Below are 382855 nucleotides of genomic sequence, written 5' to 3'. Positions count from 1 at the left end.
AACCTGGTCCCATTACTCGGCCTCGTCATAAACTACACCCTGGGCCCAATATTCAACCTGGCGAGGGTAATCCAGCTAATCCTAATTTTCCCGGACAAAAAATACATCCCAGTGGTACTGTGCAACCAAATCCGGCTGTACAGTCACCCCCCGTTTTTAAGCACGGGAACCCGCCTCCGGAAATGCAAAATCAACCTATAGGTCAACCTCAGCAGGCACCTCAGTAATCTGCAAAATCATCCAATTTAAGGAAAGGTTGGAAGTAAGGAATGATAGCCTAAGAAAAATTCCCATTAAGATCCCTTAGAGATCTTAATGGGTCATTTTACAAAAATAAAAGACATTGTTGAGATGGTGTGCTTAGCCCCCCATAAAAAGAGAAGGAAGGATGTTTTGGAACTAGCATAATTATTATGGGTGTAAAAACCTCGAGATAGATTTCATATCTCAATATAATTGTACATAAAGTTGTATGAAGAGGGTTTTATGCGCTTTCTTTAACGTCATCAGGCATGGTGATATTTAATTCAAGCACTGAATTATCGCCCATGCGTTCCAGATTCACACTAACCTGATCACGAGTAACATGCACATATTTGGCAATAACAGCAAGAATTTCTTCCTGAAGTTTTGGCAAATAATCAGGTGTATTACGTTGAGAACGTTCATGAGAAATTATTATTTGTAAACGCTCTTTGGCAACTGATGCTGTTGCACTTCTTCTACGCAAGTAATTGAAAATACTCATACCGTCACTTCCTCCTTGTTTTTACTGAATAAGCGACGCAACAATCCTTTACGATCATTACTTATAAAGCGCATTGGTCTTTCTTCGCCGAGAAAACGAGCAATTGCATCTTGATAGGCAATACCGGCGTCACTTGTTTCGTCAAGAACTACTGGCGTACCTGTATTTGAAGCTTTAAGCACAGATTTTGATTCTGGAATAACACCTATTAAGGGAATCGCTAAAATTTCCTTTACATCATTAACGGAAAGCATATCACCACGTTCGACTCGCTCTGGGTCGTAACGTGTTAACAATAAATGCTCTTGAATTGGGGGTTTATTTTCAATGGCTCTTTTGGTTTTACTTGCAAGAATTCCCAATATTCGATCAGAATCGCGAACTGATGAAACTTCCGGATTTGTGACAACTATTGCATGATCAGCAAAATACATAGCCATTAAGGCGCCGGTTTCAATTCCAGCAGGTGAGTCACAAATAATAAAATCAAAATCTTTGGAAAGATCATTAAGAATTCGTTCAACTCCCTCAATAGTTAACGCGTCTTTGTCTCTTGTTTGTGAGGCAGGAAGAATATAAAGGTTCGCAATGCGTTTGTCTTTAATTAAGGCCTGATTAAGGCTTGCCTCACCATTTATAACATTGATAAAATCATAAACGACTCGACGCTCGCAGCCCATAATTATATCCAGGTTTCGTAAACCGATATCAAAATCAATCACTACGGTTTTATGACCCAAAAGAGCAAGGCCTGAAGAGATAGCTGCAGAAGAAGTAGTTTTTCCTACCCCACCTTTACCAGATGTAATTACAATTATTTTAGCCAACGCTGAACCCTTCCTATTTTTTTTGATTCAACACAATATTTAACCAACAGTGTACACGTTAATTGATGAATAATTCAAGTAGGGTAACCATGATCCGTGGAAAAACTTTTTCCACATTCAAAGAGGAATTCAGCAAAGTTAATCCTCTTTCGCGCCTTTGTTTTGATCTTTAATATCGGTGCCGAATTGAAATTCAATAAAAGGGAGAGCGGGGGCTTATGTTTGAAATTGCAAAAAGCTCTATAATAATTAGGTGTTATGCTGTTTATTGTAAATTATCTGTTTAATTTGTCCACAATTTATAGTAAACTATTCGGTTAATTTAACTCCTGATGGCGAGAATAAAATGGCGCTTTCTATTGTGCAGCAATCATTAACTTTTGACGATGTACTTCTTGTTCCTGCACACTCTTTAATACTTCCTAAAGATGTGTCTTTGAGAACAAAATTAACTCGTGAGATTAATCTGAACATCCCTCTTGTTTCAGCGGCCATGGATACTGTAACCGAGGCTCGTTTGGCTATTGCCTTGGCACAAGAAGGTGGGATTGGCATCATTCATAAGAATATGACGATCATGGCACAGGCAGAAGAAGTTCGAAAAGTGAAAAAATTTGAAAGTGGTATGGTCAGGGATCCCATTACAGTTACCCCTAATATCACAGTAAAAGAACTGCTTGATGTTATGTCAAAATATAGTATTTCAGGCGTACCTGTAGTGGATGGAGAAAACTTGGTTGGTATCGTAACGAGTCGAGACATACGTTTTGAAACCAATTTGTCTTTGAGTGTTGAACAAGTAATGACTCCCAAAACCCAACTAGTAACGGTTAGGGAAGGCGCCAGCCGTGAAGAAGTACGCAGTTTATTACACAAGCATCGTATTGAAAAACTGCTTGTAGTAAACAATGCGTTTCAATTGCGTGGATTAATCACTGTTAAGGACATTCAGAAGGCAAAAGAAAATCCTTATGCATGCAAGGACGCTGCGGAGCAATTACGTGTGGGTGCCGCGGTTGGAGTAGGTGAAGGTACCGAGGATCGTATCCGAGCATTAATTGATGCAGGTGTGGATGTTCTTGTAGTGGATACTGCCCATGGACACTCACAGGGGGTGCTTGACCGCGTAAAATGGATTAAAAAACATCATCCGGAAATTCAGGTAATTGGGGGAAATATAGCCACTGCAGCAGCAGCCCGTGATTTACATGCGGCAGGTGCAGATGCAGTGAAAGTGGGCATAGGCCCGGGTTCGATATGCACGACGCGGATTGTAACCGGTGTTGGCGTTCCGCAAATTACTGCCATTGCGAATGTTGCACAGGAACTAAGCGGTAAAATTCCTGTCATTGCAGATGGTGGAATACGTTTTTCTGGTGATGTATGCAAAGCATTAGCTGCCGGTGCAGATACTGTAATGCTTGGCGGTATGTTTGCTGGTACTGAAGAGTCTCCCGGGGAGATTGAACTGTACCAAGGCAGGACTTATAAAAGTTATCGTGGAATGGGTTCTATTGGAGCAATGGCTTCATCACAAGGCTCCAGCGACCGTTATTTCCAGGATGCTTCATTAGGTTCTGAAAAACTGGTTCCAGAAGGAATTGAAGGACGTGTTCCCTATAAAGGATCGGCGCAAACAATTATTCATCAATTGTTAGGAGGTTTGCGTTCTTGTATGGGGTACACAGGATGTGAAAATATCGAGCAATTACATACTAAAGCAGAATTTGTTCAAGTGACTAATGCAGGAATGAGAGAGTCGCATGTCCATGATGTCAGTATTACAAAACAGGCACCAAACTATCAGGTGGATAATTAATAATGAGTGATTTAAAACAGCATCCTTTGCTAATCCTTGACTTTGGTTCTCAATACACACAATTAATCGCACGACGAGTGCGCGAATTAGGTGTTTATTGTGAAATTCATCCCTTCAATATCACACACGAAGAATTTACAGATCTTAATCCTTGCGGTGTTATTTTGTCTGGCGGTCCCTCAACTGTAACCCACGATGAAAACCCGCGAGCCCCCCAATGGCTGTTTACTGCGGGGTTGCCTATTTTAGGAATTTGCTATGGAATGCAAACCATGGCGGTGCAGTTAGGCGGTGAAGTACAATCATCATCGATTAGAGAGTTTGGCTATGCAGAGTTGAAATTGCATGGTCACAGTAAATTGTTTTCCCAAATTGAAGACAGACTCAATGCTGACGGCAATGCCTTATTGGATGTCTGGATGAGTCATGGCGATAAGGTAACAAAATTACCACTGGGTTTTAAGGTGATTTGTGAAACGCGAAATGCTCCGATTGCCGGAATGGCTGATGAAAACCGACAAATGTATGGAGTGCAATTTCATCCCGAGGTGACCCATACACTGCAAGGAATGCGTATTTTACACCGTTTTGTTGTTGATATTTGCAAGGCTTCGACTAATTGGACGTCTACACTCATTATTGACGAAACAATCAATGAAATCCGAGCTCGGGTCGGTTCTGAGAAGGTTTTGCTTGGCTTGTCCGGCGGCGTAGATTCTTCCGTTGTAGCGGCTTTATTACATAAAGCAATTGGCAAACAATTGGTTTGTGTGTTTGTAGATACCGGCTTGTTACGTTTTAATGAAGCAAATGAGGTCATGGAAATGTTTGGCAAGCACATGGGTGTTGAAGTGATTTCAGTTCATGCTGAAGATAAATTTTTTAATGCTTTGAAAGGGGTTACCTGTCCTGAAGAAAAAAGAAAGATTATTGGACGTACCTTTATTGAAGTATTTGATGAAGAAGCACTAAAAATTCCTGGTGTTTCCTGGCTGGCGCAGGGAACGATTTATCCTGATGTTATTGAATCCGCCGCAACGAGTACAAACGGTGCTTCAGTGGTAATTAAATCCCATCATAATGTGGGTGGTTTGCCAGAAACATTGAACTTGAGTTTATTAGAACCTATTAGAGAATTGTTTAAGGACGAAGTTCGTAAGGTAGGGCTTGAGTTAGGCTTGCCTCATGATATGGTCTTCCGTCACCCATTCCCTGGACCCGGACTAGGGGTGCGGATATTAGCAGAAGTTAAAAAGGAATACACAGATATTTTACGTCAAGCTGATGCTATCTTTATTGAGGAACTCAGGAAAGCGGATCTTTATCATAAAGTCAGTCAAGCTTTTGCTGTATTTTTACCCGTCAAAAGTGTTGGGGTGATGGGGGATGGACGTAAATATGATTATGTGATTTGCCTTCGTGCTGTAGAGACGGTCGACTTTATGACAGCACATTGGTCACAATTACCGTGGGATTTCCTAGGTAATGTATCCAATAGAATAATCAATGAGGTAAATGGGGTATCTCGTGTAACCTATGATATTTCAGGTAAACCCCCAGCTACTATTGAGTGGGAATAATTTTCCTGGGTGAGAAAAAACCTTTCGTGCGCTTGTTACGAAAGTGAACGTGCATCGCAAGAAACAGGTTCCCGCCCTCGCGGGAACGACAAGTTTTTTTACCTTTGTTATGATGCTACACCTAGTTACATATTAAAGAATTTATTTTATTTAATTACTAATGAACGATCGCTTTTGGATGCAAAAAGCTTACGAGCAAGCAGTTTTCGCCCAAGCTGAGGGTGAAGTTCCTGTTGGTGCGGTATTAGTGAGCAAAGACAATCAGTTATTAAGTTCAGGGCGAAATTCCATCCAAAGCAGTCACGACCCATCAGACCATGCAGAGGTTTGTGCCATCAGAGATGCATCGCAACTCTTACAAAATCATCGATTATTAGATACGACACTTTATGTTACTCTTGAGCCTTGTGCCATGTGTGCAGGACTGATTGTGCATGCGCGGATTAAACGGCTGGTTTTTGCAACCCGGGATTTTAAAGCAGGAGCTGCAGGATCGGTTTACAATTTATTACAGGGTTATCCTTTGAATCATAAAGTTCAAATTGATGAAGGCATAATGCAAGCTGAATGTTCCCTTTTACTCACTGATTTTTTTCAAACGTGTCGATAAATAGATGTGCACTTATCGACAAAGCAATACAAGGTTTGGAAAGAAAAGAAGTAGCGAGTAAGAGTATAGTAGTATTATTTACTACACAATAATTGGCATAGGTGAGGCGGCCTGCTGAGATTGTAATTTTTGATTATTATATAGAACTTCAAATTTATCTTTTTCAACGGCGATTTTTACTTTTAGCCAGTGTTTAACCTTTGACGCATTCAGCGTGTTTTTTTTTGCTGCCTCTTCAGTGAGGTACAGGTTTCGCTTATCATCTCCTGCACGAGGAAAAAATTGAGGGACATTCCTTTCGTAAAAAGGAGCATATAAAGCAAATTCTCTTATACCCTTGGAAAATAAGAGTTCTTGAATTTTGTTCACGTCATTGACCTGGAGACTTTGATATAAAGATTTTGCATCAATTTTGAAATTCAAAAGATCTTCTTTTAACATTGCAGATTGTACTAAAGGTTGACATAGGGGATCAGTAAGACAAAGTTTAATCCATTTTAAACGATCATTAGACAGGTTTTTATAAAAATGTGACACAAAACTTATCTGCACTAATGATTTGATGTCTAGAAATTTCAATATATGAACGTTTAATTCGCAGGGCAAATCTTTCATGAAATGTCCATATTTTAAAAGCTTAGAAATAAATTTTATACCATTGTGTTTGTATTATTCAATGCTTTTGGTTCAGGTTTTGCTAAATCAGGACTAAAACTTGTGACATTTAATTGGGTAATTGATGGAATTACTTCATTCTCAACGACGTTCAATTCAATTTTGGCTTTAACCTCCATGATAGGCGATACCCTATAGTTACCCGTTTCATAGTCTTTTATATGCTCAGGATACAGGGTAGCAGTTAATTTGCCTTTGCCATCATTGATCATTATCTCACCCTCCATGTTGAGGGAGTAAACAATTGCCGAATATAAGAAAACAACTTTTCCATTTTCAATGCACCACCCTTGCTCAATACCTTTAGTATTAAGTAGAGATGCGTTTTTTTGCGGGGTGAATTCGCCACTTAGCATTAATGCATCTAAAAAACGATTTATATCTTGTCCGCCATTTGCTTGTAACCATTCTCTTACAGTATTTCCGCATGTTCGGGGATAATCGCTTCCGGCAATCAAATAATCCAATAAATCTTCTACCTCTTTATTGGTTGTTGCAGTGAGACCTCTGATGCTGGTATTTCTTGTGAAGTCTCTATAAGCTTTCGTTGCATCAGAATTCCTTTTAATGTAATTTGCTTGCCATTCTCCAATCGCTTGATTCATTATTTCATTGCTGTCATCAAGTGGATAGTCATAACTCCAGGCAATTGAAGGTTTTTTGGTTGTTGTTCTTAGCTTTTCTTCATTCAAAAATTGATAATGAGGTAAAATTAATGCAACTAAAACGTTATGGAGCGAGCCAAATTGATTTTCAGCATTTGCTGGAACAGGGTCAATTTGATGCATTAAGTTGATTGGTTTTTCCTTTCTTTCATATGCGGGAAGGAGGATCTCTCCTCTTTTTTGCATCAAGTCTGCCATTGTGACCACATTTTCAAAAAATATGGAATGTGTCACTTTAATCCTCATCGTTTCAATGTAATGAATGGCCTCATAAATTTTAGCAATATTAATTTCGTCACCATCTAAAGGGATACTTTGTTTTAATAAGGATTTGATATAAAACAGATGTTCATTAACGGTTTTATTATCTTTTTTTAAATTTTTTTCTATATGTGAAATAAGATAATTCACTTGTTTAAGATTAATTCCGTCGATTTTTTCCTGCATAATTCACCAATTTATAGAGCAACTTCGAATTCATAGGGAGTAATTTTAATAGAAAAAGCTTAACTAAATGTTAAGTTTGATTGTTTAAATTGCATTTAACACATTCTTTACACTATTGATAAAATTTATAAGCATGGGTGCGGTGTATTTTATATGTAAGTTTGTAGAACATTATTCCAATGTATTGAAGGCGTTAGATTGATAATTCTCTATAGATTATTCAGTAAAGTAGATACTTGATGGCTTTCATTCGAAGTACCCCAAGGATAGACGGAGTGTACCGATAGTATTATTACTTTGAAGTGATAAGGAGTTCTTGAATGAGTTTTTGTTTTAAAACTTCTTTTTCATCATTATTTAATGATTGATTTTTTTGATTGGTAATATAAAAAGTATCCTCTGCACGTTCTCCGGCCGTTACAATTTTTGCATTATGCAAGTGAATATTTAATGTAGAAAATACTCTGCCTATTGTTGCAAGTAACCCTGGCCTGTCTCCAGTGACGAGAAACAAACGAGTTTGATTATATGAGAGCTCATCATAGTAATGAATTTGAGTTTTGACGGTAAAATGCGCCAAGGCACGCGAGAGTCTTTTGCGAACAACAACGGGTAATTGATTCGCTTTTGCTAAGTGGGTGCATAAAGCCTGTTGAATATCATGCGAACGCTGATTATCAAAAAAAGCCTGATTCTGCTCATCTAAAATAATATAGGTGTCTAAATCATACTGATTATCACAGGTAAGAATCATCGCTTCTTGAATGGTGACGTTGTGATTACTTAAAACAGTAGTGGCAATAGCAAATCGGTCATCCCGATGAGGCATATAAATAAAAACTTCGGTTCCACCTTGACTGTGGTGGGGCATAATCATGACTAAAGGGAATTTGGTGCAAGCAAGAATTGCTTTTGTATGCCGTGCGATGACTTCGGGGGATTCATGTAAAAAATAGCGGTCTTTGAATTGTTCCCATAAATCTTCAACCGTTTTTGGTGCGAAACCTTCAGAACTTAATATGGATAAAGCATACTCCTTGCGTGCTTTAATGAGGGCATTTTCATCCATTAACTCTTGTTCTCGGTGTAACATATGTTTTGCTGCGCGATACAACTCTTTTAGCAGCGAGTCTTTCCATGAATTCCATAGGGTAGGGTTTGTTCCACAAATGTCTGCAACGGTCAGTAAATAGAGATAATCCAGGTAGCGGGGATGTGGTAAGAGTTGGCAAAAATTCTTTATGGTATTGGGATCATAAATATCCTGTCTTTGTGCTGTTTGTGACATAATGAGATGATTGCGTACCAGCCAAACTAGTAAATCACTATCTTCCTTTTCAAGCTTGTGGTTTTGTGCAAAACATGAGGCTTCAATTGCACCTAGTTCTGAATGATCACCACCTCTTCCTTTGGCAATATCATGAAATAATGCGCTTAGGTAGAGCAGTTCAGGTTTGTTTAGGGTGGACATGATTTGGACGCAGAGAGGAAATTGCTCTGCATATTTTTTTTCTCTAAAACGCGACAGGTTGCGGATAACAAATAAGGTGTGCTGATCAACTGTATATACATGAAATAAATCGTATTGCATTTGACCGGTGACCATGGCGAAACATTCCAGGTAATGGGCTAATACCCCATATCTGCTCATTCGATGCAAGGCTCTATAAGGGCCATGTGCAGTTTTAAGAATATTCATAAACAATTCAGTTGTTTCAGATGAGGCTTTAAAACGTTTATTTATCAGATAGAGTGACTCCCTGATTAATCGGATAGTATTTGCCCTGACTCCTTCAATATCAGGTCGTTTGGCAATCCAGAGAAACAATTTGAGAAGTGCTTGCGGTTGCTGGATGAATATGCGGGTATTTCTTACTTCAATGTAATTATTCGACAATTGAAATTCATTGTCCAAATGGAACAATTTTTGTTTTGGCGAGTGCGCGATAATTTCATCAAACCATTGCAGTAGCATCTCATTGAGCTCTCTATTTCGATTAATTACTTTAAAATAATCCTTCATAAATTGCTCTATGGCTAATGAATGGGGTTTGTCCCGGTAGCCAAAAAATTGGGCTAATTTTATTTGATAATCAAAAGACAGGCGTTCTTCGGCTTTTTCAGCCAATACATGCAAGGCAAACCGAACTCGCCATAGAAAATGCTGACAGTAGGTAAGCTTCTCATACTCTTTATCTGTAATGAATCCATAGCCTATGCCATCAGCTAATTTTTTTATGTTGAAATGGCGCTTGCCAATGCTGAGTAATATTTGTAAATCACGCAGCCCACCAGGGCCATATTTGACATTCGGTTCAAGGTTATAAGCTGTTTCTCCATATTTGGCGTCACGCTTTTTTTGCTCCTGGAGCTTGGCCAAGAAATAATCCTGGCTGGTCCACATATGCAAAGGATGGATTTGATAAATCAATTCTTCCATTAATGCGCCTCGACCGCATAGTAAAAACATATCCATAAGGCTGGAAACAACCGTTACATCCTGGCTTGCGAGTTCTGCGCAGGAAGAAACGCTGGTAATTTGATGACTTAAATCAAGGCCTACATCCCAACAATCCTGGATAAATTTTTGCGCACACAGCAATTGTGTTTTAGAAACGTTATCGGTATGTAATAACAAGATGTCGACATCGGAATAAAGCTGTAGCTCCCGACGGCCATAACTCCCAAGTGCGAGCAGACAAAAAACCTCATGGTCCAATTGATTTTTGATGAAGAGACTGATGACTAATTCATCGATAAAAGTTACTAATTTACGGATGATTGTGGTGATATTGGTTTTATAATTAAATTCTTCGCGCAGTTTTTCTTTAAATTGTTTCAGATTATTTTTAAGGTGTTGTAATTCAAATGTCATCCCTTTATTTTCTGAATTTTGCATCAGTGTAAAGGGATGAGATTTTGAATGTTTATTGTCGTTCTTCATTGCGCAGAGTCAGAATTTCTACACCATTATCGGTAACCAATAAGGTATGTTCCCATTGGGCTGAAAGGCTGTGATCTTTTGTTACCACGGTCCAATGATCAGGTAATAAGCGGGTGTGGTGTTTACCCACATTAATCATCGGCTCTATGGTAAACGTCATACCGGGTTCAAGCTTCATCCCGGTACCAGGAATCCCATAATGCAGCACCTGGGGATCTTCATGAAAAATACGTCCTATACCATGACCACAATAATCGCGAACAACAGAGCAACGATTTTTTTCTGCATGTTGCTGGATGGCATAACCTATATCACCTAAATGGACTCCAGGCTTGACCATGTCGATTCCTATAAATAAACATTCATGTGCTACCTGGACTACGTGTTTTGCTTTCACTGAAGGGGTGCCAATCATGAACATTTTGCTTGTATCACCGTGATATTCGTTTTTGATTACGGTAATGTCGATGTTAATAATATCACCGTCTTTCAAAACTTTTTTTCCTGGGATACCGTGACATACCACATGGTTTACCGAGGTGCATATAGACTTCGGGAAGCCGTTGTAATTTAAAGGAGCAGGAATGGCTTTCTGGGTATTCACAATATAGTCATGACAAATGGTATTGAGTTCATCAGTAGTGATACCTTCTTGTACATGAGGTCCTATCATCTCCAAAACTTCTGCGGCAAGCTTGCCAGCAACACGCATTTTTTCAATTTCATCAGGGGTTTTTATAGTAACTGCCATAAGGTGAATCCAAAAATGTTATTTGATTTTGTTTCAATATATATAAGTGTAGGCTAAATAAAGGCTGCATCTAACCATGTCTTTGAATGGAGGTAATCTTAACATAACTGATTATGTATGTCATTGAATCACCATTTCAGTAATGATGTGATGAGTCTTGATTCCTCGTTCGATTAGAGTTTGTTCAGTCTGCATACTGCGGCTTTTACGTGATATCTATCAACTCTGTTCATTAGTAAATTTCTTCATAGAGTTCTCTTCAAGTCTTAGATACAATTTGTTGCTCATGGTCTTGGCCAATTTTTGAAATGTATTTCACATCGAACTGCCTCAATCTATAATTCATGCTTCGTGGTAGACATATACATTATATTTTGGGCATGACTGTATTTTGGTGTTCCCAAGTTCTATTGATGCGATTTGATGCTGCAATAAATTATTTCTTAGCCATTACTATGTACTTTAGTTTTTTAAAGATATTAGATGATCGCAGTGTTGATTGCTTAGTCTATTTTCTTGAATTATAGTTAAATTTTAACAAGATATTATGGAAGAAGGTTATGGATGGGAATGATACAATGGGTAAATGTCCGGTAATGCATGGTGGTATTACTCCCTCAAAGAGAGCGAATACAGAGTGGTGGCCCAATAACTTAAACTTCGATATATTGCATCAGCATGATGCCAAAACGAACCCAATGGGGTTGAACTTCAATTATCGTGAAGAAGTAAAGAAGCTCGACTTTGCAGCACTAAAAAAAGATTTGCACCTTTTAATGACTGACAGTCAAGAATGGTGGCCTGCTGATTGGGGACACTATGGTGGTTTGATGATTCGCCTGTCCTGGCATGCAGCAGGTTCCTATCGCATGGCCGATGGACGTGGCGGTGCAGGAACAGGTAACCAGCGATTTGCACCTCTAAATTCTTGGCCTGATAATGTGAACTTGGACAAGGCTCGCCGCTTATTATGGCCTATCAAGAAAAAGTATGGTAACAAGCTCAGCTGGGCTGATTTGATCGCTTTAGCAGGTACCATCGCTTATGAGTCTATGGGACTTAAAACTTTTGGTTTTGCCTTTGGACGTGAAGATATTTGGCATCCTGAAAAAGACGTTTACTGGGGTTCTGAAAAAGAGTGGTTAGGCGCTTCGCGTTACAGTGACACAAACCGCGAATCTCTGGAAAATCCGCTAGCAGCCGTACAAATGGGATTAATTTATGTCAATCCGGAGGGGGTGGAGGGACATCCTGACCCTCTTCGAACAGCTCAGGACGTACGTGTGACCTTCAGACGGATGGCAATGAATGATGAAGAAACTGTCGCCCTTACAGCTGGAGGTCATACCGTTGGCAAATGTCATGGTAATGGTGATGTAAAGCTTTTGGGACCTGCTCCTGAGGCAGCACCTATTGAGGATCAGGGGCTTGGTTGGATTAACAAAACCACCAGAGGCATTGGTCGTAATACCGTATCAAGCGGTATTGAAGGCGCATGGACATCCCACCCAACGAAGTGGGACAATGGATATTTTCATTTGCTTCTTAATTATGAATGGGAACAGAAGAAGAGTCCCGCAGGCGCTCATCAATGGGAGCCGATTAATATCAAGGAAGAAGATAAACCGGTCGATGTTGAGGACCCATCCATTCGGTACAATCCAATCATGACCGATGCCGATATGGCTATTAAAATGGATCCCATATATCGCAAGATTGCTGAGCGCTTTTACAAAGATCCTGAGTATTTTTCAGAAGTGTTTGCTCGAGCCTGGTTCAAACTCACCCATCGTGATATGGGACCAAAGTCACGCTACATTGGTCCTGATGTTCCAAAAGAAGATTTGCTTTGGCAAGATCCCGTGCCTGCTGGTAAAAAAGATTATGATGTAGATGCTATCAAAAAGAAGATAGAGAATAGTTCACTCAGTATCAGTGAAATGGTTACAACTGCCTGGGATAGTGCCCGTACCTTCCGCGGTTCCGATATGCGCGGAGGAGCAAATGGAGCTCGGATCCGATTGACGCCACAAAAAGACTGGGAAGGTAATGAGCCGCAACGACTTGGAAAAGTACTGAAAGTACTCGAAGAGATTGCCACAGAATCCGTTGTTAGTGTGGCTGATGTGATTGTACTTGCAGGTAATGTTGGTATCGAAAAAGCGGCTAAAGCAGCTGGTTTTGATATTACGGTTCCCTTTGCTCCCGGACGAGGTGATGCAACGGATGAGATGACTGATGCGGCCTCATTTGCTGTGCTAGAACCGCTTTATGATGGTTATCGGAACTGGCTTAAGAATGACTACGCTGTCAGTGCAGAAGAACTCATGCTCGAACGCACGCAACTGATGGGACTCACAGCTCCAGAGATGACAGTTCTCGTTGGAGGCATGCGCATGTTAGGTACAAATTACGGCGGTACCAAACATGGTGTTTTTACCAATCACGAAGGCGCGCTAACCAATGACTTTTTTGTAAATCTTACTGATATGGCAAATATATGGTATCCAATAGGTACTAATTTGTACGAAATTCGGGACCGTAAAACGGGTAATCTTAAGTGGACTGCTACCCGGCTAGATCTTGTTTTCGGCTCTAATTCGATTCTTCGCGCCTACGCTGAAGTATATGCTCAGGATGATAACAAAGAAAAATTTCTGCGGGATTTTGTTGCTGCCTGGGTGAAGGTAATGAACGCCGATCGCTTTGATTTGTAACCACAAGCGTTGGTCAAGATGTGAATGATATGAGTACTCTTTTTTATAGATAGAAAAGAGTACTCATATCAAATCAGTAACTATGGGGGAGCTAAGATGATGAGTGAGCGAATGCCTATGATCTGTCCCCACGCTTATTCCATCAATAAGCTGGCTGGAAAGGAAGAATGAAGATCGCAATTGTGACAATGCTTGAAGAAGCTCTTTAGATGGAAAACAATCCAAAATCGAACTACATACTATCTACACAAACCATCACTCGTATTAATTTTTTTGTAGTGGTTGATTAGGCTGCAATCGAGTGAGCTTGCAAAATGATAGCTCCCTTAATTAGAGTCCGCAGCAGGTCTCCTTCTGAGTTGATAAGACCTTCCTTAAACTCAGGTTTTGAAAAAAACTAAAGCCACTTATTTTTTTAACTCAAATGTATATAATGACCGCAAACTTATAAAAACGAGCACAGGGACTTACCATGAAGCGTTATTATTTCAATAATTCAAAAAATTACATCGACACTCACGAGCAGCTTTCAAAGGAACAGCTCGAACAATTAACTGAAATTATGTATTTTTTCCCTCACAAGGATAAAGCCAATTGGCCAGAGCTGCTTATGTCATTTCAGCCAGAAAAATTTTCTCCTAAATTAGTCCATATGGCTGCTAACGCTTTTGATCACAATGGGTATACCATTCTTGGTTTGGCTTGCGAGTATGGCAAAGATATAGGCCTAATCCAAAGACTGATTGATATGGGTGCAAATCCGGATAAACCGGATCATAATATGAAAAAACTACCATTGCATCGCGCAATAAATAATCAACTGTCAAATTCTAACCGTAACTCTAGGGAAGCGGTGTCTGTCCTTGAATGTCTTCTTAAGAATGGGGCTACTACTCAAAATACTTGCTTTCAAAATAGAACACCTCTTTGTTTTGCACAATCTCAACAGTTTAATGCAGCAGCAAAACTCATAAAAGACCATATACGTTGTTCCAGAGATTATGGCAGGCTTCAAAAATTACTGCTTTCAGGAAATACGGATACAATAAAGCAAACGTTGAATCGCTCAAGGGGCTTAGGATTATTCATTACGTCATTGAAAGGTTGGTCACCTATATTTGCAGCCCTACACCAAAGTTATGCACACCCAAATACACTAGGTATCCTAACACTACTAAAAAAGTATCGTCTTGATTTCAATAGTACCTGTTATGTGAAAACCTATTCTGGTATACCGATTTATTGCGCGCTTAATCCTGTAGCTTATTTATTATTGCGTGGTGGTGACTCCAGACTAATTGGTTCACTAATTAAGCATGGGGCTGATCCTGAGCATTATTCCATAGCTATAGTCAAAAAAATTATTGAACTTAATCCCAATCATAAAGCATTTGATTATGAAGTTAAAAACGATAATAACCCATATGATGTGAATTCCAGAAAAATGCTCGCATTATTTGAATCACAAGTCGCCAAAGTTGATCAAGATATAAGCAACACCACATCTACCCGGTCACTGGAACTATCTGAAGCAAAAGTTGATAATCCAAGCGAAGATTTAAGTATGACCGATGAGGAATTGGCACGTAGTGTATTTGGTATGAGCTCGTTCACCTCAATTCGATACTCTTAATAATGAGGTATGGAGCTGACCCAATTGGCTGGGATGTAATGCCCAGCACCCAATTGAGAGTAATTGGAGTTTGCATGCATTAATCAAATCATTGGATGAGTTTTCATCGTCGCCATGCTTGCTTAATAAATATGGTCTACAGCAGGTGATAAATTCTGGTGCGATCTAACAGGTGTATCCTTCAGCACTTGTTATCTCAAAGCCAAAGCAGTGTGAATTTTTGTCTAGTTTGCCTGGCTGAAAGAAGCTCTGTTGTTTAGCCTACTGAATAAATTTGCTTGAGTTAAAATATTTGTTCATTTTATCTAATATCCGAAGGTTTTTTAAGTCACAGCGCAAGTTCCGAATCCTTAGACCGACTACTTGCAAAAAAATATCAAAAATTTATAATCCTGACAAAATAATCAGCATGTCGAGCAACTATGTTTACCAAATTATATTTTCCAAGTTTTTTTACTGCTCCTTATGAAAAAAACATTAGTAAAAAGCTTTCATCGAGTGACACGTTGGGGTGGGATAGAGATAAGTTTAAAGCTTTATTGAGATTAAAGAGTCATGCTTCAAAAATCACCTCAAGCCTAAGTGAATTAAAAGGGCTTATGCAACCAAGTCAAATTGATTCATTTTATCAATATCTTTCATTTGTAATGGAAAAAGCGATTTCCGAAAAGAGCTTTAACCCTGCCTTATACAGAAATGAATTAAACAATCGATTTTTACTTTTAAAAGACGAGGTAGGGGAATCTAAAAAAGTCGATAAGTTTTTCTCGGGTTGTAACATCTTCACGAATTCAATTGTTGCTACAACGGGAGTTTTAGGCGTTGCTTTATTTGGGGCAGCTGTATTTACAGGTCCATTGGGTATGGCTCTTTTAGCAGTAGGAATGACCATTTTGTCGGCACTGATAGCGACAATTGCAGCTTATAGTATTTATGTGGATGCTCGCTTTTTAGGTGATAAGCAACTTAGAGAAATTGAAGACGGCGTAACCTACTTAAGCAATTATTATCCCGAGGATTTACGATTCGCTCCTGAAGTTGAAGAAGATGCCTCTTGGTTGAGTTGTATGTAAAAGTGGTTCTTGGTTAGTGTTTCATGAGTGGCGAGCTCTCCGAATAAATAAGCACCATGGACGGTACTTGCATCGTTTGTAGAAGTTGCTTTTCCAGTAAAACAGATTGCCAGCCCAATGCTTAACGAATAATGTAACAATAATTTTATCAACATTGATCGATAAATCAGAATAATTGCCAAGAGTATATAGTAGACAATACTATTCATGAATTATTTTTCTAGCTTTGCAAATCCCAATTTATATTCAATTAAATAGATATATATTTTAGCCGGTTGATACTTCTATTATGATTGGAAACCCCCTGAAAATTTCTGCTTATTCATATGAAGCTTTCCCGGAGTTGCGGATACATCCAAATTCCTCAACAGCCATTGAACATGAATCAAAACGTTGTAAACTCATTTTTTCTTGCTATAAGAGCCGTTCTGATTAGTCAATGAATAAAATACTTCAATTTCTAATTTGACTATGTACTTGGGAGGACCCGACACGGTTCGTAGGGGGAGATGAAACGGCACTAGCCACTTAATTTTATAAATTCCCTCTGGGTACTATACTTTATTGAACTCGGCCGTTCATCGTTAAGGAAATAGAATGAAAGTAAACGCCACAGGTATTATTTTTATTTTATGTTTGATATTTTTGTCTCTTTTTGTTTTTAAGGGGCCTGGAGAGGGAGGCAATTACGGAGTGCTTTCTGCACATACCGGATATAACCCCAATACTGGATATAGGAATAATGTGAAACCAGAAAGTATATTATATGATGATAACCTGAATGATAATACCGATATGTATATTGGGGTAGCTGATGTATTATGATGTTCTCTGGGACAACAATAAAGATTGCAGTTCTGTCATGTGCTTTTCGGTTAATACTTGGGAATGAAAAATAAGATTATGAATAGAAAATTACATCAATGGGCCGTCATCGGAGCGGGGCCTGCTGGAATCGCGGCAGTCGGTAAATTATTGGATCACGGTATTTTGGCTGAAGATATTTTATGGTTTGATCCTTCTTTCAAAGTTGGAGATTTTGGACATTACTGGTCGAATGTCTCAAGTAATACAAAGGTAAAATTCTTTAAAGATTTTTTATTGGATGTGCGTTCTTTTCATTATCAGGAGGCGCCTGTTGATTTCCCGTTAAATCATTTACCTGTTAATGAAACCTGCACCTTAAGCTACATGGTTGAACCTTTACAGTGGATTACTGACTGTCTCTTACAAAAAATCCACTCGGTAAAAACCACTATTCGTAATATGTTTTTATCCAAAAGGCAATGGACTTTGAGTTCTGACTCAAAAACTTATTTGGCAAAAAATGTAATCTTGGCTACAGGGGCTTTACCATCGACACTCAATTATCCTGGTGTCAATGTCATTCCTTTTGATACAGCAATTGATAAGGAGAAACTGGCATCTGTTATTAAGCGAGATGAGACTTATGGTGTATTCGGCTCTTCCCATTCTGCCATTATAATTTTAAAACATCTTGTAGACTTGAATGTTAAAAAAATTATTAATTTTTATCGTTCACCTTGTTGTTATGCAGTTGAAATGGACGATTGGATACTTTTTGATAATACAGGTCTAAAAGGACAGAGTGCGGCCTGGGCTCGCGAACATATCGATGGTGTCTTACCTCCAAACCTGTTTCGTTGTAATGTGAGCGAGGCGAATATTGCCCGTTTTTTACCCGAGTGCGACCATGTAATTTATGCAGTGGGATTTGAACAACGTAAGAGTATTGTCATAGGGGACTATGAAAATGCGCGCCATAACCCCCATGTGGGTATCATAGGTCCAGGATTATTTGGCTTAGGTATTGCTTATCCAGAAACTAAAACAGATATTTATGGTAACTCCGAATCTCAGGTTGGCTTATGGAAGTTTATGGTGTACTTGAATAAAGTGATGCCTGTTTGGTTAAATTATCCTACTTAATTAAGATCCGAAGAATTAATGATGAACGGATTTCCAGAAAAGAAGACCTGATTCTCTCCCCATTTCTTCCATTTTTTCTTCGGAAGTTGAGCAAAATTTAAATCTCCAAGTGCTCGCTGTGGCGAGCATTTAAAATCTAAGCAGCTTATCCCTACCCATTTCGAAAAAAAATTTGTAAACTATGCCCGTTTTTTGCAGGAGAAAGCTATTAAATTTAAAATCAACCGTATAAGTTATTGTTCTAGTGAACTGATCACCTTTGTATGCAGTCTTTATTTTACCCTCGCCTGTAATTATTCTTTCTGGAATGAATTACTTCAGGGTAAAGAGTTAACGAGCCCCCATACCTGGTTTATTATTTTTTGCACAGCTACTGCAATAACCGGTTTGCATTGGTTTTTACTTCTTTTAGTAGTTAATCGTTGGACTTTTAAGTGGTTAACTATCAGTTTGTTACTGATTACTTCTCTTGCTGTCTACTTTATGAGTTCCTTTCATGTGTACATTGACCCCACCATGATTATCAATGTGGTGAGTACTGATTATCATGAAAGCGTCGAGTTCCTACAGTGGCGAATTCTTCCTTATTTTTTATTTTTAGGTGTACTTCCGTCTTTTTTCATTTGGTTTATTAAAATCAATAAAAGAGGGCTTGCTTCATACTGGGCAGGACGATTGGGTACAATCTTATTGTCATTATGCATGTTATTTGGAGGAACATGGGCAGTATTTCATGAATTAGGGCCCACACTTCGGGAAAAAAAACAAATTATCTATCTAATCACACCCTTAAATATGATTTCCTCTTCTACGAAAGCATACTGGAGAGCACAGCAGGCCAAGGTAGATAAAACAAAAATCAAAATTGGCACCGATGCGCATCAGCTTCCCAGGCCACAACACAGTAAACCTCGTGTAATTATTTTGGTTGTGGGTGAAACAGTCCGTGCCTTTAATTGGGGGCTAAATGGCTATCATCGACAAACAACTCCTGAGCTTGCCAAACACAAGGTAATTAATTTCAGTCAAGTTACGAGTTGCGGTACTACAACGGCGGTTTCATTACCCTGTATGTTTTCCCCCTATGGAATTCATAATTATAATAATAAAAAGATTAACCAAAGCGAATCGCTGCTCCATTTATTGGATCGTGCCAAAATTGCGGTAACATGGCGTGATAATCAATCAGGTTGTAAAGGGGTGTGCGAAGGGTTACCCTTTGAAAAACTAAACGTAGAGGCCTTATGTAAAAATGGCCGCTGTTTTGATGAAGTTCTTTTGCATCAACTCCAGGACCAAATTATCAGTAAAAAAGAGGACCAGCTCATTGTTTTACATATGCTTGGTAATCATGGACCGGCTTATTTTGAGCGTTACCCAAAACAATTTAAATATTGGACACCCACGTGTGATACCTCTGATCTGTCCACTTGTTCTCAAAAAGCCCTTGTGAATACTTATGACAATGCCATTTTATATACTGATTCGATATTGGCTCATGCCATTGATGTATTGGAGAACATTAAATCCCACGATACAGGTTTAATTTATGTATCAGACCATGGCGAGTCACTCGGAGAACGTAATTTATTCCTGCATGGGCTCCCCTATTTTATGGCCCCCGATGAGCAGACGAAAGTTCCCATGATCGTATGGTTATCACAGGGATTATCCAAACAATTGACGCTTAAGGAAACCTGTTTGCGTGACAAACAATCCTCTCCCATATCCCATGATTATCTATTTTCAACCCTGTTGTCATTCTTTGATGTGAAAACAAAAGAATACAATCCAAAATTTGATTTGACCCACCCATGCCGCACTATATGAAGGGAGCATAGGTTTGGTCATTCGAAAGGGTGGGGATGCTGTGAACTGGATTAGTGCAGAGTAATTCCGAGTGCAGGCAAGAATGTCAAATTACCAGATATTACTCCGGTTCCGGATTTTTCAGATGTGATCGGTAATGCCAAAACTTTGGAAAGATGAGACAACTGACTGTTACTCCAACAATGCATAAAATCCCGCCGGAAATTAAAGAAGCGGAAATGCTAAAAGTGGATGCAATAAATCCTGCACGTGTATCACCTAATTTGGGTCCGCTTAGATAACTGATCATTTCAATACCCGCTAATCTGCCTCGATATTCAGTTGGAATAGTATTGTTCCATAAGGTAGTTCGAAATATTCCGCTAATGGCATCAAAAGCGCCAGCAAGTGCTAAGAAAAACAGGACTAGCCAAAGCGAGCTTGATAAACCAAATCCAATGATTGTTGCTCCCCATAAAGCCGCAGCAATGGCAATTGCCTTGCCATCATGGTTGATCTTTGCTGTCCAGCCGCTGAAAAACGAAATAAATAGCGCTCCCACTGCGGGTGCGGAATAAAGTAATCCTAATGTTTTTGCGCCACCAAAAGATTGGGCCACAGCAGGAAGTAACGAGTTAGGCCATGCAAATACCATTGCAATAAAATCAACCATATAACTTCCCATTAACTCTTGTCGATTGTATGCAAAGGAAACTCCCTGTTTTAATGAAGACAAAATGGAAGGGTGTTCTTTTACTTCGGGCTTTGGAATGTTGTGAAGTTTAATTAAAGTGACCAAGGACATAGCAAAGGTTAGTAAATCAAGTAAATAAGTGATAACAATGCCGTATTGAGCAATGATAAGACCAGAAATGGCAGGGGCAATGATCATGCAAAAGCTGAATTTAAATGTGGCAAGCGCCCCCACACTTTTATAGTCATGAGGATTCACAATTTGCTGTGTAACGCTGTCAAAAGCAGGGCGGTGTAATCCGGTTATTCCAGACATGGCAGCTGAAATAATAAAAATGAGGGTGAGAGAGGGAGCGCTATGATATGAGTTCAGTGCAAGAAGACAACAGCCCCCAGCAAGGAGTAGTTCACTGATGATCAGTAATCCCCGGCGATTATATCGGTCAGCGAAAACCCCGCCAATTAATGCCGTAACTAATAGAGGTAACAATTGAACTAAACTCAATAAGCCAACCATGTACGTTGACTGCGTCATTTGATAAATTTGATAGGGTAATGCGACACTGCTGATCATAGTGCCAATAAAGGAAATAAATTGCCCAAAATAGAGTAATCTGAAGTCTCGGTTTTTTTTAAGAAGGGATAGGTCTAAAAAATTGCTCATGGTGAAAATCCAAAGGTGGGTAGGGCAGTAGTACAATAGTGAAACAAATTTTAAGCTTTTTAACGGATTCAGTATAGCGAAATTATACCGTGTATCCCTATAGAGCAAATTGCTGTTATAGAGAAGGGGCTCCCAACGTTTAATGGATCCAGCAGGTCATAGTTATTTGCTGTAGATTTTGGTAGAAAAAAATCGACAGCTCAAGACTTGGGTTATTTCTGCTCCCTTACGACACGAGGGGCGATACACCGGAGATGCTGTCTCGCTATGGAAATATTGTACAATATGAGCTAACTTTAATAGAATAGATGCCCCTGGTAATTTTCTCATTTTGCTTGGTATTCATTGATGAATAACTCAGACAGAAGGAGGCGTTAATTTTCAAGTAATGCGATGAATCATGGAGGATTATCAGCATGAAAAAAATAACTGATTACGATCAATTCAAGAGTATTCTTCCTTATTCCAGCGAAATGTTCGGTGTTTATCAACCCTTAATTGGCTGGAAATCAAAAAGAATATTGCAACGTATAGAAAAATCCGCGCAAGTACAAAATGAATTTTTACTTGATCAACTTATTAAACACTTTAATAGCGACACATCCATAACCGACATCGATTTACGAGGTTGCGAGCTGGGTAATCCTCATTTTAATCTGGGTGAGTTCTTACCTTCTGGTAAGTTGCTCAATCAACGTTCAATTTTGCTGCAAGAACTCCGTAAAAGATTACAAAAAAACACGGTTAAGAATGTCGATGAATGGCGCGAATTTATAGCGAACAACGATTTAAAAAAAATTCTTAATGAATATGTGTTTCGCTATTATAAAGAAGAGTTCCGTGAAAAATGTGGGCGGCTTACAACGTTAAGACCCAATCCAGCTGAGACAAATGAAGGTTTATTCCTGCGTGTTATGCAGCGTAAGGAAGAGCTTTATCAACAACTCGTTTCCCAATTAAAAACGGAATCGATCATTGCGCGGATCATCATTGAATTGGTCAACAGCCAATCTGTTGCTCCTTTGAATAAAATTTTCTATTCCAATGTAAACTATAACAGTAAAGAATCATTTTGGAGTATTGTGAAGAATTTTTCTGAGAACTTTAAAGATCCATATCTTACCTTTGATCCAAAAAAAGATATCAATAATGTTTCTTTATCACCTTTAGGAATTGTACATCTTTTTCGACAGTATTTTTTTGAATTTGATACATTTCTGGGCTCACCAACCGGCCATGTTTGGTTAGCTCCAGGCTCCACAGTAGAACTTATTGAAATCAGTACACGAAAAACGATTACCGAAAAAACCTATCAAACCGAATACGAATCAATTACTAAGATGGAAAAAAGCACTACAGAACAAGATGAAATCAGTGAAGCAGTAAAGCAAGATAATAAAAATGATTTAAAACTGGGTTTTACAACTACAGTAAATCAATCCTGGGGAACAGGCAGCGCTTCAGCTTCGGGTAGTCTAAATATGGATAGGACGCAACAGACGGCAAGAGAAACCACACATAAAAAAATGCGTGAACAAACGCAAAAACTTTCTTCAGAAATTCGGGAAAATTTCAAATCAACCTTTAAAACTATTACAGAAGAAACCAATACTTCAAGCAAGCGTTATGTGCTATCCAATAGCACCCCTGATTTGATTAATTATGAATTACGAAGAAAAATGCGGCAGGTAGGGGTTCAGGTTCAGGATATTGGCAGTTTTTTATGCTGGGAAACTTTTGTAGATGAACCTGGAGAAGATTTAGGTTTAGCCACTTTAGTGCATATAGCCAAGCCTGCGGATTTAATTCCCAAACCCGTGATAACAGAAACGGTCCCCCCACCGGATGTATCCACTAATTTTACTGTGCAGGCGGTCTGGAATTTTGGTGATAACAGAAAGCACAATCAGGATTTTCCAGAGTTAGGATTTGTTCCCCTGACTACCTTTCAGGTTCCAGCTCCGCCGGATGGTTTCGAGCTGCAAAAATCTAATTATCCCAATCGCTTTATTAATATTAAATACATTTCCCATAGTGGTGAAGACTCTGAAAATCAGGTTTGGGCTTTTAATGGTAAATTTACTCCTGACTATTCACAAATTGAAATTGGAGTCGTTACGGGTCCAGATGGATTGGAATGGGATGAGCGAATCGATTTTGTTGTTGGATGTACTCTTCTTTACACTGCTTCTGCAGCAAAACTTGCAGAAATAGCTGCAAGTAACGCTGCCAAGAAAGCTGCAGCCACTGAAATTGATACGGCCAATGCCGAGAAGACGAGACAAGCATTTTTAACTGCTGCTAAAGAACGCATTGAAATGGCCAGTAATATAACTAAACGTAAGTATGAGGATTTACGTGAGGAAGAGCGCATCATTGTCTATCGTCGTTTGATTAAATCATTGATGACGGATATTCATTATCAAGTAAAAACAGAACCTAAAACTTTGCATGTATTATCCGAATTAATCAATTCCATTTTTGATGTAAATAAAATGCTCTATTTTGTCGCTCCCGAATGGTGGAAGCCGCGTAAAAAATTCAGCCAATATTTAGGAGTAGGAGATTTTCAAAGTTTGACGGCAGATTCAGTGAATTGGTCAGATAATGTGGCAAGAGAAGATAATTATTTAATTACAGACAAGTCGCATCCTGCGCCAATGGGTAGCTCCCTCGGGTGGCTATTGCAATTGGATGGCGATAATTTGCGCAATGCGTTTCTCAATGCTCCGTGGGTTAAGGCCGTTATCCCCATTCGTCCTGGAAAAGAACGTGCAGCAATCAATTGGTTAAAGAATGTCAATGTGGAGGGGGCTGATGGATTGGATGCTGCGTATGCAGCTCCACAAGCAGAATTGGATGAAATTAAAGCCAAATTATTAGCCCTAGATCCAGGCGATGAGGTAGGCTCTCATCCCCAGGTTACCATTAATGATGCCATTCGTTTTTTGTGTACCCAGGTTGCACAAAAACATGAAGAATCCAATAAAACAGATCATTATCCAAAAGGGGCAGAAATCCATGACGATGATAAAGTTTCAGCAACTCCCATAGATAAAGTATACGAGTATGGTTTTTATCCTTTGCAAGGAAGTTTTCGTTATGATCCAAGCAACCCTGATCCGAATAACCCAGATAGAAATTTTCAGGTTTTCGATCAATGGGTTGAAATTTTGCCCACTGATCAGGTAGTCCCTGTCGAAGTTACTTATAATCCGCTCACTGGAAGACAGGAACCACCGGCATAAAAGGAATCCAATTATGGTCGGCCCAGTAGCACCTGCTGTTCGACAAATGGATAATTATGGAGCGGATGTCAGCAATGCTTTTGATAATGCTGAAAATGAGTTTTTTTCTTCCGGGAAACATTTTATTACAGATGGGGTAATTAATTTAATTTCAAAAACAGGGTTTTTTAGAGTGGATTCCTATGAAAATACTTCAGCGATTGACCGCCACTATGTTGTTTTTTTCTTTAACAAGAAAAATTACGATATGACCAAAAATCCAGAGGTATTTGAGGTGCATGGTACCCTTGGTCGACATTATATCGAAATTCATAGAAATCAGCCTAATATCACGGACTTCCCTATTGATAACGATCGCCCATTAAAAGCAGATAGCAATTATGTGATTTCAGTAGAAAGCGAATCTGCACTGGTTTGGAGTAATTCTACTAATAAGGTCACTCAACGAAAATATGCAGAGTATAAACCGGTTAATGAAAATACCCTTGTTGCTTTTACTGAAGAGTATGTAATTACTGACGCAGAAATTACTTTTAAGAATTGGAAAAACTCCCATTTACAGAATATATCCTCACGAGGCTTGGGCAGGCCTACACAGATTTTGTTGCATGAAACAGCAGGCATGCAAATGGATGTTTCGGCAGCGTTTAATGTGCCTGCCCATTTTTTAATTGGCAATATGAAAGATAATAAAGGGACTATTTTTCAAATGGTTGATATTGCCGCCAATGTGCCGCATGGAGAAATTACTAATGGCAGAGCAATTGGTATTGAATTTGTTAATGCTCCATTTGATATTTGGGAACAAGTTCGGGATCCTAACAACCCCCAAAGATCAATTGACAAAATACCCAGGGTCAAATCCAATTTTGGTTTAACTAACACTACGCAAGGCGTTTATCTCCATATAGAAAAAATAAATATCAAAGATGTGACCATTAACAAATCTGTGCAATTTATTCCCCTGGAATTTTCTGATGTCGAGGAAAATGGATTTTTTGAAATTAAAATTCCTGAAGAGAAATTATTAAATAAAACAGCTTTGTTGGCTTTTAAAATAAATGGCAGAAACATTGTGGCTGAGAATGATAAAATTGTAACAATTCAATACTGCAAACCTGCAAAATTCGAACATTTAAAATACCTGGTTGAACTTTTGTATGATAATAACTTAATTAAAGATGCAGATTTTGAAGATGGCGAATTTTGGAAGGGTGTATATTATGACCCAGATCAAGACAAAACTTTTTATATTTATCAAAAACTGTTTACCGAAACGGTAGCCACTACAGTAAATGCGGCGGGAAAAACAATCAAAAAAATAATCATGCATTTTATAATTAGTCTGTCAGAGCCCTGTATTTTTTCCCATGCCCAAATTGGTCATCACGTTGATGGATATTTACAAGGTTTGTACTTGTATCTAAGAATCTATGAAGAATTATCGATTAAGGCAACCTTACAATACATGATATTCTTTTTAACTTCGGAAAAAACAAATGCCGAGAAGATACCTCTTGAGCTAAACGAAGAGACCACCGTAACCAGGACATCGGAAATCAATCCGGCAACACAGGCAGAAAGCAATATTGATATTCAGTTTTCAACACCCGCAACCCCTGCAATTATTAGAATAAATAATTTTCTGGAAATTGACCTCCAAGCAGCAAAAACCATGTTCCCGGAGATAGGAAGTTGATGGGGAATAGAACTTATAGAACAAGCCAATCAGGCGACAGTTTTAGGCAGCACACAATACTTTTGACGAAGTACCGTTAATGGCAGTTCAGCAACTTCCCACAAAGACCAGTTAGGGGTAAACAGATTAACTTGCATTTGCGAACCACGATACCAAGCCTCCCAAAATGCTTCTGGATTCATTTTGCATCGTGATGCTCCTGCAAGATTATTGATTTTAATGCCCAGATAGAAAGAATAAAACACGGGGATAATATGCCCTTCCATTGCTTTTTTTTCAAGCATAGTTGCTGTAAAAGTAGAAACTAATAATTCGCCGAAAGGGGTGGTATTGTACCCGCTTAAAACATGCAGTGAATCATGAGGCATTATAAAGGCATAATTTACACCTTCTTCTTCTCCTGGAAAAAAGTAATTATTGTCTTTAAATTGTTTCCAAATACCATACCCAAAGGAGTCCTTCGGTAATTTCTGTAAACTCTCGTATCTATCTACTAAAGCAGGATCATGATGTTTGCCGCGATAAGGGAAGAGCCATTGCTCAATATCTTCTTCTCTTTGTAAATGAGGAAATAAGTCGAAACTTTCAAGATTTTTAAGGGATATGTCCTTAATAAGCCAATGGATGTCATTATCTAACGTTTTCTGTAATTGCAATAAATAATGAGGATAAAGATTGACTGCTTGAGCGTATTTAAACAAGAGATTAATTTTTTCAGGCTCGATTTCCCCGTCCATTAATGACGTCACAGTAAGAAGACGTAATGCATATTCAGCAATTTCATCTGAAGAAAAATAATTGGAAAATTGTTCAGGATTGATGAAAGGCAACGTATCTAAAATCAATTCATCCTGGTGGGTGAAAACATATTTATATAGTGCTTTAATCGACCTGGCCTGCATGTCACTTAAGGGGTGTTTTCCTTGGACAGTTGCAACATCGCGCACAGCTGCGAGAATAATATAAATTTGATCTAGATAGAATCTCACATGAATACCATCCTAAACCTATATAATTAATAGTAGAAAAAGAAAACGATTCTGTCTAAAATTTTCAGCATGGAGCTAAATACAGCACAATGAAGGTCATCGTATTAGCTAAATTTTGCCCGAATTAATCTTATTGTAATCCCGGCAAAACAATATTAATAATGGTTTCTACCCTCCTGGAGCAGCAATTAATCCCTCTTATCCTGTTGTCAGCATACCACAGGAAATACCGGTAACTGTTTTTCTTAAAAGAGGTAAATCTATTCTTTTCATGGCCTCAATCTGAATGAGATTTAAAGGATGAACGAGTGTTGATCTTAATTGGATACTTTCCCCAAGCCAAGGTTGGTGAAAACAAAAATCATTTTCACCTGTTATTTGATGGAAGAATAAGATGGTTGACTCGAGTTCTGATTGAAAGGGTGTGAGGTATTCATCGGATCCAGTTAATTGACATAAGTACTGCTCCCAAATCGGGAGGTACACTTTAGAAAGGGTGACTCCTAACTGTTTCACAAAGGCAGCGAAAAGAGAATTCTCGTTATAGATCATTTTAAGCTTATTTTTTCCAAGCGCATCTAATTCAAGCCAAGTGGAACCAATACCCCACCAAGTCGGGAAAAGAATTCGTGTTTGAGTCCAGCATAGAATCCAGGGAATTGCCCGCAGCTTTCTTTGATCAGGTCCTGATTTTCGTTTGGTTGGACGCGAACCAATTTTCAGCTCTGTCAAAAAGTGATAGGGCGAAGCACTTTCAATTGTAGGCCAAAACCATTCGCTGTTAATAAGTGCTTTATATTTCTGACTGACTGTGTGGGCAAATGATAAAAGTTCTTCGGGATAACCCTTGTCCGAATCATTGTTTTTTTCTGAATAAATGGCAAGAAATTTATCAATCTGACTTTTGAGGATGGAACTCGAACCAAATAGTCTTGCAACCATCTCTCCCTGAACCGTTGCTTTATAATGGGTCATCATATCTTTAGACCATGAAGCAGTCTGTTCTTTGATATCCCCGCCTCCTCGTTCAATACTGCCGCCTGAACCATGAAAAAATATAGGCCTAAGGTTCTTATTTTCCAGCGTGGACTGAATACTTTTTAAGCTTTTCGCAATCATGAGTCGGGAGGGCAGTACCCCATTTTCTTTAGACGAGTCGGAGTAACCCAGCATAACCTCATAGTATCCATCCCATAATTTAAGATGCTTTTGTCTGACATCCTCTGTGAGCGACTGACTTAAAATGGTATTGGCACTGGTGAGTGCAAGTTGATTTTCAAATAAGGGCACAACAGGCAGGGCGTAGTTCCTAAAAATTTTTTTGACCAGGCTAATTCCATTTTTTATATCCTCAGCTGATTCAACCATGCTGAGGATAAAGCCTCGTACATAATTTTTGGGATTAGTCCCACGGGTTATGGAATAGACTTGTTCGAGCATTTTGGTGATGGTTGTTTTCTCTATGCTTTTTAAACTTGTTTTCACAACGGCTGAATCTTCTCTGAGCTCTATCGGGATGACCAGAGCTGGATAGAGCCGAAAAATACTGGAGATCATTGAGAATTGCTCAGGGTTGAAATTTAAAAACTTTAAGGTGTTCCTCTGTGTATCCATAAGTTCTTTGGTGAATGCAGTTACTTTTTCATGATCCCCGGGTTTTATTTTCCTGAGATCGTGCCCTCTTTTAATGAGTTGCGTGATCTGATTGGTCAGGGGTTTATTTTCATTTAAGGCGGTTGAGAGCTTGATAATTTCCAATATTTCCTTCAAACCATCTTGGATGGAGGCAATAAAAAATGAGCGGGAAAGCTCAAGACATCTAACCATAATTTTTTCATTAACACCGGAGTGTCCATCTTTATCACCTCCCACCCAGGAGCGTAATTGAATGGGAATGCCTTTAGTTAAAAAGTGATGATAAAGTTTGATGTTGAGTGGACTGAGTGCGTACTGATAGATGTATTGAGCCTCTTCTTCTACACTTGGTTTTTTTTGATACGAAATATTGATCTGAAGCGAGGTTTTTAGCATGAGATCAAGATGAGCTTCATTCATCAGATAGGGAGATTTCAAAACTTCGCAGAGGTAGTCAGTAATTGCTTTGAAAAGGGTTAAAAATTCAGGGGTACGAGCTTCCGTGGGATGAGCGGTTAAGACATAATGAATCGCTTGAGGTTTGTCAGAATAAACTATCTCCTGTCTTTGATTGATACGAAAAATGCGGTAGGCATTTTCACAGGCGTTAATGAGTTCCAGCATAAGAGAAAAGCCATGAGCAATTTGATAAAGCTGATTTCTGTCTAGCTTGGAGAGTTCCGTTTGCAGACGAAGAAGGGCATTTCTAAGCACCAACGCCTCGCTTCCAATCGTCTCTTGCATGGAAAGACGAATTTGCTCAATTCGTTCAAATGTTTCTTTTCCATAGACTTCGTCGATGGCTTTCCCTAAACGGGTAAGGGACCAGAAAATCATACGGCTGAGTTCTCTTGGCAGATGAGAGACATTGTGTTGCATCGAAAACTCCGATTTCTATGAAGATGTCTGGAACATACACTATTACTCGTGATTTAACCCGATATAAACATTTTTTATACCAGCTTTTCAGCTGATTCTCAAATGATTCTGGTGTTAAGAATATGTTCGTTCAAGGGCTGAATAGAGTTACTTCAGTACTGTGGATTACGTGCATATTTGAGACATATCATTTATCAAAAACAGTCCTATTGGTTAACCTCAATTGAGTCTCACTCCAATAACAAGTAACGACATAAGTAGACAGTGTGGATGCATTGGAAGCACACCCGAAAAAGGATTTAAATGCCCTTAAATTTTGAAAGTTAATCCTCGCATTCTTACTACATTTAATATAGGATTAAATAAGGTATCTTATTGTAATATAGGGAATTATGGCAATTATACGACGCGATCCCAAATCAAAAGCCTCACGAAGAGTTTCGCTTGCTAGTTTTATTGGAACTACTATTGAGTGGTATGACTTTTATCTTTTTGGAACTGCATCAGCTTTATTTTTTAACACACTTTTTTTCCCTAAAATTAGCCCTGTCGCAGGAATTATGGCTGCATATGCAACTTATGCAGTTGGATTTTTTGCCAGACCATTAGGAGGAGTTATTTTTGGTCATTTTGGGGACAAAATTAGTAGAAAGAGTATGCTGGTAATCACTCTTTGCCTGATGGGACTTTCAACTTTTTTGATTGGATTACTTCCAACCTATGACACAATAGGGATATTTGCCCCCATCTTGCTTGTCATTTTGCGATGTATCCAAGGAATTGCTGTTGGAGGGGAGTGGGCCGGCGCAGTAGTGTTGTCTGCCGAGATTAGTCGAGAAAAGGAAAGAGGGTTTTATTCGAGCTGGCCGAATTCAGGGGCGCCATTTGGTCTGGTACTCTCTATCGGGATATTTCTATTTTTCTCCAATATGCCTAATGAGCAGTTTTTAACTTGGGGATGGCGCGTTCCTTTTCTACTTAGTTTTTTTGTCGTTCTCGTCGGGCTATATATGCGTTTGCATATTATGGAGAGTAAAGCGTTTTAAACGCAACAAAAAATAAACGTCCACCCAAAATTCCTGCATTGGAAATGCTGCAATCTCATTTAAAAAATTTTCTTTTGGCAGTTGGCGCCCGCTTAATTGAAAGTTCCTCATTCTATATCTTAACGGTTTTTGTATTAAGTTATGGAACATTTAATCTGCATTTATCAAAAACACTTTTACTCTATGCAGTCATGTCGGGGGCTATCTTTGAAGTGCTCCTGATTCCTTATTTTGGCATGCTCTCCGATCTCATTGGACGACGGCCGGTTTACATCGCCGGGTCTTTGCTGATGGGGATATTTGCATTTCCATTTTTCTGGTTACTGCAAACAAAAAATCCACAGTTGATATTTTTTGCGGTAATGTTTGGCATGTGCGTTCCTCATGCAATGATGCATGGAGCTCAAGCTGCTTTTTATTCAGAACTCTTTAAAACGCGAATTCGCTACAGCGGAACAGCAATTGCCTATCACCTCTCCGCGGCATTATCCGGAGGATTAACTCCATTAATTGCTACAGGTTTGGTAGAGTGGGCGCATGATAAAACCTGGCCAGTGTCTGTCTATCTCATTATCATGGCAATAATTACCATCATTTGTCTTTACATGGCTACAGAAAAGGCACAAAAAAGTATTTCCTGACAGGAGTTAACCTGAGATGTTTACAGTCTCAGGTTAATTTTTTTCTTTATTGATATTAACTTTTGAGCCTTTTTTCTTTGGGGGGTAAACATCCGCCAAGGATACAGAGGTGCCATGTTCTGAGACAATGCGTGCATGATGTCTTCTTAATTCCCGAGGTTCCTTTACGCCGCAAGAGTGACAGATAACACCTACTTCATAGCTAAGGTTTTTAACATAGTAATAAACACGATCGGCTTTATTTTTGGGGTTTAATCCCCTAACTAACCATTTATTATGAGTTGTAATTCCGGTTGGACAAGTGTTTTTGTGGCATTTCAGAGCTTGGACGCAACCGAGAGCAAACATAAACCCACGCGCTGAATTGACAAAATCTGCTCCCACACAAAGTGCCCATGCTACTCTTCCGGGAGTAATTAATTTTCCAGACGCAATGATTTTGATTCGCTCACGTAAATCATACTCTATTAGTTTATCCACCAGAACCGGAAGGCTCTCTGTTAGAGGTAATCCCATATAATCGGCCAGCGTTAAGGGAGCAGCTCCTGTTCCTCCTTCCGCCCCATCAAGAGTTATAAAATCAGGTGCGTATTCAACACCTCTTTTGAGGATTTCCTGACACAATTCATCCAGCCATTCATAATTACCAAGAACTATTTTAAATCCTGTTGGTTTACCGGTTATCTCTCTTATATGGTGAATTAGGTTAAGTAATTCAAACGAATTCGAAATTTCAGGGAAACGGTTTGGACTAACTGAATCCTTATAAGGTTTAATTCCCCGAATTTCAGCAATCTCTTTCGTTACTTTAACTCCAGGTAATAATCCTCCTTTCCCAGGTTTCGCTCCTTGGCTTAATTTGATTTCAAACATTTTAACTTGGGGGTGTGCCGCTGCTTTTTTTAATTTCTCATCGGATAAATTTCCATATTCATCCTGATACCCATATTTTGCTGTACCTATTTGAGCAACCACATCACATTCTCCTGCCAAATGATAAGATGATAATCCACCCTCACCAGTATTTAGCCAACAACCTGCTTTCTTTGCTCCATAAGATAAAGCAAGAATTGCATTCGGGGAGATGGACCCATGGCTCATTGCTGAAATATTTATTAACGAGTTGGTTGTGTAGGGATGTCTGCAATGCTGGCCGATTGTAACTGCGTGTGCTTTGACCACATCCCTTTTAATGACAGGGAAAGGGGAGTCAACAAAATAAATAGTATTCACAGGCCTTCTATCGCGAGTAGAACCAAATCCTATTGTGGTGTCTATATTTTTGCTTGCTTCATAAATCCAGGTGCGTTCTGTGCGATTAAACGGCAGCTCCTCCCGGTCGCGTGCATAAAAATATTGTCGTAAATATACGCCCAAAAACTCAGCAAAATAGCGTACATAACCAATAAGAGGAAAATTCCTTAATATGGTATGTTCTTTTTGAAGTATATTCCAAAGGGTAATAATAAAGGCTAATACAAAAATAATAACGAATAGTACTTCTATTAAACTTAAGGAATGAAAATAATTTTCTTTCATAATTAGCGTCCTGGCTAAAAACCAAACCAGAATACACTAGATGGGTATTTTTCAGCAACCGTATTGTCGCTACTTAAGTTGATTCAATTTAATTGCATCTACACTGAACACTATGATTTATTAATAAAAAAACTTATCATATAATGAGCACTGGGTGACAATTCTTATAGAGGGTTTTTATGTTAAACAACTTGAATTACTTTAATGACGTGAAGGAGAGTAATAACGAAAATGAACAGAAAGATTCTCAAACTCCCCCTCAACATGCCCATCAGATATTAAAACCTAATTTAATCAATGCCTTACTCAAATCCAAGACTCAAATAAAAGAAGTAAGAACTGCTTTTTTGTATGCATTTGCAGATATAGAGCCAAAAGCAGTATTTGACCTATTGAGAACATTGCAAGAGTATCCTTTAAATACCCCGGATGAGACTTGCGCCGCGGTAATTCATCAGTGGTATCTAACCGCTGGCATGCAGAGTAAACAGGGATTTGCAATGAGTGATAAAGAATATCAAATGAATAAAGCTGCAAGAATCGCTCGGATAATCACGGCCGGTTTATCACCAATCCCTAGGGAGAGTCTAAAAGGAAAGGCTCTTCTCGATGTTGGTGCGGGAGACTGCGCCATGACTTATTTGGTAAGTGAAGAACTTAAGATGGAAGGAAATGCAATCGATATCCAAACTGGCATTGACTGGGGTGGTGAAAACAGCAGCGATAAAAAAACAAAGAATGACTATATGTCCCAAATAAATCATCACTATACCTATGATGGCAGGGATTTATTAGGTGCTGTCAATGGAAAAAAGTTTTCCGTCGTCATGTATAATCATTCCTTGCATCATTTTCCATCTGTGCAGGCACAATTTGAAAGTTTAAAACAGGCAAGTCAAATTTTAGAGCCAGGAGGGATTCTCTTTTTATCCGAACACGCAAATTGTTTCGATGATGATATTTTTGATCTGTCCCATATCCTGCTCAACCTAAGATATTCAATAGATAAAAATCAGATTCCTACTCCCAAAGATGCGATTACAGCTGTTTTAAAATTTAAATCTGAGTATCAATCCCATTATTTTTCTAAAAATATCATAGATGCGATGATGTCCCGTTTAGGACTTACTTTGGTTAAAGAGGAGATTCGTTCTGCAAAAGATGTAGCAAAAGCAACTTTTTTCTGTTTTGTAAAAAAGGGGACAGAAAACGCATTAGCCTATTCTCCATACTTTTTCGACATGAATAATGCAGATAGACTCAAACACACTGCAGAAAATCCAAAACGCGAGGAATTACCTCGAAGTAGAAGCGCTCCAGATTTATTAATGGATTCTGACCTTAGGGATGACTTAATGCGCAGCACGTTCTATAGGTAAAAATAGCAAAAATCAACTTGGAATTAATTCTAAACATGCTCTCATCTAGATATTATCGCGGGTCTGGTTATGAGAGCTGTTTGTTTAATTCAAGCCCAAGCTATCTTTTTTCCCAGATAAATTTTTATCGTAAGTCCCTATAAGCTCAGTGATAAGTCCTTCATATTCAGGAAATACAGAGGAATAAAAAGAAAGGTCTTCCTGTGCTTGTTGAATCGTGTTTTGCATGTAGTCCTGAAGGTATTTTTTGTCTTCAAACATATAAGATTGACGACTTAAGTTGGAGAGGATATTGAGCACATGTTGTTGGTAAGTTTTAATCAATTCACCAATATTAGCCGAGCTTTGAAAAAAATTAAGACCCAGTGAGGCATTACGAATAGTTGTATCCAATAGTACAACATTGTTGTTCCAATAGTTATTAAAACGATCTTCAAGTGAAGAGTTTTCAAATTTAGCTTTCATAATAAATTGCCTTTTTGCTAACAGAATTGATAAATATAAAGCCAAATTCTTAAGGTATTATTAAATACGCCTTAATAAGCTTTTAAAGAGAGGAAATTGGATTTGTTGAAAAGTTGCAAAGGACAATGCCCCATATTGAGTAGATAGCAGAAGGGGGGCTTTTACCTTTGAGTAGCAAACAATACAATCTTTATTCATTTTTTATCGAATATTGAAAAGAACTTGTATTTACCCATAATTCACGCAAATAATCAGTATCCTGAAGTTCATGAATGGTCAGTGTTTCCGGTAACTGGGGGTTCATATGAGCAAAATGGTTTATTACAGCCTCTCCTTCTCTTAATTTTTTTAAATCAGTAAGGTAAGCGAGGATTCGATATTCGGGCAGGCTTTCAATAATAGCTTCATTTTCTTTTATAAAATTTGAAACAGCATTAGTGTTTTCTTCAGGGTTTAAACCCGTAAAATAATCGATTAAAGGCTCATATAATGCTGATAATTCAATGACTCGTTCTGGAATTCCCACAATTAATCCGCTTACGCCATCCTCTATCTCCTTGTTTTTTAAAAATCCTGTAAACAAGTTTTCCAAATCTACTGTGCCGCCATAAGCTATAAGAGGTTTGTTGACGGAGATGTATTTAACGAGTGATTCAATAGTTACCCTGTCAAAATTGCCCCTTATGGGTAAACCATTCTCAGGACAGCTACCATGAATCCTGTAGTAGGGGATATCATGATTTATTGTTGACGCTAATTGAGTAATACCCTGAGGTCTTGTTTTGAAAAGGCCAAATAGGTGCTTAGTAAAGCTCATACTACACTCCTGAATACAGCACCTTTTCAAAAGAGGATTAATTGAGGCAAGGATGCCGCATTATGTAAATACACCCTGTTTTAAGTATAGACATTTATCTTTTTTTGGTGGAGTATTTCAATCAGAGTGATGGATATAACTAAACCTTCCAATAATGAATATATGAACCATTTTATTTGCAATAATCATTCCATTTCGTATAATTTATTATTTTTTATTGGATAATTTCGGTGATTCCCGCAAAACAACTAAAAAATTTACCTCATAGTTTTCAAAGTCAACAGCGAATTTTTCTTCAAAATTAAATAATCAATCTATTTAAGCGATGAAGTATGAAGCTGAATATAATGTTTCCTGGCAGAAATGGGTAGTTACTCCTGTAAAGTGATTTTTAATGATTGACCAATACATCCATCCGGTGCTGATGCCCTATGTAAAAAATATACAATTAATTGAAGAACAGGAGCAAAGCGAACCCTACCAAGTTTATCCTGGTCCCTTTATAGTTATGGGATTTCAATATCAAGGGGGTATTTCTCTTATAACAAAGGAAACTCAAAGTGTAAAACTTAAAAATTGGGGGATAACTGGGTTATTGACGCAGCATAGAACGTTTCAAGCAAATAGTAAGAATACGAAGTCCGTATTAATTTTTTTCTATCCTTGGGCAATAGCGGGTTTGTTTAGAGAATCAGCTCAGGCTTTTACTGATCAGTCTTTAGGTTTATCTGATTTTATTAATGAATCAATATTAAAAAGCATTGAGGAAAAAATTCAATCCATTCAGGACCCAAACACCATTATCCAGCTTATTCAAAACTTTCTCATCGAGTTGTTTCAAAAGAATAACCATAATTATTCTTCTCAACAGGGCATTATACATATTGCAAAAAATATAATTACAAAACCCTCTCAAGACACCATTTGGAAATTGGCACAGAATTATGGTATTAGCCGACGCAGTCTTGAACGCCATTTTCAATCCCTTATAGGTATAAGTCCTAAAAGATTTATGATGACTACCCGTTTTCAAAAGGCATTACAAGAGATGAGAGAAGGAAAATCTTGGTCCGTTTTTTCACAAGAATTAGATTATTATGATCAATCTCATTTCATAAAAGAATTTCAGCAACTGACGGGAATGTCTCCGAAAAATTTTCTCAAGCAAATTTAGCCCCAATCTGTCGCATTTTTACAATAAAATCCCACACAGTTTCCTCATAATTAAAAGGTTACAGCAGCGATCACGCTGAATTTAAATAACAATTTATTGAGGTAACCAAGATGATTAAAGACAAGGGTAACATTTCAACATGGGATAATCGGCCAATAAATGCAGACTATCTTTACTCATACTTTGTTGAGGTAAATGGGTCGCGCATACATTATACAGAACAAGGGAAAGGGAAGTCGATTCTATTTATCCACGGGATGCCTTCCTCTTCTTACCTTTGGCGAAACATTATTCCTCATTTGATACCTTATGGACGATGCATTGCATTGGACCTTATTGGTCACGGGCAATCCGATTCCCCACAGATTGAGTTTAGTGTTCGAGACCATCTGGATTATCTTACAAAATTTATTGAGATATTGGATTTAAAGGATATTTTAATTGTTGGGCACAGTTGGGGAATAACACTGGGGGTCGCATATGCAAAAAATAATGAAAAAAATATAAGAGGATTGAGTTATTTTGAACCCATGTTAGGGGCTTGGGATTCTTGGGAGGAATTTAATCCAGATAACCCGCAAGCCCAAGAAACTTTTAAGAAATTTCGTTCAGAAGAGGGATGGGATCTTATTGTTAATCAAAATATCTTCCTTGAACAAATTTTTGTAAATGCTTCGATACGAAAACTTTCACCTGAAGAAAAAGAAAATTACATAAAACCTTTTAAATCAATAGCAAGACGAAAGGCCGTTTGGAAGGCCCCTCAAGAATTACCCATAGCAGGCAGTCCGCAAGAAGTGGTTGAACTCGTAGATGATAATTTTACATGGCAAAAGCAAACCCATATCCCGCAGTTATTTTTTTATACAACACCGGCCGCATTTTTTAAGACAGAGCAAGTAAAAGAATTCGGCAAAGTTGCTTCTTCAGTGAGCTTATACTACTTAGGTGAAGGGATATATAATCATGCTGAAGATTATCCTGATGAAATTGGAAGAGGAATTGCTGAATGGATCATTAATAATTATTCCATAGACAAGGCAATTCCAAAATTTAGCTTATATACCAATATTCATAAGGCAATTAGGAAAGAGATTTTCTTGATGTGTAGTTGGGCTGGGAGAATCGATTTTTTTGATAAAAATGAGACACAAAAGTTTTTACAACAATTCAAAAGTTTACTTTCTTTATTAAGGGATCATTCAAAACACGAAGATACCTTTATCCATCCTCTCTTACAGAAAAAAGGTCTCGTAGAATTTAATTTACTTCATAACGAACATGAAGAGCTGGAACAGAAATTGGTTGATTTAGAAAACCTATTGCATAAATCACTAGATTCGCCAGATAAAACAATTGGTCTTGAGTTAAGCAATGTTTTTTATTTGGAGTTTTGCCATTTTGCCAGTAACTATTTACACCATTTGCATTTTGAAGAAGTTGATGTGATGGCCGCTCTTCACAGAAATTATGACCAGTTCGAACTACTTAGGATTATGGAGCAATTTAAAAAATCTCAAACAATAGAGGAAACCAAAACTTCTTTGAAAGGTATATTTTCTTCAATAAATCCCTATGAGAGCCTATTTGTGTTAAGTAGCATCCAAAAAGCAGTACCATGTGATCTCTTCATGGAGCTATGTGAGTTAGCCAAAATGAATATATCAGAACAGCATTGGGAAAAAATTGATGCGATACTCGTGTCCACAACAAAAGTGGCCAAATGAGGCAGATTTAAGCAGAGAACAAACCCTGGTTCGCATGGTGTAACAACCAGGGTTTTTACATCAATTTTATGTATCTACCACAAAATAATCTAGATTTTTAATTTGTCTTTGATTCTGGAGGCAAAGAGTGTTGCATGGTTTCGTTTATGGAAGATTGAACTTTAGGCTGTTCTCGTGAATCATCTTGAGGAATCAGCGAAATACTTATGGGTATATCTTTTCCTTGAGATGATTGAGGTATCTGTAAGTCAATTTCAGATAAATTATCCGCTGAGACTGCTGCTGGGGCCATTTTTTGATCCATATAAAGTGCGTAAAGAGACCCAAGAACTCCATTACTCAATGCTCTTTGATGCGATTTTAGATCCGGCTCCGTTCCATCTAAAGAACTAAGAAGTGCTTTTGCTGCAGCAACTTTTTGATCTCTGTGAATTCCTAAATTTAGAAAATTTAAATATTCTGGACCTGATTTGCGATCTTCAATATAGGTATTTAGCGCTTTTCTTAAAAAATCATTTTGAACATTTTTATCACAACGAGGAATTAAGCGAGTTAAAGGAGAATCCGGTTCAATTTCTTTTCTTGTCAATTTTGTTCTACCTAATAACGATGGGATTAATTCGTGCTGATTATTGAGGCAAGCTAAATTTAAGGGAGTAAAACCTTTTTCAGAACGCATGTTACAATTTGCATAATGGGTAAGAAGTTTTTCAACCGCATCTTTATTCCCGCTCAAACAGGCGCAATGTAAAGGAGTTTCATTACCGATATTAGCCTGGTTACAATCTAATCCTTTATCCAAAAACAATTCGATTAAGACAGGATTGCCGCTCAATGCGGCTCCATGAAGTGCGCTGTTATTATCCGAATTAAGTTCATCTATTTTTGCGCCATGATCTAAAAGCAGTTTTACTAATTCAAGGTTTCCTGTAACACACGCCTCAAAAAGTGGGGTGTTACCCATACTGTTTTTTTTGTTGATATCAATATTGGGATGATTTTGAAGAAATTCTTTCGCGAAAGAAAGCGTTTCTGCATCAGGATTTCGCACATTGGCAAGGCAATGAAGTACATTTCCCAACGCAAAACAATTATTAGGATCAAATGATGGGTGTTGGGAAATGGCTCTGGCAAGATCGTGATTTTTATTTAATATGGCGCCAAAAATTGCAGACATTGGGTGTTGGGGGTTATTAACATTCATTCCTTTGATTGTAAGCAAATAATTAGCAGCATCTACACTATCTATAGCTGCAGCGGTAGACAAAGCTTCGCCAAGGGCTTGATCCAGATCCAGATTCGAATGTTGGAAATCAATGCGCTTTAGTGCCGCTAGATCGTTAGTTTGGGCAGCTGTTCTTAATAAGGAGAAATTACTCCTGTCAGTGACTACATGAGTTATGGGGCTAGTAGCTCTTAATTCTTCGAGATCCAGAGGGTTGTTTTGATTAGTAAAAATTGAGGTAGAAAGCACAAGTGGTTTCGGTTCAGAGAACCAATCGTGCCAAGAGTCATTCATAAAAGAAATATTTAATTCTTTTGCGAGTTCTTTGCTAGTATATGTTCTCTCCACCTTATCCAAATGATTGGTATCAACCAGTTGAAATTCATCATCCCCCAGCACACGAACAGCCACAGAGTGCGAATTAGCACCGAAATTAATTGCCACATCAGTTCGATCTTTAAGTTTCTCACTGATAGATTTAAGGTAGGAGCTTAATTCTGCACGAGTATATTGATCGGTAGTGCGGAAAGCGAGGTCAAGACCACCAAGATCTTCTAGTTTTTGAGATTGTATATAGTGACTTATTTCCATTTCATGATGTTGACCAAGGAGCTTACCACCAAGAACATCTGTTGCCACGTAGGGTTTTAAATAGAAGGTAATATTATCGAATAACGCTGGAATCTCAACTAAAGCTTGTAGATTGGCATTGACTGGGATCCCTTGTTTTACCATATCACGTACTTGATTGATTCGCTTTAAAAGATCATCTGGCATATCGGCATATGTTCGGAGAATTCCCATTCTCCGATTAAATGTGTTCAAATCTCCACAACATACGGCTTGAGTCCACATTGCAGTAAAGCCCTTGCATAATCCCTTATTTGAAATTGAAGTATACCCGAGGCGCTGGGCAATATTGATTAACTGAGAATGTTTCACTAACTACCTTTACAGCATAAGATATTTTAATTATAGAAGATTATTATCAATTTTTTTAAAGTGGAGCCAAGGATTTGGAGACTCAGGAATTGTACTTAGAAGGCAGACCTAAAAATTTATTATTTAATCCAAAGCAAGTTCCTGATGAATAAATCAATAACTTAATGTGATCCAATAGTGGCATCCTCTTTCTTAGATTTATGTTGGGTAATTGAGCATTCCGTTGGCTTACTTAATATCAGTTTGATCTGTGGAGAAACTTATTATTGATAGGGCTCTTAAGTTGATACTGCCAAAAGCTATACTATAAACATAACGTTTTATTAATAGAATTGTATGAAAGACAAAAAAGAAATTGAGAGAAGAATGCAAGCAGGAGGAATTACCGGGGCATCTTTTGCTACTGTTGATTCTCAAGGTCAGATTGCACTGACTCCTGTCGGTAGTATTCCAGATCACGATTTGCAGCCTGAAGTCAAAGAAGATACAGTCTTTCAATGTGCTTCTCTGAGTAAGCCTGTATTCGCATATTTAGTCTTAAAATTAATCGAGGCCAATAAAACAAAATCCGATGAAGAGGATTGGGTGGGAAAATTTAAAACAAATTTTAATTTAAAGACCCCTTTATACGAAGTCTTTAAGGATGAAGGCGTTGTATTAAAGGGCGATAATAACCCTTTTCTTAAACTATTCAGTGACCAAGAACTAGCAAAGCGAATAACTGCTGAAATGGTTTTATCCCATACAACAGGATTACCTATAGTGGGTAATCCCCCGTATCAATTCCAATTTGAGCCGCCTGGTACACAAGGGTGTGACTTCTATTTGATGTCCGAATTACCTGAAAGTCTTGAACAATATAAAATCAGCTATATATATATTAAAAAGAACGATACTCGGGAACTGTATTATATTAAACCTGATGGGGAATATGAAAAGGTACACATTGTTGATTTCGATTTATTTGAAGAAAAAATAAACTCCATTAAAAATAAGGATGATACTCAATTCCATCTCAGTGAGGAGCAAATTAAAAATATTGTAACACCAAATGGAGGCCACACCCGTATGCATTATGCGTATTCGGGACCTGGTATTGAATGTTTGCAAGTAACACTTAAAGAATTAACAGGTTCCAATCTGGAAACATTGGCCCAAGAGCACATATTTGGACCTTTAAAGATGCCTAAAAGCACTTATAGTCCTGAAGGTATAGCAGCCAATAGTCTAAAAACAACCGCAGAAGAATATGCTAAATTTATAACCACTTGGATTAATGACGATAAATTGAATTATGCGTTCACCCCAGTAACACCTGCTGACTCTATGAAAAGTGACTATTTGCCAAACCCAAAATCAGTAGGAAGGCTTGTGGCAGCTATAGATATTAAAGACGAGGTCAGGGACCTTGTAGCTTGGGGTTTAGGGATGGGCCTGGTAAAAAATAAGGAAGGTCAAGTTATAGGGGTCTATCATACGGGTGATATGGGCAATAGTACAGCTGAATGGCGCTCAGGAGTGGGGGCAGTAATTGATCCTGAAAGTAAACGTTGTATTGAGGCTTCAGTTTATCTGACCAAATCACCCAATGGACATATTCTTGCAGAGCAAGTTTTACCTAGCATACTAAAACCGGGCCTCGATTATTTTTTTCCAACATATGGCTTTGCTCGTAACCCCGAAGAATTGGATGGAACAAATTTTCATGGAATGAATCCTAGAATCTTACAATCTGAATTAAGTAAAGTGGCTTATAAAACAAAAGCATCCACCCAACATTTAGAGCCAACTCATCAATCTGTAGCAAACCCTTCTAATTTACCTAAATTAGAAGAAGATTTTAATGAGTCTACTGATAGTACTAGAAAAATGTTTCATCAAATGAACATTAATCCTCTGTCATCCAGACCAGAACCATTGCTAAAAACTGATAAATCTCAAGAGAAAGAAATAAGCTCAACCAAGCCAGTTCAGGAGGTTAAGAAAACAGAAGAGGATAAAATGGAAGGAGAGCCAATATTTAACCCAACACCACTTTCCACATCTTTTGATCCTTATAAAAAATGAATTTCACTAGTATTAGAACCGTATCTCCAGTCAGGTTATTGGGGAAAAGAATGGACTACATCATAATGTTCTATAACAGCAATGGACCGCACTCTTATTTGGGGTCAAAGTCCAAACCAATTCGAAATTTTAATGAAAGTTGCTAAAGCTTGCCATAAGAAGCTCTTGTCGGCTTTGATTTTTACTACTTTTTTCTTTTTAGATACTTAAATGGGATTTATCCATTGGGCTCAGCTTCATGACAAAATAGGAAAGCTACCTCTGAATCCGTAGTGGGGTCAGCAAGGAAGATTTATTCCACAGGGATTTTTTTCCTAATGTCAGTCTATTTCTTATATTCGATGGACAGCATTATTTGATTATAATTTAATTAAAGCCTAAAATATAAGAACTTAAGGCAAATTATTAAAACGCTGGATCACATCATTTATCCTATTTGTTCTCTTCTATAGATAATTGCTTGCTTTGAGTGAATATCGACCTGCGAAGTATATTATGACTCAAGAAAAATTCGATACAAAACAAAACGATGTAACAGTTGAAGACAAATCAAAAAATAAGAATTTATCTTTGTTTAAGGCAAATTGTTTAAAATTAATTCCTGAACTGGCTTTTTTTCATTGGAATAATGAAGCATTGAAAGAAGAACAGTGGCAAGAGGCTTTAAACCGTTTTGACGTTTTGGGTAAGAAGAAATTAACTGCTACCCATTTAATTTACCTATTAAGTGAAGTCTTAGAAACAAATTTTGAGTCTATAAGTTCCAAACTGCAAAAGAAAAATCCTGGTCGAAGTTGTAAAAGGAAGCTTGAACAAGAAGAAAAAATACCTAGGTCGCAAAATTCTTACTCCAAAAAAAGAAAGCGGGAAATAGAGGCTTCAGATCCCTCCCGTCAAGTCATCGTTGACGATGAAAATATACCCTCTGCCTTGAAAGATTCTTTTAAAGACCTAAACCTTAGAGTAACCTCACTGACTCCGGGAACACCCACCAAGGAATTTGCGGAGATCAAAAGAACCCCGGGGAAAAGAAAAGTTAGGCCCTTTTATACTAAAGAAGGTGGCAGTTTAAATAGACCGCTAACTTTCTATACGCCTATTTCACCTGAGGGCAAAAAAGGGATGGTTGTCATGAAACAAGTCACCGCCCAGGAACTAAAAGATAAAATTCCTACTTTAGCAGCACAGCGCGCGAAGCCTATTACGTTTCAAGTATTTAAGAAAGACATTAAGAGTAATACCAGAGCTTCCCGGCGGATTAATCAAAAATCAATGACAGGTGCCACATGTCAGCAGCTCTTCGCAGCCCATGGGGTAGACACTATCATCAAAATACATGGTAGCGAGTATCATTGGAGTCATATATGGGGACTTTTTTTAGGTGGCCAACATTCAGTTAGGAACTTAATCCCCACAACTGCAGCCGCCAATTATAATATGCTGAAGATTTTTGAGAGATATGTAGCAAAAAGACTAACTGAGGACAATGCTAATTCACCAGATTGCATTCAAATAACCGCAATACCAAAGTATGAAGAAAACTCGGATTCTCTCATTCCTATCGAATTGAAATTAAATTTATCCTGGGAAGATAAGGACACCGAGGGAAACAGTAAAAAAATCGCGGAAACAATTACGATCAATACTCGATCGTACCGAACTATGACCGATACCATGGTGCAAGCAATCTCTTTTGCACGCGATGATCTAGAACTCATGATGGCAGTGATTAAGTCACAAGATCAAGACTCTAAATTAGAAGATGATCAGTTTGAAAACGGCTCTTCTTTTTCCATTTAACGGATGAGTGAAAAAAACATAAATTGATGATTTGGGAATGGTCATAACATTTTTTACGTGATTTATTCTTTGAAGATACAATTTAGCGACTTTAGATCCTCACCCTATAGAAACAATAATGTAAATTTTTATTGGAAAAATACTGAAACGGGCTAGAGTGGTTGCATCATTTTCTCGAGATGTTCAAGGCGATTTTAAATTAATAATCTCCGACTCGCTTACTTTCATTCAAGGATTAGCAGATTTAGTCTGCAAGGAATTACTTTAAATCAGGAGGAAATACATGTGGATTAAGGATTTATATATCGAGGTACCTAAGCGTGATCATGCCAAGCCAACGAGATTGCACATAAGGATAATTAGTGACAATGAGGACCAACTCGACAAACTCCCTTATGTTTTTATGCTCCCTGGCGGTCCCGGTGCTAATTACTCACACTATAAAGATTATGAATGTCTCTCTGCAAAAGGTAATATTGTGTTCATTGATCCAAGAGGATGTGGATTGAGTGATAAACAGGATCCTTCCGAATATACGATGCAAAATTATATCCAGGATGTGGAGGAAATTCGAAAATATCTGAATCTGGATAAAATAGTATTATTAGGTAAATCTTACGGGGCAATGTGTGCATTAGGATATACACTTACTTATCCGACACATGTTTCCAGTCTTATTTTGGCAGCTGGTTCCCCGAGCTTTAAAAATATTGAGACGGCGCGTCATAATGTCGAAAAAAGAGGGACCCAGGAACAACAAGAAATATGCAAGAAATTATGGACGGGAAGCTTTGCAAATACTGAAGAGGTGGACCACTTCTTTGCTGTTATGAGTCCCATGTATTCATGGAGGGTAAGGAATAACCTACCTGTCAATCGACCCGCTGCCAAGCATATTTTTGCTTATGAACCTTTAAATCAGGGATTTGGTGGATTTTTACGAACATTTAATTATGAAGATCGCCTGCATGAAATACCATGTAAAACGCTAATACTTGTAGGTGAAGAAGACTGGGTTACTGATAAACAGCATTCTCAACTGATGGCAAACAAGATTCCTGACAATGAATTTATCATTTTTCCTCATTCAGATCATTCCATGGAGTCTGATGTCCCTGAGCAATTTTTTTCGAGCATACTCTCTTTTTTGGAAAGACAATGCAATAAAAGAAATTCATATCATTTTTTTCAGCAAGAGGAAAATCCGGGGAAGGAGAGAAATGATAGTCAGCAAATGAATCAATATTCATGCAATTAAATATTATCTGATTATTGGCAAGCGGATGTCGGATCTTTGGTCCGACACTAAATGCCTCAAATGAAATTAAGTAAATTTGTTGAGTAATTCATTAGCCCTTTTATGATAATGTACCGATCTGCAAAATATCCTTTATGTACCATCATTAAATAATTTTCACATTATTAACTGTTTAAAATTTGATCATATGCTTTGGGCGTATTATGCTTAATAGTAATTCATTTGGCTTTCAGCTCCTTAGATTATGAAAGAGTTTTATCCAAAAACTCACAATTTAATAAATCGATTACCGAATCATAGGTGCAGAATTTTATTATTTGTTATATTAGAGAGCGTTGTATGAGGATAAAAGTAATAGCAAGTGGTAGTTTTCTTCCTAAAAAAGTAATACACAATGCGGATTTTGAAAAAGTAATGGATACAAGTGACGAATGGATTACCCAAATGACCGGGATAAAAAAACGGCATTTTCTGGAAGAGAAAGAGGATTACTTAAATTGTTGTTACCATGCAGCATCAATGGCTATAGAGCGTGCTGATCTTAGTCCCCAATTAATTGATTTAATCATCGTTGGCACCACAACACCTTATCAATTAATGCCGAGTACGGCAGTAATGCTTCAACAAAAATTGGGAATTAATCATTGTATTTCTTTCGATATGCAAGCGGCTTGCAGTGGTTTTATTTATGCCCTTGCCAACGCTTATTACATGATGCAAGCCCATCCACAAATCAACTATGCTCTCGTGATGGGATGTGATGCTTTTTCTATGCTTACTGACCCAAATGATAGGGTAACACGAATTTTATTCGGTGATGGATTTGGTGCTTTTTTGTTAAAAAGAAGTTCAGAGAATGACCGCAAGGGGATATTCTACTGTAGTATTTGCGCAGATGGCTTGGGAAAAGGTGATCTTGAAGTTCCATGGGGAGTTGCCAAGGGTTATTCTTCAGTAGAATGGAATAAGCCCTATCTTGTCATGAATGGAAAGAAAGTTTTTAAAAATGCAGTGAATCAATTTGTTAAAAATATAAATACCGCACTGGAGCAAACTAATTTATCCATTACAGATGTGCATCATATCATTCCTCATCAGGCAAATATTCGTATAATTGATGCAATAGCAAACTCTCTTGGAATTTCTCTTGAATCATTCCATGTCACATTAAATAAACATGGCAATACTTCTGCCGCGTCCATACCGATGGCCTTTGATGATTTATACAATCAAGGAAAAGTGAACCCGAATGACATTATTTTATTAACTGCTTTTGGAGCAGGATATACCTGGGGTACAATCATTTTTGAGTTTTAGGAAACTTTGTTCGAGGGGCGTGCGCCCACTCACTCACCCATGAAAGCCAGCAGGCAGCAACAGTGGGGTTTCTACTTCATTTCTTTTATTTTTTGCAAGAGCAAATAAATAAAGCAGGTTTATATTTTTTACCTTTAATAAGTGTATGATATAGAATAATTACAACAAATTATTGCTAGGGAACCGCAATGACTAATACCTATGGTTTTGGCAAAATAATAAATTACTTCCTTGAAGACCAAAAGGATAAACCTACCGAAAAACTGCAAAAAAAGGGATTCGGTTGTCTTTATAGAAAAATTTAGGTGTTTTAATGTAATGTTTTGGGAAAAAACTCAAGTAAAAGGGAATTTTTTCATTGGCTTAAGCCTGATCTTAGTTACTTCAATAACAAAGGCTGAGGTGTCTCGGCCAATAAGTTATTTTGAAGCAGTACGACTATCTCTCAGTAGTAATCCCCGTATAGGCGCAAGCAAGGCTCAGATTGAATCAGCCCAAGCTGCAATTACAGAAACAAGGGGAGCAGGATTACCCAAGATGGGTTTCGAGATGAATGCTGCACGTAGTGATAATCCCTTAAATGTTTTTGGATATAAATTAAGTCAAGGTAATGCAACCTTTGCCGATTTCGGTTTTGCACAATTTACAGGCCCCAATTCCTTATATATCAAACCACAAGCCCTGGATGCCCCTGGGTACTATAGCAACTACAATACCGCCTTTAAATTGGTGGTGCCGATTTATTCAGGAGGTGAAACTGTTGCCCGATTAAAAAATACCAATGCCTTACTTAGAGCTGCCCAGGAAGGGGATGAAGCGGCGCGCATGCAGTTGGCCTATGATATTTTGCAAGCTTATGAAGGCACCCTTGCTGCAAATAAAATGGTTTTTGTTGCCAAAGAAAATGTTGAGGCCGCCAGTTCCTACCTTAAACTCACAAAGGCTCTATTTAAACAATCCCTAGTCATTGAAAGTGATATATTGCTTGCAGATAGCTATTTAAGAACAGCAAAAACATTTTTGGTGGCAACTCAGGCTGAGTACCAAAATCATCTTGATGAATTTCGTAGTTTGGTGGGGCATGGGATTGCTTATACTCCCAAAAGTCCAGTGAATTTTCCCGCAACCAAAAAATCCCTTACCGAACTAATGCAGGATGTATTAGTTCATAATGCACAATTACGTACAATTAAATCAACGATTGAGGCAGGACAGGCTAATATCGATGTGGCTAAAGCGGCCAATAAACCGCAGGTTAATCTTCAATTGCGACAAGACTGGAATGGTAACACTTTAGGCGCAGGATATCCTTCCAACCTTATTGCCGTTGGGGTTAATTGGGAATTATTTAGCTCAGGCGAACATACTGGTGCAACGAATAAAGCGATTGCAAATGTAAAACAGGCTACCTTTCAATTGGAAGATACTGCCAATAGTTTACGACTTTCATTAATCCAGGCAAAACGCGCAGAGCAATTGGCAGATATTCAATACCAAAGCTATCGCGCCAACGCTAATCAGGCAAAAGAAGTGATAGGGCATCTTTCCAAACGTTTTGGAAGAGGGCTTGTCCCTCTGGGACAGTTACTCGAAAGTCAAATAAAGCTCACACAATCCCAAAACCAGTGCATCCAGTCACAATACAACCAGGTTTTGGCTCGAGGGCGTATGTTGATGTTGACGAATAAACTGATTCCAGCTTTCGAAAAGTAACAATAAAAAGAATTTTACTGAGGCATGGAGCAAAAAATTTGAATAAGAATATCCCTCAAAGACCTATGTTGAATAGTGCGGGTAGATTATCTAGAGCTTTTATTAACTCAAAACTTACATTACTCATTATCATAGGTTCCTTATTATTTGGAATACTCGCCTTAGAGTTCACACCAAGAACTTATAACCCAGAAATTGTAGTACCTGTTGTGGCCATTTCAGTGAGCCGGCCAGGAAGTGATGCTCAAGAAATGTTGCATCAAATTGTCAGGCCTTTGGAGGGCCTTATGGCTTCCATTCCCGGGGTAGATCATACCTATGGTATGGCAATTAATGACAGTGCTGTAGTTACGGTACGTTTTAAAGTCAATGAAAATGAAGAAAACAGCCTGGTTAAGGTATACAACCAGATTAACAGTAACATGGATAAAATGCCTGCAGGCACTTTGATGCCTTTTGTGCAATCAATCAGTTTATATGACGTTCCCTTGCTGACTATAAATTTGAGTTCCTCCCATTTCAGTACGACACAGCTGCAAACTCTTGCTACCAGGGTGTTGGAAGATTTACGTAACGTCCCACAGGTAGGTAAAAGTTGGGTTATGGGGGCTTCTCCCTCTGCACTACGCGTATGGTTAAACCCTGATAAAATGGCCTCTTATTTCATTCCCTTACAAAAAATTAAACAAGCACTTGAGGTGAGTAATGTCAGCTTCAATGCAGGAAAACTGGAACCCAATCTTCACGAAAGTCCGTTACGTATAGAAGGGAATCTGATAACCCCTGATGATTTGGGACAAATTATTATCGGAGTTAATGAAGGCAAGCCTGTTTTATTAAAAGACATTGCGCATATTGAATTGGCGCCCCAGGATGACGCCATCCGCTCCTATTTTGCTTTTGGTCGAGCATCAGCAGATCAGCAGCCGGGTGAATTAAAACCCTCAGTAACTATAGCATTTGCACGTCAAAAAGGGAGTAATGGAGTTGAAGTAGCAAATGCAGTCCTTCAACGATTAAAGCTGATTGAGCAAAGTAAAATTATTCCAGAAGGGGTAACTGCAACGGTAACACGTAATTATGGTGATGAGGCGAACGACGCAGTAAATACTTTGGTAGAGCATTTAGGTATTGCCATTGCCTCAGTTGTTATTCTCTTAATGTTATTTTTAGGTTGGCGTGAAGCATCTATTGTGATTTTTTCCATACCACTTATTTTATGCATCGTTTTGGGGGTAGGGTGGATAGCGGGTCAAACCATTAACCGCATCACTTTATTTGCTTTAATTCTATCTTTAGGTTTATTAGTGGATGACAGTATTGTCGTAATAGAAAATATTCATAGGCATATACGCGAACACACGCAACATAATTTTGCACGATTAATTATATTCGCCGCGAATGAGATAGGAAAACCAACGATTATTGCTACCTTTACAGTGATACTTGCTTTAATCCCCATGGCATTTGTGTCGGGGATGATGGGGCCTTTCATGGGACCTATTCCTTTTAATGCACCCTTAGCTATGTTGGTTTCCCTAATAATTGCTTATACTGCAGTTCCCTATTTAGCGTATCGCTGGCTGAGAGCCAAGGCACATCAATTACCGAAGGTTGAAGATAATTCTCGGATGGAACATCAGTTAAGTCTGAGTCATAAAGTCTATCTCTATCTTTTTTCTTCTTTATTAAAATCGCGTTGGAAACGTTATTTATTTTATTTTTTTGTTTTATTTCTTTTAATTTTGGTAATTATTCAGCCACTATGGCAATTCATTAGGCCTTCGGGCACGAATGGTCCTTTGAGTCCTATGGGTGTTGAGCTGAAGATGTTGCCTGATGATAATGTGAATACTTTCCTCCTCGAGATCAATGCTGGAGCAGGGGCATCTTTACAGCAGACTTCGAACATTGTAAAAGAGATTTCCAAGGTTCTTGCCCACAACAATTTTGTTACCAATTATCAGGTATTTTTAGGCCAAGCTGCCCCCGAAGATTTTGCAGCGATGGTACGTGGGGATGCGATGCAACACGGAACAAATTATGCGCAAATTCGTGTTAATTTAATCAATAAACACGATCGAAGGATTGGATCACATAAAATTGCACAACAATTTTATGATTCTCTATGGAATATTCGTCATTCTTATCCTCAAGCACATATCAAACTCTTTGAAAGTCCTCCAGGACCTCCTGTTCGATCACAAATGGAAGCGGGTTTATATGGGCCTGATTATGAACATCTTAGGGATTTGGGACAGTTTATCAGTAATAGAGTGTACCCTAAAGTTTATGGAATGATTAATATTGATAATTCTGTTACTGACAATTTGGAAGAATACAATATCGTCATAAACCGTAATGCGACCCTATTAGCTGGTTTGGTTCCGAGTATGCTTGCTCATGATCTGCAGGGATATTTCAAAGGAGTACAAGTAGGAAATGGCCATCGTCCTGGTCTTCTTGAACCTGAAAATATAATTCTTCGCCTTCCCAAACCATCCAGGGAAAATAGTTCAGTTTTGAAAAAATTATTTTTAATTAATCAGCAAAATCAACTTGTTCCCCTCGCAAAAGTAGTTGATCTCAAAAAAGGAATTCAAAAAAAACCTGTTTTTACCCGTGATCAACACCAAGTAGTTTATGTCACAGGAGAAATGCTTCATTCCAGCCCTGCCTATGGCGTCACCACAGTGACCCAAATGTTGAAACATCTGGACTTACCAAATAATAGCCATCTTAGCGTGGGTAATTTGGGATTTAAGGAAGAGCAACCTCAAGATGTTGCGAAAAATCAATTATTTTGGCTAGGGGAAATGCGTTTGACCCTCGATGTGTTTCGTGATTTGGGTTCTGCATTTATAGTCGCCATTGTCCTAATCTACATTTTGCTAACTGGTTTTTATCGTTCATTTTTTATTCCTTTGATAATTATGGGGGCAATTCCACTGACGATTATTGGCGTTTTTCCAGGCCATTGGATCATGCAGCAGCCCTTTACCGCTACTTCCATGATCGGTGTCATTGCGCTTGCGGGAATTGTTGTTCGCAACTCATTATTACTTATTGATTTCATTATTGAAAATTTACGGTCAGGCGCGTCCATTGACACCGCGGTGACTCAATCTGGCGTGGTGAGATTAACTCCCATCTTGTTAACCGCTTTGGCGATTATCCTGGGTTCCTCGGTAATGCTTTCAGATCCGGTATTTGGCGGGCTTGCTATATCTCTTATTTTTGGGGCTTTTGCATCCACCCTACTTACATTATTTCTTATTCCTTTAATTTATTTAGGTTGGTGGAAATGGCGTCATTCCTAAATAAATCCTTTCTTATTTTTTTACTACTTAATAGGTAAAAAATATATTTTGCTTGAATTTATTAGGGATTAAGTCTTGCAAAATACCACACATTATTGCACCATGTTTTTTTAAAAATAAAATTGCGTTAAATGGAAGAAACCGGAAGCAACCTAGGGAGAAGTTTAGTATCAACCGCCATTCATAATCCCCATCTCATTATTGTTGCCTGTTTGGTTATAGTGCTCATGGGCATCCTCGCTATTTTTAATCTCCCCAAAGATCTATTGCCTTCAGCTAATTTACCTGCCATGCAAGTGATTTCGTCTTATCCTGGAATGCCAGTTACCGATGTTGAAGAAAATCTGACTTCGAGGTTTGAGCGCTACACTGCTCAAGCAATTGGCATAGAGCGGCAAGAATCCAAATCTCTGGTAGGGGTAAGTATCGTTAAAAATTTTTTCGATAACAGTACTGGTCTCAATTCTGCAATGGCTCAGACAACATCTTTGGTAATGTCAGTGATGAGTCAGCTACCTCCAGGTACTTTACCGCCTTTAATTCTTCCGTTTGATCCTATGGCTTCAGTCCCACTAGCACTTGTTGCGGTTAGAGGCAACAAGAGTATTGAAAAGATCTATGACATTGCACGCTATACGGTACGTAATACCATTCAGGCAGTTCCAGGTGCAATGGCACCTACTGTTATGGGTGGACGGTTAAGAGAAGTAGTTATCTATCTTAATCCTAAAAAACTCAATGAATATAACTTTTCACCCTTAGCGGTCTTGGAAAAAATTGTCCAGCTTAATACGTTTATTCCTTCAGGTGATGTAAAAATTGGAAATTTTGATTATCAGATTGTCAGTAACGGTTTGGTGCAGCATATTTCCGAAATGAATAACTTTCCCTTGAGGGCAGAATATGGTGTTCCGGTGTATTTGAAGCAAATAGGAGAAGCTAAGGATTCAGGGCAAATTCAAACAAATGTGGTACTAATTGATGGTAAGGAACAAGTTTATGTGCCAGTTTATCGTCAGCCAGGGGGGAACTCCATTCGTGTTGTAGAGAACGTAAAAGAAGCGATAAAAAAATCAATGAACACCTTAAAAGATATTGATTTGACTTTGGTGGCAGATCAGTCAATTTTTATCCGCAAAGCAATATCTAGCATAACTCAAGAGGCTTTATTAGGAGGCGGGTTGGCCGCGATTATGATCTTTCTTTTTTTAGGAAATCCTCGCGCTACCTTTGGAATCTTGCTGTCATTGCCCCTAGCCTTATTGGCAGCAATGATTGGTTTAAATTCTTCAGGCCAAACTATTAATGCAATGACTTTAGGTGGTTTGGCACTCTCTATTGGAGTATTAGTCGATAACTCAATTGTGGTTTTAGAAAACATAAGTAAAAAACTGGAGCGAGGTCGCTCGCCAAAACAAGCTGCATTAGAAGGGGCATCGGAGGTAGCCATGCCAGTATTAGCATCAACTTTGGCTACCTTGGTCGTGTTGTTCCCTGTAATTTATTTAACAGGTATTGTAAAAATATTATTCGCGGCCTTAGCGAAATCGGTCATGTTTGCCATGATAAGTTCATTTCTGATTGCAATGACCGTCATGCCCTTATTTGCCTCACAATTTTTAAACCGATCTGAACAAGCAAAATTACCTCGTTTATTACTTTGGCCACAGATCGCTATTCATCATTTAACGGAGGGGTATGGGAAAGCGTTGGCTTTAGCATTGAGGTACAAGAAAACAGTATTAGCGGTTGTAATCGGGTTATTTGTTGGTGGAATATCATTAACTCCACTTATTGGTACTGAACTTTTTCCTCGTGCGGATGCAGGCAGCTTTATTGTAACCATGCGAATTTCATCGGGTACTCGAATAGAAAAAACAACACAATTTGCCAAAGAAATAGATGGTAAATTACGGCAGTGGATAAATCCCGGGGATCTCGAGATGATAATTACGAATGCTGGTGTCGAATACGGATTTCCGGCTGCCTTTACTCCCAACGTAGGTACTCAGGATGTATTTTTTAACATAGCATTAACTGAAAATAGGGAATATACATCCCAATATTATGCCCAAATCATTCGTGAGAACATGAAAAAAGAATATCCGGATGTTGAAATTGGTATTGAATTAGGAGGATTATTGACCTCGGCGCTGAACTACGGACAAAGGGCACCTATTGATGTTCAAATTGAGGGGCCAGACATCAAAGAAGAATTTAAAATTGCTACAGAAATTGCACAAAAAATTAAAAACCTACCCGGAGCAGTTGACGTTCGTGTTCAAGAGCGTCTGGATGCGCCTTTTATTAATTTGGATATCAATCGTGATAAAGCTATGGATTTAGGCATCACCACTAATGAGATCATAAAAAACGTCGTGAGTGCAGTTACAGGGAGCGCCACCTTTGCTTCAAATGTAATTTGGGTTGATCCTAAAACAGGAATCAACTATCCAATGGGAGTGCAATTTGCTGAACAACAGGTATCCAGCTTTAAGCAATTTTCGAATATTCCTGTTCGTGGGCATGAACGGGAACGAGTTACTCCTTTAAAACGAATTGCAACAATTACTGAAATTAAGGGGCCAATACAGATTAATCACGTCAACTTTAAACGAGTTACTGATATTTATTTGGATGCTCAAGGTAGAGATATTGGAGGATTGTCTCGAGATGTACAAAAAATAATTGATAAAACTAAATTACCTGAAGACTATTCCATAGCTATTCGAGGTGAAATCAGAGAAATGATGGAGTCAGTACAATCTTTGGGAGGTGGGTTCTTGCTCGCTGCCACCCTCGTTTATTTGATTTTAGTGGTGCAATTTCGTTCTTTTGCACTCCCATTGGTCATTATGGTAACCGTGCCTTTAGGTGTCGTCGGGATTGTCTTAATGTTGGTAACAACACACACTTATTTTAGTATTCAAGCAGCAATTGGAGCAATTTTTATGATTGGAATAGCTGTAGCAAATGGAGTTTTATTAATTGAGTTTATTTCTTATCATACTCAGCTAAGCGAGCATATGGATGAAGGTATTGTAGCTGGTGCAAAAGAACGTTTACGACCTATTTTGATGACTTCACTTGCAGCAATCCTTGGTCTTATCCCGATGGCTATTGGAATAGAAAAAGGGTCGGAAGCCAATATTCCTCTGGGAAGGGCAGTTATAGGTGGACAGTTGTTTTCAGTCTTACTGACCCTTTTTATTGTGCCAATTTTATACCGTATGTTTTTCGCCAGGACACATAAAAAAGTACGAGCGTATAAATGAAGCGTATTTGGATTATATTTTTTTTCTATTGTATCTTTGTCCCTGTTTGGGCAAATTCTAGACATATGTTAACTACGGAGGAACTGTTGCGTCTTTCTGAAAAAAACAGTCAATCTATCAATCAGGCGCAACTAGATGTACTTGTAAAAGTTAAAGAAATTGAAGTAGCTAAAGCGCATTATTTTCCTATTCTAAGAGCAGAGGCTCTGGAAAGTACGGGTTTTCCTGGTTCCTCCAATTGGCTTGGTATTGAAGGTTTAGTTGGATCTCCTTATCGCTCAGGACCTACAGCAGGAGTTGTTGCCAAACAGTTAATTTATGATTTTGGCAAAACTGCAGCAGCGGTAAATGCAGCTCGTTCGCAAGTTAATGTAGCCAGGCAAACTACTCGTGTGACTATGTATGAAGTTCAATTATTTGCCTTGAAAGCTTTTTATCAATGTGCTACCTATAAAAAAAAACAAGAAATATGGTCTAATTTGGCTAAGGAATCAGCTCTCATTACCAAGGAAGCAAAGCATTTTGTAAAAACAGGGCAACGGTCTGTAGTCGATAATTATTTGTCCGAATCAGAGACGCAAGAAGCACGTACAGAATATTCATATTTAAAGGAACAAGTTCTGGGAAGTCTTAAAGAACTCTCCGTAATTATAGGTAAAAGTGCCTCTACAATTGATTGTCCAGTATTATCAGAGAGCCTGATTGACTCATTAAACTCAAAAAGCCGTGTTTATTCAAGCCCCTATGTGAAAAGAGCGATTGCCGACGCCAAAGCAGCCTATGAAAATTTAATAAAAGAAAAATCACGATTTAGACCTGAGATCGTAGCGATTGCCAGTGGTGGCGGTATGGATAAAACCCATTTGATAGGAAGGGAGGATTATGCTGTCGGAGTTGGGGTTTCAATGCCGCTTTTTGATCTTAATATAACAAGTCGCATCAATAAAGCCCAAGCTAAGTTACTCGTCAAACAAAAAGCTGTTGCCGCACAAAAACAATACATACAAGAGTTAAATGCACAACTTGATTTAAGCATTAAATCTACTTTAATTCGAATAAAACACCTTAACATTGAATTAAACATTGCGCAGGAGGGTTTCAAAGTAGCGAAAAAAAGGTATTTTAATCTGGAGGGAGACCTGGTTGATTTGAGGGAAGCTTGGCGTAATTTGGCACGAGCTCAAATAATCATCGAGGATGCACGAAACGAGCTGTTACTATCAAAAGCGGCAAAAGCTTTACTTAATGGCTGGGGGTATTAACATCCGCTGAATAAACTATCGGTTTATCTGAAATTCTTATTCCATTTGTAACGCCTTGTGATATTTCGATTTAAGTTCTTGAAGCAACGATTTAAATTGGACGATATTGATTGTTCTCCTGATTCAATATATTCAGCTGACATCCAAGTAAATCCAGAGTACTGATTGAATTAATTTGGGGCAGACGATAAAAAGACACCGCAGTAGCAAGAAAGCTGTTTAAATTGGCATAGCTATTATTGTTTTGATCAACCAGGGTATTTGCAGCAGTTGTCTGCAGCGAATACTGGTGCACGCCTTGAGCATGTTTAATATAAATAGAGATTGATGAGGGGTCTCTATTACTGATATGAATACTTCCTTCAGGCAGGGATGATAATAAGCTCACAAGATTTTGAGGTTGACTGATTTGGATAAGAGCCCTTGCCAAAAGTGGAGGAATAGGCAGGTTTCGGTTGTTTTGGGAATACGCATTATTATTGTTATTATTAGAGGATTCCAGTAAAGACAGATTAAGTTCGAATTGGTTGTTACACTGTTTTACCTCAAGTTGTACAAATTTTAAATTGATATTATCAATAACAGGCCAGTTTAATTGAGGAAAAGCAGTGGCAATTTCGTTGTAAGATGTTCGAAAAGCATTTTCTAAAACCAGGCACTCCAGTGAATTTTCTTTTTTCGCATAACCTGTTCCGAATAAACCTACACCTGAGTATGAGCTGTTTATTGGAGGAGTTCGTGAAACTTGGGCTTCTCCCATAAGGTTATTAATTCTATTCCTGATATGGTTTTCCGCATTGCTTAGGTTAGTATTCTGGCATATATCTGTGTACTCTTTTTCGATATTGAAATAGATTTGCAAATAATCTTTAATCGAATAACGAGTGCCCACATCCGCATCCATAATCCAAAAAAACAGATGTGGGATATTAATTACCACTTGCCTATGTCCATTGGCCGGAGCTTCCCTAAACTGGACGTTCAATTTCCCAGGATCAGTAAACGATGGTTGAAGAATACAGCTGTGATTTTTGTCCAGATAGTCTTGCACCCTATGAGGCATGAAGAAATTAACTTTATTTTGAGAAATTTGATTTATATTAAGATGCACAAAATCTCTTAACTGATATAAATGTTCTGCAAAGGCATAAAAATTTAGTGGATTATCGGGAAGAGGGGGCTCAGATTGATTGGCTTGAATTTCCTTAACCCATAGATTGGCAGAAGGGCTCCTATAAATTTCCCGTTGAATCATTTGTTTCCTTTCCAAGGTGTCGGACATTTTGGAATCGAAATACATGGATATTAAATCTGCCAGATACGTATTCATTTGATCTAAAGTATCCTGATCTAACGAAACATTTGGACCAACATCATTCAAGAGAAATTGCATTGTAAAAGTTTGTAAAATTGAAACATTTTCAGGTGGATTGTTCCCTGCAAGTTCTAGAAGATAATTTGCCAAACGCGCATAAGAGTCCGCACTGGCGAACAGTGGGATAAAGGGTATGGTATCTTGTGGAAGAATAAACTCCCATTGATCCTTAAGATCTTGCATCCTGATTAACAATTTTGGGGGATTATGTTCGCAATTAAGAAGGAAATTAATATCGTTCTTAATCTGCTCGTCATTTCTCCCATCCTCTTGTTTAGACAATTGCAGATGCAGATATCTTAAAAATTCTTTACGTTTTTGAGGGGGAAAGTCGGCTACCTGGTGAAAAATGGACATTAAAATATCATTTCGCTTATTTTCATTAATACTGTATAAGGGGTAGAGAAGCTTTTCATGAGCTTTATCAGCCGTTTCAAACTGAAGTTCGCTTAATTCAGTTTCGTGTTCCAGAGTTTGACGCAGCGAAGTTACAATAAGGTTAGCCCACACTCCAGTTGAAAAATGTACCGGATGGGGAATCATCTCAAGGGTGGTACAGCGTTCAATAGTGTGAGTAATGGTTGAATCAATGTGCTGATGAAGTGAACCCAGGTTTTTAGAAATAACATAGCCTTGTTCTTGCGGAGAAATCGCTGCTTTTGCCATGATTTCATCGAGAATCGCTCTTCTTTCTTTGAGTTCCTTAATTAAATTCCTCTCATTCTGTTTCTTTTCCACGCTTAGATTATAATCGGGAACTAGCATTTTTTTTGCCAGTTCATTTTGGACCAGATTTGTTAGCTGCAAGACCCGGTTATATTCTTTAAATAATTCTCCTCTCAATTCATATAACTCCAGGAGTTTGGAAATTCGAGACCGTTCGCTCTGATTCTCTCTAGTAGGCAAGGGATTCGACTGTATGAATTGCTGTGCCAGGAGAATTTCCCCATACTCTTCATGGGATTGAACTCTCTGAGTTAAGATTTGATGTATTTTATGAGTCAAAGCAGTGTGCTTTTTATAGTCCTCTCGTAACTCCTCAGGAGATAGTCCAACAAGGCGACTGATGGTATTTTCCAAAATTGGATTATTTAAATTGGAAGGTTTTCTTTTTAGCTCCAAAACTTCCATAAATAGATTATTAATTTTATTTAATTCTTCTTCGTCAGATATATAGGGAATAAGCGTGTCAATGTACTGGAGAAGATTCAGTACGTATTTCATTTTAAGCTGCTCATCGAAGTTAAGAGAGGAAACAGCTTCGGGTTTTGAGAACATCCAGTAGCGATAATCTGGTTTTCGAAGAGGAGCGCGCTCTTGCCTTTTTTCATCATCAATTTGATCAACGAGAATACCGGGAATTTTTTGATAAACAGCTACACCCACAGTATTATTGAAGTTATTGGTATGCGTTTCCCCCATGAAACCTACATACTTAAATTCCTTACCAGGATTGTTGGCCTCAAAACGCGCCTTTTCTTTTTCGATTGTTATATGAGCTAAATAATTCATTGCCCGTTCGCGTTTTGTATCTGATGTACTTCCCATAATGCTGTAAGACGTCTTTGTATCAAAAAGAACAATTCGTATCAGCTTATCCGGATGGGCTAGATTATATTGTTTCACCGCTTTAACTAAATTCGTGAAATTGTAAGGGCTATCCTTTAATTCACGATGATAATCCTGTTCATATAATCTTTTCTTTAAGGGGGCAGGTAACTCTGTATCTTCGGTGGATGTTAAGTAACTTTCTAAAAGCTCACCACATTCCTCGAGACATAGATGTTCAAGAAAAATTGTACTTACTCCCTCATCCGCTAAAAGGTTTAAATTCTCAATCAAAAATCTTTTGGGCGCTTCATGCCCATGACTTTCACCCACAATCATCCCGGGATAATTATTTAGTATTGAATGTATTAATTCAGGTGGAGACATATTGTAATCAATCGGAAACTGAATTTTTTCCTGGGTTTCTGTTTGTTGAAAACTGAGTTGTAGCTGTGAACCAAGTCTCAATAACTCCTTTTTTTCCAGATGAGCAAGATCCTGTATAGCCACTCCTTCTTGGGTCAAGGTTTTAAAATCTTTTAATACGGGCGCAGGGGATTGAGCGGGACTAGCCTCCATTCTTTTAACAATTTGATTCAATTTTTCATATTCATCAATTAACCATCCGTAATCTTCCAATTGTGAAGCAAACTCAAATTGAGGATGGTAATAGACCCAATCACGGGATTTTTTTGCTAAATCAAGGGGGGTATTAAAAGATGAGTCAAAAACATGAGGATCTGCACGATAGTCCAGAAGTAAGCTCATCATTTCAGTTTTTTGCTCTGAAGCTGCATAAAGCAAAGGAGTCCAGCCTGATCTGGTTTTGCAGTTAGGGTTTGCTCCGTTCTCTAATAAGAATCGCACTAAATCCAGGTGATTATTGATGCAAGCTAAATATAAAGCTGTGAAGCCATTCGCATCAACTTCATTAATTGAATTGTTATTCATCAAGTTAATATTATTGTCTTGCAGATATTTTTTGACTCCACTTAGACCCGTTGTTTGATAAATTTTAATTAGAATAAGCATGAATTATCGTAACCTTTTAAGAAATAGGTATATTTGATTTAACGATAAGTTAATCATAGTACATGTTGAGCAAAACTTAATCGATGCAATTGGCTTTTTTGAATAATTTTTCAAATTTATTTTACATGCAACAAGAGGGGTTATCTCGCTAGCGCGTGATTTACTGCTATTACCAGTAGGACTCGCGATTATTGGCTTCTCCGAATTGAGCTATAATAACTATATTCAACTCAAGGAGGAGAAGGCCATGTTTGATGGACATCTTACACCTATTATTGCATTAGTTGCCGGAATTTTAATATTGCTTATACCACGATTATTAAATTACATTGTAGCTATTTATTTGATTATTACAGGAATTTTAGGGTTAGGTGTTTTTCATTAAATTAACCCAAATAAATTTAGTGCAATTGCTGATTAATAAATTGATTCTGGCCAGTACGTCTCATCATTTTGGGACCCCTGAATTTAATTAATTTTACTAATGGGATATCTAAAACCCATATCCAATCTTTTGAGTCCGATTTTTCACTGTGTACCAGAACTTTTGCTAAAAAACTGTAAAAAAATTATCCAATTTGATTGGTTGTACTATAGTTAAAACCGTAATCTTGATGCAACACCATCAGGAAGGTTTTGGTATTTATAACGAGATGACGATGTTTGGTAACTTCATATTTGTTCCATGTGTTCAAAGAAAGCCTAATCGGTATTTTTTTGTACATCCTTGTTCTTGTTATAGCTTTTAAGTTAGAGGATATTTATGGGCTCAATTGAAATTTTAAGTGTTGCCTCTACAGTACCTGAGCAACATGTAGCAAGTAAAGATATTCTAAATCAGGCATCAAAAAAAGTTAGTCCTCAAGCCTTGGAAATGCTTGAACAAATGGACATTGAGAATAGGTATTCAATTATTGAAAATTATCCGGAATACCTTTGTGGAAAATGTGAACGAAAGATTATGATTGGAGTTAATGATTTAGTTATTAATTCAATTAATAAATGTGTAGCGCGTTTTGGTCATGATTTAAACATTGGTTTACTTATTGCTGTTACTAATACTGCAGAAAGACCTTTGCCTTGTATGGCCTATGAAATATTATCGAAAACTGAAGATAACTTACTGCCTCATGATATCAATATAATAAATATGCAAAATCAAGGGTGTAGCGCTTTAATCAAAGCCTTTGAGCTTGCTTCATACTTTTTACAAGCTAATCCAGATAAACAAGTTGTTGTATGTGTAGGAGAGGCGCATACAGCAATGGTATCGCCAACTTTATCCGGAGAAAAAATTTTTTCTTTTAGGGAAATCAAAGAATTTCATGACAATAGGGACCAAAAAAAGGCCGCATCCTCTCTAAATAATTTAATTAACAGCTATTTATTTGGTGATGGGGCTGTATCCTTCCTTTTAGGACATAGGACTTTAGATGATGGTTTTGAATCTTATCATTTGACTAATATTGAACCTTCAGACAGTGAAATATTGGCTATGAATGAAGGGGGAAGTAAAATTCCTACCTATGAGAATTTTCCACAATATGTCTTGGGCCGAACTGTCCCGGTACGTGGTGCGGCTTACAGTCGATTACTTTTAGAGCAATTTTTAAAAAAGGATAAGGCTACTTGCCCTATCGAAAAGAAGGATATTAATTATTTTCTAATTCATACTGGAAGCAAGAAAATCATTGATGCAGTGCAGAAAAATCTTAATTTGCAAGAGCAAGAGGACAAGATCGCTGTTTCCTATGCTATCCTGAAAAATTATGGAAATTTATCATCTTGTTCCATAGGTTTTATGCTGGATACTTTGATTAATAAAATGAATGAGAGAGGAAATATTTTATTGATATCCTTTGGTGTTGGATTTAGTGGGAGTGTTGCCAAATTAAAAATTTAATCGAAAGATAAAATTTTAATAGTCACAAATGTGCCCGGTGTTTGCAGAAGGCTAAATTGGTTTTTCACTATTCAAAGTCCACTCAATAGATTTCTTCTGCAAACAAATGGGTCTCTTGATCATTCACTCTATGAATAAAGCTGTTCTTGCGTATATATTATTTTCTTTTTTATGATTAATGCCTAATTAGGCGCCATTTATTCTTCTTCTTTTTTATCAAGTTTATGGCCATCCAGATGGCGTTCACTTCGCTCATTTTCCTTTTTTGCCAACTGTTTTTCTTTTTTTGAACGTCCAAATTTGACCCGATTTTCGGAAGTCCTTTTTTCTTTCTCCAAACGAATTTTAGCTTTCCTTTTTTTATTAAGGTTAATGATTTCTGCCATAGCGCTCTCTTTCCTAAACGTTGCTTATACTATAGCGCATAAAACCCCATAGATACTTATTATCTAGCTATAATTAAAAATATATTTTCGTGAATGGCAAATGAAGGTGCCTTATGGACGAAGAAAAAATAAAAAGTCCATCTCTAAGTGAAATTATCAGAGGGGATGAAATAACAAGCCATTATCTGGGAGATAGCCCGGAGAATAAATTTAAAATTTTTCGTTACGATCAGGAGGTCTATGCCGTTCGTTATGATGTGAATCAAAAGCCTGATGATTATGTTTCCATGTGGCGCAGCCATAAAGGGGAGCCAAAAGAGGAAAACAAGCAGTACGAACCGCTAGGTAGCGGAAAGCAAGGCATAGTATATAAAAAAACAGAAGACAAAGCCTTTAAACATCGGAGAACAACGATTGAAGGAAAATCACAGGCGAATATCGAGATCCTGGAGCAAAAATTTTTGCTTAAAGAACATAACATAGAACAGTTCTTTGTTTTGGGCTTATGGAATGTTAAAGATAAAGATAAAGTTTTGCTTTTCATGCCTAAGGTAGATACGAATTTTCCAGCGGGTTATAAGAGAGATGATTTTAAGCCGCTGTTTGATGAATTTATTCTGGCGCTGAAGAAACTAAACGAGCTGGGCTTTTCACATCCCGATTTAGCGAATAATCTATATCATATCAGCCCCCAAAACATGCTGAGGACAACAGAAGGGGTGAGGTTAGTCGATCTTGATTATGGTTTTGTGCCCTATAAAAAATATGCTGAAAAAAATTATGATAACGGGACTGATCTTAAGAACCATACTTACATCAATGGCATGGATCAATGGATATTTGTATATAATGACAGACGCACCAACCTTTCCCTGCCTTCTGGAATGAACACTGATGGCCTAGAAAATTGGTATGAGAAGCATTCAGGAAAAGCTCTTTCTGATCATCCTAAAGCCCTTCTTACTTTATACAAAAATGGAAGTATTACGTTACCAAAGAGCCTTGTTTATGAAATGCATTTAAGAAATTCACAAGAAAGTGTTAAAGAATATCATTCCGGAAGTAAAGAGAACCGAAAACATACTTTTCATGAAGTAAGCGCAGCGGATTTCAAATTTTCTGAATTTAAACAAGAGTATCAGGAGCTCAGAGGGGATGCCCTAAAGAGGACAATTCTTAAAGAGCTCAAAGATTCTTTAGAAGAAGTAACAACAGAAGAGGAATTGAAAGAAATAAAATTAAAATTTTTTAAATCTGCTGAAATGAAAGTTATCGATACAGCCCAGGATCGTTCAACTTATATATTAACTAAACTGGGTCTGAAACACACCGACTCCCATGTGGCTGTTGAGAAAATATTTAAAGAAGCTAAAGCAAGAATTTCTGAACAAAAGACTACCCCGGGGAATACTCTTTAGTCACGAATTATCGGCAGCGGTTAGATTTTTAATTGTTACCGCCTTTTTTTCATTTTGTAAAACAAATAGAGCAACACCAGCAAATAAAAGTATATAAAATACAGGGGCAAAAGAGAGAGCGGACAAATCTTGCAAATAATTTGCAACTAATGGGGCTGTTCCTCCGAAAATAGCCATGCTCACACCCCAGGCAATAGAAACTCCACTATATCTTATATGAGTGGGGAAAAAATCATTCAATAACTTAAATATGGGTACTCCAACCATTGCATTGCATAAAGCATAGGGAATTTGGGCGGTTAATATCAAGCTAAATGAATTACTTTGAGGAATCAGATAAGCCAAGGGAGCAGCTATAAAGTAACCGAGAAAACCGAACTCTATAATTCGTTTTTCATTAACGTGGTCAGCAAACATACCAATGATAAAGATGAATAAAACCACCAAGCCCTGTGCTATAGTGACAATGAGTTTTGTTTCTGAAGCTTGCAAGGTAGTATGTTTCATTAGATGGGCAGCATAAAAAACATTCATAATATAAATGTAAATGCCTAATGCAGCTACTAACAATGCGGCTTTAACCAATTGAGTTTTGTGCGATTTAAATAAATTATTCAGAGGGTTAGCTTTTTTATCTTTAGAAATTGCCAAAAAGGCCGGGGATTCGCTCAGGTTTATTCTAAAATATAAAGCACAAAAGCAGGATAAAGTTCCTAACAGGAATGGAACACGCCATGCCCACCCAGGCATTTGTGGAAAAGAAATAATTGCAGACATCAGCCCGCCAAACATCATACCTAATGCTGAAGCAAATCCAGTCCAACTGCCTGCCTGGCAAGGTTTCTCCAGATCATGTTCCATCAAATAGATAGCGCTGCCATTAAACTCACCAGAAACGGCAAAACCTTGAGTACAACGTAAGAGAATTAATAAAACCGGTGCAAGGATTCCAATGCTGCTGTAGGTAGGAAGACAGCCAATCAAAAACGAAGAAATCCCCATCAACATAATAGATACTTGCAATGCAACACGCCGTCCCTTTTTATCACCGAGATACCCAAAATAAAGAGAACCTAACGGACGAAAAAAATAACCAATGGCAAATACGGAAAATGTGGCGATGAGTCCGAGGCGATTTCCCAACTCGGGGAAAAACAGTGCAGCAATAATATTCGCTATGTATGCATAATAGGTAAATTCAGCCCATTCCAGGAAAGTTCCTATTGTTGCCACAATGACTCGTTTCTTTTTATGTTCCATATTATAACTCATGAAATGATTTGAAATTGCGGGTTATGATTTGGTGTTTTGTAACCCTAATAACAGGTTCAGGATTTTCCTGTCCGTCTTCAGAATATTCTCGAAAAAACTATATCAGACCACAACTCGCGTTTCCGATTTTACTTTAATTAAGGTGAGCAGTATGTTCAAATACACATCCTGACTAATAAATGCGTATTTTATAGTACTTTTTTGTTGTTCGTAAGGGGGCCTCCTAGAGCTTTGTCCACAATCTTCTAAGGGCTGTGTTAGAGACAGGTACTAGCTAGAATCCAACCTTCTATAAATTAAAAATTATTTGACCTCATTTGATTGTAGATCTATATGTTAAAAATATGATCAAATTATCTGGTGATTGAAATGTCATATGAAAGCCGCTTTTTTGTGCCAACTGTTGAATTAAAAGAAAGGATAAAATCAAAACAAGGAGTAAAACCAGAGGATTTTACGATAATAGCCTATTCAAGTTCTGGGAGAGGTGAAGATTCTATCGCTTTATTAGAGCAAACTTCGGCAGCTTTCCCTAAAGAAATGGTTAGAAATCTGGTGTGTCTGTATCCTGAACGACTTATTGAACATGAAATTCTTGCCCAATTACAAGCAACTGTGAAATTGGATAAACATGTTGATGATGAGATGGATACATTTGGTCATGCTTTTACTATCGTACAGAAGAAATTACAGAGCGGATCGTTTAAAGAGATAGTATCTGAAATAAGCTTAATGCAAGATAATACCAGAATAGATCTTCTACAATTTTTTAATGACTTAGCTAAGGGAGAATTAAAAGAAACCTATCCGTTCTCGACTGGAGAGCTTGAAAATCTGCAGGAAATTTATGCTTCAATTTCAGGAAATAAGCCTTGGAGTGAGGATGAAGAATTACTTAAGGCAGTTTGCGTTGAACGAGCTCTGGCATTAATTTATACCCAAAGAGCCCGAGTTATAATTGAACCTGCTGTATCAGAAATTATATCCGAACTGTGTGATCACGGTTCATTAGAGCCATTAAAGTATGTTGATAAAAAGCAATCAGTGGCTTTGTTTACCACTGGAGGCGTTGCTTCAGGAAAAGGAAGTTGTCTTAAACTTGTTTCAAAAGTTATTGGAATCTATGAGCCGGAACCTATCGCATGGAATCAACTTGTTCATCATAACGCAGACAGGCTTAAACCGTTTTTGCAAAAACCGGAAATAGACCCCCTGAAATATTCTCAATTTACCTATGAGGAAGCTTTGTTGGTTAAAGAACGGGTCATGCAAGTTATTGCAAAAAAAAGCAATTCATTAGGGGGGGAGAGATATCCCTGTTTTCTTCATGATCAAACCAAATTGAAGCCTGAAGAGCTACGGGAAGCAAATCAACGGTATGGTGAGGTTGATATTGTGGCGATTTCTACAGATGTAGCCAATGCTGTTGAGCGAGCTTTTGGACGTGGGAAAACGACACAACGCTATGAGCATACAGAAGGTTTGCTAGGATCACATCAAGCAGTTCCGGGGGAAATGATGAAATCATTAGCTCAAGAGGTATTAATAGGTTCTAATGTATCTGTAGCAATGTTTGATAATAATAGTCCAGCAAGAGAATTGTACCTGTTTGCTTCAATTAATATGAAAACAAAAGAAATTACTGTTTATGATGAGGAGATGATGCACAACTGGATCAAGAAAGAAAATATTAATCCTAAAGCAAAACCAGGAGATTCTTTATATTTGGAAAAGCCGGTTCGATCCATGGAGGAATATTTTGGTCCTTTAATTGATAAGGGGTTTACACTTGAATGTCCGAAGGAAGAACATGCCATGGGATTTCGTAGCCTTTAAAATGCTAAATTTATGATATTGTGGGACAATGTCCTTAAAAAGTTTACAAGGAGCAAATATGATGAAACAAAATAGTGGTGGCCAAGGGGCTCGAAATACAAAAAAAAGGTCTTTTTTAGAAACCACCAAAAGAATTTGGGAAGAGGATAAAAACAAGAATTTGGAAGAAAATAAAACAACTCATACTAAAGAGACACATGTTGATAGTTCAGATAATTTGGTTGAAGCAGAACCAGATATAAATCAGTTTCTGAAACCCAAATAGGCCATTCAAAATTGTAAAAGTTGTGATTAAAATAAGGAGTTCAGGTATTGTTTAAAACAAAATATACAATTTTTGACATTTGGTAAGGATCAACTATACTTTAAATGTAGGGTTAGTTTTGGGTTTAACTCGAAGCTTCTCCTGCTGCGAAAACCACCCTCGGGTGGTTTTTGTCATTATGCTTCAATAAATTGGCTAAAATGGAATTTGAGAGCACTCACAAGTTTTTTTACAAATAATTGAATATCAAGGAAAAGTCCATATCAATACTGGTTTTTAGGCTAGGGGTGAGGGAGATTTAGGCAATAGTTTTATTAGTTTATTTATTACAGATAATTTTGATATTTGTCCTGCTAAAAAGGGTTTCCTTATCGCCAATGTTTTTCAGATATTTTTGAATAATTATAAGTTGCTGTTAACAGCCGGTAATTTGAAATGAAAATATCAAAAAGGTTAAAAAAATTTGCCAATAAAATTTCAAAAGAAATTACTTTTAACGAACTTTTACATCAATTTCATGCAAAGGATAATTTCTTTTTAATCATACTATTAGCTGTACCTCCAGCCACTCCCTTATCTTTTATACCAGGCTTTTCAGCACTTTTTGGGGCCTGTATCGCCCTAATATGTATTCAATTATTGATGGGAAGAGGAAAAATATGGTTCCCGCAAAAACTGAAAATGAAAAAAATACCTCATAATATTAATAAGGGCTTGTTGAAGTTACTCCCTTATGTGGAATATTTGGAAAAATATATTAAAAAAAGATCGTTATGGGTAGGTTCGCATTTTCTAAAATACGTTTTCATTTTGATTATTTTAATCCTGAGCATTTTATTAATGCTGCCCGTTCCTTATATAGATTTGGTCTCTTCATCGACCATTATGATTATTTCCATCGGAATAATTAAAAAAGACGGTTTGCTTATGTTAGGGGCGCTTTTATTGGTGTTGATATACCTAATTTTACTTTTTTATATTTTGCGTACTGTCTTCATTTTAAGTTTTAGTGCCTATAATTTTATTAAATCATTAATTAAATAGTTTTCAGGGATCTGAATAAGTGCAATGATGAAAGGGATAATTAAGAAAAAAAACTTACGGGAACGGATCATTTGGCGTTCTATAAAATGGCCGCTTATTCTTTTGTTGTGTAGTTTGCTTTTTATATTTATAAGTTTTTTAAACTTTTCCTTTTTTTTAAAAGAGTGGTATTTGGTCGTAGTTATCAGCGCAAAACTCGCAAATCTTTTTATAATTACCGCATTTTTGCTGGCTTTGTATAATATCCTGGTCTATACCAGCATTTTCTTCATTCAAAAACTAAGTGTATCGAATCCGCCTATCGCTTTGATCTTACAAAGCCTGAGAAAGAGTTCCAAAATTATTTTCATTCTGGTTTGGCTCAATGTACTCTGTTCTATAGCGCCTCCCTCGAAGCAATTCCTACTTTATGCCAATAAAATTTTTACTTTATCCCTCATTTTGGCTATTAGCTGGATAGGAATCCAGATCCTAAATACTTTTGAGGCCTTCTATGAAAAAAAAATGCTATCTCTTTCAGCAGATACTCGCATACAAGTGACTGAAATTTATACCAAAATGCATTTGCTAAAAAACATTGGATTCATATTTTTGGGAATTATTACTATCTCTGCGATTTTAATGAGCTTTAGTAATGTACGTAACATGGGCTTTAGCCTCTTGGCTTCGGCTGGTTTTTTAACCGCCATAATAGGATTTGCAGGCCAAAAAACATTAAGTGCTATTTTCTCGGGGTTTTGGATTATTTTAAACGGGGCAATTAAAATTGGAGATACGTTATTTATAGATAATAAATGGGCTATTGTAGAAGAAATTACCTTAACTAACGTACGTTTACGAATGAAAGATAATCATCATTTAATTATCCCCATAAGTTATTTCCTGGAAAATAAAGTAGAAAGCCTGGGAAGAAAAGGCAAAAGTTTAATAACCAGTATTTATTTTTACGTTGATTTCAAGTTACCTATTTCTATTTTAAGGAAAGAGCTTGATGAAATTTTAGATAATTCAATGTATTGGGATGGAAATATTAAAAAAATTTTAGTTAATAAACTAAATGAAAGTTCGGTTCAGATGCGAATTCAAGTCAGCACAAGGGATGGGGAAAAAATTTCTGATTTCCGGGCCGAAATAAGGGAAAAATTCTTTAATATTTTACGCGAAAAGTACGCTGAATTTCTCCCCAAAACTCGTCAGATCGGGATTTTAGATCAGGAAAAGAAAAAAGAATAAAACATTAATAGTGAAGAAATAGCCATTAATAAAAAAGTAATCCATCCTAGCACGTTGGAAAGTAATTTATTTTTATATTCTCCCATGATTTGCTTATTATTAGTGATTAGAAGAATAATAAAAATAAGGGGCAAAGCAACAATACAATTGATTACAGCAGCTATAATTAACCCTTTAATCAGGTTTATCTGCAGTAAATTCATGAATAGTCCAATTAAAGTGGAGACTATGGTAATCAAATAAAAATATCTTGCATTTTTACACTTATGGAAAGGCCACTCCTACGATTTAATAGTACAGCCAGGGCATAAGCCGATGAAACAGCCAAAATTGGGATGCTGAGGAGCCCAAGCCCAATTATACCAAGAGAAAAAATTAGTTTAGCGACATATCCTGCATAGGGGAACCCATCCACAATAGGTTCTAAAGCTTTGGCAGCATCAGCCGCGGTATTGATATTGCTTATTCCATGGGTATGAAGGGTAATTCCTATTAAAGCTATAATGGACCAGGTGCAAATTTGAGAAAAAAACATCCCAATAAAATTATCTTTTTTTAATGAGTTTAATCTTATGTTTGAAATTTGAGCAAAGCCATGTGAGCTGAAGATTTTCATTTTTCGATTTTCTTCAGCCTCCTGGAAAGCCTCCCAAATAAACATATAAGGCGAAATAGAGGTTCCAAATAATGCAGTTAGCATAAAAAAATATTCACTGGAGAAGGTTATATTGGGAACAAAAGTATTTTTTAATACTTCTAGCCAGGGGGTACGTACAATAAAGAGGGAAATAGGATACACAAGAATAAACAGACATAACCACTTTAATATTTGGACATATCTTTTATAGGGAAAATAGATAATACAAAAAAGGATAATTCCGGTAAAAAAAATTAAGCCAATCAGTTGATTTACAGGAATAAGAAGACTTAAGGCGGCGGACATGGCTCCCAAATCTGCCCCTAAATTGATTGTATTGGCGGTAAACAATAAAAAAGCAAGGGGAATCAATATCTTATTCCCATAATGCTTCTTGATAATTGATGAAATCCCCCTGTTTTTTACAGCTCCTATTCGTGCGCATATTTCCTGTATTGCTATCATAAGCGGAAGCATCAATAAAACGGACCAGAGTTGTCCGAAACCAAATTTAGCTCCTGACTGGGCGCAGGTTGCAATCCCGGAGGGATCATTATCTGAAATACCGGTAATTAAACCTGGACCCAAATGCCGAAAAAATTTATTCTTTTTCATTGAGCACACTTATTAACTTATTAAAATAGAAGGGAATTTGTTTTAAAGCATAAGCTGCTGCCAGTTTTTGTTTTTGTGACTTCGACCCTTTAAAGAGGACTCTTTCAGAGACCAGAATATTTTTTGAATTATGTTTAATGAGCCATGCAAAGCAGATGGTCCCTGGAGGGATCCCATCCATAGGTTTAGAGGCAGCTATCCCCGTACTCGCTACTGCAATATTCGCCTGGGTATATCTGAGAGCGCCCTGTACCGTTTCCCGGGCTACTTCTTCACTCGTCAAGTTAAACTTTTTTATTGTTTTTTTCTTGACTCCTAAAACCTTCAATTTAGCCTCTTCAGAATAAACTACAAAGCCGGTATCCAGGACTTCTCCGCTTTTAGGAACTTTACTCAGCAAATGAATAATGTATCCTGAAGTACAAGATTCAGCTGTGCTTAATTTTAATTTATGTGATTTTAAAAAAGAAATGAGTTCCCTTAATTCCTGTTGATTCATCATCTTCCTGATAATTAGAACAATTCCAGCTTTGATTCCAATTCTATTTTAAGCGATTGAAGAGGTATCAAAATATCGAGATTATAGGTTCTATCCTGATACAGACATCAAGCCAATTTAATTTTTTAAAACATACAGTTATGCTACAGTAAGATATTAATTTTTCAAAGGCTTTACCTAGTCGTTTTCCCTAATTGTCACTTAATAATATTGGAAGTTAACCCTGCTGATAAAAGAAATAAATAAGAATGGCTCTAATAACTGAAGCCATTCTCGCAAAGATTTATTTCTTTTTTCCACCTTTATCTTGTTTATTAACGGTGCGCCAGGCACGTTCCTCTGCTTCTTTTTTGGAAACGCCCTTTTTCTCATAGGAGTCTTCAATGTGTTTTGCTTGACGTTTTTGCTTATCGGTATAACTGGATTTATCTCCTTTACTCATGACAACCTCCTTTTGATTGAAAGCTTATCCCATACATCAGAGTATTAAAAATAATTATCACTTTATATTATAGAGGGTGATTTATTAATTTATGGGCTTTTCTTTGACAAAAAATCATATCAAGCTACCCTTTAAATGTGCATGAAGATTTTAATAAAGTAATGGAGAAAATTATGGAAAACTTAAATACAGGAACGGAAAATCTAAAAAGTAAGTTTAATGAAATGAATGCAAACATAAAAGATAAAACAGAAAATATGACAGAACAGGTAAAAGATTCTGTATCTGAAATGTATGAAGAAGGAAAGAAAAAGCTAAACCATCTGGAAGAATATGTTGAAGAATATGCCCATGAATTCGTAGAAAAAGTGAAAGAAAGACCGTTAACTTCTTTACTTGTTGCTGCGGGAATAGGGTACTTATTATCTTCACTTTTAAAAAAATAGTGTATTTTTTCTTTAAATAAAAAGCCACCAAAGTGGCTTTTTATTTAAGAAAATCCATATTGATTTAGGTTGTTATGGTGAAAATAAACAATTATTTTTTTGCATTCTTGCTAGGAACAACTATATTTTTAAGAAGATTCAAGTTTAGGAGAATATCATGGATGATTTTAATGAAAACCCCTCAGTTATTAGAGCAAAAGAACATTTAAAGAAAGGCTCTAACATACTCATCGATGAAGGAAAAAGAAAAGCCAGTGAACTGTATCACGAAGGTTTGGATAAAGCTTCTGAAATGGAACAATCCATAGAAAATATAGTAAACAATTTAGCTGGAAAAATTAGGGAAAAACCGCTCTCCTCGGTGTTAATTGCTGCCGCAATCGGCTATTTATGGGCAAAAATTAAAGGATAGAGGGAGTTATTGCCCGAAGTAGCTGACCCTCATTTCAGAGCTTTGGGCAAAAATTTCTTTGGAGTAAGACGCGCCTAAGTACACCTAAATGTAAATTCGACTTCAAATCAATAAGTCCGTATCCAGAATCTTCGTCATGAGCGTAAAATGAAACAATATGGAAAAGGAGTGCACACTTCCTTAAAGAGAACAAAATTGATGTTCTCCCTCCTTCATTTTTTAGCTTGTTGGAACAATACGGCATTTAGGGTTGGGTACAGTTTTGTGGCAAATAAACATTAAACCGCGGAACAGCAAATAACATCCCTGGAAGAGAGGTTTAAGGTTGTCGCTTAATGCTTTTATATGACTTTAATTCAGGTGCAGGTATCCTTGGTGGTGAGATTGCAAGTATATTATGGAGTGAAGGAAGAGATACGGTTAATGGAATATGACATTGTTCATCATCAGAACGTGCCGGCAAGGGCAAAAGCCGATTTATTCTCGGTCTAAGAGAGTCTTCTTCCTCTGCATCAATAATCGCTTTTTGTTCTTCTACTTTCAAAATAGCCTGAGCAAATGCTTGTGCTACATGATGTTTAGGATTCAATTTGATACAAATCAGCATTTTTTGAAACCATGAGGATTGGCTAAAATCATTGCAAATCTTGAGTGCAGGGGCAATAATCTCATTCACTTTGCCTTGCCGGCTCATTAATCCTATTTTGAAAATAAATGGATTGAGGGAATTACGCTTCTGAATTAAAGCGTGATCTAAAACTTCCAATTGCTCAGTAAAGAATAAAAATTTTGCCAAAGGTTCTCTTAAAGATTCAACTCCCTTGCAAATTAACTTTAATTTTTTCTCTGCTTCACTCTCACCGACTCTATTTTGCATGCGAACACTTTCAACTTCCAGGATGAGTTTCTGGGATAGAGAATTGTAATTGATAGCTGATAGTTCAGATAACTGTTGTTGAATTGAGTTAAGATGTATTGTCGCTGCCGCAGTGATTATTGATTTCCATACTGAATTGACTAAACGTAGAGAAAGCCAATCTTTTCTTGACAAACCTTGGACAATTAAAATATTCAATTCATATGGAAGATTTAGCATTATAATAACATCTTGCAATATTAATAGTTAATAAAAAATCATTATTGTAAATGATGCGTTAGGAATAAGCTATTCCTATATAAGGAGTAATACAGAGAGAGAAATACTTTGTGACCGTAGAGTAAGCCATATGAATTTTACTGCCTTTTCTGAGCTACTCTTATAAATAAAATTGATTGACCAAATGACCTCATTATGTAAAAATACCCAACAGTTTATGTAAATTATTGCCAATATGAATAAGCTTTTTTATTTAATCTGTTTGTTTTTAGTTCAAGTTCCTGCATATGCAAGCGCTGAAGAAAATACTCAAGCCTATTTCGATTCCATAAAAACCACTCCGAGTATCCTAAAAAAATTTCTCACCCAAATGCCTAAAGGGGGAGATTTACATATGCACCAAAGTGGCTCCTCATTCGCTGAAAACCTGATTCATTATGCAGAGACGGATAATTTGTGTATTGATAGGAACAATTTATCGGTTTTGATTAATCCTTCATGCAGGACAGAAGATTATTTGGCTACTGTCTCATTTAATAAAAAATTATATGATTCTTTAATTGACGCATGGTCGATGCGCCATTTCGATAAAATGGAAAACGAATCAGGACATGATCACTTTTTTAATGCTTTTGGAAAATTTAGCCTCATTACCAAACTGCATGCAGGAGAAATTTTAGCTGAAATAACTGAGCGGGCGGCTGCGCAAAATGAACTCTATTTAGAAATTATGACTACCCCCGATGGGAATGAAGCCAGTCAGCTAGGTAAGCAAGTGGGGTGGGATGCGGATTTGGAAAAGCTGCGCAATCATTTATTAAGCGCTAATTTTAATCAGATAGTAGCACATATTTCTGAGAATTTGGACAAGGATGAAGCGAAAAAGAATGCATTACAACAATGCGGCACTAATGATGAACAGGCAGGGTGCCAAATCACAATTCGTTATTTATATCAGGTTCGTAGAGAACAGCCTCCAGAGATGGTTTTTGCGCAATTACTTGCAGGATTTGAATCTGCTTTACACGATCCGCGTATTGTGGGCATTAATATGGTTCAGACAGAAGATGGAACAATATCAATGCGCGACTATAGATTACATATGCAAATGGTAGCTTTTTTGCATCGACTCTATCCTGATGTTCATATTACGTTGCATGCGGGTGAGCTTAATCCTCAATTAGTTACTCCAGAAGGACTTACATTTCATATTTATGAAGCAGTAGAAACTGCTTCTGCAGAGCGAATTGGCCATGGTGTTGATATTAAATACGAACATAATGTGTACGAATTACTAAATAAAATGGCACAAAAAGAAGTAATGGTTGAAGTCAATTTAAGCAGTAACGATTATATTTTGGGCATCAAAGGAAACAATCATCCCTTGGCTTTATATTTGGAATATGGAGTGCCTGTAGCCTTATCAACTGATGATGAGGGAGTAAGCCGCGAACCTTTAACTCGCCAATATGAGCGTGCCGTAGAAGAACAAAAGCTTTCTTACCGCACTCTGAAACAATTAGCCCGAAACAGTTTGTATTTTGCATTTTTACCGGGTGACAATCTTTGGCAAAATTCACAATACACGGCAATGAATGATGCTTGTACCCCCATTATATCTGAAAAAGACCAGACAACACCCGCATGCCGGAATTTTCTAAATGCGAACCCAAAGGCTAAACTGCAATGGAAATTGGAAGAACAGTTCGTCAAATTTGAATCACAATATTGACATTTAATTACTGGCAGAACTCCACCCTATGGCTTCAGCAAAAAAAATTCCGGCAGGGTGAGAGGTTAGATCTCCCGTAAAAAATTAACCAACAAGTGAAGGGCATTAGAAATAATATTTTGCTCTTCTTTTGTTACATTCTTGAGGTTTTCATTCAAGCGGTTATGCAAAAGGTAGGGTGCTTCTTGTACAAATTCCTTACCCTTTGGGGTTATATCAATATAAATGTTACGCCTGTCTTTAATATCTCGGGTTCTGCTTACGAAATTTTTTTCCTCTAAACGATCAATAACCCCGACTAAAGTGCTCATTGATAAATAGACCCTTTTGGAAAGCGAAGATATTGTCATTATGCCTTGTTCATAAATTTCATATAAACAAATAACTTGGGGGACTGTTAAACCGTACAGTTTATTTAGCCTTCTGGAGTGATAATCCATTTGTTGCATAATGTTACGTAATGCAAGAATAATGTCTTTAGAACCATGCTCCAGTTGATCTGTCGCTTCGCCAATTCTTTTTTGAAGATCACTCATAAATTGTGTTTACCTGTTTATAGGTTGAAATGATTGTCGCCCGACACCAATGCTAATAATTCAGTTGAGATTAACTAGTTAAAGGCGTTTATCTATTGTATCCAAGTGGCAAAATAAACTATAGGAGGGCTCGTAAAAATAATTACATGCCTTCTTATCACTATGGTTGTATCTAGTTCATATTTTTTGTTAACTTTTTAATTCTATCTATAAAATCCACATTAATTTTCCTCTTTTGGGAGGATGTAGATCTTCTACTTGAGTCAATGACAACAGTTAATTTGATAAGTTTTTTTCCTGGGCAATTACCGGCCACTTTCTATTTTAAGGTTGAAAAAAAATAATTTAGCAATTACCATGGTAAATCATTTGAGTACAAATTATATCAATAGAAAATAAAAAAAGAGGTGTTATTAGCAGTTACGAGTACTCACGATGAACTGTACAAATATCCTCGAAATACTATGTAAGTAATTTTCAATTTAGCAATTATTAGCACTCTCAAGAATTAATAAACTAAGGGAGGATTATCGATGGATGATCACATTAAAAACTTCTTAAAACCATCCCACACTTCTTCACAATCGGCTGCTGATGAAAATGAAGAAATTTATTTTAAAAGTAATGGGGTTTTAACGCTAGGGGTAGAAATTGAGCTTCAACTCATCGACTCTGAAAATTATAATTTGTGCTCAAGAGCTGCCGAGGTACTTGCTGCTACAACCCATCTCGAAAAAATTAAACCGGAATTTTATTTAAGTACTATAGAAGTGAATACTGATAAATGCAGTACAGCCCATGAAGTAGAAGATGATCTTTATAACAGCCTTGCTTCCCTGCAACTTGCAACTAAAGATTTAGGGGTCTTATTTTCAGCCACAGGCTCTCACCCGTTTTCCAGGTATGCTGATTGGGTCGTATCTCCTACAACCCGTTATCAGGAGCTCATTGATCGGAACCAGTGGCTTACTCGCCGCATGAGTGTTTATGGATTACATGTGCATCTGGGTATGTCTAGCGGTGAGGACTGCATTCGTTTTAACAATTTTTTTATGCATTTTTTACCGCATTTACTGGCACTGTCTTCAAGTTCCCCTTTTTGGCAGGGAATTGATACAGGGCTTGCTTCTTACAGACCAACTACCTATGAAGCGTTACCTACAGCCGGTCAACCTTATCATGTTCGAACCTGGCAAGATTTTGAAAACTTATATAAGACATTGAAGTTGTGTGGTTCAATTAAATCTCTAAAGGATTTGTGGTGGGATTTAAGACCAAGCCCTGGCTTTGGAACATTAGAAATTCGTGTTTGTGATGGGACAGCCACCCTTGCAGAAACCCTTGCCTTAGTCGCTCTTATCCATGCACTTGCTCATTGGTTTGCTGATAATGGAAGTTGGCTGGAGTCGGTAGCCTATCCTCCTTACTGGTTGGCTCGTGAAAACAAGTGGAGGGCGATTCGTTATGGTTTGGATGCTGAATTATTAATGAACACAGAGGGAAAAACCCGATTAATGCGTGAAGATATAAATGAATGGATTGAAAAATTAAGCCCTTATATAAAAAAATTAGGCTATCAAACGTATTTTTCGACCCTTAAAGTACTTATGGACTCAGGTACCAGCTCTGAACGGCAACGCAAAGTATTTGCTTATAATCAAAGCCTTAAGGAAATTGTGCAGCACAATGTAAGTGAATTCTTGCTTCAAACTCCTCTATACCGAAGGGAAACTGTCATTGCATAACGCTGTGGGTTATGTATTTACCTAACGTTGAGGAGTAACTCATGGAGCAAAAAGTTTATATGTCAAAAAGAGTTGGTAATGTGCTTATTGTAAGTGAATTGAATCACTATACAATTTATTCAAGCAGATTGATGGCAAGATCCCTGAACCAGGATGAAGAAAGTTTTTTAATGGATAAATACACCCGGCTTTTGGGAAATAATCAAAATATAAAGATGTTTGGGGATGGGAAGCCCTGGGAACCTTCTGCCGTAAAGGAGTTCCTACAGGAAGAAACACAACGATGGAACTCAGGAAACAAATTCTCTGTGTTTTCAATTTATAACAAGAGTACTCAAGAGTTTATGGGGTACCTGCACATAAAACATTCTCTATATGATTTCTCCGAAGTAGGTGCTGGCCATCAAAATGTTGCTGAAATTGCATATATTATTGATCAGGACTTCTGGGGAAAAGGTTATGGGACTGAAGTTGCAATTCTGGGTAAAAAGTTTATCAAGCACATTATTTCTGAAAGTAATAATGCAAGTCAGGAAAAGGATATTAACGAAATTGTCGCAACAGTGGACCCCTTAAATGAGGGTTCAAAAAACGTTTTAATGAAGACCCTGAAACATCAGGAACAGCAAGAGTTTAGCCGGTTCGGCGGTCAGACCCGAATTTTGTTTTTTAAACTTTTGAATACCAGGATGCCCCTGGTAAATGAGTCTAGTATTTTCACTGCAAGATTGTAAAAAAGGAGTAACTATGTGTGGTATCGCTGGTGAATTCCAATTCAATAAAAAAAATATTCCTCTTTTTAACCTGGAAAAAGCTCTACGCAAACAATTTCATCGAGGACCTGATGATGGACAGATTTACCTCACAAAAGGTATGGCATTAGGCCACCGAAGACTTAAAATTTTTGATTTATCCCATTTGGGTGTGCAACCCATGGTTGATTCGGATTTGGGTTTAGCCTTGGTTTTTAATGGAGCAATCTATAATTTTAATGAGTTACGCGAGGTTCTTAAATCGAAAGGATATTCGTTTATTTCAAATTGCGACACAGAGGTACTTCTTAAAGCCTACCACGCATGGGGAAAAGACTGTGTTCATCGTTTAAATGGCATGTTTGCATTCGCAATTTGGGAACAAGAATCAGGTAAACTCATACTTGCCCGTGATCGTTTAGGCATTAAACCACTTTATTATACTGCAAATACACGTCATGGATTTAAATTTGCATCCACATTACCTGCTTTAATTGAATTTGGTGATGTGGATACATCAATTGATAAAGTTGCACTTCATTACTATTTGATGTTTCATGCAGTCCCAGAACCTCTTACCATTTTATCGGGGGTAAAGAAACTTTCTCCAGGCTGTCTCATGACTGTTCATCCTGATGGAAAAATTGAGGAGGAACGGTATTGGGATTTAAAAATTGATAATTCAAAAGCCGACCATTCTCGTGATGAAAGTTTCTGGATAAAGGAAACTTATGAGGTTTTGAAATTGGCAACCCATCGTCAATTAGCAGCAGACGTTCCTGTCGGCATCTTACTGTCGGGGGGATTGGACTCTTCTTTACTTGTAGCAATGGCTGCCAGTCTTGGTCAATCCGAAATCCAAACCTTTTCCATTGGGTTTGATGGAGCCAAAGGCGAATCAGGGGATGAATTTTTATATTCGGACATGATCGCTACAAAATTTAACACCCGGCATCAGCGGATGTTCATTTCTAATAAGCAGTTAGCTTATTCTTTGGGTGATTGTATTTCTGCAATGTCTGAACCGATGCTAAGCCATGACAATATCGGTTTTTATCTTTTGTCTCATGAGGTTGCAAAACATGTAAAAGTAGTACTCTCGGGTCAAGGGGCTGATGAGATTTTTGCGGGTTATCATTGGTTTCAGAATATAAGCAAAAATTCTGCTTTACCTTCACAGTCGGCCCAATTAATTTCAAGCAGAGTCACAGATCGGCCCTATAAGGAATATCAGCAACTTGTAATGCCGGACTTCCAAACCCCATACCATGCAGCTGACTTTTTAAATAGGCTGTGTGAAGAAAACAATTCCAAAAACCCAATTGATAATCTGCTTAAATATGAAAGCACATTCGCATTAGCGAATGGCCCCTTAAGTCGGGTGGACAACATGACGATGTCAGCGAGCCTGGAGGCGAGAGTCCCTTTTTTGGATGAAGAAATGATTAACCTGACTCTTTCTATGCCCCTTCAATATAAATTACCCCAGGGAGGTAAATATATTTTGAAACAGCTGGGAAGAAAAATGCTACCAAAACCCATTGTCGACCGGCCTAAAGGATATTTTCCGGTTCCAGCGTTAAAATATTTGGAGGGAAGTACCTTGGAACTCATGCGAGAAGTACTTTCTCCTGAAAAAATAAAGCAAAGAGGTATTTTTAATTTAGAGGCAGTTCAAAATTTATTTGCACACTCAACCAAAAATTTTACTCCCTCGGGTATTTCCAAGCTTTGGCAGGTGGGCTTGCTTGAATATTGGTTGCAACGGCATAAATTTTAAATAGAATGAGTTATTTTAAATCGTAAAAAAGATTAACTTTGTTAATGATTTATTATTTGCAGGATTATTATAACTTCATTCTATGGATGGAAATAAAAAATATAAGGATTTTAAACTTTTTTCGGGTATTTTATGCTTTGGTTCATATTCTTATTATGCATTATATCTTCAAGTTATGCTCATACCCCGAGTTTGATTTCTCAATGGAAAAAAAATGCTTCTGAGCCGGAAAAACTCTTACCTGTTTATTTGAGTTATGAAAATAAAAAAAGATCTTTAGCAGGCTGCGACATGGGGAATACAACTTTCCTGCCAGGAGTATATGAGACTAAATGGAGCCATAATTTTTCTGGAGCGCATTTTGGGCAGCAGTTTGCCTGTTGGAGCACCTCCCTATACCTGGATAATCAATGTATGTCTTTTAAAAGACGAAAATATTGTGAGAGGTTCAATGAACAATTTGGCTATGTGGAAGCCGACTTCTATAATTTATGGCCTGAAATAGGAATAGAGAATCAAACGTACCCAAATGAACTTGGTGTGCTCACTCAGGGAAGGGATTGTTTTGGATGCGTTAATAAAAATGACAAGTCTCATCTGGAGCCTACTGATTCAGTTAAGGGCGTTATCGCGCGCACTTATTTATTCATGAATGAGCATTATGGACTTTCCTTAAGTCCCTCCCAAAAGAAATTATTTATTGCCTGGAATAAAGCATTTAAACCACAGGCCTGGGAAAAGCAATGGGCGTTGCAAGTGGCTTTAATTGAAGGGTATAAAGATTCTTATATTACTCATTGGCAGGTTAAGGCTCACGTTGCGCTTTAGTAGGCCTAAGCATAGCCCCCCAATTTAATTCGTAATTGGCTCTGAAATGATTAAAACACTAGTTTTTGTGAGTCATTTAAATATTCTTCAACGGAAATTTGGACGACTTCTTTATTTTTTTCCAGTTTTCTTGCGTAAATAGCATCTTTGGCATGAATACTGTAATTCAAGAAGCTCCCCTTAACCGGGCAAAAAACTCGTTTTTTTTGTATCCATTGTTCTAAAGAATCTCCATCAGTAGAGGCTTTCGATTGTTTAATATTTTCAGGAAGCTTATTATAGGCCTTCATAGACTGAATACTACGTATAAGGGGTGTCAATAGCTCCATACCTTCTTTAGAGAAATCCGCAAGGGTAAACATTTTTATATTCTCATGTTTGCTACCCTCCAGTATAGTAACTTTTTCAAGCAACTCATATAAATCCGCAGGACAGATGTTTAACAGTAATGCTGCATGCTCTCTTACGAAGGTTTGACAATGCTTCCCTGAATATTGAATGTTCCCATCTCGACCATCAAAATAATAATGCTTACCATCGGGGAATGCCGCTCTAAGTTGATCAAAAAAACTCTTTAGGGGGCCGTGCATATTAAAAGCATCAAGAGTAAATGTATTAAAAACACCTTCTTTATAATAAAAATCTACGATAAACCAATGTTCGAGTAAATCGTTTTTTACGCCAATGGCTATTTGAAATCGATAGTTTTCGGGTATTTCGCTCATTGAAGCATTCAAAGAATCAAAAAAAGATGAAAGGCGTCGTAATGAAGTCACATAACATTGAAATGTTTTTCCCTTTTCCAGAGACGAACGTTTTTTAAGTTGCATTAACAGGTGCATGTCAGGAGGGGTAATTCCATATAAACTTTGATTTTCAGTTTTCGATTGCATGATAAATCAGATAATAAGTTTGCGGTGCAAGGATTGTACACATCGATTATTAATTAAATATTAAGTGGGCTTTGTTTTCTTTGATTAAATGAAGAGAATCATTCCCAGTTTGTAGCAGTCAATATAAATTGGATTTTGAAGCTTCTATTCGTAACTTCGGTATTTCCGGGACTTTGGCAGACGCTATGAAATTATTGGGGTTGATCTTACTTATCATCCCCAATACCGATAATGCAACACAAAAGAAATAATCTTTGAGCCTCAACTTCCCTTCAGTAGGCTGTGCGAATAACTTGTTGCAGGTTATCTCTACAAGAAAATTTTTCTGGCAAATAAATCTATTCAAGGATTAAATATAATATCGCAATCCCAATTGAATTTGATTGCTGTACAAAGTGTCAAAACTTGTTGGTGTTCCAGTTAAACCCAGATTAAAAGGTCCTCCTGTATTATAATTTCCAGTATTGGAAAACTTGCCCAGATCCACAAATTGATAATTAAAATCAACTAACAGATTTGCATTAAAAGCATAAGCCAAACCTGCACCAACTTGCCAGGCAAAGTAGTTGACAGTGTGACCGTATTCACTTTGCTGGACGAATGGCCAATAAATATTATCTGTTGAATTGGAACTTAGGCCGATACCACCCATTACATAAGGAATAACAGGAAAATTGAAGTCGATGTCATAGTAACCATTAACCATCAAGGTATAGTTTCTCAGGTTTGCAGTACCCACTTCGGGGGCATCATCAGTGGCTTCAAATGAGATGGAAGGGCGGTAGGTAAAAGTAAGGTCTGCTCTTAATTGTGGAATAAACCGATAACCAATTCCCACATTATAGCCGAGTCTGTTTTCAACATGGGTATCAAGTGCGTTAATTTTCGTATTTGAAAGGTAACTCGCAGTAATTGCAGAGGGATCATTAAAGAAGTTGTATCCCAAATCAGCTCTTAGGTAGATATTATCTATAGCTCCCATTGTGCCTGCAAATAAGCTTCCAGTAAAAAGGGCAATACCCGAAGTCAAATAAATTAAATTCCTTTTCATGAATTATCCTATATAAATCAATAAATAAGAGGGTATTATCTTACTAAAGCTGATTGGGTATGTAAATTACTGGAAATCCATTGGATACCATCCTGATATAAATAAACTTGTTTCCTTATTTGACCCAAATTAGTAGAGGTGATACATAACCACCTCTTGATCAAATTTTTAAGAAAACATATTTTCCAAAGGAGTTACCTCTTCATCAGACTCTTTGGGCTCGGGCTTAAAAAAGATGTTTTTATCTAAAAAAACCACACTTTTTCTTTTACCTGCATCTTTTGATGGTTTCTCCTTTAAGGTTTTTGGAGAACTCCTGGACGTGTTTAACTCTTCAAATTCTTCTGAGGTGACAAGTTGCTTACGTAAGTTATCCAATAAATTGATGAATAAGATTGGATTTTTTTTGTCGGTTAATTTTAATTCATAATAGTACTGATTATTTACTTCTATAATTTTCAAAACAGCCAATTTTAATTTTTTAAAACAGCGTTCGAAAAGAATTGATTCTTGTTGGATTTCATCTCTGTTCTTGCCTTGCTGTTTATCTGTTTTAAATCTCTTGAGATGTAAACTATATAAATCAATAAGTACCTCAGCTGTCTGAGTGGATTTGTTTATTTTTTTATTTATCACAATACATGGAAGTATGTTATTTGGTAAAAAATTCTTATGGAGCGTATCGAGCACCGATTCGATTGCGGCCATATTATTTTCCAAATCTAATAAATCAGCTTTTCTAGGCTGTAATCTGACAGAAGCCCAATATTGACTTTCTTCATCAACGGGTCTGAACTCCTTAATAAATGTCGTCATATTGGTTTGATAGGCAGTTATTTCAAAGTTAATCAATAACTTAACCTCTAGTATTTTTTTTAAAACAATACCCAGGGCTTCTGCTCTTGATAATGGATTCGGATTTCCATCAGTTGCAAACGTAGCCTCAGTTAAAAGAAGTCCTAAGAAGGGGAGCGCGCTTCTAAATGCACCGTATACTTCACGCATGTATTTTGAGTTTTTATCGGAGGAAATTAATTTATTGATTTCCTCGAGATAATGGAGATCTTTGGTTGACAACCCCCTGAAAGCGCTCGGTAACCGAAAAGCATCCTTATCATACAAACGAGAGATATCTTTGTTATTAAGAATACCCGCTATAAGCATCATATGGTTTAGATCAGGATAGTTCTCTCCTTTAAGCGGGCATAATACCTGTGCTAAATCAATGATAAACTGAAGCGCATTTTTTAAATTTTCCGGGGGCTGGCTTAAAATTTTCAAACAGAAGTAACTGCTCAATAAGTTAAAGCTGTCCGTCAATTCCTTTATATTGGGCGAAAGGATGTCTTTATTCGCTTTTAGCCAATTTCCATCATTAAATTCTGTAATTGATACCTTCTGATAAAATGTAATGGTCAGCTGTCTTAATTCGTGAGCGATTAACAAAACCTCATCTACTCTGTTATCACGGTTTTTAGTTAGTGCCTGGTTAACTAACTGATCAAAGGATTTATTAGCATCGATTAAAGCAGGGCAACGCAATTGTTGGTTTAAGATGAGAAAATTATGTAATAATGGACAATTAGTGTAAACAGAGGTCAATTCAAGGACTTCCTTTAAATGCTGGTTAAGTTGGCTTCCAAGCTCACCTAATCCTTTATCCTTGTCACTGTTGATGTTACAAAAAAAACGTAACTGCATAGAGAGTGTCGGAACCTCTGCGATCCTGTTAACGGCACTGTAAAATAGTAATTGCAATACAATAAGATTCGCAATTAATTTCTGATCCGCATCAAAGTGAACATATAAAGCTCTTAGGTTGATCAAAATCTCAATTAACGATGTAGATCCCAACACACCCAAGGCCTGGTTAGTGATTTGCTCCAGGTTAAACTCCCTTTTGGATTCAGGGGTGTCCTGGCAGGCAGTTAAGAACCATAACAGATTCAATGTTTGATTTTTTTTTGGTGTGGCCTCAGGAAATAAAGGGACTTCCCGAGGTTTAGAATCTTCAAGTGAAATATGAGGTATCAGCAATACTATAAACTGATTCATTAAAATATTAATTTTTTCCTGAAAGTGCGTATATATGCCATCAACGCTTGGATATAGGATGCCTATTGCGTCTGAGACCACTTTTTGAAACTCAGGATGTGTAATCAGCTTGGGGTCGAAGATGAAGTCTTCAGGGAAAAAGTTTGTTTTGCACAACTCATGAAATTTTTTTTGGGCTTTTAAATATTCAGCGGAATGCTTATTTACTCGGTATTCACCCACCAATTCCTGCAAAAGTAAATTTATCTGTTCACTGCTGGCGACTGCAGCATTTTCCTGATCCGATACAATTTTCAAGTTTGAAAGATCTCGTTCTGGAGAGGTTTCTCCTTGAAGTCTTAATGAGGAATGAAAGGAATCGAGACTGGTGGAAGGAGATGAGGAGTAATCTGATCCACTCCTGGAGGAGAGTAAGGGGAATGAGTCTCCCAATTTGTCTGCAGAACCAGGAGTAGATTTCCGATATCGCAAATCCAGTGATTTTATGCGACTTAAATCAATCGATAATAGAGCTTTCCTCAAGTCAAGGTTATTTCCCGCCATATCAAGCGGTGTTTTTTCATGTTCGTTTTTGAGAGCACGATTACATTTCCCTGTATTCACTAGAGTTTGTATGGCCCAAACATTATGGTGTAAAACAGCCTCATGCAAGGGAGTATTTCCCAAGTTATTGGTATTATTAATCAGTTCGGGAATAAATTCCAAAAGCACCTTCAATGTCTCAGTGTCTTCTTCACTTCGTACGGCATAATGAAAAACAGTAGCATTATTCCGATCACCCAGAACAGCAATGTCTCGCCAGGGCTTATCCTGCATTAATAACCATGTTGTATCTCTAAATAGGGCTTCCAATACTTTCGGTTTATTTTTTAAAACCAAGAGATGAAAAACTGTCCTATCGAAGATATACCTTTCTTTAATAAGCTCAGGATTTTTGGTAAACCATTTTATTAACTCTGCTGCTATTTCTTTTTCATCTTTATCAGAAAATATGAGTTCCTGTATTTTTTCTTTATTCATGCACTTGTTCCTTTCAGAATAAAATCCCTATTCTCTTAAAGTGGTTCGAGATATTTTGTAGTAACAAAATAACTTTAAAGCCTTTTTTAGAGGTTTATTTTCGTAGCATTTGCTCAAAAATTAGAATTTTGGGTTTAAAACAGGCTTCATACATCAAAAAATGTATGTTGATATTAGGGAAAACCCTAGGGCCTGTATAAGCTACAATGAATTAAGTGGGTTCGATGACTTAATGTTTACAGGAATGTCAATGGCTTATTTACCTGGTTTTTCCTATTACCCAGATTTTATCACTCCGGAAGAAGAGCAAAACTTAATTAAAAAACTACAAAGCCTCACATGGAACCCTGTGGCTTTATTTGGGCAGATAGCAAGACGACGCGTCGTGCATTTTGGAATGGATTACCTTTATGAACGACGGAGTGTGCAACCGACCGAGCCTATTCCGGTGTTTTTGAAGGAAATTAGAGATCATGCTGCCTCGTTATTGAAGGTTCATTCTGATGAAGTTGTTGAAGTGCTTCTCACTGAATATCCTATTAATGCAGGAATTGGTTGGCATCGAGATGCTGCTGTATTTGAAGCCATTTTTGGTGTTTCTTTACATAGCCCTACGCTAATTCATTTTAGAAAACGGGATGACCATCAGACTCAACATAAACTCATGCTCGATCGAGGCTCGGCTTACTTGTTGACTGATGAGGTGCGTTGGAATTGGGAGCATCGTATTGCTCCGGTGAAACAATTACGTTATTCCATTACTTTAAGAACATTAAGGACACTAAAAAGCTCATGATGTTATAGCTTTTGTTCACCTACTGGGTATACATAAATACTAAATGTTTTTATAACTGTAATCATAGAACAACGTTTTGGGTTTAAAATTAATCGAGGCTAAGAAAACAAAATCCAATCAAGAGTATTGGTGCGGGAATTTAAGAACTGGCAAAGCGGATAGCCGCTGCATGGTTTTATTCCAGACCATATATCAGGTAAGCCACCGTATCAATCCCAATTTGAATCGCCTGCCACATACGGATGTGACGTCTATTTGATGTCTGCACTCCCTAAAAGTCTTTAACAATACAAAAACAGCTGTTTCACTTTCTATTATTGAAGGAAAATAATGGCTTACAAGAACAGCAAGCGCAGGCTGGGCTTAAAAACCCAGCAAATGATCCAATTTATTTTAAAATTAATTTAATCTAAATTTTTTACAATTGAGGGGCAAATAAAAAAACCTCCTTTTATTGACATGCAATTTGATAGAACAATTTTGATTTGACGGTACGCGTATTTCTTATTAACTACTTCGGTTCATAATCAGATTGTAGTCATGGAAGAAACTCTTGAGAGTGGGTCTGCGTTTCTCACGTTTTAAAGACTTTATTAAATTATTTGCTGCTAAAATCTCTCTTTTTTTAGCATCTAATTGTTGCTGAAGTTTTTGGTTCTTTTTGATGCTGATATGTTGCATTTCGTTAATTTCTTCACCTAGACGTTTGTTTTCATGCAATATACGGTTCAATTGTTCTTCCAGTTTCTTTTTATCATTATTTAATTCATTCGTATATGAATAAGTAACTAACAATTTATTTTCAATTTCTTGCAGAGAATGAAGAATAATATTACCTAAAGGGTAGGAGTGGTTGGGGAGATGATTCAGGAGATCACTGTGTATCTCCAACTCTTTAGCCAGGCATTGCAGAGATATAATAGCATGTTGTAACTCTTTTCTCTGTGGGATTGACCTGGAATATAAGTAAATCACGTCCTTACTTAATTCGCCTTCTTGATGTTGCTCCCACCTTTTATTAAGGTATTTTGAGCCAGTATTACGATTTTCCTTGGTCTTTGAACAAATTTTTTTTACATTCGGAATATTTTTTTTGCTACATTGCTTAAGAAGCTCATTAATTATTTCAATAGTATGGAATGGTGCAGATTTATTATTATTTTTCATATCAGACTCCTTCTACGTTAAACAGCCGGTGCGTACTGCATTCAAAGAACAATCATTCAGTAGGTCGAATCCTGAAACGAGCAACTACTGACATATAAAATAACTCCATCAACCCTAATAATGAGCCATCCATGGCAGCAAAAATTTTAGTTTTATTAGAAATGTACAAGTTGTTTATATTTTTTTTTCGAAGATTTGGTTATGGGAAGTGGCTCATTGCCTTTTTGTTGATTACTTAGGTTTTCTTTGTTGAGTGTTGCTGTTTGAACTGAAGATAACCTACATTTTAAAAGTAATTTTTCTCGGTATGCAAGACTGTTTCTCAGTAACAAACCAAAACTTAAAATGCCCATAGCAATATTTTTTAAATTCATTTTCTGGACTCCTTGTATATTGCCTCATCACATTTTCATCATAATCAGCACAGAATGTCAATAAAAAATTGACGAAATACCTTCAATTAACTTGGATCTAGAATGTCAAAGAAATGTTGACTTATGAGTTTTATTGTTTAAGAATGTAATTTTGGTGAAAAGGAGAAGCAAATATGAATAAATTGAAACTATCTATATTTGTATCAATTCTGGTGACAGGTATTGCCTCAGCAGCTTCGGCGCCTTGTGATGGATTTCAAATTAGATTAAAAAACAATCTTAACGATGATTTATTGATGACAACAATTAAATTAAACGGAGCTGAAATTCAGCCGGGAGTCTTTGAAAAGTTAAATCATAAATCAGAGCAAGTATTTACTATCAATCGCAGTAAGCAAGATTTACCAATGACAGGAGAGTTCACTCTACATACTCTTTCTTTACCCAGCAAAACCGTAAAGATTCAGTATAGTTTAGAAAATAAAGTCGCTTTCTGCGAACATAATGATAATTCACCTCAAAGTGATTATGCGGTAGAAAAAAACCGTAAAATAGGGGAAGTTCAATATACTATTAACAACCAATAACTGTCAGGCTTGCTATAAGCCTGACCTCTCACCCTGAAGTGAATCTTTTTCTTACCTTGTGATAAGCAAAAAATGATCATTAATGAAAAATCGTGTCTGATTGACAATTTTATATACTCTAATGAATTTGTTTCCAGCACAGAGTTTTTATTGTCGAAGGTGATGGAAAAGTTAAAAACTTATGAAACAAATTAATCGCTCTTAATAGATTATTGAACTAATAAGTCTTATGTTTACTTAATCATGACGCTAGCTCTTTTGTTAAATTTTTAATTCAAGGAGGTTTTATGAAAGTAAAACAACCACTTACATATATCTTGGGATTAATCCTGTTCACTCTATCTTTTGTTGGAAATGCGGATCAGTGTTCTTATGAATTGCCGCCTAATGAGCAGATCACTCTTCAGGGAAAAGAAACTGGGTCAAGAACATTAAGTTGTAAAGTAGAGCATAACGTGGAGGGAAGCGATTTTATGATGAATTTTGTTTCTGAAACAAATACCAGTATCGTAAATAACTTAATAATGCCTGAGGACACTATAATGACCTTATCTTTTGCCTCGATGAATAATAATGCGTTAAAATTAGAATTAAAAACAAAAGCTAAATTAGGCATCACCAATGAATCTACCGATGTTATCCGCATGATATGCCTAGAGTTGTAATTAAACATCATAGGTTAGGGTGACTACTACAGTAAGCGGACAATGTCCGCTTTATATATTTATAAATTTCCTATTAGGAGAAAATTAAAAATGCTAATTACTCAGGAAAAAGAAGATGACAAGATCCAGTTTCGAATTCGCATGCATGCTTCAGTTTTAAAGGAAGTAGAAGATTATTGTCAGTGGGCTGGCATTCAATACAAGGATTATTTTATTCAACGTGCTTGTGAGTACATTTTTAAACACGACGAGGAATGGATTAACTATAAAATAAAACAGGGTGAAAACTCGGGATTTAAATAAAACTACAGACGTAATTTTTTACTATTTTGCTTAAACTAGAATAATGCAAGCATAAATACTTCCCAGTTTCTTATAAAAACAAAAAGGAATACTAGGGGGCATTAGTATCTACCCAGCTTTCTGGATTAATTTGCATTTCCTCTTTTTCAATAGACAGTTCCTTGCCTAAAACAAAATCAGTAAATTTTTGCAGTACTATTCCAATTGCAAGTATAATTCCAATAGGTTTATGTTGGATTTTATGTTCAAATATTTTTTCTTGATATTCTGAAAATTCCATACCTTTATTTTTCAGTATTTGTAAAAGGTAAGTGTCGGTCTTTTCAAAATTACCTATCGGAATATTAATTCTGCTTAGATGCTCTCCGGTTATATTTAGCTCTTTAAATAATACATTAACTATAGAGGGATTATTTCTTTTGATGGCATCGGTTAAATAACTTAATTTTGCATGAAGGGGTATTTCAATAGTTGATGAAATTTTGCTTAATAGTATTCGTACACAATCCGGATTATCACTTCTAATTGCATGTTGTATCATATCCATTTGTATATTAACATCCTGCTCAAAATATACATCCTTGGTGATTATATTCTGGGATTTGAATTCGGATAACTCGTTGAAAAAAATATTCAGTAACTCAGGATTTCCCCCATTGGCAGCGGCAGCCAACAAGGAGTTAATCATTTTTTCATTTTTAAAAATATTATTAAAAGCCTCTGAAAAAAAGGGTGATTGACGTAAGGTTTGATAACTTTGTTGTCTGCCATTTACTAATGCTAGAAAAACAAGGTTTGGCAAATCCTTTAAATCTAAAGCCGGTAAAAGTGCCTTTAGAGACTCATGATTGTTATAAATAACAGCCTTTTCTGCCGCATCGACATATTCTTCGTTAGACCAATTTGCATCCGAGATTATTAGGTTCATTCCTTCTTCGCTATTACTATTTTCTGCAAAAAAAGATAGATTGTTATAATGCTTCCCATCTATTTTGATGGAGTGGTCAAGTTCCCCAGAAAATTCGTTCAGAGAAGGAAAATCAATTCTCGGTGTAATGTGGGGATTATTTATTACACGAATATTTAGTGCGAGCCCTTTGTTACCTCCATACCAAAATGATAAGTATCTAACCAAAGCAGCTTCGTTATCACATTCAATTTCATTTCTTATGGAGCTCGGATCGTATAAATAGTATTTATCTCTTTCTTTTCTTATCCCCATGGCATGATCTGGTGTGGAAACAAGGATTACTTCATTTTTCTCCTGGAGTTTTATCTTTTTGATAAGATCTGTCATAGTCTTTTTTGTACCAACCAATGATATATCAAAACATGCTTTCATACTCTTTGAAATGAGCTTATCACCTTGCCTTTGGTCAACGTTCAATACTTGATAACTGTTATTTTGGTTTAAGTTTTTGTTGAACAACTCAGGTTCCATGGTAAGCAATACTTGGTTTATGAATTTATTTATTTGCTCATCATAGTTAGAATGGTTTACGTTAGATGCTCGTTTCAGTAAGTCTTGAAATTCTGCTGCACGTCCTTCAAGAACATATTTTGCATATAATGAGGCCAAGCCATTGCATACTCCATCTTCATTAAAATTCAACGGAATATTTTGCGCTTTCAGGTATTTATTAATTTTTGAAACTATATTTTCTTGAGCAGTCATAGATAACACGTTCAGTCTATATCTTATATGTTAAACTTAGTACATTATGTTATTTTTTTCCTTAAATTGAGTTGGCTAAGTTTGGCGAAATTAGAAAAACTGGTTTAGGAATAACAAACCCATAAGTTTCTCTTACGAGTTTAATTCTTAAAGCGACCATTGTAACGCTGTACTTTATCAAAAAACTATTGTTTCTGAGCTTGATGAAGTATCGATCGATTCATGTTGCCTTGATTATACAGTGTAAAATGTTTACAGTTGCTGTCTTCCTACTGTGACAGGTTTCATTATTTCGTCCATTATAGGGTTGGCAGTTAAGGCCGCACGGATTTTTTGAAAATCGCAACAGCTTGGTTTGGCAAATGCCTTGATGATGTCATCAGCATTTTTATTGTAATTATTGTCCTTGTTTTCAGCTATTTTTCTTTTGATTTCAATAATGGCATTGCTTATATTTTCTTCTTTTGAAGGGTCGATATTCACCACTATGTCTCGTATGGTCCTGATAATAGCTGGAACGGAGCTATCGGAATTCCTCAGCAATTCATCATTCTTTAATACGGTGTAGACTGCGAGAATATTTTCTTCTCTTTCATTCAAAGGAATCTTCATGATACTCATAGTCAATTTATTTTTATCGGGTATAGTGAGGGCTTCTTGTCTGCTATCTGTATCATTTTGTTCAATTGTTTTTTTGCCTTCATTTTTACTGCTTGCGAAAAAATCCCCCGTTTTTTTCTTAGCGGGTAAAGCATTTTCATCATAGGAAACCTTGCTTTTAGTATTATGTAACCATGTTTTATCGCACTTTATTGTCACTTCGCAACCAGCTAATTTAACTGCTACCTCGTAATCGCCTGGTGCTTGAATGGTTTTAACATTAGCTGCGAAATGCGATTTAGTTAATTTTTCAGGAGAAAATGTTGCAAGTTCCTCATCAGTATAAGGAGAGGCTCCATTAGGTTCTTTATGAACTAAAAAGGCTTCAATAGCTTCACAAAAAGAATTAATACTGGCTTCACAGGTATTATGTCTTCTTTTATTTCGATTGTTGGTGTCTTTAACGGCAAATGGATACCTTTTAGCATCCATTTCTGTTGCACCCTCATATCCTAAGTTATAGGTTTCTTGATGTATTTTAATTTCTTCTTGGACGTATTGAATTAACTTTTTGCTTAATTGTTTAATATCTTCATGAGTAAAATTGTCAATCTTTAATTGCTTGGTATATTCAGTAATTAAATGTTCAATTGAATGTAGTGTTTTTTGTTTATCTTTTGCCACACTGCTTGGCGTGCGATGAGAAGAATTTTTTAATTCCATTTCATTAAAATTTACATTATCCAATAATCGTAACTCAAAACATTGATTCAAAAGCGATTTTATAAATTCGGTTTGAGTTGCTTTATCCTTTTTTAACTGAGATACAAAGTTTCTTTCAAAAGGAGTTAGAACGTCTTTTATTCTATCTCCAATTTTTTCAGCACTAATGTCTTTTAATATGATTGGTTCTACATCTTGCTTAGCATAGGCGGCAAGCATCTTTTGGATAGCTACTCGTAAAATGGGATGACGAGGAACAACCCCAAAAGCATCATTATTTCCATCCACTTCCAAGGGTAATGGCATTTTCATCAAATAAGCTATCCTGAGCTTGTCTTCCGGATAATTTTGTTGGCGGATATGACCAATCATTCCTAACGGTGGTTTATCTGGCACAAGCCTTGTAGTGCTATCAACCGTAGGTTGTAAATCAGTATCCAGATAGTATCCTCCATCGTAATACAAGCTACAATATCGAATTAAATCACTAACGGCAGCCAAATTGCGATTTCCAATAGACTCTCTTAATAAGTTATATATATAGGCATTTGTTTCTTTATCAGGGAAAATAGGGTCAGTTTTAAGCCGGTCCAGCAATTCATTGATATTTTTTATTTTAATATGGAAGTTTCCCGCGTGCATGGGGATATCTAAAGTTTCTGCAGACAGAGGCAATTTTGAATCGGATTGGTGAGCTGATTGATGATGCATATTTTCAACTGTAGTATTTTTTTTCCTGCTCGAATTATATTTATTCGCAAGTGACTTTAAATCTGAACGTCTTAGTGGTTCATTGATGTATTCATCATTATCGGTCCAAATAATGGTTTCTTCAAAGCCACTGCGAAATGCAGCTGCCGATATTTTTAGTATGGTTGACAAATACTCAGGCCTAATTTCACCACCCACCCATACATATTGAAACATTGGTGGAATGCTATTTGATGAATTTACATTGTCGTCGTGTTTTTTTTTCATAAAAAAATGAGCTTCTATTGTACAATTTTAAGTATAATATACTTTTAATAAAAAAGTGTTTCTCCCGATAGAATATCGATAAATTTAGAATAAATTGTTGTCGAAACTTTAATTTCCTTTCTATAGCATTAAAATTGAAAAGGGGGATCTAGGTTTATTTTGAAGTTGCTGAATTGCACTTTCAATTTGTTCCATAACTTTTTCTTTATCACACATATATTCAGATGTGGCATTTTATTATTTATGACTGTTTTAATTAATAACATTTTCTTTGTTTTTTGACATAAGCTAATTGTTTTTTTTTGATAAAAAATTATTCATTTTTAATGAATGCCATAAGAGTTTTTTTCGATCTGAGTTTTAAGTTTTATGTCGGGATGTAATTTCCAAAGCGTCAAGCCTGTTAGCAACCAGGTGGTCTATAATAACAGAAATAATGTACTTAAAGGCTGAAGGAGATAGGACTATGCACAAAAAGGTGATTCATGTACCTGAACTTCTTTCTTATGATAAGTATGGTTTTACACAATGTGTCCAATTCAATGATTTAATCTTTGTGACAGGACAAGCGGGAGAAGATAGAGATGGAAGAGTGGTGGGTAAGGATATAGAGTCTCAAACCCGACAATTATTCAAAAACATAGAGTTTGCTTTACATGCTGCGAACTCCGATTTATCACAGATTTTGGCCATGACATCGTATGTAGTTGATATAGAAAAAAATGGTCTAGCTTATTTTACTACTCGAAAAGAATGCATGCCCGTTTCTTCTTACACGAGCACATCAGTTGGAGTTGCGGCATTGGCTAATCCCGGACTGTTGGTTGAAGTCACCTGCATTGCAGCCGCACATAACCATAAGACCTAGGGCATCAAATTGAAAGAGTTGGATAAAACATGGAAAAAAAACCTATTTTGATTCGTAATGGTTTGCTACTGGACAGAACGAGCCCTTGGTTCATGCACAAAGTGGACATTTTAATTGTCAACGACAAGATTAAAGATATAGGAGCAAGCATCGAGAAAAATGATGCTGAAATTATAGAAGCTCATGACATGATTATCATGCCAGGCTTGGTGAATGCACACATTCATGTATGGCAAGCAGGATTACACGGAGTGGCTGGAAATTGGAGCTTATCTGATTATTTTGAAAAAATGCTCGATACTCTTGGGTGTGAATTTACACCAGAAGATATGTATCTTGCCAACTTGTGCGGTGCTTTGGAACAACTCGATGCTGGAGTAACTTGCCTACTTGATTGGTGTAATAACATTAATGGACTGGATTATGCAGAGAGTGCTCTGCAAGGTTTGGAGTATTCTGGCATTCGTGCTGTGTTTGGTTATGGCACGCCTGGAATTGATGCTGCGAAGTGGTGGTTTAACAGTTCTGAAGGGCATCCCCATGATGCTGTTGAGTTTTTAAAGAAACACAACTCTCAAGCTGAGGGGCGAATACAAATGGGGCTTGCTTTGCGAGGACCAGATTTCACAACGGATGAAGTATTTGTTAGCGATATTCAATTAGCCCGAGATTTGAATGTTTTAGCGAGCATGCATGTCGGGGTAGGCTTGGCAAAATTTGGGGTGAAAAAGATACATGAGGCGGGCTTGTTAGATAGCCGAATTAACTTTGTGCATGGTAATAATCTGTCATTGGAAGAATATCAATTGATCGCTGAGCATGGCGCATCACTTAGCATAACCCCTGAAGTTGAAATGCAAATGGGACATGGTTTTCCAGCAACCGGGAAATTTTTACAAGCTGGTGGAGAACCGGCTTTGGGTACTGATATTCCATCAAATATTTCTGGAAATTTATTCGCACAACTACGCTTTGCCCTGCAAACACAGCGCGCGCTTGACAATCAGACCATATTAGACTCTGGCTCTGGAGTGAACGGTATTGGTCTTTCTTGTGATAAAGCTTTAGATTGGATCACGATTAACAGTGCAAAGGCTCTCCATTTGGATAAATTAATCGGTAAGATAGCTAAAGACATGAAGGCTGATTTGATACTTATTGATCCTAAAAATATAAATCTTTGGCCGGTGCATAATCCTCTTCAGTCAATTCTTTTTTATGCTGAGAGACACAATGTGGATACGGTTATCGTTGATGGCAAAATTGCAAAGCGTCAAGGAAAATTAGTTTATCCTGGTCTAAACAAACTGAAAGAAAAACTGGTTGAATCAAGTACCCGCATAGTCAAGAATGCAAAATTACTTGGGAATAATTGAACAGCATGAAAGATAATATTCTTCAAATCTCCGCTTTCAAAGATATTGTGTTTTTTATCTTAGAGGCTGTTAAAAATAACCTGGGAATCCATGTAAATTACGTTAAAAATGCTGAGGAAGCGCATAATGATTTGAGGGACCATAGGTCAGACATCGTATTCATGTCTTATGACGATACTTTGTCTATGGCACTTCAAGACAAATACACTGATATTGCGGCAATAATGCCTGTCCATGGAGGAATTTTAGATTTATGTGGAACTATAGATTTAAAAAAAGATGTAATCATAACCGGTATTGACACGCCTACAGGATATGCACGGCTTTTAAAATCATATTTAAAGCATATTTACCCTCAAAATTATGATAAATTTCATTGGGTTTTAGCTGGTGCTACGAACATTCGCTTTGAAAAACTAAAGGAATGCTTATTAGATATTACGTTACTTAATCCTCCATTCTCATATGATCCAATCATACCTAAAATAATGAGTATGTACGATTTTATTTTTGAATATCAAGGGGTTGTCATGAATGTTAATAAATCAAACTTCCAGGACCCACATCAGCGGGTAAAAATAAAAAGTTTTATTCATAATTTCAATCAGAGAATTAGAGAACTGAAAAATGATTCAGAAAAATCAATATCAGAACTTGCTTCATTCTATAAAATATCCCTTCGCGAAGCGAAGTTAATCTATGCACGATTATGGCAACCCGATGGGCTCAGCCTAACGAGTGGTTTTGAAGAAATTAGGCTAGTCCATACAGAAAATATTTTTAATAAGGATACTGGAATTAAAATTCCGGCTAAAAGAACGTGGCTGTATTGAAATCTCGAGCTAGGTTTAGATCAAGTGAACGTGTAGTGTGTGTTATCATTTATAACTCTATTCATGCTTGATTATAAAGTTGTCTCTAACTTGGTATTTCCTGTGTTCAAGCTTTCATAAATTCTCTATTTTTCTGTATGGTTTTTTGGAGCTGTTTATTACGAATAGAGTCATCATTTAGTGAAAATCCCTTTAAAAATGTCCTAAAATTGAGGCTACCTACAAACCCAGTCACCAATTTATTAAAATGCAATCTCGTGTCTATATGAATGCTCGGATCTGCATGCATCAGATAAGATAGTCAAGGGATAAGTGACGAACATAGAAGCAAGGGCAAGTACTGCTGCAATCGAAGCAATTGCAATGGTTAAAGAGGTAATTGTTGGTAAAATCGGAACGATAGTTGATAAAACAAGACAAGCACCTATTCCTAAGGCAAGGTCATTCGGATCGGGATCTTCAGAGTCCAGGAAAGCATTAATGGTTAATCGATAGGGGCAGATAGCAAATTTTGCGCATTTCCAAAAAAATGATCCATAAAAATTGGTTAATGATTTAGTAGCTGACATACATTACTCTCTATTACTGGTTTTAAGATTGGAAGGGATTATAGAACAATTATTCAAAGAAGTATTATCGCTTCCTATTAAAAAATTTTTCATATTTGCAGAATCTGATATGTAACAGCACATCATTCAAGAGGCGATTGACTCTTTTGTCTATTTTTTAACTTTCCATTTATATTGTCTATACTCAAATGCAGAGATCAAACATAGATTTGTCACTAAGTATTTAAGAGGTTCGAGTGAAAGAGCATTTACATCATAATCATTTGTGTCACATTAATTATGCTGAAGGGCCTAATAAAGGAACGCCTTTGTTATTGCTTCATGGCGCTACGCATCGCTGGCAATCATTCACATCCATAACTCCTGAGTTATCTACTTGTTTTCATCTCTATGCCCCAGATTTCCGTGGGCATGGCAATTCCCAAAAAATTCAAGGGCACTATTTTTTGGAGGATTATTTAGGGGATATTCAAACATTTATACAGGAAGTGATAAAAGAGCCCATTATATTAATTGGTCATTCATTAGGGGCAATGATAGGGAGTATGCTTGCTGCATCTCAATCCCTACTGGTGAAAGGGCTCATTCTTATTGATCCTCCTTTGAATTTAGACGGTCTGCGGCAATTAACTCTAGGCTTTAAGGATCAGATTAATCTACTGGTGCAGGGACTTCGATTAAGTAAATGGGGATTACCCATTCATCAATTCATCCCCGAACAGGTCAGGCACTGTGATCCAGAGATGCTTTTTGCAATGACTCATGAGTTCGATGAAGTATTTAAACTTTATGATGCAGATGCTTTATTTAAAAAAATTAAGCACCCAACGCTGTTGCTTTATGGTAATCCTGCTCATGGAAGTTTAGTCACTGCGGGAGATATAACGAAATTATTGACTATCAAACCAGATCTACTCCCTGTACAAATTCAAAATGCAGGACACTCTCCCATTTGTCAAGATAAAGAAGCTACGTTAAATGCAGTCATGAAATTTATGGAGCAGGAAGGTTTAATGCCCTTGAAAGCAGATAGCTGACGCCAATTCCGTATAAATTATTTGATTAAAAATGAAAAAACTAAATCTATCAGGTTTATCATTCTTTTTATGGAAGGATTCTATTATAACTTCTATTTAGGAGACACAGTAATAACTAAAGCCGTTTATACCAGGGCTATTATTGTAGAATCTTCACCTATGGGGGTCTTCACATGGGTAGCAAAGCTCAAAAAGCAAATCTTTACCGGATGGTAATGCCAAAACATTTTGTCCCTACGGTTTGAAATCTAAGGCTTTATTAAAATGGCAAGGTTATAGTGGTGAAGTGATTGACCAGCCGCGAACAAGTCGATGCATTTAAAGAACATCATGTGAAACAGCCCCTCCTATGAATAGCCTAGAAAACATAAGGATTTAAAACTCCTGATATGTTATTTTTGTCGCAGCAGCCAAGTTGTAGCTGCATGCTTCTTTAATTTGTCCCTAATAGGCATTACTAATTAAAGCCAGCAGATTAAATGGGTTTGCATTCGGATAACAATGGAGATGTAACATGTTAGAAAAAAAAGAGAATACGGTCACTGAACAACAAGATATAGTGCCTGAACTCCCGGTTGAACTCTTGGTTCATTTATTTAGTTTTTTCAATAATAATGAAAAAAAAGTTGCTAAGGGTGTTTCGCACTCATTTAAAGATGTTATTGATAGTTTTTTTGCTCATAAAAATTTACCCTCAACTTATCAGGCACATAGAGAAGGCTATGTTTCTTCTTTTCTTTTATTACCAGGTCACCGTATCGTTTTTGCGGTTGTACTTGAGAAAACAAATTCCTTATCAAGTTCAGGGCTCGTATTTTTTAATTGCGAAGACCATCAGATCAAAGAGGTACCTTTGATTAAAGAATGCGAAGAGAATGGAAAACTTACTCATCTACATGCTTTACCCAACGGTGATTTGGTTGCCTTGCTTGAGCCAGCAAACCAATATGCACCACCTTATATCCTGATTTTAAATGGAAAAACAGGCGAGGAGAAAAATAGAATTCTATTATCGCAGCAACCTGGCAAAGAATATCCCAGCTTAAAAGAGCTACAAGTACTGTCTTCAAGTCACTGTATTGCTTTATGTTATTCCGGAGAATGTTTTTTGATAGATTTAGAAAAGTCATTTACTCAAAAAATCACCCTCACGCATGCAAAAAAGCTGAGTAAAGATAAATACAGCTCATGGGGAGACCGACCCAGTCAAGCATTAAATATTTATAACTTGCCAGATGGCAATAAATTATCGATTATGCAGAAATTACCTCATGATACATTAGGTAGTGGAGGGCACTTAACAATTAGTTTTTTTGAAGGTTCAAAACAACAATTTTCAAATGAAGAAGATTTTAAAACAGTTCTTTATAGAAGATGAACTAACCTTAGTTAGGTGTAAGCATGAATTAATATCTAAAGAACATTAAAAACAATTTATATAACTTATTCATGCAACACTTCCGGGCCAATGACATCAGATGCCTTGGCAACCGGATCGGAGTGATTTTAGCTTTTGCGATTTTTATTAAGAATGGCGCGCCCGGAAGCTACTCTAAACCTATATCTGCTATTAATTGCTCTTACATTGTTTTATGTGCGCTGAAGGGTTATAGTCTTTAAATAAATCCTCATCCTCAAGTCCTGTTTCTTTAATCCCCTGATCAAAGGGTACATAACATTCTTTTGTCTCCATTCCTGTTGTCCATGCATGATGAGTATAACTTGTGTACTTCCCAATACTGCGATTTGAACTGGGCGCTGAATCTCTAGAGGGGCGAACTCCTGCTTCATCTAAAGCGAATTCAATTTCATTAATAATTTCAATCCACTTAGCTCCATTAAATTCAGGATTTGCTCCGCAATAAACAACCATTTCTCTACCGAACATTTGAGAAAGTTCACTCGCGTCTATCTTTGCTTGATTTTGAGTCATTACTTTAAAGCAAGCTAGATCATTTTTTTGCGCAATCGTTGCCATAATTTCAAAAGCTTTAGGAAGATCCTCTTTTAATATTGCAAAATTTAATTTCCAAGTATCTTCAAAGCCTCCAACATCAGGGTGAAGGCGATTGTACTGGATCCAACTGTCTCCGCTGCGGTTAAGTTCTACATTTAAACGTTCACTCCGATAGAGTGCTTCAGATGAGGTATAAAAACTGTTTATTACGCTGCTAAGATTTTGCTCTTGAGAAATCGTTTGTTTAGACGATGAATTACTGAAAAATCCTAGAGTGCAAGAAGCATGTGGGTTTGTATCTTTGTTTTCACTACTTGGTGGTGTTACAGCATCATCTTTTTCTTTTCCTTTCTCTGTGGCCTTTTTATTTTGTTTCTCAATCTCTACTGCCTTATTAACATTAACAATAAAATAAGATAGCCATCTATGCATGAGAGAGAGTAAATTGCTAAAGGAAATCCAACTAGTCTCGTCTTTAGAAATTAAATCATTTTCAATAACTATTTGTTTGATTGGCCTTGATTCTCCATCAGATAACCTATCAATTTCACTTCTGATTGAGTTTAGCTTGTTACCATCAGCATCACTATAGGTAAGATCTATTAAATTATGAGGATTATGTTCTCCATAATAGTCGCGCTTGTCGAGAAAATTTTTCAGCTTAGAATTAAAGTCAGTATTTTCCCTGTCATAAGGTTCGTTTTGTATTAATTTCATGTAAACGGACCTTAAAACATTAATATCCCGAAGCTGCTGCTGTGTATAACCTTCTTGTTTGATCTTCCTTCGATTTGGGTTTGGGGCAACATGAAGAAACGCGGCATCTAATATAGTTAACTTTACCAATAAATTATCCGCAGTATTTAAACGAGCAAGGATTAATTGTTCATAAGTCTCTATGGATAAATTATGGCCTATTAAGGAATCGATTATATCTAATGTAGTCCTCCCATGAAAATTAATGTTTTTGTAACCCTCTTCATGTTTACTCAAAATTGTTAAATAAGCATTTTTTAATTCTTCCCTAGTTTTCGTATCCTTCGACCATTTAGAAGCTTCATCTATAAAATTTACTAAATCCCAAAGAGTGAAACGACTTTGTCCTTCTATATCACGATAATCCTCTTGAATTTTTTCTAAAGCTTTAACAATTTTTTCTTTAGTAAAATTCTCTGTGTTAATTAGGCTAAATAAAGGATTATCAGGAAGAGTTATGAATTGTCCAAAATAGCTTTCATGGATATGGTTATCAATAAAGAGTAATGCTTTTCTTGAGAAATGTTTTTCCATTTCAGCATGAGAACTTTTAATGGAAGGGTCTAATTGTTCACCAATTTTACCAACAAATTCTGAGCGCGCTGTATCAAGCTTTCTAAAATAGAATGACATAGATTTTAAATAATTTATAAATTCCTTATCATCAATTAGCTCAGTTAATAATCTGATACATTGATTACGCATTAAGAACATCGCATGGATTTGCTGGCTAGTTAAATCCGCTATTTCATTTTGGCCACATTTATCGAAAAATTTCTTAATAAGTTGTATCTTCTGTTTCGCATCAAAAAATGAAATGCCTGTTTCAGGATCTCGAAACTCTTCTTCCAGTTGACTAAATATTTCATCTATTGCTTCTGCTGTTATTTCACTCGGATTACCTTCGTATCTGCTAATAAATGGATTGTGAATTTTTAGTCCCTTAGGAAGAGAAAACTCTGAAATATCACGATAAATAGCTACTTTTTGACCTTTATTAAGCACTTCACGTAAAATGGTACTTAAGGGCTGAGCCGGTACCTGCCTTTGTTGAAAAACAGTATCCAGATCATTATGAAATATAGGTTCCCCATAGTCGCTAATCACTTTCTTAAGATGTTCAAATCCAAGTTCTCCTAAAAGTCGCAGATATTCATTTCTTAGCAAAATGAGAACGTTAATTTCATGCTCAGAAAACTCTTTAATACTATATGATCTAATACTGCTACAGATTCCACGCCGCATTGTTATGGTTAAAAATAAATTTTTAATATACTTAATTTTCTCATCTAAAGTTAAACTTTTATTTTCTATTATTTCTTTATTAAAATCAGGAAGTTGTCCTTTATCTATTTGAGCCAGCAAAGGCATTTTTTCTAAGGCTCTCTGATAGGGCTCTTGTTTAACTTCCTCTGTAGAGTTTTCTATATGGCTCGCAATATGTTCACGTCGACGATTGATATATTTTGTTATTTGCGGGCTACTTGGAATAAATTGATATTTTTCCTTAAGCATTTCAACAAATTTTGCAGGATCAAGATCAAAATCAGGAGATAATTTAAGTAATTTTTCCATTTCAGTATGTGATTGTCCCATTGAAATTATTTTAGTTGGCATATCACACAGTCTGACCCATCTAATCTGACCAGTAACTTCAAATGTAAACGTTCTATCTTGATTTGCAAAAGGCGAATCTGCTTTGCGCATCGATATTTTTTGTCCTTTCAAACTTGTAACGTCACTATCTTCTTCCGATACTTCTGGTAAATAGTCATAAACATGGTCATATTTACTGAGTTCACTTAATACTGCATAGGTATAAGTTGCACAGTTAAAACCATCCTTCTGCAAGAATGAATTACAGCTTCTAATTTCAAAATCTTCATCTAATTGAGTAAGTGAATCATGAAGTAATTGGAGGGCATGTAAGTGTTTTGGATCAGTGACGCTTTCGAAACTAAATATTTTCAATTTTCCTTCAGGCGTTCTTTCTACATCAAAACCGAATGCATGAGCCTCACCAAAGTGATAGTACAAGATTTGTTGACGGTCACCCGGCATTAGTCCAGCGATAGCTTTGACTAGTTTTTTATGAGCATACTCCGATGCATAATTAGGCGCACCAATCGCTTTCATATTTGCAGGTCGAGACAAGTCTCTATTTCGTCGTGTTTTTGCATTTAAAAGAGGCCGTACTAAATCCTCTCTTAGAGAGCTATCAGTGCTTCTAAGTTGACTATCTAAGTTCGAAATTTCTTGGGATAATGCCACATAGTCAGTGTTGCTAAAATCCTCGGCTGCAAATTTTGGTAGATTATGTTTTGTCTTTTTTTCTTTTAAAAAGTCAAAAATTACGTCATTCATTGCAGATGCGACAGTTGGATTAGGATCTTCAATATTAATTTCTGAGAACTCAGCTAAAATTTTATCAAGCTTATACTTTAAAAATGAGTGCAACTGCAGCCAGTAAGCCAGTTTTTCCACGTCTTTTTCTAATAAAATCGATTTTAACTCATTATCTTTTTCTGTTTCTTGATTATAAAAATCGCTACGAACCACACAGTTTATAATAAGGCTTGCAAGATTAAGGGTAGATAATTTAGACATTTTTGAAATCCATGCTTGTTGTTTCTCTAGGGTATTTTTATGACTGAAAGCTCATTAAGATTCTCTGCAGTCTGGTAATTCAGAAATAAACAGTTATTCCAAATGGCCTTTGGAGTTAAACGAACTTGTGGGTGCTTGTTTCGTTGCTTTTCATTTAAAAAACGCATCTGCTTCTTCCTTTTTACTTTATACAATGATCACATTATAGACAATTTGATTAAAACCTGAGAATATAGTGGTTTTGAAATCACTTATTTCCAAAATGGAAAGTAATTGGCTACTTACGAGGTTGGGGAATAATAGAGCGGTCAACCGACTTCAGAGGCTATCCAGAAAATACCATCTACCTAATGAGGCCTGTATTGAATTGTTTTATTAAATTGTACTTTTAACACATCAAATAAGCTTATCCCTTGCACATAAGCTATGAATTTAGGCCTCCCTTAATTCAGCGTGGGACTTTGAGTACCAGTAACAATTCAAGGACATGGATCTAAAGAGTGCGTCTTTCTCACTTACTAACAAGAAATTAAGCGGAAGTGAAGGACGCTGTTAAAAAAATTGAAACTGAGGACGTAATAAAAAAGCTGTAGAAATAGGATGGATTGCAAAGTTTTAGCTAAAAACTACCTTAGCTATGAAAAAAAGGAAACATTAATTTTCTAATTATTAGCGGATTAATATTTAAGATATTATAATGCTGATAAAATTTTTTCGGAAATACTCTATGTTTAAGAAAACGGAATTAAATTATCCTCAAAGCGAGTTCGATTTATTATTCGAATACGCAAAAAATTTATTTAACAACAACTTAGCATTTGCAATAACTTCTCAAATTGGCCAACCATTTATGGCTCTTACCATGTGTTATTCCAAGTTAATACCTTTGTTAAGTGGCGAACCTCACGAAAAATATGAGCTAGACTCGGATCGATTTAACTCTCTTGATTCCAGCAATATTCATCTTACTGACAATGAGAAGATAGTTCAGGAGTTATGGCTTGATCTAAAAGTTAACGTATTGCAAAAAGCTGAGCCTCATAATACATCAACACTCCAAGCTCTTAAACATCAATTCATAAAATTAGCCGATTCATTTCGTTCAGATCTAGAAAAGCAACTTAATCGACTTTTGATGAAGGAGCATGCGCGTTTTTATAAAAAAGACGTTTTTTTTGGCCAAACCAATATTTATTCGAATGAAAAAACGATTCATTTAATAACCCATGCTATAAATGATGATTGCCAAACTCGCCAAGCTTGTATTAATTTAGGCTGGATGAATAAAGAATTAAAACTTACGCTATCCTTTCAGGCTATTATTAAATACACCTTACTAGAAAGAGATTTGCTATTAAATAATGAAAATATTTTTGAGCCGACTCCCTCACCTCACGTAAAAAACGAACCTAAGTCAATGTAAAGTGAATTTTTTTAAAGTTCAACTAATGGCTATAATGAAGTTAAATATAAAGAGTCCGCTACAGAAGTTCATACACGACTTTTGTAAAAAAACATACAATAGTTTTATGAGTTACGGAAGTTAGGAATATTTTTAATATCATACGAATCTGATGGGGCCTTTTTTTTCAGTACTTCAAGCGGTTATGAAAAATAAGTTAACATGACAGTAAATATAATTTTACTGGACAAGGGATGCAAACCGCTGCGTTGCTTATACATACAAAAAAACTAGTCTCCGTCTTCTAAGAGTCAATCGAATGATGGAGGTAGTTCGAGCAATTTTGTATCGAGCTTTTATACGCTGGTGTTTAGATTGTATCCTAAAAGAAAGAAAAGCTAAGGTACAGGTAGTCTGTATTGATTTAATCTCCAGTTACACTTCCGGGCCAATGACATCAGATGCCTTGGCTACCAGTTCGGAGTGATTTTAGCTTTTGTGATTTTTATTAAGAATGGCGCGCCCGGAAGGATTCGAACCTCCGACCCCCTGGTTCGTAGCCAGATACTCTATCCAACTGAGCTACGGGCGCGTTGACTGGCGGAGAGAGAGGGATTCGAACCCTCGATGGGATTTCTCCCATACTCCCTTAGCAGGGGAGCGCCTTCGACCACTCGGCCATCTCTCCAATCAATGGGTGGGGAGTATATCAGGTATTTTGATGCCGTCAATATCCATTCCTTATAATTGATCGGAATACTGAGGAAAGAAAAGATTATCTTTTCTTAAATGATCTATAATTATTCAGTATGATTTTAAATTCTTCGAACATCACGATAGTATTTATATTTTCAATCAATTGGATTGATAAGTTTATTTTAATTTCTTATAAAAATTCCAAATTTTCATGATTACTGCTACTCTTTATCAATCATTAAGTTGAGGGAATTTTTAGATTTTTTTGTCATTTCAAAGGCAAACAAGTGCTTATTGATTTACAAGAAATTAAGAGAAAGCTAACTCTTAACGAAACATTGTTGCAGTGATGTAACCGCAATTAATAATAAGGAGGATCGATGAATCTGAAGTCGAATTTGCATGGGCGAGAGGTATATGTAGTTGATGGAAATCGCACACCATTTCTCAAAGCCAAGGGAATAGGTCCTTTTTCTGGATCGGATTTAGCGGTAGCTGCAGGGATGACCCTATTAAATCGCCAGCCTTTTTCCCCAACGGAATTGGATGAGGTAATTATTGGATGTGCAATGCCTAGCCCCGATGAGGCTAATATTGCACGCGTAGTTTCCTTACGCTTGGGATGCGGTAATAAAGTTCCTGCGTTTACAGTAATGAGAAATTGCGCTTCCGGAATGCAGGCAATCGATAATGCCGCCATTCAAATTGCCAGTGGGCGGAGCAATCTGATTCTTGCGGGCGGTACCGACTCTATGAGCCATGCTCCTTTATTATTCAATCAAAAAATGGCGTCCTGGCTTGCCAATTGGTATGGGTCTAAAAGTATGGGGCAAAAATTAGGTTTGATTACGCAATTCAGACCTGCTTACCTTGCTCCGGTAATTGCCTTGCTGCGCGGACTTACTGATCCTATTGTTGGAATGAATATGGGACAAACTGCTGAAAAGGTGGCTTATCGTTTTAATATTACTCGTGAGCAAATGGATGCATTTGCTAATCAAAGCCATTTAAGGCTAGCAAAAGCCTATGAAGAAAACAGAATGACAGAGGTTTCACCCATTATAGATTATAAAAGTCATGTTTATCCTCAGGATGACGGGTTACGCAAAGATACAACAATAGAAAAACTGGGCAAATTAAAACCCTTTTTCGATAAAAAATACGGTATGGTTACTGCAGGTAATAGCTCACAGATTACTGATGGGGCTTGTTTATTATTACTGGCAAGTGCTGAAGCAGTAAAAAAATATGGGTTAAAAGTGGTTGGCCGAATCGTAGATTCTCAATGGTCTGCACTGGATCCTACCCAAATGGGACTTGGTCCTGTTCATGCTGCCACTCCCATCCTGCAAAGACATAAATTAAAACCTGAAGATATGGATTGCTGGGAAATCAATGAAGCATTTGCAGCACAGGTTTTAGGTTGTATCGCGGCTTGGAATGATGAAGAGTATTGTCGCACTCATCTAGGTTTGGAAAAAGCCATGGGGGGGCCTTCACTGGAAAAACTTAATCGTGATGGAGGGGCAATTGCAGCGGGCCATCCAATAGGTGCGAGTGGTGCGCGTATTGTGTTGCACGTTTTAAAATCACTGGAACAAAGAAATGAGTCGCGAGGTATGGCTTCCATCTGTATTGGTGGAGGACAGGGCGGGGCTATGTATCTTGAACGAGTTACTGAGGTGAAAGGACATGAATAATTACAAACATTGGGACTTGCAACGAGACAATGATAATATTCTATGGCTGGGTCTGGATAGAAAAGATACTTCTGTCAACAGTATCAATGAAGAAGTATTGGATGAATTAAACAGCCTTTTGCATGAGATTTCGCAAGATAAAAATGCGATAGGGTTGATAGTTTATTCGGCTAAAGAAAAAGGATTTATTGCCGGCGCTGACGTGAATGCCTTTTCAAAATTTGAAACTCCTGCCCAGGCTGTGGATTTTCTGCGAAAAGGGCAAGCAGTTTTTTCCAGATTGGAGAATCTGACAATTCCTAGCGTTGCCATGATTGATGGTTTCTGCATGGGAGGCGGATACGAATTGGCTCTGGCGTGTACCTACCGGGTAGCTAGTGATGAAAAAGATACTCGAATTGGCTTGCCTGAGGTAATGCTGGGTATACATCCAGGTTGGGGGGGCTCTGTGCGGTTACCTCAATTAATTGGTGGTTTAAATGCTTTATCAGAAGTCATTTTAACCGGGAGCGCGGTACCTGCTGCAAAAGCAAAAGGCTTGGGCATGGTTGATGAGGTAGTTCCTGTCCGCCAGTTAAAACGAGCTGCTATTTATTTTATAAAGCACAAACCCCCGAGACATAAACCTTCCTTCTTCCAGGGGGTAACTAATAATGCCTGGTTACGCAAGCCTTTAGCATCTTTAATGCGTCGCAAAGTTGCTCAACGCTATCGAAAAGAACATTATCCAGCCCCTTATGCAATTATCGATCTATGGGAAAAAGAAGGAGGCAGGGGCGATAGAGCCTATTTGAAGGAAATCGATTCTGTTGAACATTTAATATCCACTGGAATTACCTCCAAGAACTTAATTCGCGCTTTTTCTTTACGTGAGCGATTGAAAGGTTTTGCAAAGGGAAGTGATTTTAAGGCACGCCATGTACATGTTATTGGTGCTGGGGTAATGGGAGGGGATATTGCTGCCTGGTGTGCACTCCGGGGTCTGCAAGTAACGCTACAAGATCAATCTTATACCCAAATTGCTCCTGCAATTGGCCGTGCTCATGCACTATATAAGAAAAAACTGCGCAAGCCTCGGCTGATCCAGGCCGCAATGGATAATCTAATTCCGGATCCCGAAGGTCACGGGGTTGCCCGTGCTGACGTGATCATTGAAGCAGTTTTCGAAAATCTTGCAGTCAAACAAGAAATAATGAAAACAATTGAGCGGCTTGCGAAAAAAGATGCCATCATTGCTTCCAATACTTCCAGTATACCCCTGGATGAAATAAGTACAGTAATGAATAATCCTAGTCGCCTGGTTGGAATTCATTTCTTCAACCCAGTTGCTAAAATGGATTTAGTAGAGATAGTAAGCAGTACTAAGACTTCCAAAAAGGTTGAACTTAATTCATGTGCTTTTGTCAATCAAATTGGCAAACTTCCATTGCCGGTTAAGTCCAGTCCGGGATTTTTAGTGAATCGGGTGTTAATGCCTTATCTCATGGAGTGTGTGCAATTGTTGGATGAGGGATATAGTGCTGAAACTATTGATGAAGCAGCCCTTTCTTTTGGTATGTTCATGGGACCTGTCGAGCTGGCAGATACAGTAGGACTTGATGTTGGATTGGCAGTTGCCGAAAATCTTACAGCTCATTTTGGAGGAACGGTTCCACAAAAACTTCGTGATATGGTTAAAGAAGGCAAGCTTGGCCGTAAAACAGGCCAAGGCCTTTATCAATATAAAAATGGTAAGCCAATTAAGAAGCAGCCCAATACACCAATTGATCCTCATATTGCAGATCGGTTAATCCTGAGAATGGTTAATGAAGCAGCTGCCTGTTTGCGTGAAGGTGTTGTTGCAGATGCCGATTTACTTGATGCCGGCATGATTTTCGCTACTGGATTTGCTCCATTTCGTGGGGGGCCTATGAATTATGCCAAGGACTTTGGGACTAATAATTTAGAAAATCTATTTAAGACCCTTGAATCAAAGTACGGTAAACGTTTTAAAGTAGACCAAAGCTTGTGATTTGATTTTTTATTTAGATATGCCAGGATTAGTGAAGCCTAATCCGGGCATATCCAAAATCTCAATTACCTGCTTTACCCGGGTTTCAAAGTACACAGTTATGGCTAATTCATTGCAAGTGATCTTAACTAAAAGATTATTTATTTTGTTTTTCTTACAAGCTCTTATTGCATTCAGTACGAATGCAACTACTCTGGTTTTGCCACCAACAGGTGATGTTGTTGGGGATGTTCAATACACCTTATCCGAAGTTAATGAAACGATTGATGAAGTTGGTCGGCGTTTTGATGTGGGATATAATGAAATTGTCAGGGCAAATCCACAAATCAATTCCAGTCGGTCCATCATAAATTCACGGCTTGTGATTCCTGGACAATATATTTTGCCTGATGGGCCTAGAAAAGGGATTGTAATTAATCTCGCTGAGTATCGCTTGTATTATTTCCCTCAAAATGAAAACGTTGTAATTACTTTCCCCGTAGGCATCGGAAGGTCAGGATGGAATACTCCTTTGGGGGTAACAAAAGTTGTTGCGAAAGTAGCAAACCCCAAATGGCGCCCAACCGGTAATTTACGCGCAGAAGCAGAGAAAAATGGTGATTTTTTACCTGATGAGTTTCCTTCAGGGCCCTATAATCCACTAGGGCAATATGCTTTGCGACTAGGATGGCCAACGTATTTAATTCATGGAACTAACAAACTTGATGGGATAGGGATGCGCGTAAGTGCAGGATGTATTCGCATGTTTCCTGATGACATTGAGTACTTGTATCGTATGGTTCCCCTAGGAACTTCTGTTCGGGTAATCAACCAACCTATAAAAATAGGAAGAAAGGATGGGGCTTGGGTAATACAAATTCATCCTCTTTTGAGCGAACAAAGGGGCAAGACACTGCATTCCTTACTCAATAAACAATTGAAAAATCAACATATTTCAAATCTCGAAAACAATAAAATAATCCATAATGAGCTTGCTTATCCTACGGGGTTAATACGAAAAATTTGAGAGGATTTACGACGATTGTGCCGGTCGCTGTACTTTAAGAGACAATAACTTATGAATAATATAATTAGACCACCTAAGATATCGGATACATAATGCCATCCCAGTAAAACACAGGATGCAATAAGTAATATATTAACAATCAGTAACAGGATGCAGGGAATAATCCATTCTCGAAGCAAGTTTACGCATAAGATGGCCCAGATTGTATGGAAGGAGGGGAACGCAATCAATCCACCTTCATTAGTGGTTGGATTAATGTAATGATGGATTTGCCAGAATTTCAAGCCAGTATCTATTTGTTCTTGTGAGAATAAAGGGCTATTAATCACACTTGCAGGAGCAGTTGTAGGAAAAAAATAATAAACGGTAAACCCAATTAAAACAGTAGATAACATATAAAAATAATACTCTCTAATCAGATGGAACTTGCAGGTGATAATAACCACCAAGGGAATAATACTCATTTGGTAAGGTAGGCTATCGTAAATTTGCGCAAGGACAAATTGAAAGTAGGGATGATGGTGAGTCCAAACCAATATATTTTCCATGCGAATATCCAAATATTCTTCTAAAGCAACAATATATCGGTCAATTATTGGAAAAGGAGTTAATTGCACGGCATTAGTGGCAATTGCGATTACACTCATAACAATAAAAAAATAAATCAGTTCTAACCCCAGCGACCTGTACTTGCTTCCCTGAGGAAAATAAAGATTAAGTCCAAGATTTAGAAGAATCAATGTCAATACTAATGATGGGATGCCTTCCGGAAAAAAATTATTACCTGGATATTGATAAAAGAAATGATTTATTGAAAAAACTAGGCAAGATAATGCCAGAATCAATCCGGCATAAATTATAATTGACCGCGATAGTACCTGATTCATTTAATGGGTTATTCAACAGTTTCTAAGAGTTGCTGCTTTTGTTTAATTGCATGAAAAATTTCTTCTCGATGCACATTAACTGATCTGGGGGCATCAACACCAAATTTAATGTTTCCATGTTCTTGCGTTTTAAAAGCCAAAATTTTTACAGTTGCATCACCAATATGAATTATTAAAGGTTCCTCAAAGTGAAGAGAAATTATATCCATTTAAAAACCTCTGTAATTTTTAAATAAGTTGATTATAAATCAATAACATTTATTTTATGCACGGTAACCTAATTCATAGATGCTTGTCACTAAAAAATTAATACAAACCCATAAAAAATAAATTTACAAAGGCTATCCATAGTTTACCCTGAGGAATTTCAGTATTTTTGATTAATTGGTAATTGTATGATGCGTTTAAAATGGTTATAATTGGCGGCTTTTTAAAAACCTTGCCTTACTGTTGTTGCTAATAACAGAAGGCTTTCATCCATAAGGAGAAATCATGAGACATTATGAAATTATGTTTCTTGTGCACCCTGATCAAAGCGAACAAGTTCCAGCAATGGTTGAGCGCTATGAAGGGATCATAAGCAAGCACAATGGTGTAATCCACCGCAAAGAAGACTTGGGGCGTCGCCAATTAGCTTATCCAATAAGTGATGTTCATAAAGCACATTATATTCTTATGAATATTGAATGTAGCCTTGAAGCTCTGGAAGAAATTAAGAATGCATTTAAATACAATGATGCAATTATCAGAAACTTAATTACTCGTCAAAAACAAGCAATCACTACTGAATCTGTTTTGATGAAGAAAGAAAAAGAAACCAGATCAGCGTAAGAGGAGCCCTATCTATGTCAGCTTATTTTCGTAGAAAAAAAATGTGCCGATTCAGTGCTGAAGGCGGCAATGAGATTGATTACAAAGATATCAATTTGTTGAAAAATTACATTTCTGAAACCGGTAAAATAGTTCCCAGCCGCATTACTGGAACACAAACCCGTTTTCAAAGACAATTAGCAAGAGCAATTATGCAAGCCAGATTCCTTGGTCTGTTGCCTTATTGTGATAGCCATAAATAAATATAATTATGCGAGCAGGCAATTTTATAACAAGACAATGTAAGGCAATACTCGAAAATAGACAGCAAGCCATTCTTTATGCTGTTGTTTTTTCGGTATTACCTTTTGCATCTTGGATTTCAGTTGCTTTAGTTAGTTTAGTGACCTTAAGAAAAGGCGCAAAATCTGGTTTTGATGTTTTATTGCCTGCACTCGTTATTCATTCTGTTCCATTGATAATGTTAATACCGTTATCCGGAGCGATTGCTAATACTCTGATTACTTATCTGCCATGTTATTTCGCGGCATTAATTTTGCGAAATACTGAAAGCTGGCAGATGGTGGCCGGGGTATTTTTTATAATGGCACTTTTGGGATGTCTGTTCCTTCAACTCTTGGCTCCCGGTTTTATTGTTGGACAATTTCATCAGTTAAAAATGATTTTCCCTCAATACCAGGAACTGGTTGACTCTACTCTTTATGGCATAAGTTCATCATTTTTGGCGCAATTATTCTTCGGAATTCAAATATTGAGCGTTATTGTTTCAGCAGCAATTTCCTTAATGTTTGCACGTTCCTTGCAAGCCAAGTTATTTTTACCTGGTGGTTTCAGGAATGAACTCATGGCATTTCGAAGCGGCAGGCTTTCGTTCTTAGTTTTTCTTGGGGTTTTATTAGCAACATTTTATGAAATTCCCTTAGCTATGAATATTCTTCCAATAGTGCTTTTTTATTTTATAGCTTCTGGGTTTGGTCTGGTTTATTTTATTTTCTCTCGCAAGAGACAAATGAAGGTATTCATTTTATTAATATTGTTATTGCTGGTGAAACCAATTGTAGTATTGGGTGCCTGCATAGTCCTTGGTTCAGTAGACAGTTTAGTTAATTTTAGATCGTATTTCCCTTCAAGGGTTGGCGAGTCAATTTAAGGGGTTATTAAGATGGAAGTTATCTTATTAGAAAAAGTGAGAAATTTAGGTAATCTTGGTGATAGAGTAAATGTAAAAGCTGGTTATGGCCGTAATTTCTTGATACCACAAAATAAAGCGGTTTTTGCAACTCCCAAAAACATTGAAATGTTTGAACAACGTCGGGTTGAGTTGGAGAAAAAAGCCCAACAATCATTGGCTGTTGCAGAACAACGTGCTGCTAAATTGAATGATACCAATTTAGTTATCAGTGCAATGGCGAGTGATGAAGGTAAATTATATGGTTCAGTTGGTGTTAATGAAATTAAAGATGCTTTAACTGAGAAAAATATTGAAGTGATTAAGCGTGAGATCGTAATGCCTGAAGGACCTCTTCATTCAATTGGTACCTTCGTAGTGGAAGTTCATGTACACAGCGATGTTATTGCCAAGTTGCATGTTGAAATTGTTCCAGCCAAGTAATTATTTCAAAATCCGGGTGATGCGTCAGTATCACCCAACTCAAATAAAAGTTTTATAATCGAAACCACACCCAAAGAATTCTAAAAAGCGAAAGAAGAGCAATTGTGGTATTGAGAAAAGCCCAAATATAAGCAGCATATAATCCTTTAGAGCCGCTATAAAAAGCATACGTTGCAATAAACGTACTTCCGGAGAAAAATATCCACTTATCATTATAGGCAAACCCCATGGAAAGCAAGGCAATGCCGAAAATACCCATGATTAAAAAAACACTATTCTCTTTACCAAACATTAAATAGAACGTGAGTAGTTGACAGGTCATGAGTATCGGTAAGAAAAGTTGGGTATAGGGACCGCTCCCTAATAAAATTGCTGCGTGGCCTGCAATAAGAATTAATTGAAGTGCTATAAAAAAAAACATCTTGAAGTAGATGGCTGTTACAAGTAATGCAACAGCGCCAATGAAATAATGGAGTTGATGCAAATGGGGTGGATTTGTCCCAAAATATTGCAAGAGGCCATATATTATTATTAGTGAGCCAATGCACCCCAAGAGGAAATATATTTTTTTAGCCACATATCACCATTTTAAGTAAATCCCTTTTGCTACTGATTCCTGGATAATAGAACCTTGAGGTTTATTAAACGAAATCCAATAATTTCCCATGTTGCTTAGAGCAAATTTGACTCTTGGGTACTGGCATACTTCTAATACGCTACGACAGTCTACAAGGGTAGTATTTTCTTCATTACGTTTGTAACATTTGAAATTCAAATTTTTAACATCAGAAGCAAAAGCGCCCCAAGTCATTGGATCTAATGTAGCATGGAGTGGCGGACTCATAAAAGCTTCTTCAGTATTGACGCGCTCCATCTCAATTCTGGAGTCGGAATGATTTTGAATTAAGTAATAAGATTGATTTCCTGTCTCATTTAAAATTAAATAGTTTTGGTTATACCCGAAACCAGTGACTTCACAGCCTCGAGGGAAGGTACTGGCGGCATGAGAGGTGCTCATTAGAATGGCGGAGAAAAAAATTGATTTATTAATTTGCTGAAATAAAGACATAATTACCTCAATAAGTAAAACTTTGGGAGCTATTTTAATCATAAAAAACGCAAAGTCTATCCCGCAATGGAAAAATAGAACTGCTATTCCTTATGGGAAGAGATTTTTGCCTTAATCATTGGGTAATAAGTCCTATAAAAACTTAAAAACAAGTACATTCCTACATATGCCAAGGAAAGGCTAAGACAAACAACATTCGTATTGGGATAACTGATAAGCAAACAAATAGAGCTAATCGCATAAATACCCGAACATACATGCATGAGAATTTTTAATATCCTGGAATCTGTTAAATAATCCAGTCTGGAAGGGTATACATATTTGACAGGTACAAAGATTAGAATAGAAAGGATGATTAGTATAATTGCATTTGTTGTCGCTGAAGTGTTAAAAATAAACATATATAAAATAGTTATGTTCCAATAACAAGGAAAGCCTTTAAAAAAATGATCGGGTGTTTTGGCATCCGATTGACAAAATTGATAGGCAGAAGTAATAGTAACTGCGGCTATTAAAAAGACAGAGTATGTATCCGGAAGCATCCCTGGTTTGACAAGCAAGAAAAAACAGGGGGTTATTACGTAATTCAAATAATCAACAATATTATCAAGTAGAGCTCCATCTATTTGCGGCAAAATCTCTTTAATATTAAATAAACGGGCAAGACTTCCATCAACTGCATCGATCACAACTGTAATCAGCATAAGCCATAACGCAAAAATATACTGTTGTTCGTACATCTTTACTAATGAAAAGACACCAATACAGGCGGCGCTTGCAGTAAATACGTGCACTGACCAAGCCGCTACATGTTGTAATGGATGGAATTGCTGTTTGCTTCGATTCATTAATTATCCTAGTGTTAATAAAAAAACATTACTTAAAAGCATTCTCTCTTAAATATGGATTTTAAAATATTTAATTGTTGTATATTGGGCTAAACTATTGTTGTTTTATCAAAAAATAAAAAACATAAAAATAGTATCAATAATCAAAAGTAGTGTGCAAGGAGAGTTGATAACTTTAGTTAAATATACTTAATTCTGTACGGAGAGATCATGAAAATTCAAACTGTAAACCCTGCAACAGAACAAATAATACAAAATTATGATTGCCTCAATGAACAGCACGTCAATGAACGACTTAATAAGGCACATGAAACCTACTTGGCATGGAAAATAACGTCTTTTAACCAAAGAAAAACTTTAATGTTGCAACTTGCGGAACTTTTGAAATCTAAGATTGATGAATTGGCTCATTTAATGGCAATTGAAATGGGTAAACCGATTACTGCGGGTAAGGCTGAAATTAATAAATGTGTTTGGTTATGTGAACATTATGCAGAGCATGCTGAAGAATATCTTGCTCCAAAGCTCATCCAAACTGAGATGAAAAAAGCAAAAGTATGTCATGTGTCCCTCGGAATTGTTTTCGCAATCATGCCTTGGAATTTCCCATTTTGGCAGGTTTTTCGCTTTGCGGTACCTACAATTATGGCCGGAAATGCAGCGGTTCTGAAGCATGCACCTGTTTCATCAGGTACAGGAAATAAAATTGAGGAATTATTTTTGGAGGCAGGTTTTCCTGAGCATCTTTTTCAACATCTGATAGTTGACAATGATGGAGCCGCAAAAATCATAGAAAATCCCCATGTCATTGCAGTCACCTTAACGGGGAGCGGACGAGCCGGGAGTGCGGTTGCGAGCCATGCAGGTAAATTCTTAAAGAAATCCGTGCTGGAGCTTGGCGGAAGCGATCCCTATCTAGTTCTTGAAGATGCGGATCTTGATTTGGCAGCACAGTGTATTGTCAATTCAAGGCTTAATAATTCTGGTCAAGTCTGTATTGCTGCCAAGCGCATCATTGTTTTAAAATCAATTGAAGAAGAGTTGGTAAATAAAATAATCGAGCATATCGACGCATTCAAAATGGGGGACCCACTCGATCCCAAAACCAAGCTAGGTCCACTAGCCCGTTCAGATTTGCGTGAAAACTTACATATTCAAGTAGAAAAATCATTGAAACAAGGTGCTAAATTATTGCTAGGTGGTATAATTCCCGAAGGTAAAGGCTTTTATTATCCACCAACATTAATAACGCAGGTAAAACCTGGTATGCCTGCATTTGATGAAGAATTATTTGGTCCTGTTATCGCGATTATTACAGTCGATAATGAGGAAGAAGGAATTAAATACGCAAATCAGAGCAGATATGGACTCGGCGCAGCTGTGTTTACTCGTGATTTGGAAAAAGGGGAACACATAGCGACCCATGAAATCGAGGCGGGGGCTTGTTTCGTTAATGCTTTGGTGGCCTCTGACCCCAGATTGCCATTTGGTGGGATAAAAGAGTCAGGCTATGGTCGTGAGTTATCCAGGGAAGGGATTTTAGAGTTTGTAAATACTAAAACCGTAGCGGTTAGTGATTCGTGATACTGAGGTTTGTTGAGTTTACGTTGAGGTAAACAAAACAGGAACTTAGTACATATAAATTTTTGAGCCACTCTCATTGGCAGGTAAAAGGTACCAGTTAAATGGGAGTGGCTGGTTATTATATTTTTTAAACAATAATTCTCGCTGTAGAGCTGAGGCAAAGTCGACGAGGTAGAACAACAATGTCTTATAAATTTGAAGAGGGTAAAGATGTATTAATTGAAGCCATTGTAGACAGGATTAGGAGCTCTATGGTTGATGATCAAGCCGAGTTCTGCGCCGAATTTGCCAAACAACTCTATGGGACTGTTGCTATGGAAGATCTGAGCGCATGGACAATCGATGATCTGTATGGTGCGGTAGTTAATTTCTGGTCATTGATTAGTGAACGCGCGCCACATGAAACAAAAATTCGTATCTATAATCCAGACTATGAACGTCATGGATGGCAAACGACGCATACAGTGATTGAAGTAATTTGTGATGATATGCCATTTTTGGTTGATTCAATTCGTTTGGTAATCCACAGAATGGGACTATCTTCTCATCTGACTATCCATATGGGTGGTATCCGTGTTAAGAGAGATAAGGAAAATCGAATTTGTGAAATTTTACCTCGAAATCAGATATTGGATGAAAAAGGGGTAATTCATGAAGCTCCTATATTTCTCGAGATTGATCGACAAACCGATCCAGAAGTACTTGAAGAGATACATAAAGGGTGCGAACGAGCTCTTGAAGATAATCGAGTTGTTTTCGAAGATTGGGACAAAATGCGGGCTGCTGTCCGAGAAGCTATTGCGGAAATCGATAAAGTTTCTTCTGTGCTTGACTTGGACGAAGTTGAGGAGACCAAAGCATTTTTACATTGGATTGAAGACCATCACTTTACCTTTTTAGGGATGAGAGATTACGAATTGGTACAAAAAGGTAAGGAAACAGTGCTTCAAGCTGTTCCTAACACCGGATTGGGACTTTTACGTGAAAGCGTGACTAAATCAATAACACGTAATATATCGGCAATGACACCCGAAGCGCGTGAATTCACCTTATCTCCCCGTATCCTGGTTACTTCCAAAACCAATACTCTGGCAAGCGTACATCGTGATGCTTACACTGACTATATAGGAATTAAGCGATTCAACTCTCAAGGAAATGTGATTGGGGAACGAAGAATAATTGGTCTTTATACTTCCGCTGCTTATCATACTAATCCAAAACAGATTCCATTCTTGAGACGTAAAGTAGCGCTCATTATGGAAAATTCCAAATTAAATCCCCGCAGCCACGCGGGTAAAGTTTTGTTAAATATTCTTGAAACATTGCCCCGTGATGATTTAATCCAGGGAACTGAAGACGAACTACTCGAAATCGCAATGGGCATTTTTTACATGCAAGATAGAAAGCGCATTCGTCTTTTTGCCCGAGTTGATGTCTATCGCCGTTTTGTCTCATGCCTGGTCTATGTTCCCAAGGACAGAATCAATACCGAACTGCGCATGGCAATGAAGAAAATTCTTGATGAAAGTTTTAACTCGATTGAGACAACGTATTCAACTCAATTTACCGAGTCCGTGCTGGCAAGAGTTCATTTTATTATTAAAATTAACCCTAATTTGCCGCTGGAATTTGATTTAAAAGAAATTGAAAGAAAATTGATTGAAGCAGGCCGCTCATGGACTGATGATTTACAGACCCATTTATACGAAGCATATGGAGAAGAACAGGCAAATAGCCTTTATGCGCGGTATAAAAATGCATTTCCTGTTGCATATAGCGATATGTTCCCCGCCAGGACCGCAGTTTATGATATTAAACATATCGAATTGCTTACACCCGAACAGCCTTTAGAAATAAACTTTTATAAACCGTTGGATGAGTCAGAAAACAGTTTCAGGTTAAAAGTATACCAACACGATACTACCATCCCCTTATCTGATGTTTTACCTATATTGGAAAAATTAGGCTTGCGCGCGATTAGCGAACGTCCCTATCAATTAAAATTCGAAGATGGCAAAGTTGCCTGGATCAATGAATTTTCCATGCAATATAACAAGCCAATTCAGTTCGAACTGGATGAAATTAAAGAATTATTCCAGAATGCGTTCGCCAAGGTGTGGTTTGGACAGGCCGAAAATGATGGATTTAATCAACTCGTTTTAGCCGCAGGCCTTAACTGGCGGGAAGTCGCTGTTTTGCGTACTTATGCTAAATATTTTAAACAAATTGGTATTACCTTTAGCCAAGATTATATGGAAACGGCGTTAAATAATAATGTTGGCATTGCGAAAAAATTGGTAAGATTATTTGAGATTCGTTGTAGCCCTGTGGATGATCCCAGTAGAGAGGATCGGTTCACTGATTTATCCGTTGAAATATTAAACGACCTTGATACGGTATCAAATCTTGATGAAGATAAAATAATAAGGCAGTATATTCATGCTATTAGTGCAACATTACGAACTAATTTCTATCAATTAAAAGATGATGGACATCATAAGCCTTATATTTCACTTAAGTTAAACAGCAAGATTATACCTGGTGTTCCTAAACCCCATCCCATGTTTGAAATTTTTGTTTACTCTCCACGATTTGAGGGGGTTCATCTACGTTGTGGTAAGGTTGCTCGCGGAGGGTTACGCTGGTCTGATCGAAGAGAAGATTTCCGTACAGAGATACTTGGTTTAATGAAAGCACAACAAGTAAAAAATTCGGTAATTGTACCCAGTGGCGCTAAAGGTGGTTTTGTGCCCAAGTTGTTGCCTGTAAACGGTACACGCGAAGAAATAATGGCGGAAGGGATTGGTTGTTATCAATTATTTATTCGTGGACTTCTGGATATTACGGACAATTATGTTGAGGGCAAGGTTGTCAAACCTGAAAATGTTGTATGTTATGATGAAGATGATCCTTATCTTGTTGTTGCGGCAGATAAGGGTACGGCAACTTTCTCCGATCTTGCTAACGCTATTTCTCTGGAATATGGTTTTTGGTTGGGTGACGCTTTTGCATCAGGCGGCTCAATAGGTTATGACCACAAGAAAATGGGAATTACAGCCAAAGGTGCATGGGAATCAGTAAAACGGCATTTCTATGAATTAGACATGGATATTGAAAATAATGATTTTACTGTTGTCGGTATCGGCGATATGGCTGGAGACGTTTTCGGTAATGGCATGCTTCTGTCTAAACACATTAAACTTGTTGGCGCATTTAATCATATTCATATATTTGTTGATCCCGATCCGGATGCAGAAGCCAGCTTTAAAGAGCGTGAACGCTTGTTTCATCTACCTCGCTCAAACTGGACGGATTATGATAAAAAACTAATTTCCAAGGGCGGCGGTGTATTCAATCGTAACGCCAAGTCCATTCCTGTCAGTAAGGAAATGCAGGCAGTCTTTGGAATTAAACAAACAGAAATTGAACCAAATGAACTAATTAAAGCAATTCTAAAAGCTAAGGTTGATTTACTTTGGAGCGCGGGAATTGGGACTTATGTTAAAGCCAGTACTGAGTCCAATGCGAATGTTGGTGACCGAACTAATGATGCAACACGGATTAATGCCAAACAATTGCGTTGCAAGGTTGTGGGTGAGGGGGGTAACCTGGGATTAACCCAATTGGCCCGGGTTGAATATTCTCTGAATGGCGGAATGGTGTTTACCGATTTCATTGATAACTCAGGCGGTGTTAATTGTTCTGATAAAGAAGTAAATATTAAAATTCTTCTTAACGGTATTGTGGCAGCTGGTGATCTGACGCCAAAACAACGTAATGAGTTGTTAATAGAAATGACCGATGAGGTAAGTAAGTTAGTGCTTCGTGACAATTTCTTACAAACCCGTGCTATTAGCTTATCTGCATCACAACCTCTGCAAGCACTGGATTTGCAAAGCCGTTACATTAGTGAACTGGAACGCTCAGGAAAAATTGATCGTAACTTGGAATATTTACCTGATGATAAAACCCTAATGGAACGCAAGCTCATGGGTAAGGGATTGATGCGTCCAAATATCGCTGTGTTGATGTGTTACAGTAAAACGATTCTGAAGGAGCAAATTTTAGCTTCCGGTGTTCCTGAAGAAAGTTATATGACGCAATTTTTAATAAGCTCATTCCCTAAACCATTACAAGAACAATTTAGCAAGCAAATGCAAGCTCATCCCTTAAAGAGAGAGATTATTGCAACCCGTTTAAGCAATATCATAGTAAATGAAATGGGCTTTACTTATATTTATAGATTACAAGATGAAACTGGGGCACCTGTTTCTGCCATTGTAAGAGCATACATGATTACTCGTTCAGTGCTTGGTTTGGAATCTGTTTGGAAACAAATCGAAGAATTGGGTACCAAGATCAGTGCTAAAAGACAAGCAGAAATGATGATGCTTTATTCCCGATTGGCACGACGTATTACACGCTGGTTCCTTCGTAACCAACGTCGATCTGTAGATATTTCTGAAGTCGTGAAACTTTATGCACAAGGTGTTGTTGAGTTGAAAATGTCTTTCCCTGCCATCTTAAGTGAAGAGCGGAGGATAAAATATCAAGAGCACTATCAAGAGCTTATTGATGAAGGTATCCCTTCAACTTTAGCGCACGATCTTACTGTAACGCGGGGATTGTTTGCGGCAACTGATATTATAGAAATCGCTGATAAGAAAGAAATGAAAGTCGCTCAGGTTGCTGAAATTTATTTTGGAATCGGTGAGTTCCTGGATCTTGCCTGGATAAGAAAGCAAATTATTATGCATCCAAGTGAGAATCACTGGGAATCTTTGTCTAGGGAGGCATTACGGGACGATTTGGATTGGCAACAACGTCAACTGACAGCCGGACTGATTAACTATGATGGAGATAATCCTGATCTGCAATCACGTCTTGCTTCTTGGGGAGAATCTCACCGTACATTAATTCAGCGTTGGCGCTACATTTTGGCCGATCTGAAAGCGAGTACGGTCCTGAACTATACTATGTTTTTTGTGGCAATCAGAGAGTTATTGGATTTAACTCAAACTACTTTGCAGTCTTATGCATTGGCTGAGCAGGAAATATAAAGTGATCATTTCTGGGAAGGACGAATCCTTCCCAGTGGTCTTAATCCAGTTTCTTATTGATTGTAGAACTCGGATTAGCATTGCAGCTAATCCGGGTTTGATTATACTGAGCTCGCCTGCTCACACAGGTTTTTTAGGGGTGAAAAAGATTTGATGTCTATCAATTCGACGGATTGAAGATGCCCTTCAAAAAACAGTGTCGATTCAGTGGCTTCTTTCAAAATACTTACTGCGATTAAATAATGTCCTGATGCTAAAATGGAAAAGTCAATGAGTTCACCAAGTTCTGCTCCCTCAGGTTTATTTAATAGTTTTTGTCCTGAGTAGATTTTTTCTTCAGTTTTTAGTTGATAAATTTTCAATTCATGTTTTATGGTGGCTTTGTAATGCATTCGAGCAATAATTTCTTGCCCTTTATAACAACCTTTATTGAAACTGAGGTATGACGTTTTTTGTAAATCAACCCTATGAGGTAAGAATAAACCCCGCGACTCAGGATAAATTTCTATTTGTCTTTGACATAGATGCAAAGTATGCCAGGTCAAAGAACCTAGAAATTGCCCTTTATCCATGAAACGGTGTCGCATCATCTCTCCCTCATCAGCTAGAGTTAGGAAAATATAAAACCCAGCTCCTAAATAATACAGACAGGAATGTGCATTATAGGTTTGAGAATAAACTGTGGTCGGAAAAAATTCTGTATCAGGAATAATATCTTTTTGATTTTGAAGATAAAATCCAAAAATACTAAAACGGGTATTTCTCTTGAGGGCAACGCGAGAGAGCTGGGCATATTTATTCAAAGAGTTTATAGTTGCTTCTTGTAAATCTTGTGGAAGAACCAACTTAACTCCTTTCCAGTTAATAATATCCGTTAAAACAAGAATTCTTCCTTTGAGGTTACACTGTGCACCTTGAATTATCTGTATGTCGGATACGGTGTTTAAATCACAGGTTAATTGGCCTTGAAGAAAATCAATAGCTTTATCTCCCTCCACATCAATAACGCTTAAATAAGATAAATCAAACAAATAATTTTTCTCAGGAAGAAGCAATAACTCCTCTTCTGGAGCTTTAAGAGTTGTTAATGCTCGGTTATTTATTAAGTGTTCAAACAAATTACTCATGATAGCTAGCCTGAAAATAGCAGTTATTTCTAACCTAAAGAATAACTGGCAAATTGAAATGTTGAAGAGTGTATCTGATTTTTTAAGCACCCCAAAGTAGTATTGATCTTATATTATTAACTTGCATAATTCATTAAGCAGGGTTTCTGTCTGATTCAAACAGAAATACACTGATTTATTCAGATTTAAGGTTTCCGTTTATAATGCGAGTGGTGTATCATCTGTTCGTATTTTGATTTACAAAGAGAAACATCATGTTGGACGCCAAAGGAAAAGCAAGGCTTGCCTGGCACTGCCGTCGGGGAATGCTTGAATTGGATCTCATTTTACTCCGTTTTCTTGAGCAAAAAGTGGACCATTTGTCGCCGCAAGAACTTGATGCTTTTAATTCATTGTTAAGTTGTACTGATCCGGAACTGTTTGCCTGGTTGATGGGACATGAGGACCCTCAAGATAAAGAGTTAAAAGAAATTGTCGCAATTATCCGAAATAATAATTGAACCAGGGAAGTCAGCAATATATTTACGTTTGACCCGCATTGTTTACCTCATTACATTAATTTTGATTTTCTATTCCTCAATATATCTTCTGATAAAGGGTATTTTATTTATTTATATTTTAAATTTATTAAGGATTGATAGTCTTAAGCAAAGACCGTGTGCTTCTATTCAAAGGATTCACTTTACAGGGAGGGAATGGGCTTTGGAAATGAGCCGGGGTAAAAAAGAATCATACAGCCAAATGAGCATTCTTGCGCACAACTCTTTTTTTCTACTCATCGAATTTAAAGATGCTGATAAAGCAAAGCAAGTTGTTTTATTTGTGGACCAGATTTCGACGCATCAATTACGTTTATTAAATCTCCAAAAGCATATAAATGGTATATAATTGTACATATAATATTAATAATGGCCAATCGTTTGTATCATGGAATTATGGGGAAGTAATGAATAAAGCAGCTTCTTATAGTGATGAGGACTTGATTAATTTGGCAAGACAAGGAAGTAGGGAAGCATATAATTTGTTATTGTCCAGGTATAATAATAAAATACAACAGATTATCTACTTACATATCCAAGACCGAGCGAATGTGAGTGATTTGGCACAAGAAGTATTAATCAAAGTATTTCGCTACCTTCACTATTTTAAAGAGAAAAGCCAATTTTCTACCTGGTTATACCGTATTACACAAAATACAATCAAAAACCATTATCGTGCTGCTAACTTACGCATGGATATGGAAGCTGAATATGCTGAAAATTATTATCCTTCTATCCAACTGTCTCCTGAATATGTATTAATTAATATTGAATTTGGAGAGCAATTAGAGACAATTCTTTCTACCTTGTCTGAAGAGTTGCGTCTTTGTTATGGGATGCACATTCTTGATGGTCATTCGTATGAAGACATTGCCAAAAAAATGGATTGTCCTGTCGGGACAGTTCGCTCTCGTATTTTCAGAGCCCGAAAATTAGTCATGGCATCAATAGGACAAAGGTAATTCGCATCTGCTGTTCCTTTTCTTTAATCGTCCTTTTAATTATGATATAAAACTTTGCTTATTGTACTTATCAGAATAAATCATTGTTTTCTAAAATAAAAAAGGATGAGTTATGAATAATCCCTTGGATCAACGCTTACAAGACTGTGATAAAAAAATAAATGCATTATTCTCAGAAGTGGAATTCAATGCGGATATCAAGAAAGAAGTAGAGGAACTTAAAGCATATTACCGCAAACAATATCATGATGCAGTTTATGAGGAAGATGAACTTGAGTGCATCGAAATATATGAACTTTTTGTTCTGGGCCTTGAAAGCATAAAAAAGGGAGAAATGAAGCCTCATGAGGTACTGCAGAACATTGAAGATATAAACTCTTTAAAGAAGAAGGGTATAGTACTGGAAAACATATTAAATTCCCTGGAGTTATTATTCTGGGCCGGGGTGACATGTACCTTTTTCTCATATTGTGCGGTCATGGCTGCACCTTTAGCAGCTTTTAATCCATTCTTTGCCCTAGCCGTATTATCCATAGCAAGTATGGCGGCAATCTTTTCTATTGTTCAATTCCTCAATTGCATTGATGAATTTAAATCAACTACACCCGTTGAAAAGGAGTTTGACCGGGAAAAGAATATAATTACCTTTTTTAAAAACCCACAACCCTCCTATGTACCATCAGAGGACCATACCTATCCTGAAAAGGAGCGGCTATATCCAAGACTTGATCTAATGAATTAATATGCAATAACTGTCCCTAATCGAGCATTGTTTTGGTTAGGGGTCTGAATCATAGTTCAAGCGACTGCGATTTTTAAAATGTAAACTAATTTCTTGATTTTCTACCTATAAATGAAACAAATAAGCTGCTATTAAAAAAACATATGATAAAATACTTCAATTCGCCCGAACTCTAATAAGAACTTTATGCTGGAAAGTGACCGCTTAATCAGTACTCAAAGTGTTGCCTCAGAAGAGGCGATTGATCGTGCTATCAGGCCTTTGAGCCTTAGTGAATACATTGGGCAGGATGCAGTAAGCTCACAGATGCAGATCTTTATTGATGCAGCCAAAAAGCGTAAAGATGCTCTGGATCATGTCCTCATCTTTGGTCCTCCTGGTCTTGGGAAAACTACTTTGGCGAATATTATTGCTCATGAAATGGGCGTTAATTTGCGTCAAACTTCTGGACCGGTAATTGAGCGAGCAGGTGATATAGCTGCGATACTCACTAATCTGCAAGCAAACGATGTCCTTTTTATTGATGAAATACATAGGCTTAGTCCTGTAATTGAAGAAATTCTCTATCCAGCTATGGAAGACTACAAATTGGATATTATGATAGGTGAAGGACCCGCAGCGCGTTCTATCAAACTGGAATTACCGCCTTTTACGTTAATCGGTGCAACAACACGAGCGGGATTACTTACATCACCCCTTCGTGATCGATTTGGGATTGTACAGCGTCTTGAATATTATTCGGTAGATTCCTTAACCCAGATTGTTGCACGTTCTGCACAGTTACTTAATGTAAAAACGAAACCTGAGGGTGCAAGAGAGATTGCATTGCGCTCAAGAGGAACCCCAAGAATTGCAAATCGTTTACTCCGGCGGGTAAGGGATTATGCTGAAGTTAAGGGAAACGGTATTATCAATGTTGATATGGCACAAAAGGCTTTGGAACTTTTAGACGTGGATAAACATGGTTTTGATCTCATGGATAGAAAATTATTATTGGCTGTTATCGAGCAATTTGATGGCGGTCCTGTAGGTATTGATAGCATTGCTGCAGCAATAGGCGAAGAAAAAGGCACAATTGAAGACGTTTTAGAGCCATTTTTGATACAACAAGGATTCCTTATGCGCACTCCAAGAGGTAGAATAGCCACCGCAAGAGCGTATCAGCATTTTGGTATAAGCACAGTAGAGCAGGAATAATTAATGGATGCCACGACTACGTATCAACATTCCTTTCGAGTATATGCCGAAGACGTAGATTATATGGGAATTGTGTACCATGCGAATTATCTTAGGTTTTTTGAGCGGGCTCGCACAGAAATGTTAAGGAAAAATGATTTAATCCTGTCTGATTTGCTGAAACAGGATACCCTTTTTGCAATATATGATATGCATATCCAGTATAAAGCGCCGGCTCGGCTGGATGATTTGTTAACAATCGAAACTCAGGTACAACAACTTGGTTCTTGTAGTTTTTTATTTCAGCAAGGTATGCATAATCAGGAAAAAAAATTAATTTGTAATGCAAAAATTCAAGTGGTTTGTGTGAATAGTGATTTGAAACCAAAACGTTTCCCACATTGAATAAATGAATATTATCGTAGCTTTGGGTCAAGTACCTTACATTCAAAGCCACGATACAAAAATAAGATCTTGGTACTGGAGATAATATAGATGGGTAATCAAGCAAATGTATTAATGTACTTTATGCAAGCAGGATTGGTGGTTAAATCGGTAATGTTATTACTGACAGCCGCATCCATAACTTCTTGGACATTGATATTTCAGCGCGCCTGGTTTTTCAATCGCAAAAAACAGCTTACTGATGCTTTCAACCGAAGATTTTGGGATAGTGGGGATTTAAACCGGCTTTATGCGGATATTGATAGTAATTCAGATGAACGCCAAGGTATGGCAGCTATTTTTCATGCTGGTTTTAAAGAATTTGTACGGGCTAGAAAACAAGGAAGTGTAGTCATTGAGCCAATTCAGCGGGTAATGCAAATTACTCATGCAAAAGAAGCCGAAAAGCTGGAGAAGCATTTACCGTTTTTTGCCTCGGTTGGTTCTATTGCTCCTTATGTAGGACTATTTGGTACAGTTTGGGGTATAATGACATCCTTCCAGGCTTTAGGTCATGCCCAACAAGCAACTATCGCCATGGTGGCCCCTGGTATTTCCGAGGCATTAGTGGCTACGGCTTTGGGGTTATTTACTGCGATACCAGCGGTTATTGCATACAACCGGTATACAACCCGTGCTAATGATTTATTAAACCGTTTTGATTTATTTCAGGAAGAATTAATATCGCTTATAGAACAACAAAGCAATGATACTGTAAGAGGATAGGATTTGAAATGATCAGACCAAAAACGAAACGCGAGCGTCCTATATCAGAAATTAATGTTGTTCCTTATATTGATGTGATGTTGGTTTTGCTTGTCATTTTTATGATTACAGCACCGATGCTGAGCCAGGGAGTAACGGTTGATTTGCCAAAAGCTGCAAGTCAAACCTTGGCCCCTACAGATAGAGAGCCCATTATTGTTTCAGTAAATCAGCAAGGCACTTATTTCCTTAATATCAGCAGTAATCCTGCTGAACCCATAGAATCCCAGGCTTTAGTTGTTCGAGTCGCTGCGGAATTGGAATTAGCAAAACAATCGGCTCAAAAACTTAATGTATTGGTTAAGGGAGATCAGGGAGTTGCCTATGGGAAAGTTGTCCAGGCGATGGCGTTACTCAAGCAGGCAGGTGCCGAACAAGTAGGATTATTGACCGATTCAGAGCAAGAAACATCAGAGGGCCAAGCATGATAAGTAATCCCAGTTATCGAAAGGCGTTTTTTGCTGCCATTGGACTACATCTTTTTTTGATTGTGATGTTGCTTACAGATAATTCAAGCCAACGTCCTGTATTAACCCCGGAAACTAAGAATACCCCCGGGGTTGAGCAACCCATTGCGGTGACGCCACAACCGGAAGTAGTGAAAGCCGTTAGTGTGGATAATAAAGAAGTTATGGAAACCGTGAATCGTTTAAAGCAAGAACGTGAACAGCAAAAACGGGCAGAAATCAACCGCCAAAATGAACTTAAACGCCAGGCAGAAGCAGCACGCCAGCAAAGAATAAAGGAGCAGCAACAACTTGCGCGTCTCAAAGAAGAGGCTAACAAGATTGCGATTGCACGGAAAAAACAGGCAGAAGAGGAAAAAAAACGATTAAAGCAACTGGCTGAGCAAAAGGCTTTGGAGGCCAAGCGGATTGAGGAACTTAAAAAACAAAAGGATGAATTAGTAAAACAGCAACAATTGGAAGCTAAAAAGCTCGCAGATTTAAACAAGAAGAAACTGGCAGAGAAAGTCCAGGCTGAAAAGGAAAAAACTGAGTTAGCAAAAAAAGCTGAAATGGATAGAAAAAAACAAGAAGCGGCTGAGGCGGCTGCAAAACAAGCTCAAGCGGCTCAAAATGCGGAAAGGCAAGCGCGTATGGCGGGTGAAGTCGACAAGTATAAGGCTCTTATTGTAAATGCGATAGGAAGAAACTGGATATTGCCTGAAAATGTTGACAGCAGTTTATCAAGTCAGTTCAGAATACGCCTTGCTCCTGATGGTATGGTATTACAAGTTACCTTAACACGCAGCAGCGGCGATCCCTTACTTGACCGATCCGCTCAAACAGCGATTTATAAGGCCTCTCCGCTACCTGTACCTGCTGATCCTGAAACATTTAATCTGTTTCGTGATATAAGTTTAACCGTTCGACCAGAACAAGTGAGGGGATAAAACTCGTGATTAATCGAATTATTACACTGTTTTTATTATTTTTGACGCAACAAACTTTTGCTCTAGATTTGGAATTAACCCAAGGGATCAATTCGGCTTTACCAATAGCAATTAATTCTTTTGGTGCCGACAGTACTGCTCAGGAAATTGGACAAGTCATTGAAAATGATTTAAATCTGTCAGGACAATTTCGAATTGTTTCCGGTCCACAAGGTGCTAACTCCCAGTCCTCTGTGAATACGTTAAAGCAATTAGGCGCAGACAGTGTTGTAACTGGCCGCGTCACCCATGCAGGAAATCATTATGAAGTAAGTTTTACGTTGACCGACGCTGTTGCTAACGGGGCAACTTTATTGACTAAAACTTATCAAATTAGTGCTAATCAAGTGAGACCACTTGCCCATCATATAAGTGATGAGGTTTATCAAAAATTGACTGGCGAGAAGGGGATATTCTCGACACGTATTGCTTATATTTCCGTTCAAAGAACTGTAAACAATAGCCGTTACTCATTGGAAGTCGCTGATGCTGACGGCCACAATCCACAAAGTTTACTGATTTCCTCCGAGCCCATTATGTCCCCAGCTTGGGCGCCAGATGGCAAAACTATTTCCTACGTTTCTTTTGAGAAAAAAAGAGCGCAAATATTTACTGTTTCAGTTGAAACCGGTCAAAGACGTTTAATCACCAGCTTCCCCGGAATTAATGGTGCACCAGCTTGGTCACCTGACGGTAGGGAATTGGCGGTTGTATTATCTAAAAGTGGAACTCCTAAAATTTACAGCATCGATATCAGTACAGGTAACATGAAGCAATTAACCTTTGGTGATGCTATTGATACAGAGCCGCGTTACGCTCCAGACGGTAAAAGCATACTATTTACCTCAGGAAGAGGCGGCTCACCGCAAATATATCGTTTGTCTTTAGCTAACGGCCAAGTAAGCCGTCTAACATTCGAAGGTAATTATAACGCACGTGCTTCCTATACCCCAGATATGAAAAATATTGTCATGTTGCATCGCGATGACAAGCAATTTAACATAGGGCTTCAAAGTGCCGCTGGTGGACCTGTTGTTAGCTTGACTTTTTCCGGTCGTGATGAGTCTCCATCTGTTGCGCCAAATGGACGTTTGATTCTTTATGCAACTCACAATCAAGATAAAGGTGTATTGGGTATCGTTTCTCTTGACGGTAGAATAAGAATGAGACTGCCTGCACGGGAAGGAGATGTACAAGAACCTGCATGGTCTCCCTATTTGGGTTAATTATGTCACGAATTATATATGGACTTATTTTTTGTTTAGCTACGTTAAATAGTTATGCTTGGAATGCAGCAGGCCACAAGGTAGTGGCCCAAATCGCTTATGACAATTTAACACCCAAAGCAAGGGAAATGTGCTATAAATACCTCCGTTCCCGAGCACACCCTACGCCAAATTCAAGTTTTGTTAGTGCTTCAACCTGGATGGATGATATTAGATGGCGGGAAGTTTATTGGTATGATGTGATGCACTATATCGATATTCCATTTTCCAGTGACGGCACTCACATATTTCCTGTTGAAAGTACCAATGCGGTGAATACAATAAAAAAAGCGGCGGCAGTACTTTATTCAAAAAAAACCACCCCAGCAGATAAAAAGCTGGCCCTTCGTATGTTGATCCATATTACCGGTGATATTCACCAACCTTTACATGCCATAACCCGAGTCAGCGCCCAGCACCCCAAAGGAGATTTAGGCGGCAATTTATTCTATCTGGGCCCTAATCCAGTGGGAACTAATTTGCATCAATATTGGGATAATGGGGCTGGTTTTTTTCTTGGTCACTATGATGAAGAACGGGTAAAAAATACTGCCCGGCAATTGGAACATAAATTGCCTTGCTCCTTAATTAATAAACAAACAAGAGCTGCCAAATGGGCGAAAATGTCATATAAGCTGGCTATAAAAAATGTATATCAACTCAATCCCAATGAAACTCCTGGAGCTAAATATCAGGAAAACGCCCAGCTTTTAGTACAAAAGCAAGTGACTTATGCGGGATGCAGGCTTGCTGCATTGATAAATAAAATTGCACAAAGATAAATTGCGAATATGATATTTATTCATTATCTGCTTAGCACCAACAAAAAGTGCGGCGTGTTGTTATTCTTTAACTGATTTACTTGGCAAAATAAAGTATCAATACTGTGCTATATTTTAGAAGCAATTGGTAAAGAGACGTTTAATTATCGATAAAAAAGGAATTATTAATATGAATAAATTATTTGCCAAGATTGGAGTTTTTAGTTTGTTAATGAGTGCTGCATTGTATAGCTGGGCCGGCCCCTGTAAAGCTATTGCACTTTCCTGTATGCAAAATGGGTACTATAAAGGTGGGGAAAAAGCAGGCAAAGGGCTCATCAAAGACTGTGTTTTACCCGTAGCTATGGGTAATAAAAAATTGCCCAATACCAACTTCAGTCCAGAGCAATTACAACAATGTAAAATGAAAGTGGCTGAAAAAATGAAAGATAAAGTACAACAAAAAATGCAACAACAATAGTGTGTATTATCATTCTTCTCTTTGCATTGCAACAAGTTAAAGAATGATCTCTCCTAAAAGGAAAAGCCCCCGACAATGGGGGCTTTTTTTACTTTATCGCCTTGAAAATATTTTATTCTTTTTGCAGAGATTCCATTACAGCACCCAGGAAACGGGTTGCTTCACCTCCAGTAACTGCTCTGTGATCGAAACTAAGTGATAATGGAAGCATATTATGCGCTTTGATGTCGCCTTCGGCAGTAACTACAGCACCTTGATAGAGTCGACCCACTGCCAGGATAGCAACCATTGGCGGAACAATAATAGGACTTGCAAAACGTCCCGCAAATTTTCCAAAATTGGAAAGGGTAATTGTCGCCCCCTTCAATTTATCAGCAGTTATCTCTCGATTGCTTACTGATTTTTTAAATTCATTGATCATATTTCGCAGATCAGCATCAGAAAGTTTTGCTGCATCATGAATCACAGGTACAAATAAACCCTCTTCATTGTCCATGGCTAAACCAAGATGAACTTGCTCAAAGCATTGACGAGCGCTGTGTTTGGTATCGAACCATGCATTTAATGCCGGTTCTTTTTTAGCGGCATAAGTTATCGCACGGATTAAACGAACGGTAATATCAGTTCCTGTTTTCCAGGCACTGATATCTGCTTCATCAAAAATACTTACAGGCACAACTTCAGTATGGGATTGAACCATACTATTGAGCATTGCACGTCTTACTCCCCGAAGAGGCTCAAAACCTGGGGGGACTTCAGAATTTTTATCGGCTTGTGCCTGTACGTCATCGCGGGTAATAACACCAAATTCCCCAGTGCCTTTAACCGTAGATAAATCAATGCCCAGTTTTTTAGCAAGCATTTTTACTGCCGGAGTCGCTCGGACACGGTTTTTATTAGTGTGTTGAACGCCAACAGTAAAATTATCTTCGGAGATTTCACTACTTTCTTCCAGATTTCCAACTACAGTACCTTTGTCCGCTGGCTTGGCGCTTGTTGATTCAAAAGCTACCAAAGGTTCTCCTGTTTTAATGACATCACCAGGTTTCCCATATAATTTACTAATAATTCCAGATTGAGGGCAGGGTACATCTACTACAGCTTTTGCAGTTTCCATAGATACCAAGGGTTGATCTGCGATAACAGTATCACCTTCCTTAACAAACCATTCATGAATTTCAGCATCGGGTAGGCCTTCACCCAAATCAGGTAGATTGAATATATTCATTATTACTCCATTATGCTCATTACGCTGTTTTTAATACGTGCAACACTGGGGATGTATTGTTTTTCTAATTGGAAATAAGGCATTACCGTATCATATCCAGTTACTCGGTGGACTGGAGCCATTAAATCAGCCATAGAATGTTCCATAATCAGTGCCGAAATTTCGGCGCCAACGCCACAGGTTTTTGCCCCTTCATGGACGATAACGCAACGTCCAGTTTTTTCTACGGAGGCAAGAATTGTTTCTATATCCAAGGGTTTGATGGTTGCAACATCAATTACCTCACAAGAAATTCCTTCGTTGCCTAATTGCTTGGCTGCCTGTTGGGTTTCATGAATACTGGCTCCCCAGCTTACTAAAGTAACGTCCTCTCCTTGTTGCAAAGTAAAACATTTACCAATAGGCAGGGCTTCACCATTATCTTCTACAGGTTGCTTAACTAAACGATAAATTCTTTTTGGCTCGAGAAAAATTACTGGATCAGGATTACGTAATGCAGCTAAAAGCAATCCATAAGCCCGTTTTGGTGAGGAAGGGATTACAACCTGTAATCCGGGTATATGGGCAAACAGTGCTTCAGTGCTCTCTGAATGATGTTCTGGAGCGCGGATTCCTCCACCAAAGGGGGCACGGAAAACGAGAGGGCAATGCAGTCGTCCACGTGTTCTGTTTCGCATGCGCGCAGCATGTGAAATAATTTGGTTCATGGCTGGATAAATAAATCCCATAAATTGGAATTCTGCGACTGGTTTTAGTCCCTGTATGGACATGCCAATTGCTAATCCTGCAATCATCGATTCTGCCAGGGGAGTATCAAAAACTCTGTTTTCCCCAAAACGCTCTTGTAATCCAGCTGTGGCCCGGAATACGCCTCCGTTTTTCCCGACATCCTCTCCAAAAACCACTACATTTTCATCATGAGCTAACTCATAAGCCAAAGCCTGAGTGACAGCCTCAATTAAAGTGATATCAGGCATTAGTTGCTTCCTCCATAGCTATTGCACGTTGTTCCACTAAATACTCGGGTAATTCGGCATAATGATAATCAAAAATACTGCTGACAGGCTGGATTTTCATACTCAGATATTCATTAACTGCGTTCTCAACTTCTTCCGAACAGTGGATTACCAGATTCTCTTCATCTTGTGCATTCCAAATTTTTTGTTCCATGAGAAATTCTTTAAATCGTGATATGGGTTCTTTGGGTTTTGCATTTTCAACTTCTTTGCATGGTTGATAGCGAGTCGCATCATCAGCTGTTGTATGATCGGACAAGCGGTAAGATAAAGCTTCAATCAAAGTAGGTCCTTCCCCACGTCGTGCTTTTTCAATAGCATCGCCAATCAGTTGCCTTGTGGCCAAAATGTCGTTACCGTCTACTTGTATCCCTTCGAAACCTGCAGCTATTGCTTTCTGCGCAATTGTTTTAGCTCCGGTTTGCTGGTTTCTAGGAACAGAAATAGCCCATTGATTATTATTCACAACGAATACCACAGGTAAATTCCAAGTACCGGCAACATTCATTGCTTCATAGAAGTCACCTTCGGAAGTTCCACCTTCACCAAGACAAACTACAGCTACACGTTGTTCCTTTCTATATTGGAAAGCAAAAGCAACCCCTGTTGCATGCAGACATTGAGAGGCTATAGGCACACATATGGGTAAATCTTGGGAATTACAAGAATATTGACTGCCACGCTCATCGCCACCCCAGAAGGCTAAAATTTCCGACATTTTCACGCCGCGTTGAAATTGAGCGGCATAGTCACGGTAATAGGGTATCAAAACGTCTTCCGGGCGCATTGCATGGCCTATTGCTGCTGAAATTGCTTCTTGCCCATTGATCGGAGCATAAGTTCCCATTTTACCTGTTCTTTGTAAGGCAATAGCTTTTTTATCAAAGGTGCGAGTAAGAACCATAATTTTATAGAGTTCTTTCAGCGCGGAATGATCTTTGGCAAAAGCAGGAAGTTGGCCGACCAGTTTTCCATGTTCATTTAAAAATTGAGTATATGTAATATCAAATTGAGCAACTGTTGACATATAAGGCTCCTTGTCAATAAAGCGTTTGCATAGCATACTCACAAATTAATTCAAAAACCAGAGAATTAGTGTTGAATTCTGATAGCCAAGGACTCATAGTTTCTAGAGCTTTGAACAGAAGCAGCCGCAGCCTTGGGCCGCGCAAGTCGACTCAGGACTAACGGGCACACAAAAGGGTTTGTTTTGACTTTAGTACGTTTATAATTTTTAAGTTACCAATTTTGATCATGGGAAAATTACTCAACTTGTTGGAAAAATGTTTTATCATAAAAGAGGTGTATTTTGAGTCAATTTGTTTTACGTTCGTTGGAATACCCTGATTCATTACATGAGTATTATAGAAAACTGCATCATTTACCGGGGTTTGTACTTCTAGAAAGTACGGATCGTTCTCACGGACGTTATGATATTCTTAGTGCCTATCCCTATGAATTGATTCAAGTCGAGCATAATGTTTCTGATTTTTCTTCTGTAATAAAAAAAATAAATCAAATCTTAAGTCCGACGTCGTCTGTAACTTATCTTCCGTTCCAAGGTGGAGCTATCGGATATATTTCTTATGATTTCGGTGCTAAATTGTTTGGGATTGAGAGCAGGATGCAGCCAACATTAGAAGATATGCCTTTGGTAGATCTGGGTTTATATGATTGGGCAATTATTGTAGACCACCATCAAAAATCCGTGACCCTTCTTGCTGCAAACACCATGCAATCAACACCTGTGATTATTGAGGAAGTGCTTGAATTGTGGAATAGCATTTCTTTAAAATCATATGAGGCAGAACTAAAAACTGACTTTTTCCCTTTAATAAGCAAACAGGACTATGTCGAGGCGTTTTCCTCAGTGTATGAATTTTTAAAAGAAGGAAGAAGTTATCAAGTCAATTTAACCCAACCTTTTCATGCTCCTTATCAAGGGGATAGCTGGGCATTTTATGAAAAAATTTGCAAGAAAAACCCTGTTCCTTTTGCAGGCTTTTTGCGAACAAAAGCGGCCGATATATTAAGTTTTTCCCCGGAACGTTTTCTATTTCATGAAGCCGGTAAATTAATCGCATCTCCTATTAAGGGAACAAGCGGGCGCTCCAATAATCCCTTCGAAGATGAACAATTAAAGAATAGATTAGCTGCTTGTGAAAAAAACCGTGCTGAGAATGTCATGATTGTTGATTTATTAAGAAATGATTTAGGCAAGATTGCTCAACCGGGTTCAGTGCATGTGAACCGTTTGTGTGAGGTGCAAAGTTATAATTCCGTTCATCATTTGGTAAGCACGATTGAAGCACAATGTTTGCAGTCAGTTTTACCTTTTGAAATTTTTTTATCCTGCTTTCCAGGAGGGTCAATTACAGGCGCACCAAAAATTGAGTCAATGCGTATTATTCATGAGCAGGAATCTTTTGCACGAGGAATTTATTGCGGGTCTATAGGCTACTTTTCACGCCATGGGCGGTTTGATACAAATATTGCTATTCGTACCATTACTGCGAAAAAGAATATCCTGCACTTAGCTGCTGGTGGAGGAATAGTTATTGACTCGAACTGTGAAGATGAATATCGTGAATGTTTTCTTAAAATAGCAGCAGTTATAAATGGAATTAAATGAATTTAAAAATAAAAAAGTTGCTCATTCCGCAGTAGTTGTTCTTTATGAGCGCTCATCGGATTCCCTCATTTTGACCAAACGCAGTGATCAATTGCGTTCCCACCCCGGTGAAATTTGTTTTCCAGGGGGGGCATGGGAGGAAGGGGATGAGAATTACTACGTTACAGCGCTTCGGGAGTTACAGGAGGAATTGGGTGTTGGTCCTGAACGCATCACCCTGATTAGAGAGTTAAACATTCAAAAAACGCTCTTGGGAAATATCATTCATCCTTGGTTTGCAAGCATTGAGTCTATTCATCCCTATGAGTTAAATCAACAGGAAGTGGTGCGCCTTATATCCATCTCCATGCCTTTGGTACGAGATCCGCAAAACTATAAAGATTTTGTCATCGAACGCGAGGGGCGCCGATATTCCACTTGTGAATTTACTGCAAATAAAGATTGGGTATGGGGTGCTACAGCCCGGATCATGAGACAATTGGCGAAATAAAGGTACTTGTTGGCAACTGAAACCTAAATTGATAACCTGGATTATGCTGCGCTAGTCCAGGTTATCAAGTGAAATGGCCTCAATTTATGGCTACAGCTGGTTTTTTCTCCGGAAGACTTGGGGATGCACTGGACTCTTTAAGTGCACGACGAAGTATTTTGCCCACATTGGTCTTGGGAAGTTCGTCATAGAATTCAACTACTTTGGGAACCTTATACGCTGTCAAATGTTCCCGGCAATAAGCGATAATTTGTTCTGCAGTAAGATTGGGATCTTTTTTCACAACACAGGCTTTTACACGCTCACCCGATTCCTTATCCACAATTCCTACTACCCCCACCTCCAATACACCCGGATGCATCGAGATTACTTGTTCTACTTCATTGGGATAAACATTGAATCCAGAAACAAGCAGCATGTCTTTTTTGCGGTCGACCAAATATATAAAGCCTTCTTCGTCCATTTTACCGATATCACCGGTTTTAAGATAACCATTTTTAGTAAAAACCAAAGCAGTTTCATCAGGACGCTTCCAATAACCCGGAGTTACTTGTGGTCCTTTGATGCATACCTCACCACTTGTTCCGACAGGTACTTCATTCTCATCATCATCCAGAATTAACACATCCGTAGAAGGAAGGGGCAATCCCACACTTCCATTATATTCCACCAGATTCATTGGATTAATAATTGCAGCAGGGCTGGTTTCAGTTAAGCCATAAGCCTCTAATACAGGTGTTTTGGTCACTTCAAGCCATTTAAGGGCCACACTCTTCTGCAAAGCCATCCCTCCGGCAAGAGAAATTTTCAGCCTGCTAAAATCAACCTCTTTAAATTTAGGATGATTTAATAAAGCATTAAATAAAGTATTAACACCAGTTATAGCTGAAAAACGAACGTTTTTGATTTCCTTGATAAAATGATCCAGGTCTCGGGGATTGGTGATGAGTACGTTTTTGGCCCCTTCTTTCATATAAGTCAAACAATTAGCAGTAAGTGAAAAGACGTGGTAGAGAGGGATTGCTGTAACGATGACTTCGTCGCCGTTCAGTCCTATAGGTTTGATCCAGGCATCAGCCTGCAGAACATTGGAGACCATATTGCCATGGGTTAATATAGCCCCTTTTGCTACGCCTGTCGTACCCCCGGTATATTGCAAAAATGCGATATCATCGTGATTTAATTCAACTGGATGGTAGGTTGCCTGTTTTCCCTCAAGTAAAACATAATTAAAAGACACTGCATGCGGAATGCTATAAGCAGGAACCATTTTTTTTATGTACTTGATTACTGCGTTGACAATAATGCGTTTGGGGGTAGAGAATAAGTCGCCTATTTCAGTGACAATGACATGTTTCAAAGTAGGGATGGAGTTTAAACTCTTTTCCACGGTTTTTGCAAAATTAGCCAGCACTATAATTGCTTCCGCACCAGAGTCATTCATTTGATGCACGAGCTCATCTGTAGTATAAAGAGGGTTTGTATTAACAACAACATAGCCAGCACGCAATATTCCAAAAAGGGCTACTGGGTATTGAAGAACGTTGGGGAGCATTATTGCTATCCGAGTTCCTTTGGGTAATTTCAGCTGTTGAAGATAAGCAGCGAAATCCCGACTCATTTCATCCAGTTGATTAAAAGTAATACCACTTCCCATATTGATGTAAGAAGTTTTTTTAGCATAACGTTTACAGGATTCTTTAAATAAATCTACGAGGGAAGAATATTGACTTGAGTCGATTTCATGCGGAACTCCTTTCTGATATTGTTCAAACCACCGTTTATCCACCTTAAATATCCTTCTGTTATTGGTTTTCACATGTTAGTATAAACAAAAATATTGGTTATGGATATCATACTCATGAGTGAAAATACAACCCAAGCTCAAGCATTTAAATTAAAAGGGCGTCTTTATACGTTTACTGTACTCCATGTTTTAAGTACAGAACCCGAAATTTTTTTGCATCAACTGGATGATACAGTTGCCAAAGCGCCGAAATTATTTGAGCATACTCCCATTGTTTTTGATTTGTCTTCAGTTCATCAACTGGAATTTGATTTGCAATCTTTATTGCAGATGGCGCGTGCTCATGGGATGATTCCTGTTGCTATCCAGGGAGGAAGTGCAGTACATAATACTTTGGCTCAATGCCACGGCCTGGCTGTTCTCCATGCCTCATCCACTCAGGATAAACCGATTATCGAACGACCCATTGAAAACAATCATTATGAAACAACAAAGCCATTAACAAAACTCATCACCACACCCGTGCGTTCCGGGCAGCAAGTTGTAGCCAAAGGCGGTGATCTGGTGATTGCTTCTTCAGTAAGCCATGGAGCTGAATTATTGGCAGATGGTTGTATTCATGTCTATGGAGCTTTAAGGGGCCGAGCTTTAGCGGGTATATCAGGGGACAAGGAAGCAAGGATTTTTTGTCAGTCTCTTGAGGCTGAGTTAGTGTCAATTGCAGGATTTTATCGCTTGAGTGATGCTATTGAACCGCATAACGGACCTTGTCAAATTTATTTAATGGATGAACACATACATATTGAGCCTTTATGATAGAAGCTGTTTTTATTTCTGATCTTCATTTGCATCCGGAAGAGCAGGCTATTCAGGAACGTTTTAATGAATTTCTGAAATGGGCAGAAGGTTCTGTGAAAACTATTTATATCCTTGGGGATTTTTTTCACGCTTGGGCAGGGGACGACACCCTAAATGAATGGAGCAAGGGTATAGCTAATCAGTTATTTTCCTTGACACAACAAGGGATTAAATTGTTTTATATGCATGGCAACCGTGATTTCCTGTTGGGAAGAAACTTTGCAAAGCTTGCGGGATGGACTACCTTATCAGAACCCACAATTATTCAATTGGGTCAGGAAAAAACCCTGCTAGTGCATGGTGATCGATATTGTATTAAAGATATCGCACATCAACGATTTCGGTTGATAACCCGCAACAAACTCTTTTCTGCCTTATTTTTAAGTTTACCTGTAAAATATCGTGAGCGTTTAGTTAAGAAAGTACGTTATCGCAGTCAGATGAATCAAAGTAAAACCGCAGAGGAAATGGATGTGGTAGCTGAGGAAGTGATTCAGCATATGGGACGTTATCAAACGACTCAATTAATTCATGGTCATACACATAAACCAGGAATATATTTTTATCAAAATAATACCCAAAAATTAACGTCTTATGTCCTCAGTGATTGGGATGACAAACCCCAGCTATTGTGTTATCATCATACAAAGGGGCTTTATTTTGTCCATTTGTGATTTTGGAGTGATCGGTTATGACTCAGAGCAATGATGAATTTGAAAAAGAAAAAAAAGCAGCGAATAAAAGTTCTTTAGAGGGAATGGAAAGACTTCGTAAAGATGAAAGAGACAGACAGCAACAAGCAGATCTTGAAGCGGCCCAAATGATCCAACGGCAAAAGTGGGCCAAGACCATGGATGAGCTGAGAAACAAACATAAAGTTAAAACGAAAGATGGAGAATCTACTCTTCATGAAGAAGTACAACAACTCGCCGATCATATGATAACTTCCGAACAAAGCTCTATTAATGACTGGCGTTCCAACATGATGTCTTTGTTGAATGTTTTAACAAAACTTAATAAGGCAGTTAATGTATCGTCCCAACAGGTTGGTGGCGAGGCACTGGATCTTATGAAAAATACAACCCGGCCTATACCTTATGTCAGAGGTCTGTTTCATCCACAAGAATTTATCTACGAAGCGGCAAAATCTGCAGTACTCAATAGAGTTAAAGGGGATGGAGATTTTAACCTTCCTCTCCTGGAACATAAAGTTTCTTTTAAGGATGGAAAAGTTCAAGTAGCCGATTTAACGCGAGCAGATGGAATTCCTTTTAACAAAGAGAATGAAGCTAATAAAGCATTTAAAACTTTTGTGTCACTCTGGCTGCAGGAACATGATTATGTCTACGATACTCAGGCAAAAACCTATGTCCATTATGCAAACGGTACCAAATTGGATGAAGACGTATTCAATGAATTAAATGGTAAAAATAAACCTACCAATTTTGCCAAGTTCCTCGAACATCATGCTACTTTGAAATATCAGGAGCAAAATGATGAACGAGTACAAAGCACGCCTACTCCTCCCTAATCAATACTAGGCTTGCGGTATTCCGCTATGGAAGCGAAATACCGCATCAGTACCTAAAATAAAATTATTTTCCAGTGATAAAAACAACTTCAACCGCTGTTCTATATCACCGCCATATAATTTTGCAAGACGCAGGTAATCCTCAAAATGTCGGGCTTCTGATTTAATCAAAGTGGTGTAAAATTTTATCAAGTCCGGATCGTTAAGGTAGGGGATAATTGCATGGAAACGTTCACAAGACCGTGCTTCAATAATGGCACCAATAATAAGCTGATCACATAGACGCTGGAGGACATTCCGGCTTGTAACCTGTTTATGCATCTGGGTCGCATAGCCTGAAGGTTGCAGGGGACTGAAGGGTATGCCTTTTTGTGTCATAAAATTCAAGACTTTTTCAAAGTGAAGCAACTCTTCACGGGCTAAGGGAGACATGACTTCAACCAATTCCTTTTTTTCAGGATATTTGCTGATAAAGTTGATAGCAGTTGCTGCAGCCTTGCGTTCACAATGGGCATGGTCGATTAACAGCAAAGGAATATTATTCGCTGCATAATCCAGCCACGCCTGAGGAGTTTTTACTTGAAGAAAATCATTTAATAATTGTAAATCAATATCTAATCGTTTTAACATCTGCTGATTACACTATACTTATTTAATAAACTGTCTTATATCATATACTTTGATGAAATTAAATTGGATGAAAAATGAACGGCCAAGAAATTGATACTGAATTAAGCCAATGGTTCTCAACTTATGGTGCAATAACAGCGGAACGTATTTTAGGTAGGTACAAAATTAATCTGGCACAATCTGAATTGGTAGCAGCAATTAAAAGCCCTTTCAGTTTTTATCATCGGATCTTGCAGGTTCCTTTAAAAAGTGTTCTTAATGGCATCGTTTTACAACAAGCGAACGATTATCATGTTTATGTTCAAAAGCTGTTTATTGATTATTTATTGTCAGGTGAAAATGCAAAAGGTGAAGAAGCTCAGGGTGCCTCTACACGCGAAATAATAGAAAATGAACGGCAACAACTGGTTAAGTTGGGTGAGGAGTTTCATAAGGCACAAGGACAACACGACAATTTTATTGCTACCAGCCAGAGTGTGTTGATAAAGATGACCCAGGTTTTTAACACGGAATTCGAAAAATCACTCTCCTCTATAAATAAATTATTTAAGGCAGCAAATTTTTCATATAAAAAGAGTCACATACGGCAGGCAATCAATCATGCACTGATCTATTGCAATATGACTGAAGTTCAAATGAATCAAACTCTATTTATTGATAAAATGAACGATGTTCTTAAAGCTTCCCTTAGCGAAGATTTAAAAGGAAAAATGTTAACTGCAATGTCTGAGCTATTACAAATAGACATGGATTTTGATGAGCAAATAATGGACTACGTGCAGCAAGCAAATGAGGTAAATCTGTTAGCTAATTCTTATAGAAATCAATTTCATGACACGATTATTCGGGTTATTGAGTTAATGAAATCTTTACCCGAGTATAAAATTGATCCCGAGCAAGATGCCATTAATAGAGAAGCACTCCATTTTGACAAAAGTATTGGCCAGAATGTTACATAAAGCGATAGAAAAAAGCAGGAACGTCAAATCTGTTATTTTTCAAACATGAATAATATAAAAATGAATTTATATTAGCCATATAGTCTGTGTTTCGTGTATAATATCGCACTTTAACTAAACCCCTATGGAGTTCGTGATGGCAAAAGAAACAACATTGTCAATTATTAAGCCTGACGCAGTTGCTAAATCAGTTATAGGTCAAATATATTCTCGTTTCGAGAGTGCTGGTCTTAACATAATCGCTGCAAAAATGATGCAGCTTTCTCGTGAACAAGCAGAAAACTTTTATGATATTCATCGTGCTCGCCCTTTCTTCAAAGACTTGGTAGAGTTCATGATTTCTGGTCCAGTAATGATTCAGGTATTAGAAGGCGAAAACGCGGTTATGAAAAACCGTGAAATTATGGGAGCTACCAATCCTAAAGAAGCTGCTGCTGGAACTATCCGTGCAGATTTTGCTGACAGTATAGATGCTAATGCGGTGCATGGCTCTGACAGCCTTGAAAATGCAGCTCGTGAAATTGCCTTTTTCTTCGAGCCACACGAGATTTGTGAGCGATAAGAACCGTTTTAATATTTAATGACACGAATTTGAAAACCTGAGTGCTGCAAAGTGAATCTCAGGTTTTCTTACGAGAGGCTTTAGGTTTGGTTTTTTTATAGCCGCCAGTTTTTTCAATTCGTTTTAATCGTATTTCGCGTATTTTGTCATTAAATCTGGAGTTAAGATGACTGTACAAAAAGTAAATTTGCTGGATTACAATTACCAACAAATGCGGGAATTACTGGACAGCTGGGGTGAGAAACCTTACCGGGCCCAACAGATAATCCAGTGGATTCATCAGACAGGTTTATCTGATTTCACCGAAATGACTAACTTAAGCAAGCAGTTAAGAGAAAAGCTTGCGCAACGCGCACATATTAAATTACCGGAAATAATCGCTTGCCAAAAATCCAGCGATGGAACCCATAAATGGCTTTTAAAACTGGATTGCGGGAATTGTATTGAGACCGTATTCATCCCAGAAGCAACCCGTGGAACTCTATGTGTCTCCTCACAAGTTGGATGTGCCTTGAATTGTTCCTTTTGCTCCACTGCAAAACAAGGTTTTAACCGAAATTTATCCACTGCCGAAATTATTGGCCAGGTTTGGTTGGCTGTACGTGAGTTGTCGCTTGAAGAGGGAGTGCATGATAAAAGAGTAACCAATGTGGTGATGATGGGAATGGGAGAGCCGTTGCTGAATTTTGATAATGTAGTATCGGCAATGAGCATCATGATGGACGATTTTGCATATGGTCTTTCCAAGCGCCGCGTTACTCTAAGTACTTCTGGAGTATTGCCTGAGCTGCAGCGATTAAGAGAGGTCAGCCCGGTAGCACTAGCTGTTTCCTTGCATGCACCCAATGATGAGTTGAGGAATGAACTTGTTCCTATAAATAAAAAATATCCCCTGTCGCAGCTAATGGCCCTGTGTAAAACCTATTTTAAAAACGAACCCCGTAGAAAAGTAACTTTTGAGTACGTCATGCTAAAAGGGGTTAACGATCAACCAGAACACGCAAATCAATTGATAAAATTGCTGCGTAATATTCCAGCAAAAGTGAATTTAATTCCTTTTAATCCTTTTCCAATGACTCATTATGAACGTTCATCACAGGAAGCAATTGATGCATTTAGAGATAAATTAATAGCCCATGGTATTAATACAATTACTCGAAAAACTCGTGGTGATGATATTGATGCTGCCTGTGGTCAATTGGCCGGCGAAGTTATGGATAGAACAAGTCGCTCTCAAAGATGGAAAAAATTGCATTTTATTCCTATGGACGGTCAGAAGCAGGCAACAGAATAACAGCAGTAAAGGAAGTTATGCGGCGTATCCGAAACCTGTATTGGTATGCCGAACCTGCTTTGCACTACAATAAAGCCATTATTTGTGACAAATCATTTTTAATTTATTTATAAGCGGTTATAATGCCCAATCATTTCTAACCTTAGTGTGGAATATTGTGTTTAAAAAGTTTTATCTCTTTTTTATTATGACTTGTCTTCTATTGCAGGCATGCACCCATGATAAAGAAAGTGAAGAGCAAAATTTTAAAAAACCAAATCTCAGTAAGGCTGCATCCTATAATGTTCAGCTAGGGTTGGGTTATTTAAAACAAGGCGATAGACCGAGAGCGAAAAAAAAGCTTATCACTGCATTGGAACAAGAACCGACATCACCTGATGTGAATTCAGCAATGGCATATTACTTCGAGCAAACCAAAGAGTTGGACCAGGCCGAGAAGTATTATATAAAGGCTCTCTCATTATCAGGAAATGCAGGTGCACAGCTCAATAATTATGGGGCTTTTTTATGCAGGCAAGGTGATTACAAAAAAGCTGAATCTTACTTTTTGAAAGCGGTGAGCGACCTAAAATATGTGCATACAGCAGGAGCCTATGAAAATGCAGGCCTTTGCGCCTTATCAGTTCCAAATGAAGATAAAGCTAAAATTTATTTTGCAAAAGCGTTAAATCAGGATCCCTCTCGCAAGGTTTCGTTTTATGAGTTATTAAAACTTGAAGTGAAAGCCGGGAATGATACAGAGGCATTTACCATGGTACAAAAGCATCCTGAATTAGTTCTAAACGATAAAGTGCTGTTATCTTTGGCTAAAGAAGCATCTGAAAAAGTCGGACAGCATGCTATAGCTGCAGAATATGAACAAAACATCAATAATTTGAATTCCAATATCGATAATAGTGGAGTAAATAATGAATACAACAACCACGCTGGATGAAAATATAATAGAACAAGATAGGAATCCAGGAGAGCAACTTGCCAGTATACGCCAACAAAAAGGATATACAGTAGAGTACGTTGCCAATAAATTGCATTTAAGGGCGCGTATTATTGAATTAATTGAAAGTAATGAATTTCATTTGTTACCTGAACCTGTTTTTGTTAAGGGATATTTGCGTGCGTATGCTAAATTATTAGGTACTTCCCCCGAACCTTATTTAGCAATATTTAATGAGCAGTTTGTTACTGAGAAAAAAACTGACCGTGCCCTCCTATGGCAGCAAAGCAAACGTGAATCACATAAAGCGGAACACATCATACGCTGGTTTACCATTTTATTTGCTTTAGGTGTTATTGTGGCTGTAGGTGTCTGGTGGCAAAAAACCCGAGATACCCAACAAGTGTTTCCTGCAAAAAGCGCGCCTACAGATTTATCATTCAATCAAACACCTACTATGGAAACTACGGAGTTAAAACTTACTGATATCTCAAAAATGCAATCCTTGTTAAATCCTAAACCGGAAATGTCTCCTTTGGAGAAAATTGGTGGCTGAGCGAATTCAAGCAATAAGAGGGATGAATGATGTCTTGCCTGAAACAACGGCATTATGGCGTTCTATAGAACATGTTTTTATGAGTGTATTGTCCAGTTATGGTTATCAGGAAATACGTTTTCCACTTGTAGAGAGTACACAATTATTTAAACGGACTATAGGTGAAGTAACAGACATAGTCGAAAAGGAAATGTATACCTTCAATGACTTGAATGGGGACAGTATCACCTTAAGGCCAGAAGGAACTGCAGGTTGTGTTCGCGCTTGCCTCCAGCACGGTCTTTTACACAATCAACAACAAAAATTATGGTATCTGGGACCGATGTTTCGTCATGAGAGACCGCAGAAGGGAAGATATCGCCAGTTTAACCAACTGGGTGTAGAGGCTTTTGGAATGTCTGGTCCCATGGTTGAGTTAGAGCTCATTTCGATTTGTCGAAAGTTTTGGGAACAACTTGGATTTGCAAATTGTGTACAGTTGCAAGTGAATACATTGGGTGAGCTGGCTGAACGTCAACGTTATAAAAAAATTCTGGTCGAATATTTGACTGATCATGAACATCAATTGGATGAGGATAGTAAACGCAGATTAACTCGCAATCCATTACGGATTTTGGATAGTAAAAACCCCGAAATGCAGCAATTAGTCGCTAACGCACCAAAATTAATCGATGTTCTTGATGAGAAAAGCAGGGAACACTTCCAAACTTTTTGTGAAGGACTGGATGCATTAAGCGTACCTTATGTCGTAAATCCTGTTTTAGTTAGAGGTCTTGATTATTACGGACATACAGTCTTTGAATGGGTCACTGATAAATTAGGCAGCCAGGCTACAGTTTGTGCAGGTGGACGATATGATTTATTAGTAGATCAATTAGGGGGTAATCCCACACCAGCAGTAGGTTTTGCATTAGGTATTGAAAGAATATATTTACTAATGGAAACCTTAGGGCTTTTGAAGAATGAAACGAATAAAAACGCATTATATATTATCGCTGTCAATGATGAAGCTGTTGTCAGAGGTCTCATTATTTCTGAAATAATACGTAGTGCTTATCCTCAAATTGAGGTCTCCGTTAATACAGCGGGTGGAAGTTTTAAAAGTCAGTTTAAAAAAGCAGATAAAAGCGGCGCGCGCCTGGCTTTGATTTTAGGTGAGGATGAGCTGGCAACCCAGCAAATCAGTATTAAAGATTTACGTAATGGAGCAGAACAAATTTCAGTAGATCAAAATACAATTAATCAGGTTTTGAAAGATTATTTAGAGTAAGTGCAGGAGAATGCTATGTCAGTGTATATGACTGAAGAGGAACAATTAGAATCGATAAAAAAATGGTGGAAGCATTACGGTAGCCTGGTCACCGTAGTGTTGTCGCTTATACTCTTTGGCATTGCCGGATATCGATATTGGCATTGGCATCAGGAAAAACTTACCCAGCAGGCTTCCATTGCCTACGAGCAAATGATGGTTGCTCTTTCTAACCAAAATATAAAAGCAGTAAGATCCTATGCGAATGAATTAACTCATGAGCATAAGAATACAGTTTATGCTGATGCAGCACATATGACCCTTGCAAAAATTTATGTATCAAAAAATAAACTCGATAAAGCTGCAGAGGAGTTACAAGCTGTAGCTACGAATAGCAAAATGCCGGCTTTAAAACAAATTGCAAAAATTCGTATTGCGCGGATTTATGCCGCAGAAAAATCCTATACCAATGCGCTTAAAGAACTGAGCAGCGTTGAGGATAATACCTACTTGCCGATTATTAATGAATTGAAGGGTGATATTTATGGCGCTACTGGCCAATATCAGGAAGCCTTGAATTCTTATAAAATGGCCTTAGATGAAGTAAAAAATAATGGAATGGGTAATTTATTTTTAGAAATGAAAACAAATGCGGTTGCAAGTAAATCGCATTCGATGATTTCCGGAAATAAAAAAGTAGAGTCTGCATGAGTTTGAAGGATTGAAAAGTGGCATTATCGTAATTTTTCATACCATTTCAAACACATACAGATTAACAATTTATTTGCACAGTAAAATTGAGGTACAATTTTCATGAAAATGAAATTATTTATATTAATTCTCTGCACCTTGATTCAAGGATGTTCAAAGCTTGATGATTACATGTTAGGTAAAGACAATACACCAAAACCTAAAGAGCTCAAGCAGGTTAAAGACAAGATTAAAGTAGACCAAAACTGGTCTGTAGCAGCAGGAAAAGCTTCTAAAAATAAAGAATATTTAAGGTTAAAGCCTGTAGTTAGCAGGGGAGTGATTTATAGTGCGGATGCTAGTGGTTTAGTGCAAGCAATTAATAAACATAACGGTGAAATTAAATGGTCGACGGCAATCAACCATGGTTTGGTTAGCGGTCCTGCTGTAGCTGGTGGATATATTGCTGTAGGTACTAATAATGCCTCATTGGTTGTATTAAATCAAAACAATGGAAAAAAATTGTGGCAAAAAAAAGTTACCGGAGAGATTTTATCTCCACCAACTATTTTGGGTAAAAAAGTAATTGTCAAAACAATTGATGGCAGAGTTTATGCGTTCAACACCGCAGATGGTAAACAGGTATGGATGGCAGAACATGGCTCACCGAGCTTGATTCTTAAGGCGAGCTCCTCGCCTGTTGCTATGGGAAATATGATATTAATCGGTTTCTCTGATGGCAAGCTAGATGCTTTTGATCAACAAACAGGGCGCGTCATGTGGCAACGAAGCATTGCTTATGCCTCAGGTCCAAGTGATGTTGAACGGCTAGTCGATATCGACGCTGATCCCATTGTTGAAAATAATGTAGTTTATCTTGCAAGTTATCAAGGATATATCGGTGCTCTGTCTTTGGTTGATGGTCAATTCATATGGAAAAAACCCGGTTCTGTTTATAAAAACATGATCTTAATTGGAAACAATTTGTATGTCACAGATAGCCATGATGTTGTATGGTCTATTGATAAGCGCAATGGCCAGGTTAATTGGAAACAAACAAGTTTGAAGGCAAGAGGATTAACTGAACCAGCCCTGATAAAAAAGGATTTAGTTGTTGGGGATAAAACCGGCTATTTACATTTTATTGATGCACAAACAGGTGAAATTATCGCCCGTTCCAAAGTTTCCGGAGGCATCAGTATTTCTCCTAGTGTAACTGGAAGAAAACTCTATGTATTAACAGACAATGGAATGCTTAATCAATTATCTGTGAGCTAATAATGATCCCTGTGATTGCACTTGTTGGGCGGCCTAATGTTGGGAAGTCTACTTTATTTAACAGACTGACTAAAACGCAAGATGCTCTTGTCGCTGACTTTCCTGGCCTTACTCGCGACAGACAATATGGTCAAGCTCAGCATGAGAATAAGCACTATATTGTAGTAGATACCGGGGGTATCGGTGTCGATGATATTGCTGTTGATACGTTGATGTCTAAACAATCAGAGATAGCACTAAACGAGGCGGATATTGTCCTTTTTTTGGTTGATGGTCGGGCAGGGTTGACTGGTATCGACGAAAAAATTGCCAGCAATCTTAGAAAATTAAATAAAAAAGTTCATCTTGTCGTTAATAAGACTGAAGGATTGGATGATGACGTAGTGTGTGCGGATTTTCATGCCTTGGGTATTGCTGATGTTCACTCGATATCCTCATCACATGGAAGCGGTATCCGCACTTTACTCGATGAAGTTTTATCACCATTTTCTACTCAATCTGATGAAATTGAAGAAAATAATGCAATTAAAATTGCTTTTGCTGGCCGTCCTAACGTTGGAAAATCTACTTTAATTAATCGAATTTTAGGTGAAGAAAGGGTAGTTGTTTATGATATGCCCGGTACGACGAGGGACAGTATTGCAATTCCCTTTGTCAGGGATGAACAAAAGTACATGCTGATTGATACAGCAGGTGTACGTAGAAAATCCCGAATTGATGAAAAAATTGAAAAATTCTCTGTAATTAAAACCCTGCAAGCCATTGAAGAATCCAATGTATGCTTGCAGCTTCTTGATGCCAGCGAGGGAATTACTGATCAAGACTTAAACTTGCTTGGCTTTATAATTGAATCAGGTAAAGCACTGGTTATTGCCGTGAATAAGTGGGATGGACTGGATGAAGAGCATAAGGAACAAGTTAAAAGTGAATTATCCAGAAGGTTACAATTTGCAAATTTTGCGAAAATTCGATTTATATCCGCGTTGCATGGCAGTGGAGTTGGGAATCTATTTAAAGACATAAATGAAGCTTATGAATCAGCGGTTCAATCTTTTTCTACTCCAAGGTTAACCCGCTTACTGCAAGATATAAGTACAAAACATACACCACCTTGTGTCAATGGGCGCAGAATAAAATTGAGATATGCTCATCTTGGTGGTCATAATCCGCCAGTAATTGTTATTCATGGGAACCAATTGGCTGATTTGCCTGATAGTTATAAACGTTATCTTAGTAATGAATTCATTAAACACTTGGGATTGATAGGGACTCCTTTGAAACTGGAGTTTAAAGGGGGTACCAATCCTTTTGCTGATAAGAAAATAAAGCTATCACAACGGCAAGTGAATAAAAAACGACGACTCATGAAGCATGTTAAAAAGAAGGCAAAGAGTAAAAAATAAAATTCCTTTTTATAGGAATGTGTTAAAAATGAATCAGGGTGGTGGCGTGGTAAAGCCAATAATAGACCACCTTTCATACCCTAAGCTAAGTTTTCAAACTCAGGTTTGGTCCAGTTTTTGATGAGTGTCATCCAGCTCTAATCCACTGATTTTACATAGTGCCTGGCATTGTGAAAGAACCTGTTTCTTTCGGATTGCACCCATGTCCAGTTTATCTAGAAGTTCAGGAGATTCGGCAATTGTTCTGCACAAAAGTACATTATTCCCAAGTAAGGTTTCTATTTCCGCTTTAGTAAAATTGGTTATGCAAGTAATAGGATATAAACCGGAAAACTCAATTAATTCTTTTAAACTTCCTTTTTGAGGAAAGTCCCAGCCAATTAAATGCAGTCCTGCGCATTGGCCATATTGTATTGCGTCGTTAGTAAAACGAGTATTCGTTACAAGCCAGCCTTTTAAAACTTCTCCCGGTTTTTTAATATAGGCTTGCTCGATATCAAGAAAACGCGCTTTGATATATAAAGTTATTTTAACATCACATGCAAGCCCTAAGCGATTATGGTATTTGCATTCAACAAACACATGCTCATTTTGGCGCTCTCCAACGACATCCACTTCATGATTGACACAATATCCCTGAATTATTTGGTTGTTGAGAACTCTAAAGCCTTGATGACGCATGATTTCGGCAATAAATTTCTCGAATGGATATCCTGAGAATCCAAGCTGCATAATGGCTCTTTTAAGATGATATTTACCTGCTAAAGTTTTAGATTTATTGCGCAACAATCGAAATGCAATACGGTAAATCTCATGTGTAGTCATTCCATTAACTATGGACGCGGAGACCTCATTAACAATTTGCGTAATTATTGATTCGTCTGCCCCAACCCGTTTTAATGAGCGATATATATGATATGGGTCGAAAAGAACTTTATCGCCAGAAGATTTGATTATAGTAATGGGAATTTTAGGTATATTAATCATATTCATTTTTCAATCCAACTTAAGTAGCGAACCCTCAATGCCCTTACTTATATCAATTTTATTTGATGGATGAGGAATGGTATTACAGGTAATAATCCGGGCTTCAGGAGAAAGCAATAGTTTTGGATAGGCATCCCCAGCAAAAACAGCATGAACTCCAATACATATGGCAGGTGTCCTGTTTAAGGAATTGATGTGTTTCAATGTTTCTACCATGGTCATGCCTGTAGAAATAATATCATCAATGAGTATAGGGGTAGATTTGCTGTATTGATGTATTCCTGGAATGGCAATTTCAACCTGAGTATCACTTATCCTGTTTTTCTGCAGTACAGTAAAGGGGGCAGAGGATTTTAGCGCAATGGTTTCCACCCATTGGGCGCTTTCTGAGTCGGGTCCAATAAGGAAAGGATCAGGTACATGATGAATAATCCACGCTGCAATCTCATTCGCCGCATGAAGTACCGTAGTTGAAATATCATAAATCTCATTTAAATGCTTCCAGCGATGTAAATGAGGATCAATAGTTATCAAGCTATCAAAATAAGAAGAAATTAATTGTGCAAAATATGCAGAAGTAATACCTTGTCCGGGTTCGAATACCTTATCCTGGCGCATGTAGGTTAAATAGGGGGCTACTAAGATTACTTGAGCGGCGCCTAAAGATTTTGCTGTTTGTGCCGCAAATAAAAGCGGAAGAATTTTCGGGTTAGGAAATACCAGATTCGCTACAAATATAACGCGTCGATTCTTCACATCAGATTCAATTTTTACGACAGTTTCCTCATCAGGAAATTGATGAAAATGAATTGTTCCTTTCTCATACCGACATTTTTGCAGAATTATACGCGCAAGCTCATCATGTCCAAATAAAGCAAAAACGATGGGATTTTTTTTCATGTACTGGCCTCAATTTGAAACAGTTCATGCCCTTGCTTTAGAAAATCTAGAGCATAATTAAGTTCTCCACGAGTTTCAGCATAGATTCTAAAAAGCGGCTGATATTTTTTAACTACTGAATGTAACTCGGTTAATAATTCAACTCCTGCTGCTTTTGTTTTGGGTGCACCCGCAAGCTTTGCCAATTGAGAGATGTGACGGTTATCGATATTAATAATGATGCCAGATTGTGTTGATTCAATAGTGTGGACAATAGGAGCTTTCTTTATTTCTTTTAGGCCGCCTTGAGCCTGGCAAATTGATTCGAATTTAGTCAATGCCTTGCCGCTATTAAGCAAATGGGTAGCTATATTTAATCCTTGCCCAGGTAAAACATTAGGTGAAAACTCTATAATATCTGCCGCTAATGTCAAAGCATGTTCTCGCAAGTCCTGAGGAGCTTGTTTATCACAATTTAAGACTGCTAAGACGTCTAATGCTTCCATGACTGGTCCTATTCCACGGCCCACTGGTTGTGAGCCATCGCTGAAGATTACTTTTATTTTGAGATCGAATTCCTCTGCAACTAATTCCAATAATTTTTTTAATGAATTAGCCCTCTCGATGGAGCGCACTTTAGCTGTGGTCCCAATAGGCATATCAATCACAAGATGATTTGAACCGGCGGCAATTTTTTTAGATAAAATGGAAGCAACCATTTGTCCTTCACTGTCTATATTTGCAGTGCGTTCAATCCGGATTAGTAAATCATCGGCAGGGCTTAATGCCATGGATCCTCCCCAAACAAGACACCCATTTTCCTGCTCTACAACCTTTTGCATCTCATTAAGGCTCAGCTCGACATTAGTAAAGACTTCCATTGTATCTGCTGTTCCTGCCGGAGATGTGATTGCTCGAGAAGAGGTTTTAGGAATCACCAGGCCAAAAGCTGCAACAATTGAGACGACAATAGGGGTTGTGCGATTTCCTGGTAACCCCCCCACTGAATGTTTATCAACAATAAACGGGAATGCCCAGGATAATTTTTGGCCTGAATTGATCATCGCACGCGTCAGATCAATAATTTCCTTTTTAGAAAGTCTGTCTCCGCCGCTAGCAGCGATATACATTGCTATATTAATATCAGAAAGTTGGCCCGATACAATGTCTTTGATTATGTGTTCTGTTTGCTCGGAGGTTAATTCATTACCATAAATTTTGGAACGGATGTAACTGAGGGAGTCTAGTGGTTGAGGATGTATTACTGAAATTTCATCGCCTTCTTTTGCAGACAATAACTCCCAGGCATAAATTGAAAGACTGGCCTCATTATGCCTTAACAGGCTCGTTTCGATTGTATTTAGGGTTGCAACGATAGAACATTTATTGAGTATAACCCGCACACGTGTTTGAGCGGTGAATCCTTCTGATTTACAAATATAGCAATCCTCACGCATATAAATCACGGGTTCTTTATGGGTATTAATACCCAAATATTTAAGCGTGAGGGTTGTATGTTTTTTACTCATAATTTCTCTTTTTGCCCATACTCAGGCACATTACATTGCCATCCAAGTTGTGTTTCAATTTTATGTTTTAAGGATAAAGCAGCTTCTGGCTCTCCATGCGTAATAAATGTTTTTTTAGGTGGTTCCTGGAATTGGCTGAGCCAACCTAGTATCTCACCATAATCTGCATGTGCTGAGGTACTGCGTATCACTTCTATCTGAGCCTTTACAGGAATAGTTTTGCCATGGATTTCAATAAACTTTTTTCCTGCAACCAATTCCGCTCCCAATGTTTCTTCGGCTTGGAAACCGGTAAATAAAAGGGTATTGGCTGAGTCTGATGCATAGTTGCTAATATGGAATACGACACGACCGCCCGATGCCATACCACTCGCAGAAAGAATAATCTTGGGGGTTTTATCCCTATCGAGTTTAATTGAATCTCCGATTTCCTTCACATAAGTGGCAACATTACAAAGCTCCTGACACTGATTTTGGGTTAATCGAAGATCTTCTATATGGCTGTATAAAATTTGCGTTGCATTGATAGCCATAGGGCTATCTAAAAAGATAGGAACATTGGGAATCGCGTTTTCTTTCCTTAATTCAGCAAGATAGTGCAATATTGTTTGTGAGCGGCCAACCGCAAAAGCTGGAATGATTACGGATCCTCCCCTATGTATGGTTTTATTAATAATATTTTTTAACGTAAGCTTGGGCGGTTCCTTTTCATGAAGCCTGTCGCCATAGGTTGATTCAAGTACAAGATAATCCACTTGCTTTATTTCTGTAGGTTTTTTCATTACTGGATCATGAGTCCGACCCAAGTCCCCGCTGAAAAGAAGCGATGTGTTTTGATCCTGTATGTGTACAAAAGAAGAACCAATAATATGCCCGGCAGGGATTAATTGCAGGTTTATATTTTCAGGCAAGTTAATTATTTTATTATATGCTTGTGGCTGAAACAGTTTTAATGCATTTTCTGCATCCTCAACTCCATATAGGGGCAGGGCAGGACGGTGTTTGGAATAAAGATGCTCATTGGCATGTTTGGCATCTTCTTCTTGGAGACGTGCGCTATCAGGTAATAATATGTCGCACAGATCTTTAGTACCATAGGTACAATAAATAGGTTTATTGAAACCATTTTTTACTAACAAAGGCAGATAACCAGAATGATCTATATGGGCATGGGTTAAAACGGCCGCATTCAGTTCTTTGGGATTAAAAGGAAGTGGATTCCAATTCCTTAGACGCAACTCCTGGGGACCTTGGAAAAGGCCGCAATCCACCAAAATATTTGTTTTGCTCCATGATAAGAGGTACTTGGAACCTGTTACTGTTCCAGTAGCGCCCAGGAATGTGATTTGCATAAAATTAATCCTTTAATAATCACACTGACAAAATTTAATTATTATTAAAGCCGTAATGTTAAAACATCACAGGGAGCATGGTTTACTGTAGCATGCGCTGTACTCCCTAAAAAGGAGTGCAAGCCAACAGAAGAATGACTGCCAATGATAATAAGCTGACAATTTAATTCTTTGACCTTGCTAAAAATATGCTCTTTAACGGAGCCTACTTCAACGAATTGGTGGTCCAGGGGAATATTAAAATTTTCGCCCAATAAGGCTAATACGGTCTGTGCGTCGTCTTTGGCAGGGTTTGCCAACTCTGTAAAACCAAGTCCTTGTGCAAGCTGGAAGCTTGCAGGCAGTTCTATGACGTGTAAGAGATATAATTTGGCATTGAACTTTTGGGCAATAGAAATTGCTTTTTCTGTGAGATGATTATGTTCCTTAAGCAAATCCGTAGCAAACAAAATATTCTTATACATGGCAACCTCACAATTATATTTATTATCTTAAATAATAGTAGATTCCTCGATATAAGTACCTATTTTACTTATCAAAAAATAAAATTATTTAATTCGAAATCAAAGAAGGGAGTTAGGATTGGCTATTTATTTTGATAATTAAGCACCCTGAAGATGAGATAAGAGGATGCTAATCTGATTTTTCCTATATGCTTATACACTGCTCATCGAGCTGGAAATCGGAATTAAAACCCGTTGAATCTTTTATCTTGTAATTAGGGTTAATTTCCATAAGAGGGTTTAATACAAAATCTCTAGCTTGAATGTGTGGGTGAGGTAATGTGAGTTTTTTAGATCGGATAACCCGATTTTCATAAAAAAGCAGATCAATATCAATAATTCTGGGCCCCCAGCGTTTTTTTCGCACACGACCTTGTTGTTTTTCGATTTTTTGGCAGGCATTGAGTAATTGTAAGGGAGATAAATAGGTAATGAGTTCTATTACCGCATTACAAAAATCCTGTTGCCCTTGTAATCCCCAGGCTTTCGTCCAGTAAAAAGAGGATACTTTGGTAACCACAGTATGGCGTAATGCTTTAATTGATTTAATTGCTTGCCTGAGTTGACGTTCAGGCATTTGCTGATTGGATCCCAAACCTAAATAACAAACATTCATTGGGTTTCGCTTGTTTTTTTACTTTTAGGTTTACGGCGACGCTTGCGTTTGGGAGAATCGGGGGTTAACTGGGCAACCATTTTGCCTTGTTCTATTTCATCAGCATCCTGGAACGCTGTCCACCATTGTGCCAGTTCCATCGATTCATCACCTGCAAGAGCACGCAATGCCATGAAATCATACGCAGCTCTAAATCGAGGGTGTTGTAAAAGATTAAAGGCTCTTCCTCCAAGTCGTTTAGAAAAACGATACTGTAATAACCAAATTTCCCGAATAATCTGGGTATACCGTTTTGGAATTGAGATGATCTTATTTTGTTCTGCAATGACAACGGACATTGCTTTTTCTATAGAAGGAAGTGGATCAATTCCTGTTTTTTGCAATTCCTTTGAACATTCAATCATTGGAAACCATAAAAGCACAGCAAATAAAAATGCTGGGGTTACTGGCTTATCTTCACGTATACGCGTGTCAGTATTTTCCAGAGCAATGGCGAGTAATGCAGTTACCGGATAGGAGCTATTTAACAGTGAATGGGTTTGGGGGCATAAATACTGGAATAACCCATATTGCATAAGAAGCCTTTGAACCGCTTCTGCATTGCCGCACTGATATAATTTGGTCATTTCATCGAATAAACGTGAATTGGAAACATGAGTAATGAGATGACTTATTTCAGGAAATGGAGCTTCTGTCTCGGGTGCGAGTTTAAAATTTAATTTTGCACTAAAGCGAATCGCGCGTAACATACGTACCGGATCTTCCTGGTAACGTTTTACCGGGTCACCTATCATGCGAATCAGTTTTTGTTCTACGTCTTTTACGCCACCAGTAAAATCAATGATTGTGGAGTCGTTAATATTGTAATAAAGCGAATTAATCGTGAAATCGCGCCGCCAGGCATCTTCATCAAGAGACCCGTAGGCATTATCACGAACCAGCATGCCACGTTCATTTGTTTGTTGGCTCTCATCGACCGCCGCGTGACCTCGGAAGGTGGCAACCTCAATAATTTCCCGATGGAAGAGTATATGCACGAGCTTGAATCGTCGTCCAATAATACGTCCATTTCGAAATAAACTCTTGACTTGATTGGGAGTTGCATCAGTAGCAACGTCAAAATCCTTGGGGGCTTTATGGAGCAGTAAATCCCTGACACTTCCTCCCACGATGTACGCCTGAAAGCCAGCACCAATCAGGCGGTTAAGCACTTTGAGCGCATTGCTGCTAATGTCCGCCTTCGATATGGAATGTTTATTCCTTGGAATTATATAAGCTGAAGCAACAGGCGGAACATGTGCTCTGTTTTTCTTTAACAGCTTTTTGATAAATTTGATGATCTCTGTATCTCTCAAGAATAAATGTAAACGCTAATATTATATAGAAGCCAAGCAATAAATGGAATATTTGACTTTATAAACCGCATCTTTAATCAGGAGAAGTTGACAACTTCAGCGCCAGTAAAGAAGGGGCGTGTAACAAATAATCCCTACTGCTAGTGCAAATAGGATGAATTACGATTCATTCCTATCGATAGCGCAAACAGTGCGAATTACAACTCATCCCGATCGCTGGTTTAAGTATCGCCGATTCCAACTTAATCCCCCACTGGTTTAGTAAGCCTATTTACTTCCCCCCACTTGCCGCGACTTGTCCGCGGCATCCATAAGAATCTCTTGGTAAAGACTATTTGGATGAACAATTGGGATTAGTTCCCTGGACACTCGACAGAAAATTTTTAAGAAAAATTTAGGTAAATATTAAATTAAGGGTATATCATATAGTTTTCAATTTATGACATCTGAGGATTTGATGGATTTTATTGATATAAGTGCGAGTTTGATCGTTTTGGTCATTTTGGAAATTGTTTTAGGGATTGATAATCTGGTTATTTTATCGATCTTATCTGAAAGATTGCCCTCCGAGCAAAGAAAGAAAGCAAGGCGATGGGGACTTACATTGTCCTGGATTATGCGATTAATCTTGCTTGCGGTTGCGGTTGACTTGATTAAATTAACCAAGCCTTTGTTTTCAATCTATCAGATGCCTTTCTCAGCCCGTGATTTTTTCCTTATTTTAGGCGGTGCATTTTTAATCTGGAAAGCTACTGATGAAATCCATCAGGACGTTACGGAAGAACATGCTTTAGTGAATGAAAAATTGCATTCCCGCAAAGCTACTTTCCGAATGGTTATTTTTCAAATTGTTGTCATGGATCTTATATTTTCTCTCGACAGTGTTTTAACCGCTGTAGGGTTGACCTCTCGATTTTGGGTTATGGCATTGGCAATTTCGTGCGCTATTTTGATTATGATTTTTGCCAGTGAAACGGTAAGTGCATTTATTAAAGAACATCCTACAATCAAAATGCTTGCGTTAAGTTATCTAATTTTAATTGGCATGGTATTAGTTGCCGACGGTTTTTCTTTCCATATTCCTCGAGGATATATCTACTTCGCTATGGGTTTTTCACTAGCAGTTGAATCGCTTAATTTATTGAAACGCTCACGCAAAAATCATAGGCGTAAATCAGGAAATTAATCATGCTATACGTTAAAGCATTCCACATTATTGCCATGGTTGCATGGTTTGCAGGACTATTTTACCTACCCCGATTATTTGTTTATCATGCTGATACCCAGGATGAGATAAGTATTCATCGTTTCAAAATAATGGAAAAAAGGCTCTACTATGGCATTACCTGGCCAGCTGCTGTCCTGACCACTTTATTGGGATTATGGCTTCTAAGTTACAATTCTGACTATTACCTCAAAGCAGGGTGGATGCATGCCAAATTAAGCCTTGTGGTGTTGCTATGGATTTATCACTTATTTTGTGGACATTATCTAAAATTATTTGCACAGAATAAGAATCAGAAAAAATCCCGGTTTTTTCGTATCTATAATGAAACCCCTACCTTGTTTCTGATTGCTATAGTTATATTAGTAGTAGTGAAACCCTAATTATTGCCAAAGCCGTCCAATCACATTCGGTGAATCAATTGGCAGTAAATGATGGAATTCAAAGAGGAAATCGTGAATTGCTTATAAATTAAAGTCTTATGATTTGGCGTTTGACGTCATTTTTGACAGTAAGACAAGTTCATCGAAACGAGGATTGTGCCGCATGCAGGGACCATTTTAAACAAGATCATGCGGCGCTAATTCAGGACCTAAAGGGCAGTTTATTCCATTTCTACCATATCAAAATCTTCTTTACCCGCCCCACAATCTGGGCAAAACCAATTTTCCGGGACATCTTCCCAACGTGTACCCGGTTCAATTCCATCTTCAGGCCATCCTTCAGCCTCATCATAAATAAATCCACAAATGACACAAATATATTTTTTATAATCTTGCATAATAACACTCATTTAAAAAAGGGGTAATTTAGCTATTGTGGGCTCCGATGTAAAGATTAACCACTTTTTTTGCCAATTTTTCTGAAACTTTGTAATATTATACCGCAAAATTAGGAGAATTTTATGACGCGTTCAACAGATTTATTTCATCAAGCCCAAACACTTATTCCTGGTGGAGTAAATTCCCCTGTTCGGGCATTCAAAGGAGTAGGTGGCGAGCCCATCTTTTTTAAACAAGGCAAAGGTGCTTATCTTATTGACGTAGATAACAACGAGTACATTGATTATGTGGGATCCTGGGGCCCATTAATTCTGGGGCATTGTCATTCAGGCGTCATTGAAGCGGTAAATCGTGTCCTTCATAGCGGAATGAGTTTCGGGGCGCCTACCGAACTTGAAGTGCAATTAGCTGAAAAAATTATTTCTTTGATTCCTTCGATTGAAAAAGTACGTATGGTGAACTCGGGTACCGAGGCAACCATGACCGCCATTCGGCTGGCTCGTGGGGTAACCAAGAAAAATAAGTTTATCAAATTCAATGGGTGTTATCATGGACACAGTGACAGCTTGCTTGTCAAAGCCGGTTCTGGTCTGCTTACCCTGGGCATTCCCTCCACTCCCGGAATACCACAAAGTGTTACAGAACATACCCTCACAGCAAATTTTAACGATTTGGGTCAAACGGCCCAATTATTTGAAAAATTTCCCGACGATATTGCTGCAGTCATATTGGAGCCCATAGCAGGAAATATGGGATTTGTGTTACCTAAACCCGAATTTTTGCAAGGATTACGGCAATTATGCGATCAATATAATGCATTATTAATTTTTGACGAAGTAATGACCGGTTTTAGAGTGAGCTTACAAGGGGCTCAGGGTATATTTGGAATTACCCCTGATATTACCACGTTGGGTAAGGTTATAGGTGGTGGTATGCCTGTAGGTGCTCTAGGTGGAAAAGCAGAAATTATGTCTTTTCTTGCTCCAGAGGGCCCTGTATACCAGGCAGGAACTCTTTCGGGGAATCCTTTAGCTATGGCCGCCGGTCTTGCAACATTATCCGAAATCGAAAAAATTGGATTTTTTGATAAATTAACTCAAACCACCCAAGCGTTAACCCATGCCTTAGCTTCTGTTGCGGAATCCTTGAAAATTCCATTTTTTACTGCGTCTTTAGGCGGAATGTTTGGTTTTTGTTTTACAGATAAAAAGTGCATTGCAGACTATGCTGATATCGCTGCGTCCGATGAAGCTTTATTCAAAAAATTCTATCATGGGATGTTGGCAAAGGGGGTTTATTTCGCTCCTTCCATGTATGAGGCAGGATTTGTTTCTAGTGCCCACGGAGAATATGAGATTGCCAAGACTCAAAAGGCGGCAGAGGAAGTTCTTAGGGAGTTATCAAAATAGTAAGTGAGTACTTAATTTAAATTGTAATTTTAATCGTGCGGGTAGTCGGAATTCTTAAAATTCTCAGATTACTCCGCACTCTATCAGGAGATAGAGAACTATACCAAAAAATTAAAAATAAAATTTTTTTAAAGGTACTAGACAGTAATTTTTTCACATGTCATATTCAGAAATGGTCTTGAATTAACAAGGAAGTCTTATGTCGGGAATGACAAACAGAAAAGAATTCAGTAAATCAATGCCACAAGGAATTGTTCCATTATTTTTTATTCAAATTGTCTCCACTCTAAGTTTTAGCGTTCTTTATTCGACTCTTGTATTATATATGGAAGGTAAATTGGGGCTTCAAATTAGCACCGCGAACAGTATTATGGGAGTTTTCATAGCATTCAATTACGGTTTGCATTTGCTTGGCGGTTTTTGGGGTGGGCGTTTACTTTCAAATCGGGCTTTATTTTGTACCGGAATGGCAGCACAAATTATAGGGTGCATCCTATTATCTTTAGGCGAGCTTTCTTTTCTTTACTATGGATTGGCCTTTTTTTTAACGGGATCTGGTTTAAATGTTACGTGTTTAAATTGTATGCTCACACAAAGATTTTCTCCTGAAGATACCCGCCGAGAGACTGCTTTCCTTATGAATTATGCCGGAATGAATATTGGCTTTTTTGTTGGTTTTAGCTTAAGCGGTATTTTTCAGCTAACCCAAAATTATGAGCGGCTGTTTTTATTGAGCAGCTTGGGTAATTTAATCGCTTTACTCATCTGTTTATATTGTTGGCACCAATTATCAGATAGGGAAACGAGTTTTTCTAACAAAGACAAGAGTTCTCAAAAAAAAGCCGCTCTTTTAGGATGTACCATGATTCTTGTACTTCCTCTCTTACTAAGTCAAATGTTGCAATATGCAGACTGGGCCAAAAAATTGGTCCTATTGACTGGGTTGATTATGTTGGGAGTCACTTTGTATTTGGCAAATCAACAACCAGTAAGAGAAGCAAGAAATAAGATAATCGCATTTGCTGTGTTGATGATTGTAGGGACAATTTTTTGGATGCTCTATCAAATAGCGCCTATGGGGCTTACCGTTTTTATTGATCATAATGTACAGCGTGAATATGCTAATTGGGTTATTCCGCCACAATGGTTCCAAAACATTAACACAGTAGCCATAGTTATTGGCGGCCCATTGTTAGGGGTAATTTTGCATAAAATGCGCCGGAAGGGGATACAAATTAATATTCCGACACAGTTTGCACTGGCATTACTCTTTATTGGAATTGCATTTGTCATATTACCCATAGGCATTGCCTATGCTAATTATGAAGGATTAGTAAATCCTTCCTGGATCATCATAAGTTACGTTATACAAAGTATTGGGGAACTTTTAATATCCCCGATTGGTTATGCTATGATAGGATACCTTGCCCCTTCCTCCTTGCAAGGTGTGATGATGGGAATGTGGATGCTTAATACGGGTGTGGGTGCGACATTATCCAGTTATAGTTCAAATTTGATGGTAGAAGGGCAAGACAGTATTTCACCCTTGGTAACTAACAGCGGCTACAGCCATGTGTTTTTAATGTTAGGGTTGTTTGCAATGGCCTCTTCCCTTGTACTTTTTATTCTCGTGCCAAAGCTGCGGGAATTAATCCAGGAAAAAAAAGGAACTGAACTAAAAGAAGCCAAAGGGATGGCTACAAATCGGGTTGTTGTATGTGAGTAATTTTTTTGTACCTATTAATAAGGCGGAGCTTGACTGGCATGATGCTCTGCCTTTTTCCACACACTATGATGATGTTTACCACTCCTCTGAAGGGGGTATAAATCAATCCTTACATGTATTTATTAATGGTAATGATTTAATCAATCGGTGGCAGTCCTTTTCTGAGGAAGAACCTAAAAGGTTTACCATTGCTGAAACAGGTTTTGGAATAGGTTTAAATTTCCTTGTTAGTTGGAGCTTGTGGGAACAATATGCACCAAAGTCATGCCAATTGCATTTTATTTCATGTGAAAAACATCCTTTATCGCTTGATGATTTAATAAAAAGTCTTGCAGCGTGGCCACAATTGGAACATTATGCACAGCAGCTTATAGCTGATTATCCTGTATTAACTCCGGGCTATCACTATTTGTCCTTTTGTGGTGGTAGAGTGAGTTTGACTTTAATGCTGGGGGATGCACTGGAGTGCTATGAGCAACTGTTAATTTGTGGCGAGTCATCACTAGAGAGTAAACTCAGAACGGCCTTTGTCGATGCATGGTTCCTTGACGGTTTTGCCCCTGCAAAAAATGCAAGCATGTGGTCGGAAGCCCTTATTAAAATTATTGCTCTGTTATCTCAAGAGAACTCCACTACACTCGCAACATACACAGCTGCAAGTTCAGTGAAAAAAGGCTTAAGTCAGAATGGATTTGTTGTTGAAAAAAGGAAAGGGTTTGGACGAAAACGCCATATGCTTTGTGCCCATCTGGCTAAAAGAGCGTTGAACAATGCAGCGAAACGTCACACTCCATGGCATGTGAGTGAACCTGAAAAATATTCCAGCAAATCGGCAATTATTTTAGGTGCGGGTTTGGCGGGTTGTTGTACTGCTTACGCACTTAACAAAAGAGGGTGGAAAGTTACACTTGTTGATGAGTTGCCTCAAGCCGGAAATGGAGGTTCCGCGAATCAGCAAGCGGTGTTATTCCCCAAGCTTTCTGCTTACAAGTCGCCCTTAACACAATTTATGCTAACTGCTTTTTTGTATGCTTCACGATTTTATCAACCGATTGTGAAACATGAAAAGATTGGAGAATTATGTGGTTCTTTATTACTTGCATACTCTGACAAGGAGAAAACCACTCAATCCAGCTTGCACTCTTGGCTTAATCATTATCCGGAATTGGGAACTTTAGTCGATATACAACAAGCTTCTGAGTTAGCAGGGCTTCCTCTAGAGAAACCAGGATTGTACATTCCTTTATCAGGATGGATAAACTCACCTGAGTTATGTCAGTTTTTGATTAATCGAGAGGGGATTTCCTTGCTCACTAATACTTCTGTAAACCAATTGGTGTTCGATAAAAAATGGATAATCAACAATTTGGAAGCCGAAGTACTCATTTTGGCTAATGGCTATAAGATTAACTCATTCAAGGAAACAAAACACTTGCCTGTGAATTCTATTCGAGGGCAAATGACTGCCATTGCATCAACAGAACAAAGTGCTTGTTTAAAACTCCCATTATGTGGTGAGGGACATGTTCTTCCTGCTCTTCAAGGGATGCATCATCTAGGCGCCACTTATGAGTTAAAAACTGCAGAGAATGTAATTAAATCCCAGGATGATCTGATTAATTTATCCAAGTTAAAACAATTAGTCCCAAAAACTCATTGGTCGGATGAGGTAAAAACTCATTGGGCAGGGATTAGAGCTTCAACACCAGATTACCTTCCTTTAGTCGGTAAAATTGCCAACGCGGAGCTATTTATCCAGCAATTTGCCTCATTGGAGACTAACGCAAAACGTTGGATAGCCCAGTCTGGCTCTTACTATCCTGGTCTTTATGCCTGTGCCGGGTTTGGTTCTCGAGGTCTTACGACCATTCCATTAAGTGCCGAATGGCTCGCCTCTTTTATCAACAAGGAAGTAAGTTGTTTACCGCGCAATTTAGAGCATGCTTTATCCCCATCTCGTTTTTTACGTAAAAATATAATACGTGGGGCTATTAAAATCGATTGAGATGAAATTCTCATTAGAGCATAATACTAAACCTACAGCTGGGGCGAAGTGAATTCTTGGAGTGTCTCATAAGGCAAATTCCAAATCCTTTGCCGGCTAAGTGATTCACATTAAGATCAAGGAGTGACAGTTAATGGCCGGTTCCATGGGCAAAGTCTTCAAACAGACAATTCATGAAAATAAACCTCTACCTATTTTAGGCACTATAAATGCTTATTCTGCCATGCTGGCCCAATTTGCTGGAGCTAAGGCAATTTATCTTTCAGGAGCAGGAGTTGCTAACGCTTCTTATGGGATACCCGATCTGGGTATGACCAATCTATCACAAGTGCTTGAAGATGCCCGCAGGATTACAGAAGCATCTCCGTTGCCACTACTTGTGGATGTTGATACTGGATGGGGGCATGCATTTAATATAGCCAGAACAGTTAAGCTCCTGGAAAAAACGGGGGTAGCAGCCATACATATTGAGGATCAGGTATTGGCAAAAAGATGTGGCCACAGACCTAATAAAGCTATTGTATCGATGAAAGAAATGGGAGATCGAATTAAATCAGCAGTAGATGCGCGCCAGGATTCCGACTTTGTCATTATGGCAAGAACAGATGCTTATGCCGTTGAAGGAATGAGTGCAGCCATTGAAAGGGCATTGTTTTGTGTGGAATTGGGCGCGGATATGATTTTCCCTGAGGCTATGGTCCGTCTTGAAGAATATCAAACCTTTACCCAAGCAGTATCGGTGCCTGTATTGGCGAATATTACCGAATTTGGTAAAACCCCTTTATTTAGTCGGGAAGAATTGCGGCAAGTCGGTGTCTCACTCATCCTTTATCCCTTAAGTGCCTTCAGGGCGATGTCCAAAGCCGCCTTAAATACATACAGGGCAATCCTTCAGGATGGGACACAAAAATCCATGCTTGATCAAATGCAAACACGAGAAGAATTATATGAGGTTCTTGGTTATTATCAATATGAACAAAAACTAGATCAATTGATGGAGGAAGACAATGAGTGTTAAAAGCGGCGGCTTAGCCGGTGTTATTGCGGGACAATCAGCTATTTGTACAGTTGGACTAGCGGGTAAGGGATTAAATTACAGGGGATACTCCATCGATGACCTGGCTGAATATGCCACATTTGAGGAAGTAGCCTATTTATTACTCTATGGAAAACTCCCTACCCAAACAGAATTAAATGATTATACAAAAAAACTGGTAAGCCTGAGAACATTGCCAGAGAGTTTAAAAACTGTACTTAAATTAATTCCTAAAAATACCCATCCTATGGATGTTTTGAGAACTGGATGCTCTTTTTTGGGAACAATAGAGCCTGAAGATAATTTTTCCCAACAAAACCATATTGCCGATCGTTTATTAGCATTATTCCCAGGAATGATGTGTTTCTGGTATGCATGGCATTTCCACAATAAAGAAATCTCGGGTATAAGTGAGGAAAATACAACCGGTGCTCATTTTCTTGCTTTATTACATGGTCGAAAACCAAGTAAATTAGAAGCTCAAATGATGAATGTTTCCTTAATTTTATATGCAGAACATGAGTTCAACGCCTCTACTTTTGCTGCACGTGTTACAGCTGCAACCCTTGCTGATTTTTATTCTGCAATCACGAGTGCAATTGGAACACTTCGCGGTCCCTTACATGGCGGAGCAAACGAAGCAGCAATGGAGCTTATCGAACGGTTTACGAGCCCGGATCAAGCCGAAACTGAATTAAAGCAAATGTTGAAAAATAAAGCGCTGATTATGGGATTTGGACATCGTGTGTACACCACCAGTGATCCTCGTTCTGATATTATTAAAAAATGGTCATTCAGACTGGGGGAGGAAAAGAGAGATCTTCTTTTGTATCATATTTCAGAGCGTATTGAAGAGGTCATGTGGAAAGAAAAGAAACTATTCCCCAATCTGGACTTTTATAGTGCTTCTGCATACCATTATTGCGGAATTCCCACATTTTTGTTCACCCCAATTTTTGTCATGTCTCGCATTACAGGATGGTCAGCACATGTGTTTGAACAAAGAACAAATAATAAACTGATAAGACCGACCTCTGAATACACTGGTCCTGAACCGCAAAAATTCCCAGCTATTGAAACGAGAGGATAGATAATTCATGTCATGAATGAACAATGAATCCGGATGCTGTGCAGCAGCTACCGAATTCTTTTCTTTCAGTACTTACCAGTAAATTATGCACAAGAGGTTATCATGCACGGTTATGTAGAAGATAATATTAAACCTGATTATGATCAGGTAATGGTTGAGATTGCAGATTATGTCTTAAACAAAAATATTGACAGTGCTTTAGCGTATGAGACAGCGCGTTTATGTCTTATGGATACACTGGGTTGCGGCATTCTCGCCTTGAATTTCCCTGAATGCACCAAATTGCTAGGCCCCGTGGTTCCAGGAGCTGTTCTTCCAGGTGCAGCACGGGTTCCTGGTACTGCATACGAGTTAGAGCCCATCCAGGCTGCTTTCAATATTGGCACTATGATTCGGTGGCTTGATTTTAATGATACATGGCTTGCAGCTGAATGGGGACATCCTTCTGATAATTTAGGTGCTATCCTCGCGGTTGCTGATTACATTTGTCGCCAAAATTGTGCCCAGGGGAAAGCGCCAATTTTAATGCAAGATGTACTCACTGCAATGATTAAGGCTCACGAAATTCAAGGGTGCCTTGCTCTTGAAAACAGTTTTAACCGGGTTGGGTTAGACCATGTTTTTTTAGTAAAAGTAGCTAGTGCAGCGGTTGCCGCTCATCTTTTTGGCGCTGATAGAGACATGATGTTAAGAACCCTGTCTCAAGTTTTTGTGGATGGTCAAAGTTTGCGAACCTACAGACATGCTCCGAATGCGGGTTCGAGAAAGTCGTGGGCTGCAGGGGATGCTACTTCACGAGCTGTACGATTGGCATTAATTGCTCGATCTGGAGAAATGGGGTATCCCAGTGCTTTAAGTGCTCCCACTTGGGGATTTTATGACGTTCTCTTTGAAAAGAAAGTCTTTAAATTTCAACGCCCCTATGGCAGTTATGTAATGGAAAACGTTTTGTTTAAATTATCTTATCCTGCTGAATTTCATGCTCAAACAGCTGTGGAATGCGCTGTAAAGTTGCATTCCCTGGTAAAAGATCGATTTAATGAGATTGCACGCATCGATTTGGTAACTCACGAATCAGCGATTCGAATAATCAGTAAGCAGGGCGCTTTACACAATCCGGCAGATAGAGATCATTGCTTACAGTACATGGTTGCTGTAGGTTTATTGTTCGGAGATTTAAAAGCTGAGCATTATGAAGATAATGTGGCTGCAGATCCGCGAATAGATGCATTACGTGAAAAAATGCATGTTACTGAAAACGAACAATTTTCTCGTGATTACCTTGATCCTGAAAAACGTTCGATCGCAAATAGCATCAAGATAGTGTTTAAAGATGGTACAGAAAGTGATTTGATTACAGTGGAATATCCCATCGGCCATAAACGGAGACGTGAGGAAGGTATCCCTGTTTTATTGAACAAATTCAAGAAGAATTTAAGTACTCAGTTTTCTGATGAACGTATTATGCGCATAATGCAAGCAATGAGTGATACCAATGCACTTGCTGCAATGAAAGTAGATGATTTTATGCAGTTATGGACTATATCCTGATTTGCTCTGCATGACTTCATCTTTTTTTCAGCCCGGGTCAATGCCCGGGTTGCTCCATTATGTCAAGCCCAATTAGGGCATTCCTTTCCTTATCCCAATTAAATGTATATAATTTGATCAAGTATCTCATGAGTATTCAGGGAGACGCTATGAACTCAAAACGGATTTATCTCTCTGTGTTATATACATTGTTGATGCTTGGATCGTCTTCTTTTGTAGCTCATGCAAGACCTCTTGATAGCAATTATTCTGCAAATGAAAAAATTGTATCTGTATATCTGCTTTTAGATAAACCCCAACAGCTGCAGCAATATGTTGAGGATTTGGCAAAGCTTAAAAAACCTAATTTCAATCGGGTGATTTTTTCATTTGTTCGACCAACATTAATTGATTATCAGACGGGAAGCCTTGCTGATACGGGTTTATTAGGATACTTTACGGATCATGACGGTAAAGGGGCGCAAGCTTTCAATGCTTTAAAAGCAGCAATTAAGTTATCCGAGGAAAAAAATATACAAACTTTCCTTTCTGTAGGAGGGTGGAATTACAGTTGTAATTTTGAAATAGCTAAAGATGCGTGTGGTCCTCATTCTTCCGCTGCCAATCGAATTTTTTATGATTGGTTTCCAGATCCTACTGATCGAGACCAAGCATCCAAAGCAAAGACATCCTATGCAAATCTTGTAAAATTAGCGAATGATTTAGGTGTAGACGGACTTGACATTGACTATGAAGAATTCTGGCATGCCGATGAGTATGCTGTGACATGGGGTCCAAGTTCAAGTGGCGAATGGTCCACCGGTATCGCCCAACAAATAATCGATTCTGGGGGGCCGACTTATAAGAACCTCATAGAGTATGGTACACACTCTGGCTCTTCCTTTGTTATGCCAAAAACAATTGATAAGTTGGATGCGATTTTGCATGCAATAATTGATGATCCTGGAGCAAAATATCTTAAATTTGCCACGGCTGCTCCTCCTGTAGGGGCCCGTCCAATTACCGGTTTTGTATATGGGGACAAATACCCGGATATCTATACCAAAGGCGGGCTTTGGTGGAAGGGGAATCTTAAAGGGTTATGGTATAACCTTACCAATAAAGATACGGCAATTGTTTCGCACTTCGATAGTTTGGGTTTGATGACCTACGATTTGTGTAGTGATATCCCGAGTGTGTGCGAACCTTATGCAGGAGGTCCTTTGGATTTGACTGGCCAAGTTAATGCTTATATGAAAGATTACACCAATTGGCTGCAAGCACAATGTGCAAGTAAACCCAGTCTAACTATTGATAACATCGGAAAAGTAACTTTCTTACCTGCAAAATATCATATTAATGCAAAAATTCAATTTGGCTTTGAAGTCAACCAGCCTGCCTATCCAAAAAATATTAATGGACAATTGCAGCTTACCAATCAATTGGTCAATAAGATTCTTGATGCACAAAAAGATAGTGGAGGTGTGATTATTTGGGAAATGTACTCCAAACAAAATACGGCTGTCCCTGATGCTACCACGGTGAAATATACCATTAATCAAAGTTGTAAGACCTTTTTAGCGCATGATCCGCGATATGATTGTAATGCGGATTTTCCGAGTACTCCTAAATAAGCCCTACATAATAGGTTGAGGCTTTTAAAACCCGCAGTAAGGTAAGGACTTTGGTTATATTTTACGTTGTAAACCTGATGCCGCGAGAATTTTGGTGGATATTTCCTCTATAGAATATTTAGTTGAATTGATGAAGGGAATTTTTTCCTTTTGGTACATCGCTTCCACTTCTTTTACTTCGAGGCGGCATTGTTCAGAAGAAGAGTATTTGCTGTTAGGCCTGCGCTCTGCTCTGATGTGTTGTAATCGTTGTGGATCAATGGTTAATCCAAAAAGTTTATTCTTGTAAGGCCTGAGTACCTCAGGTAATTTAAAGCCAATTATATCTTCCTCGGTAAAAGGATAATTAGCAGCTAAAATTCCATATTGGAGTGCCATATACAAGCAACTTGGGGTCTTCCCACAGCGGGAAACACCGATAAGAATGATGTCTGCTTTGTCATACCCTCTGGTTTTTACTCCGTCATCATGAGATAAGGCAAAATCAATTGCTTCAAGTCTATGTAAATAAAGCTTGCTGTTAACCACCCCATGGGTTCTTCCAACGGTGTAAGAAGATTTTTCATTGAGTTCTTCTTCCATAGGGCCAATAAAAGTACTAAACAAGTCAAATACCCGGGCATTAGCTTTTTTAATACAATTTCTGATTTGCGGGTCAATCAAAGTCATAAATACTAATGGTCTTATCCCTTGTTCCTCAAAAGCATGGTTAATTTGTTTAATCGCGTGTTCCGCTTTATTTAACGAATCCACATAGGGAATGGTTAATCGTTCAAATTTTATATTTTCAAATTGGGTAATCAAACTATGACCAAAAGTTTCTGCGGTGATTCCTGTACCATCGGAGATCATAAAAACATAACGCTTCATGTTTTGCCTTATATAATATGTTTAATATAGTTTAAAATGAATTAGTTAATATCACCAGTCAGTGTACTTATTTAGATCCATCTGCTATCTTAAAGTTAAGATAAGGCTACTTTAAGGTAATTATGGAACAAGATCGGTTTGGCAGTAACAGTAAGCTTTATATTCTGGGCATGATTTGCCTGGTTCTTTGCCTGGGCTTATTCTTTTTCAGTCTTTACATCTTGCCCTTCCTTCTTTGGGGTTTAAACTATAACGTGCCTGATTTTGTTTTAGATTTATTGAGCTCATTGCAGGATGACTATAATTATACTCCTGGAGCCAGTAAACTCATCGCCTGGCTCCTGTTCTTTGTTCCGAGTATGATTACTGGGCTAATTTCTTATTTTGTATCCAATCATATAGATAATAATCTTTATAAATCGGAAATGAATATTGAAGAGGTCTCTGAAAAGCCTCAAGGGAAACAAATCAGCAAAGAACTTAAAGAGTCGGCGGGCTTTGGGTTAAAGATTCTTGGATTAATGATTTTGATTGTAGTTGTGATTTTTTTGTTGCAGTATCTCATCCAATCAACATCATAGCAATTGGCAGGAGAAGTTATGGCCTATTTAAAACGTTGGAAAATTAAAAGAATCGTTAAGAAAATAAAAGCAATGCAAGCAAATCGGGTAAACAACCAACCCGGAGACGAAATGCTGAAAAAAGAAATTGCTTATTATTTTGAATTGGCATCCGTTTACAGCAAGTTAAAAGGCAGTAAAAAGTTTCCTTTTGCAAACCTAATGTACCAGGAATGTTATAGGGCAGCCGCAGGGCTGGATGATGCTGAGGCAAATTATCAATTAGGACAAATGGTACTTGAAGAAGCCAAGTTTCGGCAAAATTTGGAAAAGGAAGGTGTTTTTCAAAGCGAAGCCAACCTAAAAAAATGCAATCAGCTTTTCGAAGAGGCACATGCCTATTTATCAGCGGCAATTGCACTCGGTCATGTCGCTGCAAAACGATTAAGAGGTTTATGCTATATTAATGGCTGGGGTTTGGAGCCTGATAAAAAAGCCGGTTTTGAATTAATTGTAGCAAGTATTGAACAAGAAGGTTCTTGGGACAGGGTGCCCCAAATATTTGCAGCAATGGGCTTAAACAAACCTGAGTTTTTCTCACAGATTATGCAACGGCGAAAGTCCTCCTGAGTCAACTGATTGCTTCGCTTTTAAATCCGCACCTGGAGTCTTCCCGGAGTCCAGGATTTCCCCATATTTCTCTAAGATAAAATAAATTGCGTATCTAAATAAATCGTCAATTATTTGCGAACCTATATCCTAGCCTCTTGAACTTATTAATAATCATGCTACTTTTGGCGATCTGGGAGGATTGCTCTATAAAAATGCTAATGCTGGAGTTTATCTTACGTTTGGCAAGGAAATTCAGCATTTACCAGCTTGTCTCATGCCGCATTATTTTATGAGCATCTCTCAAAATTTGTTTAAATAAAACTGTGTGGTAGGCAGAAAAAGGGATCTCAAAGCAGCGATATTTCTCGCTAATTCTGAATCTTGTGAAATAGGTTAACGGGTTTTAAGGAATAAAGTAGATGAATATTTTAATTATGGGAGGCCGGGCGCCAGCTACTCTGGATATTATGCGGAGCCTAATGAATCAGGGATACCAGGTTTATAGCGCCGAAAGTATGCTTTTTCCACTAGCGCGATGTGTTAAAGGAATAAAGAAACATTTTGTTATTCCCAAACCGAACCAAGATTTAAGCGTTTTCTTAAAGGCAGTCAAAGATATTGTGATTCAATATAAAATTGATCTCCTTATTCCCACCTGCGAAGAAATTTTTTACATAAGCCAGGGTTATGAGGATTTATCAAAGCACACTAAAATATTCGCTGAACCTTTCGAACGTTTGGAGCAATTGCATAATAAATTTTCTTTCAACCAGCTTGTAAAAGAATATGGTTTGAATGCCCCGCAAAGTTGGTTAATCACTACAGACAAGGACAAGCAAACTCTTCCTGCGGATAGAGAGCTTGTTTTAAAGCCCGTTTTCCCCATTTTTGGTTCCCGTACCCTCATTAAACCTACCCCAAAGGCCATAACAGATTTAGCCATTAAAGAACCTTATATTGCCCAGCAATTTATTCAAGGGAAAGAATACAGTGCCTATGCAATTGCCCATAAAGGGGAAGTATTGATTCAGTCTTGTTATCACTCTGTATACAACGCAGGCCGTTCTACGGGTATTTATTTTGAACCTGCAGAAATCAAACCAATCAATGAATTTATAAAAACCTTTTGTAAACGTTTCCAATTTAGCGGACAGATTGCTTTTGATTTTATTATCATGAATGAAAAAGCATACGTTTTGGAGTGTAATCCGCGATTAACAAGCGGGTTTCATTTTTTAACAGATAAAATTGACTGGCATACCATTTTAAGTGGACAACGCCAATATGACATCCCGAACATGCAGCATATGCAGCCTTTTATGCTTGGCCAGGGAATGTTGATTTACAGCCTCAAATATTTGCTAAAAAAACCGGGACGATTCGTTAAGGATTACCGAAGAGCTCATGACGTTTTAAAAAACAAAGCATACCCCTGGCTAAGGTTTAAAAGTACCTTAACCATGCTCAATGTGCTTTGTCGGGCAATCAGGGTAAAAAAAGGAATTTATCTCGCTTCAACCTATGATATTGATTTTAATGGCAATAGAAATCCATCCGGTTAAACATTTTAAATTACTCTTGTTCTAATTTGTTAGAATCCGGATTGGTCCTAGCTCTAATCCGGCAATTCTGCATGAAAGATAGACCAGTTAAATGCATTTGCCTGGTCTTGCATAAATCTGTTTCTATTTTTGCCTATACTTTAAATAGTCTGGTCTCCAAGGAAACAAAGAATGAAAAGAATTATATTGAGCAGTATAGGATTATTATTCATTGCACAATCAGCTTTGGGTTTACCTATGGCCAATTCAGATGTAAATAAAACGCTGTTACCGTCATCTTTCCCTGTTTATATCCTCGGGGATGATGGGGTTATAAACCATCCTTATCCTGGCGCAGACCGTGCGATTTTACCCACTGATAACAGTTATACCATGGCACCTGGCTGTTATATTGCTTGCTATTCCCACAATCGGGGTGTTTACCCTGTTGCCCCAGATATTTTTGTGATGGGTCAAATTCGTGTGCAGGGGGAATATCTAGGACGGATTTGCCAGCCTAAGGGATACAAAGGAATGGATATTAGCAAAGCAGAGAAATTTAAATTTCTCTGTTCTGAAAAGTTTAATACATGTAAAAATAATACCTGTTGGGCAGGGGGTGATACAGGTGGGTGGTTTGGTATTAAATAGAGATCTTTTGACTGAATCTGCCCCAGATTTTTACTGTTTGTGCCTGCATTACGTTTCATAAGATAAGGAGCAGAAAAAGAATGAAAATTGCAGTTTGTAGTGATGAACTTTATCCTGTTAATGAGTTTATTGTGCACGAGCTTGAACGTTTAGGACATCAGGTTATTCCCTTTGGAGCAGTTAAAACACATCAGAGCGAGCCCTGGATACAATCTGCTCGAGATGCTGCTGAGGCAATCCATCATGGTGCGTGTGATGAAGGAATTTTCTTTTGTTGGACAGGTACTGGTATTTCGATGGTAGCGAATAAAATTCCGGGAATAAGAGCTGCACTTTGTACCGATGCCCAAACGGCAAAAGGGGCGAGGATTTGGAACCGAGCGAATGTTTTAGCGCTGTCCAACCGTCTGTTGACTGTGGATTTGGCGAAGGAGATTTTGGATTCATGGTTTAATACAAAACTTGATGCACAAGGCTCTCGTGTGATTCAGGATATTGAAGACCTTGAGCGGAAGTATCAGAAGTAAGCCTCCAAGTCTTTCTGAAAACTCAAAATTCTTTCGATATAAAATCTTGTACAATACAGCCATTTCAGGATAAATTAGAATTTTGCCTGCACGATAAGGTTTTTATGTTAAAAAGGGACATTTCAACAACAAATATTTTAATTGCCTCTGCAGGCGGAATGATTGGTTCCGGTTGGTTATTTAGCCCATTCATCAGTGCGCAAATGGCGGGCAGTAATTCGCTGGTGTCATGGGTTATTGCGACCATTTTCATGCTCTTTATCGCACTTCCTCTATGTGAACTGGGAACTATGTTCCCCATTTCTGGAGGAATGTCTAATTATCCGACGTTTACCCATGGTAAAGAGGTTGGATTTTTATTTGCCTGGACATCATGGTTGTCTTATGTTGTGATGACCCCTATAGAAATTCAGGCTATATTACAATATTCAAGCCATTTTTTTCCAATACTTATTGTTAAGGAAGCATCAGTATTTACCCTTTCGGGGTACGGTTATCTTGCAGCAATGGCCATCATGCTCTTTGTTGTAATATTAAATTCCTACGGAATTAAATTACTCGTTGAGTGCAACAAATACGCAAGTATTATTAAATTCATACTGCCAAGTATCGCCATAGTCTCTTTACTTCAGGTCGCACCAACTCTGGATAATGTTAAAATTGATTTGTCCAATAAAGAAAGCTGGATAAATATTTTCACGGCTCTTTCTGCTGGAGGTGTTGCCTTTGCTTTTACCGGGTTTCAAAATGGCCTGATATTGGCAGGAGAAGTAAAAAATCCTCAACGAAACATTCCTATTGCTATATTAGGTGCGGTACTTATTGGATTTGTTCTGTATTTCATGTTGGAATTAAGTTTTATCGCTGCGGTACCCCAAAAATACCTAAATCACGGCTGGCAGGCCCTGAGTTATCCTGGAGATAGTGGTCCTTTAGTAGGTCTCACTTTGCTTTTAGGGCTAGGTGTTGTGGCTACTTTGCTATTAATCGATGCTGCGTTTTCTCCATTTGGAACAACCCTAGTCTATACAGCGGCAACTTCACGCATTCTATATGGAATGGCGTTAAATGATCACTTGCCTAAAGTATTCCTAAAGGTAAACCGTCATAAAATTCCTTACGTTACTCTTTATGCTAATTTACTTGTTGGGATGCTTTCATTTCTCCCGTTTCCTGGATGGCAAAAATTAGTCGCTTTTCTTTCCTCTGCAAGTATTTTGTCCTACAGTATTGGCCCTATATGCCTTTTGGCAATGCGTAAACTACAGCCTCAAACACCTAGACCCTTTAGGCTTTCAGGCGCATTATTTTGCTCTCATGTTGCCTTTTATTTTTGTAATTTAATGTTGTATTGGTGCGGGTTTTCAATCATATGGAAGTTGGATATCGCATTATTAATCGGCATTCTTATCTATTGTGTCTATCATCGTAAGAACACCTGGGATAATAGTCCACTTTTATACTGGTTCGTATTTTATATGGTTACCCTGCTTTTAGTGTCCTATTTAGGTAATTTTGGAGGCATAGGAGTATTAAAGTTCCCTTATGATGTATTGGGATTGTTACCTTTAAGTATTTTTATTCTTTATTCCTCCCAAAGATTGTTGAGTCCTGAGCGGCATGCGCATGTAGACTCCATTGCAGAGGAATCAGCTACCATACTTGAGGATAAAATTCTTACTTAATGATATTCGTGTATTTAAATACTGAGAATCAGAAAAAAATAAAGCAAGTTTTATCCTCTGTGAAATACTTGAAATTAGGGGTTGCACTTCGGCTCTGAATGCGTAAAGCTATACTTTATGTTCATATCAGGATAAAAGTCGTGCGCTATTCTACTTATTTAGGGATCTTTGCTGCATTTTTCTTTAACCAGATTGGCAACTCTCAAACACTCTCAGAAAAAATAGATGGAATTATTGCACATCAACTCCCTCATGCAACTGTGGGTATTCTTATTAAAGAAGCCCAAACAGGGCAGGTTGTTTATACTAAAAACGCTGATAAACTTTTGTCTCCAGCAAGCGGCATAAAGTTATTTACAGCCGCCGCAGCCCTTTATCAATTAAAGTCAGACTATCGTTTTACAACAACGCTATCCCGGAAAAATCAGGATTATTATCTTCAATTCACGGGCTCTCCCTCTTTAACGGCAAATAATTTAACCTCGTTAATCCTAAATTTGAGAAAAAATAATATAAACTCAATAAAAGGTAATTTGATAATTGATAGCTCCCAATACCAACCCCCCAATTATCCAAGTGGAACTTCATACGACGATTTGGGATGGTATTATGCTGCTCCCGACACCGCTGCAATTTTAAATGAAAATAAAGTAGCTTATGAGCTAATTAGCGCCAAAGAGTTAGGTCAGACTGCAACAATCAAATCCAAAAATTTCCCTAAGGTGCTGACGCTTGTCAATGAAGTCATTACCGTGAGTAAAGAGGAAGAAAAAGATCATTGTAGCCTGAATCTTGAAACGAAACCCAATAATACTATCCATATATATGGTTGTATGATCCAGGATAAAAATCCGAAATTAATCGAACTTGCTGTTCCTGAACCTGTTTTATGGGTGAAGCAAGTGCTCAAAAGTGCTATTGTCAAGAGCGGTATCGCTTTCAAAGGAAAAATTACTACAGGAAAAACCCCGAATGGGGCTGATTTTATTGCAAGCTTACAATCAAAACCGCTCAGTAAACTCATCGCTTTTATGCTGCAGCAGTCAGATAATCTTTATGCAAACAGTTTAACCAAAAAATTGGGTTACACGTTAACTGGAAAGGGCACCCATAAACAAGGCGCTTTTGCAATTAAAAAAATACTTTCTGAGCATACGCATCTGGATTTTAAGCAAATGGATCTCGTGGATGGTGAGGGAACCCGTTATAATTTAGTGACTGCAGAACAAATGGTCATTTTGCTTAATGATCTTTATCATGATCCCAATATGAAAGCGGTTTTTTTCAAAGCATTACCCCAGTCTGGTGTTTCAGGGACTTTAAAGGATCGAATGAAAAAAACCATGCTTGAGAAAAAGGTATATGCCAAAACTGGCTCAATGCATGATATTTCCTCCTTATCAGGCTTCATGATTAATCCTGCTGAAAAGACATTTATCTTTTCCATTATTATTAATGGGGTAAATCAGCGTTTGGAAAAGGCCAAATCACTTGAGGAAAAAATTTTATTGGCTTTAGATGAATACAGTTTAGAGAATAGCCCAACCTGATTCTTTATTGGTAAACGGTATAAATAGTCTCCAACTTTATTTCATGAATTTAGCAGGGGAAAAACTAAAACTGATTCACTTTAAGAACAATTCCCTAACTTTTTTGTCTTTCTTAAATTAGAATGGACCCAGAGTATTTTTTAAAGGTAACAACTATGAACACGGAAAAACTTTTTTCTTATGGCACATTACGCTATGAATCGGTGCAATTAAGCAACTTTGGAAGAAAGTTATATGGCACCACAGACAGTCTTCCTGGTTTTGGTATGTCTAAAGTAAAAATTCATAATTCACAGGTCATTGCTGCCAGCGGTGAAGACGAACATCCCATTATTACTTACACTGGAAAAGTCTCTGATAATGTAGAAGGGATGGTTTTTGATGTGAGTACCGAAGAATTAGAAAAAGCAGATTCTTATGAGGTGGCTGATTACAAAAGGATTCAGGTTACCCTTAGTTCCGGTGTATGTGCCTGGGTTTATGTACATTGTGAAAGCATCGAATAAGATGGTTTAAACGAACCCATGCTCTGGGGATTAAAACAACCCGGGTTATGCCTTATGCATTTCCCAGGTTAGGCTCCTGTTACGAATGAAATGAGCGATGCTCATCTTTAACCCATCTCATTAGCAGTGCTCCAATTATTTGGAACAAAGGTAAAACAGACAGTGCTATATGATAACTAAATAGTGAAAAATCATGAGAGGCTCCTGCATTACTAAAAACGTCAAGAAATTTTCCTATCAAAGGTTCTGTAACCGCATCCAGGAAGGCATCGCTGGCATTAATTAAGGATGTTGCTGTCCCTGCCAGATACAATGGGTTTGATTCTTTTCCAATCACAAATACGATAGGAAATGCCCCCAAACTAAAACCAAAAAGAAAAAGTAATATACTCAACAGCCAAATTGGCATGGGATGTGCGTAAATCACCAAGGTAATGGATAAAGCAGAGATCAAAGTGCTGTAAAACATAAACGCACAACGGTTTTGTATGCGATTGATGAATAAAGCAAAGAGAGGACATGCAATTGCCAGTCCTACAAAAACTAATGAAATAAGGGAAGGGGCAACCAGTTTATCTAAATGATACGCCTTCTGTAAAAATGGATTACCCCATAAACCGCAAAAAATAACTATTGGTGAGAATGCCAAGCCACTAAATCCTGTTAATAACCAGTTTTGTTTATTTTTTACAATTAATAAAATGTCTTGCCAGAGATGTGGATTTTTCGAAGAGGGCTGGGGTTCTTTTGTTGATTTTTCAGGTGAAAAGGAAGGTTTATCTTTAACAATAAGCAAAAATAATATAGCTAAAATGATGCCTAGCCAGGCTACATTAGTTAAGCTGGCTCTCCATCCGATTTGACTTACTAACCAGGCCAATGGCATTTGTCCAAAAATCGCCCCGATCATCGCAGCAGTGACAAGTAACGAGGTTAATAATGCGTAATATTTTTTGGGAAACCATACTGCGGATAATTTGAAATATGCAATGGAGGCAAAAGAAACACCAACTCCTGTTAAAGCACGACCCCAAATGGCTGCATTAAGTTCCTGAGCTTGAGAAAAAATATAAATTCCCAAAGCGCAACAAAAAATCGCTCCTGTGGTAACCCATCGAGTACCATAGCGGTCAAGCACAATCCCTACAAATAAAGGCACGATTAGATATGTCCAGAAGTACACCCCTGATAAAACCCCCAGGCCTAATCCTTGCAGATGGAACGTCTCCATTAATTGTTGGGGCATAACACTCGGAAAATTTTGCAGGATGTATTTATAAAATAAAAATCCGGCACATAAACTGATGATAAAAATAGCGCGATAACTAATTTGTAGCTGGTGTTTCTGCGATGCTTCTGCATCATTCGCGTTTTCCATGTAAATCTCCTCAGGTAGTTAATCATATCACTCGATTATTTAGCCTTCTCCCTAGAGAGGCCAATAATCAAACGCAACTCTAGGGTGAGGAGAGAAAGACCACGACCACCACAACAATAACTGAGATAACAGAAGAAATAGTACGCACCAACTCAACAGAGTTCCTGAAAGAAAATTGATGTGGCATACTATTGTTCATATATATTGCAGAATGTGAAATAAATTATAAATCGCTTTGATGTTACCAATTCGGACGAGATCTTGTCAAATAGATTATCAAAAGAATCTATATAATTTCAATTATGTTAAAATAATCGAGGCAATTATGCCTCGATTATGAGTAAGATAGGTTATGGATATTTAAATTGAATCTTATTCAAGTTCGCTAAAATGGGTAGGGTTTTACCTAGCCAAGTCTTACTTCAGGAAGCTTGGTATCTTCAGGTTTTACTTCATCTAATCGTCTTAGTAACTCATCTAGAACAGGAGAAGCTCGGTCATTAAATCCAGTACCTGGATTACTAATGTCCCTATTAAGACATGGCGCAGGTGCAGGAGAAGATACTGAACATTCTAAATTATTCATCATAAGGGAATAACTGTTTTGCTGATCCAGTCTTGAAGGTTTACGAGTGGGTTTCGGTGTTATTGTAAAAGGTGTTAGTGCTTCACTCCCCTGGTTTAATAATGCACGTTGCGCTTTGGCACTGGATAATGCATGGAGTAATTGGACTTTACTTGCTTTGTCTTCATCAATGCGATCTATGAAGTTTATTCTTCGATCTTGAAGACATTGTCTTCGGTTGAATAGAGCATCAAGATATTGTTGTCTTTGTTCGTGGTAATGAGGAGTCACGCAGCAAATATCAGATCTCAATCTTTCATAGTTTTGTCTTGCCTGTAAGAAGTCTTCCTGGGTCAAACGCTCAGTGTTAATATTTTCTGGAAGAAAAATATAAGAATCCCCATGTTTACGATAACGTCCTTGATGACTTGGGTCAATAATGAAGTGTGCCTGACTGAAATCGTTAACTCGTTCCAATTGGGAATTCAGGAGAATTTTTTCATTTTTCAAATACTGTAAGGCCTGATGGAAGCCGCGTTCTTGTAGCCTTAATCCTTCCAACTCTCCTTCGTAAACCGAGGAAGTTTCCTCAGAGGAACGTTGTTGTTTTTCAAGTCGAAATCTCGCACGTTCAATTAATTGTTGAACCACCTGTTCTGGACTTTGAGGAGGTTGTACGACTTGCGCATTATAAAAATCAAGACGTTCTTGTAGCATTCGAATTTTCCTGGCGACAGGCGATTCTATTTCTTTTGATTTACTGGTATTACTTGAGTTAGCGGTTTGTGGTGGATGCTGTGCTCTAAGAAATGCGAGTTGAGATGATAAATTCGCTATTTGTTGATTGCTATGGCTTACAAAATGGGTGATTGGTTGATTATTGAACAAAGGTGCCTGAAGGAATGCATTAAGTTCCTCCAAATGATCAATCATATAAGCATGATTTTCCTCTGCTAATGTTGCTTCATTTTCCAGAGCGTTTAACTCTTCTTCTATTTGCTCTAACTCGTCTTCCAAACTTTTCAAATGTTGATCCACAGCACGAAGTGCACTGCTGTATGCTCGAATATTCTCATCCAGTATGGGTATTATAATTGAACTACTTTTCTTAGCTTCAACAGTTTTTATTTCTTTGAGTTTTTGCTCAATTTGTTTCTGAATAATTTCATTTACATGCTGCGCAAGTTTTTTATCCTTCGCAATAAATGCCATGAGAAGAAATAGTAACTGTTGGTGCTTGAGCACTTGTTCCTCACTTGTATCCCTGACATATTGAATTTGTGCCTCTTCCTTTATTATCTCTTGCACTATCATATTAATGGTTTCGGTACCGCCATGAGTATGGAGGAATTCAATTACCTTTTTGGCACTGGTTAATCCGAAGCGTGAAAGAAATTGAATAGCCAAATACGGGTCTGTTTCTGTAGTATTAGGGTTCTTGTTTCGTTCAATGCGTGCAAATAACTGTTCGAGTCTGTTTTTATTGAGGATAGGCATAGATTCGGTGGGTAATAGGGTAGAGGGCACAGGGAATACTCCAGCATTCAAAATCCTGTGCAAATTATAACCTTTCTAAAGTTTAAAGTAAAGCAGGTTCTTAGTGGCAATAAATTGAAAAATCAAGATATTATTAAGAGTCATAATGATTTTGCTCTTCTTAAAACCTCAGTGATAAACAGCTTAAGCCACCATCTACCTTGCGAAACTCACCAACATCAATTGTGATTACTTGAAAACCCGCCCCGCGAACCATGCTCACGGTGCGATGAAACCCATCGGGCATAATGACAGAATTGTTAACTCTAATGCAATTTGCGGCATAAGCTTCAGTATCATCAACAATGAGCTTCCTGAATGAATTAAAGGCGGGGTGCTCCACTAACTCTCCATTAACCAGTACGCATCCATTTCCCAAATAAGAAACACCTGTTTTTAAGTGGAGGAACTTTTTAAGTTCGATTAATGTGCTTTTATAGCCGTATTGCGCCAATAAAGAAACTAACTGTTGCGCGCCTTCAGTATTAGTACGTTGTGAAATGCCGATATAAAAATGATCTTCAATCTGCAGCACATCACCGGCTTCTAGGGTACCTGGAGCCTCAATTTTACAGATACGACCTCTGTAGAATGTTTGAATGCAAGGTTCAACTAAATCCACCTCTCCTTGTCTGGAAAGCGCACCTGGCCGGGTCAGGATAGCAATCTTATCCGTTAGAAGCGCAGGGTCCTCAACAAAACATGAGTCTGGAAAAGCATCGGAGGGTGGCAAGACCGTCACTTCCAGGCCACAGTTTACTAGTGCATCAATGTAATGTCGATGTTGTTCCAGAGCTTTTGCATAATCTGGGGGACCGAATTCTGGAGTTGAAGTTAATCCATGGATCAAATTTGGAGAGGGTGTGCGTACTATTGCTTGTTGATACATGATGATTCCCTTTAATAAAAATATCCGATCGATTTCCCTAGTGATAGTCCCAAATCTCATCGTGTAAATCAAGATAGGAATTACAAGAGAACACTATAAATTATATTTAAGATTTAGATGGAAATTACCGCTGCCCCGGTAAAGCGCCCATGGCGAAGGTCATCAAGCGCCTGATTGACTTCTGTCAAATGGTAGATATGTGTCTCTGTTGTAACAGGGACTTTAGGTGCCAGGGATAAAAAAACTTCCCCGTCTTTTCGGGTGAGGTTTGCAACAGAGCAAAGAGTCCGCTCTCCCCAAAGGAGGTCATAGGGAAAACTAGGAATATCACTCATGTGAATTCCGGCACACACCACGGTTCCACCTTTTATTGTATTACGTAATGCAAGCGGCACAAGTTCACCTATCGGGGCAAAAATGATGGCCGCATCCAGAAGATGAGGTGGATTTTTATCTGAGTCTCCTGCCCAGGTTGCTCCAAGCTTGTATGCAAAATCCTGTGCATGGGTATCTCCCGGGCTGGTAAACGCATAGACTTTTTGGCCTTGTTTTTGCGCGACCTGAATAAGTATATGTGCTGCTGCTCCGAAACCATATAATCCCAAATGCTCGGCATTATGTGTTTTTAATAAAGCACGATACCCGATTAATCCTGCACAAAACAATGGTGCCGCTTGAAAGTCAGAATAGCCATCAGGGATTGGGAAGCAAAACTTAAAATTAGCAACACAATATTCGGCAAATCCTCCATCAATCTGATAGCCAGTAAAACGGGCTTTATCACAAAGGTTTTCACGCCCAGATAAACAAAATTGACAGCGCTCACAACTCTCTCCCAGCCATGGGACGCCAATTCGTTGACCAAGTGCAAAATTTGTAACAGCAGAACCGATTTGTTCGATTGTCCCCACGATTTGATGGCCTGGAATAAGCGGCAGTTTGGGGTATCGCAATTCACCGTCTACTACATGCAGATCGGTTCGACAAATGCCGCATGCATGTACTTTAATAAGCACCTCATTTTTCTTGGGAATTGGTTTTTTGGCCTCTTTGTAGATTAGCTTTTGTCCTGCTTTTTCCAAAACCATAGCACGCATGATAATTATTTCCCTATAGGAACAAATAATAGTACTTTTATTAAACTTTAGACTAAATCATGAAAACTATTCTGCTTGACAAATTACTTTTGTAGATCAAACTTATTTTGATGTATTTTAAATGAGTTTAAGGGAATATAATATCGGACGGAGTCAAAATATGAATACATTATTAAAATGGAAGAAAGGAAACCCGCTCTCAATGGAGCATTCTCAACATCCTTTTCTGAGTCTGCAGCAGGAAGTGGATAGAGCATTTCATGATTTTTATGATATGTTTGCCTCTAACAAAAATTGGGAACAGTTCGAGAAATTAAATCTTCTTCCATCTATGGATGTTGTTGAAGATAAAGATCATATCACCATACAAATGGAAATGCCCGGCATGGATGAAAAAGATATTAACGTATCTTTTACAGGTAGCATGCTTACGATAACAGGTGAAAAATCAACATCTAAAAAAAATGATAATAAAAAATACCTCTCTCGGGAAATCAGTTATGGTAAATATGAGCGCTCAATATCCTTACCTTCAACAGTGGATATAGATAAAGCTAAGGCAACCTTTAAAAAAGGAATGCTATGGGTTGAATTACCTAAAAAAGCAGAAGCAAAAGGCAAATCAAAAGACATAAAAGTAGAACAGGCAAAGTAATCTAAATGGGCCCCATACAGACAAGGATGGGGCTTTAAGCGACTCTAGGTTTTGCATAGACCTTTATTAACAGGCATATAAATGACTTATATAGAAAATCACGTCTTTGATGAATTAATAATTGGCGAATCGGCCAGTCTCACACGCACACTAACCCAGGAAGATATTAATCTCTTTGCAGTCATGTCTGGAGATGTAAATCCTGCACACGTTGATGCAGAATATGCCAAAAATGATATGTTTCATAAAATAATCGCCCATGGGATGTGGGGGGCTTCTCTTTTGTCTACTGTTCTGGGAACCGAGTTGCCTGGGCCTGGAACTATTTATTTAGATCAGACGTTAAAATTTGAACATCCTGTTGCATTAGGTGATACAGTTACTGTTACCCTTGAAATAATCAATAAACTCCCTGAAAAACACATCGTTGAGCTTGATTGTAGATGTGTGAATCAATATGGGACAGTAGTGATTCGAGGGCTTGCAACCGTTATAGCACCGACTACCAAAATCAAAAGAGAACGTGTGGAATTGCCCACGGTAGAACTCAAACCCAAACAAGAGCATTGGTATCACCGCTTAATAAAAGCTAAAAATTCATTAAAACCTCTCAAAACAGCTGTCGTCCACCCAGTAGATATCCTCTCACTTAAGGGGGCAATATCTTCTGCCCAAGAGGGATTAATTACTCCAGTTCTTGTTGGACCAAAACAAAAAATTTCTCAGGCTGCAAAAGAAGCAAATATTGATATTTCAGCATATGAACTGATTGCTACCGAACATAGCAATGAAGCAGCTGATATAGCAGTTAAACTGGCTGCGACAAAGAAAGTTGAAGCAATAATGAAGGGAAAAATTCACACCGAAGAATTGATGAAACCCATTGTTGCCAAAGAAAATGGCTTACGGACCGGACGTCGTATGAGCCATGTGTTCTCTCTGGATGTGCCTAATTATCCCAAACCGATTTTTTTAACTGATGCAGCAATTAATCTTTTTCCTACCCTAAGAGAGAAGTGCGACATTGTGCAAAATGCAATTGATCTATTCCATGCATTGGAATTAGGAACACCAAATGTTGCTATTCTTTCAGCCGTAGAAACTGTAAATGAAAAAATTCCCTCCACATTGGACGCTACGGCGCTTTGCAAAATGGCTGAACGTGGTCAGATTACTGGCGGTGTTTTAGATGGTCCTTTAGCATTTGATAATGCCATTTCCATGGAATCAGCACGTGAAAAAGGCATTTTTTCCCCTGTTGCCGGTAATGCAGACATCTTGGTAGTCCCTGATGTTGAATCCGGGAATATGCTTTACAAGCAAATGACCTATTTATCAGGTATAGAAGCTGCAGGAATGGTTCTGGGGGCTCATGTTCCTATTATTCTGACCAGTCGAGGAAGCGATGAACTTTCACGAAAAGCATCCTGTGTTATGGCTTTATTGTATGCGCGAAGACAAAAATGAAATCAAACCACGCCAATGAAGTCCTTCTGGTAATTAATGCAGGCTCATCCAGCATTAAGTTTAGTCTTTTTATTTCTTCTTTAACTCTAATTTATCATGGGGAAATAGAGAGTATTTTTGATAACCCGCAAATAACCGTCTCCAATGCCCAGCAAAAACAAATAGTTAAGAAATCTATTCCATCAACAGGGTATGATGCGGCGTTAAATTATTTATTTGACTGGATTCAACATTTACCCTCTCGTTATATTTTAAAAGGAGTCGGACATCGGGTAGTTCATGGAGGCCGTTTTTTCGAACTTCCTATTTTAATCACTCGGGATTCCATTGCAAAACTTTCATCTCTAAATCCTTTGGCGCCACTTCATCAGCCTCATAATGTTGCCATTATCGAAAGCATTTTGAAACTTTACCCTGAACTGTTGCAAGTAGCTTGTTTTGACACATCTTTCCATCGAACCCAAAATAAATTGGCTACCCTCTTTGCGATACCTAGGGCATTGAGTGAAGAGGGGATTATCCGCTATGGATTCCATGGCATCTCTTACGAATACATTGCTTCCGTATTACCGGAACAAATTAAATATAAAAAAGTAATTGTTGCTCACTTGGGGAATGGTGCGAGTATGTGTGCCATGGAACACGGTAAAAGTGTTACGACTTCTATGGGCTTCACAGCCTTGGATGGTTTAATGATGGGAACACGGTGTGGAGTGATTGATCCTGGCGTCCTTCTGTATTTACTTCAGGAAAAAAAGTTATCTATAGAAGAGCTAAACACTCTTTTATATAAAAATTCTGGCCTTTTGGGTGTTTCGGGAATAAGCAGCGACATGCGTGAATTACAAGCCAGTAAAGAAACCCATGCACTTGAAGCTATTGATTTATTTTGTTATCGAGCAGCACGAGAACTGTGCGCATTAGCCAGTAGTTTACAAGGCTGTGATGCAATTATTTTTACTGCAGGAATAGGTGAGCATTCGGCACCTGTTAGAAAAAACATATGTGAACGTTTGGCCTGGCTAGGAGTCATACTGGATGAAAGTGCAAACCTTCGAAATGCGGCTGTGATCAGTCAGGTGCAAAGTAAGGTTTTTGTGGGGGTTATTCCTACTAATGAAGAGTATATGATTGCCCAACATACATTGAATTTAGTGTTAAACACATAAATTAATCGGAGTATTATTTATGTTTCAGTTGCTCTTAAGATTACTTTTAGTAATTTCCGGATCCATTGCAGGCTGGTTTATTGCACGCGATGAATTGAAATTCCCTATAATTCAAATGGTCATAGCGGTCATCTTGTTTACTCTGGTCATAGTAATTATTGCTTTTTGGCCCGAGTTAAAAAAATTGATTAAGAGAAAAAAAGGTTAGGGAGTGATTTCTCGCGGTGCTTATGAAATCTCTCCCCAATGTATCGACAACAAGAAAAGTGTTTACTCAACCCCTTTACATGGTTTTGGGGCCTTTGGGCTCTTCCTCCGTAATTTCCTCTATAACAGGCCCAGTGTCTGATTTTTGCTGAGGCTCTTCATCTGTAATCTCTTCGATCAGAGGTCCTTCATTTACCGGTTTTACATTGGGTAGTGCTTCAATAGTTTCCCTGATATATTCAATGATTCCTTCTATATCGTTTACGGGAATGGAGCTTGGGACATGTGAAAAAACATAAGTTTCATCACATTCAAACGCATCATTAAGTGCATCCAACAAGCCTGATCGGGCTATTTTTTTGGCTTCACGTAAAGTAATTACCCGACCCTCAGGAGGAATGAGTCCCATATCAATATTTCGTCTATTAACAAGTTCAAATTCCTCTGCAAGATAATTATCATGTGCTACAAAGCCCGTTTTAATAGCGCATACTCTGGGTTTATATTCCGGATTTTCAAAACTTATTTCATGCAAAGGAGTTTTTATACTGGTCCATTTCCATAATATTTGTCCAGGAACGGTTAATAAATGAATGGTTTTTATATCTTGCATCCCTAAACCGACATAGGTTTTACCAAAATTCCTAATCATGGTAATTTCTGAATTTCGTGCAGCAATTTCCATGACATTGTCAATCCCTGTAAAACCGGATCTGCTTTCAACTGCAATGTCGTCACGTTCTTTGCGTTTAGCGTAACGCTCGAATAATTCAGGATGTGTTCCAACTAGTTCTTTGGGATTAATAAAAAAAGGTGGTACATTGGTATCTATGATTGCTCCATTGCTGGGTATGATACTACTCATACTTGCATAGGTGGTCCCGACCAATAATTCCGGGGTAAAGCCAAGATATCTTGATGAATTGTTCGCTATGACATGTTCAGCAATATCGTAATGATCTTGTTTTTGTTTGGGGGGGCATAAAAATTTTGTGTTACGTAATACATCTATTAATTCGGTAAGGCTCATTCCTCTATAAATTGAACGTCCCTTGCCCTTATTTTCTATGCCTGATGCGATATTAGGAAAGATATCAAAACGGGTGGAGGTAATTATTTTAAGAGATTGAAAATATTTTGGAATCGAAGGGTTGGCTCCTTCATGCCACTTATGTTCAACAAAGTCTAAAACCTTGCGTGTAAATTGGTTTTTGCGGAATTCATTCCTCCGACCCTGACCTCCATGTGCATGTTTAGACAGTTGACCCGTAAAAAACTTGGATTTCATATTAACACTCCGGAGTGAATTAAATCATTAGGACTGCATCGCGGTCTTATTGTGTATAATTATACCATAAAAAGTTAAATTTAAACAGGAGGATAATTTATGAGCATCCGATGAAAAATAAGTGTGAATTATGGAGAAATAGGATCATTAAAATAATTGGGAGTATTGAATGAAAAAACAACATTCACAGGGATTTTTAGCGCTAGTAACCGATTCTAAAAAGCGAGTTAAGGAAATAACGCCAAAAATATTAAAGGAAAAAATTCATCGGCAAGAACCTATGTATGTCATTGATGTGCGTGAAGTTCATGAGTGGGAATCAGGTTTTATTCCAACGGCAATTCACTTGAGTAAGGGAATTATTGAGCGTGATATAGAGAAGAAAATATCTGATTTGAATACACAGATTATTGTTTATTGCAGTGGAGGTTTTCGTTCTGCTCTGGTTGCAGACAACTTACAAAAAATGGGCTATTTGGCTGTTTACTCTCTGGAAACCGGGTTGCAGGGTTGGCTTGATGAGGGCTATTTATTAGAAAAATAATGATCTTGAGTTTTTAGTTCAGTGAATCTGCTCTCTCCAGGAGAGCAAGATCTCATATTTAAAATGAGGAAAAGGCATTAGTGTAATCTCTTCTCAATAATCAATTTGCCTCAAGTTGATGGTATATGAATTATTCCAATTCCAATTTTTTTCGTGATTTGTCGTAATTACAAAAGATTTAACTTCATTGTCATTGAGTTCGGAAGTTTTTTTATAAAGTAATGTAAATTCTGTTGTGTTTTCAATAAGGGGCGAAACGAGAAATGTGGACTTTGCCATGTTTGCGACGAGCCGATAGTGTTTGATATCGCCATTGTTTAGAGTAAAGGTAATTTTTAATTGCTGTGGTTTGTAAAGCAGAGTTGCCAGTTTGCCCCAAAAATTGGGTATCATGTTAATTTCTGCAAACAGAAGTCTATTTTTTGCCAATAATTCAACGCGTTCACCAAGAAAGTGAGTCTCGCTTTTTAATTTTGATTGGTTCAATGAAATGGGAATTTCTCTTTTTTGGAGGAATAAAAAATTGTTCGCAAGCCGAGTAGGTTGATAATGAGTTAACAGTAAGGGCCAACTTGCTCCGTCTTCCAGAGAAGGCAGGCGTTGATCTATAGGCTCTACTTTAAAAATAATATTATCAGGTTTATGTTTTCCCTGGAGATGTCTTGTATTCTCCTCTGCTAACCCCTGGTTAAATACAGAGTAGCTTTGGAAAACAGGACGTGGAGCCCAAATATTTTGAGAAGAAATCAAGTAAGTTTGATCGTATGAATAAATATCAGTTGTTCCTTGCAAAACAGGAAAGTCTGCCTGTTCACGCAAGAAGTTCATTGTAAATATGAAGTTCGTTTCAAGCCAGGAAGGGTCCTGGATTCTGTTTTTTAACCCATGCCAAGCCGAGGAATATGAAGATATAAAGTTATTTCTTATTGAAATGTTGGTGTAGTGACTATTAATAAAATACCAACTACTTAATGAAATGAGGATGAGGGGACCACTAATCCAGAATTGGGTAATAAAAGCTAAAAACAGTGTGGCTAGCAAAACTGAAGTCCCTGGTATGAACGCATGGCCCACATGACGGGTAAATCCTGTTTTAAAAGAAACAAACAAGAATACAAAATAAATTCCCAGCAAAAATAGTTTAGCTTTACCTGATGTTTGTTTCTCCTGAGAAATAACCAGAAAGAGTAATAAGCAACTCATTAAATATAAAAGGATTTCGCTAATACTCCCATCAGTAGACATGGCTTCTGTAAAGCCGGAGGCTATCCAAAGTGTGCTTGTGAGGTAATCAGGTAAAGAGGCAACTGGTTGTTTTGCTGCTAACCAAAATAGGAGGATGGATACGGATGGAGAAATTAGGCAAATTAAGGCCAGTTTTTTTTGATTACTGATGATAAAAAAAACAAAGCACAAAAAAAGTACGAGAAGACAAAGGATAAGCATTGACCCCTTGATAAGCGCGAGTAAACCAAAAGGGGCAAAAATAAAAAAAACTAAAGATAATAGGGATGAATTTGAGAGTTGGATCCGATCATGCGAGATGATTTGGTGGCTTATTAATCCCGTAAGTAATGGATAAGAAAAAAATAAGGAATCTCGGGCGTAAATCATCCCTAAAAAGGGGATGCAAAGCATGAAGAACCAGAGCCACCGGGTTTTTCTCATCAAAAAAAGAAGGCAAAACCAATAGGAAATTGCTAAATAAAAACATCCAGCCATCATTAGAGAATCTGTAGCCGGATGATAAGCTTTTGTGTATAGGGAGGAATAGGGGCCAAGAGTGAATATTATGTCCTTTCCAAATGCCAAACCTTGAGCAACTGCCTGGTTTAGTCCAAGAGCCCATGAAGGATCTATCCCAGGAGCTGGCAATTTTGGAGAAAAAGGAATAAAAATAGAAGTGATAATCAAAAAGAGGCTCAGCTTACCTAAAAAAAACAGTAATTCTTCCTTTTTTTTGAGTGCAATTATCCTTGGTGTGGTAGGCAATTTTAGCATGCATAGTCCTAATTCAGGCTAGTGTAACTTAACTTAATTTTGTAGTGGAGAGTAAATAGTGGCCTGACGAGTTATACTCGATGACAATTTACTTCTCGCCCTTATAATTCCCTGTGAAACAGGGCTTAAAAAATAAAGGTTAATCCTAAAGAAACAGTATTCGAGATATCCGTTTCTGTGCTTGCATCTTCAAGTCTTTTAAACGCGCCGTAATCATATTCATTTTCATATTCAACAAATAAATTAATCCCCGGAATCAAACGATAATAAGGCCTTATTGCATAACGCATTTGATTCAACCCGCTGCCAATTTGAGCATTAACTACAGTTTTAGTTGCCAGAATACTTCGAATACCTGTTCGAATTAAAAGATTATTGGTAATTTGGGTATCTCGCGAAAGTTCTACATCAAATTTGACGCTTCCACCATAAAAATAGGTTCTAATATTGGTATCAATAAAAAAGGGCATTAACCCCTCAAGGCCGATACCTGCTTGCCAATAAGGTCGATTGGCAGGTTGATTGAAATAGTTCACACCACCTTTGATAGCCCAGAATTGGCTAATTAAATGCCAGTAAAAAATATCAATATCTGCATTTTCAACGATTCCTTTATAAATTTCTGCATCATTTGTAAATAATTGCAGTTTATGATAATCAGGACCATACATACCTTTGTAGGTAACCCTTTGGGAATTGTGTATCGGATCCCCGCCTAAATCCAGAAAGGTTGCTAACCACAAACCTGCACCATGAGCCATCGGATGTTTCACTAAATGGTAGTTAATTGGTTTAATTGCTTCATCCACTCGGATTATAGGGCGGTTATAATAAGGAGTATTTGTTATCGTATTTTCGGGTTTGATTTTGCCTTCAGCTATTTCGATTATGGTCGAATATTGGAAGATCCTGTTCATCCCTGCCATCATATGATAAAGCATGTGGCAATGGAAAAACCATTGGCCGCTTGCATCAGTATCAACATCAGCAGTTACTGTTGCTCCTGGCGGAATATCAAGGGTGTGCTTTAAAGGGTCAAATGCGGCTTTACCGGTACGTAAAATAAACCAATGACCATGAATGTGCATGGGATGATGCATCATTGAGGTATTCGTAAATACAAAGCGATACCGTTTACCTGGTTTTAATGGTATTGGTTTGGCTTTATATCCAGGAACACCGTTAATAAACCAAATAAACTGTCCCATATATCCAAATAATTCCAAATTTATTACTCCCTCCACTGGTTTATTTGGGTTATTAGTAGGAACGGCTGCTTGTAAATCACGATATTTTGTTTCCAGCGAAGTCATAAAGGAGGCGTTAGAAGAAGCTATGGTATCTTTAAATCGCGTTGGTTCCGTGGGCATGTGCATGCTCATGGAGTTACCCATATGCATTTGATGCTCCATTTTCATAGAATGCATTCCTATTGGCGCTTTAGCCTTTGCACTATCTTGTTTATTGTGGTTTTCAGGTAAGTTGCCATGCACCATGCCGCCCATCATGATGTTCATCATCTCTCTGGTAACGGGAATGGGCTCAGGGAATGGTTTGACCCGCTCATAATTGACTTTTTGGGCTGGGTCGGTTTTTAAAGCGCCATAAGCAGCACCTAGCGTATCTCTTGAGCCTGCATAAATTATGTAGGGCTTATTTTTTCCAATGTTCACCAAAACGTCATAAGTTTCCGCAGGTGAAATTGCCAATTCCTTAACGGTATAGGGCTTGATGTCATTTCCATCAGCCTGGACTACCTTCATTGTAGAGCCAGGAATTTTGATACGAAATAGGGTACTGCTTCCAGCATCAATAAATCTTAGCCGTACAATATCTCCTACTTTGACCGCAGCTGTCCAGGGAGCTTTTTTAGAATGGCCGTTCATTAAAAATGCATCAAATGCAACATCGCTTATATCATAAATCCCCATACGCATTTGTTGCATGCTTTTATAATCATCTAAAAGCTCTTTGCGTTCTTTCTTGGATCCTTTTTTATAATCATGAATAAATTTCATCAAGGATGGTTGAAGAGGAAAGCGAGGGGCATAATAATCTCCGGATTTTTTAAGATTAGCTAAAACCTGTTCAGGTTTGGTGTTAATCCAATCCGATAAAACAACTACATAGTCCCGTGTGTAGGTGTAATGGGGTGGTGTTTTGGGATCAATTAAAAACGCCCCATATAGACCCTGTTGCTCTTCAAGACCTGAGTGTGCATGGTACCAATAGGTTCCAGATTGTTTTAAAGTAAACTGATAATGAAAAACACCTCCCGGTGGTATTTCGGTTTGAGAGACACCTTCCACTCCATCCATCTGCCAAGGAACCAAAACTCCATGCCAATGTATGGCGGTTGCTTTATCAAGACGATTAAATACATTTATAGAAACCTGATCCCCTTCTTTAAAATGTAATGTCGGCGCAGGGATTTGATTGTTAACTGCAATAGCTTTGGCGGGTTTGTTGTTAAAGCGAACCGTTTTATAACCGACTTCCAAATTAACCACTTTATGGGCGGCGCATGCAGGAAATGCGAGAATGAAAATGCAAACAATTAAAGTAATAAAGATAGGTTGGCGATGTAAGTTATGTGTTTTTTTTAGCATAATGCTTTCCATCAATGTTGGGTTGAAGTCCTGGTTTTAAACCCAAGCCTAAAGTTTTATAAACTTGCACAATGTCCTGGAGAACAAGAGATTGTTGATTTGCAAGATTATAGTCAGTCTGGAGTGCACTAAGACTTATAGTTAAGTAACTTCCCTCATCGGAAAGTCCGCTTTTGAATTGTGCGTTACTAATTCTTAACTTGTCTTTGAGCAGAGACGATTGATGTCGGTAAGCTTGTAACGCCATATAATCTTTTTGGTAGGAAGATAAAGCATTATCTACCTCGCCAATCGCACGAACTACCGTATTTTTGTAATTTAAAAAAGCTGCTTCAAATTGATATTTGGATCGCTTGTACTCGCTCATTCTTAGACCAAAATCAAAAAGGGGTTGCAAGACATTTGTACCGTAATTCCAAAAAATACTTCCGCTGGAGAGAAAGTTTTTTAAATTGGGACTAGAAAATCCATAATTACCGGTTAAATTAAATGAGGGTAAAAAATTAGCTATATTTTGCTTTTGGAGATAACCATAAGATACAGTTTGATAAAAGGCCTCACGAATGTCAGGGCGTCTGCAAAGAACGGCAGAAGGGATGTCTTTTGGTATTAATCCTATAAGGTCCTTGTTGGGTAACACATTATCGATTTTGAAGTGAAACTGCTCTGGATATTGGCCAAGCAAATAAGCCATTGTATTTGAAAGGATTGATTTTTGTTTTTCAAGATTGGCTATATTGATTTTTATCGATTCAATTTGAGTTTTTACATCATCAAGAGATTGTGCATCAACAAGCCCCCCCTTAAATTGGCTCCTGGTCAATTTTAAAAGCTGGGTGGAAAAATAAATTTGTTGGCGTAAATTGACTAAATTTGTATTTAAAACAAGAATCTGAAAATAAGTATTCACTACATTACTGATTAAAGTCAGTTTTACTACATCGCTATTGGCAGCACTCACTACAGCATTGGCCTTAGCCTGCTTGACGCTATTATGAATCTGATTCCATACATCGAGCTCATAGCTGGCTGAAATAAAACCTTCTATCGAAGTAAAAGGACTCGAAAAATTTCGTAAAGGGAAAGATGCATTGGTTGAACCTAAATTATTTGCAGTGCCGAAGGTATTAATTGCATTCCGTGATAGCTTGATTCGCGTAGCATCAAAATTCAAATTCACTTGGGGTAACAATGCAGAGGCTGCTTGGGTAATATAGGTTTGTGAAATCTGAATGTTTTTAATTGCAATTTGATAATTAATATTTTCTTTTATTGCCCAACTCACCAGTTGATTCAACTTCACATCATGAAAATTCTTCCACCACTCGTCTCGAAGTCTTTTATCAGTGGTTTTGACAGAGGTTTTAAAGTGTTTTGGTACATCCAAAGGAGCAATTTTCGGTTTTTGGTAGAGAGTGCAACCGCTTAGTATTAAGATAAATGAGAGGAAAAAGAATGATTTTATGTTGTTCATTTTTTTCCTTTAATATAAATGTCAACCAATTGTCCCGGAAAAATATTAATATCCTCAGGCTTGGTGAATTTGAAGATAACAGGCAAAACCCTTACATCAACTCGCTCCGTCCTCTCATTTGAAAGTTGAATGTTCGGGATTAGATACGGTTGTATTTTAATAAATTCGAGCGGAATTCCTCTATTGGATATGCCGCGTACGAACATTGTTGCTTCCAGATGTGAAGAGCTTGGCAGAGTAGGAACCAGAATTTCATCGATAAAACAGCGAACTTCGAGAAAGGGTTTGGTGATACCCATTTCAATTACAGGCAACATGGCTTGGGTGTAAGTATCAAAGCGACCCAAAGGAGATCCATAATCACCGACGGCTACTCCTACACGGAGAATAACTCCATCAATAGGGGCCCTAACAGTATATTTATCAAGAAGAGCCAAATCGGCCGCGTATTGTTTTTTTGCTATCTGCACATTTTCTATTTGAATTCTAACTGCATTAATTGCATTATCCAGAGCGTTTTTACTTACTGATTTGGTATCAATTAAATAAGATTTCCGGGTTTTTTCTAATTGTTGCCGCAGGTTAATCAGGCTGGCTTGTTGGTAACGTATTTGAGCTGCATCCTTTGCAACCAATTCCTTTTGAATTGAATCATCAAGCTTTAAGATCGGTTCTCCTCTTTTAAGATGTTCTCCCTCCCGTGCAAAGACAGCAGTGATTTCCCCAGAGACTTGTGGGTAAATATTCACATTTTGGCCTGTAGGCTGATGACTTTCCACTATTCCTGTAGCATAAATTCCCTTCTCATAGGGGTTATAACTTACAGTTAGAGGATGTTCGGGCTTTATTTTTTCGTTATAAATGATAACGCTTGCGACACCTGCTAAAATTCCCAGGCAAGCGATGATAAATAACGTTCTTGTCTTCATTGAGAACCTTCCGATATTCTGCCATCTTCCATAGTGATGATTCGCGTAGCGAAATCAAAAATTCTATTATCATGGGTCACAATAATAATTGCACGCTTGTCATTTAAAATATTTTCCTTGATAAAGGTGATAATGTGTTTCCCGGTTTCTCCATCTAAAGAGGCAGTGGGCTCGTCGAAAATAAGTAACTCTGGCTCTGTAATTATTGCCCGGGCAATGGCTATGCGTTGTTGTTCCCCTATACTTAATTTATAGGGTGGTACTGAAATGCGGTGACTTAGTCCGACAATGTCCAGAGCATTTTTTGCTTTCTCAAGTGCTGTATCCCAGGAAGTTCTCTTCAGAATTAACGGTATAGCAACATTCTCTTGACTCGTTAATTTAGGGAATAAATGAAAATCTTGAAAGACAAAGCCTAAGGAATACAATCTGAAATCTGCTAATGCATCATCATCCAGTTGCCAAATATTTTTTCCTTTGACTAACACATATCCTTCATTAGGGCGAAGGATACCTGAAATAATACTCAACAGGGTTGTTTTTCCTGAACCTGATGGGCCAATGATGTAGAGCATCTCCCCAAAATCAAGTTCAAAACTGACATTTTTAACAGCATAGGTTTTACTGTTGTCAGTAGCAAACCATTTGGTTAAGTTAAGAGCCTGTAGAATCATACTTATCCTCTGAAAATATCAAAGGGATCAATACGCGTCACTTTTCTTATCCCCAAATAACTTGAGAAAGCAATAATAACAATGACCATGAAAAAAGAAAAAAGTAAACTTGGATAAGTGACTAACGAGGCATAGTTAGACAACCTGAGTTTTGCCAGGGCGATTAAAACAGAAGATAAAAGAACGCCAAACCCGTACCCTAGGAATCCAATAATACCTGATTGAAAAAAAATCATTTGAATCAGTTCATTCTTCTTTGCCCCAATTGCTTTTAAAGCACCATACTCCTCAAGGTTTTCCAGGACAAATGTGTAGAATGTTTGTCCTGCTATGGAAAGACCTACAATGAAACTGATGAGGGTCATAATTAACAGGTTAGTCCCTAAGCCTGTTTTATAAAGATAATAATTTTTATTTTTGTCTATAAATTCCTGGCGAGTTACTGCTGAGTACCCCAATTTTTCAACTTGCTCCTGAATGTAGGGAATATCTTGCGGGGATTTGGGTTCCACCAATATGTAAGAAATGGTAAAACGGGTTGTAGGCAAGTCGGAAATGGCACGCGAATAGGTAGTGTATAATGTGGGTGTGCCAAATAGTCCATTCACCAGGGCTTTACCTAATGCGATAATGATCGCCCTATGATCATTCACTTCAAAAGTTGTACCTATTTGAGGGTTGTCCAGTTTCGAGTATTCGGTATCTTTAATGGCTATATATGCATCATTATTAAAAATAGCATTTATATTGCCATCGATCAGTTTGGGTCTACCCAGCAATGTAGAATCATCCAGTCCAATAATTGTAGCCGCCTGATAAGTTCCTGTGCCTAACTTCACAAGACCTTGACCCGAGTAAAGCGGTGCCGCATATTTTACCCCGCTGATACTCCTTACTACGTCAAGAACATAATTCGGCATAGGAATATTATCAGTCTGAATATTGACTGAAGGATCCATGACCCAAACAGAAGATCCTATATTAATAATGGTTGCAGAAGTTCTTTGCATGATTCCGGAAAAAACGGAAGTCATTTGCATCATAAGAAAAACGGCGAATGTTATGCCAACAATTAAGGTAAAGAATTTTCCCCTATCATTGATTAAGAGTTTCATAGCGATCTTTAAAAGTCCATTTTTCATCTTTGAAACATCCTTAAATCTCACTAAGGGATGATATTTTAAAATTTCATTAGCATATTCGTTATTTTGTCCAATTGCTACTTAATGATCTTTAGAAACCCAAGCTTGTACCCTGATTTAAAAATAGAATTTCCAACATGCTATTTTTAATATCTGTGAAATGTAGGAGAAGGAGTATCATTGTCCTCAAAAGATTTAATTTCAAGTTGATATGAACTTTTTATGAGAGTTGCTTCATGATTTGCTTCCATCATAGCGATCTCAATCTCACCTGCGGATAAGCCCAGATAGGTTTGTAATCGGAATAGTGCTTGTGAAAAACTGGATAATTTCCCATTACTGGCTTCTGATAATGTTTTTCCTTGATAAGCATTATTCAGCATGGGTCCAGAATAGGATTCCAGCCTTTGTGCAACACTCATTGCTTTAAATGATAGGAGACGTAAATTTAATCCCGTCAAGTTGCTTTGGTCTTGATATTTTAATAATTCTTGATAGCAGTTTGCCAAGAGCAAATAACCTGGTGATAAATAATATTGCGCTGCGATCTGGGCGTAAAAAATGATTTTTTTGGCGATTTCCTCATTGAATTCCTGACTTAATAACTCAAAACCACCCATGCATAAAGCATTTAAAGAAAAATAACATCCATATAAACCTGAGGTTGCTAAATATTCTTCTGCATCTTTATAGAATTCGCTTTTATCTTCTTTATTCTTTAAAACCTTCCTGTAAGTCTCATAAAGATAAAGTCCTTTTAACAAATCAAAACAAGAGGGGGTCGTACACATCGGTTGATATTCATGAACGGGTTTACCATTTCCTTGCGCATATTCTTTAGGATTAAGACCACAAAGCCTCCATAAATCCTCCCAGTGTGATTCTAATTCCTGCGATTTACAGATTTTATCGATTTCCGGATTCGCTATTGCAAGCTTTAACAGCAATTCCTGATCAAAGTTTTTTATTGTTCGATTAAAAGAATCCGGATCTATATTTTTCTTCAAACTTAAGATTTTAATTTGCTGATGTTCTTCTTGAGTGTTCAACTCAAGAAATTGAGCTAACTTCATGTTTTCTTCCGAATTGATTGACCGATTTATAAATGCCATAAAAGATCATAAGAAAAATCTTATGATCTAATTTCAGCAATTAATTGTATATTGGGGTCTCTTTTTTCCATAGTATCTTTAGATGTTTTTTCAGCTTTTGTTGATGAGACAAAAACTGTTGCATCTTCTGTTGCTCTTTGGGGGCCTAGCCAGGATAAAAGCTGGTGCTTGGGCTTAGGTGGAGCATTGGGGCTAATTGTTTTTAGAACCAAATGTCCATGTCCCTTAATTTCAAGAACATCATTCAACTCATATTTTTTCAAAAGTTCCACAATCATGGAATGGGAGGCACCACAGGTACTGGATTTTCTCGCTTGCAACAAATCTTTTACAAAGGCAGTAGCAATTACACTATCAATGCCTGCTTTTTCAATGTATTTGACAATGAGGTAATGGCTATCCATATTCGCATTAATACTGGTTGGCAGCATACCACGCCAAAAATTATCACATCGAATTTGCGCCCTTGTTGGAGGCATTGATCCAGGCCCTACGTCTCCGCCAATATTTTCTGAATGAAGCCATTTCCAGGTCGCTTCCATATATTCTTTTTCTCGAACAGCCATTGCGGCTGCTCCATAGAATATTACTTTTTTATCAGCAGAGCATACATTCAATACCATGTTATTGTGGTCATAATTTAGTGCCAGATCCGTTTCTACCTCTTTAAACAGGCTTCTTGTCAGGGTGTCATCCTGACCCACAGAGTAAATCAATTGATCACATGCAATCTCAACGAATGTTGGTTTGTTACCTGGGGCTGATGTTTTAAATTTTAACGATAGCTTTCCATCGGATTGGGGATTAATCTCAATCAATTCGGCTTGGATTAATTCGTCACGGTTTTTTGCAGTGGATAGTGCTGTTGTAGCAAGTTTTCCTGTACCGGCTTTATCAAATTGTTTTGCTACCCAAACCACCGAATTTTTTTGATTTTTTTCATTAAACTCCATATGTTCCGTATGGATATCATGTCCGAAAAACCCTTTTCTATAACAAGCTGCAGCAGTTCCACCGCCCCCATAAATAACAATTTTTCTTGGGGTGGGACAGCGTTCTTCCGTAGGTGCCAGAATAAATTGATTGCCATCAACAATCGGTGTGAATTTTTTCTTAGGATCAAATTGGTTCAAGCGTTCGAATTGAATAGGGGTAAGCATCGATCCTGCAAGTATATTTCTTGCAGGGCCAAGACCGGTACAGATATTTAATTCGTTGGTATAAATGGTTTTGATGCCGCCAGGTGTTTTTACAACAATGCGATATTCCTGATCCTTGACTTCCCAGTCAGCCAAATGATTGATTTTTTTTTCGACCCTCAATATAGAGGCTTGTAACCAGGGAGCTTCAGTCAAAGCCAGGCTGGTTTGATTTGCTTGGTAAATGTGGCGCCCATTAGCATGAGGGTTTTTTTGGTAATAATCAGTTGATAAATAAGCGGAAGGATTTTCTTTGGCTGTTGTACGTTCAAGAATGCTATGAGGTTGTGCAAGCGTGTAATTATGTTTCCAGTTACCTGCATGCTCACCAATCATTAACACTGGAGGGAGCTGATCTTTTCTTAACTGTGCATCACAGGTTCCATGATGATCTTTAAATTTTTCAAGCCAAATTGTAGTCCCAGTATCACCTGAACCAATAATCACCTGAGGAACAACAAGAAATTCTTTATCTTTTACTACGCGTAAAATACTTTTATGGATGTCCTTTTCTTTTTCATAGGATTCCTCAAGACGATCATAACTCTTGGTTACTTTGGTTAAATCATCTTCAACTGAAGCTGGATTTGCTTGAAGTTGGCTTTTTTTCTTGCCGTATTGGAAAATTTTGTATTTAAGCTCTTCTTTGAGAGTAATTTTATAGGCATAGAGATCAGTGTAAACTGCTATTGCTTTTTTTAAGATTTGAAAACATTGTTCCAGACTGTATTTTTCTTTGAAAATCTCTGGATTTTGATTAATTTGATTGATGAGATCCTCAAATTTATCTTCCAAATCCATGGTAGTGGCAATTAAATTATGATTTAGCAGGCGACAAATATAATTTATTTCGTTTTGTCTAATATCTTTGGGGATAGAATTTTTACCCATTACATACCTCAAAATGAGCATTAATTAAACACATGGCTTTCAATTGTACCAAAGAAGTATTAAGAGACTATTAATTGAGCATGGAGTTAGTTATTTTTACTTCCATGTCGAATTTTTGGATTTAAACACGAATTTAAATAGGTTGGCTTTCCTATATATCTTGAATAAGATAGCATTAATTTTTTTACCTATTTCATCAATTATGTCCCGAACTGAGCGGCTATTGGATTTAATTCAGATTTTAAGACGTCACCGGTTTCCCGTCAGCGGTGTCGCCCTTGCACAAGAGTTAGGAATTAGTCTTCGCACCTTGTATCGGGATATTTCCATACTAAAAGGACAAGGGGCTCCGATCGAAGGGGAGGCGGGAATAGGGTATGTATTACGTCCGGGATTTACTCTCCCTCCACTCATGTTTACTGTAGATGAAATTGAAGCCATAGTACTCGGATCGCGTTGGGTTATAGATAGGGCAGATTCTCAACTTAAATTTGCTGCGCATAATGCTTTGGCTAAAATTGCAGCAGTTCTCCCAAATGAATTACGGGAACAGCTGGAACTACCAGGGCTACTTATTGCTCCAGGTCAAGTTGCTGAAAGTAAGGATTCTGATTTGATTTTAATTAGAAAAGCGATGCGTTTAGAAAAAAAACTTCAATTAATTTACCAGGATGTAAATGACAACTCATCCGCGCGAACAATTTGGCCCTTGGCTTTGGGTTTTTTTGATCAGGTGCGCATTCTTATAGCGTGGTGCGAATTAAGACAGGATTTCCGCCATTTTCGAACCGATCGTATTGTTGAAATAAATTTGCTGGAAACGGGTTATCCTGAGCGCCGCCAATCTCTCTTGAAGAAATGGAAGAAAACTACCTTGAACAAGCCGCATTAGTGGCAAATGGATATGCTAGCAGATTTGCCCATGTACTCTTTGTACCAGAATAAGGTACCCATTGATTTATTCTCCTTAAAGGCTACTATAAAATCATGCTTTTATTTCTTAGGGGAATTTTATGCTGGATGTATTCAAACACACATGTAATCACGTCCATATCCCGGCCTTTCTATACGGCACTGCCTGGAAAGAAGAAAGAACCCAAGAACTAACTTTTCAGGCATTAACCAGTGGGTTTGCGGGGATTGATACAGCAAATCAACGCAAGCATTATTTTGAAGAGGGCGTTGGAGAAGGGATACAACACTACTTAAACACAACAGGCAAGAACCGTGAGGCTCTTTTTTTACAAACAAAATTTACCCCTGCATTGGGTCAAGACCATCGCAAACCCTATGATGAAGCGGATTCATATAGAAACCAGGTAAGACAATCATTTATAAGCTCCCTAAATCATTTACAAACCGATTATATTGACTCCTATATTCTTCATGGTCCCTCCTTTAACTCGGGGATTGTGCAAGATGATTTGGAGATTTGGTCTGCAATGGAAGAATTATACAATGAAGAAAAAATCAAATTACTTGGCATTTCCAATGTAACACTGGAGCAACTTGAAACGCTTTATCGGGTGGCTTCTGTTAAACCTGCTTTGGTACAAAACCGATGTTTTGCCAATACTCAGTGGGATTTACCCGTTCGAGAGTTTTGTAAAAAAAATGGTTTAATCTATCAGGGGTTTTCTTTACTTACCGCAAATCAAGGTTATTTGCTCACTGAAAAAATACATGCGCTTACCAGAAAATACAAGAAAACAATACCACAAATTGTCTTTCGATTTGCAATGCAAATCGGGATATTGCCTCTGACAGGTACAAGTAATCAACACCATATGAAAGAAGATTTGGATCTGGATTCATTTGAACTTTCGCCAAATACTATGAAGCTCATTGAGAAAATTGGTCTTGCCTAAAGTAGATTCCTACTGACAAAAACTGTCACTATAAAAATGTATACTTCCATTACATTAAAAAAAATGACAAGAACATGAGTAAAAATTGGTTGGCTGTGGCTTCGGCTGAGCATGTGCGCTTAAGTAAAAAAATGGGAATAATGCAAGTTTGCAATGGTAAACTTGCGCCGTTAAAGCGAATTACCCCCAATGACTTTATCATTTACTATTCACCAACAGATACTTTCAAAGGAAAGGACAAGCTGCAATCATTTACAGCGATAGGGATTGTTAAACCTGATGAACCTTATCAAGTAGTAATGGATAATTTTTTTCGTCCTTTTAGACGAAATGTCCAATGGGCAAGGGCGCGGGAAATTCCCATTGCACCCCTTTGTGATGAGCTTGAGCTTACCTGGAACAAAAAGGGCTGGGGATATCAATTGCGTTATGGCTTAATTTCCCTTAGCGACCACGACAAATCAATTATTGCAACAGCCATGCGGGCTCAATGGCTCAAACCAGAAGGAGAAATAATGATTCACATTACACCGCAACTTATCAAAGTAAACGCCTTTACAGTTATGGGATACAGTGAACGGACTAAAAATTCCGTTGAGTTTGATCCCCAAACAGCAAAATTAGCTCAATTGTGGAAAAAGTTTTATTCAGCACAAATACCGGGCCATAAACCAGATTCACCAGTGTATGGGGTTTATTCTGGTTATGAATCAGATCATAACGGTTTTTATACAGTAATTGCAGGAGTAGAAATTTCTCTTGGAGGGGAGCTTGTTGGTTTTGAGACGGTAGGTGTGAAAGAAGGAGATTATCTGGTTTTTAAAAACTCAGGTTCCATGCCTCAAGCAATTATCGAAACATGGCAAGCAATTTGGCACTATTTTGATAATAAATCAGATTTTTCCAGAACCTATGAGACCGATTTTGAAATGTACATAGGGCAGGGACAATGTGCGGTCTATATTGGGGTAAAAAGGTGACGTCCCTAATGGACTTAAAGGCTTAATACAGTCTAATTAAATTCGCGATAGTAGGAATGGGTGGCATAATTTAAAATTTCCCTATCCCCACTACTGTCGCCATATGCATAAAGTTTTTGTGGGTTGTCAATGCATTCCAGTACGCGCCTTAGTTTTTCGGGGCCATTACAGCTTTTACCTCGTAATGTCCCTGTAGCTTTACCTTGATGATCAAAATCAATTTGTGTGGAAACGATTTGGTTAAATCCATTATTCTTACCCCAATAATCGACATAGATGTTGTAAGCAGCAGTAGCCAGTATACAATAATGTCCTTGCTCCAGGTGCCAATTCAGCCGTTGCATCGCTGTTTTTTTAATGAGGCGGGGCACTATTGAATCAGCAAAAATTTGCCCGCTTTGATAAAGAAATTCTTGAGATAAATCTTTAAAAAAGTGTTTCACGATAATATTATTCAAACTATCAACATCGATTATCCGAAATTGATAGGCTACTGCTTGAGGGATTTTTTGTAAAAATTTCCAGAAAAATTTTTTTTCACTAATGAATTTTAAATAAGGAATAGTAGTATTCCTGTAGGTAATGGTGCCATCAAAATCAAAAATGGCGACAGTTTCCACTTCTTTTATCAGCTTTTTCATAGGAGGAGCCATCAAATCCATTAGAGTAATTATTATTAATTTTAGTAAACTCAACAAAAAGAACCACTATTGAATTTAAATAAAAGTGTAAAATCAATGAAACCTAGTCATTTATTAAAAGTAATTCTAGCCAGTGCCTCGCCCAGGCGTTTACAAATATTAAAAGAGCATGGATTGGCTGCAGTAGTTATGCCTGCCAATATCGAAGAAATTCAACAAAAAGATGAGGCAGCTAAAAACTATGTAACCCGCCTGGCAAGAGAAAAAGCCCAAGCTGTTTTTTCACAAATCGAAGAAGGGACAGCAGATATAATAATCGCAGCAGATACAACTGTTTCTTATCAGAATCATATTTTGGAAAAACCACGTGACTATGCGGATGCATATAGAATGTTAAGTATGCTTAGTGGCAAATCACACGAAGTCCATACTGGCTATGCTCTAATTTTTTTACAAAGCCAACAATGGTGGATTGATTGTGTGACAACCCATATTACATTTCATTCACTGACTGAGCAGCAAATAAAAAGTTATATTGAGTCAGGAGATCCTTTTGATAAAGCAGGAGGGTATGGAATTCAGAATGTGCATGAGACGTTTATCAAAGAAATACAAGGATCTTTTTACAATGTTATGGGGTTACCCATTGATGAGATACTGGAAAAAATTTCTCTTATTGGTTCTATAGGTTGTTAAGTCCAGGCTAATAAAAAATTTCACTTAGCCCCTAATGCACAAATAAGACTTTAGTAGCTTTAAATAACGCGCCCAAGATAAATCCTTTACAAATGTTATTTGATTTCACTTAGGCGCGATGATTAATTCTAAAAAACATGATTAGGCAATCGTTCGTACAATACCTCCATCAACCCTGATTGCGGCTCCGTTTGTGGCGGAGGATAATGGACTGCATAAAAAAACGACCATATTGGCAATTTCTTCAGGAGTAGTAAATCTTTTGATGAGAGAGGAGGGACGTAGGCTTTCAAAAATCTCGTCCTCTATTTGTTGTGGTGTTTTATTTTGTTCTTTTCCCAGATCCGTTACAAATTGATTTACCCCCTCGCTGCGGGTAGGGCCAGGCAGGATTGAGTTTACGGTAACCTGTGTTCCCGATGTATTTTCAGCAATACCGCGGGCGATTGCAAGTTGTGCAGTTTTACTCATTCCATAATGCACCATTTCCTTTGGAATTTGTAATCCTGATTCACTGGAAATAAAAATGATTCTGCCCCAATTCTGTTTTAGCATAGGAGCCAAATAGTGGCGGCTTAAGCGAACCCCGCTCATTACGTTTACTTCAAACACTTGCAACCACTCCTCATCAGTGATGTCCATAAAAGATTTCGGATTATAAATACCGGCGTTGTTAACAAGAATATCAACGGTAGGAATTTGCTGAAACAATGCTTCTACTTCATTTTTTTTACTTAGGTCAGCAGGTGCTGCAATCAAATGAGCCTCGGGATTTTTCTCTTTTATATGTTGAATTGACTCAGCTACTCTCTCCTGAGTTCGTCCATTAATGATTACAGTTGCACCCTCATCAGCTAAAATGCGTGCTATTGCAAAACCTATTCCTGCAGTTGAGCCAGTGACCAAAGCAGTTTTATTTTTGAGTTTAAGATCCATAATTTATTTCCCTATAATCAATTTTGTTAACCAAGTGAAGAAACCCATTTGCATTTTAATCAAATGGGTTAGAGTATCAATCGTTTTTTTCTAACGGTCACGAATGTTGGCAAATACCTTAAGGTATAGTTGGGAGCGTGCTGCTATTGTCCTCTCCATTCTCTAGCTCTTCAGTTTGTTGTTTTATGCTTTGCCCGTCCGGATTACCCTGAATTCCTTTTTGGGGATCCTCTGGGGGACTTAGCTGATTTTTCATGTAGTCCATTGTCCGTTGTAATGCTGCTCGCGAATCAGACTCCCATCCTGCTTTAAATGTGGCCCAGCCACTGGAGAGTATGTCTACTTTACCTCGAGTTAAAGCATACACAATAGCACCCGCAAAGCTTTTCATTAAACCACCTAAAATATGTAGCCCCGGATAAATAGAGAGTTTATTATGAAGCTCTTTGTAACGCTCGCAATTATGAGCCAAGTCTTCTTTCGATAACTGATCACGATTTAATGCCATAGAAGTTGTTCTTATAGCTGTTTCCAGTAGCAATCGTTTCCCACTCACTCCCTGCGATGTTTGGTTTTGAATCTCAGTTATAACATCGAGTCCTTGTTTAACGAGTAAATCTTCGGGATTTTCTCGGTGTTTCTCCTCAAGTTCCCTTTTGCATTCACCTACACGCCTCTCTAACAAACCTTTAACCCGTTCATGAGGACAATTTAAGTCTCTCCATTCGATTAGCCATTGTTGACCAGACTCTTTTTTTAATGATTCATAATTTTTATTAACGTATGCATCAACAGCATTCCAGATGAGGTTTAAATGATGGTTCATCCCGCGGCCTTTCACCATGGTTGGGGCAGCATGTAACGCCTGATCGAATTCTTCGCGGGTCATAGGAATTTTTACTTTACCTTCTTCTTTGGTAAATGATTTAATTAAATTGTAATAAGCAGATGCAACTCCGCCTCGATCAATGGCATCTTTACATGAAAAGTTAATACTTTTGGGTGTTAATGAGTCAATGATGTAATTTGTGAGTTGATATTTTATAAAATGAAACCAGACTGCTTGGCGCTCGGCATCGGATAGTTCCTTTTTATCTGAATACCCTAATTCCTCAAAACTCTTTTCGAGTAAATCGTTTAGGATTCGAGATTCCACCTCCGGTGAGAACCTACCATTTTTATCACCAAATATTTTCGTACGAACCCTTTCACTGATGTGAAAATCTTTTAGTTCAAAAGGAGGGGAAAAACCTCCATTTTCGGTGATAAATTTCTTAACATGCTCATTATTAAGACGAATTGGAGTGGATCCAAATGGATTAATGCTCGCAATGTTCCTATCAAATTGAGAGAAATCCTTTATATTTACTTCTTTTGCCTCAGCATTTGTTTGGACATAAAATAGTTTTTTACTTTGACCATTATCGAGGTATATATAGTTTCCCTTATACACCGTAAGATCTTTTGGTAATTCTCGCATCAAATGAAGATCTGGGAGTTCCTGCGCAATCCGTAAAAAATCATTTTTTACGTCATTGATTTTATGCTTGGAAGCAGTGCTCTCATAGGCATGTTGACTCATTATTCCCTTATCAGCAGGAAGAGTAATTACCGCTATATTTTTATGGCCTGTTTCAGATCCATCTTCATGCAGTTGGTACTCAAGTCCTTCCAATTGTTCTGTTAATGCTTTTTCTTTCTTTCCTTCCATGTCCTCCCTATCACGACCTAATAAATTAAAATAAATGTGTGTAATGGGATCATCATCGATTTCTTCTGTCGTTCCTTGAGCCTTAGCTTGCTTTCGTTGAACCTCATCTCTTTGGGCTTCAACCCTTAAAAAGCGTTCAAATAGAGGGCTTACTCGTGCGTTACCTTCATGACGTTGCCCCTGAGTTCCGAAACGATATTCAATAGGACCGTCTTGATTTGATCCGTAATGACGTATTGTTGATAAACTGGTTCCATGTTGTGATTTATACGTATCTGAGAGGAATGCGGAAACTTTTCTCACTGTAGTTTCTTCATCAGCTGGAGAGTAAGATTCACGGTTTATTGATTCTCCTTTATCTTTCACATGGCGGGAAATTGCTCCTTTAATACCTGGTGAGCTGGGAGTATGCCGACGTGTAATTTCTTTAATATTCGCAAATGTGTCTTCTAAAATGTGATTGTCATTTGCATAAAGTGAATAAATAAACTCATCCAATGCCTCGACTTCTTCTTCAAGACGCCTCACTTTATATTTAAGGGCTTCATCAGAGAAAGAATGGCCTCCATTCAAATTTATTAAATCTTTAACTTGCGTATTAGTGAGAAATAATTGATTACTGTCTTCTTGTTTATGCACCCTGATATAGTCATCAATTATGGAAAAATCATTAATATTTACCTCTTTAGGTTGCCCATTTCCCTGAATAAAATAGAGTTTTTTGCCTTCACTATCATTACAATATATATAGCTCCATTTGTATTGGGTCAAATCTTCAGGTAATTCCGACATTAAATGAAGGCCACATCCTTGTTTGTTATTAATTTCAGCTAAGGAGGGTAAAATGTTGCCTTTTATTCTTTTAATGGTTCTTCTGTTGAATTTCTCAATTTCTGAGAGTTCACCCCACTCCTTTTCGGGAGTTTTCAGGTATTCTTTGATGTCTTCGGCGTCTTGATGCATTTTCTGTCTAGGAACATCATAAATCTTGGTGATATTTTCCTCGAGGTGACCAAAAAATTTTGAGTACAAATCGGCATAGGGATAACTGAGATCATAAGGGATGTGGCCGCCATTTGAGGTAATCAATGATTCAACCTGTCCATCATCAAGCCGTAACTGCTTTGCATTTTTATTATTTATATCTTTAAGGTTTTGAATAAATAAAGAAAAATCTTTAATTTTAACTTCTTCAGCTTTCCCATTTGATTGAATAAAATAGAGCTTTCGACCTTCGTCATTATCGCAATATACATAACCCCCTTTATAGCTTGTGAGATCATCAGGTAATTCGTTCACAATATGGAGTTCGTGGTTGTGCAATGAGGTGAGGGCTGAAGCAATATCAGGGGGAAAACGATTTAATTCCAATAGGGAATTGGGCAACTTAACATTTCTTAAATAATTAAAGCAGTTTTTATTATGCAGCTTGTCACTAGTTATTAGTTCATCAGTTTTTTCATTGGGATTAGACACAATATATTCTCAATAGTTACAGTCTACATAGTAATTTTAGCTCTAAACGTGAGTTCTGGGGAGTTTCTTTTGTAAAAATTTGGTTTTTATTTACAAAAAGGATACAAAAACGTTGCTTCATGCTTGTTATAATACATATTAGTAATATAAGAGTTAGGTATATTTTGAAATTGCTTTATTGTAGACAACTCAATTTTACCTTGTAATTTTATAGTAAATATCATTTGTTTTGCTTTTTCAGACGCAATCCATTTCATGATGAGAGCATAGGCACGATCGGGATAACATGCTACATCGGATAACACCCAATCATAATGGTGCTCTGATTTGAGAGGATCTATCGCAAAAGCACTTTGCTGTACGTAAGTGATGTTTGGTCGTTTTGCTATTTCAGGATCTAATGAAGCTTTATCAACCGCAGTCACCGATGCTCCTAATGATTGCATGACGTACGTCCATCCCCCTGGAGAAGCCCCCAGGTCCAGATCCTTATCTCCGGGTTTGGGATATTTCCCCAGTAAGGTTAGCGCTTCCCATAGTTTTAGATAAGCCCGATTAGGGGGATTTGTTTTATCTTCAATAAATAAGCATTTTCCTTGCGGCCATTTTTTTTGGCGGGTGGCACTATAAACCATTGTATTTTTATCCAATAAACCAAAAACACCGACTGAGGGAATTTCACATTCAAAAGGAAAGTGGCGGGCAAGCTGAGGGAGATGGCGTAATTGCTCTTCAATTAACCGGGAGCGTCTTATATGCGAAATAGGGTGCAAATACCAGAACTTTCCAGCCTGACGTAGAATCCTCACCCCTTCGGAAATGGATTGAAAAGTAACCACCTGAGGATCCATCCAAATATCTTGTGCAAAACAGACGTCAAGATTTTTATGGGGGGAGCAGACTAAATCTTCTCCGATATATGTACCCTCTCCCAGTTCTTCAGAAAGTATTGAGCGAAATTCGGGTTTAATGACATAAATTGCGGCAATTTTGTTTTCCATGCGGTGAACCTAAAGAATAGTTTAAAAACTTCGCTATCTTACCATTATGAGTTTAGGAAATGAGTAGCCTGAGTTAAATATTGCAGAATGGAGACAAAAAAGGGGTAAAGTACTCATTCAAAATACAAATGTCAAAATTGATAATTTTAACCTTCAAGATATGCCATAATGCTCCCTTGTCAAAGGCCTAAAGCTGCGCCAAATTGTTCAATAGCAGAGATAAAACTGCAAAATGTTCATTACTTTTGTAGCAGGGGTCGTGTGGAATAACCACCAAATATGAAGTTGAGTGCATCAGAATTCATGAAGGCAAAATGGCCTATAGTTTAAATGAAGACCATTATTGCTAATAAGCAAAAAACCATAGGGTGTCATTTATGTATATTCAGCTAAGTCAAGAAAATATTTTTTATGAAGAATATGGGGAAGGCAAGAATATTTTTTTGCTGCTTCATAATGCTGGTGGAAACCGTAGATTTTTTGACTATCAAATTGACATACTGAAAAACATTTGTAGAGTTATAGCCATAGACTTGCCTGGGCATGGTAAAAGTAGTGCAAATCTTCCAACCTATTCTATAAAAGAATATGCAGATGTTATCATACAATTCTGTTCAAAATTAGGCATTGAGAAAATCAATATTATCGGTTTGAATAACGGGGCAAACATAGCTGTTGAAATTGCCAATTTAAATACCTCCCTGGTGAAAAATTTAATACTTATCGATCCACCTCTTTTTATGAATGAGCATTTCATTGGTGAAATTAAAACATTCATTACTCAATTAAGTAACTCAACCCTAAACGAGTTTATTGAGACCCTGTCATTCAATTCGTTTATCAAGGGTACTGAAAAAACCAAAAAAATTGCGGAAGCTGCTTTTAAAGCAGCTTCCCCAAATATTCTCGCATCAATTTTTAGTGACTTAATCGAATGGGATAAAACTGCTTTAAAAAAGATAGCGAATCTTACAATACCAGTACTTTGTATAATAACAGATGAACATCATTGTGCATTCAACAAACTTCAATCATGCAATAATAAGATAGAAATTGGAAAAGTGGTTTACTCACGATGCTGGGCGACACTAGAAGTACCTGAACAAGTAAATCCCATGATCCTGAGATTTCTTGAAATACAGGGTTTCAATCAGAATTAACATTTTTGGTGGTTATTCCACACGCCCCCTAGTAATGGGTTCATGAGAAACTGAAAATAAATTGGCGAATCACATATTTAATTCGGTCTCTTTTAAAACTGAAGATAAAAGAGTAGGGAGATAAATTGGAAGAGGGGATTAAATCGTTGATGAAAAAGACACAAGGTCTTTTTCATCAACTTCGATTATTTAACATAAACTGTGCTTGCTGCAGGGCCATCGTTACTTTTTGCTTCAACAAAAGTAACTCGTTCACCAACTTCTAACTTGCTAAAATCATAATCAATTACACTTTTACTGGTAAAGCGAAGTCTTCTTCCATCAAGGGTCTCAATAAACCCATAATCAGCAAGAGGTGCTATTTCGCGGATCCGTCCTTCAGGTGGTAGTTCATGATATTTCACTTCCCCACGTTGCTTGTCAGCATATTTTTTTATTTGACGTGTCATGGCAAGGAACGCATCTCTGATTGCGACATAGACGTCCTCATGAGCATGATTATCTGCTAGATCACGATTTGCTACTAACTCTGCATTGGGAACGATAATATCAATTCGAACATGATAAATTTTACCTTTATAATGATGTCGATGTGTTTCTATACATACTTTACAACTCATGATACGGTCAAAATACTTTCCTAGTTTTTCAGCGTGGTTACGTACATTACTTTCAAGAGATCGAGAGCGCCTTAGATTGTTGAAAATTATTTGTATAGGAAAATGTACTGAATTGTTCATTGCTTGCTCCTTATCACATACATCAAAATCGTTTAATTAACACTATGTTCTCTGTTTCGCTTCTTTTTTTTGTTGAAGCTTAATCACATCAACAACCTGGATCATTGTCTCAGTCAAAATTTCTATAAAATCATCTAAGGTAATAATGCCTATGAGCGTATTGTCTTCCTTGATAACAGGTAAGCGGCGGATTTTTTTGGAATGCATTACTTCCAGAGCATCAAAAAGGCTGTCCTTTTCAAAAACACTAAAAAAAGGCTCTGTAAGTATATCGCGGACTAATAATGATTCAGGTGTAACTCCTGCTGCCATGACTTCAACAACTAAATCACGGTCGGTAACTATGCCTATGGGCACCTTTTTGTTGTCAGTTTCTTCAACCAAAACCAGGTCTCCAACATGATAGGAGCGCATGAGTTCTGCAGCTTTTTTTACAGATTCATTGCTGTTGATAACAACTACATCCCGGTTACAGTATTCGCCAACTCTCATAGAGGTCTCCCCAGTACTAGTTGTTTTAGTCTTTGCTTGTAAAATAAAGTGTTTTTTATGGAAAACCCTTTAAATTCACTATTCTTCAACTACGAATTGACCGCAGGATAATTAATGTTATATCTCTATTCTAAGTATAGTATATAAAAAACAGATACGGCTGGGTCCCTGCTTTTGCTCAAACTGAAATAGAGGGTGTATAAGAATGATTCTGAGTAAAGTGGGAAGAGAACAAGCGTAAATTAATGAGTAAAAACAATAAGCTTATCAATAGAGAAAGGAATAAATTAATTTTGAATGCAACCAGGGTAAACAAAACTAAAATAGAGCGTGAAAGTTCAATAAACAGAATCTTTTGTTTACCATTGGCAACTGCTCCAAGTATATACAGGGTAAATAATATAAATGCGCCAATAAGCCAGGAGTTCAGTGAGTTTAATTTGAATATAAATGAAAGGTAGGCATACAGGGCAATGGCAAGTGCAGTATTAAACAGTAAATATAATTTAGGGGAATTGAAATTTTTTTGGGGGACAGCCTGTTTTGAAACGGTTTGACCTTCTTGTTGAAGGCGGTTCATTATCCATTCAGGCGGCATAAAAAAAGCACGAACAACATCCACTTTATTTTTCAGATTTTTTCCATAGTACATAACATCCTTAATTACTTTGATATTCGCATAAAAAGGGTTCCAGGAGTCAAGAGGCTCAGTAACGCCATATTCAGCAGGGGTTTCTTCCGGTTCGAAAGTACCAAACAGTTTGTCCCATATAATTAAACTTCCGGCATAGTTTTTATCGATATACTGCGGGTTTTTACCATGATGTACCCTATGGTGGGAAGGAGTATTGAATATTATTTCAAACCATCCCATTTTATTGATGGACTGAGTATGTATCCAAAACTGATAAATAGTATTGCATGAAGAAACTATCACAAACATCCAGGTTGGAAATCCAATTAATGCCAGCGGGAGATAAAACACCCAGGATGTCAAAGTCTGCCAATACCCCTGTCTTAAAGCAACGGATAAATTATAATGTTCGCTTTGATGGTGTACTGAATGGCCAATCCAGAAAAAAACACACCTGTGGCTCGTTCGATGATACCAGTAATAGCAAAAATCAACGCTGAGCCAAAGTAAAATCCAGGAAGAAACTAAGTTGGGCTTAATATGAAAAAACGCAAAATGCTCATATAAATAATAATAACTGAAAATTACCAGTCCTCTGACGGGTAATGCTGCAATTTCTTCGAAAATACCAGCACTGAAATTATTTATTGAATCATTGAGTTGATAAATTCCTGATTTTTTATGATAAGTTAGAAAAAACTCTAAGCCAATCAGGACTAGAAACACAGGGGCAGCAAAAACAGTTAAATTAATTTCCATATCAATCCCATATCTTTTAAGGCCAAGATAAATTTATTTTCTATATAATTACAACATAACTACGAATACTAATCTTAGTTTATCTGGGAAAAGAGCTTAAAGAATTACGAAGTTCGGAGCAAAAAATATCAATCTCTGTTTCGGTATTGTAATAATGTATTGAGGCTCGCACCAAGGCGGGTAAATTTCTTTTTACCATATCAAGTCGGGCGTACTCTTGCAATGAAATTGAAATATTAATTTTTTTACTGGCAAGATATTGTTGAATTTCCTGATGTTTTTTTCCTGGTAAGCTTATACGCTTACTTTTTCATCCATTGTTGAATTTAAAAACTGCATGTATTCAGTTTCATATCCTAAGTAGGCAGGCAGACGGGCAACAGAATTGATGTTGTATTTAATAGGAATTTCCTGGGTAACCTCATCTTCTGCTTTAGGATTAATAAAACAATAATCAATGCCAAAATTTCTTGCGCCATAACCATCGTTAATAATTGAATCACCTACCATTAATACCGAATGCTTGTTGATTGACTTTTTGTGTTTATTAGCAAGTTCTTGCAGGGCAATCTTAAAAATTTCACTATTTGGTTTGGAAACCCCCACTTCATCAGAAACAATATAACAGTCAAACCAGTTACTTAAGTTAAGCCGACGTTGTTTTTTACCCTGCACTTTAACAAAACCATTGGTAATAATCCCTAAAATATGTCCTTTTTTATGTAAAAACTCTACGGCAGTTTTAACTTTTGGGAGCCATCGAGTATGCAAGCATATATTTATATCATATTCTTCTGCTATCTCTTCTGCAGAAGAAGTGCTTGATATCATTTGATTTAAGCGTATAAACCGTAAAACCCTTACTTCACTTGGCATGAGCGCGTTTGTTGTAGCTCCTACTTGCGCCCATAAACGAGTATTAATTTCTATGTATAGGCGCTCAAAAAAAGACCGGTCAATGAATGAATAATATTTTTCATAAATAGACTTTAGTCCCATTTGTTGGGAATAAGCAAAATCAATAAGTGTATCGTCTAAATCAAATAAGATAACTTGATAAGGCATTTGTGAATCCTGTTATTCATCCTACATCCAAAGATGTAAATACCAGTTCACTATACTATGTCCCCAAAATATAGAAATTAAGCCACTAATGCATAAAAAAGGACCAAATGGAATCGTGGTATCTTTGGATTTACTTTGAACATGTAAATACAATAAGCCAATAATTGTACCACTAATTGAAGAAAGGAGGAGAATAAGGGGTAAGAAAATCCAACCCAACCAGGCTCCAAAGGCAGCAAATAATTTGAAATCACCATGGCCCATTCCTATCTTACCCGTAAATAAATAAAATATTTTTATAAACAACCACAATCCTATATAGGCTCCTGCTGCACTCAAAACAGATTCTGGTAAAGGGGTAAAAATATTTTCGGTATTGGCAATAAGTCCTACCCATAACAAGCTCAAAGTCAGACTGTCGGGTAATATTTGGTGGTCCAGGTCAATAAAAAATAAACAAATCAGGATCCAGATAGCGATTAAAACAAAAAGGAGTGCTATGGTAAATCCGAAATGCCAGCTTGCATAGAGTGAAAGGAGCATGGTCCCCAGTTCAATTAAGGGGTAGCGAACGGAAATAGGGCTTTTGCAACGATAACAGCGTCCACGTAGGAATAAATAGCTTAGAATAGGGATATTTTGCCATGCTTTGACCATTGCTTTGCAGGAAGGACAAAATGATCGTGGAAAAAATAAATTGATTGGTTGTTGTTCCTCTTCCTCAATTCCAGCCAATTCATTATATTGTTGCTTGCACTCCCTTTCCAACATAATGGGCAAGCGGTAGATAATTACATTAAGCAAACTACCTACTGCAAGGGAAAAGAGGGCAACTACAACATACATAAACCAGGTATGGTTGGCAATTAAGTCATCTATCATTGAGTGATCCCAAATAAAGTGTAACCCGGATAACAGGGCACCAAGAAATATCGAGCGGTACCTTAAATTGCAGACCCCAGCTTAAAGATGGGTAAATACATAGCCACAACAAGCCCACCTACCAAGACTCCCAATATTGTCATAATAACGGGCTCTAATAAACTACTTAGTGAGTCTACTGCATTATCTACATCTTCTTCATAAAAATCAGCTACCTTGCTTAACATTTTTTCCAAAGCACCGGACTCTTCTCCAATGGCGACCATCTGGATAACCATGTTGGGGAATAATTGGGTATTTTCCATTGCCTTATTCATTTGTTGCCCGGTAGATACTTCCTCTCTGATTCGATCGGTAGCTTGGGCGAAAATAATATTGCCAGTAGCCCCTGCAACCGATTTAAGTGCCTCAACCAAAGGTAAGCCTGCAGCAAAAGTAATGGACAACGTCCTTGAAAATCGGGCTATCGCCGCTTTTTCAATAATGGGTCCAATTACCGGAATTTTTAACAAAGTCCTATCCACATTTTGTGCAAATTGTGGGGAATGCTTTTCTGTATAAATAAAAGCATAAACACCGCCGCCCAAGGCACCAAAAATTATATACCAATAGGATTGGAAGAATTTGGACATACTTACTACCGCTTGAGTCATAGCGGGTAAATCTGCGCCAAACCCTTTAAAAAGGGCTTCGAATTGGGGGACAACAAAAATCAATAAGCCTGTGGTAACAATAAAAGCAACCACCATAACAGCAATAGGGTAAGTCATGGCTTTTTTTATTTTCTTTTTAATGGTTTCAATTTTTTCCTTATAAGTGGCAATTTTATCCAACATGATGTCAAGAGCACCTGCCTTTTCTCCCGCTTCTACCAAATTACAGAATAACTCATTAAAATAGGCTGGATGTTTTTTCAATGCCTCCGAGAGAGTGAGCCCTGTTTCAACATCACGTTTAATAGTTTCAATTAATTCTTTAAGCCGTTTATTGGATTGTCCTTTGGCTACAATATCAAATGCCTGTATTAGAGGTATACCCGATTCAATCATGGTAGCTAATTGACGGCTGAAAACAGTAATATCGGCAGACTTTATTTTTTTACTTTTGAAATTGAGGATAGGTGCGCGTTTTTTAGCAATTTTGCTTACAATAATTCCTTGCCTTCTTAATTCTACTTTAGCTAAAGCAAGACTTCTTGCATCAATATCCCCGTTGATTTTTTGGCCGGCTTTATTCACGCCAGCGTATTGGAAAGTTAAAGTGGTATTTGCATTTTGTTTCATTTATCCGCCGTTAATCAACGGTTACCCGGTTGACTTCCTCTATGGTAGTGATACCTTGTCTTACCTTCTCAAGTCCAGATTGATAAACAGTAATCATCCCTTCTTCTTGGGCAACTCTTAAGAGATCCAGGGAGTTTCCCCCAGACATGATTACCTGGCCAAGCTTCTTTGTCATGGGCAATACCTCGAATAAACCAATTCTACCGCGGTATCCACTGGTGCATTTTGCACAACCAACGGCTTTATATAATTTGATTTCTTCGAGGTCTACTTCACTAAAACCCAATTCCAACAGTCCCGGTTTATTGAAATCATCCCGCAGAACTTTACAATGTTCACATAATTTCCGAGCTAAACGTTGGGCGATAATAAGTGTTACCGAACTGGCTACATTAAATGTGGCAATTCCCATATTGACCAAACGATTAAGTGTTTCCGCGGCACTGTTTGTGTGTAATGTCGAAAGGACCAAGTGTCCAGTTTGCGCGGCTTTCACAGCTATTTCAGCTGTTTCCAAATCCCGTATCTCCCCAACCATGATGATATCGGGGTCCTGGCGTAAAAAAGAGCGTAACGCATTAGAAAACGTTAATCCTGCTTTAGGATTTATATTAACCTGATTGATTCCTGGTACTTTAATCTCTACTGGGTCTTCAGCCGTAGAAATATTTACCTCCTTGGTATTTAGAATATTCAATGCCGTATACAACGTTACGGTTTTACCACTACCTGTTGGGCCGGTTACCAAAATCATCCCTTGAGGGCGCTCAATAGCATGTATAAAATGTTCCTGTTGAACAGGACTAAACCCTAAAGCTTCAATTCCCAGTTTTGCCGAACCTGGATCGAGAATACGCATTACCACTTTTTCACCGGAAGTAGTAGGGCAGGTGCTGACACGAAAATCAATGGATCTTATTTTGGAAATTCTCATCTTGAACCCACCATCCTGGGGTATTCGTCTTTCAGAAATATCCAAATTAGACATGATTTTTATACGAGCTGTTATTCGTGCAGCTAAACTACTTGGAGGTGTGGCAATTTCATGCAAAATCCCATCTTGGCGATAACGTATTCGATATTCTTTTTCATAGGGTTCAAAATGGATATCAGATGCACCTTGTTTTATGGCATCAAGAAGTATTTTATTAACGAATTTTACAATAGGCGCATCTTCAGTGATGGAAGTAGCAATAGCTGCATCGTGCTCCTCTTCCTCGTTAATAATAAGACCATCAAATTCGGCATTATCTCCAACAAACTCCGATAAACCCTGCGTTTCTTGTACCGAAAGCAAATGATCAATTAATGCACCAAGCTTATCTGCCTCAACCACAATTGCATGAGTATTAAGCCCTGTATGAAATTGTATTTCTTTTAAAGAAGCCTGCTTGCTGGGATCGTCTGTAGCTAGGTATAAATTATTACCTCTTGAAAGTATGGGGACCATTGAGTGGCGACGAATTAACTTTTCATTTACCAGATTACTGGGGAGCGAATCAATTTCAATAGAATCCAAATCAAGCATGGGAACACCAAAATTACGCGATGCAGTAAGTGCAATTTGTGTTGCTGATAAAATGTTATTTTTGACAAGGTATTGAACTAAAGAGATTTTTTCTGCAGCAGCCTGCTTGCTGAACTCAACAGCTTGTGGTCTGTCTAGCAGCTTTTCTAGAACAAATAATTGTCCTATTCCATGCAGTTTAAATTCATCCGTTCCTAACATAGGTCTCGATTGGCTCGTAATAATATTAAATATAGTTAATCCATTTAATAAAAGCACGTGTTTCCTGTAACATTGTCTTTTATATCGTAGGGGTTGGACGAAAACGATGTGAAACAATTATTACTAAATTTCTTTTGTTTCGTTAAAAAAGAAAATTGATTGTATGTGTAGGAAACTCGTTGTATTGTAGTTTAATTCAGGATTAACTATTTTAAAAGGCATAATTTTGTTAATTGAACGACAATTAAAACAATATCGCGCCCTAAATAAATGGTTTCAATCACCTCTGGGTCTTTTTGCTGCACATGAATTTTTAGTTAATCTTGAATCTGAAGGTGATTATTTATTTGGTGAGACCTTACTGCAATTGGGAAATTGTGGGGACAATATCTGGTTAAAAAAATTTAAATACATCCATAAATGGATTGCCTCCCCTTTTTCCTTGCCAAATAAAGTCCAAATTGAATGTGCTTTGAACCATTTACCTCTGGACCGTAACAGCGTTGATTGCATTATTGTCCCTCTGACTCTTGAGCCTTTTGCCAATAGCTTTAGTTTGCTCGATGAAATCGATCGGGTCCTCAAACCCATGGGTTTTGTCATTTTCTTAAGTATTAACCCCTGGAGTTTTTGGGGCGGGGCATTAAAAATTGGGCTATTGCATTGTTACAGTGATCAAAAAGTTAAAATGAGAACTCCTTTTACTTTAAATCGAATCTTATTACAAAGAGGGTACAAGCAGTATTCTCTGAGTAATTTTTGTTATATCCCGCCTGTAAATAAGCCAGATCTAATCAAAAAATTTACATTTTTGGATGAAATAGGCAAGATGCTTTGGCCTTTTCCTTCGGGTTTTTATTGTTATATTGCCCAAAAGTACCAAGTTATTGAGCCCAACTTGCAATTGAAGCCCGAGGAGTCAGTAAAGGATTATCAGACACCTTTGCCAGCCACTTATTTTTCTTCCCCAAGCAGAAATTTATATCCTTCCGAAAAATTAAAAAAGGACATAATTTGTTAATGACTATTCTTTTCGCTTAAGGGTTGTGTCGAATGGAGTAGTGGGGCTTTTCATTTCAGTTAATACAGGTGATTCTTCTGCTATCGTAATAGAAGATTGATTTCTTTGAGCTACTGCATTATCGAATATTTTTAACCCATCCATCAGGGCTTCCTGGCTTGGGCTTCCAAAGGGTTCCTGACAGATATCTTCCTTTATTTCCTCATCTATTGTTTTTTTGCTTCCTTCATAAATTTGGCCGCTTCCAGAGCAAAACATGTAGTCGTCTTTAGCGGAAAATGCGGTGCCGTTTACAAATGAAACGCTAATCGGGGCCATCCCACCACAGCAAAATTGCTGATTATTCTGCGCTTCCTTTTCGTAAAACTTATTTTTCTCCTGGGCATTGCTAAAAGAAAGAATAGGGGGAAACTCCATGAGTAAGCCTGCCCGGTGTTTTTTAATGAGTTCATCTTTTTCTTGTTCGAGGCATTCTGATCTAAAATCATCAATCAAAGGGGATTTTTGTTGACCAGGAACCAGATTTTGATAATAGAGCATTTCATTTAACTGAATAGAATCATGTTCCTGTTTATTTTGCGACATATACTTTTCCTCGTTTAATACTTACATATACTTATCTTTTAAAGATTAGCAGTTATCAAATGAAATGCGAATTAACTCCTTTGTATTAATTTAATTTGAATAAGGTGCACTTATTTTTGTATACTTGCCTTGTCATAAGAACAGGTTAATTTTATGAATAAAAAAACAATATTCAGAATCACTTTTGTTAATCAGGAAGCCATTTATGAAATTTATGCGCGATCGGTTAAAGAAAGTGATATGTTTGGGTTTCTCGAGGTTGAAGAACTGGTGTTTGGTGAACAAACTGCACTGGTAGTTGACCCTTCTGAAGAACGATTAAAACATGAATTTAACGGGGTAAAACGTACTTTTATTCCCATGCATTCAATTTATCGTATTGATGAAGTTACAAAACAAGGAACAGCTAAAGTTAAAGATAATCCAGGCTATGGTAATAAAGTAAGTCCTTTTCCTGGTACAGGAAAAATTAAAGATTAAAACAAGTCGGTTCCCCGCACTGCACCCTATGTCCCGAGGATTCATATAATGACTATTCCAGATAAAATTAAAGAAGTTTACGAAAAATCTTCTTGCTTGTTTACTACAAATGAAGTTGAGGCTGCCCTTGATAGAATGGCGATAAATATACACAAGGAACTGCAAGACCAAAATCCAGTTCTTGTTTGTGTTATGGTCGGAGGGTTGGTTCTTTTGGGTAATTTATTACCGCGTTTGGACTTTCCATTAGAGGTAGATTACGTTCATGCAACCCGTTATCAAGGAGAAACAAGAGGCGGAGAAATTTTTTGGAAAGTAAAGCCATCCTCCAATTTAAAAGGAAGAACTGTTCTTGTTGTCGATGATATTCTAGATGGTGGAGTTACATTGGCAGCGATAATTGATGAAATAAAAAACCTTGGCGCAGAAAAAGTATACAGTGCTGTTTTAGTTGATAAATACAGAAAACGCGTTATAAATGGCCTGCAAAATGCTGATTTCGTAGGTTTGCAAGTTGAAGATCATTATATATTCGGTTATGGAATGGATTATAACGAGTACCTGAGAAATGCCCCGGGTATTTTTGTTGTGCATCCTGAGCATGAATAACTATATATTGAACTGCAAACCCCTTCCAATTGTTGACGCGGGCTCGCTCAGGGCTCGTGGTCAAGCATAATCCTCTCGATTTTCTTCAAATAAGTATTAAAAATCAACTATACTCTTCTTTTAGAAATCAGGGCAATTAATTTCCAATTACGCGTTTCATTGATGTTCAAACAGCAAGGGAGCTAAAATGCGATCTGTAGTGGTTACCGGTGTTTCCTCTGGAATTGGATTTGCTCTGTCTAAAGAGCTGGTTGCCCATAACATTAGGGTTTTTGGAAGTGTCCGTAATGTAAATGACGCAGCCAGGGTAGGTGCGGAACTCGGACCGCTTTTTGTTCCTCTTATATTTGATATCACTGATGAAAATGCAGTTAAAGATGCGGTACAAAGAGTACGGGAGCAATTACAGGGGGAAATGCTTTGGGGTTTAGTTAATAATGCCGGTATCGCTGTTGTAGGTCCTTTGATGGAAACCTCGCTTGATGAGATTCGTCGTCAATTAGAGGTGAATGTTATTGGTCAAATTCAAGTAACCCAGGCTTTCCTGCCTTTACTGGGTGCAGATGGGACATTAACAGGAAATCCAGGGAAAATCATTAATATTGGTTCTGTATCAGGAAAAATATGCCGGCCTTTTTTTGGTCCCTATTCTATTTCAAAATACGGCATCGAGGCCTTTTCGGACACGTTGCGTATTGAATTGATGATTTTTGGCATTGACGTAGTCCTTATTAGACCGGGGATGATTGACACTCCCATCTGGTTTAAAAATGAAATGCAAACCAATGAGGAAATGTTTAATCAATCAGTCTATGCGAAGTCCCTGCATATATTAAAACGTTATATCAATTCTAAAGTAACCAAATCAGCTTTACCCGCAAGAAAAGTCGGAGTGCTTGCATATAAAATTTTATCTAATCCCCACCCCAAAACCACATATGTCCTGGTTCCCCACTATTTTTCAGATTGGATAGTTCCGAGGATATTACCCAAGCGTTTTTTAAATAAAAAAATAGCCAAAGGCCTTGGTTTTTTAAAAAGAAATTAAATGATGAATTTAGGTTCGTTAATAATTCCAGTCACCCACGGGTGTTTCTGAATATTGGTTTTTAACATATTTTTCAATTAGGCCATCAAAATCGTTGTTATGCTTTTGCAGGTATTTTTCTTGCCAAATACTTCCATTTTGTTTTTTATCCAGTCTTGTTTTAATTATATCCAAGTAGAAATGAACATCAACGGAATTTATTCCCAAGTCTTGAAGCCCTTTAACAGCAAGGGGGAATAGAGTTTTTAAAAGAGTATTCGTTTGAATTTGATGATTATTCCAATGTAATGTCGCATCCAAACCATGACGAGCTGCTGCATAAAAATTTTTTATGAGGGATTCATTAGAAACCAAAGTGTCTGGGAAAGGAGAGTTATTAGCAAGATAATAAGTAATTCCATAAAAGAAGGCAGCGTTTGCTATCATATCCACTACAGTGGGACCAGTGGATAAAATGCGGTTCTCTATTCGAAGATAGGGTTCATTTTCGTTATTAAATGCCAAAATCGGTCGGTTCCAACGAAAAATGCAGCTATTTTGACAACGAACATGAAACATATGATTTCTGGGTTCTTCATAAGCAGCAAGAGGTAATAAATAAGGAAAACCAATATTATTCAGGAAGATCGGGAACAAAGTGTCCTGAAAATAATGGGGCTCAAAAAATACTGTGTGTTTCAATGGAGATGGAAAAGTATAAAGTTGTTCGAAAATACCAATTCTTGTTTCACTCCATAAATTTTTCCCACAAAAGTATGAGGAGTTACTACTTAGAGCTAACAAAGGAGCTGATAAGAGTTGAATAATGTTAAAATAACGGGTTAATTGGTGCGGTGGAACCTGTAAATGAAGTTGCAAGGAACAGATCAATCCCTCCATAGCTAAAGATTCCGGATGAAATTGAAGGGTGTCTCTTTTTCCTTTCATATGAATACTTAAAGGCTTACCCTGACGGTATTGAGTTGCAACATCATTCATCAAGAGGAATAAATTTTCAGGAGTGCAATTAAGAAGTTTAAAAAAAGCAGGATCTGCTTGAGGTATAGAGCCAATAAGAGCCAGGTTGTGCTGGGTAGTACGTGCTACATTACAACATTCCTTCCATGTAGATAATACATTTCGATGCAAAAGCGATAAAAAATTATCTTGTAATGGGAAAACAGGAGTATTGATTTCCAATTGAGCAGTTCCAGCTTCCCTCACTACAGGTTGGCTTTTCAATTTATTGGTAAAAAATAGATTATGGGGAGACAATTGATACTTACTATCCAGAATTAAGAATTCGATTTCAGCTCCGGCATTTAATGTTTCAAATTTAAAATAATCTTTAGAAAACCATTGTTCTAACAGTTGGGTTTCAACGACTAAATATTTTTTAAATAGTTCTTTATCAATTTGATAGTTTTCTATTTTATTGATTTTCATTATTAGTCCTGATGACTCAAAGCTTTAGCAATAAAGTACTTAAATCCGCCTCAACCATAAAACTATGGTTTACCGGAATAATTTGCCATTTAAATCCGCTGGGAGATAATTTTTCAGAAGCAATTATTACATGCTCGTACGTGTGGTTCTCTGTTGATTGACCTGATTTAATATGATTTCCCAGTGAAAAATACATTGTTTCGGGAATGCAGCTGGAAGAAGTACAATAACGGAATGCCACAATATGTTTCCCATTTGTAATACAAATATTAAATTGACAAATCCCTTTGCTGTGATGGTTTTTAACCAATCCATCAATTATATCTAGGGTTTCTAACAAAATACTGTGTATTTCAGTAGCTTTTCTTATTCTGTATTTTTTTGCAAGTTGCAAAAATAAAGCAAAGATTAACTCAGAATCAGTGCTTCCTTTAATCCAGTTATAAATATCATCGTCTAATAAATTATGAACTTGACGCTTAATATTCTTAAAATAGGGAATCCAGCCATTGTGCATAAATAACCAATTTTTATATATAAAAGGATGGCAATTAAACTGAGAAATACCGCCTGTACTTGCTGCACGAATATGGGCAAAAAAAAGTCGAGCCCTGGTTTTCCTTGCAATGTACGATAGATTTTGATCGTTCCAGGCAGGAAAAAGGGAGGTGAATAAAGCCGGGGTTTTATCGAACGGGGTATACCAGCCCACTCCAAAGCCATCCCCGTTAGTTGGAGTACGTGATTCCCGGGCAAGAAGACTTTGTTTTATAAGCGAGTTGTTAGGCCTTACTAACAGATTAGCTAATAATAAATTTTCTTTCCCTATGTAAGCTACGAATCGACACATAATTATTGTCCTTATCCAAAGTGAAACGATTCATATCATTGTAATTTTAGGAGGAGAAAAATAAGTTGTCCAAAAAAAATCTAAAATTTAGGCTCCCCGGTATTGGTGAAATCAGGTTAAATCATGAGACTTTGATTGCTTACCTGCCTGCCACAGAAGTTATAGAAACCCAATGCATAACTGAATCAGTCTCAGTTATCAACTATAACAGCAACTTTGTTCTTCATCCTTGACTACGGTTATGGAATTCGGAGTTTTGTCTCCAAAAAACATGTGTTGACGGGGAAGAGGGGATTCAGGACTCCTCTTCCCTAATCCCTTTTTTGCCATATTCCTCACATCATCGGTTAGTGCATACGTACTTAAAAACTCTAAATGGCCAAGCATTAATTGCTGTCTTTTGGAATCAAATTTCTCCCAGCCATTAAATTTTTCTGTCACAATGGAAGCTAGTGTTGGGTTAATTTTTTCCAATTTTAGGATAACATCGACAATTAATTGATAGCCTTTTCCTGAGGCCGCATGAAACCCATAGGGATTTTTGATAAATGTCCCTAATAATGCATACACTTTGTTAGGGTTTGACAAATCAAAAGCAGGGTGTGCCATTAACTGCTCTAATAAAGTCACCACCTGCGATGTGTGCGCCGCTGTTTGGAGGTTAAACCAATAATTGAGTGCTCCGGGATCATCTTGCCAGTAATCGTAAAATTGTTTGAGCAGTTTGTTGGATTGGTTACAGTTATTGTTCAATAATAAACTGAGTGCAGAAATGCAATCGGTCATGTTTTTACCCAAAGAGTTATTGAATTGCTCCCGTAGGAAAATTTCAGTTTCTTCAGGTTGGACTAAAAGTAAATAAGAATGGCACACTTGTTTCAGGCGTCGTAAACCAGCAGCAAGTATATTAAATGATTTAAAGGGTGAAATTTGGGATACGGGTAATTTATCCAGATTAGCTTTCAACAGTAATATATCTTCTTTCAATTCTTTAGCAATCTGATATTCAATAAGTTTCCGTGCCTCTGCTATTTTATCGAAATCCTGATTTTGGAGATTAGTGTATAAAATTTCCTCACTAGGTATCGCCATTATTTCAGCGAGTAACCAATAATTTAAAGAGCTATTGACTTCATTAAATAGACCCCGATATGCCGCAAAAAATTCTGGGGTGAATACAAGAGACTTACCTAAGCAATAATCCATTACCATCTGAGTAATTAGTTTATTTGCTGCTTCGTAGCGATTGTAGAGATTAGAGTCATGTTGCATTAAGAGAAGTAATTGCTCTGGACTGTATCCATAATCAAATTCAACAGGAGCAGAAAAGCTGCGGAATAAAGAAGGAGTAGGATGAGAGTGAACGCCTTCGAAAAGAATTTCCATTTCTGGTTTATCCACAATTATTGTGGTATCTCCTTGAATTTCCTTTCCATTTTTATCAAGCAACCCAAGAACTACTGGAATAGGTCTGGATTTACCCTCCTTAGTTTTAAATTTTAATGTATAACACCTTGTTTTGTGATCATAGGCATCTGTAACGATTACTTGAGGAATACCAGATTCTGTAAACCAGTTTAAGAAAGGATACAAGTCTTTTCCTGTAGAGTTACTTAGTGATTCTAATACATCCTCTAATGTTACAGCTCCACCATCATTCTCTTTTAAAAAACGAGCCATTCCCTCATAGAATGATTTCTCACCTATATAAATCATCATCATTCGAAAAATATCTGCGCTTTTTTCATAAGCAGCAGGAGTGTAGAGACTTCTAACGTTAGTATAAGTCTCTTGTCGTGGGGCACGTTCATCTAAATTTTTTCCATCCAGAAGCCTGATTAAATCAGTTCCAAATAAACGTTCACGAAACATTGCTGCTCGAAAAGTGGTTAACCCTTCTTTAAATGGCAGATTAAACCACTCACGGATGGTTACTCGATCACCTGACCAATAATGCAAAAACTCATGCGCAACAACTTCCATAACACGTAAAAAATCAGCATCAGATCGGGTTTCAGGAGTTGCAAACAGATTTGCAGTATTAAATAAATTTAAACCAGTTGGTTCGGAAGCTCCCGATGCATACTTATCGACACCGGCAACCATATGTTGTGGTAAATCACACTCCAGATTACAAATATCTTCTTCCCAGCGCATGGTTTCTTTTAAAACTTCTTTAGCAAAATCACATTTTGCTGTTGCTGCGGGAGGGAGATAAAATTCAATGGGCAGCTGCCGGTTAGAACGAGTTTTGAAATAGGTAACTGATTTTTGAAGTTTTCCAGCAACCAAAGCAAACAAGTAACTGGGCTTGGGAACATTATCCAGCCAGGTTACGCTGTGAAGTCCATTTTTGAAATCCTTTTGTTCGATGAGAGATCCATTAGAAAGTAATACAGGATAGGCTTCTTTTTTAGCAATAATTGTGGTTTTATAAGTAGCAAGATTATCAGGGCGATCATGACAATAAAGGACCCGTCGAAGTCCTTCTGTTTCAGCCTTAACTAAAATTGTTCCTTCTGTTTCGTATAAGCCAAACAAATCGGTGTTTTCACCTAGACGAGTTGTAGTTTCCAGTGTAAATGCACGATTTTGAGGGATATTTCTGATGATTAAAGAATCCTTTGTTATTTCATATTCGCTCTTGGATAACTTGTTCCCATCAAGGAAAATAGATTCAAGAATCATATTTTCACCATCTAATTCGAGATCATTTGGGCGAGAAGTAGATTTGGGATTAGGTGCAATAATTAATATTGCTCTTGCCTGAAACGGTTTTTTTGAAAGATCAATCTCTAAGTCGACGTGTTTTACAAAATAATCAAGGATTTTGTAATCACTTAATCTAAATATCCCTGAGTGGTTTTTCATGAAAACTCCCTAATTCATGTCAGATTAGGGAGCAACAATATAAGATTGAACAATTTATTTCAACAGAAAGATGCCTAACTGGAAAGGGTGGTTGTTTCATACAGAGATTCCTCTACATTCAGATTCTCTTGGGTACTTTGGGTTAAACCACTTGAATGGTGTAATGGATGTTTCCTGTGAATAAAGGGATTCTGTTCTGCATTCCAGGGAATAAAAGCAGTCATATCATTGAAGTAGCAAAGTTTGGCTTCGGCAATTTTCAAGGGGAATAGCGTTTGTTTAATAATAACATTAAGTTCTTTGATAATCTCTGCTTGAAGTTGGGCTGATTCTTCATGGGATATTGATTTATTAGGGCGAGAATAGGCTAAAGTGATATGAAAAATTGGGGGAATTGTATGTTCAATATTTAATGCTTCTGCAGTTTCTTCTATTTGGGCTGCATGATCTTTAGGTAACGTTACATTAAGGGAAATGCACCTGCCCACAAAAACTTCCATTCTTTCAATGGAAGGATAAATAGGGAACTTTTGAAGTGTTTGTTTTATTTTTTTGAAATGGGGTAAATTCGTAGAAATAAATTGATCCCATATGTCTCCTACTTGCTGTTCCGTTTCCAAACTCATTGTGGTCATGTGATAACTGTCGGCAGGCAGGGGAGAATAATAATGGGTAATAAAAGAGTTACTCTGTAACACCTTATAAATTGCCTCACAAAATTCCTTTTGTTCAGGGTAACAGGCTGAGACGACAGTTACCCCTGGAAATGGAGCATATTCCCCATATTGATCCACTTTACGTAATTGTGGAGAACGTTCATTTTTATTTTTAAGAGTAAACATTATCAAATAACCAAAATAAAAATTTAGCTTATATTATCATGAATTAAGAGTGACGCAAAAACGAGTTAATATTTAATCTATAATGATTTATATAGAGTGTTTATAAAAGCCCGGAGCAGAGAATTTACAATGACACTAAAATCGAAAGAAGTAGAAATCTCCGAAGAGACAGAGAAGAAAAGGCTTGATGCGCTTCAATCATTAAAGATTATGGATACGGTTCCCGAAGAAAGCTATGAACGATTGGTGCGACTTGCAATTGATTTATTCAATATTCCGATTTGTTACATTGCATTTCTTGATGAAAAACGTCAATGGTTTAAAGCACGCCATGGTTTAAAGGCGAAACAAACACCAAGAAATATCTCTTTTTGTAATGTGACTATAAAAAAACATGAGCCTTTAATTATTAATGATGCACTACTTGATGCGCGATTTGCCAACAGTCCCCTGGTGCAGAAAGATCCTTATATTCGATTCTATGCGGGTGTCCCTTTAACTGATCCCCAAGGTTATAATGTAGGTACTTTTTGCCTTGCGGATACCTCTCCGAAAGAACTGGATGAGAAACAAATGGAGCTGTTATTAAATTTAGCAAATATTGCAAAAGATCAATTGAGTCTTCGTAAGACCAATCTCTTATTGCAAAAAATAAAAAACCAGCTGGAAGTACGTAACAAGTTAATTCGTAAAGTATTCAGCTTTTATATGTCAGATGAAGTGGTTAATACGATTCTTGAGTCCCCGCATCATCAAAAACTAGGGGGATATGAAAACAAAATTACCATTATGTTCAGTGATTTAAGAAATTTTACTCCTTTATCTGAATCAATTCCTGGTGAAACCCTTGTTACTCTTTTAAACAGCTATTTCAGTAAAATGGTTCCGGTAATTGAAAAATATCAGGGAATCGTGGATGCATTTATTGGAGATGCCATAATGGTCATATTCGGTGCACCATATTCCTCAGGAAATGATTCACTCCGTGCCATTGCTTGCGCTTTGGAAATGCAACGAGTGCTAAAAAAACTCAATCAGGCGAACACTAAGAAAAATTTACCCAAGTTAGAAATGGGAATTGGAATTAATACGGGTGTTGCGGTGGTCGGTAATGTGGGTTCCAGGAAACGTATGCAGTATAGTGCTATAGGATCACCCGTCAATTTATCTTCGCGAATTCAGGACTTAAGTCTTGGCGGGCAAATATTAATTTCTGAATCCACCTATAAAGAGGTTGCCAAGGACATTGAGGTTAATGGACATCTTAGAGTAAAAGTCAAAGGAATACAGTCACCTATTACTATTTACGATGTGGCGGGATTAAAATCACAGGCCTGAACGATTCCAAGGAAAAACTTATGTGGCCCTCCAGATGAATTGAGAGGAAACCACATGAGTTTATTGGTCACACAATATATTAGACTTGTGGACCCTTATGAGTTCTTTCTGACTCAGAAACTTCAGCAGCTAACCCATTAGGAGTAATTCCCCATGGTTTGTATCGAGAAGGTTTGATGTTCACTCCACCTTCTTTTAAAACATCACTAACCAGTGTGGTGCAGTTATATACTGGGTTAGTGTTTCTATTTTTTCCGGATGATCGGCGATACATTTCAACATCAATAGGATCATGGGCAACAAAGGCCGAACTGTCTCTAAAAAATCCCGCGACATTTACATTAGGAAATAACTGATAACCCACTTCCCCAGTTTTTACTTTTTCCTGAGTTTCTTCGATATGCTTATTCATTGCAGATGTATCTAAATCCTTAAAATGATAAATTTGATCTGGGGGTAAAGGTTGTGTGCTTTCTTTTACTGAAATCCTTGGGGGACTGTCCATATCACCAAAACTTGAGCCCTCCGAAGCCCCCATTGTTTCCATATCTTCAGATAAACTGGAAGCAAGGTGTGCCTGTAAAGGGAGTACGGAGGTTATTCCTGCGGATGGAATACTTGCAGGATGAATGCTTGTATAAGTACCAGGATCATCTGCATTCACTTTGGGCTGTGAACCGCCTACTTGGATTGCAGCATGGCCCACCTTATTCGCTGTCATATTCCACACGAATACCCAGGTATCATTAGATGGTTCATTGGTTTTTTGTTCATCAGGGTTAATTTCAGAAGTTTTTTTGACATCTGAATTAGAGGAAGAGGTATCAGAGCGGGTGTTTTTTTTAAACTCTAGAAATGAAAACATAACAATCCTTTTATAATTAGAAAAATTACCTATAACGCATAGATTATAAGCAGAGATTAAATTTTAAATCAAGTGGATATTTATTACCCATCTTATTCGGTGTTTACTGAATAAGATGGGTAACTGATGAGATTAGATATTGCAATGCTCTTTTACAAACGCATCTTTATCCACTTTACTAAAGCCGTGTCTCTCCAACTCTTTAGTAAAGAATGTAGGTACTGTTGGATTATCAAAATCATACCCAGCTCTGCGGAGGATATGAGTTACTGAACTGGCGCAGTTATCTACACGAAGTTTAGGAACTGTAGGATGATCATTATCGTATACATGGATTCCACACATATCTTCAGGAGGATGAAATCCTGTTTCTTTAATATGTTTTTGTACTACTAATTCCGCACCACGAGCACCTTGGGCTAATTTTTTACATCCCTTTGCTAATGGATTAGCTGTACCAAAAACAGAGTAAAACCGGCGTCCTCTTTTTACATCCTCACTAAATTCAGTATGTCCTTCTTTTGCCTTTTTAAATTGTTCTTTAGGTACATCACTCACCAAGACATGGTTTGCTTCCTGTACATCTTGCACATGATCCTGGGCGAGTTGGCCAGGTACAGGTATTGAACCTAAACTTAATCCATTAATAATGCTTCCAAAAGCAGAAGGGTAATAGCTCGTAGTATGAATTCTTGTTACACCTGCTTTTTTCTTGATAAGTAAAGCGGTGACATGCCCTGGGCCATTATCGTTATTGGTTTCTTTTACGCAAACTCCGATTTGATATTCAGTTTTGGGTTGCTGTTCGGTTTCTTTTTTAGAGTACATCTGTTTATCCTCATAATTTTTGACTGTAATACGTGGTATCCATTCCGAGTATTTAAACTCACTTTGACTAATAATTATACAGTTCAAATATTAACGAATTATTAAATTGATTAATTAATATACAGATTTTGCATTCAGTAAAGATAAGAAACTACGCAGCTGCAATTCTGGATAAGGAGAGGGAAGATGCGGAAAGGGGTTTTCAGATAATCTTTTTTAAATTAATTGTGAGTTTTTTAAATTTAGGGCATTGACATTATTCTGATGGGGAACTTAAATTGCTGATAAACACTATGGAGGGTTATACCGCATCTCCAGTCCAAACTGGCAATGGGATTTAAAAAACACCCCTAATATTGACCTACGGCCGAGATCCTGTAAAAAGGGTTATGTACAATTTTCAGTCTGAAAAACCGAATTACCTAGTCTGTTGAAGCGAGATTAACCTTAAATTTCTCAATTGTGTCAGCAGTAATTTCTCTGAATCTTTCGGGTGTTAAATCCCTAGCTATGCCACTTGAGCCCTTATTATGTATTAGCACTTCTTCGTAAGCATTTTTACCTAGTAGAGTAAACAAATTATTCAGATCTGGGATCGATAAATTTAATAAAGTTGAGTCTTCCTCTGGCATAATTGGATTAATTTTTTTAGGTGTTTGCATTTCATAAGCATAAGCAATTTCAATCAATATGCCTTCATGAAATTGTTTGCCCACTAGTTCAACTCCAATAGGCAAATTTGTTTCAGCATTATACCCAACATTTATATTAATAGAAGGAAGCCCTGAGTTGGATGAGACCGGGGCACGCCAGGTATTTACGGTCATTCCATCATATGTAGCGGATCCCTGTGTGGTTATTGGTATAAGTAGTGCATCAAGATTATTTTTTTCCATTACCTTTTGAACATAGATTTTATTTTTGTCAAAAATTGCTTGTGCTTTTTGATAAGACTTGCTGCTCTTGCTCGGCACATTCTTGATAAAGTGAAGACAATCTTTTATTGTGCCAAAGTTTCGTGTGCGATTGGATTCACAAATGTCACGAAAATTTTTCCGTGTTGATGGAAAAGAAGCAAGATACTCATTTACATCTTGAATTTCTCCTGCTTGGTTGTTTTGACGATTATTGTTAAATAGTGGGAGATTAACATCAATAACAGTTGCGCCCATTTTCTGCATATCTTTAGTTGCGTTTTGTATTATTTTTTCAATATGAAGGGGCATCTTATCGAATGTATTGATGTCATTGACATGATGTACAATTCCAATACGCTTGTTAGTTAATCCAGCTATATTTAGAAATTTAGTATAGGTTTCCTCTCTAGGAATATTGAGAGTTTTTAGATCGTGTGGATCGGATTTGGCTATGATATCCAGCAAAATGGCTAGCTCCATAGTAGAACGTGCAATAGGGCCAGCTGTTCCATCCAGATTTCCCATAGGAAAAATACCTTGTTGACTAATCAAGCCAGTACTTGGGCGCAATCCGACTAAACCGTGAAACGCTGCTGGTATTCTAACTGATCCGCTATTATCAGTACCAATACCCAATAAAGCAAAACTGGCACTGACGGCCGCTGCTGGGCCGCCGCTAGACCCTCCAGGATTTTTACTGGGATCATAAGCATTACCAATTCTTCCACTACGACTGCTTATTCCAAACATTCCCCAGGCAAATTCGTCCATGCCCCCTTTTCCTAAAATGATGGCACCGGCATTACGTAATCTTCTTACTAGAAAAGCATCGCGAACGGGTTGGCTGCCAAGTAAAGCATATGATCCAGAAGTTGTAGTTGTGTCAAAAGAATCAATGTTATCTTTCAATATGATTGGAATACAGTGAAGTGGACCTGAGAGCCTACCTGTTTTTTTAAAAGAAGTATCCAATTGATGGGCTTGTGTTAGAACAGATGGGTTTAAGTCGCTCCATGCATTGATTGGTGCTTGGCCTTTGACACTTAGGTTATATTTTTTTATACGATCAATATATGCGGTTATCAAATTAAAGCAAGTGAGTTGATGATTTTGAATGGCACTATGAATAGACGAAATTGTCACCGATTCCAAGTCAGGATGATAAGCCTTCGGTTGCTGTGAAAAGGATATACCGTTAACGAATAATGTAATAAATAAAATAAAATGATATTTCATGTTGTCATTTCTCAAATACTATGCGTTAAGAGGGAGCAAAACTGGTGCTCGGATTAAGAAATTTTTATTAGCCTTTCCCATGTAATACATAATTATGTATCTTTCGTATTAATAATTCTTCGTACAGATGTACGCCCAATTCCAAGTTTTCTAGCAATTTCTGATTGAATTACTCTCTAAACAGTTTAGTAATCTCATCTTTATATTTTTTGCTGTTGCAGGTCTACTGTATAATTTTCCATTACTTCTAGCATGTGCAATACCTGCTTTAACCCGTTCCCGTAAAATTTCCCGCTCAAACTCTGCAAAGATCGCCATCAAACCCTGTTTTTAGATTTACCATGGGATGAATTTTACCAAAACCTAAAGCCTTATACCGAGCTGATATAAGTCTGACGATCCCAGACTATTTGTTAAAGAACTATTGGAAGAGCATCAGCAAGCTGCTGAAAAGGTGAATAAAAATGTTGTTGATAATGTATATTTGAACATAGCCAGTATTAAAGCGAGCTATCAGTAAGAAAGTGAGTGAGCAACAAAAAAAATGTCAAGTTTGGTAGCATCCAAAATGCCGTAGACGGTTATCGTATCTGTACTTACTGACGTGGAAAAAATCGCCATTAAAGCACTTATCAGGGTACGAGAGCAAAATAGATGACTATGATTTGCGTTTTATTGCTACCAGTTCCGCATAGGGCTGCAATGTTGGCCTAGTTCAAGCTGAACGATGCTTGATTTCAAAACGAAAATATAACAATCTTCTAAAATTCGAGAAATTATCCATTTTGGCAAAAGGATTACAGGCAAGTATTAAATTTTTATCAAGTGTAGGTTGCAGCACACCTTGAGAATTAATTAGTGTGCTGCGCTTATCTATAGCTTCTTGGACGAATTGCAATGTTCTTTTACAAAAGTATCTTTGTCTACTTTATTAAAGCCATGTTTTTGCAGTTCAGAGGTAAAGAATGTGGGTATTAATGGGTTCTCAAAATCAATTCCTCCCCTGCGCAATATATGAGTTGCTGAACTGGAACAGTTGTCTATGCGCACTTTTGGCGGGGTAGGATGATCATCATCAAATACGTGAATACCACAAAAATCTTCCGGGGGATAACAGCCAGTCTCTTTTTTATGCTTCTCAACGACCATATGCGCACCTCCAGCTCCTTGAACTAATCGTTTCATCCCTTTAGCCAATGGATTTTCTTTACCAAAAACAGAGTAAAGACGATGACCTTTTTTTACATCTTCATTAAATTCAGTTTGTCCTTGTTTGGCGTTTTTAAATTGTTCTTTCGGCAATGACTTAACTAAAACATGATCCGCTTCTTTAACGTCTTCTAAATGATCCGGTGCAAGTTGCCCTGAAACGGGTACCGAACCAAAAGTAACTCCGTTAACAAGACTACCTACTGGGCCAGGGTAAAAACTTGTGGTACGAATTTGAGTTGTTTTTCCTTCTTTTTTCTTAATCAATAATGTAGTTACGTGACCAGGACCATTCTCTTGATTGGTATCTTTGATACAAACACCGATTTGGTATTCAGTAGTGGACTTTTGCTCTACTTCTTTCTTCGTGTACATCTTACCTAACCTCATATAATTGCATTACGAGGTTTCCATACCTTATTTAAAAATCACCTTTGAGTGAATATTATACTGAGTGATTATTAACAAATTATTAAATATGAGCAAGATTTGAACACATAAGTTAAAGGGTACGAAAGAGGCTTTTAATTTAAACCTGTGCGCGCGCAGTATGAGTTGCGACGCTCAGAGCTGTTTGCGAAGTTTGTGCGACTGAAGGCAGAATTATGTTTAGTTTATAACTGAAGAATTTATACGTTTTTGGGAAATTCAACAGCGAAAAGCTGCTCATAATCTATAACTTCATTTTAAAGCAGGAAAATAGCGTTAGATCAATAAGTCCTGGTTATAGAAATTTGAACAACTCTTCACCACCAAGTTTAACCTTTTTTAATGGGATTTATTGTGTACAAGCATTCTATTGGTCAAAGCAATGGCTAAAGCAGATACCAGCAAAGTTAAATGAATAATGACCTGCCACATCACCGAGTAGTTGCTGAGTTTATTAGGATCGATAAATGTTCGCAATAAATGAATCGATGAGATTCCAATTAATGAGAGAGCAAGCTTTACTTTCATAGCACCTGCATCGAGATGATCAAGCCATTCGGGTTGGTCTGGATGCGAGTCCAGCGCAAGCGGGGAAACAAAAGTTTCATATCCGCCCATAACTACCATAATGAGTAGATTGGCGATCATTACCACATCAATTAAATCCAGCACGCCAAGCATGATAAGGGTATCATCAATACTATTAAAATGGGTTACTAATTCAAATAACTCATGGACAAAACGATAAACATATACCGCGAGGATTAAAATTAAGCCCAAATATAGAGGAAGCTGTAACCAACGTCCCATAAAAATAAACTTGCTAATGCTATTTTTTAAATTGTTCATAAAACCTTACACCAATATTGTTAGTTGCTCCGAAATCAAAAAATTTCAGATGCATTAAATTTATTTAATCTTTTTCGTTTCAAGATGAAAAAGAGTTTATCTATTGTAACAGGGTGCAGACAGCGCGTTTAGCAGTGCATTCTGAATAAACACTGGCTAAATGTGAGGTTTGCACCCTGATGACACATTTATATTATGGAGTTTCAGTAACAGTAATTACTGAAGAAACACCTTGAGCCTTGGTATTCGGATTATACATGGACTCTGCATAAGCGGGCGGAACAATGTATTTTCCTATATTTACAGCTTTTATTTTATAAACAATTTCTTTGGCAGCAGACTCTACTCCACCAAAGAAATTCACTCTGTCTTCACGAATATCCACATAATCCATGGTGTTATTTTTCACAGAGTCAGTAACTACTTCAAAACCACCAGGTAATAAATCTTCAATAGCAATATTAGATAAATAATCATTGTCTAAAGCGCGAATTTGGATATGGACTTCAATTTCGCTTCCCAAGGAAGTGGAATTGATTACATTTCCTTTTGGATCTCTATATTCGCGGAAAATTTCCAAACCTTGTTTTAAAGGCGTATTTGGAATTTCCCGATTAAAGCCGGATTGGATTAATTGATAGAAATATGTTTTTTTCTCAGGATTGTTAAAACGTATTTTCAATACATCCGAATCAATATCTGTTTTTTGGTAGTCTGTTTGAGTAACAGGAACATTAATTTCCTTATTGTCTGTCCTTATTTGGGTTATGGTTAAGGGCGAAGCGGACTCATTAGATGGCGCTTGATGATAGGCTCCTAAAGCCAAACTTGTAAACCCGGACAAGACTGTATTAATTTCATTATTGTTAATTGCCTGAACCAATCGGGTAAGTAGTTCATTTCCTACCTGAGGTAATAAATTGGGGAAATGTTTCGCTACAAGATACAAGTACTGCGCATCAGCAATTGCACTGCTATAAAAATCTGCAATGTAAGCTTGTTTGGTTTGCGGTTGATACAAGCCGATTAACTGATTTGCTTCTGCGTTGCTTTGTAGTAATTGATAGGAAGCTGCTATATAGGCTGTTGTAATGTCGCTCTGCCAAGCCTTTGTTTTGTCCTTTTCTAAATACAGTTGTAAATTAGCCAGATAATTTGTCGTAACAATTTCATTGCGGGTTAAAATATAAATAGCATAAGCCTGAATCCTTGCTGTATCCAAATCAGAAACATTTTGGTTAGCCAAAGTTTTAAGATAGTTAATGCCGTTAGAGAATAAATCGCCAGGTACACTAAACCCCTGTGCTTTCGCTTCGGTCAGAAAATGCATGGCATAAACTGATGAGAAATCATTACCCTGGTTATCTCCAAGGCCTGGCCAATAACTGAAACCGCCACTAGACATTTGCCGTTGACTGAGCATTTGAATTGTGGCATTCACCTTCTCATGCACTTGCAGGGTTTCATCACCAAAACCTGTTTGATTGTTCATTGCCAATAAGGGCAGAGCTTTGCTAGTCAATTGCTCGGTACAACCATAAGGATAATTATCCAGATAACGTTGTAAACCAAATACTAAAATCATAGGACTTGTAGAAGCTGTCGCGTTCACTTTACGATATTCTGGAAATAAGGTTTGCATGATATCCAGTGTTTTTTTACTGTCTTCTGATTTACCGCTATTAATGTAGGTGCTAAATGGGATGGCCGGTCTTACACTGAGAGTAGCATTCATGATACTGGATTTATCTCCCATGCTGGCTTTAAAGCTTAATTTAGCACCGCCTAGAAGAGATTTGGCCTTTAATTTAAAATGAACTGTTTGCTCGCGTCCCTCAGCAATTTCCAAGGTCTGGATTGGAGAGCCAATAATCTCAATTTCAGGAGAAGCGCTTAAGTTAACTTGAATAAGTGCGTGCTCACCTGAACCTTTAATATTGTTGGCGACAGATGATGATATTTCAAATTCATCTCCAGGGGCGACAAAAGTCGGGACATTTGGATTTATTATAAAATCACCGCGAATTTCAGCAGCAGTCTCTTGCGAACCCACAGAGTCTGATGATACCGCTACTGCCATGACTCGTAATGTACCATTGAAGTAATCAGGAACGTGATAAGTCACTTGGTGAGTGCTTGAGTCCGTATCAAGAATTCCTGACCAATAAGCGACGGGAAGTTCTGACTTTCGTTTAAAAGGATTAAGGCGGCTCGCCATTCCTTCTTCACCACTGTCACCGCCAACTGCTGACAGTTCCCGGTCCTGAATAAATTTAGGCATGATTTGATCAACAGTTTGTTGGGTCAAAACCTCAAGAGCATGTTTTTGGAAGAAAAAAGACAAAGGATCAGGCGTCTCATAACGGGCGACCTGAAGAATGCCCTCATCCACTGCGAAGACAATGATTTTTCCTGGTTTATCGGTATGATAATTTATAGTTAAAGGTTCCCCAGGGCGTGCAACCTCTGCAGTTTGTAAATCTATTTTTATATCATGACTTTCATGGTTTACTGTAAAAGGTACCACACTGTAACTGAGAGGACTGATGAAAATTTCTGGTGAATTCCAGTCACGTATGAAGGCTACATTGATGTAACCATCTCCTTGAAAGTCGGCTGGTATATGGATGGTTTGCACCGAGTTGGTAGTATCGGTTTTAAACCATTGGGCCGCATAAACCTTATCCCGCTCAATGGTAATTAAGCCCGAACCTGTGTAAGGGGCAGTAATCTGTATCTCGATTTCTTCATTGGGCAGATATTCATTTTTGTTGAGCTTAATCGCCAATTCCGCATTTTTGGCCAAAGGTTGTTGACTTGCACCTACCACGCTGAATTTTAACTGGTTCAGAACCGTATTATCTTTTCCAAGAATGCTTAGTGAGAAATCGCCTATTTGTTGAGTGGGTAAAGTGTAATCTGTGCCTTGCTCCGAAATATTAAAAGGTGAGGTACTGATAACTGTGGATTGAACAACAGACTGATATTGATAAGTACCATCTGCTTTTTTTACTAAAGTTGTGACTGGATGCAACGAAACCAGTTGGATCTTCAACTCTTTAATTTCTTCCTTGTTCAAGCCGGGGTTAACCGCAATGTAATTTATGCTGCGAGCACTGTTTTGTTTGATAAAAGATAAATCCCCATCGGGTTTATACCCAACGAAGTAAGCTTGGGGACTGACTAGGGTCTTGGTTTGACTGGTTACACTGCGCCCGCCCTCTGACTCAAAGCCTTCAGCAAAAAAAGTTAATTGATACGTCGCTTTTTCGAAACGCTCAAGATTCAAATCAAACTCAGCTTCGCCTTTATCATTTGTTTTAACGTCATTCAATGTTTCGGTGAAAACCTTCGGCGGTTTTTTGGGATCCAGCAACGGATCAACGAAAACATAATCAGGATACTTATCAAACTGTACTTTTTCAGGTACGAGTAAAATTTTACCGCTAACTTTTCTATCTGCAGCTGGTGCGCCGTACAAGTTCCAAAGAGTTACCTCACCTTTTAATCCAACCGGCGAACTCCATCCTGCAGAAGGGTTGGGGGACAAGCTGGTTGTGATTCTCATTCTATCAGGTAAAAATTCAGAAACGCGGATATTTGTAGATCCAAGCAGATTTTGCGGATAACCGTCTTTGACCAAGTACAAGTTAACCATGTACTGCCCCGTAGGGGAGCTACTATTTGTGGTAAAATCCAGGTTCATATAACCTAAATCATTAAGTGTAATTTTTTCATCTTTAATTGTTGTCCCTCTTGAATCAACTACAGTTGCCTGCAGCGGTAAGCCGCCTGGTTGGGGTTGTGCATAGGCTTGTTTGACAATCATGCCGATATGAACAGTATCTCCGGGTCTGTATATCCCTCTGTCAGAAAAAAGATAAGCACTTAAACTGTGCAACTCCTGATTATAAGTATAAAGGCCCCCTATATCGAATTTGGAAAAATTGAGTTGCCGATTGGCGTTATTGAAAGGGATAAATGAGACATCATTATTCAGTTGAGCCAGATATACCGTGGGTTCTCTATCATCCACAAAATCTTTCAAGGAGGGAAATGTAACCCGGCCTTGTGCATCACTAATGCGAGATAAAATGGGCAATCCGTTTTTCCCTAAAACGGTTACTGTTGCATTGGTAACAGGAGTCCCCTGGGCAATGGAGTCAACGAATACATCATGACTACCATCCTGGTTGTCCTTGACTAATAAGGCCAGATCAGTAATTAGAATCATCCGACTTGCTTTTACATCCAATGGGGAATTATTTGCGACATCCCAGCCAGTAGCCTGTAACAAAAAGAGACCTTGTGGACCCATTGAGTTGGTATTCATTGTTAAATACTTGCTGAAATCAAGCGCAGTATATTGTTGTTTGGTTACATCTGAAACATTAAACTCCTGAATCTCGGAAGATATTTGACTGATATTTTGTTGGTTAAATGAAGGATTAATAAAAAATGGATTATTAAAATCTCCCTGGGTTTGGGTTACCAATTGATTGATGTTTTCTGGTAATACTCGTGCAAAGTCAAATTTAACTGCAGGCACGCCCCGAATGAGGACAGACAGTTTTTTTTCTCCGCTTAAAGCCAACAGTGACCCCTTATGTAAGAAACTGATTTCTTTGGGTATGGGAGGGACCGGAATAACTGCTGCATAGGTGTTACCTAAAGTAAAATCACCAAATCCCCGCATTCCTTTGTCAATTTTTATATAGATATATCGTGGAGCTTCTGATTTAAATTTGAAGCTATGCAAGCTTGAATAGTTTTGCTCTGTAGGAATAGCTTCCTTTGTCAATGGTGTTGACAGGGAAAGAATGGCTTCCGTCACTTCGCCTGGGTTTTGCCATTGGTAATTTTCCTGGGCTGCTTCAGCAACCGTTGCTGGGCGATCTTTAGGCAATAAATAAAAATGTACTGATTTATTAAATTCACTTTCATTTATTCCTAATGAGGTCTCCACAGTGAGCACTTGTTCGGGCCTGTCTTTATCATTACGAATGATAGAGGCTGTAGTGGAAAGTACTTTAAGGAAATCGCTGGCACTGGGAATTATTAAATTCTGTGACTGTTCCTGCCGTAAATGGCCGGAATTGGTAGAAGATGTAATGTCTTTATTCAATGTTAAACGTATGAAGCGGGCCACATCAGTTATTTTTATTGTTTCAGAGTGCAGATAGGCTAGCCGTTTATTCTTATCAAATGTAAAGGTAAAGGGAAGGGCTTCACCAGCAGAGCCCGATTTTGTCTGATAAACCAGCGATGTGTTTTTTTCCAAGGTTTGGGGGTTAACTGGATAATTAAACTCTATTGTGGCTACCGCATTTCTGGTTTCAACATGAACTGGATCCTGATAAAGCTTAAACTCGGTAATTTTGGCAGTTAAGGGGTGGGTGTTGAAAGAATATTCATGGCTTTCCAAATTTGCACTAGGTGCAAAGAAATTATTGGCAAAATGAATGGTGAACTTTTGTCCTGCAGGCCAATCCTCTGAGGGTGTAAAAACTAGCTGGCTGTCTGTGTTCCACATCCATGTTCCTGGCATTTTAGGGCTCATTTCAATGCCTTCAGTTATCGGTTTTCCAATCAGATTAATGGGAGCAACAGACTGGTTGATAAATCCATTATTTTTGATTCCAAAATCAATAATCAAATTGTTGGGAAATAATCCTTCTTCAGTATTAGGGGTGATATCTGGAACCGTAATCTGAGCAGTTGTATAAACCGGTTTTGGTAAATTTTTATACCAGTATAAGGAATAGCCACCAGAAATTAGAATGACAATGATTAGAAGGCTGGTTCCCCAGAACATTTGGGGCGATGATTTTGATTTATAACACAAGTAATTCACCCAGGGAGGACTACGCCAGTTTAATTTGCCGAAAACAGATGAAAACGCATTTTTTAAAAAAGATAGCGGGTTTTTATTCATCATTGATCCCAAGTGGTGAAGAGGGTGGAAAAAATTTGCATATATTTTATTCGATTTAGTGCATAATAGCGACTATGAACAGAATATTTAAAAAACTAAGCATAATCCTTATTTCACTCCTTGTCAGTGCCTATTTAATATTATTTTTTTTGCCAAAACCCCCGCTTTTAGAAGACGTCAGTTTTTCAAGGGCAGTTTATGATGAGCATCAAAAATTATTAAGGCTAACATTGAGCAAGGATGAGAAATATCGTCTGTTTACCCCTCTGTCATCCATATCAAAGCAGGTTATTGAGGCAACTTTATTACAAGAAGACCAGTATTTTTACTGGCATTATGGTATTAATCCCTGGGCAACGATAAAAGCTATGTGGCAAACATACGGCGTGCAATCACGAAGGGTAGGGGCCTCAACCATTACCATGCAAGTTGCACGGCTGCGGTATGGCATGAATTCAAAAAAAATTTCCGGGAAATTATTACAAATCATTCGTGCGATTCAAATTGAAATGCATTATAGCAAAAATGAAATTTTAGAGGCTTATTTGAATTTGGCACCCTATGGGGGCAACATTGAAGGTGTAGGGGCAGCAAGTTTAGTTTATTTTGGAACGGGTGTTAATAAAATTACCTTACCTCAATCTTTAACTTTAAGCATTATCCCTCAAAATCCAGGTAAAAGGACCCCCAATAATAAAGAATTAAAACAAATACGCGAGCATTTATTAGGACGTTGGTTAGGTAAGCATCCAGAAGATGCGAATAAAAGAGGCATGTTTGCTCTTCCGTTGGTCATGCAAAATACTCATATGCTTCCCTTTAATGCACCTCATTATGTGAACAAGGTTTTATCTACTGCACCAAACAAACAGCAAGGCATTGAAACTACTTTAGATTATCGTACTCAAATGATAATCGAGCGCATTACCCATCACTATCTTGCCAGAAAAAAGACACTGGGGGTAAATAATGCAGCTGTGTTGCTTGTAGATACTCGGGACATGGGTATTAAAGCAATGTTAGGGTCGGCTGACTTTTTTAATTTAGGCATTAGCGGGCAAATAAATGGCACAGAGACCAAACGTTCGCCAGGCTCCACATTAAAGCCATTTATCTACGGATTGGCTTTAGATCAAGGCCTAATCCATCCAAACTCCATCTTAAAAGACGTGCCTCACAGTTTTAATGGATATAATCCTGAAAATTTTGATTATGAATTTATAGGACCTATTAAAGCCAGGGATGCTTTGGTTCTGAGCCGTAATATTCCAGCAATTTATCTTGCAAGCCAGTTAAACAGTCCTACCCTCCACCAATTATTGGAAAAAGCACAAATCAGCCAATTACGCTCTGAGTCGTACTATGGATTATCCTTAAGTCTAGGTGGTGTCGAATTGACTATGAATGAACTGGCCAGTTTATATGCGATGTTGGCTAATGACGGAATATGGTATCCAATTCGCTCGTTGAAACATGAGAAAAGGAAAAGCGGTGTTCGTTTGCTAAGTCCAGAAGCAAGCTATCTGGTATTGGATATGTTAAAAAATACTCCGCGCTTGGATGACAATTCCACGAGCGGGACTCGTTTGCAGGTCGCCTGGAAAACCGGCACGTCATCTGGATACCGTGATGCATGGGCTGTTGGTGTATTTGGTCCTTATGTTTTGGCAGTATGGATAGGAAATTTTGACAATAAAGCTAATCCTGCATTTGTAGGCAAGGATATTGCAGCTCCCTTATTTTTTGAACTGATCGATGCATTAAGGCATGAACGAGGCCCTATTCGTGCTTTGGAGAAACATCCCGAACAAATGAATTTAAAAAAAGTTGAAATATGTAAAGCATCGGGTATGTTGCCAACACGATACTGCAAAGACACTGAGTGGGGTTGGTTTATCCCTGGAAAATCTCCAATAAAAACAGATACAATTTATAGAGAGGTAGCCATTAACAGCAAAACCGGGTTACGCACTTGCCACATGGATGAATTTACCCGTTTTGAAATTTTTGAATTTTGGCCGTCTGATTTGTTAAGTATTTTTAAGAAAGCTGGAATTCAAAGACATACCCCTCCTTTTTTTGAGCCTGACTGCATCTTAACGGGACATCCCGGTATTGAGCCGCACATTACATCACCACAAAATGGAATTAGTTATATAATTCGTGCTAATTCCCATCTAAATAACACCATCCCCTTCACCGCTGTAACAGACGCGGGTGTTGCTCATGTTTACTGGTTTATTAATGAAACGTTTATCGCCAAAACAAAAGCAGGGGAATCTTATTTATGGAACGCAAAACCTGGAAAATTTGTTGTTCGGGCAGTAGATGACCATGGGCAATCAGAGGCCCGCGATATTCATGTTCAACTTGATAGTTGAGAAAAATATTATCAAATATCCAAAACTCAGAGCTGCCTCATAAAACAATATGTACAATATTTCTCTTTCTGTTACAGTACAGTTGTTTACTTGGCCGAAAAACAAGCACATAATTAAACTTTTCCTATTCATATGAAACGATTTTTTAAACCCAAAAAACATATCTCTTTTAACGAATACCTGGAGATGACTTTAATTACAGCAAGGAGAATTTCTGAGGTTTCACCCGGTAAACAAAGGTACAGCAGTGCTCAATTTGAAATGGCACTTATTGCTTTCGGTGATTTTAATAGATTAAAGCTGGAAATGGATGATGATATTGAGGTGGAGCTACCTAAAGAAGTTGAGTGTGATTGGATTGCAGGTTTTGATTGGCTTGATCTTGCTGTGAGCTACGGCGATGAGGATGCAATTTCCTACTTTAAAAGCAACTTACAGAAAAAAAAATTTTCTACATTTTATTTTGAATATAAGGCGGAATATCGCCCTGATTGCGCATTACAATCACATGAGGACATGAGTAAGCATCAAAGACTCAAACTTTGATTTGATGTGTCACAATTTGAAAAATAAATTTCCATTCCATAAGTTAACATTATTTATGGATAAAACTCGGACCTGGAGAACATTTTTTATTTTTCTTTTTTTTTGTGAAGCAACTCTCAGTAGGTAGTGCTGGTATTATTCGTCCCGCTATGTGTGTCTCGATTTTTCTCACTACCACTATTAGGATTTGTACTGGAATTTGTATCAGTTCCGGTATTAGTCTCGGAATTCTCACCAGCTCCTGTATTTGGTTCTTCGGTACCTCCAGAACTTGCCTCTGAGCTGCCAGGCGTGGGAATGACCGTGTTTATTCTGCCTAAAGCATAACTTGAAGAAAGTGTAACTGTTATTAAGAGAAACAAAAATATTTTATTCATGATTTCACCTGAAAATTAAAATAATTATAGCTACTAAAAAGTCCATTCTGTGCGTTTAGAAAAACAAGTAAAATTCTATTTTTTCTAATTTGTGTGCATCCTGGGTCATAACTCTAGAACAATTTAAATATATCCTCAGAAAAGTGTATTAATGATGCTGAATTTTGAGAATCATTGATTCCAAGGTTAATCCGGGTCCAAAAGCGCAACTAAAAACATTTTTTGCCTTATCTTGAATATTAAGTTTATCCCAGATTTTTTTTAATACGAATAACACCGTTGCGGAAGACATATTCCCATATCTTTTCAATACCTCATATGAATATTGAAGGTCATCAGGACTTATGTTTAATGCATGTTCACATGCTTGCAAAATTTTAGTTCCACCGGGATGAATTGCATAGAAATCAATATCGTTAAATGAATAACTGGCTTGTTCCAACAATTTTTCAGTAAACATTAAAATTCCTGATTTAATTGCTTCGGGTACATAAGATCCAAGCACAATATCAAAACCGTAATCACAAATAGTCCATGCCATATCCCGACTGGTTTGCGGCACCAAATCGCAATAAAAACTTTCAATATTAAAATATTTTTCCGTATCAGTTTTTGCCTGTATCAGAGCGGTTGCAGCCCCATCAGCAAAAATAGCATTTGAAACGATGTTCTCTATGTTAAAGGCATTCTGGAAATGTATGGTACATAATTCGACACAAACCAGCAGCACATTACTGTGAGGTTCTGTTTGACAAAATGCATTGGCTACTTTTAAACCATTAAAAGCACCATAACATCCCATAAAATTGATAGCTGTGCGTTTAACCGAGGAGGCTAAATTGAGTTTTTGCACAATTTCTATATCAATGCCAGGTGCATACATTCCCGTACAACTGACTGTGATTAAATGAGTTATTTTACTGCGATCAAAATTAATGCTGTTTAAACAATTTTCAATAGATTCTACCGCTAGATTAAGGGCATTATCTTTATATAATTGCATTCTCTGAAAAGTTGAAGGGAAACTTCCATGAGCAGTATTGGGAAAGAATTCAAATTGTCCGGGTTTTTTACAGTAATCGGTTAAAACACTATGTCTTGTTTCAATACCTGAAGATTTGTATATTTTTTTCAATATTTTTTTTTGCGCTTCATCAAGATGAAATCCCGTAGAAATAAGTTCGGCAATCTCATCTTGTGTGCGCATAAATGGAGGCGTTGCAATTCCTATTGCAGTAATCTTTGATTGCATTTTGTCCCTTTTAAATGTTCCATTACAATGGACCGAATCAAGTACCAAGCGAGTCCATCTCATTTCATTTTATTGCAATACCTAAGTATACAATGCAAAATAAAAATTTTTCATTATCTAAAATGACATGATCCAATTAAAAATACGATCCAAGGAAAAGGAAATAATAGATCTTGGTCCAAATTTCTATACACCGCATGAATACGTGCAATCATTAAAGAAGCTGTTCAAAATCAACCAATGGATGGGAATTTTTAAAAATACAGTTAATTTGCTAAAACTGTATCCTCCAACTTCAATAGTTATGGATGTAGGGTGCGGAGGGGGCTTATTTCTACTAAACCTGAGCAAATACTATTCTAAAATGCATATGATTGGGGTAGATATTTCCGCAGAGGCGGTTGCTCTCGCAGAAAATGAACTGCAGGAATGGCGACAACAAAATAAAGAAACATCCATTGTCTTTAAAGTACAACACCAACCCGAACTGGAAATGGCAGCAAATAGTGTGGATATCATTTTACTTAATTTGGTATGTCATCATTTGGACGATGAGGAGCTCATAGCTCTCTTAATCAAGTCACATGAGATCTCCCGAAAAGCCATAATCATTAATGATTTACATCGCAATTCTATTGCCTATTTGTTTTATAAAATAATTAGTCCTCTTTTATTTAATAACAGGCTTATAACTCATGACGGCCTGCTCTCGATTCAAAAAAGTTTTACTCGAAAAGAACTAAAATATTTTTTAGAGAAGGCATGTATTAAAAATTATCAAATCAAATGGCACTTCCCATTTTGGTGGAGTATCCTAATTAGAAAATAATAATACGGAAAAAGTCTATGGCATTGGATGTGCTTATTATCGGAGGCGGACCGGCAGGGGCAACCACTGCGCTATTACTTGCTGAAGCAGGATGGTCCGTAGGGCTACTTGAAAAGAAAAAATTTCCGCGAAGAAAGGTCTGTGGGGAATTCATATCGGGAACCAGCTTATCCCTACTGCAAAAAATGGGATTGGAAGAATTTTATTTGACACATGGCGGTCCAGAAATTAATAAAGTAGGTTTATATGCTGATAATGTGATGCTGACGACGAAAATGCCCTCGTCAGCATCTTCTCAATGGGGCAGGGCATTGGCGCGTGAATATCTTGATACAGAACTGGTAAATAAAGCCAAACTGAGAGACGTACAAGTCTGGCAACCTTGTGAAGCAATCCATTTGCAACGTACAAAAAAGGGGGAATTTATTTGTTCTGTAAAGGCAAATGATGAAATAGAGTTAAGTGCTTCCTTGGTTGTGGTTGCTAATGGATCATGGGAAAAATCCATTGAGCACCTGGAGACCAAAATACATAAACCCTCAGATCTTTTAGCCTTTAAAGCCCATTTTACAAACTCAAGCTTACCCGCTGATTTGATGCCCTTGCTAGCATTTCCGGGAGGTTATGGGGGAATTGTTCATAGCAGCATGCAAAAAGTCACACTTTCGTGTTGTATTCGTCGGGATGTATTGCAAAATTTACGATTAAAAACCCCGGGAATACATGCAGGGGAAGCAGTTTATAGATATCTTTTGAGCCAATGCCGTGGGGTCCGGGAAAGTTTGGGTAATGCAGAACGAGTAGGTGCTTGGTTGGCGACAGGGCCGATTAGGCCTGGAATTCGTTGTTGCTATCGTGACGGTATCTTTTTTGCAGGTAATATTGCAGGAGAAGCCCATCCTATTGTAGCTGAAGGAATAAGTATGGCCATGCAATCAGGATGGCTTCTTGCAAGTAATCTAGAACAGTTTAAAGGGAATTGGAATCGGGCAGGGATTCTTTACTCAAAACAATGGAATAAATATTTCAGGACCCGCATTCAAGCCTCTGCGCTATTTGCACATCTTGCAATGATGAACTCCTGGCCCAGATCTTTACTTTTATCAATGATTAAGCAGTTCCCCATAATTTTAAACCTGGGTGCACGATTTAGTGGTAAAATACAACAAGTAGTTCCAGTTGATAAAAATTAAAAATAGTTTGATTTAATAAAAAGCAAAATTTAATCAATGAAGATGAGTCCCTTTGATATAAAAATTGAAACATTATTGTTGGTTACCGTTTGGAAGCAGCCTTCTATTTTTCAGGGGTGTTTTAAAATATCTTCTCTTTATTTTCAACATGAGAATTATTTCCTTTTTCGCTGTGAAGTAGATAATTCTGGAGAAATTGAATTTATTGAAACTGACTTTTTTCCTGAAAATTATCATTTTACCCATATTTATAATCAGGAGCAGCAGTTAAACCTGGACCAGCAGAGTGAATCTTGGGAACATGCAGTATATGTTTTGAAATATTCACTTTATAGGACTATAAAGGAAATGCTGACAAATAATTCGCAAAAGCATCAATCTCTTTCTATGGATGAGGTATTTGTGGATTCGTTACTAGCAAAAATAAAACCACTTTTGGCTAAAGAGCCTTTATGGAATGAGTCTATGAGCGAAATCGGCTTCGCTGTATCTATGGATTTTTGTCCTGAAGAAAATATGGGCGAGAGTGCAGCATACACTCTTATGTCTGCGTTTGAGACCCACGAACTTATTCAACGAGAAATTCATTAAATAGCAAAATAAGTCTAGTCTGAAATCTTTTTGGGATAAATTTTTACTTGTAGTATTTTATTAGCCTTTGTCTTTTCAATGTCTGCAACAAATTCAGGGAAATCGATGCGTTCTCCTTCTTTTGGTATATAGCCTAAGCGTTGTAAAAACAATCCTGTTAAAATATCGATATCATCTTCTACGTCGATGTCACGATTAAGGGCTTGTTCCAAAGAGTATATGGAGCAATTTCCTGATGCAGTGATACTTCCATCCTTGTTTAATACCCAATCTACTTTGGTACGATGAAATTCATCCTTGATACGGCCGATGAGCACTTGAAGTAAATTATCTAGGGTAACAAATCCCAAAATCGTATTTTTACCACTATAAACAAGAGCAAAATGGGGCATTCCCTCACGAAACTGACGTAATAAATCCAATGCAGGTAAGCGGCGCGAAACTTTTAGAATAGGTCTAATAATTGATCTTATATTTGCTATTTCCGTATTATGATATATGGCAGGCAGGATATCTTTTACGTGAATAATTCCAATAACGTCTTGTTTCTCTGGGTCATACACAGGATAACGACTATAACGATGCTTCATAATAATATCCATCATTTGATGAAGTGACTGATTCAGATTAATCATGACCATTTCTTCGTTAAAACGCATCACTTCTGTGACCTTCAGCTCGGCCAAATCAAGCGTATGCTCAATTATTTCGATTTCATCTTCGGTTAATTCCCCATGAAGATGACTGGCATTCAAAAGCAACTTAATTTCTTCCGTCGAAAAATAATGTTCGCCTTGGTGAACAGCATCTAATTTAAAAATTTTTAAAAGAACATTAGAGCAGGTATTAAGAAACCATATTGCCGGATACATAATCCAGTAAAAGCCATATAAGGGCAAAGCAGTCCATATAGAGACTCTTTCTGACTGCCGGATAGCAAGTGACTTGGGCATCAATTCACCAACAACAATATGAAGGAACGAGATTAATGAAAAAGCAATAAAAAAAGAGATAACTGTTGTAAGTTGAGGTGAGTTAACTCCAATAAGAATCAAAACTGGTTCCAATAAATGAGCAAAGGCGGGCTCACCAATCCAACCCAGTCCAAGAGATGCGAAAGTGATGCCTAGTTGGCATGCGGATAAATACGCATCGAGATGTTGATGTACATGAAATAGAATTTTACCTCTCAAACCATAACTGGCCTTGATTGTTTTCACTCGAGTTGAACGCAGCTTCACCATACCAAATTCAGCAGCCACAAAAAAAGCATTCAATAAAACCAATGCAAATGCCAATAGAAGCAAGAGAATATTAATCATTTAACCCATCCTTAGTTGAAAAATTGAGTATTCATTTTTATTCCTTCTTTTAAAGAGACCGTAAAAAATAATAAAAAAACTCGAAATCCTCTCTCCATCAGAACAACGTAGTAGGGGAGAGATGGGATTATTTCAATTTTCCCGCACAAAAATGTTAACATGAGGGAGAAAAGTAAAATTTTTAATGATCATGCTCTATGGTAATAAGAAGTATGACCGCGTCACAGGGATTGATCAATTGGAAATTGTTCTTTGATATTGAGTTATTACCAATTTGGACTCAATAGGTGAAATTCCCAATATGATAAACCTATCTTAGACTCATTGAATAAGTTTGACTCACATCAGCAAGTTCTTGAGTTGTGGAAATAAACTCAAGCTTTTCAGTTGCAAGCCTAATCCAGGCATCACCAATGCTGTTTATTGTCATAATCTTGGCAGCCCAACCAGCAATTAACATCATATATGCAGATAATTCCCCACCAGAAACCATACGATAATTTTTCGCGGCAGTAATAAATGTCTTATATTCTGCAGGATTATCGATTAAATTTTCTGTCCTTTTCATCAAATCAATTGATTCCTCGCAAGAAAGCTGCTCATCTTCTTCTAACCTGGCAATTAACGCGATCGTCTCGTTGCAAGCCCTTTTAAATTCATTAGGATACTCTGGATGTTGCGATAATTTCTTTTCGATATTCTGCTGGAGCTGAGTTAATGATTTATGTAAGTCATTTTTCAAGATAGTTTTTATAGATTTGAATAGACACTCTTCTAACTTTATTTCAGCATCCGAATTACGATGCTCACCACCTAAAAACATTACCTGTTTTACAACATGTTCCACACCAAATTGATGGCGGCCTACTTTTCCCAGGGGATAATTATTAAAATCATAACCTTCCTCATAGCTTCGTACTCCAGGATTGTCTGATAAAAATAAATAATCCATATCATAACTCGTTGCATATGCATCCCAATTTAACTTCAAGCGTAACTGAAGTTTTTCATTAAAATTACGAGCTAACTCTTGGGCTAAATAGGGACATTGGCTTGTAACAAACTCTAAAGATGCTGTCGTTGTTGTAGCGTTATAAAGTGAAGCGAGTTTTATAGTTTCAGACTCAATCGACAAAAGTTGTAATTTAAAATAAAAAGCGGTCAATACATCATCTTTTTGATGAGCGAGCCGTTCTTTAGCATCACCAATATCATTCTTTGCGGCATAGTAGAGTATCAGTCTAGGCATGCAATCATTTGCATGAATATCAGTTTTCCTGTATCGATTATAAATAACTTCCATTTGATCTTTTGGAGGTTTAGGAAGGGAAGATAATGTTAAAAATTCTATAATATCTTTCGCTCCCCCAAGATGAGATAACGGGATTGCGTCGCCATATCCCCCTGAGTTAGCCTCATCTGTATTACCTGTAAGTCGTAGGCCTAAATTACTTTTAGCTAAAGGCACTAGATCTTGGGGAGTAAATAATGGCATACATGCTCCAATAGGATAACTTTTGACTAAAAAGACGATGTTACCAGAACATAGGTGGAATTAAGAACAGCTAAGTCAAAAAATTAAATTAAGCTGCTGGTGATAAAAAAATGAAAACCCATTTATGACAGATGCTTCACTTGTTCAATAAGGCGTAGGGCATCTTTGGGGGCATATGCTTTTTCATCGTTATCAAAATAACAATAAATCAATTTGCCATCATTTCGCCAATTCCGTATTTTTTTCGCATAATCTGTAATGGTGTGCTCGTCGTAAGATCCAGTATAAGGAGTTTCATTAGGCCCATGCGGACGTATGTAAATTAGATCACTGGTAATAATTTCAGGGGGTTGATATTGTTTAAAATCATAAAAGCATAGGGCGACATTATAGTCACGAAGGAGCTCATAAGTATCTTCCGCAAGCCATGTCGTGTTTCTAAATTCAAAAGCATACCGATGTTCTTTCGATAATTGGCTTAAAAATTGAGCTAATCTATCAGTATTTTTACGCCAATGCGGGGGCAGCTGGAATAATATAGGTCCCAATTTCTCACCAAAATTCTCCAGAACCCTATAAAGTTTTCCTAGACTAACTCTCGGCTCACATAACTTTTTCATGTGAGTAATATAGCGGCTGGCTTTGCACGTAAAAATAAAATGCTCAGGTGTCAACTCGCTCCATTTTTTTACTGTTTTTTCATTGGGCAAATGATAAAAACTAGTGTTCACCTCAACGGTATTAAATTTTTCCGCATAATAAGAAATGAATTCCTCTGTAGCGCTTAATTCTTCCGGATAAAATGAACCACGCCAATGCTCATAACGCCATCCCGATGTTCCAATATGAATATCATCCAGCTTCATTCGTTTCCTTTAATCAGAACAATGTTTAATCCTTGTAATATCAATTAAATATAAAATAAGAAACTCATGTTTTCATGAGTTCCGTTTCTTTTTTTCATCAGTACACTGAGAATCTACCATTAAGTTTTTAATTTAATTACAAAAAGATTTAATAATTAGGACAGCGTAATGGTGTTCCAAGAGTCATTTAAAAGAGAACTTTGAAGCAAGAAGGGATTGATAGACCCATGCACTAAGTCTGATTATTTTGATAATCAGACTTAGTGAAAAGGGCACTTTGTGAAATCAATTATGCATCGCACTTAATAATACCTTGGCTCAGAAAGTAATATATTCTCTGAATGCCTGAATAAGCTGATTAGGTCTGTTAGCATAATAAACTTTCAAGTCTTCTTGATCTACGCAATGCATAAAATGGTAATGAGCTATTATGGAATAAATAGACCATAATTTCTTAGCTAATATAAACCCTTTCAGCAGTTGTTTTTTTGTACCAAATTCAAGCCAATTTTCAATACAAGCCTCTTGAAGTTTCTGGTAAATTCGATCACCTTCTTTTACACCATGATGAATGATCGCTGTATAAAGAAAATTATGTAAGGAAAAGAATGGATGTGTAATGGCTATTTCCCCTAAATCAATGAAGGTCAATTCATTCGTATCAGGATTAATCAAAATATTATTAGTGTTGAAATCAGGCTGTACTATTGTGCTTTTGATTGAGTATTGAGAGAGTAATTCACATTCTTCTGCTATTTGTGGGCTTAAATCCTGTAATATTTGCAACTCTTCATCCGTCATACCCTCTGTCTTTAAAAACGCCGCTTTATTGATTATTTCATTGTAAAGTTTGGGTAGTTTGTGCAATCGCCAATCAGGAATATCCAAGGCGAGAAAAAGCTCGACAGCATTTTCTGTAGTTCGTTGAATTGCTGTAAACTGCTTAATGGACTGATATAAATATTCGAGATTAAACTCCGTTTTTAAATATGCTCGCAGGTTTTGTCCCGCATCTTCCATGAGAAAACAATGCAAGTCATCATTGACGGCTATTATATGAGGTACACTAGCCTGAAATTGCTCCCCTAATAGTCGGATGATTTTTGCTTCTTGGGATAAGAGAGGTGCCGGTTGTTTTAGATAGACGCAGCCTTTTGCGGTCGGAAACCGGAACACATTAGACCAAGGGGTTTCAAGCATTAGTTCAGGTAAATGTTGTTGTGAATAACCTTTGGAGCTCAAACAATCAGTTGCCCATTTGAGAATAGATGCATGATTTTTCATTTTACTCTCGTTAAATTATGGCAAGGAATCAACTGGAAAATAAACATGTTCAGCCCTAATTTTAGGGGTTCTACCCAATTTTATAATCTTTAACACACAAAACATTAAACCGTCCTGTATTTTTTATTTTCGCTATTTCATTCTATGTTCAAGCATTATTATTCTTTTATGAGCGTTCGCTTCACAGATGTTCCTCCAATCCAGCTATTACTTAAGTATTTATAAAGAAAAAGGGTTTTTATTGTTATGATCAAACCTATTTCAATTTCTGATTAACAGGTGAAAATCATAGAGAATTGCTCCACCCATAATGAATATGGTTGGCAGCTCAAAATGAAGCCAATATGGAAGCCCACTTCTCATAGCCTAACATATTTAAATGCAAACCATCTTCAGTAAATTGCGGATTAAGTCCTTCTTGTGTATTTGCTAATGTTGGATTCAAGTCTAGAAATCTGATTTTTTTTACTTGAGCATAATTTTTAAGTAAGGCATTAAGGGCTTTAACCTTTTGATTGGCGGAAGGACATCCTTTTTTCAAATTATTATTACACTGCAATGTTGATTGAATAATTACTTCAAGGGAATAATTTTGAAGGGTTTCGATAATGTTTTTGTAGTTCTCAAATATTTTGTCAACTGATACGCTGGTAAAACAATCATTGACTCCTAGCATAATAAATACGCGACTAGCATTTATTTTTGGCAATGTGTTTAATCGAGACAAAACCGCAGCCGTTGTATCAGCACTAACTCCTCTATTAATTATATCTTGAGTAGAAAACAAATCATTCCATGGGCCAAGATAAGTAATTGAATCACCCAACATGATTGTTGATCCGGTTAGAGTAGAGTTTTCATATAAGCGCATGACCTCTTCCCGGGTGAATGAATTGCAGGATGTACTAATTATAAAAAAAATGAACAGATTGACAAAGATTTTTTTCATTGGTCTTCCTTATGAGTTTGACAACTCTTGCCTCCATAGCATTCATTTTTGACATAGAACTTTAAGAATTAGGTGTATTTTTGCTTAATTAAGGAATTCTTGCCTATTTTAGGGAAATTCAGGACTAAACCACATAATAATAATTTTCCTTTAATTTTTTCAATACTTACATTGTACTATTTAATTTCAATTTCACGTTTTCATAAGAGCCAGATCATATGATATTTCCTCAACTTTTACTTCTTTTTGAGCATCCACATTGAAAAATAAAATGTTATTGTGATGACGTTTCACTGTAGAACGATGGGCAATACTAATGATTGTGGTGTTTGGCAGAAGTTTTTTAATTCCACGATAAATTAATTCCTCCAGGTCTTCATCTAAAGAAGCTGTTGCTTCATCCAAAAATACCCAATCCGGTTTTCTTAATAAAACCCGAGCAAAGGCAATGCGCTGTTGTTCGCCCAAAGACTTAAAGCCGACTCGCTCATCCAGGTTGTTTACCAAGTGTCCCAAATTTACTGCTTTTAGGGCTGCAACCATCTCCTCATTAGAATAAGAACCTTCTGCATCTGGATAAAAAAGTACTTTTCTTAAAATATCATCCGGAAGTGTAGGCTTTTGCGGTAAGAAATAGATAGAATCCAGGCTTTTGGGAATTATAATTTCTCCTTCTCCAGCCAACCAGGTTCCAGCTATTGCTTTAAAAAGACTGCTTTTTCCTGTTCCTGAAGGTGCCTGAATTAAGGTGTGCACACCTGGGGAAAATTTTAAATTCATCCCTTTAATGATTAATTCGTTATTATGATGCAAGGAGATATCGAGGTTTTTTACCACCAGATGCTTATCCTCCCTGTCAATGGTACGAATTATCTTCTGTGTAGATGCATGTTCAGGATGTCCATCCAGGATCTTTTGCAAGGTGATAATACGCTCCAAACTTGTTTTAAATTTATTAATGGTTTCAAAGGAATTAATAAACCAGTTTAAAGAACGGGTCATCATCGAAAAATAATATCCAACAGAATAAAACAAATCCAGAGTGATCAAATCATTAAAATATAAAGGTGCTGCAGCAATAAAAGGAACGATTGCCTGAAAAATTCCATTAAACACATTATAGGTAACGGTTCCATTTTGAATTAACAGCCGGTTTGAGGTTTTTATGGTTAGTTCGTCTATTTCTCGCTCAAGCCTGGATTGATAATAGTTTTCTGCATGCTCAATTGCTATTTCTTCAGCGCAGGTTTTTAATTGCTGAAGATCTGCTCTTAAGCTGGATTGGGTTTTGATCTCTTCATTAGTCGATGCTCCTAATGATTTATTTATAAAATAACCTATGAGCGACGTTGCCGTACCTATTAAAAGAGCAACCAAGACCAAATATCCCGGAATTAATACGTTTGCTCCCACAAAAATTAATGGCAGTGCACTTCCTGTTAAACATAAGAGTGTGGTGTATATGGCAAAATTTGAAAAATTATCAATAAAACCTATAGATAAATCGAGTGAAGATTCAACCACTTTATCAATGTCTTCCTGAATCCGTTGTTCTGGGTTATCAATTTCTGGATAAAGTCTTGAGATCTCAAGGTAATTAGTCTTGCTTCTTAGGTACTGGTGAAGCACTTTTTTTGTTAACCAGGATCGCCAATCGACGTATAATTTATTTTTTAAAAAAAGAGCTAGATAATTAAATCCAGCCATTGCGGCCGCAAATAAAAGTCCTGAACCGACCCCGATTAATAAAAGAGTTAAATTCTTGGCAAGAAAAGCACCATATATATAAGGAAAACACCACCAGCCCAGGAAAAAACCACAGGCAATTACTGTCGATACACTTAGAATACTTCCTGAAAACAAGAGCCAGGCATCACGCTTGCGATTGGAATACAAAAAATATTCAGACAAAAACTGTAAACTTTTTTTGAAATAAGCATAAGTTGATGTATTTGAATTTGACATATTTAAGCATACATAAAAAGTTGGTCATGAATAAAATAATGCGCACTAGCACCCTACTTCTTTTACCGGTAAATTATCCTGCTCAAGTTGATACTCAATAATATCTCCCGGCTGGCAGTCTAAATAAGAGCAAATTGCGTCAAGAGTCGAAAAACGTATCGCTTTTGCTTTACCGTTCTTTAGGATAGATAAGTTTGCTTCGGTAATACCTATGGCTTCGGCTAATTCCTTGAGTCGACATTTTCGCTTGGCCATTATGACATCTAAATTAACAATAATTGACACGAGAGTACCCCTTAAATTGTTAATTGAGATTCTGTTTTTAACTGGTTTGCCTCTTTAAGTATCCAGGATGCAACCAAAATAATAAATGCAGTAATCAATGTGGAAACATTTGTTGTTCCAAGAGTAATACTTGCTAATCGCTCCCCTACCGGATTATTAAAAGTCAATGCTGCGGTAATCAGTGGTTGATAAATCAACTGGATCAATTCCCCGAGTATCATGTAAATACTTACGCCTTTAATTAACCTGATATTTTCCTCTTCAAACAAGTTTCCTTTTTCGTATAAATAAAACAATTGTGCCAGTTTTTTAAAAATCATAAGGGTTATGGATAAAGGCATGCATTGAATGACTAGAATAACTAATCGATGTGCCAGTGAATAATGATGAGAAGGAGTTACGATATGGGTGGTTGAGAAAATAGAAGACCAAAAGCCTATATGGAGCAGAAACTCCATTTTAAAAAGAATAAGGTAGGCAGTTGTTAATGGCAGGAACCAACATAGGGTTTTAAAAAGAATATGTAATATATGACTTGTTATTTGTATTTTTTTCATAAAACCATTCCGTAATTTTTTAAGGAATTATAAAGGATAATTATCGTTTTTCAATATATATTTATTGATTTACCTAATTTTGGTAATTGCTCCTACTGATTTTTTAACATCTTCATAGGCTGTATCCCTTAAAACATCTCCATGCGCACTAATAAGGTGTTTAAATTTCAATTTTAATAAACAATCAAAATCACCTTGAGTAACTCCAGTGGCATTAAGCCAAATAGGCGAAATCCTTGCTTTTGAAATTTCTCCTTGGGATATGGCCCGGATTGCTGTTTCCTCATTAAAAAAAGAATCTATTTCTACCCAATTTTTAATACTGTCGCAGGTGATAATAATTCCATCCTGTCTTTCTATATAGATGTAACCTTCTGCAGGACATGAATTTTTGAACTTAAAGAAGCAGCCGTTTGGGATCGGGAGTTTGTCTTTATCATGCAAATAGTGAACAGGATGAGATATTTCTCCCGACTGCACGCTCCAGTACTGAGCTTTATACTTATCTAAATAAAATTCATCATCCCTTCCATGAAACGCTCCGATGCTAATGATATGTTTCACAGTACCCAAATTATTTAGACCTTGTAGCCCTTTCTCATTCAATCGCACCGTGTTAATTAAGGTGAGATTATTGTTGGAAGCAATAATGGTCATATTCCTGCTGTGTTGAATCTTTTTATCTTCAAAACAAGTTATGTTTGTACCACGTACCACATAGATATTTTCAAAGGCATTAATAATATCTCCATGAGGCCATACAGGAGAGTATTTCGACATGATCTGACTCCTTCGCTTAATAACGGGGATAATACTCAAACATCAGCAGCTATACTATAAAATAGAACAAGGATCTCCGAACGAGAGCTAATATGCTATTTAATTTAGGCAAGGAAGCTACATTAATGCTGTTGGAGGGAACTAAAAATGCTATTCCCTTTAATATTGTATTTGCTTCCTTGATTGTCCTCATTTTCCTATATAATCGGGTACCAATTTCACTCACCATAGGTTGGTATTTGGGAATTCTATTGATTAGCATGGTTAGATGGTTTTTTTGCAGACAAAATATTAACAACCATCTCTTTAAAGTAAACAAAAAAAACCTCCTGATTAAGTTTCTACTACTTACCCTATCTATGGGAGTTGCTTGGGGTATTTGTTATTTAATCTCATTGACTTATGTAAGTGTACTCTATGAGTTTATTATTATACTTGTATTTGGTGGCTTGAGTGCCGGTTCAATTGCTTTCCTTTCCGTGTATTTACCCGCTTATTATGCTTATGTTTTCCCTATGTTTATTCCCGTTATCATTTACAATTATTTGGTTTTTAATATGGGTAGAACCATTTTTGCAACCATGTTTATTTTGTTTATTCTGATGCTTCTTCTTTCTGCAATAATGAATAAGAAATTATTGGATAAAACATTCCAGTTATCTCAGGACAAAGAAACACTGATCTATGAATTACAAATTACCTCAATCACTGATCCGTTAACCGGCTTATATAATCGAAGGCATTTTGAAGTCTTACTCCCACAAGAGCTCAGACGAGCTAAACGCAATCAATATCCCTTAAATCTTATATCTATAGATATAGATAACTTCAAACTGATTAATGATAATTTTGGACATCCCAGTGGGGATAAGGTTTTAGTAAGTCTGGGGAGCTTACTCACTCATATCTGCAAGCGGGCTAATGATACGATCTTTCGCCTCGGCGGTGACGAGTTTGCTGCGATTCTTGTCAATCAACCTCTTGGTGAGGCAGTGCATATTTGCCATAAAATCAATAATTTATTTAAAAGAAATTTACTGAATGATTTCAATAGTAAAGAACTGGCAATTCTCAATCAAGTTACATTAAGTATGGGGATTGTAAATATTCATTTTAACAGTTCGTATAATATGGAAACAGTGATCAATGTTGCTGATAAGGCCTTATACCAAGCTAAAAAAAACGGTAAAAACCAAATAGTAATTGAACAAATTCATTAAGACTCGATTTCAGTTAAATGGACATGTATACCCCCTCTCACCCTTTACAAATCAATTCGTTTTTTATTGGCTCCAAGATTTACTAAATATTTATCAATTCGAAAAAATTAAAATAAAGGTTATTTTTTAATATAGTTAAAATTGAGTACTTGCAAAACAAATAGGTTAATATAAGATACTTGATATGAAACAATAAGTGTATGAATTTAAATCAATTTCAATTGATACAAAAGAGGGGTTTATGATTCAAGTAAATGTTTGGCTCTCTACAACGCAAGTTCTTGGCAAACGTATTAAAAACCGTTTTTTTGGTCCTTTACTGGCCTCTGATGCACGAGGTGAAAATATTGGACATGCCAGTTTTTTTATGGAACTCAATGAGCGTTCACAAGGGTATGCAAAATTAGCTGACAAATCTACTCCATTATCCGTTCAAAAAAGTCTTAGTTATGTGCCCCAACTAGTTGAAGGTCAATCAGGCAAATATTATAAACGTATGCCACTTAAAAGCCTTCAGGTAACTCATAGTTTCTGGCCAAATCATACCCTCTCAAGAAGACAATTAGCCCAGGATTTCTTTAGTTTTTTACATCTTGCTCCCAAAAGCAAAGGGGTTAAGCCTGAACTGTCTCATCATGACACCGATATGATTAGGGAATCAATGGGGGATTCAACATTCCCTATTGAGCATCCCCCCTATCAGGATTTCAGAAAAAAAATCGACGAAGAAAAAAGGGAGAACCTTGATAAAACCGTTGAAATTTGGAATCTGGATGGGGATTTGGATACTAAAAAAAACATTGATGCACAGCTCGCCCGATTAACCTCAAAACAAGAATTTTTGATTATTTCACGAGATAAGTTGATTAATACGTATCAAACAAAACTGGATTTACTAAAAAAGACCAGGGATGAGTTAGCCAGCAATTTGAGCCAAAACACCAGCAAGGTTATTTTCCATGCTAAAAAAATTAGATATTTAAAGAGAATTTCAAACCCTGATGAAAAAACCTTTACTGAAATGATGCAGGCTATTCTAGAGCTTAAGGAGTTGAAAAAAGAGCAAGTACAATTGCGACAAAAATTACCTGCTCTTGAATCAAAAATAGCTAGAATAGAAAAATCTTATCAAAAGAAAATGGAAAAACATCAAGAGGAAATAAAGCAAACAAATAATGAAATCAGCTTACTGAACATTCAGCTTGCCCAGCTTGACGAGAAATTAAAAGACATAGATGAAAGTAAGATTGAAACATTAAAAGCAGAAGTTTCTAAGCGGGCAGACTTTCTTTCGCGTCAGGAAAATTTATTAAAGGATACAAACAAGACTAATGGACGCCATCCAGACCACATCGTCAGTCTCCCAACTAGCGATAGTGGTTTACACTACCATATTAATGAGTTGGCAGTGATCGAAGCCATGGAAAAGGAAGGCAATAGAAATTATTCTATGATCAGAAATAACTGTGCGAAAAGTGTCAAACGCTGTTTATTGGCAGGTATCGAGCATTTAAGAAAGGAATTAAAGGCAAATGGTGTGCCTAATAGTTTTTTCAAATTTGAAGCTATTGAAACAACTAATGGAGTTCATAATTGGGCAAGAACATTAGAACGTGAGCTGATTAAATTAAACATGAAGCACACTGCAAATAAAACAGCAATGTGGGTGGAGGTGAATCCAGAAAATACCATCTCCTATATACCCCAAATTACCTGATCCCAAATGCCGTAACCAGGTTGCGGCATGAATTTCCTCTATCCTGGATGATTAACTCACTTTACTACTCTGCCCCAGATTCAAGAAAGTTCCATCAGGAATCAATTTTTTTCCTTAAAATATAGCTCGTATAACCCATAAAATTCTCGGGTACGGTAGCTACAACTTGATAACCCATTTTTTCATAGAAGCCTTTTGCCTGAAACTCCGCAGTATCAAGTTGGATCATATTGCAATGATTTTCTTTGGCAAAAACATCCAATTTTTCAAATAGCCTACGGCCCAGTCCCTTACCGCGATAGTGCTCATGTATCCAGACAGTAAATACCCGGCACATGGAACCAAACAAGTCCCCCTTAATACCCCCAAAAACCTCGGACTCATCATTTTTCGCATAAATTACAAAAGGTTTGGCTTCATATTTCCCGATAATGGATTCATTAAATTTTTTTAAATTTTCATAAATAATTTTAGAAATAATTTCATTTTCTTTAATATCAGTAACAATTTTAACCTGCTCATTCATCTTTATCTCCTTCAGCCTGCCATCCCTTTGTCCCAACTTATTATAGTTATAAAATAAAACGCTTTGCACTAAATGGCAGAGGATCAACGATTAGATCCTGTTGCGTCATCATTTCAGCAAGTAGACGGCCGGTAATTGGCCCTAAAGTCAAGCCATGGTGTGCATGCCCAAATGCAAACCAAAGTCCCTTATGCCGGGGAGCAGGCCCAATAATGGGAAGCATATCTGGTGTACATGGCCTACTTCCCATCCAGGGCGCTTCATCCAGCCGTGTAGTAATTGGGAAAAGTGTCCGTGCAATAGGTTCTACCATATCAAGTTGCGCCGGGGTCTTTTTTGAATCACGCGTTGCAAATTCAGCTCCTGTAGTGAGACGGATTCCTCGCGACATTGGGGCTAATAGAAAACCATTTTCAATATCAAGTACTGGATGAGAGAGACAGGCATGGTTTCGAACACCATAATGCATGTGGTACCCTCTTTTTACTGCAAGTGGAAACTTATAACCAAGTCGTGAACTTAGGATATCTGACCACGGTCCCAAGGCAATAACTGCAGAATCTGCTCTAATACTTCCCTGCTCTGTTTTAACTGTCCATTGATTCGATAAAGAAAAGGCATCGCCAAAAAAGAACTGCCCGCCCAGATGATCAAAGTATTCAGCATACGCTGTTACCAGTGCACCGGGGTCGCTTACCGCTTCTGAATCAGTATATCGAATGGCACTTAATAAAGAGTGATCGAGATCGGGCTCAATTTGTTGCAATGAGTGTGAGTCCAGAAATTCAAATTGCGTCCCGTACTCCCTTGTACATTTTTCAGCAAATTCTAGTTCGGTATCCTGTTTTTTGGGGGTCCTAAATACTTTAATCCACCCTCCGGAGCGCAATAAATGGCGAGCATCTGCAGCATCTGCAAGAAAATGATGTTCCTTTACACTATGTTTGATTAAGGTTTCATAGGAGCGTGCAATTTTAGCGTGGCGAAATGAGTTAGAATTAATCCAGTACTTCCACAAAAATGGTGCAAGTTTTAATATCGAGGTTGGATGATATCTCACGTCAGGAGCATTGTTTAAGGCATATTTAAGCAGAGAACCTATATCTCTTGGGAATGCATAGGGGTATACCCCTTCTCTTTGGATTAGACCGGCATTACCGAAAGAGGTCTCATTTCCCGGTGATTTCAAATCAATCAGCGCTACCGAACGTCCCCGCATTTGCAAGTGAATTGCAACCGACACCCCTATTATTCCACTGCCAAGCACAACAACATCAAACTCCATAAAACATCCGCTCCTATTATGTAGCACTTATGCTGAACTTATAACTTATTGAGTATATAAATCAAAGAGATAATTTTCTGAAAAAAACACCGAGTAAAACACCAGCACATGAACGCATGCTTTAAAAAAGGACAATTCCCAAGTAAGTTACGTACAAAAGGCCATTTAAAAATAAAAACTTTATTTTTATCCCCCGGCTTGTCATAGTAAATCTCAGCCAGGCGGTGCCAATGTATGTAATCAGAATGCCGGTAAGAACTATTCTGGATGGTTGCCAAGGGGTTAAAAGTATTCCCAATGCGGGTAGTAACGTTCCCTGAAATACCATTGCACCAGTGATATTACCAAACCCAAGGGTGTCTTGATTTTTCCGCACCCAGATCACGCTGTTTACTTTTTCTGGTAATTCAGTAGCTATAGGAATAATCAACAATGATAAAAGCAGTACCGGAACACCAATAGAATCTGCAACGGCATGGATTCCATGAATAAAGCCTTTTGCTCCTGCAACTAACAGAATTAATCCAATAAATAACTGGATGAGGATTGTTTTAAGGTTGGTTTTTACTCCCAGTTTCGTAATAAACAAGGGTTCAGATGTTATGACAGCATGCCCCGTTTTCACCAAGTCTTTAGAGGCGCTGAATGTTAGCAACAAATAAACCAAATAGAGAAAGATAAGGATAATGCTGAATAATATACGCATATAGTTTGGTTCAATAGGAAGAAACATCGCTAATGCACCTAGGGTGAACGCCACCAGGAAAAAATTCATGTCCCGCTGAAAGCCGGTACTTTCGGGTTTTATGTAACCATTTATACCGCGTTTTTTTATGATCGAAGAGGCCATGATAAAAGTGGATAAGGTGGATAGCATTAACGGGGCTCCCAAAATAGCCCCTACACTAATCTCTTCATTAATTTGACGATCAGAAGTGCCTGCAATGATTGCCAAAATCGGTACGGTGGTTTCTGGAAGTGCGGTAGAAATCGCTGCAAAAATAGAACCTGTAACACCAGTTGAAATATCTATCCGTTCACCGAAATATTCCAATGCATTAGAGAATAATTGTGCAGATATTAAAATAAGAATTAACATAAATAGTACTTCAAGCCACATATACATAGGTATCCTTCATAACTACAGTTAATTATTAGTTAAATGTCACAACATATAGGCCACTATTATCGAAATAGGTAAATTGAACTAAAACCTTTAATGATCTCTATAATCCAGGGTAACTAAAATACAAGGTCCGCCAGCTATAACATTAACATGGTGCTGCTTGCATAGCTCAATTGCTTTATCACTTTCCGCACCTGGCTGCATCCAGATATTTTTAATGCCCTTTTTAATTGCTTCTTCAACAACTTTTTCCGTAACTGGCGGTGGTGTAATAATGGAAATACTTTCTGCGTCAATAGGTAGATCATGCACAGAACGTATTACAGCTAATCCTTCTATTTGATCTTCCTGAGGATTTACCGGATATACTTTTTTTCCATTTTGTTGATAACAACGTAACACTTTATTACCGAATTTAGCGCGATTGGATGAGGCGCCAATCACCGCAAATGCTGGGGATTGTAAAAATGTCTCAATTGAATTATTAATCATAGTTTTTCAATATAAAAATTTGTCTTTTGTTTAGTTTAGCAGCGAATGGTAGTTCAGGGTATTTTTAAATGACTGTTCGATATAGTTATATGATATTAAAAGAATTTTGTTTCCTTAATGTTAGCAGATTTTTCTTTATGGTGTACAGATAGGTATATGCACTAAAGATAATATCAAAAAACGCTGATGAAAACTGGAAATCATGCCAATCATTCCTAATGGATTGAAAGTATACATATTCCTTGCAAGGTATCCTCTATCAATCCCGCAATATTTTTTCAACCTGGATTTTCAGTTTAAAAAAATGGGAGCCTTCCCAAAAAACTTTCTTACAAGATTGACACTGCATAAACGTATCGTAATATTTTTGCGCTAGTGTGGGGATATCTTTAATAATCTCGCCTTTTTCAACCTTTTTTAATAATCCATTGCAGGAGAGGCACCGAGTAAACGGATGACATTGTTTTTTTAACTGAAATTGCCGCACTACTTCCCTGATTTGTTCTTCAGGATCAGTATGGTGCATCCAATGACCGTGGGTGATATTTTTATTCTTCAAAATTCCCACATCCCGGGTTAAGACAATTCGGTGTTCTTTTATACTAAGTTGAATGATTTTTTCATCGGTTAAATTATTTTCATAAATCACGTCAAATCCGAGCAAGCGTAAATATCTTGCAAGTTTTCCCAGATGGACATCAAGAATGAAACGAGGTTTTCTTAAAGGCTGCGGTCGCAATTGGATTAATTCACTTACATCAAAAGCCTCGAAAACTGGATAGACAGAAATATCATCCTTGTCCTTGACAAGATAATTAAAATTAACTGATTTTCCGTTTACTAATATTATTTCAACCTCGGTATGCGGAATTCCAAGGGACTCAATAAGATCTTTTATCGAAGTTTGCTGAGCAAGGGTATGAATGAAATGCCTTTTACGCTTTTCAAGAGGTAGAAAATCATTTAATTCTTCATAAAACCGTAACTGGATAGAGATCATGGATTGAATTAAATTAAACGAATTGTTTAATTTATGGCATAAAAAGTAGGAAAATAGAAGAGGAAATCCATTTTCCTTGGCAAGCCTGCACAAGGATGGGTAGGCACTTCTCTATTATAATTGCTCTTTAAACATTCATCCTGCTATCTATGTTGCGTTCCAAATAGAGCAAGTCCTTGGGTACGAAACCAATTTTTGTCCTCTCCAATCACATAATCTTTTAATGCGGGAATTTCCTGAATCTCTGAATATCCCGTAGTTATAAAATAACTTTTTCCCAAAATGGGATATTCTTTAATATCTCTGGACGGGCTTACCAAAATATGGCCCTCCGGAATAATTTTGATTAATTGCTTTAGGAATTGCACTATTTCATTTTCGTTCTCTACCCCATTTTGCACCCCTAATAGGTAAGGTACGAAAGCAGTATCAAAAGTTTTATTTTTATCTTCCTTAAGTAGTTTGTCTAAGGTCCCGACTTTGAACTGAATATTTTTATCCAATTCATAATTGCTCTGATTCTTCAACTGAATTGCATGTTGAACTAACTCTACCATATAGTGAATATAGGACCTTCTTAATGCATTAGGGTTTATTATCCATGAGACAAAATTAATGAATTTTCCACGAACCAAAGTAAGTAAAGGTGGATACCAACACGTGAGGGCAGCAAACAGTTCGCCAATTGAAGGCAAGGGATTTCCATTTTTATCGTATTCGCAATATAAATAGTATTTTTTAAATGCTTTCATCCACGCAATGGTCACAGGATCCTTATCATAAGCAGTGATAGCTTGCGCACCCGCTTGGGCAAATAAAAAGCTGCTGTTCCCATACCCAGGAATGACCAATACATTTTTTCCTTCAATATCCGTGCGGATATCATAAGCTTTTTTTTGATTTCCAGCTAAAACGGATGCTAAATAACGTTCAGCCCCCATAGGGTAAATTTGAACTTCCTTATTATCAGAAAGTCTTGTTATACGCCTGTCCAGGATCCATTTTTTTTCTTGCCTGCTTAAAATGGTTTCAAAACCTGACATAAAATTCCTGTTCTTAATTATATATTATTGTTTCCATACTCAACGCATGGAAGAGTCATTTTGCGGTATTCAAGTTGGTAAAGTGTATCCTAATTGCTTTCCACTCGGGAATAAAGCGTTCTGTCATAACCTTAATTTTAATAATCTATTTCATAAATTACTGCTATTATTTATACAGATAGACCATAATATGAGGAAAATTATGAAATACAAAACAACAGTCGAAGTTAACCAAAAGGGTAATCTTGTGATGACAGATGGTAAATTATCACAAACTGGAGATATGACTTTTGCCTACCAGGCCCTTTTGGAAATTTGTCGGGATCAGGAAAAAAAAGGTAATGTTTTTCAAAACGGAAATCAATTCACAGTTAAGGCACTAGCAGAACCTGGGCTTTATTCGGAAAGACTCCAGGTATCAATTAACCAGGAATTCGTCAAAGATGCTATTGCCGTACTCGAAAAACAATATCCCGGATTACAAATACAAAACAAGCCTGCTGAGGTATTAGATAATACGCCTAAATTCCCCTAGTCTATGACTTTTAATTGTGGCAAGTAGCAAGGTGCTACGAGCCACAATTGCTATAGCCTTTATACCATGTTAAGAACTCAAATCTCTTTAGCAGAATTTATTTATTAATAATTATTTACAAATTACCAGAATAAATTCATTATCTTGTCCCGAGACTTGGTATCTATTCGGATCTGTATACCAATTTCACATTAGGGTAAAAATTAGACAGCACTTGGGGCTGCGATTCAATTTAACCATTTTATTTAAGGAAGAATGTATGGCTAAGATTCTTTGTGTTCTCTATGCTGATCCAATCAATGGGCATCCAAAATATTATGCCCGAGATACGATTCCCAAAATAGAGCACTATCCTGATGGCCAAAGCTTACCTACCCCCAAGGCTTATGATTTTAAACCCGGTTCTTTACTGGGTTCGGTGTCTGGAGAATTAGGTTTGCGTCATTTCCTTGAGGAACAAGGGCATCAATTTGTAGTTACTTCAGACAAGGAAGGCCCTAATTCAATTTTTGAAAAAGAATTACCGGATGCTGATGTAGTTATTTCCCAACCTTTTTGGCCTGCTTATTTAACTTCCGAGCGAATTGCCAAAGCCAAAAAACTGAAACTGGTAATCACTGCAGGTATAGGCTCAGACCATATTGATTTGCAAGCCGCGAAAGACAATAACATCACTGTAGCTGAAGTCACCTATTCAAATAGTATTAGTGTTGCCGAACATGTAGTGATGATGATTCTTTCTCTAGTAAGGAATTATCTACCCTCTAACCAGTGGGTTGTACAAAAAGGATGGAATATTGCTGATTGTGTCGTACGCTCCTATGATTTGGAGGGCATGACAGTAGGTTCTGTTGGTTGTGGACGCATTGGTATGGCCGTTATGAAACGTTTAAAACCATTTGACGTTAAATTACATTATACCGATCGCCATCGACTACCAGAAAAAATTGAAAAGGAATTGGGACTTGTTTTTCATAACCATGTTGAATCATTGGTACAAGCATGTGATGTGGTTACCCTTAATTGTCCCCTTACACCCGAAACAGAGAATCTGTTTGATGAGCGGTTAATTTATAAAATGAAACGCGGTTCTTACCTCATCAATACTGCTCGAGGAAAAATCTGTAATCGTGAAGCCATTGTCCAAGCTTGTGAAAACGGGCAGCTTGCAGGTTATGCCGGTGATGTATGGTTCCCACAACCCGCGCCTAAAGATCATCCCTGGCGAACAATGCCTTACCATGGGATGACTCCTCATGTCTCTGGATCATCCCTATCTGCACAAGCACGTTATGCTGCAGGAACGCGTGAAATTTTGGAGTGTTGGTTCGAAGGTCGCCCTATTCGCGATGTTTATCTGATTGTCGATAAAGGAAGATTAACGGGTACAGGTGCTCATTCATACACTATGGGTAATGTCACTGCAGGCGCTGAAGAGGTCTAGGTTCATTTTATACCCTTGAATATCGTTCAACATTGGAATGAGCGATATTCATCTCTGTTTTTATTAGGGATTTAGTTTTTTAACAATGCCCGCAGGACGGCTCTCACTAATTTTATATAAGTTTCAATATTCTTCTATAATAATAAAAAGATGGAGAAATATCTTTTACTACCGGTTATTTGTTATCGAATATTGAGAAAGGACATAAATGATTTCCATATCCGGCTATGCATTACAGGAAATAATGAGGCATAACCATAATATCGATACCTATTATGCCTTAAGATTAAAGGATAAACGTAGAGTCCTTCTCAAAACTCCCAATAAATATCATTCAAGTTCTGAAAATTGGGCAATTTTGCAGCATGAATATCATTTACTGAATATGATTGAAGCCCCCACTATTATCAAGGCTTATGATTTTTTACAACATCCCCAAACTCCTGTTTTAATTTTAGAGGATGTAAAAGGTCAATTGCTCACCTCTTATCTGATGATGCACCACCTGGACATTGAAACTTTTTTATATCTCGCAATACAACTTGTTGATATTGTTGGCGAGTTACACCAGCGTAATATCATCCATAAGGAAATTAAACCCTCAAACATTGTTATCGATCCTGAAAAATTAGTCCTTAAATTGGTTGATTTGAGTGCCTCCATCAAGTTAACTGAAGAAACTTTTGATTATTTAAAGGTAGGGGAACATACAGAAGGATTGGCTTATATCTCACCCGAGCAGACAGGACGCATCAATCGTCCCATTGACTTTCGAACCGATTTTTACTCACTGGGAGTAACATTCTATGAGATGTTAACTAATCGATTACCTTTTCAAACAGTAGATACTCTGGAATTGGTACATTGCCATATTGCTAAAAAGCCACCGACGGTATTGGAGATACGACCCGATACGCCAGGAATGCTTGCGGCAATCATCGACAAACTCCTGTGCAAAATGCCAGAGGATCGTTATGCCAGCATTATTGGATTAAAATCGGACCTCAAGGAATGCCTTGGCCAATTGCAGGAAAAAAAGACAATTAGTGAATTTATTCTCGGAAAAAATGACATTCATGACCATTTAAACATTTCTCATAATCTTTATGGTCGAGAACCTCAGGTAAATCAATTAATCAAAGCATTTAACCGAGTAAGTCAGGGAAATAAGGAAGTTGTTTTCATAGCAGGCTACTCCGGAATTGGAAAATCCTCTTTAGTGAAAGAAGTGCATAAGCCTATCATTCGACACCGGGGTTATTATATACACGGTAAATTTGACCTGTTACAACGAAGTACCCCATATAGTGCAATTGTTACTGCGTTAAAAAACCTGGTTCGGCAAGTACTTTCGGAAAATGAGGATAAATTACAAAAATTAAAAAGATTACTTTTATATTCTTTAGGAAATATTGGACAGGTTGTCATAGATGTTATTCCAGAAGTTGAGTTAATTATAGGAAAACAGCCGCCAGTACATCCTGTGGATCCTGCCGAAGCACAAATTCGCTTTAATTTGGTATTCCAAAATTTCATCCGTATTTTTGCGCAACCCGAACATCCATTAGTGATGTTTTTAGATGATTTGCAATGGGCAGATAGTTCTTCACTTAACTTTATTGAAAATTTACTCCAGGATCGCGAAACAAACTATTTACTCATTTTAGGTGCTTATCGCGACAACGAAATAAATGAACATCATCCCTTACAGTTATGTATTAATAATTTAAATAAAAACGAAGTAAAGTTGAGCACGTTAACCTTACAGCCTCTCCGATTAGCTAACATTCAATCTCTTTTAGCCGACACGTTTTCCAGTGCGCATAAAATCAAAGAACTTGCTCAATGTATTTTTGATAAAACCCATGGAAATCCATTTTTTATAAATGAATTTCTTAAAATTATTCACCAACAAAACCTGTTAGTGTTTTCTTATGAACATGGATCTTGGGAATGGGATTTAAAGAAAATTCAACAACAGAGTGCAACAGATAATGTAATCGACTTACTCACTGCCAAAATTCATTTGCTTCCAGAACCAACACAAGAGATCTTGAAATTAGGATCATGTTTTGGTTACCAGTTCGAATTTAAAACATTACAAATCATTAGCGGTCAATCCATCAGCCAAATTGCCGAACACTTATGTCAGGCGATTAATGATAATTTAATCTATCCGGTTGAGGAAACATATAAAACATCAGGATTACTTGGTCTTGATGAGCTCATTGCTGATGATGCCATCAATTCATTGCATTACAATTTTACTCATGATCGCATTCAGCAAGCCGTTTACCGACTGATTAAGAAACAAGAAAAACCTTATATTCATTTAAAAATCGGCAGATTATTATTAAAAGACAAGCCTCTAGTAGAACATGATGAGCGCCTATTTGAGATTTTAAAACATTTTAAACAAAGTGTGTCCTTAATTCATGATCCTGATGAAAGGTTGCAGCTGGCTCAATATAATTTATGGGCAGGTCAAAAAGCAAAATTAGAATCGGCTTATTATACAGCTAATGAGCACTTGTCTATGGGGCTCAAACTATTGAAGCCCTATGATTGGGAGAAAAATTACACCCTTACGTTTCAACTTGTTAAAGAGCTGGCAATCTGCAGGTATTTAATCGGTAAATTTAAAATCGCTAACAAGTACTTTTCAGTGCTTCTAAAACATGCACGCAATACCCTGGATCAAATTGAAATTTGCCGTCTGGAAGTTGAGATGCTCTCTGCTCGGGGAGAACATGCTGAAGCTTTGCACACCGGTTTGAATACTTTAAGATATTTTGGGGTGAAAATACCTGAGCGGCCTGGTTTAATCCATATATACAGAGCCATCTATAAAATAAAATTTCAAATAAGAAATATCCCGGCGGAACATTTGAGCTTGCCCTTAATGAAAGACTTGAAGCAGATTGCAATAGTTAATCTGATTAGTCAATTGCTCAATAGTGCATTTATTACTAATCAACAGTTGTTTGTCCTCCTGACATGTAAAAATATAAGTTTAAGTTTTAAATATGGTTATACTGAAAGCACCTCCATGTCTATCCCGGTTTATGCATTTATCATGATGCATTCTCTCAATCTCTATGAAGATGCCATTTCTTTTGTAGCCCTTTATAACCGTTTAAAACAAAAGTATGGAGATTCAAGCTTCGAAGGTAAGAACCAATTCGTATTAGGCGCTTTTATCGAACCTTTCCAAAACCCCATTAGCTTATGCAACAACACTGTAAATAACGCCTTTAAACTATGTTGTGAGGTTGGTGATTTAGTCTACAGTAATTACAGCAATTTGCTTTTGATCCTCCATGCATTTTCAGCAGGGAAAACCTTGGAGGAAGCTAAAAAGAATATCAAATCTGCTTTATCATTTATGACACGGGTCAAGATATCGGATTTTGTTAATCTGGCAAATTTTTGGGATTATTTGGCCCAATGCCTGGAAAACCCAGGGTTTACCAAAATCAAACAGATCTCGTTATTTGAACAAAATATTGTCAACGGGAAAAATAAATCAGAATTAAGCTTCTTTTATAGTTCGTTGACCTTCTTGCACTTTATGTTAGGAAATTTTGCAGAGGCAGTTAAAGCAGGAGAAAAACATGAACTCTATGCAGAATATGATAAAGGCCTAATTAGTCATTTGGATGGAAAATTTTACTACGCCCTGGCTTTGTTGAGCCAGCTTCCTGAATTATCCAAGTCAAAGCAACGGGGATATTTAAAAGCAATCAAACAGCTCAGTGCTTTAATTAAAAAATATGAAAGCTGGTGTCCAAGTAATTTTAAGGCGTATTCGTTGATTATCGAAGCGGAATGTGCCCAATTTAAGCCCAAAAATGAAAATGCTTTAAATCTTTATGAACAAGCGATAGAAACTGCTCAGGCCAATGGATTAATCTTACTGGCTGCTATAGCTTGTGAACGAGCCACTTATTATTGCGAAAAGAGGAACATAGATAAAATCGCAAAAGTTTATCTCTTTGACGCACACCGTTATTTTAAAAATTGGGGCGCCACCACAAAAGTTAAACTGCTAGAACAATTTTATCAGACCGCATCTTGGACTAATACTCTATCCGGATACCTTACCCCGCCCGCAAAAAACCATACTATAGATATCCTGGCTGTTTTAAAATTCAATCAACTCATATCCAGTGAAATTCGTCTGGACAAACTGTTACAAAAACTCCTGGTTATCGTTTTGGAAAATGCAGGGGCACAACGAAGTATTATTTTATCAAAAGAAAATGATAAATGGATAGTCGAAGCGGAAGGGAATTTGGATTACCAAAAGATTTATCTTAATAGCGCGCCGGAAGATGGACTACCATTAAGATACCCGGTCTCCATTTTAAATTATGTACAGCGTACTCAAAAACCCCTTATTTTAAATGATGCAGTTCAATCAGAATTAACCTTTCAAGATGAATACGTTCAGCAAGAAAATCCCAGGTCACTTTTGATGATGCCCCTCTTTTATAAAGGACAATTACATCGGATGTTGTATTTGGAGAATAATAGCCCACACACGTTTACTCCCAGTCATTTGGATAGTTTACAACTACTTGTTTCCCAAGCCATGATTTCGCTTGAGAATGCCAAACTATACTACCAGGCCACCCATGATCCTTTAACCGGGTTAGCTAATCGAAACATGCTGTATGAGATATTTCAACAATGCATTAATAAAATATCCCAACCTCATGAAAAAGTTGCCTTATTATTTTTAGACATAGATTATTTTAAAGTAATTAATGATTCCCTGGGACATGATAATGGGGATAAACTATTAATTCATATTGCCAAAAAAATTACTTCATGCTTACGAGACGGTGACATCGCAGCTCGACTAGGTGGTGATGAATTTACAATAATTTTGTCTGGTATTTCTTCAAAAGAACAAATTACTGCAATTGTTGAGCAATTGTTTACAGAAATTTCCAAACCTATTCCTATTGACGATCATTTAATCCCCATTGCATCCAGCATGGGCATAAGTATTTATCCTGATGACGGCAAAAATATTGAAACCTTGCTTAAATTGGCTGATACGGCCCTATATCAAGCAAAGGAAAAAGGCAGAAATCAATTTCATTATTATTCCACACAGCTTTATGAAGAGTACCGGCAAACACACAGTATTGGCAAGGATTTGCAGCGTGCATATGATATTCAGGAATTTTTTTTAATGTATCAACCTATTCATAATATTAACTCTGGGGATATTATAGGATTTGAATCCTTATTACGCTGGAATCACCCTGAAAAAGGCGTATTGGAGGCTTCAAAATTTATCCATAACTTAGAAAAAAACTCATTAATCATACCGGTAGGTGAGTGGATTATAAAAAATGCATGCCGCCAAGCAAAAGTTTGGCGGGATAAACAAATATTTTCTGGTCCCATTGCAATTAATATCTCCACCATACAATTTATTCGTCAGCCACTTAGCAAACTTATTGCGGAGGCATTGGCTGAAAATCAACTCAATGCCTCCTCTATCGAAATTGAAATTACAGAATCTGTTTTCATGGAATATAGTGATAAATTATACGAGGAAATCAATGCATTAAAGGAAATGGATGTTCGTTTGGTAATTGATGACTTTGGCACAGGATATTCCAGTTTGGCTTATTTAAAACGGTTGCCAGTAAAAAAAATCAAAATTGATAAAGAATTTATAAGTGATTGCCATTCTGATTATTTAGATCAAACTATCATTAAGGCAGTTGCAACAATAGCTCATAAATTAGATATGGTTGTTGTTGCCGAAGGGGTAGAAAACAAGTTGCAACTTAAATTTTTACAAGAGCAAGGTATTGATGCTGTTCAAGGTTATTATTATTCACATCCCCTGTCCGTAGAAGAATGCGAAAACATCCTGAAGAATCAGTCGCTAAAAAAAAATAAGCATTCTTGAACTATTTGAATCATCAGACAGAAACCAAAGAGTTTCAAGGAGAATATCCTCGAGTTGTAGCTAAGTTCCATCGCCAGTTATTTTTTCCTTAATTTAAATATAACCAATTTTTTTACAAATTTTATTTAGACCATCTATACTAAGCAATGATATTTTAAAACTAGGGAAGGAACAAATCATGTATAAAAAAATGATACAAACAGCTGCATTTGCATTTACATTAGTACTCAGCCCAGTAGTATTGGCGCATTCATGGTGCGGGGAAGGACTTAAAAATATGGTTGAGTCATTGAAACTTGATGACACTCAAAAATCCAAAATTAAACCCATTTTAGAACAACTTAAATCTACAATGAAAAATGATGTAGAACAAATGAAGGATATTAGACAACAACTGAACCAACAAGCTGAATCTACAAATATGGATCAATCCACTGTGGACAGCTTAATTGATAAGAAGACAAAATTGCTTGGGGATATAATGAAAGCAAAAATAACTGCCAAAAATCAAATTTACGCCATACTTACACCCCAACAAAAAACAGAACTTCAAAATAAAATGAAAAAAATGGAAGAAAAAATGGAAGAAAAATATAAAAAATGTCATGAAGAATAGATAAAGTAATCCATAGATATTGAGTTCAGGAACAATTAACTTTGTTCCTGAACTATTATGCAAGCAGGTAAGCAATGTTATTAAAAGAATATCTAGGCTGTGATGTAATTGAACTTGCAAAACGAATTAAAACACGTGAAATTGGCCCTACTGAAGTTTTAAACTGTGCCCTTCAACGAATTTCTGAAGTCAATCCAACAATCAATGCTGTAGTAACAGATTGTTTTGACTTTGCAAAACAATCTCTCAAAAAATTAAATGGCAATGAGCCCTTTTATGGGGTTCCACTGTTAGTTAAAGATCTGGGCCAGCCAATTGCGGGCATACGCAGCACTGAAGGTTCACGTTTTTTTGCGCACAATATAGCGCAAACTACCAGCGATCTGGTGAGCAAAATGATGGCTTTGGGATTTATTCCAATTGCCAAAACCAATACCCCAGAGCTTGGTCTTTCCTATGTTACTGAGTCAGCTTTACTAGGACCTTGCCGTAATCCTTATGATCCAAATCGGACAGCTGGAGGCTCCTCAGGCGGTTCAGCAGCGGCAGTCGCAGCAGGGATCGCTCCTGTTGCGACAGCAAGTGATGGCGGAGGGTCAATCAGGATCCCTGCGGCATGCTGTGGGTTATTTGGTTTTAAACCCACTACTGGTATAACCCCTTCTGGACCATTGAATAATGAATTATGGTCTGGGCTAGCGGTGAACTTTGTTTTAACCCGTTCTCTCCGTGATTCTGAGGCATTATTTTCTCATATCGCTGATCAATCTCGCGTAAAACCTCTGCCTAGAAATAAAAAGCTAAATATAGTTTCCCTGGATGGAGTTTTTGCACCAGTTTCTGTTGAATTCCCCTGCCTTCAAGCGGTGAAAAAAGCCGAAGAATTATTAAGGGATTCAGGGCATAGGTTACAGAATAAATATGTGGCGATGGATCTTAATGCCATTGCCGAATGTGTGATTACGATTATTGCGGCCAATACCTATACGGTAATCAAACTCCAGGAAATTCAATTAGGAAAAAAGGCGGAGCCTGCGGAACTTGAACCGGTGACCTGGGAGTTTTATCAACAGGGGCAAACTCTTTCGGCGTATGATTTTCTTACTGCAAAAAGTCGTTTATATCAGCTTATGCAGCCACTGCATCAGATTTTAAAACAGACCGATATTGTGTTAACTCCTGCTTTAGCCCAACTTCCACTCTACATCGGAGAATTAAGTACTGATGAGGTGTTTGATCTTTATTTGCAGAAAAATGTGGAATTTTCACCTTTCACCTCATTATTTAACCAAGCGGGTTTACCAGCTATGACTCTCCCAGTCATGTTTCATAATCAACTGCCTGTATCTGTACAAATGGGAGCGGCTCAAGGTAATGACTTGCTGCTTTACTCTATTGCCAGGGAACTGCAAACTGTGTTGCCTGATTTTACCCGTTTAATACCTTTGACATAAATAAATGACGAACTGCCCATGTAAAAAATATCAAAATGTCACTATTGAGCCCATGATTCTTTACACGCCGATATAGAAGCGATCATGAGAGAGGATCTTGTCGTATATGAAGTGAGTCATGGAATTGAGGTCAATTATAAACCTTTATCACTTATTTTAAGTGATGCAAACCAAAACGTATGGAGGCTACCTTAATGCTTTTACAGCTTATGCCGAAATTTATGTTGATGGCATATAGGTGCATACTCAACACCGGTGTAAAGGCGATAGGCGAATGCTACTGCAAATTCTTGAGAATCGCTTTTGAAAAAAGTTCCAATAACATCAATTCGGTACCAGTGAATTTCAAGCTTCGGAATTTTATAAAAATCTGGATTTAATACTGAGTTTATCAGGAGAAATATCAAAAATCCGAAATTAACTATAACTTTTTTTTAATATTTTAAAATGAAGTCCAGAGACAGGAATATTAGGAGCTGTTAAAGAGCCCTCATAATAAGGGCTCTCTAAAGCGGCACTTTATCTATTCATTCCAATGTCTTTCACACCACCACTTTTGTCAGACATGCTGCTTACTTTTGGCATATTATGCTCAGTATGCATATTATTGGTTGCAGCATTTTGACTCATGGGTGCATTTTGGCCCATTGGGGCTTTAGTCCCCATTGTAGTTGGTTTTGATTCAGGTTTTTTGGCTTCCTGTTTCTCTTTGGGAGTAGATAATTTCTTGTTATGAGCATTAGCTCCTTGGGTATGCTTCTTCGTGCTTCCTGTTTTTGCAGAGGAAGACACCTTTTTAGAAGCTGGTGCTGCAGATTTTTTCGCAAGCGAAGAGGTTTGTTTAGCAGCTGGTGCCGCAGCTTTTTTGGCAGATGAATTTTTAGAAACAGTTGCCCCTTTTTTACTGGATGATGCAGCCTTTTTAGCAGCAGAGACAGTTTTTTTAGCAGCTGTAGTTGCTTTTTTGACAGCTGAAGTGGGAGCAGTACCTTTTTTTGTCCCAGATCTCAGGGAAGAGGAGGCCTCATCCATGGCTTTTTTTACATTATGCTCCATATTACGAGACATGCCTAGCCAATTCCTTTCAAGAATATTGAATGTCTCTCTCATGTAATTAAGAGTCATATTACTGTTCTGGATAAATAACTCCATATTTCTATCAAAAAATTCTTCTGGATTTTTAAAACTTAGTAAATCCATTGGCTTCATTAATGATAGGTTTTGCATCATCTTAACATTGAGTTCCATCAGTTTCTGCAGAGGATTATCAAAGTTATTAAACATTTTCTGGTCGAAAAATTGATTGTTCATTAGCATCTCCTTATGTTGCATTGCACAATTAAGATTAGTTATTATCCTTGCATTTGTCAAATAAAAATCATCTAAATTCACATAGTTATATCCCATGAATTCATCAATAATTTCTATTAGGCTATTGGATTAATTTTTCCATTTTCTCCAAAAAACCAAAAGTAAAAACAGAATTATTTCTCAACACTTGCTTCTGGTGACAGTATCGAAAATGCAGCAAAATATTTTTCTTTCAGGTAAATAAAAACAGCTCCCATAGTGAATTTATGGATATAAAAGGAAGTACTGTATTTACTGCGTATTATACGTTGCAAGAAATCAAGATGCCCTGATTTAGGTTTTACTTAAACATTTACTTTCAATGATTAAAAAATCGCTAAACCAAAATGAATATTCAGGGAATCCAAAATAATTTGGTACATAAAGTTTAAAATTAACGTAGGTATTTTTTTATAAAAATCGTTAGCATAAAAGCTGTGTTTTCAGGTAGGATGAATAGGGTTTTTATTGTTATTTTTTTTCAAGGAGAGCATTGTGGGCAAACTTACTGTGGATGGAATGACCGCTGTTGAAAAAGCAAAAAAAGACCGTGCGGAAGTGTTAAAAACATTAACTTCCAGGCCATTTAACTTAAAGGATGAGGAGCAACAAGCTGCATTAAAAAAATACATTAACGATTTCGAATATAATGCAAATTTAATGTATCTTTTTCAAGGAATGAGCACTGGATTAACAGCTTGGGGTGGTTCCTGGATCGCAGGGTTTCTTTTGCCTATTCCTGAGTTCGCCAATTATTTTCTAAGTATGTTCCTCTATTGCGGCGTTGCCGGCTACATACTCCAAAATTTCAGCATGGATGACTTCCATAACCAGCTTGATGAGATGAAGACACTGTACACCTGGTGTCTGAAGAACAATCAGCCTGTATATGATGGCTCTGATAATACTGAAACACTCTCTAATCCAGATATTCAGCGAATGATCAAATTAATGGCGCCACTTTGTACCACTGAATTTATGTTGGTATGGAAAAAAGTCACCGTCACTGAGGAGTCTAAGGTTTCTATTTGGAACAGTGTATACAATGTATACTCTCTTTTTTCCTCACCCAAACCTGATGTAAATCTTAATCGCCTGCAAGATTTAAAGGCCAGTGTAGAACGCCGGGAACTTGAGGTGGGTGTTTATAAAGGTGTAGAGGGAGCACTTCGCTATTTCGCAACAGACGTTCATTTTAGAGAACTTTTACTTGCAAAAGTCCAAAAAACCACTGAGCAAATAAAAAATATGGTACCTTCCGTATTAAGCCTGGGGCACTCAAAATCTGAATAGACGTATTACCGCCCGGGTATTGCCAATTGCCCGGGGAACATTTCTATATCCCAAACGACAATAAAATTTGAGTTGTAAAGCGGCTTCTTAAATAAAATCCACGAGGTAAAGTTTTAATTTTATTTCCGTGAATATCGTATCCATAACATAAAGATTTTCCATTTGCAGCTTTGGGACGTACTTGCAGATACTCTCCTTCTTTCGCATCCAGGCTTTCAAGTTGTCCAGTACCAATTTTCAATGACAAATAACTCCAGTCCGCTTCCAGAATATTTTCCTGAGCTTTATCTGGAGACCATAAAAAACCTTGTCCAACTCTTCTTTGGTGATAAGGGATATCGGCATCACCTTCAATTGGAATCCATAGTATTCTTCTTAATTTTAAATAACATTGGGACGTTTTCCATTCTTGTTTATGAATTGTAAGTAAAGGAATGGACGTGATGAATGTTGATTCAGTAGGTTTTCCAGACTTATTTAATGGAAGAGTTTTAAGTTCTACTCCCAACTCTTTAAAATCCGGCAATGAGTTATTCTGGGCATCAGTGCCTAAAGCCAATTCAATTGCCTGGCCCACCCACCCTTTTCGTTGGTTTGGATTATCGGGAATAGGTAGATCCAAACCAAAACCAAGTTGTGCAAAGCTAAGACCAGCTATGTCGGTGCAACGCTCAATTATTTCAGCTTCAGTTTTCGGCGGTCTGAGTTTTAGGAGCGAGCTCACCTTGTCCCTCTTTTATTTCAATAGCAATTGGTTCTATAGGCGGTTTGATATTGGCCGCTTTAAACTGAGCCATTATGGCAAATAATACTTTAGACTGAACTTCAATTCGAGTGTGGATTTGCACATTAATAAAGTAGCGAACCTCAAATTCAAGTAGCGCTTCATCAATTTTCTTTAGGAAAACCTGAGCTGGTGGATCACCAACAATTTCAGGAGTAGTAGCCAGTATATCCTGTATCAATTGCTGAACCATGCACGGATCATCAGAGCGGCTGACTTTTATTGGAATAACTGTGCGGACAATCCCATCCTGATGGGTCCAGTTAGTAAATGGTTTATTGAAAGTTTCCGCATTAGGAATCAACACCTCCATGTTATCCCAAGATGAAACCCTCATTGAGCGAATCCCAATATGGGATACACGCCCTTCATGTTCACCTACAGTTACCAAATCCCCCTCTCGTACAGGTCTTTCGACCAGTAACATCAAGCCCCCCACAATATTGCTGGCAAAATCACGCAAACCAAAACCCATACCCACGGCCAGTCCACCAATAATCATTGACATACCGCTAAAATCGAATCCCAGGACATGTAAGGAAACAAAACCACCCAAAAGAACAACGGCATATTGACTAAAGACTGAAAGACTATTTCTAATTCCTGCATCTTTAGCATTTTTAAATAGCCAGCGATAACAAAATTCGCGAGTCCATTTCGAAGCCCATACAAAAACAGCCAGCAGGATAAAAAAGCCAATTGTGCTTGTCACAGTAACATGTATTCCAGGGATATTCACAATGGTATATTGGGCAAACTTACCCAAACTGACCATAACGGGCGAATCAGAATGCCAACCAAATAATTGAAATAGGACCAATATGCTTGCCACAAGCAATAAAATACGCAGAATTTTGTCCAACGGCTTTAAAAATACTTCTATCCACAACCAGCCATTTCGCAAAGAAGAAATCATTAATTCCGAGAATAACTCTAGAGCATCGAATACTAATCCTCTTGAAAGTATGTAACCTACAAGTACGAGCAACGCATAGGCCTGATATTGGCTCATACTCCATGCTAAATTGATGAAGCCAGATAATCCAATTACGGCTGTTGTAAATAAAGTTATTGGTACCAGAACAACCAATAATGAAATAGCGTTGACTACATACCTTTTTTGGCTTTTTAATAATGGCCCCAAAAGATAAGGAATTACATCTTTACTTTTCCAGGCTACCAAGGACACCGTTAAAATAAACAGCATAAATAAACGATTAAATATATCCTGAAGCAATATCGATAAAGGAAGTGAGTGTCCAAGGGTCATTAAGGCAGTTGTCCAGCCCCCAAAAAGTGAAAGCCATTTCAAACGGTAATAGAGTTTGACATCCTTACCTGATGAGTCTGTGATTCGTTCCAATAAAACAAGACGTGCGATTAAGATTAAAATTTTGAAAGTAAACCATACGGCGATTAATTTTAATAATAACTGATAATTGGAAAAGGAAATATGGGTTATATAAAGTAATGACCAGAGCATAGATACAATGCAAAAATAAGGTATGTTTCTTTGCACTAAAACAAGTACACCATCGTAGAGGTAACCGGTTAAACGGGATCGTTCTTTATCCCTTCTCAAGATTTTTAAAATGCGGCTTATCATAAAGAAGAAACTTGCGATGAAAGCAAATCCACCCCATAAAAGTACCATTGATAAAGGACTTAACCATAAATAGCTGTCATAAACTTTTAAGCTCAAGGTTTTAATATATTTATAAAATAAACCGGGGATAGCCGCAATTTTGTGAAGAATAAAAGGCCAGCTGCTTATATTGTAATCCGCAAGGGTTTGCCGTGCTGACATCAATTGTTTGAGTTGAATTTGATAATCAGACAAATTCTTGAGAAGAGCTTGCTTTTGGACATTCGCCTCCTTGAGTTGTTGTGCAAGGACATCCTGTAAGGAACGAATCGATTTTTTTAAATTTGGCGAGCCGACAAGTTTCGTCTCTGTAATCAGGAAGTCGCCTATTTTTTGTATGGTTTTTTCAACCTTGGAATATTGGTTTAATGCATCTTTATAAATATCCGTGATCAATTGCAGGTTTTTTGTATCAGGATTTTTAAGATAGATAATATCTGCTCTGACTACAGTTTTTTGTATATTTAAAGCATTTAAATGATTTTGAATTGCTGCAATATTTTGATTATTAATCAGTAACATCGCTTCATAATCTGCAGCTGGAATGGGTTTGGGTGATTTGATTCGTTTATCCTGATGCTTTTCCGCATTGCTTTCATAAAGTACGTTTAAGCGTTTATTAAGCTGCTCTTTTAAAGATTTAATTTGCGCGAGTTTTTGTTCCAGCACAAAATGTGAATGCCACAATTCCAAATGCCTTACCTCCTCATTTAGGGCAGCTTGAAATTCTTTAGCAAGTTTTAAATTTTCAGTTATAAGTTGGGTAGTCTGCTTGTTAATGTTAAGCAGGTTTTCCACTTTTTCTACACGTTCAGGGATGCTCGTATTCTCCTTTTCTATGGGCATCTGCTGAAGCAGTTTTAAGCGCTGATTTAAATTATTTTGTTCTTTGTACTGATGATCAAGAAAGCTTTCCAAGCTTTCGATCTTCACGCGAGTCATCGAAAGTATCGCTGACACTTGCTTCATTTTGTCACTAAATTCTTTCTCGCTTTTAAGCAATATAGGCTGCTTTGTATCTTGAATTGCAGCAGTTAAATGGACTTTTTCCTGGGTTAAGTATTCAGTAAAGGTAGCAGTTTTGTTTACTGGGACAGTTTTATTTACTGGGACAGTTTTTGCAAAAGAAGAACAAAAAAACAATAATAACAGAAAACCACAATATGCTTGAATTGAAGTTTTTTTTATAATGGAAGACTTATTACGAATACAGGAATCCTTTTCCAGGTTGATGCGTTCGCCAACTGGATGAGGGATCCCTGTATTCCTGGGGACAAACAACTTTTTTACGAGGTCAGCAAGGCTTCTACCAAGTTTTTTATTTAGTTTGTGTCGTTGGAGCAAGTCTTATTCCTAATTCAGTTAATTGTGCTTGACCTGTGGGTGATGGCGCACTCGTTAAAAGACAGGATGCTGTTTGCGTTTTAGGGAAAGCAATAACATCTCTGATAGATGTTGAATCTGTAAGTAACATAGCGAGGCGATCAATACCAAGAGCAATACCACCATGGGGCGGTGCGCCATATTGCAAAGCATCGAGTAAGAATCCAAATTTTTCCTGAGCTTCTTGCTCATTAATTCCAAGTAACTCAAAAACTGCTTTTTGCAAATCAGATTGATGAATCCGGATTGATCCCCCTCCGATTTCATATCCATTAATGACTATATCGTAGGCTTTAGCTAAAGTTTTTGTGGGATTAGCCCGTAAATTATCAGGAGAAAGATCTTTAGGTGAAGTAAACGGATGATGCATTGGGTTTAACTTGTTTACTGCATAATCCATTTCAAACATTGGCCAGTCAACAACCCATAGTAATTCCCAACCTTCTTTAAGAAGTTTTCTATCATGGCCCAATTTTATTCTTAATGCGCCCATAGCTTCATTTACAATATGGTTTCTGTCAGCACCAAAGAAAAGGACATCCCCTGTTTTAGCTTCCGTACGCTGTAAAATTGCCTGTATTGCTTCTTCAGAGAGGAATTTTAAAATAGGTGATTGCAAGCCCGTTAAACCTTCATCCAGGTTGTTTACTTTAATGTAAGCAAGACCCTTAGCCCCATATATACTGACAAAGCGCCCATAATCATCCAAGTCTTTTCTACTTAGATCACATCCGCCCGGGAGTCGTAGTGCAATTACTCTGGATTCTGCATCATTTGCAGCAGTAGAAAATACCTTAAAATCACAATCTTTTACCAAATCAGCGATATCGATAAGTTCCAGAGGATTTCGCAAGTCGGGTTTATCACTGCCGAAGCGTCTCATGACTTCAGCATAAGGCATTCGGCGTAACTTTTCGGGTAGGTCTACATTAAGCGTTTCTTTAAATACTTTTTTTAACAAACCTTCGATAAGATTGAGGATACTTTCTTCATCAATAAATGACATCTCGATATCAAGTTGTGTAAATTCAGGTTGTCTGTCAGCACGTAAATCCTCATCCCGAAAACAACGAACGATTTGATAATACTTGTCAAAACCAGAAATCATAAGCAACTGTTTAAAAAGTTGTGGTGATTGCGGTAACGCGTAGAATGATCCTGGATGCACCCTTGAAGGCACCAAATAATCACGAGCCCCTTCTGGAGTAGCTTTAGTCAGCATAGGTGTTTCAATATCTAAAAAATTTTGCTCATTGAGATAAGTGCGAATGCAGCTGGTTAACTGATGCCTTAAGGTGAGCTTATGCTTCATTGAGGGACGGCGCAGGTCAATATAACGATATTTATAGCGTAGGTCCTCATTTACACTCTGAAAATCATCAGGCAAGAATGGCGGGGTTGGTGATTGATTCAAAATCTCCAGCCCAGTACCCAAAACTTCAACGGTACCTGTAGCCATTGCAGGATTAATCATTCCATCGGGTCTTTTACGGACAACGCCAGTGATACGCACAACGAATTCGGAACGCAATTTTTCTGCATCAGCAAAAGAAGTTTTATTTTCCGGCTCATATACTACCTGTAAAATGCCTGAGCTATCACGTATATCAAGAAATATGACGCCACCATGATCCCGGCGATGATGTACCCAGCCACATACAACAACTTCATTACCTAAACTTGACTCATCCACGCCCAAACAGTAGTGTGTACGCATATAAAAACCGCCTATTAAAATTTTTTACAAAGTGTTTGCTAATGCTGCCTCGGTTACTGGCGGCATAACTCCTAAAGAAATTATAAATTTTAGTGCTTCATCAATACTCATATCCAGCTCAATAACATCATTTCGAGGAAGCATCATAAGAAAACCTGAAGTAGGGTTAGGAGTAGTGGGTATGAATACCGAAACCATTTCCTGATTAGTTTTAGTGTTAAGTGCTGTATTGGCCGAACCAGTTTGAAAAGCGATACTCCATAATCCTTTGCGTGGATACTCAATCAGCACTACTTTTCGAAAGGCTTCGCTATTTGTTGATAATACAGCATTTATTACTTGTTTAACTGTTTTATAAATGGATCGGACCAGAGGAATTCTGACAAGCAGAGACTCGCCCCACTCCACTATTCGTTGTCCGAAATAATTGGTGGCAATTACACCGGTGATAAGCAAAATAACCAGTGACAAGATAACCCCCAAACCTGGGATATAATGTCCGATTAATTGTTCCGGCTGATATGCTTTAGGAATTAAAGCCAATGTATTGTCGAGTAAGTCAATAATAAAGCGCAATACGCCAATGGTGATGAGTATAGGTAACCATACCACTAACCCAGTGAGTAAATAGCTTCTTAAAGACATTGATTTCACTTATTGTCACCATCTTGAGTAGTTTTTGATGAGGAAGTGTCTTTTGTTTTTTCTGCAGGAGCAGAATCATCATTTTTAGCTTTAGTCTCTGGTGTCTTGCTCGCTTTGTTTTTAAAATCAGTAGCATACCAACCCGTACCTTTTAGTTGAAAACCAGCAGCGGAAATAAGCTTGATAACAGTATCTTTATAGCATACAGGGCACTGTTTAACAGGATCATCACTGACTTTTTGCATTAAATCAAAATGATGGTTACAACTGGTACACTGGTATTCATAAATTGGCATTTGAAAATGACTCCATTAACTTCAGGTAGTTCAATCTAACCTGTTATTATAGCTAACTCCATAGAGATGGACAATACGTACCCCTGAGATAAGAATCGATTCTCTACATAAAATCTGGAATTTAATCAAATTCTTATAAAAATTTTTCGCCTGTATAAAAAAACGGCTACTATAAAATTTAAAAAAAGAAACAAAATCGCATAAAACAGCCCTGCATTTTGGGGGCTAAAACTTCCAAATAAATATTGAGTGATAGCCACTCGCATAATATCCTGCGTCCCATTGGGTAAAGTAAGTACAAATATGGATTGAAGTTTCAGCAATACCACATGAAAAATAAAGATAAATAATGCATTCATCCCTAAAATCTTAAAAGGTAATGACCACTTTGTATAACCCAATACATCGATTACAAAAAAACATAAACCAAAAACTATAAGTGAAAAGCCACTACTCCATAAAACAAAGGTGCTGGTCCATAAATTTTTATTAATTGGGAAATAATGGTTCCAAAACCCGGCTACAAAGAGGCACAGTATCCCTATGGTAATCAAAGTGAAACTTTTCTTTAGTTTACTGCCAGGAGTTAGTAAATATTGTCCGACTAAAAGTCCAGAAAGGGTTGTGGCAATTGCGGGTATAGTACTTAAAAATCCTTCAGGATCAAAGTTCTTGAATAATAGATGTCTGGGAGAAAAGAGGTGAGTTTCAATGTAACTTACCCAATTTTTTGCCATGCTTAATTGATCAAATCCTGGACCTGGCACTGGAATTTGTGTGAGGAAAAACCAATAACCAATGAGAATACCCACTAGAATAATTATTTGGGTGCGAAAGGATGTATGGAGATAGAGAATAGAACAAATAAGATAACACCAAGCAATACGTTGCAATATTCCATATATCCGTATAGTGGATAAATCTATCTGCTTGGGAAAAATATTTAGGAATAGTCCGAAGAACATTAAAAGAAGAGTACGAGTCAATATACTTCTATAAAGTTGGGCCTTGCTTTCATCATTTAGGTGTCTTTGCAAGCTGATCACTGTTGTGATCCCTACAATAAACAAAAAGGCAGGAAAAACTAAATCCGCCAAACTGCATCCGTTCCACTCAACATGCATTAAAATCTTGTAATTTTCTCGTGAGCCCAGGCTATTTACCAGGACCATTAATGCCATCGTCAGACCACGAAAAACATCCAGAGATAAAATACGTTTAGTTTCAGTTGAATTACTGCCCATAGAAGAAATATATTAGAAAAAAGAATATGATAGCAATAATCTGCTACGTTGTCTTTAAACCCCGTACCGGAACATCCATATGATAGACATAGTGCTTAATGATTTGCTCTGCCTGTTCACAGGTTAATGGTTTACTGATCGCCCCTTCCATGAAATAGTGTTGACAATCGTATTTGACCACGTCTGCTTCAAACCCAGTCAAAGCTATTATGGGAACATGGTGGTTTGTGTTTTTTTCTTTTTGTCTTAATTGTTTTGCAACTACATAGCCGGAAGAATCCTCCAATCCAATATCCATCAACACCAAATCATATTTTCCAGGATAAAATAGGTTGACTGCGCTCTCTGCAGAATCTGCTATATCAACATGGCAATGCAATGCTGTGAGCAATGCTTTCTCAACATTTTGCGCAATTATATTATCTTCTACCATGAGCACTGTAGGTAAATAACCTTCTTTTAAAGTGTGCTCTAATTTTTGGCTATTTTCCTGAAATTCACCAACATGAGTTTCAAGTTCTTTGTTTAAAGTAATATCATTTAAAATTACGATTAAGCCTATAATTTTTCTGTTACGATTGTACATAGGGACTCGCGAAGATTGGAAGTAGTGAAGCTTCCCTGCAGAGTCGCTAATAGGTTTTTCCTCCACATGGTGTTGGGGAATTCCTGAAAAAATCACTTTCATATCATCTAATTTTAATTCTTCTATTCTTTCCTTATCCCAATGTGCAGATTCCTCCATCTGTTGGTAAGGGGAACCTTTTAAATCATTAAGTGTATTGAGGCCAAGCAATTTGACAAAGTTGTGATTGCATCCTTTTAAGTTGCATTCCGTATCTATCCAATACACAATATTGGGCATTGAATTGATAATTTCCATATAATATTGATGTATGGAATCAATATCTTCTTTGGTCCTGTTTTTGGCGTGGGATGACATGCAAGCGCTCCAATAATTTATCTTTTCGCAACTAAATTATAGTACAGGTAAATTATTTTGATTGAGGTGGAGGGCTAATGCCTAAAGAAAATTTAGTACAAAGAATACCGCTTAATCCTTACTAAAAAGACAAAATAAAACATCAGTTAACTAATTACCCATTCGATCTGTTGCTTTAGATCAATGGAGATTTCAGAAAGCTCTTCAATCTCATAATCGATATAAGGGTTGTCAACTGAAGCCTGATGATATTGAATTTTTTTATCACGTTCCTGGTGTAGCCATAAAATCTGCGGTTTAAATAAATGAAGAATTCCCTCTACCCATTTGTCCAGCACTTGCCAATAGGGATCATCTCTCAGGGTAATTTTATAGTGTTTAAGAAGTCGCGCACAATTCTCAGCGCTATACCAAATTTCGGAAGTTACCCAACGATTGACGGTGAATAAGCGTATCGGTTGCCCTAACTGATTCATGGCAATAGCTACCAAATGCGTCATAGGGTTATCAATGTACTTATCCCAGTCTGCTAAAGGTGCAGGCTTGATACCCTTGGGAATATGCTTGTAACGTAAAAAACAATGAAAATGGCCATGCTCGGTACTTTCAAAATTTTCTCTATGGCAATGATAAAAATATTGGGCCCCGGTTTGATGATCGATGCGATCACCTGCAGGATAATGACTCATTCGTTCGAAACGACGTTTCTTTTTTAAGGCATAATGAAGAATGTTCTTGCCCTTATTTGTCGTCATTAACTGTTGCGCTTCTAAAACTTGTTTTGCGTAATTGAGATAAATATTCTTATGCCATTTACTCAGTTGAGGTAAGTTAAAGTCTGAATGGGTAATCATATTTTTTACTTCATGAAAGAAAATAAAAGAAGAGGTAGTAATTAACTACCTCTTTGAAGACTAAAGGATTACGGATTACTCACCAGAGCAACCTTTGCAACCTTTGCAGCCATTGCAACCTTTGCAACCCGCACAGCCATTGCAACCTTTACAACCTTTACAGCCTTTGCAAGTGCTAGTTGGAGCAGAAGTAGTATCATCTGCATAGGCTACAGAAACCACAGGAGCTGCTAATACAGTTAATAAAGCAGCCACAGCCATTGTTGATTTTTTCATAATTTTACTTCCTTGATTGTTAATGATTTTTAACCCATTTAGATATTAGCAAAGAAATGCGGGTTTTGCTTCTTTTTTAAAAAAAAAGTTTGTTCATTTAATAGACGTTAAGCTAGGACAACCCCCCGATGAAAAAGGAATCCTCTCTTAGGATAATTCTTTTTTCGAAACTAATAAAATAAACCTATCCAACATTTTTGCGCTTAGTATCCATTTTAAAAAAATCAAAAAATGTGCGGGAAAAGTTACTGGATATTTAACTTTGGGTTTTTTAGATTCGATTGCATGAATAAATTTATTGATTACTGCATCTGGTTTCAGTGTAAAAACAGAGTCGGATTTCTTTTCCTTAAATGACATCAACATTCCTTCATATTGTTTCGAGAAATAACTGTTTTGCCGGTTAATACGGTCTAGTGAATTATCAACACAATTATCTCGGAAACGGCTTTCTATTGGGCCTGGCTCTATAGTAATGACATCAATGCCTGAGGATTTTAATTCAAGCCTTAAAGTATCGCTAATGCCTTCAACAGCATACTTAGATGCATTATAAGCACCGCGAAAAGGCATACTGATTACGCCCAAGATAGAGCTCAAATTGATAATACGGCCATATCCCTGTTTACGCATAACCGGAATAGCCAGATTCGTCAGTTCAACCAACCCAAAGACATTTGTTTCAAATTGTTCGCGTAATACCTCACGTGAAATGTCCTCTAAAGCCCCTATTTGCCCATATCCTGCGTTATTAATTAAAACGTCTAGGCGTCCATTCGTTTTAGAGAGAACGTCTGAAAATGCATTTTGAATTGAAGCTGAATCAGCAACATCCAGCTGGACAGCCTCTATGCCCATATCTATTAATTTTTGGACATCTTCCTGTTTCCTGCAGGAACCAATAACACGATGCCCCCTTTTCTTTAGGGCAAATACAGCATCAAACCCAATACCACTAGAGCAGCCCGTAATTAAAATTATTTTTTCCTTCATAAAAAACCCTCAAATTCCTCATGCAGCTATTTATAATCTATAATTTTTAATGTAACAACATAAAATGAGGTTGCCATCATGGAAAAAGTAAGCATCCGAAGTTACAAAAAAATCTCGCCTATCCTATTATCATTTGCGCTGCTTATAGGATTTTTTTACAGCAACTTGGTTAAGGCAAGCACAACAACACAACTCCCTGGTCAGCAATTTGCATATTTTGTTGGGTATCATTCCGGCTACTATGGCCCAGCAACATATCATCATCATCGCTATCATCGAGGAGTGTACTGGACTCCTTGGAGGTACATAGGTCACGGTTGCCGCAAAAGCTGTCTCATTGATCGCTGGAGTGGACGTGTGATTCGTTGCAAAACACGTTGCCGTTATTAAATTTTTTAATAACGCAAATGGTTTTTATGCAAAATAATCAATCAATCTTTTGATTACCCCTTTACTCTTTAAAGGGGTAGTTCCAAATTCTTCCTCAGTGGAAGGGGTAAATTCCTCCCTATTGTTTTTATTTTCCTGTGAAAATTGACGTGGATTGGCATCGGAATCTACGTGTACTTCCGATAAATTTAAACCTTGCTCGGCCATCATCAGCTGGAGCCTCGGCAAAGATTGATCAATAATGTCGCGCACGTTTAGGTTATGGGCAACTATATTTACAGAGGCAGAGTTATTTACCACCTTAATATTAATTTCCAATGGACCTAAATCTTCAGGGTTTATTTTAATTACAGCTCTTTTAATGTCTTGATGCCCTAGCCAGATAATCTGCTCGGTAAACTGCTTTGACCACTCAGGGGTATCGACTTTCATCGGAATCGTGAGGCTTTTGTGAGGGATGTCCATGTCAGGGGCTCGGGTTTCAATAGGCACATTAGTTTCGATAGGAACATTAGCTTCCATAGGAACACGCAAAGGTGACTCATTGGGTACTGTATAACTTGTCTCCTGGGTTTTTAGTTCCTCAGAATTTTCGAAGATTGATAGAAATTCAGGTATTTCTTCTTCTTTCTTGGATAATGTTTGGAGGGAGCCAGTTGGAGTTATTTTGTCTTCTACAGAACGTTTCAACGTGCTAAATTGGGATTCAAAAGGCTCTATTGGATTCATTAGTTGCGTATCGCGAATGCCGGAAAGCTGAATTTTTTGGGGATTCTTACTAAGAGATACTGTTACAGGTTCGGATTCTAAAAAAGAAGTTATTATTTGTGGAGTCTCTGGAAGTCCCCCCCACTCCCGTTCTTTTAGTTGAGTCTCCTGAACATCTGTTACAGAATTCTGAGGTGTCTCATCTATCACAAGAGTCTCTACAAAGCTTATTTCATTAAGCGGCATTTGAGCTTCGTTAATCTGTATAGGCGCAGATAAAGGCGTTTCCGATTGCTCTTGATGTTCTGTCCTGCCCATTGGCGCACTTAAATGATGCTCAAGCTCTTGTTTGCCACTTTTTAGTTCATTTTCCTGCGTACAATAGGATGAGTTGATCCAGGAAATAGCGACGTTATTTTCAATCTCGCTAATTGATTGCTCTCCGCTTTTTTCTTGCGAAACTTCTCTGGATTCAGAATTGACGGGTTCCAGGTCGTTCTCTTCCGTAAGTGGGATAGATTTCAAATCGTTGGATCCAGCATTGGCAAAAACTTGTGTTAATAATAAAATAAAAGTATCTGGAGAAGCCTCCTCATCTATGGAGGCTAGAGAGCCCTTCTCTTGATATTGAGTTTTCTCCATCGATTCTGTCAATATATCGCCAGTTACTGGATTGTTTGACGATGAATTCGAAAAAAGATCTCCCAATTCAGCAACATTTAATATAGTATTCAAATCAATCATTCTAGATCCCTAGTTATTTCCATTACTGAAAAGCAATATCCATACCAAATGTTAACTTTATGCTAAAACCATTAAGTTTTAGTTAATATATATTACTTGAATGTAAAGCCAACACATATTCTCTATTTCACTGGTTTCAAGAATGCTAACCTGTGTACACGTAATTTTTGAGAGTGCTGTTATGACTTTTTTTTCTAAAAAACACACACACGATTCTATTTTGAAAATTATCCAAGATGCAAAAAAGTTATTGCTCCCAGTACAAGAGGATAAATCTGCTTTCATGGAGTTATTAACACTTCGATTGAAAGAATTTGAGGACGCACTCGAACAAAATTCTGACCCATATGAAGAACAACGTATATTGGAACAATACCATCGTTTTGTTAAAGCTTTATATTCATGTTTGCATCAACCCAAACAAAAGGACATGTATATAAACAGTTACCAAAATATAAGAACTTATTATCCGGTTGGAATTACAGATATCATTCAAGAGCCTATCCGGCATAAAGTTTCCCTCGCAGCTACAGTAATAGGGATAGGATTTATTTTGGCTTCTATAGCCATTTTTCCTTTTAATCCCTTAATAAGCGCCATCCTATTTCCAATTGGACTTACATTTCTGATACCTGGAGCCATCTCTTTATTAACACCCGGTTCTCTTGATATACCAGCAAAACAAAATGAGGAAAAAATAATTTTTCAAATGGGCGCTAAGTTGATTGAAGATTCTAAATCTTTTGATGAAACTTATGAAAATGATGGGCAACTGAAGATTGCCATGATCTAAAGTTCTGACCTAATTTCATCAGAACTCATGGAATTTTCCTAAAATTGAGATATTATTCAGTTTTTGATTTCAGGAGCTCCTTATGAAAGTAGGTCGTGACAGCTTATCAACAAAATCTCAATTGCATATCGATGGGAAAACCTATCATTATTACAGTCTCAAAGAAGCCGAGCAAAAAAATTTTAAAGGAATAAGCCGTCTTCCATACTCACTTAAAGTTCTTCTCGAAAATTTATTACGTTTTGAGGATGACAGTACCGTTACTACTAAAGATATTCAGGCAATTGCAGACTGGCTTCACAATAAAACATCACAGCATGAAATCGCTTTTCGACCCGCCCGTGTCTTGATGCAAGATTTTACAGGAGTTCCTGCTGTAGTTGATTTGGCAGCAATGCGGGATGCAATCGCTAAGATGGGGGGTAATCCTGACAAGATTTCTCCATTATCACCCGTTGATTTAGTCATTGATCACTCAGTTATGGTTGATAAATTTGGAAGTCCTGATGCTTTAACCGTCAATACTGATATTGAAATGAAGCGAAATAACGAGCGATATGAATTTTTACGCTGGGGACAAAAAGCTTTCGATAATTTTCAGGTAGTTCCTCCTGGAACAGGTATTTGTCATCAAGTAAATCTTGAGTACCTAGGCAAAACGGTATGGAGTAGCAGCGATGACGGTGTCTTATATGCATATCCAGATACTTTAGTAGGTACCGACTCCCATACAACCATGATTAATGGCCTGGGGGTTCTTGGCTGGGGTGTGGGAGGTATTGAGGCTGAAGCAGCAATGTTGGGCCAGCCTGTATCCATGCTCATTCCTGAAGTAATTGGATTTAAATTGTTTGGAAAAATGAAGGAAGGCATCACTGCAACTGATCTGGTGCTTACAGTAACACAGATGCTCCGAAAAAAAGGTGTCGTCGGTAAGTTTGTTGAGTTTTATGGACCTGGGTTAAGTGACCTACCCCTTGCTGATCGCGCTACCATCTCCAATATGGCACCGGAATATGGAGCTACATGCGGATTTTTCCCCGTGGATAAAGAAACTATTCGCTATTTGGAGCTAACTGGCCGTGATAAACATACAATAGCCTTGGTTGAGGCGTATGCTAAAGCACAAGGAATGTGGTATGACAAAGACAGTGAAGACCCTGTTTTTACAGATACATTGGAACTTGATTTAAGCACTATAGTACCCTCATTGGCAGGTCCGAAACGCCCTCAAGACAAGGTAACCTTAAGTACTCTACCTGTTGAATTTGACACTTTCCTTAAAGAAGCCGGAAAAGAACAGGAGAAAAACTCTTCCTTTGCAGTTAAAAACCATGATTTTCAAATGAAACATGGTCATGTAGTCATTGCCGCCATAACCAGCTGTACCAACACCTCGAATCCAAGTGTGCTTATGGCAGCAGGATTAGTGGCTAAAAAAGCGGTTGAAAAAGGATTACAACGCCAGCCCTGGGTTAAATCTTCCCTAGCCCCAGGATCAAAGGTTGTTACCGATTACCTCAAACAGGCTGGTTTACAATCTTATCTTGATCAACTGGGTTTTAACCTGGTAGGTTACGGATGTACAACATGTATTGGTAATTCAGGCCCCTTGCCTGACGCGATTTCTCACTGTGTCAGCGATAATGATTTGGTTGTTTCGGCTGTTTTATCAGGAAATCGTAACTTTGAAGGCCGTGTACATCCTCAAGTGAGAGCAAACTGGTTAGCCTCACCTCCACTGGTAGTGGCTTATGCTCTGTGTGGTACTACTACTATTGATCTGAGCAAAGACCCCATAGGTAGAGACGACAAGGGTAATGATGTATTTTTGAAAGATATTTGGCCTTCCAATGATGAAATTGCTGCTGAAGTATCTAAAGTTACAGGTGGAATGTTCCGTAAAGAATACTCCGAAGTATTTCGCGGTGATGAACATTGGCAAGCGATTAAAACCAGCACTGGAAAAACTTATGAATGGGATGCTCATTCAACCTACATCCAACATCCGCCATTTTTTGAGAATTTACAAGCTAAGCCTGAGGCAATTAAACCAATAGAACATGCTTATATTTTAGCTTTATTTGGTGATTCAATTACAACGGATCATATCTCACCAGCAGGTTCAATCAAAGCCAACTCTCCTGCAGGTTTGTACTTGAAATCTAAAGGAGTTGAAGAAAAAGAATTTAACTCTTACGGTTCTCGTCGGGGTAACCATGAGGTAATGATGCGAGGAACCTTTGCTAACATTCGAATTCGCAATGAAATGACTCCCGGCCAGGAAGGTGGGATTACACGTTACATTCCTTCTGGTGAAGTAATGCCGATTTATGATGCAGCAATGCTTTATCAAAAAGATCATCATGATCTGGTAGTAATTGCAGGTAAAGAATACGGTACAGGGTCGTCAAGAGATTGGGCTGCTAAAGGAACCAACCTACTTGGGGTCAAAGCAGTAATTACTGAAAGTTTTGAACGTATTCATCGCTCTAATCTGATCGGTATGGGTGTTTTACCTTTACAATTTTGTGATGGGATGACACGTAAGACCCTCGAATTAAAGGGGGATGAGCGCATTAGCATTGATGTGTCTGATTCATTAAAACCTGGCTCGATGGTGCCTGTAACTATTGAGCGTGCCGATGGGAAAAAAGAACAGATTAAAGCTTTATGCCGTATCGATACTGCTGATGAATTGGAATACTATAAAAATGGCGGTATTCTGCAGTATGTTCTCAGGAACCTATGTGATTAATATGATGAAAATAAATTCTCAGTTGGGCCTCAAGCCCAACTGCAGTACCAATCTATTTGATCATGATCTAAATGATCCTCATTTGTTTGGGCTAAAAAGTCCCAACCTTTTTTTATTTAAATTTCAAAAATGATAATAGCACTACGCATCCAAAGTGATGGGCGGGTTTGCTTAACCGCGTTTGTTAAGGATTAATCATGAATCAACCTAAAAAGGTTTTAAGTGTTTTTTCATTAGTAATGATTAATGTCATTGCTGTTGATAGCTTACGAACCCTTCCTATTAGTGCAAAGCTTGGTCTTACACTGGTTTCCTATTATGTTGTAGCTGCATTTGCATTTTTTATTCCGGTGTCTTTAGTTGCAGCGGAACTAGCCACCGCTTATCCGGAAACAGGCGGAATTTATGTGTGGGTTCGCGAAGCATTCGGTAAACGCGCAGCTTTTATTACGATATGGCTTCAATGGATTTATAACGTTGTCTGGTATCCAACAATACTTGCTTTTATTGCAGCAACCCTATCGTATCTCATTTCACCAGAGTTGGGGAATAACAAATATTACCTTTTAATTACTGTACTGATTTTATTTTGGGTTTTCACGATACTCAATTGTTTTGGAATGAAAATTTCAAGTATTGTAAGTACCATTGGGGCAACAATAGGTACGATATTTCCAATGCTTTTTATGATTTTTTTAGCAATACTTTGGTGTCTCGAAGGTAAACCTATGATGGTTGGTTATCCCTCCACCTGGTTGCCCGATTTTGATTCCTGGGGTGATGTATCATTATTTGCGGTGGTTTTATTCGGTTTACTCGGGATGGAAATGTCTGCAGTGCATGCCGAAGAGGTTAAAAATCCTCAACGTGATTATCCTAAAGCGTTGTTTTACTCTACCCTTTTGGTCATTTCAACTCTTTCATTGGGCTCTTTAGCTATTGTTGTTGTCGTTCCCAATGAGAGTTTAAGCGTAGTTTCAGGCCTTATTGATGCCTATGCGGTGTTTTTTAAATCCTACAATATGTCCTGGATGACCTCAATTATTGCTGTGTTAATTATCCTGGGCGGCCTTAGCGGTGTTTCAGCATGGATTATTGGTCCGACCAAGGGGTTGATGGTTTCAGCTCGCGATGGTTCCTTACCAGCTAAATTTGCACATGTAAATAAATATGGAGCACCGACAACAATTCTCTTTACCCAGGCCATTATTTTTACGGTATTAAGCTCAGCTTTTATTTTATTGGATTCAATTAATGCAGCTTATTGGATGTTGAGTGATTTATGTGCTCAAATGGCTTTAATGGTATATATCTTCATGTTTGCCGCGGCCATCAAATTAAGATATGCCAGGACGAATCAACCATGTGGTTATACTGTACCAGGTGGTAATTTCTTCATGTGGTTTTTGTGTATTATAGGCATTCTGTGCTGTTTAACAGCAATCGTTATTGGGTTTGTCCCACCAACTCAAATACCTGTTGGTAATGTCGTTGTTTTTGAATCTTTTTTAATTGGGGGTTTATTACTGTTTGTATTAATCCCATGGTTTCTTTCTAAAAAGCATTAAGTAGTCTGAACTTGACTTAAGAGAAAGGACGCCATCATTTTGATTTGTTCAAATGTAGTTTGAGTGCCGCCCTACCGCGGCTTTGTTTTTGAGCACTCAGACTACAAAAGATTATGCAAACATTTCAATAATTGCCTGGTTCCACAGGGTCGGTTGCTCTAAATTGGATAAATGGCCGGTTTCAGGCAAAATAATTAATCTACTGTTTTTGGCAAGGGAATGCATATCCCTACTTTGCTGGGGGGAAATCACTTTATCCATTTCGCCTGAAATAATTAAAATGGGCATAGAAGTCGTTGCGAGTAATGATGTGGATGACTCACGGGTTGCCATGCCACGCAAAGCAGATGCTACAGCTGTTGGTTTTTGCACGCTCAGGATATGATAAAGCAATGCTTTTGTTTCAGAGGAGGCATAAGGAGAAAAGGCTTTTTTCATAAATCCCTCAATCAGGTTATCCGTTCCCTTTTCAAGAACCTCCAATGCTGTTTTTTCCCGGTTTGCTTTAGTTTCTGGACTATCGGCTACAGCTTGAGTGCTTGATAATACCAATCCAAGAGTTTGCTCAGGATATTTAGCTGAAAAAGCAAGAGCAATATATCCTCCCATAGATTCTCCCGCAATGATAGCCTTATCAATCTTTAAATAGTCTAATAACTCTTTTATTTCATGAGCATACTCTGCCATCGGAATTTCATTTCCATCGACGCAGGCTGATTGCCCAAATCCCCAGAGATCCAGAGTGATCACCCGAAAATGTGCTTTAAGTCCCTCTTGCTGAGCCTGCCATAATCGTTGATCCGTTGGGAAAGCATGAATTAATACAAGCGGTTTACCGCTTCCTGTGTCATTGTATGAAATAAACTGATGTGTCTGGGGAAGAGTAATTGTCGTTGCGAACAACATATTATTGAAGAGAAATAAAATAGAGATCACAAAAAAGTGGAAAGCACGAAAAATGTTATTCATTAATTACTCCATTAATTAGCGGGTAACATCCTGTTAGACTGGGAATACAGGAGTTACTTTAATTGCTCACTAAAGTAACATCCTGTAATCAGATTTCATTAATCAGGCAAAGACATTAAACTTGCATTGCCCCCGGCCGCGGTTGTATCGACAGTATAAGTCCGTTCATGACATAGACGGGTCAGATAGTTAGGCCCCCCTGCTTTAGGCCCTGTTCCTGAAAGCCCTTCGCCACCAAAAGGCTGTAAGCCGACAACAGCCCCTATCATATTGCGGTTAACATAACAGTTTCCTGCATGAATATTTTTTCTAATGTATTCCACTGTTTCATTAATGCGACTATGAATACCCAAAGTTAAACCATAACCGGTGGCATTTATTTGCTTAATTACCTTATCCAAATCTTTTCGTTTGAACTGGATCACATGCAATACCGGACCAAACACTTCTTTTTCCAAGGCATTGATGTGATCGATAGCAATCGCTGTGGGTGGCATAAAATATCCAGACTCAAGTGATTCGTCTAACGGGCATTGGTATATTATTTCAAAACGCTTTTTCATATTTTCCACATGATTTTTCAATGTAGTTAAAGCGGTTTTATCTATAACAGGTCCTATATCGGTCACCAGCCAGCGAGGATCGCCTACGACCAACTCAGCCATAGCTCCCTTCAGCAGGGCTACAGTTCTGGGGTAAACCTCCTCCTGCACAAACAAAACACGTAATGCCGAACACCTTTGGCCAGCACTACCGAACGCAGAGTTCACCGCATCCACAACTACTTGTTCCAGTAAGGCAGATGAATCTACAATCATTGCATTCTGACCACCGGTTTCAGCAATCAATGGAATAATTTCTCCGCCACGGGTCGCTAAAGTATGGTTGATGAGATTGGCTGTATCCGTTGAACCTGTAAATAACACCGCTTTAATTCGTTTATCTGCTACTAATGCAGCACCAATTGTCTCACCTGGACCAGGAAGTAATTGGACCGCCCCTACCGGAATCCCTGCTTTATGCATTAATTTGACTGTATAGGTGGCTATTAGTGGAGTTTGTTCTGCAGGCTTTGCAATAACACAATTTCCAGTAGCTAATGCCGCAACCACTTGTCCTGTAAAAATCGCCAGGGGAAAATTCCAGGGGCTAATACAGAGTACGACGCCGCGGGGATGCAAACTGAGTTCATTTAATTCCCCTGTATATCCTGTCAGACGTAAAGGCTCGGATAAAATTTGTTGCGCTTGCATGGAGTAGTAGCGGCAAAAATCAACTGCTTCACGTACTTCTGCAATACAGTCATTCATAGTTTTACCTGCTTCCAGACAGGCTATTGTCATAAGTTCAGCCTGGTTCTCTTCCAATAAATCCGCAAAACGATTAATACAGGCTGCTCTATCCTTGACCGGCATAGCAGACCAATCCGGAAAAGTTTGTGCGGCATTTTTTAAAGCCTGGTCCACATCTTGAAGAGAGGCATTTTGGACGGTGCCAATAATATTTTCCGTCTGTTGGGGAGATTCGAGGCGTTGCTTTTCGCCAATAAGGGTTGTAGTACCTGAAATAACAGGTTCGGCAGACCACTGTTGTAGCTTGATTTGTGCCATTTTTTGCTGCAGGCGAGCGCGCTCTGTGCGATCTGTAAAATCTAATCCTTTAGAGTTTTTTCTACCTGGTTGAAACAAATCTTCCGGTAGAGGAATATTTTGGTTCATTTTATGCAGTAGAGATTTTGCTTTTTCAACAGGATCCTCTACCAGGGTGCTAATAGGTGCATTGTCGTCTACAATACGGTTTACGAATGAAGAATTTGCTCCATTTTCCAATAGCCTGCGTACCAAGTAAGGCAACAGATCTTCATGGCTTCCTACAGGCGCATAAATACGACAAGGAATACCATGACGTTCTGCAGGTACTACTTGTTGATACAATTCATTCCCCATTCCATGCAAACATTGAAATTCAAAATCTCGATAATCACCTGTAATATTTAAAATCATCGCTACTGAATAGGCATTATGAGTAGCAAATTGGGGATAAATCGCATCGGTCATGGTTAATATTTTTTTGGCACATGCCTGGAAAGAAACATCTGTAAACACCTTGCGAGTAAACACGGGATATTCTTTTAAGCCCTGCATCTGTGTTTTCTTGATTTCACTATCCCAATAAGCACCTTTTATCAAACGCACCATAATCCGACGCTGTTTCCTTCTTGCCAGAGCAGCCACCCAATCCAAGACATAGAAAGCTCTTTTTTGATAAGACTGTACTGCCAGACCAAAGCCATTCCACCCATCTAAACTGGCATCATTAAAGACACGTTCCATCACATCAAGTGATAAATCCAAACGCTCTGATTCTTCAGCATCTACTGTAAGAGCAATATCATATTCTTTTGCCAATCGGGCAAGCGCCAATAATTTTGGCGGCAATTCATTCATCACGCGCTCATGCTGACTTTCATTATACCGAGGGTGTAGCGCAGATAGTTTTATAGAAATTCCTGCACGCCTATAAACAGTTGAGTCTTTATCTGCCTGTTTGCCTATAGTTTCGATTGCTTCTTTATATGCTTCAAAATAACGGGATGCATCGATAGATGTAAGTGCCGCCTCACCCAGCATGTCGTAGGAATAACGATATCCCTGGGCTTCTTTCTTTTTTGCCCGGTTTAACGCTTCACCTATTGTTCGTCCCATGACAAACTGTTTACTCATGATTCGCATCGCTTTATCCACAGCTTTTCTTACTACTGCTTCACTGCTGCGATTGACGAGTTTCATTAAAGATTTGGCTAAAGTTGTTTGAGCCTTTTCTGGGGTCAGAATTTTACCCGTGAGCATTAGTGCCCAAGTGGTTGCATTTACAAAAAAAGAATCGCTTTGTCCTATATGAGATTTCCAATCACCACCTGACAATTTGTCTTTGATTAAATTATCAATTGTTGCACTGTCTGGAACGCGTAATAATGCTTCAGCCAAACACATAAGGGCAATACCTTCCTCACTGGATAATGCATATTCAGTTAAAAATGAATCGATACCTGTACTTTTTTTTCGTTCAGCTCGGACCGATTCAACAAATTTTGTTGCGCTGTTCTTAATGTCGATTAATTGTTGTTGGCTTAATGCTGCTTTGTCGCAAAGCTCGGTGATTAACGATAATTCCTCAACACGATATGCATCATTAATTGCAGCTCGTATTCCTTCAGGTAATTGTATGATCTGCTTTTCCAGCATAGCATTCTCCGAAATCAAATATGAAACTATTCTTTTTTCCCATTTCATTCTTGAAGCACATAGGATTAACAAGTCAATGCCGGGTTTAAAAGAGTCTAAAAACTAACAGCCGAGTATAATTTAGCACCATGTAAAATGGAATGCACCATCCCTTATTTTGCTATACAATACCGGATAAATAGCTGTAACCTTTGCAATTATACCTTAATTTTATGTTTTTTAACTGTTGTATATTTAGATTTTTTGATTAAATTTTAATCAATATGAGTGCCGCCCGCACACCTTCATTGATTTGTTTTTATTCTACCTGAGCATAATATATACAACGTTATTTTTTAAACTTAAATAACCCTTTGAATTGAATAATAATTTCCTCTATTGAACAAAGAACGCCCTTCTAATTTTACAATCCTCTCAATTGTTTATATAATCACCATTTTTTTAAAGCACTGTTAGGGCGATTTACATGAAGAAAGGAGCAGTATGAATACTCTATTAACTCTAATCTCAACGGTTATTTTAACCAGTAATATAACTTCCAGCGCACCCTCATTTGCTGCCAGAGCAGAACCTGATATCAATACTACATTACAGCATTTGAGCAGTAAGGCACCACAATTAAACAGGAATGTTTTAAAACTCGCGTTAACTGCATATAAAAATGCAAGCAAAAAAGGAAACGTGAAGAAACCTGTACTTACAGTAATCGATTATTCCTTACCCTCAAACAAGCAACGTATGTGGGTATTTGATCTTCGCAGAGAACGTCTCTTATACAATACTTACGTTGCCCATGGCAAAAACTCTGGTGTGAACAAAGCAAATCGGTTTTCGAATATCCCATCAAGTAAACAATCCAGTTTAGGTACCTACATAACAAAAGATACCTATATAGGCCATAAGGGCTATTCGCTCAATCTACAGGGGCTGGATAAAGGATTTAATGATAATGCCTTAAGCAGACGGGTGGTAATACATGGCGCATGGTACGTTGAACCTGATTTTATCAAACGTGCAGGCCGCGCTGGATTATCATGGGGTTGTCCTGCTATTGCACAAACTCTGGCAAAGCCCGTAATTAACACTATTAAAAATGGCTCTGTAATTTTTGCCTATTTTCCGGATAGAAAATTCTTATCCCGATCAGGTTATCTGGTAGCATAAAATAAAAAAGCCAGGGTTTAAACCCTGGCTTTTCGCAGTCATCCGTATAAGAACTAATAGTTCTTATTATCATCCATAATAAATCAAATCCTTTGATTACAATTCCCTTTGTCTGACTTATATCCATACAAGTCATGATTAAAATGTAGCAATAGAATAGAAGAAGTTCAATATCGCCTAGAAGCTGTATCCTGTAGTTTTGAATGGTGGCCCCATCATTTGTTTTTTTTATTTTTTTATTATTATCAATTGGTTACAAAATCTTATGAGAGTTGATGCTGAAATAATTGGCTATTATCTTGAGTCCAATTGAGAAATTTCTTACATGAAATCGAGCAATTAAAATCATCTTTTCTGCCATTCCTCATGGTTACCCCTAAAATAATTTAAGATAATAGTCATGTTTGCATACAATTGCTTGATTATGTCGAAAGATGTGGTAGTTTATTCTGCATCTAAATCATCCTTTAGAGTCATATCATGGACAAGCAACCGTTAACAACCGTTAAAAAAGATAAATTACAAGTTATAGATTGGCTTATTGAACACTTTCCAAATGCTTTTTTCAAAAAAGGAAATCAGATTAAACCTCTGAAAATAGGTATATTTGATGATATTATCGACTTCTACGAGCGCCTTGAGTCTCCACCATTCAGCAAAAAATCTTTACGGGAAGCATTAAGTTACTATAGTGCCTCACCTGCTTATTTAAATTGTCAGAAAGAAAATGCTGCACGAGTTGATATTTACGGGAATGAAGTGGATGTAGTCACTCAAGAACAAGCTAAATATGCCCATCAACGTTATGTAGAACGCTATAACAAAAAACAAAATGCAGAAAAAGGCACTGCAAGTTTAAATAAAGCATAGCGGAGGTATCTTTCCGCTATGCCTTCACCTGCTAAAATCCAAGTTGGCTTAAATCGTTCTGTATGGTTCCCATTTTATTTGATAGCTTAAGTTAACTGCAAAGCCATTAAATAATTCACCTTGATATCTGATTCTAATGATGCTTTACGTAAAAAAGGATTATAATCCATTCCTTTTAAATCAACTAAACTAAAATTCCAGGGCCTCGCCATGGCAAACAATTCGCTTGGCTTTATAAATTTTTTATAATCATGTGTTTGTTTCGGTAACAAATTCAAAATGTATTCTGCAACAATAATTGCAGTAGCATAGGCTTTAATAGTTCTATTAATCGTCGATACAAATAAAAAACCTTGGGGCTTGAGCAAGCGACTGCAATGTTCAAAAACCAATTCTGGGTTTTCTACGTGTTCCAACATTTCCATGCACGTAATTACATCAAAGCGATTGTCGTTATATGCTTCTACTGACGTGGATAAATAGTCAATCTTATAATTGTTATTTTTCGCATGCTCATGAGCCACAGCAATTGCCTCAGGGGCAGCATCTATACCGGTAACGTGTGCTCCCGAGCGTGCCATAGCCTCACACAAGATCCCTCCTCCACATCCAACATCCAGGACTTTTAAATCCTTCAAATCCACATGGTTTTTTACAAAATCAAGGCGTGTTTGGTTGATATCGTGGAGAGTTTTTAATGGCCCCTCGGTATCCCACCATAAGTCGGCGTGCTGGGCAAATTTATTAACTTCTTGGGGATTAATAGTAGTTTCGGAATGGCTCATAGTTTTAATAAATCCAGTGGCTTAAAAAAATCGATAACTCGCTGATTGGTAATAAAACTTACATTATAAGGATGCTCTGCAATAAGTCCCACAGGTAAGTTACTTTGTGCAACAGTTTCTGCAATCTTGCCTAACAAAATCAGTTGAATTGCAGGTTTAACCACAGCCAATTGACTTAGAAGGCTTTGTATAAAAGGTTTCCATTGCCGGGCATGATAAGGAACTTTGCCTTCACTATATACCAGACACGCATTCAGCAACAAAATTCCCTTCTTCATCATCCCTTCGAATAATTGTTGTGCTGTTTGCACTAAAGCATTTTTATTCAGTTGTGCTATCTGGGCTTGCGATGTGTCCGAGTTCAATTCCCCACATGCGACAAGCAACATTTTTATCCAATTACGTAAAGAAGTTGCTCTATTAACTGTTTTACTTAAGCCGTTATCACTCCATAAGCTACTGACCGAATGATCCCAGAAAGCATATCCATTGGCCGATTCCTTACGGGGATAAGGTGACTCACCCAATAAAATATATTGGGTTTTATCTAGGGGTAAACTGAAAGCTGCGAATAACTTTTCTTTTCCCGGTAACCAATTTTCATCATAAATTAATTGATGCAAATAATCCTGATCCATTGTTTCTAGTGCTTTTATAAGAATTCCTTTCCAATCTGAATGACAATTATTCAACAATGATTGAGTTTCTAATTTTATGCCCGGTGAAGAGCACTCCAACGACGCTTCCACTCTGCCTCCTACGTTTAATGACTATAATTACAGATTCAAGGAGTCTTTTTGATTACTCGAAAATAAAAAATACTGGAAGTAATTACTTCTATAATCGTAGCTGTTCTCTCATTTTACTTCAATTAAAACCTGGATTTGAACTCAAAATATTACCCTAACCTCGGATGCAAATTGAAAAATCTTAACCTAAACCGACATTCAAACTGAAATATAAGCCATTCACTCCTTTTCGTTGAACAATAACCTTTACACCTGCATTTGAAGTGAATTGAATCTAACATCCGGAATTCAATTACAAATATCAGATCAAGATTACACTATAATCCCTTCGCCTACGTGCCGCGAGGTGCTCACAACCCCGTAGGATACTCAACCGCACCACTCCTAATCGAGCTGTGATCTCATGGAAATCCACTTTAACCTGCAGCCCCCAACATAGGTTTTTTTTTCCAATTTGAGTAATCCACAACATCAATAGGGTCTGATTTTACACAACTTGTGCGTAACAAATTTTTACTTGCTTATTAGTTCTTTGTGGTTAAAAATAGAATTTACAGGGAGATTCTTAAACACAGGGAGCGGTGTATGTCTATTAAAGAACAAGAACTAGAAACACTTATTAAGAATGATGCTCATCCAAATCCAAATAAAGTAATCATTGAAAAAGCCTTGGCCCAGATGAGTTTTTCTGATGCAGCAAAACAACTACTATTAAATCCAGGTTCCTCGCAGGAAAACTTAGACAGCTTGCAAAGCATTGCTTTAACCCAAGAGCATTTGGCTCAAGTAAAAAAAAGCCTTGGGGCAATTGTTGACAGTTTACACGATAATCCGAGCCTTATTTCACGGGCAGCAGCTTTTTGGGGTGAGTTGCCTCTGTGGCAAAGAATTGTTGGCGGAGTTGCCATCTCAGGCCCTACACTGATTATTGGTGCCGCAGCTCATATTGGCTTTTTGATCACAATCAGTGGCGTAAGCGCTTTAGCGTACACTACGAGCGGTATTGTTCTGGATGATCATCATTATCATACAAAAAGTATTGCCCAAAAACTAAAGGAAGGAATTTTTGGAGTAGCTGAAATTCTTGAGTTAACAATTGGTGCATTAGACACAATTCGTAAAAAACTAGCCATTGAAATTGATAAATTTAAAGAAGAGAATGAAAAACTCGCTCATAATATAACTCGCTTGAATGAAGAAGTTGAAACACTGAGTGCCCAAGTAGAGGTTTATGTGGAAACAGAAAAATTACTGCGTAAATCCAAGGAGGATCTTGAAAAAACAGCTTCATCTCTCAAGCTCGATCTGGAAAAACAAAGTGAACAATACGAGATCAACCAGAAAGAACTTGAGAAAATCCGGGGGGAACACTCCAGAAGTTTATTACTTTTATCACAAAAAACAGCGGAGTTGGCAGAAGTAAGAAAATCAATGGGTACTGAAATAGAAAGAGCAAAAATGATTGCGTCCACCCTGGAAGGTACAGTAAAAACTCTATCATCTGCAGCGATTGACGATGGCACTCAAAGGCAAGCTTTTCAGGATAAATTAAACTCTTTTCTAGCAGATAAAGCATCTAATTTTGATTTGATTGCCGAACGGATGAATAAGGCAGAATCGGAACTGGCTTTGGTTAAATCTGAATTAAATAAAAGTACAGAACGGTTTAAAAAATTATTAGAATTACAGGAAATGCAACTTAAACGTCTTCAAGGACTAGATCGGCGTGTCGATGCCAGTGTTCATCCAGAAATGCATTCTAAAAATGAGGAACAAATAAAAGCTGAGGGACTGCTGAGTAAATTCAGTTTTATGGCTTTGCCTCAAATATGGCCGATAAATAACACACCACAATCCTCGAAACCAAATGCTCCAGTGACTTCTCTACCATAAACAATCAGCTCTCCAAGGGAATTAACTTGGAGAGCCATCCCTTTTCTATAAAACCACTCATTGTGAAGGCCTTTAATTTCAGCTATTCTGTATTTTTAACTTTAAGTTAAAAGCCGTGAGTAAATTCTCCAATAAGCTGATAAATATAATAAAAAACAATCAGGAACTGATGGTAAAACAACTTCATCAGTTTTGTGAGATTAATTCAGGAACAGCCAATTTAGAGGGATTAGCGCAAATGGCTAATCTCTTGCAAACGGTTTATCACCCGATAGCGGATACATTTCAAGTAAAATCATTTCAGCAACTACCTGTTATGGATATATCTGGGAAAATGGAATTACTCACTTGCGGAAACGCTCTATTTATTAGAAAGCGACCTCATTTGAAACGTCGGGTTTTACTCTGCGGACATATGGATACCGTTTACAGCGCCGACAGTCCTTTCCAAAAACTATCATACATTGATGAGAATTGCATTAATGGACCCGGAGTTGCTGATATGAAGGGGGGACTTATAGTCATGTTGCATGCTTTATCTGCTTTTGAACAAGATAAGTGCGCAGCTGAACTGGGTTGGGATGTTTTAATCAATGCGGATGAGGAAATTGGCTCCCCGGCATCCAGCTCATTGCTTGATGAGCTAGCGACGCAATATCAAGCTGCATTGGTCTATGAACCTGCAATGACCCCCACAGGCACCTTGGCAAAAAATCGCAAAGGAAGTGGAAAGTTAACACTTATTGCTACTGGAAAGGCTGCACATGCAGGCCGCTCCTTCTCAGAAGGCCGAAATGCAATTTGCTATCTAGCTGAAGCAATAGGTGCTGTGCATGCGCTCAATGGAAAGCGTGAGGGAGTCACTATTAATGTGGGCAAAATTGCAGGGGGTGAAGCACTTAACGTAGTTCCCGACAAAGCTGTTGCGCAACTTGACATTCGCATTAGCCTCCCTGAAGATGAACATTGGGTACGAAGCGAAATAAATAAAATTATTGGTCAATTAACGCGCGATGGATTCTCTCTAAATATATATGGTGTTTTTGGTAGACCTGTAAAGCGTGTAAATTCAGGTACAGAACGCTTGTTTTATCGTATTCAACAAATAGGACACGAGCTTGGATTAACATTAGATTGGAAAGATAGTGGTGGCTGTTGTGATGGGAATAATTTGGCCCAATATGGTTTACCAGTTATGGACACACTCGGAGTTAGGGGCGGTAACATACACAGTACAGATGAGTATATATTACTTGATAGTCTATCTGAACGTGCCATACTCAGCACCCTGCTCCTTCTTGACCTGGCTCAAGGGGGCTTAGAGGATTTAAAACATGATGCTATTTCGTAGTGCACGTGACACTGATTTGGATGCTATTCATTATTTGGCCGAGGAAAGTGGTGTTGGAATAACCACTCTTTCCAAAGATAAAGAAGTTTTGGCAAAACGACTGCACTGGTCTACTAATTCATATAAAAAAAATATTAATAAACCCCATAATGAATACTATTTGTTTGTTTTAGAAAATCATAAAAACAATAAAATAGTAGGAGTTTCCGGAATTGAATCATGCACGGGACATGAAGCCCCTTTTTATTCTTACAAAATATCAAAACGCACTCGAATTTGCCGATCATTAAATATAAGAAGCGACTATGAGGTTCTAAGTCTGGTAAATGATAACCAGGGGCGCAGTGAAATTTGTACTCTTTTTTTGGATCCCAATTATAGAAAAAATAAAAATGGCTTATTACTTTCAAAAGCCCGTTTTTTATTTATGGCACAACATTCGGAACGTTTTGCCTCGACTGTAATTGCAGAAATGCGCGGCATTTCTGATGCAAATGGGATATCCCCATTTTGGGAAAATGTAGGGAGACATTTTTTCCATATGTCTTTTGCTGAAGCAGACCGGCTTACCCTGGCAACTGATAAACAATTTATAGCAGATTTGATGCCCCGAAATCCTTTATACATTAAATTGTTGTCACCTGAAGCCCAGGCTGTAATCGGCCAGTCTCATCCTTCTACAGAAGCAGCGATGAAAATCCTGTTAAAAGAAGGATTTCGTTATAATAAATATATAGATATTTTTGATGCGGGTCCGACACTGGAGGTACCCCGTTTAAAAATTAAAACTATAGAGCACAGTCGGGTTGTAACCATTAAAAATATCAGTGATGAAGTCAGTAGCTCCAATTATCTGTTAGCCAATACGTTATTGGATTTTAAAGCAACTATTAATAGTGCGCTGATCAACACCGAAAAAAATACATGCATTATCAGTAAAAAAACTGCCGAACTCATGCAAGTTAAATGTGGAAATCAACTGCGAGTCGCTCCTTTATTATTTGACGCGGGGGAGATTGATGATTAAAACCTCTATATTCAATGGGAAAGGCCAATATATTAATGGTCAATGGGTAAAAGGACAGGGGACTATTCTGGAGTCAATCAATCCTGGATATGGAACAGTATTTTGGCAAGGGACATCTGCCACAGAGCAGGAAGTTGCAGAGGCATATCATGCGGCACAACACGCTCTTTTTCCCTGGTCTACCCTTGATTTTCAAAGCCGCGCGAATTACACCCAAAAATTTGCCCAACTAATTGAAAAAAAACGTCATGAATTAGCGAACCTGATTGCTTTGGAAACGGGTAAACCTTTATGGGAAGCTCATACAGAAGTGAACGCAGTGATTGGAAAAATTAATTTGTCCATTCAAGCATATCATGAGCGTACCGAAGCAAAAGTTACCCAGACGGCTGAGGCAAATGCCTGTCTGCGTTTTAAACCTCACGGAGTGGTAGTTGTCCTGGGAGCATTTAACTTCCCAGCTCATTTAAGTAATGGCCATATAATTCCTGCCCTTTTAGCTGGAAACACGATCCTTTATAAACCCAGCGAGCATACTCCCGCGGTAGCTGAATTCGTTATGCAGTGTTGGCATGAGAGTGGTTTACCACCTGGAGTAATCAATTGTTTACAAGGTGATGTGACCTGTGGAAAGGCTTTACTTTCGCAAGAAATACAGGGTGTCTATTTTACAGGAAGTTATGCCACGGGATTACGAATTCATCAGCAGTTTAGTAATAAACCCGAGGTTATCCTGGCGCTTGAAATGGGAGGAAATAATCCTCTAATCATTGATGAGGTGATTGATCTGGATGCCGCAGTTTATAACACCCTGCTTTCTACATTAATTACTGCAGGCCAACGTTGCACTTGTGCGAGGCGGATTATTATTCCTGACTCTTCCCAAGGTGATGAATTTCTAAACCGCTTTATCAACTTATGCTCTTCAATAAAAATTGGACCCTTTGATCAAGTTCCGGAGCCATTTATGGGGCCAGTAATTAGCCATGAGCAAGCCCTTAAACACATTCATAGCCAACAGAAAATTATTGATGCAGGTGGTAGTCCCTTAATGTCTATGAAATTACTTATCGATGATACAGGTTTATTGTCACCTGGGATTATTGACATGACTCACTTTGTGAATCCACCAGACGAAGAAGTTTTCGCTCCTTTAGTGCAAATATATCGCTACTCAGATTTTGAGCAAGCAATCACATTGGCTAATCAAACCCGCTACGGTTTGGTAGCGGGTTTGTTTAGTGATAACGAGCAACACTATCGCCAATTTTATCAACATACCCGAGCTGGCCTTATTAATTGGAACAGACCCACTACAGGTGCAGCCAGCAGTCTTCCTTTCGGAGGAGTTGGGTTAAGTGGAAACCACAGACCGAGCGCTTATTTTGCTGCGGATTATTGTGCTTATCCCGTGGCTAGTATGGAGCAGCCTCTCTTACGAATGCCTGAAAAAATGTTACCAGGGATACATGTGTAATTTAAGAGGGAATAATCATTCTTTAGGCGCTCGAAACGAACTTGATAAGTAGAGACATGACAACACATTAAATTAATGTATCAATAAACAGAAGAATAAAATGAAAGTTTATGAATTAAACATGGATGGTCTGGTTGGCCCTACTCACAATTATGCTGGTCTTGCACCGGGAAATATTGCGTCTCTAAATTATGCCTCGGTTGCTTCCAATCCTCAGGCAGCCGCTTTACAAGGTTTGAAAAAAATGCGCTTGCTTCATTCCATGGGCTTAAAACAGGGATTATTTCCCCCTCATCAACGCCCTAATCTTGAATTACTCCATCAATTAGGTTTCCAGGGTAAGCCCACTGAGCAACTTTATCAAGCTTACAACAAAGCACCCGAACTTCTTAGTGCATGCTATTCTGCTTCCAGTATGTGGGCTGCGAATGCCGCCACTGTTACTCCAAGTATTGATACTCTTGACCGCAAAGTTCATTTTACTGCTGCAAATCTCATAAGTAATCTCCATAGACATCAAGAAGCAGATTTTTCAAAAAAACTATTGGAGTGCATTTTCCTTAATCCCGATTATTTTAAGCATCATCCCATTTTGCCGCGTTCAACGATTACCGGAGATGAAGGCGCTGCAAATCACAATCGCATCTGTCAGAAATATAATCAACCCGGGATTCATCTGTTTGTTTATGGAAAAAAAGCTTTGGCAAAAAATCCGCTAAATTCTATTCCAGTTAAATATCCGGCGCGACAGACTCGAGAAGCATCGGAAGCTATAGTTCGCCAGCATCAATTACCCTATAATAAAGTGGTATTTGCCTGCCAAAACCCGTTGGCTATTGATCAAGGGGTTTTTCATAATGACGTTATTTCTGTAGCTAATGAGTCTGTTTTTCTCGTACATGAACAAGCCTTTCACCAGCAAAACACAGTACTTAAAGAACTAAGTGAAAAATCATCATTTCCCTTAACCATTATCCAACTTTCACAAAAAGAGCTTAGCGTTGCCGATGCGGTGGAATCCTACCTTTTTAATTCACAAATCATCAGTTTACCTCAATCAGACTCAATGATGCTCATTGCGCCTTTTGAGTGTCAAAACAATTCGCGTGTTAATGAATGTATCGAAAGAATACTTTCTGATGCTTCTAATCCTATAAACTCCGTACATTTTCTTGATCTAAAGCAAAGCATGCAAAATGGAGGTGGCCCTGCTTGCTTGAGATTGCGCGTTCCCTTGAATGAGAAAGAGCTTGATGCAATGCATCAAGGAGTATTAATCAATGAGGAATTATTAAAAACATTGGAAAAATGGATATTAAAGCATTATCGTACCCACTTGACCGCAAATGATCTTGCCGATCCGTTGTTTCTTGAGGAATGTTTTTGTGCACTGGATGAGCTAACCCAAATTTTAAAACTGGGGTCAATTTATCCCTTTCAATTAGAAAAGACTTGCTAGTATGTGGAAAACGAAGTATGGAATATGCATTTATACCTCCCCGTCGGGTTATAAAGTATATCAAAATTTATGTTATCGTTGGCTCACATTGGGGAGTAAAGCACTCCAAACAGTAATGAATCGCTGCAACCCCCAAAAGCCTGTTTTATATTACCTTCCTGCACTTACATTAATGGCTCGTCATTATTCCGGGGATAGTTGTATGCTGGGACTGGGCGGTGCAGGAGTTGCATGGATGCTCAAGGATGTACCTTTAGTTGCAGTAGATAATAGCCAAGAAGTTATTGAAATTGCGAGAAGGTTTTTTATGATAGATCGCTTAAGCAACTTAGAAGTTGTCCATGAAAATGCCAAGGATTATATCCAGACCTGTAAAAAGAAATTTTCCCACCTCATTGTTGATTTGTACAATGCAAATCATTTTCCTCCTGAATGTGCACAATCTGATTTTTTTGCATCATGTAAAAAAATATTAACTGAAGAAGGTTTTTTGGCAATAAATTTGGCCAATATAAAAGAACAATATTCCATTTTTCAATTAGTTAGAACGCACTTCCCTCACACTTTAGTGATACCTATACGAAAAAGCGCGAATATGGTGATATTGGCTGCAAAGCATGAAAATAAAGAATTTTTTATGGATAAAATTAATCAAACATCTGCTTTTAAACGTATTATTTGGGTTGATGCATGGGGGTTTGTTGGAGATTATAAACAAGCCCATTGGTATCAATTAGCGCATTACTTTAGATAAAATTTGCTATTTCATAGATTACTCTCATCCATACAACATGAGAGGTCCTCCTCTATTTTCTGAACTATAAAATAATTGCGGTATTCCAGGAGGAAACTTCGGCGTCAAATTCATTTAATGCCCTCGTTTCTTCAGAAAGTTTAAATAGTCCATATGCGGTAACACCACCAGCTACTAGTCCTGTTACTACACTTGAGGAAGCTACAGTTAAAGCAGAAGTATAACCACTCAATATTCCTGTAAAAAATGCTCCCGGTCCCGTCCACCAGCTGCAGGCGAAACCAATGCTAAAACCAATTAAAGCAGTGATAGTGAGCACAATGGCTACGGCAGCAACTGAAAGTGCTGCTTTATAAATGTTAGAATATCCACCTTCTAAATAAATTTCACAGTTTTTTGTGAATTTCTCAATAGCGTCAGCTTTATCTTTTGGTTGTACATTTGAAACACCCGGTTTAGCCAATATGAATGTTGAGAGCTCAGACAATTCCTTTTCAATCAGGATTCTTTTAGCCTCGGGTAATTTCATTATACCCTTTTTTAATCGTGCAACAGCTTCATTCCATGAAATAATGAGTTTGGCTTCACAATGCTTGCAGATAAGAGAAAAAAGCTCATCTACATTATCCCCACTCTTAGCTGAAGTAAGAATAAAGTCAGTAAATAAGTTCTGTGATTTAATTTTTTGAAATGCATCCAGATTTGCTTGCGGAGAATCTGATTTTGTTCCAACACAGATAATTGGAGCTTTGGGGGAAAAGTTGCGAAATACTTGAATTCGTTTAATAACATCCTGTTCATCAATTTGCTCTGTTAAATCAATGCAAAAGACTCCTACATCAGTTCCCTTGTAATATATTTGATGGAGTTGTTCGAATTGATCGCCAGAAATATCCCATAGATTCACCGTATTTTCTGAATCCATTTGTCGAGATAAAAATTCTACACTTAAGGTTGAACAGGAACCTGATTTAGAATCAACCTTCTTTTGAGCAATTTTGTGATTAAGCAGGGTTTTACCACTTCCATTTTTGCCAAAAACGGCAACCTTATATCTCATGTGACCCCCAAATTATTCAAGAAGCATTTAGAAAAGCTGCAAAAGCCTTTGTGGCATTAATAACCTAACAAAAAAAATTTTCTACTTTTTGAATGATTTAACCTTTAGTAAGGTAATTATTGCTTAAGGGGAAATCCCCTCAAGCAATAATTTGATTTAAAACTCCATTAAATCTTTTTCTTTTTCAGCCAATAATGAGTCTATTTCTGAAATATATTTATCAGTTAGCTTTTGAATGACTTCCGTTGCTCTACGCTCATCATCCTCAGAAATAGTTTTATCTTTCACTAAATCTTTTAATTGAGAGTTTGCATCTCTTCTGATATTGCGGATTGAAACTTTGCCCTGTTCACCTTCATTACGAACAACTTTGATAAGCTCTTTTCTTCGCTCTTCAGTCAGTGGAGGCATAGGAACACGAATTGCAGAACCAGCTGTAGAAGGATTCAAACCCAAATCTGAAGTTAAAATTGCTTTTTCTATAGCAGCTACCATAGATTTTTCCCAAGGGGTAACCAAAATTGTGCGTGAATCACTCGCAGAAATATTGGCAACCTGATTCAATGGAGTAATTGTCCCATAATAATCCACTTGCACATGATCCAGCAAACCAGCATTCGCTCTTCCGGTGCGAACCTTAGACAGATCATTTTGCAATGCTTCAATGGTTTTTTTCATTCGCTTTTCTGAATCTTGCTTGATCTCATTTATCATGATTAGCTCCGACTATAGTTCCCACACGTTCTCCAGATACAATTCTTTTCAATGCATTGGGTGCAGTCATATCAAAGACTTGCAATGGCATCCCTTGATCTTGACAAAGACAAATTGCAGTAGAGTCCATTACTTCCAATCCTTGTGTTAACACTTCAATATAAGTCAAATAATCGTATCGTTTGGCGTTAGGATTTTTAAAAGGATCTTCTGAGTACACGCCATCAACTTTAGTTGCTTTTAAAACAACATCAGCTCCTATTTCAATGGCTCTTAGACAAGCCGCTGTATCCGTAGTAAAAAATGGATTTCCTGTACCCGCTGCAAAAATTACTACATGCCCTGTTCGTAAATGAGTAATAGCCTTACGTCGATGATAAGGGTCAACAACTCCCAGCATGGGTATGGCAGACATAATACGCGCAGGCATGTCAATTCGCTCTAACGCGTCTCGTACCGCCAAAGCATTCATTACAGTTGCCAGCATCCCCATATGGTCACCAGTAACCCGTCCAACTCCTGCTTGAGAAAGTACTTTTCCACGGAATAAGTTACCACCGCCTAATACAAGACCGACTTCAACGCCCATCTTGATTAATTCGGCAATGTCCCTGGCTAAAGTGTCTAAAACCGAGGGATCAATACCGAATTGTGACTTGCCCATAAGGGCTTCGCCACTATATTTTAGTAAAATACGCTTATATTTTAATGTTGGGTGACTTTCATTCATCATGTACGAACCTGAGCCATCACTTCTTCAACAAAGTTATCTTCTTTTTTCTCTATCCCTTCACCAACTTCATAACGTACAAAAGAAAGTACTTCGGTATTTTTTTCTTTTAACAGTTGACCAACTTTAACATCGGGATTTTTAACAAAAGGTTGACCCAATAAACTCACTTCATCAATGAACTTGTTGATTCGACCTTCAATCATCTTATCGATAATTTCTTGTGGTTTACCACTTTCTTTTGCTTGAGCTGTAAAAATCTCACGCTCGTTTTCAATTGCGTCCGCAGATACTTGATCTTTGCTTACTACGATTGGCTTGCTTGCTGCAATATGCATTGCAATGTCTTTAGCCAATTCTTCATCGTTTGTTTTAAGGGCAACCATTACACCGATTCGTGATCCATGTAAATAATATCCAATAACTCCTGCATCAGTATGCATACGCTCCAGGCGTCTTAATTTGATGTTCTCGCCGATTTTGGCTACTAATTCCTGACGAGCCTGTTCTACTGTGTTTCCTGAAGGAAGCGTAGTTGCAGACAATCCATCAACAGTTGTAACAGAGCTGTTTAGTGCAGCTTCAGCAACTTTGTTAGCAAATTCTGTGAAGTTTTCATCACGAGCAACAAAGTCTGTTTCACTATTAATTTCAAGCATAACGGCACTGCGTCCATCAGCTGAACGAGCAATTACCACAACACCCTCAGCAGCAACACGATCCGCCTTTTTATCTGCTTTTGCTTGACCTGCTTTTCGCATTTCAATAATGGCAGCTTCGATATCACCATTGGTTGCTATTAGAAATTTTTTACACTCCATCATGCCAGCACCGGTACGTTCACGTAACTGCATGACTAAACTCGCACTAATTGTCATTTCATTTCTCCGTATAACAAAAAGGGGGCAAATTGAGGTGTTAAGCACCCGGCCCCCTATATTTTAAAGTTTAATTATTCCCCAGCTTTTTCTGCATCGCCAGTTTGTTCAACTACTTCAACAAATTCAGCATCAGATGAACCCACGCCTACAGTGTTACTGCCTTTAGCATCTAAAATTGCATCAGCAATACAACGTACATAGATATCAACTGCTCTCATAGAGTCATCATTACCAGGAATAATGTAATCAATGTTTCTTGGGCTGTTGTTAGTATCAACAACACCGATAACGGGAATTTTCAAACGATGAGCTTCTTCAACAGCGATGTGTTCAAAACCAACATCGACAACAAACAGAGCATCAGGTAAACCGCCCATGTTCTCAATACCGCCCAAACCTTTTTCCAATTTTTCAAGTTCGCGGGTCAGCATTAATGCTTCTTTCTTAATCATCCCGTTAAACAGTCCTTTTTCCTTCATTTCCTTTAATTCTTTTAAACGGAAAATTGACTGACGTACTGTTTTATAGTTGGTTAACATACCGCCTAACCAACGATGATCAACGTAAGGCATGCCACAACGTTTCGCATGTTCACGAATACTGTCTTGTGCTGCTCTTTTAGTACCTACAAATAGAATTTTTGCTTTATTAGATGCTAATCTACCAACATAATTAACCACATCGTTAAGCATCACCATTGTTTTTTCAAGATTTATAATATGGATTTTGTTACGAGAGCCAAATATATATTCGCCCATTTCAGGATTCCAAAAGCGAGTTCTGTGTCCAAAATGTGCACCTGCTTCGAGCAATTCACGCATACTTATATTATTCATTTTCATCTCCAGGGTTATTCCTCCACGCTTCCCATACGAAACCCTTTAGGGACCCTATCGTATGTGCCGAGGCGTGTGTGTATTTAAAGCGCGACATTTATACCATATTACATGAAAATCATCAATCAAATTGCGTATCAAATCATTTTTTTTATATTGTGCTAAGCTTTTTATAACGGCTTTGTTTTAGTCGTGAAAAAATTAGAACCGGTTTTTATATTCGGTAATTTTATTGAAACTAATAATAAAGAAAAAAAAATGTATCAATATAATCCAAAATTGCATGTAAAAATCTGGTTAAGTAATAATCCAAGTATATTCATGAACTTGGAAAATCAAATCCGTCTTATTGAAATGCGTGAAAGAAATCCAAACGATATCATTCATTTGGTTTATGAATCTACCTTGCTCACGCAATCCTCAATAACTGCCCTTCATGAGTTCTGCCGAGAGCATAATATTGTCCCTATAAATGCAAATTTCATTCAAGACTCACTTCACTCAGAGAATGAAAAAATATTATTTAATTTCTATAAAGATGAAATATCTCATTTAAATACAGGAGGCAATCTGGCTGTGGCCAGTGACATTTTAAGATGGCTTTCTCCTGTTTTTAAAAAAGGCACTTATACCGATTTTGATTTTCCCGTAGATACCTCCCAACTGCCTGAATTCATTCCAACTGAAACACCTATATTACTCAATATTGGCAGTTTAAAATTGGGGAAAAAGGAATTTATCCTTGCAAATAACGACTTTGTCGCGGTAATAGATGCAATCGCTGCAAAAAATGCTATTGATCGGGTACAAAATGGGCTGATTGCAAGATTGTCTCATTATGATACTGACTTTATCGAACGCACTGAAAAAGAACTAAACCAGGACAGCTTCATTAATCGTTATCTTTTGAAGTTTATGAAGAATCGTTCCGAATCTCTTTATATAGCCAAATCCAAGGAAATCATCCCACCTAATACTCCTAGTTCTTCATTAAGGATCAGAACTTACATTGGTGAAGTAATGACGGATAAAAATAAATTTTTAAACTTTAATAAAATGAGCCCGCAAGAAACTCATCAGGAAGTGATAAAACGATTGAGAAAAGAGCAACAGGCTCAGCTGAATTTCATCAAGTATCTTTTTTTTAGTCAAGAATACTCCGTGATTAAGCGTACTTTAGAAACTGATGATGAGAAGTTTTTAACTTATTTAATGAAAAAGGAACATGATCTGTATCTTAAATCAATTGTTGTATGCACAACTGGACCCATACAAATATCAAATGCTTTATTTAATGGATATGTGGTGGATACAAACAGATTTATTAATGAAATACAGCCTCACTCTTTTAACCATTATGGGTTACAAAGTGCTTTTCGTTCACAAAACTCAATTCCTTTACATGAAAATGTTTTGGGCATGCTTAAATTTCTTGGTGTTGATGAAGGAGAATTGAATGATTCGTCTTGGCTGGATTCAGGACAAAAACTTCAAGCATCACGCACAAAATTGCTTGCTGCCCGCCAAAAAGAATTAGCCTCAACTCTACCCGTCTCATTTTCAATGATTAAAAGTGATGCGGAACAATATCTCAATAAAATGATGCAAGTTTCATCCCAGTCTTATTTAAATAATGAGTATTCCAACGCGGAGAATCTTGCACTTATATTAAATTGTTTTAATAACGAAAATGAATTTAACATCCCTGAATTTAAAAAAGTTATTCTTAGTATCTCTAAGAATAAAATTGATGGATACACGCAAAAATTAATTGATAATCTGCAAAGCCTTTGTCATGAGGCAATAATTTTTAATTTAACTAAAGATAGAAAAATCAAAATAGACAGTCTTCTCGTTGACTAACCTGCTTCATTTCCAGGAAAAAACTTATAGGAAAAAATCAATGAACAATAAAATTCTCTTGCTACCAACCCTCATCTTAGCGGTAATTCTGGTCCAGCCAAGCTCTGCTTGTGTAGGTGACATAAATCAATGTAAGCTTCAACATCAATTCGACAGGCTTGCTCAAGAACTGAATCTCTCAGCAAATCAAAAAGCCAAAATTAGAGCCTATAAAGAGCAAACTGATGCTTCGTTCAAAGATAACTACGCCCAACTCAGATTATTAGGCAGTGAAATGAGTGCTCTAACTCAAGCTGACATCCTGGATCAAAAAATGCTTGATTCACTGATAGAAAAAGTAAACATAATTAGAGGTTCTATGCTTAAAAATAAAATAATAATGCAACATCACATATATGCACTATTGGATGAAAAACAAAAAATTCAATTTATTGAATTTAAAAAAAATTGGGTGATACACCATAGTGAGTAGGACTTTGCTCCATATAAAACAGTTATTTTAAGAAAAGTCCACACACTATTGATAGAACCAAGCTAGAAATTGACTTCCTCAGCAAAAATTATTTACTTATAACTCACTATTGTAGCGTTCCGCAGTGCTTGATTGTGAAAAAGCATCTTCATTATAAGCAGTTAAATACTCGTTTCTGGAAGCTTCATGTGCTTTAGGAATTAACTGGTTATTCAAGGAAAACCCATGCTCATTTAATAAGCTGATTAAGCTGTCATAACTTTTATCAGGAAGAGCTTTGCTAAATGCTGCTTCAGCACGTTTTGAAAATTCTTGGGCAGCATGATAATCCTTGGGGCCAAATCTCCATTCCCCATTGACAAATCCAATTCTCATATGGGTGTATTTTTCCTTACCATAATAACTAATTGTCAGCAATCCAGGTACAGAACTTTCGCGCAAAAGCCATAATTGCTTATCCGCTTTGTCCTCGGCTCCTGCTTGTGTCAGTTTCTGACACGCCACTGAGGCGGTAACTTCAGAGGAAAAAATAACCGTGGATTTTTCCGATTTTGATCTTTCTAAACGCTCTTCCATGGTTAACTCCTATAATTTGATTCAAGATATTTGTGATAATTCACAATTCCTTATTTTGCATTTAAATTATAGTCTCATCTATTTGCATATGTAAGGATTATCCAATAAAGATTTCTTATCCCTGCAAATTAGGAGTATTTAAAATATTTTTTCCTTGGTCCGCAAGCAGTGGATTTTTTTATGCAATTATTGTTGCTGTCTGAAGTTATTGTGATGAGATATAACGGATACCATGGGGTTATCTATGATATGATTTATCTGTCAATTCTACTATTATTAATGGGAGTCGATCATCCAATATGACTCAATTACGAAAAAGAGCTATTTTGCAGGGTAACTTCTTATTATCATTGTTTTGACATAGGGATTAAGCATGCCCCCTTTTTGGACAATTATAACTGATCTTGCATGGCCAATTGCCTTGGTTATTGCCTGGATATTTGGCGAAATTGGATTTCGTTGGGCGAAACTTCCCCATATCAGTGTTTATGCAATGATTGGCTTTATGCTTGCACCAACACAAATTGGATTATTACCAAAAATTGAAAACCCCTCCATTTTATTTTTAGCAAACATTGGTTTCGGCCTGATTTTATTCGAATCGGGATATCGGATAAATTTACGTTGGTTTTTCAATAACTTATGGATTCTTGTCACCAGCTTTGCGGAAGCAACATTAACTTTTGTGTTCATTTATCTCGTCGCAATCTATTATGGTTTAAATCAATCTACAAGTCTCTTGCTAGCAGCCTTGTCTACCGCTACCTCTCCGGCCACTATAATCCGCATGATTCATGAGCAGCATAGTTCTGGGCAAGTAACAGAGCGTATCTTACACTTATCAGTATTGAATTGTATTTTTGCGGTATTTCTTTTTAAAGTTATTATTGGTTTAGTCATTTTTAGAAACTCTGGAGATTTATGGCAAGCGATTTCGGGCAGCTTAATCGTTTTATTACTCTCTACTGGCTTAGGCATGCTATTTGGAGTGGTTCTACCTACTCTTCTCAAAACCTTTAAAAGTACTTATAGTGACAACACACTTGCTTTTTCAATTGCGATAATTCTATTAGTAGCAATTACCCATTATTTTAAACTTTCCCCAGTACTGGCAACTTTAACCTTTGGGATTGTATCCCGGCATGGTCGTATCGTATTTAACTCATCTCAACGTGGTTTTGGTACACTGGGTGATTTATTAACGGTTTTATTATTTGTATTTATTGCAGCCAAAATTGATTGGGAACTGGTAAAACATGGATGGGTTCTGGGATTAGCTATTATTCTTGTTCGCCAAGTGGCAAAAATGGGCGGCATTAGCCTATTTGCCTATTTCAGCGGGATCTCCCTGAAAAAGGGGCTGCTTACAGGAGTTGCGATGGCACCCATCTCTGTGTTCGTCATTTTAATATTGGAACAATCCAGATATATCGGGCTCAATCTGGTTGAGACACTAGCCCCTCTTGCAATGGTTGCATTTAGTTTAGAAATCATAGGTCCCCTTATGGTGCAATATTCATTTTATTTCGCAAAGGAAATTCCTACAACGAAGGAGAGGTAATAATATGCCATTGGAGGTATTCAATAGTTCCAAGCTTTTGACCATGGGTGTTGAGCTTGAATTGCAATTAGTAAGCCTTAGTGACTATGATTTAACCGATTCCAGCCCCGATCTGTTGGAATTATTAAAACGCCAACCATTCCCAGGCGCTTTTACACCTGAAATTACAGAAAGCATGATAGAAGTTTCAACCCATATTCATAGTAATTACGAGGATCTTTTAAACCAATTATTGGCTATTCGCGATGCCTTAATACGGGCTGGAGATAAGTTGAATATTGGAATATGTGGTGGAGGAACACATCCATTCCAATTATGGTCTGAGCGAAAAATATATAATAAATTACGATTTCTGGAGGTATCTCAACTTTATGGATACCTCTCCAAACAATTCACTATTTTTGGTTTACATATCCATATTGGTTGTACTTCAGGCAAAGAGGCTCTTTTTCTATTGCATAGCTTGAATCGCTATATTCCACATTTCATTGCCCTATCTGCCTCCTCTCCATTTGTACAAGGAAAGGATACCTTGTTCAACTCCGCACGGCTTAATTCAGTTTTTGCATTTCCTTTAAGTGGCCGTGCCCCCTTTGTATTAGATTGGGAAGAGTTTAATCATTATTTCGCCAAAATGGAGCAAACTGGAATAGTACATAGTATGAAGGACTTTTATTGGGATATTCGCCCAAAACCTGAGTTCGGAACAATTGAATTACGTGTTTGCGATACTCCTCTAACTGTCAATAGAGCCGCAGCTTTAGCTTCCTATTTGCAATCATTGTGTGCGTATCTACTTGAAGGGCACGAACCTTTCCCTGCTGAGGATGATTATCTCGTATACAACTATAATCGATTTCAAGCGTGTCGATTTGGTTTGGAAGGAACCATTATCAACCCTAAAACATATAAACCCATATCTCTACGGGAAGATATACTTACTACTTTACGTTTAATCCAATCACACGCAGGACAATTAAACGGTATAGAGGCATTTGATCATATAAATCAAATTATTCATCAGGGAAGTGATGCGTCATTTTTGCGACAAAAATTTATAGAGCAAACAAGTACTGAAAGTATTGTAGATGCTTCATTGAAACAATTTAGATTCTCAAAATGAGGTTATGGCAACAATCTGCAATAATCTCAAAAATTATCTAAAAATTTCCTCTTTTAAATTGTTTCCTCAACATGATTTGGTCGCTTCACTTAATCAATGGCTTCATAAAGAATTATAAAAATAAGTTCTTGGTAAATTTTTACACGCACCATATCTTTGAGGTTCCATGAGAGGAACATTACAGTAATCCATGGTGTTTTTGTGCTAAAAAATCCTGATATACTAATTTATCGAAAGATTAGGACTGGCCTGAAGAAATAATCTTCAGACCATAATTCTTAGAGTATTGAGATTATTATTTTTGTTGGGCAACCGCTTTAAAATTTACCGTTACCTCATCTTTTATTTCACTAGTGCTAGACCAATCTCCTTGCCCAATTCCAAAGTCAAGCCGTTTTAGGTTGGTATGTCCTTCAACTACCACATGACCTTTTGGTGACTCAACCGCTGTAAAGTTAAGTGTTACAGGTACAGATTTATTCTTGATGGTTAATGTTCCGGTAGCTTCGTAATTTTTATCATCCTTTTTGATGAATTTGGTTGATTTAAACTCAGCCTTTGGAAATTCTTTGGTGTTAAACCAATCTGGACCCGTTAATATTGAAGTTATTTCAGCATAGGAAGTTGTGAGTGAGTTCATATTAACCACTACATCCACTTTACTGTCCTGGAGATGCGCGGGATCTGCAATTATTGTTGCGGTAAATTCTTTGAATGATCCAGTGACAGGAGCATTATTTTGTGTTGCGGTAAAACTGATGCTGCTTTCATTGGGAACAATTGTCCACTCAGATGAAGCATTTGCATAGGAAGTATTCAATAAAAACAGAAAGAGAAAATACTTAAACATTTTCATGGGAACATTCTCCGTAATATATCATCCTTGTTAATAAAATGATGTTTTAAAGCAGCAGCCGTATGTAAGCAGATTGCCGCAATAAGAGCATACCCTAGCCATTCATGGATCTCTTCAAATAAAATACGATTACTTTCATCCGGCGCAATCAGATTAGGTAATGTAAATAGTCCAAAAAATGAAGCAGGTAATCCCGCAGCAGAGGTAATCAACCACCCCGTCATAGGCATGGCAAACATAAATAAGTAAAAGGCCCAGTGCATGCTGCGTGCAGCAATTTTTTCAAGCCAAGGCAAGGCAAGCTCAGGCTGTTCATTACTTAATCGCCAAATAATTCTAAAAATTGCAATAAAAAGTACTAGAAGACCGTACTCCTTGTGCCATCCATAGAGTTTCAATCTTTCAGGATTCCATGGCAAAGAAGTCATATACAACCCCAATACCAGCAATCCAATAATTAATAAAGCAATAATCCAATGAAGTACTATGGTCACTATCCCAAAACGAGCGGCGCTATTTTTAATTTGCATAATACACCCTATTTTTTATCCTGATACGCTTCGGCACCTATTGAAAGGTTTACTTTATCGCTCACTGAGGGCAGAAAGGCATTTATCCCAAAATCAGAACGGTTGATAGAGGTAGTTGCAGTAAAGCCAACAGACATCTTGTTACTAATGGGGCTCATCCCTTCTTTATTTAAAGTAACATCTAACACAACGGGTTTACTTACCCCATGCAAAGTCAAGGTCCCCTCAACTGTAGCTTTATTATCACCCTTAGGAGTAACTTTATTGCTGACAAAGGTTGCCGTAGGAAATTGCGCTGTATCAAAAAATAATTTACTTTTTAAGTGCTTATCCAACTCTGGTATGCCGGTTATCATGTCAGCAACGTCAATTTTTACATTGACTTTACTTTGACTGGGATTATCTTTATCAAGAATCAGCTGGCCAGTCCCATACCATTTTCCGTATTGGGTAGAAAAACCCAAATGATCAATACTCCACAATACATAAGTATGGTTTTTATCCAAAGTGTAGTTTTCAGGGGCGGAATAGGTTGGCACAGAAAAAGTGAATGCCAAAAGCAAGGATAAGCTTCCTAAAATTTGCTTCATGATCAATTTCCTTATTTGATATAAATGAGTTACTCAGGTTTAAGTTTTCCACCTACAATCCGATCGCAAAGACCTTTTGGTAACAGAATAAAGGCATCTTTTTGTCGATCCTTGGTTGCTGAAGAGGCACATGAAGCTGTTGCAGTCGCACAATCATTCATCCCTTTTTTAGCAATCCCGTAGCATTTTTCGGTCGCAGAGGCTGGGTCATTTGTTTCCGCTGCAGAACTTCCAGATGCAACAAGAACAAAAAAAGCAGTCATTACTGATTGCATTAATTTATCAGATAGTAACATTGTCATCCCTTTCATTTAATAAAATCTACCTTAACATACAACAGTGTTTTTAAAACAACAAGTAGCTCTGAGTACAAAGATATTATAGAACAGACAAAAAAGATTCAGTGATTTGCAAATTACTTCCAAACGGCACTTTTGCCAAAAGAGGAACAGTCAGTTTCCGGGTTAACGTAGCAATATTTTCTGCCAAGACCAGCATATTTGAATCAATACAATTGGCAATCCATCCAAGACACTCGATATTATTGGCAAGCAAGGCACTTTCTGTGAGCAAAGCATGATTAATACAGCCTAATTTCATTCCTACAACCAAAATAACAGGTATTTTGGTAATTTGTAAAAAGTCGACCCAGGTTTCATTATCATTTAAGGGAACCATTAATCCCCCCGCTCCCTCAATAAATAATTTTTCAATACCGGATAATTGCAAGTTAAGGCAATAATTTGAAATGTCGTTAATCGATAAACTGACTCCCTCGCTTTGGGCAGCGATATGAGGCGAGACAGGCATTTTAAATCGCCAGGGATTGATGATATCCAGGCTGATATTATTTTTCTGTAACTGCAGTGCATCACTATTGATTAATGTATTTTCAATTTCCATGCATCCACTTGCAACAGGTTTTATTGCAGCCGCTGATGGAAAATAGTTTAATAAACTCGCTGTGACATAAGTTTTACCACAGTCAGTATCTGTACCAGTAATAAAATATCGTCTCATTTCATAAATCCTCTAAATTCCTCGATGAATAAATCCATATGGGATAAGAAAGGTATGTGTGCTGCGCGTTTAAACAGCAGGTAATTAAAGTCAGGATAGTTCAGTTGCATTGAATTCATTGTTTTAACAGGAACTATAGGATCAAGCCGACCAAACATAAAATATGCAGGATTACCAAAATTGCTCAGTTCCTCACGCAAATCCCAAGACTCAAGAATATTAAGACCTGACTGCAAACCTTCTGGTGAGGGTAGCCTCTCAGGCAGATGTTTCAATCTGTCGGCAGAAGTCAATCCATTAAGTTCCATAAATTCTTTCAATGTACTTTCGGGCTTTGCAAATAGTTGTTTATAGAATTTTTTAAAAACTTCCGGGGAAACACCAGGCCATAAATCCGTATATAAAAATCGTGGTGAAGAAGCAATGTTAATGAGCTTATATACTCTATCAGGTTCCTCTACTGCCAGACGTATGGCATACAATCCACCCATGGACCAACCAATTAATGCGAAGTGTTTTGGCAATTGCTCTAATAAAAATTTTTTAAACAATTCCCATTCCATAATGGGAGTGTGACCAAATCCTGGTAAATCAATTAATATGATTTGGTAGTCCCTGGAAAGTTGGGGCACTAATGGCAACCAGATTCGACTGTCGAATCCCCATCCATGAAAAAAAACAAGAGGCAATCCTTCCCCATAGCTACGGATGTTTACATTCATATATATTAATTAATTTATCAAAAAGTTCACGGATTTGTTCCGGTGTATGGTTATAATTCAAAATCACCCGTAAACCACTTGCTTTTGCACTTACTGTAGGTTTTCTTATAGCACAACAACTAATACCTTGTTTTTTTAATTCCCGTTCAAAATACAAGGCCAAATAGGGGCACCCTAATCGAAGTTGTTGAATGGGGCTGCTTGAATCAGCCCAATTAAAAGGTGATTGAGTCCTGTATGTTTTAAATAGTGCGATTAATTGCTCCAATTTCAATCGCCGATCTTCGGCATTTACCACAAATTCCAGGGTATGTAATAATCCATAACTCAATGCCGGACTTATCGCAGTAGAATAAATGACGGAACGACCTGCCTGTAATAAAGCATAAATCCAGTCTGCTTTACCCGCCACAAGTGCACCTTGGGCAGCAAAGGATTTTCCTAAGGGAATAATCCTTAGGGGGACTTCATTTTGAGTTAACCCATAATGCGCAACAGCGCCCTTTCCCTGGCTGCCCAATATCCCAAATGAATGAGCCTCGTCAACCAATAGCGCACCTTGATTTCTATTGCACAGCATCGAAAGTTGCATTAAAGGCGCCAATTGGCCGCTCATACTAAAAATGCCTTCCGTGATTAAAGCGGAACCCGTGATCAGTTTACCTTCCAATACATCTAAATTGTTATGCAAATAACGTGTATAGTTTACATGGGATAAGGCTAGACCATCGTAAATTGAAGCATGTATTTCTTTATCAATAAAACAGTGTACTTTTAATTTGCCGAGTAAAGCGGTTACCGCGAGATTTGCAGCATACCCTGAAGAGAACAAGATGCAATCATCCACCGCTAATAAATTGGCGAACGCCTCTTCAACTGCCCGGTGATTGGAATGATATCCGCTAAGCAGCATCGATGCACCACTTCCGGTAGGATATAAGGCATACCCACGCTGATATACTTCCGCGATACGTTTGTCTCGGGTTAAAGATAAATAATCATTGCTGTCAAAATGAATTAACGACGAATCATCTGCATGGACGCGTCTATTTCTTAATAGACCTTCATGAGCGAGTTGGTTCGTATAATTCTTTATTTTTTGACTTATAGGCATTTAAATCATCTCAGTTAAACCGAGTTTGTTAAAAAGATTTTTATCCTTCATGCGTTGAGGGTTTTCTTCGGTTAATAATTTATCCCCAATAAAGACCGAATTTGCACCCGCAAAGAAACAGAGAGCCTGGAGCTCATCGCTCATCTCCGTTCTGCCAGCTGTCAAGCGAATAACACTTTGAGGCATTAATATTCTGGCTGTTGCAATCGTACGAACTAATTCTATGCCTTCTACGGGCTGAGCTTTCGCAAGGGGTGTTCCTTCCACCGGGATTAATCGGTTGATGGGGACACTTTCTGGTGGAGTATCCATATTGGCCAGAGTTAATAAAAATTCTATACGGTCCTCACGTGTCTCACCTAAACCCAAAATACCACCACAACATACGTTAATTCCTGCCTCGCGAACATTGTGTAATGTATCAAGCCGCTCACTGAATTTGCGCGTCGTCACCACTTTTTCATAATAGGATGGTGATGTGTCAATATTATGATTGTAATAATCCAAACCCGCATCTTTTAAGCAGGCTGCCTGTTCCTGGTTTAACATACCCAAAGTCATGCATGTTTCCAAGCCTAAGGCTTTCACACCTTTAATCATTTCCTGGAGCTCATTCATGGCTTTATCAGGAGGGCAACGCCAGGCAGCTCCCATACAAAAACGTTTTGCACCACCATCCTTGGCTTCCTGTGCTGCTTGTATTACATCAGCAACCGACATTAGTTTTTCTTTTTCTACATGAGTTTTATGATGACCGCTTTGAGAGCAGTATCCACAGTCCTCGGGACAAGCTCCTGTTTTGATACTTAATAAAGTAGCAAATTGTAATGAATTAGGTTGATGATGTTCCCTGTGTATTGAGTGGGCCTGATGCAACAAATCATTAAACGGTTGCTGATAAAGCTCAGTAATTTCAGAGGCAGACCAGGTCTTTTTGGCTTGAGTCACAACACTTTCTCCTATCAATTAATTAATACAGGCAAACAACCAACTGCATTTAAATATTTCTTATTTTATTTATGAAGTCGACATGATAAAGTGCTGCCTAATCTTGTCAACCAAAATTTTAAAAATGGTCAACACGCAGCAATTAATAAGCAAAGATTTGAAACATTTTTGGCATCCTTGTACTCAAATGAAAGATTTTGAAACCTGCCCTCCTCTAATTATTGAAAAAGCACAAGGCAGCTATCTCTATACCAATAAAGGCCCATTGATAGATGCCATCTCCAGCTGGTGGTGTAAATCTTTAGGGCATGGTCATCCTGCTGTAGTAGCAGCAATAAAAGAGCAACTTAATCATTTCGAACATGTTATTGCTGCAAATACAACCCATTCAAAACTAGTCGAATTAGCGGAAAATCTAGCCGAGATTACAAAAAAACAACATGTCTTTTTCGCCAGCGATGGTTCCAGCGCCGTTGAAATAGCAATGAAACTGGCGATTCATGCCAATCAAATCAAGGGGTTTACGGAGAAAAATCAGTTTATAGCACTTAAAAATGGATATCACGGAGAAACACTGGGGACCATGAGTGTCAGTGATCTGGGTATTTACAAAGCTCCCTATACGGCATTTGGCCTAACCTGTCATTTGATTCAAAATATTCCCTATATCTCCGGCAAAGAAGATAGTTTATGGCATGATTGTGGGTCGTACTGGACTCTTGTTGAGAAAGAATTGGAATCAGTGAGTGATAACGTGTGTGCCGTCATCGTTGAACCATTGATTCAGGGGGCCGGAGGCATGTTGTGTTACAGCCCTGATTTTCTTAAAAAACTATCCTCTTGGGCGAAGAGCAAAAATATTTATCTTATTGCTGATGAAATAATGACAGGAATGGGGCGTACTGGTAAGTGGCTTGCTTCGAATCATGCAGATGTGGAACCGGATTTGATTTGTTTATCCAAAGGGTTAACGTCCGGATCCATTCCTTTGAGTTGTACCATGATTGACCACGCCATATTTAAACTTTTTTATGCAGATTTCGCGAGTGGAAAATCTTTCCTGCATTCTCATACATACAGCGGCAATCCCCTTGCAGTAAGTGCTGCATTGGCAACTATTCATGCCATGCAGGAAGAAAAAATAATCTCAAGAGCTCAAAGTTTAGGAGAATACATGCTCACCTCTTTAACAGAGATAGCCGAGCTCACAGGAAAATTAAGTAACGTTCGTGGAATCGGAGCTGTTGTCGCAGCCGATCTTGAAGATAATGGACAGTCTCGTATAGGAAATAAAATTTATCAACACGCGCTAAATCATGGGGCTTTAATAAGACCTATAGGTAATACCCTTTATTGGCTTCCACCGTTAAACACGGATCATGAGGTAATTGGGAAATTGGCAGAAATAACACTACACTCTATAAAAGAAGCCTACGCAACACCTTAAAATTTATGAAAAAAGTCTCCAGAAATCTGACATATTTTGTCTATAGGAAATTCAAAATAATCTGGATGCTTTTCACTATTCTTTTATTCTTGGTTTTCTCCTATGTCACTTGGAATGTTAATGTCAAAAAATCTTTTTCCTTGGTTGCAGAAGCAAGCAATAAATTAGCCCATAATATGGATCTTTTCCTTAATGATATTGTTCAGGGATCATATCAAATTCCATTATATCAAAAGGGGTCTCTGACATGTAAAGAGGATTTTATTCCTTATTTAGAGCATATTGTCATCAATCATCCCCAAATTTCTGGATTGGCAATCCGCGAACCAACCACTCAAATAATTTGTTCTACCTTACCGGATAATAAAAGTTTTCTCTTAAGCCAGTCACATCATAGATTTATTGGGCCATTAACATCCGCTATGTTTGATTATCCAGTTTATGCAATTCAACAACAGACAGGGAATTACCAACTGGAGCTAATTATTTTAGCCTCAGTCCTAAAGGAGATTTTGAACGCCCCGGAATATGGTCCACATATAACAACCTTATATGATGTAAAGCACAAAAAGAAAATTGTAGAGATAGAAACAAAAAATAACTTATGGTTCGATAAATTTTTCATAGATTCATCTTTTACCCATGAAAAAATATCATCTACAACACAATTATCAAACCTCAATGGGGTCGTAGTCACAGTTTCCCTGTCCAACCAGACCGTGGCTGCTCATTTATTGTATTATCAAATCTTACTTAGCCTCGATATCCTGGTTCTTTCATTTTTTTTATATTTTTTAATCAAGAGTATTTTTAAAAAATATTATTCTTTGCATGGGGCGATCAAGAACGCCCTTTACGCCGGACAATTTTATCCAGTTTACCAACCTTTATTCGATGCTCACTGCAATAGCTATTCAGGGGCTGAAGTTTTATTAAGATGGCAGGATAATCATGATGAAATTATAATGCCAGATCTTTTTATAGAAGAAGCCGAGAACACTGGGTTAATTGTACCGATTACTTTACAAATTATAGAGATAGCTTTTAAAGAAACCAAAACAATTTTACATGCTCAACCCACGTTTCATTTAGCATTTAACATTTGTGCGCTGCATTTTACAGACAGCCACTTTTTTTCCCGATTTTATAAATTGGTAAAACACTATTCTATTGCCCCCAATCAAATTTTATTGGAAATCACTGAACGTTATTTACTTGATATTAATGATGAAATTTATATCAACAGAATGCACGAACTTAGACAGTTGGGGTATTCATTGGCAATAGATGACTATGGAACAGGACATTCGAGTATCAGCTATCTCCAGTACTATCCTTTCAACTATCTTAAAATTGACAAATTATTCATTCACTCTATAGGAACAAAGGCTATTACAGAATCACTAAATGATGCAATAATCCATTTAGCAAAAAAAATTAATTTAATTATTATTGCAGAAGGCGTGGAAACAAAAGAGCAATTAAACTATTTATTACAACATAACGTTCATTTCCTTCAAGGATGGTATTTTTCTAAAGCCTTGCATGTTGAAGAACTCGTTAGACTGCTTCAGGGAGAAAAAAATGAATAAGTACATAGGATATTACTTCTTGCTTGTTCTAGGTATCTCAGCTTCAAGCTTTGCTGCACCAATAATAGAAGGCGATTATTGGCAATGTGCAACTCATGACGCTAATAATACAAAATGGCTTTCGAAAAACATGTATCAAAAAGTTGCTCTAAATCTCTCCTATGCTGCCTGTAAAAAAAACAGCCAGATTCCCGCCACTTGTAAAACCACCAGAAGCAGCTGCATACAATTCATCGATGGTATAAATGTGATGCCTATGTGGCAATGTACTGCATTTGATAGGGAAGCATTACCCTGGAGAAGCAATCTTTATGCAAATCGTGAAGATGCAGCATTAGCTGCTGAAGCGTATTGCAAGCAAAAAAGCCCTGTACCTTATACTTGTTTCATTAATGTAGTAACATGCGTTAATAAAAATGAGATTTAAACTATGGTTTATTGTGTTGGATTAACAGGCGGTATTGGTAGTGGAAAAACTACTGTTGCCGAACTCTTTTCAAGATTGGGTATCGAAGTAATCCATGCTGATAAAATATCAAGGGAGTTAACCCAAAAAGACAAAAGCGCATACAAGAGAATCCTGGAGCATTATGGTAACAGGATACTTTTGGATGATGGAGAATTGGACCGAAGCAAACTAAGGGAAATTATATTCTCTGACCCCAAAGAGCGGGATTGGCTTGAGCATCTCCTACATCCTCTTATCCGTGAAGTGATTAAACAAAGGGTTGCTGCATCTTTATCACCTTATTGTATGATAGAAATCCCCCTGCTCATTTCGAAAGAAGCTTATCCTTACATTAATCGGATTTTGCTGCTGTGTGCACCGGAAGAACTACAAATCTCACGATTAATGCAGAGGGATCAATGCAGTAAAGAGCAAGCTCAAGCAATTTTAGCAGCTCAACCGGATATTGAGAAACGTTTAGATAGTGCCGATGATATTGTGATTAATAACAGGGATATTGAGCAATTATCACAAAAAGTAAATGATTTACACTACACCTATCTGCAGGAATCAAAAAAATAAATCCATTAATTCAGATCTTTTTATGAAGTACGAACACAAGGAACTTGGTGATAAATGAAATTGATTACTTTAAATTTATGGGGCGGCCACTTGAGAGATCCCCTATTAAAATTTATTAGTGAACATCGTGAGGTTGATGTATTTTGTCTCCAGGAAGTATATTGCAACGCCCACCGAACAGTAACTGAAGAAGATAGAGAACTCAGTTTAAACATTTTTGCAGATATACAGCACCTCCTTCCCAATCATGTTGCTATTTTTAAACCAGCTGTCGAAAATGTTTATGGAATAGCCATGTTGTTAAAAAACACTATCGATATATTGGGAGAAGGAGATATAAACATCCATCAAAAGCAACACTATCCTGGCATAGGCTTAAATCATCCCCGGAACCTGCAATGGGTTGAATGTGAGATTAATAAAAAAATTTATTCCATTTTAAATGTGCATGGCCTCTGGAATGGTCAAGGGAAAAAGGATACACCCGAACGCATCAATCAATCCTATCGCATACGTCATTTTATGGATACCATAAACACCCCAAAAATATTGTGTGGTGATTTTAATTTAAGGCCGGACACTGAAAGCATGCATATTATTGAGGAGGGAATGAACAACTTGATAACTTTGAACAAAATTACCTCAACAAGAACTCGATATTATGAAAAAAAGGAAAAATATGCGGATTATATTCTTACTTCAAAAGATATAGTGGTTGATAATTTTATGGTGATGGATGAAGAAGTTTCGGATCATGCTCCCTTATTTCTTGATTTTAATTAACCGCAATTTGATATCCGGCATTCAATTTTTCAGTTATTGCTGCATAAGTAATCTTTTACCATTGCAATTACCTGATGGTTTGCTTCAGGGAAATGCTCTGGGTTTAGTTCATGATGAAAAACCCATTTCATTGCCAACTGGCCTTCCAAACATAAGGGAATGCCGGAAAATTGATTGACGAGGAAAATAACTAATTTAACCCTTTTATCCGAATATTGATGATTAACTTCGCCCAGCAAATGATATTGATGAACCTCCAGGCCGACTTCTTCCTTTATCTCCCTGATTAATGCCGATGCAGAGTGCTCATTTGCTTCCAACTTACCGCCTGGAAACTCCCAACATCCCCCATGAGGCACGTGAAAAGGACGTTGGGTAATCAAGATTCGTTGCTGCTCATCAATAATGACGGCTACTGCAACAGTAATATTCACGCAAGACTTCCATGGCACGCTTTATATTTTTTACCAGAGCCACAAGGACAAGGATCATTTCGGCCTATTTTCTTTTCCTGTCTTTTATAGGTTTGCGGTTGGGCTTCTTCTTCATTTTCTTCGGTATAATTACCGTGTTGCAAATTCATCTTGCTTACTTGTTCCGCTCGTCGTTGTTCCTCAACAGCATTGACATCTTCTTCGGTTTGAATTTCAACTGAAGAAATTAAACGGATCACATCATACTTTAAATTATCAAGCATGGTAGTGAACAGAGTAAACGCTTCCTTTTTATATTCTTGCTTTGGATCTTTTTGTGCATATCCACGTAAATGAATTCCTTGACGCAATTGATCCATTACTGCCAAATGTTCACGCCACTGATTGTCGAGTGTTTGTAAAATTACTGATTTTTCAAATTGCGACATGGTCGCTCTTCCTGCTTGCTTTACTTTTTCATTATACTTTTGTGCTGCAAGCTCAAGAATCCTTTCTTTAATTTGTTCAGGTTGAATATGATGATCTTCTTCAATCCATTCAAGCACTGGAGCTTTGATCTTGAATTCATCCATCAAGACGTCACTTAATGCTTTTGGATCCCATTGATCTTCTAAACTTTGCGGAGGAATATAAGTATCAACAAGATTGGATATTACTTCTTCTCGCATGGTACTTATCATTTCCTCGGTATCCGTCATCTCCATAATTGACGCGCGTTGAGTATAAATGACTTGTCTTTGATCATTTGCCACATTGTCATAATCCAGGAGCTGTTTTCTGACATCAAAATGGTGCCCTTCCAGTTTGCGTTGGGCATTTTCGATTGCTTTGGTTACCAGACTGTGTTCAATAGGTTCACCAGGTTTCATCCCCAGACGGCGCATCATTGAAGCAACACGTTCTGAAGCGAATATGCGCATCAAATTATCTTCAAGCGACAGGTAGAAACGGCTGCTTCCAACATCTCCCTGACGTCCTGAACGTCCTCTCAACTGGTTATCGATTCGTCGTGATTCATGGCGCTCTGAACCTATAATTCTTAACCCGCCTGCTGCAAGTACTTCATCATGACGCTTTTGCCACAATTGTTTTGCAGCCTCTATCTCCTCAGGAGTTGCCGTCTCAGGTAATTGCGCCAAATCTGAAGACAAGCTTCCCCCCAATACTATATCAGTTCCACGACCGGCCATATTAGTGGCAATAGTCACTGCTCCAGGGCGCCCAGCCTCAGCAATAATTTGTGCTTCTTTTTCATGGAATTTGGCATTGAGCACTTGATGCTTGATATTTTCTTTTTTTAGAAACTGACTTAAAAATTCTGAAGCTTCAATTGAAACAGTACCTACAAGAACGGGCTGCTTACGGGCGATACATTCACGGATATCCGCTATAATTGCCTGGAATTTGTCTTTTTGTGTTAAATAAACCAGGTCTGATTCATCTTTTCTGACCATAGGTTTATTTGTAGGGATAACAACAACATCAAGATTATAAATTTGCTGCAATTCATAAGCTTCAGTATCAGCTGTTCCTGTCATTCCTGATAATTTATTATACATACGGAAGAAATTCTGGAATGTAATGGAGGCCAAGGTTTGGTTTTCATTTTGAATAGACACGCCTTCTTTAGCTTCTACAGCCTGGTGTAGCCCTTCAGACCATCTTCGACCAGGCATCGTCCGTCCAGTATGCTCATCTACTATAACAACTTGCCCATCCTTAACAATATAATCTACATCACGATGGAACATGGCATGCGCTTTTAATGCAGCATTCACATGGTGCATTAAGATAATATTACTGGCATGATACAGACTTTCACCCTGATCCAGAAGTTTTGCCTTAACCAATAATTCTTCTATATGCTGATGCCCTGCATCAGTAAGATGGGCTTGTTTCTGCTTTTCATCGACTGTGAAATCCCCTTCTCCGCCTTCTTCTTCCTGTTTCTTCAAATGCGGAATTAAACTGTTTATTTTGATGTAAAGTTCAGAACTGTCTTCAGCCGCACCTGAAATAATTAATGGGGTACGGGCCTCATCAATCAAAATAGAGTCAACCTCGTCTACTATGGCAAAATTCAACTCCCTTTGGACTTTATCTTCAAGGCTAAATGCCATATTATCGCGCAGATAATCAAAACCATATTCATTATTCGTTCCATAGACGATATCGCAACGATAAGCTTCCTGTTTTGCAGAATGCGACATATCGGGAAAAATCACCCCTACAGAAAGACCTAAAAACTCGAATATAGGCTTCATCCATTGGCTGTCGCGTTTCGCAAGATAATCATTTACAGTAACAATGTGTACGCCACGTCCAGCAATTGCATTCAAGTATGCAGGCAAGGTGGCAACCAATGTCTTACCTTCCCCTGTCCTCATTTCAGCAATATTGCCCTCATGCAGAACCATTCCACCGATTAATTGCACATCAAAATGACGAAGCCCCAAAGTACGTACAGACACCTCTCTTACGGTAGCGAAAGCCTCTGCCAACATTTCATCAAGGCTTTCTCCTTCTGCTAAACGAGCTTTAAAATGCTGGGTTTTTGCTGCTAACTCAGCATCGGTGAGTGCTTGCATTTGTGCCTCAAATGCATTAATTGCCATTACTGCCTTTTCCATACGCCGTAATGTACGCTCATTTCGGCTTCCAAACATTTTTTTAATCAACGTATTCAGCATGGCCTAAATAATCCTCTGGAGATTTCAAATAACAAATTGGTTAATGTACTAAAATTTGGGGGAAAATACTATGAATACCTATTAATTTAAAGTGAATCTTAGGGTTTAACCTGATGAAAAGAATAGTTTCTGACAACTCAGACATCTAAAATACTATTTTCTGCACTTTTCAGTCCTAATTATACAATATTTTAAGCTAAAAAGAGGAATCTCTCTTATAAATTATCTTGCCGCGTTTACCATTTCCAAACACGGTTTCGAAAAGCGCTATTTGCACCAAAGAAAAACTCATTGACCAGATAGTAAAAATTTAAAAAGTATTTTAAACCGCCTGTAAATAAAAATATTTATTTGTTTTTTTATTAAACCATGATACAACCCGGACTTTAAAATTAACAGGAGAAAAATAATAATGGTACAAATAGTTTATTTTACAGATCCCGGTAAAGATGGAGATGATTTAATAGCCACCGTCCACCTCATAATGCAAGCAAAAAAAGCAGGCATTATCGATCCTTTAACTCCGATTAAGTTAGTTACCACCGATGAAATTCCCTGTGATGAATACGGGGTGCAGAAACCCGACGGTAAATATGGTCTGCGTGCGTTGTATTTAAAAATGCAAATTGAAAAATTGCAAAAACAATTAGATTTGCCCACTGAACATTTACCTGAAATTATTCCAGGCCCAGTCACCACTTATTACAGTTATGATGAGGAACTTAAAAAATATCATTATAAGTCCTCTGAAAGTGATGCTTTTTATCCAACAGCGGAAGTCATCGAGTACTATCAGCAATCCGAAGTAACCGTAGGCCCCGAATATCTTTTAAGTTCCTCGGAAAACGCATGGACAAAAAAAATTAAACACAAGAATGAAGAGACAGTTTTAGTAAATATTGCTTCATTTAACGGTATTGAGGACTTTTTAAGCCAGATACCACCCCAAGAGCAAAAAAAATTTAAAATATTCAATATGGGGTATAACAAACCCTACTCTGCAGAGGATTATCAAAATAACACGGCAAACACTAATAGCCTCCCATATAATGAACGCAGCACTGCGGTAAAAAGTGCAGCTCCCGTAGCGACCGCTTTAGCACACAACAATGTCTTCCATATTGTTTCAGGAACCACCCGCACCCTCCCTAAATACACTCAAATAACCTCCATGAAAGGTACCGCGGACGTTTTATCTCGATCTTTTCCTCTATTATCCGGACATTATGCTCCTGTGTTACTTACTTCCATAGTAGAGTTTATAAAAAATTCCAAACATAAAGGATTTTGGCCTCATGATGCCGTTGCTACGCTTATGGCATTAATTGAAATAAGCAACTGGAAACCGATTTTTGGGACCGATATTTTAAAAGAAATGTTGTTCACTGATAGTGTTAAAGTACCGGCACATGATCTACGTCTGCGGGTGTTAAATGGTACTGGCATTTTAATCGATTCTTCTGTCCCAGCAGACAAAGACGATATAGCTATTGAAAGTGATGAACACTTTATTTACGGTAAAGAAATAGATTCAGTATTCTTTACTTCTCTATTGCATGCCATCGCACTAAGCGCATTCAATCCCAACTCTGACTTATTAAATTACTATTTGAATATTATCAAACTAAAATCTGAAGTATTTTATTTAAGGCAAGAAGGCAAAACAGATTCTGTAAAAGAGAAAAGTATTAAATCGTTTTGGATAAAAGCAAACTTGTTAGAACTCCAACACCAATTGGAGCTACAAGTACAGGGTAATCCTAATGAAGCAGTCAAATTTATACTTGGTGCTGAAGCATTAGAAGCTGAAAATAAACAGGCATTAAGAAAAAATATTTTGAAATGGATTAGAGAAATTAGCGCATTTTTGCATTTTTTTGAGGAGTTTGATTTACCTGAATCAATAGCTGAGGAAATCAATAAAGCATTTCTACTGCCCACAACAGAAAAAAAATTAAATGCCTTAACCGGTATTTTCGTGAATCATTTACGGACTCATTTAATGCCGAGTGAAAGATCATGTGATTTGTTGAAGCAAGAGGAAAAATTGGCAGCTGAATTTAAACGAACAGGTAATAGTGTCCTCTATTATCATTTGGCTGCTGAAAATAAATTTGATACCGCTTTTTCCGATGGCATTTTGGGTATGTCGTCTGAATATAAAAAATTACTGCGTTTAGAGGAGCATTCCCCAACAAACAAAGCAGCATTTTATCTGCATTTAGCACTACATGATGCAGGAAAAGGGGACTTCATTAAGAATGCAGTACACAAGGATGCTCAAGGAGATTATATTATCCATCTTCCATCCGGGAACTATGTGAAGATTAGCGAAGCGAAAGAAATCTCTTCGGCTGATGCGCTGCAATTTGTACAAGCCAAAGAATATGTTGACCATGATCTTGCTTTAGAATTTTTCGGGTATGCAGGATCTAAAGAAAAAGATTGTTCTGCAACAGAATATTTATTATTTGGAGGACCTGCTCCAAAGCAGGAAAACAAACAAAAATACGTTTTTTGCGATGAGTTATTCAATTTATGCAACGAGATGAACATTGCTCAAATTGTTCAAGGTGAAATTCCCTTTTCAGGAATTAAAAAGGGTCTGGATTTGTTTTTTGCTGCATACAAGCAAAATCCAAAGCTTGCAGAACTTGTATTTGTCCATCATTGCTATGATATTTTTGGTGCAGCCGCCTTAGATTCGATGGTTAGCATTACGGGGAACTCACCTGAAATTCATTTAAAAATTAATTTACTTTACCAAGTATTGGTTGATGTGGCACAGCAGCAGCATCTTAATAGCCCGGCTGAGGAAGCTTATACTTTATATCGTAAAAAATTAGCAGCAGCAATTCCTGATATTCTGAACTCCAAGCCCTCATCACATGATTTGGCAGTAACCCGCATTGCACAAATGCTGCGTTGTCATTTATTCAGAACATCAAAAAATCCAGATAACAATCAAATAACAATCAATGAAGAGGGTCAGTATGAACCAAGGACTCGTTTATTCGTAGAGAGTATTGATGCTGCTTTTCATCAGTTACCCAGAAGGGATCGGCATAAATTAATCTCTTTTCTCGATAATACAGGCACTGAAGGTAATCCTGCAGTAATGGTCATGTATGGACCAAAATTATTTTTGTCGGCAACTACTGGTGGCGAATTCGCCAGTCCTGAACCTACGGACAAGAAAAAAATTACTGAATGCCTCATGCCGATGTTAAAACTGTATATGAATCTGTATGAGTTCCAATCATCGCGATCTACTAAATACAGTTCCATTGATGTCAATGATTTATCATTGATTGTTAGCAAAGTGTTTACCTGGTATAAAGACGCGGACAAACAACAAAAAGAACGTTTCGCACGCTTGCTTTTTATATTGCAAAAAAATGGCCAGGCTAACGCCTTTCTAAATCAGCTAGGTGATATCAAATCAAAGACAGCTTCAGAACAACTTACAAAACTGGAGGAGTGTTTAAAAAATATAGCACTTCCTCCAATTGTCCTTGAAAATCTACCCCGCTCAGAAAACTCTGCTTTTGCAACTAAACTACGAACAATCCCTATCCAAATCATTTATGCGGATCTGAAAAAAGCTCGTATAACCGAGAGTGCCAAGAATGATTACAAAAAGAGATTTCTTACTTATGTATTAGAGCATCTGGCTGAGGTTTCCGAGTGGCAAATAGAAGCCAAAAAAGCATGGGGATTCACTAATGACATTAAGATACATCGAGAGTCAATTTTTGCTCCTGATTCACCTAAAGAAGCTGCCAATAAGGCGCTATTAGAAGTAATTAGATACCTCATTATCGATACGCAATGGGATATTGGTTGGTTTGGTGGAGAAAAAGTATCCTCGTCAGAAGGTTCTCCAAACATCGTACCTAAAGGTATGTATGCAGTTCTTGTGGAGATTGAGAAGGCACAGAAAGGTCAGGTGACTTTTACAACTACTGTAGAGCAAGTCACCAGGATGGTTGAGGCTTCAGCTCTTAAGAGGGATCATGGATTTTTCAATAAACGAGGGGAAACAACCCAAATTTTCTATGATAAAGTACAGGAGTTACTAAAACAAAATGCAGAAGAAACTTTTGCTTCAATTCCCTATTAAGTAAGTAACAAAGAAACAGGAGAAACACAAATTGTGTTCCTCCTGTTTTTTATTGTCACTCTTAAGTTTTACGTACATTAACTATACGTCCTTTTAATTTTCCATTTCTTAAATATTCATACGCTTTATTTGCTTGGCTGTGGTGGATGGCAACATAGGAGTACATAGTGGTGATATTAATTTTACCAATAAAGTTGCTTGCTAATCCCGCATCTTTGGTTAAGGCCCCAAGGATGTCACCAGGTCGCGACGGACTGGGGAGACTGTGTAGCCGTATTAGACGAAGTCGTAATACGGGGAAAGGCTAAAAAGGGTTTAAACGTTACAATAAATTAAGGTGTCTGTGATTCTTGTTCGCCTTCTGCCGATTTATCATAAATTTTATTTTCTTTAGTAAATATTTGTAATTTGTGGCGCTCACGTACTGCTTCTGGTTCAGTATTACATACTTTTGTTTCACTTTTAAAAACAGTTTTGAATAAGCCATTCAATCTTAAACAATTGCTAAGTTTCGGTAATACAGCAATTTTTCTGAAAACGACGTAACTTTCCCGATCACTTGGGATCTGCTCATTATAGATTTCAATAAACCTGGGATCTTTTCTTATTTTTTTATGAAGGTTTGATCTATCGGAATCTCTTTGAATAATTGAACCTTGAAATTCTAGAGGATAGGACAAGGTACTTGGGTCAATATTATGTCTATTAGTAGGTATATCAATATTCATAGCCTTATATAAGTTTACTGTCTCCTCTCTCTCTACTGCCTCTAAAGGAAGTCTTTCCACTAACCTTGAAAGTGCTGCGTTAACTACATCACCCGTTAAAAAATAACATTTTCTAAGGTAGATCACATTGGCGAGATTCAAAGCAATTAAACCTCCATCTGCAACATACAATGATAATACCCACATACAATGGGCCAAAAAGTTGTGCCAATTATCATCATTAGCATATTGTTGTTCTTCGTATGATCCATCTGCTTTTTTATTATATAGCTCAAAATTTCGATAGGGAGGAGAAGTAATTGCTAAATTAAACGATCCAATTTTATCAGGGTCAATTACGACTTCCTCAATTTTTTTAGAAATATGCTCTGATTTAAATTGCTCTTTACCCGATAACGGTTTAAATAGTTGAGTCATTCGTTCATAAGGTTCAATCAAAGCTGGATTAGGATCAATACTTAAGTAGGAATCAATTGATGGATGTGCTAAAGCAGCTATTTTACGTGCCCCCCATCCTCCACAGAGATCAAGAAATTGAATTCGTTCTGCTTTAAATTGATAATGTTTTTTTAAAACTTCAATTACCTGCATTAAAACAGTTGGTGAATATTGAGAACTTACGAATTGCCGAGTCAGTACTTGGCTAATTTCTTTAATTCCAATGGATCCCGCTTTAGAAACAGGTACAGTAGTGATATCAACTTTAGCACAACGTTGGCGAAATACTTCGCGTAATTTATAGGTCACAGGGGAAGAATTGGTCTCCCACACGCTATAAGCGGACTCGGTCTTACCACCGTATGTCGCTTTATAACGTTCTATTCGGGTAAAAAACTCAACTGCAAGTTTACCTACTTTATCATATTTTGAGAATTCGACTGTATGATAAAGAGGATAAGAACTATCATCACTATATCCTCTACTCACATATTCTGCACTCTTTTTCATGAGTTGTTTGAAATCAAGAATCGCCTCTTCCTCACTAATAGGTACTTGAGGAAACGCCATCGGATTATCAGGGTCAGCATAAATCTCTTTAACACATCTAAGAGCTAATATCTGGGAGTATAAATTATGAATAATTTCAGTAACATTACTGGTCGATTTAGACCCCGATTTAGCTTTTGCTTTTCCTTTAGCGGAATTTATATCATTACCTTCTTGCACCTTAAAATAAGGCATTAAATCATGAGAAATTTCTTCTAACCCTTTTAGAAAAAAAGAGTAATTGATATTAAGCATCTCATCGCGTACAAATTGAGAATGGTCTGCTTCGAAGATAAAATAATAAGCATGTTTGGATATTATATCTTTCACCTTAGCTTTATTTATTTCCACATTCAGAACTAATTCCCAGGTGTTTCCAAGGATTTTTATTTTTGAATTATAATATTCAAGTGCAGGTATTTCCTTTATTAAACTAATAACTCTTTCATCTAAAAATGACTCCAATGAGAGACCAGGACGTCCATCCTGTTTTGGTCGCTTTCTAGCAGGAGTCAATGATCGACTACCAGGGGTGCTATTACCCTCTAGTTTGATATTAGCTGCGGACACATTGGTAGGCAGTTGTTTTTGTCGCATTCGAGCGCGACCCGTAGTTGTGGTATGGGCCGTACTGATTCCTTGTAATTGTGTATTGGTTAATGTCGGAATCGTGAACTCTTGTCTTTTACGCTTTCTGGTTGCTGAAGAATCTACTAAAGGGGGAAGAGCATCACTAACAAAGTACCCTTTTCTACTGTTTTGCGACTGGCAAGAGTCAGTGTGAAGTATCTCTCCCATTTGGAGGGGAGGAATTGGATTGAATTCATTATCTGGAGCGCTCTGAACAGTATCCTCATTTTCTCCAGGATAACTCTTTTCTCGCTCATCAAATTGCGCGGTATAATGATCATCTTCCTCCAATAGTTCTTCTACCGATTCAACATCACTATTAATTAACATCCCCAACGTATCTTCCTCTTCCTCCTGATTCGTATTGTAGGATGAACTATTAATTATAGAGCCTGTTGATGATGGAATATATGCTGTCGATCTTTTTTCCTCACCGAGCAATGGTTCAATTATTGGCAAATCAAAGGAAGGATGATAGGGAACCGGTTTTGGAACATATGGTTCTATTATTGGTAAATAGGGTGCGGGAGTTGGTAATGAATGAGTATGAGAAACTAATCTTACTAAGGCAGCATTTTGCTTTTTTAATAGATTTAGGAGGTGTTTTTTAAAACATAAACCTCTCCAATAATTTAGAATGATTAAGTTATGGGCTTCATCAAAGGCGTTCTCTTTAAATGGATATCTATAACATGAGTTGCTATCAGATAATGTTTCTAATTCATGCTTTTGCTCAAGACTCAATCGTTCTATTACGGATTTATTCCCAACAAGAAACTTGTCTAAAGCACTCACAGCCCCAGCGTAATAATCACCACTTATTTCTTTACATTGAAATTTAATTGTATAAGGATCATATGTTATTCCTGATTGCTTAACACGAGGCAGAAGGTAATAATCCATTGCATATCGTCCCTTCTCAAAAGCAAGTTTTCTCTCTTTTTTTTCGTTCATAATTTGATTGATTTTACCTTACTATTTTCAAACTTAATAAATAACAATTTTTATAGATATTAAGTTTTTTTTCACTTTATTTGTATTCATTTTATACATAATACTCGTTTTGGAGAACCAACCATTTTGGAAATAAAATATTTCCAAAATAGAAACACATACTTTAAGTTGTGTTCATATCTACCTCAATTAGAGCTAAGATCAAATTGAAGTTGCAGTTATAAGTGAATCAAATCCCACCAGTAACATTCATGTATAGATTGGAAGGAATGGCGTTGGAAAAACTAGAATTCTTTCCGGAATTGCTGACTGTATATCAGAAAACGAATCCCCAAGTGAGATTAGTTTAATCGGAGAATTGATCTTTGAGGAGAATATTTATCAATCTTCAAAGGACCAACTCGATCGTTTTGCGAATTTGGTTACCGTTGCATTTAGTGCTTTTGATAAATTTAAGCCTATAACAAATGAAAATATTCGAGTGCCTTGTCAATATATTGGTTTAAAAAATCGTTTAGGTGATTCATTTAGAACTCCTGATTCATTTGAATTAGATTTTAAAGAGTCCTTAGCTAAATGTTTAATAGCGAACGTAAGAACAAAATTCCGGCTTCTTTACCTAAACAACATTCTCTGCGTATGCTTCAATATTTTGTAAATAATCCCTGAGCTCCTGAAATGGAGCGAGGTTTTTTTGCTGCAAAATTAGCATCAGCGTTTTTTTCCATTGACTTGCGCCCGGTAAACCAAAAGCCAGATTGAATATAGGCTTTATCAGTAAGCTTAGTGAAGCACCCTTGCTGTATTCTTCGAGCAAATAATCCAAATAAAGCTCAAAAACTTGGCTGCGGGTCTGCTTTGGGGTGTCAGGAAAAAGATCTTGATGGATGGTTGCAATTTGAAAAGGATTATCGCATGCCAAACGGCCAAGCATTACCCCTTCAACAAATTGCAGATGATTTTTGATTTCTTCTATATTTAAAATATTTCCATTAATGACAACCGGAATTTCCGGAATTTCATCTTTTAAACGATAAACATAGTCATAATTCACAGGAGGAATTGTTCGATTTTGTTTGGGATTCAAACCATTTAGCCAAGCTTTACGTGCATGAACAATAATTTTTTGCGCCCCAGCTTCAAGCAAGTGATGCACAAAATCACTAAAAAATTCATAACTGTCCTGATGATCGATCCCTATTCTGGTTTTGGCGGTAACAGGAATCGTAACTGCTTGGCGCATCGCTTGAATACAGTCTGAAACTTGTTTGGGTTCCTTCATTAAACAGGCCCCAAAACGTCCAGCTTGTACTTTATCGCTAGGACATCCCAGATTGATATTGATTTCATCATACCCTGCCCGCTCTGCTTCTTGCGCGCATAGGGCTAAAGCATCAGGATCCGAACCACCTAATTGCAGTGCTATTGGATGTTCCATCTCAATATATTGCAAGGCCCGTAGAGGATTATTTTGTATTGCCCCTGTCGTTTGCATTTCTGAATACAACAGCGCATGAGGAGCTAATAACCGCATAAATACTCGAAAATGAGTGTAAGTCCAATCAATCATTGGAGCTATAGACAAGGATGAAAGAAGAATATTAGCCACTGTTGATATTTATTAAAAAAAGCGAATTATACTCGAACTAAAAATTTTGTACAAAAATATAACCGATATCGGCTTTGATTTTGTGACCCAAATTATCTGATACGCATTCTGTGTGGATTTTTTCTGTGTTTATCATCTTTCCATACGGTGAAAGGGGACTTTCATTTTTATTCCTGATTGACCACATTCATCGCTTGTATCAGTAACTGCAAGCGTGTTCGTCCTTGATAAAAATTAATATCCAATTTGTAAGCGGCATGGATCCATTTCACTCTGTGATTTGGCCAAGATTTTAAATCAATATTAAAAGCAATAGCATCCACTTGTTGTTCACCCTGAGTTGTGGCTAAGGTCATTTTTAAATGATTTTTCCCAACCAGGCGTTGATCCAGCACTTCGAAAACATTATCAAAAACAGGTTCAGCAAATTGCTGTCCCCATGGGCCTGCTTGTTGGATTAACTGGGCGATTTCTATGCTAAATTCCTCCGGGTGCAATGGACCATCAGTAAGCAGCTCCCCTTCGCATTGAGATACGTCAATATGCTTGTTTACTTCAGATACTAAAGCCTCGCTAAATGCTTTAAATGAATCCGGATGAATACTCAGACCAGCTGCCATAGCATGACCACCAAACTTGGTAATCAGACCGGGATTATCTTTATCTATCGCTGCCAATACATCCCGGATATTTAAATCTGAAACAGAGCGTGCAGACCCCTTCAATTCATGTTCGCTTACTTGTGCAAAAGCAATAACGGGACGATGGTACCGTTCTTTCATTCGGCCGGCCAAAATACCAATAACTCCCTGATGCCAGGTTTTATCAAACAGGCACAAAGCAATGGGTAAGTGGCCCTTGTTGTATTCCGTACTCAGGGTTAGTTTTTCCAAGGCAAGCATTGCTTGCTCTTTCATTTCAGTTTCGATCTGCTTTCTTTCTTCGTTTAATTCGTCAAGCTGTTGACAATAGTTTCTCGCTTGTTGTCGGTCTGAAGTAATTAAACATTCTATACCTAAAGACATATCGTCCAAACGCCCAGCTGCATTGAGCCTTGGAGCAATAGCAAAACCCAAATCAGATTCTCGTAGACGTGCATAATCACGCCCGGACACTTCTATCAAGGCCTTAATCCCTTCACGACAAAGTCCTTGACGTATTCTGGCAAGGCCTTGATTCACCATAATGCGGTTATTCTGGTCGAGCCCTACTACATCAGCTACTGTACCTAAGGCAACTAAATCCAGAAAACTTGCCATGTTGGGTTCTTTAATATTCATTTCATGGAACCAATGGGTATTCACCAAATGTCTGCGTAAAGCCAGCATGACATAAAAGATTACTCCAACTCCTGCAATAGATTTACTGGGAAAATTACACCCCTGCTGATTTGGATTCACAATAGCACAAGCATTAGGAAGAGTATCTGCAGGCAGGTGATGATCGGTAATTAATACATCAATACCTAATTGATTTGCCCTTTCAACACCCTCTACGCTGGCAATTCCATTATCCACAGTGATAATTAATGCAGGTTTCCATTTACTGGCTACTTCGACTATTTGCGGGGTTAAACCATAACCAAATTCAAATCGATTTGGGACGAGATAATCAACGAATTGCGCTCCCATAGTACGTAAAGCCGTGATAGCAAGGGCCGTTGACGTTGCACCATCTGCATCAAAATCTCCGATAATCAAAATCCTTTGCTGTTCACGTAACGCCTTCTCCAAACGAATACATGCCTCCTTTATCCCTTTAAAACTCTCAAAAGGTAATAAAGTTTGGAGTTGCTTATCCAACTGGCAAGGTTCTGTGATTCCTCGATTTGCAAATATTCGCCTAAGTACATCAGGTATGTTGGGCAAATCTGGAATCTCTGCTGGTATGGGGCGTTGTTTAATTAGCATGAATTATTTTTCTCCATAAGCGAACAAACCAGTTTTCAGAACCCACTGAATAGGCTGTATTGTTCCAATACCATTGAGCAGACATTTTTTTTAACTCTTCTTGATGGGGTTTGCTAAGAGTAGATAATTCTGAGAGTAATATAATCTGCTGTTCCTTAAGGGTTATTTCTGGCGTATATAAAGTAACTTGAGTGCTGAGCAGTTCTGCAAAAGGGAAAAAATGAGCATCAACACAAATATGCAGTGGCTGTTTTTCTTTCAGTTTTGAGTTCCCCCAAACCCATAAGCCATTGATAAAAGACTGATTGGGTTTGGAAGCAAAAAGCATTTGGCTTTCAGTAATGAATTTTTGCCAATGCATGGAATTATCGAGTTGGGCTAATTCAGGCATTAGAGACCGATGCAACAGGCGCTGGGGCGGTTTGGCATTTAAAGGATAGGGTTGATTGGTGTGTATCAACCAGTTTTCTGCGTCATGATAATGAAGCACCGCGCCCTCTTCTGCGAGATATTCGGAAAATAAATCGAACCATAATTTGGAATCATTCTCTGTAAGCTGTAAATCCTTGCCTAAAGCAACAATCATGGCATCATTATGTGTCGCTTCCCAATGAACTGGAGTCAATACAATCCATTCACCTTCCAGGTTATGGTATTGTCTTAATAAATCCGCAAAAGGAGGATTATCAGGAGCATATCCAAGACTTTGCAACAAATTGAGCAGCACCCTCCCTTCTGAATTCAGGGATTTGGCTTGCTCGGGAATCGCATCACACTCTGAATCAATCACTACATGCATAGTTATTAGGCCTTAATTAATCCATCTCTGCGAAACAATGCTTTCAAATTTCGTAATGCCTGCCGCATACGATCCTTATTTTCAATCAAACCAAAACGAACATGATCATCACCTTGTTGACCAAAGCCTATGCCTGGGGACACAGCTACTTGAGCTTCTTTTAGTAAATACTTACTGAATTCAAGAGATCCCATATGCTTATAATGAGGAGGAATAGGTGCCCAAAGAAACATAGTGGCTTTTGGAGGGGTAACCTCCCAGCCAATATCATTTAAACCGTCACAAAGAATGTTACGACGATTCTCATAGAGTTCCCTGATTTGTTCTACACAATCATCTGAACCCTCCAAAGCAGTGATTGCAGCAACTTGAATTGGTGTAAATGTACCATAATCCAAATAAGATTTAATTCGGGTAAGTGCAGCAACCAGCTCTTCATTTCCACAGGCAAAACCCACACGCCAGCCAGGCATATTGTACGATTTGGACATGGAGTAGGTTTCTATTGCCACATCGGTGGCCCCTGGTACTTGCAATATCGAAGGCGCTTTGTATCCGTCAAATACGATATCAGCATAAGCTAAATCATGAATCACCCAAATCTCGTGCTTTTTGGCCAACTCAACTACTCGTTCAAAAAAAGAGTAATCAACACAATGCGTGCTTGGATTTGCTGGGAAATTAATTACTAATGCCTTGGGTTTAGGCAAGCTTCGGTTAATCGTATCTTCAATGGAGTCTAAAAATTGAGTCTCATTGATGAGGGGGATTTGCTTTACATTAGCACCAGCAATAATAAATCCATAAGTATGAATAGGATAAGCCGGATCAGGGACTAATATGGTATCTCCGGGCCCGCTTATAGCTAGTGCAAGATGGGCCAATCCTTCTTTTGAACCAATCGTAGCTAATATTTGCGTTTCGCTATTTAACTGTACATCGTAGTTACGTTGGTACCAGGAAGCCATGGCTCGTCTTAATCTTGGTATTCCTTTGGACATGGAATATCGATGGGTATCGGGTCTTTGCACTGCTTCAATCAATTTATTAACAATATGAGGAGGCGTTGGTTGATCGGGATTTCCCATACCGAAATCAATAATATCTTCTCCACGCGCTCGCGCTTCTGTTTTTAATTGGGTTAATGTATTAAAAACATAAGGGGGCAGACGATTTATACGTGGAAATTGACTCATATTATTGACCTCTGTAGTATACTTGCACTATATATACCATTCATTTGCACATTCATAAACATAAACTATGAACATCAATCTAGAATCAGCAGAACAACATGCAGTACAAGCTTATAGTGATAACAAAATTCAGATTAATTCCATTGTTTACGAAAGCAGCTTAATTGTTTCTAAAACAGAAATCATTAGTGATCTCTCAATTAAAGACATCGAAGAAATTGATGCTCATTATGTGAACTTATTAACGCAATTTAAACCGGAAATCATCATCATTGGCCACGAACATACCGGAAAACTCATGCCCCTGTCAATTATGCATCAACTTTCGCAACAACGAATAGGTATTGAGTGCATGTCTATAGGCGCAGCATGCCGTACTTATAATGTTTTATTGAGCGAACATCGTGCTGTTGTGGCGGGTTTTATTCTTAAATAGAAAAGTAAAGTCTGAATAACGCTGCAAGATTACAGTCGGATCCGGCGGGAGCTTGGTTTAACGAAGCCAGCCCGAGAAAATATACTTTTCCGGCTACCTTCGCAAAACCAAGGTGATAAGAATTTACAACTGTCTTCTTGCCTCGAGAACATTAGGAATTTGTTCTAACTTCGTTAATAATCGAGATAAGCTGCCTAGACCGTCAACATCTACAGTTAATGTAATGTAAGCCATATTTTCTTGTTTGTTACTTTGGGTTTGCAGTGCATAAACATGGGCTTTTTCATTAGCAAGTAAGGAAGTGACATCTTTTAATAATTCAGAGCGATCAAATGCTTTGATTAAAATATCAACAACATAATTTTCTCGGGTTGCACTACCCCAGCTGACTTGTAAGAAACGTTGCTTTTGTCTTTCGCTTGCATGAATGATATTAGGGCAATCTTGTCGATGCACTGATACCCCTCGTCCTATAGTGATGTAACCAATTACTGCATCCCCAGGAACAGGTTGACAACAACGCGCCGTAAAAGTTAATAAATTACCCACACCTTCAATACGAAGATCACTCCCAGTAATTTCTGGTTTTGCCTGCGGCTTAACAAACCGTTCAAGGTTAAGATCTGACGTAACAGGTGGAGCAAGCTTACTGATAATTTGACCGATTTTAATATCGCCACGTCCCAGATTAGCATAAAGATCATCAAGCTTTTTAAAATGGAGGGCTGTTGCCACTTCATTCAGTTTATCCGATTTTATTCCTAAAGATTTTAATTCTTTATCGAGTAACTCACGGCCATCCTGAATATTTCGATCATAATCTTGCATTTTAAACCAATGCAACACTTTGGCCTTAGCTCGAGATGTTTTGAGGTAGTTCAAATGGGGATTAATCCAATCACGGGAAGGCTTACTTTCCTTTCCTGTTAAAACCTCTACCCTATCTCCTGTTTTCAGCTGATAAGTCAATGGTACAATATGCCCATTAATACGGGCACCACGACACCGGTGCCCTAAATCGCTGTGTACATGGTATGCAAAATCTAAGGGGGTGACGCCTTGAGGCAAATCAAGAACATCTCCATCCGGAGTAAACACATAAACCCTATCCTCAAGAAACTCTGTAGTTGTACCTTCGGAGACTCCTTTGTTACTTGCCATTTCCCGATGCCAAGCCAATACATCACGTAACCATTCGATTTTACGTTCATGGCTTTGTTTCTGTTTGAAACCACCCTCTTTATATTTCCAATGTGCAGCAACCCCCATTTCCGCCAAATCATGCATATGAAAGGTTCTTATTTGCACTTCAAAAACCCGGCCTTCTGGACCTTGGACTGCTGTATGCAAAGATTGATAGCCATTCGATTTGGGATTAATAATATAATCATCAAATTCAGCGGGAATTTGCTTCCAGAGGGTATGCACCATACCGAGCACCTCATAGCATTGAGGCTGGGTGTCTACAAGAACACGTACCGCAGTAGCATCATAAATTTCATCAAGGGATACATTCTTGCGAGTCATTTTTTTATAAATGCTATTTATATGTTTTGAACGTCCGTAAACGGCAAAATGATCGATTCCACTTGCTTTAATCTGTTCATTGAGCTGGGCAACAATTGCATTGACGAATTGATCTCGCTCCAAACGTTTGGCCTTCAAGCCTTTGGCAATTGCTTTATAATCCTCAGGATGTAAATGTCGGAAAGCCAGGTCTTCCATTTCCCATTTAATCGCCCCTATCCCCAAACGATTAGCCAAAGGGGCATAAATTTCCATGGTCTCAGTAGCTAATTGTTTGCGTAACTCTTCGGATAAATGTGTGGCGCTTCTTAAAACACATAAACGTTCAGCCAACTTAATCAATACAACCCGAACATCATCCACCATTGCCAATAGCATTTTACGAATGTTATCAATTTGTTGTTTATTTTGCGGGTATTTACCTAAACCCTGAAAACTGTGCATGGCGCTCATGCGCTCTATGCCTTTGACTAATTTGGCAATATTGGGGCCTAGTTGTTCAGCCACATCATCAATGGATAAATCGGCATAATGTACGTTTTCAAAGATAATTGCTGCTGCCAGCGTTTCGGGATCAACCTGAAGATCAGCAAGCAAATCAGCCATAATCAATCCCTGTTGCAAACAGGATTGGCCTGTTTCTGTAGCATGCTCTTGCCCAGCAAGTTGACTTAGAGTGCATGCGCTACGGATGAGTTCAAGATTTTCCAAATAACCTTTTGCGCCTAATTGATGGAGCCATAAATCGACATCAATGCTTCCATCTTCGCACAATGGAACACTATCTTTTACTCTAACCATGAGTTTATCCTTTTTCAAACAAAGCTATAGACTCCACATGGGCAGTGTGAGGGAACATATCCATTACTCCTGCTTTAATCAAGGTATAGCCTTTTTGATTAACTAATATATCTGTATCTCGTGCTAATGTTATGGGATTACAGGATACATAAACAATACGCTCTGGATTCAGTGCATCAATTTGTTTCACAATTTCAAGCGCACCTGATCGAGGAGGGTCAATTAATACTTTGTTGCACGGTTGCTGCACCAGTTTCTTTACTTCATTTACATCATCTAGGTTGGCAGCATAAAAATCTACATTTAGAATATGGTTCAATTGGGCATTCATATATGCTCGTTCAACCATCGTCTTACTGCCTTCAACACCAAGTACTTTGGCACAAAACTTTGCCATTGGAAGTGAAAAATTTCCCAACCCACAAAATAAGTCTAGCACTATATCTGTATTTTTTAAGTCCATCAGCTGGATTGCTTGTGCCACCATAGCCCGGTTTAATGATGCATTGACTTGAGTAAAATCTGTCGGATGAAATGAAAAGAGAATTTGATAATCGGGTAATTTGTAAGTGAGATACTCACTTGATTTAGGTGGGTAGAAACAATAAACGCTTTCGGGGCCAGCTGGTTGCAGGAAAATTTTATATTGATAGTCCTCAGCAAATTGCTGAATTTTCAACTCATCTTCAGGCTCCAAAGGCTGCAAATTCCGAAAAATAAGGGCAACTTCCTCATCCCCTGCTGCAACTTCAATTTGCGCAATACAATGTTTGTCATGCATTGAATTTATCAATTGTCTCAACGGGATAATATCCGCATCAAGCTTTGCATTTAAAACAGGGCATTGTGTAATCTCTGTAATAAATCTGGAATTACTACGCTCCCTAAAACCGACCATTGAGGTTTGTTTTTTTTCAACATAACGTACACTTAATCGGGCTTTGTTTCTGTAGTTCCAGTAACCAGAAACCAAAGGCGGTAACAGGGTTTGCGGTTGGGTATGGCCATATCGATTTAATAAATCCAGCAATTGTTGTTGCTTGAAATGTATTTGCTCCTCCTCGCTCATATGTTGCAAGGAACAACCACCACACATCGAATAATGTGGACATTTGGGATCTACGCGTAAAGATGAGGGCTCGATAACTTTAAGTAAGAGTCCTTCATCAAAGTCTTTTTTCACTCGTGTATAGTGAAACTCGACGAGTTCATTTGGCAACGCACCCTGAATAAAAGTGGCCTTACCTTCAATACGTGCAATACCTTTTCCATCGTGGCTTAAATTATCAATTTGAGCAGTTTGCGGGGAAGGATTAGGTCTGGATTTTGCTCTTCTCATGAAACATTCTCTACAAATAAATCGATTAATCAAATTTAAATAACCAGGCAATCTGGGGAATGATTGCATTTTTTCAATACTTTAGAGTACCACATACAATTTATATTTGTCATGGTAATTTGTTATGCCAAAGCCCACGATGTACAAGTAATCTACAATTTTAATAAATGGCGAGTGGGGTTTGTTTTATTAGATCAATAATTATTTCGTCTCAAATAGGCACTCCCATGCAATTCTCATTGGATTATTTTAGAACAATATAAAAAGGAGCTTATTTATCAAGTAATTCATACTCCTATTCACAATGTTATCCACAGTTTTTGTGGATAACATTAGTTGTTCCAAAGGTTTTAAAAAACGGAATAAGCCTCGATGCACAAGACGTTTACTATAATTTGATTATAAGAAGTATAGAATAAATAATAAGTGTTAAGAAAAGTTATCCACAGGATGGAGTTTTGTGATTTTAAATGTAGGGTCGTATATGATAACAAAAAAAAATATAAAATAAAGAGTTCAGAGCATTTTTTTAATTTATTAAATTAATTCGAATTACTTAAAATTTCTTTTTAAAACAATTGCATCTTCAATATTATTTTTTTCTATATAGTAACCGGGTTTGATTTCTACTTGTTCAAATCCAATGCTTTGATAAAGATGTAATGCGGCTTTATTACTGGGTCTCACTTCAAGAATGACATAATCAGTATGTTTTGATTCTGCCAGTGAATGCAGGACTGTCTGTAAAAATTTTCGTCCGTAGCCCTTGGATTGAAAAGATTTTGCAATACAAAAATTTAAAATATGACAGACGGAATTGCTGTGTCTGGAAATTATATACCCTCCGATCAGTACGTTACTCTCTTCCCTGGTTTCGAATACCCGGCAATCATAACCTACCCGCACACAGTCTCTTAAAATATCCCTATCCCAGGGAGCTATATGAACATTTTTTTCAATTGCATAAACTTCATCAATATCTAATTCAGTCATGGGCCGAACATTAAATGCCATCCCTGTTGCTCCTAACCAATAATCCCGTCCCGGCCCAGCGAAGCATCCTCCGGAAATAACTACTATATTTTCGGACTTCGCTTCGCCTACCAGGTTAAATGTTATTCAGTTGATTTTTTCCTTTTTGGCAAATAGAGATCCGTTATCGTTCCATCAAATGCTTCAGCAGCTTGTGCAACCGTTTCAGAAAGCGTCGGATGAGGATGAATCGTCAAGGTAATATCTTCAACATCGCAACACATTTCAATAGCCAATGATGCTTCTGCGATTAAATCTCCTGCATTTATCCCCACAATACCTGCGCCCAATATTCTCTTTGAGTCTGGACAGAATAAGAGCTTGGTCATCCCTTCCTCACGTCCCATGCTTAACGCACGACCACTGGCATTCCAGTGGAATGTAGCTTTTTCATAACGAATATTTTTTTCTTTCGCTTCTTTTTCAGTTAAGCCTGTCCAGGCAATCTCGGGGTCTGTATAGGCAACACTGGCAATACATTTAGGATCAAAATAGTGTTTTTTACCAGCAATAACTTCTGCCGCAACTTTACCTTCGGGAATTGCTTTATGAGCAAGCATGGGTTGTCCAACGACATCCCCTATAGCAAAGATATGGGGTACGTTCGTTCTTTGTTGATTATCAACTTTAATAAATCCTCGCTCATCGACTTTAACCCCAGCTTTCTCTGCATTAATTGCACCGCCATTGGGTTTTCTTCCCACCGAAACAAGGACCTGTTGAAAGCATAGAGGTTTATCTGTTCCATGCTCACCTTCCATAGAAACATATATTCCATCCTTTTTCGCTTCTACTGCGGTCACCTTTGTTTTCAGAAGGAATTTGACCCCTTTTTTCTGCATGCGTTTTTGTAACACATGAACCAGATCAGAGTCGGCGCCTGGAATAAGTTGATCCATAAACTCAACTACCGTTACTTCAACACCCAAAGATGAATAAACTGTAGCCATCTCCAAACCAATAATACCGCCACCCAAAACCAACAGATTTCCTTTAATGTCAGCTAGTTCTAATGCACCAGTTGAACTAAAAATGCGTTTGTCTTCAGGAATAAAAGGTAAGTTAATGGATTCAGAGCCCACCGCAATAATTGCATTTTCGAATTCAACTTCAACTGGACCCTCTTTCGTTTCGACGGTTATCTGATGCGTACCTGAAAACTTCCCAACCCCGGTAATTACTTCAACTTTACGTTGTCTGGCTAAAGTTTTTAAACCCCCAGTCAATTTAGAAACGACAGAGTTTTTCCATGCAACAATTTTCTTATTATCCAGTTTGGGACTACCAAAGCTGACACCTTGCTCAGATACTTCATGAGCTTCATCAACAACTTTTGCAATGTGTAATAATGCCTTGGAGGGAATGCAGCCTACATTTAAACAAACGCCGCCTAATGAATCATAACGCTCCACCAAAACTACTTTTTTATCCAAATCCGCTGCTCTGAATGCTGCTGTGTATCCACCAGGGCCACTACCTAATACAACGACATCTGTCTTTATTTTATTAGCCATTACAAGCCTCTTTAATTAAATATTATTGAAATACTAAAGTAAAATTCGTCTTATATCACTTAAGCAATCACAAATAAAACGAGTAAAACGGGCCGCCTCAGCACCATCAATAACCCGATGATCGTATGATAGAGACAAAGGAAGCATCAAACGGGGTTGAAACGCCCCATTCTCATATACAGGTTTTATTTCGGAACGAGATAATCCTAAAATAGCCACCTCAGGACTATTCACTATGGGGGTGAATGATGTACCACCAATTCCTCCCAGACTGGAAATAGTGAAACAGCCTCCTGACATATCGGTTGGCATCAGCCCCTTATCACGTGCTTTGGTACTTAAACGCGTCATTTCAGTTGCAATTTCAGCAACACTTAATTTGTCCACATTTTTAATTACCGGAACTACCAAACCATTTGGAGTTTCTACCGCAATACCTATGTTATAGTATTTTTTATAAACAAGATTTGCGCCTGCGGCATCCAAAGATGCATTAAATTGAGGAAACTCTTTTAAAGCTTTGCTGACTACTGCACAAACAAATGCAAGCAATGTAAGCTTATAACCTTTGGCTTTTGCATGCTCTGCTTCAGATTTTCTAAAAGCTTCTATCTCGGTAATATCTGCTGAATCAAATTGCGTTACATGAGGAATTGTAATCCAGGCCCGATGTACATTAGCCCCGGTGAGCCTTTTAATTTTGTTGAGTGGCTTGGTTTCCACTTCCCCAAACTGGGTAAAATCAATTACCGGAGCAGGCGGTATGCCAAAAGATCCTGTACTAGGCTCTTTATTTAATCGTTCTTTTACATAGGCTTGTACATCTTCTTTAGTGATACGATCTTTACGTCCTGTACCGCGAACATCAGCCAAGTTGACACCGAACTCTCGCGCTATCCGTCTCACAGCAGGTCCAGCAGCAATTACTTTTGCTGATTCCACTGTTCCGGCAGGAACAAACTGTGATGGCGCCTCTTCGTTTTCTCGGTTAGTATGTTCTTCAACTGATTTTGTGCGGACAGGTTCACTTTTTTGCTCGGGTTTACTTACGATTGTATCAGTTTGTCCCGCTCCAGACCCGCTTTCTACAACAGCAACCAGAATTAAATCCCCTTCTGATACTTTATCCCCTACTTTGACACTTACTTGTGTTACCTTTCCTGCCACTGGCGAAGGTATTTCCATACTTGCTTTTTCTGATTCCAAAGTAATCAGCGGAGCGTCTACTTCGATTTGATCTCCAGGTTTAACCATAACCTCAATAACGTCAACCTTAGCTGCGCCACCAATATCGGGTATCTTGACCTCTTCTACCCGCTCTGATTTTTTCTCCGGTGACACTTGATTAGTATCTGTTTGTATTGATTTATTTTTAGTAGATTCTTGCTCGTCTTTCTTGAGATCTTGAGGTGCGTTTTCTTTTGTATTTTCTAAATTCTTTTCAACTGTGGCCACAAGAATTAAATCTCCTTCAGAGACTTTATCCCCTACCTTTAAATTCAGTTTTGTGACTTTCCCTGCAACTGGAGAAGGAATCTCCATGCTGGCTTTATCTGATTCCAAAGTAATAAGCGGAGTATCAATTTCAATTTGATCCCCAACCTGAACCATTATTTCAATCACATCAACTTGAGTAGCTCCACCAATATCAGGAATTTTAACTTCTATTTCGTTTGACATATCTTTCCTCAAAGGTTGCCAATATATTCAAGCAATGCTCCCCAGGAAGCAGGCTGAATGAATCAATCCACTTCCTGGGTAATCTTGGCTTGAATTACCAAGGCTACTGTATATTCAATTCTAATGATTAACCGGATTCACTTTATCAGGATTAATGTTATAGCGCTTTATTGCATCCACCACTTTAGATTTATCAAGGCTTCCTTCAGCAACTAAAGCATTTAATGCAGCCAGAACAATAAATTTTGCATCTACTTCGAAGAAATGACGTAAGCGTTCGCGGGTATCACTTCTTCCATAACCATCAGTACCTAATGTTACAAAATGATTGGGTACAAAAGGCCGAATTTGTTCCGCATAAATTCTCATATAATCCGTTGCAGCAATTACAGGTCCAGTGCTACCCTCCAATTGGGTCGCAACATAACTTTTCAATTGTTTTTCCTGAGGATGCAGGGTGTTATAGCGCTCTGCAGCCAAACCATCCCTTCTTAATTCATTAAAACTGGTTACGCTCCAAATATCTGAAGTCACTGAGTAATCTTCTTTTAACATCTTCGCGGCTTCAATCACTTCACGCAATATGGTTCCACTTCCCATTAATTGTACATGGTGTTTGGATTTTTTCTTGTTTTCCTGTAATAAATACATCCCTTTGATAATACCCTCTTCAACTCCTTCTGGCATATCAGGATGCATGTAGTTTTCATTCATTACAGTAATATAGTAGAAAATATTTTCCTGTTTTTCATACATTCTGTGTAACCCGTTTTGAATGATGACTGCAAGCTCATAAGCAAAAGTCGGATCATAAGAAACACAATTCGGAATTGTTGATGCATACAAATGACTATGGCCGTCTTGGTGCTGCAATCCTTCACCAGCAAGCGTGGTACGTCCGGCCGTGCCCCCTAGTAAAAATCCTCTAGCTTGCATGTCACCAGCAGCCCATGCCAGATCACCAACACGTTGGAATCCAAACATAGAGTAGTAAATATAAAAAGGAATCATTGCCAGTTTATTGGAACTGTAAGAGGTAGCGGCAGCAATCCAGGAGCAAAAAGCACCTGCCTCATTAATTCCTTCTTCAAGAATTTGTCCGTCTTTAGCCTCACGATAAAACATCACTTGTTCATGATCTACCGGAGTATAAAGTTGGCCAACCGGAGAATAGATACCGATTTGTCTAAATAGACCTTCCATACCAAATGTTCTACATTCATCAGGAACAATTGGAACAATCCGTGAACTGATTTCTTTGTTTTTAAGCAATACTGAAAGAATCCGTACGAACGCCATTGTGGTTGAGATTTCTCGGTCTCCCAATCCCTTTGTAACTGAAGAAAAATCAGCTAAGGGAGGAATTTTAAGAGGTTCTACTTCAGTAGAGCGTGATGGCAAATAGCCACCTAACATTTCTCTTTGTTTTTTTATGTACTTAATCTCAGGGCTATCATCCGCAGGTTTATAGAAAGGGATGTCAGCAATGTGTTCATCACTAATTGGAATACTGAATCTGTCTCTGAAAGCCTTCAATTGATCAATAGTCATTTTCTTTTGCTGATGGGTAATATTTTGTCCTTCACCAGCTGCTCCCATCCCATAGCCTTTAATTGTTTTTGCTAAAATAATGGTTGGAGAACCTTTATGCTCTACCGCTTTCGCATAGGCGGCATAAACCTTTTGAGGATCGTGCCCCCCGCGGTTCAATCGCCAGATTTCTTCATCAGTATAATTTTCAACCATTTTCTTCAATTCCGGGTATTGATTGAAGAAATGTTGTCTTACATAGGCACCATTGTTTGCTTTGTAGGCTTGATAATCTCCATCAACGCATTCTTCCATCCGCTTCTGCAACCAGCCCTCTTTATCACGGGCAAATAAGGGATCCCAACGTCCGCCCCAAATCACTTTAATTACGTTCCAGCCAGCACCCCGGAATAATCCTTCAAGCTCTTGAATAATTTTTCCATTACCGCGTACAGGACCATCAAGTCGTTGTAAATTACAGTTTACGACGAATATCAGATTATCCAGTTTTTCTCGAGCGGCAATACTTAGAGCTCCCACTGATTCAGGTTCATCCATTTCACCATCACCAAGGAAAGCCCATACTTTACGGTCATCATTTTTGATTAGACCTCTGTTTTCTAAATATTTTAAAAAACGTGCCTGATAAATTGCCTGTAATGGCCCCAGTCCCATAGATACAGTGGGAAACTGCCAAAACTCACTCATAAGCCAAGGGTGCGGATATGAGGACAAACCATCGACCTCGACTTCCTGTCGGAATTTATTTAATTGCTCTTCTGTCAAACGTCCTTCAAGGAAAGCACGGGCATATATTCCAGGGGAAGAATGTCCTTGGATGTAGATTAAATCCCCGCAATGCTCGCCGTTTGCCCCTTTAAAAAAATGATTAAAGCCCGTTTCATACAAAGTAGATGAAGAAGCATAAGAGGCAATATGGCCTCCAAGTTCAGCGGCATACTTCCCTGCTCGTAATACCATCGCTACGGCATTCCAGCGGATTAATGCACTGATGCGCTTCCCAAGCCCTTCATCTGGTGGAATTTGCTTTTCTTCATGCACCTTGATCGTATTTCTATAAGGTGTATTAATTGAAGTTGTAAGACTGAGTCCCTCTGTATTCGCTTTATTAAGAAGTTGTTTCAAAAGAAAAGCGCCTCTTTCCGGACCATCATTGATTAATACAGCTTGCAGGGCGTCCAGCCATTCACGCGTTTCTGTAGGATCCAAATCTAAGTTAGTTTCATTTGCCATGAAAGTGTTCCCCGAAATCTATTAAACACAATAAGGTACAGCTTGTAATTTTTTAGGAATTACACCCGTGCAACCTTTCTTACAAATTGCTAAATCTGATAAGCAATCGCATGTAACTTTGCGGCATTGTAGTGGATCGCGGTAAGAATTCAACTCACGCATCACTTTTTTGCCTTCAACTTTTCGTTCATGCACGTATTTAGCAAAATTTTTTTCTGCCGTTCTTTGCGCTTTATAGGAACAAGTTGGGCAGTTATCAACACAATTCTTTTTGCAAAACTCAAAATGCTGTATGCATGTTATGTTGCATCGTTGCACATCTTGAGCTTTAATTGCACCTTGTTTTAATCCCTGACAACCCCAAAGTCCTAATAGTATAGTGCAACAAAGTAAACGCAAAAACGAATTCATAGTGATAGTATCCGAATAATTATGAAGAGTGAGCCTTTGACTCAATCCCCTCTCAAATCTAACTAAAGCCAGGGAAGCAAGGTAAATAAAGCAATGAAGACCAACATGACAATAATAGCATGTTCAACCAGTCCCTCCGCTACCGGCATAGGGATGTCTTCACCTTCATGCGTTTTTACCGCAAGCAATCCACATTCACGCAACATCGTATTATTCAAATCTGGTTTGGCCAGAAAATAGCGGGTGAATAAGAAAAAACCACGCTGAAAATTTCCAACAAGCAAAAAAAGCAAAACGGTTAAACGAGCAGGAATCCATTCAAGCAAATCGATAATTTCATTTGCCTGCTCTCCAACTGATGGAATGTCACGGCAAAGAGTAATCAGACGATAAGTCAGTGCACCAATAGGTCCGGCAATGACATACCAAAATACAAGAGAGAATAATTGTCTGTTCACCAGGACAAAATAATCGCCCACGAGCTCTTCATTACTTTTTACTTCCGAGTGGGTTATCGGATAGAAGACATTCTGGGGGCCAAGGCAATAAAAGAAAATAAGCAAGCTCAGAAGAAATCCCATTAATCCAAAAACCAGAGCGTGAAGAAATAAATACACGATTAAAGCAATCAAGACAATTGGAGTAACTATTAACGCTAAAAGAACCCATGGATTAGTAAAAGCACCCTGTTTGTCAGCCATACTTTTAATTTTAATATAATAATCTGAAAACCAGTAAAATCTTTGGTAGGATACTGCGTGAATCAAAAATCGTTCACTCAATAAGCACAATAATATAACTAATAATTTCATTATGTTAATCCTTACGCATTTTATCAGAGAATGCTATGGGGGTTGGGTATTTCAATACAACAAAATAGGAGGAAACAATAAATGTTAAAATGGTAGTTGCCTGAATCAAATTAGATGCTTTATCCGAAATAAGGTTCGTTGTTAAAGCGATACTGGCAACAAGCAATGAAAACTCACTTGCTTGCCCCAGTCTGATACCCACTTCTTTTGCGACCTGTTTCTTTTCACCGGACTTTCCGAGGAGTATATAGAATAATACGGGTTTAAATACTAAAACCAAGGCCGATAATATTAGGGCAGGGACGATTACCTGATAGGATAACCCAAAATTAAAAGTTGCACCGATTGAAAAGAAAAACATCACAAGGAAAAAATCTCTTAATGGTTTTAAACTCTCAGCAATAAAAAGAGATATGGGACTCGCTGCCAATGCTACTCCGGCAATAAACGCCCCAATATCTTCGGAAAGTCCTATTTTCTGCGCAAGAACAGACAATCCAAGGCACCATCCAATTGATAATAAAAATACATATTCCTGCGTTCTGTCGAATCGGGCAAGCAGTCGAATTAAAACATGTTTTTCAATAGCGAAGGCAAACAAACATAATGCGGGTAAATCAATGCCAACGAGAATAAGATCATCGATTGAGAAACCGCCAGTTTGTTGCGCCCCATTAATCAAAATGAGTACAATAATTGCAATGACGTCTTGCATTAATAATACGCTGATCATTACCTCACCCGTATGCTGGTGATGCAAGATGGTAGTAGGTAATAATTTCAAACCTATAATGGTACTTGAAAACATCATTGAACCACCCAATATCCATGACTCCGTTACAGTTAGTCCAAACGCCCTGCCAATCCAGTAGGCTGTTACTGCAAACAAAGCTGAACTGATTAAAGCAATCCAGGTAACTTTCTTTAACATATGTACAAGGTTTTGGGGTTGCAGGTGCAATCCGAGGAGAAATAGAAGGAAAACAATTCCAACATCACCGATTTGCTTTACAATAGTTACATCCGATACAAGGCCTAAGCCCCACGGGCCAAACATTGCCCCCAGAAGAATATAAGCAACCAGCAAGGATTGTTTGGTGTAAAGCACCAATGTGGATAGAAAAGCAGCACCTGCGAAAATTAAGAATATTGTATAAAACACAGAGCCATCGTGCATTGATAGGATACCCCAATATTAATAAACCAAACCTATAAAAATGTGTCTGCTGAAAGCGTCTAGGATGAGAAATGGAACAAAGAAACGGATTCAGGCCGCCCAATCTATGTTTTTGTGAGCCAATTCTCAAGTCCTGAAAAATTCGACGCGCTAATTTTATCTATTAATCCATCAATTAGCTATCATAATTCTATAATCAGTTAAATCAAAACAGAAAATGATCCATTGACTCCATTTAGCGATAATTTATGCTTCAAACTGTCCGCCATATTTTTTGACCCAAATGGCCCTACCCTCACAATGTAATGTTGCTTATAGTGCTCGATATAAACTGGAGAGGGAGTAATATGAGCCAATTTTTCTTTTAGGCGTTTTGCCAGAATTTCAGTTGAAAAAGCCCCTGCTTGCAAATAATAATGAGCTTTTCCTGTTGGTCCCATTAACGTCTCGATTTCAACCGGAGCCGTCCCATTGGGATATATTCCCAGTTTTAAAGCCGCAGCATAAGATAAATCAATAATTCGATTTGAATGGAATGGGCCGCGATCATTTACTTTAACCACCGCAACTTTTCCATTATTCAAATTTTTAACCCTTACATAAGTAGGCAAAGGTAAGGTTTTATGTGCAGCAGACATCACGTACATATCATAAGGTTCACCACTGGATGTCCTTTGTTTGTGGAATTTAGTTCCGTACCAGGAAGCAATCCCTCGTGTTTTATAGCCTGTTGAGCTTCTCATTACTTGATACGAGCGTCCATCAACTGAATATTCAGTAGGATTGCCGTATCGACTTAATGGTTCCTTGGTAGGAATGGGTTCCTTAAAACTAATTGTTTTAAGCTTGGAAGGAGCCCCATCTTTAAGTTGCGTATAGCGGTTTGTTTTATTTTTATAACGATTATATATGGAATTTTTCGCATTATGGGTTACTTGTCGAGTAGACTTTCTAGCTCCTGTTGGTGCAGAATCAAGAGATTGATTTGTGGTTTGACACCCTGTTAATAGAATGGTCACAGCAATAAGTATCTTTCGCATATTTTCCATTATTTTTTATTATTTTCTGGTTAATATACCGAATTATCTTCTAATTTCGAAGATTTATTTTAATTTGAAAAAAATTTCATTATTTTTCATCTGCTATTTTGTTGCCTTTAAAAGGCTGTGATAATATATTCTCATTTTTGTAATCGGACTAATAAACAACATGACAAGAACAACGTCTATATTATTAACTGCACTGTTTCTCATTACCCTTTTTGTACAGTCAACCAACTCAATGGCAGATGAAGGAACGTTACCTACCAAACCTACCGCTGACTTGGAAAGACCTTCTCCAACTGTGAATGATAAACCTTTGGTTACCCCGGCTCCTCCCGCTCTTAATGCAAAAGCATATATATTAATAGATGTAAACAGCGGTAAAATCATTGCTGAGAAAAACAGCGAAGAGCGTTTACCTCCTGCAAGCTTGACTAAGATGATGACCTTATATGTGATCTCCAATGCATTGCGTCACGAGCAAATCCATCTTACCGATAATGTTCGCGTAAGTCGTGACGCATGGAAAATTGGCGGCTCACGCATGTTCATCAAGGAAGGCCAACAAGTTCCAGTTGAGGATTTGCTTAAAGGAATTATTGTTGATTCCGGAAATGATGCATGTGTTGCAATGGCAGAACATGTGGGCGGTACTGAAAATTCATTCATTGATCTCATGAATCAGCAAGCTCAAAACCTTGGTATGAAAAACAGTCATTTTACGGACAGTACTGGTTTGCCCGATCCAAACCTATATACTACAGCGAAAGATTTAGCGATTCTTGGCAGAGCGTTAATAACCGATTTTCCACAATACTATGACTGGTATAAACAAAAATGGTTCACCTATAACGGCATTCGTCAGCCTAATAGAAACAGATTACTTTGGCGTGATAATCAAGTAGATGGCATCAAGACAGGACATACGAATGAAGCAGGTTTTTGCCTGGTTTCCTCAGCAAAACGTGACAACATGCGATTACTGGCTGTTGTGCTTGGAGAACCCAGTGATTCTTCTCGAGCAGATGATAGCGAGAAATTACTAAATTATGGATTCAGATTTTTTGAAACCCATCAGCTTTACAAATCCGGTCAATCAATTACCGAGCTTCCACTATACAAAGGGAATGTAGATAAAATTAACGTCGGATTAAATGAAGATCAATTCATTACTATTCCAACAGGTCAATATCAACGTCTGAACATTGCAACCAAAGTTCCCTCTTATCTCGAGGCGCCAATTAAAAAAGGAGATAAAATAGGTGATTTAGTGGTTCAATATGATAATAATGTCATTTCAACAAGACCTCTTTATGCTTTACAGGATGTTGAATCAGGCGGTTTTTACACTCGAACCAAAGACTCAATACGCTTAGCCTTCAAACGCTGGTTTGGATCCTAAAAAGCACAGGAATTTGAGGATGACTAAAACAACTCTTATTGAATTTCCCTGTTATTTTCCTATAAAAATAATAGGGAGTAATTCGCCGGTTTTTCTTGAGGAAATCTGGCAAATGACCATCACTCACTTTCCTAACACTGAAGAAGATGCATTGACTCATAAATTGAGTAAAGACTCTAATTACTTAGCAATAACAGTGACTGTTTTTGCAGAAAATCAAGATATGCTTGATGCGTTTTATAGAGCCGTGACACAGCATCCAGAAGTAAAAATGGTTCTATAATGAAAATAAAACAGCTAGGTATTCAAAATTACAATGATGTTTGGCTGCTTATGAAGGAATTTACTCAAACTCGTGAAGCAGATACCGATGATGAGCTTTGGCTCCTGGAGCATTTTCCTGTCTACACTCAAGGGCAGGCAGGAAAACCCGAGCACATTCTTAATCCTGAATCAATACCGGTAGTGCAATCAGATCGCGGAGGACAAGTAACCTACCACGGACCTGGTCAGCTTGTTGCCTATGTTTTAATGGATATCAGCCGAAACAATTTAGGAGTAAGGTCTTTGGTAAATAAATTGGAACAGATTTTAATTTCTGTCCTTGCAGAATACCGAATTGAAGGCTCTGTCCGTTGCGGGGCACCGGGAGTATATGTTAACGAGCAAAAAATAGCATCAATAGGTTTAAGAGTAAAAAATGGCTGTACTTATCATGGAATTGCTCTCAATGTTGATATGAACTTAAAACCATTCTCCGGAATAAATCCTTGTGGATTTGCAAAAATGGAAATGACCCAAATAAGTCATTTCGTTCCTGAGATCCAAATGGCGCAAGTCAATAAACATTTTGTGCAATATTTTTTAGAACAATTTTATCCCTGAAGATTATGAACTTGTTCGCAGACTACGTACAGCCACTGACCGATTGGTTGCAACATAACCCGCGCTGGTCTTTGTTTATTACATTTCTTATCTCGTTAACAGAATCCTTGGCCATTATCGGCAGTATTGTTCCTGGAAGTGTCACTATGACTGCAATAGGTATTTTGGCCGGATCAGGAATAATGCGAATTGATCTTACTTTATTGGCAGCTATTTTAGGCGCCGTTGCGGGCGACAGTCTCAGTTATATTTTAGGGTATTATTATAGTGATCGACTGACGGAAATTTGGCCATTTAGTAAATATCCCAAATGGATAGAATACGGCAAGGATTTTTTTGCCACACATGGTGGAAAAAGTGTATTAATTGGTCGCTTTGTCGGTCCTCTCCGCTCAATTATTCCCGTTATTGCTGGCGTGTTGCATATGAAACACTGGCGTTTTTTTGTAGCCAATGTCTTATCTGCTATTGGATGGTCTCTATTATATGTTATGCCTGGTGTTGTAATCGGGGCAGCAAGTCATGAATTATCAACAGAAAGTGCAACGCGTTTATTTGTATTGATACTTGTTTTACTTGCAGGACTTTGGGTTCTGGGATTATTTATAAAACGGCTGGTTCGATTATTTAACTCCTTTTTAACCCACTACTTACATGATTTTTGGCTCAAATTTAAAAATAAACCCTTTTTATCTTATTTTTATGATTTATTAACGCCAAAAAAAGAAACAAATCACTATCATACTGCGTCTTTTGTGAGCTTAACGCTCCTCTGTCTGCTCTGTTTTCTCATTTTACTGATATTAACGGTTTTCACTCAATCACTAGTGTACATTAATCTTCCTACCCATTTATTTTTACAAAGTATAAACACATTAACGCTAAAAGCATTTTTTATTTTTTGCACCCAACTAACTTCGACAACGACCCTAGTTATCTTCTTTGTTATTTGTTGCTGCTGGTTTATTTTCCATAAAAATAGAACTCCAATAATTTATCTATGCAGCCTTCTTTTTTTTACAACTATTATTGCCCTGTTCCTTACTTATTTTATTCATAGTCCCAGGCCACCAGGAATATTAGTTAGTCCTCAGGGCTCCTCTTTCCCTGCAACACACCTTTTGATTGCTACGGCACTGTACGGTTTTATTTTATTTTACATCAATAGTACCTATGCATTATTCACGAGTATGCTCAGATCAATCGTTATTACTATCCTGGGCTTTAGTGGCTTAGGGGCACTTTATTTAGGAGACTATTGGCTCACCGATATTTTGGCTTCCTATTTTTTAGGTACAACAATTTGCCTAATCCACTGTTTAATTTATAGAAAGTCCAATATTCCTTCAAAAAAAACCAGCCATTCATTACTCATGATTTCCCCCCTGCTTGTAGGGATTCTTATGGCTTCAGTCGCATCAACGTATATAAATTTTAAAACTTTATCTTATAACCATACACCCTATTATAAAAAGTTTACTCTTAGTGAAAGAACATGGTGGGAAGAGGAAAAACCCATTCTTCCAATTTATCAGTTCAGCAGGATAGGGAAACGAATTAGTTTATTAAACATCCAATTTGCTGGCAGTTTGGATCAATTGCAAAATACTCTGGAAGAAAATGGATGGGAATCACACCCTGATACATTTTTTTCTAACTTAATTATGCGCTTCAATCAGGAACCGGGCAGCGTTAAACTCCCCTTATTTACTCAACTATATGAAAATAAAGCTCCTATGCTAATGATGACTTATACCGATCAACAAAATCATCTAATCCTTGAATTAAGAATTTGGGAATCAAATTACAATTTATTGGATTCAAACCAGCCCTTGTGGATAGGTAGTATTCATCCCTCCACTCGCCCAAACAAGCAAAAGAGCAACCAGGGGTATTTTCCTAATTTAATAAGCCCACTCCAGTATATGTTTCCGTCTGAAAATCCTTTTGCAGTGAAACAAATTAGAATTCCTGACTCGATGATTAAAACAACAATGTATCCAACCCAACCTAATTTAATTCTTATTAAGGAAAAAAAATAGTAATGCTTATGTGAATTATTTAACTGATTTTTCACTTACAAACCAGAATTAACTAGACTTTTCCGTATTAGCTATACATCTGTAAAAAATACTGCTATAACTAGAGCTTACATAAATACCCCTTTAATTTTTGAGAGTTTGGCTCAAATGTATACACTGGGAAAATTAATCCATGTTTTTTTTCCATTAATTGCTCTAGTACTCTTTATTATTGGAATTAAAAAAAACGCAATTTCTTACATTATTTCTTCTTTATGGCTTAGCCTTATCGCCTTACTCATTCATTTTCAGTTTTCTGGAAATCAAATTTTCGGAACCTATTTTAACTATTTTAATGCTGGCATTTATTCATTTAATTTTATTATCTTACTTATAGCGTTACTCCATATCATGTCGCATTTGAGTATTAGAGGTCCAGCTTTCAAATATACTTATACATTAATAAATTCATTACTGGTTGCAGGAACAATTACAGTGATAACCAACCTTTGGATTAATGCTTATTTCATAGAAAATAAAATGGAAGGTACACCTGTGATGCAGGTAGCACTTTTTACAAAACCTGAGTATTGTGGAAGTAAATATGTTTTTTATAAAATCGATCCCGACAGTTCAGTCATGTATCTTTGCCCGAATTATTATGGGTTTTTACCTTCTATAGGCCATTTGGCAACCAGCCCTGATTTTATAACAATGCAATTATCAGCTCCGGTAAAAAAGCAATTGCTACTAAAAAATAAAAATAAAAGTTAATGTTCTAAATAAAAAATTAAATACATTTTACATAAGACTTCATAGCTCTGTTTTGATTAAGATCCTTGGGGGTTAAATTGTTCTTTGAATTGAGATTTGATAACATTCCTGCAACTCATCGCTTTAATATTTATATGAAAAGTTTTATAACACTACTAATAATGATTCTAAGCTTTAATTGCCATTCCATGGCACCCAAGCTCAATTGGGATCAAGCAGTTGATCGTGCAATAAAACGTTATGGTTTACGAGTGGAACCCCAGCTTAAATCTTATTTTTCCAAGGCCGGGGTAAGTTATCCTCCACGAGATATTGCTTTACTTGCTTTCAAATCAGAAAGAAAGGTAGAGCTCTGGGCAAAAAATTCAAATCAAGTTTGGAAACATATCCATGATTATCCATTGACCGGATTTAGTGGACGGCTAGGACCCAAATTGCGTGAAAATGACAAACAAATTCCAGAGGGAGTTTATAGGCTTGTTAATTTTAACCCGTTCAGCAGTATGCATTTGTCCATGATGATTAATTACCCCAATAATTTTGATAAACAAAAGGGATATGAGGATGGCAGAAGAAACTTGGGAAATAATATTTTCATTCATGGTAAAAACCTGTCCGTAGGTTGTTTGGCTGTAGGTGATTTGGCTATTGATCAGTTGTTTATTTTGGCACGCCGTGTTGGTTTGGATCATATTCAGATTATTATTGCACCCAATGATTTACGGCAAGGAAAACCTTCCACGTCTACATTTGCCCAACCCAGGTGGCTTCCGGAATTGTATGAGCAAATAACGGAATCTCTAAAACCTTTTGACAAGAAAAACTATACTGTTTAAGTACCCAATAGCATGGGGTTGGTTAAGCCCGGATAGGCTTTGCCAATCCGGGTTATGCAACTGAAATCTTATTGTCACTCTTTTGGTAAAGAGGCTAAAAACTCACTAACCTCTTTGGGTGAAAGCTCATAACATTGTCCGCGTGACAGAAATCTTGGCATGGTTAATATACCATAACGAATACGAATTAACCTGCTTACCTCGACACCTTGTGATTCCCATAAACGTCGAACTTCTCGATTCCGTCCTTCGTTCAAGGTGACATGATACCATGCGTTTGTACCCTCGCCGCCGCGAAATTCCAAATGGGTGAATTTAGCTATTCCATCTTCAAGTTCAATCCCCTTTTGCAGATTATTTAAAGCTTCCTGGTTAACCTGACCATGAACCCTGACGGCATACTCTCTTTCTAATCCGTATTTTGGATGCATTAATTTATTGGCCAAATCACCATTATTAGTAAAAATAAGCAATCCGGAAGTGTTTAAATCCAAGCGTCCGACTTGCACCCAACGACCTTGTCGTAAATGCGGCAAATGATCAAAAACTGTTTTTTCAAATTTAGGATCATGTCGGCTTGATATTTCGCCAACGGGCTTGTGATAAAGCAAAATGCGTACATTTTGTCTTACTCTAAGTGGATTAGCGATTAATTTTCCTTTTACCGTAATTTTATCTTCACCACTCGCTGAATCACCCAATTTTGCTGGTTTTCCATTCACTTGTACCCAGCCATTTTCTATCCAGCGCTCCATTTCCCGACGTGATCCAAGCCCTGCCTGGCTTAGTATTTTTTGTAACCTTTCGCTGCTCATTCAGTAATATACTCTTCATTAGGGTTGTGTAAAGTTAAGGCCTCCACAACCTCGGGTAAGGTTGGAAGTTCATTTAAATATTTTAAATTAAAATAATTTAAAAATTCTCTCGTTGTTGTATATACAGCAGGTTTGCCTGCTACATTCTTATAACCGGAAACACGAATCCATTCTCTTTCCAATAAAGTTTTTATTATTTGACTGTTTACAGTAACTCCGCGCAACTCCTCTATGTCAGCACGAGTAACTGGTTGCTTATAAGCAATAATGGCTAAAGTTTCAAGTAAAGCACGAGAGTATTTGGCAGGTTTTTCGATTTGCATTTTTGCAATCCAGTTGCTGTATTGTTTTTTTGTTTGGATAAGAAACCCTGTCGCAACCTGAACCAACTCAAACGATCGAGAGGCATATTCCTCTTTTAAGTCATTAATAATAATACTTAAATGTTCTTTGCTTGGCCTTTGCCACTCATCAAAAACCTCCAATAATCTCTCAAGAGATACAGGTTCATTCGCACTTAAAAGTAACGCTTCGATGATATTTTTTAATTCCTTTTCATCCATCTCATGCTGCCTGTAAATGTATTGGAGAAAATGCTTCGTTTTGGATGATCACAATAAGTGATTGTCTTGCTAGTTCTAAAATAGCCAACAGGGAAACGACCAAACCCATTCGTCCCTCGGTGATCGAGAATAATTGATGAAAATCTACCATTTTATGCTCCTGTAGGAGTAATAAAACATGACTCATACGCTCACGAACAGACAATGCCTCACGTGAAACCCGATGATGGCTGACTTGCTCTTCCCTTATCATTAAAGATTTCATTGCTTCAATAAGATCTTCTAGCTGTACCTCCGGGTGAACAATTATCCGTTCAAGTTCTGAAGGTGTTACTTGAATAGTAAAATGATCTCGTTCTTGTCGAGGGAGTGCATCAAGCAATTCTGCTGCAGTTTTTATTTGTTCATACGCCTGGAGTTTTCGCACCAATGCCATTCGGGGATCTTCTTCTTCCTCATCCTCACTGGCAGGCGGAGCAGGTAATAGTAATCTTGATTTAATTTCCGCAAGCATCGCAGCCATCAATAAATAATCCGCTGCTAACTCCAATCTCCTGTATTCCATTAGTTGAATGTAATGCAAATATTGTTTGGTAATACTTACAATAGGAATATCCAGTATATCAATATTCTGTTTGCGAATGAGGTATAGAAGTAAATCAAGTGGCCCACTAAAAGAATCCAACAATACTTCAAGTGCATCGGGAGGTATAAATAAATCATCCGGAAACTCTGTAAGCTCCTTACCATCAATTATCGCTTTTATTTCCGGTTTGCCTGATATTTCAATATCCATGCTCACAACACTCATTTTTATTCGCCTTCACAGTTCACTTCCAATCAATGGGGAATCAAAGTGAAGCCTGGGCTTTTTCTTTATGCCCAGGATTTTAAAGGTTTGCCATAGCAACCAATCGTCAATAATCGAGCCCCATGACCTCTCGGACGGTGCTTAAATTTTTACAAGCCACTTCTCGCGCAGCTTCACTTCCTTCAGAAACGATACGCTTCACGGAACCTAAGTCCGCTTCATATTCAGCGATCGCTTCCTGGATTGGTTTTAATTCCTTATTAATTGCATCCACAACAGGTCTCTTACAATCAATACAACCAATTCCAGCAGAACGGCATCCTTTCTGAACCCAATCTTTCAGCTCATCATTTGAATAAATTTTATGGAATTGCCAGACGGGACATTTTTCCGGCTCGCCAGGATCTGTTCTTTTGACGCGCGCGGGGTCCGTCGGCATGGTTAATACCTTTTTTTCAACCTGATCAGGGGTCTCTCTTAACATAATTGTATTATGATAAGACTTAGACATTTTTTGCCCATCAAGGCCAGGCATTTTGGCGGTTTCAGTAAGTAGCGGTTGAGGTTCAGGCAGAATAATTTTACCACTCCCTTCCAAATAACCCAGTAAACGCTCTTTATCTCCAATAGATAAGCTCGCCTGATCCTCTAAAAGAGCTTGTGCGGTTTTAATCGCCTCATGATTTCCATGTTCCTGAAATTGCCGCCTTAATTCACTATAATATTTACTATTTTTTTTACCCATTTTTTTTATTGCTTCAGCAGCAAGTTCTTCAAAATTGGGTTCTTTGCCATAGATATGGTTAAATCGGCGTGCAATTTCCCGTGTCAGTTCAATATGAGAAACTTGATCTTCACCTACTGGGACATAATCAGCATGATAAATGAGAACATCAGCGCTTTGTAATAATGGATAGCCAAGGAAACCGTAAGTAGATAAATCCTTCTCCTTTAATTTTTCTTGCTGATCTTTAAAGCTGGGTACCCTCTCAAGCCATCCTAAGGGAGTAATCATTGATAAAAGTAAATGGAGTTCGGCATGCTCCGGAACCCAGGATTGAATAAATATTCTGGATAAACCGGGATTAACTCCACAGGCCAACCAGTCAATAATCATATCCCACAAATGTTTTTCAATAAAACCGGGCTCATCATATTGAGTTGTTAAACCATGCCAATCGGCAGCAAAAAAGAAGCAATCATATTGATGTTGTAATTTAATCCAGTTTTTAATTACACCATGGTAGTGCCCAAGATGTAATCTTCCGCTGACTCGCATTCCAGAAACAACTCGTTTATTGGAACTAAATAGTGCTGACATCAATATCCTCTTCTAAATATTAAATAAATTATTTAAAGGGCTCAGGATCACCTTTGCCCTCCCTTATTATCACTGGATAATCACCAGTTAAATCGACTACAGTGGTGGGTTCTTGCCCACAATTCCCACCATCAATAACCAAGTCAATTTGATTCCCCAAAAGATCATGAATGGCTTCCGGTTCACTTAGCGGAGCTTTTGCACCGGGAAGAATTAAGGTCGTACTCATTAGGGGAGCTTCAAGACATTCCAAAAGTGCAAGTGTAATCATATTATCAGGAACACGTAATCCTAAGGTTTTTCTTTTGGGATGCAACATTAAGCGAGGAACTTCATGTGTTGCATTAAGAATAAAAGTATATGAACCCGGCGTGAAAGCTTTTAATAATCGAAATATTGGGTTTGAAACTCGAGCATAGGTGCCAAGTTGGGACAGATCACGACAAACCAGTGTCATATTATGATTTTTATCCAATTGCCGTAATTTTCTAATACGCTCAAGCGCGGCCTTATTTCCTAAACTACAACCTAATGCGTAACCTGAGTCTGTAGGATAAACAATTAAGCCGCCTTCCTCAATAATATTTACCGCCTTTCTCAACAAACGAGCTTGCGGATTGTCAGGATGTAATGCAAAAAACTGACTCATAAAGTCCCCTGTTAAATGTTCCATTCATGCCAAATAGGCATACAATTTAATGGCAGTGGTTTTTGACAACCAAGGTGAGTTCGAGAGGCTCTATCGCTATGATAGTCTGAACCTGAAGAGGCTAATAAATGAAAACGAAGGCATGTTGCCGCCATTTCATTAACTTCAGTCACTGTCATTTCTCCCGAGACTACTTCTAGTCCCACTCCACCAGCGTTTTTAAATTCATTAATTAACTCATGCAATTTAGAACGCGTCAATCCGTATTTAAGCGGGTGAGCAATAACTGCCTGACCACCTGCATCCACTATACCCTGCACTGCTTCTTCTATACTAATCCAGGGAGTAGGAACATAGGCAATCTTCCCCCTGCCTAAAAAGCGTTTAAATGCCGCAGCAAGATCTTTGACCTTCCCTTCGTTAACGAGAAGTTGGGCGAAATGAGGTCTCCCTACCCGATTATGGCCTGCGAGTTCACATGCTTTTGCATAAGCATCTGAAATATCAATTGAAGCTAATGCCGTACCAATTTGCTGTGCACGTTCTATCCTGCTTTGATTTTGCCGGGTGATGAGCTCAAGGAGGCTTGGAGTATGATTAATTTGATAACCCAGGATGTGTAGCTCATGTTTTTTCCACCGGGCGCTAAGTTCTATTCCGTTGATTATTTTAATTGGGGTTGCAGCAGCTGCTTCAAGTAATTCGGGGTAACCTGCAATAGTATCATGATCAGTAAGTGACAGACACTTAATCTTTTGCGCCTGCGCTTTCTCGATTAATTCTTTTGGACTCAAGACTCCATCAGAAAAATAACTATGACAATGAAGATCAATCATGAAATGTGTACTATATCAAAAAGAATGATTGTAGCATAAATCTTGCAGAAGATGAGCTTTCTGCACTATTCTAGCGTGTTTGTACTTTTCGGGGTCAAAAAAGTATAATAAATACTATACTTTTAATATATATATTTCATTGAGGAAAACCTAAAAATAATGGTTCATAATGTTCATCACGTTAAACTATGCCGAAAATCGATTGTTGCACGAAATAACAAACAGGCTGATTTTCTTGATTCGATCGACCGTTTTGATATAACTTTTGCTGTGGGTCCTGCCGGGACTGGAAAAACATATCTGGCTGTTTCTAAAGCAATACAATGCTTTGAAAAAGGTGAAGTGCAAAGATTAATTTTTGTAAGACCAGCAGTTGAAGCAGGTGAAAAATTAGGTTTTCTTCCTGGCGATTTGGTGGAAAAGGTATTGCCTTATTTACGACCTATTTATGATGCCTTATACGAAATGATTGGTTTTAAAGAAACCCAAAAATTGATTCAGACTGATATTATTGAAGTATTGCCCTTGGCATTTATGCGTGGCCGAACTTTAAATGAATCATTTATCATTCTGGATGAGGCTCAAAATACCACAATTATGCAAATGAAAATGTTTTTAACCCGTATAGGATTTGGCTCAAAAGCAGTAGTCACTGGGGATATGACCCAAGTAGATTTACCAAAAGGTATTGATTCCGGCCTTGCGCATGCAGTAGGATTATTCAAAAAAATACCGGAAATCAGTATTCATACTTTCACAAGTCGTGAAGTAGTACGCCATCCATTGGTATCTAAAATTGTTGACTGCTACGATAATGCATCAACAGGAAAAAAATAATGACTTATTATATAGATATTCAAAATGCAACAGAGGAGTCCTTACCTGTTAGCGAAGAAGAATTAACCCGGCTTGCCACACTGGCACTAAGAGATTTCCGAAAGGAAGCTGAGCTTACAGTCCGCTTGGTTATGCCGGATGAAATGATTTATTTGAATCACACATACAGAAAACAAAATAAGACGACCAATGTATTAGCATTTCCCAGTGCCCTTCCACCTGAAATTCAAATTGAATGCCCCCTTTTAGGGGATGTTATCATTTGTCCGCAAGTCCTGGTGGAAGAGAGTAAACAGCTTAATAAAGCCCTGGAAGCACATTGGGCATTGATTTTGATCCATGGAATATTGCATTTATTAGGCTATGATCATATTAAGGATGATGAGGCAGCCATAATGCAAGATATTGAGGTTAGATTGTTAGCTGAACTTGGGTTTCCTAATCCTTATGACACAGAGGGTAATGAACTTGAATAAAGAGGAAGATAATAGTACGTGGTTTGCTCGGTTTAAGCAGTTTTTACAAGGAGAACCACAAAACCAAGAGGAACTTGTTAGTTTGTTAAGAGATGCTCAAATTCGCTCTCTTATTAGTGCCGAAACTTTGGCAATGATAGAAGGTGCTATTTCCTTCTCAAAAATGCGCGTTCGCGACATCATGCTGCCTAAAAATCAAATGGTTTGTATTAAACAAGACGATGAATTCAGCGCTATAATAAACACAGTAACCCAAACCGGCCATTCAAGATTCCCGGTAATCGCTGCGGATTCAGATGAAATCATTGGCGTATTGCATGCAAAAGATTTATTACGCTACCAATCCTCTAATTTGGAATCCTTTAATTTATTGGATATTTGTCGTCAAGCTGCCTTTGTTCCTGAAAGTCGACGCCTGGATAGCTTGCTTAGCGAGTTTCGCAGCAACAAAAACCATATGGCTATTGTTGTGGACGAATACGGGGAGGTTTCAGGTTTTGTAACTATTGAAGATATTATTGAACAAATCATTGGCGATATCGAAGATGAGTTTGATATCGATGAAGATGCCTACCTTAAAGTACATGAAGATGGACATTATATTGTTAAGGCCCATATGCCTATTGATGAATTTAATGAGCAGCTTAATGCAGATTTCAGTGATGAATTTTATGATACAATTGGAGGTATCGTAATGAATAGTTTTGGTCATTTGCCTTCACGAGGGGAAAGCATTACGATTGATTCATTCGAATTTAAAATTATCAATGCGGATGCCAGAAGAATAAAGTTAATGGAATGTATTGATACACGTAAGGCATAATGAAGTATGAATGGTAATATTCTTATAGTTGATGATGATACAGAGCTGACGGATTTATTAGCTCAATATTTGATACCTGAAGGCTTTCAAGCTGTATGTGTCCATGATGGAGAAAGTGGCGTAAAAAAAGCCCTGAACCAGACTTTCGATGCCATTATTCTTGATGTTATGCTTCCCAAACTAAATGGCTTTGAGGTATTGAAAGCGATTCGCGAACATTTAGAAACCCCGATCCTTATGCTAACTGCTCGGGGTGATGATATAGATCGGATTGTAGGCCTTGAAATTGGCGCAGATGACTATTTACCCAAACCATGCAATCCACGTGAATTGGTAGCGCCTTTGCGTGCCATATTAAGACGCACCCAAAAAATTCCTACTTCACGACCTATTATTGAACAGCATAATATAGTTGTTGATTGCTCCAAACGACATGTAACCCTGGCAGGAAATTATCTTGAACTAACCAATGCAGAATTCAATATTCTGGAAATGCTCATTAAATCTCCGGGGCAAGCATTTTCAAAAGAAGAGCTAACTGAGTATGCTTTAGGCAGAAAATACACTGCATATGATCGAAGTATCGATGTCCATATCAGCAATTTGAGAAACAAGTTGGGTGACAATCCTCAAGGCGAGCCCATAGTTAAAACTGTGCGTGGTTTTGGATATATGTTTAATGCGTAGTTTATATTGGAAAATTTTTATTTCATTTTGGCTTGCAACTGTACTCATCATTTTTACAACCGCCTGGATTATCAGTCATATTGTGCAAAAATCATCACTTCCTGCACAAGAACAATTATTTATGGACAGTTATGCAAATGCTGCGGTTGCAACATATGAATCAGGAAGACAGACTGCTTTATTAAAATGGTTGAATAAAATTGGCATTTCCAGACATATGTCTATTTATTTGTTAACCAGTACGGGTGAAATTATTGGAACCCGGGCAGCACCGGAAAATGTAAAAAAAGTCGCAGAAAACCTTCTTCAGGATCAGTTGAGCGAAGGTATTCTAAAATCAGGGAAACTGATTGTCAGTCATGAAATTCTATCCACATCTGGAAAATTTTATCGCCTAGCAGCGGTTAGTGAAAAACCAATCTACCACTTTGTTGGGGTTCCTTGGGCTGGATTAGCTATCCGTCTTTTTCTAGCCACATTCTTCAGCGGCCTAATTTGCTATTTTTTATCGCGCTACCTAACACAGCCCCTACGCTCTTTGGGGATGGCGGCAAAATCAATCGCCACAGGAAAACTAAATACCCGCGTTGGCCGTTTAAAAGGGCATCATAATGATGAAATAGCCCAATTGAGTAAAGAATTTGATCGTATGGCAGAGCAATTGGAAGCTATAGTCCACTCAAAAGAGAGACTGTTGCAAGATATTTCACATGAATTACGCTCCCCTCTTGCCCGATTGCAAATTGCCATTGAATTGGGCCGCAACAAAACACACCATTTAGCAGATAGTGAGTTTAATCGTATGGAACTTGAGTGTTCTCGATTAAATGCGTTAATTACAGAAGTTTTAGACTTTGCTCGTTTGGAAAAATCGACAACTGAACTTGACTTGAAAGAAGTCAATCTTTCTGAACTTTTGTTCAATATTATTGAAGATGCTAATTATGAAGTTGGTGGAGATAAACCTGGAGTCAAAGCAGGAATCATCGAACCTTGCCAATTAGTAATTGATGAACGCTTGATTCACAGGGCAACAGAAAATGTAGTTCGTAATGCATTACACTACTCAACAAATGAGGAACAAGTTATTGTTTCATTAAAACATGACGAGACAAAAGAAAAGGTATTTATTGACATCAGCGACAAAGGGCCCGGTGTACCAGAAGATCAGCTGGAGAGAATATTCAATCCCTTTTATAGAGTAGATACATCCAGAACCAAAAAAACAGGCGGATATGGATTAGGTCTCGCCATTGCCTCTCGGGCTATACAATTGCATCATGGTAAAATTATGGCTTCAAACAACCCTGGTGGAGGATTACTTGTGCGAATTACCCTTAGTTCCATGCCAGCGGTGCAACGCGGAAAAATACAGACACATACAGTTATATCCGACTAGCTCAATCTCTCCTGCTCAAATAGAGGATTAACTTTTAATTACTTGAAATGGAACTGTTTTTTTTTGACTAATTAAGGTACAATTTTTCGGTTTAGAGTTCCTAGGATTATTTTCATATGACCGTAGCTCAAAAGTTAGAGAAAGCAAGTGGTATTTTTTTCTTCACTGGCTTTTTGCTTTCAAAGCTCCAATATATTCCTTTTCCACTCGCAGCTGCTGCTTTCAGGTTTATTTCGCTAGGGGTCTATTTACTAGCCTACCTTTCGTGGCTTACAGCCTCTGTGCTCCATCCTGATCACCGAGAACATCATTTAAAATGGTATGGTTTTGCCCAAATTAAAGAACAATTCATGCTTTCTTCATTTATAGGTTTTACCGCAACAATTATCAGCGTTGCAGCGGTTTTTCTACCGGCATTATTACCTCCAGCTGCCTGGCTTTTTCTTTTAGGTAATATTATATGGACTATCGGGGAAATTCATAAGTTAAAAAACCCCCCGCAACCGCATGATAAGTCATCCTATTCTCGACAAGAGGCTTATGTATCTTACGCAATAACATCCTCGGTTATGACGTTAGTAACTGCCGCTTCAGCTACCCTTATTTTTTTATTTCCCCCTGCGGCAATACCTATTACTATATTTTCATTAATCATTTGCACAGGAATGGGAGCATTAGCCTTTGAATTTTGGTTAAAATCGACCTTTAGCGATCTCACACAAGATGAGATAAATGATAGTTATGCACAGATGGGGGATTCACTAGGCCCTTCTGATTCTCTAGAGCTTACGGAGGCACCAGAACCAGGCTATTGGAAAAGTTTAAACTGGAGATCAGAAAAGACGAAAAATCATTTATCTCCTGAATCGTCTGACCTTTTGGAA

General features: G+C 37.8%; 320 protein-coding genes, 2 tRNA genes and 1 pseudogene (1 of these 323 running past the window's edge). 163 read left to right on the top strand and 160 right to left on the bottom strand.

The window, feature by feature from the left end; genetic code table 11:
• Positions 1-227: hypothetical protein (locus KYQ_RS19465; protein ID WP_035748857.1), on the top strand; the 227-nt coding region annotated here is incomplete at its 5' end.
• Between the two features lie 257 nt (positions 228-484).
• Here KYQ_RS19465 and minE read toward each other — a convergent pair.
• Positions 485-748, bottom strand: a complete 264-nt coding sequence (gene minE / locus KYQ_RS05750; protein ID WP_010653516.1) for a cell division topological specificity factor MinE — start codon at positions 746-748, stop codon at positions 485-487.
• Positions 745-1575 carry a septum site-determining protein MinD gene (gene minD / locus KYQ_RS05745; protein WP_010653517.1) on the bottom strand — a complete coding sequence of 277 codons (831 nt, stop codon included), beginning with the start codon at positions 1573-1575 and terminating at the stop codon, positions 745-747. The genes minE and minD overlap by 4 nt, the downstream gene beginning before the upstream one ends.
• 346 nt (positions 1576-1921) lie before the next feature.
• On the opposite strand from minD, the gene guaB reads away from it, so the two are divergent.
• From guaB to tadA, 3 genes are all read left to right on the top strand, one after another.
• Positions 1922-3394: an IMP dehydrogenase gene (gene guaB / locus KYQ_RS05740; RefSeq protein ID WP_010653518.1), complete on the top strand. Its 1473-nt coding sequence runs from the start codon at positions 1922-1924 to the stop codon at positions 3392-3394.
• A gap of 2 nt (positions 3395-3396) precedes the next feature.
• Complete coding sequence (gene guaA, locus KYQ_RS05735; protein ID WP_010653519.1) at positions 3397-4974, top strand: glutamine-hydrolyzing GMP synthase; 1578 nt, start codon at positions 3397-3399, stop codon at positions 4972-4974.
• A gap of 160 nt (positions 4975-5134) precedes the next feature.
• Complete coding sequence (tadA, locus tag KYQ_RS05730; RefSeq protein ID WP_010653520.1) at positions 5135-5584, top strand: tRNA adenosine(34) deaminase TadA; 450 nt, start codon at positions 5135-5137, stop codon at positions 5582-5584.
• Between the two features lie 81 nt (positions 5585-5665).
• Here tadA and KYQ_RS05725 read toward each other — a convergent pair whose 3' ends face one another.
• The 4 genes from KYQ_RS05725 to map form a co-directional block, all read right to left on the bottom strand.
• Complete coding sequence (locus KYQ_RS05725) at positions 5666-6199, bottom strand: F-box-like domain-containing protein (protein WP_010653521.1); 534 nt, start codon at positions 6197-6199, stop codon at positions 5666-5668.
• A gap of 35 nt (positions 6200-6234) precedes the next feature.
• On the bottom strand, positions 6235-7371 hold the full coding sequence (locus tag KYQ_RS05720) for a hypothetical protein (protein ID WP_010653522.1): 1137 nt from the start codon (positions 7369-7371) through the stop codon (positions 6235-6237).
• Positions 7372-7663: 292 nt separating this feature from the next.
• Positions 7664-10246 (bottom strand): [protein-PII] uridylyltransferase, encoded by a 2583-nt coding sequence (glnD, locus tag KYQ_RS05715; protein ID WP_029488999.1) that lies wholly within the window; start codon positions 10244-10246, stop codon positions 7664-7666.
• A 52-nt stretch (positions 10247-10298) separates the two neighbouring features.
• The gene (gene map / locus KYQ_RS05710) at positions 10299-11066 is read right to left on the bottom strand and encodes a type I methionyl aminopeptidase (protein ID WP_010653524.1); all 768 of its coding nucleotides are present in this window, start codon (positions 11064-11066) and stop codon (positions 10299-10301) included.
• A gap of 560 nt (positions 11067-11626) precedes the next feature.
• On the opposite strand from map, the gene katG reads away from it, so the two are divergent.
• The 6 genes from katG to KYQ_RS05675 all read left to right on the top strand — a co-directional run bounded on the left by katG (position 11627) and on the right by KYQ_RS05675 (position 20269).
• On the top strand, positions 11627-13783 hold the full coding sequence (gene katG / locus KYQ_RS05705; protein WP_010653525.1) for a catalase/peroxidase HPI: 2157 nt from the start codon (positions 11627-11629) through the stop codon (positions 13781-13783).
• 472 nt (positions 13784-14255) lie between these two features.
• Positions 14256-15416 (top strand): ankyrin repeat domain-containing protein, encoded by a 1161-nt coding sequence (locus KYQ_RS05700; protein ID WP_010653526.1) that lies wholly within the window; start codon positions 14256-14258, stop codon positions 15414-15416.
• A 422-nt stretch (positions 15417-15838) separates the two neighbouring features.
• Entirely contained in the window at positions 15839-16489 is a 651-nt protein-coding gene (locus KYQ_RS05690) for a hypothetical protein (RefSeq protein ID WP_010653527.1), read from the top strand.
• A 597-nt stretch (positions 16490-17086) separates the two neighbouring features.
• A complete protein-coding gene (locus KYQ_RS05685) occupies positions 17087-17314 on the top strand; it encodes a hypothetical protein (protein ID WP_010653529.1) in 228 nt (75 codons plus the stop codon).
• Between the two features lie 78 nt (positions 17315-17392).
• Positions 17393-18439 (top strand): FAD-dependent oxidoreductase, encoded by a 1047-nt coding sequence (locus KYQ_RS05680; RefSeq protein WP_010653530.1) that lies wholly within the window; start codon positions 17393-17395, stop codon positions 18437-18439.
• Between the two features lie 192 nt (positions 18440-18631).
• The gene (locus KYQ_RS05675; protein WP_010653531.1) at positions 18632-20269 is read left to right on the top strand and encodes a phosphoethanolamine transferase; all 1638 of its coding nucleotides are present in this window, start codon (positions 18632-18634) and stop codon (positions 20267-20269) included.
• A 100-nt stretch (positions 20270-20369) separates the two neighbouring features.
• On the opposite strand, the gene KYQ_RS05670 is transcribed toward KYQ_RS05675, so the two are convergent.
• The gene (locus KYQ_RS05670; RefSeq protein WP_010653532.1) at positions 20370-21605 is read right to left on the bottom strand and encodes an MFS transporter; all 1236 of its coding nucleotides are present in this window, start codon (positions 21603-21605) and stop codon (positions 20370-20372) included.
• 416 nt (positions 21606-22021) lie between these two features.
• On the opposite strand from KYQ_RS05670, the gene KYQ_RS05665 reads away from it, so the two are divergent.
• Positions 22022-24853, top strand: a complete 2832-nt coding sequence (locus KYQ_RS05665; protein ID WP_010653533.1) for a hypothetical protein — start codon at positions 22022-22024, stop codon at positions 24851-24853.
• A 13-nt stretch (positions 24854-24866) separates the two neighbouring features.
• Entirely contained in the window at positions 24867-26552 is a 1686-nt protein-coding gene (locus KYQ_RS05660; RefSeq protein WP_010653534.1) for a peptidoglycan recognition protein family protein, read from the top strand.
• Between the two features lie 29 nt (positions 26553-26581).
• Here the strand turns inward: KYQ_RS05660 and KYQ_RS05655 are convergent, their stop codons facing one another.
• Entirely contained in the window at positions 26582-27541 is a 960-nt protein-coding gene (locus KYQ_RS05655) for a hypothetical protein (protein WP_010653535.1), read from the bottom strand.
• Between the two features lie 198 nt (positions 27542-27739).
• Positions 27740-30055 (bottom strand): phosphoenolpyruvate carboxylase, encoded by a 2316-nt coding sequence (locus KYQ_RS05650; RefSeq protein WP_010653536.1) that lies wholly within the window; start codon positions 30053-30055, stop codon positions 27740-27742.
• Between the two features lie 392 nt (positions 30056-30447).
• Here KYQ_RS05650 and KYQ_RS19460 point away from each other — a divergent pair, with 392 nt between their 5' ends.
• Entirely contained in the window at positions 30448-31101 is a 654-nt protein-coding gene (locus tag KYQ_RS19460) for an MFS transporter (RefSeq protein WP_231294613.1), read from the top strand.
• A gap of 44 nt (positions 31102-31145) precedes the next feature.
• Entirely contained in the window at positions 31146-31742 is a 597-nt protein-coding gene (locus KYQ_RS19455; protein ID WP_231294611.1) for an MFS transporter, read from the top strand.
• Positions 31743-31775: 33 nt separating this feature from the next.
• On the opposite strand, the gene KYQ_RS05640 is transcribed toward KYQ_RS19455, so the two are convergent.
• A complete protein-coding gene (locus tag KYQ_RS05640) occupies positions 31776-33281 on the bottom strand; it encodes an FMN-binding glutamate synthase family protein (protein ID WP_010653538.1) in 1506 nt (501 codons plus the stop codon).
• A gap of 179 nt (positions 33282-33460) precedes the next feature.
• Here KYQ_RS05640 and KYQ_RS05635 point away from each other — a divergent pair, with 179 nt between their 5' ends.
• A complete protein-coding gene (locus KYQ_RS05635; protein ID WP_019349743.1) occupies positions 33461-34660 on the top strand; it encodes a class I SAM-dependent methyltransferase in 1200 nt (399 codons plus the stop codon).
• Between the two features lie 84 nt (positions 34661-34744).
• Here the strand turns inward: KYQ_RS05635 and KYQ_RS05630 are convergent, their stop codons facing one another.
• Complete coding sequence (locus KYQ_RS05630) at positions 34745-35125, bottom strand: hypothetical protein (protein ID WP_010653540.1); 381 nt, start codon at positions 35123-35125, stop codon at positions 34745-34747.
• Between the two features lie 190 nt (positions 35126-35315).
• Complete coding sequence (locus tag KYQ_RS05625) at positions 35316-35942, bottom strand: hypothetical protein (protein WP_019349742.1); 627 nt, start codon at positions 35940-35942, stop codon at positions 35316-35318.
• A gap of 394 nt (positions 35943-36336) precedes the next feature.
• On the opposite strand from KYQ_RS05625, the gene KYQ_RS05620 reads away from it, so the two are divergent.
• Both KYQ_RS05620 and KYQ_RS05615 read left to right on the top strand, forming a co-directional pair.
• Positions 36337-37116, top strand: coding sequence for a helix-turn-helix domain-containing protein (locus KYQ_RS05620; RefSeq protein WP_019349741.1), 780 nt, complete (start codon positions 36337-36339; stop codon positions 37114-37116).
• A 110-nt stretch (positions 37117-37226) separates the two neighbouring features.
• Positions 37227-38843, top strand: coding sequence for a haloalkane dehalogenase (locus KYQ_RS05615; RefSeq protein ID WP_019349740.1), 1617 nt, complete (start codon positions 37227-37229; stop codon positions 38841-38843).
• 97 nt (positions 38844-38940) lie between these two features.
• Here the strand turns inward: KYQ_RS05615 and KYQ_RS18650 are convergent, their stop codons facing one another.
• Positions 38941-41010, bottom strand: coding sequence for an ankyrin repeat domain-containing protein (locus KYQ_RS18650; RefSeq protein ID WP_019349739.1), 2070 nt, complete (start codon positions 41008-41010; stop codon positions 38941-38943).
• 336 nt (positions 41011-41346) lie between these two features.
• Here KYQ_RS18650 and KYQ_RS19450 point away from each other — a divergent pair, with 336 nt between their 5' ends.
• From KYQ_RS19450 to KYQ_RS05565, 8 genes are all read left to right on the top strand, one after another.
• Positions 41347-43077: a serine hydrolase domain-containing protein gene (locus tag KYQ_RS19450; protein WP_019349738.1), complete on the top strand. Its 1731-nt coding sequence runs from the start codon at positions 41347-41349 to the stop codon at positions 43075-43077.
• Between the two features lie 495 nt (positions 43078-43572).
• Entirely contained in the window at positions 43573-44877 is a 1305-nt protein-coding gene (locus tag KYQ_RS05600) for a DNA/RNA non-specific endonuclease (RefSeq protein ID WP_010653546.1), read from the top strand.
• 283 nt (positions 44878-45160) lie between these two features.
• Entirely contained in the window at positions 45161-46135 is a 975-nt protein-coding gene (locus KYQ_RS05595; RefSeq protein WP_010653547.1) for an alpha/beta fold hydrolase, read from the top strand.
• A gap of 339 nt (positions 46136-46474) precedes the next feature.
• Positions 46475-47452, top strand: a complete 978-nt coding sequence (locus tag KYQ_RS05590; protein WP_010653548.1) for a beta-ketoacyl-ACP synthase III — start codon at positions 46475-46477, stop codon at positions 47450-47452.
• Positions 47453-47770: 318 nt separating this feature from the next.
• Complete coding sequence (locus KYQ_RS05580; RefSeq protein WP_019349736.1) at positions 47771-49165, top strand: TolC family protein; 1395 nt, start codon at positions 47771-47773, stop codon at positions 49163-49165.
• A 38-nt stretch (positions 49166-49203) separates the two neighbouring features.
• Positions 49204-52485: an efflux RND transporter permease subunit gene (locus tag KYQ_RS05575; RefSeq protein ID WP_019349735.1), complete on the top strand. Its 3282-nt coding sequence runs from the start codon at positions 49204-49206 to the stop codon at positions 52483-52485.
• A 131-nt stretch (positions 52486-52616) separates the two neighbouring features.
• Positions 52617-55760: an efflux RND transporter permease subunit gene (locus tag KYQ_RS05570; protein ID WP_010653551.1), complete on the top strand. Its 3144-nt coding sequence runs from the start codon at positions 52617-52619 to the stop codon at positions 55758-55760.
• A 65-nt stretch (positions 55761-55825) separates the two neighbouring features.
• Complete coding sequence (locus KYQ_RS05565) at positions 55826-57022, top strand: TolC family protein (RefSeq protein ID WP_231294609.1); 1197 nt, start codon at positions 55826-55828, stop codon at positions 57020-57022.
• Between the two features lie 91 nt (positions 57023-57113).
• On the opposite strand, the gene KYQ_RS05560 is transcribed toward KYQ_RS05565, so the two are convergent.
• Positions 57114-60977 (bottom strand): ankyrin repeat domain-containing protein, encoded by a 3864-nt coding sequence (locus tag KYQ_RS05560; RefSeq protein ID WP_019349734.1) that lies wholly within the window; start codon positions 60975-60977, stop codon positions 57114-57116.
• Between the two features lie 247 nt (positions 60978-61224).
• Here KYQ_RS05560 and KYQ_RS18845 point away from each other — a divergent pair, with 247 nt between their 5' ends.
• Together KYQ_RS18845 and KYQ_RS05545 are read left to right on the top strand one after the other, a co-directional pair.
• A complete protein-coding gene (locus KYQ_RS18845; protein WP_010653554.1) occupies positions 61225-61362 on the top strand; it encodes a DUF3096 domain-containing protein in 138 nt (45 codons plus the stop codon).
• Positions 61363-61740: 378 nt separating this feature from the next.
• On the top strand, positions 61741-62880 hold the full coding sequence (locus KYQ_RS05545; protein WP_010653555.1) for a 3-oxoacyl-[acyl-carrier-protein] synthase III C-terminal domain-containing protein: 1140 nt from the start codon (positions 61741-61743) through the stop codon (positions 62878-62880).
• Between the two features lie 197 nt (positions 62881-63077).
• Here KYQ_RS05545 and KYQ_RS05540 read toward each other — a convergent pair whose 3' ends face one another.
• A complete protein-coding gene (locus KYQ_RS05540) occupies positions 63078-63266 on the bottom strand; it encodes a DUF4169 family protein (protein ID WP_010653556.1) in 189 nt (62 codons plus the stop codon).
• Positions 63267-63379: 113 nt separating this feature from the next.
• Here KYQ_RS05540 and KYQ_RS05535 point away from each other — a divergent pair, with 113 nt between their 5' ends.
• On the top strand, positions 63380-64684 hold the full coding sequence (locus KYQ_RS05535; protein WP_019349732.1) for a hypothetical protein: 1305 nt from the start codon (positions 63380-63382) through the stop codon (positions 64682-64684).
• Here KYQ_RS05535 and KYQ_RS05530 read toward each other — a convergent pair whose 3' ends face one another.
• Positions 64685-65944, bottom strand: a complete 1260-nt coding sequence (locus KYQ_RS05530) for an MFS transporter (protein WP_019349731.1) — start codon at positions 65942-65944, stop codon at positions 64685-64687.
• 381 nt (positions 65945-66325) lie between these two features.
• On the opposite strand from KYQ_RS05530, the gene KYQ_RS05525 reads away from it, so the two are divergent.
• From KYQ_RS05525 to KYQ_RS05510, 4 genes are all read left to right on the top strand, one after another.
• On the top strand, positions 66326-67792 hold the full coding sequence (locus KYQ_RS05525; RefSeq protein ID WP_019349730.1) for a hypothetical protein: 1467 nt from the start codon (positions 66326-66328) through the stop codon (positions 67790-67792).
• A 58-nt stretch (positions 67793-67850) separates the two neighbouring features.
• Positions 67851-68057, top strand: a complete 207-nt coding sequence (locus KYQ_RS05520) for a hypothetical protein (RefSeq protein ID WP_019349729.1) — start codon at positions 67851-67853, stop codon at positions 68055-68057.
• Positions 68058-68492: 435 nt separating this feature from the next.
• Positions 68493-69101 (top strand): exopolysaccharide biosynthesis protein, encoded by a 609-nt coding sequence (locus tag KYQ_RS05515; RefSeq protein WP_019349728.1) that lies wholly within the window; start codon positions 68493-68495, stop codon positions 69099-69101.
• Between the two features lie 24 nt (positions 69102-69125).
• A complete protein-coding gene (locus tag KYQ_RS05510; protein WP_019349727.1) occupies positions 69126-70334 on the top strand; it encodes a mechanosensitive ion channel family protein in 1209 nt (402 codons plus the stop codon).
• Here the strand turns inward: KYQ_RS05510 and KYQ_RS19755 are convergent.
• From KYQ_RS19755 to KYQ_RS19280, 4 genes are all read right to left on the bottom strand, one after another.
• A complete protein-coding gene (locus tag KYQ_RS19755; RefSeq protein WP_050799691.1) occupies positions 70313-70537 on the bottom strand; it encodes a divalent metal cation transporter in 225 nt (74 codons plus the stop codon). The two genes, KYQ_RS05510 and KYQ_RS19755, sit on opposite strands and share 22 nt — an antisense overlap.
• Before the next feature lie 32 nt (positions 70538-70569).
• Positions 70570-71586 (bottom strand): NRAMP family divalent metal transporter, encoded by a 1017-nt coding sequence (locus tag KYQ_RS18200; protein WP_050799690.1) that lies wholly within the window; start codon positions 71584-71586, stop codon positions 70570-70572.
• Entirely contained in the window at positions 71573-72088 is a 516-nt protein-coding gene (locus tag KYQ_RS05500; RefSeq protein WP_231294608.1) for a CinA family protein, read from the bottom strand. The genes KYQ_RS18200 and KYQ_RS05500 overlap by 14 nt, the downstream gene beginning before the upstream one ends.
• A gap of 280 nt (positions 72089-72368) precedes the next feature.
• A complete protein-coding gene (locus tag KYQ_RS19280; RefSeq protein WP_010653565.1) occupies positions 72369-72527 on the bottom strand; it encodes a hypothetical protein in 159 nt (52 codons plus the stop codon).
• 173 nt (positions 72528-72700) lie between these two features.
• Between KYQ_RS19280 and KYQ_RS05490 the strand changes: the two genes are divergently transcribed.
• Both KYQ_RS05490 and KYQ_RS05485 read left to right on the top strand, forming a co-directional pair.
• Entirely contained in the window at positions 72701-72973 is a 273-nt protein-coding gene (locus KYQ_RS05490; RefSeq protein ID WP_010653566.1) for a hypothetical protein, read from the top strand.
• Positions 72974-73130: 157 nt separating this feature from the next.
• The gene (locus KYQ_RS05485) at positions 73131-73385 is read left to right on the top strand and encodes a hypothetical protein (protein ID WP_010653567.1); all 255 of its coding nucleotides are present in this window, start codon (positions 73131-73133) and stop codon (positions 73383-73385) included.
• Positions 73386-73704: 319 nt separating this feature from the next.
• Here KYQ_RS05485 and KYQ_RS05480 read toward each other — a convergent pair whose 3' ends face one another.
• On the bottom strand, positions 73705-74481 hold the full coding sequence (locus tag KYQ_RS05480) for an F-box protein (RefSeq protein WP_019349725.1): 777 nt from the start codon (positions 74479-74481) through the stop codon (positions 73705-73707).
• Between the two features lie 235 nt (positions 74482-74716).
• On the opposite strand from KYQ_RS05480, the gene KYQ_RS05475 reads away from it, so the two are divergent.
• Positions 74717-76213, top strand: a complete 1497-nt coding sequence (locus tag KYQ_RS05475) for an adenosine deaminase family protein (protein ID WP_019349724.1) — start codon at positions 74717-74719, stop codon at positions 76211-76213.
• Between the two features lie 65 nt (positions 76214-76278).
• Here KYQ_RS05475 and KYQ_RS05470 read toward each other — a convergent pair whose 3' ends face one another.
• Positions 76279-76749, bottom strand: a complete 471-nt coding sequence (locus KYQ_RS05470; RefSeq protein WP_010653570.1) for a MarR family winged helix-turn-helix transcriptional regulator — start codon at positions 76747-76749, stop codon at positions 76279-76281.
• A 533-nt stretch (positions 76750-77282) separates the two neighbouring features.
• On the opposite strand from KYQ_RS05470, the gene KYQ_RS05465 reads away from it, so the two are divergent.
• The 4 genes from KYQ_RS05465 to KYQ_RS05450 all read left to right on the top strand — a co-directional run bounded on the left by KYQ_RS05465 (position 77283) and on the right by KYQ_RS05450 (position 81854).
• The gene (locus tag KYQ_RS05465; RefSeq protein ID WP_019349723.1) at positions 77283-78494 is read left to right on the top strand and encodes a carboxylate-amine ligase; all 1212 of its coding nucleotides are present in this window, start codon (positions 77283-77285) and stop codon (positions 78492-78494) included.
• A gap of 41 nt (positions 78495-78535) precedes the next feature.
• Positions 78536-79228 carry a GNAT family N-acetyltransferase gene (locus KYQ_RS05460; RefSeq protein ID WP_019349722.1) on the top strand — a complete coding sequence of 231 codons (693 nt, stop codon included), beginning with the start codon at positions 78536-78538 and terminating at the stop codon, positions 79226-79228.
• A gap of 13 nt (positions 79229-79241) precedes the next feature.
• Complete coding sequence (locus KYQ_RS05455) at positions 79242-81026, top strand: N-acetylglutaminylglutamine amidotransferase (protein WP_010653573.1); 1785 nt, start codon at positions 79242-79244, stop codon at positions 81024-81026.
• Positions 81027-81158: 132 nt separating this feature from the next.
• A complete protein-coding gene (locus KYQ_RS05450; RefSeq protein ID WP_010653574.1) occupies positions 81159-81854 on the top strand; it encodes an endonuclease in 696 nt (231 codons plus the stop codon).
• A gap of 50 nt (positions 81855-81904) precedes the next feature.
• On the opposite strand, the gene KYQ_RS05445 is transcribed toward KYQ_RS05450, so the two are convergent.
• The 3 genes from KYQ_RS05445 to KYQ_RS05435 all read right to left on the bottom strand — a co-directional run bounded on the left by KYQ_RS05445 (position 81905) and on the right by KYQ_RS05435 (position 86873).
• The gene (locus KYQ_RS05445) at positions 81905-82747 is read right to left on the bottom strand and encodes a hypothetical protein (RefSeq protein WP_010653575.1); all 843 of its coding nucleotides are present in this window, start codon (positions 82745-82747) and stop codon (positions 81905-81907) included.
• 349 nt (positions 82748-83096) lie between these two features.
• On the bottom strand, positions 83097-83798 hold the full coding sequence (locus KYQ_RS05440) for an outer membrane protein (protein ID WP_019349721.1): 702 nt from the start codon (positions 83796-83798) through the stop codon (positions 83097-83099).
• Positions 83799-83966: 168 nt separating this feature from the next.
• On the bottom strand, positions 83967-86873 hold the full coding sequence (locus KYQ_RS05435) for a RasGEF domain-containing protein (protein WP_019349720.1): 2907 nt from the start codon (positions 86871-86873) through the stop codon (positions 83967-83969).
• A gap of 250 nt (positions 86874-87123) precedes the next feature.
• Between KYQ_RS05435 and KYQ_RS05430 the strand changes: the two genes are divergently transcribed.
• Complete coding sequence (locus KYQ_RS05430) at positions 87124-87669, top strand: alpha-ketoglutarate-dependent dioxygenase AlkB (RefSeq protein ID WP_010653578.1); 546 nt, start codon at positions 87124-87126, stop codon at positions 87667-87669.
• Between the two features lie 507 nt (positions 87670-88176).
• On the opposite strand, the gene KYQ_RS05425 is transcribed toward KYQ_RS05430, so the two are convergent.
• Both KYQ_RS05425 and KYQ_RS05420 read right to left on the bottom strand, forming a co-directional pair.
• Positions 88177-88836 carry a hypothetical protein gene (locus KYQ_RS05425; protein WP_010653579.1) on the bottom strand — a complete coding sequence of 220 codons (660 nt, stop codon included), beginning with the start codon at positions 88834-88836 and terminating at the stop codon, positions 88177-88179.
• Between the two features lie 155 nt (positions 88837-88991).
• On the bottom strand, positions 88992-89210 hold the full coding sequence (locus KYQ_RS05420; protein ID WP_010653580.1) for a hypothetical protein: 219 nt from the start codon (positions 89208-89210) through the stop codon (positions 88992-88994).
• 173 nt (positions 89211-89383) lie between these two features.
• Here KYQ_RS05420 and KYQ_RS05415 point away from each other — a divergent pair, with 173 nt between their 5' ends.
• The 3 genes from KYQ_RS05415 to KYQ_RS05405 all read left to right on the top strand — a co-directional run bounded on the left by KYQ_RS05415 (position 89384) and on the right by KYQ_RS05405 (position 90765).
• Positions 89384-89797 (top strand): hypothetical protein, encoded by a 414-nt coding sequence (locus KYQ_RS05415; protein ID WP_010653581.1) that lies wholly within the window; start codon positions 89384-89386, stop codon positions 89795-89797.
• Between the two features lie 287 nt (positions 89798-90084).
• On the top strand, positions 90085-90462 hold the full coding sequence (locus tag KYQ_RS05410; protein ID WP_010653582.1) for a hypothetical protein: 378 nt from the start codon (positions 90085-90087) through the stop codon (positions 90460-90462).
• Between the two features lie 90 nt (positions 90463-90552).
• A complete protein-coding gene (locus KYQ_RS05405; protein ID WP_010653583.1) occupies positions 90553-90765 on the top strand; it encodes a hypothetical protein in 213 nt (70 codons plus the stop codon).
• 91 nt (positions 90766-90856) lie between these two features.
• Here the strand turns inward: KYQ_RS05405 and KYQ_RS05400 are convergent, their stop codons facing one another.
• A complete protein-coding gene (locus tag KYQ_RS05400) occupies positions 90857-92440 on the bottom strand; it encodes a hypothetical protein (protein WP_010653584.1) in 1584 nt (527 codons plus the stop codon).
• Between the two features lie 252 nt (positions 92441-92692).
• Positions 92693-94690: a TcdA/TcdB catalytic glycosyltransferase domain-containing protein gene (locus tag KYQ_RS05395; protein WP_010653585.1), complete on the bottom strand. Its 1998-nt coding sequence runs from the start codon at positions 94688-94690 to the stop codon at positions 92693-92695.
• 517 nt (positions 94691-95207) lie between these two features.
• Between KYQ_RS05395 and KYQ_RS05390 the strand changes: the two genes are divergently transcribed.
• Genes KYQ_RS05390 through KYQ_RS05380 form a run of 3 tightly spaced genes read left to right on the top strand, consistent with a single transcriptional unit; the run spans position 95208 to position 97818 of the window.
• Positions 95208-95609, top strand: coding sequence for a RidA family protein (locus KYQ_RS05390; protein WP_010653586.1), 402 nt, complete (start codon positions 95208-95210; stop codon positions 95607-95609).
• Positions 95610-95638: 29 nt separating this feature from the next.
• Entirely contained in the window at positions 95639-96985 is a 1347-nt protein-coding gene (locus KYQ_RS05385; protein WP_019349719.1) for an amidohydrolase family protein, read from the top strand.
• 5 nt (positions 96986-96990) lie between these two features.
• Positions 96991-97818, top strand: coding sequence for a hypothetical protein (locus KYQ_RS05380; protein ID WP_010653588.1), 828 nt, complete (start codon positions 96991-96993; stop codon positions 97816-97818).
• A 242-nt stretch (positions 97819-98060) separates the two neighbouring features.
• Here KYQ_RS05380 and KYQ_RS05375 read toward each other — a convergent pair whose 3' ends face one another.
• Positions 98061-98387, bottom strand: coding sequence for a hypothetical protein (locus KYQ_RS05375; RefSeq protein ID WP_010653589.1), 327 nt, complete (start codon positions 98385-98387; stop codon positions 98061-98063).
• A 236-nt stretch (positions 98388-98623) separates the two neighbouring features.
• On the opposite strand from KYQ_RS05375, the gene KYQ_RS05370 reads away from it, so the two are divergent.
• Positions 98624-99424: an alpha/beta fold hydrolase gene (locus KYQ_RS05370; RefSeq protein ID WP_010653590.1), complete on the top strand. Its 801-nt coding sequence runs from the start codon at positions 98624-98626 to the stop codon at positions 99422-99424.
• A 514-nt stretch (positions 99425-99938) separates the two neighbouring features.
• Positions 99939-100802 carry a hypothetical protein gene (locus tag KYQ_RS05365; protein WP_010653591.1) on the top strand — a complete coding sequence of 288 codons (864 nt, stop codon included), beginning with the start codon at positions 99939-99941 and terminating at the stop codon, positions 100800-100802.
• Positions 100803-100994: 192 nt separating this feature from the next.
• On the opposite strand, the gene KYQ_RS05360 is transcribed toward KYQ_RS05365, so the two are convergent.
• Both KYQ_RS05360 and KYQ_RS19110 read right to left on the bottom strand, forming a co-directional pair.
• Positions 100995-104744, bottom strand: coding sequence for a YopJ family acetyltransferase (locus KYQ_RS05360; RefSeq protein WP_019349718.1), 3750 nt, complete (start codon positions 104742-104744; stop codon positions 100995-100997).
• 26 nt (positions 104745-104770) lie between these two features.
• The gene (locus KYQ_RS19110) at positions 104771-104911 is read right to left on the bottom strand and encodes a hypothetical protein (RefSeq protein ID WP_019349717.1); all 141 of its coding nucleotides are present in this window, start codon (positions 104909-104911) and stop codon (positions 104771-104773) included.
• A gap of 560 nt (positions 104912-105471) precedes the next feature.
• Between KYQ_RS19110 and KYQ_RS05350 the strand changes: the two genes are divergently transcribed.
• Positions 105472-106167, top strand: coding sequence for a hypothetical protein (locus KYQ_RS05350; RefSeq protein ID WP_010653593.1), 696 nt, complete (start codon positions 105472-105474; stop codon positions 106165-106167).
• Positions 106168-106661: 494 nt separating this feature from the next.
• On the opposite strand, the gene KYQ_RS05345 is transcribed toward KYQ_RS05350, so the two are convergent.
• Positions 106662-106738 (bottom strand) — tRNA-Arg (locus tag KYQ_RS05345).
• A gap of 6 nt (positions 106739-106744) precedes the next feature.
• Positions 106745-106834: transfer RNA gene (locus tag KYQ_RS05340), tRNA-Ser, on the bottom strand.
• A gap of 388 nt (positions 106835-107222) precedes the next feature.
• Between KYQ_RS05340 and KYQ_RS05335 the strand changes: the two genes are divergently transcribed.
• From KYQ_RS05335 to KYQ_RS05325, 3 genes are all read left to right on the top strand, one after another.
• Positions 107223-108542 carry an acetyl-CoA C-acetyltransferase gene (locus KYQ_RS05335; RefSeq protein ID WP_019349716.1) on the top strand — a complete coding sequence of 440 codons (1320 nt, stop codon included), beginning with the start codon at positions 107223-107225 and terminating at the stop codon, positions 108540-108542.
• On the top strand, positions 108535-110553 hold the full coding sequence (locus tag KYQ_RS05330) for a 3-hydroxyacyl-CoA dehydrogenase NAD-binding domain-containing protein (RefSeq protein ID WP_010653595.1): 2019 nt from the start codon (positions 108535-108537) through the stop codon (positions 110551-110553). The genes KYQ_RS05335 and KYQ_RS05330 overlap by 8 nt, the downstream gene beginning before the upstream one ends.
• Positions 110554-110653: 100 nt before the next feature.
• A complete protein-coding gene (locus tag KYQ_RS05325) occupies positions 110654-111559 on the top strand; it encodes a L,D-transpeptidase family protein (RefSeq protein ID WP_019349715.1) in 906 nt (301 codons plus the stop codon).
• On the opposite strand, the gene KYQ_RS05320 is transcribed toward KYQ_RS05325, so the two are convergent.
• Both KYQ_RS05320 and KYQ_RS05315 read right to left on the bottom strand, forming a co-directional pair.
• Entirely contained in the window at positions 111529-112446 is a 918-nt protein-coding gene (locus tag KYQ_RS05320; protein ID WP_010653597.1) for a phosphatase PAP2 family protein, read from the bottom strand. The genes KYQ_RS05325 and KYQ_RS05320 overlap by 31 nt on opposite strands.
• An 8-nt stretch (positions 112447-112454) precedes the next feature.
• Positions 112455-112655 carry a carbon storage regulator gene (locus KYQ_RS05315; RefSeq protein WP_010653598.1) on the bottom strand — a complete coding sequence of 67 codons (201 nt, stop codon included), beginning with the start codon at positions 112653-112655 and terminating at the stop codon, positions 112455-112457.
• A 283-nt stretch (positions 112656-112938) separates the two neighbouring features.
• On the opposite strand from KYQ_RS05315, the gene rpsF reads away from it, so the two are divergent.
• Genes rpsF through rplI form a run of 4 tightly spaced genes read left to right on the top strand, consistent with a single transcriptional unit; the run spans position 112939 to position 114889 of the window.
• Positions 112939-113277: a 30S ribosomal protein S6 gene (rpsF, locus tag KYQ_RS05310; RefSeq protein ID WP_010653599.1), complete on the top strand. Its 339-nt coding sequence runs from the start codon at positions 112939-112941 to the stop codon at positions 113275-113277.
• Positions 113278-113291: 14 nt separating this feature from the next.
• On the top strand, positions 113292-113519 hold the full coding sequence (rpsR, locus tag KYQ_RS05305; RefSeq protein ID WP_010653600.1) for a 30S ribosomal protein S18: 228 nt from the start codon (positions 113292-113294) through the stop codon (positions 113517-113519).
• 8 nt (positions 113520-113527) lie between these two features.
• A complete protein-coding gene (locus tag KYQ_RS05300) occupies positions 113528-114427 on the top strand; it encodes a hypothetical protein (RefSeq protein ID WP_010653601.1) in 900 nt (299 codons plus the stop codon).
• 12 nt (positions 114428-114439) lie between these two features.
• Complete coding sequence (gene rplI, locus KYQ_RS05295) at positions 114440-114889, top strand: 50S ribosomal protein L9 (RefSeq protein ID WP_010653602.1); 450 nt, start codon at positions 114440-114442, stop codon at positions 114887-114889.
• Positions 114890-114941: 52 nt separating this feature from the next.
• Here rplI and KYQ_RS05290 read toward each other — a convergent pair whose 3' ends face one another.
• The 3 genes from KYQ_RS05290 to pcsA form a co-directional block, all read right to left on the bottom strand.
• Complete coding sequence (locus tag KYQ_RS05290) at positions 114942-115466, bottom strand: hypothetical protein (RefSeq protein WP_010653603.1); 525 nt, start codon at positions 115464-115466, stop codon at positions 114942-114944.
• A 3-nt stretch (positions 115467-115469) separates the two neighbouring features.
• Complete coding sequence (locus KYQ_RS05285) at positions 115470-115958, bottom strand: hypothetical protein (RefSeq protein WP_010653604.1); 489 nt, start codon at positions 115956-115958, stop codon at positions 115470-115472.
• Between the two features lie 83 nt (positions 115959-116041).
• Positions 116042-116806 (bottom strand): phosphatidylcholine synthase, encoded by a 765-nt coding sequence (gene pcsA / locus KYQ_RS05280; RefSeq protein WP_010653605.1) that lies wholly within the window; start codon positions 116804-116806, stop codon positions 116042-116044.
• Between the two features lie 210 nt (positions 116807-117016).
• Between pcsA and KYQ_RS05275 the strand changes: the two genes are divergently transcribed.
• Both KYQ_RS05275 and KYQ_RS05270 read left to right on the top strand, forming a co-directional pair.
• Complete coding sequence (locus KYQ_RS05275) at positions 117017-118390, top strand: NAD-dependent succinate-semialdehyde dehydrogenase (protein WP_010653606.1); 1374 nt, start codon at positions 117017-117019, stop codon at positions 118388-118390.
• A gap of 182 nt (positions 118391-118572) precedes the next feature.
• On the top strand, positions 118573-123450 hold the full coding sequence (locus KYQ_RS05270) for an NAD-glutamate dehydrogenase (protein WP_019349713.1): 4878 nt from the start codon (positions 118573-118575) through the stop codon (positions 123448-123450).
• 101 nt (positions 123451-123551) lie between these two features.
• Here KYQ_RS05270 and ygfZ read toward each other — a convergent pair whose 3' ends face one another.
• Entirely contained in the window at positions 123552-124577 is a 1026-nt protein-coding gene (ygfZ, locus tag KYQ_RS05265; RefSeq protein WP_019349712.1) for a CAF17-like 4Fe-4S cluster assembly/insertion protein YgfZ, read from the bottom strand.
• A gap of 254 nt (positions 124578-124831) precedes the next feature.
• Between ygfZ and KYQ_RS05260 the strand changes: the two genes are divergently transcribed.
• The 12 genes from KYQ_RS05260 (at position 124832) to KYQ_RS05205 (ending at position 133147) form a co-directional block, all read left to right on the top strand.
• On the top strand, positions 124832-125077 hold the full coding sequence (locus KYQ_RS05260) for an FAD assembly factor SdhE (RefSeq protein ID WP_010653609.1): 246 nt from the start codon (positions 124832-124834) through the stop codon (positions 125075-125077).
• A 208-nt stretch (positions 125078-125285) separates the two neighbouring features.
• On the top strand, positions 125286-125465 hold the full coding sequence (locus KYQ_RS19445; protein ID WP_231294607.1) for a hypothetical protein: 180 nt from the start codon (positions 125286-125288) through the stop codon (positions 125463-125465).
• Between the two features lie 58 nt (positions 125466-125523).
• Positions 125524-126078: a sigma-70 family RNA polymerase sigma factor gene (locus KYQ_RS05250; protein WP_029488994.1), complete on the top strand. Its 555-nt coding sequence runs from the start codon at positions 125524-125526 to the stop codon at positions 126076-126078.
• Between the two features lie 112 nt (positions 126079-126190).
• Positions 126191-126820, top strand: coding sequence for a DUF5638 domain-containing protein (locus tag KYQ_RS05245; protein ID WP_010653612.1), 630 nt, complete (start codon positions 126191-126193; stop codon positions 126818-126820).
• Positions 126821-127006: 186 nt separating this feature from the next.
• Positions 127007-128017 (top strand): Holliday junction branch migration DNA helicase RuvB, encoded by a 1011-nt coding sequence (gene ruvB / locus KYQ_RS05240; RefSeq protein ID WP_010653613.1) that lies wholly within the window; start codon positions 127007-127009, stop codon positions 128015-128017.
• 3 nt (positions 128018-128020) lie between these two features.
• Positions 128021-128401 (top strand): tol-pal system-associated acyl-CoA thioesterase, encoded by a 381-nt coding sequence (ybgC, locus tag KYQ_RS05235; protein ID WP_010653614.1) that lies wholly within the window; start codon positions 128021-128023, stop codon positions 128399-128401.
• 90 nt (positions 128402-128491) lie between these two features.
• Positions 128492-129166: a protein TolQ gene (gene tolQ, locus KYQ_RS05230; protein WP_019349710.1), complete on the top strand. Its 675-nt coding sequence runs from the start codon at positions 128492-128494 to the stop codon at positions 129164-129166.
• 8 nt (positions 129167-129174) lie between these two features.
• Positions 129175-129633, top strand: coding sequence for a protein TolR (gene tolR, locus KYQ_RS05225; protein ID WP_010653616.1), 459 nt, complete (start codon positions 129175-129177; stop codon positions 129631-129633).
• On the top strand, positions 129630-130601 hold the full coding sequence (tolA, locus tag KYQ_RS05220; RefSeq protein WP_010653617.1) for a cell envelope integrity protein TolA: 972 nt from the start codon (positions 129630-129632) through the stop codon (positions 130599-130601). Before tolR ends, tolA begins: the two co-directional genes overlap by 4 nt.
• 5 nt (positions 130602-130606) lie before the next feature.
• Positions 130607-131866, top strand: a complete 1260-nt coding sequence (gene tolB, locus KYQ_RS05215) for a Tol-Pal system beta propeller repeat protein TolB (RefSeq protein ID WP_010653618.1) — start codon at positions 130607-130609, stop codon at positions 131864-131866.
• Positions 131867-131868: 2 nt separating this feature from the next.
• A complete protein-coding gene (locus KYQ_RS05210) occupies positions 131869-132687 on the top strand; it encodes a S1/P1 nuclease (protein WP_172461312.1) in 819 nt (272 codons plus the stop codon).
• 169 nt (positions 132688-132856) lie between these two features.
• Positions 132857-133147: a hypothetical protein gene (locus tag KYQ_RS05205; protein WP_010653620.1), complete on the top strand. Its 291-nt coding sequence runs from the start codon at positions 132857-132859 to the stop codon at positions 133145-133147.
• A gap of 112 nt (positions 133148-133259) precedes the next feature.
• Here the strand turns inward: KYQ_RS05205 and KYQ_RS05200 are convergent, their stop codons facing one another.
• Genes KYQ_RS05200 through pdhA form a run of 3 tightly spaced genes read right to left on the bottom strand, consistent with a single transcriptional unit; the run spans position 133260 to position 136418 of the window.
• Positions 133260-134375: a dihydrolipoamide acetyltransferase family protein gene (locus KYQ_RS05200; protein ID WP_010653621.1), complete on the bottom strand. Its 1116-nt coding sequence runs from the start codon at positions 134373-134375 to the stop codon at positions 133260-133262.
• Positions 134376-134377: 2 nt separating this feature from the next.
• On the bottom strand, positions 134378-135352 hold the full coding sequence (locus KYQ_RS05195) for an alpha-ketoacid dehydrogenase subunit beta (RefSeq protein WP_010653622.1): 975 nt from the start codon (positions 135350-135352) through the stop codon (positions 134378-134380).
• Positions 135345-136418, bottom strand: a complete 1074-nt coding sequence (gene pdhA, locus KYQ_RS05190) for a pyruvate dehydrogenase (acetyl-transferring) E1 component subunit alpha (RefSeq protein WP_010653623.1) — start codon at positions 136416-136418, stop codon at positions 135345-135347. The genes KYQ_RS05195 and pdhA overlap by 8 nt, the downstream gene beginning before the upstream one ends.
• Positions 136419-136700: 282 nt before the next feature.
• Between pdhA and pabB the strand changes: the two genes are divergently transcribed.
• Together pabB and KYQ_RS05180 are read left to right on the top strand one after the other, a co-directional pair.
• Positions 136701-138023: an aminodeoxychorismate synthase component I gene (gene pabB / locus KYQ_RS05185; protein WP_010653624.1), complete on the top strand. Its 1323-nt coding sequence runs from the start codon at positions 136701-136703 to the stop codon at positions 138021-138023.
• Positions 138010-138513 (top strand): NUDIX hydrolase, encoded by a 504-nt coding sequence (locus KYQ_RS05180; protein ID WP_010653625.1) that lies wholly within the window; start codon positions 138010-138012, stop codon positions 138511-138513. The genes pabB and KYQ_RS05180 overlap by 14 nt, the downstream gene beginning before the upstream one ends.
• 79 nt (positions 138514-138592) lie before the next feature.
• On the opposite strand, the gene KYQ_RS05175 is transcribed toward KYQ_RS05180, so the two are convergent.
• The gene (locus KYQ_RS05175; RefSeq protein WP_010653626.1) at positions 138593-140302 is read right to left on the bottom strand and encodes an AMP-binding protein; all 1710 of its coding nucleotides are present in this window, start codon (positions 140300-140302) and stop codon (positions 138593-138595) included.
• A gap of 72 nt (positions 140303-140374) precedes the next feature.
• Between KYQ_RS05175 and minC the strand changes: the two genes are divergently transcribed.
• Genes minC through KYQ_RS05160 form a run of 3 tightly spaced genes read left to right on the top strand, consistent with a single transcriptional unit; the run spans position 140375 to position 142649 of the window.
• The gene (gene minC, locus KYQ_RS05170) at positions 140375-141076 is read left to right on the top strand and encodes a septum site-determining protein MinC (protein WP_010653627.1); all 702 of its coding nucleotides are present in this window, start codon (positions 140375-140377) and stop codon (positions 141074-141076) included.
• A complete protein-coding gene (locus KYQ_RS05165) occupies positions 141073-141792 on the top strand; it encodes a UDP-2,3-diacylglucosamine diphosphatase (protein ID WP_010653628.1) in 720 nt (239 codons plus the stop codon). Before minC ends, KYQ_RS05165 begins: the two co-directional genes overlap by 4 nt.
• Positions 141793-141809: 17 nt before the next feature.
• The gene (locus KYQ_RS05160; protein WP_010653629.1) at positions 141810-142649 is read left to right on the top strand and encodes a hypothetical protein; all 840 of its coding nucleotides are present in this window, start codon (positions 141810-141812) and stop codon (positions 142647-142649) included.
• A gap of 6 nt (positions 142650-142655) precedes the next feature.
• Here the strand turns inward: KYQ_RS05160 and KYQ_RS05155 are convergent, their stop codons facing one another.
• Positions 142656-143279, bottom strand: a complete 624-nt coding sequence (locus KYQ_RS05155; protein ID WP_010653630.1) for a MiaE family protein — start codon at positions 143277-143279, stop codon at positions 142656-142658.
• Positions 143280-143353: 74 nt separating this feature from the next.
• On the opposite strand from KYQ_RS05155, the gene KYQ_RS05150 reads away from it, so the two are divergent.
• The 9 genes from KYQ_RS05150 to der all read left to right on the top strand — a co-directional run bounded on the left by KYQ_RS05150 (position 143354) and on the right by der (position 152204).
• On the top strand, positions 143354-144238 hold the full coding sequence (locus KYQ_RS05150) for a hypothetical protein (RefSeq protein WP_010653631.1): 885 nt from the start codon (positions 143354-143356) through the stop codon (positions 144236-144238).
• A gap of 136 nt (positions 144239-144374) precedes the next feature.
• On the top strand, positions 144375-144800 hold the full coding sequence (gene ndk, locus KYQ_RS05145) for a nucleoside-diphosphate kinase (protein WP_010653632.1): 426 nt from the start codon (positions 144375-144377) through the stop codon (positions 144798-144800).
• Positions 144801-144966: 166 nt separating this feature from the next.
• Positions 144967-146094: a dual-specificity RNA methyltransferase RlmN gene (rlmN, locus tag KYQ_RS05140; RefSeq protein ID WP_010653633.1), complete on the top strand. Its 1128-nt coding sequence runs from the start codon at positions 144967-144969 to the stop codon at positions 146092-146094.
• Between the two features lie 187 nt (positions 146095-146281).
• Entirely contained in the window at positions 146282-147028 is a 747-nt protein-coding gene (gene pilW / locus KYQ_RS05135) for a type IV pilus biogenesis/stability protein PilW (protein WP_172461324.1), read from the top strand.
• Positions 147003-147584 (top strand): helix-turn-helix domain-containing protein, encoded by a 582-nt coding sequence (locus tag KYQ_RS05130; RefSeq protein ID WP_010653635.1) that lies wholly within the window; start codon positions 147003-147005, stop codon positions 147582-147584. Before pilW ends, KYQ_RS05130 begins: the two co-directional genes overlap by 26 nt.
• Entirely contained in the window at positions 147574-148854 is a 1281-nt protein-coding gene (hisS, locus tag KYQ_RS05125; protein WP_172461313.1) for a histidine--tRNA ligase, read from the top strand. Before KYQ_RS05130 ends, hisS begins: the two co-directional genes overlap by 11 nt.
• A gap of 15 nt (positions 148855-148869) precedes the next feature.
• Entirely contained in the window at positions 148870-149544 is a 675-nt protein-coding gene (locus KYQ_RS05120) for a YfgM family protein (RefSeq protein WP_010653637.1), read from the top strand.
• A 102-nt stretch (positions 149545-149646) separates the two neighbouring features.
• Entirely contained in the window at positions 149647-150801 is a 1155-nt protein-coding gene (gene bamB, locus KYQ_RS05115) for an outer membrane protein assembly factor BamB (RefSeq protein ID WP_010653638.1), read from the top strand.
• A gap of 2 nt (positions 150802-150803) precedes the next feature.
• On the top strand, positions 150804-152204 hold the full coding sequence (gene der / locus KYQ_RS05110) for a ribosome biogenesis GTPase Der (protein ID WP_010653639.1): 1401 nt from the start codon (positions 150804-150806) through the stop codon (positions 152202-152204).
• 99 nt (positions 152205-152303) lie between these two features.
• Here the strand turns inward: der and KYQ_RS05105 are convergent, their stop codons facing one another.
• The 7 genes from KYQ_RS05105 to pcnB form a co-directional block, all read right to left on the bottom strand.
• Positions 152304-153197: a restriction endonuclease gene (locus KYQ_RS05105; RefSeq protein WP_010653640.1), complete on the bottom strand. Its 894-nt coding sequence runs from the start codon at positions 153195-153197 to the stop codon at positions 152304-152306.
• A gap of 3 nt (positions 153198-153200) precedes the next feature.
• On the bottom strand, positions 153201-154091 hold the full coding sequence (locus tag KYQ_RS05100) for a ribose-phosphate diphosphokinase (RefSeq protein WP_010653641.1): 891 nt from the start codon (positions 154089-154091) through the stop codon (positions 153201-153203).
• On the bottom strand, positions 154088-155599 hold the full coding sequence (locus KYQ_RS05095; RefSeq protein ID WP_019349709.1) for a thymidine phosphorylase family protein: 1512 nt from the start codon (positions 155597-155599) through the stop codon (positions 154088-154090). The genes KYQ_RS05100 and KYQ_RS05095 overlap by 4 nt, the downstream gene beginning before the upstream one ends.
• Positions 155596-156951 (bottom strand): MBL fold metallo-hydrolase RNA specificity domain-containing protein, encoded by a 1356-nt coding sequence (locus KYQ_RS05090; RefSeq protein WP_019349708.1) that lies wholly within the window; start codon positions 156949-156951, stop codon positions 155596-155598. Before KYQ_RS05090 ends, KYQ_RS05095 begins: the two co-directional genes overlap by 4 nt.
• A 44-nt stretch (positions 156952-156995) precedes the next feature.
• Positions 156996-157415, bottom strand: coding sequence for a universal stress protein (locus tag KYQ_RS05085; RefSeq protein WP_010653644.1), 420 nt, complete (start codon positions 157413-157415; stop codon positions 156996-156998).
• Between the two features lie 184 nt (positions 157416-157599).
• A complete protein-coding gene (gene folK, locus KYQ_RS05080) occupies positions 157600-158070 on the bottom strand; it encodes a 2-amino-4-hydroxy-6-hydroxymethyldihydropteridine diphosphokinase (RefSeq protein WP_010653645.1) in 471 nt (156 codons plus the stop codon).
• On the bottom strand, positions 158067-159389 hold the full coding sequence (gene pcnB, locus KYQ_RS05075; RefSeq protein ID WP_115264604.1) for a polynucleotide adenylyltransferase PcnB: 1323 nt from the start codon (positions 159387-159389) through the stop codon (positions 158067-158069). Before pcnB ends, folK begins: the two co-directional genes overlap by 4 nt.
• A 493-nt stretch (positions 159390-159882) precedes the next feature.
• On the opposite strand from pcnB, the gene KYQ_RS05070 reads away from it, so the two are divergent.
• Both KYQ_RS05070 and hemJ read left to right on the top strand, forming a co-directional pair.
• Positions 159883-160611, top strand: coding sequence for a TerC family protein (locus tag KYQ_RS05070; protein ID WP_010653647.1), 729 nt, complete (start codon positions 159883-159885; stop codon positions 160609-160611).
• A 2-nt stretch (positions 160612-160613) separates the two neighbouring features.
• The gene (hemJ, locus tag KYQ_RS05065; protein ID WP_010653648.1) at positions 160614-161033 is read left to right on the top strand and encodes a protoporphyrinogen oxidase HemJ; all 420 of its coding nucleotides are present in this window, start codon (positions 160614-160616) and stop codon (positions 161031-161033) included.
• A 221-nt stretch (positions 161034-161254) separates the two neighbouring features.
• On the opposite strand, the gene KYQ_RS05060 is transcribed toward hemJ, so the two are convergent.
• Positions 161255-161431: a rubredoxin gene (locus KYQ_RS05060; RefSeq protein WP_010653649.1), complete on the bottom strand. Its 177-nt coding sequence runs from the start codon at positions 161429-161431 to the stop codon at positions 161255-161257.
• Positions 161432-161554: 123 nt separating this feature from the next.
• Between KYQ_RS05060 and hemL the strand changes: the two genes are divergently transcribed.
• The 7 genes from hemL (at position 161555) to KYQ_RS05025 (ending at position 171862) form a co-directional block, all read left to right on the top strand.
• Positions 161555-162841 carry a glutamate-1-semialdehyde 2,1-aminomutase gene (gene hemL, locus KYQ_RS05055; protein WP_010653650.1) on the top strand — a complete coding sequence of 429 codons (1287 nt, stop codon included), beginning with the start codon at positions 161555-161557 and terminating at the stop codon, positions 162839-162841.
• A gap of 199 nt (positions 162842-163040) precedes the next feature.
• Complete coding sequence (locus tag KYQ_RS05050) at positions 163041-164567, top strand: peptide MFS transporter (RefSeq protein ID WP_010653651.1); 1527 nt, start codon at positions 163041-163043, stop codon at positions 164565-164567.
• A complete protein-coding gene (gene mnmC, locus KYQ_RS05045; RefSeq protein WP_010653652.1) occupies positions 164560-166572 on the top strand; it encodes a bifunctional tRNA (5-methylaminomethyl-2-thiouridine)(34)-methyltransferase MnmC2/FAD-dependent 5-carboxymethylaminomethyl-2-thiouridine(34) oxidoreductase MnmC1 in 2013 nt (670 codons plus the stop codon). The genes KYQ_RS05050 and mnmC overlap by 8 nt, the downstream gene beginning before the upstream one ends.
• Before the next feature lie 133 nt (positions 166573-166705).
• Complete coding sequence (gene prpB, locus KYQ_RS05040; protein ID WP_010653653.1) at positions 166706-167590, top strand: methylisocitrate lyase; 885 nt, start codon at positions 166706-166708, stop codon at positions 167588-167590.
• Positions 167580-168698, top strand: a complete 1119-nt coding sequence (gene prpC, locus KYQ_RS05035) for a bifunctional 2-methylcitrate synthase/citrate synthase (RefSeq protein ID WP_010653654.1) — start codon at positions 167580-167582, stop codon at positions 168696-168698. The genes prpB and prpC overlap by 11 nt, the downstream gene beginning before the upstream one ends.
• Positions 168699-168800: 102 nt before the next feature.
• Positions 168801-170249 (top strand): bifunctional 2-methylcitrate dehydratase/aconitate hydratase, encoded by a 1449-nt coding sequence (locus KYQ_RS05030; protein ID WP_010653655.1) that lies wholly within the window; start codon positions 168801-168803, stop codon positions 170247-170249.
• A 149-nt stretch (positions 170250-170398) separates the two neighbouring features.
• Complete coding sequence (locus tag KYQ_RS05025; RefSeq protein WP_019349705.1) at positions 170399-171862, top strand: glycoside hydrolase family 18 protein; 1464 nt, start codon at positions 170399-170401, stop codon at positions 171860-171862.
• 54 nt (positions 171863-171916) lie between these two features.
• On the opposite strand, the gene ppsR is transcribed toward KYQ_RS05025, so the two are convergent.
• Entirely contained in the window at positions 171917-172732 is an 816-nt protein-coding gene (ppsR, locus tag KYQ_RS05020; protein WP_010653657.1) for a posphoenolpyruvate synthetase regulatory kinase/phosphorylase PpsR, read from the bottom strand.
• 122 nt (positions 172733-172854) lie between these two features.
• On the opposite strand from ppsR, the gene KYQ_RS05015 reads away from it, so the two are divergent.
• From KYQ_RS05015 to KYQ_RS04980, 8 genes are all read left to right on the top strand, one after another.
• Positions 172855-173313 (top strand): hypothetical protein, encoded by a 459-nt coding sequence (locus KYQ_RS05015; RefSeq protein WP_010653658.1) that lies wholly within the window; start codon positions 172855-172857, stop codon positions 173311-173313.
• An 18-nt stretch (positions 173314-173331) separates the two neighbouring features.
• Positions 173332-173922, top strand: coding sequence for an SEL1-like repeat protein (locus tag KYQ_RS05010; RefSeq protein ID WP_010653659.1), 591 nt, complete (start codon positions 173332-173334; stop codon positions 173920-173922).
• A 401-nt stretch (positions 173923-174323) separates the two neighbouring features.
• On the top strand, positions 174324-175466 hold the full coding sequence (locus KYQ_RS05005; RefSeq protein WP_010653660.1) for an ATP-grasp domain-containing protein: 1143 nt from the start codon (positions 174324-174326) through the stop codon (positions 175464-175466).
• A gap of 171 nt (positions 175467-175637) precedes the next feature.
• Positions 175638-176096: a hypothetical protein gene (locus KYQ_RS05000; RefSeq protein WP_010653661.1), complete on the top strand. Its 459-nt coding sequence runs from the start codon at positions 175638-175640 to the stop codon at positions 176094-176096.
• An 80-nt stretch (positions 176097-176176) separates the two neighbouring features.
• Entirely contained in the window at positions 176177-176623 is a 447-nt protein-coding gene (locus KYQ_RS04995; RefSeq protein WP_010653662.1) for an RpiB/LacA/LacB family sugar-phosphate isomerase, read from the top strand.
• A 104-nt stretch (positions 176624-176727) separates the two neighbouring features.
• The gene (locus KYQ_RS04990) at positions 176728-178308 is read left to right on the top strand and encodes an APC family permease (protein WP_010653663.1); all 1581 of its coding nucleotides are present in this window, start codon (positions 176728-176730) and stop codon (positions 178306-178308) included.
• Between the two features lie 140 nt (positions 178309-178448).
• Entirely contained in the window at positions 178449-179858 is a 1410-nt protein-coding gene (gene dacB / locus KYQ_RS04985) for a D-alanyl-D-alanine carboxypeptidase/D-alanyl-D-alanine endopeptidase (RefSeq protein ID WP_019349704.1), read from the top strand.
• Between the two features lie 155 nt (positions 179859-180013).
• Positions 180014-180364 carry a gamma-glutamylcyclotransferase family protein gene (locus KYQ_RS04980; RefSeq protein WP_010653665.1) on the top strand — a complete coding sequence of 117 codons (351 nt, stop codon included), beginning with the start codon at positions 180014-180016 and terminating at the stop codon, positions 180362-180364.
• Positions 180365-180443: 79 nt separating this feature from the next.
• Here KYQ_RS04980 and KYQ_RS04975 read toward each other — a convergent pair whose 3' ends face one another.
• The 4 genes from KYQ_RS04975 to KYQ_RS04960 form a co-directional block, all read right to left on the bottom strand.
• Complete coding sequence (locus tag KYQ_RS04975; RefSeq protein WP_010653666.1) at positions 180444-181742, bottom strand: MFS transporter; 1299 nt, start codon at positions 181740-181742, stop codon at positions 180444-180446.
• Between the two features lie 406 nt (positions 181743-182148).
• The gene (locus KYQ_RS04970; protein WP_010653667.1) at positions 182149-183834 is read right to left on the bottom strand and encodes a hypothetical protein; all 1686 of its coding nucleotides are present in this window, start codon (positions 183832-183834) and stop codon (positions 182149-182151) included.
• A gap of 130 nt (positions 183835-183964) precedes the next feature.
• Positions 183965-184732 carry a dimethylarginine dimethylaminohydrolase family protein gene (locus KYQ_RS04965; RefSeq protein ID WP_010653668.1) on the bottom strand — a complete coding sequence of 256 codons (768 nt, stop codon included), beginning with the start codon at positions 184730-184732 and terminating at the stop codon, positions 183965-183967.
• Positions 184733-184845: 113 nt separating this feature from the next.
• Positions 184846-185829 carry a zinc-dependent alcohol dehydrogenase family protein gene (locus tag KYQ_RS04960; protein ID WP_010653669.1) on the bottom strand — a complete coding sequence of 328 codons (984 nt, stop codon included), beginning with the start codon at positions 185827-185829 and terminating at the stop codon, positions 184846-184848.
• A gap of 160 nt (positions 185830-185989) precedes the next feature.
• Here KYQ_RS04960 and KYQ_RS04955 point away from each other — a divergent pair, with 160 nt between their 5' ends.
• The 4 genes from KYQ_RS04955 (at position 185990) to KYQ_RS04940 (ending at position 189328) form a co-directional block, all read left to right on the top strand.
• Complete coding sequence (locus tag KYQ_RS04955) at positions 185990-186484, top strand: Hsp20/alpha crystallin family protein (RefSeq protein ID WP_010653670.1); 495 nt, start codon at positions 185990-185992, stop codon at positions 186482-186484.
• An 81-nt stretch (positions 186485-186565) separates the two neighbouring features.
• On the top strand, positions 186566-187951 hold the full coding sequence (locus KYQ_RS04950; protein WP_010653671.1) for a bifunctional enoyl-CoA hydratase/phosphate acetyltransferase: 1386 nt from the start codon (positions 186566-186568) through the stop codon (positions 187949-187951).
• Positions 187948-189120, top strand: a complete 1173-nt coding sequence (locus KYQ_RS04945) for an acetate/propionate family kinase (protein WP_010653672.1) — start codon at positions 187948-187950, stop codon at positions 189118-189120. Before KYQ_RS04950 ends, KYQ_RS04945 begins: the two co-directional genes overlap by 4 nt.
• Before the next feature lie 19 nt (positions 189121-189139).
• Positions 189140-189328, top strand: a complete 189-nt coding sequence (locus KYQ_RS04940; protein WP_010653673.1) for a hypothetical protein — start codon at positions 189140-189142, stop codon at positions 189326-189328.
• Positions 189329-189403: 75 nt separating this feature from the next.
• Here the strand turns inward: KYQ_RS04940 and KYQ_RS04935 are convergent, their stop codons facing one another.
• Complete coding sequence (locus KYQ_RS04935; RefSeq protein WP_010653674.1) at positions 189404-190615, bottom strand: hypothetical protein; 1212 nt, start codon at positions 190613-190615, stop codon at positions 189404-189406.
• Positions 190616-190784: 169 nt separating this feature from the next.
• Here KYQ_RS04935 and KYQ_RS04930 point away from each other — a divergent pair, with 169 nt between their 5' ends.
• A complete protein-coding gene (locus tag KYQ_RS04930; protein WP_010653675.1) occupies positions 190785-191159 on the top strand; it encodes a rhodanese-like domain-containing protein in 375 nt (124 codons plus the stop codon).
• A gap of 93 nt (positions 191160-191252) precedes the next feature.
• Here KYQ_RS04930 and KYQ_RS04925 read toward each other — a convergent pair whose 3' ends face one another.
• The 8 genes from KYQ_RS04925 to KYQ_RS04890 form a co-directional block, all read right to left on the bottom strand.
• A complete protein-coding gene (locus tag KYQ_RS04925) occupies positions 191253-193160 on the bottom strand; it encodes a hypothetical protein (protein WP_010653676.1) in 1908 nt (635 codons plus the stop codon).
• Positions 193161-193285: 125 nt separating this feature from the next.
• The gene (locus tag KYQ_RS04920) at positions 193286-195769 is read right to left on the bottom strand and encodes a multicopper oxidase domain-containing protein (RefSeq protein ID WP_010653677.1); all 2484 of its coding nucleotides are present in this window, start codon (positions 195767-195769) and stop codon (positions 193286-193288) included.
• Positions 195750-197243: an efflux transporter outer membrane subunit gene (locus tag KYQ_RS04915; RefSeq protein WP_010653678.1), complete on the bottom strand. Its 1494-nt coding sequence runs from the start codon at positions 197241-197243 to the stop codon at positions 195750-195752. Before KYQ_RS04915 ends, KYQ_RS04920 begins: the two co-directional genes overlap by 20 nt.
• Positions 197240-198172 (bottom strand): efflux RND transporter periplasmic adaptor subunit, encoded by a 933-nt coding sequence (locus KYQ_RS04910; RefSeq protein WP_010653679.1) that lies wholly within the window; start codon positions 198170-198172, stop codon positions 197240-197242. The genes KYQ_RS04915 and KYQ_RS04910 overlap by 4 nt, the downstream gene beginning before the upstream one ends.
• Positions 198169-198846: an ABC transporter ATP-binding protein gene (locus KYQ_RS04905; protein ID WP_010653680.1), complete on the bottom strand. Its 678-nt coding sequence runs from the start codon at positions 198844-198846 to the stop codon at positions 198169-198171. The genes KYQ_RS04910 and KYQ_RS04905 overlap by 4 nt, the downstream gene beginning before the upstream one ends.
• 2 nt (positions 198847-198848) lie before the next feature.
• The gene (locus KYQ_RS04900) at positions 198849-199988 is read right to left on the bottom strand and encodes an ABC transporter permease (RefSeq protein WP_010653681.1); all 1140 of its coding nucleotides are present in this window, start codon (positions 199986-199988) and stop codon (positions 198849-198851) included.
• Between the two features lie 146 nt (positions 199989-200134).
• Positions 200135-201100: a DUF5630 domain-containing protein gene (locus KYQ_RS04895; protein ID WP_019349703.1), complete on the bottom strand. Its 966-nt coding sequence runs from the start codon at positions 201098-201100 to the stop codon at positions 200135-200137.
• 20 nt (positions 201101-201120) lie between these two features.
• Positions 201121-203190 carry a hypothetical protein gene (locus KYQ_RS04890; protein WP_010653683.1) on the bottom strand — a complete coding sequence of 690 codons (2070 nt, stop codon included), beginning with the start codon at positions 203188-203190 and terminating at the stop codon, positions 201121-201123.
• 202 nt (positions 203191-203392) lie between these two features.
• On the opposite strand from KYQ_RS04890, the gene KYQ_RS04885 reads away from it, so the two are divergent.
• From KYQ_RS04885 to KYQ_RS04875, 3 genes are all read left to right on the top strand, one after another.
• Complete coding sequence (locus KYQ_RS04885) at positions 203393-204082, top strand: helix-turn-helix transcriptional regulator (protein WP_010653684.1); 690 nt, start codon at positions 203393-203395, stop codon at positions 204080-204082.
• A 121-nt stretch (positions 204083-204203) separates the two neighbouring features.
• Positions 204204-205058: an aldo/keto reductase family protein gene (locus KYQ_RS04880; RefSeq protein ID WP_010653685.1), complete on the top strand. Its 855-nt coding sequence runs from the start codon at positions 204204-204206 to the stop codon at positions 205056-205058.
• A gap of 74 nt (positions 205059-205132) precedes the next feature.
• Positions 205133-206038 (top strand): effector binding domain-containing protein, encoded by a 906-nt coding sequence (locus KYQ_RS04875; RefSeq protein WP_010653686.1) that lies wholly within the window; start codon positions 205133-205135, stop codon positions 206036-206038.
• A 32-nt stretch (positions 206039-206070) separates the two neighbouring features.
• Here KYQ_RS04875 and KYQ_RS04870 read toward each other — a convergent pair whose 3' ends face one another.
• Complete coding sequence (locus KYQ_RS04870) at positions 206071-206679, bottom strand: HAD-IB family hydrolase (RefSeq protein WP_231294605.1); 609 nt, start codon at positions 206677-206679, stop codon at positions 206071-206073.
• A gap of 96 nt (positions 206680-206775) precedes the next feature.
• Here KYQ_RS04870 and KYQ_RS04865 point away from each other — a divergent pair, with 96 nt between their 5' ends.
• Positions 206776-207375: a Maf family protein gene (locus tag KYQ_RS04865; RefSeq protein ID WP_010653688.1), complete on the top strand. Its 600-nt coding sequence runs from the start codon at positions 206776-206778 to the stop codon at positions 207373-207375.
• Positions 207376-207516: 141 nt separating this feature from the next.
• Here KYQ_RS04865 and KYQ_RS04860 read toward each other — a convergent pair whose 3' ends face one another.
• From KYQ_RS04860 to KYQ_RS04850, 3 genes are all read right to left on the bottom strand, one after another.
• Positions 207517-208311, bottom strand: coding sequence for an SDR family NAD(P)-dependent oxidoreductase (locus KYQ_RS04860; protein WP_010653689.1), 795 nt, complete (start codon positions 208309-208311; stop codon positions 207517-207519).
• 118 nt (positions 208312-208429) lie between these two features.
• Complete coding sequence (locus KYQ_RS04855; RefSeq protein ID WP_010653690.1) at positions 208430-211498, bottom strand: hypothetical protein; 3069 nt, start codon at positions 211496-211498, stop codon at positions 208430-208432.
• An 86-nt stretch (positions 211499-211584) separates the two neighbouring features.
• Positions 211585-212499 carry an SAM-dependent methyltransferase gene (locus KYQ_RS04850; RefSeq protein WP_019349701.1) on the bottom strand — a complete coding sequence of 305 codons (915 nt, stop codon included), beginning with the start codon at positions 212497-212499 and terminating at the stop codon, positions 211585-211587.
• 377 nt (positions 212500-212876) lie between these two features.
• Here KYQ_RS04850 and KYQ_RS04845 point away from each other — a divergent pair, with 377 nt between their 5' ends.
• Entirely contained in the window at positions 212877-213659 is a 783-nt protein-coding gene (locus tag KYQ_RS04845) for an alpha/beta fold hydrolase (RefSeq protein WP_010653692.1), read from the top strand.
• A 185-nt stretch (positions 213660-213844) separates the two neighbouring features.
• Here the strand turns inward: KYQ_RS04845 and KYQ_RS04840 are convergent, their stop codons facing one another.
• From KYQ_RS04840 to pilB, 7 genes are all read right to left on the bottom strand, one after another.
• Positions 213845-214399 (bottom strand): HPF/RaiA family ribosome-associated protein, encoded by a 555-nt coding sequence (locus KYQ_RS04840; protein ID WP_010653693.1) that lies wholly within the window; start codon positions 214397-214399, stop codon positions 213845-213847.
• Between the two features lie 42 nt (positions 214400-214441).
• The gene (locus KYQ_RS04835) at positions 214442-214891 is read right to left on the bottom strand and encodes a CBS domain-containing protein (protein WP_010653694.1); all 450 of its coding nucleotides are present in this window, start codon (positions 214889-214891) and stop codon (positions 214442-214444) included.
• 178 nt (positions 214892-215069) lie between these two features.
• Positions 215070-216284 carry a sterol desaturase family protein gene (locus KYQ_RS04830; RefSeq protein WP_010653695.1) on the bottom strand — a complete coding sequence of 405 codons (1215 nt, stop codon included), beginning with the start codon at positions 216282-216284 and terminating at the stop codon, positions 215070-215072.
• Between the two features lie 294 nt (positions 216285-216578).
• Positions 216579-217349, bottom strand: a complete 771-nt coding sequence (locus KYQ_RS04825) for an HAD family hydrolase (protein WP_010653696.1) — start codon at positions 217347-217349, stop codon at positions 216579-216581.
• Positions 217350-217370: 21 nt separating this feature from the next.
• Complete coding sequence (locus tag KYQ_RS04820; RefSeq protein ID WP_010653697.1) at positions 217371-218231, bottom strand: prepilin peptidase; 861 nt, start codon at positions 218229-218231, stop codon at positions 217371-217373.
• 62 nt (positions 218232-218293) lie between these two features.
• Entirely contained in the window at positions 218294-219514 is a 1221-nt protein-coding gene (locus tag KYQ_RS04815) for a type II secretion system F family protein (RefSeq protein ID WP_010653698.1), read from the bottom strand.
• A gap of 10 nt (positions 219515-219524) precedes the next feature.
• The gene (gene pilB / locus KYQ_RS04810) at positions 219525-221243 is read right to left on the bottom strand and encodes a type IV-A pilus assembly ATPase PilB (protein WP_029488991.1); all 1719 of its coding nucleotides are present in this window, start codon (positions 221241-221243) and stop codon (positions 219525-219527) included.
• A 226-nt stretch (positions 221244-221469) separates the two neighbouring features.
• On the opposite strand from pilB, the gene KYQ_RS04805 reads away from it, so the two are divergent.
• Positions 221470-222264 (top strand): methyltransferase domain-containing protein, encoded by a 795-nt coding sequence (locus KYQ_RS04805; RefSeq protein WP_010653700.1) that lies wholly within the window; start codon positions 221470-221472, stop codon positions 222262-222264.
• Between the two features lie 3 nt (positions 222265-222267).
• On the opposite strand, the gene KYQ_RS04800 is transcribed toward KYQ_RS04805, so the two are convergent.
• Positions 222268-222849: a hypothetical protein gene (locus tag KYQ_RS04800; RefSeq protein ID WP_010653701.1), complete on the bottom strand. Its 582-nt coding sequence runs from the start codon at positions 222847-222849 to the stop codon at positions 222268-222270.
• 153 nt (positions 222850-223002) lie between these two features.
• Here KYQ_RS04800 and KYQ_RS04795 point away from each other — a divergent pair, with 153 nt between their 5' ends.
• From KYQ_RS04795 to KYQ_RS04785, 3 genes are all read left to right on the top strand, one after another.
• Complete coding sequence (locus KYQ_RS04795; RefSeq protein WP_010653702.1) at positions 223003-223329, top strand: DUF1820 family protein; 327 nt, start codon at positions 223003-223005, stop codon at positions 223327-223329.
• Positions 223330-223377: 48 nt separating this feature from the next.
• The gene (locus KYQ_RS04790) at positions 223378-223938 is read left to right on the top strand and encodes a hypoxanthine-guanine phosphoribosyltransferase (protein ID WP_010653703.1); all 561 of its coding nucleotides are present in this window, start codon (positions 223378-223380) and stop codon (positions 223936-223938) included.
• 187 nt (positions 223939-224125) lie between these two features.
• Positions 224126-224986: an SDR family NAD(P)-dependent oxidoreductase gene (locus KYQ_RS04785; protein ID WP_010653704.1), complete on the top strand. Its 861-nt coding sequence runs from the start codon at positions 224126-224128 to the stop codon at positions 224984-224986.
• 18 nt (positions 224987-225004) lie between these two features.
• Here the strand turns inward: KYQ_RS04785 and KYQ_RS04780 are convergent, their stop codons facing one another.
• The 4 genes from KYQ_RS04780 to KYQ_RS04765 all read right to left on the bottom strand — a co-directional run bounded on the left by KYQ_RS04780 (position 225005) and on the right by KYQ_RS04765 (position 230974).
• Complete coding sequence (locus KYQ_RS04780) at positions 225005-226411, bottom strand: glutamate-cysteine ligase family protein (RefSeq protein ID WP_010653705.1); 1407 nt, start codon at positions 226409-226411, stop codon at positions 225005-225007.
• A 16-nt stretch (positions 226412-226427) separates the two neighbouring features.
• Positions 226428-227261 carry a class II glutamine amidotransferase gene (locus KYQ_RS04775; protein ID WP_010653706.1) on the bottom strand — a complete coding sequence of 278 codons (834 nt, stop codon included), beginning with the start codon at positions 227259-227261 and terminating at the stop codon, positions 226428-226430.
• Positions 227262-227459: 198 nt separating this feature from the next.
• Positions 227460-230132 carry a DUF3458 domain-containing protein gene (locus KYQ_RS04770; protein ID WP_010653707.1) on the bottom strand — a complete coding sequence of 891 codons (2673 nt, stop codon included), beginning with the start codon at positions 230130-230132 and terminating at the stop codon, positions 227460-227462.
• A 74-nt stretch (positions 230133-230206) separates the two neighbouring features.
• Positions 230207-230974: a DUF1868 domain-containing protein gene (locus KYQ_RS04765; RefSeq protein WP_010653708.1), complete on the bottom strand. Its 768-nt coding sequence runs from the start codon at positions 230972-230974 to the stop codon at positions 230207-230209.
• A 129-nt stretch (positions 230975-231103) separates the two neighbouring features.
• On the opposite strand from KYQ_RS04765, the gene KYQ_RS04760 reads away from it, so the two are divergent.
• On the top strand, positions 231104-232312 hold the full coding sequence (locus KYQ_RS04760; protein WP_019349699.1) for an adenylate/guanylate cyclase domain-containing protein: 1209 nt from the start codon (positions 231104-231106) through the stop codon (positions 232310-232312).
• 79 nt (positions 232313-232391) lie between these two features.
• Here KYQ_RS04760 and KYQ_RS04755 read toward each other — a convergent pair whose 3' ends face one another.
• The 7 genes from KYQ_RS04755 to KYQ_RS04725 form a co-directional block, all read right to left on the bottom strand.
• Positions 232392-233177: a hypothetical protein gene (locus tag KYQ_RS04755; protein WP_010653710.1), complete on the bottom strand. Its 786-nt coding sequence runs from the start codon at positions 233175-233177 to the stop codon at positions 232392-232394.
• Positions 233178-233309: 132 nt separating this feature from the next.
• The gene (locus KYQ_RS04750) at positions 233310-234005 is read right to left on the bottom strand and encodes a hypothetical protein (RefSeq protein WP_010653711.1); all 696 of its coding nucleotides are present in this window, start codon (positions 234003-234005) and stop codon (positions 233310-233312) included.
• Positions 234006-234427: 422 nt separating this feature from the next.
• Complete coding sequence (locus tag KYQ_RS04745) at positions 234428-236158, bottom strand: amidase (protein WP_010653712.1); 1731 nt, start codon at positions 236156-236158, stop codon at positions 234428-234430.
• Positions 236159-236308: 150 nt separating this feature from the next.
• A complete protein-coding gene (locus KYQ_RS04740) occupies positions 236309-236476 on the bottom strand; it encodes a recombinase family protein (RefSeq protein WP_010653713.1) in 168 nt (55 codons plus the stop codon).
• A 555-nt stretch (positions 236477-237031) separates the two neighbouring features.
• On the bottom strand, positions 237032-237742 hold the full coding sequence (locus KYQ_RS04735; protein WP_010653714.1) for a hypothetical protein: 711 nt from the start codon (positions 237740-237742) through the stop codon (positions 237032-237034).
• Between the two features lie 393 nt (positions 237743-238135).
• Positions 238136-238645, bottom strand: a complete 510-nt coding sequence (locus KYQ_RS04730; RefSeq protein ID WP_010653715.1) for a TIGR00645 family protein — start codon at positions 238643-238645, stop codon at positions 238136-238138.
• Positions 238646-238838: 193 nt separating this feature from the next.
• Positions 238839-244580, bottom strand: coding sequence for an alpha-2-macroglobulin (locus KYQ_RS04725; protein ID WP_010653716.1), 5742 nt, complete (start codon positions 244578-244580; stop codon positions 238839-238841).
• A 74-nt stretch (positions 244581-244654) separates the two neighbouring features.
• On the opposite strand from KYQ_RS04725, the gene pbpC reads away from it, so the two are divergent.
• Both pbpC and KYQ_RS04715 read left to right on the top strand, forming a co-directional pair.
• Positions 244655-246961, top strand: a complete 2307-nt coding sequence (pbpC, locus tag KYQ_RS04720; RefSeq protein WP_019349698.1) for a penicillin-binding protein 1C — start codon at positions 244655-244657, stop codon at positions 246959-246961.
• A gap of 186 nt (positions 246962-247147) precedes the next feature.
• On the top strand, positions 247148-247507 hold the full coding sequence (locus KYQ_RS04715) for a hypothetical protein (RefSeq protein ID WP_010653718.1): 360 nt from the start codon (positions 247148-247150) through the stop codon (positions 247505-247507).
• A gap of 116 nt (positions 247508-247623) precedes the next feature.
• Here KYQ_RS04715 and KYQ_RS04710 read toward each other — a convergent pair whose 3' ends face one another.
• Positions 247624-247884: a hypothetical protein gene (locus KYQ_RS04710; RefSeq protein ID WP_010653719.1), complete on the bottom strand. Its 261-nt coding sequence runs from the start codon at positions 247882-247884 to the stop codon at positions 247624-247626.
• Positions 247885-248032: 148 nt separating this feature from the next.
• Positions 248033-249136 (bottom strand): type III polyketide synthase, encoded by a 1104-nt coding sequence (locus tag KYQ_RS04705; RefSeq protein ID WP_010653720.1) that lies wholly within the window; start codon positions 249134-249136, stop codon positions 248033-248035.
• A gap of 127 nt (positions 249137-249263) precedes the next feature.
• Here KYQ_RS04705 and KYQ_RS04700 point away from each other — a divergent pair, with 127 nt between their 5' ends.
• The 3 genes from KYQ_RS04700 to KYQ_RS04690 are packed head-to-tail and all read left to right on the top strand — an operon-like array spanning position 249264 to position 251749.
• Positions 249264-249965 (top strand): methyltransferase domain-containing protein, encoded by a 702-nt coding sequence (locus KYQ_RS04700; protein WP_019349696.1) that lies wholly within the window; start codon positions 249264-249266, stop codon positions 249963-249965.
• A 17-nt stretch (positions 249966-249982) separates the two neighbouring features.
• Positions 249983-251158, top strand: coding sequence for an NAD(P)/FAD-dependent oxidoreductase (locus KYQ_RS04695; RefSeq protein WP_010653722.1), 1176 nt, complete (start codon positions 249983-249985; stop codon positions 251156-251158).
• A gap of 36 nt (positions 251159-251194) precedes the next feature.
• Entirely contained in the window at positions 251195-251749 is a 555-nt protein-coding gene (locus KYQ_RS04690; protein ID WP_010653723.1) for a hypothetical protein, read from the top strand.
• Between the two features lie 14 nt (positions 251750-251763).
• Here the strand turns inward: KYQ_RS04690 and KYQ_RS04685 are convergent, their stop codons facing one another.
• From KYQ_RS04685 to KYQ_RS04645, 9 genes are all read right to left on the bottom strand, one after another.
• Positions 251764-253071 carry a hemolysin family protein gene (locus KYQ_RS04685; protein WP_010653724.1) on the bottom strand — a complete coding sequence of 436 codons (1308 nt, stop codon included), beginning with the start codon at positions 253069-253071 and terminating at the stop codon, positions 251764-251766.
• Between the two features lie 310 nt (positions 253072-253381).
• A complete protein-coding gene (locus tag KYQ_RS04680; RefSeq protein WP_010653725.1) occupies positions 253382-254566 on the bottom strand; it encodes a hypothetical protein in 1185 nt (394 codons plus the stop codon).
• Between the two features lie 122 nt (positions 254567-254688).
• Positions 254689-255432 (bottom strand): DUF72 domain-containing protein, encoded by a 744-nt coding sequence (locus KYQ_RS04675; RefSeq protein WP_010653726.1) that lies wholly within the window; start codon positions 255430-255432, stop codon positions 254689-254691.
• A 318-nt stretch (positions 255433-255750) separates the two neighbouring features.
• On the bottom strand, positions 255751-256716 hold the full coding sequence (locus tag KYQ_RS04670; protein WP_010653727.1) for an aminoglycoside phosphotransferase family protein: 966 nt from the start codon (positions 256714-256716) through the stop codon (positions 255751-255753).
• A 328-nt stretch (positions 256717-257044) separates the two neighbouring features.
• A complete protein-coding gene (locus tag KYQ_RS04665; RefSeq protein ID WP_010653728.1) occupies positions 257045-257665 on the bottom strand; it encodes a GDSL-type esterase/lipase family protein in 621 nt (206 codons plus the stop codon).
• Between the two features lie 192 nt (positions 257666-257857).
• Positions 257858-259630 (bottom strand): ABC transporter ATP-binding protein/permease, encoded by a 1773-nt coding sequence (locus tag KYQ_RS04660; protein WP_010653729.1) that lies wholly within the window; start codon positions 259628-259630, stop codon positions 257858-257860.
• Between the two features lie 45 nt (positions 259631-259675).
• Positions 259676-259915, bottom strand: a complete 240-nt coding sequence (locus KYQ_RS04655) for a helix-turn-helix domain-containing protein (protein WP_010653730.1) — start codon at positions 259913-259915, stop codon at positions 259676-259678.
• A gap of 11 nt (positions 259916-259926) precedes the next feature.
• Entirely contained in the window at positions 259927-260472 is a 546-nt protein-coding gene (locus KYQ_RS04650; RefSeq protein WP_010653731.1) for a DUF2975 domain-containing protein, read from the bottom strand.
• Between the two features lie 69 nt (positions 260473-260541).
• Positions 260542-261252 carry a hypothetical protein gene (locus KYQ_RS04645; RefSeq protein WP_010653732.1) on the bottom strand — a complete coding sequence of 237 codons (711 nt, stop codon included), beginning with the start codon at positions 261250-261252 and terminating at the stop codon, positions 260542-260544.
• Between the two features lie 92 nt (positions 261253-261344).
• Here KYQ_RS04645 and KYQ_RS04640 point away from each other — a divergent pair, with 92 nt between their 5' ends.
• Both KYQ_RS04640 and KYQ_RS04635 read left to right on the top strand, forming a co-directional pair.
• A complete protein-coding gene (locus tag KYQ_RS04640) occupies positions 261345-262472 on the top strand; it encodes a GGDEF domain-containing protein (RefSeq protein WP_019349694.1) in 1128 nt (375 codons plus the stop codon).
• A 241-nt stretch (positions 262473-262713) separates the two neighbouring features.
• Complete coding sequence (locus tag KYQ_RS04635) at positions 262714-264189, top strand: coiled-coil domain-containing protein (RefSeq protein WP_231294604.1); 1476 nt, start codon at positions 262714-262716, stop codon at positions 264187-264189.
• 94 nt (positions 264190-264283) lie between these two features.
• Here KYQ_RS04635 and KYQ_RS04630 read toward each other — a convergent pair whose 3' ends face one another.
• From KYQ_RS04630 to KYQ_RS04605, 6 genes are all read right to left on the bottom strand, one after another.
• Positions 264284-264715, bottom strand: coding sequence for a GNAT family N-acetyltransferase (locus KYQ_RS04630; RefSeq protein WP_010653735.1), 432 nt, complete (start codon positions 264713-264715; stop codon positions 264284-264286).
• A 46-nt stretch (positions 264716-264761) separates the two neighbouring features.
• A complete protein-coding gene (locus KYQ_RS04625; protein WP_010653736.1) occupies positions 264762-266000 on the bottom strand; it encodes an NAD(P)/FAD-dependent oxidoreductase in 1239 nt (412 codons plus the stop codon).
• Between the two features lie 121 nt (positions 266001-266121).
• Complete coding sequence (locus KYQ_RS04620) at positions 266122-267120, bottom strand: sodium:calcium antiporter (protein WP_019349693.1); 999 nt, start codon at positions 267118-267120, stop codon at positions 266122-266124.
• Between the two features lie 96 nt (positions 267121-267216).
• Positions 267217-267618 carry a CoA-binding protein gene (locus KYQ_RS04615; protein ID WP_010653738.1) on the bottom strand — a complete coding sequence of 134 codons (402 nt, stop codon included), beginning with the start codon at positions 267616-267618 and terminating at the stop codon, positions 267217-267219.
• Between the two features lie 259 nt (positions 267619-267877).
• On the bottom strand, positions 267878-268618 hold the full coding sequence (locus KYQ_RS04610) for a Mut7-C RNAse domain-containing protein (protein WP_231294603.1): 741 nt from the start codon (positions 268616-268618) through the stop codon (positions 267878-267880).
• 143 nt (positions 268619-268761) lie between these two features.
• Positions 268762-269661, bottom strand: coding sequence for a hypothetical protein (locus KYQ_RS04605; RefSeq protein ID WP_010653740.1), 900 nt, complete (start codon positions 269659-269661; stop codon positions 268762-268764).
• 202 nt (positions 269662-269863) lie between these two features.
• On the opposite strand from KYQ_RS04605, the gene KYQ_RS19105 reads away from it, so the two are divergent.
• The 5 genes from KYQ_RS19105 to KYQ_RS04580 all read left to right on the top strand — a co-directional run bounded on the left by KYQ_RS19105 (position 269864) and on the right by KYQ_RS04580 (position 279645).
• Positions 269864-270196 carry a hypothetical protein gene (locus tag KYQ_RS19105; RefSeq protein WP_010653741.1) on the top strand — a complete coding sequence of 111 codons (333 nt, stop codon included), beginning with the start codon at positions 269864-269866 and terminating at the stop codon, positions 270194-270196.
• A 259-nt stretch (positions 270197-270455) separates the two neighbouring features.
• Positions 270456-271640 (top strand): NAD-dependent formate dehydrogenase, encoded by a 1185-nt coding sequence (locus KYQ_RS04595; protein ID WP_010653742.1) that lies wholly within the window; start codon positions 270456-270458, stop codon positions 271638-271640.
• 208 nt (positions 271641-271848) lie between these two features.
• Complete coding sequence (locus KYQ_RS04590; RefSeq protein ID WP_010653743.1) at positions 271849-277575, top strand: EAL domain-containing protein; 5727 nt, start codon at positions 271849-271851, stop codon at positions 277573-277575.
• 178 nt (positions 277576-277753) lie between these two features.
• Complete coding sequence (locus KYQ_RS04585) at positions 277754-278191, top strand: Spy/CpxP family protein refolding chaperone (protein WP_010653744.1); 438 nt, start codon at positions 277754-277756, stop codon at positions 278189-278191.
• Positions 278192-278265: 74 nt separating this feature from the next.
• Positions 278266-279645, top strand: a complete 1380-nt coding sequence (locus KYQ_RS04580) for an amidase (protein ID WP_010653745.1) — start codon at positions 278266-278268, stop codon at positions 279643-279645.
• A 519-nt stretch (positions 279646-280164) separates the two neighbouring features.
• On the opposite strand, the gene KYQ_RS04570 is transcribed toward KYQ_RS04580, so the two are convergent.
• On the bottom strand, positions 280165-280956 hold the full coding sequence (locus KYQ_RS04570) for a hypothetical protein (RefSeq protein WP_010653747.1): 792 nt from the start codon (positions 280954-280956) through the stop codon (positions 280165-280167).
• A 534-nt stretch (positions 280957-281490) separates the two neighbouring features.
• Here KYQ_RS04570 and KYQ_RS04565 point away from each other — a divergent pair.
• Positions 281491-282288 carry a hypothetical protein gene (locus KYQ_RS04565; protein WP_010653748.1) on the top strand — a complete coding sequence of 266 codons (798 nt, stop codon included), beginning with the start codon at positions 281491-281493 and terminating at the stop codon, positions 282286-282288.
• A gap of 43 nt (positions 282289-282331) precedes the next feature.
• On the opposite strand, the gene mutH is transcribed toward KYQ_RS04565, so the two are convergent.
• The 11 genes from mutH to KYQ_RS04510 form a co-directional block, all read right to left on the bottom strand.
• On the bottom strand, positions 282332-283012 hold the full coding sequence (mutH, locus tag KYQ_RS04560) for a DNA mismatch repair endonuclease MutH (RefSeq protein WP_010653749.1): 681 nt from the start codon (positions 283010-283012) through the stop codon (positions 282332-282334).
• On the bottom strand, positions 282975-286061 hold the full coding sequence (locus KYQ_RS04555) for a mechanosensitive ion channel domain-containing protein (RefSeq protein ID WP_010653750.1): 3087 nt from the start codon (positions 286059-286061) through the stop codon (positions 282975-282977). The genes mutH and KYQ_RS04555 overlap by 38 nt, the downstream gene beginning before the upstream one ends.
• Entirely contained in the window at positions 286036-287817 is a 1782-nt protein-coding gene (gene aspS / locus KYQ_RS04550; protein WP_010653751.1) for an aspartate--tRNA ligase, read from the bottom strand. The genes KYQ_RS04555 and aspS overlap by 26 nt, the downstream gene beginning before the upstream one ends.
• Positions 287818-287841: 24 nt before the next feature.
• On the bottom strand, positions 287842-288471 hold the full coding sequence (locus KYQ_RS04545) for a DUF502 domain-containing protein (RefSeq protein WP_010653752.1): 630 nt from the start codon (positions 288469-288471) through the stop codon (positions 287842-287844).
• A complete protein-coding gene (locus tag KYQ_RS04540) occupies positions 288468-288758 on the bottom strand; it encodes an FmdB family zinc ribbon protein (protein WP_010653753.1) in 291 nt (96 codons plus the stop codon). The genes KYQ_RS04545 and KYQ_RS04540 overlap by 4 nt, the downstream gene beginning before the upstream one ends.
• Positions 288759-288883: 125 nt before the next feature.
• Positions 288884-290002: an acyltransferase family protein gene (locus KYQ_RS04535; protein WP_010653754.1), complete on the bottom strand. Its 1119-nt coding sequence runs from the start codon at positions 290000-290002 to the stop codon at positions 288884-288886.
• Between the two features lie 43 nt (positions 290003-290045).
• The gene (locus tag KYQ_RS04530; RefSeq protein WP_010653755.1) at positions 290046-290945 is read right to left on the bottom strand and encodes a response regulator; all 900 of its coding nucleotides are present in this window, start codon (positions 290943-290945) and stop codon (positions 290046-290048) included.
• 146 nt (positions 290946-291091) lie between these two features.
• Positions 291092-291799, bottom strand: a complete 708-nt coding sequence (locus KYQ_RS04525; RefSeq protein ID WP_010653756.1) for a DUF6969 family protein — start codon at positions 291797-291799, stop codon at positions 291092-291094.
• A gap of 75 nt (positions 291800-291874) precedes the next feature.
• Complete coding sequence (locus KYQ_RS19440) at positions 291875-292075, bottom strand: hypothetical protein (protein ID WP_010653757.1); 201 nt, start codon at positions 292073-292075, stop codon at positions 291875-291877.
• 147 nt (positions 292076-292222) lie between these two features.
• Positions 292223-293068: an SDR family NAD(P)-dependent oxidoreductase gene (locus KYQ_RS04515; protein WP_010653758.1), complete on the bottom strand. Its 846-nt coding sequence runs from the start codon at positions 293066-293068 to the stop codon at positions 292223-292225.
• Between the two features lie 414 nt (positions 293069-293482).
• Positions 293483-294910 carry a flagellar hook-length control protein FliK gene (locus tag KYQ_RS04510; RefSeq protein WP_010653759.1) on the bottom strand — a complete coding sequence of 476 codons (1428 nt, stop codon included), beginning with the start codon at positions 294908-294910 and terminating at the stop codon, positions 293483-293485.
• Between the two features lie 181 nt (positions 294911-295091).
• On the opposite strand from KYQ_RS04510, the gene KYQ_RS04505 reads away from it, so the two are divergent.
• From KYQ_RS04505 to KYQ_RS04490, 3 genes are all read left to right on the top strand, one after another.
• Positions 295092-295703 carry a lpg1689 family Dot/Icm T4SS effector gene (locus tag KYQ_RS04505; protein WP_010653760.1) on the top strand — a complete coding sequence of 204 codons (612 nt, stop codon included), beginning with the start codon at positions 295092-295094 and terminating at the stop codon, positions 295701-295703.
• Between the two features lie 82 nt (positions 295704-295785).
• Entirely contained in the window at positions 295786-298461 is a 2676-nt protein-coding gene (acnA, locus tag KYQ_RS04500) for an aconitate hydratase AcnA (protein WP_010653761.1), read from the top strand.
• Between the two features lie 197 nt (positions 298462-298658).
• Entirely contained in the window at positions 298659-300029 is a 1371-nt protein-coding gene (locus KYQ_RS04490; protein WP_010653762.1) for an APC family permease, read from the top strand.
• A gap of 111 nt (positions 300030-300140) precedes the next feature.
• Here the strand turns inward: KYQ_RS04490 and KYQ_RS04485 are convergent, their stop codons facing one another.
• Entirely contained in the window at positions 300141-300998 is an 858-nt protein-coding gene (locus KYQ_RS04485; protein ID WP_010653763.1) for an alpha/beta fold hydrolase, read from the bottom strand.
• 98 nt (positions 300999-301096) lie between these two features.
• The gene (putA, locus tag KYQ_RS04480; protein ID WP_029488990.1) at positions 301097-304243 is read right to left on the bottom strand and encodes a bifunctional proline dehydrogenase/L-glutamate gamma-semialdehyde dehydrogenase PutA; all 3147 of its coding nucleotides are present in this window, start codon (positions 304241-304243) and stop codon (positions 301097-301099) included.
• A 483-nt stretch (positions 304244-304726) separates the two neighbouring features.
• Here putA and KYQ_RS04475 point away from each other — a divergent pair, with 483 nt between their 5' ends.
• Both KYQ_RS04475 and KYQ_RS04470 read left to right on the top strand, forming a co-directional pair.
• Entirely contained in the window at positions 304727-305407 is a 681-nt protein-coding gene (locus KYQ_RS04475; RefSeq protein WP_010653765.1) for a murein L,D-transpeptidase catalytic domain family protein, read from the top strand.
• Between the two features lie 480 nt (positions 305408-305887).
• Positions 305888-306277 carry a ProQ/FINO family protein gene (locus KYQ_RS04470; protein ID WP_010653766.1) on the top strand — a complete coding sequence of 130 codons (390 nt, stop codon included), beginning with the start codon at positions 305888-305890 and terminating at the stop codon, positions 306275-306277.
• Between the two features lie 86 nt (positions 306278-306363).
• Here the strand turns inward: KYQ_RS04470 and ubiG are convergent, their stop codons facing one another.
• Both ubiG and KYQ_RS04460 read right to left on the bottom strand, forming a co-directional pair.
• Positions 306364-307062 carry a bifunctional 2-polyprenyl-6-hydroxyphenol methylase/3-demethylubiquinol 3-O-methyltransferase UbiG gene (gene ubiG, locus KYQ_RS04465; protein ID WP_010653767.1) on the bottom strand — a complete coding sequence of 233 codons (699 nt, stop codon included), beginning with the start codon at positions 307060-307062 and terminating at the stop codon, positions 306364-306366.
• Entirely contained in the window at positions 307059-307811 is a 753-nt protein-coding gene (locus tag KYQ_RS04460; protein WP_019349689.1) for a uracil-DNA glycosylase family protein, read from the bottom strand. The genes ubiG and KYQ_RS04460 overlap by 4 nt, the downstream gene beginning before the upstream one ends.
• Before the next feature lie 585 nt (positions 307812-308396).
• Here KYQ_RS04460 and KYQ_RS04455 point away from each other — a divergent pair.
• From KYQ_RS04455 to KYQ_RS04430, 6 genes are all read left to right on the top strand, one after another.
• Positions 308397-309704: a LegC2/C7 family Dot/Icm T4SS effector gene (locus KYQ_RS04455; protein WP_010653769.1), complete on the top strand. Its 1308-nt coding sequence runs from the start codon at positions 308397-308399 to the stop codon at positions 309702-309704.
• 169 nt (positions 309705-309873) lie between these two features.
• Positions 309874-311055, top strand: coding sequence for a hydrolase (locus tag KYQ_RS04450; protein WP_019349688.1), 1182 nt, complete (start codon positions 309874-309876; stop codon positions 311053-311055).
• A complete protein-coding gene (locus KYQ_RS04445) occupies positions 311039-312082 on the top strand; it encodes an arginine N-succinyltransferase (RefSeq protein WP_019349687.1) in 1044 nt (347 codons plus the stop codon). The genes KYQ_RS04450 and KYQ_RS04445 overlap by 17 nt, the downstream gene beginning before the upstream one ends.
• Positions 312075-313559 (top strand): succinylglutamate-semialdehyde dehydrogenase, encoded by a 1485-nt coding sequence (gene astD / locus KYQ_RS04440; RefSeq protein WP_019349686.1) that lies wholly within the window; start codon positions 312075-312077, stop codon positions 313557-313559. Before KYQ_RS04445 ends, astD begins: the two co-directional genes overlap by 8 nt.
• Before the next feature lie 100 nt (positions 313560-313659).
• Positions 313660-315018: an N-succinylarginine dihydrolase gene (gene astB, locus KYQ_RS04435; RefSeq protein WP_010653773.1), complete on the top strand. Its 1359-nt coding sequence runs from the start codon at positions 313660-313662 to the stop codon at positions 315016-315018.
• 1 nt (position 315019) lies between these two features.
• Complete coding sequence (locus KYQ_RS04430; RefSeq protein ID WP_019349685.1) at positions 315020-315772, top strand: spermidine synthase; 753 nt, start codon at positions 315020-315022, stop codon at positions 315770-315772.
• Positions 315773-315836: 64 nt separating this feature from the next.
• Here KYQ_RS04430 and KYQ_RS04425 read toward each other — a convergent pair whose 3' ends face one another.
• From KYQ_RS04425 to rpsB, 5 genes are all read right to left on the bottom strand, one after another.
• Entirely contained in the window at positions 315837-316832 is a 996-nt protein-coding gene (locus tag KYQ_RS04425) for a GTP-binding protein (protein WP_019349684.1), read from the bottom strand.
• 156 nt (positions 316833-316988) lie between these two features.
• On the bottom strand, positions 316989-317546 hold the full coding sequence (gene frr / locus KYQ_RS04420; protein ID WP_010653776.1) for a ribosome recycling factor: 558 nt from the start codon (positions 317544-317546) through the stop codon (positions 316989-316991).
• Positions 317536-318279, bottom strand: coding sequence for a UMP kinase (gene pyrH / locus KYQ_RS04415; protein ID WP_010653777.1), 744 nt, complete (start codon positions 318277-318279; stop codon positions 317536-317538). Before pyrH ends, frr begins: the two co-directional genes overlap by 11 nt.
• Entirely contained in the window at positions 318276-319154 is an 879-nt protein-coding gene (gene tsf / locus KYQ_RS04410) for a translation elongation factor Ts (protein WP_010653778.1), read from the bottom strand. The genes pyrH and tsf overlap by 4 nt, the downstream gene beginning before the upstream one ends.
• Positions 319155-319228: 74 nt before the next feature.
• Positions 319229-319993 carry a 30S ribosomal protein S2 gene (gene rpsB / locus KYQ_RS04405; protein WP_010653779.1) on the bottom strand — a complete coding sequence of 255 codons (765 nt, stop codon included), beginning with the start codon at positions 319991-319993 and terminating at the stop codon, positions 319229-319231.
• Between the two features lie 258 nt (positions 319994-320251).
• Here rpsB and KYQ_RS04400 point away from each other — a divergent pair, with 258 nt between their 5' ends.
• Both KYQ_RS04400 and KYQ_RS04395 read left to right on the top strand, forming a co-directional pair.
• A complete protein-coding gene (locus tag KYQ_RS04400; protein WP_035748986.1) occupies positions 320252-321856 on the top strand; it encodes a glycosyltransferase family 88 protein in 1605 nt (534 codons plus the stop codon).
• Between the two features lie 40 nt (positions 321857-321896).
• Entirely contained in the window at positions 321897-322328 is a 432-nt protein-coding gene (locus KYQ_RS04395) for a Spy/CpxP family protein refolding chaperone (protein ID WP_019349682.1), read from the top strand.
• Positions 322329-322424: 96 nt separating this feature from the next.
• On the opposite strand, the gene KYQ_RS04390 is transcribed toward KYQ_RS04395, so the two are convergent.
• The gene (locus KYQ_RS04390; protein ID WP_010653782.1) at positions 322425-322904 is read right to left on the bottom strand and encodes a hypothetical protein; all 480 of its coding nucleotides are present in this window, start codon (positions 322902-322904) and stop codon (positions 322425-322427) included.
• Between the two features lie 373 nt (positions 322905-323277).
• On the opposite strand from KYQ_RS04390, the gene KYQ_RS04385 reads away from it, so the two are divergent.
• Both KYQ_RS04385 and KYQ_RS04380 read left to right on the top strand, forming a co-directional pair.
• The gene (locus tag KYQ_RS04385) at positions 323278-324465 is read left to right on the top strand and encodes a cation:proton antiporter (protein WP_010653783.1); all 1188 of its coding nucleotides are present in this window, start codon (positions 323278-323280) and stop codon (positions 324463-324465) included.
• Between the two features lie 4 nt (positions 324466-324469).
• Positions 324470-325588 carry a YbdK family carboxylate-amine ligase gene (locus KYQ_RS04380; protein WP_019349681.1) on the top strand — a complete coding sequence of 373 codons (1119 nt, stop codon included), beginning with the start codon at positions 324470-324472 and terminating at the stop codon, positions 325586-325588.
• A 295-nt stretch (positions 325589-325883) separates the two neighbouring features.
• Here KYQ_RS04380 and KYQ_RS04370 read toward each other — a convergent pair whose 3' ends face one another.
• From KYQ_RS04370 to bioB, 8 genes are all read right to left on the bottom strand, one after another.
• Positions 325884-326444, bottom strand: coding sequence for a YceI family protein (locus tag KYQ_RS04370; protein ID WP_010653785.1), 561 nt, complete (start codon positions 326442-326444; stop codon positions 325884-325886).
• Positions 326441-326974, bottom strand: coding sequence for a cytochrome b (locus tag KYQ_RS04365; RefSeq protein ID WP_019349679.1), 534 nt, complete (start codon positions 326972-326974; stop codon positions 326441-326443). The genes KYQ_RS04370 and KYQ_RS04365 overlap by 4 nt, the downstream gene beginning before the upstream one ends.
• 8 nt (positions 326975-326982) lie before the next feature.
• Positions 326983-327564, bottom strand: coding sequence for a YceI family protein (locus tag KYQ_RS04360; RefSeq protein ID WP_010653787.1), 582 nt, complete (start codon positions 327562-327564; stop codon positions 326983-326985).
• A gap of 29 nt (positions 327565-327593) precedes the next feature.
• Positions 327594-327860: a BufA1 family periplasmic bufferin-type metallophore gene (locus KYQ_RS04355; protein ID WP_010653788.1), complete on the bottom strand. Its 267-nt coding sequence runs from the start codon at positions 327858-327860 to the stop codon at positions 327594-327596.
• A gap of 82 nt (positions 327861-327942) precedes the next feature.
• Positions 327943-328584, bottom strand: a complete 642-nt coding sequence (bioD, locus tag KYQ_RS04350; RefSeq protein ID WP_010653789.1) for a dethiobiotin synthase — start codon at positions 328582-328584, stop codon at positions 327943-327945.
• Positions 328581-329306 (bottom strand): alpha/beta fold hydrolase, encoded by a 726-nt coding sequence (locus KYQ_RS04345; RefSeq protein ID WP_019349678.1) that lies wholly within the window; start codon positions 329304-329306, stop codon positions 328581-328583. The genes bioD and KYQ_RS04345 overlap by 4 nt, the downstream gene beginning before the upstream one ends.
• On the bottom strand, positions 329287-330420 hold the full coding sequence (locus KYQ_RS04340; protein ID WP_010653791.1) for an aminotransferase class I/II-fold pyridoxal phosphate-dependent enzyme: 1134 nt from the start codon (positions 330418-330420) through the stop codon (positions 329287-329289). Before KYQ_RS04340 ends, KYQ_RS04345 begins: the two co-directional genes overlap by 20 nt.
• Entirely contained in the window at positions 330421-331368 is a 948-nt protein-coding gene (gene bioB / locus KYQ_RS04335) for a biotin synthase BioB (RefSeq protein WP_010653792.1), read from the bottom strand.
• A 124-nt stretch (positions 331369-331492) separates the two neighbouring features.
• Between bioB and bioA the strand changes: the two genes are divergently transcribed.
• The 5 genes from bioA to KYQ_RS04310 all read left to right on the top strand — a co-directional run bounded on the left by bioA (position 331493) and on the right by KYQ_RS04310 (position 336220).
• A complete protein-coding gene (gene bioA, locus KYQ_RS04330; RefSeq protein ID WP_029488987.1) occupies positions 331493-332815 on the top strand; it encodes an adenosylmethionine--8-amino-7-oxononanoate transaminase in 1323 nt (440 codons plus the stop codon).
• 65 nt (positions 332816-332880) lie between these two features.
• Complete coding sequence (locus KYQ_RS04325; protein WP_019349676.1) at positions 332881-334407, top strand: EAL domain-containing protein; 1527 nt, start codon at positions 332881-332883, stop codon at positions 334405-334407.
• Positions 334400-334834 carry a hypothetical protein gene (locus tag KYQ_RS04320; protein WP_010653795.1) on the top strand — a complete coding sequence of 145 codons (435 nt, stop codon included), beginning with the start codon at positions 334400-334402 and terminating at the stop codon, positions 334832-334834. Before KYQ_RS04325 ends, KYQ_RS04320 begins: the two co-directional genes overlap by 8 nt.
• 3 nt (positions 334835-334837) lie before the next feature.
• Positions 334838-335437 (top strand): dephospho-CoA kinase, encoded by a 600-nt coding sequence (gene coaE / locus KYQ_RS04315; protein ID WP_010653796.1) that lies wholly within the window; start codon positions 334838-334840, stop codon positions 335435-335437.
• 54 nt (positions 335438-335491) lie between these two features.
• On the top strand, positions 335492-336220 hold the full coding sequence (locus KYQ_RS04310) for an endonuclease/exonuclease/phosphatase family protein (protein ID WP_010653797.1): 729 nt from the start codon (positions 335492-335494) through the stop codon (positions 336218-336220).
• 29 nt (positions 336221-336249) lie between these two features.
• Here KYQ_RS04310 and mutT read toward each other — a convergent pair whose 3' ends face one another.
• Positions 336250-336654: an 8-oxo-dGTP diphosphatase MutT gene (gene mutT, locus KYQ_RS04305; protein WP_010653798.1), complete on the bottom strand. Its 405-nt coding sequence runs from the start codon at positions 336652-336654 to the stop codon at positions 336250-336252.
• Complete coding sequence (gene secA / locus KYQ_RS04300; protein ID WP_010653799.1) at positions 336651-339344, bottom strand: preprotein translocase subunit SecA; 2694 nt, start codon at positions 339342-339344, stop codon at positions 336651-336653. The genes mutT and secA overlap by 4 nt, the downstream gene beginning before the upstream one ends.
• Before the next feature lie 412 nt (positions 339345-339756).
• Here secA and KYQ_RS04295 point away from each other — a divergent pair, with 412 nt between their 5' ends.
• Positions 339757-343467 carry a hypothetical protein gene (locus KYQ_RS04295; RefSeq protein WP_019349675.1) on the top strand — a complete coding sequence of 1237 codons (3711 nt, stop codon included), beginning with the start codon at positions 339757-339759 and terminating at the stop codon, positions 343465-343467.
• Between the two features lie 61 nt (positions 343468-343528).
• Here KYQ_RS04295 and KYQ_RS18830 read toward each other — a convergent pair.
• The 6 genes and pseudogenes from KYQ_RS18830 to alaC all read right to left on the bottom strand — a co-directional run.
• A pseudogene (locus tag KYQ_RS18830) lies at positions 343529-343714 on the bottom strand (DbpA RNA binding domain-containing protein); the annotation flags it as partial.
• An 85-nt stretch (positions 343715-343799) separates the two neighbouring features.
• Positions 343800-346766, bottom strand: a complete 2967-nt coding sequence (locus KYQ_RS04290) for a hypothetical protein (protein WP_019349674.1) — start codon at positions 346764-346766, stop codon at positions 343800-343802.
• A 619-nt stretch (positions 346767-347385) separates the two neighbouring features.
• Positions 347386-348375 (bottom strand): tRNA dihydrouridine(20/20a) synthase DusA, encoded by a 990-nt coding sequence (gene dusA, locus KYQ_RS04285; RefSeq protein ID WP_029488984.1) that lies wholly within the window; start codon positions 348373-348375, stop codon positions 347386-347388.
• Positions 348376-348542: 167 nt separating this feature from the next.
• Positions 348543-350285 carry a single-stranded-DNA-specific exonuclease RecJ gene (gene recJ, locus KYQ_RS04275; protein WP_010653803.1) on the bottom strand — a complete coding sequence of 581 codons (1743 nt, stop codon included), beginning with the start codon at positions 350283-350285 and terminating at the stop codon, positions 348543-348545.
• Positions 350275-351084: a hypothetical protein gene (locus KYQ_RS04270; protein WP_010653804.1), complete on the bottom strand. Its 810-nt coding sequence runs from the start codon at positions 351082-351084 to the stop codon at positions 350275-350277. The genes recJ and KYQ_RS04270 overlap by 11 nt, the downstream gene beginning before the upstream one ends.
• 5 nt (positions 351085-351089) lie before the next feature.
• Positions 351090-352280 (bottom strand): alanine transaminase, encoded by a 1191-nt coding sequence (gene alaC, locus KYQ_RS04265; RefSeq protein ID WP_010653805.1) that lies wholly within the window; start codon positions 352278-352280, stop codon positions 351090-351092.
• Between the two features lie 67 nt (positions 352281-352347).
• Here alaC and KYQ_RS04260 point away from each other — a divergent pair, with 67 nt between their 5' ends.
• Positions 352348-352716 (top strand): Mth938-like domain-containing protein, encoded by a 369-nt coding sequence (locus KYQ_RS04260; RefSeq protein WP_010653806.1) that lies wholly within the window; start codon positions 352348-352350, stop codon positions 352714-352716.
• 123 nt (positions 352717-352839) lie between these two features.
• Here KYQ_RS04260 and relA read toward each other — a convergent pair whose 3' ends face one another.
• The 9 genes from relA to KYQ_RS04210 form a co-directional block, all read right to left on the bottom strand.
• The gene (gene relA, locus KYQ_RS04255; RefSeq protein WP_010653807.1) at positions 352840-355044 is read right to left on the bottom strand and encodes a GTP diphosphokinase; all 2205 of its coding nucleotides are present in this window, start codon (positions 355042-355044) and stop codon (positions 352840-352842) included.
• A gap of 4 nt (positions 355045-355048) precedes the next feature.
• Positions 355049-356383 (bottom strand): 23S rRNA (uracil(1939)-C(5))-methyltransferase RlmD, encoded by a 1335-nt coding sequence (gene rlmD, locus KYQ_RS04250; protein WP_010653808.1) that lies wholly within the window; start codon positions 356381-356383, stop codon positions 355049-355051.
• A 552-nt stretch (positions 356384-356935) separates the two neighbouring features.
• Positions 356936-357397: a ribosomal protein S18-alanine N-acetyltransferase gene (rimI, locus tag KYQ_RS04245; protein ID WP_010653809.1), complete on the bottom strand. Its 462-nt coding sequence runs from the start codon at positions 357395-357397 to the stop codon at positions 356936-356938.
• 101 nt (positions 357398-357498) lie between these two features.
• Positions 357499-358929, bottom strand: coding sequence for a dihydrolipoyl dehydrogenase (gene lpdA / locus KYQ_RS04240; RefSeq protein ID WP_019349672.1), 1431 nt, complete (start codon positions 358927-358929; stop codon positions 357499-357501).
• Positions 358930-358962: 33 nt separating this feature from the next.
• Complete coding sequence (gene aceF / locus KYQ_RS04235) at positions 358963-360609, bottom strand: dihydrolipoyllysine-residue acetyltransferase (RefSeq protein WP_010653811.1); 1647 nt, start codon at positions 360607-360609, stop codon at positions 358963-358965.
• A gap of 120 nt (positions 360610-360729) precedes the next feature.
• Positions 360730-363393: a pyruvate dehydrogenase (acetyl-transferring), homodimeric type gene (gene aceE, locus KYQ_RS04230; RefSeq protein ID WP_010653812.1), complete on the bottom strand. Its 2664-nt coding sequence runs from the start codon at positions 363391-363393 to the stop codon at positions 360730-360732.
• A 473-nt stretch (positions 363394-363866) separates the two neighbouring features.
• Complete coding sequence (locus KYQ_RS04220; RefSeq protein ID WP_010653814.1) at positions 363867-364616, bottom strand: membrane protein; 750 nt, start codon at positions 364614-364616, stop codon at positions 363867-363869.
• A 4-nt stretch (positions 364617-364620) separates the two neighbouring features.
• On the bottom strand, positions 364621-365793 hold the full coding sequence (locus tag KYQ_RS04215) for a cation:proton antiporter (protein ID WP_010653815.1): 1173 nt from the start codon (positions 365791-365793) through the stop codon (positions 364621-364623).
• A gap of 200 nt (positions 365794-365993) precedes the next feature.
• Positions 365994-366833 (bottom strand): septal ring lytic transglycosylase RlpA family protein, encoded by an 840-nt coding sequence (locus tag KYQ_RS04210; RefSeq protein ID WP_010653816.1) that lies wholly within the window; start codon positions 366831-366833, stop codon positions 365994-365996.
• A gap of 169 nt (positions 366834-367002) precedes the next feature.
• Between KYQ_RS04210 and KYQ_RS04205 the strand changes: the two genes are divergently transcribed.
• The 6 genes from KYQ_RS04205 to KYQ_RS04180 all read left to right on the top strand — a co-directional run bounded on the left by KYQ_RS04205 (position 367003) and on the right by KYQ_RS04180 (position 372754).
• Positions 367003-368238, top strand: a complete 1236-nt coding sequence (locus tag KYQ_RS04205) for a D-alanyl-D-alanine carboxypeptidase family protein (protein ID WP_010653817.1) — start codon at positions 367003-367005, stop codon at positions 368236-368238.
• A 19-nt stretch (positions 368239-368257) separates the two neighbouring features.
• Positions 368258-368521 (top strand): YbeD family protein, encoded by a 264-nt coding sequence (locus KYQ_RS04200; protein ID WP_010653818.1) that lies wholly within the window; start codon positions 368258-368260, stop codon positions 368519-368521.
• Entirely contained in the window at positions 368521-369123 is a 603-nt protein-coding gene (lipB, locus tag KYQ_RS04195) for a lipoyl(octanoyl) transferase LipB (RefSeq protein ID WP_010653819.1), read from the top strand. Before KYQ_RS04200 ends, lipB begins: the two co-directional genes overlap by 1 nt.
• Positions 369124-369128: 5 nt before the next feature.
• Positions 369129-371165, top strand: coding sequence for a bifunctional DedA family/phosphatase PAP2 family protein (locus KYQ_RS04190; protein WP_029488983.1), 2037 nt, complete (start codon positions 369129-369131; stop codon positions 371163-371165).
• Positions 371166-371312: 147 nt separating this feature from the next.
• Positions 371313-371918, top strand: a complete 606-nt coding sequence (locus tag KYQ_RS04185; protein WP_010653821.1) for a type I secretion system protein LssZ — start codon at positions 371313-371315, stop codon at positions 371916-371918.
• Between the two features lie 161 nt (positions 371919-372079).
• Positions 372080-372754 (top strand): L,D-transpeptidase family protein, encoded by a 675-nt coding sequence (locus KYQ_RS04180; RefSeq protein WP_172461326.1) that lies wholly within the window; start codon positions 372080-372082, stop codon positions 372752-372754.
• A 74-nt stretch (positions 372755-372828) separates the two neighbouring features.
• Here KYQ_RS04180 and rluB read toward each other — a convergent pair whose 3' ends face one another.
• From rluB to KYQ_RS04150, 6 genes are all read right to left on the bottom strand, one after another.
• Positions 372829-373569 (bottom strand): 23S rRNA pseudouridine(2605) synthase RluB, encoded by a 741-nt coding sequence (rluB, locus tag KYQ_RS04175; RefSeq protein WP_010653823.1) that lies wholly within the window; start codon positions 373567-373569, stop codon positions 372829-372831.
• Positions 373566-374132 (bottom strand): SMC-Scp complex subunit ScpB, encoded by a 567-nt coding sequence (gene scpB / locus KYQ_RS04170; protein WP_010653824.1) that lies wholly within the window; start codon positions 374130-374132, stop codon positions 373566-373568. The genes rluB and scpB overlap by 4 nt, the downstream gene beginning before the upstream one ends.
• Position 374133: 1 nt before the next feature.
• Positions 374134-374928, bottom strand: coding sequence for a segregation and condensation protein A (locus tag KYQ_RS04165; protein ID WP_010653825.1), 795 nt, complete (start codon positions 374926-374928; stop codon positions 374134-374136).
• Positions 374929-375049: 121 nt separating this feature from the next.
• Complete coding sequence (locus KYQ_RS04160; RefSeq protein ID WP_010653826.1) at positions 375050-376264, bottom strand: tryptophan--tRNA ligase; 1215 nt, start codon at positions 376262-376264, stop codon at positions 375050-375052.
• 28 nt (positions 376265-376292) lie between these two features.
• Positions 376293-376913: an L-threonylcarbamoyladenylate synthase gene (locus tag KYQ_RS04155; protein ID WP_010653827.1), complete on the bottom strand. Its 621-nt coding sequence runs from the start codon at positions 376911-376913 to the stop codon at positions 376293-376295.
• 11 nt (positions 376914-376924) lie between these two features.
• Positions 376925-377749 (bottom strand): PHP domain-containing protein, encoded by an 825-nt coding sequence (locus tag KYQ_RS04150; protein ID WP_010653828.1) that lies wholly within the window; start codon positions 377747-377749, stop codon positions 376925-376927.
• Positions 377750-377908: 159 nt separating this feature from the next.
• Between KYQ_RS04150 and KYQ_RS18195 the strand changes: the two genes are divergently transcribed.
• The 6 genes from KYQ_RS18195 to KYQ_RS04120 form a co-directional block, all read left to right on the top strand.
• Positions 377909-378586, top strand: a complete 678-nt coding sequence (locus tag KYQ_RS18195; RefSeq protein ID WP_010653829.1) for a PhoH family protein — start codon at positions 377909-377911, stop codon at positions 378584-378586.
• Entirely contained in the window at positions 378586-379062 is a 477-nt protein-coding gene (gene ybeY, locus KYQ_RS04140) for an rRNA maturation RNase YbeY (RefSeq protein ID WP_010653830.1), read from the top strand. The genes KYQ_RS18195 and ybeY overlap by 1 nt, the downstream gene beginning before the upstream one ends.
• Complete coding sequence (locus KYQ_RS04135) at positions 379049-379885, top strand: CorC family transporter (RefSeq protein ID WP_019349670.1); 837 nt, start codon at positions 379049-379051, stop codon at positions 379883-379885. Before ybeY ends, KYQ_RS04135 begins: the two co-directional genes overlap by 14 nt.
• A gap of 6 nt (positions 379886-379891) precedes the next feature.
• The gene (gene cpxR, locus KYQ_RS04130; RefSeq protein ID WP_019349669.1) at positions 379892-380572 is read left to right on the top strand and encodes a two-component system response regulator CpxR; all 681 of its coding nucleotides are present in this window, start codon (positions 379892-379894) and stop codon (positions 380570-380572) included.
• The gene (cpxA, locus tag KYQ_RS04125; protein WP_010653833.1) at positions 380565-381971 is read left to right on the top strand and encodes a two-component system sensor histidine kinase CpxA; all 1407 of its coding nucleotides are present in this window, start codon (positions 380565-380567) and stop codon (positions 381969-381971) included. Before cpxR ends, cpxA begins: the two co-directional genes overlap by 8 nt.
• A 116-nt stretch (positions 381972-382087) precedes the next feature.
• Positions 382088-382855, top strand: partial view of a hypothetical protein gene (locus KYQ_RS04120; protein ID WP_010653834.1) — the 5' portion only. It continues 60 nt past the right edge of the window; only the first 768 of its 828 coding nucleotides appear in the window; it begins with the start codon at positions 382088-382090; its stop codon lies beyond the right edge, outside the window.

Origin of the sequence: Fluoribacter dumoffii NY 23 (assembly GCF_000236165.1) — a bacterium.
Classification (GTDB): domain Bacteria; phylum Pseudomonadota; class Gammaproteobacteria; order Legionellales; family Legionellaceae; genus Legionella; species Legionella dumoffii.
This window is presented reverse-complemented; position numbering and strand designations above follow the sequence as displayed.

Coding starts and splice junctions, on each gene's coding strand:
- KYQ_RS04955 (WP_010653670.1), top strand. CDS start 185,990: ATGAATACATTATTAAAATGGAAGAAAGGAAACCCGCTCTCAATGGAG.
- tsf (WP_010653778.1), bottom strand. CDS start 319,154: ATGACAATTAGTGCGAGTTTAGTCATGCAGTTACGTGAACGTACCGGT.
- KYQ_RS05520 (WP_019349729.1), top strand. CDS start 67,851: ATGATGAAACAAAATAGTGGTGGCCAAGGGGCTCGAAATACAAAAAAA.
- ybgC (WP_010653614.1), top strand. CDS start 128,021: ATGGATGCCACGACTACGTATCAACATTCCTTTCGAGTATATGCCGAA.
- KYQ_RS04205 (WP_010653817.1), top strand. CDS start 367,003: ATGACAAGAACAACGTCTATATTATTAACTGCACTGTTTCTCATTACC.
- lpdA (WP_019349672.1), bottom strand. CDS start 358,929: ATGGCTAATAAAATAAAGACAGATGTCGTTGTATTAGGTAGTGGCCCT.
- KYQ_RS19445 (WP_231294607.1), top strand. CDS start 125,286: ATGAGCCGGGGTAAAAAAGAATCATACAGCCAAATGAGCATTCTTGCG.
- KYQ_RS05430 (WP_010653578.1), top strand. CDS start 87,124: ATGGCTTATTTACCTGGTTTTTCCTATTACCCAGATTTTATCACTCCG.
- KYQ_RS05440 (WP_019349721.1), bottom strand. CDS start 83,798: ATGAAAAGGAATTTAATTTATTTGACTTCGGGTATTGCCCTTTTTACT.
- KYQ_RS05085 (WP_010653644.1), bottom strand. CDS start 157,415: ATGTATAAGAATATTTTGTTTGCTACGGATTTGCTTAAGGAACATAAT.
- KYQ_RS04515 (WP_010653758.1), bottom strand. CDS start 293,068: ATGAAGGAAAAAATAATTTTAATTACGGGCTGCTCTAGTGGTATTGGG.
- katG (WP_010653525.1), top strand. CDS start 11,627: ATGGATGGGAATGATACAATGGGTAAATGTCCGGTAATGCATGGTGGT.
- minC (WP_010653627.1), top strand. CDS start 140,375: ATGAGTGAAAATACAACCCAAGCTCAAGCATTTAAATTAAAAGGGCGT.
- KYQ_RS04325 (WP_019349676.1), top strand. CDS start 332,881: ATGCTTTTCACTATTCTTTTATTCTTGGTTTTCTCCTATGTCACTTGG.
- frr (WP_010653776.1), bottom strand. CDS start 317,546: ATGATAAATGAGATCAAGCAAGATTCAGAAAAGCGAATGAAAAAAACC.
- KYQ_RS05000 (WP_010653661.1), top strand. CDS start 175,638: ATGAAAAGAATTATATTGAGCAGTATAGGATTATTATTCATTGCACAA.
- KYQ_RS04155 (WP_010653827.1), bottom strand. CDS start 376,913: ATGAGTCAGTTTTTTGCATTACATCCTGACAATCCGCAAGCTCGTTTG.
- ubiG (WP_010653767.1), bottom strand. CDS start 307,062: ATGAGCCATTCCGAAACTACTATTAATCCCCAAGAAGTTAATAAATTT.
- KYQ_RS04210 (WP_010653816.1), bottom strand. CDS start 366,833: ATGCGAAAGATACTTATTGCTGTGACCATTCTATTAACAGGGTGTCAA.
- KYQ_RS04930 (WP_010653675.1), top strand. CDS start 190,785: ATGAAAAAACAACATTCACAGGGATTTTTAGCGCTAGTAACCGATTCT.
- relA (WP_010653807.1), bottom strand. CDS start 355,044: ATGGTTAGAGTAAAAGATAGTGTTCCATTGTGCGAAGATGGAAGCATT.
- KYQ_RS04490 (WP_010653762.1), top strand. CDS start 298,659: ATGAATCAACCTAAAAAGGTTTTAAGTGTTTTTTCATTAGTAATGATT.
- KYQ_RS04730 (WP_010653715.1), bottom strand. CDS start 238,645: ATGAACAATTTAAAAAATAGCATTAGCAAGTTTATTTTTATGGGACGT.
- KYQ_RS05485 (WP_010653567.1), top strand. CDS start 73,131: ATGGATGATTTTAATGAAAACCCCTCAGTTATTAGAGCAAAAGAACAT.
- KYQ_RS05405 (WP_010653583.1), top strand. CDS start 90,553: ATGCTAATTACTCAGGAAAAAGAAGATGACAAGATCCAGTTTCGAATT.
- pcsA (WP_010653605.1), bottom strand. CDS start 116,806: ATGAATCGAAGCAAACAGCAATTCCATCCATTACAACATGTAGCGGCT.
- KYQ_RS05640 (WP_010653538.1), bottom strand. CDS start 33,281: ATGAAAGAAAATTATTTTCATTCCTTAAGTTTAATAGAAGTACTATTC.
- KYQ_RS04650 (WP_010653731.1), bottom strand. CDS start 260,472: ATGAAAAAAATACAAATAACAAGTCATATATTACATATTCTTTTTAAA.
- KYQ_RS04595 (WP_010653742.1), top strand. CDS start 270,456: ATGGCTAAGATTCTTTGTGTTCTCTATGCTGATCCAATCAATGGGCAT.
- KYQ_RS04425 (WP_019349684.1), bottom strand. CDS start 316,832: ATGAGATATAAGGTTGCCGTTTTTGGCAAAAATGGAAGTGGTAAAACC.
- coaE (WP_010653796.1), top strand. CDS start 334,838: ATGGTTTATTGTGTTGGATTAACAGGCGGTATTGGTAGTGGAAAAACT.
- KYQ_RS04620 (WP_019349693.1), bottom strand. CDS start 267,120: ATGTGGCTTGAAGTACTATTTATGTTAATTCTTATTTTAATATCTGCA.
- KYQ_RS05195 (WP_010653622.1), bottom strand. CDS start 135,352: ATGCCTGATATCACTTTAATTGAGGCTGTCACTCAGGCTTTGGCTTAT.
- KYQ_RS04630 (WP_010653735.1), bottom strand. CDS start 264,715: ATGAATGAGCAGGTTAAAATTGTTACTGATATTAAAGAAAATGAAATT.
- rlmN (WP_010653633.1), top strand. CDS start 144,967: ATGACTGTACAAAAAGTAAATTTGCTGGATTACAATTACCAACAAATG.
- KYQ_RS04390 (WP_010653782.1), bottom strand. CDS start 322,904: ATGGAAGAGCGTTTAGAAAGATCAAAATCGGAAAAATCCACGGTTATT.
- KYQ_RS04605 (WP_010653740.1), bottom strand. CDS start 269,661: ATGTCAGGTTTTGAAACCATTTTAAGCAGGCAAGAAAAAAAATGGATC.
- KYQ_RS19105 (WP_010653741.1), top strand. CDS start 269,864: ATGAAATACAAAACAACAGTCGAAGTTAACCAAAAGGGTAATCTTGTG.
- tolA (WP_010653617.1), top strand. CDS start 129,630: ATGATAAGTAATCCCAGTTATCGAAAGGCGTTTTTTGCTGCCATTGGA.
- astB (WP_010653773.1), top strand. CDS start 313,660: ATGAAAGTTTATGAATTAAACATGGATGGTCTGGTTGGCCCTACTCAC.
- KYQ_RS04160 (WP_010653826.1), bottom strand. CDS start 376,264: ATGTCAGCACTATTTAGTTCCAATAAACGAGTTGTTTCTGGAATGCGA.
- KYQ_RS05395 (WP_010653585.1), bottom strand. CDS start 94,690: ATGTTTCAATATGTATGGGTGGGTGGTGAAATTAGGCCTGAGTATTTG.
- bioA (WP_029488987.1), top strand. CDS start 331,493: ATGGTCAACACGCAGCAATTAATAAGCAAAGATTTGAAACATTTTTGG.
- aceF (WP_010653811.1), bottom strand. CDS start 360,609: ATGTCAAACGAAATAGAAGTTAAAATTCCTGATATTGGTGGAGCTACT.
- KYQ_RS04185 (WP_010653821.1), top strand. CDS start 371,313: ATGTATACACTGGGAAAATTAATCCATGTTTTTTTTCCATTAATTGCT.
- KYQ_RS04395 (WP_019349682.1), top strand. CDS start 321,897: ATGAACAATAAAATTCTCTTGCTACCAACCCTCATCTTAGCGGTAATT.
- KYQ_RS04890 (WP_010653683.1), bottom strand. CDS start 203,190: ATGGGTAAAAATTCTATCCCCAAAGATATTAGACAAAACGAAATAAAT.
- KYQ_RS05350 (WP_010653593.1), top strand. CDS start 105,472: ATGTTTAAGAAAACGGAATTAAATTATCCTCAAAGCGAGTTCGATTTA.
- KYQ_RS04820 (WP_010653697.1), bottom strand. CDS start 218,231: ATGATAGATGACTTAATTGCCAACCATACCTGGTTTATGTATGTTGTA.
- KYQ_RS04355 (WP_010653788.1), bottom strand. CDS start 327,860: ATGTTACTATCTGATAAATTAATGCAATCAGTAATGACTGCTTTTTTT.
- KYQ_RS05590 (WP_010653548.1), top strand. CDS start 46,475: ATGAGGATAAAAGTAATAGCAAGTGGTAGTTTTCTTCCTAAAAAAGTA.
- KYQ_RS05600 (WP_010653546.1), top strand. CDS start 43,573: ATGACTCAAGAAAAATTCGATACAAAACAAAACGATGTAACAGTTGAA.
- map (WP_010653524.1), bottom strand. CDS start 11,066: ATGGCAGTTACTATAAAAACCCCTGATGAAATTGAAAAAATGCGTGTT.
- KYQ_RS04135 (WP_019349670.1), top strand. CDS start 379,049: ATGAACTTGAATAAAGAGGAAGATAATAGTACGTGGTTTGCTCGGTTT.
- scpB (WP_010653824.1), bottom strand. CDS start 374,132: ATGGATGAAAAGGAATTAAAAAATATCATCGAAGCGTTACTTTTAAGT.
- ybeY (WP_010653830.1), top strand. CDS start 378,586: ATGACTTATTATATAGATATTCAAAATGCAACAGAGGAGTCCTTACCT.
- KYQ_RS04260 (WP_010653806.1), top strand. CDS start 352,348: ATGAACATCAATCTAGAATCAGCAGAACAACATGCAGTACAAGCTTAT.
- KYQ_RS04445 (WP_019349687.1), top strand. CDS start 311,039: ATGATGCTATTTCGTAGTGCACGTGACACTGATTTGGATGCTATTCAT.
- KYQ_RS04165 (WP_010653825.1), bottom strand. CDS start 374,928: ATGGATATTGAAATATCAGGCAAACCGGAAATAAAAGCGATAATTGAT.
- tadA (WP_010653520.1), top strand. CDS start 5,135: ATGAACGATCGCTTTTGGATGCAAAAAGCTTACGAGCAAGCAGTTTTC.
- KYQ_RS04775 (WP_010653706.1), bottom strand. CDS start 227,261: ATGTGTCGATTCGTAGCTTACATAGGGAAAGAAAATTTATTATTAGCT.
- KYQ_RS05320 (WP_010653597.1), bottom strand. CDS start 112,446: ATGAATCAGGTACTATCGCGGTCAATTATAATTTATGCCGGATTGATT.
- KYQ_RS05160 (WP_010653629.1), top strand. CDS start 141,810: ATGACTCAGAGCAATGATGAATTTGAAAAAGAAAAAAAAGCAGCGAAT.
- recJ (WP_010653803.1), bottom strand. CDS start 350,285: ATGCTAATTAAACAACGCCCCATACCAGCAGAGATTCCAGATTTGCCC.
- KYQ_RS05060 (WP_010653649.1), bottom strand. CDS start 161,431: ATGCAAGATTATAAAAAATATATTTGTGTCATTTGTGGATTTATTTAT.
- KYQ_RS04290 (WP_019349674.1), bottom strand. CDS start 346,766: ATGAACGAAAAAAAAGAGAGAAAACTTGCTTTTGAGAAGGGACGATAT.
- rluB (WP_010653823.1), bottom strand. CDS start 373,569: ATGAGCAGCGAAAGGTTACAAAAAATACTAAGCCAGGCAGGGCTTGGA.
- rpsR (WP_010653600.1), top strand. CDS start 113,292: ATGTCAGCTTATTTTCGTAGAAAAAAAATGTGCCGATTCAGTGCTGAA.
- tolQ (WP_019349710.1), top strand. CDS start 128,492: ATGGGTAATCAAGCAAATGTATTAATGTACTTTATGCAAGCAGGATTG.
- KYQ_RS04705 (WP_010653720.1), bottom strand. CDS start 249,136: ATGCAATCAAAGATTACTGCAATAGGAATTGCAACGCCTCCATTTATG.
- KYQ_RS04150 (WP_010653828.1), bottom strand. CDS start 377,749: ATGATTGATCTTCATTGTCATAGTTATTTTTCTGATGGAGTCTTGAGT.
- KYQ_RS05510 (WP_019349727.1), top strand. CDS start 69,126: ATGATGAAAGGGATAATTAAGAAAAAAAACTTACGGGAACGGATCATT.
- KYQ_RS04915 (WP_010653678.1), bottom strand. CDS start 197,243: ATGAACAACATAAAATCATTCTTTTTCCTCTCATTTATCTTAATACTA.
- astD (WP_019349686.1), top strand. CDS start 312,075: ATGATTAAAACCTCTATATTCAATGGGAAAGGCCAATATATTAATGGT.
- KYQ_RS19455 (WP_231294611.1), top strand. CDS start 31,146: ATGCTGCAATCTCATTTAAAAAATTTTCTTTTGGCAGTTGGCGCCCGC.
- KYQ_RS04665 (WP_010653728.1), bottom strand. CDS start 257,665: ATGAAAAAAATCTTTGTCAATCTGTTCATTTTTTTTATAATTAGTACA.
- KYQ_RS04750 (WP_010653711.1), bottom strand. CDS start 234,005: ATGTACTCTAAAAAAGAAACCGAACAGCAACCCAAAACTGAATATCAA.
- KYQ_RS04995 (WP_010653662.1), top strand. CDS start 176,177: ATGAAAATTGCAGTTTGTAGTGATGAACTTTATCCTGTTAATGAGTTT.
- KYQ_RS04190 (WP_029488983.1), top strand. CDS start 369,129: ATGAACTTGTTCGCAGACTACGTACAGCCACTGACCGATTGGTTGCAA.
- der (WP_010653639.1), top strand. CDS start 150,804: ATGATCCCTGTGATTGCACTTGTTGGGCGGCCTAATGTTGGGAAGTCT.
- cpxR (WP_019349669.1), top strand. CDS start 379,892: ATGAATGGTAATATTCTTATAGTTGATGATGATACAGAGCTGACGGAT.
- KYQ_RS04580 (WP_010653745.1), top strand. CDS start 278,266: ATGTTATTAAAAGAATATCTAGGCTGTGATGTAATTGAACTTGCAAAA.
- KYQ_RS19280 (WP_010653565.1), bottom strand. CDS start 72,527: ATGAGTAAAGGAGATAAATCCAGTTATACCGATAAGCAAAAACGTCAA.
- KYQ_RS05105 (WP_010653640.1), bottom strand. CDS start 153,197: ATGAATATGATTAATATACCTAAAATTCCCATTACTATAATCAAATCT.
- alaC (WP_010653805.1), bottom strand. CDS start 352,280: ATGAGTCAATTTCCACGTATAAATCGTCTGCCCCCTTATGTTTTTAAT.
- KYQ_RS04220 (WP_010653814.1), bottom strand. CDS start 364,616: ATGAAATTATTAGTTATATTATTGTGCTTATTGAGTGAACGATTTTTG.
- KYQ_RS04365 (WP_019349679.1), bottom strand. CDS start 326,974: ATGCAAATTAAAAATAGCGCCGCTCGTTTTGGGATAGTGACCATAGTA.
- KYQ_RS04935 (WP_010653674.1), bottom strand. CDS start 190,615: ATGAAATCCAAGTTTTTTACGGGTCAACTGTCTAAACATGCACATGGA.
- KYQ_RS05465 (WP_019349723.1), top strand. CDS start 77,283: ATGGATGATCACATTAAAAACTTCTTAAAACCATCCCACACTTCTTCA.
- ruvB (WP_010653613.1), top strand. CDS start 127,007: ATGCTGGAAAGTGACCGCTTAATCAGTACTCAAAGTGTTGCCTCAGAA.
- prpB (WP_010653653.1), top strand. CDS start 166,706: ATGGCCGGTTCCATGGGCAAAGTCTTCAAACAGACAATTCATGAAAAT.
- bioD (WP_010653789.1), bottom strand. CDS start 328,584: ATGAGACGATATTTTATTACTGGTACAGATACTGACTGTGGTAAAACT.
- acnA (WP_010653761.1), top strand. CDS start 295,786: ATGAAAGTAGGTCGTGACAGCTTATCAACAAAATCTCAATTGCATATC.
- KYQ_RS04835 (WP_010653694.1), bottom strand. CDS start 214,891: ATGAGAGTTGGCGAATACTGTAACCGGGATGTAGTTGTTATCAACAGC.
- KYQ_RS05625 (WP_019349742.1), bottom strand. CDS start 35,942: ATGAGCTTTACTAAGCACCTATTTGGCCTTTTCAAAACAAGACCTCAG.
- guaA (WP_010653519.1), top strand. CDS start 3,397: ATGAGTGATTTAAAACAGCATCCTTTGCTAATCCTTGACTTTGGTTCT.
- KYQ_RS04640 (WP_019349694.1), top strand. CDS start 261,345: ATGCTATTTAATTTAGGCAAGGAAGCTACATTAATGCTGTTGGAGGGA.
- KYQ_RS05100 (WP_010653641.1), bottom strand. CDS start 154,091: ATGAAAAAAAATCCCATCGTTTTTGCTTTATTTGGACATGATGAGCTT.
- KYQ_RS04215 (WP_010653815.1), bottom strand. CDS start 365,793: ATGCACGATGGCTCTGTGTTTTATACAATATTCTTAATTTTCGCAGGT.
- KYQ_RS04735 (WP_010653714.1), bottom strand. CDS start 237,742: ATGTACACGAAGAAAGAAGTAGAGCAAAAGTCCACTACTGAATACCAA.
- KYQ_RS05720 (WP_010653522.1), bottom strand. CDS start 7,371: ATGCAGGAAAAAATCGACGGAATTAATCTTAAACAAGTGAATTATCTT.
- rpsF (WP_010653599.1), top strand. CDS start 112,939: ATGAGACATTATGAAATTATGTTTCTTGTGCACCCTGATCAAAGCGAA.
- KYQ_RS04760 (WP_019349699.1), top strand. CDS start 231,104: ATGACACTAAAATCGAAAGAAGTAGAAATCTCCGAAGAGACAGAGAAG.
- KYQ_RS04920 (WP_010653677.1), bottom strand. CDS start 195,769: ATGCTAAAAAAAACACATAACTTACATCGCCAACCTATCTTTATTACT.
- KYQ_RS05525 (WP_019349730.1), top strand. CDS start 66,326: ATGTCATATGAAAGCCGCTTTTTTGTGCCAACTGTTGAATTAAAAGAA.
- KYQ_RS04900 (WP_010653681.1), bottom strand. CDS start 199,988: ATGAAAAATGGACTTTTAAAGATCGCTATGAAACTCTTAATCAATGAT.
- KYQ_RS04780 (WP_010653705.1), bottom strand. CDS start 226,411: ATGAAAATCAATAAAATAGAAAACTATCAAATTGATAAAGAACTATTT.
- KYQ_RS19450 (WP_019349738.1), top strand. CDS start 41,347: ATGAAAGACAAAAAAGAAATTGAGAGAAGAATGCAAGCAGGAGGAATT.
- KYQ_RS04765 (WP_010653708.1), bottom strand. CDS start 230,974: ATGTTTACTCTTAAAAATAAAAATGAACGTTCTCCACAATTACGTAAA.
- ndk (WP_010653632.1), top strand. CDS start 144,375: ATGGCAAAAGAAACAACATTGTCAATTATTAAGCCTGACGCAGTTGCT.
- KYQ_RS04785 (WP_010653704.1), top strand. CDS start 224,126: ATGCGATCTGTAGTGGTTACCGGTGTTTCCTCTGGAATTGGATTTGCT.
- KYQ_RS05365 (WP_010653591.1), top strand. CDS start 99,939: ATGTTAGAAAAAAAAGAGAATACGGTCACTGAACAACAAGATATAGTG.
- KYQ_RS05015 (WP_010653658.1), top strand. CDS start 172,855: ATGGAACAAGATCGGTTTGGCAGTAACAGTAAGCTTTATATTCTGGGC.
- KYQ_RS04755 (WP_010653710.1), bottom strand. CDS start 233,177: ATGTTTTCATTTCTAGAGTTTAAAAAAAACACCCGCTCTGATACCTCT.
- KYQ_RS05200 (WP_010653621.1), bottom strand. CDS start 134,375: ATGAATATATTCAATCTACCTGATTTGGGTGAAGGCCTACCCGATGCT.
- KYQ_RS05635 (WP_019349743.1), top strand. CDS start 33,461: ATGTTAAACAACTTGAATTACTTTAATGACGTGAAGGAGAGTAATAAC.
- KYQ_RS04450 (WP_019349688.1), top strand. CDS start 309,874: ATGGTAAAACAACTTCATCAGTTTTGTGAGATTAATTCAGGAACAGCC.
- KYQ_RS05570 (WP_010653551.1), top strand. CDS start 52,617: ATGGAAGAAACCGGAAGCAACCTAGGGAGAAGTTTAGTATCAACCGCC.
- glnD (WP_029488999.1), bottom strand. CDS start 10,246: ATGACATTTGAATTACAACACCTTAAAAATAATCTGAAACAATTTAAA.
- lipB (WP_010653819.1), top strand. CDS start 368,521: ATGAAAATAAAACAGCTAGGTATTCAAAATTACAATGATGTTTGGCTG.
- pilW (WP_172461324.1), top strand. CDS start 146,282: ATGACTTGTCTTCTATTGCAGGCATGCACCCATGATAAAGAAAGTGAA.
- KYQ_RS05685 (WP_010653529.1), top strand. CDS start 17,087: ATGAAAGTAAACGCCACAGGTATTATTTTTATTTTATGTTTGATATTT.
- KYQ_RS04740 (WP_010653713.1), bottom strand. CDS start 236,476: ATGGCGATCTTTGCAGAGTTTGAGCGGGAAATTTTACGGGAACGGGTT.
- KYQ_RS04845 (WP_010653692.1), top strand. CDS start 212,877: ATGTATATTCAGCTAAGTCAAGAAAATATTTTTTATGAAGAATATGGG.
- KYQ_RS04610 (WP_231294603.1), bottom strand. CDS start 268,618: ATGATCTCTATCCAGTTACGGTTTTATGAAGAATTAAATGATTTTCTA.
- KYQ_RS04695 (WP_010653722.1), top strand. CDS start 249,983: ATGGCATTGGATGTGCTTATTATCGGAGGCGGACCGGCAGGGGCAACC.
- KYQ_RS04925 (WP_010653676.1), bottom strand. CDS start 193,160: ATGCTAAAATTGCCTACCACACCAAGGATAATTGCACTCAAAAAAAAG.
- KYQ_RS04710 (WP_010653719.1), bottom strand. CDS start 247,884: ATGAATAAAATATTTTTGTTTCTCTTAATAACAGTTACACTTTCTTCA.
- KYQ_RS05660 (WP_010653534.1), top strand. CDS start 24,867: ATGGTCGGCCCAGTAGCACCTGCTGTTCGACAAATGGATAATTATGGA.
- KYQ_RS05530 (WP_019349731.1), bottom strand. CDS start 65,944: ATGGAACATAAAAAGAAACGAGTCATTGTGGCAACAATAGGAACTTTC.
- KYQ_RS04180 (WP_172461326.1), top strand. CDS start 372,080: ATGATTCTAAGCTTTAATTGCCATTCCATGGCACCCAAGCTCAATTGG.
- guaB (WP_010653518.1), top strand. CDS start 1,922: ATGGCGCTTTCTATTGTGCAGCAATCATTAACTTTTGACGATGTACTT.
- KYQ_RS05010 (WP_010653659.1), top strand. CDS start 173,332: ATGGCCTATTTAAAACGTTGGAAAATTAAAAGAATCGTTAAGAAAATA.
- KYQ_RS05360 (WP_019349718.1), bottom strand. CDS start 104,744: ATGTCTAAATTATCTACCCTTAATCTTGCAAGCCTTATTATAAACTGT.
- KYQ_RS04340 (WP_010653791.1), bottom strand. CDS start 330,420: ATGCCTATAAGTCAAAAAATAAAGAATTATACGAACCAACTCGCTCAT.
- KYQ_RS04840 (WP_010653693.1), bottom strand. CDS start 214,399: ATGAACAATTCAGTACATTTTCCTATACAAATAATTTTCAACAATCTA.
- KYQ_RS18200 (WP_050799690.1), bottom strand. CDS start 71,586: ATGAAAAAGAATAAATTTTTTCGGCATTTGGGTCCAGGTTTAATTACC.
- KYQ_RS04825 (WP_010653696.1), bottom strand. CDS start 217,349: ATGCCTTATCAAGTTATCTTATTTGATTTAGACGATACACTTATTGAT.
- KYQ_RS05415 (WP_010653581.1), top strand. CDS start 89,384: ATGAATAAATTGAAACTATCTATATTTGTATCAATTCTGGTGACAGGT.
- hemJ (WP_010653648.1), top strand. CDS start 160,614: ATGCTATACGTTAAAGCATTCCACATTATTGCCATGGTTGCATGGTTT.
- KYQ_RS04725 (WP_010653716.1), bottom strand. CDS start 244,580: ATGAATAAAAACCCGCTATCTTTTTTAAAAAATGCGTTTTCATCTGTT.
- KYQ_RS04645 (WP_010653732.1), bottom strand. CDS start 261,252: ATGTCGAAATACTCTCCTGTATGGCCTCATGGAGATATTATTAATGCC.
- KYQ_RS05380 (WP_010653588.1), top strand. CDS start 96,991: ATGAAAGATAATATTCTTCAAATCTCCGCTTTCAAAGATATTGTGTTT.
- rpsB (WP_010653779.1), bottom strand. CDS start 319,993: ATGAATAATATAAGTATGCGTGAATTGCTCGAAGCAGGTGCACATTTT.
- KYQ_RS19755 (WP_050799691.1), bottom strand. CDS start 70,537: ATGAATTTACTGCAGATAAACCTGATTAAAGGGTTAATTATAGCTGCT.
- KYQ_RS04485 (WP_010653763.1), bottom strand. CDS start 300,998: ATGAATAACATTTTTCGTGCTTTCCACTTTTTTGTGATCTCTATTTTA.
- KYQ_RS04585 (WP_010653744.1), top strand. CDS start 277,754: ATGTATAAAAAAATGATACAAACAGCTGCATTTGCATTTACATTAGTA.
- KYQ_RS04360 (WP_010653787.1), bottom strand. CDS start 327,564: ATGAAGCAAATTTTAGGAAGCTTATCCTTGCTTTTGGCATTCACTTTT.
- KYQ_RS05545 (WP_010653555.1), top strand. CDS start 61,741: ATGGGCTCAATTGAAATTTTAAGTGTTGCCTCTACAGTACCTGAGCAA.
- KYQ_RS04200 (WP_010653818.1), top strand. CDS start 368,258: ATGACTAAAACAACTCTTATTGAATTTCCCTGTTATTTTCCTATAAAA.
- KYQ_RS04880 (WP_010653685.1), top strand. CDS start 204,204: ATGCTGGATGTATTCAAACACACATGTAATCACGTCCATATCCCGGCC.
- KYQ_RS05300 (WP_010653601.1), top strand. CDS start 113,528: ATGCGAGCAGGCAATTTTATAACAAGACAATGTAAGGCAATACTCGAA.
- KYQ_RS05400 (WP_010653584.1), bottom strand. CDS start 92,440: ATGACTGCTCAAGAAAATATAGTTTCAAAAATTAATAAATACCTGAAA.
- KYQ_RS04905 (WP_010653680.1), bottom strand. CDS start 198,846: ATGATTCTACAGGCTCTTAACTTAACCAAATGGTTTGCTACTGACAAC.
- KYQ_RS05450 (WP_010653574.1), top strand. CDS start 81,159: ATGCTTTGGTTCATATTCTTATTATGCATTATATCTTCAAGTTATGCT.
- KYQ_RS05410 (WP_010653582.1), top strand. CDS start 90,085: ATGAAAGTAAAACAACCACTTACATATATCTTGGGATTAATCCTGTTC.
- KYQ_RS05260 (WP_010653609.1), top strand. CDS start 124,832: ATGTTGGACGCCAAAGGAAAAGCAAGGCTTGCCTGGCACTGCCGTCGG.
- KYQ_RS05515 (WP_019349728.1), top strand. CDS start 68,493: ATGAAAATATCAAAAAGGTTAAAAAAATTTGCCAATAAAATTTCAAAA.
- KYQ_RS04345 (WP_019349678.1), bottom strand. CDS start 329,306: ATGAATGTAAACATCCGTAGCTATGGGGAAGGATTGCCTCTTGTTTTT.
- KYQ_RS04295 (WP_019349675.1), top strand. CDS start 339,757: ATGGTACAAATAGTTTATTTTACAGATCCCGGTAAAGATGGAGATGAT.
- pyrH (WP_010653777.1), bottom strand. CDS start 318,279: ATGATGAATGAAAGTCACCCAACATTAAAATATAAGCGTATTTTACTA.
- KYQ_RS05275 (WP_010653606.1), top strand. CDS start 117,017: ATGAAAATTCAAACTGTAAACCCTGCAACAGAACAAATAATACAAAAT.
- KYQ_RS04540 (WP_010653753.1), bottom strand. CDS start 288,758: ATGCCAATTTATGAATACCAGTGTACCAGTTGTAACCATCATTTTGAT.
- secA (WP_010653799.1), bottom strand. CDS start 339,344: ATGCTGAATACGTTGATTAAAAAAATGTTTGGAAGCCGAAATGAGCGT.
- KYQ_RS04570 (WP_010653747.1), bottom strand. CDS start 280,956: ATGAACAATCAATTTTTCGACCAGAAAATGTTTAATAACTTTGATAAT.
- KYQ_RS04685 (WP_010653724.1), bottom strand. CDS start 253,071: ATGATTAATATTCTCTTGCTTCTATTGGCATTTGCATTGGTTTTATTG.
- KYQ_RS05030 (WP_010653655.1), top strand. CDS start 168,801: ATGCACGGTTATGTAGAAGATAATATTAAACCTGATTATGATCAGGTA.
- KYQ_RS04910 (WP_010653679.1), bottom strand. CDS start 198,172: ATGAAGACAAGAACGTTATTTATCATCGCTTGCCTGGGAATTTTAGCA.
- rimI (WP_010653809.1), bottom strand. CDS start 357,397: ATGGCATTTAATGTTCGGCCCATGACTGAATTAGATATTGATGAAGTT.
- KYQ_RS05565 (WP_231294609.1), top strand. CDS start 55,826: ATGTTAACTACGGAGGAACTGTTGCGTCTTTCTGAAAAAAACAGTCAA.
- KYQ_RS04940 (WP_010653673.1), top strand. CDS start 189,140: ATGTTTCAGTTGCTCTTAAGATTACTTTTAGTAATTTCCGGATCCATT.
- tolR (WP_010653616.1), top strand. CDS start 129,175: ATGATCAGACCAAAAACGAAACGCGAGCGTCCTATATCAGAAATTAAT.
- KYQ_RS05375 (WP_010653589.1), bottom strand. CDS start 98,387: ATGTCAGCTACTAAATCATTAACCAATTTTTATGGATCATTTTTTTGG.
- KYQ_RS04590 (WP_010653743.1), top strand. CDS start 271,849: ATGATTTCCATATCCGGCTATGCATTACAGGAAATAATGAGGCATAAC.
- aceE (WP_010653812.1), bottom strand. CDS start 363,393: ATGGCAAATGAAACTAACTTAGATTTGGATCCTACAGAAACGCGTGAA.
- KYQ_RS05330 (WP_010653595.1), top strand. CDS start 108,535: ATGAATAATTACAAACATTGGGACTTGCAACGAGACAATGATAATATT.
- KYQ_RS05155 (WP_010653630.1), bottom strand. CDS start 143,279: ATGTTAAAACGATTAGATATTGATTTACAATTATTAAATGATTTTCTT.
- KYQ_RS05630 (WP_010653540.1), bottom strand. CDS start 35,125: ATGAAAGCTAAATTTGAAAACTCTTCACTTGAAGATCGTTTTAATAAC.
- KYQ_RS05095 (WP_019349709.1), bottom strand. CDS start 155,599: ATGAGTAAAAAACATACAACCCTCACGCTTAAATATTTGGGTATTAAT.
- KYQ_RS05445 (WP_010653575.1), bottom strand. CDS start 82,747: ATGCAATCGAAAACTGAAAATCAAAGTTTATATGGAATTACCCCTCCT.
- KYQ_RS05250 (WP_029488994.1), top strand. CDS start 125,524: ATGAATAAAGCAGCTTCTTATAGTGATGAGGACTTGATTAATTTGGCA.
- KYQ_RS04895 (WP_019349703.1), bottom strand. CDS start 201,100: ATGGCATTTATAAATCGGTCAATCAATTCGGAAGAAAACATGAAGTTA.
- KYQ_RS05595 (WP_010653547.1), top strand. CDS start 45,161: ATGTGGATTAAGGATTTATATATCGAGGTACCTAAGCGTGATCATGCC.
- KYQ_RS05210 (WP_172461312.1), top strand. CDS start 131,869: ATGTCACGAATTATATATGGACTTATTTTTTGTTTAGCTACGTTAAAT.
- KYQ_RS04530 (WP_010653755.1), bottom strand. CDS start 290,945: ATGTCATCCCACGCCAAAAACAGGACCAAAGAAGATATTGATTCCATA.
- KYQ_RS04870 (WP_231294605.1), bottom strand. CDS start 206,679: ATGAAAAAGCTGATAAAAGAAGTGGAAACTGTCGCCATTTTTGATTTT.
- KYQ_RS19460 (WP_231294613.1), top strand. CDS start 30,448: ATGGCAATTATACGACGCGATCCCAAATCAAAAGCCTCACGAAGAGTT.
- KYQ_RS05090 (WP_019349708.1), bottom strand. CDS start 156,951: ATGCAAATCACATTCCTGGGCGCTACTGGAACAGTAACAGGTTCCAAG.
- KYQ_RS04310 (WP_010653797.1), top strand. CDS start 335,492: ATGAAATTGATTACTTTAAATTTATGGGGCGGCCACTTGAGAGATCCC.
- KYQ_RS04990 (WP_010653663.1), top strand. CDS start 176,728: ATGTTAAAAAGGGACATTTCAACAACAAATATTTTAATTGCCTCTGCA.
- KYQ_RS05070 (WP_010653647.1), top strand. CDS start 159,883: ATGGATTTTATTGATATAAGTGCGAGTTTGATCGTTTTGGTCATTTTG.
- bamB (WP_010653638.1), top strand. CDS start 149,647: ATGAAAATGAAATTATTTATATTAATTCTCTGCACCTTGATTCAAGGA.
- rlmD (WP_010653808.1), bottom strand. CDS start 356,383: ATGAGAAGAGCAAAATCCAGACCTAATCCTTCCCCGCAAACTGCTCAA.
- KYQ_RS05005 (WP_010653660.1), top strand. CDS start 174,324: ATGAATATTTTAATTATGGGAGGCCGGGCGCCAGCTACTCTGGATATT.
- pilB (WP_029488991.1), bottom strand. CDS start 221,243: ATGTTAGGAACGGATGAATTTAAACTGCATGGAATAGGACAATTATTT.
- KYQ_RS04670 (WP_010653727.1), bottom strand. CDS start 256,716: ATGAAAAATCATGCATCTATTCTCAAATGGGCAACTGATTGTTTGAGC.
- KYQ_RS04525 (WP_010653756.1), bottom strand. CDS start 291,799: ATGATTACCCATTCAGACTTTAACTTACCTCAACTGAGTAAATGGCAT.
- KYQ_RS04470 (WP_010653766.1), top strand. CDS start 305,888: ATGGACAAGCAACCGTTAACAACCGTTAAAAAAGATAAATTACAAGTT.
- KYQ_RS05470 (WP_010653570.1), bottom strand. CDS start 76,749: ATGAGTGATCTTCAAAAAAGAATTGGCGAAGCGACAGATCAACTGGAG.
- KYQ_RS05615 (WP_019349740.1), top strand. CDS start 37,227: ATGATTAAAGACAAGGGTAACATTTCAACATGGGATAATCGGCCAATA.
- KYQ_RS19110 (WP_019349717.1), bottom strand. CDS start 104,911: ATGCGTTTTTTAAATGAAAAGCAACGAAACAAGCACCCACAAGTTCGT.
- KYQ_RS05700 (WP_010653526.1), top strand. CDS start 14,256: ATGAAGCGTTATTATTTCAATAATTCAAAAAATTACATCGACACTCAC.
- pdhA (WP_010653623.1), bottom strand. CDS start 136,418: ATGTCAACAGTTGCTCAATTTGATATTACATATACTCAATTTTTAAAT.
- KYQ_RS18845 (WP_010653554.1), top strand. CDS start 61,225: ATGTTTGATGGACATCTTACACCTATTATTGCATTAGTTGCCGGAATT.
- ygfZ (WP_019349712.1), bottom strand. CDS start 124,577: ATGAGTAATTTGTTTGAACACTTAATAAATAACCGAGCATTAACAACT.
- KYQ_RS04660 (WP_010653729.1), bottom strand. CDS start 259,630: ATGTCAAATTCAAATACATCAACTTATGCTTATTTCAAAAAAAGTTTA.
- KYQ_RS19440 (WP_010653757.1), bottom strand. CDS start 292,075: ATGAAAAAATCAACAATGGCTGTGGCTGCTTTATTAACTGTATTAGCA.
- KYQ_RS04865 (WP_010653688.1), top strand. CDS start 206,776: ATGAAACCTAGTCATTTATTAAAAGTAATTCTAGCCAGTGCCTCGCCC.
- KYQ_RS05050 (WP_010653651.1), top strand. CDS start 163,041: ATGTCGGGAATGACAAACAGAAAAGAATTCAGTAAATCAATGCCACAA.
- KYQ_RS05480 (WP_019349725.1), bottom strand. CDS start 74,481: ATGCTAAATCTTCCATATGAATTGAATATTTTAATTGTCCAAGGTTTG.
- KYQ_RS04885 (WP_010653684.1), top strand. CDS start 203,393: ATGTCCCGAACTGAGCGGCTATTGGATTTAATTCAGATTTTAAGACGT.
- KYQ_RS04860 (WP_010653689.1), bottom strand. CDS start 208,311: ATGGATCTTAAACTCAAAAATAAAACTGCTTTGGTCACTGGCTCAACT.
- KYQ_RS05245 (WP_010653612.1), top strand. CDS start 126,191: ATGAATAATCCCTTGGATCAACGCTTACAAGACTGTGATAAAAAAATA.
- rplI (WP_010653602.1), top strand. CDS start 114,440: ATGGAAGTTATCTTATTAGAAAAAGTGAGAAATTTAGGTAATCTTGGT.
- KYQ_RS05690 (WP_010653527.1), top strand. CDS start 15,839: ATGTTTACCAAATTATATTTTCCAAGTTTTTTTACTGCTCCTTATGAA.
- hemL (WP_010653650.1), top strand. CDS start 161,555: ATGACGCGTTCAACAGATTTATTTCATCAAGCCCAAACACTTATTCCT.
- KYQ_RS05460 (WP_019349722.1), top strand. CDS start 78,536: ATGGAGCAAAAAGTTTATATGTCAAAAAGAGTTGGTAATGTGCTTATT.
- KYQ_RS04320 (WP_010653795.1), top strand. CDS start 334,400: ATGAATAAGTACATAGGATATTACTTCTTGCTTGTTCTAGGTATCTCA.
- KYQ_RS05580 (WP_019349736.1), top strand. CDS start 47,771: ATGTTTTGGGAAAAAACTCAAGTAAAAGGGAATTTTTTCATTGGCTTA.
- KYQ_RS05025 (WP_019349705.1), top strand. CDS start 170,399: ATGAACTCAAAACGGATTTATCTCTCTGTGTTATATACATTGTTGATG.
- KYQ_RS05165 (WP_010653628.1), top strand. CDS start 141,073: ATGATAGAAGCTGTTTTTATTTCTGATCTTCATTTGCATCCGGAAGAG.
- KYQ_RS04960 (WP_010653669.1), bottom strand. CDS start 185,829: ATGCGTGCTATGGTTTTGGAAAAAGCAGGACAAAAGCTAATCTACAAA.
- KYQ_RS04475 (WP_010653765.1), top strand. CDS start 304,727: ATGAATACTCTATTAACTCTAATCTCAACGGTTATTTTAACCAGTAAT.
- KYQ_RS05650 (WP_010653536.1), bottom strand. CDS start 30,055: ATGCAACACAATGTCTCTCATCTGCCAAGAGAACTCAGCCGTATGATT.
- KYQ_RS04945 (WP_010653672.1), top strand. CDS start 187,948: ATGAAATCAAACCACGCCAATGAAGTCCTTCTGGTAATTAATGCAGGC.
- KYQ_RS04965 (WP_010653668.1), bottom strand. CDS start 184,732: ATGTATCAACAAGCAATAGTACGCACACCCTCTCCAAATTTGATCCAT.
- KYQ_RS04675 (WP_010653726.1), bottom strand. CDS start 255,432: ATGAAGCTGGATGATATTCATATTGGAACATCGGGATGGCGTTATGAG.
- KYQ_RS05270 (WP_019349713.1), top strand. CDS start 118,573: ATGTCTTATAAATTTGAAGAGGGTAAAGATGTATTAATTGAAGCCATT.
- KYQ_RS05725 (WP_010653521.1), bottom strand. CDS start 6,199: ATGAAAGATTTGCCCTGCGAATTAAACGTTCATATATTGAAATTTCTA.
- ppsR (WP_010653657.1), bottom strand. CDS start 172,732: ATGAAGCGTTATGTTTTTATGATCTCCGATGGTACAGGAATCACCGCA.
- KYQ_RS05385 (WP_019349719.1), top strand. CDS start 95,639: ATGGAAAAAAAACCTATTTTGATTCGTAATGGTTTGCTACTGGACAGA.
- KYQ_RS04370 (WP_010653785.1), bottom strand. CDS start 326,444: ATGAAAATGTTTAAGTATTTTCTCTTTCTGTTTTTATTGAATACTTCC.
- KYQ_RS05285 (WP_010653604.1), bottom strand. CDS start 115,958: ATGTCTTTATTTCAGCAAATTAATAAATCAATTTTTTTCTCCGCCATT.
- KYQ_RS05150 (WP_010653631.1), top strand. CDS start 143,354: ATGAACGGCCAAGAAATTGATACTGAATTAAGCCAATGGTTCTCAACT.
- KYQ_RS05490 (WP_010653566.1), top strand. CDS start 72,701: ATGGAAAACTTAAATACAGGAACGGAAAATCTAAAAAGTAAGTTTAAT.
- KYQ_RS04455 (WP_010653769.1), top strand. CDS start 308,397: ATGTCTATTAAAGAACAAGAACTAGAAACACTTATTAAGAATGATGCT.
- KYQ_RS04380 (WP_019349681.1), top strand. CDS start 324,470: ATGCCATTGGAGGTATTCAATAGTTCCAAGCTTTTGACCATGGGTGTT.
- KYQ_RS05665 (WP_010653533.1), top strand. CDS start 22,022: ATGAAAAAAATAACTGATTACGATCAATTCAAGAGTATTCTTCCTTAT.
- KYQ_RS04700 (WP_019349696.1), top strand. CDS start 249,264: ATGATCCAATTAAAAATACGATCCAAGGAAAAGGAAATAATAGATCTT.
- KYQ_RS04875 (WP_010653686.1), top strand. CDS start 205,133: ATGAGTAAAAATTGGTTGGCTGTGGCTTCGGCTGAGCATGTGCGCTTA.
- KYQ_RS04270 (WP_010653804.1), bottom strand. CDS start 351,084: ATGCATGTAGTGATTGATTCAGAGTGTGATGCGATTCCCGAGCAAGCC.
- KYQ_RS05670 (WP_010653532.1), bottom strand. CDS start 21,605: ATGAGCAATTTTTTAGACCTATCCCTTCTTAAAAAAAACCGAGACTTC.
- KYQ_RS04680 (WP_010653725.1), bottom strand. CDS start 254,566: ATGCCATTATTTACTCCCCAAGATCTAGTGCCTTTAGCTAAAAGTAAT.
- KYQ_RS05455 (WP_010653573.1), top strand. CDS start 79,242: ATGTGTGGTATCGCTGGTGAATTCCAATTCAATAAAAAAAATATTCCT.
- KYQ_RS04625 (WP_010653736.1), bottom strand. CDS start 266,000: ATGGAGTTTGATGTTGTTGTGCTTGGCAGTGGAATAATAGGGGTGTCG.
- KYQ_RS04715 (WP_010653718.1), top strand. CDS start 247,148: ATGACTTTAATTACAGCAAGGAGAATTTCTGAGGTTTCACCCGGTAAA.
- KYQ_RS04800 (WP_010653701.1), bottom strand. CDS start 222,849: ATGTCGCAAAATAAACAGGAACATGATTCTATTCAGTTAAATGAAATG.
- KYQ_RS04400 (WP_035748986.1), top strand. CDS start 320,252: ATGTATCAATATAATCCAAAATTGCATGTAAAAATCTGGTTAAGTAAT.
- KYQ_RS04430 (WP_019349685.1), top strand. CDS start 315,020: ATGTGGAAAACGAAGTATGGAATATGCATTTATACCTCCCCGTCGGGT.
- KYQ_RS04505 (WP_010653760.1), top strand. CDS start 295,092: ATGACTTTTTTTTCTAAAAAACACACACACGATTCTATTTTGAAAATT.
- KYQ_RS05500 (WP_231294608.1), bottom strand. CDS start 72,088: ATGATGAATCAACAGGAATTAAGGGAACTCATTTCTTTTTTAAAATCA.
- KYQ_RS05180 (WP_010653625.1), top strand. CDS start 138,010: ATGGAATTAAATGAATTTAAAAATAAAAAAGTTGCTCATTCCGCAGTA.
- KYQ_RS04815 (WP_010653698.1), bottom strand. CDS start 219,514: ATGAAACAAAATGCAAATACCACTTTAACTTTCCAATACGCTGGCGTG.
- cpxA (WP_010653833.1), top strand. CDS start 380,565: ATGCGTAGTTTATATTGGAAAATTTTTATTTCATTTTGGCTTGCAACT.
- KYQ_RS04830 (WP_010653695.1), bottom strand. CDS start 216,284: ATGGAAATTAATTTAACTGTTTTTGCTGCCCCTGTGTTTCTAGTCCTG.
- pbpC (WP_019349698.1), top strand. CDS start 244,655: ATGAACAGAATATTTAAAAAACTAAGCATAATCCTTATTTCACTCCTT.
- folK (WP_010653645.1), bottom strand. CDS start 158,070: ATGAATGTTTGTTATTTAGGTTTGGGATCCAATCAGCAAATGCCTGAA.
- KYQ_RS04950 (WP_010653671.1), top strand. CDS start 186,566: ATGACTTATATAGAAAATCACGTCTTTGATGAATTAATAATTGGCGAA.
- KYQ_RS04770 (WP_010653707.1), bottom strand. CDS start 230,132: ATGAAAAACCACTCAGGGATATTTAGATTAAGTGATTACAAAATCCTT.
- KYQ_RS04615 (WP_010653738.1), bottom strand. CDS start 267,618: ATGATTAATAATTCAATTGAGACATTTTTACAATCCCCAGCATTTGCG.
- KYQ_RS04510 (WP_010653759.1), bottom strand. CDS start 294,910: ATGATTGATTTGAATACTATATTAAATGTTGCTGAATTGGGAGATCTT.
- KYQ_RS05535 (WP_019349732.1), top strand. CDS start 63,380: ATGGACGAAGAAAAAATAAAAAGTCCATCTCTAAGTGAAATTATCAGA.
- KYQ_RS04745 (WP_010653712.1), bottom strand. CDS start 236,158: ATGAAATATCATTTTATTTTATTTATTACATTATTCGTTAACGGTATA.
- KYQ_RS05315 (WP_010653598.1), bottom strand. CDS start 112,655: ATGGATATAATTTCTCTTCACTTTGAGGAACCTTTAATAATTCATATT.
- KYQ_RS18195 (WP_010653829.1), top strand. CDS start 377,909: ATGGTTCATAATGTTCATCACGTTAAACTATGCCGAAAATCGATTGTT.
- KYQ_RS05620 (WP_019349741.1), top strand. CDS start 36,337: ATGATTGACCAATACATCCATCCGGTGCTGATGCCCTATGTAAAAAAT.
- KYQ_RS05680 (WP_010653530.1), top strand. CDS start 17,393: ATGAATAGAAAATTACATCAATGGGCCGTCATCGGAGCGGGGCCTGCT.
- KYQ_RS05120 (WP_010653637.1), top strand. CDS start 148,870: ATGTCAGTGTATATGACTGAAGAGGAACAATTAGAATCGATAAAAAAA.
- KYQ_RS04535 (WP_010653754.1), bottom strand. CDS start 290,002: ATGGGCAGTAATTCAACTGAAACTAAACGTATTTTATCTCTGGATGTT.
- KYQ_RS05540 (WP_010653556.1), bottom strand. CDS start 63,266: ATGGCAGAAATCATTAACCTTAATAAAAAAAGGAAAGCTAAAATTCGT.
- KYQ_RS05335 (WP_019349716.1), top strand. CDS start 107,223: ATGAATCTGAAGTCGAATTTGCATGGGCGAGAGGTATATGTAGTTGAT.
- KYQ_RS04795 (WP_010653702.1), top strand. CDS start 223,003: ATGAATAAAAAAACAATATTCAGAATCACTTTTGTTAATCAGGAAGCC.
- KYQ_RS04635 (WP_231294604.1), top strand. CDS start 262,714: ATGATTCAAGTAAATGTTTGGCTCTCTACAACGCAAGTTCTTGGCAAA.
- KYQ_RS04850 (WP_019349701.1), bottom strand. CDS start 212,499: ATGGAAAACAAAATTGCCGCAATTTATGTCATTAAACCCGAATTTCGC.
- KYQ_RS04690 (WP_010653723.1), top strand. CDS start 251,195: ATGAAGATGAGTCCCTTTGATATAAAAATTGAAACATTATTGTTGGTT.
- KYQ_RS05435 (WP_019349720.1), bottom strand. CDS start 86,873: ATGAATAAAGAAAAAATACAGGAACTCATATTTTCTGATAAAGATGAA.
- KYQ_RS04975 (WP_010653666.1), bottom strand. CDS start 181,742: ATGGAAAACGCGAATGATGCAGAAGCATCGCAGAAACACCAGCTACAA.
- aspS (WP_010653751.1), bottom strand. CDS start 287,817: ATGCGTACACACTACTGTTTGGGCGTGGATGAGTCAAGTTTAGGTAAT.
- KYQ_RS05560 (WP_019349734.1), bottom strand. CDS start 60,977: ATGCTTATTCTAATTAAAATTTATCAAACAACGGGTCTAAGTGGAGTC.
- KYQ_RS05390 (WP_010653586.1), top strand. CDS start 95,208: ATGCACAAAAAGGTGATTCATGTACCTGAACTTCTTTCTTATGATAAG.
- minE (WP_010653516.1), bottom strand. CDS start 748: ATGAGTATTTTCAATTACTTGCGTAGAAGAAGTGCAACAGCATCAGTT.
- KYQ_RS04385 (WP_010653783.1), top strand. CDS start 323,278: ATGCCCCCTTTTTGGACAATTATAACTGATCTTGCATGGCCAATTGCC.
- KYQ_RS05325 (WP_019349715.1), top strand. CDS start 110,654: ATGGCTAATTCATTGCAAGTGATCTTAACTAAAAGATTATTTATTTTG.
- putA (WP_029488990.1), bottom strand. CDS start 304,243: ATGCTGGAAAAGCAGATCATACAATTACCTGAAGGAATACGAGCTGCA.
- KYQ_RS04980 (WP_010653665.1), top strand. CDS start 180,014: ATGAACACGGAAAAACTTTTTTCTTATGGCACATTACGCTATGAATCG.
- KYQ_RS05205 (WP_010653620.1), top strand. CDS start 132,857: ATGAATAAATTATTTGCCAAGATTGGAGTTTTTAGTTTGTTAATGAGT.
- prpC (WP_010653654.1), top strand. CDS start 167,580: ATGAGTGTTAAAAGCGGCGGCTTAGCCGGTGTTATTGCGGGACAATCA.
- KYQ_RS05420 (WP_010653580.1), bottom strand. CDS start 89,210: ATGAATTTAAAAAATATTGCTATGGGCATTTTAAGTTTTGGTTTGTTA.
- KYQ_RS05475 (WP_019349724.1), top strand. CDS start 74,717: ATGAATAAGCTTTTTTATTTAATCTGTTTGTTTTTAGTTCAAGTTCCT.
- KYQ_RS04790 (WP_010653703.1), top strand. CDS start 223,378: ATGACTATTCCAGATAAAATTAAAGAAGTTTACGAAAAATCTTCTTGC.
- KYQ_RS05425 (WP_010653579.1), bottom strand. CDS start 88,836: ATGAAAAATAATAATAAATCTGCACCATTCCATACTATTGAAATAATT.
- KYQ_RS05130 (WP_010653635.1), top strand. CDS start 147,003: ATGAATACAACAACCACGCTGGATGAAAATATAATAGAACAAGATAGG.